Genomic DNA, 381,967 nt, shown 5'->3' with positions numbered 1-381,967 from the left:
CCAGCGCGACACTGACCTGCGCCAGTCCGGCACTGAGTCTGACGGCCAGCGGAGGCAGCACCTACCGCTGGGAAGACTCCTCGACCAACCCCATACGTGCCATCACCAGTGCGGGAACGTATTCGGTAACGGTGACGGCGGGCAACGGTTGTACGGCTGCGGCCAATGTGGTCATTAGCAGCAATGTAGTATCGCCTTCAGCACCTGACTTGACCAGTACCACCGTTTCCCAGGGAGCCTCTGACGTCATTCTGACCGCCGACAATTGCGTCGGTACGCTATCGTGGACCGGACCGGGCGGTTCTTCCGGAACCGGTTCCATTCAGGTGGCAACTACTTCCCCCGGGACCTTTAGCTACCTAGCCACCTGCACCGTAAACGGGTGTATCAGTGAAGCTACCAGCGTCACGGTGGTCGTGGTGGCTCCCCCAGTAACCGGCTCGTTCGATGGCTTCATTTATGGGGCCGATTGCGCCACTTTCCGGGGCTGGGCCTGGGACCGCAACAAACCTAATACCGCCATTTCCATCGACATTCTCGAGGGCTCTACCGTTATTGCGACGCTGATGGCCAGCGAATTTCGACAGGACCTGCTCGATCAGGGGAAGGGCAACGGTCGGCACGCGTTTTTCTGGTCCATTCCCGAAAATCTCAAAGACGGTTTGCCACACAGCCTTTCTGCGCGGGTGACGGGCAATCCTTTTGTCTTGAAAGATTCACCCAAAGTGCTGATTTGTCAGCCCAATCCGGGCCCCGGTGGCAACAAACCGCCCCAGCCACCGGTTCCAACGGTACTGATTGCTCCGCTGGTAGCCCAGGTAGGCGTTCCTTTCTCCGGTACTCTCGTCGCTTTCACGGACCCCGAAGGCGGTTCACTGACCTACGCAGTGACGGGATTACCTGGTGGATTGAGCGTCGAAATGCCCAATCGGATCATCAGCGGTACGCCCACGCAGCCAGGTACGTTTGTGCTGACCTACCAGGCCACCGACAATCAGGGTGCCACCAACAGCGTGAGCTTTCAGTTGACCGTCAACTCGGCTGAGACGACCACGGTAACGGGCAGTTTCGAAGGATATCTGGACAAACTGGATTGTGGTGGTATCCGGGGCTGGGTCTGGGATCGTAACAAGCCGAACACGCCTTTGACCGTGGAATTTTACACGGAAAGCAGTCCGGGGAATATCACGGTTTTGGGCAGCACGTTTGCCAATACCTTCCGGCAGGATCTGAAGGATGCGGGCAAGGGTAACGGGGCACATGCTTACAACTTCACACCGCCAGGCAGTGTAACGAACGGTACACTGGTGCTGGCACGGGTGTTGGGCTCAAGCTATCTGTTGAAAGGCTCTCCGAAGGCGTATCAGTGTGCCGGAGCGCGGTGGTCGGCCGAACCGAAATCAGACTTTGAGATCATTCTTCTGGGTAACCCGATTGCCCGGGATGTCGTAGAAATAGAAATTCGCGGGGCCGAAGGAGAGTTCTTACATATACAGGTAATGGATGCCACTGGCCAACTGGTCCGGGAACTCCGTGTGCCAGAGCCGGGTGCCATCGAGCGTCACCAGGTATCGGTTGCCCGGCAGGCATCGGGCATACTGGTGTTGCGCGTTAGTACATCGACGCAGACGAAAACCGTAAAAGTCCTGAAAACAAAATAACAGCTGACTGCTATCGTCTATTCAAAAACCGGCTGCTAAACCGGTTTTTGAATAGACGATTATTTTTTCTCAACCCCGGACAACTCATCGAGGGACGTTTCCCAGGGTTAGGATTGTCGGGCTCCGAATCGATTTGTCATTGGAGGCCAATAACTGGAATTCCTTCGTTTGTGCACGTCGATGGGCGACACAAAAACGGGAGTCGCGGAGGTTTGCCATAAAATGGAAATCAGCGAAGCCACGTTCTGCAACCGCTCCATCGACCCCGTCTTCATGCGTATTTTTTTATTCCGAACGAAGTGAAGTAACCGGATTTGTCAAAGCCGCTTTGATCGATTGGTACGAAACCGTGAGAAGCGTAATGCCCGCTACCAGCACGATCGCCAGCGCGAATACCCACCATTCCAGTTCAATCCGGTACGTATAATCCTGCAACCATTTGTTCATGAGCCAGCCCGCCAGCGGAGCCGCTACCGCAAATCCCGTCAAAATGAGCAGGCTAAACTCCCGGCCAAACAGCCACAGAATCTGCAACAAATTGGCTCCCAACACTTTCCGAACGCCAATTTCTTTCGTTTTTGATTCGGCCAGGAACGCCATCAAACCGTATAAACCGAGGCAGCCGATCAGAATGGCGATCAGGGAAAAGACCTGCGCAAACACCAGCAGAATGTTTTCGGCGGTGTAAAACCGCTCCAGAATCTGGTCCAGAAACTGGTAGGTGAAGACGTTTTCGGGAAACAGTTCGCTCCAGGTCGCTTCCACGGTTTTGATCGTTTCGGGCAAATTCCCCGGGCCCACTTTCAGCGCGACCATCCGGTTGGCCGAAGCCCGTTTGAAAATAACAAGCGGCCCGACGGGCATCCGCAGGGAATTGACGTGGAAATCTTTGACAACGCCCACCACCGTCCGGTCGGCATCCCAGACGTTCAGTCGTTTGCCCAGGATTTCGTTTGCCGATTTGAGTCCCAGCCGTTTCACCATCATCTCGTTGACAATGACTTCGTTACTCACGGTATCGTTGCGGAAGAAGTTACGCCCGGCCCGCAGTTTCAGGTCAAAAAGCGTCAGGTAATTTTGATCGCCAATTTTGGTCTGGGTTTCAAATTTCTCCGGTTCCGTGCGGGTATCGTACGTAAACGACGACTGGTTCATGTTGCTCGATGCCGGTGGTGCGTTCCCAAAAGCCACTTCCTCAATCGCCCCGATTTGCAACAAGCGGTTTCGCAACGTCTGCTGCTTGATCGGGTCGGCGGTCGGCACCGGAACCGTTAAAACTGCATCTTTGGTAAAGCCCAGATCGGCTTGCTGCACAAACCTTAACTGCGACATAATGACGATCACGCTAATGGTGAACAGGATCGTGATAAAAAACTGCACAACCACCAACCCGCGCCGAACCGAAATACCGCCCACCTGCGTCGTGCTGACGCGCCCGCGCAGAGCCGCAATGGGATTGAAACCGGACAGCACAATTGACGGATAAAAACCGGCCATCCCAATCACCAGTATTACCAGTCCAATCAGCAACGCCAGCGGTTTGGGCTGTAACAAATCCGTCAGGGCCAGATTGGCGTTAAAAACCGACATCGACAGGTTGATCAGCGGCATGGTCGTCTGCGCCAATGTCAGCGCCACAACCACCGCAATTGCCGTAATCAGGGCGGTTTCGGCCATAAACTGCCCGAACAACTGTCGGCGCGTGCTGCCCATCGCCTTGCGAACGCCCACTTCTTTCGACCGCCGAAGCGCCTGGGCCGTGGCCATATTGACAAAGTTGATACAGGCCGCAACGATCAGAAACAGGCCCACAAACGCCATGGCATACAGGAATTTCTTCTGCATCCGCCCCCCGAACTGGGTGTTAAAATGCACATCGCTCAACGGTTGTAACCGAAAATGGTAGACCCGGACATCTTCCTGATTATAATATTTCCGGACAATGGCTGGCAAAACCGCTTCTACCGGTTCCACGGCAGCGGTTTCGGGCAGGGTGACATACGTCATTTCTTCGCTGTCGAGATCCTGCCAGTTCCGAAGCGACTGCGCCATTTCATCGCTCAAACCGGACAGCGTGCCGTACGAAATATAGACCTCATCGCTCAGGTTGGTGTTGACCGGATGATCTTTCAAAATACCGGTAACGGTCAGGTTCCATTGATTATCCAGCCGCAGCACGCGCCCGATCGGGTCGGCATCGCCAAAGTATTTTCGGGCGTATTTTTCCGTCAGAACCGCCGAATTCGGCCTCGTCAGGCTGGACGCGGGCGAACCGGTTTTCCACTGAAAATCAAAGACATCAAACAAATCGGGATCGGCAAAACAAATCGTCCGGTCTTCCTGAAATTTCTGCTGAAAACCGCCATCGGTCCGGGGCAAACTGAGCAAGCCGCTCCGAACGCGCATGATCCGGGCCGCGGTTTCGATCAGCGGATAATCCCGGCGCAGGACCTCGGCCAGCGCCTTGGGCGTTCCCCGGTTGTAGGAAACGGTTTCGTGCCGGAGTTCCGTGACAATGCGGTACGTCCGGTCGGCTTTCCGGTGGTACTGATCAAAACTCAGTTGAAAATTCACCACCAGAAAAATCAGAATTCCGCACGCCAGCCCCACCGCCAAACCGGTGATGTTCAGCAGGCTGTAGGTGCGATACCGTCGCAGGGTGCGAAACGTGATAGTGAGGTAGTTGCGGATCATATTTTTATGTACCCACGGACTAAAGTCCGTGAGATTTTCAATATAAATTAGATTATGGAATGATTCGGATCTCACGGACTAAAGGCCGTGGGTACATAAAAACAAATGGAGTGCCAGTCAGGCAAAAAGGTGCTAAATACGCAACAGAAGCCTATTTTAAAAAACACAGGAGCGCTTCCTGTCCGGTTTTGGACAACAAATGGATCAAAACCGGACAGGCTGAAAATAGCTGCAATTCGTTAAAATGCCTACTTTTAAGAAACGCCGGACTGGCTCTTCTGAACGACTTGTTCCTACCCGAAACCGATGGAAGAAACGCACAATAATGCCGTATCGGAGACATACCGCAAATACCTCATCAAGGTTAAACTAAATGAGGCATTCTACTACATGATGTGGGGTACGGATATGGCGGACAGCGAGCAGCAGGATAAACTCCTGCTTGATCCGGAAAACCGGATTCTGCTGTTTTCCCGAATCGATCAAATTGCCGACTTCATTGCCGCGAATTCTATTTCCGTGTTTGATGAAAGCAATTTTCATCCATGGCTTGCCGTATTAACCGGACCGGATGCCTATACCGTCTACGATCTTGATTACCTTCAAACACTCTTGAGTAGTGCCTTAAAAGAGGAACAGATTCTACAAAATCCGGATGTGACCAGCGAATTGATTGGTTTTTTTAATCTATATGGGGATTATGCGTATCAGCTTGAAGAGGATTTTCTTTTTAAACCGTACAGCAAACCACAACTCCAGTTGTTCTTCGATTATTGTTACGACACGTTTTTCTGGACCACTCCCCCGGACGAATTGACGCGTCGACAGTCGATTATTCGATCAAAATTCCGGTTTACCAAATTCAAAACCGATATGCTCCGTCTGCTGACGATTTTCATCTCCCACTGCCGCTTTATTACTTAAACCCGCCTTACCGGTTTCGTTATTCAGGGCTAAGCTTTTGTCCCTTACTCCGAACGCAGGGACTTCACCGGATTCATCAACGCGGCTTTGATGCTTTGGAAACTGATGGTCAGCAGGGCGACGCCGATGGACAACGCCCCGGCCAGTACAAACACCCAACCGTCGAGGTCGATCTGGTAGGCAAACCCCTGAAGCCACTGGTTCATGGCGTACCAGGCAACCGGCGACGCGAGGACGATGGCGATCAGCACCAGTTTCAGGAAATCCTGCGAGAGCAGGGCCACAATGCCGACAACCGACGCGCCGAGCACTTTCCGAACACCGATTTCTTTGGTGCGCTGTTCGGCCATAAAAGCCGCCAGGCCAAACAGGCCGAGGCAGGCAATGAAAATGGCTAAAACCGCAAAAACCGTCGCCAGTTTTCCCACCACGGTTTCGCTTTTGTAGAGCTTCGCGTACTCGGTATCGACAAACGAATAAGCAAACGGAAAGGCCGGATTCAGTCGCCGGGTGAGGGTTTCGAGGCTCGCCAGCGCCTGTTCGGCCTGGCCCGGTTGAGGTCGGATCAGGATGTTGTCGTAATTCCAGTTCTCTTCCAGCCGGATGATGAGCGGACGAATCGAGCTGTGCAGCGAATTGAAATGAAAATCTTCGATCACGCCCACAATAACCCCCGGTTTCCGCCCGAACGAAAGCGGCTGTCCGACCGGATCTTTGTAGCCCATCCGCTTCGCAGCCGACTGATTGATGAGGTAATTGGTGGAATCCGTACCAAAACCGGGTGAAAAATCCCGCCCGCGGACGATCTTCATTTTCATCGTTTTGACAAAATCATAGCCCACCCAGGTATTGTTGAACTGAATCATGGAGGTCGGATCTTTGCCCGTCCAGTCGACGCCGTCGGTCGTGTTTCCATTTGCCAGTGGGTTGGTTTGCATGTGCGAAACCGATTGAATCCCCGGCATTCGCAGCAATTCCTGTTTGAACAGCTGGTATTTCTGAGCAATTTTACCTTCACCGTGCATCTGAATCAGGTTCTCGCGGTCGTAGCCCAGATTTTTAGACTGGAGGTACTGAAGTTGCCGGTAAATGATGACAGTTCCGGTAATCAGCAGCATCGAGAGCACAAACTGAAACACCACCAGCCCGCGCCGGAACAGTTGCGCTCCGGCCCCAAAACGGAGCGTTCCCTTCAGCACCCGCACCGGACTGAACGACGACAGCAGTAAAGCCGGATAGCTTCCGGCCAAACCGCCCGTCAGCACCAACAGCCCCACCAGAGCGATCCAGAACAGCGGCTGGTTCAACGGCAAGGCCAATTGCTTATCCGTGAGCTGGTTGAAAACCGGTAACATCACCAGCACCAGCCCAATGGCCAGCGCAAGTGCGAGCGTGGTCAGCAGCAGGGCTTCGCCCATAAACTGCCCGATCAGCGACGCGCGTTCGGCGCCTACTACTTTCCGGACGCCCACTTCCCGCGCCCGTTTCACCGATCGGGCCGTCGCTAGGTTCATGAAATTGATGCAGGCAATGAACAGGATAAAAACCGCTACCACAACGAATAACCGCACATATTCGATGCGCCCGCCGTCGCGCTGGCCGTTTTTGAAGGTGGAATACAGATACGCTTCCGACTCCGGTTGCAGAAATAATTCGATGTTAAAATGGGCGCTGATGTCTTTATTACGGCCTTTCAGAAACGGTTTCAGTTTGGCATTGAATCGCGCCGGATCGGCATCGGGCCGGAGTTGCAGCCGGGTGCCGGGACCCGCATTTTCCCAGACTTTCAGCCAGGGTTCGCGGTTCAGGTAGCGTTCCCAATTGAGCAGGAAATCGTACTGATCAGGTGCGTTGGCGGGTAAATTCCTGAAAACGGCGGTCACCTGATAGTCCGTATAATTATCAAACCGGATGGATTGGCCCAGCGCCGACGTTGGATCGCCAAAATAGATTTCAGCCAGTTTTTCCGAGATCACCAGATTGTTCGGCGAACGGAGGGCCGTAGTGGCAGAACCCGCCAGCAGTGGTATACCATACATTTTCAGCCAGTCGGCCCCGACAAAGTTTCCCTTTTGCCGGGCGACCTTCTCGCCCACCGAGAGCACGTGCTCCTCTGTATCCGAAAAACCGGCGGCATACACGACTTCCGGAAACCGCTTTTTGAGCTCGTCGGCCAGAATGCCGGGCGTGTCTTCGTCGGTCACAATCCGGCCATCGGCGATTTCATTTTCCATCACCCGAAACAACTGAGCCGCGTTCGGGTACTGCGTACCGATGCTCCGTTCGTCCTGAATCCACAAAAAAATCAACAGGCTCGCGGCCATGCCGAGCGCCAGCCCGGAAATGTTGATGATCGAAAACGCTTTGTTGCGAATCAGGTTCCGCCAGGCAATTTTGACATAATTCCGGATCATACGCTTTTCGTGGTTCAGGAAACAAAATAAAACCGTTTAACCCAAGACACGCACCCACGCCCTTACCCCTATGCCCAACGCCCTCTGCTATTTATTCCGAACGCAGCGACTTCACCGGATTCACCAGCGCGGCTTTGATGCTCTGAAAGCTGACCGTCAATAAGGTAATCGCCAGCGCTCCGGCGCCGGATGCGGCAAAAATCCACCAGGAGATTTCGGTGCGGTACTGGTAATTCTGGAGCCAGTCGCTGAGGGAATAATAGGCGATGGGCGTGGCAATGCCGAAACCGATGAGCACCAAAAGCACAAAGTCTTTCGACAGCAATCCCCAGAGATTCAGCACCGAAGCGCCCAGCACTTTCCGAACGCCAATCTCTTTGGTGCGCTGTTCGGCCATGAACGACGCCAGCCCGAATAGTCCCAGACAGGAAATAAAAATGGCCAGACCGGCGAAAACACCCGCCAGCTTGCCAATTCGTTCCTCGGCGGCAAACTTCAGGGCGTATTCCTGATCAGCAAATTGGTAATCGAAGGGTGCGCTGGGAATGATTTTCTTAAAAACCGCTTCAATTTTGGGCAGCGCTTCCGCCGGACTCATCGCCGGATTGATGCGAATGTTGATCCAGTTGTGGTAGTTTTCCAGAAAGAAAACCGTCGGCACGGTTTGCTCGTAGGGCGACATCGCCACCATGTCTTTTACGACACCCAAAACATTGAAATACTTTGTATTACGCCAGCCCGGATTCCAGGCAAGGGCTTCGCCGACGGGATTTTTCAGCCCGATCATTTTGGCAAATGATTCATTGACGACCAGCCCTGACGAATCGGTCGAAAATCCCCGGTCGAAATCCCGACCCGCCATAAATTCCCAGCCCACGGTTTTTCCGTACTCCGGCGTCACCGAGAGCGTGCCGCAGCCATTGGGGCAGAGAATCTCTTTTCCTTTCCGGGAAAAACCGCCGTTCCACATGGTGATGTTAGCGACCGAACTGCGGGATTCGGCCACTTCGACCACCGCGCCGGTATTTTTCAGCTCGGTTCGCAGCACGTCAAATTTCCCCGAAAACTCCGCTGTTTTTTTCTGGATCTGCAGCAGACCGTTGCGGTTGTAACCGATGGGGCGGTTTTTGGCGTGTTGGAGCTGCCGATAGACTATACTCGTACTGATGATCAGCGTCACCGAAACCGTAAACTGAATCACCACCAACACCTTGCGCGGCACCGAAGCAAACCGCCCCACGCGAACAACGCCCTTGAGCACTTTGACCGGCTGGAACGACGACAAATACAGGGCCGGGTAGCTTCCGGCCACAAAACCGGTCAGCAACGTAAACCCAAGACTTGCCAGCCAGAAATACGGGTTCGCCCAGGGAACACTCAACTGCTTGGCGGCAATGTCGTTAAACCACGGCAGCGACAGCGTTGTCAGCAGCAACGCGAGGCTAAACGCCAGCAGCACAACCAGAAACGATTCGCTAAAAAACTGGCTGACCAGTTGCGCCCGCTGCGATCCGACGGATTTGCGGATTCCGACCTCCTTGGCGCGTTTCTCGCTCCGGGCGGTGCTGAGGTTCATGAAGTTGATGCAGGCCAGCAGCAGGACAAAAACGCCAATCAGGCCAATCAGCCAGACCATTTGCACCGGCCCTCTGTCGTCGGCGTGGTAGCTGCCGTGCAAATGCCAGCGGCTCATCGGCAACAGACTGATTTGCGGTTTTCGATCGATCTGTTCCTGCTTCCCTTCCAGTTTTCGAAGGGCGTTTAGTTCAATGTCTTTGATCCGATCCGAAACCTGAGCGTAGTCCGTATTGGGCTGAATCTGAGCGTAAACAAACAGAAACCAGTTGTCCCACTGCTGTTGCTTCACCCAGGTATTGACCGACGTGTACAAGTCGAACGGGGCGAAAAACCGGATTTCGTGGAAAGCGGTATTGTGGGGCAGATCTTCGAAAACGCCCGTCACTTTCGCATCCATTTCCGTGTTGATTTTCACGAACTTATCGATCGGGTCGGTATTCCCGAACAGCGCCCGGGCCGCCGATACGGACAGCAACACCGAATGCGGATCGTTCAGCCCCGCCCAGGTTCCGCTCCGCATTTTCAGACTCAGCATTTCCGGTGCTCCGGCTTCGATAAACTGCCCTTTCTGCGTCAGTTTCGTATCGCCCGATGCCAGGATATAATCACTCGGTTGCTGGGCAATCAGAATGTGTTTGAAGTAGGTGGAGTAGCTCGTTTTCAGTTCCGTAGCCACCGGATACGGCAAAGACGTTTGCAAATAAGGCCGTTTCTCCTTCGTCACACCGAGTTCGGTGACCTGCGCAATGCGGTCGTAGTTTTGGTGGTAGGTGTTGAACGACAGTTCGTCGTAAATCCACAGGCCATTGAGAATGGCCACCGCCATGCCCACCGCCAGTCCGCCAATGTTGATGAACGAATAGGCCTTGTTTTTCGCCAGATTGCGCAACGCAATTTTTAGATAATTCCGGATCATATCGGGGCTCAGTAAAAAGGGTGAAGAATAGTCACTCGGTTTTCGTCGGGTCAATGGCCGCATGAGTTTGATGGCGCTCCAACCATACCGCCAGCGAGCCTTCCGCTCCCCCACGGTCTCGACCCAATACGCATACAGTTCGAGCAGGTCGCCCTGCACTTCTTCCAGCGTGTTGGGGTCGCCGAAGCAGGAAAGCAATGCAGAGAGCCAGCGGGGCGGTTTCATGTCTGAACTGGGATTACGCAGATTTAAGGATTAAGAGGATATTCCTGAACCGCTTGGGCGGCCCCGTGGGATTCCGCAGATTAAAACGGTCCGCCGTAGCGGGATTAAAAGGATGAGCTACCGCAACCTTCTATTATATCCTCTTAATCTTTTAATCCGCGTAATCCCAGTTCAAGACTACTCCGAGCGCAAACTCTTCACCGGATTCATCAGCGCGGCTTTGATGCTTTGGAAACTGACCGTCAGTAGGGCGATGGTGCCCATTAACAAACCGGTCAGGGCAAAAATCCACCATTCGATTTCGATCCTGAACTCGAAGTTCCGGAGCCACTCGCTCATGGCATACCAGGCAATGGGCGATGCCAGCACAACGGCGATCAGCACCAGTTTCAGGAAATCCCGGCTTAGCAACCCGATGATGCTGCCCACCGACGCGCCCAGCACTTTCCGGACGCCGATTTCTTTTGTCCGCTGTTCGGCGGTGAAAGTCGCCAGACCGAACAACCCGAGGCAGGCAATGAAAACCGCCAGAAAGGTCGATACTTCGATCAGTTTTGCCGTTCGGGTTTCCGACTGGTAGGCCTGCTTCAGCGTTTCATCCAGAAAACTGTAGTCAAACACCTGATTCGGGAACGTGGCCGTCCAGGCTTTTTCGATGTGCGTTAAAGCCGCCTGAATCGTTTCGGCGGTTGGTTTTTCGCTTTGTAACTTGATACCCGCCTGGTAAAAATTATTGGGAACGACCTGAATCACCGTCGGATCGATTTTCTGGTGCAGGGAATTGACGTTAAAGTTTTTCACAACCCCAACAATCGTTGCAAATTCCTTACCATCACCGTAGTACACTTTTTCCCCGATGGCATCGGCTGGGTTTTTAATGCCGATCCGGTTCAGGAATATTTCATTGGCCAGGAGTTTAAACGAGGTGGAAGAGGTATCGGAATCCCTGAGTTTCTCGCCGGCCAGCAATTGAATGCCGTAGGTATCCAAAAAATGCGAGTCGCCCATTTTCATCTGGGTCTTGACGTCGATGGCTTGGGCACCTTTGCGATACTGCATTCCCTGCATCCAGTTGCTTTCGGCCGATGCGCTGTTGAACGAAAAACTGACGTCTTTGATCTGTGGAAGTTCCGCCAGCTGATTCCGGAACGTTTGCAGTTTTTCGGGCTTATTGTTGGGCAACCCAACGGTAATGATGGCTTCCTTATTGAAACCCAGATCTGCTTTCTGGAAAAAAGTGAGCTGCTGGTTGATGAGCATCGCGCAGCTAATGAGAATCAACGAAACCGTAAACTGCACGACGACCAGCCCCTGGCGCAGCGAAAACCAGGGTTTTCCCTGCGCCAGCGTGTTGTTTTTCAGCGCCCAGATCGGCTCCATGCCCGACAGCCGGAACGCCGGGTAGACGCCCGCCAGCAAGGTGGTCAGGCACGCCAGGATGAAGGCAAACAGCCCGGTTTGCCACGAGAACAAATCCGTGGATGTGATCGGAACGGCCAGCGCTCCAGCCGCGATCGGCAGAACCAGCTGAGCCAGCAAAACCGCCGTCAGAACCGCCAAACAGGTCAGCAACCCGGCTTCGGTCAGAAACTGATACACCAGCGACCAGCGATTGCTGCCCACCGCCTTCCGAATGCCGACCTCTTTGGCGCGCTTGAAAGCCTGAGCGGTGCTGAGGTTAATGAAGTTGAAACAGGCAATCAGCAACACCAGCAAACCGATGAACGACAGCGTTTTGAGCAAGCTTACATTCGCCGTCCGGCCACTCATGTTACTGCCATAATGCAGGTTGGACACCGGATTCAGAAAAAACCGCTTGTCCGGCAACGCTTCCCTGCCCATGTACTTCACCACAATTCCCTGAAACCGCTTCGTCAGTGTTTCGGGATCAAGGCCTTTTTTGAGGAGTACATAGACCTGAAAATTGTCGTTCCAGCCGTTCCATCTATTTAGATCGTAATCGGGGTTGGTGTTTTTGATCGTGGAGAACGAAACCAGCATGTTGAACGGAAAACTGGTTGTAACGGGATAATCTTCCAGCAGACCGACAACCTGCAGATTTTGCTTGTCGTCCATCCGAATGGTTTTGCCGAGTACATCGGTGCTGCCAAAATACTTTTCGGCATACGTCCGGGTCAAAACGATGGTGTTTGGTTGCGCTAGGGCGGTTTTTGGATTTCCCGCCAGCCATTGATAATCCAGCAGATGGAACAACTCATTGCCGGCAAACACGAATTTTTCTTTAAACCGGTTTTCAGCCGAAGGATCGGCAAATGTTGTGCCTCCGACCTGGATCAACGGCACAACCCGTTCCGCTTCGGGCAGGTCGGAGCGCAGGGCGTTGGCCATGCCCGTATACGTACCCGGATAGGAATGTTTTTCCTTGATATTTTCCGTTTCTAACCGATACATCCGGTCGCCGTTGGTGTAGTGCCGGTCATAGCTTGTTTCGTGTTTAACCACCAGAAAAAGCACGACGGTACAAGCCATTCCGACGGCCAGGCCCGTGATGTTAATGAAGGAATACCCCTTGCTTTTGGTGAGGTTTCGAAAGGCGATTTTGACATAATTGCGGATCATGGCAGGGCTCAGTAATGTTGTTGGATAAGCTTCTTTTCGTCGGGCAAAAGGCCGCATTAATTTCAGGACACTCAGGCCGTACCGCCAGCGGGCTTCGCGCTCGCCCACGGTTTCGACCCAGTGTGTGTACAATTCGAGCAGGTCGCCCTGCACTTCTTCCAGCGTGTTGGGATCTCCTAACCGGGAAAGCAGAAAGGATAGCCCGCGGGGCGGGGTTTTCATAATGAACAATTAATAATCAACAATGAATAATTTACAATCCACTGACATTCAACATACTGAACAAATTCATATGCATTATTCATTGTTAATTGTTCATTATTCATATTCATTGTCTACTCCGAGCGCAGTGACTTCACCGGATTCATCAAAGCCGCTTTGATGCTTTGGAAACTGACTGTCAGCAGGGTGATGAGCAGGGCTCCGATGCCCGACGCGGCAAAGATCCACCAGGAGATTTCGGACCGGTAATCATACTGCTGCAGCCAGTCGTCCATGAAATACCAGGCGGCCGGAGTTGCGATGGAGAATGAAATCAGGATCAGGACGATGAAATCACTGGACAGCAAACGCCACAGATTCAGCGTGCTGGCGCCCAGTACTTTCCGAATGCCAATCTCTTTAGTGCGCTGTTCGGCTATGAACGATGCCAGACCGAACAGGCCCAGGCAACTGATGAAAATGGCCAGACCGGCAAAAAAAGTCGCTAACTTGCCGATGCGTTCTTCGTAGGCAAACTTCTTCCCGAATTCGACATCCGCAAATTTGTAATCGAACGGGGCCGACGGAATGTGTTTTTTGAAAACCGCTTCAATCGTAGTCAGGCATTCGCTGGCGCTCTTGTTTGGATTGAGTTTCAGGTTGATCCAATTGACATTTCCGTAATTCAGCAGGTAAATCGTCTGTTTGACCGGTTCGTAGGGCGACAGCATGAGCATGTCTTTGATGACGCCGACCACTTTAAATTCCTCCATATCCTTGCCCGTGCCCCAGCGGATGACGGTGCCGACCGGGTCCTTGATTCCCATGAATTTCACGGCCGCTTCGTTCAGCACAACGGAAGACGAATCCGACGAAAACTGCCGCGAAAAATCCCGCCCTTCTTTAAATTGCCAGCCCACGGTTTTTCCGAATTCGTGCGTCACCCAGATCGTTGCAAAATCAACGTCCAGGTTGGGATCTTTGCCCGCCCAGTGAAAACCGCCGTTGTTCGACCAGACGCTGGTCAGCGGACTCGACGATTCGGCCAGTTCCTCAATCACGTTGGCGTTCTTGAGTTCCGTCCGCAGCAGGTCAAACTTCCCGTAAAAATCCGGCGACTTCATCTGAATCATCATCAACCCGTCGCGGTTGTAACCAATGGGCCGGTCTTTGGAATACTGAATCTGGTTGTAGACAATGATGGTGCCGATGATCAGCGCCAGCGAAACCGTAAACTGAATGACAACCAGCACTTTGCGCGGTAAAGAGGCAAACCGCCCCGCCTTGAAAGTCCCTTTTAACACCTTGACGGGTTGGAACGACGACAGATACAGCGCGGGATAGCTACCGGCAACAAAACCGGTGAGCAGTGTAAACCCGACTGCAAAAAGCCAGAACAGCGGTTTCTCCCATAAAATCCGCAATTGTTTGTCGGCGACCTCATTAAACCAGGGCAACACCAGCAAGACCAGCAACAGGGACAGCGTAAAGGCGCAGATCACCACCAGCAGTGATTCGTTAAAAAATTGAATCACCAACTGGCCGCGAACCGACCCGATGGCTTTGCGAATGCCCACTTCTTTGGCGCGTTTTTCGGAACGGGCCGTGCTCAGATTCATGAAATTGATGCAGGCCAGCAACAGCACAAACAACCCGATGAATCCAAACAACCAGATGTATTCAATCAGCCCGCCGGTTTTAACGCCATTTTCCCAATTCGACCGCAGCCGCCAGTCGTGCATGGGCTGCAGCACCACCTCGGCTTTGTATTTCCGGTCTTCGGGGGGAACATTGTTGAACTTGGACAGCAGAATGTTTTTGTTCACCGTGTCAAAGTCCGTGTTGTCGGCAATCTGGACAAAAATCTGGAACGAATTATCGCCCCAATTGCTTTGGTCGCGGTCGCGCTGAATCCATTTTTCCGAGGAAACGTACAGTTCCCAGGGCGCAATGAACGTCACCTCATGGTACCGGGCGTTGTACGGAACGTCTTCGTAGACGCCGGTAACTTTCACGTCCAGCTTGTTATCAATTTTGATCAACTGATTCAACGGATCGCGGTTGCCAAAAAGGGCGTGAGCCGCGGATTCGGCCAGCAAAATGGAATGCGGTTCTCTCAGCCCGTCCTGCGACCCTTTCAGCATGCGCAGGGCGAGCATCCGGGGCGCATCCACATCCATGTAACTTCCCTTCTGGGTAATCTTTTGATCGCCCTGTGACAGAAAATGATCGCCCTCCCAGGAAGACATGACGACGTATTTGAAATTACTTCCGTACCGCGTCTGAAGCTCCCGGCCCAACGGAAACGGCGTGGCCGGACCGGTGTATTTTCGCCCGTTGACGGTCTGGTGCTGCATCACCTGCGCCACGAGATCGTAGGTTTTGTGGTACGTATTGAACGATAGTTCGTCGTAAATCCACAGCCCAATCAGAATGGCAACGGCCATCCCAGCCGCCAGCCCGGAAACATTGATGGCGGAATACCCCTTGTGTTTCACAAAGTTTCGTAGTGCGATTTTGAAATAATTCCGGATCATATCGGGACGCAGGAAAAAAGGAGTTGAAGATTCCGTGTCTTTTCGTTTGGCCAGGGGCCGTACTAACTTCAAGGCACTCAGCACATACCGCCAGCGGGCTTCGCGCTCGCCCACGGTCTCGACCCAGTGCGCATACAGCTCGAGCAAATCGCCCTGCACTTCCTCGGCGGTTTCGGGATCGCCCAGCCAGGAGAGCAGCGTTGAAGACCAGCGAGGTGGTTTTTTCATAATGAACAATGAATAATTAACAATGAACAGTTAATCCCACTCGGGAACTTGATTAGTAGAAACCACGAAGTCTTTTCATTATTAATTGTTAATTAGTTACTCCGAACGCAGTGACTTTACCGGATTCACCAGCGCGGCTTTGATGCTTTGGTAACTCACGGTGAGCAGCGCGATCAGAACCGCCAGCAAACCCGCCAGGGCAAACACCCACCACGCGAGATCGATCCTGTAGGCGAAATCCTGCAACCAGCGATTCATGGCGTACCAGGCAATTGGCGTCGCAATCAGGATGGCCACCACCACCAGTTTCAGGAAATCTTTCGACAATAGGGCCACGACACTGGCGACGGAAGCGCCCAGCACTTTCCGAACACCGATCTCCTTCGTCCGTTGCTGGGCCGTGAACATCGCCAGCCCGAACAAACCGAGGCACGAAATGATCACCGTCAGTCCGGCGAAAATGCCAAACAGCTGGCTAACAACGTGTTCGGAACGATACATCTTATTAAACCGGTCGTTCAGGAACGAATAGGCAAAGGGGTTATCGGTTTGCGCTTTCCACTTCTGCTCCACCGTTTTCAGCAATTCCGGCAGGTTCTCGGTGCGAATCCGGAGTGCCATCTGGAAGTTATCGGAACCGTAAAACATCACCAGTGGCGCAATGTGCTGGTGCATCGACTCGAAGTGAAAGTCTTTTACCACTCCAACGACGGTGAATTTCCGGTGACTGTCCGGGTTGCCATTTCCTATTCGCCAGAGTTGCTGGCCGATCGGTTTTTTCCAGCCAAACCGCTTGACAGCCGCTTCGTTGACCAGAATGCCCACGCTATCGGAAAGAAAGGTTTTCGAGAAGTTTCGGCCCTGCGCCAGTTTAATACCCATCGTGGGCAGGTAATCTTCGTCGATGTAGTAGCTTTTCTCACGATAAACCGTCGCTTGCGGGTCGCCATTGTCGGGTTGAAAACCGTCAGTCCCGTTGTTGGAAGCCCCGGCGGGCAGGTAACCCGCCAGCGTTACGTTCAGCACCGGCGCCAGTTTTTTCAGTTCGGTTTTGAAGGCATTGATTTGTTTACCGAGTGTATAGGTATCGTGCAGAATGAGTACCTGGTCTCTGTCGAATCCTACTTTTTTGTTCTGAATGAATTGCAGCTGCTGATACACGACCATCGTTCCGATGATCATGCCGATCGAAACCACAAATTGAATGGTTACCAGCGAGTTGCGCAGCCAGCCGCTTTTAAAACCGGCCCGGATGCTGCCTTTCAGGACGCTGACCGGCTTGAAAGCCGACAGGAAAAACGCAGGGTAACTCCCCGCCAGCAAACCGATGAGCAGACTGGTCAGCAGGATTCCCGGTAACATCCAGCCGCCGGTTATTTCTTTTAATCCAAATTCCTTGCCGGTCAGCTGATTAAAAACCGGCAGGGCGGCCCAGACCAGAAACAGCGCGCCGATCAGCGATAGCATCGTGACCAAAACCGACTCGCTCAGAAACTGGCCGATGAGCTGCTTCTGCAACGAGCCCAGTACTTTCCGGATTCCCACTTCCTTGGCCCGGCCCGCCGAACCCGCCGTGGACAGGTTCATGAAATTGATGCAGGCCACCAGCAGAATAAAAACCGCAATGAGCGAAAAAATATAGACGTACTTGATATCGCTGTTGGCTTCAATTTCGCCTTCGTAGTCGGAATGCAGGTGAATGTCGGTAATAGGCTGAAACCGAAACTCGAAACTATTGCCTTTCTGGGTAAAATCAGACAGACTCATGCCCAGAAGTTGCTGAACTTCGGGCCCGACATATTTCTTAATCATCTCCGGCATTTTCGCTTCCAGCTGGTGAATCGAATAGCCAGGCTGCAGCACGATGTACGTCAGAATGCCACTCGACAGCCAGGTTTCGCGCAACTGAATGGAGCGAAGCGACCCGAATAGATCGTAATGAAAATGGGTGTTAGAAGGAACATCCTGACACACGCCCGTTACCCGAAAAACGCCCCGGTTACCCAATTTCAGCGATTGCCCGATGGGGTCCTGCCCGCCAAAATATTTCCGGGCTGCTGTTTCCGTCAGCACGATCGTGTTCGGCTCCAGCAGAGCGGTTTTGCGGTTTCCTTTCAGCAGCGGGATTGAAAAAACCTCGAAAAAGTTAGAATCCGCAAAAACGACGCGCGCTTCCTTGAAACTGTTTGGTCCCTGTTTGACAATAAAGGTTCCATCCAGTGCCAAACGGGTTAGCGATTCGACGCCCGCGTAGTCGTGCACCAGCGCCGGGCCCGCCGGTACGCTGACCTGCGCAGCTTTGATCTCTTTCCCGCCAATCTGGCCGTAGATGGTCATTCGGTACGTCCGGTCCGATTTGGCATGATACCGGTCGTAACTCAGTTCGTGCGTAACAAACAGCACAATGAGCAGGCAGGTCGCCATGCCAACGGCCAGCCCGATGATGTTGATGAAAGTAAAGGCTTTGTGAAGAACCAGATTCCGCCAGGCGATTTTCAGATAATTCCGGATCATGTCGGGACGTAGGAAAAAAGGAGTTGAAGATTCCGTTTCTTTTCGTTTGGCCAGGGGCCGTACTAACTTCAAGGCACTCAGCACATACCGCCAGCGGGCTTCGCGCTCGCCCACGGTCTCGACCCAGTGCGCATACAGCTCGAGCAAATCGCCCTGCACTTCCTCGGCGGTTTCGGGATCGCCAAGCCACGAAAGCAAAGCCGAAGCCCAACGGGGTGGTTCATGATTCATACCCTTCACCCTCCCATCAATTGCAGCGTTTGCGGAGGAAGCGCATCCCACAATTGTTCGCGAATGTTTTTCACTTCCATCAGGGCTTTCCGACCGGCCGTTGTCACCGCAAAAAACCGCTTCCGGCGACCACCCCGCTCGGCCGTGGCTCCGCTCATTTTCGAAGACAGATAGCCCTTTTCTTCCAACCGCTGCAGCGTCGTATGAACGGTACTGAAGCCCACCGCCCGACCGGTTTTCTGCTCGATTTCCTGCGTTATGGTAACCCCATACGCGCTCTCGTCCAGAACGGCCACGGTCAGCAAAACCACTTCTTCGAATTCACCCAAAAAAGCCCTTTTCATGCTAAAGGTTATTTTATACGATAATGTCGATCAAATGCGGTGCCAACTAACAAAAAAAGCCCTAAAGGGCCTTTAAATGCAGTTTTACGAAAATACAGAAGGAGGAATTTGTCCAAAAGCGGACAACCGACGTACCAAAACGGACAAGGGTATTGGCCCTATGCCCCACCCTTATTCCTTTATTTTCTGTGCAGTTTTAGACCAAATTTGTAAAATCCGGTGCGCAATTATGCATATCTCCACCACACTTCATCTTCCCTTTGTTAGCGGGGAAATGGCCATCTATAGCCCCGAAGCTCACCAGCGGATCATTTCCAATTTCAACTCCGGTTTGTTAGCTTCATAGCTAATGGCAAACTCATTCCGCTCGATATCATCACGATTATTTGATGCTGTGAAAGGCCGGTACTGCCGGACTTTTAGTAAATTTCGCAGGGATTTCTGGACAATCTATTTATCAATCATTGATAGCTTGATATACCAGTGGTTTAAAGGCTTTATCGGTATTTACCACATACGGCCCCCACATCTGCCGGTAAATTAATACCAGCATATCCTCTTTAGGATCAACCCAATAAGAGGTTGAAAATACGCCCCCCCAGGAATAGGTACCAACCTGGCTGGGCGTAAACCGACTTCCATTTTCAGAAATCACCAGAAAACCAAACCCAAATTTATTATCAAGCGCGTGGTCGCCGACGTTCGGGTTCAGGTCGCCGATCTGATTCATGGTCATCAGCCGCACTGTATTCCGGGCCAGGAGCCGTATCCCATTATAGGTACCACCATTTAGCAACATTTGCAGAAAAACAGCGTAATCATAAACCGTGGACGACATGCCCCCACCTCCCGAAAAATAGGCATGCTGTTGGCATGGGTAATTCATATCGAGCGCTCCACCAAAAACCGATGCCTGCCTTTTGATCGTTCCCGCAGAATCCCCCTGGAAAAAGTTGACCAGTCGCGTAGCTTTTTCGGCTGGCACGTTGAAATAAGTATCTTTCATGCCCAGAGGCTGGCAAATACGCTTCGTGAAGAACTCTTCCAGGTTCATGCCTGACCACTTCTCAACCAGATAGCCTAATAAGTCCATATTCAATCCGTATTTCCATTGCTCGCCGGGTTGAAAAAAAAGCGGCAGTCGGCCCAAGCGGGTCATGGCGTCAGCCAGTGTCTGCCCTTTGACGCCAACCCCTCCGGTCAGCTTACTTTTGGCGTAAATGGCGCTTTCGGCCGGAGGACCGATGGAAGGATATCCCAACCCTGATGTATGGGTCAGCAGGTCACGAATGGTGACGGAACGCTTGGCCGGAACGGTCGTATAAGTTGTATCTTTAGCGTTGAAGGTCGCCAGCACATTTTGATTGGCGAAGGAGGGAATGAACTTAGAAACCGGATCATCCAGCGCAAATTTCCCTTCCTCCCACAGCATCATAACGGCCACCGTTGTGAGTGCTTTTGTTTGTGAGGCTACCCGAAAGATACCGTTTTTGTCAAGAGGTTCTTTCGTGGCTGGATCATTGTACCCGTGCGCTTTGTAAAAAACAATTTTGCCATGGCGGGCAATCAGGACAACGGAACCATTTATCCATTTCCGGTTGACCCAGTTTCTCATTCCAGAATCCAATCGAGCCAGTCGGGATGCTGAAAAGCCGCCAGCCTCTGGAATCGCTTCTGTCAGGATTTTGGCTTGAGCCCGAGCAATTCCGGAGTATACAATGACTGTAAATAGACTAATCAGGGCGATTCGGTATCGGTTCATGGCTGCTGGTAGCAAAAAATAGTTAGTGTATCAACCCCTATAAAGTTGGAGCATTTTTTCAAAACAGTTTAGTCAGTCGAGCGGCTTTAACCGCTTCCCAATCTGGTTCCTTCACCGGTTGTTCCGAACGTAATTTTATGCCTTCCTGCCCTTTTCGAGCGGGGTCGTGTTTTTAATTTCCCCATGGATCATTGTAAAACGTTACATAATCGTCAATAGCCAGCCGGGCATCATAATACCTGCTCCGCCGGTTGATCGCGCAAAAACCGCTTTACCAGGTGCGAGATGAATGGGGAGCCGTTTTCGTTGCGGATTTGTACCCGTTTTAAGCCATAGGCTCGTTGAATATACGGAAATGCTCAACAACATTAGCTTTCCGGATGCCCCTTTGGAAAAGGGAATATAGGATTTTTCGACTATATACATCCAAGATACTGAATCAAATCATTACGCTTCTCCCCCTCTGTCCGGCCAAAATACTGAATGGTATTGGGCTGATTCTGAAACCACAAGCTAACCCGTTGCCACTCTAGCGAGGTCCGCAGCCCCTTCACCCGGCGCGGTTTGTAGGTAAGCTCAGTGTTGGCAATCCAGCGGAGAGCCTGGGCATGTCGTAGCCACTCAGATTCTGAACGACATCCGTCGCCCGGTTACTGATGGTAAAGTCGACAAACCGGTGTATCGCGTGCGTTCCATCCTCCAGGTTCGTAATTGGTAAACTGAAAAGGTGAGAAATCCGCAGCGGTCGGCGTTCGTGTACGGAAAATGGTCGTTGAACCCGGTGGTGAAAAGCCCCGGCTGAGGTCCGCATACAGGCTGCGTCCGTGGGCGAGTGATTGTAGCTGGTCCCCAGCAGCAGACGACTCGCGAATCATAGTCTGCATAGGTCAGCGTTCCCCTCAGGCGGGTGCGTGGGCTCAGGTCGTAATCGACCCGACTGTTGAACGCGGTTTTATGGAAGTCGCTGCGTGTCTGCCAGCTACCGATCTGGTTCGGATAAATTTGTTACGCCAACGAGTACTCTACCGATGCGGAATCACATAAATTAATTGCGTACGATCCCGTTTTTAGTGGAACGTCAAAATTTGAGTATTTGCTGGTTATTATTATTTTTCAAACACTAATTTTCTTGTCACTGAACCCGTTTTCTGCCGCAATTGAAGTAGAAAAAGGCCGCTTGCATCGGGCAAAGTGATACGCTGCTGTTGGACACCAGAACCCTGCACCTGTTGGCGATACCATTCACGACCCATCATGTCGATAATGCGTATTTCACCCTGTTGTCCGGGGTCCAATTGATAACGAATCTCAAACTGGCCAGTGGAGGGATTTGGCCCTATTTCCAATGCATGGCTGGCTTCGGCACTCTTTTCTTCGCTGAGACGGCTCCCCACCGGACAGGTCAGCACTTTCGGAGCCCACAGCAATACATAATTGCTGTTTTGTACTTTGGCACTGATCTGATAGGAAATGCCGGTTTTAAGACTGGCAGGGGTGGTAAATGCGTAACCATGGATTCCGTTGCCTTTGCCAGCTGCGACCAGATCCGGTCGAAAGATATTGGCAGGAGTTGTACCCAGGGAAAGTCCATTGGCAAAAAACTCGACGGTCATTGGGGTATTGGGTTGGTTGCGATCCCAGACCCAGCCTTGAATGCTGCTGCACTCAACCACATCCAGAAAGCCTTCAAAGTTACCGGTTACTATAGAACTGGCCGATTTAATTGTCAATGTCAAAGTGGTCGCCACCGGAGCATGCTGGTCGTCTTTAGCCGAATACGTTAGCAGGAAGGTGCCGCTGACCGAGGGAGTCCCACTGATGCTGCGGGTTGCGGCATCAAAGCTCAGGCCCATGGGTAAACCCGCCAGCGTATACGTCAGCGGATCATTCTCAGCATCGGTAAAAGCCATCAGGCTGGCGGTAAATCCGGCATTGACCGTGGCCGACAGCGGATTGACAACCGGTGCAACCGGAGCGGCATTGGCAGGCGTCCCCGATCCTTCACAGGTCAGGTTTTTGGGGGCCCACATCAGCACATAATTCGAACCTTGCACCCGTCCCCAAAGGGTGTGAGTCTGGTTGTCCTTAAGACTTTCAGGTGTACTAAAAACATAGCCGTGCGTTCCGTTGCCTTTGCCGGCATCTTTCAAATCCGTGCGGTAGATGTTGGCCAACGTGGTGCCGACCGGGGTGGCGGAAGCCAGGGAACTGCCTTGCAAAAACTCGACGGTCATTGGGGTGTTGGGTTGGTTTCGATCCCAGACCCAACCTTGAATGCTGCTGCACTCAACCACATCCAGAAAGCCCTCAAAGTTACCGGTTACTATAGAACTGGCCGACTTAATTGTCAATGTCAAAGTGGTCGCCACCGGGGCATGCTGGTCGTCTTTAGCCGAATACGTTAGCAGGAAGGTGCCGCTGACCGAGGGAGTCCCACTGATGCTGCGGGTTGCGGCATCAAAGCTCAGGCCCATGGGTAAACCCGCCAGCGTATACGTCAGCGGATCATTCTCAGCATCGGTAAAAGCCATCAGGCTGGCGGTAAATCCGGCATTGACCGTGGCCGACAGCGGATTGACAACCGGTGCAACCGGAGCGGCATTGGCAGGCGTCCCCGATCCTTCACAGGTCAGGTTTTTGGGGGCCCACATCAGCACATAATTCGAACCTTGCACCCGTCCCCAAAGGGTGTGAGTCTGGTTGTCCTTAAGACTTTCAGGTGTACTAAAAACATAGCCGTGCGTTCCGTTGCCTTTGCCGGCATCTTTCAAATCGGTGCGGTAGATGTTGGCCAATGTGGTGCCGACCGGGGTAGCGGAAGCCAGGGAACTGCCTTGCAGAAACTCGACGGTCAATGGGGTATTGGGTTGGTTGCGATCCCAGACCCAGCCTCGGAGACTGTTGCACTCGACTTTATCGAGATACCCCTCGAAATTACCCGAAGGAACGCTCACGGGCAGTACGATTTCGGCGTTATAGGTTGAATTATATCCGTCTCGAAAATAAACATTCTGCGCATCATATAATGGCATCCACTTGTAGACAACCTCAGAATTATACGTTGCCTTTACCAGAAAATTGGGGTATCGGATGTGCCACGGATAGTTAAGGGACCCCGGCCCATAAGGGTTGGTGGCGAACGGGTAGATGCCGTTGGCCCCTGTTGCTGCCTTTAAGATAGGCGTTGGGGAAACCGCATAGGAGAACCATTCCATGGGAAAAACTTCCAAAATTACATTGCTTACCGGTTGCCCCTTATTGTCCACCGCCCGGATAGCTATCGCTTTTGGAAACGGCCTGAGTATCCAATCGTCGCCAACGATGGGGCCGGTGTCGGTAGTTGAATTCAGCAGGTGGGTGGTGTATTCATCCCAGACGATATTGCCGTAGGGGAAATTCATGATCGAGTTCACCGGCTCGAAGGTCTGACCGTTAACGGGGTTCTTCGAGCCTTCGACCCGCATCCCATAAATGTCAATTCCACCGCGCGCATGGCCAAACTCATGGGTCAGGCCGTCAGTTGCCCCTGGGCCAAAAGGGCCGCTGTTGAAAACTGTACTCCAGGTCCACTTGTGATAGATGACCTGACGATCTCCCCACCAGCCTCCACCCAGATTGTTGGGTGTAAAGGCGCCGTCAATCACCAGTCCGTACTGGTATTTGGGATGGGGTCGGGACACTTCAATGCCGGCATCTCCGTCAAAAACATACAGGGAATCGACCCGAAAGTCATACACCCCATTGAAGTGACCCGTCCCGTTATTAAAGTTCGCGTTGACGGTGGCCATCTGCTCCAGCACGATCTGCCGGATCGGTTTGGAAAGCATATTCTGATAAAACTCGGCCGTCTGCTTTTCTACAGCGACCACCACACTGAAACGCCAGATCGTTTGGGAGAGAGCGACGTTGCTGACCAGCAGTAAGGCAGCCAGCAAAGCCAGGGGCTGAATAAATACACGTTGATTCATCGCGGTAAGAAGTTCCGTTGAAAACAGAAGGCAACTGGCCTTTTAGCAACTTTCAGATAAATCAAAAGTAGCCAAACCGCTTTCCCACCCCCATGACGCGGCTCAAAATCAGCACTGATTTAGATCAATTTTTCTCCCATGGCTTTCGTAACGACGGCCTGTTATAGGGAAGGTCAGGGTTTTTACCCGTTTACCTGATGGAGCCTTAGCTGACTGTCAATTATAACGGGCGGTTTTTAAGGAGCCTGTCTCTAAAGCGTCCAAACACCCAGGCAATTGCGCTTAAAACCGGCACGATGGTCATGGATTCCCTGGTGCCAACACGTGCCAATAATGGCCCTGGGCAAGCGCCATTCAGGCTTACAATCCCCTCAGACCACATGCAGCATCATTTGAAAAGCAAAAACAGGCTCCTCTTCGTCATTTATTTTAGCGGTACACGTTTCCAGTATTTATACCCTTCAATCCAAACCACACCGGAAAGTGACCAATAAAAGCAGTGGAGCATTTCTTTTTCTGTCACTTCCGTAAATTGAACCACTCGGCGCACCGTCGGAACCACCAGGGTCAGCATCAGCATCAACAGGGTCAGGAAAAGCATCAGCCAAAACAAGGAATTGGGTCGGCGGATGGTCGATAACACGGATTCCCGTTTCGACCTATTTACCAGAGTCAACCAAACGTTGCTCAGGACCAGCGTTACAAAGGTCATTGTTCGCACCTTGTCAATGGCAGCACCAGCCAGCATGGCCTGATAATAGATACCTAAAACAACCAGCGCAATGAGTACCCCCTGCAACATGTTCAAACCCAGCTCGCCCGCGGTGAAAAAAGTATCCGTAAATCGGCGGGGTCGTTGACGCATCAAACCGGGTTCGGCGGGTTCATTTTCGAAGGCAATCGAGCTGGTTGGCCCCATCACTAACTCCAGAAAAATAATGTGAATCGGGCTAAAGAGATTCACGTACCGCCAGCCAAAAAGTAAAGGCACCGTCACGGTTAAAATAATGGGAATATGAATGGAGACAATGTAACCAACAGCCCGCTTCAGGTTCTGATAAATGCGTCGGCCCTGGGCGATGGCACCGACCATGGCGTTCAGATCATCATCCACCAAAACCAGAGCCGCAGCCTGTTTGGCGACTTCCGTTCCGCGACGACCCATGGCTACCCCAATGTGGGCGGCTTTGAGCGCAGGACCATCATTGACGCCGTCTCCCGTCATCGCAACCACTTCGCCATTGGCTTTTAGTGCCCGGATAACCCGGAGTTTGGCATCCGGAAACATCCGGGCAAATATAGTGACCCGCTTCACTTCCATTTGCAGTTCCGTTTCCGATAAAGCCATCACCTGCTGACCCGTCAGGTAATGGTCGGAATTCGGTATTGCGACCTGACTGGCAATAGCCTGAGCGGTTTCCGGCGAATCGCCGGTGAGCATTTTAACGGTAATCCCAGCCTGATGAAATTGGTCAAGAACGGCCCGGGCATTGGCTTTAGGTGGGTTTTCCAACGCGATCATCCCTTTGAATACCCACTGAAAATCATCCTGATTAACGGGAAAGTCAATGTCCGGCCACTCGCTCCCGGCAATTCCCAGCACCCGGTAACCTTGCTTAGCCAGACGTGTAGCCTGCCGAAGGATGTCAGCCTTTTCGACTTCTGACAAATGACAAATCCTGACAATCCGTTCCACCGCGCCTTTCCCCGCCACGCGGACCGGACCGGTGCCATAGACGTGGGTCATCATGGGGGGCGTTCCATCCAGCGGATATTCGTGTTGGATCGCTGCTATTTCCTGGCTACAATGCGTTTGATAAGCCGACTCGATAGCCCGTTCCATGGGGTCGAACGGAGTTGGTTCGCTGGCCCAACGCGCAAAAACCAGGACATCCTTTACGGAGTCGGATAAAGTTGCATTCAAGGGCACTAATTCGCGGGTTTTTCCATCATACAGGGAAACCACTGTCATTCCTTCCTGGGTGATGGTGCCGGTTTTGTCGGTGCAGATGACCGAAGCCGATCCCAGGCTTTCTACCGTCTGAGGTTGCCGGGTCAATACGCCCAGCCGGATCATGCGGGCAGCGCCCAGTGCCATAAAACTACTAAAGGCGACAGGAATTTCTTCAGGCAATACCGACATGGCAATGGTTAAGCCCAGCAACAGGGAGGTGGCCCAGTCACCGGAATGGCTATAATTAATCCCCCAGACCAGGGCGAATGCGCCAAATCCCACCCAGGCCATCCGCTGCACGAACCCGTTAATCTGTCGTTGCAAAGGGGTTTTCTCTACTTTAATGGACTGAAGCGTGTGCCCTAGCTTTCCAACTTCGGTTTGCGTTCCGACTGAGGTTACGCGCACATAGGCACTTCCGGAGGTGAGCATCGTACCGGCCAGGAAGCGGTCGATGGCTGGAGCGGTTTTGGCCACCGGAACCGACTCTCCCGTTAAAATGGCTTCATCGACCGAGCAGTCGTTGGCTTTTACAAGGATGCCGTCCGCCGGAACCGTTTGCCCTTCTGACACCCAGATCAAGTCGCCCACCACTATTTCCTCAATAGGAACCGGCAAAAGTTCCCCATTGCGAAGTACCGAAACCCGGTTTTGAGATAACGCTCGAAGCGCCTGGAGAGCCCGGTTGCTCCGCACGGTTTGGAAGAGGGAAATTCCCGCTACCAACAGCATCGCCAGGGCTAATAACAGGCCTTCCTCCCATTGCCTCAGCAGGACGTAGATCAGACTGGCCACCGCCAGCAGAATAAACATGGGTTCCGAAACCACTTCAACCACCAGCTTTAACAGGGAGGCAGAATCCGTTGATTCTGTTTCATTCCGGCCAAATCGTTGGCGGGCCGTTTCAACCTCGCTCGTTGTCAAGCCTAGTAAGGGGAAGGAAAAATCGGGTAGCCGGGTGTTAGCCATGAGGACTGGAGTTAAATATCCCCAAAATGCACTTTCCAGGTCCAAATTTAACTGACCTTAAAAAGGGTATAACCTGATATTAATCAAGTTTTTGAAAATGGGATTAATACGTTACCGGAGCAATAAGGGAGTAAGGTTGTGGAGGTCAATGCCAGGAGGCCGGTGTTGATCCGGAGCTACTCGAAGTAAAATGGCACCGTTCATTATAATGTATTTCCGTTATCCTTAACACATACCACGTAAAATCACCGGTTTTTAATTTCCAGGTAACTGATGCCTCCACCGGAATTCGAATACCGGCTAATTTTTGGTGGTTTTTCATAGCTATTGACCAGGTTTCCAGCCGGTAAGTTCCTTCAAATTCGCCGTAGCGCTGAGCGACGAAACGAATCACATCGCCCTCAGGGGTGAATGTAAAAACGCCGGATGCGGTGACTTTTCCGTAATTCATGGTGGCCCGGGCGGTGGTGGCACTGAGTTCTTCCCAGTGGATGTACGGGTTTAATGCCGCCGTTGGAAACCAGACCAGTTCGGCCAAAAACCGCAGCATCGTTCCCTGATCGATTTCTTTTCCGCTCGCATTCGCAATGGGCCAGAAGGACAGTGCCTTAATCAGCATATTGCCATGTCCTTGATCGTACTTATCCCGTCCCGCCAGATAAAAAAGCGGAGCTGCCTTAATGCGGGCGCTCCAGATAAAACCGGGCTTGTCGGTGGTAAAACACTGCTGCGCTTCAACGGGCATCCAGTTCCCGGTAGCCTTGGTGCGCATCTGACCCTGTTGTTTCAACTGAACGGTTTGAATGCGTTCTTTTCCGGGTACCTGGGCGCTGATGAGCCATTTTCGAACAACCGGCGGCAATGTTTCTACTTGCTGAATCGTAATGACTGACGGCTTTTCAGTATTGACCTGACTCATAAGTCCCTGAATTTCAGCCTGTATCCTGATCGTGAGTTTCCAGTCTGCGTAAGCTGGCAAACTAATAATCAAAGCAATCAGGTTCATAACAGTGCCGGTTTTAGCCGCTTGCCAATGAAGCAGGATCAACAGCTGTGAAAAAAGGATCGCGCCAAACGCAACCAGCCACCACCGGGCCATGCCGGTTAGAAAACCGCCTGCCGCCGTTAAAAAGAACAGCCCCGTGACCAGCCAGAAAACGCCAACGGCTTTCGTCTCCGGTTCCGATAAGGGGATGATGGTCGTTTCCGGGAGTAAACCGGCCTTTGTCAAATACCGACCCCTGACAAAACCGGTCAGGTGGATCAGACCATGAAAACCGAGAATACTGGCAAACAAGATGCGAATCGTACCCATAACAATATATCCAGGTTGGGTTAGAGACCAGGAAGAAAAGCCCTAATTTACTTAAGATCAGCCGCTTGCCGAAATGACAATAATTGCCTGGAAGTATGACAGGTATCAATTTCGTTCACCATGCACTTCGCTAGATTTGAACGTTCAGATGCACTGAACGCGGACGTAGCCCTTGCTCGATTTTATGAACAGCCAACCTTTTTCTTCGTTACCTCCGGAACAGGTAGTAGTCCAGCTTCAAACTACTTTAACCGGGCTTGACAGTGCGGTGGCCGCGAAACGCATTCAGGAGCAACGCCAGCTATTTCGCACGGAAAGCCGCTTCCAACGGGAGTTCAAGCTCCTTGTTCGCCAATTTACCAGTCCTCTGGTGTTGTTGCTGGTGGTCGCCGTTATCCTGTCGGCGATGCTGGGAGAAACCTCGGATATGCTGATCATTCTCGGTATCCTGCTAACCACGGGTTTGCTGGGCTTTTGGCAGGAGTTGAATGCAGGACGCGCCATTGAAAAACTGCGGTCCCTGATCGCCCTGAAACATACGGTTTTACGCGACGGGAAAGAGATATCGGTGGTAACGCAGGAGGTTGTGCCCGGCGACGTCCTGATTCTGAATGCGGGCGATATCATTCCGGCCGACTGCCGCATCCTGGAAAGCAATGAACTGCATGTGAACGAAAGTTCACTGACCGGCGAATCGTATCCCGTTGAAAAGATGGTGGGTGACATCCCGGATACCGCTCCGCTCCGTCAGAAGACGAACTGTCTGTGGCAGGGAACCAACGTCATCAGCGGTCGTGCGCACGCCCTGGTGGTTCAAACGGGTAGTCAAACGGTATTTGGTCAACTAGCCCACAGCCTTTCGCAAACCCCGGAAACCGCTTTTGAGAAAGGCATCAAACACTTCGGTTACTTTCTGCTGCGGATAACGGTTCTGCTGTCACTCGTTATTCTGATGGCCAACCTGTATTTTAAGAAGCCGGTTTTCGATTCGATCCTGTTTTCACTGGCGCTTGCCATCGGCATGGCGCCTGAGCTTTTACCCGCCATCATGACCTTTGCCATGTCGGCGGGTGCCCGGCGGATGCTCCAGAAAAAGGTCATCGTTAAAAAGCTATCCTCCATTTTCAATTTTGGGGAAGTGTCGGTGTTGTGTACCGACAAAACCGGCACCATTACCGAAGGCACGGCCACCGTAAAAGAGATCGTGAACTGGCAGGGGCTGGCCGACGAACGCATCGGCCTATACGCTTACCTGAATGCGACTTTTCAGCAGGGTTTTTCAAATCCCATTGATCAGGCCATCGGTGCCTTAAACCTACCCGCCGAAGGGTATGAAAAGCGGGATGAGATCCCGTATGATTTCATTCGCAAACGGCTGAGCATCGCGGTCCGGAAAGGGAACCAGCGGTTTTTTATCACCAAAGGCGCTCTGAGCAATATACTGGCAGTGTGTAGTTTGGTGGAGTCACAACCGGGTCATCCTGAGCCTCTTTCAGCCACAACCCGCAACGAAATTGAAAACCGGTTTGCGGCCTATTGTCAAACCGGTTACCGCGTGCTGGGTCTGGCGTATAAACCACTAACGGCGGATCAAATCACCCGGGACGATGAACAGCAAATGATTTTTCTGGGCTTCATCGTATTGGAAGATCCGCTGAAAGAAAGTGCCCAGGCTTCCATCGAACGGTTGCGGCACCTGCACATTCAGGTAAAGATTATTACCGGCGACAATCGGTACGTCGCTTTGCATACCGCCCGGCTGATCGATATCGATCAGCCCCTTATTCTGACGGGAGAAGAGATGGACCGGCTCAGTCCGGAAGCGCTCATCGTGCAGGTTCGGCAAACGAATGTATTTGCCGAAATCGAACCACATCAGAAAGAACGCATCATCAAAGCATTACAAAAATCGAATGCCACCGTGGCCTACATCGGCGATGGCATCAACGATGTCGCGGCTATTCACGCAGCGGATGTCGGCATATCCACCAGCAACGGCGTGGATGTGGCGCAGGAAGCCGCCGATTTTGTGTTGCTGGAAAAAGAGTTGTCGGTGCTGGCCGATGGCATTGAAGAAGGGCGGAAGTCTTTCGTGAATTCCATGAAGTATATTTTCATCACGACCGGCGCCACCTTTGGCAATATGTTCAGTGTGGCGGGCGCTTCTTTGCTGCTGCCTTTCCTGCCCATGCTCCCCAAGCAAATTCTGCTGACCAATCTGATTACCGACCTGCCTTTTCTGACCATTGCGTCGGACCAGGTGGATGGTGAGCAACTGACTTCACCCCGAAAATGGGACCTGAAAATGATCCGGAATTTTATGATCGTTTTTGGGCTCCACAGTTCGCTGTTTGATTTCATCACGTTTTATATGCTGTATTATTACTTTCATCTTTCGGGCTCCTCCTTTCAAACCGGCTGGTTTCTGGAATCGGCCATTACGGAAATTATCATTTTGTTTGTCATCCGTACCCGGAAATCGTTTCTTCAAAGCAGGCCGGGTAACTGGCTGATCGTTACGGGACTGTTATCGCTTTTAATGACGGTTTATTTACCGGTTTCGCCCCTGGCTCAGATGCTCGGATTTTCCGTAGCCCACGCGCGGCAACTGATCGCTTTATCGCTGATCCTGATCGTTTACACCGTTACGGCGGATCTCCTTAAAATCGTTTTTTTTAGATTCAATCTAACCGCCGAAAAGGTTGAAAACCGCCCGATGGACCGATGAAGAAGGCTCTTAATTTGTGGAAAATCAGCATCCTGGTGATTTTGAAACCGGCTAATTGATCCCGTCGGCAACGGGTAAAAAAACCTTCTTTCCGGATTGATTGATCCAGTTCAGCAGTCGTTCCACATCGTCTTTATGAAATAGTTCGGTGCCGGGATTCATGGTGGCGGCCGTGCCACAGGCTACACCGAACCGCAGCATCTCTTCGTAGGATTTGCCCTGCGACAATGCGTAAATCATTCCGCCGACCATGCTGTCACCGGCGCCCACCGTACTCTGCTTTTTAACCGTCGGGGCCGGAACCCGGAAACGTTCAATGCGCTGATCGGCATGGCCGGTTTTGGCTACCAGCAAAGCGCCCGCCGGCCCCAGTGAGAGGACCACCACTTCACACCAGCCCCGCTGGATGACCGAGCGGGCGGCTTCCTCCACTTCGTCCAGCTCCAGTTTATCCACCCCAACCAGCGAAGCTAGTTCCCCCAAATTAGGTTTGAGCAAAAATGCGCCTTCCTGAACGGCCATCCGCAAAGGTTCACCGGAGGTGTCGAGAATCAACCGGGCACCCCGTTGCCTGACTATTCGGGCGATGACTGCGCAATAATCCGCCGGAAGGCCGGGCGGAAAACTACCACTGATGACGACATAGTCAATGGGCTTGGGAAAGGTCAATACCGTGTTTAGAAAAAGCTCACGTTCGTCCATAGACCAGGCTGGCCCGGGCAATCCAAACCGGAATTGTTGCCGGGTCGAGGTTTCCGTCACCACAAAACTCTGCCGGGTCCAGCCCGCCATCGGGACGGTTTGGAAATCAATTTGCTGCTCGGCTACCAGTTGTTCCAGTAGTGAACCGGTTGCTCCGCCAACCGGAAAGACCGCCCGTGATTTTCCACCCAGGCGGTGAATGGCCCGGGAAACATTAATGCCCCCTCCGCCCGGATCATAGCGGGCTGCTGCGCACCGCAGTTTCTGTTCCGGCACCAGATGGTCAATCGTTGTACTGATGTCAACCGAGGGATTCAGGGTCAGGGTAATGATCATGGCAATTTTGATTTCCGGGTGGTAAAACGTACTAAAAAAGTGGGCAACTGTCTGGAGTTTTATCCCGATCAATTGCCCATTCAGTTACGGTAGTCAACGCTAAAATACCTTGTTCAGTCGCTTTATCAAGCTTTTGGCGTACGCTGCCCGATTACCGGGCCAGGTACCCCCCGTCGATGGGATAATACGAACCTGTCACAAACGAAGCTTTTTCCGACGAGAGCCAGATGACCAGTTCGGCCACTTCTTCGGCCCGGCCCAGCCGCCCAATGGGATGAAGTCCAATCAGCGATGCCTTTACGTCGGCCGGTAATACGCCTAACAGGGGCGTGTCGATATAGGCCGGTCCGACGGCATTGATGCGGATTCCTTTCGGCGCGTATTCAATGGCTGAGGTTTGGGTCAAACCCACCACGCCATGTTTGGCGGCCACGTACCCCGGCGACATCGCCGTACCGACCTGACCCAGAATGGAAGCCATATTAATGATCGACCCGGTACGATTTTGGGCCAGCATGGCTTCCAGTTCGTACTTCAGGCAGTAGAATACGCTATTGAGATTGATATTAATGATCTTCTGCCAGCCTTCCAGCGAATAATCCCCGGTCTGGTTCAATTCGCCACCGATACCGGCATTGTTGCAGGCCATATCGAGGCCACCAAATGCGGAAACGGTTTCCTCAATGAGTTGCTGACACTGCGTTGGATCGCCGACATCGGCTTTGAAAAACCGGGCGATACCGCCTTCGGCCACGACCTGATCGGCAACCTGTTGGCCCCTTGCTTCATTGACATCGGAGAGCATGACACGGGCTCCGTGTTGACCATACAGCAACGCGATGGCTTCTCCAATCCCCGAAGCGGCTCCGGTCACCAGTGCCACTTTTCCTTGTAAGTCCTTCATACGAATGTTAATCTTGGCTTTCAATACGGTTAAGCCCGCATAATTAAAACGGGTACTTCGGCATGGTTCAGGACATCTTCGGCTACACTTCCCTGAAGGAGATGCCGCAGCCCTTTATGGCCATGGGTGTAGAGAACGATCAGGTCGGCCTTTACCTCATCCGCATAGTTCAAAAGTCCTTTCGGGACGGTTTGGTCGCGCCAGATCGTAAACTTGTAATGAGCAATCCCTTTTATCAACGCAAACTCATCCATCCATTCACGGATGCCGTCGGGCTGACGAGGATCGGTGGGAGTCAGCACATAAACAAACTGCTGCAAACCCTGATCCGTCAACTGGAACGGGTACGGATGACGTTCCTTTAGCTTGTCGTCTACGTCGATCCCGCAAATAATGGACTGGGGTTGAAAGTGTTCAATCGGTTTTTTTACCACCAGCACGGGACAGTGGGCGTGCCGTACGATTAATTCGGCGGTAGAACCTTCCAGCCATTCCATCAAACCGGACGCCCCTTTGGAAGCCAGTACGATCAGATCGGCGGGCAGTTCGTTGATGGTTCGAACCAAACCGTCGAAGCTGCTGCCCAATTTTGTTTTAATGCTTACGCCCGCGTAGTTCGGATTAGCCGCCAGTTTCCGGAGACTTTCTTCAGCCTCTTTTACGGTTTCCTCATAAAATTCCGCCGATAGCGCCGACACTTCCGGCGTGTAATCAACGGCTGGTTGAGGCATCAGTTGATAGAGCACGGTATGTAAAAGAATCACTTCAGCCTGGTGCGTGCGTGCCAGACCGACGGCTACATCAAGGGCATACGTCGTTATGGAGCTTAGATCCGTGGGAACCACAATCGTTTTCATGGTGAACTGGTTTTTGCTTGATGTCTCAAAACAAGCTGGAAACCATGCCTTTCTAAATGACTGATCCCATGAAACCGGGTGATTATTGTCAGTCTGCCAGCTTCGAATCGGCAAAAACCGCCAGTGGGAAACCGGCACCGGGTTCTGGATGACAACTATATCCTTACTTGATGACTATCAGTACTTTAAATGATTGCCATCATGTATAAACGAACCGCCAGCCGCTAGCTTGCCGTCTGATCTTAAACCAGAAACAGACATGAAAACGTGGATACTTCCGTTCAGCCAGATTAACAATGGAATGATTGCCCGGGTTGGAGGCAAAAATGCTTCGCTGGGTGAAATGTTCAACGGCTTGCGGTTTTACGGCGTTCGCATTCCGGACGGTTTTGCCCTAACCACCGATGCGTATGGTGAATTCCTTCAGTACAATCAACTTCGCGCGCCTATTCAGAAATTGATTGATGAATTAGATACACGAACCTTTTCCAACCTGGCTTCCATCGGAAATCAGATTCGGGCCCTCATCCAACAGGCAGGCTTTCCACCGGAAATTACGGAAGCGCTCAAGAAGTCATTCACCGATTTAAAGCATCATTATCCGGATCCGATTCAGGTGGCGGTACGCAGCAGCGCCACCGCCGAAGATCTGGCCAGTGCCAGTTTTGCCGGTCAGCACGAATCGTTTCTCAATATTCAAACGGACGATCAGCTGGTACAGGCTTGCCGGGCCTGTTATGCTTCATTATTCACGGACCGGGCGATCAAATACCGCCACGATAATGGATTCGATCATTTGAAAGTCGCCCTTTCGGTGGGGGTTCAGAAAATGGTTCGCTCCGATCAGGCTTCTTCGGGCGTTTGTTTTACCGTGGACCCCGATACCGGCCACGAAAAGTTGATGCTGATCACCGGGAGCTGGGGACTGGGGGAAAACGTCGTTCTGGGCTCTGTTAATCCCGATGAATTTTACGTTTTTAAACCATCCATAAGCAAACGGCCCAACGCCGTTGTCAGCCGAAAAGTGGGCGATAAATCCGTTACGATGATCTACGGAGATTCGTTGGAAGAAGGGAAACTAACCCGAAATACGGTTACGTCTGCGGAACGGCAGCAACGGCTGGTCCTGACCGATACGGAAGTGAACCAGTTGGCCAGCTGGGCTTTATTGATCGAAGAACATTACCAAAAACCGATGGACATCGAATGGGCCAAGGACAGCATCGATCAACATCTCTACATCGTTCAGGCCCGGCCCATGACGAATCTGGGCGCGTCGAAGTTGCAATTGACGGAATACCAACTACCCGTATCCGGGAAAATTCTGACGCGGGGCCAGGGCATCGGCCAACGAATTGTCACGGGAACGGCACGGGTGGTGGCTTCGCCCAAAGACGTTCCCGCATCCATCGGCGCATCGGATATCCTGGTCACCGACATCACCACGCCCGACTGGGACCCGATTCTCAAGAAAGTTTCCGCCATTGTCACCAACCGGGGGGGGCGGACCAGCCACGCGGCCATTGTCGCCCGGGAGGTGGGGGCTTTGGCCGTGGTTGGCACCAATAACGGTACAAAAGTCATTAAAGATGGCACCACCATTACGGTTTCCTGCCTGGATGCGCAGGAAGGATTCATTTACGACGGGGCCGTTCCGTTTACCAAAGAAGAGATCAACCTGACGGATTTGCCCAAACCCCGGACCAAATGCCAGCTCATTCTGGGTGATCCTTCTCAGGCCTTGCGGTTGTCTCAATTGCCCAGCGACGGGGTAGGCCTGATGCGGCTGGAGTTTATTATCGCCAATGCCATTGGCATACACCCGATGGCACTGGCGAAGTTCGAAGCGGTAAAAGACGCAACGGTTCGGGAAGAAATAACGCGGCTCACGCACCTCTACGCGACCAAGCAGGAATTTTTTGTTGACAAATTGGCCCAATCGGTGGCGATGGTAGCGGCCAGTTTCTACCCGCGCCCGGTCATCGTTCGGATGAGTGATTTCAAAACCAACGAATATGCCAACCTGCTGGGCGGTCGTGATTTTGAGCCGGTGGAAGAAAATCCGATGCTGGGCTGGCGCGGAGCCAGTCGCTACTACGACCTTCGGTATATGGATGGTTTTCGGCTGGAATGCGATGCGATGCGCCGGGTACGCAATCAGATGGGTTTTACGAACGTCAAACTGATGATCCCGTTTTGCCGGACAATCGAAGAAGGAAAGCGGGTGCTGGCGGTTATGGAAAACTTTGGTCTGACCCGGCACGAGAACGAGCTGGAAGTATATGTCATGGCCGAAATACCCAGTAACATTATCCAGGCCGAAGCCTTTGCCGAACTCTTCGACGGTTTTTCCATCGGCTCCAACGATCTGACCCAGCTGGCGTTGGGCGTAGATCGGGATTCGTCGACGGTGCAGGGGCTTTTTGACGAAAACAACCCAACGGTCCGGGAATTGATTCAACTGTTGATCCGGCAAGCCCATCGCACTGGCCGACCGGTAGGTATCTGTGGGCAAGGTCCCAGCGATAATCCGGCTTTTGCCCGGTTCCTGACGGAAGAAGGCATCAGCAGCATTTCGCTGACGCCGGATGCATTTCTGCGCGGACTAAAAACCATCGACGAAGCCGAAACTGCATTGCTCCTCGACACGCTCTAAACAGACCGGAAAAAACAGAATCCCCGGCCAAGCGCCTGGCCGGAGATTCTGCTACTAAAATCAATCTTTTTTGCAGTAAATAACCCCCTTTTATTCCGATGAAAACCCGAGTCCGAAAAGCCCTTTCTGTTGCATTGGTACTGTTCATCTCCGGTTTGCCCTGGTCGTGTACGATCCAAGACCACCAGCCGACCCAACTGGTAACCTGCTCCTGTCAACTCTTCGACAATTCGGGGCCGACCGGATTTTATGACACCCGATCCATGGATTGCCCGGGGGGGAAGTACACCTGCAAATGTGGCGATATTTCCTTTCGAGGAGCGATTGTTGACTTTTCCTGCAATTAAGGGCAGGCCCAGACTTCAGTGATTTTATCAGGACCACCCCGGTAGCTGAATTTCAGGGAAGAGCTGGTCAATTCTTCAACCAGACCTCCGGTGGGTGGCCCGTAAATATTACCCGGCCGGTAGGGCAGTGAAAGGCTATTCGATGTTAATGACCATTCGGCCACAACGGTTGCCGTGTCCGGACTGCTACATTGCTGCCGGTTAAAGATCAGTTGGCCATTGCTTTGAAAAATCATCCGGTAACAAGCTGGTGCGGCATCTCCCACCCGGTCTCCCTGGGAATATACACCCACCGGCATCCAGCCCGACCGGCAATTGATAAGGAGTAGTTCGTTGGCCGTTGGTGGCCGATGGTCGTCCAGGCACGCCCACGGTAAGCTTACCAGCAATAATCCTGAAAGGCCCGCCACCGAACGATGAAAGTGCTTCCATTGCATGACGAATGACAAGTTTAGGTTTATATAAAGTGTAGAATTGCTTGTACTTACCAAGGGATACCAATTCAGAAAACCCGTTGCTTTGCCGATTTAGTACGGAAAATCCCACCTGTATTCTTTATTTTCCGGCGATTGTCCGACCGGTTCAGGGTCATACAGGGCCAGCAATGGAACACGCGGTTTATAGGCCAGTCGACGCGTCAGGCTTCGGTTGTAGACCGTATCCAGCAAGGTTTTTCGGTGCGGGACCGTTACGAGTAAATCCACGGAATGAGTGGTTAAATACGCATTGATTCCGTGTTCTACTTCTTCGTCTAATACCTGATACGCACCGGTTTCGACCGAATCAAACCGGTGAGCCATTTGCTGCCGGTACTGCTCAAAGTCTTCACCAATCAACAGGGGTGTCTGGTTATCCACAATCGATAGCCCGGTCAGTCGAATCGGTTTTAACTGACCTAGTTCTTCAAGCGGTTGCAGACAACTCATCTGTTTCAGCGAACGGTAATCCGTTGCCAGAACGACTTCCCGAATGGGCCGGATAATCGTATGTTGGGGCACCACCAGCACATTCGTTTTAACCTGCCGGATCAGTCCGGTTGCCACACTTCCCAACACCGGCATCAATCCGGCACCACTGGCCCCGACCACCACATACGCGTACGGTTTCTGCTCCAGAGCAGCCTCCACCGCGCGAATCGGATTACCGGCAGCTGTCAAACACTGGTAGGATTGATACTCCGGTACGGGCTGGATCGGTAGTTCCGCCAAAAATTGGTGCAGCCTTCGGGTGACATTCTGTTCGGCCTCTTCCATTTGCAAACCGTACATGACTCCCGGATCAACGGCATAGACGTGCAACAGGTCGAACGCTGCCGGAATTTCTTCAAACAGCGTTTGAGCGAACCGGATCGCTTTTTGGGAAGCCTCCGAAAAGTCGGTCAGCAACAGAATATTTTTCATGGACAATCGGATTCAGGGTATTAGATGTGAAGGGCGTAATTCGTCGAAATCGCTGCTCCCTTTCGGTTTTGCTCCTGCAATGTCCAGGATTTGGTGTATTCCGTATCATCCCAGGTGTACCCCAGTTTGCGCAGCACTTCGACCCGCATACCGAACGTATAGTGAAAGGCAATTTCAAACGCATTGACGGACATGCCCGGATCCACCCGCAACCAGCGTAGCGCACCAAGGTGCGAATTCAGTTCGTTCAGTGGCCGTTCGATTTCGTTTCCGGCCACCGGGCGATCCGAAAGCGAATAGACCAGCAGTTTTAAAAAAGGGAACTGGCGCTGCCAATGCTGATTGAGCTGTCGACAGCTCAACAGGGAGGTGATAACGAACGGTTTCATGACGGGGTTACATTTCAGGAAACGATGGCCAGTACCGGGACATCGGATTGCCGTGCCATTTGCTGGGTGTTGCTCTCCAACACTGAAAACAGGAATTGGTTATGGGCGTTGGGCAGCATCATAATCAGATCCGCCCGGTTTTCAGTGGCATACTGCAAAATTGTTTCGGTCAAATCGTCTCCTTTAACGATGGACAACGTGTGCGGGCAATGAGCGAGCAAATCCCGGATGGCTTCGGAAGCCTGTTGGACAACCGGATCGGCGGGATGATTACTGACACAGAGAACGTTCAAAAAGGCATCGAAGCGGTTGGAAAACCGGAGTACGCCATCCAGCGCCAGCGCATTCACCGGTTTTTCAAGGTCAATGGCCACGACTATGTGTTTAAAAGGCACAAAATGAGCCGCTGGGGGCACCAGCAGCAGGGGTACCGGCGTGCGTAGAATCATCTCCGTGGCCTGACTACCGAAATAATACGCTCCCGGCGAGTTGGCCCCGGCCGTTCCCATCACCAGCAACTCCGCCTTTTGCTCTTTAACGACCGCTTTGATGGTGTCCAGGGTAGCCCCTTCCCGGTTGAGGATGGAAATGGGTACATCCCCGCATCGTTTTTTCAGCTGGTCGCGCAGCCGGTAAAGCTTTCGCCGGGAGCTTACTTTGTTTTTCTCCTCCAGGGGGGTAAACACCGCCTGTAAAGGCGGGAGCCGCAGCGGGTGATGATACACGTGTAACAGCACCAGCCGGGCTTTTAGTTGTTCCGCGAGTTGAAGCGCAAAATCGGAGGCCGGTTTGGCACTTTTTGAAAAGTCAGTGGCTAAAACGATGGTTTTCATAGAACCGCAAAGGCTAACATGAGAAAAAGAGTTTTAATGAATCACGATATCCTTTTCGGCCCAGTACTGTCCCCTGCCATCCCACCAGTTTAAAATGACGTGCCAGATTCCGCTGCTTAGCGCCTGGGTGGAGACCACCTGTCGAGGACGATGGTTAGGCTGAACCACCAGGCGAACGTCTTCACTCTGGGCTAATCGTTTCTGAAAGATCACTTCGGCTTTCCGGAAAGATTCGGGGAGCACGAAAGCTAATTGATGACGGGTCGGTTCGAAAGTCATGGCTGTGGTTTTGGAGTTAGGAGTAAGCTGCTTACGAAGAAAGCAGAGCAAAAATAAATGAGGATTCGCTGACAAGGCACTGATATTCATCGGACTAAAAAATGATCTAAATCAGCGAACGGGCTTATAACCGTTAGGGAATGGTACTCTAATCCTCCGGTACTTTGGGGTTAGATCGTATCCTTTATTCGCAGCAATGAATCGTATTCTGAAAATGCTTTTGGCGACGCTATTGATCCAGATCGCCCGTGTTCCGGGTAGCGCTGGACAATCTTTATCGGAATGGAGCCAGTTTCTTTATCGATCCGGCCTGGATACGGCGGGTGTGAATCAGGACAGCGCCACCATTAGCCGGTTTGCCTTTGAGCTGGCCTACGGCAGCCGTCCCGAACGACTAAGTTTCTGGCAATTACCCGAACGGATCGATTCGGCGGGTGTCAACCGCGTAGTCGAACGGATTCGGGCAAAAGATCCGGACTGGGCCGCTCTTTTAGGATCACTGGAGCCGGTTTTTGAGCCGTACCGCCGACTGCGCGCCAGCCTGGATTCGCTGGTTTCGTTCAGTAAAGATTCGCTGCCGCACCTGGCCGACATTCGATCGGCGCTGAATCAGTATCGCTGGCTGAACCGCCTGGCTTCGGACCGGATGGTGGTGGTCAATATTCCATCCGCTACGCTGCGGGTGCTGGATCGCCAGGGAAATCAGGAACTACTGTCGCGGGTCATTGTCGGTACAAGTCACACGCCAACTCCTCTTTTTGGTGCCGTCATAACCCGGATCATTACCTATCCGTATTGGAATGTCCCCCATTCGATTGCCGTCAAGGAACTACTACCGAAAATCAGGCGAAACCCAGCGGGGGTACTGGATGCCCTGAAAATGCAGGTACTGGATACGAAAGGGCGTATCGTCCATCCGGAATCCATCAATTGGCAGGTGCTTTCAGCCCGCAATTTCCCCTACCGACTGCGCCAGTCGACCGGTTGTGATAACGCACTGGGCATCATGAAATTTGATGTTAACAGTCCATTCGATATTTATCTGCACGACACCAACCACCGGGAGTTATTTAACCACACCAGCCGGTTTTTGAGTCACGGATGCATTCGGGTAGCCAAACCGGTGGAACTGGCGAATCTGCTCCTGCACTCTTCTTTTTTTTCGCCGGACTTTTTGGAAAACCGCCAGGTCAGCCTTCCTTCCCGAACCCTTCCCCTGCCCAGACCCGTCCCCGTCGTCATTACCTACCAAACGATTGAACCGGGTTTGGCTAATTCATTGGATTTTTACCCCGATGTCTATGGCTGGAAAAGCGTCAAACTGTGATGGAAAATGCCATAAAAAAGCGGTGAATACTAACTCACCGCTTTTTGTGGCTCGCTGATTACTCAATCGTAATTAGTTTGGGCGCGGGTTTCGGCTGAAGTGCCTTTTTCTTCAGGCCAATTTTCAAAACACCATCGACATACGTAGCCTGGACGCTGTCTGCTTCGATGTTTTCAGGCAAATCAAACGTGCGCTGAAAAGACTGGTAGCTGTATTCTTTCCGACGATACGAAACGTTCTTTTCGTCCGATTCGGTCGTGTTCTCGGCCGAAATGGTCAGCATACGGTCATTCAGGGCGAGTTTAAAATCCTCCTTTTTTAAACCCGGTGCAATGACTTCCAGTTGAAACTGATCCGCTTCTTCGCGGACATTTACAGCCGGAAAGCCCGGATCGCGGAACACCGCATTGCTGAAGAATTCATCATCAAACAGATTGGAGAAGGTGGTCAAAAGCGAATTTCGAAGTGCCGGTTTCATGGCTACCTGTTGTTTAGTGGAACATAAGACGACAAGGCTGGCTAACAGTAGACCAGCTGCTACTTCAGCAAAATTGTGCAGTGGCCCGGGAGTAATCCGTGATCAACCTCAACTCTGAAGCTAATTGTTGTCAACCATTGTTCGTGGGCCAGGTTCGGTAACCAACCAAAATCACAGGTTGATCTGACCAAACACATGGATCGCGCTCCAATGCGAAGCTATTTTTGGAGAGCGGTTTATCCATCCGCTTTCCAAAATCATGTTAACCGAACTCACGACTGAAGTCATCGATTCCATGCTGGTTAATCAGTATTTTGGGCGCATTGGTTGTGCCGCCGATGACCGAATTTTGATTGAACCGGTCATGTATTATTATGACGGAAACGCCATTTTGGGTCTGACCCGCGAAGGCACCAAGATCCAGCTCCTTCGTAAAAATCCCCACGTCGCTTTTGAGATTGACGAAATGATACGTGACGGTGTCTGGCATAGTGTGCTGATTGAAGGAATCTTTCAGGAGTTAACCGGAGACGAGCGGGAATACGCCCTGTATTTACTGGAACACCGCAAAATCCCGGTTTTTACCGGGGAGAAAATGGGGTATCCCGGTGAAATTACCCCCACTGATCATCACGTCGTGTATCCGGTGGTTTACCGCATCCAGATTCACCGCAAATCGGGTCGCTGCTATACTCAATAAGCTGACTATAATCACGTTAGCCACCCACATTTGTCATACTTCTTCTCCCCATTCAGTCGCAGTTTTATACCCGTTTCGTGAGCATATCTTCACCTGACACCCAACGGAATGAGACGGATTTCTTTACTCTATTTTTCCGCGGCCTTGCTATTGGCATGCCAGACTATTGCACCCGCCCAGTCGGTGCGGGGGAGTTTCGGCTTTTTTCAACTGGGTTATCTCAATGCGCCCAAATCAGGGAATGTTGCCCGAACCTTTGCCCCCGACTGGTTTCCCTCACTCAACGACCACTTTATTTACAGCGGAGCGGAAGGTTGGCTGCGCCGAAACCGGTTGATGGCCGGGCTCAGCGCTTCGGCCCTCACGGCCCGCAGCATTTCCGTTCAGCAAACCCGGGTGGAACGGGCCGCGGGAATCGGACAGATCAAGCTGGGCTACGTGCTTTTCGATACCCGTCGATGGGTATGTTACTCGGCCATCGGACAGGGAATATCCTCCTCCTTAATCACCATTCATCAGGACGGCTTCCAACCGCATATTGCGGTGTTATCCAGCCATTCGACCGATCTCTCGCTGCATCTAAACCGCTTACTGGTGCCCGATCCATCCGTCGGCCCGGAGGAGACAAAGGGGTTTTGGCTGGGCTTGCGGATCGGTTACGTCGCCAGTTCAAAATCAGCACACTGGCAGCAGCTTCCCGATGGTCAGCCGAACCAGGTGAAACCCGAATATGCCCTCAATGGCTTTTATGTGACGCTGACGGTTGGCGGGGGCGGTTTTCATTACGCACAGTAACGAATGGATAACTCTTAGAACCCGGAAACCATGTTTTTTTCGCCAACCCTTTTCTGGACTACTTACACGGTCGTCAATCTGCTCTTTCTCTCCACGATCTGGAGCAGCAAACACTGGCCCCGCCTGACCCGCCTTTTTTATCTGCTCCTGTTTAGCTGGGCGGCCTGGTTCAATGCCACAACGGCTTTGGAAGCTCCCTGGGTGTATCAGGATTACGCCGACACGGCCATTCCCGTGTATAAATGGTTTATTTTAGGCCCGTTTGCCACCATTATTAAACCCATGATCCTGGTGATAGCCGCCAGTCAGGCCCTGATCGCGTTGACGATGACACTCAAAGGCGATTTGTTTCGCCTGGGTTGCTGGGATGGGTTGATCTTTGGTCTGGCAATCGCCCCGCTGGGCTGGTATGCCGCCTTTCCAGCTACCGTTTTGATGGCCATCGCGTTTTACCGTTTGCAGCAATTCCATGACGGTACGTATCTGTGGGAAACAGCCAAAATCCGAAGAAGTGGAAAAAAGAGAAAACCAGCGAGCCCTGCACCAATCGAGTCCTAACGCTATGCGAACTGTTCCGTCAGGTGTTTCGCCAGCGACCGCCAAGTCCGTAAGCCCCCTGCTCAATACCGTGCTGACCCAGGCGTTGGAAGGTCCGAAAAGCCGTCAGTCAGAACTGCGGTTTATTGGTCAAATCGGTTGGCAGTTTCTAAAAGGGTTTCGGGCATTGCATTTTGAGGGACCCTGCATAACGGTATTTGGCTCAGCCCGGTTTAAGGCATCTCATCGGTATTATCAGCTGGCCCAGCAGGTTGGCCGCGCCGTTTCTGACCTGGGTTTTACCGTGATGACCGGCGGAGGGCCGGGCCTGATGGAAGCGGCCAACCGGGGCGCATTCGAAGCCGGAGGGCGGTCAGTGGGTTGCAACATCCGGCTGCCGTTTGAACAAAAACCCAATGGCTATCTGCATAAACAGGTCACCATTGATTTCTTCTTTGTCCGCAAGGTGCTGCTGGTCAAGTACTCCTATGCCTTTGTTGTGATGCCGGGGGGCTGGGGGACGATGGATGAGCTGTTCGAAACATTGACACTGGTACAAACCGGTATTTTGCAGCGGTTTCCGGTGGTTTTGATGGACCGGGCCTACTACCAGCCCTTACTGGATTATCTCCACCAAATGATTCGGGCGGGAACCATCAGTGAGCAGGATCTAAAACTGGTTTTATTGACGGACGACCTCAATGAAGCCATGACCCACATCCGAACGTATGTGGAAAGCAATTTTCGCGTAATCCGGCGACGCCGACCGCTCTGGTGGTTACTGGAAAAAATATAACCGGCTTTAAATCAGATCAATACCTGAGCCTGGTCATTTCAGTCCAAGACAAAGCTGCGCAATTTAGATGCTCCTAAACACGCTTGCCATGAAAATCGCCTTTTTCAGTACTGCCAGTTATGATCGTCCGGGGTTTATTCGTTACCAGAACCATCATCAGATTACCTTCATTGAAGAACCGCTGAGCGAAAACACGGTGGGGAAGGCCATTGGTCACCAGGCGGTGTGCGCTTTTGCCCACGACGATTTGAGCGAACCGGTTTTGCGGTTGTTGAAAATGCGGGGAATAACCGTCATTGCCATGCGTTGCGTTGGTTTGGACAACGTAGATAGGCGCGTGGCCGAAGAACTTGATCTGGAGATAATCCGGATTCCGGGGTATTCGCCTTTTTCGGTAGCGGAGCATGCCGTTGCTTTATTAATGAGTCTGGTTCGCCATTTGCCCCAGGCGCATGAGCGGGTAACAACGGGGAACTTTACCCTGGATGGCTTGATCGGGAACGATTTGCACGGCAAGACGATCGGTGTCATTGGCACGGGACATATCGGTCACGCATTCCTGCAAATCATGAAAGGGTTTGGTTGCCAGATGCTGGCCAATGACCTTAAGCCTCATCCGGCGCTGATCAATGAGGGAATTAAATATGTCTGGCTACCCGAACTACTGGCCGAATCGGATGTGGTTTCGCTCCATTGCCCGTTAACGTCCCGAACGACTCGGCTCATCGATTCACAGGCCCTATCGATCATGAAGCCAACGGCCATTCTGGTCAACACCAGCCGGGGTAAGATCGTCGATACGAAAGCGGTTCTGGATGCCCTCGACCAACGGCAACTCGCCGGTTATGCAGCCGACGTCTATGACCGGGAAAGTGCCTGGTTTCACCGGGACTGGAGTACTCAACCGATCGAAGATGACGATTTAAATCGGCTTCGTTCCCATCCCAGGGCTCTTCTGACTGCCCACCAGGGCTTTCTCACCCAGGAAACACTGGAGCAGATTGCCAGTACGTTGTTACTTCAACTGGCCTTTTATGAAAACAGTCAGCTTCCCGCCAGGGTTGCTTAAAGGCTAAATAGTCGGATATAATTTACGTAGCCTGGTACGCGCATTCCTGATGGTGAACGGCCAATTTGTCTTCGCTTGCTTGGCATTCCGTTTCGTCTGCCAGGCACCCTGGCTGGAAAATAGTTTGCAAATCAAAAAAACAATCGTTCTGCCAAGGAATAAGAATAGTCCGGATTAACGGCACACACAGCGTTGCTTCATTCAAAATACGTTAAGTAAAAAGTATGTTACGAACTAGTAACATATTGAAAAAGTGTTCTTACTTCGTGGCATTTTAAACCCAGCGTAGTGAATGAAGCAACATTACGGTCAATTAGTACTGATAGGCTGGTTGGTGTGGGGATGGATCTTCTATCCCTTTTCTGGCCTGCTGGCTCAACCCAAAACGCTGCCCACGCCCGAGTTGATCACCGATCGGCAGGGACTGCCCCAGGCGTTTGTGCCTTCCATTGTGCAGGACCGGCAGGGGTTTATCTGGATGGCCACCCGCGACGGGCTGGCCCGCTACGACGGCAGCCAGTTCAAAGTATTTCAGCCGGACCCGAACGGACGCCCCTCGCTTTCAACCGCCGAAGTGGCGCAAATACAGGTGGATAGCCACGGAAAACTCTGGGTTTCCAATGAACTGAACGATCTGGACATTTTCGACCCTGTTACGGAGCAGTTTACCAATCTTTCGAAACAGCCTAACTTTAAACCCTTAAAATCGAAGGATATTTTAGTGTCCCGGTATTACGTCGATCGCCATGACCAGCTCTGGAAAACATCGATGGATAAGGGGTTGGTTTGTCTGGACCTGCGTACCCGACAAGTCAGGCGTTTTCAGCACGATCCCAGGCAGCCGCAATCACTCAGTGACAATTATGTGATTGGACTCCGGGAAGATCCTACCGGTAATCTGTGGGTCGTAACCGTAAAGGGACTCGACCGTATTGACTGGAAAACCCGTTCTGTCCGGTCGTATTTGCAACGACCGGTTTTAGAATCTACGGTAAACGGATTCTGGATCTGCAAATCCGGCGATGTGATGCTTACCTCCGATCACTGGTTATGGATTATCAATCCCAAATCCGGGCAGGTTCGCAAATACCCGCTTCCCCCTGTTTCCAGGCCGGGCGGGTACAGGCATTTTGCGGAGGATAGCCACGGAATGATCTATTTTACCCACCATGCCGCCATTTATAGCTTTAGCGATCAGCACGGAGTCCGTTTGCTCGATGCGGGCAGTGCCCAAAATCAATACACCTATCAATGTGCCTTCGTGGATCAATCGGACGTACTCTGGCTGGGAACATCGGGCAAGGGCGTTCGAAAATACGATCTGCGCAATCAGCCTTTTCAAACGGCGCTCTATCAAACCGATTTTGTAACGGATCTGCTCACCTGGCTCCAGGTTCCCCGTCAACCTGCCCCCGCCAGCAAGGTCGTGCTATCCAGTTACAATTTCCGCTACACGTTCGATCAGCGCGGACGAATGTGGTATAACATGGGGAGTTCCAATTTCTATCGGGTTGATTTTCAGAAAAACAAACTCGACCCCGTTCCTTTTCCGACCCCTTTCGAAAGCGATGTCATCGGCTATAAAACCTGCCCCCTGGCCACGGACCCGACCGGGCGTGTGTGGGCGGTTTTCGATACAACCGCTTTTTGGTATGATGAGCAGCAAACCCAGTGGAGGGCATTCCCTTACCCCATCCCTCACCCACCGCTAAACACACACCAGATGCTGGTTGTGGATGACCAGGCGCTTTGGCTGGCTACCTCTTCCGGCGGTTTACTGCGGATTGACCGGACCAACGGACGTATCAAACCCTACACCCATACCCGTAATAACCCGGCGTCGCTCAGCACCAATGCCCTGCTGGCGATGGCCCCTGACCCGCAGAATCCGGACCTGCTCTGGATCGGCACCTTCGGTAGCGGCATTTGTCTTTTCAACAAAAAAACCGGTTTGACCAAACGGTTGTCGGTCATTGATGGCCTTCCCAACAACGTAATCTATTCGGTGATTCCCGATCAGCAGGGAACTGTGTGGGCGGGCACCAACAAGGGGCTCTGCCGCATCGACCGGCAAACCCTGCACATCCAGACCTATACAACCGAAGACGGTATTTTGGCCGAGGAGTTCAACCGGTTTCACTTTTTGCACCTACCCGCACCGGTGCGCCGTGGTGCGGAATTCCGACGGACCGGGACCACCGAGGAACGCATCCTGATGGGCGGGTTAGAGGGGATTACGGCTTTCTACCCGAGTCAGATTCGCCCGGATTCGTTTCAGCCCACCACCGAGATCACGAAACTTTACGTCAATAATAAACCGGTCGCACCGGGTCCGGACTCGCCCCTGGGCGACTTACCGATTCAGGCCATCCACGAACTAAGCCTGCCTTATAATCAAAACTTTCTGACCATTGAATTTGCGGTTCTGCAGTTCAACAAACACGATAAAAACCGGTATCGCTACCAACTGGTGGGACTGGACCGCAACTGGGTTGAAAACCGTCGGCCCGAAGCGGTTTTTACGGATTTAAGGCCCGGTACGTACACCCTGCGCCTGAACGCGAGCAACTTGACCGGCCTCTGGAGTTCGAGGATAAGAACCCTGAAAATTGTCATTGATCCACCTTGGTGGGCCACCTGGTGGGCGTATGCGTTCTATACCCTCATTGTGGTCGGAATGGCTTACGGCCTGTTTCAGAATTACGTCAACCGGCTCAAGATGCAGCAATCGATGGCGCTGAGGGAACACGAAGCTGCGAAACTCCGGGAAGTGGATGCAATGAAAACCCGGTTTTTTGCCAATGTGACCCACGAGTTCCGGACGCCTTTAACGCTGATTTTGTCGCCCGCCGAACAATTGCTGCAACAGCCGCTGGAGCCCGGAATCGTGCGCCGGGTATCGATCATGGAAGCCCAGGCCCGCCATTTGCTGCGGCTGATTAACCAATTGATGGACTTCTCCAAACTGGAAGCCAACCTGATGACCGTCAACGAGTCGCTGGGCGATTTAGGCCAATGTCTGGACCAGTGGCTGGCCCCGTTTCGGGAACAGGCTTCGGGGCTGGGCATCGGCTTTTTTTTCGAAAACCGCCTGGTGTCACACTACTGGTTTGATTCCGACAAGCTCGAGCAGATCATCTATAATCTGGTGTCGAATGCCCTGAAGTTTACGCCGAAAGGGGGAAGTGTGTGGGTGCGGGTGCAGCCTCTGGAAGGACAGCAGGAAGGGATCGAACTCGAGGTGCATGATACGGGTATTGGCATTTCTCCCGTTAGTGTACCGCTGATCTTTAACCGGTATTATCAGGTTGAAACGGTAACGGAACATCTTCCGAACCGGCCGTCGGGAACGGGCATCGGGCTCTCGCTGGTCAAAGAACTGGTGGAGTGCCAACAGGGACAGATCATGGTGGAGAGCCGGGAAGGGCTGGGCACGCTTTTCCGGGTCTGGTTGCCGGTTCGGGTGGCCCAGGTTGCTGAAAAAGGACCGACGAGCATTGCGTTGTCGACAATTAGTCCCACCGAAGAGGTTGGCAACGAACGGGTTCGGATACTTTTGGTCGAGGATAATACCGATCTGGTGCAATTTATCATTGAAAGCTTTCCCAGGTACGAAGTTAAGCAGGCTCGTAACGGGCAGGAAGGCCTGGCGCTGGCGCTTGAACAGATGCCGGATATCATTATCAGTGATGTGATGATGCCGGTGATGGACGGCTATACTTTCTGCAACCGCTTGAAAAGTGACCTCCGGACCAGCCACATTCCGGTGATGCTGCTAACAGCAAAGGTGTCCTATCAGGATCGGATCGAGGGGTTGACGCGGGGGGCGGATGACTACCTGACCAAGCCTTTCCATGTGCTGGAGTTGCAGTTGCGAATCCGGAATCTCCTGGAGAATCAGCGTCGGACGCGGGAGCGGCTTCAGGCCGAGTTAATGCAGCCGGGAGCTTCCCGATCCGAACAGATTCCCGCCGACACCGATCCGTTTCTGCAAAGTATCACGCTGCTTATGGAAGTCAATCTCGACAATTCGGAGTTTCGGGTCGAAGACATGATGAAACATACGAACCTGAGCCGGATGAGTCTTTACCGAAAAATGAGAGCGGTAACGGGAATGACCCCCAGTGATTTTATTCGGGTGTACCGCCTGAAGCGATCCATCCAGTTGCTGGTGGCCGGGCGACCGATTTCGGAGACCGCCAACCTGGTGGGGTTTGAATCTCCGGCGCACTTCACCAAAATGTTTCGACAGCACTACCAACTGACCCCAAGGCAATATCTGGCCCAAACCAAATCCTTGTAACGAAAGAGCTGTCTTCCATACGCACCGTAAAACAAGACCCGCCTGGCTCAGGCGGGTCTGTCTGTATTTGGAGTATACTCACCCAATCTGGTACGGATTGGAAACCAGCCGTCTTCTCCAGCACAAACCCACCGGGCTGCGGGCAGGAACGCTATCACAATCCTACCAATCTCTATCGTTTTTGTCCCAACTCAACCTTTGCCGTAAAGTTTTAGGGCTTATTTTTCCAATTTTTACCGGGTGGGAAGATTGTTATAGTAATTGGGAAGATTGAGATAGTCCTTCCCTGAAAATCCACTTAGGTTTATCGCCTGGAAGCCAAACCCATCCATGGTGTAAACTTATGAATAGAAATCTACCCTTCCCTGTAACGGCCCCGGGTAAAAACGGCCTATGCCTGCTTTCAATTTTTGCGCTGTTCTTCGTAGTCTGGTCAGCTTCCGCTCAGGTTTCGTATGTTACCCCAACCGGGGGAACAACCACTCAGGATGGAACTTCCTGGGCAACGGCCTACGCCGGAACCTCGCTGCAAACCCTGCTGGCGACCTCCCCGACGGGCACGACGGTTCTGGTCGGGCAGGGTACCTACAAACCCACCGCCACCACGGACCGAACCCAATCCTTCACCATCGCTTCGGGAGTTCAGGTGTACGGGGGGTATGATCCCGGCACCGGAAACCGGACCACCAATCCGTCCAGCACGACACTCTCGGGCGATATCGACAACAACAACACCCTGGACAACGGCAACAGCTACCATGTGGTGCGGTTCTACAGTGCCAGCAGCCAGACGCGCCTGGACGGCGTTGTCATTACGGGGGGACGGGCAAATGGCACCGATTCGGATAACTGGGGTGGTGGAATTCTCAACCTGGAACTGGGTGGACAACCCACGGCTCCCACGATCGCCAGCTGTACGTTTATGCTGAATTCGGCCGGGGCGCATGGTGGGGCTATGTACAATCAGGGGGTCCAGCCCGGCAGCAATACCGTTATTACGGATTGTCACTTTGAAAGTAACACCAGTGACCAACGTGGAGGAGGTATTTTTAACAGCCGGGGCGCAGATCCCAATAATCCGATCTGTATTCGGCAGTGTACCTTCCTCAAAAACCAGGCTCTGGTTGGCGGGGCCATTTATAACCATTCCGAAGGAGGAACCAATAAACCCCGGATTGAACGCTGTACCTTCCGGTTGAACACCGCTTCCGTTGCCGGGGCCGGTATGTATAACAATGGCATTGGCGGGAACTGTAGTCCGGTTATTATCGCCTGTAGTTTCACTAAAAATCAGGTTACCGGCTATTTCAGCAACAGGACCGGTGCGGCTGCAATCCATAACAATGGAGCAAGTGGTAACGCAAGTCCGGTTATTACGAATTGTAGTTCTATCGGAAATACATCCGTCGGAGAAGGGGGAACTTTATTTGGTGATGCCCAGAACGGGGGGACCAGCATCCTCACCCTGACCAACTGCAGCTTTAGTAAAAACAGCGGTAGCTCCGGAAACGGTGTTGTCTATTTAGACTGCGGTGGCACTTCTAATCAGGTCGGTCAGGTGCACTTTACGAATTGCATTCTGTACGACAATGGGGAGAATCCCATTTCCTCCTTTTATGGAAGCTATTTTTCGAACCATAGCCTGATCGATGCCTCGACCAGCGCTGCGCTTACTGATCCGAGTAACCTGACCACCGCGACGTCCCCTTTCGTGGATGCCGATAATGAGAACCTGCAACTGGTGGCCTGCTCGCTGCCGGTAAATGCCGGAACCAATACCGCAACCGAGCTGACGGGCATCACCACCGATCTGGCCGGGAACCCGCGCTTTGTCAATACTGTCGATATAGGAGCCTATGAATTTCAGGGGGTTACCATTACCGGACAGCCGGTGTCGGCTTCGACGGTTTGCATCGGAAGCGCGGTCAGCGTACCGGTTTCGGCCTCGGGCATTGGTTCGCTAACGTTCCAGTGGTTCAGGGATGGGAATTCCCTGGGCGCTTCCCAGACCACCGCGGCCCTCAGTCTGACCCATGTGCAGGCCGGTGATGGGGGCAGTTATCAACTGGTGATCACGTCCGCCTGTAATTCACTGACTACCAACGCTTTTTCTCTTAGTGTCAATTCCGGCGCGGCCCCCTCGCTCAGCCTGAACCCATCGGTAAGCCTTCCGATCTGGCAGAATACGGCCAATGTCACGGTCAACATCACGGGATGTCCGGGTGGAGCCGCTACCTGGAAAGGTTCCGATGCTTCTTCCGGAACCGGTACGGTGATCAATGTGCCCACATCGGCGGTGGCGAGTATCATTTACTCGGCCACCTGCACGGGGGGGATTTGCCCCAGTGCGCCCGGCACCCTTACGGTCTCGATTAGTTCTTCGGCGGTAACCGGTTCATTCGACGGTTTTATCTACGGAGCCGATTGCAGTACCTTCCGGGGCTGGGCCTGGGACCGTAACAAACCCAACACCCCCGTCTCGGTCGATATCCTCGATGGAGCGACGGTGGTTGCCACCCTGCTGGCCGATGTGTTCCGCCAGGACCTGCTAACGGCTGGCAAAGGCAACGGCAAACACGCCTTCAGCTGGAGCATTCCCCAAAGCCTGAAAGACGGTTTAGCCCACAGCCTCTCGGCCCGCGTCAGTGGCAGCGGCTTTATCCTGAAAGATTCACCCAAATCCCTCGTCTGTCAGGGCAGTAGTTCGCCCGCCAACAAAGCACCCGTGCCGCCTTCTCCCTCCATTCTGATCGCTCCGCTGGCGGCTCAGGTAAATGTGCCCTTCTCCAGCACGCTGGTGGCTTTCACCGACCCGGAAGGCCAGCCATTGACCTACGCCCTGAGCGGTTTACCCGATGGGTTATCGATTAACACGACCAGCCGGGTGATTTCGGGCACACCCACCGTTGCCGGCACCTTTGTGTTGGCCTATTCGGCCAGCGATGGCGTGCTGACCAACTCGGTAAGCTTCCCGCTGACGGTCAACCCGGCTTCCACCACGACCGTGACGGGCAACTTTGAGGGTTTCCTGGACAAGGTAGAATGCGGCACAATCCGGGGTTGGGTCTGGGATCGCAACAAACCCAATACGCCCCTGACAGTAGAATTTTATCATACTCTCACCAAAGAAGTCTTCGGTAGCACGGTGGCGAATATCTACCGGGAGGATCTGAAGACTGCCGGCAAAGGCAATGGGGCGCATGCCTACAGCTTTACCGTACCGGACGGCCTGAAGGATGGCGTCCAGCGGCCCATCATGGCGCGGGTGTTGGGCAGTACGTACGATCTGAAAGGCGGTCCCAAAGTGCTGACCTGTTTTGCGCCTGCTCCCGCCCGCTTATCGGCCGAAACCGCCGAAGGACTTCAGGTGACGGTCTTGGGCAATCCGGTTTCCGATCAGCTCCAGGTGGAAATCCGGGGCGCGGAGGGCCAACCATTGCAGCTGAAATTGACCGATGCCAGCGGGCGGCTGGTGAGCCAGCGGCAGATCGACGGGGCGGTTGCCCTAGAGCAACAGACCATTTTCGTTGGACAACAACCCGCCGGGTTACTGCTGTTGCGGGTTAACAGCGGAATTAAAACAATGAGTCTGAAAATTTTGAAGCAATAACCCGTTCCACAAACTTGGTCTTGTACTTAGCCAAACCGAATCATAACAGGCTTTAAATCAGACTATTGAACCAATATTCGTAAACACTAAACTAACTTAAACAAAGAATGTATGAATAAAATTTTATGTATTCAATTCAATCGCTGGTGGTTACCGTTCTTATTCCTTTTGGCGACCACTGTCCTGCGGGCACAAGTCACCAAAGTTTTCGATAAAACCATCGGCGGCAATGCGTTTGATAATGCCAAATTTATTCTTGCGACGGGCGATGGCGGTTTTCTGCTGGGCGGAAATTCGTCCTCCAATAGCAGTGGTGACAAAACCGAAGACAGCAAAGGCGCGAACGATATCTGGCTCGTCAAGGTCAATGCCAGTGGTGGGAAGCTCTGGGATAAAACCATCGGCGGCAGCAACTACGAGTCCTTAATGACCATCGTGGCGACACCCGATGGCGGTTTTTTGCTGGGCGGTGCCTCCGACTCGGATGCTGGCGGGGATAAATCGGAGAACGGCCGGGGTTACGCCGACTGCTGGCTCGTAAAAATCGATTCGGATGGCACCAAACGCTGGGACAAGACCTTTGGGGGAGAACTGGAGGACCAGATTATGGATATCGCCGTGCTTCCAAACAATCAGGGATACCTGCTGGGGTGTCTGTCTTCCTCGCCCCCGGGGCCGGATAAGACGGCACCTCTGAAGAGTGCCGGCGATTACTGGGTGATCCGGGTTGATCTGGACGGGAATAAAGTCTGGGATAAAGCATATGGCGGATCCGAATTTCAGTATTTGACGAATATTATTCCCACTTCGGACGGAAAATTTGTGCTGTTCGGTTCATCGTGGTCCAATGCCGGGGGCGATAAAACCGAAAATGTACGCGGTACCAATGATTACTGGCTGGTCAAGATTGACGCCGACGGGAATAAGCTCTGGGATAAAACCATCGGGGGAGACCAGGACGATGACGCACTCTCCGGCACGGCCACTTCCGATGGCGGAGTGGTGGTAAGCGGAGCATCCTCGTCCAACAAAAGTTTTGATAAATCGACAAATTGTTTCGGGGTTTCCGATTATTGGGTGGTGAAGGTCGATGCCGACGGTCACAAAAGCTGGGATAAGACCCTGGGAGGAATCTACGGCGATTACCCCACCAAAATCATTTCTACTGCTGACGGCGGTTATTTGGTCGGCGGATTCTCCAATTCAACTCGCAATGCCCTCAAGTCGGAAGATAGCCGGGGAGACCGCGATTTCTGGGTGGTCAAACTGACTTCGCAAGGGGAATGGTCGTGGGACAAAACCCTGGGGGGCACGGATTATGATGAACTGGCCGGGATTAGCCAAAGCGCCACCGGCGACTTTTATCTTCTGGGGGGCTCGTATTCAAACGCCGGTGGGGATAAAACCGAGAACGTAAAAGGCGTATTGAACTACTGGCTGGTTGCCTTGCGGGAGTCGCCTTGCACCACGCCGACACTGACCTATCAGCTCAACAGCACCACCATTCCCATCCTCCAGAATACCCCGGAAGTCATGCTGACGGTCAATGGATGTGAATCCGGGCAGATCAGCTGGAGTGGTCCCAACGGTGTTCAGGGCGCCGGCCCCTTCATTCCCGTACCGACTTCAGCCATCGGTACAAAGATGTATTCGGTCACCTGCACCCGGGGCAGTTGTTCGGCGACCATTACGCCGACGGTAGAAGTGGTCGGCTCATCGGTTTCGGGCGCGTTCGACGGTTATGTGTACGGAGCGGATTGTAGCACCTTCCGGGGCTGGGCCTGGGATGGCAACAAACCCAACACCCCGGTTTCGGTCGAAATTCTGGACGGACCCAATGTGATCGGAACGCTGACGGCCGGTGAATTTCGGGCGGACCTCCAGAAGGCGGGCAAGGGCAACGGCAACCATGCCTTCTATTTTTCCATTCCGGAACGCCTGATCGATAATAACCTGCACCTTCTAACAGCCCGCATCCGTGGGAGTAACTTCATCCTGAAAGGCTCACCGAAGGCACTGGTCTGTCGCCAGGGGGATTTTCCGGAAAACAAACCTCCCGTTGCACCGACACCAACCGTTCTGATTGCGCCCGTGGTGGCCCAGTTAAACGTTCCCTTCTCGGCCACGCTGGTGGCCTTTTCGGACCCGGAAGGTGCCGAACTTTTTTACTGGCTGGATAATTTGCCCAACGGCCTGTATTTCGATCCGTTCGAACGGATCATTTACGGTACTCCCAAAACCGAAGGCACATTTGTAATTGCCTACCAGGCAGCGGATGACTATGGCAATACCAACAGTGTCAGTTTCAACCTGACGGTGCTTCCGGCATCGACGAGTTCGGTGACGGGCAGTTTTGACGGGTATCTGGACAAGGTCGAGTGTGGGAGCATCCGGGGCTGGGTCTGGGACCGCAACAAGCCGAACACCCCGCTGACGGTCGAATTTTACACCGAGAACAGCCCGGGGAATGTCACCGTCTGGGGAAGTACCCTGGCCAACATCTACCGACCGGATTTGAAAGATGCGGGCAAAGGCAACGGGGCGCATGCCTATGGTTTTGAAACACCGGCGGCCCTGAAAGACGGTACCCAGCGCGTGATCCGGGCACGGGTTCAGGGTTCGGTTTACGAGTTGAAATGGTCAGGCAAAGAACTGAAGTGTAACACCCCGGGTCGCTTATCCGCCGAAACCGGTTCCGGGTTGCAGGTGCGGGTGTTGGGCAACCCGGTTTCCGATCAGCTTCAGGTCGAGATTACGGGCGCGGAAGGTCAGCCACTACAGCTAAAATTGACCGATGCCAGCGGGCGGCTGGTGAGCCAGCGGCAGATCGAAACCGCTCAGGCGCTGGAACACCAGCATTTATCGATCCATCACCAGGCCCCCGGCCTGCTGTTGCTGCGGGTAACCAGTGGACGCCAAAGCGCGACGCTGAAGGTGCTCAAAGAGTAGTACGGCGGCAGTTGTCCCGGCTCCGGCCGAGACAACGACCCACTACCATCTCTATTGCAAACAGGCCCACTCCGGCATTTAATGCCGGAGTGGGGTTCCTGCTTCTCATTTATCTAACCATTTCGCTTCATGAAATTTTCTTTACATTATAGTCTGCTACTGCTTTTTTCCCTGCTGACAACCGCCAGTTGGAGCCAGTGTTTTTTGCCACCCCAATCCTACTCGAGTGTGTCGGGTGCTGTCTATTCCGGCGATTTTAATAAAGATGGGTACCCGGATTTGCTAGCAACCAACTCCGGTAGTCCAACCAGCCGGTTCTACATTGTTCTGAATAAAGGCGACAACTCAGGGCAGTTTCTGGCTCCTATTGAGTATACACATGCCGATTATATGGGTCGTTTCATCCCGACAGACCTCAACAAAGATGGCTATACAGACCTTGTTGTTCAGTTCAATCTGACGGTTTCGGTGTACCTGAATAAAGGTGATAATACGGGAGCGATGCACGAACCTGTGGCTTATCCGTTCGATCTCACCTTCAATATAGAAGTGGGTGATTTTAACGGAGACGGGCTGCCGGATTTGGCCGGAAGTCAGTATGAAGATACAGGTGGCTTTACCATCCTCAAAACCTTCTACCTGCGCCTGAATGATCCGGGAAATCCGGGAACATTTGGTGAACCCGGTAATTTCATTATACCCCCTGCGGCTAATACTTCCTACGGCCAAACGCTTTACGTGGCAGACCTGAATGCGGATGGAAAGGCAGACTTGCTCAACGCAACCGAAGACATGGTCTATTTCCGCACCAGTGACGGAACGGCTTTTGAGGCCCCGGTTACCCTTGCAATTCCCTACGAGCCTCAACTGGTTGATATCAATCACGATGGATTGATTGATATAGTTGATGATACGGGCGACGGGTTTGAAGTGGCCTTCAATCAAACGGCTACCCCCGGCACCTTTGCCAATGCTGTTCCAATAGCCAATGTCGAATCCCTGGAGCGATTTTATCTGAAGGACGTAAACAGCGATAACTTACCGGATTTTGTCATATTTGACGGGCATGCCAGCATCTTGTCTGTTGCGTTGAATGATCCAGCGAACCCGGGTACCTTTAAAGAGCCCGTCAACACGTCGATCGAATTTGAATATAATTTCGCCGAAGCAGCCATCGCTGACCTTAACAAAGATGGGTTGAGTGAGGTCGTGTATGGGAATTATAACAAGAATTATTTAAACATCTATTTCCAATGCCCGGCGACGGTCCAGCTTACTCCTTTAGTGGCCACCACGGTTTGCGCAGGTAGCCCCGTTAGCCTTTCAGCCACTGCCACCAATTTTACTCCTGGTTCTTACACCTGGAGTAGCCTGCCTGCCGGTTTTACGGGCTCGGGTAGCAGCACGACCCTGACTGCGCCTGCCGTCGATAGCCCCACTACCTACACCCTTACGGTAACCGCCATCGCGGGGGACGTCACCCGCAGCAGTTCCGTCACCCTGCTGGTCCAGCCTGCTCCGGCGGCTCCCAATCCGACCTTCAACGGCGTCACCTCGGCGACGGTGATCCAGAACACCCCCTTCGTCTCGCTTAGCATTACGACATGCGCGGGGGGAATCGTAAATTGGAAAGAAACCGGCGGCTCCAGCGGCACGGGAACCACGATCAGTGTGCCCACTTCGGCCACCGGAACGCTGGTGTATTCGGCTACCTGCACGGTCGGAACCTGCGTCAGTCCCCCCGGTTCGGCCACTATTACGGTGAGCCCTTCCCTGGTGAGCGGTTCGTTCGACGGGTTTGTCTACGGCGCCGATTGCAGCACCTTCCGGGGCTGGGCCTGGGATCGCAACAAACCCAACACCGCCGTTTCGGTCGATATCCTCGATGGCCCCACCGTCATTGCCACGGTTGTAGCCGATGTGTTTCGGCAGGACCTGCAAACCGCTGGCAAAGGCAACGGCAAACACGCCTTCAGCTGGAGCATCCCCAACTCGTTAAAAGACGGGTTGGCTCACAACCTCTCGGCCCGCGTCAGTGGCAGCAGCTTCCTGCTGAAAGATTCGCCCAAAGCCCTCATCTGCCAAGGCAGCAGTTCCCCCGACAACAAAGCGCCCGTGCCGCCCTCCCCCACCGTGTTAATCGCTCCCCTGGCGGCTCAGGTGGGCGTGCCTTTCTCGGGAACCCTGGTGGCTTTCACCGATCCCGAAAACCAGCCGCTGACCTACGCCCTGAGCGGATTGCCCGACGGCTTAGCCATCAACATGACCAGCCGCGTCATCTCGGGTACACCCACCGTTGCCGGTACCTTTGTGCTGGCCTACTCGGCCAGCGATGGCGTGCTGACCAACTCGGTGAGCTTCCCGCTGACGGTGAATCCCGCTTCGACGACGACGGTGACAGGCGACTTTGAAGGCTATCTGGACAAGCTGGATTGTGGCGGCATCCGGGGTTGGGTGTGGGACCGCAAGAAGCCCAACACGCCCTTGACGGTGGAATTCTACCTGGAAGGTTCGGGCACGGTTTTGGGCAGCACGGTGGCCAACATTTTCCGTCAGGATTTGAAAGATGCCGGCAAAGGCAACGGGTCGCATGCCTACAATTTTACCCCGCCGGGCAGTCTAACCAATGGAACACTGGTAAAAGCGCGGGTCTTGGGCAGTACCTATGAGTTGAAAGGGGGCGCCAAAGCCTACCAGTGTGCCCCGGCCCGGCTGTCGGCCGAAACCGCACCAGCGCTTGCGGTGACGGTGCTGGGCAACCCGGTTTCCGATCAGCTTCAGGTGGAAATCCGGGGGGCGGAGGGCCAGTCGTTGCAGTTGAAATTGACCGATGCCAGCGGGCGGCTGGTGAGCCAGCGGCAGATCGAAACCGCTCAGGCGCTGGAGCAACAGACGTTCCCGGTTGTTGCCCAACCGGCCGGTTTGCTGTTCCTCCGGGTCAGTAATGGCCGCAAGACGGTGAGCGTAAAAGTCTTAAAGCAATAACAAATGGAAACCATGCGGAAGATCCTGATCGTTGGTCAGGGTCTTCCGGCCTTCCTGAAACGTGAACTCTTCCACCAATCCAGTATTTATTATGAAAAAAATAGTACATACCTATTTCAATCGCCGGTGGCTGCCGGTTTTGCTCTTTTTGATGAGTACCTGTTTGCAGGCTCAGGTCACCAAAGTTTTCGATAAAACCATTGGGGGAAACAGCTTTGAGCAGGCCAGAATCATTCTGCCTCTCGCGGATGGTTTTTTGCTGGGCGGAATCTCCCCTTCCGGCATCAGTGGGGATAGAACAACCGCTAATCTGGGGTTTCAGGATTTCTGGATTGTGAAGGTCGATGCCAACGGGAACAAAATCTGGGATAAAACCTACGGAGGAAGTGGTTATGATGATTTATATACCATTGTTGCTTCACCCGATGGCGGTTTTTTGCTGGGAGGATCATCCGATTCGAACAAAGGCAATGATAAATCGGAGGATGGCCGGGGTAACGGCGATTTCTGGATCGTTAAGATCGATGAGAACGGAACAAAACAGTGGGACAAAACCTTCGGGGGCGAATTTCCGGACGATCTCATCGGAATCGCGGTTCTTCCGGAAAACAAAGGCTATCTGCTGGCCGGAACCTCCCAATCGCCCCCCACGCTGGATCGAACGGCTCCCTTGAAGGGGGCAGGAGACTATTGGGTGGTCCGGGTTGATCTGACGGGCAACAAAATCTGGGATAAGAGCTTCGGCGGAAATTCTTTTCAGCGATCAACGGGAATCGTTCCAACCTCAGATGGCAAGTTCGTGCTGACGGGCTCGTCTTCTTCCAACGCGGGGGGCGACAAAACCGAAAATGTGCGCGGGACAGTTTATGACTTTAGTGATTACTGGCTGGTCAAGATTGACGCCGACGGGACTAAAATCTGGGATAAAACCCTCGGAGGAGATAATGAAGATGAAGCGGCTTACGGGGTGCCAACTCCGGATGGCGGGGTGGTAATTGCCGGAACGTCCCGATCCAATCAGGGCTTCGAAAAATCAGCAAACTCACTGGGCGGAGCGGATTATTGGATTGTTCGGGTTGGTGCCAACGGCAACAAAGTTTGGGATAAAACCCTGGGAGGAACGCAGGAAGATTATGGCATCCGGCTGTTACCTACCGCCGATGGCGGTTTTCTGGCCGGTGGATTTTCGCGTTCGAACCGGAATGCAATCAAGTCGGAAAACTGCCGGGGCGATAGCGATTTTTGGCTTATTAAACTGGGCGCTGACGGCACCTGGCTCTGGGATAAAACCCTGGGAGGAAACAATGAAGACCGAATGGGTGATGTTGCCCAGAGCGCCAGTGGCGATTTTTATGTCCTCGGCGATTCCTTTTCCGACATCAGTGGGGATAAAACGGAGGAAGCGAAAGGAGAAACCGACTATTGGTTAGTCGCCTTACACGAGACGCCCTGCACGACACCCAGCCCGACGATTACGATCAACGCAACGGCATCGCCCATTTTGCAACATACGCCCGGTGTCATGATCACCGTAGACGGGTGTGAATCCGGGCAGATCAGCTGGACGGACCCGGATGGTGCGCAGGGCGTGGGTCCCTTCATTCCCGTATCGACGGCGGTAATTGGATCCAGAACCTATTCCATTACCTGTACCAAAGGCAGTTGTTCGGCGACCGTTACGCCGGTTTTGGAAATCGTTAAACCTCCGGTTGCGAGTACGTTCGACGGATACGTTTATGGGGCCGATTGCTCCACCTTCCGGGGCTGGGCCTGGGACGGGACCAAACCCAACACGCCGGTGACGGTCGAGATACTGGATGGCCCGAATGTGATCGGGACGTTAACGGCCGGCGAATTCCGCCCCGATCTATTAGCTGCCGGGAAAGGCAATGGCAACCACGCGTTCGTATATGCGATTCCGCAAAGCCTGGTCGACGGAGCTTTGCACAGTTTATCGGCCCGCGTTCGGAACAGTGGCTTCATTCTGAAGGGTTCGCCCAAAGCTCTGGTTTGTCGGCCAGGCCGGGATTCCGGGAATCAAAATAAGCCACCAGTGGCCCCCACGCCAACCATCCTGATTGCCCCCGTCACCGCGCAGGTCAATGTCCCCTTCTCGGCTACGCTGGTGGCTTTCACCGATCCGGAAGGCGAAGAGCTGATTTACGACCTGTATAATTTACCGGCCGGGCTGGAGTTCGACCCCTTCGACCGGATCATCTTCGGGACTCCGAAAGTGGCCGGAACGTTTGTACTGGCGTACGAGGCTTCCGATTTCATCGAGCGAAATAGTGTGAGTTTTACCCTGACGGTTCTGCCGGAATCAACGAGTGCGGTGACAGGAAGTTTCGACGGTTATCTGGACAAAGTCGAATGCGGCACCATCCGGGGTTGGGTCTGGGACCGCAACAAACCCAATGCGCCCGTTACGGTCGAATTTTATACCGGCACGACGGTTTGGGGTAGCACGGTGGCCAACATTTACCGGGATGATCTCAAAAACGCGGGCAAAGGCAATGGCGCGCATGCCTACCGTTTTGAGGTACCGGCGGTTTTGAAAGACGGCCAGACGCGGTCCATTCGGGCCCGGGTGCTGGGTTCTACCTATGATTTGAAGGATTCGGGCAAATCGCTGACGTGTAACTCCCCAGCCCGGTTTTCGGCGGAAAATGGCGCCGAACTTCAGGTAACGGTTTTAGGGAACCCGGTTTTGCAGCAGGTACAGGTCGAAGTGCGGGGCGCGGAGGGACGACCTCTACACCTGCAATTGACCGACGCCAGCGGCCGGCAGCTCAGCCACCTCCAGATTGAGCAGGCAAAAGCCATCGAACGCCCGGTTTTCAACGTACAGCAGCAGCCAGCGGGAATCTTACTTCTGCGGGCCACCAGCGGGCTGAAATCCGTGACATTGAAAATATTGAAGCCCTGAGTTTCCTCCACCAGTCGACCAAATAAAATTGTATCTATTATCATGAAAACGTTACCAGGGTGTTATGGGCGACCGTTGTGGTTGCTGGCCTTTTTGATTATGCATTGCTCCAGCCTGTTTGCGCAGGTCACCAAGGTATCGGAGCGAACCATTGGAGGGACCGGATTTGAGACCGGTCGAGTCGTCCTGACAACCAGCGACGGGGGGTATATCCTGGGTGGAATCTCTCAATCCAATACAGGGAACGACAAATCCGAGGATCGTCGGGGTTCAAATGATTACTGGGTGGTCAAATACAACGCCAATGGGGAAAAACAATGGGATAGAACCTTCGGTGGTAAGGATACGGATGAGCTAAAGACCCTCATTGCCACGCCGGACGGCGGGTACTTGCTGGGCGGATTTTCAATTTCACAAAAAGGGGATGACAAATCCGAAGACAATCATGGTGATTTCGATATGGATATCTGGGTTGTCAAAATTAATGCCAATGGGGAAAAGCAGTGGGATAAAACACTTGGAGGAGATCAAACCGAGTTTTTTAGTGGGATGGTTGCTTTATCGGATGGTTACTTCGTGGTAGGAACGTCGAGTTCAAATACCGGTGGCGATAAATCCGCTGACTCGAAAGGCGACGGGGATATCTGGCTCATCAAGCTCGGAATGGACGGTCAGAAAATCTGGGACAAAACCATCGGTGGCAACGGGTACGATGGTGCGGACGACATTCAGCCGACCTCGGATGGTAACTTTATGATTTTAGGAACCTCCAATTCCAGTATTAGTGGGGATAAAACGGCAAATTCCAAAGGCGACTATGATTACTGGCTGGTTAAGGTCAATGGATCGGGTGAGGTGCTCTGGGATAAAACCATCGGCGGATCGAATTATGATCAGGCGGCTTCTCTCACCAACACTGCCGATAATGGTTTTCTGATCGGCGGGACTTCGTCTTCCGGGATTGGCTACGATAAATCGGAAACCAGACTGAGTGGGGGCAATTACTGGGCCGTTAAGGTAGACGCATCGGGTAACAAACAATGGGACAGAACGTTGGGAGGAGCTCCCGGCGAAAACTGTTACCGAACGCTCGCCCTGGCCGACGGCGGTTTTCTGGTCGGTGGAGTTTCCTTTTCGTCTACCAGCCCCGTTAAATCCGAACCCAGCCGGGGCAATGGCGATTACTGGGTCGTTAAACTGAGCGCCGATGGACACTACGTCTGGGACAAAACCCTGGGCGGGAGTGACCGGGATTATCTGGGCGGAATGGCACAAACCGCTTCGGGGGATATTCTACTGCTGGGCGAATCTGATTCACCGATCAGCGGAGACAAAACGCAGGCCCCGATCGGCGACAACGACAATGGCGATTTCTGGCTGGTGGTGCTGCGGGAAACTCCCTGTACCACGCCATCCCTTTCGGCTCAAACCAATGTCGCCCAGCCCGTCCTGCAGAATTATCCGGGGGTTACGCTGGTCGTTGAGGGGTGCGAAACCGGTCGCATCACCTGGAATGGCCCCGGTGGGGGAAGTGGCGTCGGGCCTACCATTCCGGTCGTCACTTCGGCAGTCGGGACGCATGTCTATTCGGTTACCTGTACCCGGGGTAATTGCAGCGCTACTCTATCCCCCACCGTTGCCGTCGGAGCTCCATCGGTTAGTGGAGCTTTCGACGGCTATATCTACGGGGCGGATTGCAACGGTTTCCGGGGTTGGGCCTGGGACGGCAACAAACCGAATACGCCCGTGACAGTCGAGATTCTGGAAGGGGCCACAGTGGTGGGAACGATCGTGGCCAACGAATTCCGTCAGGATTTATTGAATGCCGGGAAAGGCAACGGCAACCATGCGTTCCGGTTTCCCATTCCCGAGTCATTGCGGGATTTTACCACCCACTACCTGACTGCCCGGGTCCGGGGCAGTAACTTCAATCTGAAAGGGACCCCGCAGGCATTGCAATGCTATCCATCCTGGGAGGCCCCGGTTAACAAAGCGCCGGTGGCTCCGACGCCCACGGTGCTGATTGCGCCACTGACGGCCCAGGTAGGCGTTCCTTTCTCGGCCACGCTGGTGCCTTTCACCGATCCGGATGGGGATGAAATTACGTATTGGGTAAATCCGCTGCCAAGTGGGCTGGTGTTTGACTACCTGACCCGGGTCATCAGCGGTACCCCGCTCGAAGCAGGCACCACGGTTGTGCTGTATCAGGCGGATGATCAATTCGGAAATACCAACAATGTGAGCTTCCCGATTACGGTGAATCCGGCTTCGACAACGAATGTAACGGGTAGCTTCGACGGTTACCTCGACAAGGTGGAATGTGGTACCATCCGGGGGTGGGTCTGGGATCGCAACAAGCCGAACACCCCGCTTACCGTCGAGTTTTATCATGCGACGACCAAAGAAGTTTTTGGCAGCACGTACGCCAACATCTACCGCTCCGATTTGCAGGATGCCGGCAAGGGCAACGGGGCGCATGCCTACCGTTTTGAAGTCCCGGTCAGCCTGAAGGACGGCACTACGCGGCCGATCATGGCCCGGGTGCAGGGCAGTACGTTTGAATTAAAAGGCGGTCCCAAGAATTTGAGCTGCAACGTGCCGGTTCGACTGTCTGCCGAAAGCAGCGAAGGACTTCAGGTAACGGTGTTGGGCAATCCGGCCGTGGAGCACGTGCAAGTGGAAATTCGGGGAGCGGAAGGCCAGCCGCTGCGGTTGCAGTTGACTGACGCCGGTGGTCGACTGGTCAGCCAGCGTCAGCTTGAAGCCGCTAAAGCCATCGAGCAACAAATTTTATCTGTGGGCCCGTACCCGGCGGGGTTGTTATTGCTGCGGGTCAGTAGTGGGCTAAATAGCGTTACGGTAAAGATAGTGAAGCAATAAAATACACCAAGTTAGTTCGAAAGACGCAGGTCGATGATCTGCGTCTTTTTTGTTGTATGGCTATTATGCTTTGGCAGGAGGAGAATAAAAAACACGGGGTAATCAAAAAATTATGTTCCCTTCGTAAACTATGGAAATCCGTGCGGTTTACTCCGAACGCAACGATTTCACCGGATTCACTAAAGACGCCTTGATGGATTCATACGAAACCGTCAAAAAGGTAATTCCTCCGGTCAGCAGGACAGTCAGGGCGAAAATCCACCAGCTGAGCGCAACCCGGTATTCGTAGCCCCGGAGCCAGTTGTTCATCAGCCACCCGCCCAGCGGTGCGGCCACCAGAAACCCGAGCAAAACCAGTTTGCCAAACTCCCGGCCAAACAGCCAGAGTAGCTGAGAACGGGTGGCCCCCAGCACCTTCCGCACACCAATTTCCTTCGTTTTCGATTCGGCCATGAACGTTACCAGACCGTATACACCGAGGCTGCCAATCAGAATGGCAATCAGGGAAAACACCTGAATCAGTCCCAGCAAAATCTTTTCGGTGGTGTAAAACTGATCGATCAGATCATCCACAAAAACCGCCTTGAAGACATGCTGCGAAAACTGTTCATTCCAGACTTTTTCAACCGCCCGAACCGTTGCGGACAGATTAGCCGGGGCCACTTTGAGAGCGGCAATGGTCATTTCTGTCGGAAGATTGATTATAGCCGTAGGCGGAATAGGGCCGTGGGCCTCGCCCAACTGGAAATCATTCACCACGCCAACGATGGTTCGGGTGGCCCCAAAAACCGTCAGTCGTTTGTCCAGAATATCGGCGGGCGAGCGCAACCCCAGTTGGTTGATCATGGCCTGATTGACCAGCAGTTCGTTCGCCGTTGAATCATTGGCGCGAAAATCCCGACCGGCAACCAATTTCAGTTTGAACAGCGAAACATAGGCTTTGTCGCCTACTTTCACAGCAATCGGAAACTTTTCCGGTTCAGTGTGGCTGTCGAACGTGAACGGAACCGGAGGTCGGCGGAACGAAGCCGGTGGATCACCCGCCAACGCCACCTGTACGACGCCGGGAATCTGCCCCAGCCGCTCGCGCAGGGTTTGTTGCTTCAACACGTTTGTAGTCGGCACGGGAACCGTCAAAACCGACTCTTTATTGAAACCTAAATCAATCTGCTGCATATGCCGCACCTGCATCGTCATGACAATGGCGCCGATCACAAAAAGCTGCGTAATGAAAAACTGCCCGACTACCAGTCCCCGCCGGACCGACAGGCCTCCGACCTGCTGCGTCGTGAGTTGTCCGCGCAAAGCCGCCACCGGATTAAACCGCGACAGCACCAGCGAAGGATAAAACCCGGCCAGCAGAACAACGCCCAGACTTAATCCGCCAAACCACAGCAACGAATCGGGCCGGAACACATCCAGCACGGAAAGATCCGCTTTCAGCATCGCCAGCGCGTTATTCAGCAACGGCAGATTGAAGTGAGTCAGCACCAGCGCCAGGCCGACAGCCGCCAACGTAATCAGGGTGGTTTCCGTCAGAAATTGCCCGATCAATTGCCCGCGCGTGCTGCCAACGGCTTTCCGGATACCGACTTCTTTGGAACGTTGGATGGCCCGCGCCGTGGCGACGTTAATGAAGTTGATACAGGCCGCAACAACCAGAAACACGCCCACAATGATGAGTGCGTACAAAATAGGTCTTGGTGCATGGCCACCATACTGCGGATTATGGTTCAAATCGCTGAGCGGCAGAGCCTTAAAATCAAGTCGTTTGGCTTCCTGAGCGGCCAAATAATTCCGGCGGATGATGGAAAACGTGCTGGTTAGCCGTTCGACGGGCGTCCCTTCCCGGAGGGCAACGAAACACAAAGTGCCGGGGCTGCCCCACTGCTGCATGAGTTGCGGATTACCGGTCAGGCCGGGAAGCGTCGCGTAGGAAATAAGTACTTCGACACCCAGCTTCGTATTGGAGGGTGGGTTTTTGATCACACCCGTAACCGTCAGATTGGTCTGATTATCAAACCGGATCGTTCGCCCGATCGGGTCGGCACCGTCAAAGTATTTTTGGGCATATCGCTCCGATAAAACGACGGTATTGGACGCACTCAGGGCGGTTTTTTGATTTCCTTTCGCCCATTCAACATCGAATACTTCAAAAAACTGCGGCTCGGTAAAACAAACATTCCGCGATTCTTCAAATTTCTTCGCCAAACCACCTTTGCCGTCCGGTGTACCGATGATTTTGCCGAAAGCCAGCTCCATGCGAACGGCACTTTCCACGAAGGGATAATTCCGGCGCAGAACCTCCCCCAACGGCCGCGGTGTGGCATCACTCGGAACGACATGATCGTGATGCACATCCGTTACAATCCAGTAGGTCCGATCGGCTTTATCATGATAGCGATCGAAACTGAACAGCCAGTTCACCAATAGAAAAATCAGCAGGCCACTGGCCAGGCCAACGGCTAATCCAAAGGTACTGATGGCGCTCGAAAGCCGGTTGCGCCAGATATTACGCAGCGAAATTTTGAGGTAATTGCGTAGCATAGTTGGGGTTTAAGGAATAAGAAAAAATCGTTTACCGGCCTGTTCATGAATGAAGTGGGTTCAAAAATCCCAGGATCAAGTACCTTTTTTGATAAAATCGAACTGGACCGATCTACTACAGAAATTACTAATATAAAGGTTAGCAATATATATAATTAATTAAAATGAAAAAAAAATTTTCATTAGCCAGGCAACCAGCGTATGCCTTTATGCCCCATTATTGGCAAAAACCGCTAAAAATCAATAATCCCCGCTTTTAGGTGGGTAGCTTTGAACGGGAAGTTTATAAGTGAGGTAAGGTCGAAGTGCTTATACAAATTTTCAAATCTCCCGATTCATTGTTCATTCCGAACGCAGCGATTTCACCGGATTCATCAAAGCGGCTTTGATGGCCTGATAACTTACCGTCAACAACGTAATGAGCAAGGCGCCCAAACCGGCGGCTATGAAAATCCACCCGGACAATTCGGTGCGGTATGGGTAGTTCTGCAGCCAGTCATCCAGGAAATAATACGCGATGGGACTGGAAATCAGGCACGAAACCAGGACCAGCACGACAAAATCCATCGATAATAAACCCCACAAATGGGTCACTGACGCGCCCAGCACTTTCCGGATACCGATTTCTTTGGTACGCTGCTCGGCGATGAACGACGCCAGCCCAAAAAGTCCCAGACAACTGATAAAAATGGCAAGCACCGTGATGATCGAAGCCAGTTTTCCAATGCGCTCTTCGGCCGCAAATTTGAGCGCGAATTCGGCATCGACAAAATCGTAATCGAAGGGGGAAGTGGGGCTGTATTTTTTGAAAACCGCTTCGATTGCGGCCAGCGCTTCCGGCGCGTTGGAACCGGGATTGATGCGAATCGTAACGAAATTACCGGCGCGTCGGGGTATGAAGTAAATGGTTTGTTTCACCGGTTCATACGGCGACGACATCAGCATGTCTTTCACCACCCCAATGACTTTGAAACGGCGGTCGTTCCACTGAATGGTTTGGCCGACGGGATGTTCCAAACCCATAAATTGGACGGCGGTTTCGTTCAAAACAAAGCCCGACGAATCGCTTGAGAAAGTCCGGGAAAAATCTCTTCCGTCGATAAATTTCCAGCCCACCGTGCTGCCGAAATCAAAGGACACGCCGATGGTTGCGAAATCGGCTTGCAAACCGGGGTTTTTACCCGTCCAGGTAAAACCGGTATTGTTCGACCAGACGTCCGTGGTGGGGCTTTGCGATTCGGTAATGCCGACCACCTTTCCCGACTTCAGCAAATCGTTGCGAACGGCATCCAGGTGATTGTGAATATCCGGCGTGCTGACGTGCATCGACACCAGTCCCTCCCGCGTGTAGCCAATAGGGCGGTTTTTAGCGTGCAGAATCTGGCGATAAACCACCACCGTTCCGATGATCAGCGTGACCGAAACCGTAAATTGCAACACCACCAGCACTTTGCGGGGCAGAGCCGCCCTCCGGCCCACCCGAAACCGGACGCCTTTGAGCGTTTTAATCGGTTGGAATGACGACAGATAAAAGGCGGGATAACTCCCGGCCAGCAAACCCGTCAGGAAGCTAAACCCGAGCCCGGCGGCCCAAAACCAGGAACTCGCCCAGGGAATAGCCATTTTCTTGTCGGCCATTTCGTTGAAAAACGGCAACGCGAGTTGCGCCAGTACCAACGAAAACACAAACGCAATGGCCACCACCAGCAACGATTCGCTGAAAAACTGGCCGATCAATTGCGTTCGGGCCGAACCAATGGCTTTACGAATGCCCACTTCTTTGGCGCGTTTCTCGGAGCGGGCCGTGCTCAGATTCATGAAATTGATACAGGCCAGCACTAACACAAAACCGCCGATAATCCCGAACAGCCAGACAAACTGAATCCGTCCGCCCGCACTCACGCCATTTTTCCATTCCGAATACAGATGCCACCGGTTCATCGGATGGAGAAAGATTTCGGGTTTGAACTTGAGTTCTTCCTTATCGCCCCGATCCGATTTAATCGTTTTAATTTTTGCCGAAACTGCTTCCATGTCGGCCTTGTCGGCGATCTGGGCAAAAATCTGAAAGGAATTGTTTCCCCATTCACTGTTGTCCTGCGCTGCTTTTACCCAGTCGGTCGAGGCTACGTACAACTCCCAGGGCGCAATAAACCGCAGGTCACGCAACTCGGTATTGTACGGTAAATCTTCATAAACACCGGTGACTTTCACATCGAGTTTATTGTCGATTTTTACCATTTTGCCCAGCGGATTGGTTTCCCCAAAAAGGGCTTTCGCCGTTGATTCGGAGAGCAGAATAGACGACGGTTCTTTCAATCCCTGCCACGTTCCTTTCCGCATGTTCAGTGATAAAACGGCTGGTGCTTCGGGCGACATGTAATTGCCCATTCGGGTAAATTTCGCATCCCCAAACGTCAGAATGTGTCGGGTCGTCCAGGAGGATAACACAAGGTGTTTGAAATCCGCATCAAAGCTGTTGCGCAACTCCCGCGCCAGCGGAATGGGAACCGCCGATGCGGTTTTGACCTCGCTGTTGAGCGTCTGCTGCTGCATCACCTGCGCAATGCGATCATGATTCCGGTGGTAGGTATCGAACGCAAACTCATCGTAAATCCATAAACCAATCAGCAAAGCCACGGCCATGCCGACGGCCAGCCCACCGATGTTGATGGCTGAATAAACCTTATTTTTCGTCAGATTGCGGAAAGCGATTTTCAGGTAATTCCGGATCATGTTCGGGTTGGTTGAATGATTAACGTTTCTTGAACTGAGGTTGTCTTGAACTCGGATTACGCGGATTAAAGGATTAAGAGGATTCAATATATTTCCAATCAATCCTAGTTAATCCTTTAATCTGCGTAATCCGAGTTCAGACTAATCCTCTTAATCCTTTAATCCGCGTAATCCGAGTTCAAGACTACTCGCTTTTCAAACTCTTCACGGGATTCATCAGCGCGGCTTTGATGCTCTGGAAACTGATGGTCAGCACGGCGACGAAAACCGCCAGAAAGGCCGTCAGCGCAAACATCCACCATTCCAGATCGATGGCGTACGCAAAGCCTTCCAGCCAGCGGCTCATCGCCCATCCGGCCAGCGGAGAAGCCAGCAGGGTGGCCATGAGCACCAGCCGCAGGAAATCTTTGGAAAGCAGCACGACAACCCCCGAAACCGTGGCACCCAGCACTTTCCGAATGCCGACCTCCTTGGTCCGCAGTTGAGCCGCGTAGGCCGACAGGCCGAATAACCCCAGGCAGGAGATGAAAATAGCAAAAACCGCAAAGACTTTCAACACATTGCCCACGCGTTGCTCCGAATCGTAGAGCCGGGCCAGTTTTTCGTCGAGAAAGGTGTAACTGAACAGGCTTTCGGGCGAAACCCGCGCCAGCGTGTTGCGGGCAAACTGCACCGTTTCGGGCAGGTTTTTCCCTTTGATTTTTAACAAAAAGTAATTGGCCTGACCGGGGTGCTGAACAATCACCAGCGGTTCGACGGCGCTATGAAGGGAAGCAAAATGGAAATCATTGACAACGCCCACAATCTCGCCCGTATCGCCCAGTGAAACCATTTTCTGCCCGATGGGCGACTGCAACTTAAGCGCTTTCACGGCGGCTTCGTTCAGAATATAAGCGAAGTGAGAACGTACGTTTCGCTGCACGAAATTGCGACCGGTTTTCAGGCCAATTTTCAGCACCGGCAGCATGTGTTCGTCGGCCCACATAAACCGCATCTGGCTCGCATCGTCGGCTTTTCCTACCGGGATAAGCATATCGGTACTAAACCGGTCGCCGGGCAAAACCGAAATCCGGGCGACATCCGTGATCGCCGAATTTTGCAGCAACTCACTCTGAATCGTATTCGCTTTTTCGTGCATGCTTTGTCCGTAAAGTTTAACGGCCACGACCTGTTCCTGATCGAAGCCCAACTTTTTATTCTGGAAAAACTGCATTTGGCGGTACACCACGATCGTGCTGAAAATCATGAAAACGGAAACCGCAAACTGAAAGACAATCAAGCCTTTGCGTACCAGCGTAACCGACGAAACCGTACTTTTTTTCCCTTTCAACGACGTAACCGGTTCAAAATTCGAGATGAACCACGCGGGATACAGACCCGCAATCAGGCTGATCAGTCCGGCCAGCCCAAACATAATGACGACATTCGATACGGTAAACAGCTGCCCAAAACGAAGCTCCTTTGCCGTCAGATCGTTGTAAAACGGAATCGCCTGCCAGAACAGCAGCAGCGCCAGCAACGCGCCCCCCAGCGTCAGCAGGAACGATTCGCCCAGAAACTGGTTGACCAGTTGTCCTTTGCGGGCGCCCAGCACTTTCCGGACGCCCACTTCTTTCATTCGGTTAAAGGCCTGCGCCGTCGCCATGTTGATGAAGTTGACCGACGCCACCAGCAGGATAAACAAAGCCGCCACCGAAAACACGTAGACGTACAGAATGTCGCTGTTCGGGCTCATTTCCTTTTCCAGTTTCGAGTGCAGGTGAATATCCGTAATCGGCTGAAGGAGCGTTTTCCGGGTGGTCAGAATATCCTTCCGGTTTTCGCCGTTCACTTCGTAAAATTTCACCATGAACACCGGAATTTTCGATTCCACCGCCGGACGCGACGCATTCGCGTTCAGCAATACATAATTGTAAAATCCCGACCAGGTCCGGCTTTCCAACGATCCTTTGTCGGCGTACTTATAATAGGTTGACATCGAAATGAGGTAGTCGAATTTCAGGTGCGTCGGAAACCCAAAATCCCGGATGACGCCCGTCACCGTCAGCGGTCGTTTGTCCAGATCGTCCTGAATGATTTTGCCAAGCGGCTCCGCGTCGCCAAAGTATTTTTTGGCCATCGTTTCCGTCAGCACAATGGCGTCCTGCTGCTTCAGAGCTGTCCGTGAATCTCCCTTGACAAACGGCAGGTCAAACACATCGACCACCGTCGAATCCGCGTAAAAACCGGTTTTTTCCTCAAATTGCTTCGATTCTCCGCCCGACGGCGCGTAGCTGAATACCCGGTCCGGGTACGGTCGATGAAACCGGATCACGGTTTGTATCGCCGGAATCTCCCGCTTCATTTCAATTCCGAGGATGGGCGATGTAGCAGCCCAGCGCCGGGTTTTCTCCCCAATATTCTCTGAATTGATCCGGTAAATCCGGTCGGCTTTCGCGAAGCCTTTATCGTAGCGCAACTCTTCCCTGACGTGAAGAATGATGAGTAAACCGCAGGCCAGACCCAGCGCCAATCCGGCAATGGTCAGCGTGCTGTTGAGTCGGTAGCGAAGTAAATTCCGCCAGGCGATTTTGAAGTAATTTCGGATCATAATCGGGTTCGTTATCGTTGTTGTCGAATTATTCTGGGACTTCCTTCTCAGCGCAAAGGAGAAGATAAAACCAACCACATCCCACCAATACCGCCAACGCGCCCGGTTTTCGCCGATGCGCCGACGCTGGTACGCAAACTCCTCGTGCAAATCACCCAGCACCTCCTCCAGGTGGTCGGGCGAGCAGAAGAATTTCAGCAGTTGGTCAGCGAAGCGGGGTGGTTTCATATCGTCTTGAACTGGGATTACGCGGATTAAAGGATTAAGAGGATATTCTTCGGAATTAAAAGCAAAACAGGAAATCCCAGTTAATCCTTTAATCCGCGTAATCCCAGTTCAAGACAGTTCAGATTATTCACTTCGAAGTGACTTCACCGGATTCATCAAAGCGGCTTTGATCGACTGAAAACTGACGGTCAGCAGGGTGATGAAAAGGGAGCCAAAACCGGCGGCTGCGAAAATCCACCAGCTAATTTCCGTGCGGTATTCGTATTTCTGGAGCCAGTCGTTCAGGAAATACCAGGCAATCGGCGACGAAATCACGCAGGAGATGATGACCAGCAGCACAAAATCTTTCGACAGCAAGCCCCAGAGGTTGGCGACCGACGCACCCAATACCTTCCGAACACCGATTTCTTTGGTGCGCTGCTCGGCGATGAACGACGCCAGCCCAAAAATGCCCAGGCAACTGATAAAAATGGCCAGCCCGGCGAAGAAACTCGCCAGTTTACCGATGCGTTCTTCAGCCGCAAATTTGGTCGCAAACTCCTGATCGGCAAACTTGTACTCGAACGGCGCATCGGGGTTGATCTTTTCGAAAACCGTCTCCAGTTTTTCCAGCGCCATCCCCGCGCTCATCGCCGGATTCAGCTTGATGTGGATAAAATTCAGCGTCCGTTCGCGGGTGTTCATCATAAAAACCGTTGGCACCACCGGATCGAAAGGCGATGTCATGACCATGTCTTTCACGACCCCAATCACTTTCCAGTTCTGATCGTGCCAGCGGATGGTTTCGCCGACCGGTTTTTTGAGTCCGGTTTGTTTCACAGCCGCTTCGTTCAGAACAAACGTCATCGAATCCGTTGAAAACTGCCGGGAGAAACCACGACCTTCCTTGATTTTCCACCCCACCACGTCGCCAAATTCCGGGGTCACGCAGATGGTTCCGAATGCCGAAGTCTGCTCCGGATTCTTACCCCGCCAATCCAGGTTATTGGCCGACGACCAGATATTCGTGGCCGGGCTCGAGGCTTCGGCCATGTTGGCAACGGCGCCGGTAGCCAGCAACTCGTTTCGGAGCCGATCATACCGACCCTGTAGTTCGGGCGTATTCATCGTGATGTTGATCAATCCGTCGTAGTTGTACCCAAGCGGGCGGTTTTTAGCGAACTGAATCTGCCGGAAAACAAGGATTGTTCCGATGATGAGCGTCACCGAAACCGTAAACTGCACCACCACCAGCACCTTGCGGGGAATCGTTGCCAGCCGACCCAGGTTAAAGGTTCCTTTCAGGACTTTAATCGGCTGAAAAGAAGACAGGTAAAGCGCGGGATAACTGCCCGCTACAAGGCCCGTGAAGAGAATAAAACCGATGCTCAGCAACCAGAACCGGGCGTCCGACCACAACATTGCCATCTGCTTGCCGGCCACTTCGTTAAAAACCGGCAGGGCAATTTGCACCAGGAGTAAGGATAATACAAAAGACAAGGCCACCACCAGAAACGATTCGCTGAAAAACTGACCGATGATCTGGCTTCGCTGCGACCCAATCGCCTTCCGAATCCCGACTTCTTTCGCCCGTTTCTGCGAGCGCGCGGTGCTCAGATTCATGAAATTGATGCAGGCCAGCAGCAGCACAAAACCGCCAATGATGCCAAACAACCAGACAAACTGGATGCGTCCGCCCGTACTCACGCCGTTTTTAAACTCCGAATACAAATGCCAGCGGCTCATGGGGTGTAAAAACAAGGCCGGTTTCGATTTACTTTCCGTATGGTGGCGAAAAACGTCCCTGATTTTCCGGGAAACATCGTCGAAACGGCTGTTCGGATTCAGTTGCGCAAAAATCTCGAAGGAACTGCTGCGCCAGTTATTAACAAACAACCGGTCTTTGTCTTCGGAGAAAATCAGTTCGATCGGTGCTACGAAACCCAGATTTTGGAACAACGTATTGTGGGGTAAATCTTCGTAGACGCCCGTTACCTGCACGTTGTATTTATTGCCAACTTTAATCGTTTTGTGGAGTGGATCAGCGTCACCGAAAAGCGCTTTCGCAACCGATTCAGAAAGTAAAATCGAAGCGGGATCTTTCAGGCCCGAACGCGAGCCGCTCCGCATTTTCAGGGAGAACATTTCCGGGAATTCCGGTTCGGCAAAACTTCCGCGCCGGGTAAATTTCTGATCCTGATACGCCAGAATCTGTTCCGCCCAGGAATTTGCCACGACGGTTTTGAAGTCGTCCGGGTAGTTGGTCCGCAGTTCGCGGCTCAGGGGAAACGGCAGGGCACCGTAGGTTTGGATGCCCTCTTCCAGGGTCTGGTTTTCCAGCACCTGCGCAATGCGGTTGTGGTTCTGGTGGTATTGGTTGAACGACAGTTCGTCGTAAATCCACAGCCCAATCAGCATCGCGACGGCCATGCCGACCGATAAGCCAATGATATTGATGGCCGAATACCCCTTGTTATTCAGGAGGTTCCGCCAGGCGGTTTTAAAATAATTACGTACCATAACAGGACTTAAGGAAGAGTATGAATAATAAGGTGTTGACTTGCGTTTGGTGGCAAACGGTTTTAAGAATCCCAGCACATCCCGCCAATAGCGCCAGCGCGCCCGCCATTCGCCCACCCGCCGAACCTGCCAGGCAAATTCCTCGTGCAAATCCCCCTGCACCTCCTCCAGACGGTGGGGAGCGCAGAAGAGTTTGAGGAGTTGGTCGGCTAAGCGGGGCGGTTTCATCTGAACTGGGATTACGCGGATTAAAGGATTAAGAGGATATTCTTGACAATGCATCTCGGAGTACACAGGACAGAAAGATTTACCAGGATTAATTGTTGGCAACTTTATCCTCTTAATCCTTTAATCCGCGTAATCCCAGTTCAGGACGGTTTTATTCACTCCGCAGCGATTTCACTGGATTCGTCAGCGCGGCCTTAATGGCTTGATATCCAACCGTTAATAACGTAATGAATAGGATCGACAGGCCGGTAACGACAAACACGCCCCAACCCAGATCGACATGGAAAGCGAAGTTGTGCAGCCACTGGTTTAGCGCCCAGCCGATGATGGGAAAAGCGATCAGCAGCGCGATGACCAACAGCTTCAGGAAATCCATCGACAGCATGACGGCAACGTTGCTCACGGTGGCGCCTACCACTTTCCGGATGCCGATTTCCTTCTGCCGCCGTTGGGCCGTGAAAGCCGCCAGACCGAATAACCCCAGGCAGCAAATCAGGATGGTAAGTCCGGCGAAATACCGGGACAATACCCCGATCCGGCGTTCGGCGGCATAAAGCGCCTTGTAGTTTTCGTCCAGAAACTGGTAGTCAAAAATCAGCCCCTGGTTGTAGACTTCAAACGTCTTCTGAATGCGGTCAATGGTCTGTTTTTCCGTTCCGCCCTGTATCTTCACCATGATGTTGGGCAGGACCGGATCGGCCTGAAAAAAGCACGGTTTGACGTCTTCGTAAAGTGATTCGAAATTGAAATTTTTCACCACGCCAACGATCTGCCGTTCATGCCCCCAAAACTTGATCGTTTTGCCGACCGGGTCTTTCAATCCCATGCTTTTGATGGCCGCTTCGTTGAAAATGATCTCGTTATCCGCACTCGGGTTGTTGGAAAAATAGCGACCTTCCTTCAGTTCCATCCCGACAGTTTGCATAAAATTGTAGCCCACTTCCAGATTCGCAAAATCGATGTCTTTGCCTGCCGGTCTGCCCGGCCATTCAAGACCGGAAATGGCCCCGTGATCACCCGTCAGCGTGTGGTAGTAGCTCGTCGCGTTGAGCACGCCCGGAATCGCTTTGATTTCACCCAGAAAGGCTTCGGCCGATTTCAGTTTGACCGAATCATTATCGAGCGGAATTTCGAAATGGATGATGTTATCCCGGTTATAGCCCAGGTTCTTGGTCTGGATGTAGTCGATTTGCCGGTGAACCACCAGCACCGAGACAATGAAGAGAATCGAAACCGCAAATTGAAAAACCACCAGCCCTTTACGGACCAGCAATTCGCCGACCGACGTTTTGAGCTTGCCTTTCAAAACCGCCGTCGGGTTAAAACCGGAAAGGTACAAGGCCGGATAACTGCCCGCGATTAAACCGGTCAGCAGCGTTATTCCCAACATGGACAGGATCAGCGGAGCCTCAAATTCCAGACTGAGGTGTTTTCCGGTAATCGTATTGAAGTGGGGAAGAAGCAGAATCAGCAGAAAAACCGCCCCGATCAGCGACAGAAAAGCCATCAAAATGGATTCGCCGAGGTATTGAACAACAAGCGAACTGCGAAACGCACCCACTACCTTTTTGATGCCCACTTCCTTGATCCGACCCGATGCTTTGGCCGTCGAGAGGTTCATGAAATTGATGCAGGCAATGATCAGGATAAAAACCGCAATGATCGAGAAAAGCCGGACGTACGCAATTCGTCCGCCGGTTTGCACACCGTTTTCAAATTGTCCGTGGAGGTATTTATCGGAATAGTTAATCGCAAATAGCTGCGTTTTCGTCTTGTCTTTCGTCTGTAAAAAATCCCGGATTTTGGCATTGAATTGGGCCAGATCCGTTCCTTTCCGCAAAATCAGGAAGGTACTGGGATCGCTGTTTCCCCAGTTTTCCATGCCGGGCCGCCGGACAAAAAAGACGTTGAAACTGAACAGGAGGTCAAACGGCTCGGTTGAATTGGCCGGACTATTCTGGAAAATACCGCCCACCCGGTACGTCCCGGTGAACTGGCCGAGATCCCATTTGATGGCCTTGCCGAGCACGTCTTTCGTGTTGCCAAACAGTTTTACCGCCATCTCTTCGGAAAGAGCAACCGTATTATTATCCGCGAAGATGCTGTTTTTATCGCCCTGCAAAAAAGGGCAGGTGAACACGTTGAAATAATCCTTCCCGACGAATTGCCCCCCCGCTTTCAGGTGGTTTTCGCCGAACGAAATGAGCCCTTTGCTCGAAAACCAGGACGCTGGAACGACCGTCACGGCGTGCTCAACTTCGGGCATTTCGGCCGCCAGCGCGTCTGCCAGCAAACCGGGTGTGTGGTTGATCGTTTTAATGTCGTCTTCGTGGAAATGATTGGCCATGACCTGAAAAAGCTGGTCGTCTTTTTCGTTGTATTTGTCGATGTGCAGCTCGTCGTTTACCCACAGGTAAATCAACAACGTACAGGCCAAACCGGTCGATAAACCGATCAGATTCAGCAGCGTAAACTGGCGGTCTTTCACCAGATTCCGCCAGGCGATTTTCAAGTGATTCCGGAGCATAAAGGGGTTCGTTAGCGTAGTTGTTGAATAATCAGGTGATTTCCTTTTAATGGCGAACGGTTTTAAGAACCCCAGCACATCGCGCCAGTACCGCAGCCGCGCCCGTCGTTCACCAATGCGCCGAACCTGCCAGGCAAACTCCTCGTGCAAATCTCCCTGCACTTCCTCCAGTCGGTCGGGAGAGCAGAAGAGTTTCAGCAGTTGGTCGGCCAGACGGGGCGGAACTGGTTTTGGGTTCATTTAATTTGTTTATCTTTGAAAACTCGCGAAAAAACTCACTGCGCTATGGAAACGCCTTATCATGATCTGATCGAAGAATATCAATCGGAAGACATTATGTCCGTTAACCATTCCCGCACCATCCACCGAATTAGTGTTGCCTTTAGTCGGTATGATGAACAGTTCGACATTTTACCGGAACTCGAACTGGAGCTTTCAACCGGAAAATGCAAACCGGATATCTGTATTTATCATAACCTGCCGGTTGACTGGTTAAATGATATCATTTACTACAATCACCCCCCCATTACTGCCATTGAAATTCTTTCTCCCAAGCAGGCTATCAATGACCTGACTGATAAAGCTTATAAGCAGTATTTTCCGGCGGGTGTCCAGAGTGTCTGGCTAATTATTCCGGTTCTTCAAACCATTCATCTTCTGCTGCCAGATGGTTCAAAAAAACCCTTTTCATCGGGCATTTTAACTGATCCAGCGACCGGTATAGAATTGGAATTAGCACGTTTGTTCAAATAATTCATTCACTACTTCTCAAACTCTTCACCGGATTCACCAACGCGGCTTTGATGCTTTGGAAACTCACCGTCAGCAGGGCGACGCCCACGGCCAGTAAACCGGCCAGCGCGAAGACCCACCATTCGAGGTCGATGCGGTAGGCAAAATCCGCCAGCCACTCGTTCATGGCATACCAGCCAATGGGCGTCGCAATCAGGATGGCAACGACGACCAGCCGCAGAAAATCCCTGGATAACAGCGCCACAATGCTGGCAACCGACGCGCCGAGCACCTTCCGAACACCGATTTCCTTCGTCCGCTGGAGCGTCGTGAAAGCCGCCAGTCCGAACAGGCCCAGGCAGGCAATGAAAACCGCTAAGCCCGCGAAAACGCCGAAGAGCTCCCCGACGCGCTGTTCGGCCTGGTACATTTTGTTAAACCGCTCATTCAGGAACGAGTACGAGAACGGCGTATCGGTTTCGGCTTTCCAGCGCTGCTCCAGCGTTTTGAGCAGCGCGGGGACGTTGTCCGTCCGGATGCGCAGGGCCAGTTGATACCAGTCTCCGCCGTAATACATGACCAGCGGGGCAATGTGCTGGTGCATCGACTCGAAGTGAAAATCCTTCATAACGCCCACCACCGTGTACGTGTGCCGGTCGCCCGGCGAGCCGTCGCCGATCGTGGCAATGCGCTGACCGATCGGGTTTTTCCAGCCAAACTGCCGAACAGCGGCTTCGTTGACCAAAACCGCAGCGGTATCGCCCGAAAAAGTGCGGGAGAAATTGCGACCCAGACCTACCTGGATGCCCAGCGTTGGCAGGTACTGGTCGTCGACCCGATAGGTTTTCACCCGGAAAGGCGTCGTTTTCGTCGGGGCGTTCACATCCCGAAAACCGTCGTAGCCGGAGTTGGATTTCCCGGCGGGCAGGTAGCCCGCCAGACTGGCGCTGACGATGGACGATTGTTTGGTCAGCTCATTTCGGAACGCGTTCAGTTTATTGCCCAATACGTAGGTGTCGTGGAGGATAAGCACCTGTTCCTTGTCGAAACCGACTTTCTTGTTCTGAATAAACCGCAGTTGCTGATAGACCACCAGCGTTCCGATAATCATGCCGATGGATACCACAAACTGAATGGTTACCAGCGTATTGCGCAGCCAGCCACTCCGCATTCCGGCCTGAATCCGGCCTTTCAACACGCTGACCGGCCGGAAGGATGACAGAAAAAAGGCCGGATAACTACCCGCCAGCAACCCCACCAGCAGACAGCCCACCAGCGTGTACGAAATCATCCGGGCATTCCATAAAGTCCCCAGATCGAACTCTTTATCCGCCAGTTGATTGAACGTCGGCAAAGCCATCGCCACCAGCCCACCGGCCACCAGCAACGCCAGAAACGTGATCAGCACCGATTCGGACAGGAACTGACGAATCAATTGCTGCTGTACCGAACCCAGCACTTTCCGAATCCCGACCTCCTTGGCCCGGTTTGCCGAACCCGCCGTCGACAGATTCATAAAATTGATGCACGCCAGCAGCAGGATAAAAACCGCAATGGCCGAGAAAATGTAGACGTATTTGGGATCGCTGTTCGCTTCGAGCTCGTTCTCCCGATTGGGGCCGAGGTGAATGGCGGTAACGGGCTGAAAATCAAACGCAATCCAGTCTCCTTTTTTCATGTACTCATCGTAGGTCATGCCGAGAAACTCCGGAATTTCCGGCCCCACGTATTTCCGAATGAAGTTGGAGCTTTGGGCCAGCAGTTTCTCTACCGGGTAGTTTTCCCGAAGCAAAACGTACGTGTGTGACCCGCTGGCCAGCCACTTTTCACTCTGTTTCAGCGAGGTATACGAAGCGAAAAAATCGTAGTGAAAGTGCGTATTGGACGGCACATCCTGGCACACGCCCGTCACCCGGTAAAGCTTGTCCCCCAACGTCAGGCTTTTGCCCACCGGGTCCTGATCGCCAAAATACTTCCGGGCCGTCGTTTGGGTGACAACGATGGTATTGGGTTCGTTCAAAACGGTTTTGACGTTTCCTTTCAGCAGCGGAACCGAGAACAGCTCAAAGAAATTGGAATCCGCAAACACCACCCGGTCTTCCTTGAACCGTTCTGTACCGTATTTGATCACAAAACTCCCCTCCGATTCCAGCCGGGTGGCGGCTTCAACGCCCGGATAATCGCGCACCAGCGAGGCCCCGGTCAGGGCGGGTGCGTAGGCCATGTCCATTTCCTTGCCGGCAATGCGTACGCTCAACGTCACGCGGAACAGCCGGTCGGCTTTCGTGTTGTAACGGTCGTAACTCAGCTCGTGTTGCACAAACAGCACAATGAGCAGGCAGGTCGCCAGCCCAACGGCCAGCCCGGCAATGTTAATGGCCGAAAACGCCTTTTTCCGCCAGAGGTTGCGCCACGCAATTTTTAAATAGTTCTGAATCATGATCGGGTTTACGTAAGTTGTCGAATGCGTATCGGTTTTTCGTTTCATCAAAAATCGGGGCTTCAGAAACCCCAGCACTTCCCACCAGTACTGCCAGCGCGCCCGTTGCGCGCCCACTTGCCGAACCCGCCAGGCAAACTCCTCGTGTAAATCCCCCTGCACCTCCTCCAGGCGGTGGGGAGAACAGAAGAATTTGAGCAGAGTGTCAGCGAAGTGGGGCGGTTTCATAAAATGGGGAGAAAGGAGGAAAGGAGGAGGGGATGAAGGGAGGAGGGGATGAAAGGGAGCGTTTTCTCTCCTCCCTTCTTCCTCTCTCCATTACTCCGCTTTTAAACTCTTCACCGGATTCATCAAAGCTGCTTTAATACTCTGGAAACTGACAGTGAGCAGGGCGATCAAAACCGCCAGCGCACCAGCCAGGGCGAAAATCCACCACTCGATGTCGGTTTTGTAGGCAAACCCCTGCAACCACTGGTTCATGGCCCACCACGCGACGGGCGACGAAAGGACAATCGCAATCGCCACCGGTTTCAGGAATTTCTGCGAAAGCAACCCAACAATGCTCACCACCGACGCGCCCAGCACTTTGCGGATGCCAATTTCTTTCGTGCGTTGTTCGGCGGTGAACGTCGCCAGTCCGAACAATCCCAGACACGAAATGAAAATAGCCAGGAAGGCAAAATAATTGGATAACCGACTGACGACCTGCTCACTCTGGTATTGACGGGCGTATTCCTGATCGGTGAACGAATAGGTAAACGGAAAATTCGGATTCAGTTTTTTGCAAACCGTTTCCAGTTGTGCGAGGGCTTCGGCGGTTTGGCCCGCCTTGATCCGAACCAGCACATTGCCGTCGGGTCGTGTTTCGCGCAGGTAGGCAATGAGCGGCCGGATGGTCGAGTGCAGGGATTGAAAATGGAAATCTTTCAGCACCCCAACGATCGTTCCCTTGCGGTTGCCCCAGGTAATTGTTTGCCCGATCGGATGTTTAAAACCCATCACTTTCAGGGCCGCTTCGTTGATCAGAAAACCGGTTGAATCGGTCGGAAAAGCGGTTGAAAAATCCCGGCCGTCGGCCAGTTTTAAATTCATGGTTTTTACGAAATCGTAGCCAACCCCGACCGGCGTAAACCGGACTTTGTCGTTGGGATCGCTCCCTGTCCAGCTGATGCCTTCGGTGCCGGAGCCGTTCGACGCCGGGGATGCAGTCATGTGCGAGACTTGCCGGACACCCGGAAGTTGCGATAGTTCGGTTTTCAGTACCTCATAATTCTTCTTCAAATCACCTTCGACCGGGAAATAAATCAGGTTTTCGCGGTCGTAGCCCAGATTCTTCGTCTGCACATACTCCACCTGCCGGTAAATGATGATCATGCCGACAATCAGAATAATCGACAGCGAAAACTGAAAAACCACCAGCCCCTGCCGAAACCAGGTCGATTGCGTATTCCCTTTCAACCCCGACGACGGACCGCTTCCTTTCAGGACCCGAATCGGGCTCAGCGACGAAAGGAAAAAAGCCGGATAACTGCCCGCCAGCAAACCCGTTAGCAATGTCAACCCGACCAGAACGCCCCAGAACGAAAAACCGCCGATGGGTAATTCGATCTGCTTCCCGGTCAGCGTATTAAAAGATGGCAGCAACAACCCGACGAATAAAACCGCCAGCAAAACGGAGCAGACCGTCAGCAGCATCGCTTCGCCGATAAACTGCCCGATCAACACCGTCCGCATCGCGCCGACCACCTTCCGAACCCCCACTTCTTTCGCTCGTTTCGCCGATCGCGCCGTGGCCAGATTCATGAAATTGATGCAGGCAATCAGCAGAATAAAAACCGCTACGAAACTGAACAGCCGCACGTATTCGATCCGCCCGCCGTCCATGTGGGCATCCTTGATGGTACTGTTGAGGTAGTATTCGTGAAAAGGTTGCATGGCCAGTTCGGTGTGAAACGGCTTTCCCTCATCCCGGTTAAACTTGTCGAGCAAATGCTGCATTTTGGCTTCGACTTTGGCGGGATCTGCCGGTACGCCGTTGCGGTCGGCGCGGAGCATGAAAAACGTGAGCGGGTCCGTACTGCCCCAGCCTTTCGCCCAGTCGTTGCCGTCTGCAACGAAGGCATCCCAGTTTCGCAGGCAATCGAATTTCAGGGTGCTGTTCGCCGGGACATTTTCAAAAACCGCCGTTATGCGCAAATCCGTGCGGTTATCGAACCGGATCGGTTTGCCAATGGCAGCTTCGGGGCTGCCGAAAAAAAGCTCGGCCATGCGCCGGGAAATCGCCAGCCCATTGCGGTCGTTCAGGGCCGCATCGGCGGTTCCCTGCAGGAGTTTGTAGCTGAACATCTTGAAGAAATCCGGCCCGACGCTGTTGGTGGCCTGTTTGTGGACTTTCGTGCCCACCGAAAACGTCTGGTCGCTGACCCACTCGTAGGGCGTTGCATACTGAATTTCCGGGATCGATTTCTTTAATTCCTCCGCCAGCGGACCGGGTGTCCAGATGACGCCCTGCATTTTCCCGCTGAAATATTCGCGCATGTAAATCCGGTACAATTGGTTCTTGTTCGCGTGAAAGGCATCCACGCTCCGCTCGTCCTGGACCCAGAGCAGGATCATCAGGCTACACGCCAGGCCCAACGCCAGCCCGAGCATATTGACTGCCGAGAACGTTTTGTTCTTGACGAGGTTTCGAAAAGCGATTTTGAAATAATTCCGGATCATCGTTGGGTTCGTTAGATACGTTGTTGAATACTCAGTTGACCTTCTTTTAAGCGCAAACGACAGCACAAATCCCAGCACATCCCGCCAATACCGCCATTTGGCCCGCCGTTCGCTCCCCCGCCGAAGCTGATATGCAAACTCCTCGTGCATGTCTCCCTGAATCTCCTCCAGTTGGTCGAGAGAGCAGAAGAATCGAAGGATGCGGTCAGCGAGGTGGGGTGGTTTCATAAAATAGGGATGAAAGGAGGAAGGGAAGAGAGGCTGAAAGGAGACGGTTTTCTATTTTCTTCCTCCTTTTCTCCCCTCCTCCTTTACTCCGATTTTAAACTCTTCACCGGATTCACCAACGCGGCTTTGATGGCTTGGTAACTCACCGTCAGCAGCGTCAGCACCAGCGCACCGGCGCCTGACACGGCGAATATCCACCAGGCAATGTCGTCGCGGTACGTGTATTTCTGTAACCACTGATCCATGAAATACCCGGCCAGTGGCCCGGCGATCAGGCAGGCAATCACCACCAGTACCACAAAGTCTTTCGATAACATCCGCCACAGATTGGTAACCGATGCGCCTAAAACCTTACGAATGCCAATCTCTTTCGTCCGCTGCTCGGCCACGAACGACGCCAGTCCGAACAGGCCCAGGCAACTGATGAAAATGGCCAGCACCGCAAAGAAGGTCGCCAGTTTGCCAACTCGTTCTTCAGCTGCGAATTTGAGCGCATATTCCTGATCGACAAACTGGTACTCGAAGGGAACCAGCGGAACGATTTTTTTGAAAACCGCTTCAACTTTGGGCAGCGCATCCCGGATGCTGACCGCCGGATTCAGCTTGATGTTGATGTTGCTGACACCACCGTTGTGTCCCTTCAAATAGAAAATGGCGGGTTGAATCGGGTCATAGGGCGACTGCATGACCATGTCCCTGACCACGCCTAAAATCCGGTATGTTAAGACTTTGTTCGTCCGCGACCACGTCCAGCGGACGGTTTCACCCACCGGATTTTTCAGCCCCATGTCGCGGGCGGCCGATTCGTTGATGACCATTCCGGCCGAATCCGAAGCCAGTTTACTCGAAAAATCACGTCCCTGCACAAACTGCCAGCCAACGGTTTTTCCGTGGTTGAGGCTCACCGCCAGCGTTCCGAAATTATCTTCACCCCGCCGGGGATCGCGGCCTTTCCAATCGAAACCGCCGTTGCCGGAAACCACCTCGGTCATTTTCCCCATCGACTGGGAGATTTCGGCCACTGCACCCGTGTTTTTCAATTCCGCCCGCAGCACTTCGTATTTCCCGTCAAAATCATTCGACTTCATCGCCATCGTGATCAACCCTTCCCGCGTGTAGCCCACCGGACGGTTTTTCGCGTACTGAACCTGTCGATATACTATAATTGTGCTGATAATCAGCGCGATGGAAACCGTAAATTGCACCACCACCAGTACTTTGCGGGGAACAGACGCAAACCGCCCCACCCGAAAGGTCCCTTTCAGGACTTTGACGGGCTGGAACGACGACAGGTACAAAGCCGGGTAACTGCCCGCCAGTAAACCGGTCAGAACGATAAAACCCAGGCTGGCGGCCCAGAACCACGGATTACGCCAGGGCATGGTCATTTGCTTGGCGGCCAGGTTGTTGAACCAGCCCAGTGACAGCGTCACCAGAACCAGTGCCACCAGCAGGGCCAGCGTCGTTACCAGAAAGGATTCACTGAAAAACTGGTTGATCAACTGGGTGCGGACTGAACCCACTGCCTTCCGAATGCCGACTTCTTTGGCGCGTTTCTCGGAACGGGCGGTCGAGAGATTCATGAAATTGATGCAGGCCAGCAGCAAGACAAAACCGCCGATAACGCCCACCATCCAGACCATTCGCAGGGGCTCCGGATCGGGCATGCCCCGTTTGAATTTATGCAGGTGCCACTGGCTCATCGGAAACAGAAAAGCCTGGGGAGTGCGGGCAGCCTGTTCCTTGAAATTGGCGAGGTTTTTCAGCTCAGCGTCTTTAATCCGGGCCGAAACGGCATCAAACGTGTCGCCCGGCTTTATTTCGGCGTAAATCCGCAGAAAGTGGTTGCTCCAGTCGTGGAGTGCCCGCTCCTTGATCCACGGATTCTGGTTGACCCATAATTCAAACGGTGATACAAATTTGATCTCGTTGAACTGCGTATTCAGGGGTAGATCCTCGTAAACACCGGTCACTTTCACATCGATTTTGTTATTGAGCCGCATCGCCCGGTTCGTGGGGTCGGTTTTTCCAAAAAGAGCCTCGGCGGTGGATGCCGAAAGCAGAATGGAATTGGGGTCGTGCAACCCGGCCCGTGAACCATAGATCATCTTCAGGCTCAGCATGTCCGGTGCTTCCTCGTCCAGAAATTGGCCTTTCCGGGCTATTTTGTTGTCGCCCGCCGACAGAATGTATTCACTGATCCAGGAGCCATTCACGATGCGCACGAACTCGTTTCGGTAAGTGGTTTTGAGTTCAGTCGACAGCGGATACGGCATCGAATTATTTGTCCACGTAGTACCTTCCTCCGTTTCCTTCGTCATGACCTGGGCTATGCGGTCATAATTCTGGTGGTAGGTATCGAACGAGAGTTCGTCCCAGATCCACAGCCCATTCAGCATAGCCACCGCCATGCCAACGGCCAAACCGCCAATGTTGATGGCCGAAAAACCTTTGTTTTTTGCCAGATTTCGGAAAGCGATTTTGAAGTAATTCCGGATCATAATCGGGTTCGTTAGATGCGTTGTTGAATACTCAGTTGATCTTCTTTTAAGCGCAAACGACAGCACAAATCCCAGCACATCCCACCAACACCGCCACCGCGCCCGCCGTTCGCCCACCCGCCGAAGCTGCCAGGCAAACTCCTCGTGCATGTCTCCCTGAATCTCCTCCAGCTGGTCGGGAGAGCAGAAGAATTGCAGGATGCGGTCGGCGAAGCGGGGCGGAGACATTGTCTGAACTGGGATTACGCGGATTAAAGGATTAAGAGGATTAGAGGCTATTCTTCGGATTACAAATAAAAAAAGCAGTAGCCATCCCAGTTAATCTTTTAATCCGTGTAATCCCACGGGGCCGCCCGGCGGTTCAAGACGGTTTTATTCACTCCGCAACGACTTCACCGGATTCATCAGCGCGGCTTTGATGCTTTGAATACCCACCGTCAACGCGGCCACGATCACCGTTGCCAGCAGGGCGATTCCAAAAATACCGGGGCCTAACTCAATCTTATAGGAAAAATCCTGCAGCCAGTGCGTCATTACCCACCACGCCACTGGCGTTGCGACCACGAATGCCACGGCAATCAGCCGGACGAACTCCTTGCCAAACAGCCAGAGAATGTTGCCGATGCTGGCTCCCAGCACCTTCCGAACCCCGATTTCTTTGGTTTTTTGAGCCGCCATGAACAACATCAGTCCGTACAGCCCCAGGCAGCCAATCAAAACCGCAATGCCGGCGAAGAAATTGACCAGTTTGGCCATCGTCTGTTCCTGCGTGTAGTTTTCCTGCAATTGCTCATCGACGAATTGCGCCGTGAAATAACTGTCGGGGTAAATCTGGTTGTAGTTTTTCTCCAACTGCCGGATGACGCGCTCAAAATTGCCATTGTGTAATTGCAGATTCGCGAAGAAATAATTGGTTGTCCGGGTGGTCATGAAAAGTGGCGCAATGCCGGTTCTCAGGTTGTTCTGGTTGAAGTCTTTCACGACGCCCACAATTTCCAGATCCCGGCCATTGTGCAGGAATTTACCCAATACCTCCGCCGGTTTTTGAATCCCCAGCTGCTTGACGAAGGCTTCGTTGACCAGCACTTCGCGGGAGGTGTCGGCGGGTTGGAGATTACGCCCGGCCACCAGCTTCAGGCCATAGAGATCGACGTAAGCGGCATCGATGTATTTTTGCTGGGGCGTAAACTTTTCCACGTCGGGCCGGGTGTCGTATTTGATCATGGTCTGGCTGACCCAGCCTGATTGGGGTGGCCCACTCATCGAATAGCTCAGTTTTTCCACCTCGGGAATCGCCATCGCCAGATGACGGAAAGCTTCCATTTTACCGGCATCCTGCTTCGGAACCTGGGGCAATCGAACGGTCAGAATGGCGTTTTGCCGGAAACCGAGGTCTTTCGTCTGAATGTAGTGCAGTTGATTGGCCACCACGATCATCCCCACAATCAGCATCTGTGAAATGGCAAACTGGGTGACGACCAGACTGCGCCGGATTGAAAAACCGCCTAGTTGCTGGCTGGTCATTCGTCCGGCCAGGACCAGCGCCGGTTTGAAGCCCGCCAGCACCAGTGCCGGATAAAAACCGGACAGAAAAATGACGCCGACCACGATCAGGGCCAGCCAGCCAATGACGGAAACGTCGTAATAGAATGTAAACCGGAAAGCACCGTGCAAATTCTCCTGAACCAATTGTTGTCCGAACTGAAAGAAGAGCAGGGCAATCGCCGTGGCCGTGAGGGTAAGCAGCGCGGTTTCACCAATAAATTGCCAGAACAACTGGCTCTGCGTGCTGCCCAGCACCTTGCGAACGCCCACTTCCCGGGATCGGTTGAGTGCCTGCGCCGTGGCCAGATTGACGAAGTTGATGCTCGCCGTGAGGAGCAAAAAAATCCCGATGGCAAACAACGACCAGATCAATCCCTGACTAACGCCGTCGGTGTCGGTCGAGAAATGAATATCCCGCAGCGGCTGCATCGGAAACCGGGTATCCTTGACGCCCTGCGGCTTGTTCTTCTTCACAAATGCCAGCATCTGCCGATCCCAGTCGGCCTGGGTAAACTGGTTATTCAGACTCACAAAGCACTGCGTATCTCCATTGATATTGTCAAAGTCGGTATTCAGCGGCCGACCATAAAACGCCGGCAGACTCGCCCAGGACGCCATGATCTGATAGGCGAAATCGGTGTTATCGCGATAGTCTTTAAAGACGCCGACAATCCGCGTGTTGAGGGTCGCATTGATCTTGATTATCTTGTTGATGACCTGTGTCGTACCAAAGTATTTGATGGCGTTTTCGGCGCTGATCACCACCGTATTGGGTTGAGTCAATTCCGCCGGGCCACCCGCCAGCCACGCATAATCGAAGATTTTGAAATACGCGGGTTGCACAAAAGCGCCCATCTGGTGGGCTTCCTTGAATTTTCGATCCGGTCCGTTGGCCACGGGAATTGTCACCAGCGGATCCCGGTAGAGATCGATCATCGCCAGATTTTCGATGTCCGGGTGGTCGTTTTTGAGGGCTTTCCCCAGCTCATACGGTACCCCGGCAATGTTGAAATTGCCTTCGGGCGTTACAAACCGGGTCGTGACCCGGTAAATGGAATCGTATTTCTGATGGTGTCTATCCACATTGTAATGGTAGCGAACGAGCGCAAAAATCAGTAGTGCCGCGCCAATTCCCAGGGCCAGCCCGGTAACGTTTATAAAGGCATAGGCCCGGTTTTTAACCAGATTCCGCCAGGCAATTTTGAAATAATTCAGGATCATATCAGAACTCATTACGGTTTTTGAAGAATAGTCACTTTTCTGTCGTTTCATCGCAAACGGTTTTATAAACCCCAGCACATCCCGCCAATACCGCCACCTTGCCCGCCGTTCGCTCCCCCGCCGAAGCTGATACGCAAACTCCTCGTGCAAATCCCCCAACACTTCCTCCAGCTGGTCGGGAGAGCAGAAGAATTGCAGGATGCGATCGGCGAAGCGGGGCGGTTTCATAAAATAGGGATGAAAGGAGGAAGGGAGGAGAGGATGAAAGGATGAAAGGATGAAAGGATACGGTTTTCTACTTTTTTCCTCCTTTTCTCTCCTCCTTCTTTACTCCGATTTTAAACTCTTCACCGGATTCACCAGCGCGGCTTTGATGCTTTGGAAACTGACCGTCAGCAACGCAATGGCGATGGCGAGGAAACCGGCGAGGGCAAACACCCACCACCCGATGTCGATTTTATAGGCAAACCCGTCGAGCCAGCGGGTCATGGCGTACCACGACAAGGGCGACGCAATCAGAATGGCGATCAAAACGAGCTTCAGGAAATCCTGCGACAGCAGCGTAACCACGCTGGCAACCGATGCGCCCAGGGCTTTCCGAACGCCGATTTCTTTGGTGCGCTGCTCGGCCGTAAAAGCCGCCAGTCCGAACAGCCCGAGGCACGAAATGAAAATGGCCAACACCGCAAAGGAGTTTGCTAACTGACTGACGACCTGCTCACTTTTATACAGCTTGGCGTATTCCTGATCGGAAAACTGGTAGGTGAACGGGAAATTGGGATTCAGTTCCTTGCTGATTTTCTCCAGCCCGGCCAGCGCTTCTCGGGTTTTTCCGGCTTCGGTTCGCACCAGAATGGTACCGTACGGTTTTTTCTCATCCAGCCGGATCACCAGCGGCTGAATCGCTTCGTGCATCGAATTGAAGTGAAAATCTTTCACAATCCCGATGATCGTTCCCTGGCGACCACCCCACCACAGCGGCTGGCCAATCGGATGTTGATACCCGATTTTCTTCAGGGCGGTTTCGTTCAGCAGAAAACCGGAATAGCTGACCGTGTCGGCACCAAATTCCCGGGAGAAATCCCGTCCTTCCTTCAGTTTCAGATTCATGGTTTTCACGAAATCAAACCCCACCAGCTCATCGGAAAACGACACCCACAGGTTAGGGTCTTTGCCCGACCAACCGATGTCGCTGACCCCGTGATCGTTGACCGTCGGCGAATTACGCATCCGCGAAACCGCCCGAATGCCCGGCATCCGGCTAGCTTCTTCTTTAAAGAGATTGTATTTCTGCACCAAATCGCCCTCAATTGGAATGTAAACGAGGTTTTCGCGGTCGTAACCCAGGTTTTTGGTCTGGACGAACTGCATCTGGCGATACATCACAATCATGCCCACGATGAGAATAATGGACAGCGAAAACTGGAAAACCACCAGACTTTTCCGGAAAAACGTGGCCCCGCCACTAAACTTCAGGCTTCCTTTCAATACCCGGATCGGACTCAGGGACGACATAAAAAGGGCCGGATAGCTGCCCGCAACAAAACCGGTCAGGGTGAGTAATCCCAGCAAACTGGCCCAGAAAACCGGTTGTCCGAACGGCAGAAACAGCTGTTTTCCGGTCAGCGAATTAAAAGCGGGCAACAACACCGCAACCAGCGCAACGGCAATGAGGATCGAGCAGAAAGTGAGCAGCAGGGCTTCGCCCAGAAATTGCCCCATCAGCGCCGTCCGAACCGCGCCGACCACTTTCCGAACACCCACTTCTTTCGCCCGTTTCGTCGACCGCGCCGTGGCCAGATTCATGAAATTGATGCAGGCAATCAGTAGAATAAAAACCGCCACGAAACTAAAAAGCCGCACGTATTCGATCCGTCCGCCGTCGATCTGACCATTTTTAAACGTCGAATGGAGGTATTTTTCCGGGTACGATTGCAGGGCCAGTTCAACCAGCGAACCTTGGTCCTTTTGTTTATACCGGTAAATGAAATCCTTGATTTTGGCTTCAACTCTGGCGGGATCAGCCGTCGGACGCAGTTGCACCAGCGTATGCGGGCTCGTATTCGACCAGTTAGTAACCCACTGATTTTCTTTTACATACGCGTTCCAACTGCGCAGAAAATCGAATTGCTGGGACGAATTGGCCGGAACGTTTTCAAAAACCGCCGTGACGATCAAATCCTCCCGGTTTTCGTACCGAATGGCTTTCCCGATGGCTTTTTCCGGATTACCGAAAAACTGTTCCGCTACCTTCCGGGAAATCGCCACGCCGATGGGGGTGTTCAAGGCCGTTTCGGGCGTTCCCTGCACCAGCGGATAACTGAACATCCGGAAAAAATCGGCTCCGGCATACGTTCCTTCCACTTTATTGATTTTTTCACCCACTTCAAACGTCGACCGATAGAGGTGATTCCCTTCGTAACCGCTGGCGTATTCGATTTCGGGAATGACCCGTTTCAGTTCGTCGGCCAGCAAACCCTGCGTCATGTAACCAGCCTCTACCTTGCCGTCGTACGACGAACGTTCGTAGACCTGATACAGCCGGTTGCCGTTGGCGTGAAAACCGTCGACGCTCCGTTCGTCCTGCACCCAGAGCATAATCAGCAGGCTACAGGCCATGCCCAGGGCCAGGCCAGCGATATTCAGGCCCGAAAAAGCTTTGTTGCGAATCAGGTTCCGCCGGGCGATTTTGAAATAGTTACTGATCATGGTTGCGTTCATTTGATTCGTTGTTGAATACCCGGACGGTTTTCGTTTGATGGCAAAAGGTTTCAAAAACCCCAGTACGCCCCACCAATACCACCACTGCGCCTTCTGCTTACCCACCCGCCGAAGCTGATGCGCAAACTCCTCGTGCAAATCCCCCTGCACCTCCTCCAGCCGGTGCGGAGCGCAAAAGAGTTGCAAAAGGCGGTCGGCGTGTGGGGGCGGTTTCATAGTTTAATGAATAATGAACAATGAACGGGCTGACGCACACTATTTGGACGAGTTATTCATTGTTCATTGTTAATTCCCTTAAAGGCTCGTCGCTGGCCGGAACGGATTCAGCAATTTAGCCCAGAAGCTTTCGCGCACTTCCTGAATTTCCTGCAACGTCCGCCGACCGTAGGCCGTGGTCGTAAACAACCGTTTCCGGCGACCACCACGCTCGGCGGTAGGCTCGCCCATCTCCGATTTCAGCATGCCTTTGTCTTCCAGCCGTTCGAGGGCGGCATGAACCTGGTTCAGCCGCACCGCGCGCCCGGTCTGCTCGCAGATTTCGTGCGTGATCGCTACACCGTACGCTCCGCCTTCCATGACGGCCACGGTCAGCAACACGATTTCTTCAAACTCGCCCAAATAGCCTCGTTTCATCGCTATCAATTAGTTCTATCTTTGCTGATCAAATGCCTTGCCAACTTGCAAAACTGGCCCTAAATGCGGTTTTGAGCGGGTTGACGATTCAAGGATTGTCCGATTTCGTACAACCACCTGTTCACTTGCGGACAGGCCAATTTAATAAGCCGGACGTGCAAAATCCCGCCCGCAATTCCTTACTTTCGGGACAAATTCCAATCCGGCTCCTAAACCGACATCCATGAAGTGGTTCCTCGTACTCCTGCTCCTGAGCACAACTGTTGGGCATGCCCAACACCAAAAGAAAACCGTCCCCCTCATCGACGCCAGCGTCATCAAAGTCGATTCGCTGTTGTGGGATTTGAAAGCCCTGAGCAAATCGCCCGCCGTCGAGTGGCTCAATCAAACCGGGCCTGTGCGTTCACTGCTGTACAAAGGTGTCGATTACGAAGGCAAACCCACCCAGGTTTTTGCGTACTATTCCAATCCTGACCTCATTCGGGGAAAACCGGTCGGCAAACGGACGTATCCGGGTGTCGTATTGATTCACGGCGGGGGTGGAAAAGCGTTCAAAGAGTGGGTGGAAAAATGGGCCGCCGACGGCTATGCCGCCATTGCGATGGATCTGGCCGGGAAAGGCTCCGACGGCCAACGACTCGCGCAGGCAGGTCCCGATCAGGGCGATGTCGATAAATTCTCCAAGCTGGAAAAAGCCGATCTCCGGGATATGTGGACGTTTCACGCGGTATCCAGCGCCATTCTCGCCCATTCGCTGCTGTTGAGTTTTCCGGAAGTCGATGCGACCAAAACCGCCGTGACGGGCATCAGTTGGGGCGGTTATTTGACCTGTCTCGTCGCCAGTCTCGACAATCGGTTTAAGGCGGCTGCACCGGTCTACGGCTGCGGTTTTTACAACGAATCGGACATTTTCAAAAAACCGATCGGGCAGCTTTCGGCGGGTAGCCAGCGGAAGTGGATGAAGTTTTTCGATCCTTCGACGTATTTGCCGTACGCCCAGCCGCAGTTTCTGTTCGTCAATGGCAACACCGACCGGTTTTACAACGTCGTTCCCTACCACAAAACCTACAGCCTGATTGCTCCGGCCAGGCGGACGATGTGCCTGATTCCGGACATGAAACACGGCCACGAAGCGGGCTGGGTTCCGCACGAAATCCGGTATTTCTTCGAAAGCGTCCTGAACGAGCGCGTTCCGCTGGTGCAGGTTTCGCCGGTTTCCGTGCAGGACTCTACGCTGCGTTTGTCGTACCAATCGCCGGTTTCGGTATTAAGTGCGGAGTTTTATTATTCCAACGACACCACCTCGCTAAACGAACAGCGGGTCTGGTCGAAACAAAAAGGAATCGTTGATCCGAAAAACCGGACGATTTCGAGCACACGGCCAAAAGAAGGATTCAAATACGGTTTTTTCTACCTGAAAGACCACCGGAATGTGGGGGTTTCGAGCACTTTTTTAATTAAATGAACAAGTAATAATGAAAAATGAACAAGTAATAAACCGTCGCATTCCGTCGGTTTTACTGCTTTTTTGGGCACTGTATCTCTCGCTGGTTCTGGTGAGTAACACCGCCGACGCGCTGAAGGCGCTGGGCATTTTATCGTCGGATGCGGTTTTCGTGTCGGGGAATTTCGACCTGATTCAGAAGGTGGTCAGCATTTATCATTCGCCGGGCTGGCTGGCCGGGTTGCTGTACGCGGGGGTTCTCGGCTGGCAAACCGCCGGTAGTATTCTGCTCTGGCAAGCGTTTGTCGCCGACATGCGGCAAAAGCCTGGTCATAAAACCGCTGCCGTTCGGGCCCTGACCGCTTTGATTGGCTTATGGGCGGCTTTCCTTCTCTCCGACGAGTTTTTCCTGGCCTACGAAATGCCCGGTTTATCAAACACGCACTTTAACCTGCTCATTGCCAGCATTGCAACCGCGATTGCGGTTCGGATGGATAATTAACAATGAACAATTAATAATAAATAGCTGACTCACACTTTACACTATTCATTATTAATTGTTCATTTTAAATTTTAACCCTTTCGCTTGCTCACCGCATCCATGAGTCCCCGCGTGTAGCCGAGGGCGTAGAGGGTGCCGATGGTGCTGTAACCGGGGTGTTCGTTGCTGTCGCCGTACATCGTCGGGACGTGGTCGGGTCGGATGGCGCCCTTGAAACCGATGTCGTAATAGGCTTTCATGGCCTGATACATGTCGATGATGCCCTCGTCGTGGAAGGTTTCTTCAAAGGCAAACTTGCCGCCCCGGACGTTTCGGAAGTGAACGAAGTGTATTTTCTTCCGTTTTCCGAAGTATTCGATCAGCGTCGGAATATCGTCGCCCATCAACGCAAAATTGCCCTGACACATCGTAATGCCGTTGCTCGGACTGGGGTAGAGTTCCAATAGCTTTTTGAAGGAATCGACGGTATTCATGATGCGCGAAATGCCCCGCACGCTGTCCACCTGCGGATCGTCCGGGTGCATCGCCAGTTTCATGCCGACTTTCTCCGCTTCCGGCACGACGGCTTTCAGAAAATACGCCAGATTTTTCCAGAGCGTTTCTTTCGACACTTCGCCGTATGGGGTTGGCGGCAGATTCATGATCGCTTCGTAATCGAAGGCCGTCACCAGCGCCCCACCCCGGCCCGGTCGGTCGTTCTGCGTTCGGTACCAGCCAATTACCGGCATCCAGTTGTAGCAAATCGTATCGATTCCGACCTGCGTCAGGTTTTTCATCAGTGTGATAAAATTCGCGATTTCCTCATCCCGACCCGGCAGTCCCAGCTTGGTTTTTTCGCCCAGCGAAGGAGGCCCTTCGATCACACGCAGTTTCAATCCCACCTTGTCCCAGGCTTCTTTCACGGCCAAAACCGCCTGGTGTTCCCAGGGCTTGACGTCCTTCAGGCCAACCATGGCCGGGCTGATTCCGCCCACGGCCCCGAGCACGTCCATTTGCTTCGTGAGGGCGATTTTCTGCGCATTCATCCCGCTGAAATACGCTTCGCATAGTTGCATCCCCGCATCCCGGACGAGAGTACGCGGGCGGTTTTTCTCCACCCATTGCGAAGACGCTGCGGCCTGTGCAGCCGGGATTCCGCCCACCGTCAGGGCAGCGAGGGAAGTAGTTTTTTTGAGGAAGGTTCTGCGGGAGTTTTTCATCTTGAACTGCCGGGCGGCCCCGTGGGATTACGCGGATTAAAGGATTAAGAGGATGTAAAAATACTCCAACTTATTCCTTTTTAATCCGCATACTCTAAGCTGTGTCAGCGGTTCGATCAAGACATTTAAAAGATATAAACGCAAAGAAGCGACCCCACAAACATCCTGTTAATCCTTTAATCCGCGTAATCCCGGTTCAGATTTATTCCGTCTTCAAACTCTTCACCGGATTCATCAGCGCGGCTTTGATGCTCTGGAAACTGATAGTAAACAGCGCAATGGCGAGCGACGCCAGTACGGCAACGGCCAGCATCCACCATTCGATGTCGATGCGGTTCGTCGCAAACTTTTCCAGCCAGCTATCCATCGCCCACCAGGCCACCGGCAGCGCCACCACCGACGACAGCAGAACCAGCACCAGGAAATCTTTGGAGAGCATCAGCACGATGTTGGTAATGCTGGCCCCCAGCACTTTTCGGATGCCAATTTCCTTGGTGCGCTGCTCGGCCGTGAAAGCCGCCAGCCCGAACAGGCCCAGACAGGAGATAAAGATGGCCAGAAACGCGAAGTAGTTCGCCAGTTTGCTGATGATGTTCTCGCTCTTGTAGTTGTTGCCAAACTCCTGATCCGTGAATTTGTATTCGAACGGATACCGGGGATTAAACTTCCGGAACGTGCTTTCCAGATTTTCCAGTGCCTCTTTCGTGCGGCCTTTTTCGGCCCGAATCAGCACCACGCCGTCGAATTCTTTCCGCTGCATGTGCAAAATGAGCGGTTCGATGGCGACGTGCAGCGAATTGATGTGGTAGTTTTTCACGACGCCCACGATGATGCCTTTGCGCCCCCAGAACGTCAGCTCCTGACCAATCGGATTCTTGTAGCCAATCTTCCGCGCCGACTCTTCGTTGATGATGTAATTGGTGGTATCGGTTCCGTAGTCGGGCGAAAACTCCCGGCCTTCCTTGAGCCGGATGTCCATTGCCTTGAGGTAATCGTAATGCACGGCGGTCTGGTTGAACAAAATCCGCTGCGTGGTATCTTTGCCACGCCAGTTGACGCCAATCGTCGAGCTACCGACTTCCAGCGGGTCCGACCACGATGCCGAAACCGATTTGATCCCCGGCTGTGTCAGCAGTTCGCTGCGGAACGTCGGGTAATTCTTTTTCAAATCCCCTTCCAACGGCATATACACCAGGTTTTCTTTGTCAAAGCCCAGGTTTTTGGTCTGAATGTAATGAATCTGCCGGTAAATGATGATCATGCCGACAATCAGCATAATGGACAGCGAAAATTGAAAAACCACCAGTCCTTTGCGGAAAAACGTCGCGCTTGGTTTGAATTTCAGAACACCTTTCAACACGACGACCGGTTTTAACGAGGAAAGGAATAAGGCGGGGTAACTGCCTGATACCAAACCGGTCAAAAGCGTCAGTGCCAGTAAAACCAGCCAGAAAAACGGATCGGCAAACCGGAACGTCAGGTGTTTCTCCGTCAACTCGTTAAAAACCGGGAGTACCATCGCCACGACCAGTATGGCGACGAATAGTGCCAGAAACGAAATCAGCAGCGACTCACCCACAAACTGGCCCATCAGCGACTGCCGCATGGCACCCACTACCTTCCGGACGCCCACTTCCTTCGCCCGTTTGACCGACCGCGCCGTGGCCAGGTTCATGAAATTGATGCAGGCAATGACCAGAATAAAAACCGCTACGATGATGAATAACCGCACGTACTCGATCCGTCCGCCATCGAGCTTTCCGTTCTTAAAATTGGAATGCAGGTACGCGTCGCTGTTTTTTTGCAGAAACAGCTCAATGTTGTTGGTCTGCTTATTGGTTTTCTGCTTGATGTAATCCTTGATTTTGGCCGAAACTTTCTCCGAATCCGCTTTTTTATTGAGCAACACGAACGCCCGTGGACCGTTGTTCCCCCACTCTTTCACCCAGGCATTGTATTTGACAAACCGCTCCCACGACATCAGGTAATCGAATTTCAGGGACGTATGTTCGGGCAATTCGCCGACTACGCCGGTCACCATCATGTCGTCGGTATTATCGACGCGAATCACTTTTCCAAGCGCATCCTGATGGGGAAAGTATTTCTGCGCCAGTTTTTCGGAAATCACAATGGCGTCGGGGCGCGCCAGGGCGGTTCGGGCGTCGCCCTGCTTGAGCGGGAACGAAAAAATGGTCAGGAAATCACCGCTGGCAAACCGGCCTTTTTCCTTACCAAACGTATTGCCCACCGTCAGCAGCATGTTCTGTTCCCAGGTCATCATGGCGGCTTTTTCGACCTCGGGGAAATCTTTTTTCAGGTTTTCGGCCAGAATACCGGGTGTCGAAGGAGTCGTGCTGACGTCCTGCCCGGCCCAGGCCTGATTTTCCATCACCCGAAAAATCCGCTCGTCGTTCGCGTGAAACTGGTCCATCGCGAGCTCATCCTGCACCCACAGCAGGATAATCAGGCTACAGGCCATGCCCAGTGCCAGACCGAGGATGTTGATTAAAGAAAACGTTTTGTTGCGCTGCAGATTACGCCAGGCAATTTTGAGGTAGTTGCGGAACATAGGCTGTTGGAAGTTAGCAAAAAACCGGGAAAGCACTGTAAGGATGAATTTCGTCCGGTATTCGTTGCATGCCAGCGCTTTCATTTTCAAAAACTTACGAATCTCTGCCGAATGGTCGTTGACTGCCGTCGCGGATTTACCTGCGTCGGTTTTCGGGGCGATTACAGCGATTGCCGCAGAATCAACCGGCCCGGATTCGCAATTTTTACCCGGCTCCGTTCGGTCAGCAACTGCCCGGCGGTTTGGCCCATTTGGGCAAAATCGGTTGAAATGACTGTAATTCCGCCCGCCAGAATTTCTTTCACCGGCGTTTCATCGTAGGAAATCAACCCGACATCCTGTCCGAGTTGCCAGTTCATCCGGTTAGCGTGTTTGATAAACTGAATCATGTCGCGGTCGGCATACAGCAAGTAGGCTTCGCCCGGCTGAATAAGTTCATCGTGGTAATTATCGACAACGACGCACGCCATACCGCTTTCTTCCCCAAACCGTCGAAAACCGGCCAGCGTACCCGGCGGAATGTATTGAAAATGCGCTTTGGACTGCACCAGCGTTACTTTCCGATACCGTCGCAGCTTTGGCAAACCGGCCTTCAGTGCTTCGTAAATATCTTTTTCAAAGTCCTGATAAACAGCAGCATAATCGCCCGTTAAATCCGGCATCGCCTGATCGATCAGCAGGAGTTTATCGCGGGGAATCTGACTCACAATGTCCGATACATCAGCTTCAAAATGCGGCATAATGACGTAGGCATTGTAACGCCCTAGCCCATTCCGGATCAGGCTTTCAAACACCTGCGGATTATAGTGATGAAAAAAGATGCTCAGTGCCGCATCGGCTGGCAGTGCCGCTTTCAGGGCTTCGTAGAGCATTTCCTTGAATGCGTTCAGTGTATCAAAAATGACGAGGACATTCAGCGATGTCCGCACGTCGGTGCTGGCCACGTAAAAACCCTTCCCGTGCTGCGACCGAATGACTCCGCGTTGCCGGAGTTCTTCGTACGCTTTGGCGACGGTAACCTTACCAACTCCTTGTTTATCAGCCAATTCGCTAATCGAAGGCAGTTGCTGGCCATGCCCCAATGTCCCTTTTTCGATTGCCGCCAAAACGGAATCAATCAGTTGCTGGTATTTAGGAATCCCATCTTTCGTAATGGTTGGCCAGGCCAGCGAAATGTCTTCCATTCGGAACTATCAATTTTACCTGCTCTACGTTGTCCCGTAACAATCCATACGGTTTTACACAAAAATAGATAGAGTAGAGCACAGTAGAGAGATAATTCACGGATTAAGTTTTTACTTTTCTGCCGATTCGGCAGAAAAGTAAAAACCGCACGAACGGCAATTCATTTTTAGCGACCCTGTAACAGGTCATTCGCTTTTCAGACTCTTCACCGGGTTCGACAAAGCAGCTTTCAACGACTGGAACGAAACCGTCGCCAAAGCGATCAGAATCGCCAACGCTCCTGCCAGCACAAATACCCACCATTCGATATCGATGCGGTAGGCGAAATCCTGCAACCACCGGCTGATGGCGTACCAGGCAATGGGCGAGGCAATGACAATGGCGATCAGGACGAGTTTCAGGAAATCGCGGGAAAGCAGCGCAATAATACCGGATACGGAAGCGCCCAGCACTTTGCGAATGCCGATTTCCTTGATGCGCCGTTCGGCCGAAAATGAGGCCAACCCGAACAAACCGAGACAGGAAATAATGATGGCCAGCGAAGCCAGAATACCCACAATTTCGCTCACCTGGCTGTCGGCCCGGTACATTTCCGCGAAATGTTCGTCCAGAAATGTATAGTCGAACGGTTGATCGGGCGCGAGTTTCGTCCAGACCGATTTCACGTACGCAATGGCGGCCGAAGCGTTTTTTCCACTGATCTTCACCGACATTTCACTGAATCCCCAATCTTTCTGATCAAAAATGCAAAGCGTTTCGATTTTGTGGTGCAATGAGTTGAAATTGAAGTCTTTCGCTACGCCGACAATTCGTCCCGTTGAATCCATTCCGCCGAAGCCAAAATTACGGCCAATCAGCGATTGCATCGTGGCTTTGGGCTGCTCTTTCAGGAGTTCTTTAGCCAGCGTTTCGTTGATGATATACGCCTTTCCGTTGTCGGTTTTGCTGTCTTTTAAAAAATTCCGACCGGCAATAATCTTAATTTTATACAGCGTCAGGTAGTCGGGATCGACAATCACTTGTGAGGTTGCCATTTCCCGAACCGGCCCGTCGCCGTGGAATTTAACGCCGGTCTGGTGCAGGTTATTTCCAAGCCGCTGTTGTGACGCCGTTACACCCGATACGAGTGAGTTGGTCAGTAATTCCTGTTTCAGCGCGTCGTATTTCGGATTGGTCAGCGAATTGAGCGGAATAACCATTACCTGATCACGAATGAAGCCGGGGTCCTGGTCCTGCATAAACCGCAATTGTTTCACCACAAAAGCCGTCGCAATGATCAGAAAAACCGCTCCGGTAAATTGCCCGATGACCAGCATATTCCGGAAAGAACCTTTGTTTCTGCCGATTTCTAAATTGCCTTTGAGCACTTTGGTGGGTTGGTAGGCCGACAGAAAAAAGGCCGGATAAATTCCGGAAATGAGTCCGATTAAAACCGCAAAGCCAGTCAATAAAAGCAGCAATCCCGGACTACTCAGCAACGATAACGTCAGTTCCCGCTGGCTTAATTGGATGACAAAAGGAAGAAATAATTGAACCAGTAAAACCGCAAAAGCCAGGGCAATAAATGACAGCAAAATCGATTCACCGATAAACTGAGCCGCCAGTTGCGGTCGTTCGGCACCCACCGATTTCCGAATGCCCACTTCTTTCGCCCGCCCGGACGATTTTGCCGTCGACAGATTCATGAAATTGATGCAGGCAATCAGCAAAACAATGATCGCAATGACCGAAAAAACGTACGTGTAATTCTTGTCGAATTTATGAAAATTGATGTAATCGTGGGTGATATCCACCGAGTTATTATGCACCTCGCTCAACGGCTGGAGAAACAGGACGTAAAATTTCCAGCCTTCGCCATTCATGTGGCTTTTGAGGAATACCGGAAATTTTTTCTCCAGGGCCTCAACGTCGGTATCCTTCGCCAATTCCAGGTACGTCACCAGCCAGTTTCCACCCCAGTTATTCATGGCATCGGCTTTGACAAACGAATTAAACGAGAATAATCCGTCGAACTGCAAATGCGAATTTTTGGGCGTATTTTCGAGAATACCGGTCACTTTAAAACTGATCGTATCGGAATCATACCGAACCAGCGTTTTTCCGATTGGATCGTCATTTCCAAAAAAACGAGCCGCACTTTCTTCCGTCAATACGACGCTGTTCGGGTCTTTCAGAATCGTTTTCGGATCGCCTTTCACCAGTTTAAAATCGAATAGATCCAGAAAGGTCGAATCGGCCCATAACATGTCGGGAATGACGATCTTTTTACTGTTATACGTCAGGGCCACTTTTTTCTGGGGTCGAACCCGGACGAAATTGCGAATCTGCGGGTATTCTTTCTTCAGCGTCGGCCCCATCGGGAACATGGACAACGCCACATTCTGCGGTGCTACCATGCCCGGAAATTTCTGCACTTCGTCGAGCCGGTAAATGTTCTTTTTGTGCATACCATCGAAACTTCGCTCGTAATTCACGAACAGCAGGATCATGATACAGGCCGCCATTCCAATGGCCAGACCAACGATGTTAATGGCTGAAAAAACCTTGTTTTTCCACAAATTCCGCCAGGCGATTTTTAGATAGTTCTGTAGCATAGTTGTAAACGTCTTGAACTGGGATTACGCGGATTAAAGGATTAAGAGGATGGCTGCCGCAATCTTATTTTTATATCCTCTTAATCCTTTAATCCGCGTAATCCCAGTTCAGATTTATTCATTTCGAAGTGAGGTAACCGGATTCGTCAACGCGGCTTTGATGGATTGCGCCGAAACCGTCAGCAGAGCGACCAGCCCGGCCAGCCCGCCCGCCAACGCAAACGTTCCCCAGCCAATGGTAATTTTGTATTCATAATCCTGTAAAAAGCGATTCATGACGTACCAGCCAATTGGTGCGGCAATGGCAAAAGCGACCAGCAGGAGCTTCAGAAAATCCTTCGACAACAAGGAGATGATGCTCGCAACCGTCGCTCCAAGCACCTTGCGGACACCAATCTCTTTCGTACGTTGCGTAACCACAAACGAGACCAGACCGAACAAACCCAGACAGCCGATCAGAATGCCAACGACGGCAAAGAGTGTCAGAAAGTTGGTCATTTTGCGTTCGTCGTCATAGAAATTCTTCAAATCCTGATCCAGAAAGCTGGCTTCAAAATAGTAGTTGGGGAAAACCGCTTTCCAGTGTTGTTCAATGTGTTGCAACGCCTTCGGCTGCTGCTTCGGGTCGATCCGGATGCTGGCCAGTTGAAAATTCCAGTCGGCATACAGGAAAATGTGCGGCACGATGGTCGATCGCAGGCTCTGCGAATGGTAATCTTTCACCACGCCCATCACCGTAAACGGCTGATTTCCGTCGAGATCAATTCGTTCGCCAATCGCTTTTTCCGGATTTTGATAACCCAAATCCCGAGCGGTTTTTTCATTGATGATGGCAACAGCGTTCGTATCAGCCCGCGTCCATGAGCGGCCCGCTACCAGCGGAATTTTGAAGAAATGGAAGTAATTCGTATCCACATATTGCATGCGGAAGGTCTGCTCGCCATTGGGCAGGTTGCGATGATGAATGGTTCGCCACCACCAGTTGTGGTCACTCGAGGGGGTGGTCAAGGCAAAAGCCACATCTTTCACTTCCGGGTGATCAAGCAATTGCCGCCGGAACCGTTCCCGTAAAACCACATTGCCCCGATCCGGCATGTTGACCGTAACAATCGCTTTTTTATCGAACCCCAGGTCGGTTTCGTAGAAATACCGGATCTGCTTCGTGCCAATCAAGGTGCAGATAACCAGCACCTGCGCGATAACAAACTGGGTGACAACCAGCGACGAACGCAGCGAAATACCGTTGGGCCGGGCCAGAAAAAACCGTCCCCGCAACACCTTCACCGGTTGAAAACCGGACAGCACCAAAGCCGGATATAAACCCGCCAAAAAAGTAACGATAAGGCTCAGGAGCAGTAGAAACGCAATAGTCCCGCCATCCCAAATCGGCGACTGCGCGACCTGCGTGTTCAGCAACTGGTTGGCATACGGAATGAGCTGGGTAGCCAGCAACGCTCCCAAACCGATGGCGGCAAAAACCAGAAAAGCCGTTTCTCCGAAAAACTGCTGCATTAACTGGTTCCGGCTGCTGCCCAACACTTTCCGAACCGCAATTTCGCGGCTACGCTGAACGGCCTGCACCGTGGCCAGATTGATAAAATTGATGCAGGCAATCACAATCAGGAATAAACCGATAGCGACCAGGGTATTGAGCATCCACTGTGGAATGACGTAATTGAACGGATCGGGATCGGATTCCGTGTTGCGATGCACTTCCGTGATCGGCAGCAATTCGTAGGCAATCGTCGCGGATTCATTCTGGTGTTGCAAGGCCAGTTTTTTCAAAACCGCTTCTACAGTCGAGGGTGAAACGCCCGGTTTCAGGACGACATAGCCGTGGTGCATCGAATCGCCCCCGCCCCAGTATTCCTCGTTGTTGTATTCGTGCTGGATGCGTTTCAGCGTTTCGCGGGACGCCAAAAGCTGGAATTGAAACTCCGAGTTGGCCGGTGCTTTTCGAATAATGCCCGACACGACCAGATCAAACTGGTTATTGTAGCGGATGGTTTTGCCAATAGGATCGCTATTTTTGAAAAACCGCCGGGCTGTTGGCTCGTCCAGCACGACCTGAAACGGCTGACTGAGCGATTGCCGCGCCGAGCCCTGGACCCACTCCAGGTCGATCATGTCCAGAAACTGCGGAGGTACGAAGAAAACGTGTTTAAGATTAAAAACCGTCTGCCCTACCCGTAGTCCATCCGAATCGAACCCGTAAGCATTGGCCGCATTCTCAACCCCCGGCACTCGCTCATTGAGCGCCTTGATGACGCCATGCGGAACGGACGTTCCCTTCTCACCAAACTTGTCCTTCGCAATGATCCGATACAGCCGGTCAGCCTTCGCGTGATACCGGTCAAAGCTGTATTCAAATCGCACAATCCAGAACAAAACGATGGCCACGCCCAGCCCCAGCGTCAGTCCGACGAGGTTGATCAGCGCGTAATTCCGGTTCCGAATCAGGCTGCGCCAGGTGGTTTTGAGGTAATTGCGAAGCATAAAAAAATACAGTAGATTTGGTAAATGACTTTGTTAATTGTACAGCCATGTATACTATAAAATACGATCTTTCAATGGTGCACAAAGATGAAATGGGTGTTAACGCACCAATGGATCATCAACGAATCATTAGCAAACTGAACGCCGGTCTTGGCAAACTCTTTTACTACGACAAGACCATCTCGCTTGAGCCACTACCCGAAACCATGATTGATCCGGATCGCACCAGTCCTACCCCCGACCTGCTCCTTTACGATAACCAGATCGATCGCGTTCTCATCGTCATTGAAATTTGCCATACCATTGGTTTAAAAAGAGACCTTCAAAAGATTTATTCAATGATCGAAAACGATCAGTACGACATTCTCGAAGGCTTCGTCTTCAATTACAAAACCGCCGAATGGTTTCGCTATCGCAAAGGCGACGGCGGTTTAGCGGAATCTTCTTCCTTTTCCGAAATCCTGCAACTCGATTTGAATTCCTTTTTATAATCTTTTAGAATCTGCTTTATGTATTTCCCATCCACCAATCCGCTATCAATGGTTCAGGAAGACCAGGGCGTTTGGGCTCCTGTCGATCACCAGCGGGTTATTGCCAAGTTAACGATGGGTTTGGGTGTCCTCTTCCACCGCGAAAAAACCATTCATCTGGAACCGCTTCCCGAAACCATGCTCGATGAAGGCAAAGTGAGCCTGGTTCCGGACATTCTGCTACGTGACAATGAAACCGCCCAGACACCCATCATCATCGAAATATGTCATACCAATGGATTAAAAGCTGATTTACACAAAGTTATCCAGTTAATTGATGACGGTTTCTATGGCATCCTCGAAGGATTCATTTACGATTACAGAACTTATCAATGGCTCCGCTACCGCAAAGGTGACGGCAGCCTGACCGAAAATTCGTCCTTCTCCGAAATCCTCCAACTCGATTTGAATTCCTTTTTGAATTGATTTATAGGAACGCAGCCCAGGTCGCATTCCTATCTCACTCCGTTCTTAAACTCTTCACCGGGTTCATCAACGCGGCTTTGATGCTTTGGAAACTCACCGTCACTAAGGCAATGGCACCCGCCATCACGCCCGCTATGGCAAACATCCACCACTGAATCTCAATCTTATACGCAAAATCCTGCAACCACTTGTCGGTAAAATACCAGGCAATGGGCGCGGCAATCACCAAAGCAAGGAAGACCAGTTTCAGAAACTGGAACGAGAACAACCCGAAAATGTGCGAGACAGAAGCCCCCAGGACTTTCCGGATGCCGATTTCCTTCGTCCGCGATTCGGCCATGAAGGCGACTACCCCATATAACCCCAGACAACCGATAAAAATGGCGATACCGGCCAGCAGGCGGAACAGCGCATACTGCCGTTCTTCGGCCGCGTAGAAATCGGCAATCGTTTTGTCCAGGTAATCGTATTTGAACAGGAATTCCGGAAAGGTTTCCGACCAGGCCGCCCCCACTTTCGCCATCGTCTCGCTCACCTGCGCCGAATTGCCGGACACCTGAATGCCCAGATTTCCATAAGCATCCCGGTGCGTTGTGATGATGCACGGTTCGGTATCCTGATGCAGCGAATTGGTGTTAAAGTTTTTGACCACACCCACCACCGGAATTCGCCGACCGTTTAGCTCAATCAGTTTACCCAGAATCTGGTCCGGTTTTTTCAGGCCCAGTTTCGTCATAAACTTCTCATTGACAACGGCTTCCCGCATGGTATCTGCCGGTAAATTGACCCTCCCGGCCATCAGTTTCAAGCCGAATGTCCGAACATAGGATGTATCCGCTGGCCGCATGACAACGCTGTAATCCTCGTATTTTTCGCGGTTTTCGTAGCGGAAACCGGTCCACCAGTTGCCCCGGGCCGAGGGCGATGAAATCCCGAAACTCATCGAACCAATGCCGGGCAGTCCCGTTAGTTTGGCCCGCAATGCTTCCAGTTGCCCCGGATTTTTCTCCGGGATTGGCACCATCACAATGGCATCCTTGCGGAAACCCAGATCGGCGTTCCGGAAATAATCCATCTGATTGTAGACGATCACCGTACCGATGATCAGGGTTTGCGAAATCGTAAACTGAAGCACGATCAGGCTCCGGCGCAGCGCCAGTTGCCCACTCCCCGACCCTCGCATTTTGCCTTTCAACGCCAAAACCGGCTGATAACCCGACAACACCAGTGCGGGATAGAAACCCGCCAGAATCGTTGTAAAAACCGCCAGCACAACGACGAAAATCAAAACCGTCGGATCGTTGAACAGCGTGGCTTGTAATTTCACATTCAGCAGTTCGGCAACGGGTGCCAACGAAAAATTGGCAATCAGCAGGGCCAGCAAAACCGCCACACCGGTCAGAAAACCGGTTTCGCCCAGAAATTGCCGCACCAGTTGCAAGCGCGAACTTCCGAGCACTTTCCGCACGCCCACTTCTTTCGACCGCCGGATGGCCTGTGCCGTGGCCAGATTGACGAAGTTAACGCAGGCTGTGATCAGCAGAAAAAGACCAATCAGGGCCATGGCCCAGATCATCTCCTTGCCGATCGTCCGTTCGCTGTAGTTACTCAATTCGGTGCTGTAGTGAATTTCCGTCAGCGGGTCCAGTTCATAAAGCTGGTTTTTGGCATCATCCCCTTTCACGTATTTGTGAAGAAAGGGAACCAGTTTGCGTTCCATAGCCTCCGCCGAGGTGTTTTCGGGCAACATCAGGTAAAGTTGCGCCCCGCTGTAGGAGGAGCCCCAATCGTCCCAATTGGTGTTGGCACCGTATTGCTTCAATGAGGCAAACGACACCAGCATCTGAAACGGAATGCTGCTGGTCACCGGCGGATTTTGCACCACGCCCGACACCAGTACATCCAGTTTATTATTGATCTTCAGCTTTTTACCCATTGGGTCGGCCTCGCCAAAATACTTGTGCGCCAGTTGCTCCGACAGCACCACCGTGCCGGGGCGATTCAATGCAGTGGCCGGATTACCGCTGATCCACTGGTAATCAAACAGACGGAAATATTCCGGTTCGGCAAAAGCAGCAACTCCGCTCGCTTCCTGAAACCGGCGCATCGTTCCCTTCGCCCGAACGTCTTCAGCGGCTACCAGCGGCCCATGGAGATCGTGGATAAACGTCACCTGGTGTTTTAATTCCGGGAAATCATTGCGCAGGGCCGCCAGCAGCGGAAGCGGGATTCCCACATTATACCCGTCCCGCGGTTTGGTGAAGTGCCGCACCAGCCGGTACGTCCGGTCCGCGTTGGCGTGGTGTCGATCAAAACTCAACTCGTACCGAATCACAATGAACAACAGCAGGCAGCACGCCAGGCTGAGCGTCAGTCCAATAACGTTGATAACGGAATAGTTCCAGTTGCGCTGAAATGCGCGGAAGGCGGTGAGAAGATAGTTTTTTAGCATTGTTGTTGTAAGAATGAACAATTAATAATGAACAATGAACAGGATAACCTGCTGACAGTCACGATTAATTGCCCGTTATTAATTATTACTTGTTCATTGTTCATTCCGACCGAAGTGAGGTCACTGGATTCGTTAAAGCGGCTTTGACCGACTGATAACTAACCGTTAAAAAGGCAATTACGCAGGCCAGTAGACCCGCCGTTACGAAGAGCCACCAGGATAATTGGACGCTGTACTGAAACGTCTCGAGCCATTTCGAAACCGCCCACCACGCCAGCGGAGACGCCAGCGCCATTGCCACCATCACCAGTTTCATGAAGTCTTTCGAGGTCAGCGCAACCAGACTACCCACCGACGCGCCCAGCACTTTCCGGACGCCAATTTCCTTTTTCCGCTGCTCCGCCGTAAAAGCCGCCAGCGCAAACAGACCCAGGCATGAGATCAGGATCGCCAGCGTTCCGAAGTAGTTGATCAGCGTATTGACCTGCTGCTCACTGCGGTACATGCGCTCGTAGGCATCGTCCAGAAAATGGTATTCAAATGGATAATCGGGGTTGAACTCTTTCGTCGCCCGTTCCAGTTCGGCGATGGCTTCGGCGGTTTTGCCTTTTTCGGGGCGCACCAGCAGGTAGCTCGTATTCACCGGAATCAGCGTCAGCACCAGGGGCGTAATCGGGCTGTGCAGCGATTGGAGGTGGAAGTCTTTCATGACGCCAATGATCGGTCCTTTGCCCATCCAGAACCCCACCTGTTGCCCCACCGGGTTTTTCATGCCCATCATTTTGGCAGCGGCTTCGTTGATGATGTACGAGGCCGAATCGGCTTTCCGGTTGCTCGAAAAATCCCGCCCGTCGGCCAGCCTGATGTTCATGGTTTTCAGGAAATCGTACCCCACCGACATGGTCGACACGTTGGAGTTCTGATCCGGCTTTTTACCGGGCCAGGTCAGATCCCCGGAAGTCGCTTCAATGTTCATGGGCAGGCTCATACTTGCCGATGCCGATGCAATGAAAGGCGACCGGATCAATTCCTGCCGAAAGGTTTCCATCCGCTTGTACGTTTCGTTTTCCAGCGGCACATACACCACGTTTTCGCGATCGAGCCCCAGGTTAATGGTGCGGATATAGTCCATCTGGTATTCCACGGCCAGCATGCCGATGATCAGAAAAATGGACAACGTAAATTGAAAAATAACCAGCGCCCGGCGGAAAAGAGCCGCCCCAACGCCAAATTTCAGGGTTCCTTTCAGAATGCGGATCGGCTGGAGCGACGAAAGAAACAGGGCTGGATAACTGCCCGATACGAAACCGGTGATCAGCACCAGCACCAGCATACCTGCCCACAGCATCGGGTTCCGTAGATCCAGGACGAGCTGTTTGGCAAAAACCGCATTGAATGTGGGCAGCACCAGCACCACAAATGCCACCGCCAGCAAAACCGCCAGCAGGCTCGTCAGCACCGACTCACTGATAAATTGCCCGATCAGCGACGAGCGCAGCGCCCCAACCACCTTCCGAACCCCTACTTCCTTCGCCCGCACGGCCGAACGGGCCGTTGCCAGGTTCATGAAATTCACGCAGGCAATCAGGAGAATGAACACGGCCACCAGCGCAAAAATCCGGACGTACTCGATGCGTCCGCCCACTGCTTTCCCATCTTCGTAGTCAGCGTAGAGATATACCTCCTTCATGGGCTGGAGAATCAGCGTCGGCGCTTCTTTCCAGTCGGTATTCCGCCGGAAAATCGTTTTCATGTTGGCTTCGGCCTTGGCCGGTGTCGCCTTATTATCCAGTCGCACGTAGGTCAGGAACGAAAAATTCCCCCAGGTTTTTTTCCAGTCCTGTTCCTGTACATCGTAATTGATCAGCCAGTCGAACCGCACCGTCGAATTGCTCGGAATGTCTTCGAGAACCGCTCCCACGGTGTAATACGTCGTGTTGTCGAAATGCAACCGCTTGCCCACAGCGTGGGTCGTTCCGAAGAATTTTTCGGCGATCTTGCGGGTAATGATGATCTGATCCGGCTTGGAATGCGCCATCAGCGGGCTGCCCGCAATCGCCGGAAAATCGAATACCAGAAAGAAGTCTTTGGTCGCGAAAAAACCCTTTTCCTTCGTCGATTTTTCGCCCACCTTGACGAGTTTTTCTTCGGGGAACTGCACTTTGGTCGCGTACTGAACTTCCGGAACATCGCGCTTCAGGGCGCCAACCACCGGACCCGGCGTCAGCGTGCCGGTGTACGTTTTGCCTTCGCTGACACTGTTCGTCCGCACAAAGTAGATGTCATCGAGATGCGGCAAAAACCGGTCATAGCTGAGCTCGTCGTTCACCCACAGGCCAATCAGCAGGCTGCACGACATGCCCAGCGCCAGCCCGAAAATGTTGATAAACGAGTAAAGACGGTTTTTGAGCAGGCTCCGCCAGGCAATCTTGATGTAATTTCGTAGCATGGGTTAAGAAGGATGGTCAATCGTTCCCATTCTCTCCCAAACGGTATACCAGAAAAAACAACCTATTAACTGTCAATATCTTACATTCCCGTTGATCAAATAAAATGTCCGCAAACGGACGGTTTTCCGGCCATTTGCGGACAGATAGTTTTTTGAACTGGGATTACGCGGATTAAAGGATTAAGAAGAGCGAATGAGCAAAAGATTTTCTGAGATTGAGTGACAAAACGGATGGTTTTACTTCTAAAGGGAAATCATTGCTTTTGGAATGAATCAATCCCACTATCCTGATAATCAATATAAAGACTTGACGGGTCGAGTGATTGGTTGTGCGATGGAAGTTCACCGGCAGCTTGGAAATGGATTTCAGGAAGTTATCTATCAACGAGCATTAGCCATTGAGTTGGAAACCTCCGGTGTTGAATTTGAACGGGAAGTTGAAATGTCTATTTTCTATAAAGGTCAAAAAATAGGCACGCGTCGGGTAGATTTCTTAATTCAAAACGTGGTATCCGTTGAATTAAAAGCAATTATTCTTCTCGAAAATGTACACATGGCTCAGGCAATCAATTACTTGGAGGCTTATCGACTGCGGGTGGGATTACTTATTAATTTTGGTTCGAAAAGCCTGGAATTCCGCCGACTGTTTAATAACAAATTTCTTTAATCGGTATCCTCTTAATCCTTCAATCCGTGTAATCCCACGGGGCCGCCCGGCGGTTCAAGACGGTTATTTTACGATAAACTCGACCCGGCGGTTTTTCGACCGGCCCGCTTCGGTCTCATTATCGGCAATCGGCCGTGAGCCGCCGTAGCCTTTGGCCTCAATCCGCTGGCCATCAATGCCGTTGCGGACCAGGTACGTCGAAATTACGCTGGCCCGGTTTTCGGATAACACCAAATTCAGTCGCGGATCACCCACGTTATCCGTATGCCCGCTGATTTCAATGCGCAACGCGGGATTTCGACTCAAAGCCTGAACCAGCTTGTCCAGTTCCCCATATGATTCCGGCAGGAGACGGTATTCACTTTGCACGAAAAAAACCTGGTTGAGCACCAGTTTATCACCAGTTTTCAGGTTCTCGAAATGATCCGTTTTTTTCGGGACTTTAACAGCCGCAATGGGCTCTACTTTTTTCCGAAAAACCGGCACTGGTTTTTCAATGCTTTTTGAGACCAGGGGTTTGAGCGGTTCCGTTCTGAACAAAAAGTCGCGGGTCAGGCTCGTCAGGCCGGTCTGGTTGGGCGGTATCCAGTACAGGCTGATACTTCCGCCGTGCTGGGCGTTGAAGAAATCGACCCGTAGGTCGTAATACCGCCCCGCAGCCAGCCGGATTTCACCCCGGAACGTCTTATTATCATTTAGCTCCCAGACGTCAATAACCTTTTTGCCGTTCACCCAAAGCCGGATGCCATCGTCGACGGTCGCCATAAATTTATAAATGCCGGTTTTCGGCGCGTATAATTTCCCGGTCCAGCGAATCGAGTAGTACGAGTGGCCGATTCCGGGCCCCGGCGTAGTTCCGTATTCCCAGTCAAAATTGACTTCTGGATCGATTCGGGAAAATACTTTGCGTTCGTAATTGGTCCCAACGAAATAGTCTCCTTTCAATCCCCTGACACTCGCTACCTTCGACTGCCCGGCTGCGTTTTGCCAGACGGCCAGCCCCAGTACCCACCAAATCAAACCCCGCGCATCCATAGCTTTTGCAGTTGAGTTCCGGATAAACGAAAGATACGAATTTAAAAGCAGAGGGCAGAGGGTTTAAAGCAAAGGAGAAGGACATGGAGAGAAAAGTAAGTGCCTGAACTGGAACGACCCGTTGCCCAAACCCCTCTGCCCCATGCCCTATGCTTTTCACTCCGAACGCAGGCTTTTCACCGGATTCATGAGGGCGGCTTTGATACTTTGGAAACTCACGGTTAGTAGGGCAATCAGAATGGCTAAACCGCCCGACAGGGCAAACACCCAGATTTTCAGGCCGATGCGGTAGTCAAACTGATTGAGCCAGTTGCTCAGGACATAAGCTGCAACGGGCGACGCCAGCAGACAGGCGATGAGCACCAGCCCCACAAATTCGCGGGAAAGTAATCCCCAAAGACTTACCACACTGGCACCCAGTACTTTGCGAATCCCAACTTCTTTGGTACGCTGTTCGGCGAGGGAAGCCGCCAGTCCAAACAGGCCGAGGCAGGCAATGAAAACCGCCAGAACCGCAAACACCCCCGCCAGTTTCCCAACCAGTTCTTCCTGCTTAAACTTGCGGTTATAGTCATCGTTGACAAACTGATAGTCAAATGGATACGCCGGATTGAATTGCTGAAAAACCGGTTCGATGCGCGCCAAGGCCTCCGCCGAATTCAGGTGGGGAGCCAATCGAAAAATCAGGTAGCTCTCAAAGGGTTGACTCGGGAGTAACATCAGCGGATTGACGGGCGTATACGGCGATTCGATGATTGAGTTTTCGACCACCCCAATCACGTGCAGCTTCCGGCCCGGATTCCAGACCATCGTCATTTCCTGATTCAGCGGTTCCTTCAGCCGCATGGCCCGAACGGCGGCTTCGTTCAGAATCACCGCCGTGGAATCGGCATTATTGGGATAAAAATTGCGGCCACTTTTCAGCTTGATGCCCATCGTTTCCAGGTAATCCGGTGATGCGCCGATCAGGTTGAGCCGCATGATTTCGTCGGGAGCCTTACCCGCCCAGTCCACCCGCGTATCGCCCGTAATGGTGGTCGCCGGGCTGGAGGCTTTGGTCACATTTTCGACCGCGCCCGACCGAAGCAGTTCATTGCGAACCGCGTCGTAGTTCCGGTTTAGATCGTTCGTCAGCGCTACCGTCAATAACCGATCGGGGTTGTAGCCCACAGGGCGGTTTTTGGCGTACTGAATTTGCTGATAAACCAGAATAGCACTGATGATGAAGGCAATACAGCCCGTAAATTGGACCACCACCAGCACCTTGCGCGGCCAGTTCGCATTCCGGCCAACCCGAACGCTGCCCTTCAACACCCGCACAGCGTTAAACGACGATAGGTAAAAAGCCGGATAACTTCCCGCCAACGCGCCGGTAATGACCGTAAAACCCAGCGTCAGCAACCAGAAACCGGAAAGTTGCCACGGAAACGTAAGTTGTTTTTGGGTAATTCCGTTGAAAACCGGCAGAAAAACCAGTACCAGCGCCAACGCCAGAACAAGCGCCAGACCGGCAATCAGCATCGACTCGCTCAGAAACTGGCCAATGAGCTGCGACCGAAACGAGCCCACCGCCTTCCGGACGCCCACTTCCTTCGCCCGTTTTTCGGATCGGGCCGTGGCCAGGTTCATGAAATTGATGCAGGCAATCAGCAAAACCGCTAAACCGACCATGGCAAAAAGCCGCACGTAGCGAATAAAACCACCGGTATTTTTGCCGTTTTTAAACTCGCCGTATAGATGCCAGCGCTCGACCGGATGCAGAAAAGCCTCAAAAATCGACTCCGGATTGTGCCGCTTGATGATTCCTTTCAGCTTGGAATCGACGGCAGCCCGGTTGGCATTCGGATGCAGTTCGACTAAATATTCAATGATGTTGTTGTTCCAGTTCGTCCGGCTGCTTTGCATCCAGGGCGTATTGGCTTCCAGATGGCTGAACGGCACGATAAAGTCAAAATCCCAGGCGGTGTTTCCGGGTAGTTTTTTCAGTACTGCGGTCACGTTCAGGTCAAAATTGTCGTTCAGCCGAACGGTTTTTCCCAGCGGATCGGTTTTTCCGAACAAAGACTCGGCAGTTTGCTCGGTCAGAATGATCGAATTCAACTCCTTCAGCGCCGTCGCCGGGCTTCCATACACCATTGGCAAGTCGAACATACTGAAAAATTCACTCCCCACATTTTGCCCTTTACGAACCAGTTTTTTGTCGCCGACTTTCAGACCGGCTTCGGCCCGCATGTTGGTGTTGAGGGATTCGGTTACGCGCCTGATTTCCGGTATTTCGTTGCGGAGCACATCACCCAGTGGCAGGGGACCGTTGGGCTGGGTTGTCGTTTCGCCATTGGCCGTCCGGTTGAGCATCACCCGGTACAGATTGGCTTCATTCTGATAAAACCGGTCGAAGGTCAGTTCATCCCAGACCCAAATGCCAATCAGCATGGCCACCGCCATTCCGACGGCCAGACCGAGGATGTTGATAAAGCTGAATCCCCGGTTTTTTCGCAGCCCGCGCCAGGCAATTTTGAGGTAATTCTGTAGCATGGTTGTCCGTCATTGATTGCGGCTCAAGGTACGGACAACCCGGAAGATGGGGACGTTAAAAAAAGTTAAGTTTGTTTCATTTGTTTCAAATGAACAATTAACAATGAATAATGAAAGTAACATCCTCTAAGACAAGCATCGTGCCCGGACAATTTCATTATTAATTGTTAATTGTTCATTATCAAGTACCTACCTACTCCGAGCGCAGCGAGGAAACTGGGTTCGTCAGGGCGGCTTTGATGCTTTGGAAGGAAATCGTCGCCAGGGCAATCAGCACGGCCAGGCCGCCCGCCAGGCCGAACAGCCACCACTCCAGCTCAATTTTGTATTCGAAATTCTGTAACCAATACCGGGCTGCGTACCAGGCAATGGGCGCAGCAATCACAAACGCCACCAAAACCAGCTTCATAAAATCTTTCGAAAGCAGTGACACGATGCTGCCCACCGACGCGCCCAGCACTTTCCGCACGCCGATTTCCTTGGTCCGCTGCTCGGTCAGGAAAGTCGCCAGACCGAACAGACCCAGGCAGGCAATGAAAATCGCCAGCAGCGAGGCCGTGATGAAAATCCGGCCGTATTGCTGCTCCGTCTGGTATTGCTTGTTGTAATTTTCATCCACGAAAAAGAATTCGAACGGATTGCCCGGATAACTCGCTTTGTAAAGCCGTTGCAGGTCCGCTATTTTGGTCTGAATGCGGTCGGTAGAAAGCTGGATCGTTAGCCAGTTGCCGTGGTTCTGGGGCATGAAAATGATCGGATCGATCGCTCTCTGAAGCGACTGATGGTGGTAATCCTTCACCACGCCGACAATTTCGAACGGTTTTCCCCAGTTAATGATCCTGCCCACCGCATCAGCCGCCGATTTGAAACCTAACCACCTGGCTCCCTTCTCATTGACCATCAATTTACCACTTTTCACGTAACCCGCTTCGCATTCCGTTGCCGTAAAATTCCGGCCAGCAGCCAGAGCGATTCCGTAAGTCGCTAAAAATTTCGGATCGATGAATCCCATCGAATACGTTTTCTTATCATCGCCCAAATCCGGATTCTGGCGGGTGATGCCGTTGGTCGAGAAATTGTAGTAATTCCCGGGTACGGTGCCCGAACTGGAAAAATTTTTGATGTATGGCAATTGGTCCAGTTCGTGTTCCAAAGCCGCCGTCCGGGCCGTAAACGTCGAATCTTTTCCCACTTCCGGCCCGTGAATCACCACGCGCTGATCCAGTTTGACGCCCAGATTCTGGTTCTGCATAAACCGCAACTGGCGGTACAGCACGAACGTGCAAATGATGAGCACCACGGATACGCTGAATTGGAAAACCACCAGCGTTTTCCGCAACGAACCGCCCTTTGCACTCGTCCCAAAAGCTCCTTTCAGCGTCTGAAGCGGTCGGAACGACGCCAGCGCAAAAGCTGTATAACCGCCCGATGCCATTGCACCGAAAAGCAGCAGCCCCAAACCGGTCAGCCAGAACGTATCGGAAGTCAGCAGATCCAGCGATAACTCTTTCTTAATCAATTCATTAAATACAGGCTGCAAGGTCATCACCACCATCAGTGCCAGCCCGAAACCGAGCAGATTCAGCAGAAACGATTCGCCCAGAAACTGCCCGATCAACTGCCGCTGCCCCGCTCCGATCACCTTCCGAACGCCCACTTCCTTCGCTCGTTTCAAGGCTCCGGCGGTCGAGAGGTTGATGTAATTGAACCAGGCAATGACCAGAATCAGAACCGCTATTCCGCCCAGTAAATAAACAAAACCCAGGTTGCCGGTGGTTGGAAACGGATCGCTCAGCGACGCGCCCAGGTGGATGTTTTTGGCCGGTTGCAGCACCATCCGGTTGGCGTCTTCGGGCCGGAGCTTCTTTTTCAGCTGATCGAATTTGTCCTCCAGTTTCCGATAATCCGCCCCTTCGGGCAACTGCAGATAGGTGATCAGATAGGCACCGTCGAAGCTGTCGAGCCGCGCCCAGTCGTTGCCGTTGAGGTTGGCCGGATTCGCAAATGTTTGCAGCGAAAACACCATGCCGAACTGCAAATCCGAATTCTGGGGCATGTCGGCATAGACCGCCGTCACGGTGTAAAGCGCTTCGCCAAACTGGTTATTGAAGGTCAACACCTGTCCCAGTGCCTTTGCATTGCCAAAATATTTCCGGGCATACGACTCCGAAACGGCCACCGTATTGGGGCGGGTCAGCGCCGTAGCGGCATCGCCCTGCAGAATCGGGAAACTAAAAAGGGAGAAAAAACTGGCGTCGGCATACGCAATTTCCGTTTCCCGAAATGCCCGGGGCGACTGGCGGTTTTGCCCGGTGGCGGAGGTTACGATGCCGGAAATGGAACTGTCGACTACCCGGCAAAAATCGGTCACTTCCGGAAATTTCTGCTTCATCAAGGTCGCCACCGCCGGCGGCATGTCCGGCCAGATGTCGCCGGTTTTGTTCTGCCACAACATCCGGTACAGCGTCGGCAGGTTCTTATGAAAACCGTTGACACTTTTCTCAAAACTGATGTATTCCAGGATCAGGACAAAAGCGGCAATCCCGAGCGCCAGCCCGGCAATGTTGACGCCCGAAAATACCTTGTTTTTCAACAAATTCCGGAGCGCAATTTTGAGGTAGTTTTTGTACATGGCTGTTTAGGTTACTACTGTGTTCACAACTATCCCAAATGGTGTACCAGAAAGACTAATCTATTGACTGTAAGGCGCTTATTTAACGGCCTTTTATTGATATGTCCGCAAATGGACGGTTGGGTTTGTCGGTTTCGGACAATTCGTGATTTTGATAGGAACGCGGCCGGGTCGCCGTCGCGATCAAACAATTCGTTTAAATCACTATTTTAGGTTTTTCTTCATCACAAATCCATGAAATCAGCGTTTTTTTGTTGCTTCCTTCTTTTTACATTCCCTTCTTTTCTGCACGCTCAGGAATCCGTCGCCGTAGAAAAACGCTACACGGATGAGATTAAATCACTCGCGAATCGTTCGGTGGTGAAAGCGGTTTTTCAACACTTTGCGGACTGGGAACCCCAGACAAAACAGGACCTGATTGCGCTCACGGAAACCCCCGCTCCGCCGTTCAAAGAAACCGCCAAAGCGAAGAAATATGCCGCGATGCTGAAAGAAGCCGGGGCGGATTCGGTCTGGATCGATGAAATCGGCAACGTGATCGCGAAACGCAAAGGGCGTTCCAGCCGGAAAACCGTGGTGGTCGAAGCGCATCTGGATACGGTTTTCCCGGAAGGAACCGACGTGAAAGTCAGGCAGAAAGGCGACACGCTTTACGCGCCCGGCGTGGGCGACGATACCCGCGGACTGGTCGCCATTCTGACGGTTTTGAAAGGACTGGAAAAAGCGAAGATCGAAACCGATGCCGACGTCTGGTTTGTTGGTGCCGTGGGCGAAGAAGGGCTGGGCGATTTGCGGGGCGTCAAGCATTTGTTCAAGACCCACGGTTCGAAAATCAATTCGTACATCGCGGTCGATGGCGACGGCATCAGCGAAATTGTCCACCGGGGTCTGGGTTCGTACCGTTACCGGATCACGTTCAAGGGGTCGGGCGGCCATTCCTACGGGGCATTTGGCATCGTCAACCCGCACAGCGCGCTCGGAAAGGCCATTTATTACTTTACGGGTGAAGCCGACAAATTCACGCGGCAGGGCGTCAAAACCACCTACAGCGTCAGCGTGATCGGCGGAGGAACGTCGGTGAACGCCATCCCGTACGAATCGTGGATGGAAATTGATATGCGTTCCGAGAGTCCGGAGCGACTCAAGGGCATCGATCAGTTGTTGCAAACCGCTGTTCAGCGGGCGTTGAAAGAAGAAAACAGCCTGAAACGCAGCGGTCCCGACTTGACGGTTGATGTTAAAAAAATCGGCGATCGCCCGTCCGGCAAAACCGAGCCAACCGTTCCGCTGGTGCAGCGGGCCATGGCGGTTTCGACCTTTCTGGGGGCAGTTCCGAAACTGGACGTTTCTTCGACCAACGCCAACACACCGATTTCACTCGGCGTTCCGGCGATCACGATTGGCAGCGGGGGTGTTGGCGGCAACGTTCACGCCCTGAACGAATGGTGGCTGAACGACAAAGGCGTTCTGGGCCTGCAAAACGCGCTGCTGGTGTTGCTGGCCGAAGCGGGAATTGCCAAATAGGCAGTTCAGACCGGCCACGATTCCCGGCGGTAGGCGCTGTCCCAGAAAATGTATTCCAGCCGCGACGAAGTCAGATAGGCTTCGGTCATGCGGTTTCTGACGGATTCGGAAGCCTGTTCGCCCAACCGATCGACAATGGCAAGGATTTTGGTAACAGCGACCGCAAATTCTTCTCCGGCGTAGGCATCGATCCAGTTCTGGTACGGATTGGGGGCGGTTTGATGGGCATAAACAAAATCGCCGACCTTTTTGTATATCCAGAAACAGGGCAAAAGTGCGGCCACGGCTACTTCGTAGGATTCGTAAGCGCTGGCAGCTAACAGGTAATTCGTGTACGCAAAACACCCCGGCGCTTTGCAGCTGCTGAAGTCAATCTTGTATTCCGAAAAGTAGCTTTCGTGCAGGGCGCGCTCCACGAGAATGGCATTTTGCGCAAATTGCAGGAATGCCAGCAGCTCCTCACTCGTTCCGGCGCGGGTTCCGGCAACGGCCAGCGCCCGCGCGAAATCCGCCAGATACAGCGAATCCTGGTAGATGTAAAATTTAAAGGTCTCGACCGGCAAGGTTCCGGTTTTCAACTCCTGATTGAACGGATGCGCCTGAATTTTTTCGTAAACCGGCAGCGCGGTTTTCCACAAATGTTCGGTGAAGGTCATGACCGGATTACCATTGTTTTTTGCGAATAAGAATGATTGAGAGGGCCGGAGCCGTGGCCGGTCGTGACGTCTTTTCCGGCCAGAATAGCCTCCGAAACGTATTTTTTGGCCAGCGAAATCGAATCATTTAACGCGTGTCCCAACGCCAGATGCGTAGCAATGGCCGACGAAAGCGTGCAGCCCGTTCCATGAACATTTTGGCTGTCGATGTAGTCCGACTCAAACACCTGTACCTGTTCTCCGCGCACCGCCAGCACATCGTACAGCCGGGCCGCGACGAGATGTCCACCTTTCAGCAAAACCGCCGGACAACCCTGCGCAATCAGTTCTTCGGCGGCTTCCCGCATCTGGTCAACCGATTCGATGGGTTTCCGGAGCAGAATTCGGGCTTCATCCAGATTGGGCGTAATGAGCGTGGCCCGCGGAAAAAGGCGGTTTTTCAGCACGTCGACCGTTTCGTCGTGAATCAGTTTCGCACCGCTCGTTGCTACCATTACCGGATCGAACACCACGAATGGGGGTTGAAACCGGTCCAGCGCGTTGGCAATGACCTCCACCACTTCAACGGTATTGATCATTCCGATTTTGACGGCGTCGATGGTGATGTCTTCGAAAACCGCTTCCAGTTGTTCGCGCAGAAAACCGGCCGGAACGGCGTGAATCGCCCGCACGCCCTGCGTGTTCTGGGCAGTCAGGGCCGTAATGGCCGAGGTTCCGTAGGCTCCCAGGGCCGCAATCGTTTTCAAATCAGCCTGAATGCCAGCTCCTCCGCCACTGTCCGACCCGGCGATGGTTAACACGGTTGGGTATCGTTTCATACGGTTTTAGCTTGTCCGGCCTGTATCCGGTTTTTTAGTTGCGCAGCCGCCGTCCGGGGCGATTCGGCGCTGCAAATCGCCGAAATAACCGCAATGCCATTGGCTCCGTTTTCGATGGCTTCAGTTGTATTTTGCTGGTTCAGCCCGCCGATGACCACCAGCGGGTGGCGACTGTTGGCCCGAACCCAATGCAAACCGGTCAAACCCCAGGGCTCGGCATGATCGGTTTTGGAAGGCGTCGCATACAAAGGACTTAAGGCCAGATAAGCCAAATCCCATTGTTCCGCTTCGACAACGTGTTCCGGTGTTTCGGCTGATAAACCGATGATTTTTCCGGGCGGTAACAGCGCGCGAACGGTTTCGTAGGGCATGTCGCTCTGGCCGATGTGAACACCGTCGGCATCGCTCGCCAGCACCACATCGACGCGGTCGTTGATAATGAGCGGAACCTGATACGGTTTCAGCAGTTCTTTCAGGCGCTTGGCGCGCTCCACAAAAGCCCGCGTGTCGAGGGATTTTTCCCGCAGCTGCACCATCGTCACCCCACCTTTTACGGCTTCTTCAACGACCCAGAACAAATCCCGGCCCAGACATGCGGCTTCGTCGGTTACTAGATAAAGCTCCATTTTTGTTAGAAGTTAGAGGTGAGACAAGAGAGTAGAGACGGGAATAGGAACTGAAAGTGACAGTCAGCAACTGGCCGGTCTTTGTTCTCTTGTCTCCTATCTCTTGTCTACTTTCTTTTACCTAATCCGCGCCAATTCAGTAAGCTTTTCAGAAGTCAATTCGGACAATGCATCCAGGAAAGCGATCTGGAAACTGCCGGGTGCGGTTGCTTTGCGGAAGGCGATTTCGCCACAAACCCCCATCGTGGTTGCCGCCGTAACAGCCGCCTGAAAAGCGTCCTGCTGAACCGCGCAAAACGCGCCGGCGATGGCCGAAGCCGAGCAACCCATGCCCGTCACTCGGGTCATGAGCGGATGTCCGTTCTCGATATACGCTACCCGGTTTTGCTGCACAATAACATCAACGGCCCCGCTCACGCTGACCACACTGCCAAACCGTTCGCTGAGGGATTGGGCGGCTTCCAGGCTGTTCATGGACGACGCGGTGCTATCGACGCCTTTGGTCTGTCCGCCCAAACCGGCCAGCGCCAGAATTTCCGACGCATTTCCGCGAATCAGCGAAGGCGGGGCGGTTTCTAATAATTCGGCCAAAACGACATTGCGATAATTCGTCGCACCCGCGCCGACGGGGTCCAGAACGATGGGTTTCTTCAGATCGGCGGCTTTTTTCAGGGCGAGTTTCATGGCCTGTACCCAGGGTGCCGAAAGCGTTCCGATGTTGATGACCAAAGCCCCGGCAATGCCCACCATGTCTTCCACTTCCTCAACGGCGTGCGCCATCACCGGCGATGCGCCAACGGCCAGCAGGGCGTTGGCCGAAAAATTCATCACCACGTAATTCGTGATGTTGTGCACGAGCGGAGCCGACGCCCGCAAGGCATTCAAATCAGTTTCAAGGCTATTCACAACGTACCGGTTTTTGACGTGAGAAAAAGTTGAATGGACGCGTGGGTGCGTTTCCGGTACGGAAATCAAACAGAAAGAAGCGGTGTTCTCTCCAGCTTTTCCCTACGACAGTCTCAACTGTGTCAGGTTCGAAGGGTCTAATCTCAGTCCGCAAGGGACACCCCCAAAGCCATTCAGACCGCTAAAGTAAGCGTTAAAGTTTACGCCCGGAAAAGATTTATTGTTTTTCTACCGAAGGACAGAATCGCTTGAGCGTTTTTTTGTTAAGCTCAAATAAAGGTATATTTGAAAAAACCTCAATGCGTATGGAAGCCGTTGCCGAACCACAACTGAGTAATCAGGAACCTGACGAGGAAAAAATGTCAAGCCGTAACCATTCCAAACTTCAAAGCCAATTGGCTTTTTTGCTTCTTACTGCCTACCGCAACCAATACAATGTGTTGACAGAATTAGATCTCGACTTTGCTTCTGGTAAAACCCGGCCTGATCTCTGTATTTTTCCCAAACAAACGTCGGATTGGCTAACTGATGAAATTGTTGTACAAGATGTCCCGCTGACGACACTGGAAATTTTATCTCCCGAACAAAGCCTGAACAGTCTGCTCGACCGGATTTATAAAAAGCACTTTCCCGCCGGTGTCAAGACCGTCTGGCTGATCGTTCCCGCACTGCAAATTGTTTCTATTTTTCTACCAAACCGGAAGCAAATCAATTTCACGGAAGGAATCGTGGCCGATCCAGAAACTGGCATTCAATTGAATCTTTCTGAAATTTTCGAACAATAAAAAAGGGCATCGGGTTGCAAACTGCCCGATGCCCTTTCAACTCTGCAACGCAATTATTTCCGCGCGTTCGACAACCCCAGCCCGCGCTCGGTTTCGGCGATAATCTGCTGGCGTTCGGATTCGCTTTTGCCCTGTAAGTTGAGGGTCCGCTCGAAGACGTGTTCTTCGCCGTCGAGCTTGTATTCATACTTCAGTTTAACGCGGTTATTTTCGGCATCTTCGATCACGGTTTTGGTATACGGTGTTCCGTCCGGGGCTACGATGACGTTTTTCGGCAGGTTACTGTCTTCATTTTTCGAGCGGTTGCCGGAATGCCCGGTTCCTTTGGCGGCAACGGTCACCTCACCCGACTCGTAGCGCGAGGTTCTGACCACGCCACGGGGCGCAACCGGCGGTTTGGGCGCGCGGGGCGGACTGACGACGACATGCACGCCCAGCGAATCCTGAATCGAGCTGATCAGCGATTCCTTTTCCTCCTTGCTCATGCCCGATGCATCAAATTCCTGGTCGTAATGAATCGTACGGCTGGGTTGTTCCACGTCGATTTTGATCCGTACCGTTTTGCCGTTGTCGTTAATGCTCCGGCTAATCGTCGAGCGGTCCTGTCCGATGGCCGCGACACTGATTCCTAAGAGTGCAAGAGTAATTGCTGTTTTCATGTGTGTTTACTGGTTTGTAGGGGATGTCTGAACTGGGATTACGCGGATTCAGGGAGAGGAATAAAAGAGGGGTAACCAATCCTCTTAATCCTTGAATCCGCGTAATCCCGGTTCAGGAATGTTTCAATGTATTCACCGGATTTACCAACGCGGCTTTGATGGACTGGAACGACACGGTCAGCAACGCAATCAGGATCACCAGACTGCCTGCCAGGGCGAAAATCCAACCTTCCAATCCAACACGATACGCGAAATCCTGCAACCAGTGATCCAGCGCAAACCAGGCAACCGGAGCAGCAATGACAAAGGCAATTATAACTAACTTGAGAAAGTCTTTGGAGAGCAATAACACCACGTTAACGACCGATGCACCTAAAATCTTGCGTATGCCGATCTCTTTTGTTCGTTGCCCGGTTGTAAAGGTAACGAAACCGAATAGTCCTAAACAAGAGACCAGAATGGTTAATGACGTGAAACCATTAAAAATTGTTGCCAACGTCCGATCTTTCTGGTATTGGCTTTCAAAGGATTGCTCCAGAAACGCGTAATCGAACGGATAGAGCGGGTAGTGCCGCTCCCAAACTGCTTTCACGGCTGGCAAATCATCGGCTTTTACCTTCAGCATAATGCTGCTGGCAGGAAAGGTGTTGTAAACCAGCACGAGCGGTTCCACCAGATTGTGCAGCGAGCGGTAATGAAAATTCCGAACCACGCCCACCACTTTGCCCTTGTGGTTAAACCCGTCGATCGTCTGCCCGATCCCGTCTTTCCAGCCCGCCATTTTGACAAATGCTTCATTGACGATAAAACCGCTGTTCAAGTCGGATTTGATATTGGCCGACAGGTTCCGACCGGTTTTGAGTTTAATGTTCAGCAACGGCAGAAACTGGTCGTCGATGAACTGGTAATTGCTCATGATTTCCCGCTTTTTCCCGTTGGTCCGGATGGTGGTGGAAGCCATCGGTAATAAACCGCTCGGCTGCAAACCGGAGCCCATCGTGACCTCGCCCACTTCGCTGCGGTTTTTCAGACTGGTTATAAACGCCGGGGCCGCCACCCGCGCCGTTGAATCCTCCGGCAAATAGACGCTCAGAATGCCTTCTTTTCGGAAACCCAGATCGTGATGTTGCATAAAGTTCATTTGCCGACGAATCACCAGAACGCCCGTTATCATGCCCACGGCCAGCATAAACTGAAAAACAATGACCGACTTCCGCAGCCACGCTCCTTTTCCGAAGCTACCCATGCGCCCTTTCAATACCTCGACCGGGCGGTAATTGGATAATACAAAAGCCGGATACAAGCCACCCGCCAGCGTGATCAGGACCCACGTAAAACCGGTCAATGGAACAGCTTCTGACAAGACGATCGACAACCGGATTTGTAACAGTTCATTGAAAAAAGGAATGGCGGAGCACACCAGCACCACAGCCAAACCAACCGATAAACCGCTCAGCAAAAACGATTCAAACAAAAACTGCCGGATCAACTGGCCGCGCTGGGCACCGTTGGCTTTCCGAATTCCGACCTCTTTCGCCCGTTCGGCGGCCTTGGCCGTCAGCAGATTGATGTAATTCAGCAGCGCAATGGCCAGCACAAAAACCGACAGAAACGCGAAGAGATAGCCGTATTGTTTATTCCCTTTCGGCGTGTCGGCTAGCTTGCCCGTGCTGTAATGCACGTCGCGCAGCCGCTCGACCGGAAAAACGAGTGAATAGCCTTCCGCGCCCATTTTCTTCAGTTCGGGATTGGCGTATTTTTCCGCGATCTGCGCCAGCTTTTTACTGAAAACCGCCAGATTGGGTTCGTCCCGGAAAAGTACATAGGTATAACACGGAAAATCGTCTTCCACCCACGACCGAGTGCCGGCAAACGTTTTGGACAACAGGGCCGTAACGGGCAAGTCGGTATTGCTGGGCGCGTCGGCGACAACGCCCGTGATCTGGTACAGCTGTTTGTTGAGTTCGACGGTTTTTCCCAGCACATCGGTTTGTCCGAAATACTTTCTGGCAAACCGCTCCCCAACAACCGCGCTGTTGGGGTTAGCCAGGGCCGAAGCCGGGTTGCCCGCCAGAAACGAATACGAAAAAACCGCAAAGACCTCTTTGTCCGCAAAATAGACATCCGGTTCTTTCAGCAACTTGCCCTGATGCCGCACCACCGCCGACGAAGGCAATAACCGCACCGCCGTTTCGACTTCCGGGTAATCCTGTTTCAAAACCGTCGCCAGGGGCAGCGGGCTGGACGCAATCGACAGGGGCGATTCCGGCGTTTTCATTTCGGTTGTCACGCGCACAATCCGGTCAGCGTTGGCGTGAAAACCGTCGTACGAAAACTCGTGATCGACATACAGGGCCATCAGCAGGCAGGCCGCCAGCCCGACGGCCAGTCCACCGACGTTCAAACCGGTATAAAACTTGTTGCGCCAGAGGTTGCGCAGGGCGATTTTCAGGTAGTTGCTCAGCATCGATCTAGTATGGTATGATTAAAAGGGTTCGTTTACTGCATTGATAGGAACGCGGATCGAACGGATTCAGCGGATTAGAACTGATTTTTTCCGTTAATCTGTTCCATCCGTGTTCCTATCTCATTCCGTCCGCAAACTCTTCACCGGATTCATCAACGCGGCTTTGATCGATTGGAACGAAACCGTCGCCAGTGCGACCACCACCGCCAAACCGCCCGCCAGCGCAAACATCCACCATTCGATGTCGATCTTGTAGGCAAAATCCTGCAACCACTGGTGCATGGCATAACCGGCAATCGGCGCGGCAATGAGCAGCGCGATCAGGACCAATTTCAGGAAGTCTTTCGAGAGCAGGGCAACAATGCTGGCGACCGACGCGCCCAGGACTTTCCGGACGCCGATTTCTTTTGTCCGCTGAACCACCACCAGCGACACCAGACCGTATAAACCGAGTCCGCAAATCAGGATGGCGATACCGGCAAAGGTGTTGACCAGCCGGAAAATGAGGTTTTCCGTTTCGTAAAACTGCGCCAGTTGTTCGTCCAGAAATTCGTATTCAAAAACCGCATCGGGATAAATTTTCTCCCAGACTTTCCGAATGCGCTGAACGGTTTGCTGCGGATTGCGACCCGAAATCCGGACTCCCAGCCGCTCATACATTTTAAAATAACTGGCAATAAAACAGGGGGCTATTTCATCGCGCAACGACCGTAAATGAAAGTCTTTCACCACCCCCACAATCGGCAGCGCAACCGGCGACAGGTAATACTGCATTTTGCGACCCAGCACTTGCTGTGGATCGCGGATATTCATTTTCCGCAAAAGCGCTTCGTTGATCAAATACTCCCGAATCGTATCACTGTCGGAAATATTACGACCCGCCACAAGTTGTAAGCCGTAGGTTTTCAGGTAATCGGCATCGGCCAACCGTTCCCGAATCGGAAAAGGCGTCCATTCGGCCTTATCGCCGTACTTAAACGAACCTCCGTTCATGATCAATGCGGACGGCGGACGGTGACTGGCGCTGATTGATTTGATTTCAGGATACTGAAGCAGTTCATTCTTAAATGTTTCCCGCGACGCCCGCAGTGGATTGGGCAGGCGGACGATCACAACATTGTCTTTCGTAAATCCTACATCGGTAGTCTGAATGTAACGAACCTGCGTCGCCACCACCAGCGACCCGATGATCAGGGCCTGACAAATCACAAACTGCATGACAATCAGCGATTGACGAACGGAATAACTGCCGCCGGATCTGGCCGACAACTTTCCTTTCAAAGCCGCCCAGGGACTAAAGCCGGATAAAACGGCCGCCGGATAACCACCCGCCAATAAAATAACGACGAAGATTAATAAGACGGTAAAACCGCTGGTCAGGCCATCTAGCCGCAACGACAGACTCACGTTGACCCACTGGTTGAAAACCGGTAAGCTCAATACGGCAATCAACAGCGCAAAACCGGTCGCGGCCAGAACGATCAGCGCGGTTTCGAGCAAAAACTGCCGGACCAGTTGGCCGCGCGTGCTACCGAGCGTTTTGCGAATCCCGACTTCCTTGCTGCGCCGTAAAGCCTGTGCCGTCGCCAGATTAACGAAATTGATGCAGGCCGTCAACACCAGAAACAGCCCGACTAATCCCAGCGACCAGAGCAACGACGGCCGAATGGCGGTGGCGCCCCCCATCACACGCTTGACATCAAAATGGCTTTCCCGAAGCGGCTGGGCGTGAAATTGAAGAACTTTCGCACTCTCGCCCAGATGCTTTTTAGCCAGAGCAGGCATGGCGGCATTCAGGCTACCGAGCAAGCCGGGATCTTTCAATGTAACAAAAAGCCGGTAATTGCTGTTGAGCCAGCCCCAATCGGTTTGATTAAAGTCCGGACTGAATTTTTTAAGCGTTGCGATGGAAATAAACAGGCGGATGTCGGTGTCGGTCGTTTTGGGCGGATCGGCCAGCACACCGGTTACTTTGACCTCGATGAGCGGTTTCAGGTTCAGCGTCTGCCCCATCGGGTCGGCATCGCCGAAGTATTTTTTGGCCCACGACTCGGTCAGAACGACGCTGTTGGGTTCGCGGAGGGCGGTTTTTGGATTGCCACGTAGCCAATGATAATCCAGAATATCAAACAGTTCCGGTTCAACAAAGGCCGTTCCTTTGTGTTCCATAAACCGAACCGGTTTTCCGTTTTTCTGGTAACTGACGGTCAGCTCGCGGTTCATCATCAAAAAAGCCGCCTGTTCGACCTGCGAAAAATCCGTCCGCAACACCCGGGCCATCGGCAAGGGCGCTTCGGGGTAATACTCCACGGAACCGTCGTCGAGGTGCATGTCCGTCACGACCCGAAAAATCCGGTCAAATTTGGCATGATGGCGGTCGGTACTGAGGTGATAGCGAACGAACAGAAAAATGAGCAGGCCACCCGCCATGCCGACGGACAGGCCGAGGATATTCAGCAGGGTGTAACTCCGGTGGGTGGTTAAATTCCGCCAGGCAATTTTGAAGTAGTTCTGTAACATAAGCCCCGTCGGCAAGCCGGTTTTTGGTCGCCCTAAAGGTACTGGCAAACGGGGTTTGGCGGTTTTTTGTGATTGTTAATAAAAGTTAAGTAACCGGCTGAATGAGTCGAAACCTATTTTAAGGGTTATTTACCCAATCGGAACCGCCCCTGATATCCTTGAAAATCGTTCAGTACCGAATTTCTTACATTCTACCGATTCTGCTTCTTAAACCCCACCGGATTCTGCCCGGTCACTTTCTTGAATATCCGGTTGAAGTACGACAAACTCTCAAAACCGCTCGCAAAACAGGCTTCCGTTACCGACTGATCGGCCAGCAACAGCCGCTTGGCTTCCCGAACGCGGTGCTGGTTGACAAATTCGGTGAAGGTGGTCCGCGTCATTTTTTTGAAATACCGGCAAAAAGCAGCCACCGTCAGGTGCGTCAGGTCGGCGAGTTCCGTCATTTCGATTTTTCGCTGGTAATTTTCCTCGATAAACCGGTAGACGCGCTGCAACCGCTGCTGCTCTTTCTGATTGTAGGGCAATGCCACGGGGCGGCTGTTGAGCAACGTAAACTCCGGCGAGGTTGCCAGAATCTGGAAAATTTCCAGCAACTCGATCAACTGCCGGAAATGCGACAGCTGGTGAAACCGCCCCAACCGCTTGCCAACCAGCCGTTTCGTGGTTCCGTGAAAGGCGATCCCGTGCCGCGACTGCTCGAATAACCGGGCAATGGCGGCCAGTTCCGGCATTGTCCGGAAATTATCCCGCAGAAAATCCTCCCGCATCTGAATGACCACTTTCCGGTAGTCGGTTCGAACACCATAATCGAAATTCAGGTGCGGGATGTAGGAGCCGATGAATACCAGATCGCTGCCTTCGTAGCGGGAAAGATGGTCGCCCACGTGACGCGGGCCGTCGGCGTTTTCAATAAAAACCAGCTCGAATTCCGGATGAAAATGCCACAGGAAAAAATCGTTCAGGTGGGGTGTCAGTAGTAGCCGGAACGAACTGTCGGTATCGGCTTGAATTTCTTCCAGGTACGCTTTCATAAAAACCGCATTTGTACAAAACTATACCAAAACTGGTAAAAAACTATTTCAAAAATATCAATAGTGTTCAACTACTGGTCATTCTGCGTGTAGCCCTGAACCGGCTACCGGTTTTACCTTTGTCCTATTCAATCTAAAACCGATCCTAATTTATATGGAGACAATGACGCCAGCAGGTCCGCCTGCCACCATGATTCCCGACAATGCGCACCAGGACATTCCGGGAAACCCGTCGACAGCCATCAGCAGCCACCTGAAACTCAACGACCGCTCGAACGGAAAACCGCTGCGCGTCCTCTCGGAAGCCGACTGGCAGTTCTGGATCGAGAACGGGTACATTGTCATCAAAAACGCCGTGCCGAAAGAACAGGCCGAACGCTTGGCGAAATTTCTCTGGGAATTCGAAGAGAAAGACCCTAACGATCCCGAAACCTGGTATGCCCCGCCCCGGGCCGAAATGAAGATGAAAGAACTGAGTAACAGCGGCATGGTGGAAATTTACAATCACCAATACCTTTGGGATAACCGGCAGTCGCCCCGGATTTACGACGCGTTCGTGGACATCTGGGGCACCGAAAAACTCTGGGTGACCATCGACCGGGCTAACCTGAACCTCCCCGCCCGACCCGGTTTTGAATTCAAAGGATTCATTCACTGGGATTATGACCCGGAAACGAAACCGCAAAACGTGCAGGGTGTGCTGGCCCTGGCCGACCAGACCGACGAAAACATGGGCGGTTTTCAGTGCATTCCCGAATTGTACCGAACCTACGACACCTGGAAACTGACGCAACCCGCGAACCGCGACCCTTTTAAACCCGACACGACCGGTTTTGAACTCGTGAAAGTGAAGCTGGAAGCCGGTGATTTGCTGATTTTCAACAGCACGCAGCCGCACGGAATTCGCCCGAATCTGACGAAAGATAAAGTCAGGATCGCGCAGTACATTTCCATGATGCCCGCGCAGGAAAACAACGAAGCCCTGCGGCAGTGGCGCATCACCTCCTGGCGTGACCGCAAAGCGCCCGAAGGCTACGCTTTCCCCGGCGACCCGCGCGGCTGGGAACAAACCAGGTACCAAACCGCCCAGTTGAATGAGTTAGGAAAAAAACTCCTCGGCTTGGAGAAGTGGTGATTGGGCTGGATCGGAGTGCGGCCGGGTATTGACACAATCCATCGAGCGATTGAGAGAAAAGACTGACCGGGACTTCGTTTCGTTGCTATTTTCGCAGTTGACGAAAAACAACAATACGAATGTCCTCTTTTCTACCCAGCCCCGCCCTCCGCTATTCACTCCGCAACGATTTCACCGGATTCATCAATGCGGCTTTGAGGGTATGAAAACTGACGGTTAGCAAAGCGATCAGGGTCGCAGTGACGCCAGCCAGGGCAAAAATCCACCACGAAATCCCGATGCGGTAACTAAAACCGTCCAGCCACTGATTCATGGCATACCAGGTGATCGGAATGGCAATTCCGAAAGCGACCAGCACCAGTTTGAGAAAATCTTTGGATAAAAATGCGACGATTTGTCCGACCGTCGATCCCAGCACTTTCCGGATCCCGATTTCCTTTCGGCGCTGCTCGACGGTGAACGAAGTCAGGCCAAACAAGCCAAGGCACGAAATCAGGATGGCCAGGGCCGCAAAGAGACCCGCCAGCGTTTTGGTACGCTGTTCGTTGTCAAATTTTTTGGCATATTCCTGATCGATGAATTGGTAATCGAACGGATAAGCGGCATTGTATTTCCTGAATAGTTCTTCGGCCTTCTCTAACTTATCGGATGTGGCAGCACCCGGTTTGAATTTGATGTGCATTGTGTTAAACGAAGCCCTGGGGCCTTCAATAACGATGGGCGGGATTTTGGCGTAGGGCGAGTCCACAATGTAATCTTTGACGACGCCTACCACGCGCCAGGTTTGCCCGGAATACGGTTGCGTGAGGAGTTGTCCAACCGGATTTTTGAAACCCATCAATGTAACGGCGGCTTCGTTCAGCAGGACGGAAGAACTATCCGATGGATACTTCTGGATGTCGATATCCCGGCCCGCAATCAGTTTCAGACCGACGGTTTTGACCAGGTCGGCATCGGCGCTGAACAGCGAAATGGAGGTATTCGTATCGGCGGGGTTTTCGCCCGTCCACCGAAGTCCCCACGTCCGGGAACCGACCTGCGTGATACTCGTCATGGTTTTCGTAACGGATTCGGCCACGCCCGAACGGATCAATTCCTGTTTGATCAATGGGTAATTCTTTTCAATATCGCCCACAAAATCCACCCGAATCAGATCGTTGTTGGCATAGCCTTTATCGCGTTCCTGGGCGAAAATGATCTGGTCGCGCACCACAATCGTGGCAATCACCAGAATGATGGCAAACGTAAACTGGAGAACGACCAGCAACTTCCTCGGCGATAGCCCCAACCGACTCTTTTTAAACTGCTGATTAAACATGGTGATTGGCTTGAAAGAAGACAGGTAAAAGGCGGGATAACTTCCGGCCAGCAGACCCGTCAACAGCATGAAACCGAGCGCAGAAAGCCAGAAACCATAACTCGAATACGGAATGGCAAGCTGGGTGTTCACGAGCGTATTGAAAACCGGTAATGCCAGTTGAACGAGCAGCAGGGCGAAAAAACCGCCCACCACGGTCGTCAGAAACGCTTCGACAATAAATTGCCCGATTAACAAACCGCGACCCGCCCCGGCCACTTTTCGCACTCCGATTTCCTTCGCCCGTTTCTCCGAGCGGGCCGTACTCAGATTCATGAAATTGATGCAGGCAATCAGGACAATAAAAGCGGCAATCAGACCGAAAATCCGCACGGTTTCGATGCGCCCACCGACCGGTTTTCCATTTTCAAAGCGCGCATACAAATGCCATTGGTCGAGCGGAAAAAGAAAGTGCGTCCAGACATCCGTGCGGCCCGCATACCGGCGGGTCAGGTCTTTGATCTTTTCACTGAAAGCCGCACCATTCGTATTGGGTTTGAGCAGTACATAGGTTGGAGTATTGTTGCTGAGCCAGCTTTCATTGCTCCAGCCGATTTTCTTCACATAATCCCACGGCAGAAGGTATTCAAACGTAAACCGGGTATTCGGCGGCAGGTCTTTTAAAACGCCGGTCACGGTGAAATTATCCTCCGAATCAAGCCGAATGGTTTTGTGCAGGGCGTCGTCCGTACCAAATAATTTCCGGGCCAGTTTTTCGGTAATCACAATCGAATGAATATCAGTCAGTTGCTCATTGGAAGAACCGGCTACCAGCGGAAAACTGAATAGCTGCAGAAAAGCCGGATCGACCATGTTCCCTTCAATTCCGGTAAATCGTTTGTTATCGACGGTCAGCAGAAATTTATCACTGGCGGCCACCCGCGCCGTCGCTTCCACTTCCGGGTAATCCTTTTTTAAGGCCGCTGCCAGTGGTTGTGACGTCACCGGAATCGCAAACGGAGCGCCATCCGTATTTCCGGTCAGGCCATATACCTGATAAAGCCGGTCCCGGTTTTCGTGGAATTTATCGAAACTGAGCTCGTTCTGAAGCCACAACAGAATCAGGACAGCGCCTGCCATCCCGATGGACAGCCCGGCAATGTTAATACCGGAAAAGCTTTTTCCACCGGTCAAATTCCGAAAAGCAATGATAAAATGGTTACGTAACATAGCAATAGAAGTTGGATTCGGAAATTCTTTAGGTTGTCGTTTTATAAAAGCGGGTCGCAAATACGCCAGCATGTCGCGCCAGTACCGTCGCCGGGCCCGGGTTTCGCCCACTTGCTCGACCTGCCGGAAAAACCGCTCGTGCCGATCGCCCAGCACCTCCTCGCGCAGGTGCGGAGCCACCAGCCAGGTCAGCAGTCGGTCGGGGAAGCGGGGCGGGGTCATCTTTGATAATGAATAATTAACAAGGAACAGTTACTACCAATACCAACAATACGAGTTAGAGCTATGAGCCAAGAAGCCTTTCATTGTTAATTGTTCATTATTCATTAGTTATTCCGAACGAAGCGACTTCACGGGATTCATCAGTGCGGCCTTGATGCTCTGAAAACTCACGGTTAACAGCGTGATCGCCAGGGCACCTGCGCCGGAAAGGGCGAAAATCCACCACGAAATGTCGGTGCGGTATTCGTATTTCTGCAGCCAGTTATACAGGAAATAGTACGCTGTAGGTGTGGCGATTCCGAAGGCAATGACGACCAGCACGACGAAGTCTTTCGACAGCAATCGCCAGAGGTTGAAGACCGATGCGCCCAGCACTTTCCGAATACCGATTTCTTTGGTGCGTTGCTCGGCGACAAACGACGCCATTCCGAAAAGCCCCAGGCAACTGATCAAAACCGCCAGCACCGCAAAGGCCGACGCGAGTTTGCCGATCTGTTCTTCGGCCCGGAATTTCAGGGCGTATTGCTCATCCGTAAACCGGTAATCGAACGGGCTGCCGGGGTTGAATTTGCGGAATACGGCTTCGATTTGCCGCAGCGATTCGCGGGTGCTGCGGGCCGGGTTCAGCTTGATGTTGATGACGTCCGCCCAGTCGTACCGCAGGATAAAAATCGTGGGTGTAATGGGTTTAAACGGCGATTCCATCACCATATCCCGGATTACCCCGACCACCCGGAACGACGTATCCCCCCATTTCACAATTTTACCAACCGGATTTTTCAGACCCATGTACCGAACGGCGGTTTCGTTCAAAACCATCCCCGACGAATCCGTCGTAAACTGCCGGGAAAAGTCGCGGCCTTCCTTGAATTGCCAGCCAACGGTTTTACCAAAATCATGCGTAACGGCGACGGTTCCGAAGGATTCTTTGAAATTGGGGTCTTTCCCTTCCCATTCGAACCCGGCGTTTTGCGATCTCAGATCCGTTGCCGGTCCCGACGAGGTCGACATATCCACCACGACGCCGGTTTGCAGCAAAGCCCCCCGCAGCGCGTTGTAGCCCTTGTGCAGTTCCGGCGTGTTCATGGCCACGGTAATCAGGCCCGCCCGGTCATAGCCGATGGAGCGGTTTTTCGCGTGCTGAATCTGGCGATAGACAATGATCGTTCCGATGATCAACGTGACCGATACCGTAAACTGCACGACCACCAGCACCTGCCGGGGAATCGACGCAAACCGCCCCAGCCGAAAGGTTCCTTTCAGTACTTTAACGGGCTGAAAGGAAGAGAGATAGAGCGCCGGATAACTGCCCGCAATCAAACCCGTCATCAGGCTAAAGCCCAGGCCGGAAAGCCAGAACAACGGACTGGTCCAGAGAATGCCGATCTTCTTGTCAGCCACTTCGTTGAAAAACGGTAACATCAGCAGCACGAAGCCAATCGACAGCGCAAACGCAAAACCGGCCACCAGCAGCGATTCGCTGAAGAACTGGCTGATCAGCTGACTCCGAACCGAACCGACGGCTTTGCGAATGCCGACTTCCTTGGCGCGTTTTTCGGAGCGGGCCGTCGAAAGGTTCATGAAGTTGATGCAGGCCAGCAGCAACACAAACAAACCGATGATGCCAAACAGCCAGACGTACTGAATCCGGCCGTCGAGATTCCCCGATTTGTCCCAGCCCGAATATAAATGCCAGCGGCTCATCGGATGCAGAAAAACCGCCGGTTTCAGAAAAGCCGTGGCCGGGTCGTGCTCCACCCGAATGTTTTTGATTTTGTCCGAAACCGTCTCAAAGTTTGAATTGGGTGCGATTTGAGCCAGAATCTGCCACGAGTGATTTCCCCATTCGGCGTTATCCTGCGCGCGTTTCACCCAGTCTTCCGACGAAACGTACAGATCCCAGGGCGCAATAAAGGTCATGTCCCGGAACTCGGTGTTGAACGGAAAATCTTCGTAAACGCCCGTCACCTTCACGTTCAGTTTGTTGTCGATCTTTACGGTTTTTCCCATCGGATCAGCGTCGCCAAACAACGCCCGGGCGACGGATTCGGCCAGCAGAATGGAAGCCGGATCTTTCAACCCCGCCCGCGTGCCCCGGAGCATTTTCAGAGTGAACATATCCGGCGCATCCGGACTCAGGTAATTTCCGGTTTTGGTAAACTTCTTCTCACCGTAAGCCAGAATGTGGTCACTTGTCCAGGACGACATGATGACGTGATCGAAATCCGCCCCGTATTTCGTCCGCAGTTCGTTCCCGTACGGCAGCGGATTGTACTCGCCGTTAAATACTTCGCCATTGTGCGTTCCGTGCTGCATGACCTTGGCAATGCGGCCGTAATGCTGGAAATACCGGTCGTACGACAGTTCGTCATAAATCCATAACCCGATGAGCATCGCGACGGCCATGCCCATCGCCAGTCCGCCAATATTGATAACTGAATACCCCTTGTGCTTCACCAGGTTTCGCAGCGCGATTTTGACATAATTCCGGATCATCGTTGGTGTTGTTTGGGTTGGGTTAGATGCTGGTTTTCGTCTGATAAAAGAAGGGCGCAGATAAGCCAAACTATCCCGCCAATACCGCCGGCGGGCCGTCGTTTCTCCCAGCCGCCCGGCCCGCCGGAAAAACCGCTCGTGCATGTCACCCAGCACCTCTTCCCGCAGGTGCGGAGCCACCAGCCAGGTCAGCAGTCGGTCGGGGAAGCGGGGCGGGTTCATTCTTGAACTGGGATTACGCGGATTAAAGGATTAAGAAGATTGTCTTGAACCGCCGGGCCGCCCGGCGGTTCAGATTATTCACTTCGCAGCGACTTCACCGGGTTCACCAGCGCCACCCTGATGCTTTGAAAGCTGACGGTCAGCAAGGTGATGACCAAGGCGCCCAGGCCCGAAGCGGCAAAAATCCACCAGGAGAGCTCGGTGCGGTATTCGTAGTTCTGGAGCCAGTCCGACAACACGTAATACGCCACCGGAGCGCCCAGGCAGAAGGCAATCACCAGCAACACCACAAACTCCTTCGAGAGCAGCCCCCAGATGGTAAAGACCGATGCGCCCAGCACTTTCCGGATGCCGATTTCCTTGGTGCGCTGCTCGGCCATAAACGACGCCAGCCCGAACAAGCCCAGGCAACTGATCAAAACCGCCAGGCTCGCAAAGACACCCGCCAGCTTGCCGATGCGTTCTTCGGTGCCAAACTTTTCGGCGTAGGTTTCGTCCACGAATTTGTAGTCGAACGGGGCCGCCGGACTGTAGGTCCGAAAAACCTGTTCGACTTTAGCAAGCGCTTCGTTGACAGGAAGTTGCGAAGCCAGTTTGATATTGATTACGTTGACACTTCGGTAGTCCAGTGCAAAAAAGGAGGGATTGACCGGTTTGAACGGATCTTCCTTGATCATATCCCGGATGACCCCGATTACCGTATAATCGCGCCCATTCCGCCGGATGGGTTGACCGATTGCAGTTCGGCGTCCCGAATTTTTAAAACCCATCAGTTTAACAGCTGCTTCGTTCAGGATAATGGCCGACGAATCGGTCGAAAATTCGCGGGAAAAATCGCGTCCCTCCTTCACTTGCCAGCCGACGGTTTTTCCGTAGTCGTGCGTCACGAAATTTGACATGATCAGCGGGGAGGTATTCGGCGTCTTTCCTTTCCAGGTAAAATCCGTTGTCCCGCCGTATTGAACCGTGACGGAGCCCGACGACTCGGACATTTCGTCGACCGCGCCGGTCGCCCGTAAATCGTCGCGCAGGGTTCCGTAGTGTCCGTACAGTTCGGGGGTATTCATGCTGATTTCAATCAGCCCGTTGCGGTTGTACCCCACCGACCGGTTTTTAGCGTGTTCGATCTGCCGAAAGACGATGATGGTGCCAATCATCAGCGTGACCGAAACCGTAAACTGAAACGATACCAACACTTTGCGCGGAATAGTTGCAAACCGGTTGGCCCGAAGGGTTCCTTTCAACACCTTAACCGGTTGAAAGGAAGACAAATACAGGGCGGGATAACTGCCCGCAATCAGTCCGGTGAACAGACTAAACCCGAGTCCGGCCAGCCAGAACCAGGGATTTGACCACAAAATGGTCATCTTTTTCTCGGATACCTGATTGAAAAACGGCAACGTTAGTTGCACGAACACAAACGCCAGCGCAAACGCCAGCAGAGCCATCAGCAGCGATTCACTGAAAAACTGGTAAATCAATTGGGCGCGAACCGACCCGATGGCTTTCCGAATGCCGACTTCCTTCGCCCGTTTTTCGCTGCGGGCCGTCGAAAGGTTCATGAAATTGATGCAGGCCAGCAACAACACGATGATGCCGATGGCACCGAACAGCCAGACAAACACAATGATTCCGCCGGTATTGACGCCATTTTTAAAATCCCGGTACAAATGCCACTTGCTCATCGGGTGCAGAAAGAACTCGGGTTTGTAGCGCGGAGGATTGTCGCGTTTCATCCGGATATCCTTGATTTTGGCCGAAACCGCATCGAAATCCGCGCCCGGTTTGAGCTGGACATACACCTGATACGAATTGGAATCCCACTCGTTCTGATCCCGTTTAGCCCCGTCATCGATAGCCGCAAACAACTTCCAGGGGGCCAGAAAAAAGACATCTTTAAATGCGCTATTGCTCGGAAAATCTTCGTAAACGCCGACCACTTTGGCCGACTGCTTGTTATCCACCTTGACCAGTTTATTAATCGGATCAGCCGACCCAAAAATGGCTTCGGAGACGGATTTGGCAAGCAGGACTGCATTGACATCGTCGGAACCGAACCGGCTGCCAGCCAGCATGTTCAGCGAGAATATTCCCGTATAATCCGGCTCGACGTAACTACCGGTTTTGGCAAACTTCTGGTCACCTGTCGTCAAAATGGCTTTCCGGAAAACCGACAAGCTGACCGATTCAAAATCGGGGTATTTGTTCCGCAGTTCGGCCGCCAACGGAATCGGCATGACATCGTAGGGAGATTTTTCGGGGCCGAATGAGACAAATTGCCAGAGCATGCCAATTCGGTCGTAGTTTTTGTTGTGTTTGTCATACGACAGTTCGTCGTATACCCACAATCCGATCAGCATGGCGACGGCCATGCCCGATGCCAGCCCGAAAATGTTGATGAAGGAATAGACCCGGTTTTTCACCAGATTTCTGAACGCGACTTTGAAATAGTTACGGATCATGTCAGTATTTGTTGGTTGAGGATACGCTGATGATTTTCGGTTGATAAATGCGGGTCGCACATACGCCAGGGCATCCCGCCAATACCGCCGTCGGGCCCGGGTCTCGCCCAGCCGTTCGGCCTGCCGGAAAAACCGCTCGTGCCGATCGCCCAGCACCTCCTCGCGCAGGTGCGGAGCAATTAGCCAGGTCAGCAGCTTATCGGGGATGCGGGGCGGTTTCATAATTAAGAGTTATGAGTTATTGACGATAGGTCAGGATTTCAGAGCTTGTCTTTTATTTAGCTGATATTTTTAACTCATAATTCATAACTGACTCATTCATTCACTTCTCAGGCTCTTCACCGGATTTACCAGCGCGGCCCTAATCGCCTGGTAACTAATGGTCAGCAGGGCAATGGCGATGGCTAAAGCACCCGCAGCGACAAAAATCCACCATTCGACGTTGATGTGGTAGGCAAATTCGCCCAGCCATTCACTCGTCGCCCACCAGGCTACCGGAAAGGCAATGCCATTGGCAATCAGAACGAGTTTCAGGAAGTCTTTGGAAAGTAACGTCGTGAGATTCAACACACTGGCACCCAGTACTTTTCGAACGCCAATTTCCTTGATTCGCTGCTCGGCAGCATACGTCGCCAATCCAAAAAGTCCCAAACAGGCGATGAAAATCGTGGACAACGCCACCCAGATCAGCAGGGTCTGACGACGTTGGTCTTCGAGGTAAAACCGGGCGAATTGCTCGTCGAGAAAGTGATACTCGAACGTGTGCGTCGGATCGATTTTTGCCATGGCCGCTTCCATTCGTTTCAACGTTGCCGGTATATTTCCGCCTTCAATCCGGGCGGTGTAATAATCGATCTGATGCACCGGATTATTCTGGTAGGCCAGTACCATGGGCGAAATCTTTTCCCGCAATGATTGGAAATGAAAGTCCTTCACAATGCCAATCACCCGTGCCCGAAACGGGTGATTCGATTCGTTCAGGGGCGTAAAATCGCCCCCAAACGACCGCGACGGAATCTCGACCAGTTGACCGGATGCCTGACTGATGTGCAGCGCTTTTGCTGCGGTTTCGTTTAGTAAAATCGACGAAGAATCCGCCGGGCTGGTAAAATTTCGTCCCTGCAGAATCCGCACCTCAAAGGTTTTGGCGAAATTCTCATCCGCTCCGATCAGGTACGAAATTTTGTGATCTTCGGCGCTTCCCTGGGGTTTCATTTTCACCAGTGGGATCTGTTTCCATTCGCCCGGAACCCGGGAGGTCACCGACACATTTTTGACATCGGCCAGTTTCGCCAATTCCATTTGCATCGCATCGGCTTCCGTCCGGGCTTTTGCGCTGTTGATGTCTACCACTACCAGCAGGTCTTTTTTGAACCCTAAATCCTTGTTGCTGGTGTAGCGGATTTGCAGAAACAGCACCATGGTCGCGATCATGATCACGACGGAAACCGTAAACTGAAAAACCACCAGCCCTTTCCGCAACGACAAGTTGCTTTTACTTTGAATTTTTAAGCTTTTCAATAACACCACCGGCTTGAAATTCGAGAGCAACAAGGCCGGGTAACTCCCTGAAACAAAACCGGTAACGAGTAGAATCAGAAGAGTAGACAACCAGATCCGGTAGTCGGTCTGGAGATTCAACGAGAGTTGTTTGCCCGTAAATTCATTGAAGGCGGGCAGCAGCAGATTGACCAGAATCACCGCCAGCAAGAAGGAAAACAGGGAAACCAGCAGGGATTCCACCAGAAACTGCTTGACCAACTGGCTCCGAAACGCCCCATTGGCTTTCCGCACGCCAATTTCTTTCGCGCGGTTGGACGCCCGGGCCGTCGCCAGGTTCATGTAATTGATGCAGGCAATCAGCAACACGAAAATCGCTACCACGGCGAAGACGTTGACGTAAAGCAGCGTTCCCTGCCCCATCGCTTCCACGTTGGAATTGCGGGCGGCATCGATGATGTTTTCAGAATACAGGTGCATGTCGGCCAGCGGTTGCAGGCTGAACGCCAGCGAGGTACCCACTTCAGGTTTGAAATTGGCATACAGCAACGCGGTGATCTTTTTGGCAACGGTTTCGGCACTGGCGTGCTCTTTCAACAAGGCAAAAACCATAAATTCATTCGAATCCCAATCAGCCCGATCCCGGCCCTGCTGGTTGCTCAGGGAAATCACCGAGTTGAAATCAAAACTTGAATTTCGGGGATGGTTTTTCAAAACCGCCGTCACTTTCAGGGGGGTATCGGTGAAACTAAAATGGAGGGTTCGACCGGCCACTTTGCTGGTTTTAAAAAGCCGCTGCGCCAGTTCTTCCACAATAATGATTGAATTGGGCTCTTTCAGGGCTGTTTTGCTATCTCCATCAATGACCTCAAAATCAAATATTTCCATCAGGCTCTGATCGGCAAAGGCAACTGTCTCCTGGAATTTGGCCTGGGTTTCGGGATTGATTAGATCCGCCCGGCCTGCCCGGTTCATACGGGCGGTATTTTCGATTTCGGCAATCTGTCGCCTGGCTTCTTCAGCCAATGTGTAGCTGGCGGCCGCCACGTCAAACTCTTCCGATTTGGTTTTTTTGTGTTCAACAAGCCGGTAAATCCGGTTCACTTTGCTGTGTTGCTGATCAAACGTGAACTCATCGAACAGGTAAAGCCCGATGAGTAAAAAGCAGGTAATACCGAATGTCAAACCGGCCACATTGAGGACGGTATACAGCTTGTTCCGAACCAGGGTTCGAACCGTGATTTTCAGATAATTGCGTAACATAGCAGTATGGGTTGGATTCGGATAGTCCGTTTCTTGTCTTTTCATAAAAACCGGCCGTACGTACGTCAGCATATCGCGCCAATACCGCTGCCGGGCCTTCGCTTCGCCAAGCCGTTGCACTTGACGAAAAAACCGCTCATGCCGATCGCCCAGCACCTCCTCGCGCAGGTGCGGAGCCACCAGCCAGGTCAACAGTTTATCGGGGATGCGGGGCGGTTTGGGGTTCATAATGAATAATTAACCATGAACAGGTAATCCAATTGTCGAATTCAAACGCCAGAAACCGCTAAGCTTTTTCATTGTTACTTGTTCATTGTTCATTCGGAGCGTAGCGACTTCACCGGATTTACCAGCGCGGCTTTGATGCTTTGGAAGCTGATTGTCAGCAGAGTAATCGCCAAAGCGCCCGCACCGGAAAGCGCGAAAATCCACCAGGCAACGGTCACTTTATAGGCAAACCCCTGCAACCACTGGTTCATCGCGTACCAGGCAATGGGCGACGCAATCAGAATGGCGATCAGAATCAGCCGGAGAAAATCGCGGGAAAACAGCGTCACAATCTGGCCGACCGAAGCCCCCAACACTTTCCGGATGCCGATTTCCTTGGTCCGCTGTTCGGTCGAAAACATGACCAGGCCCAGCAACCCGAGACAGGAAATCAGAATGGCCACAACCGCAAACACATTGGAGAGCTTCGCCATGACCTGCTCACTGCGGTAGAGTCGTTCGTATTCCTGATCAATAAATTGATAATCAAACGGATAATTGGGGTTAATTTCACCGTAAACCTTGCGCAGACTCGCCAGCGCTTCTTTGGTTTTTCCGGCTTCGGTCCGAACCAGCACCACACCGAAATATTCGTATTCTTTCACGTCCACAATCAGCGGTTTGATGGGCTCATGCAGCGAATGCGTGTGGTAATCTTTCAGAATACCAATGATATGCCCCTTCTTTTGCCAGGCCGATACCCATTTGCCGATCGGATTTTTCAGGCCCATCTGCCGCACGGCTTCTTCGTTGACCATAAAAGCATCCGATGAATCAGTGGCGTTGGTTCTGGAGAAATCACGCCCTTCGGCCAGCTTCAGGTTCATGAGTCTGACAAAATCAAACCCGACCGAGGTGGGCTTAAAGCCAACGGACGCATTCTTTTCCTTGCCTTCCCAATTGATGGCATCCGAACCGGTTGCAGTTTCCGCAGCGCCATCGTTGTCATCTACCACAAATCCCATCGTGTGCGGGGCTTCGCTGCTTCGGTCAACCATCGCGATCCCCGGCATTTTGGACGCCAGTTCTTTGAAAAGTGAATAGCCGCGCTGATTCGCCAGACTGCCTTCAACACGAATGTACAGGAGGTTTTCGCGGTCATAGCCCAGATGAGCCTGCTGAACGTAGTTGGTTTGCCGGGAAACGACGAGCGTTGCCACCAGCAGAATCATGGCCAGCCCGAACTGAAAAACCGTCAGCCCCTGTCGAAACCAGACAGAACCGCGCGTGAAACGGAGGACACCTTTCAGAATCCGGACCGGTTGCAGCGACGACAGAAAGAGCGCCGGATAGCTGCCCGCCAGCAGGCCCGTCAAAACCGTCAGGCCCAGCAGCGACAGCCAGAACGACCCTTGCGCAAAGGGCAGCGGAATCTGTTTACCCGTAAATTGATTGAACGTCGGCACCAGCAGCACGACCAGAATCAGGGTCAGCAGCATGGCCAGAAAAGCGAGCAAAACCGCTTCCCCGAAAAACTGGCCGATGAGATGGCTCCGCGTCGAACCCAGCACCTTCCGAACGCCCACTTCCTTCGCGCGTTTGACGGAGCGGGCCGTGGCCAGATTCATGAAATTGATGCAGGCAATGATCAGGATAAAAAGAGCCACCCCGCTGAAAATCCGCACGTATTCGATGCGGCCACCTTCCGGTTTTCCGTTCACAAACGTGCTGTGCAGGTATTGATCCCGGAACCGTTGCAGCCCGATTTGCGTGGTAACACCCTTATTTTTAGCCAGTCGCGGTTGAAGAAACCGGTTGATTTTGTTCTCTACCGTCGGTACGTTCGCGTTTTCGGCCAGTTCAACAAACAGGCGAAATTCGTTGGACGACCATTCCAGCTTGGTCTTTTGCGCTTCCCAGTTGAGCAGAAAATCAAATTTCAGGGAGCTTTCCACCGGCAGATTTTCAAAAACCGCCGACACCCGAAAATCCAGCCGGTTTTCGTACCGCAGACTTTTTCCCATCGCTTTTTGGGGTGTCCCGAAAAACCGCTCCGCCATTTTCCGGGAAATCGCCACTCCGTTGATGTCACTCAGGGCCGTTTCGGCGTTTCCCGCCAGCAGCGGATAGCTGAAGATTTTGAAGAAATCGCTGCTCGCCCGCGAGCCTTCCAGCTTGAATTTCGTATCGCCCCGCTGAAACGTCTCGGGATGCCCCCAGGGGAGTTCGTAGCCGGTGGCATAAAACGCCTGGTGTTTCACTTCCGGCACGGCGTTTTTTACGTCTTCCAGCATAAAACCGGTCCGCTGGCTGGGTGTCACCCGCAGCGGAGTACTGTAGTTTCCGTCCACCTTTCCGTTGGCCGAAATGGTTTGGTAAACGGTGTAGAGGTTGTCGCCCTTGGCGTGAAAATTATCGACGCTTTTTTCGTCCTGCACCCACAGAAAAATGAACAGGCAGCAGATCATGCCCAGGGCCAGCCCAACGATATTGATGACGGAAAAACCGGTATTCTTGACCAGGTTCCGAAAAGCGATTTTTACATAATTGTGTAGCATCTCAGGGTTCAGGAAAAAAGTAGTTGAATAGTCCGCTGGTTTTCGTTTCATCACCGACGGGCGCACGTACGTTCTTGCGTCGCGCCAGTATCGCTGCCGGGCCTTGGCTTCGCCCAGCCGCTGCACCTGCAGGTGATAGCGTTCATGCAAATCGCCCAGCACCTCCTCGCGCAGGTGCGGAGCCACCAGCCAAGCGAGGATGCGGTCGGGGATGTGGGGCGGTTTTTTCATAATGGATAATGCACACGGACATACAAATTCAAGTCTCCGAAGTCCTCTACCAACTGATTAGTAGCCGATTGCCTATTTTCATTGTTCATTGTCAATTGTTCATTGGAAACCTAGCTCCACTCCAGCATTGTCGGCGGGACGATCCGTTCCCAGAGTCGGTTTCGGACGGAACGAACGTCGGTCAGGACCCGGCCACCCAGGGCGGTGACGGTGAACAGCCGCTTTCGGCGCCCCCCCCGCTCGGCGGTGGCTTCGCCCAGTACGGAGGTGACGTAGCCTTTTTGCTCCAGCCGTTGCAGGGCCGCGTGAACCGCTCCCGTACTCACGGGCTGACCGGTTTCCCGCTCGAGCTCCTCCGCAATGATGACCGAATAGGCCTTCGGCACCATCACGGCCACCGTCAGTAGAACAACTTCTTCAAATTCACCTAAATCACTGCGTCGCATGAATGAAGATCCGTTTGGTTATTGGGGCTGAATCATTTCTTCTATTTCCGTATATCAAATCTGTTGCCAAATGAAAAAACCTGCCATTCTGAGCTATTGAAGGCGGTTTCTCAACAATCCGGGAGAACATCTGTCCAAAAACGGACATTTTTTGTACGCATCTGGACAGTGACGCCAACTTCCGAAACGGTGTATTTATTCCTACTTTTGGGATAGGAACGCGGATTGGAGGATGCAACGAATTACAACTGATTTTATCCGTGTGAATCCGTCCAATCCGTGTTCCCATCAAACCTCAATTACGTATGAATCGTCGTCATTTTATACAACAAACAGCGGCCGTCAGCGCCGGATTAGCAGTAGGTACACAAACGGTTTTTGCCACTCAAGCGGCTGATTTTCCGGTGGTGCGCGAGGTTGCGGGGAAACGGAATTTCAAAAGCGCTGCCGTCGAAAAAGCCATCGAACGGGTAAAAAAAACCGTGCGCGATCCCGAACTGGCCTGGCTTTTTGAAAACTGTTTTCCGAATACGCTCGACACCACCGTTCAGTTTAGCGAAGCAGGCGGCAAATCCGACACCTTTGTCATCACGGGTGACATCGACGCCATGTGGCTCCGCGACAGCACCGCCCAGGTCTGGCCATACGTGCCGTTCACGAAAGAAGATGAGCCACTGCGGAAGCTGGTCGCAGGTGTGATTCGTCGCCAGACGCGGTGCATCCGGCTCGATCCGTACGCAAACGCGTTTTATTCCGATCCCAAAAAAGAGGGCGAATGGAAGAAGGACATCACGGCGATGAAACCGGGTTTACACGAACGGAAATGGGAACTCGACTCGCTGTGTTACCCCATTCGGCTGGCGTATCACTACTGGCAAACCACCAAAGACACCAGCCCGTTCGATGCCGATTGGGCGGATGCCATGCGGCTGATCGTAAAAACCTGCCGCGAGCAACAGCGCAAAACCGGTCGCGGGCCGTACAAGTTTGGCCGCGAAACCTCCTGGTCGACCGACACCGTTCCGGGTAACGGCTACGGCAATCCAACCAAACCGGTTGGATTGATTCACAGCATTTTCCGCCCCTCGGACGACGCCACGGTTTTTCCATTTCTGGTGCCTTCCAACTGGTTTGCGGTTGCCTCACTCCGGCAACTCGCCACGATGACCGACAAAATCCGGCCCGATGCGGTTTTTGCGAAAGAATGCCGCGCCCTGGCCGACGAAGTAGAAACCGCCCTGAAGCAGTACGCCATTTATACGCATCCGAAATACGGCAAACTGTACGCGCTGGAAGTCGACGGTTTTGGCAACCACCTGTTGCAGGACGACGCCAACGTGCCCAACCTGCTTTCCTTGCCGTATCTGGGCGCAGTTTCGGCCACGGATCCGGTTTACCAGAACACCCGCCGGTTTTCGCTCAGCGCCGACAATCCGTATTATTTCAAGGGAAAAGCCGCCGAAGGCATCGGTAGCCCGCATACGCTGGTGGACAACATCTGGACGATGAGCCTGACCATGCGCGCGCTCACCTCGACCAACGAACAGGAGATTCTGACGCAGCTCCGGCAGTTGAAAAAAACACATGCCGGGACCGGTTTCATGCACGAATCATTCGATAAAGATGATCCGAAAAAATTTACCCGCAAGTGGTTCGCCTGGGCGAATACGCTGTTTGGCGAATTGATTCTGAAAGTGGTAAACGAACGACCTCAGTTGCTGAGCAAGGTGTTGTAATAAGCAGTTGGGAGTTTACGGTTTATAGCCCTTTATATCAACAAATTAACTCAAAGCTATAAACCGTAAACTATAAACAATTTTAACCAGGAAACGCGTTACCACTTCACGCCCACCGTCAGGAAGAACGCCCGACCATCGGAGGGCAGGATGCCGGGGCCGGGATAACCCGTGGCCCGGCGCGTGTAGTAAAACTCGTTCGTCAGGTTGTTGATGCTGCCTTCCAGTTTCAGCCAGCGGTAGGTCCACGACAGCGAAAAATCCATGATGTGGTACGAGGGAATCCGTCCGACAACCGCCGAAAAACCGCCATCAACGGCGTTCGTGGCGTCGGAATACTGGTCGGATAAATACGTAAACTGGAACGACGCTTTCAGGTTGCGATAGCCCCAGCGCATTCCCGACTTCAAATTAACTGCCGGAACAAATTCGACTTCGTTACCCTGCACGCCCGGAATCTGGCTTTTCACGTAGCTCGAACGAATCAGCGCGAGATTTCCGAAAACCGACCAGCCCCAGCGGTCCGGTTTGCCGGGCAGCAACCGCAACAATTCCACTTCACCGTAGGATTCCAGCCCGACAATCAACGCCCGCCCAATGTTGGTGCGCTTGCGCAGAACGCGGTCGTTTTCGTCGTAAAACTGCACTTCGCCAATGCGGTTTCCGTAGTTGAGCGCAAACAGGTTCAGGTCGTAGTTCAGCACGCCGTTTTTCTCACCCCGAACGCCCGCATCTGCCGAAAAACCGCGTTCGTCCTGCAAATTCGGATCGATTACCGCCGACGGATTCGCAATCCGCATGTCGCTGAACGTAATCGAGCGGTAGTTCTGGGAGATATTTCCGTAGGCTTCAAACTGCGCCGAGGGTTTGTAACTCACGCCAATTCCGGCAATCAGAAAACCGCGCGGGTTCACCCGTTTCTCCGGCGTCTGGGTAATGGTGATGATGTTTCCGGCCAGATCGCGGACGATGTTTCCGTAATAACCGTCGGCGGTGGTGCGGATGTGTTCGTAGCGTAAACCGGGCGTCACCGACCATTTTGAACTCAGAAAAAAGACGTTTTCGGCAAACAATGATACATTTCGGTTCGGAAACCGGTAATCCGATGACGTCAGCTGGTCGGGTTCGACGAACGTGAAATCCGGGCCTTTGCCGGTTGGACCCACGCCCTGCCGACTGTGGTTAAACCCGTGGTAATACCGCGTTCCGACCAGAAAAACCCCGTCTTTTTTTCCCAGTTTATAACGGTTCAGAAACCGCGCTTCAAAACCGTAGTTCCGGAAATCACCGGCAATCAGATCCCGCTCGAAGGTTTCGTTGTCGACCGTTGCCACCCGGTTGGGTCGGAAACCCAGCGAATACCGCGAAGCCACTACGCCGAACGCAATCAGGTTGAAGTCCGAGCGGTGGTTCACCTTCCAGTCGTAATGCGCATTGAACAGATTCCAGTCCACCTTGAACCAGTTCCGCTCGCGGTTCGACTGCCGCGGATTGGCCGCAAACAGCTCATCGCTCAAACCGCCCGGCTGCTGGGCCAGGTAATCCATGTGCGTCACTTCCAAGCCGATTTTGGCGTCGTCAGTCAGTTGGTAATGAATATCGGCATAGGCGGTTTTGCTGTCGAAATGCGAATTAGGCCGCCAGCCGTCGGCTTTTTTATACTGGAAAAAGGCGTAATAACTCAGCTTTTTAGCCGTGCCACTCACGCTGTTGAACGAATTGAAAAAACCGAACGAACCCACGGTTTGCCGCGACGTTACTTCAAACGTACGATCCGTAACGGGCTGGCGCATCTCGAAATTGAGCAACCCGCCAAACTGCGTTCCGTATTGCAGCGAAGCCGCTCCGCGCACAATTTTGATGCGTTTCAGGGCTTCGGTCGGCGGGGTGTAATAGCTTTCGGGATAGCCCAGGGCGTCGGCGCTGATGTCGTAGCCGTTTTGCCGGACGTTGAAATTCGACGTCCGGTTCGGATCAAGGCCGCGCCCGCCGATGCTGAGCTGCAAACCGCCCCCGTCGTTTTCCCAGATGTTCAGCCCGGCCACGCGGGAGTACACCTGCCGGGCGTTGTTGGTCGCCAGATTCGCCACCAGATTTTCGGGCAAAATCACCTCCGATTTTTTGGCCGCAAAAATGGCCGTGCCTTCCACTTCGCGCAGGCGGGTCATGCCGAAACTACCCTGCTGGGCCGTCACGGTTACTTCGTTGAGTGTTTTCTCGATGCTTTCCAGCGTAAAAGCCAGCGTGGTTGTTCCGGCGTCGACGGTTACTTCGGTTTTGAACGATCGGTGATTTAACGAGAAAAACTGGAGCTGATGCGTACCGGATTTCAGATTCGGGATGGAAAACCGCCCCGCGCTGTCGGTGGTGAAAATGTTCCGGGAACCTTTCAGGTAGACACTACATCCTTCAATCGGCGCATCGCTGTTTTTTTCACGAACTTCGCCCACCAGTGTATTTTGGGCCAGGCTGGCGAATCCGATCAATACGAAAAAAATAAAAAAACTATAGACCTTTAATTTCATCTCTAAAGGGTAAAATCCACTTTTTAGGCATAAACGAGTCGGTTTCCTGCGCCAGATTCACCGTCGGGTCGATGTATGGTTTGCCCAGACGACCATTCAGGCTGACGTAGGTATCGGCATAAACGGTCGGATTTCGGAAACCGCGTTGCGCGTAATAATCCCGCAAATAATGCGCAAACTGCACCAGCATATCCGGTTGCGTTGCCATCATTTTTTCCTGTAATTTGGTCAGATGATCTTCATTGTTCACCATGATCTGCTGACCCATTTCGTCCACCACCTTGAACTGCACGTTCCCCATTTTTTCCATCAACATCACCCGCCACGAAAACCGGTAGCCCTCTTCCGACCAGAATAACTCGCTAGGGTACAGCATGTAGCGAAACGGGACCAGGATTTGTATGATGAAGAAAATGATTAAAAATGAGGACAGAAAACGAGATTGTTGCTTCGAGTAAATCAGGATTTTGCTGCCAGAAAGCAGGTCCGGCAGGTTCAGCAAATGGCTCAAACCCGACAGAATTTTCTGGTGAAAACCGGCGGGGAAGAAGATCAAAGCTGCAACGATCATGATGTACGGAAACATGCCAATCGGGAACAAAACCGCCGTCAGCACGTGAAAAATCACCACCGCAGCGTAGGCAAACGGGCGCGTGAACCGATTGAGCAGCAGAAACGGAATGCTCAGGTCGTAGAGCGCGCCCAGCCAGCTAAAGGCAAAAGCGGTTTCCCGGTAATTGAACAGAAAACCGATCACGGGCAAATCGTTGCGACCGGGCAGCCAGATCCGGAGCGGGAGCGCTTCGAGCAGCCAGTCGGAATTCAGTTTGGCCAGGCCGGCGTAGAGGTACACAATGCCCATCAGCAAGCGCAGGCTGTCGATCGTCCAGCGGGGAATGGAATCGTAAAAACCGCTCCGGTTTCGGTAGGCATCCACCGAAAAATAGCTATTTGCGGGCAGCAGGATGAGCAGAAACGCCACCAGACTCACAAAATAATAGTGGTTCAGGTAGGTGCTTTTGTCCATCAGTTCGATGTACGTAAAACTCAGAAAGAGCAGAACGGACGCAACCCGGTAGAACCAGCCCAGCGCGACCAGCAAGGCACTCAAACCGCAAACGGCAAACAGCAGATAGGTGTAGTCACCGAGCGGTTTTATGAACTCAAAACCGTAGTACGGAAAGAAAAAAGTGGGTTTGATGTATAATTCATCAATCCAGCCTTTCGCCCAGAAACGAACCATACTGCCCAGAATCATCACGCCAAAGGCAAGCCTGAACACTGCCAGCGGAGCTGCCGAGGTGTATGTCCGCCAATACTGACCCATCAGTCGCCGTCATTATCCGCGTAGGTAATGGTGATGCTCATTGCCGACGTCATGTCCACTTTCAGCATCCGAACGGCTTTTTGCATTTCGGTATACACCGCCACCATGGCCGCGTTGTTGGTCTTCACTTCGTCGTAGAGGTTGGGTTTCAGCGTGCCCAGTTTCGCGTTCGACGCATCAAACTGCGCGTTGATGACTTCCACCAGCGACTTGCCGCTCTGGCTGTCTTTGGCACCCAGGGCAGTGAGGTACGTTTTAAAACCGGGGCCTTCTTTGCCGGTTTTCACGTCTTTTCCGTTGAAGAAATCGATGGAAGCCTGGTGGGCGGTTTTGGCGAGAATCAGCGAAAGATCTTTTTTGTAGAAAGCCTCTACTTTCTCGGCAGACGGCACGCCGTTCGCCATCGCGCCCGACGGAATTCCAAATTTACCCGAACGGATATACCGCTCGTAATTAAGCACATAGCCATTCACCAATTTTGATAATGAACCACTGACGTCGATGCCGGTGGCGTTGATGAACTTGTCGCGGTAGGTGGTGGTCCACTCGGTCAGCACGGCAGTAAGCATCGTATTCATCTGGGTCGTGATCTGCTTCACGTACGCCAGTCGTTTGGCCGCGTCGGTTGCCGTGGTGTACTTCTGGAGAATGGCGTCGTCGGTAGTCGCCAGGCCGTTGATCAGGTAATCCAGCGCCGGAAAACCCTGTTTCGGATACGAAGCGGGCAGTTCCAGCGACGCGTTGCCAGCAATGATGTTTTCTTCAATCCCGGTGACATTTGCCGGGTAAATGTTGAAAAAATACCGCAGCGTTTTCGATTCTGCCGGACCCACGTCGAACAGTTCCACTTTCTGCCATTCGGTGTACGCATCGACCCAGGCCTGCCGAAACGCCATCAGCGAAGCCTGGTCGGGTTTGGCCGCAAAGGCGTCCGATTTCGCCAGCATCAGGTCGAATTTGGTCTTGAAGTTGGTATAGCCTGGCAGAATGATGTTGTCGGCGATGTTCGTCAACAGCAGCTTGCGGTCGGTGCCCGTATTGGACGGATTGGGATCTGGATCGGGCGTCGGGTCGGGCGTATCCTTACTGGTCGAACAGGCCCAGATAACCCCTACAAATGCGACAAAAAACGCGACGGTTTTCCAGCTAAAGTGTACCATAGTTTAAAAAAAGCAACCGAGCGACGTGGGTTAGTCGCTCGGTATGACTTGTAAATGAAGTTACAGTGATCGGTTTACGGTTTTCCGTTCACCTAAAAACTAGTTGGCAATCTTGAATTTAGCGCGAATGGCCGCATCAGCCGCGTCGATTTTGGCGTTGGTCAGGCCCCAGAAACCGTTCGGTGCCAGATAGACCAGGTTGCCGAGTAGACCGTTCGAGAAAGCGGCATCACCACCGTTTACTTTGCCGTAGCGCAGGGAATAAATGAACCCTAAGCCTTCCCCCATGGCGTGGGCGCGGGCCGCATCGTTCGTTGCGTTCGTTTTCCATTTGCCCAGATACCCCAATGCCGCACCGGCAATCGCTTTTTCCAGTGCCGGGCGGATAATGGCCACCTGCGCTTTCAGCGTAGTTGGGTCGTTGTTCACGATGGCCGCACGACCTTTCAACAACGCCATGTGGATTTTCGGAAAATCTTCCTTATTGTATTCCCAAAGGTAAGAACCCAGAAAGCTTTCGCCGGAGGAAGTAGCCGTGGCTTTCGCGCCATAAACCGGGTTGGCCGTCAACAGACCGTAAATCTGATCCCAGTTGTGCTCGAGAGCCGTGTAGCTTTTACCCGAAACTACTTTCGAGTTGTCCAGCGCCAGGTTTTTATCGCTCAGCAGCACGTTGCTGATGTAATCGACCTGCAAACCGCCAATCATCGATTTCTGGATGATCTGCGCCCATTCGATACCCTTAGCGTCAACCAGGTAGTTGCTGGTTCCGGTCGTGAGTTTACCCGCTTTGCCTTCCGCTGCCGTTTGAGAAACCGCTTTGCTGGTAAGGGCCATGGCCGCGAAAGCTGATTCCAGGGTTTTGCGCTCGCTTTCGGCTTCCGTAGCCGGCAGCGACGAAGCAAAGATTGACCGCAAATTGACGCCTGATGAGTTCAAAGTCGCGTCGGTAAAGGCATTGCCGGTATTGGCAAACATGTTTTTCAAAACCGTCGAATCCAGCGTCGCACCCGTTCCAACGGCGGTTCCGTTGTAGGTGTTGATCGCTCTGAACATCAGCAACTGGGTGCTGGCAGGCGTCATATCAACGGTTTTAACTTTATTGATGTCCGCAAAGTAGCTGGCGTAAGTAGTCGTATCCGTCAGTTTGGAATAGTCGATCGCCGTGCGCAGATTGGCGGGCGGGGTAATGGTGTTGTCATCATCGTCCTTGTTACAGGCGATGAGGCTGGCAGCTAAAACGACAACAGGAAGAAATCTGGAAACAAAATGAGTTTTGAACATAACAGGTTGACAAAAAGGTTTTCCAGCCGTAAATGTAAATACTATTTAGACTGATTATAAAATTATTAGTAAGAATGTTTTTAAATAAAGACATAACATCCTATCTGTCAAATTGTTACAATTAAACTCAATTTAGCATTAATCCAGTTAAACATCTCAAATGAACAAAAAACGGCTTTGATCAGCGACCGGACTGAAACCCGAGCCGCAGGCTGACGCCACCGGAACCCAGCATCAGGTTCTCGCGGGTGAAGGGCCCGACCGGATATTTGACGTACGGTTCGGCCGACAAACGAAACTGCGTTCCCAGCCGACGTTCCACGCCAATGGACAGGTTAATGATCCGGCCCCAGTAAATTTTCTGAAAAGCCGGTGCCGACTGCGTGGTCGTCTGCTGCGTCGTCACCAGTTGCGTTACGTGTACTTCCTGCCCGTTGGTACCCATTACACTGATCGTCTCCTGCCGGGTTTGTTCGTAGGTATAGGCATAGTGTTCGTTCAGAAAGGCCAGCGACGACAAACCGGCTTCGGCGTAAAAGCCTTTGGACGCCAGCCTTCCCGGCCGAAACCGGATATTGAGCGGCAGATCGACGGAGGTCAGCCGAATACCGGTCGAAACCAGTTGGGGAACCGTCGAAAAAACCATCAAACCCGCTTCTTTGGTGCCGAGTTTTTGCTGCGCCATCGACAAACCGGTCGAAAGGCTGAATTTTCGACTGAGTGGTATCTCCGAGAACAATCCGCCACCCACCGCAACCGACGGCGAACTTCCGGCGGCATAGACCGACTGCGGGGCCAGGCTAACTCCCCAAACGGGCTTCGGACCGGTTTTGGCCGGTTCGATTTTTGCCACCGCTGGCTCATTTTTCCAGATAGATAACGGAAGACTCAGCGGCCGAAGCGGGTGTTGCAAAAACCGGATCGAACGTGGATTGATGAACGCAAAAGAAGCGGTTTGGGTGCTTGATTCGGCGGGTAGATCGGCAGAAATGCGGGTTTGCCGAGTCTCGTTAAATGGCGTTTCCGGTTGAATAAAGCGGTTTTTGGGTAGTCGATCAGCAATTTCCAGGCGGTTATTTACCCCTCCCCGATTCTGATTTTCGAATCGGTTTTGCTCGTATTCATCCTGACGGTTCGCAGCGTTTTTTTCTTTCGTTTCGGTGGAAGTTCCTTTTGCCGACCGAACCAGCGGTTTTTCAGTCCGATTAGCGCCAGCCGCAATCCGATCGGGTAAAACCGCGCCGACCCGTTGCCGGTTTTCAACGGAAGGATGAAGCGGTCTTTGACCCGACAAACCCGATTTTGGTGAACGAACCGCCAGTTGTGTTCCGTCCGACTTATTGGTGTAAAACCAAACCGGTACGCCCAGAATGCCCAGCAACAGACAGGCCGCCAGCGCATACCGGAACCAGATCACCGGCTGTTGCCGGCGTCGGCGCTGCAATCGCTGAAATTCTTCCCACGAGCCGGGTTCGTAAGGCAGTTCATACCGCCCCACGGTTTTTCGGATGTGGTCGGTCAGCCGTTTATGAATGGAATCTTTCATTGTGATTCGGAAAATAACTTTTCACCAAACGAGCCAGCTTTTCCTTCGCCCGAACCAGGTACACCCGCGATGAACTGACCGACAATTTGAGTTGTCCGGCAATTTCTTCGTGCGAATAGCCTTCGATTTCGTAGAGGTTAAAAACCATCCGGTACTGATCAGGCAGGTGTTGCAGCAACGTCAGAATATCCTCCGCCGTCAACTGGCTGATGACGGATTCATCAACCTCAATATCCTGACTTTCAGCCTGTTCATATTCGACAGTCTGGGTGTGTTTAATGTGTTTCCGGTACTGGTCGAGGGCGGTATTGACCACAATCCGGCGCAGCCAGCCTTTGAACGTTTCCTCGAATGAATACCGGTCGATTCGCGCAAAAACCTTCATAAAGCTGTCGTTCACCACACTGCCCGCATCCTGCCGGACGGGGTGGTAGCGCAACGCAATGGCCATTGTAAACCCGTAGAAATGCTTGTAAAACATTTCCTGGTATTGCGGGCTGCCTTTTCGGCATCCTTCAATGAGCTGTCGTTCAAACGGAGTACAGTCTGGGGCCATTCACCAGCGAGGGCAATAAAAAAGAACGGTGAACCGCGTGCGGTTCACCGTTCAACGCATGAATGTTAGCTTATCTATTGGAATTGGATACAGTCCCGTCCGGGTTCAGCGTCGTGTCCTGCACCTTCGACCCGTTGTAGACCACAAAGGTTGTATTGGAATGGTCACCTTCGCCCACCACTTTCGTAATGTCGATTTTGATGGTGTGCTCCAGGTCGGTCGGGCAACCAATCACGTCAGCAGTTTCGTGCGTCAGGGCGATGTGGATCGTCGGGGGATAAATCATGATCTCGACGCCGTTCCAAACCGCTTTGAACGATTCAGCCGAGCAACCGCCTTTCACTTTGACCGTCAGGATGTTGCCATCGCGGGTCACGTTCTCGATCGTAAATTGTGGGCCGGTCGCTTTGGTCCGCGCGTTCATGGCCCGGTCGAATTCTTCCGAGCTATTCACGATGTTGGTTAATCCTTTGTCCGACGGAGCCGGATCATTGCCCGAATCCTGGTTACAGGCTCCGAGTGCCAGCAGGGCGACAAAACTCAGAACGGCGGTGATTTTTCGATAATTCAGGAGGCTGGATACGATGATTTTCATGGAAGTATAGAGTTGTTTTTATACCCATGACGTAACTCATTCACCGAACGCTACAGCCCATTCCGTTTTTTCGAAAAATTTTCAGTTCACTGCACTGCCCACAACGCAGGTCTGGTTGTAGGCTTCGACGATCTCACCAAAGCGGTTCCAGTCCCGCCTTGTAGCGGCCGGAAACTGGCGGACAAAAGCCGGGCAATCGCCAAAAAGGGCTTCGTGTTCGTCGTCGATGGTGCTTTTCTTCACGATGCGGGCGCTTGTTTGGTCCTTCACCACCACGAAGCTGAGGTCGCGGGGATTGGTGCCAATCGTGAACTGCCCGAAGGTGTATTCCGAATGCTTTTTCCAGCCGTTGGCGTCGAAATACAGCGTGATTTTTCCGGGATGACTCAGCCGTTCGAGCAGGGCGGTTTTTCCGTCTTTGCGGGGATTCGGAACGCGTTCAAAAACGACGGTTTCACGCTCGCGGGGAATGGCGCCGGTGGCATAGGCGAACCTGGGAATGTCCTGGGAAACCAGCCTGAGCTTCTCCCCTTTCAAGGTCATTTTCTTGTCGTCCGCAGTCCGAACCACCACGCTGGCGGGCGCATCGTTCACCAGCGAACCGACCCGCACTTTTCCACGGATGGTATCGTTCTCAATGGTCACCACGTACCCTTCGGTCCAGGTCGTTATGGCACCCAGTGGCGCATATTGGGCAAACGAAATAGCAGGGCTCAAGAGAGCCGCGAATAAACTGATTTTCAAGGTGTTCATTTGTGTTTGTTGTTTTTAAAATGGATTCGGTTTTCGGCACTCCGTTGTCACTCGCGACACGCGAGCGATAACGGGGGTTGAAACGTACCCACGGGCGGTCCGTGGGTACGTTATTTCCGCAGCAGCGGAACCGTCACCCGAAATTCTTCGCCGTTGTCGTTGATTTCCAGCGCGGGCAAGCCGAGCCGACGGAAGCGGTCGGTCAGCGTTCCCAAACCGATTGGGATGGCCGTGACGCGCAATGGTTTTAATTGAATCGGGTTCATGACCAGCAACCGACCATCTTCAACGGTCTGGATCACTAACCGCAACGGTTTTTCGGGCAAGATGACGTTGTACCGGATGGCATTTTCGACCAGCGTTTGAAGCGTCAGCGGGGGCAGCATATCGTCCAGAAACCGGTCATCAACCTGAATATCGAATGAAATTGCCGAACTAAACCGCGTCTGAATCAGAAAAAAATACGACCGGATGAATGTCACTTCGCTCCGCAGGGATGTCAGTTCCCGCTCGCCCTCCTGCAGCAGATACCGGTAGACACTCGCCAGTTCGTCCAGAAACGCCCCGGCCTGCTTCTTGTCCTCGGTAATCAGTGACGACAGCGAATTCAGCGAATTGAACAGAAAATGCGGATTCACCTGGTTTTTCAGGCTGTCGTACTGGCTTTGCAAGGTCGCTTTTTTGAGTGCCTCCGCTTCCCGGATCGCTTCCCGGTTTTTCTGTAAGTAGTACATACTTTCGTAAATCCCTCCGACCAGAAACGCAAACAGCAACGCCATACTGGTGTGAATCAGGTAGACGCGCGGAAATTCCGCCGGGGCAATCATCCCGGTCAAGTCCAGGTGACTCACCACCCAGGTTTCGATCGGCTGTATAGGAATGGTGAACAGGGTGTAACCCAGAAATGTCGTCAGAATGCGCTGCCGAAGCTGCTCCCGATCGGCGTACCACGTCCGCACTTTCATTACCCACCACCGCAGGATTTGCCAGGTTATTCCTGTCGAAACCACTCCCCATAGAAAAGTCTGCGCAAACAGCCCCCAGCTATACCCGTATTCCGTCAGGTAAAAGAAAACGAACGGCAAAACCGCCAGCGGAACGCCGATGATCCGCAGCCATTTGTCATTGATGGATTCGTTGCCGTTTACCGATGAATTTGTACCTGCGTTGGTCATGTATGCGTGCTGGTTCGCTGCCGAAAAGGTCGGTTGATGAAGTAGAAAACCGCTCACTAAAAGTAGCCTACCTTTGATCGATTTCAAACGGGAGTCGGTTGAATCCGCATTTTTAGCGGCCAAACCGTAAGAAAACGGGGTGGATTTTCCCAATCCCGCATTATTTAATTATTTTCAGGTTTAAGTATAATATCCCTGCATTTACCAATCTACTTCTATGATAACCAAGACCTTAGCCAACAAAATTCAGCAAATTGCCGGACTGCTCATGTTGGTCGCCACGCTGTCTTTTATCCCCAAAGCCGACCACAAAACCCTGGAAATCGGGGCGCCGGCGCCGGATTTTTCGCTGCCCGGCGTCGATGGCAAGCAGTATAGTTTGAAGAATTTCGCCGGTTCGCCCGCGCTGGTCATTGTGTTCAGCTGCAACCATTGTCCCACTGCTCAGGCCTACGAAGACCGCATGATTCAGCTGGTGAAGGACTACAAACCCAAGAAGGTGAATTTCGTCGTCATTTCGCCCAACAGCCCGGCCACGGTGAGTCTGGCCGAACTGGGTTACACCGATATGAGCGACACCTTCGCCGAAATGAAACTACGCGCCAAAGCGAAGGGGTATAATTTTCCGTACCTCTACGACGGCGACACCCAGACGACGGCTTTGAAATACGGGCCCGTGGCGACGCCCCACGTTTTTATTTTCGACAAAGACCGCAAGCTGCAATACGCCGGACGGTTTGACGCTAAAGAAAAACCGGGTACGGCCAACGCCGAAGATGCGCGGGCGGCTCTGGATGCGGTTTTGGCGGGCGAAAAAGTGCCGATGCCGACCACCAAGACGTTCGGTTGTTCGGTGAAGTGGATCGAAAAGAGCGATTACATCAAAAAACAGCAGGCCGAATGGGCCAACCGACCGGTTTCCATCGAAGATGTGGACGTGGCCGGATTGAAAAGTCTGATCCGGAACGATTCCGATAAACTGCGGCTGATCAACGTCTGGGCGACCTGGTGCGGGCCGTGCGTGCAGGAGTTTCCCGAATTCATCACCATCGACCGGATGTACCGCGAGCGCGATTTTGAATTTGTGACGGTTTCGGCCGACAAGCCCGACAAAAAAGCCAAAGCGCTCGAATTCCTGAAAAAGAAAGAAGCGTCCAACAAAAATTACCTGTTCAGTTCGGAGGACAAATACGCGCTGATCGAAGCCATCGACCCCAACTGGCAGGGTGCGCTCCCTTACACCATTCTGGTAGAACCGGGCGGCAAGATCGTCTACAGCAAACAGGGGCCGATCGATCCGCGGGAAATGAAAAAGACAATTGTGGAAAACCGGATGATCGGGCGGTATTATTGATGCGGAGTTTTAGTTATAAATGTAAAAGTGACGCCTTAGGAAATACTTTTATATTTAACATTCATCATCGCTCCGGCGACCCGGTTTACATTTATAATTAAAACTACGCAAGTCTCTTCATTCAATTAAAAAGTATATTTGGTGGTCAGAGCAGAACCTCCGGTTAATTTCTGGTTCAGAAAATCGATTTCTCTTTGCGGGCTTTGACAACACCCACCGTGAAAACCGTACTCCTTCTAACGGGACTGTTTTTTTGTTGCAGCATCCTGGCTAATGCCCAGCAATTTGCGGCTTCGGTGAAACACTACGGCCCCGAAAATGGACTGTCGCACCGGGAGGTGAATGCGATTTTTCAGGATCGGCAGGGGATGATGTGGTTCGGCACCAAGTTCGGTCTCAACCGCTTCGATGGCAAAACCTTCACCACGTTTACAAAAGAACGCAACGGCCTTGATTTTGATGACATTCAGTCGATTGCGCAGGATGCCGACGGTTTGCTGTGGCTGATGGGGGCTCATGGACAGGCCCGGATGACCCTCTTCAACCCCCTGACGGGTACGGCGGTTTCGTTCGAAAAAAAGTTCAATACGTACCTATCGACCAGTTGCCTGGATGTCCCCCAACGCGTGTTGGGGAGCGCCAACGGTACGATCTTTTTTTCCAACTGCCAACCCGCCATTCTGGGTTCCTACAGCCCGGATTCGGGGCTTCGTCTCGTGCCTTTGCCCCAGTTTAAAAAGCTATCGGTCTTTCGGGTGACCGCCCACAATACGGTTTGGGCCGTAGCCGATGCGAACCAGTTGATTGAAGTGGCCACGGATGGTCGCATTCTGCACCGGATTCAACAGCCGGAAAGCGCCCTGGCTCCTTGTTTCGGACAACGCAATGCCGGCGTCGAATTTGTCTATTTTGTTCCCGCAGCGGCCATCGATCCGGGCGATAAGAATCAGGTAGACCACTATTATAGCGTCGACGAGTTGGGAAACCAGCATCTGTTGCCCCGTTCCGTTCAGCAACCCCAATCGAAGTTTCTGTTCCCGGTTTATTACCCGTTTGACCGTACCGGATTAATCTGGGACGGGTCCCGGTTGTGGCATCCAGCCAAAGGCGTTGTTCTGGATGTTACAAGCCAGCTGTCGGGCGAGGCCGTTACCAACCGAAGTTTCTTCTGCGACCAGAATGGCTGGCTGTGGTTGGGCACCAGTTTTGGTGTTTACCAAGTGAAGGTGACCCAAAATCACTTTCGCCGGTTATTCTACGACGAATCCAATTCGGGCGACAACGTAGCTGCCATCCGCGGTATTACGACAAGGGGGGATCAGGTTTACGCGAATCTCGAAAAATTTGGCCTCTTTTCGACTACGCTGACGGGGGGATCGACCAGGAGTTTGTACGGGCAACCCACTTTTGCCGGGATGACGGGCTTAGTTGATAATGGAGCGGGGAAACTGATTGCCGGCATCAAAGGGCAGTTGGTTTTTTATGACCTGCGGACTCATACCTACACCTTGTCAAAGTTACCGTTCAACACAATCCGGAAGCCGGTATCCGACCCAAACGCAGTACCTGAATTCCCGACCAATGCATCGGTCTGGACATTGGCTCCGTATCGGAACGGCCAATGGATTGCGGGCGGACGGACGGGCCTCTGGTTCGTTCAGGCAACAAGCGGGCAGCTCACCGCCTTCACCCAATACAACCAATTCCCCGAACTCGCTCAGGCTCATGTGCTCCACATCGCTGCCGACCGGCAGGGTACCATCTGGCTGGGTTCCAACGCGGGCTTGTACGTGGTTGACCCCGCCAAAGGCATCACGGCCCGCTACTGGAGTGGCGGCAAAGGCGGTTTTTACCTGCCCGCCGATAATTTCCAGCATTTCTACCAGGATGCGAAAGGCATTTACTGGCTGGCAACGGCCAATGCTGGCCTGATCCGCTGGGATCGGCGGAACAATCACTTTCGTCAGTTCCGACGTTCGGAAGGTTTATCGAACGATAATATCTATGCGGTTTACCCCGACCGGCGGGGCAATCTGTGGATGAGCAGCGACTACGGAATTATGCGGTTTGATACCGTTCGGCAAACTGCCCGGACGTATTTTGTGCAGGATGGTATTACCCACAATGAATTCAACCGGATTTCGCATTTCCAGGATAAAACCGGACGGATTTATTTCGGCGGCCTCAATGGCATTACCGCATTCGATCCCCGGGATTTTGAAGTCGAAAAACCGCCCATTCTGCTGCCATTACGGGTTGTTTCCTTTCGGCAGTTTGACCAGAACATCAACCAGATCGTTGACAAAACCGCTGATTTGAACCAAACTCACCAAATCACCCTCCGACCCGGTGACCAGACTGCCGTACTCGATTTTGCGATGCTGAATTTTGCCGATGCCGAAAAAAACGTCTATACCTATCAGTTTAAGGGTCTGGATAATGCCTGGACGCACCAGGCGGAGTCGTCGCTGCGGCTCGGAAACCTACCCTATGGCACGTATCAGTTGTTGATCAAAGGGCAGGCATCCAACGGACAGTGGTCGGCCAATACACTGACGATTCCGATCGAGGTTCTCCGTCCTTTTTACCTACAAATCTGGTTCATAATCCTGACGGTTTTACTGCTGATTACCGGAATCAGGGGCTGGCTTCGGTGGCGAATCTGGAATCACGAGCAGGAACAGAAACGGCTCCAGAACGAAATCCGGCTGGCGACCGCCCAGATTGAACAGGATAAGGGCGTGATTGAACAACAGGCCGGGATGCTGCAACGACTTAACGAAACCAAATCCCGGTTTTTTGCCAATATTTCGCACGAATTCCGGACTCCGCTGACGGTTATTCTAGGCATGACCTCGGAGCTGAAACGAAAGCAATCGGAAGAAACCGGTCGGCGGGAAATGGACCTGATTGAACGGAACGGCACCAATTTGCTGCGCCTGATCAATCAGATTCTGGACCTGTCCAAACTGGAAGCCGGTGAAATGAGGCTGCAACCCATCCGGGCCGATCTGGTCCGGTTCTGCCAGTATGTCGCTGAGCCGTTTCATTCCCTGGCCGCTCAGAAGAATAGTCAATTGCACGTTCAGTCGGATGTTGAGACGCTGGAAACGGATTTTGATCCGGATAAACTGCAGGATATTCTTTCCAATCTGTTATCGAATGCGCTAAAATTCACCTCGGCGGGTGGTCGGATTGAGTTCCGGCTGACGACACAGAAAAACCGGGAGTATGCTGACAACCTAACTTATTACGAAGCGGTTTCGCCGACACTTCATAAGAATGATTCCTGGATTTTCCTCAGCGTCCGCGATTCAGGGCCTGGCATAGAAACGGAGCAAATGCCCCGGATTTTCAACCGGTTTTTTCAGGTGGACAGCCCGATGCCGGTTTCCGAAACGGGCGGAACCGGTATCGGACTGTCGCTGGTGCAGGAATTGGTCGGGCTGATGAACGGCGGACTGGCGGTTCGCAGCAGGCCCGGGCAGGGAACCGAATTTATTGTCCAGTTCCGCCGGACTCACCAGGCTCCGCTGGCGGAACTACCGTCGGCCCAACCGGCGATCATCAACCGCGATCAATTGGAAATTACGTCCGAACCGGCGGGGGAAAAACCGGTGCTGCTGCTGGTGGAAGACAACGAGGATGTGGCCGCCTACATCCGATCCTGTCTGGGCGAAACCTACTACCTTCTGCGGGCCGAAAACGGTCAGGCGGGCATCAATCAGGCATTCGAGAAAATCCCGGACCTGATTCTGAGCGATGTCATGATGCCCGTCCAGGCCGGGCCGCAGAAAGACGGTTTTCAATTGGTTGATGAATTGAAGAACGATTCGCGCACCAGCCACATTCCGATCGTGTTACTGACGGCCCGGGCCGCCGTCAGCGACCGGCTCAGCGGTCTCCGGCGCGGGGCGGATGCCTACCTCACCAAACCGTTTCAGCGGGACGAACTGCTGATCGTGCTCCAGAATCTGCTCCAGTCCCGGCGCGTCCTGCAGGCTCATTACAGCCAGCTGGCGCTGAAAACCGGCCCGTCGGCACCGGAAGAAACCGCTTCCCTCGAAGCGGTCTTTCTGCAAAAATTACGGGCGGCCGTAGAGGAACAACTGGACCGAACCGACCTGTCCATTGACGAAATCTGCCAGCGCCTGCGCATGAGCCGCTCCACCCTGCACCTCAAGCTGGTGGCCCTCACCGGCCTGTCTACGACCCGGTATATTCGGGCACTCCGATTGAACAAAGCCAAGGAACTCCTGACCTCCTCCGACCTCAACATTGCCGAAGTCGGCTACGCCGTCGGTTTTGAAGATGCCAAGTATTTCAGCCGCGTGTTCTCCGAAGAATTCGGCGTTTCGCCCGGCCAATACCGCCATTCTGATCCGATTTAAACAATAGTCCACCTTTTCGAACAATAGTCCACCTCGTCTTCCGACGGCTCCCGTAATCTTGTGTCGCTGCACAGAGGCCCTAAAACCGGGTCGCCCCAGGACTATTACGTGCTACCGCCTTTCACCCCCAAACCCCCTAAAGGGGGCTTTAACATCCGGATTTAAAAGCCCTCTTTAGGGGGTTTGGGGGTGAAAGGCGGGGCGGTTACGGGTTCCTGACGCGCTTTTACAATTAAAAAAACGTGACAATGAAAGAAGTAGAAAAGACCGATTCGAATCGGATTCTCGATTTTGCAGCCGCCGGGATGTGGTGGCAGATTACCAAAGACACCAACGGGGCTTTTTTTGAAGCCATCAATGTGCTGGCACCCGGTGCGGTTTTCATTTTTCGTCCTTAATCGATCCTTCAGTTGTCATTTGGGATGAAAATCTGACAACCCCTATCAAACTCAGACCGGCTCAACGTATATGCCTGTACCTTGTCGTTTGCTCATGCTTTCCTGCATTGACGGTTTAATCGCAGCAGCAAAATACCTGTTACCTTTTTTTCCAGTCATTCAAGGAACTAAGACATAGGTCATTCCAGTACCGAAACCGCCAGGCGGCTGATGCAAACCGATCTCAATAAATCTGCTGGGACACTTGCAAATGCACCCAATCATAGGTACCCGTTGATTAGGAGCGAAAAGCTCAGGTTCGTTGAACCCCTAACCAAGCTGGCAATGAACTTGCCCCTTAACCGGGCCAATGTCCCTTGTCCATTTAACTTCGTATGAATCGTTCGCTACACCCCGCCCTACTCGCTTTGGTTTCCCTATTGTGGGGAAGTAATTGGATGGCCTGCGCCCAGTCACCCGAGATAGACAGTTTGAAACGACAATTGATCCAGCAACGCGCGGATACCAATCGGGTGCGTCGGCTGAACCGGCTGGGGCATCTTTATCTCGACATCAAACCCGACACCTCCTATCGACTCGCGCAACAGGCGTATCGGCTTGCGCAGCAATTGGACGATAAACCCGGTCAGGCCCGGGGACTTAATTTGATGGGCAGCAGTCTTTCCAACCTGGGAGATTATCCGAAAGCCATTCGCTTTTTTCAGCAATCGCTTCAGATTAGCCGATCCATTCACGATCTGCCGGCCATTTCCTCCGTACTCAACAACATGGCTTCTCCCTATCAGGCGCAGAAGGACTACAAGCGCGTGCTCAGTCTGTCTCAGGAAGCGCAACAAGTCTTTGACCAGGTGCACCGGAAAGATACACAAAGAGACGTCCGGACTTATGCTATTCTGTATTGCAATCTGGGAGAAACTTACCTGCTGCTCAATCAGTTGGATTCGGCCGACTATTACTTAAAAAAGGCCACACCGTTGACTGAACAGGAAAAAGGCCGAATCGTTCTGGATCATAACCTCTACCTATTGGGCGATTTACACCTAAAGCGTCACGACACCACCACGGCCCTTTCGTATTACCGCCGGGCTCTGGTGGCTGCCCAGCAAAGTAATTCGACGGTTACTTTGGCGGATATTTATTTGAGCATTGCCTCCTTATACCAGGCAACCGGCGCTATCGACTCCAGCATCGTCAATGCCCGCCGGGCACTCGCAGCCGGACAGCAAACGAATTACCTCGATGGCATTCTATCCGCCAGCAAACTGATGACGAAGCTCTACGAAGGGCGCAACAATACGCAGGCGCTGCGCTATTTCAAAGTAGCCGTAGCGGCTAAAGACAGCCTCTTCAGTCAGGAAAAAATCAAACAACTCCTCACGCTTGGCTTTGAGGAACAGCAGCGTCAACAGGAACAGGTTGCTCTGGAGGCATCCTATCAAAACCGCATCCGTCTGTATGGGCTAACGGGGCTGGTCGCCGTGGTGCTGCTGGTGGCCGGGTTACTTTGGCGAACCAACCAACGTCAACGACGTAGCAATCAATTGCTAACTCGTCAAAAAACCGAACTTGATCAACAGCGTAGCAAAGCAGAGCAGGCGCTGGGGGAACTCCAGACGACGCAGGCTCAACTGATCCAGAAGGAAAAGATGGCTTCCCTGGGAGAACTCACGGCCGGAATTGCTCACGAAATTCAGAACCCCCTGAACTTCGTCAATAACTTCTCGGAGATAAGCGGGGAGTTGGTGCAGGAACTAAAAGAAGAAGCTTCAGCGGGTCGACTGGAGGATGTGCTGGCGATCGCCGACGATTTAACCATGAACCTGCAAAAAATCAACCACCATGGCAAACGGGCGGATTCGATTGTCAAAGGCATGCTGGAGCACAGTCGAAGCAGCACCGGGGAACGGCAAGTTACGGACCTTAACGCGTTGACGAATGAATACCTGAAACTGGCCTATCACGGGCTTCGGGCGAAGGATAAAGACTTCAATGCCCAGCTGGTGACCAACTTTGATGCGAATCTATCCCCCATCGAACTGGTTCCCCAGGACATGGGCCGGGTGTTGCTAAACCTGTACAATAATGCTTTTTACGCCGTTGCGGAGCGGCAGAAAACGGCACCAGAAGGGTATCGGCCTAAAGTGACGGTGAGTACCCAGCGCAGCCAAGGGAAGGTCGAAATCCGGGTAAAAGATAATGGTACCGGCATTCCGGAATCGGTGAAAGCCAAAATCTTTCAACCTTTCTTTACGACGAAGCCGACCGGGCAGGGAACCGGTCTTGGCCTATCTATGAGTTATGACATTATCACCAATGGACACGGAGGAAGCCTGGAAGTGGAAACGCAGACGGGTGATGGCACCGAAATGGTGGTCAGGTTGCCGGCGTAACGAGCGGTTTTTGCCCGAAGGTATTCACAACAAATCCACACTTAATTTGGGAAACGCATCCTCGTATTTCAGCCGCGTATTCTCCGAAGAATTCGGCATTTCGCCCGGCCAATACCGCCATTCTGATCCGATTTAAACAATAGTCCACCTTTTCGAACAATAGTCCACCTTCGTTGTACGATGGCTCACGTATTCTTGTATCGCAGCGCAAGACCCTAAAACCGGGTCGCTCCAGGACTGTTACATGCTACTGCCTTTCCCCCCCAACCCCCTAAAGGGGGCTTGAACATCCGGATTTAAAAGCCCCCTTTAGGGGGTTGGGGGGTGAAAGGCGGGGCGGTTACGGGTTCCTGACGCGCTTTTACAATTAAAAAACGTGACAATGAAAGAAGTAGAAAAGACCGATTCGAATCGGATTCTCGATTTTGCAGCCGCCGGGATGTGGTGGCAGATTACCAAAGATACCAAAGACACCAACGGTGCCTTTTTTGAAGCTATCAATGTGCTGGCACCCGGTTTGGAGGGACCTCCGCAGCACATTCATCCCCATGCCGAGGAAAGCTACCAGGTGCTGGAAGGCACGCTGGACTTCTGGATCGACGGCCAGTGGCGGCTGGTCAAACCGGGCGAAACCGCAACCGTTCCGGCGGGCGTACCGCATACGCTCAAAAATTCACACGCCGAAGCGGTTCGGCTCATCAATATCCACAAGCCCGCGCTGGGTTTCGAGCGGTTTTTCCGGCGGATGCACACGCTGATTGCCAGCGGAAAAATGACGCTACCCCCGAAGAATTTTGGCTCGTTGATCCGGATTTCGATGCTGTTTGTGGCCCACGAAAAAGAAATCAAATCAGTCAACCCACCCCACGGGCTCATGCGGTTTCTGGCGTTTGTGGGCAGTATGCTCGGCTACAAGTTGCCGAATTAACACCCCGCAAAAACCGCCCGCCCATCCGCGCACTGATGCCCCGGCGGTTTTCATTTTTTGTTCATAATCGATTCATGTCCTATGAAAAAACGTTTTACTTCCCTCTTTCCGACTGCTGCGGTCGGGGCATTGCGTACCCGGTTTTTTTGGCTGGAATGTCTCCTCGTTTTATCCGGGGCAGCCTCCGCCCAGACCACCCGGTTTGTGTCGACAACCGGCACCAACGGCAATCCGGCGACGGCCACCAGTTGGGCCACCGCCACGTCTGATTTGCAGGGCGCCATCAACTCGCTCACGGCGGGCGGTGAGGTTTGGGTAGCCGGAGGAACCTACAAACCCACCACCGGAACCGACCGCGAAATTTACTTCCGAATGAAGAACAACGTGGCCATTTACGGCGGTTTTGTGGGAACCGAAGCCAACCGCAGCGAGCGGCCCCCAATCAACCTGACCACTCCTTCCAGCACCACCCTGAGTGGCGATATTGGGACGGTGGGCGACCCGGCCGACAACAGTTACCACGTCATATCCAACTCAAGCATCACCAGTACAGGTATTTTGGATGGATTTGTGATTACGGGAGGGAATGCCAATTATGATAATACGCTCGATTCCAGGAGTATCGGTGGGGGAATGGTTAATAATAGCTCCAATCCCATTCTGACCAACTGTAGCTTTACGTCAAATTCCGCGATTATTGGTGGGGGAATGTTTAATATTACTTCCAGTCCCATTCTGACCAACTGTAGCTTTACGTCAAATACTGCCGATGAGGGAGGGGGGGGAATGTTTAATCGTTCATCGAATCCCATTCTGACCAACTGTAGCTTTACGTCAAATACTGCCGATGAGGGAGGGGGAGTGCATAATTTATTAGGCAGTCCCAGTCTGACCCATTGTAGCTTCACGTCGAATTCTGCCGATCAGGGAGGGGGAATGTATTGTATTTATTCCAGTCCTGTCCTGGTCAATTGTCGTTTTACGTCAAATACAGCAAGGGATGGCGGGGGAATGTATACTACCGTGGATGGTAATCCACTGCTAACCAATTGTAGCTTTACGTTAAATACCGGTCTGGGAGGGGGTATTTATAAGAGAAGTTCCAGTAATTGCAGTCTTGTCAATTGCCTCTTCTGGAACAATGGAAGTTATACGCTATATCATGTCCAAGGTTCTGCAATAACGGCCAGCTATTGCCTGTTCGAACCTGAGGTAACCTATTATACGGGCTCAAACAACCTGACCACCACTACCTCGCCCTTTGTCAGTGCGGATAACCTCCAACTCACCAACTGTTCCGCGGCCATCAATGCCGGTGATCCCACCAGTGCTACGGCGGTCTCCGGGCCCTATAGCGTCACCGCCCTGCCCCAGACGGATCTGGCCGGTAATCTCCGTATCTACGGAAACCGGGTCGATATCGGTGCCTACGAGTTTCAGGCAGAACCGGCGGAGCGCATCACGGTGTCAACCCTGGCTTCTTCCGCCAGCGTCTGCCTCGGGCAATCGGTGAGTCTGTCGGCCACGGTAACGGGCGGCAGCAACCTGAGCTATAGCTGGGCCGCCCCGGCCGGAGCCACCCTGAGCAGTACCACGACCAATCCCACGAGTGCCACCCTGCTCACCAGTATCCCCAGGACCTTTACAGTGACGGTCACCAATCTCAGCTCGGGTTGCACCGCCACCAGCAGTGTCACCGTAACCGGCAATGCTGCTGCGCCCCCCAATCTGACCAGCACGACCGTTACACAGGGAGCACCAACGATCGTTCTTACCGCCAGCAATTGTGCCGGAACCCTCAGCTGGAACGGACCGGGCGGCTCGTCGGGAACCGGAGCCATTGCGGTGCTGACCACGGACCCCGGCACGTTCGTCTATCAGGCTACTTGCAACGTCAGTGGTTGTGTCAGTGATCCCGCCAGTGCCACGGTGGTAGTCACCGCGCCGACCGTCACCGGTTCCTTCGATGGGTTCATTTATGGAGGGGATTGCACCAGCTTCCGGGGTTGGGCCTGGGATCGCAACAAACCCAATACCGCCATTTTGGTCGAAATTCTGGTGGATTCCGAAAGCAAGGGTACGATTCTGGCCAACGAGTTTCGGCAGGATTTGAAAGACGGCGGCAAGGGTAACGGGATTCATGCGTTTCGGTGGAACATCCCGGACGAGCTGAAAGATGGCGAAGTACATACCCTCTCGGCCTATGTGGCTGGTAACGGGTTTACCCTCAAGGACGGTCCTAAAACCATTCGGTGTCAGAATGGCATTCCTCCGTCGTCACAGAATAAACCGCCGGTCGCTCCCACAATGACGCCGTTAACCATCCAGCAAGGGGTGAATTTTACCACGACCTTGCCAACTTTCACTGATCCTGAAAACGGCACCCTGAGCCATGCGCTGGCAGGCCTGCCCAGTGGGCTGACCTTCACCAGTGGTACCCGGCAGCTTAGCGGGAAAACCGAGATTGCGGGAACCTTCCTGCTAACCTACTCGGCGAGAGATGACAAAGGAGCGATAAACAGCGTGGGCTTCAACCTGACGGTGAATCCGGCCGAAACCGTCGTTACGGGCAGTTTTGAAGGGTATCTGGATAAACTCGATTGCGGAGGTATTCGCGGCTGGGTCTGGGATCGGAATAAACCCAACACCCCGCTCACGGTCGAATTTTACCTCGAACCCAGTCCGGGAAACATAACGGTTTTGGGCAGTACGGTGGCGAATATTTACCGGGTCGATCTGAAGGATGCCGGGAAAGGCAACGGCGCCCATGCCTACAATTTCACACCACCGAGCAGTGTCACCAACGGCACACTGGTATTGGCCCGCGTGTTGGGATCGACCTTTCAGTTGAAAGGTTCGCCCAAAGCGTATCAGTGCGCTCCAGCCCGGTTATCGGCCGAAACCGCTGAAAATCTGCAGGTGATGGTGCTGGGCAACCCCGTTTCGAATCAGGTTGAGGTAGAGATTCGGGGCGCTGAGGGAAAACCGCTGCATCTGCAATTGACGGACATCCACGGGCACCGTGTCGGTGAGCAACAGGTGCCGCAGGCCGGTGCGGTTGAACGGCATCGGCTACCGGTTTTCCAGCAGGCACCGGGTGTGCTGGTGTTGCGGGTTAGTACGCCAACCCAGCAAAAAACCGTCAAGATTCTGAAAGGAAAGTAAGGAAGGTACAAGGTAATCAACCGTCTAACTCAAATCTAATTATGAAACATGAACCTATTCTCACGATAGCAGCCACGGGACTTTTAACGGGTTGTGTATTAGGAATGATTGGAGCCTTCGTGCCATCGGATGTAGTCCGAAATGTGCTGTGGGCGATTGATAGCTCCGGGCTTATTTTGGCTGCCGCCTTACTAACGCTATACTTTTTTAGAAAAGGAAATGATATCGTTGCCGCAGGGTTTCTCGTATTTGCCATTGCGGAAAGTATTATCTTTTTCAGCTGCGCCGGGGCTTTAACTGAAAGTATTCCGGCGTTTGGAACGGGGACCTGCTTGTGGGCTTTATCCATCGCGGTGATCAGTTCTCAACGCGTATTTCCCTGGTTTGTACGAGGCACCGGTATACTCTCCGCCTTGCTATTTGTGATCGTTGCCTTCCTCATATTTACCGGACATTCTATGACCGCATTGACTCAACCCTTGCCCTTCTTTGCTTATCCGTTTTATGCCGCAACGCTGGCTGGCTGGGCATGGACACTGTGGTACCGAAAGCACACTTTTATCAACGTTACCTAAATGAAACGACTAAAAATGGGTCGACCCGCCAACGGCTTGCCATGGTCAGTCGATTAGGAAAGTAAAGAAATGGAAGGAAGCCAACCATAAGCCTTTTTTTGTATTGCTTCCAGCGGTATTTTTTTGATCGGGGCGGTTTTTACCTGTAGGTATGCTATTAAAACCGCTCCGATCCCAACCGCTGACAGGGTTATGCTAAAACCACTTCTTCCGTGGGGTCGATGCGGAGCCAGAGCAGGCAACTGCACAGCAGCAGAAATGCGATCAGGAATAGCGGGAGGTTGAAATCGCCGGTGAGGTTGACGATGTAGCCAAACAGCACACCCAGAAAAACCGCTCCCAATTGCCCCACGGTATTCATCGCGCCCGACACCATGCCCGACTGACTGCGCCCGACATCGTTGCAAACCGCAAACGAAACCGGGAGTGTTAAGTCTTTGAAACCCATCCCCATCGACAGGAAGATCGCAGCGTTTTGATTGTCTTTCGTCAAAGCCGACAGCAGAATCATCGCTGACGAAAGCCCTAACCCCACGATGCCCACCACCCGCCGACCGACTTTTAACCCGTAGCGTTTGGAGAGCCAGTCGCTCAAATAACCGCCCGTGAAACAACCGATGGCCCCCAGAAAAAAGGGCAGGGTCGAAAAAAGCTGCATGTGTTCTTTATCGAAATGTCGCCCTTCTTTGAGGTACGTGGGCAGCCAGCCCGTGAAGAAATACGCGCCATACATGTAAAAATGGAACATCAGCATAATGGCCCACATGTTCTGACTGCGCAAAACCGCCCGCCAGGGAATGTGGTGGCTGGAAACCCGAAACCGCCGGTTTTCTTCAATATGGGTGAGTTCGTCGGCGGTAATGTTCTTTTTTTCGTTCGGAAAATCGCGAAACCAGACATACCAGCAAACCGCCCAGACCACGCCCAGCAAGCCCATGGCGTAGAAAGATGCCCGCCAGCCGAAATGGGTGGCCACCGGCACCACCAGCCAGGGGGCCAGCATCCCGCCCACCCGACCAGCCGCCCAGATATAGGCCTGCGCCCGACCGGTTTCCTGGTGCGGAAACCAGCGGGAAACCACAATCGACGCATTGGGATAGGCCCCGGCCTCGCCTGCGCCAAACAAAAACCGCACCACCACCAGGTAAAGCCAACTCGTGGCCGTGCCGGTGAGCGCCGTAAAGGCCGACCACCAGCCGACCACCCGCGTCAGCACCCGCCGGGGGCCCAGCCGATCACCCAGGGCTCCGGTCGGGAGTTCGAAAAGGGCGTAGGAAAGCGCGAAAGCGCTCAGAATCCAGCCCCACTGATCATTCCCGATCTTTAAATCACTCTTGATGTCCGATGCCACCAGCGAAATGCAGGTTCGGTCGATGTAGGTAATGGTGGAAAGCGCAAATAAAAACGAGAGTACCCGGGAACGGTAATTCATGAGAAGGGCCGTGGTGAAATCCGGTCTCAAAATAGTGAATTACTAGACAGAATTGTAGTAATTTCGTGAATTACACAAAATCCTCCCGCATGGGTGTAAACACATCCACCAGTATTCCGGCTTCCAGCGCCACGGCACCGTGGGGTACATTCGGCGGCAAATGGTAGACGTCACCGGTTTTCAGCTCGCGGGTTTCGCCGGCAATCGTGATGGCAAACCGCCCGCTTTCCACATAACTCATCTGGGTGTGGTAATGGTGGTGGATTGCACCCACACCGCCCGCTTCAAACGCCACTTTCACCAGCATCAGATTGGCATCGTATGCCATAATTTTCCGCCGAACGCCGGGGCCAACTTCTTCCCAGGGTAAACTTTCGTCAGTGATAAAAAGAGCAGGAAGAGTTGCCATCGGGGAAGGGGTTTATCGTGAATTCATTACCGCAAAAATACCAGAATACGCCGTACGAAAACTACATGTCGAAAAAGACCAGAGAATAGTTTTAGTCGTTGGGACGAAAAAATCAACAATTGACCGCTTATCTTAGTTGATTAACCGGCGACACCGTCCAGCTGATTTGATTCATTTACAATGGCTAATCCACCCCCGGATTCAAAACCGGATTTATTACGAATTGAAATTTCCCGATTGCGGGCGCTGATGGACAGCTCTCAATCAGCTTTGTATTTGTTAAAACCAGTACTGGAAACGGGCGAAATTACCGATTTCATCATCACCATTGCCAACCAGACCCTGGCGGCATTCGTCAATCAGGAGCCCAAAGCGTTGATTGGTCAACTCCACAGCCGGTGGTTTCCCAAATACAAAACCAACGGAATCTTCGATCATTACTGCCGGGCTTTCGCCGGCAATGAGCCGCTTCAACTCGAACATCATTACAACAACGACGGCACGGATCGCTGGCTGACGGTGGTAGCCAGCCGGTTTGGCGACGAACTGCGGGTGACATTTCTGGACATTACCGACAACAAGCGGACCCAGCACCAACTGGAAGCCACGATCCACCAGATCAAGAATTCCAACGAAAACCTGGAGCAGTTTGCCTACATCGCGTCGCACGATTTACAGGAACCGTTGCGGAAATTGCAGGCGTTTGGCGACGTATTGCAAAGTCAGTTTGCAGATAGTCTGGTGGATGGCGAAATAGACCTTGTTCGCCGGATTCAGAACTCGGCCAAACGCATGCAGGTGTTGGTTCGCGATTTATTGACGTATTCGCGGTTATCCACCCAAACCGAACCATTTGAAAATATTTCCCTGTCGAAGCTGATTAAAGAAGTTCTGGGTGATCTGGAATTGTCTATTTCGGAGAAAAAAGCCACGGTTCGCGTATCGGCTCTCCCCAATCTGCTCGGCAATCCGCTGCGCTTGCGGCAATTGTTCCAGAATCTGGTCGCGAATGCCATCAAATTCCAGAAAGGGGATCAAAAACCGCTGATCCAGATCAACGCCAGCTACCCCGAATCCAGCGAACTTCCGGAAGAATTACGCAGCCAGGCCCACCGACTGTTTTTACTGATCGAGGTAATCGACAACGGCATTGGTTTTGACGAAAAATACAAGTCCCGGATTTTCCAGCCGTTTCAGCGGCTGGAAAGCCGATCGGCCTACAGCGGCACTGGCATTGGGCTGGCCATTTGCAAAAAAGTGTCCGAAATCCATGGAGGAGCCATCGACGTCACCAGCCAGGTCGGGCAGGGGGCAACGTTCAAAGTTTTCTTACCGGTGTATGGGCAAACCGGTTAAGCCAGGGCTTCATTCAGGGATTTTGTTTGTCTGAAAACAGCGTGATAAGCAAGAAAAGTCCGGCGGGCAGCTTCAATGATCGTGTCATGGTCAACCTCTTTTTGTGACGCCAGAATGGCTCCAAACCCTTTCCATTTTTCGAGCGCTTCCGCACCATATCCCCGATAAAACCGGGCATCCTGTAGCAAGGGCTGCAAGTCCGGGCTTTTCTGCAACTGATGGAAAACCACTTTCCCACCCAGCATCGAGCCTTCCCCGACATAAGCCGCTCCGAGCAACTCGATCGGGGTCCAGTTGGCAAACAAATCCGAATCTCTGTCTGGAAATGAAACATTCAGCCCGGCCAGATCGGCTGTCAGCCAGGGTGACTTCCGGCGATTGGTTTGGTTATACTCCGTAAAAAACGCCGGATTCCGGTCAATAGCCGCTTCCAGCTCGCGGTGAAAAACCGCATGCACCTGTAACAGGTGGCGGTATTGCTCAGGCGTCAACGTACCGGTTTTCAACGGTTCGGTATAGAGTAATTCTTCGGTTTGTTCGTGCAAGTCGCGGGTTTCATTCCGCAATCGTTCCGCTAACGTCATGGTTTATTGACTACATTGTTATCGATCAGCCAGAAATCACAAAGCCGATGCAACAACTGGTTAATCGACAGATAACTACCCGGTTTTACCACATATGCATTGGCACCCAACTCGAGCGAGTGGCTAATATCCTGCGGGTTATCGGAGGTGCTGAAAACCACGATCGGCAACAGCTTGGTCCGGGCCAGCGACCGGGCTTTTTCAATGATTTCAAAACCGCTGTATTCCGACAGATCCAGATCGAGCAGGAGAAATTTGGGCAACGGGGCGGTTTCGGATTGGTACTTACCCATCGCTGAGAGGTAATCGAGCGCTTCGGAACCGATATTGATCACTTTGTAGGAGATTCCTTTCTCCATCTTCCGCATCACCCGACTAAAAACGTCGGCATCATCCGGATTATCTTCAACGTACAATACATCTAACATTGTTGTACAAGTTTACGGGGTCTGATTTTCTTTCGGAAATGAAACAGAAAACGCGGTTTCACGATGGGGCTCGCTGTGAAACCAGATTTTCCCTTTGTGTCGGTTGATAATCCGTTTAACAATGGCCAGCCCAACGCCGGTTCCCTCAAAACTGGCGGCATTTTCCAATCGTTTAAAGAGATCGAACATCTTGGTAGCATGCTTCATGTCGAAGCCAATACCGTTGTCAGTGACGGTATAAATTACTTCATCGCCGGTTTCCCGGCCGTCCACCCGCACCACGGCTTCGCTGGCCAGCTTGGTGTATTTAGCTGCATTCGAAATCAGGTTCGTAAAAACCTGATTCACCATCGTAGGGTCACCAAAAACCGATGGCATAGCGCCGTACTCGATTCGCAGGTTCCGGTTTTTCTTGTTTTCCGTCACCATAATTTCGTCGCGAATGACATCCAGTATTTTCCGCATATCGAGCGGCTGAAAATTCAGCTCCGTACGACCCATCCGGGAATAATACAAAATATGCCGAATCAATGATCGCATGCGCTCCGTCGAATCCAGAATTTTCTGGAACATGACGCGCGTATCGTCGTCCATACTGGCTCCCTGTTCTTCCATAATAATTTCGGAATAACAGCGAATCGACGACAGGGGCGTCCGTAAATCGTGCGAAACCGTGTAGCTAAACGCATCCAGCTCTTCGTAGGCAACCCGCAGCCGCTCATTCAATTGCCGGACTTCGTTTGCCTTACGGGCGACAACCTGCAACACATCTTCCCGCAACTTGATAGCGACCGAAATCTCGGCATCTTTCCAGGGCTCCGAGGTGTTACGGACGGTTTGCGACCAGGCTTCAAAGCTCTTGCGCGGATGCAGAAAGGGCTGGCCATTTTCGGAAACCGTTACGGGTTTATCGGGATTTCCCGCCCAGGTAACCTCCCGAATCTGCTCTGGTTTGAACCAGATCAGGTATTCGTTCAATTCCTTCGACAACGCAATCGCCAGTATCCCGGAAGCTATATCCCGAAAGCTTTCCGCCGGGGGGTACAGTTCCGGCAGCCGGTCGGTTTCAAAAACCGTTTCGAACGACTCCGTTCCCAGCCAGTTGGCAAGTCCGGCAATGGCGGATTCATCCGGTATTCTCCCCATTGAATAGAAGGTATTATCGAACACCAAAACCGCACCGGTGGCTTTCGTGATGTTCAAAGCCGTAATCGGGTGTTGGGTCAACCCTGCCACCACATCCCAGTCTTTCAGAATCTGGCTATTGAGCGTCTGTTCGTTCTGCTGAATTTGAAACAGAAACGATTGATCTTCCTCGTTTTTCCGGAATTCGAGCGCCGACGACAACAACTGGCTCACAAGCTTAGCCGCCTGCCGCGCCGGAAAGTCAACGAATTTCGGCGTCGAATGGTGGCAGGAAATCAGCCCCCACAGTTCTCCCCGATAGAGCAGCGAAATACTCATGGAAGCCTGAACGCCCATGTTTTTCAGGTATTCGATGTGAATCGGCGAAACCGCCCGCAACACTGAATGGGTTAAATCCAGCGGTTGACCGTTCGATTGGCCATCGATCGAAAAAATAGGTGACGGCGTGCTGCCCACATCGGCGATGATCCGCACCAGATTGGTTTTGTACAATTCCCGGGCCTGCCGCGGAATGTCTGAGGCCGGATAATGCAACCCCAGGTATGGTTCCAGATGCGGTTCTTTTTCTTCAGCCACCACCTCGCCGTGCCAGTCGGAACTGAAGCGGTACACCATCACGCGGTCGTAGCCAATGATCTGCTTCACGCGCCGGGCCGTATTTTGAATCAGTTCCGACAACGTGCGGTTGGATTGTACCTCCGTCAGTGCTTCGGCCACTAATTGCTGATCGAGATTTCCCTGGGTTGAAATGGCCGGTTCCCATTCCAGAATGATCAAGGTATCGTGCTGGTGAACAACCAGATTCCATTCGTTGCCATTCAGCCGAAAACGGTGTGGATTCATTCGCGACCAGGCATTTTCGCGTTTTCCAACGTTCAGAATGGCGACCAAATCCGCGGCTGGCAGATCGGTTTCGGAGAACAATGCTTCAAGCGGTTTTCCCAGCCAGTCGGCGACCGACCGGTTTACCACCTCACCCGTATTTTCACTGACATACCGAATGACAAAATCGTCCGCTGTAATCGCCACTAAAAAACCGTGGGCCTGGATATAACCGGGAATGTGAATCGGCTCCGATTCACAATTGGTGAGATTGATTCCTGAATTTGATCTATTGGCAGTTGATACGATCATTTTATAGGGTCAACAGGCTCAAAAAGCCTTTAATCTTAAGTTTTGCAGAAGGCTTAGCTATAAACGAACTTATAAGGTAAAAATGGGCTCCTATTCAAGCAAGTAAAACCTGAAAAAGTTAGTTTGGGTTTTAAAAAAATGGGGACAAATCCGTAAAAAATTGGTGGACTATCGCCGTTCCGTCGGAATTTACATCCGAATAATCCGACAAAAATCAGCTTGATTCCGTAAAAAAAGCCCTTTTCAAAAACCGGGTAATTTATGAAGAAGACCTTTAGGTTTGAATGGAAAATGCATCCCGATCACCAGCCGAATATCCGTATTGTAGCTGCGCAGAATGTTGGCCCCTTCCAGGTTTCCGGAGAGAAAAACCACGGCATACGAAGCACCCGCAAAATACCGCCCGTTGTTGTAGCCCACCGTTATTCGCGAATCGCCCTGAAGCCCAACCCGAATGGGCAGTGAATGGGTCTCTGCGCCCGCGGATACGCTGGTTGCGTTGTGAAGTGAAACACCGGGTCTGACCAACAGCGTGGTAAAAAAATAGTTTCGAAACACGAAAGTCCGGATATACCCGGCGTTGAGACTGTAACTAAACGACCGGTAGTCGATCAGGTCGGCGTCGGTCGGAAACAGGGGCCGGACAACGCGCGGAAACAGGGACGAATCGCCTTTGATCTGCGTATAAATCAGCGTCGCTCCCACCAGAAAAGAGCCCGCGCTTTTCTTCTGGCGCTCGCGCTGCATGAGTGATGCCGGATTGGAAAACTGCCGGTGATTGAAACAGTAATAGAGCGAGCTATACCACGTTCGACTCACTAAATCAGGACGTTGCGGGTATTCAAAATGCGTCGTAAACCAATCTTTTTCGAGAATTTCGGGGTTGTTGAGGTATAATCCCCGGTAGGACTGATAACTGGTGTTGAACCAGACCCGGCGGCCGTTGTAACTCAAACTGGTGCCAAACTGCTTCGTTTTACCCCGCGATGCCTGTAAATTTTGGTTCGCATACGGCACTTTGGTGGTCAATTCCACGCTCAGCCACGAGTAACTCACTCCCACGCCAAACGACGACGCCCCGTTGGGCTTATAAGTCAGATGATCCTGTTTGCCAATGAGTTGCAGGAAATAATCGTGACCCTGCGCGAGTAAACGGAGGTGTAAATGAGAGTAATAGCTGGCAATATAATTGGTGTCCACTTTGGGCGGACGAACCTTCAGAAGCGTATCCAGCGAAATGCCTAAAACCTTAATTTCTTTTCGGGTGGTATCCGGTTCCGACTGAGCGAACGCTGATGCAGGAAGCCCGGCCAGTGCAACCATGAGTCCCATTGCAATTCCTTTAAACCGTCTCAATCCGTCAGACTTACCGCTCATTATCAATGCCATAAAAACCGTTGACGGTAGTATAACCGACGACAGCCCCGTTCGGTTAGATCACCGGTTTATAATCTTTCTGGTGCGGTGGTCACAAGCAAAAACCGTATTTTTCAAACCGGCCGCGAACGGCTACATTTACCGTTCTATTCCTAAAACCGCTCAGTGATGAACCTGCTTTTTTACCTGCTGCTTGGGTTATTTGCCAGTCAACCGATTCCGCCAAGTGCCGACTGGAAACTGGTCTGGTCCGACGAATTCAACACGCCCGGCCCGCCCGACCCGGCAAAGTGGAAGTTCGAAACCGGTTTTGTCCGCAATAACGAGCATCAGTGGTACCAGCCCGACAACGCCCGTTGCGAGAACGGTTTTCTGATTATTGAAAGTCGGCGGGAAAACCGCCCGAATCCCACTTACCAACCCGGCAGTACCAACTGGAAAACCAGCCGCGATTCCATCCACTATACCTCCTCCAGCCTGAACACCCGAGGGTTGCACCAGTGGCAATACGGACGGTTTGAGATGCGGGGGCGCATCGACATTCGGCCCGGCCTGTGGCCCGCTTTCTGGACGCTGGGCGTTGCGGGCCCGTGGCCTTCCAACGGCGAAATCGACATCATGGAATATTACCGGGGCATGTTGCTGGCCAATGCGGCCTGGGGCACGGACAAGAAAAACGTTGCAGCGTGGAGCACGACCAAAAAACCGGTCACCGAGTTTAATGATCCGAAGTGGGCGGAGAAATTTCACGTCTGGCGAATGGATTGGGATTCAACCTTCATCAAATTATATATTGATGATCAACTCCTTAGCACGGTCGATCTGTCGAAAACCGTGAATGGCGACGGCAGTGGCAAAAATCCGTTTCACCAGCCGCACTATATCCTCCTGAACCTCGCCATTGGCGGGCAAAACGGCGGTGATCCGGCCACCACGAAATTCCCGGCGCGGTTTGAAGTGGATTACGTGCGGATTTATCAGCAATAGAGGATTGTTTCGCGGAGTTGAGCGGAGAAGCGCAGAGTTAAGCGGAGAAATTTATAACAAACTCCGCTTAACTCTGCGCTTCTCCGCTCAACTCCGCGAAACAACCTCTTAAAGTTCTCATTTCCCCAATAACCGCTGTTCCAGCATTTGGCGGTAGGTGGTGGCCAGCGGGATGGCGATGGTGCCCACCGTCACCTGATGGCGCTCCAGTTTGCGAATGGCCTTTAGCGCCACGACGTACGATTTATGAACCCGGATAAACTGGTCGGCGGGCAGTATCCCCACCATCTCCGCCAGCGTCATGCGCGTGCTGACCTGCCGGTTTTGTTCGTGAATAAAAAGCAGATTGGTGTCCGAATGGATGTACAGTACCTCGCCCAGATTCACCCGCACCCAGTCGTAGCCGTCCTTTACGAAAATGCTCGACGACTCGCCCTGCTGCTGCAAATGCCGGGTATAGGCCCGGTTACAACTCTGTAAAAACCGGCTGAACGCAATCGGTTTGAGCAAATAATCGAGCGCATTCAGGGCAAACCCTTCCAGCGCATAATCGGCGTAGGCGGTCGTAAAAATCACCGGTTTCTGCAGCGGAGCGATGACCTGGGCAAAATCCGTCCCCGTTAGATCCGGCATCCGAATGTCCAGAAATAGCAGATCGACCCGTTGCGTGTGCAGGTAATTCAGGGCGTCGGTCGTGTTCATGAATGTCTGAACCAGATCCAGAAAGGGCACTTTGTCGGCATACCGGCTCAACACCTCCAGCGCTGCGGGTTCGTCGTCAATGGCAATGGCTCGAAGCATAAGATTCTATAAATCAATCCGTAACGTAACGCTGTAAATCTGATCAGTTTGCCCGATGCGCAGTTCATGCCGGTTCGGATACAGCAATGCCAGGCGTTTCCGGGCGTTTTTGATACCCGTTCCGGAGCCGGTTTTTGTATCGCTATTTGTTCCCAGCGTATTGGTAACGCGCATCCGGAGCTGGCGGTTTTCGACGATCACCTCCAATTCCAGCTCCGTGGGATGAATCACACTGACGCCGTACTGAAACATGTTTTCTACAAACGGAATCAGGAGCAGCGGGGCCAGGAGCGCGGGCTGACCATCCCAATCCAGTTGCGTCCGTAGCTGCAGTGAATCCAGTTGGGGCAGCCGGGCGCGTTGCAGGGCCAGGTACTGTTCCAGAAACTGAAACTCCTGTTCGATGGAAATGACCGGGCGCGTCGATTCCTGGAGCGTAAACCGCAAAATACTGGCCAGTTGTTCAATCCGATCCGCCACCGATTCATTGTCCGATTGCTGGGCTTCGTTGTAAATGGTATTCAGCGCATTGAACAGAAAATGAGGATTGATCTGAGCCTTCAGCGCCGTCAGTTCAGCTTCGGTTTTTTGCTGAATGAGCTGTTGTTGCTGCCGTCGGGTTTGCAGTGTATCGGCAATAAAACCGTATAGCGTGATAAAACCGATCAACAGGCTGGTAACCAGCATGTTTTCGTCCACGAAAGCCGGTTCCTGATCCGTGCGTACCTGCAAAATCTCGAACAGCAACCACGCAAAAAAACACAGCCAGCTCCAGTAATATGGTTTGCTTTTATCCGCATGCATCCACCGGCGGAAGGCCAGCCGGTAATTGAGCTGCGCCAGTAACCCAATGCAGAAAAGCAGAAACAACAGCCCCAGCAAATACCGCAGCAGGCTCCCCAGATCGGGCAATTCCTGATCCAGTTGCGGGCCAACCATTTCGTACAGACGCCACGCCCAATACGTCAGCAGGGCGGTCAATGCGCCCGCCAGCAAGAGTCCGGATCGGGATAAAAACACAGCTCGTTTCCTCATTCACTCGGGTGTTTTACTCGGGTTCCGGTTTGAATTGGCATTTTCGGGTTTCATCCGGCGAAGCTCCTTGCGGGCCTGTTGGGATTCAACGAGCGCCATGAGCATGACCGAACTCAAAAAATCGACTTCCACCACGGTTTTGACGTAATAAGTTTGACCGGCCTCTACCTTTAACCAAAGCGGACGACTATCGGTAAAATAATCACTGTAAAACTCAATTTTAATCCGGCCGGGCGTTACGGGCAGCTGCACATAGCGGTTGGGCGACAATTCAGCGGCTTTTTGGCCATTGATTTTAAAAGCGTAGGCCGTACCCAGTCCCGAAAGAAACTCCTTTTCGCGGTAGATAATCAGTTGCGCGGGTTCGGTTTGAGCGGGCTGACCATCCGCATGTTGCCAAAAAACCAGCACCAACAGACTGATCAGGAGCGTTTTCATGGTTTTTGGCGACCCGAAAAATTGCGGGAAATATACACGCCAATCTGGAGGTAAAACTGGCCCATCCGCTCCTTCGGGGCATCCGTCAGTTCAAAGGCGTCGGACCGCCAGGGCGTACGTTGAAAACTGCGCCGGTAACCGAAGCGACTCACCCATTGAAAGGTATTGGGACGCTTTTCCCGCTGAACAACCTCCACATTTACATCCCAAAAACCGGTGGTCTGAATCAGCGACGGCACACTCCCCGGCGGGCTATACTGGAGCAAATTCTGAAACGAAACTGATTGATTGGTGGCTCGAAAAATACTGTATTCATAGTGTAGGCTTCCCAAACCGGCATTGATAAAAACCCGTTTGTTGCGCGTATTTGCCACATCATAGCCCAGCAGAAAAGTGACTCCGCTCATATTCTGGCGCCGGGCGAACAACGAGTTACCTTTTTTATCAGGTGGCAGCAGACTTTTGTCAATGGCAAAAAACGCCTGCAACGCTACCTTAAACCGCTGCCGACGATACGCAAACGAAGCCAGCGCCACCCGGTCCGGGCTATTATCAACCTTAATCTGATTAGTTCGAAAGTAACCCCGCATCGTCGGGAGTGACGTGATGGCGTACGCAAAACCGGGTTCCATAATCCAGCTGGACCGGAAATTGCTTTTCGGAGGAATTGCCGGTGTGGCGGTTGAATCATCCGATTGTCCCCAAACCGGATAGGTGGCCAGAAGTGCCAGTAAAAAAATGAGTTTCATACAACGGATCGATTGCTAGTGGTGGTTCAAAAAAACCAGGGTAAAATTCCATTTCCAAACGCGTGTGGGAAACGCCCTCAGGTTTGTGGCCAAACCACTCTATTTTGTGTTGACGACTTCGTTCGCCTTCGCCGGAAGCCATAACTTAACATTACCTTTATCCCGGAATTTGGATCGAATCCATTGAATTGACTAAGTTTATCCGGTTTTTAGCTGCCCATCCTCTCTCCTTATGAAACGGCTCTGCGTACTCGCCTGCTTACTCGTTTTCGGAAATGCCTTTGTTGCTCACGCCCAGCAGGTTGGGCAGCCGCTGCCGGTGTGGCAGGAAGGGAATCTCGACATCCACCAGATCAACACCGGTCGCGGCAACTCGGCGTTTCTGATTCTGCCCGACGGCACCACGGTTTTGATCGACGCGGGGGAACTCGACCCGACCGATCCGCGAACGATGAGCCCGCGCAACACACCCGCCAAACCCAACGGCGACCGCCATGCCGGGGAGTGGATTGCGCGCTATGCCCGCAAAGCCCTCAGTTTCCGCACCGATCCGGCCATCGATTATGCCATCATGACGCACTTCCACGACGACCACATGGGCGCACCGTCGAAAACGTCTAAAAAAGCTCCGGCGGGTGATTACGTGCTGACCGGCGTTACCGAAGTGGCCGAACACATTCCCGTTCGCAAGATCATCGACCGCGCCTGGCCCGATTACAATTACCCCATTTCGGGCGATCCTTTTCCGCTGGTGACGAATTACCGCCAGTTTATCAATTGGCAAATCCAGAACAAGGGCCTGAAAGTGGAGCGGCTTCAGGCCGGGCGTAACGACCAGATTCAGTTGTTGAAGCAGCCGGCAAAGTACAAGGATAAATTCGAAATCCGGAATCTGGCGGTCAACGGTGAAATCTGGACGGGAGTTGGCTCCGTCACCCGCCAGCATTTTCCGGAACTGAAATCACTGCCCCAAAACCAGTATCCCAGTGAAAACATGTGCAGCATGGCCCTGCGGTTGAGCTACGGTAAATTCGATTATTTTTCGGGCGGAGATATTCCCGGCGTGTTGCAATTCGGCCAGCCGACGTGGCACGATGTGGAAACGCCGGTGGCGCAGGTCGTGGGGCCGGTGGAGGTTCAATTGCTCGATCACCACGGCAACCGCGATTCACAGAACGGGTTTCTGCTGGGCAGCCTGCGCCCCCGTGTGCTGGTGATTCCGGTCTGGTCGTCCGACCATCCGGGCCACGACGTACTGGCCCGCATCTACTCGCAACAGGTTTACCCCGGCGACCGCGATGTTTTTGCCACCAACATGCTGGAAGCGAACAAATTGGTGATCGGCGAGTTGCTCAACCGCCTGAAAAGCGATTCGGGGCATGTGCTGGTGCGGGTTGATCCGGGCGGAGACAGTTACCGAGTCATTATTCTGGACGACAATGACGAATCGTTTCGGGTCAAAGCCGTTCATGGACCGTACCAGGCGCGGTGAACAAAACCGCCCCATACCAGTTTTGCAGATGTCAGGAACAGTATGCGTATCCACATCGGCACATCAGGTTGGAGTTACGGCCATTGGGAGGGCGTTTTGTATCCGCATCATACGGCGGTGCATGATCGGCTGGCGTATTACGTCCAGCAATTCCAAACCGTCGAGCTCAACAGCAGTTTTTACCGCTGGCCCCAACTCAGCACTTTTGCGGGTTGGCGCAGTCGCTTACCCGGCGGTTTTCGGCTGACCGTCAAAGCTCCCCGGGGACTGACACACGCCAGGAAACTCTACGCCCCGGAAGCCTGGCTCGAACGGATCAAAACCTGCTGGCACACCTTACGCGAAAAACGGGCGGTTTTGCTGGTACAACTCTCTCCGCACCTGGTCTACGACTACGAACGGTTGGCGTATTTTCTGGAGCAGGTTCCCGACTGGTTACAGATTACTGTCGAATTTCGGCACCACAGCTGGCACAACGAAGCGACGTTTCGACTGCTGGAAAAACACCAGGCGGCTTATTGCATCATGAGTGGGGCCAACCTGCCCTGCATTCTGCGGGCCACCGCCCCGTTTGTGTACGTTCGGATGCACGGCCCCGATCGGCAGCATTTATACGGTGGTTCGTATTCCGACGCCGACCTCCACTGGTGGGCCGACCGCATTCGGGAATGGGTCGCAATGGACAAAGAAGTTTACGTGTATTTCAACAACGACGGCGGAGGAAACGCCGTGCGAAACGCGCTGACGCTAAAGGCAATTGTTGGATAGTACGGTTTTACATTATTCATGCAATTAACCGGCTTCGCTCATACATCACGTCCGGGTCAAAATCCAAAGGTGCCGGTTTACGACTACCATCGTAATCAATCATTGTTAACAGATCATCCCAATAGAGTGTTCGCCCATCGGTTTTCACTTGCTTAAACAACTGTTTATCAACCAGCTTTGCCACCGGACTCTGCGGTTTCGATTCATTAATAGCAGTTTGTAAATCGACTTCCCGCACCTCGCCCGTATTCCACAAACAAATTACTTTGTAAGGTTCAATCAACAGGATTTGTTTAATGCGCGGCAGCATCATTCCAGCGGTTTAATCTTTTTAAAACTACCCATTTCTTCCTGTAACAAATTGTAATTATCCATCAGTTCATCCCGATGAAGTTCAACCCAAGCTTGTACCAGACGAGCTTGCTTTCGGGGTATTTCACCTTTGATTGTATTCCCGGTTTCGATGGAAAATATAGCCTCTTCGCCATTGTATTCCGCATGAAAATGAGGGAGCAAATGATCTTTGGCGTACATGTAAATGATAATACCAAAAAACGGCTGATTTCAGGCATACTAGTGTGGCGGTTTTCTCAAAACTACAAAACAGAGACGGATTTTTGTGCGTTTCACTCAAAGTCCCACTTACTCACCCACTGATCTTTCGTCTGCTGCTGAAACCGCTTTAACTTCCCCTGCATCCGTTTCAAAACCGCTTGGTGGTTGGGTTCTCCGGCGAGGTTATGTATTTCGTCGGGGTCGTTTTGCAGATCGTATAATTCGAAGCGCGGACGATGCAGGTAGGCTTCTACTGTCCGTTTGCCGTACAGCTTCCGACCGGTTTTGCGAACATCCTGCCACGTAAACGACTGGTACAGATCGAGCGCCATCGGAAAAGGCAACAAATGCGCAATGTTGAAAATGAGCTTGTAACGCCGTTCGCGCAGCACCCGCATCGGATAATACATCGTTACTTCGTGCAGCGAATGCGACGCGTAGACTTCATCCCAGCCCGTCACGTTTTCCTGCTCCACGATGGTCTTGAAACTCCGCCCCTGCCGATAAATCGTGTCCGATAACGCACCGGCGAAATCCAGGAGTGTTGGCATCAGATCCACCCACGACACCATCGCATCCTGCACAAAACCCGGTTTTTGCCGTTTGGGTAGTTTAACGATCAGCGGCAATTTCATGCCCGGTTCGTACAAAGTCGTTTTTGAGCCGGGGAACGGCGCCCCGTTGTCCGACAAATAGACAATAATCGTATTGTCATACTGACCGGTTTCTTTCAGCAACGCCACCAGTCGTTCCACGCCCTGATCCAGCCGACTGATCGATTCGTAATACTGCGCCAATTCCTGCCGGGCCGCACGGGTGTCGGGCAAATAAGGTGGCACTTTAACCTGAAACGGCTGGTAAAAAACATCGTGAACCTGCGGATAGCCGCCGGGCCTGTTACCAAACCGATTGGCCTGATCGCTCGTAAAAACCGGTGATCCGTCGGGTGCGACGGCATTGCTGCGGTGCGGGTCATCGGTGGCGAAATAGAGAAAAAATGGCTTGTCGGACGTCTCCGAAAACAGCGGGTAGCACAAATCTGCCATCGCAACCGGGCTGCGGCCAATCGACGCCGGATGGTTGGTGCCACCGGCCTGAAGCACCTGCTGAAAATGATACGCCGACTCGGGGGCAACGTGGAATTTACCGATCCGGGCTGTTCGGTACCCGGCTTTGGCGAGTTGGACCGGCAGCGTTCGCACCGTATCGAACGAGCTAAAATGGTGTTCGCGATGCTCCAGCCCGTACATACCGTTGGCGTGGTTGTGCAAGCCCGTCAACAGTACCGACCGACTGGGGCTGCAACTGGCCGTGGTACAAAATGCGTTGGAAAACCGCGTTCCTTCGGCGGCTAACTGGTCGATGTGGGGCGTTTTGACAACCGGATTTCCGTAACAGCCGACGGCTTCGCGCCCGTGATCATCGGCCACAATCAGAACGATGTTAGGGCGCGCATCTTTCCGGCTTTTCACGTTCCGAACCGGCAGAAAAGCCATAATGGCTGTCAGTAGAAAAAGGGTAATTGGAAGCAGAAACCGTCCCATTCGTTACTTTTTCCGGTAAAAATAGGATACGGTTTGGAATGGTGTCGTAAAGCAGAGAATAATTCTCGTTGTTGCTCGCGATTGGAAAAGCGCTGATAACGAGTTTATCAAACCGTCAATCGTTTCTCGTAGCAATAAAACCGCAAACCGGGCCGGAATCCCAGTCCGATTTCGCCAGCGAATACGTAACCTACTTTCGGGAAAAGCCGTTGTGTGGCTTCGTTTTGGGTGTTGGTATCGATTCGAAGGACTTGAATGCCGCGTTGCCGGGCCACCTCGTCGGCCTGCGCCAGCAACCGGGCCGCCACACCCCGCCCGCGAACCGCCGGATCGACCGCCAGCCGATGAACGACAATGGCGGTTTCGCTCAAATCCCAACCGACCTGCGCATATTCCGGCTCCTGATCGGTTGTAATGGCCGCAACTCCAACCAGTTGCCCGTCCAGGTCGGCCACCCAAAGCTGGCCCTGCGCAATGTCTTTTTCAAAAACCGCAGCGTTCGGATACTGATCATCCCACTGAAAATTTCCGACGGCCTGCATCAGCGGCACCACGCGCCGGATCAATTGCAACAAAGCCGAAATGTCGGTTGACAAAGCTAAACGTACTGTCATTTTTTGAGTTACGAGTTATGAGTTAAGAATTGGCTGACGCGTTTAATTCTTAACTCATAATCTTAACTATTTTCCTTAGCCAATGATTTCAGCAACTAATTCCGGTTCCCGTTCCTGCGTTCTAATGACTTCCGGTTCTACCCGATTCGGCGGGAGCTTCATCCCGGTCAGGAAGAACAGGGAGGTAAAAAAGGAATAAAAAACCACCCCGCGTTGCGCCGAAAGTACATTTTCGGTAAAGAAAGTAATCACAAAAATCAGCAGCAGAATCGCGTAGAGATGATCCCGACGGCGGGCGGCATTAGCAAACTGAATCCCCAGAATAACAATGAGTAATCCGATGCCAAGCAGCCCAAAACAAAGCCATTGATTGATGTATTCGTTGTGGGTATCGTGCGGTTCCAGCGTTACGTGCAGCATTCGGGAATAATCCTTGTACCGGGCTTCCAGGGCCGGATCGATTCCGCCGGGGCCAACACCCGCCAGCCAGTTCTGTTTCAACACATCCAAATCGACCGCCCAGATCACCTGCCGCATCTGCACCGAATTTGCATTCGGATTGTCGTTCGGTTTGGCGGTTAACAACGCCGAAAACTCCCCGATTCGCTGGCTACTGAAAGGGATGGAAATGCAGGCTACGGATACCGAAAGCAGCAAGACAGCCAGAATGGGAACGACCCGCTGTTTGTACGCCCGGTTGATCCACCCATAGTACAACAGAATGGCAAAAAGCGCAATAACCGGTGCTTTGGGCATCAACGCCATCAAAAACAGAAACAACGGGAAAAGTACGGCACTCAGTTTCCAGCCCTTCAATTGTTGCCGGTGTTGCGGAGAAATCAGCAGAATCGCCGAAGCAAAACACAGGTAAATGCCCATGTACGTCGGATGGAAACTCGTGATTTCTGTAAAATAAAGCCGGTATTGAATGTGGGCTTCCGGCCCGTTGATCTGCCAGCCGTATTTGAGCAGATAAAACAGATTACCCGCCAGACAGGAGATAAAACAGGCGTATACGAAGTAAATCAATTCGCCCGAAATGGTTTTCCGCGTCTGGGGTTGCATGAAAAGGAGCGCAAAGGGTGCCACCATCAGACTGGCCTTCTGTTCCAAATCAAAAAGAACGTCGGAGCGGTGGGCCGGGTCAGTAAACGGGAGATGAGCTGCGTAGAGCAGGTAAATACTGCCCAAAAACAAAGCCCCACCGTAGGGCCGAAAATGGCGGTTTTTATTGAAGAAGTTATCCCGGATTACCCAAAACAGAAAAATCCCCATCAAAACAAAAATCTGCAGCCGGTTAGGCAAAAAAAACGCAATCATCACCACCCGGGCTAAATACTTGTCGTACGCAGTCAAACTATCCATTCAGGTTGTTTTTTATTCGGGATAGCTTCACGCAAGCGGCTTATTTTGCCACGCCGGTCGTTCTAACATCTTGTTTTTCACGCCGTTGAGAAGTGAATCGGATACTCAGAAAACCAGTTGCCTACCACTGCATGCGCTCCCCTCAGTTTGGTACTATGACCCTTAGGACGTTGAAGTAGTTGCAATTGTTTTATGAATCTTATCGTATAGCCCACAATTTATCCCGAAGCCCAAAGCGTAATTGCTTGTTCGTCAAGGTTTCCGGGTTGGCAAATTGGCCATACTTTTTTGCAGGGCAACAAAAGTGGCGGGGGGCGAACCGGCCTCCGCATACATTTTTTCGCTTTGGGCAATCAATTCCCGGAACCCCCTGTTCTGAGGTCCAACTACCGATGCATCGGCGCCGTGTTCCAGCAAAATTTGACATACATCCCACAATTCCTGACGGGCCGCAGCCAGCAGCGCCGGGTGACCGGCCAGCCAGCCGTAGTCGGCGGCTGGATAGATGGCGTTCGGATCAGCGCCGTATTCAAGCAACAATTTTACCTTTTCCAGACGGTCTTTCGGATAATCCATGACCACGAACAAAACCGGAATATCCTGATTTTGAAGGTGTTTTGCGTTGGGATTGGCGCCTTTTTTCAGAAACCATTCCAGCAGGGTGGCCGAACCCTGCCGGGCCACCAGGACGTGTGTCGGGGTATGCAGCGGGTCGGCGGTTTCGAACGTAGCCCCGTGGGCCATCAGCAGTTCCAGCGACTCCGTCCGGCTCACCGAATCCTCGGAGGCTGCCGCACGAAGGGCCGCAAAATCGAGCAAGGTCGTGTGATTTTCCCCGCTTTCGTTCAGCATCCGGGGCTGCGCCAGCAGCGTTTGTAACTTCGGAATGTCATTGGCCCCGATGGCTTCGGCCATGCGCAACTGGTTCGGATCGGTGAAATAATACGAACCATTCCAACGGTTTTCATCCGCTTTCCCAGCCTGTTGCCTGTTAGTATAGTGAACGATCGCTTCCCGGATTCCGAACAGGAGTGGAACGAGCAGGGCGACCAGAACCACAATTTTTGTCAACTGAAACGGCAGTATATTTAGACCCAAAACCGCCACCAGCAGCATACCGCCCACAAACAGATAGCCCGCGGCCACTCCCCGCCCGGCGGCATCGGTGCCAGATTGATTGAGTGTCAGCGCGGAGTACGCCATTAAAACCGCATAACAGCCGATGAGCGCCCAGTTGGTCAGTGTGATGATTTTCATAATCCGAAATTGCGCTCCGAAAACCGGAAAAGCTACCCGCAATGAACAACGGGTAGAATCCAATACATAGCTGGCGTACCCTGGTTGGTCGCTTTCCTGCTAATCTTTCAGTTCCTGCACATTGTTGTCGGTATTTTCGTCCAGCGCGTAGCCATCCGGATCGATCACGACGGTTTTCGGTTTTCGATCAACCGTTAGATTCAGGATCGTTCGGGATTTTGTAAAGTGGTGTTTTTGGGAATAAACCGGTTTGGTGGCCGCGTTCCAGTCGGCTGCGGGCCGGTCAAAAACCGCAATTTCCCAGTTGTCATCAGGCGGTAGCTTAATAAGTTTTCCGTCGGCTCGCTGCCCGGTTTTGGTATTCGTAACTTCCAACTGAAGCGCAAATCGGTTATTTTCAATGGGTTTACAACGGAGAGCTTTAATAGCCAGCTCATTGGTAACCACTTTCCGCAAGCTCTCATCGATCAACCGGTTTTGCGATTCCGTAGCTTCTTTTTGCAAAGCCTGAATCAACTCTTCCGGTTTTGCCCTGGTGCCCAACCGCACGTGCTCGACCAGCAGCCCACGCAACGCCCGGCTAAACCGCTCCTCGCCCATGGCTTCCTGAATGCGGTACAAAACCATCCCGCCTTTCTGGTAACTGGCAAAATTCTGATTCTCCGTCACCACCAGCGGCAACTCGGTTTTCGACTCGTTCCGGAACACGAAATAGAAGTTTTTATCACCCAGAAAATACGGTCGCATCTGCCTTTTCCCGTACCGTTTTTGCAAAATCATCGCTTCCGAATATTTCGCCAGTGATTCCGTCAATAATTGATAACCAGGCCCATCGACGGGCTTCAACTGAAGCGCCCACCACTGATGCGCCACTTCGTGCGCTGCCGTTGCATAGGCATAATTGACTCGTTTCGGGTCCCGGACATCGATCCGGAAATTGAGACGTTCCCTGCTGAAAATCACTCCCGGATAGGCCGTGGCCGAGCCCTTGTACTGCGGTATTTCGGCCAGCGTCAATTGCGGGAATGGGTAGCGACCAAACTGCCGGTTGCCATAATCCAGCGCATCTTTCAGGGCCTGCATCATCACCGGAACGTTGGCAGTTTGCCCCGAATGGTAATAAATCCGCAACGTAACACCTTTATACACTTCTTTCAATTCCGCATACCGCGCCGAGCTCAGGGCAAACTGAAACGCAACGGGCTGGCTCGTTTGATAGTGAAAATAGCGTCGATTACCGCGTATCCACGATTTTTGGAGCGTTCCCACCGTCACGACCTGCTGATCGGCCGCTGTCGAAACGGTGGTTTCCAGATCAATCCGGTGGAAATCGGTCGTGGGTTTCACAATCGTCGGTTTTCCCAAACCCGCTTTTCTGCGAACCGTTTCATCTTCCACTTCCAGCCGGGCGTTGTAGCCCGGAAAAGGCACATATTTGTCCAGTTCGATGTACGAACCGTTTTCGACCACCGAATTTTCGGAGTTGAACGGCATAGAACCGGTCCGTACAATCTCTTCCGAAAACCGCAACGTCAGCGTCGCGCCCGGCAACAGCGGTTTTTTCAAATCAAACCGATACTGGTTAAAAACCGGATCATGCATTTGGGTCTGAAAACCAGCCACTTCCAGTTGCACCGTCGACACGTCCGGATCAACCCCCAGCCAGATCTGGTTGATGGGAACCGCTGATTTATTCTGAAGCCGATACATGCCTTTCACGCGGTAGCGACGGTTTTCCGGCAAAATGTCCACCTGCAATTTCACCGCCGTAATAACCGGCTGATCGAACGACTCCAACCGTTTGTATTTCTTTTCATACTGAATTTGCCAGTCCTGCCAGGCGGTTTTGCTGCGATACGTGCCGATGACATTAGTCTGGTAAAAAATCATTCCGCCCACCAGAATCCAGAGCAGAGCAAAGCCCGCAAACACCCACCGGCCGGTTTTTCCCCATTGCCGACCCACCGCTTTGACGCGCTGCCACGGGCTGAGTTGCAAACGGGTTGGCCAGAAACCGGCAGCCAATAATCCCAGTAAAACCGCACAGCATGACCAGTAAATCATGTACCCATCGAAAGCGGACGCATAATGACCGAACCCATTCATCGACGAATAATTCAATTCCGGCACAACGGCATACCGCAGCAGGTAATGTTCCAGACCCAACCGCCGACTGAAGACCAACACACCCGCAACCACCATCGAAAGCAACATGCCCAGGTATTTATTGGAGCTTACCGTCTGGATCAACACCACCAGCACCGCGAATAGGAACAAGGGCAGCCCGCTGTAGTAATAGAGCGAAAGATAAACCAGCCATTCGGCAGGAAAATACCCCAACGTCCACTGAAAAACCAATCCAATACCGATATTCAAGCTGATAATCAGCACAACTAACAAAGCCAGCGCACCCAGTTTTGCCCCAACAAAAACCACCGGATGAACCGATGCACTGCCGATCAGGGTTTGTCGTTGCGCCGATCGTTCGCGCCAGACCAGTTCGGCACTCCAGAAAATGATCAGCAGCATCGCGGGCCGGATCGAGCGAAGATACTCGACAATTATACCCGTGTCCGGATAAGTCACCATCCCGAACCAGCCGTAGCGCACGTTGTCTTTCACCTCCATCCCCATCAGAAACACCCACAAAACGAGCATTATCCAAACCGGAAATTGTCCAAAAACCGCCTTCGATTCCTGTTTCCATTGGGATAGCAACGCCGTCCAGGTATGCCATAGGCTTCCGGTCGTTACCCGAAACCGGCGGTACGGGATCGGGTTTCCGGCAAGAGGCTCCGGTTTTACTTTTTTCGACCGGAATGGTTGCGGTTCGCCGAACGAAAACCGGCGGTATCCGATCAGCAGTACGAGCAGGGATATTCCGCTCCACAAAAACCGGTTTATTCCGAACAAAATGCCAACCGGAAAAAGCTGGTGGTTGCGCTGGCCCACCGACCAAAAACGGGTTTCCTGAAAAAGCGGAGCCAGACCGAACGGATCAATCAGGAACGGCAACCAACCCGGCTGGTCGCGGATGGTTGAACCGGCCATCAACGGTGAATCGCCCAGGACGGAACCGAGCAGATACAAGACATACAACAACACGCCCATCACGTAAACCGCCCGCGCGCTCCGGCTGAGGAGGGCCGTGGTAAAAATCAAACTCACGGCAAAAAACAGATTGGGCAACCCGAAAACCAGCAGCGGCCAAAGGTAGTGAGTCAGGTGAAACGGCCCCTGCCGAACCGGATCAGCCAGAAAACTGCCCGCCAGCAGGCCCGCAACCGCCAGCACCAGTAAGCTAAAAACCGCTCCAAACAAGCCGAAAAACCGGGAAATGAAGTACGAAAACCGCTGTACGGAACTGGTTCCGACGAGCGCATCCATCCGGTAGGTAGTGTCGCGCAGCACGACGTTGGCGCAAAGCAGGGTGCTGACCAGAATCGAGAACAGCGACAGCAGACCGACCAGCACGCTGATCACGTACGGCGCATTGGTGTAGACCGCATCGCCCCCGAAACCGCCCTGCACGCAAAGCATTCCAAAGAGAAAAAAAAGCAGTGATGCGGCTCGAAGGGAGAGTTGGCGGCTGTGGTAGCGGCTTTCGAAGCGAAGTAGCAAGGGTAACATAATGTCGCTTTTTATGCTCGTTTGGTTTCCATCAAGACCGAAAAATAAACCTCTTCCAGCCCCGGATAAAAGGGTTCAAAACCGGGTTCGGGACACGCATCGGCAAGTACCAGCACCTGTTTTTTACCCGAAAATAACCGGGTCGATAAAACCGTATAGGCCGACTGGTAGGCGGCCAACGTTTGTTTTTCAATCGTTTTACTCCAGACCCGACCCTGCAAAGCTGCCGTCAACTGCGTTGGACTGCCCTGGGCAATGATTTTTCCCGCAGCCATCACCGCCAGTTGCGGACACAATTCGTACACATCTTCGACAAGGTGCGTGGAAAGAATGATGACGACTTCTTCCCCGATTTCGCTCAGCAAATCGTGGAAATGATTTCGTTCTTCGGGATCGAGCCCAGCCGTCGGTTCGTCAACGATGATCAACTGGGGGTTTCCCAGCAAAGCCTGCGCAATGCCAAACCGTTGCTGCATCCCGCCCGAAAATGTGCTCACCGCGCGTTTTCGAACGGCATAGAGATGGGTTTGTTGCAGCAGCGCATCGACCTGTTCGCGCCGTTCGGCTTTGTTCAGCAGTCCTTTCAGAATGGCCAGGTGGTCAAGTAGTTCTCGTGCGGAAATGTTGGGGTACACGCCAAAATCCTGCGGCAGGTAGCCCAGCTGGCTCCTTACTTGCTGCGGATGCTGGTGAATGTCAAGGCCATCGAACAAAACCGTTCCGGCGTCGGGTTGTTGCAGCGTCGCCAGGGTTCGCATCAACGACGATTTCCCGGCGCCGTTCGGGCCTAACAAGCCAAATAACCCGTTCGGAATGTCCAGCGAAACCGCATCCAGCGCCTTGACACCGTTGGCGTACTGTTTGCTGACCTGTTTTAGTTGCAATCGACTCGTGTTCATGGCGTTGTCGGATGAAAATGAGTCGAAAAGTAGTGCCTGGTAAATGAATCGGCGGGTTTAAATGAGCAACGAACTGACGATCGTGACGAACGACGCGACCGGGCTGATTTCAGAAATTCGGCGACGTTGGTCACGGACTTCGATCCGTTCGTCATTTTGATTTGCGGATGTCGCGACCGCCCTCTTTCTTAACCCTTTCAATGACTTCGAACACCTTCATTTTCAAACCCGAACGGTTGCTGCGACATCCGGAACCCTGGCTTTTTTTCGGGCTGGCGAGCGGGATCAGTATTGGCAATTCGCTGACCAATCGTCCGACCACCTGGGTCACCTATCTCCAGTCACTCCTGACAGTCAGCCTTTTACTTCTGCCGGTTCTGGTCGTTGCCTGGTATAAACCGGTCTGGAAACAACAGCTTTCGACGCGCGCTTATGGGCAACGTTGGCTGGCCTGTTTTGCGGTTTACCTCCCTCTTGGCACCGTAATTTTCGCCTACACAACGCCCTTCGACTTACCCAATTCGTTATTTGTTATTGCCGGATTTTATGCGTTTCTGCTGGAACTGTTGCTGGAAAGCGCCGACTACGTTCAGAAACAGGTAAGGCGACGAAGATGGCTGCAAAAGTTTGGGCTGGAAAAAGCCATTATGGCCAGCATAACGCTGATTTCCGTCACGCTGGCGGCCATGGCGGTTTCGAGCATGGGCAATCCCACCTACGACACGAAGGAGCAGTTATTGATTGCTTTTGTGCTGGATTTCGGCCAAATCGCCCGGCATTTCGGCACATTTCTGTTTTTTACGCTGCAATTTCTGCTGATGTACCTAAGCGGTTATCTGTTTTTTTACGTGAACAGCCAGTTACTGGTTTCGCACGTATTGAAACAAAAGGGGCTGATTTTTTACGCCCTGAGCGTGCTGGCGACGATTGCGTTGTTGTATCCGCTGGTAGCTCAGGGGTTACTGGCGCTGCCCGTCAACGACCGGCTGGGCGGTTTTTTCTCCAGCAATCCGTTCCAGCTCGAAAATGCATTTGCGGCTCTGACGATTATGCTGGTGAGCCTGCCGGTGGTGCTGGCGCTGCAGTGGTTCAACCAAAACAGCCGGATTGTGGCGCTGGAGAAGGAAAAAGCCGAAACCGAGCTGGATTTGTTGAAGCAGCAGCTCAATCCGCATTTCTTTTTCAATACGCTCAATAACCTCTACGCCCTCAGCCTGCAGAAGTCGGATCAGGCACCGGAAAGCATTCTGAAACTGTCCGAATTGATGCGCTACGTCATTGACAAAGGGCAGGAACGACAGGTTACCATCCGGCAGGAAATCGATTACATCAAGGATTACCTCTATTTGCAGCAAATTCGTCTCCGGCAACGGGCCGACATCCGGTTTGACCAGGAAATCGCCGACGACCAACAGCCTGTTCCGCCCCTCCTGCTGATTGTTTTGGTGGAAAATGCGTTCAAACACGGCATTGAACCCGCGCACGATCCGGCTTTTTTGCACCTGATGATCAAATCGGATTCCCGGCAGCTTTATATTCGTTGTATAAATTCGTTGGAGCCGCCGGAAAGTTCCCGGACCGGCATTGGGCTTCAGAACCTGAAAAGACGGTTGCAACTGTTGTATCCGAACCGGCACGAGCTTCTCATCAATGCCGAAGAGCAACGGTTTCGGGTCGACCTAACGCTGACGTTCTCATGAAAATGCGTTGTCTGATTATTGACGATGAACCGCTGGCGCACGAAGTCATTCTGGCCTACGCCGAAGAAGTCCCCTTTCTGGAAATTTGCGGACACTGTTACCGGGCGACGGAAGCACTGGAATTTCTGAGTCGAAACCCGGTCGATTTGCTATTTCTGGACATCCGCATGCCCCGGCTAACCGGCTTGGAACTGCTAAAAACGCTGATTCAAAAACCGCCGGTCATCATTACATCGGCCTACGAAGAATACGCGCTGGAAGGGTACGATCTGGATGTAACCGATTACCTCCTGAAACCATTTCGCTTCGACCGGTTTTTGAAAGCCGTCAACCGGGCACTGGCGGAGCGTTCCCAGCAAAAACCGGCGTCGTTGTCAGCGGTTCCACCCGTTTCGCCCCAATTGTACATCAAGTCCGACAAAAAACAGGTTCTGGTTCATCTGGATGAGATTTATTACCTCGAAAGCCTGGGCAATTACGTGAAGGTCTGGCGCGAAACCGGCTTCTTACTGACGCCCCGAACCCTGACCAGTTTTGAAAGTCAACTGCCGGCCGACACTTTTGTCCGCATTCATAAATCTTTCCTGCTGAACAAGCGGTTCTTGCAGTTTATCGAAGGAAGTACGATCACGCTGAAGAACGGAAAAAAGCTGCCGATCGGAAAAAACCATAAACATCTGGTTCAAACGTTACTGGACAGCTCGTTTTAAATACAAAAAACAGCCCGGCACTAGCAGTACCGGGCTGTACGTATTATCCCTAAACCCTTAATCTCAAAGTCTTTATTGCTTATTTTTCCAACAGGACGTTGTCCTGGGCGTTGGATTTGAACGTGTTGGCGGTTGTGGCATCAGCGTTCAGTTTCGAACTGTAACTTACAAAAATTCCGTAACCGCCACTATTCGAGATCGTTGTATTTTTGATGGACAGGTTGCCGCCGTACAGGGCCAGATTGGCTTTTTTACCCGAAACGATCGCAATACTACCGCCGTTGCTAATTTCTGCATTTTCGATGACATTTCGTGAGTTAACCGAATAAATCATCAGGCCTTTCCAGGTAGCACCCGTCCGGTCAGCACCCGTGAAGGTTACTTTGTCGGTAGCCGTCCCTTTGGCAATCAGGTAGCCTTTGGAGTTGATCATCATCACGATGTCGCGGGCGCCTTCAATCGTCACACCGGGACTCAGCGTCAGGCCGGTTTCGACCGCAAAGTCACCCGTCAAACGGTACGGCGTTTTGTCTTTGAAACCGCCCCAGGTAACGTCGCCACCTTCCCGTAAATAATACCCTTTTACTTCCACCACATTCCGGCCATTTTCTCCCGTAAAGGCCGAAGCAGCATCCAGTTTGATGACGTTGGCCGGATCAACCTGAATTCCGGCTTCGGTATTTTTGGTGAAGGTATTGGCTTCAAATTCGCGCAGAATGGCCCCTTCCTGTACCAGCAGGCCGTAGCCATCGTTTTGCGAGAATAGGCTGTTTTTCAGCGCAATCTGGGCTTTTCCACCACCGAACAGGGCCATCCCGGCTTTAGTCGAACTGATGATGGTCCGGCTACCGGCGTGCATTACTTCAATGTTTTCCAGTACGTTGGCGTTGCTGCCCGAATAGATCATGATACCGACCCAGAAACCTTTGGTTTTTTCGACCCCAATGAAGCGGATTTTCTTATCCGCCGTTCCTTTGGCGATGATCAGCCCACCGCCATCGTTGATATCCAGCCGCGTATCCCGTTCGAAGGCAATCACCACGCCGGGGTTGATGGTCAATTCGTTGGTTACAACCAGGCTTTTTGGAACGATATAATCCGGATAATCCGGGTTGGAAATCCGGTCGGTCAATACGGTTTTAACCGTGATATTTTTGTCGAGCACAATCGGCTGCGCGACCGATGCGGCAATTTTTACTTTGTCCTTGCTGCTTCCGTTGGCGTTCGAAACCGTCAGTTCCAGCTCATAATCACCGACTTCATCAGGAACGAAGGTTGGTTTGACCGTCGTAGCAGCGGTGATAGCCGCCGTGCTTTTGGCCGGTTTGGTAGCAATTGTCCATTGATACGTCAGCGGAGCGCCTTTGGTGTCGACGGAGGCACTGCCATCCAGTTTAACGGTTTCGCCCACCTGAACTTCCTGATCGGCACCGGCATTGGCCGTCAGCGTATTGACCGGAGGATTCGGTGCGGGATCTACATCGTCTTTTTTACAACCTGCGACCAGAAAAGTAGCCGAAAGAAGAATGGCAAAGGCGCGCTTGGTCAATATGGTCGTTACCCAGGCAGGATTTTTCGCGAACTGAATCGCGACAGGAATTCGATTTTTCATGATTTGCTGTTGTTTACTGTGTGTATAGATAGCGTTCAACTATGGGTACAAAATTGGAGCATTCCGGCGGTTCGGTCTGTCGCATTTTCCGACAAAAAAGAGGCTTTATACGTCAACACATGACCACTTACTCAATCCATATAAAGAATCGCCCAACTATTCCTTGTTCTTATACCATATTCTGATTTATCATACCTTTTGTTATGACCTTTAGCGGTTTTGGCGGCTACCTTTGCAGCGGCTGTTCAAAGAGCGGCTTACCAACCACGAAGACCAAACCATGATCACGACAGATATAGGCATTATTGGCGCAGGCCCCGTTGGGCTGTTTGCCGTTTTTGAAGCCGGTTTATTAAAGATGCGTTGTCATCTGATCGACGCGCTGCCGCAGGTGGGCGGCCAGTTATCCGAGATTTACCCGCAGAAGCCGATTTATGACATTCCCGGTTTTCCGGCCGTCAATGCGCAGGAACTGGTGGATAATCTGATGGAACAGATTGCGCCGTTTCATCCGACGTTCACGCTGGGCGAGCGCGTGGAAAACCTTGAGCGCCAGGCCGATGGCTCGTTTTACATCACGACCAACGAGCAAACCGTCGTGCATTGCCAGGTGGTGGTGATTGCGGGCGGACTCGGTTGTTTCGAACCCCGAAAGCCGGAAATTGAAGGACTGGAAGCCTTTGAAGGCAAAGGCGTTGCATACATGATCAAAAATCCGGAACTGCTGCGCGACCGCCGGGTGGTGCTGGCGGGCGGGGGCGATTCGGCCCTCGACTGGACGGTTTTTCTGGCCAACATTGCCAAAGAAGTGACGCTGATTCACCGCAGTGACAGTTTCCGGGGCGCGCCCGATTCCGCCGAAAAAGTGTTCGAACTGGCCAACGAAGGCCGGATCAACCTGATTCTGCAATCGAACATCAGCCGGGTTTCCGGCAACGGGCATTTGCAGGAAATTGCGATTACGGCCAAAGACAAAACCGTGACGAACCTGGCCACCGACCACCTGATTCCGCTGTTCGGCCTGACGCCCAAACTCGGACCCATCGCCGACTGGGGACTCCAGATCGACAAGTCGGCGATTGAGGTCGATACGACCGACTATTCCACGAACGTAGAACGCCTATACGCCATCGGCGATATCAACACGTATCCCGGCAAGCTGAAACTGATTCTGTGCGGTTTTCACGAAGCCGCCCTGATGTGCCAGAGCGCGTTCAAATACGTCTATCCAAGCCAGAAATTAAGTTTCAAATACACGACCGTCAACGGAATTCCAGTTTTTTAACAGACAAGAGATGCGAGACAAGAGAATAAAGACATACAGCCAATGCGGTTTTTAGTCACTTGTCTCCCATCTAACCTCTCACTTCTCCCCCATGATCCACCTCACAATTGAAGACCAAACCGGCGACCGGCAGCCGATTGAAATTCCGGAAGGCATCAGCCTGAGCCTGATGGAAGTGTTGAAAGCCTCCGAATATCCCATCCTGGCAACCTGCGGAGGCATGGCGTTGTGCGCCACCTGCCACGTTGCGGTGCTGGAAGGTGCCGACGCATTGCCCCCGATCAACGATGCCGAAGGTGATTTGCTGGACACGCTGCCCGATGCCGATGCCGACAGTCGGCTGGCGTGTCAGTTGCGAATCGATGAAACGATCAACGGAGCGGTTTTTCGGCTGCGGTCGAATTGATCACGGCAATCTGGCGGAATTCGCTTTCGTTCGAAAACCGCTTTCGTTCCATTTGCGGTTTTTCGAACGGTTCAAATGCTCGTCACGCTTTTACCCGCGTATATACTAAATGTAACCAAAGCCTTCCCGGATGATTAGTTTTCGTAGTACATTTGCTTCGCTTGGAAAATCGGAAAAAACAACGAGCGGTTTCGGCTACGTATTTCCTCTCTATTGGCTCAATGATTACCGAACGACGCCCGGCGTTGCTGTTGATACTTTGGCTGTTGTGTACCCAATCGTGGGCGCAGGCACCCACGCTGTCGTTTCAGCGATTGACGTTGCGAATGGGTCTGGCCACCAATTTTACCTCTTCTATTACCCAGGATGATCTGGGTTTTATCTGGATTGCAACGGTCAACGGCGTCACCCGCTTCGACGGCCTGCGCTGCATCAATTATGCGCCCCAAACCGGTAATCCACAATCGCTCACGCACCGCATCACCCGCAGCATTTTCAAATCCAGCGATGGGATCATCTGGGTCGGTACGCAACGAGGGCTGAACCGTATTGACCCTAAAACCCAGGCAATCAAGCGGTTTTATTTTACCAATCTGGGCGAAGGGTGTAATTTCGTCCGCACAATCGCGCAAACCCCCGACGGGCTGTTGTGGTTCGGCACCAACAACGGCGTGGTAACGTTCAATCCGGTTACCGAAAAATCGAGTTTGTTAGCCATTCCCTCCGACTCCGCCGACCGTCAGACGGCCAGTTCGGTTCGGCATTTGCTGATTGATGACACCAACCTCTGGATCGGTACCCAGGCCGGGCTTTACGCGTACAACCGGCAGACAAAACAGTTCCGGATTTTTCGCCACGACGAATCCGTACCGACATCATTACCCGACAATTACGTATTATCCATCGCGCGGCATCCCCGTTTGGGCGAGATCTACGTGGGGACTCGTCAGGGGCGATTGGCGGTTTTGAATCCGACCACCGGCCTGTTCCGACGGTTACCCATCGATGCGGGCCGGGGTATTACATCGATCCTGATTACCAAAAATGAAAATGTGTGGATCACTACCGCCGGCGAAGGCTTGTTTCGGTACGATGCGAAGAAAAACCGGTTTCTAGGGTATAAAAACGACGAAAACAATCCCCGCAGCCTGGTTTCAAATTCATTGAAAACCCTGTTTGAAGATCAGTCCGGCATTATCTGGATTGGCTCCGACGACGCGGGGCTAAGCTGGTTCAATCCGAAGATCGACAAGTTCCGTTCTCTCTTCGACGACGTTGGGTACCATCCGGTTTCAACACTGGGGAAAGATGCGGCCTCGCTTTCGTTCGACGAACAGGACCGGCTCTGGATTGCCACCCGCGACGGATTGACGATGATCGATCCCACCCGGCAAACGTACCGGCTGTACCGGCACGATCCGGCGAATCCAAAGAGCATTGGCAACAATCTGGCCTACACGGTACTGGCCGAAAAAACCGGTAAGATCTGGGTCGGGCACTTAACCGGGGTGAGTCGGCTCGACACCACCACGCACTTATTCGAGCAAATCCCCTGTTTGCCCGCTCCGGATGATCTGGACAACTATCCGCCCTTCAACCCCAAACGACGCGATTTTGTGGCCGGAAGTCAGGTTTTCAGTGTCATTCAGAACCGCGACGGCCGGGTTTTTATCGGCTCCAACGAAAAGCTGACCATCTACGACCCGAAGACCAACCTCTTTCTGAATCAATTCAACGACGAACGCATTCGGAAACTGCCCGGCAAAAATTACAATACCATGTACCTCGACCGCTTTAACAACCTGTGGGTGGGCGGTTTAGGGCCGGTTTACAAAATCAGTCCTGATCTGAAACTGCTGGATACCTACATTCATAACGAAGACGATCTACACAGTTTGCCCGATGAAGGCATCACGGATTTTGCCGAAGATGAAACCGGCAAATTGTGGGTCAGCAGCGATAATGGCCTGGGTCGGCTCGACGAAGCCACCAAAAAATTCGATGTTTTCACCACCCGACATGGGTTACCCAACAGTGACATTGCCGGTCTGCGAATGACCGGTGACACGCTCTGGGTCAGCACTTCCAACGGCGTAGCCGTGACCGACATCAAGCAACTCCGGTTTGTTCCGTTCGACGAAGCCGACGGGTTACCTACCTCCGAATTTGAATCCGGATCGAGCGAACGCGATGGCAAACGGCGGCTCTATTTCGGTGCCATGCGCGATCTGGTGTACATTCAGCCCGGAAAAATCCGGATCAATCGCTTTGTGCCACCGGTTTATCTGACTTCGTTCAAAGTCAATGGCCGCGAACTGTTGCGCAACCTTTCGGCCACTCCACCGGACATCGTGCTCGACCACGACCAGAACCAGTTCAGCTTCGAAATGGCCGCGCTCAATTTCGACAATCCCGGCGCCAACCGGTACGCTTATCGGCTCGAAGGCTCCGAAGAGAAGTGGAACCAGACCGGCACCCGGCCCTTCGCCAGTTATACCAACGTGCCGTCCGGCGACTACGTGTTGCACGTCATTGCGGCCAACAACGACGGCATCTGGAACCGGGAAGGCTATCGACTGCGGATTACAATTCGAACGCCGTTCTGGGAAACGTGGTGGTTCCGCACGGCCGCCCTGGCCGCGCTGATTGCGTTGGTATTTTTCATCGCCCAGTGGCGAAACCGGCGGGTGGCGAAGGAACAACAGGAAAAAAGCGACCTGCGCGAACGCATTGCGATGTCGGAAATGAAGGCATTGCGCTCGCAGATGAACCCGCATTTTCTGTATAATTCGTTGAATGCGGTGCGGCTTTTTGTGTTGCAGAATGACAGTGATAATGCCGATAAATACCTCGTCAAATTTGCGCGATTGATGCGGCTTATTCTTGGCAATTCGCGGCAGGAATGGGTGCCGCTGGCGAGCGAAACCGAGCAGCTTCAGTTGTATCTGGAACTGGAGCAACTGCGGTTTAATCATAAATTCGACTTCGCGATTGAAACCGATCCGTCGCTCGATCAGGAGCGGGTTGCCATTCCGCCGATGATCATTCAGCCATACATCGAAAACGCGATTCTGCACGGAATTGCCCACAAAAAAAGCCGGGGCTTCATTCAGGTCTGCATCAAACCCGTGGGCGAACAGCTCGAATGCATGGTCGACGACGACGGCGTGGGGCGGCAAAAATCCGCAGCGCTTAAACGGAGTTCGGCCACCTCGCACCAGAGTGTGGGGCTGAAAGTGACCGAAGAACGGCTGCAACTGATTCAGCAACGGAGCGGAAAAGAAGCGGGCGTGGCCATGATCGACAAAGTGGACGACGATCAGGAACCGGCCGGAACGCGGGTCGTCATCCGGCTTCCGCTGACGCTTCAGGAACCAGTTTAAGCCGTTTAGTATGAATCCGGGAGTGCCAGCCCGTTTTTTACCTATCTTTGATTTTCGCCAACCACCGTCCTTTTCCTGCATGAACCGACTCGTTGCCTTCCTGTTGTGCCTTTCGATTTCCTTTTCCCTGATTGCCCAATCCGATAACGCCTATAACCTACTCCCCTTCCCTGCCCAGTTTGCGGGCAAAGACGGCCATTTTACCGTTTCAACGGCAACACGGATCGTTGTGAATGCGAAAGATGCGGGGCAGCGGGCAGCCGCCCAAACGCTGGCCAATCAATTAAAAACCGTCAGCGGTTTTCCAATAGCCGTAGCTCCGGCATCACCCGCGTTAGCAAAAGGCAAACACATTGTCTTTCAGGCCCATAAAACCGGAAAATGCGGCCCGGAAGGCTATATCCTGAACGTTTCGCCGGATCGGGTGGTGGTGGAAGCCGAAACGCCGAAGGGGTATTTTTATGCGGTTCAGACGTTGCTTCAGCTGCTGCCAACGGCGGTTTTCAGTCCGGCAAAAGTCGATAACGTCGCCTGGAACATCCCGGCCTGCCAGATTCTCGATCGGCCACGCTACGGGTATCGCGGTTTGATGCTCGATGTGAGCCGAAATTTCATGCCGGTTTCATTCGTCAAGCGGTTTATCGACCTGATGGCGATGCATAAATTCAACACCTTTCACTGGCACCTGACCGACGATCAGGGCTGGCGGATCGAGATCAAGAAATACCCCAAACTGACGCAGATTGGCTCCCGGCGCAAAGAAACCGTCGTCGGTCACAACGCTGAAAATTATCCGTTCAAATACGACGGCAAAGAATACGGCGGTTTTTATACGCAGGCCCAAATTGCGGAGGTGGTTCGGTATGCGGCTGCCCGTCACATCACGATCATTCCGGAAATTGAAATGCCCGGCCACGCGCTGGCGGCACTGGCGTCGTATCCCGAACTCTCCTGCGATCCGGCAAAAAAATACGAAGTGGCCACGCGCTGGGGAATTTTCAAGGATGTGTATTGCCCCAACGAGTCAACCTTCGCGTTTTTGCAGAACGTATTGACGGAAGTAATGGCGCTGTTTCCCGGCAAATACATCCACATCGGCGGAGACGAATGCCCGAAAGACGCCTGGAATGCCAGCGCGTTTTGTCAGGATCTGATCAAGAAACTGAAACTCAAGGACGAACACGAATTGCAGAGCTACTTCATTCAGCGCATCGAAAAGTTTGTCAACTCGAAAGGCCGCGCCATCATCGGCTGGGACGAAATTCTGGAAGGCGGTTTGGCACCGAACGCGACCGTCATGAGCTGGCGCGGCACCGAAGGCGGTATCGAAGCGGCCAAGCAAAAGCACAACGTGGTGATGACACCCGGCGACTTCTGCTATCTGGATCAGTATCAGGGCAATCCGGTGCAGGAGCCACTGGCCGGGGGCGGTTTTCTGCCGATCGAGAAAGTCTACAGCTACGAACCCACGCCCGCCGAACTGACGCCCGAACAGCAGAAATACATTCTGGGTGTGCAGGGAAATGTCTGGACGGAATACATTCCGACGACGCAACACGTCGAATACATGGTTTTTCCGCGGGCGTCGGCGCTGGCCGAAATCGGCTGGATTCCGCAGGGGCCGCGCAATTTTGAGGATTTTGCGGTTCGGCTGAAAGAACACCTGAAGCGGTTGTCGTACCTGAACGTCAATTATTCCAAACGGTTGCTCGACATCCGGGCCGTCACGCAGTTCACCGACGCCGACCAATTGCAGGTTCGGCTGGAAAAACTCGATTCCGACAGCAAGATGTATTACACGACCAACGGCAAGCAACCCTCGACATCTTCGACGGAATACTTCACGCCCATTGCCCTGAAAAAAACGACGACGATCAAAGCCATCAGTTCGGCCGGTGCCCAATTTGAAGAAACGTTTTACATCCACCGGGCGAAAGGCAAATCATACACCTACGCCAATGCGGCCGCCGAAAAGTCTGATCCGAACAAGAAAAAGCTAACCGACGGGCAGGTGGCGCAAAGTCCCCGAAACAAATCGGAATGGGTGAGCGTATCGGGCGGAGACCTGGAAGTAACCATTGATCTGGGCGACGTCCGGCCCGTTACGAAGATTTCCGCCAACTTTCTGAAGCGTATTTCGTACAACGATTTCCCGCCCACTTCCGTCGAAATTGGTCTGTCGCAGGACGGAACAACCTACAAAGACGCGATCAGTCAACCGGTCAAGTATACGCTGGAAGGATCGTGGGGTATATTGCCGGTAGTCGCCGATTTCAAAACCGCCCGGGCGCGCTACGTCCGTATCAAGGCCAAAAATGCCGGACCAGCCTCCGCCGGTTTTCCCCGCGAAGGCCTGCCGACGGCGGTATCCGTGGATGAGGTGGTAGTCGAATGATCACCTCATCTGGGATATAAAACGGTAAAGAATTCGGGAGGAGTGATCGGGTTAACCTTCGGAAATTCGATCTTTTTCAGCACATCGAAGTGTTTGTCAAATGTGATGATGTAATCGGCCTGGCAAGCTACCGCACAATCAACAAACTTATCGTCATCGTGATCAGCTTCAATCAAATGTCAGAAAAAACTGGGCGAAACCAGAATGGCGTTTCGGCTGTTCAGCAAACCTTCCGTGACGTTTTGGGCCAGATTTAAACTGTAATAAGTTGCAAGGTGTTCCTCGTATTCGGCCAGAATATCGGTTGAAATACCAAATTCAAACTCCTTGTTTCGCAGTGCATCGAAAAGCCAGCGATAGGGTGAGCTTTTTCCAATAGAAGCCGACAAACAGTTTGAGTCAATAACGACAATCATTTCTCCGGTTATCGATAAGAATTCAGCGATGGCCACGCGCCATTTTTTCAAAATCGTCGGAAGTATATTTCTTCTGCGTTTCGATTTCGTCTGTTTCCTGATCCACCAATCGGAAGAAGTAATCGGCGATGAGTTGTTTGATTTCTTTTTCCTGCTCTTCCGTCAACTCCCGATCAAATGCCCGAAGCATATGAAGCTGTAAAGAACTCAGTTTCCCGGAAGTTAATGTATTTTGTTCCACAGCCATTTTTTAAGAGCGATACGAATTACCTACTAAAGATAACGCAACTACCGTTTTTTAACAAGATACACCGTAAGTGAGTTTCATGACCAGACCTCGACTCGTTCAGCCAATTAATGGTTACTATTTATAACTTGCCTGGTGACTAATTGTGATATAACATGACCACTCCATCCAACAGACTTAAAACCCTCGATGCCGTTCTGAACGGGTTGATGACCCGTTACAGCGAGCGCGTTCCCGATGTCTTGGGCATCATCGACGCGCTGATCGACGAAAAGGTCATTCAAAAACCGGATGACATCGAAAACGATCACATTGCGTTCCGGACGATGGGGCTGCCGAGTCTCGGCATTCAGTCGTTCGAAAAGATCTTTCTGCATTACGGCTACGAAAAACGCGAACCGTACGATTTCAAGGAAAAGAAACTGAACGCGTATTGGTACAGTCCGCCAAAACCGCATTACCCGCGTATTTTCGTCAGCGAACTGCGGGTGCGGGATTTATCGGACGAAGCCCAACACATCATTTACAAGTATACCGATACCGTCGTTTTCGATCCGGTCGATACGCTGGACCTGGACGATGCCCAGGCCGTCGACCGGTTTTTGCACCAGCCGCTCTGGCAAATCCCCACGCTCGACGATTACCTGACGTTGCTGAAAGAAAGCGAATATGCCGCCTGGGTAATCTATAACCGCTATTACCTGAACCATTTCACGATCAGCGTGCACAACCTGAAACCGGGTTACAACACCATTCAGGAGTTTGTCGCTTTTCTGGAACGGCGCGGCTTTAAACTCAACAGCGCGGGCGGTACGATCAAAATCAGCCCCGACGAAGGCTTGCTGCAAGCGTCGACGGTGGCGCAACTGATCGATGCGGAATTTGCCGACGGACAAACCCATCGCATTGCCGGTTCATACGTCGAGTTTGCCGAACGGCGCGTGTTGCCCGAATTCCGGCATCTCCCCGCCGACCAGATCCGGCGCGAACACCGGCGCGACGGTTTTGAAGCCGGAAATGCCGACAAGATTTTCGAGAGTACGTTTACGTCGCAGACCAATCAATAAGGTAACCGCCTTCCGCTATTAACAAACCGTGAAGTTGGCTCGGAAACGGGTCAACTTTTTTACATTTGCGGGAACAACGACCCTGACTTTCCATGAAAAACCTTTTTACCCTCGGCCTGATTGGCGGGATTGCATTGGCGGGATGCCGTACGCCGAAAACCGAAACGGCAGCTTCGACGGGTCAAAAACCGCTCACCACGATTGCATTTGGTTCGTGCAGCGACCAGAAACGCCCCCAACCCCTGTGGGACGATATCGTGGCCCAAAAACCGGACGTCTGGATCTGGCTCGGCGACAATATTTACGGCGATTCGGAAGTGATGGACACGCTGAAAGCCAAGTACGACAAGCAGAAAGCCAACCCGGTTTATGCCCAGTTACGGCAGTCGACCAGGATCATTGGCGTTTGGGATGATCACGACTATGGCGTCAATGACGGCGGTAAAGAGTACCCGCGCCGGAAAGAAAGCCAGCAGTTGATGCTCGATTTTCTGGATGTGCCCGCCCGCAGTCCGCTGCGGCAGCAGGAAGGGGCTTATTCCTCAAACACCTATGGTCCCAAAGGTCAGCGCGTCAAAGTGATTCTGCTCGATGGGCGGTATTTCCGGGACCCCTTGAAGAAAGTCAATAAAACCAATGCCCCCGACCCAACCGGCGATATACTGGGCGAAACGCAGTGGCAGTGGCTCGAAAAACAACTGACTCACTCGGACGCCGATGTTCATATCATTGGCTGCGGCATTCAGTTTCTGGCCAACGATCACACGTCCGAGAAATGGGGTAATTTCCCGACGGCCCGCCAGCGGTTTTTCGATTTGTTGAGTAAAACCAAACCAAAGGGTGCGATGCTGCTTAGTGGCGACCGGCACATTGCCGAAATTTCGAAAATAAGCATTCCGGGGCTAGGTTATGACTTGTACGACATCACCAGCAGCGGCCTGACGCACACCTCCAAACCATACGAACAACCGAATGCGTACCGCGTCGGCAAAATGGTTTTCGACCTGAATTACAGCCTCATTACGATCAACTGGAACAAAAAACCGCTAACGGCGACGGTTCGGATCAATGGCGACAATCAGGCGACGTATCTGACGCAGGAAGTGGCGTTTTGATAACCCGGCCCTTTCCATTCGATGAAAACATTAGTCACGCTCGGCCTGATTGGCTGCACCATTTTGGCAGGGTGCCGTACCCCGAAAACGAAAAAAACGGCTTTGGCTGGTCAAAACCCAGTCACCACGATTGCATTCGGTTCGTGCAGCGACCAGAAACGGCCCCAACCCCTGTGGGACGATATCGTGGCCCAGAAACCGGACGTCTGGATCTGGCTCGGCGACAATATTTACGGCGATTCGGAAGTGATGGACACGCTGAAAGCCAAGTACGACAAGCAGAAAGCCAATCCGGTTTATGCCCAATTGCGGCAGTCGACCAGGATTATTGGCGTTTGGGACGACCACGATTATGGTGTCAACGATGGCGGAAAAGAATACCCGCGCCGGAAAGAAAGCCAGCAGTTGATGCTCGATTTTCTGGATGTGCCCGCCCGCAGTCCGCTGCGGCAGCAGGAAGGGGCTTATTCCTCAAACACCTATGGTCCCAAAGGCCAGCGTGTCAAAGTGATTCTGCTCGATGGGCGGTATTTCCGGGACCCCTTGAAGAAAGTCAATAAAACCAATACCCCTGACCCTTCCGGTGATATTCTGGGTGAAACGCAGTGGCAGTGGCTGGAAAAACAACTGACTCACTCGGACGCCGATGTTCATATCATTGGCTGCGGTATTCAGTTTCTGGCCAACGAGCATGTGTACGAAAAATGGGGAAATTTCCCGACGGCCCGCCAGCGGTTTTTTGATTTGCTGGGAAAAACCAAACCAAAGGGTACGATGCTGATCAGTGGCGACCGGCACATTGCCGAAATTTCGAAAATAAGCATTCCGGGGCTAGGTTATGACTTGTACGACATCACCAGCAGCGGCCTGACGCACACTTCCAAACCCCGCGAAGAACCGAATGCACTGCGCGTTGGCCAGGTGGTTTTCGACCTGAATTACGGTTTATTTACGATCAACTGGAACAAAAAACCGCTAACGGCGACGGTTCGGATCAATGGCGACAATCAGGCGACGTACCTGACGCAGGAGATTGTTTTTTAACAAATCAGCCCCCCGTCAGCCAGCCCAGAATAGCGGGTCCCCAGTAATACAACGTGAAATAATACGTACCGATCAGCAAAAAACCGGTCGCGAACAGCAGCGTAAAAGACGCGCCAATCCGGAGAATGGGCGACGCGGTATACGAACGCGCCCGGCTAAAAAGCTCGGCGACCAGCAGATTGGGGATATAGAAGAAAAAAGCCATCACCTGGTCAAAAGGCCCGCTGAACGATCGCGTATGGCCCGCGCCATCGGCCAGCAAAAGCCAGAAACCGTAGTCCATGCGGTACAGCCACGAACCGATCGCCAACGCGTATAGCCGCAGCGCCCAGATCCGGTGCCGATCCGTGTCTCTCCGAACGGCATACCGATACGTCTGGACCGCCGAGAGGAACATGAGGACGCCGTAGAGCCCAAAACCGATGTTCATCACCAAGCCGCCGATCGTGCCTTTGAGGGCAATGAAAACCAGTCCACCGACGGCCGCCAGCAGACACGACAGTACGTACAACCGCCCAATCCAGCGGTGCAACACCGGAAAACGAGTTCGAACCGCATCGATCAGTTGAATACTTCCCAGCACCAGAATGATACCGCCCATTGCAAAATGGAGACCGATGCCGGTTGTGGCCGCCGTTGTACTTCGTTCGTAAAGTCGGGGCAACACGTTGTTCCAGCGCTCCATGTTGCCTTCGTACAGGGCAGCCGCGTAGAAGGCCAGGATGTATAAACCGAATAAGGCGGCACTGGCCCAAACCGTCGCCACGAGCAGCACCGATGTCCACCGCAAGGCCGTTTTACTGAAATGAGCAAGCGGTTTTTGAGAAGTCGGCGGGGAGATTAGATCAGAAAAACCGTCAGTCATGGATTCGGATCGGCTTCCAGGTGGTCATCGGGCTTGGTTCGCCGGAAAAACAGGATTGCAGCGGTCAGGTAGGCCACACTGGCGAGCGCGTAGGCATACGGCAGACCGGTTTTCCCATCGTGAAAATACAAGCCGCTGACGATGCCCAACACCACGGCTTCGGCCAGAAAAACCAGCGCGTCAAAGCTTTTGATATACTGCGCCAGCCGGTGATGGTAGATGGTCAACAGGATGATCGTTACCCCGATGATTCCCAACAGACTACCCAGAATCATGTGCCCGTGTTCGGCCTTATCGAAAGCCTTCAGAAGAATAATAACGCCCGCGAGGGCATGGGCCAGTTGTTTGCGTTTTTCCCGGGAAAGAGCCATCGAAGTGATTTTTAACAAATTTATCATTTTCCCGGATTGGGCAAAGAGCCTTGTCGGCGAATGAAAATTTATATAGAAATAATCTTACTTTCGTTAACTAATACAGCGGGGCAGGTAACCGGTAGCTGCCCGTGATTAAATCCATCTGATTATGAAATGGTCCTTTGTGATTCAGCAAAAAATAAAGGCTGCGGTTCTGCTGACGGGCATTATGGCGCTCATTATTCTGAGCACTTTTCTGTCGAGAAATACGATTAAAGATATTGACAAGTCATTTTCCTCGATTTATCAGGATCGGCTTATTCCCGCGGTCGATATGGTTTATCTAAGCGAAAACCTGTATACGAAACGGCTTTTGGTCGAAAAGCATCTTTTTTCGAACCAGACTTCAACACCGGCCGAAATTGCGTTCCAGCTTCGGGCACAAAACCGGTCAATCGATTCGCTGATTCGGAACTACGAAAAAACGTTTCTGATCACTGAAGAAGCGAAAAGTCTTCAGGCATTTAAGAAGCAGATTAAAAGCTACGCCTTGTTTGAAAACCAAATTTTGCAGCTCAGTCAGGCCGACAATAAAGTTGCAGGAAGTAAATTATTCAATGAAACGGGCTCGCTTATTTTTCAACAGTTAATTCAGGGCCTTAACGATCTGACAAAAATACAATACACTGAAGGACAGAGCCTTGTTAAGGATTCAAAGAGTGATTCGTCCCAATTTAATCTGATTTCTTCACTGCAGATTATCATTGCCATTGTGATCGGTTTGTTGATTTTAGGGCTTATTCACAATTCAAAAATGATCAATCAGGAAAAGCAGCCTTTTCATTTAAATTAACCAAAATTTATTTCGACATACAATTAATTTAGATTTAAATTTCAGTTAAAAAACCGGTAACACTGGCAAATTACACGACGAAAATGTAATTTCCTCATTGTGATTCTCGCCAAACAAATTGGATCGGAAACGGTTCTGATTTGTAGAGTTGAGACGCGTAATCAATCGCAATGACCAGGTTATTTTTGACTGTTATTTTGGCCACACTATTGGTGGCTTGCGGGGGAAATGATGCCTCATCGAATCGTCAATCGTTGACAAATAAAGACTCCATTCCGGTAGAAATATCGCGGGTAGAAACGAGTGCTGTTGCCAATCAAATTCCCGTAAAACGCTTTGAAACGTACCTGAGCGGTTTTCATTTTTACAGTGGCCGACGGGCCGAACAAAGGGAGGTTCACCGCTACTGCACGGCCGTTCACGAAGATCTTCGGCAATGTGTACTTTTTGACGGAAATGGGAAAGAAGCTCGTTTGGCGGGAGTCGAATACATCGTTTCCGAACGCTTATTTAAAACCTTGCCCGACGACGAAAAGAAGCTCTGGCACAGTTATCGGTACGAAGTCAAAAGTGGTCAGTTGGTAGCGCCCGATCTGTCTCCGAAAGCCGAGCACGACCTGATGGCGGAACTGGTATCGTCGTACGGAAAAACCTGGCAAACGTGGCAAACCGAATCGGATTCGACCTTGCCTTTCGGTGGCCCGGCGCTGATGATGGGTTTCACGCGCGATGGTCAGCTTGATCCGAACCTGCTCCAAAACCGGGATAATCGCTTAAAAATAGTGACTTCGGAAAAACAGCAAATGCGCAGCGACATTCTCGGCCGTTCGCCCGTCACCGGCGCGGATTCCTGGGAAAACGGCCCGGCCATCCAACTTCCGGCCCTGACCAAACGAAATGAGCCGCAACTGCAGAAAGATACCCTCCAATAATTTTTTTCTTCTTTACTTTGCCGGGTGATTCGTCACAAACCAGTTAATTTCTCGAACAAATCAGGTTGCCCCCGGCATGGCGGATCATCCGTCCAACAGAATGAATCTTGGCATTGAAATAGGCGGTACAAAACTGCAGGTCGTCGCGGGCGAAGGAACGGCGATCAGGCACCATTTTCGGTTTACGGTCGACAAATCCCGGGGCGCATCCGGTATTCTGGAACACATCGACGAAGCAATTCAGCAAATTCCCGCACCCATTCAAACCGTCGGTGTCGGCTTCGGCGGGCCGGTGGACACCCAGACCGGGCGAATTGCCACTTCCCATCAGATCGAAGGCTGGGCGGGATTCGGCCTGGCCGACTGGCTGCGCGAGCGGACATCCGCCGAACGGATTCGGGTGGAAAACGACGCCAATGTGGCCGCGTTGGGCGAAGCGACGCACGGCGCCGGACGCCATTTTCGCCAGGTATTTTACGTCACACTGGGTAGTGGTGTGGGGGGCGGGATGATCGTCGACGGGCAAATTTACCACGGCATGCCGCCGGGCGAAACCGAAATCGGCCACATCCGGCTGGACAAAACCGGTACGACGCTCGAGTCGGTTTGCTCCGGCTGGGCCGTCGATCAGGAAATCCGGCACGCCATTGCTGATCTGTCAACCGATTCTCTTCTGAAGCAATTGGTCGGAACGCAAAAAACCGGTGAAGCCCGGTTTTTGCGGGAAGCATTCGATCAGGGCGACCCAACGGCCCGGCGGATTTTTGAGCGAATTGCCGACGATCTCGCTTTTGCACTCTCGCACGTAGTCCATTTGCTGCATCCCGACGTACTAATTCTGGGCGGAGGACTGTCGCTGACCGGCGAACCACTGCGGGCTGCCGTTGAAAAAATACTGCCAACGTACATCATGGGCGCTTTTCAACCCGGCCCGGCCATCCGACTGGCCGAACTGGGCGAAAATACCGTACCGATTGGTGCTTTAAGTTTATAAAACGAAGGCTGCATTCCGTTTGGCCTTTCCAAAACCCTTCAACTACTCTTTCTTGTATGCAAACGTATTTTGAACAATACCTCGGTCACCACAAGGCTGCCATTGACTCGATTCCGGTTGATCGCGTCGAACAAATCGTCAAGTTGCTGAAAACCTGCTGGGAAGAAGATCGGCAGTTTTTTGTCTTCGGCAATGGCGGCAGCGCGGCCAATGCGTCCCATTTTATTACGGATTTGGGCAAAGGCGCTTCCGACCGGCTCGGCAAGCGGTTTCGGTGTCTGTCTTTGAACGACAACACGGCCTGGATTACCGCGCTCGGCAACGATTATTCCTACGATGACGTGTTTGTGGGGCAATTGCAAAATTACGCCAAACCGGGTGATCTGGTGCTGACGATGAGCGTCAGCGGGAGTTCGCCCAACCTGGTCAAAGCCGTTCAATGGGCCAATGACCACGACCTGACGACCGTGGCGCTGGTAGGCGGCAAACGCGGCAAACTCGCCGACCTGGCCCACGAAGTCATCACCATCGACTCCCAGCATTACGGCCGCGTGGAAGACGCCCACATGACGATCTGCCACATGCTGTGTTACGCGTTCATGGAGAATAGTATCTAATGAGCTAAAGGCTGTTTCGCGGAGGTGAGCGGAGAGTGCAGAGTTAAGCGGAGAAATTAATTAAAAAACTCTGCGTAACTCCTTTTTTCTCCGCTTAACTCCGCGAAACAATTGCAACTCTTCAACTATACCGATCATTCCGCCAGGGGTAAGCGGTGTTGGAGTAGCCGCGTTCTTCCCAGAATCCCAGGCGGTTTCCGGCCATAAATTCGATGCGTTTGATCCATTTGGAGCCTTTCCAGGCGTAGAGCTGGGGCGTAATCATCCGGACGGGGCCACCGTGTTCGAGCGGCAGCGGCTGGCCTTCGGCGGTATGAACAAGCAACACATCCAGTTTGAGCGCTTCGGCCAGGGAAAGGTTGGTTGAATAACCGTCGAAACCGTAGCACATCACGTGCGTGGCAGTTTCCTTGGGCATCACCAGCGCGGCCAGATCGGCAAACCGCACCCCCACCCAGGGAACATCCAGCTTCGACCAGGTCGTAACACAGTGAAAATCGCTCACGTCCTTTGTTTGGGGTAACGCCATAAAATCGGCCCACTTCAAACGGGTTGGATTTTCCACTTCACCGTCGAGGGCCAATTGCCATTTTTCCAGCGGAATGCGCGGATGATGGCCGAGGTCCAGAACGGGCCATTTTTTCGTAACCGTTTGACTTTTTGGTATCTTCGGCATCCCGTGGCGGTTCGGCGGACCCGAGCCCAGCGGTTTTTCGTCGATCATCGACGGCGTGTTCTGGATCGCTTCCTCGAACCGCCGTTTGAGTTTCATCCGGGCGTCGATAATTCGATCGAGTTTGTCCGATTCCGGTGCGGTTTCGTCTGGTTCCATGTCTTTTCGTTTGATGAATAACAGCAAGAAAACCGTTCTGGTTTTAGATACAAAAAAAGGCCACCAAAAATACGCATGGAACCGCTGAGCCGTCGCCAACACGGAGTTTTGCTGCTGATTCTGGTCCCGGTTTTGGCGACAATTGCTTCGCATGTGGTATTTTACCGGCGGTTTCCGTGGCAAACCGATTACCGGTTTCCGATCGCTTATTTTCTGACGGTGACTACGGTAATCCTGTCGTACTGGTCGGTTAACCTCCTGATTTTCAGCTTGCTCGACCGACGCTTACCATTTTCCTACCACCCAACCCGGCGCATTGGGCGGCAAATTCTGCTGGGCGGTTTGGCTACGTTACTGACGTTTTCAGTCGTTTTTCCCGGCGCCATCCGGTTGTATTCCGGTTTCTGGCCTAATTCGGTGCAACTGACATCCGGGATTTTTGTCTGCATCACCATCGCGACGCTGATCAACGGTGGTTATGTCGGGCTGTATCTACTACAGGCTTTTCGACTCGAAAAACAACAGGCCGCCGAAGAACTCAACGGCAAACTGGCAAATTTGCAACAATCGGCCCGACCGGTTTTGGACGCAGCGGTTTTGATCGATACCGGTGCCCGCCAACTCCGTTTTCGGCCGGAAGAAATCGCGTATTTTTTCTCGACGCAGGGCGTTGTTTTGCTGGTAAAAACCGATGGGCAGCAACTGACCACCAATTACAATTCCTTTTCAAAACTCGAAAGTCGGCTTCCCGCCCATCATTTCTTTCAACTGAACCGACAGTTTATCGTGTCCGTCCAGGCCGTCCGAAGCGTGCAGGATGACAGCAACCGCAAACTGATCGTTACACTGACCCCGTCTCTGCACAAAAACCAGCTCGCCGAAACCGTTATGGTCAGTCGATACCGGAACCTGGAATTCCGAAAATGGCTCCAACAGCTTGCCGTCGGCTGACCATTCATTATCGAATCCGGTACCATTCGTTGAATCAATCCCCAAAACGCACGAATGTTACCGTTTTGCGGTCTTGTTTTACCGCATCAAACCAAAACCGGTAAACAAAATGCACCCCAATCTTTCACACCTCTACACAAATCCGCCCCTTTGGCTGAGCCTTTGTTTCAGCGGAATTATGATCATCACGCTGGCGGTTTTTTACTCCGCGCTTCGCAAAGCGATCCCATCCAAAGCCGGTTTTATTTTTTTTGCTATAATCACCTGGCTGGCGGTTTTGCTGGTGCTGGCTCAAAGCGGTTTTTTCCTGAAAACGGATGCGGTGCCACCCCGGTTTTTTCTGGTGATTGTGCCGCCATTTACACTCATTCTGGTTCTGTTTCTGACTAAAACCACCCGCCAGTTTCTGGATCAGCTTCCGCTCCAAACCCTGACCTGGCTGAACATCGTTCGGATACCAGTTGAACTGGTTCTCTACGGTTTATTTACCCATCACTTCATTCCTGAATTGATGACGTTCGAGGGCAGGAATTTCGATATTCTGTCCGGAATTACGGCGCCTTTGGCTGCTTACTGGGCGTCGCAGAAAACGCCGGCCGCCCGTACGAAATTATTACTGTGGAACATTTTGGCGCTCCTGTTGCTAACCAATATTGTAGCACACGCGGTGCTGGCCGCGCCCTTGCCCATTCAGCAACTGGCGTTCGATCAGCCGAATGTGGGTGTGTTAAAATTCCCTTTTGTTGGATTGCCTGGTGTGATCGTGCCACTGGTTTTACTCGGCCATCTGGTTTCGATCCGGCAGTTGACCCGCGTGCCGAAAACCGTTGCGAGTTGACCAACAACAAAAAAGCCTGAGCGATTTCGGGAATCACTCAGGCTCAATTCAGTATCCGATGAATCAAAAACGATCTACGCGCTTTTCTTACGCTTCCGTTCGAAAAAAACCGCCGTTCCGATGAAGGCAATAATCAACAGGGAACACACCAGATCGACTACTTTGCCGACGCGAATTGAAACCGGGTCGAATTTGAAAACGATCGTGTGTTTTCCGGCCGGAACACGCAGTGCCCGCAATACGTAATTGGCGCGCAGGTGGGGCATTTCCTGGCCGTCGACGGTCACTTTCCATTCATCACGGACGTTGTAGTAGATTTCGGAAAAAACCGCCAGCTGCTCGCTTTTGGCATTGCTTTCGTAGGTCAGTTCATTGGGTTTGTAGCTGGTCAGGCGGATCACATTGGCGGAATCGGGCTGGATTTTCAACCCACTCAGTTGTTCGGCAAACCGCTGATCGACGACGGCGGACTGGCGGGTGTTCAGGCTATCGAGGGCCTGCATTTCGGCGTTGGCATTCGGCACCAGCCGGTAATCGGCCACAAACCAGGCATTTCCCAACGCGCCGGGATTCGGTTGCGCCACCGGCGGCCCCGGTGCCTGTTGCTGATTGGTAGGCTGACTTTGCGTAATCAAATACTTCGTATTCAGCATGTTGATCACGTTGAAATAATTTGGAGCGTCCGGCGTCTGCCGCAAATTCCGATACAGTTGAAACTCCGCCAATTCCTGATAGCGACGCATTTTCACCGCATTGTAACCACCCAGCGATTTGTGGAAATAAGACGCTTTCGCATCACTCATAAAACTGCTGGTAGCATCCAGCACCCGGAAATCCAGGGCTTTGTCGGCCAGAATCTGCTCGTCGGCGGCCGTTGGCGTAACGGTTTCCTGAATGGATTGCTTGCTTACAAAATCGTCGTTATTGAAATACCGCTTATCGACATTGAAAAGATCAAAAATCATCAGCGCCATCAAAACCGGGTAGAAAATAACCGACTTGATGCGATCCCGCACGAACAACCAGATCAGCGCTCCCACGACCAGAATCAGGAAGGCCGACCGGAATGCATCAGCACGGAACATGCCGACGCGGTCGTCGACCATGGCCGAAACGACCTGTTCGGCCAGGTTTTTATTCTGTAATCCCTGCTCCAGATTCCCCAGCATCATCTCGTCATTGGGTCCTCGAAAACTTTGAAAAATCGTGGGGGCCAGTGCCATCAACAGCGATAACCCAGCGGTTACGCCCAGGCTAATCAGCAAAGGCCGGTTGAGTTGGGCCGCCGTCAGCTTTTTATCCACGATCTGTTTCAGCGCCAGAATACCCAGCAGCACCAGCGGCAATTGCGCCAGGGTGAGTGTCATCGTCACCGCCCGAAACTTATTGAAACCGGGGAAATAATCGAAAAGCAGGTAATTGAAAGCCGGAAAGTTTTTGCCCCAGGCCCAGGCGATGTACAAAATCGCAATGCCCAGCGACCACCATTTCAGGCGTCCGGGAACAATGATCAATCCCAGAACAAACAGAAAAATAACGATGGCACCCGCGTAAGCCGGACCACTCTGGCTATAGAGATTGCCATGATACAGAAAAAGTTGCTGCACATACTGCTGTGCCATGCCCGGATCGACACCGATTCCGGTCATTTTTTTGTACGTTTCCGAATCCGTCGTCAGCGATCCCACCGTCGGCCCACCGGCGTAGTTGGGAATGAGCAAGGTAAACGTCTCGCCGATGCCGTAGCTGTATTGAAACGCGTATTCCTTGTCCAGACCGCCGGACGGAGCAGGCGCGGTGGCCGCCGGAGCGCCGGTTTCAGATTTTGGCGAAATGGTCAGCTCCGATTTCCCGCGGGTCGTAACCGTCACGTAATCAGCGGCATTCCAGAGCCGCGTGGAGTGGGTTCCAACGGCCAGAATGGCGGCTGCGGCCAGTGCCGACAACGACAACACCAGCGAACGAACACGCCCTTCGCGAATGGCGACAATGCTTTCAATCAGCACATAAATAATAATTCCGAAGGCCAGATAGTAGGTAATCTGAATGTGATTGGCGTATAATTCAAGCCCCAGAAACAAGGCCGTCAGGGCCGCTCCGGCGAGATACCGCCCCCGCAACGCCAGGATCACGCCCGCCAGAATCTCCGGTGCATAGGCCAGCGCCAGTATTTTCGACACGTGACCGGCTTCCAGGCTGAGCAAGGTATACGACGCAAACGCGTAGGCCACCGCCCCCAGCGCCGACAGCCAGCTATTGACCCCCAGCGCCAGCAACAGGATATAACCGCCCAACATCAACAGCCAGAGGTAGTTAGCCGGATCGGGCAGCAGCAGATTGATGTATTGACCGAGTTTATGCGTCAGGCTGGTAGGGTAATCACCGGCAATCATGTAGGTGGGCATTCCGCCGAACATACTGTTGGTCCACCAGGCCCATTCGCCGGTTTGCTTGTGGAATTCGACTACTTCGCGACTGGCCGCAACCGACTGAATGATATCATGTTGGTTCAATCGTTTGCCCTTCAAGACGGGCGAGCAATAAACAACGGCCAAAACCGCAAATCCAATGACGGCTATTAAATGAGGAAGAAAGCGTTTGAAATTCATACAATCGATCGAAATGCGAAGCTCAGAGCAGCTAGTCAAATAACGGGTAAAGAAACGCTTTTTTCTAACAAGGCGAAAACTCCGCGCGTCACTTTTTCAGTTCTTTGAGGTCGGCCAGTGTGCCTTTGATCCGATTAACGATCTGACTGTCGTCCAGGGCACTGTTGCCCTCTTTGGTGATCAGCTTACTCCGGAAAACCACCAGGAAGTTGGTGGTTTTCTTTTTAAACAAGGCTTTCCAGGCCACATTGTCGAATGTACCGGGTTTGAGTGTCACCGGAAAAACCGCCGGGGTAACAGCCTGCGCTTTGATCAATAGCGGTTCCGGCTGGCTTCCTTCCGCCACCACGTCGCCGTCGATGCTGACGACATACTTCGCATCTTTGAAACTGAAGGGTATTTTATTGCGGTTTTCGATATCCGCTTTAACGGCCAGATCGGTTTCCTTAAACCCGATTTTACCAAAGCTGATATCGGTTATTTTGACGGTTGGGATGTAGAACGTTGGCAGCTTCTTTTCCGCTTTTACCGAAAATGTCCGCTGGCCCACCACCGGTACGTCCAGATCAAAGGTCGAGCGAATCGTGTAAACCGTGCTATCCACATGCTGTTGATCCAGCTGTTTCAGGACGTATTCCAGTCGTTTGTAGAGCAATTTCGCCGGTAAGGTAATCATCGTGCTGTCACCCGCTTCCAGTTCGACGGTTTTGCGGTAGCTGTCTTTCATCACCATTGCCGTGTCGATATACAGTTCGTAATCCACTTTCGAGGCTTTGAATCCGACCGGCAACGGATTGTCGATCAGTAACTTCATCGTCATGGAAATGTGATCGTCTTCAATATCGGTAATCAGAAAAGACGCCAGTTCCAGCCGGGGCGTCAATACAGTTCCGTGCGGTTCATCGGCGGCCTTTTTCTGCTGACGCTGGTACCAAATGTAAGCGCCAGCGAAGCCAATCAGCAGCAGGCCGAGCGCAATAATCCATCCTTTCTTCATGGTGTCGCGTTACTTGTCGGAGACTAAACCGTCAAAGGGTGTGACTGTTTAACCACAATCTGCTATTTTTAGGAAAGCAAGAGGTTACGGATTTTCTATGGTTACGGATACAGGGAAAAAATTGTACACCTTCGAAGAGTACGAAGCGCTGGAACGGGAGGAAGGAGTCCGCTATGAGTACATCGATGGGGAAGTATTCGCCATGGCTGGAACGACCAAACGGCATAATACCATTGTGCAAAATCTAACCTTTGCGTTAAGAGCAGTCGCAAAAAAAAGCGGATGCAGCGTTTACTCCCAAAGCATCAAGCAGAAACTAAAAACCGGTGAGAAATACGTTTATCCGGATGTGATTTACACCTGCGAACCCGCCGATCAAGCCGACGATTCAGAAACCGTCGTTCGTTCGCCCAGTCTGTTGATCGAAGTGTTTTCCGAATCTTCACAACGGACGGATATTTACCACAAACGGTTTGAATACTTCAAAATACCGTCACTGCAGTATTATTTGCTGGTTTCCCAAAAACACTACGGCATCGAAGTCTACGAACGTTCGGCGGACTTTTGGAAATACACGATTTATGATGGTCTGGAAGCTACAATTAAGCTGAAGAAATTGGGGATTACGTTGACGCTGGCGGAGATCTATGAGTCTTGAACTGGGATTCCGCAGATTAAAGGATTAAGAGGATAGCTACCGCAGTCCATTTTATATCCTCTTAATCCCTGAATCCGCGTAATCTAAGTTCAGGACAGTTTCACCACCGTCACCCCCGCCCCGCCCCGGTCGGCGTGTTCGTCTTTCATGGAAATCACTTGCGGAAAGGTTCGGAGGTGGTTTCGGACTAAGGTTCGCAGAATGCCATCGCCTTTGCCGTGCACAATCCGGAGCTCGGAATAGCCGAGCATCAGGCCATTGTTGATAAAATTATCGAGTTCCACCATCGCTTCTTCGCCCCGCTGACCCCGAATGTCGAGGTTGAAGCTGAAGTTCATCATCTTCTCATTCAGGTCGATGCCCTGCATTTTCGGGCGGGCGGTTTCGCCGACGGCTTCGCGGTAAACTTTCCGGCTGACTTTTTCCAGGCGGTTTAGCTTGACAGTGGATTTCAGATCACCAATCCGGATTTCGGCATCCTTCCCACGCAAGGCCAGCACTTCACCAATTGTCGATTGCCCCTTGATCTGCACAAAGCTACCCACACCGATAGCGCCGGAATCGGGCAAAAATTCTTCAACTTCGACGTTCGTCTTTGCCGGTTTTACCTCATCAACCAGGGCTTCCTGCTTCAGTTCTTTTTTATCAAACTGTTCCAGTTCCTGCCGTACCAGCCGCGTCATGTCGCGCTCGGCCTTGTTCTCCTTGATTTCACGAATGGTGTTTTCAATCCGCTGATTCGCTTCGGCGACGAGCGCTTTGGCCTTCTGCTTGGCCTCGTTGATCAGTTTTTTCTGGTCGTTGTCGAGCCGGGTTTTCAGGGCGGTGGTTTCGGCCAGTTGTTGCGCCAGTTTGCGCTGATTGATACCGACTTCCATGTTTTTCTCGGCGAAAACCCGCTTCTCGATGTCCAGCTCTTTCAGCAGTTTTTCGAGATTGACCTGCTGTGAACCCAGCTTTTCCTTCGCCCGGTCGATGACGTTTTTGGGTAATCCGATTTTTGATGCAATCTCGAACGCAAACGAACTGCCCGGCCGACCAATCTCGAGTTCGTAGAGCGGTTCCAGGTGCTCGCCGTCAAACCGCATCGCGCCGTTGACCAGCCCCGTTGTTTTATCGGCGAAGAGTTTCAGGTTGGTGTAGTGCGTATTAACGACGCCATAAGCCCCCGATTTGGTCAGTTCTTCCAGAATGGCTTCGGCAATGGCTCCACCCAAACCGGGTTCGGTTCCGGTACCAAATTCGTCGATGAGAAACAGCGTTTTGCGGTTGGCCATCGTCACAAACGCCTTCATACTGGTCAGGTGCGAGCTGTAGGTACTGAGGTCATTTTCCAGCGATTGTTCGTCCCCAATGTCGATGAACAGGTTTTGAAAAATTCCGGCCGTGGAGCCTTCGATCACCGGAATCAGCAAACCGCTCTGCACCATGTATTGCAGCAACCCGATCGTTTTAAGCGCCACCGATTTACCCCCGGCGTTCGGCCCCGAAATAATCAGAATCCGCTGCCCCGGATCGAGCAGCAGATTGAGCGGAACCACTTTTTTGCCCTGTTTCTGAAACGAAAGATGCAGCAACGGATGCCGGGCCTGAAGCCAGTCGACCAACGGCTGGTTGACCAGCTTCGGCATGCCAGCGTCGATCTGGAGCGCAAACCGAGCCTTCGCCCGAATGAAGTCGATCAGGCCCAGAAAGGTCGTAGCGCGCTGCAATTCAGGCAAGTACGGACGAATCAGGGCGGTCAGCTCGCGCAGGATGCGGGCCACTTCGCGCCGTTCTTCGTACTCCATTTCGCGGATTTCGTTGTTGGTATCGAACACTTCCGCCGGTTCAATAAAAACCGTCTGCCCGGTAGCCGATTCATCGTGGATGAAGCCTTTCAGTCGCCGTTTATGTTCCGCCGAAATCGGAATCACGACGCGGCCATTCCGGATCGTGAGCGAAATATCGTCGGGCATCCAGCCCTGCTGACGGGCATTCCGCATGATTCCGTCCAGTTTTTTGCGCAAACCCGCCTGTTCGGTAATGATGCGACGGCGAATGCTGGCGAGTTCCGGCGAGGCCGAATCGCGGACGTGGCCCCGGTCGTCGATCACACGCTCGATGGCGTCGGTCAGTTTTTTATCAACTGTGATGGAATCCGCGAGTTCGGTCAGGTACGGGTAAACGTCCTTTTCTTTTCCGGCCAAAAACCGCAGGCACAACTGAATGGTCCGCAACGTCAGTTTCAGATCGAAGAATTCCTCTTCCGTGAGCATCATGCCCTCGATCCGGACTTTGCCAAGCTGCGGGCGAATATCTAAATAATTGGACGACGGAAACTCCGGCTCATACTGCACGATGGTTTTGAACTCGGCCACCTGCCGCAGCATTTTATCGATTAGTTGGAAATTGTCGGAAAACCGGATTTTATCCACATACGACTGCCCCAGCGGACTCATACAAGCCTGCCTGAGCAAGTCGCGGATTTTATCGAAACCTAATTTTTGTTCAAATGAATCGGGATAAAGCATTTGTTGTTCTTCTTGTTGTTATGTACCCACGGACTGGTAGTCCGTGTTTTAATTCTAAATAGCTGGAATGAAAACGAACACGGACTGACAGTCCGTGGATACAAGGGTACCAGAAATAACACCGGCAACGGAAAACCAGTTCGATTGCTTTTTTTGTAAAAACCGCAAAATTACACCGCAAAAGTCAATTAACGGCCTGAAATCAACCAGCTTTCGTTTAAATCCGCCATTTTAAACCATGAATTCGTTTAAACTAATCGAATGCCCCCGCGATGCGATGCAGGGCTTGACCGATTTTATTCCAACTCCGGATAAAATCCGGTACCTGAATGCGTTGTTGCGGGTTGGCTTCGACACGCTCGATTTCGGCAGTTTCGTGTCACCCAAAGCCATTCCGCAGCTGCGCGACACGGCGGAAGTGCTGGCGGGTCTGGATTTAACCGACACCCAAACAAAATTACTGGCCATCGTCGCCAATGTGCGCGGAGCCGAACAGGCGGTTTCGTATCCAGAGATTCAGTACCTCGGTTTTCCGCTGTCGGTTTCCGAAACCTTTCAACTGCGCAATACCAACAAAACCATCACCCAGGCTTTTGCCGACGTGGAATCCATGCAGCAATTGTGCGTAAGTCATCAGAAACAGTTGGTGGTTTACCTTTCCATGGGATTTGGTAACCCGTACGGCGATCCATACAGTCCCGAAATCGTTGGCCAGTTTACGGAACGTTTGTCCCAAACCGGTATTGAAATCATTGCGCCCTCCGATACCATTGGTTCTTCGACACCCGCAGAAATCGAGACGTTATTCAACTATTTACTGGACACGTTTCCGACAATCGAGTTCGGTGCGCACCTGCATTCCCGGCCGGAACAGGTCACCGAAAAAGTACGGGCGGCTTTGCGGGCGGGCGTTCGTCGCATCGACGGTGCGTTGCACGGTCTGGGTGGCTGCCCGATGGCGTCCGATGATTTGACCGGTAATTTACCAACGGAACAACTTGTCTATTTACTCGAAAAAGAAGGCATTCCGCTGGCTATCAATAAAAACCGCCTGGCTGAAGCACTGGTCTTATCCTCCGAAATTTTAGGTACCCACGGACCGGCGGGCGGCCCCGTTTAGTCCGTGTTTTTAAGTCAGGATACTCGAATATGGGATAAAACACGGACTAAACGGGGCCGCCCGCCGGTCCGTGGGTACGTTAGAGAAAAACCGTTTGCACTTCGTCTTTCACGGCTTTGAGACCGGCAGCCGTCGGCTGACTATTTTTCTGAATGATTTTCTCGAAAATCTTTTTGGACAAATCCAGGGCTGGTGACTCCGGCGCGATTTCACCGGCGGCTTCATTAATCAGTAAAACGACCTCATTCATCGCATTTTGCACGTTTTCCCAAACCGCCTGGCTCATGTAAATCTGCTGGGAAACGTTGTGATTGTATTCTTCCCGGATTTCGCGCAGCAGCAACTGCTGGAATTCCAGCGCCACCGGCACTTCTCCGCTTAATCGCAGCAATAGATTGGCGGGTGTGATGCGTTCCAGAAACAAGGCCATGCGTTCGTAAGCCTGCAACCGCAACGGGGTCAATTCACTGGCATAGCGTTTTTTCAGATCAACGCGTTGTTTTTCGGTTTCGCGCTCGAGCATCAGTTTCACCGTTACATACATGCCGTATAAAACAAGCCCGGCCGGAACCAGCAATTTTAATAAATCAGGAATAAAGTCCATACGTAATTTTCAATGGTCGATTCCGGCTTTCGTTGATCCATTACCGGTTAATGATTCTATGACCGCATTGATCAGCTCGTTCGGTAACAAAACCGTATACGGAAAACTGGAAACGGGTGGCGATATTGTGGGGCAAAGTTTGTAAATTTCAGAAAGCAAACAGAATTTTTACTTCGTATGTTTCGTGAAGGTATCGAAAATCCGGTTCAATTGACGGCCGAAGCCCGTGTTCAAATTTTAGACACGTTTCGGGCGAACAAAATTCCGGACACCTACGGTTTACGGGTCGGCATTCGGGGCGGTGGGTGCGGTTCGTCGTGGTTACTGGGTTTCGACCAGCCCGGACAAACAGATGAGGTCTACGAAATTGATTCCATTCGGGTCATTATTGACCGGAAACACCTGCTTTACGTACTCGGGGTAGAGGTTGGTTACGAAAATTCAGAAGAAGAACGCGGTTTTACCGTTCAGAAACCGGAACAAACGGCCGCCATTCATCCTTAAAAGCGGCCCGAAAAGTGCCATTATTTTTGGCATGATTTTGGGGTTATTATAACTATCGGAAGCCTCTATCATTTTTTTTTGTTGTGAGTATACTCAACAAGCATATATTCCTCATTCTTTCCATTCTGGCACTCGGACTGTCGGTTTTCTTCTATTCTGTGCTGGAAAGAGGGGCAATCAGTGCGGCTGACGAACAATATCTCCTGACGACTCAACAACGGATTAAAACCGAACTCAACACCAGTTTAGAAGAGCTTCAGCGCATCAGTCAGCTCATGGAGGACACGATTCCGAACAAGCTGGCAGACTTGAGTCTTGAAACCAAATACCCCTATTATATTTTTCGGAATAAGCAGCTGCTCTACTGGTCCGATTTCCGATTTATCCCTGATTATCAGCGGCTCAAGAGTATTATTTACCCCAAACTTATCTCTTTTCCGCAGGGGAAATACCTCGTAAACCGGCAGTTTATCCGGAAAGGAGCCGATTCGCTGGAAGTCTTCTCGCTGGTGAACGTCTACCGCCAATACCAGATTGAAAACAGTTACCTGCGGTCGGGGTTTAATCCGGATCTGTTCTCGTTACCTCCCCAGAAAATCACGCTCGAAAAGGGGAGCATCTACCGGAGTATGTACGACCAGACACCGGTTTTTCTGTTTACAGTTGTACCTCCGCAACTGGAAGGCTACCAGAACCAGACCTCGCCGGTCAATACGGTGGTGCTGGCCCTGCTGTCGGTATTTTTTATGGGGATTTACCTCATCCGCCGTACGCTGAATTTGCGACGAAGCCGTCATTATGGAGCCGGTTTTGTCATTCTGGCGCTCTACCTGGTGGTGCTGCGGGTGGTTATGCTGTACTTCGGCGTGCCTTTTTTGTTCTTCGAAACCCACCTCTTCAATCCACGCTATTTCGGATCGTCGGTGGTGGCCCCCTCCCTGGGTGATCAATTGCTAAACTGCATCGTCGTTGTCATTCTGGCCCTCTATTTGGCCAGCACGTTTTACCGCACCCGCTCCTACTACTGGCTGCTCCGGCAGTCGGACGGGCTGAAAGCCGCCGTATCGGTGGCGACCGTGGTGATCAGCTACAGCGTTTTTTACGGCTGTTTTCACGAGTTGAATACGGTTTATGAGAAGTCCGGATTCACGCTCGACATAACGCTCAGTTTGTCATTTTCGAGCATGAAGCTGGCTTGTCTGCTGGTGTTTATCGGCATCTCGACGGTTTTCTTCCTGCTGCAGCACGTCTTTTCCAGCCTGTTCATTCGCCTGAATTTAACGCTATGGCGGGGGATTGTCTGGTTTACGATTGGCTCCGCGCTGGCCGTTCTGATTTTCTGGCAGAGTTCCACGCCCATGCCCTGGATTCTGGGCATTCAGGCGGTTTATTTTATGGTGCTCTACATCAGCCGTTTCCCGCGGGCACTGTATTCTTTTCGGTATAAAACCACGCTGTACCTGTTCTTTACGGCTTTTATTTGTGCCTCGGTTGCCACCTATGTCGTTTATAATCAGGGATTGAAGAAAGACCTGATTAACAAACGGGAATTTGGCAAACAGTTGCAGGTGAAGAACGACGCGTTCGGCGAATTCCTGCTGAATAAATCGCGGACGACCATTATGCAGGACCCCGATATTCTGCGCGCCCTGACCAGCGATACCATTTTGGTGCGCGAACGAATCCAGCAACGCGTAAAAAATATTCTACAGGACAACTATTTCAGTCGGTACGCAATCGACGTACTGGTTTTCAACAAATCGACTCAATCGCTGGATTCTCAGCAAACGGAAGCCGCTTACCAGCACTTTGCCAACCGCTTTTATCAGGATCGGTACCGTACCCAGTATACCGGTCTTTACTTCATCAACGACGGAGGCAACAACTTCAAAAAACAATACATCCAGTTTCTCGACATTAACGAGGGCGAAAATGTGGTCGGACACATCGTACTCGACCTGAAATTGAACCAAAATCTACCCAGTACGTCCTATCCTGAGTTACTGATTGACCGGAAATTTATTCAGGCGCCCGAAACAGATGTTTATAATTTTGGCTTTTTCAGCCCCGATAAACGTTTTCTATACAGCAACCGGGAATATAATTACGAACTCGGTTTTCCGAAGGAAGAGCTCGACAATGCGGCCTTATACGACGAAGGCATATCCTACAACTCCTATAAGCACGTCGGATTGCGGGACGAAAGCGGTCAGATCGTGATTGTTTCTTCGAAAAATTACCCGCTCCGTAATATTTTCTCGAATTTTTCTTTCCTCTATCTCGTCCTGATTCTCTATATTTTACTGTTGATTCTGGCCTATACCATCCGGTTTGGGCTCTCCCGGTTTTACATTAACTACTCCACCAAAACCCAGCTTTACCTCAACGCAGCCTTCTTTCTGCCGCTGGTGCTGGTCGTGGCCATTACGTTCGGAGTTATTAGTTCTAACTACGACGCGTACCAGGAAAACACGTATCTAACCAACGCGAAGAACATCAGTTCGAATTTTCTGCCGATCTGGACCAAATATTTACAGTCGGGCACCAGCGAAGCGTATATTGAAGAAGAACTGGAGAAAATTACGCAGGACGACGATATCGACATCAGCGTGTTCGATGTTCAGGGCAATTTGTGCTGTTCGACGCAACCGCTGGTTTACGAAAGCGGGCATCTTTCCAAGCGTATCAACGCCGAAGCGTACATTCACCTGGTAGAACGAAAAGAAAATCAGGTTTTGTTAACGGAATCGCTGGGGACAAAAACGTACCGGACGGCCTATGCCAGCATTAAATCCTACGATGGAAAGCTGCGGGGCATGCTGGGAATTTCCCATTTCAGTTCCGAGCCCGAACTGGAGCACCAGATGATCGATGTGGTTTCAACCGCGCTGAGCGTCTTTACCGGTTTATTCATGATTTTTCTGCTGGTTTCCTACTGGGCTTCCAATGTGTTGACGAAACCGCTGAAAATCATTACGCAGAAAATCCGGAAAACAAACCTCGACCGGTTTAACGAGCCGCTGGACTGGAAATCGGATGACGAAATCGGCCTCCTGATTGGCGAATACAACCGGATGCTGATCAAGCTGGAAGAAAAGAAGCAGGCCTTATCGCAGAGCGAGAAACAGTCGGCCTGGCGCGAGATGGCCAAGCAGGTTGCGCACGAAATCAAAAACCCGCTGACGCCGATGAAACTGACACTGCAGCACCTGCAACGCACGCTGCAAACCGACAACCCGACGGCCCGTCGGGTGTTGCAACGCACCCTGGAAACCCTCCTCGATCAGATCGACAACCTCAGCGACATCGCAACATCGTTCTCCGATTTTGCCAAAATGCCTTTGCCCAAAAATGAGTTATTCGAGATTACGTCGGTCATCAACAAAGCCGCCGATCTGTACGCCGACGACGGTAAAATATCGCTCGTACGCGACATCTCTCCCTACCCGGTGATGGTCATGGGCGACCGGCAGCTCATTGGCCGTATCCTTACAAACTTGATTATCAACAGTGTGCAATCGGTTTCGTCGGATCGAAAGCCGGTCATTCAATTACGGTTGCGGGTAACTGACGAGCACATCAATATTGAAATCTGCGACAATGGTGCGGGTGTTCCGGAAGCCATTCGCAGCAAAATATTCCTGCCTAATTTCACGACGAAAGAAGGCGGTTCGGGATTGGGACTGGCCATTGCCAAACGCGGCATTGAACACGCCGGTGGAAGCATCTGGTTTGAAACCGAAACCGGCGAAGGAACGACATTTTTTATTACGCTGCCGCACATCCCACCCATCGGTACGGCAAGTGGTCTGAAAGGCGAAAGTATCGGGTTAAACTAGTTCAGGGGTTAGCTAAAGGCGGCAGCCCGACAGTCCTTATTTCTCGTTTTTCTCATTCGGAAGGTCGTCGTCAATCGTAACATGCTTCCAGTTCTCGCCGGAGCGGATTCGGTTCAGCTGGGTATGCGTGATACCAAACTGCTTCGCGATCATTTTCAGGCGGTTTTTCTCGTTCTTCAGCAATTTCTTGATCATCTTCACCTTCGACTCGGTCAGCTTGTAATTCCGGGTTCGGCGCGGAATTTCCCGATTCAGAATGTTCGGGCTCGTGCGGTTATGCTCAATCATCTCGGCCTTTGTAACCCACTTCAGGTTCTGAAAATGATTGTTCTTCTTATCGTGGTCGAGATGAATAACGTAGGTCTGTTCCGGATTATCACGGCTCAGAAACAATTCGGCGATCAGCTTGTGAAAATACCGGTTTATCGTTTTGCCTCCGGTGCGGATATTGAGCGAGCGGTATCCCTGAATAATGGAGCCATTGATCAGCGTGCCATCTTTGGTGTCATTTTGAAAACTTTTCAATCGACCAAAATTCGAGACTTCATAACGGGGCGGGTTCTCGATGCCATCAAAATGGATAGGCACCCATTTTTCATTCCAGTAGTTACTGGTACGCTTATCAGTCATAACAAGTGAAACGGTTTTGTAAACTTTGGTGGGTTTGTTCAATGAACAATTAACAAAATATTATTTCAACTGTTTAACAAACCCAATTAAAAGATACTTAAAAAACATTATAGGCATTTTTTTTCAAATCTCAGGCAATTTCTGGTGAATAACGCACTACTTTTTTGTTTAAGTATGCGATACTTAACACTAAACAAAGCAATACATTGATCGGGCAAATTAAAAGAGGAGTAATGAGAAATGGAGAAATGGAGCCAATAGAAACTTATATACGAAAATAAGTCTATAATGGATTTCCGAATGTAGAAACTAAACTGCCAGCCCAATAGTTTTTATAATAAGTGCAGATTGACAGAAAAAATAATGAAAAGTAAAACATTAGTGGTTGGTGCTTCGGAAAACCCGGAGCGCTACGCCAACAAGGCCGCCAACCGCCTGGTTCAACAAGGGCATGAAATTGAATTGCTCGGTTTACGGTCGGGAACGATTCGGAATCATCCGATTCAAACCGGTCGGCCCGAGCTGAACGATATTGATACCGTTACGCTCTATGTTTCACCCAAAAATCAGACGGGACTTTACGACTACATCAAAGAGCTGAAACCCCGGCGGGTGATCTTCAACCCCGGAACAGAAAATCCGGCTTTTGAGAAAGACCTGGAACAGAACGGAATCGAACCCATTGAAGCCTGCACCCTGGTGATGCTGGCGATTGGTCAGTACTGAATGACCATCGACAACTGACAATGGTCAATGGTCATTCGTCAATGGTCATTCGTCAATTTCCCCCACTTCAGTAAGGCCGAGGCCCAGGTAAAACCGCTGCCAAACGCGGCCAGGCAGATCAGATCGCCGGGCTGGATACGGCCCTGCTCCCAGGCTTCGGTGAGGGCAATGGGAATGGAAGCAGCCGTGGTATTGCCATACTGCTGAATGTTGTTCATCACTTTCTCCGGCGGCAATTTCAGCTGCTGCCGAACGTAATCCGAAATACGAATATTGGCCTGGTGGGGCACCAGCAGGGCGATGTCGTCGGCAGTGTAGCCATTGGCTTTCAGGGCTTCATTGATGACCTCCCCAAAGCGTACCGTGGCGTGTTTAAAAACCGCATTTCCGTTCATAACGACATCAAAACCGCCCTCGTCGACCATCTCTTTGGTGGCCGAACGCGCTGGACGGCTGCTGCCCGGATCGCGAACGTAAAGGTCTTCGGCGTAGCGCCCATCGGCGTGCAAGTGCGTGGACAGAATGCGGTGGTCGGGATCGTCGGTAGCCTGCACCACGGCCGCGCCCGCGCCATCGCCGAAAATAACCGCCACGCCCCGGCCCGCGTTACTTTTGTTGATCCAGGTCGATTGAATTTCCGAACCCACCACCAGTACGGTTTTGTACATTCCGGTTTTAATGAACTGATCGGCAATGGACAGCGCGTAGACAAATCCAGAACACTGGTTGCGGATGTCAATAACGCCGATTCCTTCCAGCCCCAGTTCGCGCTGCATCAGAAAACCGGAACCGGGAAAAAAGTAATCCGGCGTGATGGTCGCAAACACAATCAGCTCAATGTCAGTCGTTTGCAAACCGGCGCGATCGATTGCCATGCGGGAAGCCGCCGTTGCCATGCTGGCGTTGGTGTCTTTCCCGTAGGTGAAATACCGCCGTTGCTGAATACCGGTGCGCTCCCGAATCCATTCGTCCGACGTATCCATGTACTGCGTCAGGTCCTGATTCGTAACGACATTTTCGGGAACGTAAAACCCCAGGCCGGTGATGGTTGAATAGGCCATGCCTTAGGCAGAGATTTCGGCAATCGAAAACGAATATTCTTCCATAATCAGGTTAGCCAGCAGTTGGCGGCAGGCCGAGTCGACGGTCGCTTTCGCCGTTTCTTCCGACTCCGCTTCCACTTCCAGTCGAATGTGCTTCCCGATCCGAACGTCGCCCACCGAATCGATGTGAAGGTTGTGCAACCCTAATTTGACGGCTTTTCCCTGCGGATCAAGAATTTCCTTCTGGGGCATTATGTCGATTTCAGCGATGTATTTCATGATTGAAGGAGTAAGATGGTGAAGAATGTAGAAAGAAAAGGCTCGAAATCAACCTTTTACGTCCGGGTTCGTCACACTCTTTTTTTAGCAAAAAATGAGATCAAAATGTATAATACGATAATCAGCGGTACGGCTGCGAATTGCAAAAATAATAACAGAAACGCCGATAGTATCAGAAAACTGAATTTTATCCGGTTTTCGCGCCAGCCGAACGATTTAAATTTAAAGGCCAGCAACGGTAATTCGGCCACGAGCATGAACGAAAAACCGATCAGAATAAACAGCGTGATGGGAGTATGCCACAAAAAAGCAAACTGGGGCTGGTAGTGGCTCATGAGCGGAAAAGCCGCAACAAAGATCGTATTGGCTGGAACCGGCAGCCCAATGAACTGGTCGGACTGGCGGGTGTCGATGTTGAAATTAGCCAGTCGCAGGGCCGATAAAACGGCAATTAAATACGCCAGATAGGCCCAATTTCCCAATCCCTGATTCTCAAGTTCCTGAAAAATCAGGGTTGCGGGCAAAACCCCGAACGTAACAACGTCGGCCAGTGAATCGAGTTCTTTGCCAAACGGTCCGGAAACGTGCACCAGCCGGGCCACAAAACCGTCGCCGAAATCAAGAATGCCGGCCAGCACAATCAGCCAGGCGGCAGTTTCGGGTTGCCCGCGCAGGGTCATAACCAACCCAATACACCCGCACAGCAGGTTGCCGCAGGTCATGGCATTGGGCAGATGACGAAGTAGCTTATTGATTGATTTTGAAAACTAAGTGAAACTTGATTCCCCGAAAACCGTAAACGACGGTGTAAAGCTACACGAGAGTAGGATCAACTCAAATTTTGGCAAAAAGAAAAAGACCTGATTCGTGCGGTTTTTAACTGGTATTTACCATTCCGTCAAAAAGCATTAAATTGATTCTATGTTTCAACCGCAACACATCGTTCCGTGAACCAGCCCGCGAGCCGCAAAATCATCCACATCGATATGGATGCGTTTTATGCCTCCGTTGAACAACGGGATAATCCCGCGTTGCGTAACAAGCCCATTGCCGTGGGCGGATCGAGCCAGCGGGGCGTGGTGGCAGCGGCCAGTTACGAAGCCCGTAAATTCGGCGTTCGGTCGGCCATGGCGTCTTCGGTTGCCATCCGCAAATGCCCCGAGCTGATTTTTGTCAAACCCCGTTTCGACGTCTATAAATACGTTTCCGACGAAATTCGGACTATTTTCGCCGAATACACGCCCCTGATCGAGCCGTTGTCGCTGGATGAAGCGTATCTGGATGTGACCGATAATTTGAAAAACATCACTTCAGCGACGCAAATTGCCGAAGAAATCCGCACCAAAATTCAGCAGCAAACCCAGTTGACGGCTTCCGCCGGCGTCTCGTACAACAAGTTTTTAGCCAAGCTGGCTTCGGATTACCGCAAACCGAACGGACTCTACGTGATCAAACCGGCGCAGGGACTGGCTTTTGTGGAAACGCTGACCGTCGGGCAATTTCACGGCATTGGCCGGGTAACGGCCGCCAAGCTCAATCAACTCGGCATTTTTACCGGCTGGGATCTCCGGCAACAATCAGAAACGTTTCTGAAAAAGCACTTTGGGAAAGTAGGAAGTTACTATTACACCATCGCCCGGGCCATCGATGAGCGGCCGGTGACGCCCGACCGGCTGCGGAAATCGATTGGTTCAGAAAATACCTTCGACCAGGACCTGACCTCCGATGCGGAATTGCTGGCCGGTTTACAACCCGAACTCGACTCCGTCTGGCGGATTTGCGAACGCATGCAGGTGGTGGGCCGCACGGTTACGTTAAAAGTGAAATATGCCGATTTTGAACAGATTACCCGCAGCCGGACCACGCTGGGTCCCATTTCCCAGAAATCATTTCTGGATCGGATCGGTGCGGACTTGCTCACGTCGCTCCTGCCTGTGGCCAAAGGCGTCCGGTTATTGGGCGTTTCGTTATCCAATCTGGAAGCTTCCGACGATCTCTCCGGCCAGCAATTGCTGCTTCCTTTCTAACCAATAAGTAAGTTTTCCGTTCGGTAGCAAAACCGGAGCCGAAACCGAATGTCCGACAAACGAAACAAGGTTACCATATCACAAATACCGGTTACTAAAATTATGTAACAAAATGGTCACAAGGCTCAGTGTGGGCCCTTTTCCTCGTTATCTTGGAATGAGTTTCCGATCTGCCGTACGCACCATGATCATTCGACCGAAGTCAAATCGTTATTACCTCATCCATACCGAACCGGTACTCAGCACCGAGTTGATGCTGCGGGATCTTCAAACGACCCACCGCCCGTTGCCGATCAAACTCACCAAACAGTGGCTGACGGCTTTTGGCTTCCGGCCCGACGCTTCGGCGCACGGCTGGGTTTTTGAAGACTGCCGGTTGATTCCGGGGGTTAATTGCTGGCTGAGCGTCCATCCCCGTCGGTACCTGCAATATGTTCACGAACTTCAGGATTTGTTCGAAGATCATTATGAGTATTCGGAGCTGCGTCTGAAAACCGGTTTAGCCAGCCTGCATGTCCCGACGATTCGACCCTCGACCCTCCGGCTGGCCTGAGTTGTTTGTTGAAAATTAGAAGTTTATCCTTTAAAGTTTAAAAAGAATCGATACGAAGAAATCCGATTCAACCAATTGCATCAAAAACAAAAACCGCTAACCCTTTTTTAACTAATCCCACTCCCGTTTTAAATCATTCCTTATCGATAAAATACCACCGCGGCAGTCTGTTTTTACCTTCCCGATTTTGCGCATTTCCCAGGGAAAAACCGGTCGCTAAACCACCAGTAAAAGCCCTTCCGTCGCTCGTTTTGCCGTTTAATAAATAGATTCTGCTCCATACGAAAGTTTCGCATAAATTATCTTTCTGATAAAAACCGCTCCGGTTAGTACGCATTACCCGCCCAACTCAACCCATCTTATCTATCCCAATCATGGTTTCAGCATTAACCTGCGTTTCGGAGGAATAACCAGCCCGATCATTCGAACAAAACCGTCCAGCTCCATCTCTAAACCTTTTCAAAAATGACTGTTTTCGATCTTCACTGCCATCCGTCGTTCAAGTCGTCTTTATTAAACGATGATTTAAACCAATGTCCGACACCGATCGACTTTGTGGACATCCAGATCAAAGCTCCCCTGGGCCTGGGGCCGTGTCTGGAAAAAGTAGCGGGGGATTCGCTGGATTCGCAGTCGAGTTTTGGGCAAATTCCCGGTGGCAGTCTGGTAGTAGCCAGCTTTCTGGCCTTTGAGCGCGTTTACGCCTTTGTCGAAGACCTGAAACGGGTGAAAAACCTGGGTAAAAACGTTTTTCAAAACATGAAAGACGAAAAGGATAGTTATTTTGACATTTTAACCAACCGGGATGTCGCTCATTTCCTGACGTTTCTGTCTAAAAAATCAGGTTTACGGCAATACCAGTTGGTACAAAGCATTGCCGATTACCCCGCTAATCCGGACGTCAACACGGTTTATGTGGTGGTCTCCATCGAAGGGGGACATAATTTTTACGTTCAGAAAAAACTGCTTGATCAGGAGCAGGGCGATCATCCGCAGGAAATCATTGAGCAGTTGAAATTCTGGAAACGCCATTCTGCCGACCCGCTCACCGCCGGACAGTTTCCCCGCCTGCTGTACATTACGATGACGCACCACGGCCAGAACTTACTGGCCAATCACGCCTGGGCCATTCCGATCCGGTTTGCCGGCAACACGGTCGATGTAGGTTCGTTCGATCCAACCGGAAACGGGCTCAGCGAGGTCGGCGAGCAGTTTTTGCGAACCGCTTTGAGCGAAGAAGCGGGCCAGAAACGAATTCTGATCGACGTCAAACACCTGGGCTTGGCTTCGCGCAAACGGGTGTACGAGATCATGGAGAAGGACTTTCCGACCGTGCCCATTCTGGCAACCCACATGGGCGTCACGGGAACCTCCTGGGATCAGCCGCCGTTCGAGCGGATTGACTCACCGGCCGACCACCCCCAGAACATGGTGGTGAGCTACCAGCCATCAGGCGGTTTTTTGCGCGAAATTCCCCCGACCGATTCCGATCATTCCGGTCTTACTTCCATTAAATTCAACACCTGGTCCATCAACCTCTACGACGAAGATATCATCCGGATCATGCGCTCGGGTGGGCTGATCGGGGTTTCGATGGACCGCCGGATTCTGGGCGCCGTCGGCGTCGAACCCGAGCGATTTAGCAGGCACGATTTCCCGAAGAACTGGCTGACGATGGAAAAACCGACCTTACCGCCCAAAGGCAAGGGAATGTTGTATCCGACCAAAGCCCTGCCCAATCAGTTTGATGGCAACCAGAGTAAAGTTCAGCAGGATTTGTGGGCGTTTTGCCAGAATGTCATCCACCTGGTACTCATCACTGAACTGGCCAAAGGAAATGCCGACCCGGAGAGCGCCGTCTCCGCATCCATTGATCCGTGGGACCACATCTGCCTAGGATCCGATTTTGATGGGCTGGTATCGGCCATTAAAACCTGCCCCACTTCGGAGCAACTCCCGCATTTTTTCGGGCAGCGCATGAAAGCGACGCTGGAAGCCATGGCGGCCCACCTGAATACCAGTCCGTTCATCGTCAACCCCATTGAAATACCTGCCGACGTGATCGATCGGTTGAGCTTTAAAAACGGCCTGAATTTTCTCAAAAAGCATTTTAACTAATCCGTCTGCTGAAGCGGTTTTACGACCTGTTACGAGTACCCATTCCTAAATCGATCCAACGATGTATCGTTCTGAAAAAACGGTACCAATGAAAACAGTCCATGACAACCCCGATCTCTGAATCAGCCACCGGGCCGCAACCGCAAGAAACGACGGCTCCCGTAAAACCCAGGCTTTATGCCCTCATTGTCGGTATCGACGATTACCGGGGTGATTTGATTTTGCAGGGACAGGTCCGGTTTCCAGCCCTGGGCGGTTGTGTGGCGGATGCTCAGAAAATCAGACGATACCTAAAAAACGATCCGGCTTTCGATTCCCAGATCCGTTTTTTACAAGACAGCGAAGCCGACAAATCCAGCGTTGTCAAAGCCTTTCAGGAACATCTCGGACAGGCCCAGGAAGGCGATATTGCCCTGTTCTATTTTTCCGGTCACGGCACCCAGGAATGGGCTGACACCACCGTCTGGAAACACGAAACCGATGGAAAGCTGGAGTGTATCGTCTGTCATTACACGGAACAGACCCTCGATGATTTCCTGCTATCTGACAAGGAGTTACGGTATTTGATTCACGAACTCTCCACCAAAAAACCGCACATCGTCACCATCTTCGACTGCTGCCATTCGGGCGACAACACCCGCAATGGCGCACTGGTGCAAGCTGTATTCAAAAAAGATTTGCCGAAAGAAAAACGGATTCCGTTTGTATTTAAAAAACGGACCTGGGAGCACTTCATTTTCGGACAGCAAATCTCCGCCGATACGATCCGTGACCAGGGTGATGCCATGGCGTTACCCGAAGGAACGCACATTCAATTATCGGCCTGCGAATCCGACGAGTCGGCGATGGAAGTCAGTGGCGAAGGGGTATTTACCAAAACGCTGCTGAACGTGCTACGGGCCTCCGCCGGAGACCTCAGTTATTACACGTTGCGAAGTCGTGTGCGGCAGTACCTGCGCAACGTTTTTGAACAAAAACCCCGGATTTATGTCGCCAACGGCGACGACGCCCTGCTCTACGCGACCTTCCTCAACCGGCCCGGTCAGCCCGGGCAATCGGCGATTGGCGAGGTTACGTATAACCCGAAAAACGGCTGGCAGCTGAGCCTGGGAGCCATTCACGGCATTACGAAGGAAACGAAATCGATTGTCGCGTTTGACCCGGATGATCCGGAAAAAAAGTATCCGGCGAGTCTGGGTACTATCCGGATCGATTCGACGGAATTGCGGTTTGACCGATCATTTAACCTGAACCGAACGGTGGTTTATCAGGCAGTTATCGACGGTTTGATGACAACGCCACTGCCCGTTACGGTTGTAAGCAAAGGCGGTTTGCCGGAGGATCAACAAGCTTTATTGAACAAACTTGCCAGCGAAAGCGGGGGGCTGATTGTAACGGAAGAAGAACAAACCCGGGCAAAGTATGTGGTTCATGATCAGGACGGTTCCTACTACATTACGTACCCCAGCGATCCTTTTCGCCCGCTGACAAAAGTAATCGAATCTGGTTCAACGACCGCCATCAGTGAACTGGTCGATCAGTTGAAACACCTGTCGCGCTGGGAGTTTATGACCGGTTTGACCAATACGGATACCAACCGACTGCCGGGAAAACCGCTGCTGGTAGAATTTGCCCGGATTGGAGCCGACGGTCTGGCAACGCCGATTTTGTCGGAAAACGATGCGGTTCCGATTGACTACGAAAAACAGGCGGATGGAAGCTGGAAAAGCAATATTCAGGTAAAAATCACCAATCCGGCCAGCAACGCCAATACGCTGTATTGTGCCGCTTTATACCTGTCGTCGACTTTCGAATCGTTTACCGGTTTTTTAAATCCGAAGGCGTATCCGCTCGAACCGGGCAATTCGGTATCGTTGGGCATCAATAAAAAAGATTATTTGCCCGCCAGCCTGCCCGGTGCCATTCGAGCTTACAACTGGCCCTCCCGACTGGAACATATCAAACTGATTATCAGCTCCGACGAGTTCGATCCTCAGGCGTTGACGCTGGCCACCTTACCCGATCCACCGATGCCCGGCGACGCAAACCGGGACGTCAAACGGGGTGGTTTTGCGACCGAGGAAGTGTCGGCCGCCCCGGTTCAACTGACGGGCTGGACCACGCAGTTTTACACCCTGCAACTGATCAACCCGGAACCCAATGTGATTCGGGCCACCGAACTCAACGCAATGCTTCACGATCCGGTGACCACGCCGTTTGCGCTGGGCCTCTATTTCGATGCCAAACCAGGAACGAACTGGGAGACGGATTACCAACTAAAACCGGAGATAAAAGTCCGCGATTCGGCCCACCTCGACGAGCGCGGTCCGATTCAGGATTGGGGACTCGATCTGGCCAATGCCGTGGCCCGCAAGTTGCGAAACCGTCATTACGAGCAGGTTATCAAGCGTTTTCCGGATCGCGTCCGGCTGGTTTCGGAGGGGGATTCGTGGTTTCAACACCCGCTGGTGACCGACACCATCGATCATCTTTCGCGGGCTTTTGCGGTTTACTGCGTAGCCGCAGCGGGCGATACACTTCGGAATTACCAGAAATCCGGCGAATACCTGGACGCGATTGACGACCAAAAACCGGCGATGTTCCTCATCAGCGGGGGCGGCAACGACATTCTTGGCGAGCAGTTTCGCACCTTTTTGCAGGATAAACCGGATCTGAGCCAACCGCCCGGCCAGAATCCGCGCCGGTTCCTGAACGACAGGGTGTTTGCCGAACTGGATGCGCTGCGCGACATCTACAAAGCGATGTTCGGCCATTTGAAAGTCCACAAACCCAAACTGCAGATTCTGGTCCACGGCTACGATTACGTGATTCCGCTCAGCGTGACGGACAAAGGCTGGCTGGGTCGGTACATGATCGAAAAAGGCATCAAAAACCAGCAGGACCGGTTTGCCATTATTCAATTTATTCTCGACGAGTTCAACGCCCGCATCCAAGCCGTGGCGGCCGGGTTCACGGAAACCGTTTCGTATATTGACCTGCGGAAAACCGTGCGGCCCGACCAGTGGTACGACGAAATCCACCCGAACGACGACGGTTTTCAGCAGGTGGCGATGAAGTTCATGAACCGCATTAACGAACTGGTCGCCAAACATCCGGACATGGTGCAGCCGCTCAGCAAAGAGCGGGGAGGTAAAAGCCCTCAATTAATAACTCCAGAGCTTAGGCAGCGCTTTCAACCGCCCGTAGTTCCATTACCCAAACAGAGCCAGAGGTCTTCAGACAGATCTGCACTTTTCGATGGTGATGCCGTGGTAAGTTCTCGAAACGTAAATATCATTGATAAATTACAACTTCTAACTTCTTCCATCCGCGAAGGGCAACTCGAATACGACATTCCCGGTTCCATGAAAGTGAACGAACAAACGACCTGCACCGTCCGGATTGCGGGAAAAGAAGTGGAAACCGCGCTGTTAAAAATCAGCGAAACCAGTATCCATCAGGACATTATTATCGGCAACGAAATGAGTGTCCGGCTGGTCGACAGTTCGGGCGGGGAGTATTTCAAAATCACAACCACCAGCACCGAGCGGCAGGACATCTGGACCGGCGACGACACGCAATGGAAGTTTTTTGTCCGCCCGCTGAAAGCCGGTCGGCATCCGCTCCTGCTGCAGGTCACGGTTCACCTCGGAAACCGCTCCAAAGACCTGGATGTGCTGGAAAAGGAAGTGCTGATCAGCAGCGACGGAACGAGCGACGACGAAATAACGGGCGCCAAAAAATGGAAACGGGTTCTGTTTCTCTCGGCCAATCCCACGACGATGGAACCGCTCCGGCTGGGGGCCGAAGTCCGCGAAATTCAGGAAGAACTCCGGGGCAGCGAAGGCGTTCTGTTTTCAACCAGTCTGGCCGTTACACCCCGGACGTTGACGCGCTCCATTTTGCAGGAAAAACCAACCATCGTGCATTTTTCCGGTCACGGCACCGATGAAGGGCTTTGCCTCGAAACCGAAAGCGGCCAGCTAAAAACGGTCAGCACCGACGCGCTGGGGCGGCTTTTTGCGGTTTTTGACGACTCGGTCCAGTGCGTTCTGCTCAATGCCTGCTATTCCGAGCCACAGGCCCGGGCCATCAGCGCGCACATTCCGTACGTGATTGGCATGCAGCGCTCGGTGAGCGACGAGGCCGCCATTGCCTTTTCGGCCACGTTTTATCAGGCGCTGGGTTCGGGGCTTTCGATTATCGACGCCTACGAACTGGCCGTCGCGGGCATGGGACTGGAAGATGATCGGCAGGCAGATATTCCGGTTTTACTGCAAAACCCGGTCAGCGGTTGATCGTGTTTTGCAGCAATGCAATTTTTCCGTCCATCGTCGTCACCAGCACCCGGCGGTTTTTCAACGGCCAGACGCGGTTGAGCATGGCGTTCGAGAGTTTGTGTGCCCAGAGCAGTTGGCGGTTTTCGCGGTCGATGGTGTAAAGCGCGCCCTCGTCGGTCGGGACATAGACCAGGCCGTCACGTTCCGTCAGCGGGCCCGGACTGATTTCGTACCCAAACTGGCAGTTGACAAACCACGCGCCCCGACCGTCGGCCGAGTTGGTTGGAATGGCCCAGACCGAATCCTGCATGCACTTGACGTAAATCAGCGATTGATCGGCCGACACGCCCATCGACTCGAAACCCTTGTGCTGGGCGGTTTTCCAGATTTCCCGCCCGGTTTCGGTGTCGATGGTCGTTACGGTGCGGTCGGGCGTCTGGATGAACAGGCGGTTTTTGACCAGAACCGGTACACAGGCCGCGGGCGAAAAGTTGCGGATTTTGCCGTTGGTCCACCGCCAGACCGAATCACCGGTTTTCTTGTTCAGCGCGTACAGCGACGAGCCCCACGACCCGAAATAGACCTTCTTTTGATCGAAAACCGCCACCGACTCCACGAAGCCTTTCACGCCCGCGAACGTCCAGCGCACCGAACCATCGGCCAGCGACAACGCCCGGAATTTCCCTTCGGAACTGCCAATAAAAACCGTATTCCGATCGATCACCGGCGATGCGACAATGGGCTTGCCGGTTTCCTGTTTCCAGAATAAGTTACCGTTTCGCTTATCGAGGCAATAAATTGTTCCGTCGGTAGAAGCCACCACCACCCGGTTTTTGCGAACCGCCGGGGTCGAATAGACTTTTCCGCCCGTCGCAAACCGCCAGCGCACACTTCCATCGACCGTGTTAAGCGCGACAATCTGTCCGCTGGTGTTGGGATAAATGCAAAAACCGGCGCTTTCGACGATGCCCGCGCCGATGTCGCTGCTGTCCTGTTTGGCCCAGACCGGTTGTATGGTCGCGTACTGCGTGTTCATCTGGTACGACGGTCGGGGGAATTTCGCGGCCTCTGTCGGATCGAAATGGTGGTTTTTCAGCACAATCGTTCGCCAGACGGCTTGGGTCGAAAAACCGGGTGTCCGTTCGGCAAAGGTCATGGTGTCGTTTTGCATCGTCACGATGTTGTAACCGCCCACCTCGTCTTTCGCCCGCAGATTGGACCGCCCCATCGTGCCCGGAATGCCTTCAAAATTCAGTTCGCGGTTGGCGTGGCCGTGCCCGCAAAAAGCCGCCTGAACGTTGGTTTTCTTAAGTTCGTCGATCAGCAGATACCCGTTTTCCAGCGACTCATCGAGCGGATAATGGTTCATGAAAATCACCGGCTGATTGCTGCCTTTTAACTTTTCTACTTCGGACCGGAGCCACAACACATCTTCGCGGGCCACCAGCCCCGGCGACATCCGCATGTTGGGACCGCTGCCGCAGCCGATAAACCGGTAGTTGCCAAACGTGAAGGCAAACCGCTCCGCTCCGAAAAACCGCCGGAAACTGTTGCAGCCGTTTTCCGACCATTTGGTGTCGTGGTTTCCCGGAAAAATGTACCACTTCTTGTTCAGACCGTCCAGAATGCGTTTGGCAATCGCGAATTCCTCGTCGGAACCGAAGTCGGTGACGTCGCCCGTAAAAACCGCAAAATCGAGGTCGGTTTGGGCGTTGATGTCGTTCACGGTGCGCTGGAGGTCTTCGGCCGCCGTGGCGGGTGCGCCGACGTGCGTATCAGTGACAAACGCAAACCGTATGGGCTGGGCCGATGCCGTACCGAATCCGAAGAGGGCGGCTAACAGGAGATAGAAAGGCTTCATACCGCAAATTACAACCGCCCGGCGCAGTGTCAACCACAACCGTTGACGAAAATCGATAAAAGAAGCTCCCGGGTGTGATAACCTTTCCATAGGAATGGCAATAGATTGGGTGAAGGACTCCCTGCGTGTTGTTGCTGAAGATCAGAGGTAAACGTGGTGGAGGCATTACCGGCAAAAAAAACCGTCACTACCCTGAATGATTCGTTTTGAAATGGTTATTTTTAGGATCGAGATTCTTTATCCTACCCACCGTATGAAGTACTTTCTATTCCTTCTTTTGTGGAGCTTTTCTTCTTTGCAGGCTCAACCCCAACGCGCTTTTAAGCCCATTAGCAACGTTAACCAACCGCCAACCGGCCGCCTGGCCCTGGTGATCGGCAACTCCACTTACGCTGGTCAGGCACTCCCTAATGCCGCCAACGATGCCCAGGACATGGCCGCCCAACTCCGGCAGTTGGGCTTTGAGGTCATCCTCAAACTAAATCTCAACCAGACCGAACTGGAAACCGTCGTCTCCGATTTTACCCAACGGCTCAAAAAGTACGAGGTGGGCCTGTTTTATTTTGCCGGACACGGGTTTGAAGCCAGCGACAACCTCAATTACCTCATGTCGGTCGAGGTGCGAAGTGGCCTGAATGAAACCCTGGCCAAGCGAAAATCCCTCAGCCTCAACGACGTGATGAGCAGCATGAAAGAAGCCAACAGCCAGACCAATATCCTGCTCGTCGACGCCTGCCGCAACAACCCTTTCCGGGGCTGGGATCGTAACGCGGGGTCCGGTTTGGGAGCCGTCAATACGCCTAGAGGCACAATTGCCTTTTTTGCGGCCTCTCCTGGACAAACCGCCAGCGAAAACGCGGGGCAGCGGAACGGTCTTTTTACCCAGGAATTGCTTACTCAACTGCGGCAACCCAATCTGGAGCTGATCAGTATTTTTAAAAACACCGCCCGGGCGGTAACGGGAAAAAACACCCGCCAGACGCCCTACCAGGCCGGTTTCATCACGGATGATTTCTATTTCAAACGGACCGATGCCCCCACACCGCCCGCCCGGCAGCAAGCGACGTCCAAACCGGTCGTGGACTTAGAGCCGGTAGCGATGGTGAATGTAGCCGAAGGAAGTTTTTTGATGGGAAGCAATAAAAATGAGTATGAGAAGCCCATCCATCGCGTGACGCTCAGCAGTTTCCGGATGGCCAAGTTTGAAACGACCGTGGCCGAGTTTGAGCGGTTTGTGGAAGCGACCGAATACAAGACCGATGCCGAGAAGGGTGAGGGAAGCTATACTATTAATGCTGGTCTTATTATACCACCCTCCGGAATTCAATATGGTCTTGCTAAAATACAATCCGGCGTAAATTGGCGATGCGACGCGTATGGCAAAATTCGCCCTCGTTCGGAGTATAACCATCCGGTTATTCACGTGAGCTGGAATGATGCGGTGGCGTATTGCGAATGGCTGACGCTGAAGACGGGCCGAACGTATCGGTTACCGACCGAGGCCGAATGGGAATATGCGGCCCGTGGGGGTCAGCAAAGTCGCGGAACCATCTACGCTGGCAGCAATGACTTTAAGGAGGTGGGTTGGCTTGCCGATAAAACCCAGCGAACCGGTACGCGTGCCGTGGGTCAAACGAAGCCCAATGAATTGGGTTTATATGATATGAGTTGGAATGTATCCGAATGGTGCAGTGATTTTTTTGAGAAAGGCTACTATGCCATCAGTCCAGGCAGTAATCCCACAGGCCCCCCGGTTACGGATTATCGGTGGCGTATCGTGCGTGGCGGTTGCTTTGGCGGCAATACCAATGATCCGCAATCAGCCAGAGTAGCGTCTCGCGGTTCTGGCATACCCAATTATGGTTCTTATGCCCACGGCTTCCGGGTTGTGTCGGTTCCGTAAGCAGGGAGGCTTTCCATCATGCCATTTGCATTTTTAAGCTTAAAAAAGAATGGAGCGGAAGAAAGCGTATGTCCGGTGAAAATCACGACTTCAACTGACAAAAACCGGTCTGGACGATAAGTTAGTGATGGAAACCAGCTGCCAATTGCCTATCTTATGAGTTCAAACCCGCTTTATCCATGGATTGCCTGGCTTTATTGAAAACCAATCCGAATTTTCAGCATGTGCCGGAAGCGCAGCTGAGCTGGCTGGTCGATCAGTCCGATTGCCTCGAGTATCCGGCGGACACCCTTCTTTATTCGCCCGGCGATCCGACCGATCATTTTTACATTCTGCTCAAAGGTCGAATCCGGTTTTACTTCATCCAGCAGGGGCAGCAGCAGGAGTTACGGACGGCGGAAGAAGGCGCTTTGGAAGGCGTTTTGCCTTTTTCCCGAATGGTGGAATCCATCGCCTACTGGCAAACGCTGGAACCCACCGCGCTGCTGTCGATGCACCGCGACCATTTCCGCGAAATGATTCAGAATCAATACGAATTGACGGAAACGCTGGTGCAGGTGATGACGTCGCGGGTGCGGGAATCGACGCGGCTGATGCAGCAAAATGACAAAATGATGGCGTTGGGGCGCATGTCGGCAGGTCTGGCGCACGAACTGAACAACCCGGTTTCGGCGGTGGTGCGGAGTTCGGATACGCTGAAATCGCACTTACAAAACACACCCCAGCGGTTTAAGGACGTGATGGCGCTGCGGGTCACCGATGAGATGGTGGACCGGGTGAGCGAGCTGCTGTTCCGGAAAATGAACGAGCAAACCGGCAAAAACCGCCTGTCGCTGCTGGAACGCAGCAACCTGGAAGATGCGCTGCTCGACTGGTTCGACGACAACGGGGTTTCGGACGACGACGACCTGACCGAGTCATTGATCGATTTCGGGTTCACGATCGACGATCTGGATACGCTGCTGGAGGATGTTGCCCCGGAAGGCCGGGCGACGGTGTTGAACTGGATGGTCAACAACCTGATGACAGAGCGGCTGGTCAACGATATTACGGAGGCTTCCAAACGGATTGCGGTTCTGGTCAACGCGATCAAATCCTATACGCACATGGACCGCGGAACGGGGCGCGAATGCATTCACATTCGGGAAGGCATCGACAGCACACTGGTGTTGCTCAAGCACAAACTGAAAGAAAAAAACATTCAGGTCGATGTTCAGATCCCGGACGATTTACCGCAACTGGAGGCTTTTCCCAGCGAACTGAACCAGGTCTGGACCAACCTGATCGACAACGCCGTGGACGCCATGAGCGAGGGCGGCCACTTGCAGATTACCGGCGAAGTCGATCATGAATTTGAACTGATCCGCGTCATCGACAACGGTTCGGGCATTCCGGGCGATCAGATCGACCACATTTTCGAACCGTTTTTTACGACCAAAGCGGTTGGCAAAGGAACCGGACTTGGCCTGGACATTGCGCAGGGCATCATTCGCCACCACAACGGCCGGATTTACGTCACTTCCGAACCGGGCCGAACCGAGTTTAAAGTGTGTATACCCATTGATGGAGGAAGGGAGGAAGGAATAAACGGAAAAGGGAAATAAGGAAAAAACCGGCACCTTTCCCCTCTTTCATTCCTCCTTTATTCCCTTCTCCATGTATCCCTTTACTTAGTTACAAAAATGAAACTTCCCATCATTATTGCCGTTGACGACGATCAGGCGGTTTTGCAGGCCATTCAGCGGGATTTACGGCAGCAATACCGGAAAAATTACAAGATTCTGGCGACTACTTCGGCCAACGAAGTACTAGAAACGCTGGTCGAATTGCAGAAAAAAAACGAGGAAGTAGCGCTGTTTCTGTCGGATCAGCGGATGCCGGATATGCTGGGCGTCGATCTGCTGATCAAAGCCCGCAAGATTTATCCGCGGGCCAAAACCGTGTTGCTGACGGCCTATTCCGACATTGAAGCAGCCATTCGGGCCATCAACGACATTCAACTGGATTATTACCTGAATAAACCCTGGGACCCGCCGACGGAAAAATTATACCCGGTTCTGGACGAATTGCTCAACGACTGGCAGTCGAATTACCGACCCGGTTTTGAAGGGCTCAAGCTCATCGGCTACCAGTTTTCGCCCCAGACCCACGAGCTGAAAGATTTCCTGGCGGGCAACCTTTTTCCGTACCAATGGCTTGATTTTGAAGCCAATCCGGAAGCCAAAAAGCTGGTTGACGTGCACCAGATCGAGCCAAAAGATCTGCCGGTGGTGGTGCTGGAAAACGGTACGGTTTTGAAACAACCGTCGATGCCCGCCGTAGGCGAAAAGCTGGGGCTGAGTGCCAAAGCGGCCCAATCGCTGTACGATCTGGCGATTATTGGTGCGGGTCCGGCGGGTTTGGCGGCTGCCGTTTACGCCGGTTCGGAAGGCTTACGCACCATTCTGATCGACAAACGCGCGCCGGGTGGACAGGCCGGAACCAGCTCACGGATCGAGAATTACCTCGGTTTTCCGTCGGGGCTGAGCGGTTCGGAACTGGCGCGCCGGGCCATTACGCAGGCCACCCGGTTTGGCGTGGAATTTCTGGCTCCGCACGAAGTGGTTGCGATCAAGCCGAAAGGGCAGTATAAACACATTGAATTGAGCGACGGCAATGAGGTCGTTGCCCGGAGTATCGTGCTCAGTACGGGGGTTGCCTACCACAAACTGGACTGTCCCGGTTTGGAAAAATTAACGGGCGCCGGGGTGTATTACGGAGCGGCCACCACCGAAGCGTATGCGTTCAAGGGAAAACCGGTGTATGTGGTCGGTGGCGGCAATTCGGCCGGTCAGGGTGCGATGTACCTCTCCCGAACGGCTTCCGAAGTACACATCATCATCCGGCGTCCCGATCTGACGGCCACCATGTCGCAGTACCTGATCGACCAGATTGAAAAAACGCCGAATATCCACGTTCATCCCTGCACGGCAGTGGCCGAAGGACTCGGCGAATCGCACCTGGAATGCCTGCTGCTGGAAGACATTCCGACCGGCGAGCGCACGAAGGTTCCGGCCAGCGCTTTGTTCATTTTTATCGGTACCAAACCGTTCACCGACTGGATCGAAATGAACATCATTAAAGACCCCAAAGGCTTTATCGAAACCGGTCGCGATCTTGCGAAATACCCGGATTATAAGGAGTTTTGGAAGTTAGACCGCGACCCCTTTCTACTTGAAACGTGCAGCGCCGGTATTTTTGCCGCCGGTGACGTGCGGGCCGGGGCCATGAACCGCGTGGCTTCCGCCGTGGGCGAAGGGGCGATGGCGGTCAGTTTTGTCCATAAATACCTGGCAGAAACCTAAAATTGCTATGCTGAAACGAAAAGGCTGTTCACACCTGAATGCGATTGAAACCGTCACGTTGCCGGATGTACCGGCGGTTTGCGAAGAATGCGTAAAAACCGGTGATCACTGGGTGCATCTGCGGACCTGCCAGTCCTGCGGCCAGACGCACTGCTGCGATTCGTCCCGCAACCAGCACGCAACCAAGCACTTCCACCAAACCGGCCATCCGGTTATTGCCTCCGCCGAACCCGGCGAAAGCTGGCTCTGGTGCTACGTCGACGAACAAATTACGCCGTATAGTTCCTGACAACGTACCCACGGACTTTAGTCCGTGCAGGTCGGGCCACGTTGGCTTTAAAACCGTGCCGGAATACCCCTATTCATTTTACCACCTCACTCACCAGGATGACGGGGCTGATGTTGGTGTAATTTGGAAAATCGGCCCGAATGGCGTCCCGGTTTGGCGCGATAGCCGCCTGGTAATCGCTCAGGCTTTTTACGTAAAAAGTGCCGATCGCCATATAAGACAGCGGTTGGTTCGGAATACCGCTGGCAAGCCCTTTTTCAATGGTGTATTTAACCAGATTTGATCCTAAAAACCCGGCGACCATCGGCATGTGCTTGGTTTGATAATACTCCATGTTAAAGGTTTTCCCTTCGGCATACGGGTACATGACGGATACTTTAATCAAGCCTTTTTCAGCCACAGCCGTGTTCGGCTTTTCCTGGCTAAACGCAGCGAAACAAGTGGTTAAAAGAAAAAACGATGCAATCAGTACAGATTTCATAATTCATTTATTGAAGGGTTAAAAATGCGCCGTTTGAAAGCTTAGCCCGCAAATATCTAAACAGTGTCTATATTTACAAAACGCTATTTTTCGATGAAAACAATCGAAAAAACCGATTTAGAAATATGGAATTACGACAGCTCAACTATTTTTTAAAAGCCAAAGAGCTATTAAATTTTACGGAAGCAGCGAAGGCTTTGAACATCAGCCAAAGCACGCTATCTCAACAAATTAAGCAACTGGAAGATGAACTAAACGTTCCTTTGTTTAACCGTATTGGAAAACGAATAAAACTAACTGAAGCAGGTCAACTGTTTGGTGAATATGCTTTGCAAAGCATCAACAGAGCGAATGAAGGCTTATTGCTTTTACAGGATTTAAAAAACCTGAATACGGGAAAAATCACCATCGGGGTGATTTACTCCATGCGCATTCTTTTTGCCAGAACCTTGATCCAGTTTGCAACGCAATACCCCAATATCAAAATCCAGGTTGTCTTTGGTACCACAAAGGATCTTCTCGAAAAACTTAATTTGCATCAATTTGACTTTGTGTTGACATTCCATGAAAAGGCCAACGAACCGCATCTGACCTATCAGACGCTTTTAAGCGCCAATATGGTGTTGGTAACGGCTAAAAAATCATCGGTGGCCCAAAAAAGCAGTATATCACTGAATGAAGTCGCCGGGTTGCCATTGGCGTTACCGTTCAGCGGCTCTAATACGATCCAGTTTTTTGAGGAGTCATTCAGTCAGAAAAATCTGGCCCCGAATATTTGCATGGAAATAAATGATATACCGACTTTATTTGAAATTGTAAAAACCGGGCGTTGGCATACCATATTGAGTGAAACCAGTTTAAACGATCCCGATGTGGTGGGGATTCCCATTAAAGGAAAAAACATGCGACGAACGATTATGATTATTTCGCTCAAAGAAGCCTATGAAAAGAAAGCCGTGAAAAAACTCTGTGAGCTGCTGACTAAAATTTAACGTTTTTTGACGCTTCTCGAATAGTAACGGAACCGTTTTAACGATTTTTCCGGATAAGAAACCGTTTTAACAGTTGGCTGCTACAGTCGGTTTCTTTTCGCTTTAATCAAAGCTAAAGCGGTGGGCTGATAGAAGATTGTTCCGACTGTTTTTAATAATTGGTACGTTATTTCGGAACGGGCATGATCATATCCAGCGCCACCGGTTGCCTAACTTGCGGCACGTCATTGGGCTCTCCACGTAAATTTCTGCGCCCGCCGAGCGCAATGCCCTCAGTTCATTCTCCCGAGGCAAATCGAAAAGTTAAAGCCGCCGTAGGAGTGGCCGTTATTGATGTTGCCGAAAGCCGCCAGCCTGAAACTGAATCCCTGAAAAGGAAAAATGAATTGGGCTTCCAGTGGCAGGCCGAAGCCCTTATACGTAACTTTTTCGTAATAATCTCCATTTAAAAGACTACCGGGATCGGAACTCCGAACGAATTGTCCCCGATCGACGCCGTGATTTTTACTGACACCCGCGGAAATCAGGAAATTGTTAAGCCGGATGCCGTACAGCGCGCCCAGTTCTTCGTACCGGATGCCGGGAAAATTGTGATACATCCACTCGCCGTTCAGGACGTAGCGGAGCGAAACTACGCTTTTCGTATTCCGGGGCTGGAAATGCGCCGTTCCCACCAGACCAAAAAATTGGGCGGTTTTTCCGGTTTCGGGTACGTAATTGACGGGCATGATTGCGGGAAGCCCCCCTGGATGATATTGGCTGATAACCCGGCCGAGTCCAAAGCTGACCCAATACCGATCATGGTTTTTTCGGGAATTAGATGAATCCGTCTGGGCCAACGCGACAGGACTACAAGCGATAAACACGCCAATGCAGACCAAAACCGCACACCAATTTCTTCGAATCATGGCAAAAGCTATAAAAATCCTCTCAGGAATATAACGTTGATCCACAGCGAAATCGAATGGTTGGAAGACAGCCGGTGACGTTACTTCGGAACCGGCATGGTGACGTCCAGTGCGACCGGCTGACCGAACGTTGGCATGCCGTCGGCTCCCCACGTAAATTTCTGCGCGCGGGGGGAACGGTGTCCTCCGCAGCCCTGCCCCGGTTCGGGATTGGCGTGGTACAGAATCCAGTCTTCCTGGCCGTTGGGCGACTTGAAAAAGGAGTTATGACCGGCCGCGCTCGTGCCGGTCACGTTGACCGCTTTAAAAACCGGTTTGTCCTGCTTTTTCCAATTGCCGGGCGTCATAATGTCCTGGTCACCATTGAAGGAAAGCATACCCAGCGCGTAGCTGTCGGTCCAGCAACCGCTGGCCGAGAAAACAACAAACAGGCGGTCTCCTCTCTGAAGCGGTTGCGGCCCTTCGTTGACCAGCACAATGGGCTTATCATCCGGTCCCGGTTTGGGTATTTTCCCATCGATTTCCCACGCATACGTTGGCGACGAAATCCGGATGCGTTTACCCGTTGCTGTCCACGGATTTTCCATCTGGCAAAGGTAGATATCCTGCTCCCCATTCTCGTCGCCTTCCCAGCCCGACCACACCAGGTAGAGTTTTCCCCTGAACTCAAAAATCGAACCGTCGATGGCCCATTTATCGTCGGGTGTTTTGATCTGGCCTTTCATCGTCCAGGTGCCTCCCAGCGGATCGGCGGCTTCGTTTTCCAGCACCCACAGGCGGTGGTTGCGGTTTTTGCCGTCGTCCGCGGCAAAAATCAGGTACCATTTCCTCTTGATGAAATGCAGTTCGGGCGCCCAGATTTCTTTGGAATACATGCCGGTTGCGGGGGGCGTCCAGACCACTTTCTTTTCGGCGGTTTTCAGATCAGCCAGCGAGCGGGTTTTCCACAGCGTCAGATTCCGGCCGGTGGTGTTCGTGTAATAATAAAAACCGTCTTTATGAATGCTCCACGGATCGGCGCCGGATGGCAGCAAGGGGTTGGATAAGGTCTGCCCAAAGCCAACGAAAGTGCAGAATAAGAGCCCGGCAAGCAGTAATTTCTTCATGAAAGCAGGATGGTTGAGAAAATTGCCTTTCACCGCTGTCAGTGGTCGACGGCCCTGATAGCGGCAACCCCTATTTTAATAGCCTTTCGACAGATCGACCTGGTTTTCAAGCGGTTTTCCAGATAAAAACTGGTGCAGGTTCTGAATAAACAAATCCGCTTTACCCAAGTCTTCCGTCGCCTGTCCCCCACCCGTATGTTGGGTCAGAATCACATTCGGCATTTCCCATAATGGATTATCGGTGGGTAGCGGTTCTACTTCGGTAACATCCAAAACCGCTCCGGCCAACTGTCCACTTTTCAGGGCTTCGATCAGGGCGGTTTCGTCGGTGGTGCTGCCCCGGCCAATGTTGGCGTAGACGCTACCGGTTTTCATGGCGGCAATGAGTTCGGCGGAGAAAAAACCTTTCGCCGTTCCGGGTAAGCAATTGACAACCAGATCCGTTTCGGGCAACGCAGCTTTCAATTCGTCGGCGGTGTGAAGTTCAGCTTCCGGGTTGGTCCGGGCCAGAAACCGGACGTTACACTGAAAACCGGTCAGCATTTGCCGCACGGCCTGACCGATGGTCCCCGATCCCAGAATAATCACTTTTTTATTCCTGAGTAAGCCCAGTTTAAACCGCAGCGGCACCCCGATCCACTTCTTCTGGGTTTGCAAAACCGCCAGTCCGTGAATGTCGCGGTAAAAGGCGATGATGCCGGCCACGATGGTTTCGGCGCAGGGCCAGGCGAAATAATCGCCCATGTTCGTCACCGGATTGGTCAGTTTCAGATTTTTATACCCATCGAAACCCGCCGAATCCAACTGCCACCATTTCAGATTATTACCTTCCGAAAACCAGGCTACCGGGGGATTTCCCAAGACGATATCGGCCCGTTGAAAAGCCGCTTCCTGTTCGTTTTCGGGAAGGTCTTTTTTGAAAATAACTTCGTGACCGGACGGAAATTTTTCGAGAAAATAAGCTTTATCAGACGCGTTGAAAGGGGTATTTACAAAGACAATCATGCCAGCGGAGTTAGGTGTATGATCGTAAAAGTAATCAATCACCCGTTTTTACTTCGACAAAATGACCTTCTGGTGTCGAACGGGCTGTCCGTCGCGGAATAACCGGACCAGGTAAACCCCAATCGGCAACGGTCCCAGGTCGATGGTGGTTTCCGTGTGCGCCAGCACTGTCTGCCGGGCCGTTACGGGTTGTCCCAGCAAATTCAGCACCTGAACCACGCCGTTGTTGGGTGATTTGATTCGCAAAAACCGGTCGGTCGGGCTCGGATACACCCACGGCTGTTTCGTTTCCTCGTCTTCCGTGCCCGTAATGACCACTTTCTCCGAGGTATTGCGCAGGTAACGAACGCCCCCGGTCATGGTTCCGGCGAGCACATCCGCCAAACCGTCGTTGTCCAGATCGGCGGCCGTCAGCACCAGATTTCCGCCGGGAATGGCATTGTCGGCCGTTTGCGTCAATTCGTTGATCACCAGCGTCGAATCCAGCAACTGCATTTTATCGGCGGGTTGGGCGGGTAATTTGTAAAGCCGCATCATGCCGTCGCGGGTGCCGGTGAGCAACTCCGGAACCTGGTCACCGTTGAAGTCGACGACCACAATCGACGGACTGGTGGCACCCGGCAACACATTCACCTGTCCGTAATTCTGCTGTTGCAATTCGTATTTGGGTGCCGTTGCCGTGCCGGTATTGCGGTGGTATTCAATTCCGCCGTTCTGTTTTCCGATCAGCAGATCGGTTTTGCCGTCGCGATCCACGTCGTACCAGGTTGGCAGATCGATGATGCCCAGCCGGTCGGGCGTCGGGATTTGCTGCACTTTGGTCGCATCGAGTTGAAAAGCTGCTCCGCGCGCGCCCTGATTCAGAATATACCGGATTTCCGGCGCGCGATTGATCGAGTTACCGGTAAAAATCAGGTCAAAACTGTTGTTGCCGTCGATGTCGGCAATGGCCACTTTTAGGTCCGTTAACAGAAATTTCTGGGAAAGTCCCAGGTAGTCCGTCGTCTTCAGTTCATAGGCCGGTTTACTTTTGGTACCGGTATTTTCGAAATGCGCAATGCTGGCCCGGTAGCCGGTGGCATCGCGGACGCCCGCGTTCCCGATCAGTAAATCCAGGTCACCGTCGCCATCGAGATCAGCCAAAACCGGGGTCGCATTTTCGCCGAAATCGATCATGTCTTCCTGCAAAAAGCTTTTGGAGGCATACTGAAAATTGGGTCGGGTATTCGTGCCGGTATTTTTATAAAACCAGTTGGAAACCCGAAAATCGATCAGATTGCCGTCATTCCCGTACGTATTCGGCGAAGCAACAAGATCGGTAATCCCGTCAAAATCAAGGTCTTCGGCGTATAAAGCCGGGAAAAGGTTGAACGAAATCGGATTCGTCGACGGAAAGGTATTGGTATACTTTGCAAAAACCGTCGAAGCTCCGTTGCCCCCCGAATTGGTCAGCATCGAAACGTGCGGACAGGTAACGTGAGCCGTCAGCAAATCTTTGTTGCCATCGCCATCGACGTCGATGATCAGCATCGAATTCCCGTTGTGTTTCACCCGCGCCCCCGCATTGTCGCCCCCGGTTTCGTTGCCGACGTAAACGCAATCCAGCCCAAACGTAAATTCATCGCAGTCGTCGTCGCTTTTAAAATTCCCCCAGCAAAAACCGATTCGCTTGAAATCCAGGCCGTTCGGGTCTTTTTTTCGTTCGACGCTCATGTTCTGGTACAGATTTGCCGTGCCGCCGTTGATGTCGTACGTCAGAATATCGGTATCGCCGTCGCCATCCACATCCAGAATCGCCGGAATATCGACCGAGTTGATGTACAGGTTCAGAATACCGGAAAGGCCTTCGTGGTAAACCGGGTCGGCCACGGTTTTAAATGACAATTTGCCGTTTGCCGACGTATTTTGCAGAATCCGCAAACCGCCGTTGGTGTGCGTAAAGAGATCCTTTTTACCATCGTGGTCGTAATCGACCAGCAGCATCCAGGTGCCGAAGGTAATGGCCGGAAACTGCTCTTCATACTGCGGGGCATACCGCCAGAGATAGCTCCCATCGGCCTGTTTTTCGGCCAGAAAAGTGGTGATCCGGCTGGTCTGGCGGTCATAAAAGACTAAATCCTCGACGGTATCGGTATTGAGGTGAATTCGGGAATATTGCGCTCCGTTGATCCCCCCTGCCCACGGATTGGTCAGGTTACGGCCCACAATTTTAACGGTGGCTCCGGCATCGTAGCGAAACGAAAACGAACCGCCGGTTTGGGCCCGGGCGAATGGAAGAATCAGAAAACAAAGTACGGTAAACAGCTTTTTCATGTAACTTTGGCTCATTAACCACACTATTGACAAAGTCGGCCGTGCGGTTAATGGATAACGAACAGACTCACAACGTTGGTTTACTTGTTTCCGGAAAATGGTTATTTCCATTCCTGAATTATACGATCGCTTCCGCGAATGCGCGGGCGTATCGACCGATACCCGTAAAATTACAGAAGGTTGTCTGTATGTCGCGCTGAAAGGCGATCAATTTGACGGAAATTTATTCGCCAATGATGCGCTGGAGAAAGGGGCCCGCTACGCCCTGATCGACAATCCGGCGCTGGCCGCCGACAGCCGGTATTTGCTGGTCGACGACGGCCTGACGGCTTTGCAGGAACTGGCCCGGCATCACCGGAATACGCTGACGATTCCCGTCATTGGCCTGACGGGATCGAACGGAAAAACGACCACCAAAGAACTGATTGCGAGCGTATTGTCGCGCAAACACCGCACGTACGCTACGGTGGGAAACCTCAACAACCACATCGGCGTCCCGCTGACGTTGCTGGCGATTGACCACAGTTACGAGATTGCGGTGGTCGAAATGGGTGCCAACCACCAGGGCGAAATCCGGTTGCTGTGTTCCATCGCCCGGCCGACCCACGGATTGATCACGAACGTCGGCAAAGCGCACCTGGAAGGCTTTGGTGGAGTCGAGGGCGTCCGGAAAGGCAAAGGCGAGTTGTTCGATTTTCTGGCCGAAACCGGCGGTACGGTTTTCGTCAACGCCCAGAGCGAGACGTTGAGGGCGATGTTTGGCGAACGGCTTTTCCGCGAAGCGGTTTTTTACCAGCTCACCGATCAATACGAAATCATCACTGAAAATCCGGCGGTGGTTTACAAAGACGAAACCGGTCAGGTGGTTACGACGCATTTGGCCGGGCATTACAACTTCGACAACATGGCGGCTGCGCTCTGCATCGGGAAGTTTTTCGGCGTTCCGGCGGAGGAAGCGAATGAAGCGATTGCCGGTTACAATCCGACGAATAACCGCTCGCAGGTCATTCAGAAGGGCAGCAACCTGCTTTTGATGGATGCCTATAATGCCAATCCGAGTTCAATGGCTGCGGCTATTCAGAACTTCATGAAGCAGGATGCAGCCCATAAAGTGGTGATTCTGGGCGACATGTACGAACTCGGCGACGAAAGCCCCGCCGAGCACGCAGCTCTGGGCGAGTTGATTGCGCAGGGCCGGTTCGACACGGTAATTCTGGCCGGAAAAGACATGAAATACGCGCTGGCGGCTTTGCCCAAAGCGTATTATTTCCCCGACAAGTTTTCGTTGCACAACTGGATCATGGACAATCCGTTTCAGAACACGGCAATCCTGATCAAAGGCTCGCGGGGCATGGGGCTGGAATCGGTTGTACAGTTTTTGTGATGAAATGTCGATGCAGAAATTAACAGCCCAAGGTTTTAACCTTGGGATACAGCGAAATATCAATTAATCCAAAAAACCGTTTCAACTGTTTTGGCGATCGCGGGTTGGGAGTAAACCGTTAAAACGGTTTGCGCAAAAGAGAATAAAACGAAACCTGTCCCACGGTTAAAACCGTGGGCTGAGACAAAACGGCAAATCTGTTTTTTTGATTTATTCCTAATAATCCTTTATGAAAAAATACGCACTCCTATTCCTGATTACCCTTGTCATTCAATGCGTTGCGGTTGCGCAGCAGCCGGTTCCATTTGAAAATGAAATCAAAGCGTTCGAGCAGCAGGACCAGACGACCCCGCCACCCAAAAATCCGATTCTGTTTACGGGCAGTTCGTCGATCCGGCTGTGGGAAAGTCTCAAAACCGATTTTCCGGATAAAGTGGTGCTCAATCGCGGTTTTGGCGGCTCTACCCTACCGGATGTCATTCGCTTTGCCGACCGTGCCATTATTCCGTACAAACCCAAACAGGTGGTTATTTACGTGGGTGAAAACGACGTAGCCAGCGGAAAAGTGACGGCGCAGGAAGTTTTCGACCGGTTTGTGACGCTGTTCACCGCCATCCGAAAACCGCTGCCTCAAACCGATATTGTGTTTATTTCGATGAAACCCAGCCCCTCGCGCCGGAAATACCTGTCGATCACGCAGGAGGCTAATGCATTGATTAAGAACTATATTGCGAAACAACGCCGGGCGCAGTACCTGGACATTTATTCCGCCATGCTCGACGCCAACGGCCAAATTAAAGGAATGTATTTCCGGCCCGACAGTCTGCACATGTTACCCGCCGGTTACGCACTCTGGACCGAAAAACTGAAGCCGTTATTAAAGTAGCATACGGTTTTCGGTATACGGTTTTCAGTTTACGCCTGGGTTGACATATTATTTAAGTCTATTTTCATGCGCCAGCCACCGTAAATCGTATACCACGAACCGTAAACTGTAAACCATATACCTATTTTGGTCAATACCACATCCATTGAAGAAATTTTTGAAGCGTTCAATTCGCTCCGCGTCCTGATTGTCGGCGACGTGATGCTCGACTCCTACGTCTGGGGACGCGTGGATCGGATTTCGCCGGAAGCACCCGTGCCGGTGGTGACCGTTCAACGGCGCGAACTGCGGCTGGGCGGGGCCGGAAACGTCATTCTGAACGTTCAGGCGCTGGGGGCCGAACCCATCATTTGCTCCGTCATCGGCACCGACGAACCGGGCGACCGGCTGATTAATCAACTGGAGGAACACGGGCTCAATTGCGACGGCCTGATTCGCAGCGACTCACGGATTACCACCATCAAGGAACGCATCATGGCGGGTTCGCAGCAGGTGGTTCGGGTGGATACGGAAACCGATACATACATTACCGAGGCAGAGCGTAACTTACTCATTGACAAAGCAAAAGAGCTAATTCCGCGTTGCCAGGTGGTTATTTTTCAGGATTACGACAAAGGTGTTCTGAGTGCGGAAGCGATTGCCGAGATTACGGCTTTTGCGAATGCGCAGGGTGTTCCGACGGTGGTCGATCCGAAAAAGCGGAATTTCCTGGCCTACAACCACACAACGCTGTTCAAACCCAATCTGAAAGAGCTGAAAGAAGGGTTAAAAATTGATTTCGATGTGACAAAGGTGGAAGAATTTCAGGCCGCCGTCGACCAGTTGAAAGCCCGCATGAACCTCAAAGGTGCCTTGATTACACTCTCGGAACGGGGCGTTTTTATCGATTTCCAGAACGAAATCCACCGGTTTCCGGCGCACATCCGCCAGATTTCGGATGTTTCGGGCGCGGGCGATACGGTCATCAGCGTGGCGGCTTGCTGCGTCGCCCTCGGTTTGCCGCCCGGTTTTATCGCCGGTTTATCCAATCTGGCTGGTGGGCTGGTTTGCGAATCACTGGGCGTTGTTCCCATCGACAAAAACCGCCTGAAACAGGAAGCCATTCAGGAAAAATTACTGTAATACATGGAAGTCAATCAGGATCATTACACCATTTCGACCGATCCATCACGGCTGCAATTCGACGTTATTCACGATTTTCTGGCGAACCACTCCTATTGGGCCACCGGCATCAGCCGCGAAACGCTGCAAAAGCAAATGGACAACTCGACGCTCCATTTTGGCCTTTACGACGGCGACAATCAAATCGGTTACGCGCAGGTACTCACCAACTTTACATCGTTTGCGTACCTCGGCAACGTTTTCGTCCTGGAAAAATACCGGGGTCAGGGCCTGTCGAAGTGGCTCATGGCGACCGTCATGGCTCACCCCGACCTGCAAGTCATCCGGCGCTGGCTGCTGGCCACCCGCGACGCCCACGGTCTCTACAAACAGTTCGGTTTTACGGAACTCGCCAAACCGGAAACCATCATGGAAAAGTTTAACGATCAGGCCATTCGGCAATGAAAACCGGTCGGATTATTCGGCCTGTCGCCGGATTTCGTTGATGTAGTCGTCCGTATAATCCCTGCCCCGGTTGTTGTGGTACCGCCAGACTACTTTGTAGTTGACAATCACCGCAATCGGCTGGATGTCTTTGTTTTTAACGCCTTGTTCGAGAAAGTGAATAGCTTCCTCCTGCGTATCGAACGACTGCGTTTCTGCTTCGGTATGCCGCGTAAAAACGGCTTGTGCTTTCTTCTTGTCGCTCATGCGGAGTATTCTTTCACAGTCTCGATGAAGTATTTCACTTTTTCAGGATCGGTATCGGGATAAACCCCGTGGCCGAGGTTAGCAATGTACCGCTGTGTCCCGAACGTCTCCAGCATTTTCCGCACTTCCGCTTTGATTTGGCCATATTCAGCGTACAACACGCACGGATCGAGATTGCCCTGCAGGGTTTTGTCCGGAATCAGTTTCCGCGATTCAGCCGCGTCCATGTTCCAATCGAGCCCGACCACCGAGCAACTCAGCTGGCCGATTTCCTGCCGGGCAAAAAACGCCCCTTTGGCAAAAACCGTCACCGGAACGCTGGTTTCAGTCGCCAGCGCGTCGCAAATCTGTTTGATATACGGCAACGAAAACGTGCGGTACTGGTCCGGCGATAAAATACCGGCCCACGAATCGAATAACTGAATCAGATCAGCCCCCGCCCGAACCTGGGCTTTCAGGTATCCGATGGTGCTGTCGGTGATTTGTTGCAGCAGTGCGTGGGAAAAAACCGGGTCCGTATACAGAAGTTTTTTCGCCACCGAGAAGGTTTTCGAGCCCCGGCCTTCGGTCATGTAGCAGAAAATCGTGAACGGTGCCCCGGCAAATCCAATCAGCGGAACCCGGCCATTCAGTTCTTTCTTCACAATCTTGATGGCATCCAGCACGTACGCCAGATCGCTCTCGGCATCGGCCACTTTCAACCGGGCCAGGTCCTGTGACGTCCGAACGGTTTCCGGAAAAACCGGTCCGCGTTGCTCGGCCATTTCGTACGGCAGTCCCATCGCTTCCGGGATTACCAGAATGTCGGAGAAAATAATCGCAGCATCAACACCCAGAATATCAACGGGTTGAATAGTCACCTCGGCAGCTAATTCCGGCGTTGTCGCCAGTTTGATAAAGCTCCCGGCGGTTTCCCGAACGGCGCGGTATTCCGGCAAGATCCGGCCAGCCTGACGCATCAGCCAAATGGGCACGCGTTCTACGTTTTCGCCACGGGCCGCCCGCAGCAACAGGTCATTTTGTAACATCATGCCGCAAAGATAATACGTCTTGAACTGGGATTACGCGGATTAAAGGATTAACTAAGATGGTTACCTCAATCTTATAATTAAATCTTTTGTATCCTTTCAATCCTTTAATCCGCGTAATCCCAGTTCAAGACGGTTTGGATATTTTTTATCAAACAAACGTTTGGTAAAAACAAATCAGTCCATTACATTTGCCGCATGCCGGTTCAAAAAGTTACACGGGACGAGATTTTGCAAAAGGCCATGCGCGTATTCAAACGGCAGGGCTTTCATCGGACTACAATGGACGATCTGGCGCGGGCGTGCGGTTTGCTGAAAGGGAGCTTTTACCACTACTTTAGCAGCAAGGAAGCGTTGATGAAAGAGGTGCTCTGGCATTCCAATGCATACAATGAAAAGCACATTTTTTCCATCGCTTACCAGGAATCCGGTACGCCCAAACAACGGCTCGCGGAGTTGCTCGATGCGTTGTTTGATGGCGTTTTGCGCACGGAAGGCGGTTGCCTAATGGGTAATACCGTTCTGGAAACCGCTTTAGTAACCGAAGAATTTAAAGAACCGCTGCGCGTTCATTTTAACAATGCAATCGCTGCGCTGGCGCACCTTTACCGGACCAGTCATTCCGAGGAAAAAGCAGTGGAACTAGCCCAACAAGTGACCGTTGAAATTCAGGGATCGTTGCTCCTGGTCAAGTTATTCGGCAACGAGCAATTACTTACCGATTGCCGAGATCGCGCAGCCGAACGTCTGTAAATCAGTTGAATACGGCTTTTACGGGCGGTTTTATAAGAACCAATTAAGACGTTAAAAGACAGGTTTAAAGCCTGCATGATCCAATGAAGAGAGTTGTTGTAACGGGATTGGGCGCCTTGACGCCCATCGGAAATACCGTAGAAGAATACTGGAATGGTTTGGTACAGGGTCGTAGCGGAGCCGCCCTGATTACCAAATTTGACACCACACTGTTTAAAACGAAGTTTGCCTGTGAGGTGAAAGGCTTCGATGTGCTTCAGTTTTTGGAGAAAAAAGAAGCCCGCAAAATGGACGAATACAGCCAGTACGCGCTCGTTGTCGCCGACGAAGCGGTTCGGGATGCGGGGCTGGTCGACGATAAAGTGGACCCCAACCGCGTCGGCGTGATCTGGGCGTCGGGGATTGGCGGGATGTATAGCTTTCAGGAAGAGGTCATTGCCTACGGAGCCGGTGGCCGCAATCCACGATTCAACCCGTTCTTCATCACGAAAATGATTGCCAACATGGCGTCGGGCCTGATTTCGATCCGGTACGGTTTTCGGGGGGTCAATTTCGCCCCGGTTTCGGCCTGTGCTTCCGCGACTCACGCCCTGATCGATGCTTTCAACTACATCCGTCTGGGCAAAGCCGAGGTGATCATCGCCGGTGGTTCGGAAGCCGTCGTGACGGAAGTGGCCGTCGGTGGTTTTAACGCGATGAAAGCGCTGTCGGAACGCAACGACGATCCGGCCACGGCTTCCCGCCCGTTCGATGCCAACCGCGACGGTTTTGTGTTGGGCGAAGGGGGGGCAGCCATCGTGCTGGAAGAATACGAACACGCCAAAGCCCGGGGTGCCAAAATCTACGCGGAGTTGGTCGGAACCGGTGCAACCGCCGACGCCTACCACATGACAGCGACGCACCCGGAAGGATTAGGCGCCACGCTGGCGATGAACGAAGCCCTGCGTGAAGCCAACCTGAAACCGGAAGATGTTGATTATCTGAACGTTCATGCAACATCCACGCCCGTCGGTGATCTGAGCGAATCGCAGGCCATCCAGAAAGTGTTCGGTCATAAACCCGAACGACTCCACCTCAGTGCCACCAAGTCGATGACGGGCCACTTGCTGGGAGCCGCCGGAGCCATCGAGGCCATTGCCGGTATTCTGGCGATCCAAAATAATACGATCCCTCCCACCATCAATCTCCAGACCGTTGACGAGCGGATTAGCTCCGACCTGAATCTGACCCCCAATGTGGCTGTTCAAAAACCGGTCAATGTGGTCATGAGCAATACGTTTGGCTTCGGTGGGCACAATGCCATTGTGGCGTTTCAGCGGGTTTGAAAATGCTATTGATCTCCTAATATTTCCTAATTTTGGTAAAATCAGGAAATATTAGGAGATGCCAGCCATCGATAAAGACCTCAAAAAAGAAATTCTGAAACTACCGCCGGGCGAGAAAGACAAGCTGCTGCTTCGCCTGATTGCCAAAGACAAGGATCTGGTGGAACGGCTGCATTTTGTGCTGATCGAAGGCGAAACAACGACCGAAGAACGACGGCACGAACTGAAGGAAAAAATTGCCCAAACCGCCCACGGTCACTACACGCACCCCGATGGCTGGATGCTGAAAGCGCTTCGTTCGCTCACCTCGGCCATTACGCACCACGTCAAGATTACGAAGGATAAATACGGCGAAGTTGAACTGAATCTCTACATCCTGACGGCTTTTTTCAACGTCCAGCCCAGCCAGTTTGCCCATCTGAACCACCACAACCAGAATTCATGCGCGTTTGTCGCGAAAAAAGCGGAGACGATTCTGAAAAAACTGCAAAAGATCGACCCGGATTATTACATCGAATTTGAAACGGACGTCAATCAGGCCCTGGATTTTATTCACTCCTACGGCCCGGTTTTTTATGCCCGCCAGATCGGGTTACCGAAAGAATGGAATCCGTAAAACGCGCTCATTACAATCTGACAATTAACGCTGGCTTATGCTTTTTTTGAGCGATAATCAGGATTAGTATGCCCGCTAAAATAGCCGGAATACTCAGTATCTGCCCCATATTCAATGCCATCCTGTTTTCAAAATCTTCCTGATTGGTTTTCAGAAATTCGACTAAAAACCGGAAACTAAACAGCAGAATTAGAAACATTCCTGTGATAAAACCGCTCGGTACTATCTGGCGTTTGTATTTCCACAGAGAGAACGTTAACGCAAGCAAGACCAGACAGAAAATGGCTTCGTACAACTGCGTCGGGTGTCGCGGAACGACGGGCAATAACGCAGGATCGGTTTCCCGAACAAACGCAAAACCCCAGGGCAAGGTAGTCGGTTTCCCGTAAATTTCGGAGTTCATTAAATTCCCCAATCGAATCAGCGCTCCTCCCAAACTGACGACAATAACGACCCGATCGGCTACCCACAAAAACGGCTGATCGCTCCGCTTTCGGCTGTACAAAAACAGCGCCAGTAAAATGGCAATGGTTGCGCCGTGACTGGCCAGCCCTTCAAACGGCAAATGGACCATTGACGTAAACCACTTCCAGGGATCAGCCATCAGTAACTCCCACTCGTAGAACAGGTAATGACCCAATCGGGCGCCCACGACGGTGGCAATCACAACGTACAACGTCAGCAATTCGACATCCGAAGCGGGTTTGTGATCCTGGGCGTACAGGTACGAAATCAGCCGTTGGCCGACTAAAAAACTAGCAGCAAACAGCAAACTGTACCAGGCAATCGGAAATTCGGAACCGAAGATTTCGAGCGTGTAAATGCGTGGGGAAATATCCCAGATTATGTAGGTTAGCATACGATAAAATCGAAAAGAAAATTAACAACCGGAGGTTATTCCCAGTAGCAGAACACTGACGCCAACGTTTAGAATAGCGTGTCGATACGATTGATACCACGGATAAGCGACAGCGGCTGGTTTAATGAGCTGCAAAAGTTCTTTTTCGCTCCATTTCATCGAGCTCCCCACCTCGTTTTTATAAGCTTCCCAGAGCGGTTTCAAGTCGTCGGTATTCATAATAATTCTTTTTTAAATAGTTTGCTCAGCCGGTTTTTGATCCGGCTCATTCGCGTACTGACGTTGGTGCGACTCATGCTCATCATCGTGGCAATTTCATCGTTACTGTGTTCGTCCAGATGCAACAGGATGATGGCTTTATCTTCGTCTGATAACTGACTGATCGCCCGGTATAATTCCTGCGTGGCTGAGCTCTCCACGTTGTCAGAATCTGCTGACGGAATTTGGTCGATTTGTTCGGAAAGCGGCTCATTTCTGGGCCGGGATTTCTCTTTCCGGATGCGGGCGAAAACCGTATTGAGCGCCACCCGATAGAGCCAGGTGGTTACTTTCGATTGGTAATTAAAAGTCGGATAGGATTTCCAAAGCTGGAGCACAATTTCCTGAAAAAGGTCTTTCCGATCTTCGGGCAACGGATAGTACAGGCTGCAAACGCTGTGGATCAGCTTCTGATGCTGCGCGATGAGCTGGACAAATTCCTGATGTAACGATGCTTTGGCCACGGAAAGACAACGAATGGATTCAACGGTATTGGTTGCAGCAAGCTCGCAATTGTCACACGTACGGCGAATTATTTTTTTATCTGCTTACCGATACCCTTCCAAATCCGCCAAAAAACGGGTTAGCCCCGCTTCATCAATGTTGATTTCCAATCGTTTATGCGGATTGGTAAAACCGGCTACGATCTCAACGGAGGATTTGGAAACCGCAAACTGACGCGCCAGGAAATCCACCAGATAGGCATTGGCTTTGCCGTCCTGCGCCGGGGCCTTGATTTTGGCGTTCAACTGACCAGCCGCATCGAAAAACAGCTTATCGATTTTGCTGCCCGGTTTGACTTTCAGATGCAACGTCATTTTAGTTTTCAGTTTACGGTATACAGTTTTCGGTAAGTCATCGACTTCGGTAAAGATGGAAACCGGCAGCGATCCGGCGAAAACTGAAAACCGAAATCTTACACATTGATCGGGTAATTGATCGACACTTCATCACCGGTTTTGCCCCGAAAGCCCCAGTTGTGGGCCGGGCTTTCCAGAATGCATATTTCGATATCAGCCAACGACAACCCGATTTGCTGGCTGATTCGCTCAAAAAGCAGGTTGATCAGCTTTTTCTTCGTCTCAATCGTCCGGCCTTCGATCATGATCAACTCAATAATGATGTAGTTTTCCGTGCGGCCTTCGGGCATGAAAAAATCCTCCGGTTCGAGGTACAAAAACCGGTGCGCGCGTTTGTTCAGCGGAAATTGCAGGGCTTCGACCACGCACGCATGAATCACGTCCGACAACCGATCCCGAATGGCCCGCAGCGGTTTGCTGACACCGTAAATTTTGACCTGGCTCATTGCAGAGACATGAGAGAAGAGATTTGAGACAAGAGACGGTTTTTGTAATTCTTTAATACACAAACGTTCCGGCTTCGCTCTGAATGGTTACGCGTTTGCCTTCGAACGCTTCGACATGGCCGATGATCCGGCCTTCAATGCCGAACTGCCCGGCAATCTCGATCACCCGCTGGGCGTTTGCTTCCGGCAGGTAGATTTCCAGCCGGTGGCCCATGTTGAACACCTTGTACATTTCCTGCCAGCTCGTGCCGCTTTCCTGCTGAATCAGCTCGAACAAAGGCGGTATCGGGAAGAGATTGTTTTTGACAACGTGCAGATCATCAATAAAATGCAGCACTTTCGTCTGCGCGCCCCCGCTGCAATGCACCATGCCGTGAATCTGCGCCCGCAGCTCATCCAGCAATACTTTCACAACGGGCGCATAGGTCCGCGTGGGCGACAGGATCAGTTGCCCGACGTTTAAACCGGTATCTGAAACCGGGTCTGTTAACCGTTTCGAGCCACTGTAAACCAGGCTCCGGTCCACCGCCGGGTCGAAACTTTCGGCGTATTGATCGGCCAGGTAATGCGCCAGCACATCGTGCCGGGCGGAGGTCAGGCCGTTGCTGCCCATACCGCCGTTGTAGGACTTTTCGTAGGTTGCCTGACCGAACGAAGCCAGCCCCACCACCACATCACCGGCCTGAATCCGGTCGTTGCTGATGACGTCGGACCGGCGCATCCGGGCGATAACCGTACTGTCGACGATGATTGTCCGGACCAGATCACCCACGTCGGCGGTTTCGCCCCCGGTGCTGGAAATGTCGACGCCGTGCTGCCGCAGCATGTCGAGAACCTCTTCGGTTCCGTCGATGATTTCGGCAATAACCTCGCCCGGAATCAGATTTTTGTTCCGGCCAATGGTCGACGACAACAACATCGGGCCAACCGAACCCACGCAAATCAGATCGTCGGTATTCATCACGACGGCGTCCTGCGCAATGCCCCGCCAAACCGACAAATCGCCGGTTTCTTTCCAATAGAGATACGCCAGCGACGACTTGGTTCCGGCACCATCGGCGTGCATGATGGTGCAATAGTCCGGATCACCCGCCAGCGCATCGGGCACAATTTTACAGAAAGCCTTGGGAAACAGCCCCTTATCCAGTTTGGCAATAGCTTTGTGAACGTCTTCTTTGGAAGCCGAAACACCACGCTGCGCGTATCGATCAGTTGGTTGATTCATTGGTTATTTTAAAACTTCGACGGTATTCAATTCGGGTCCACCGCCGTGGTTGGCTGATCCGGCCAGGATGTAAATGCTGTTTTTATACACTACGGCCTGCGTACCGTGACGCCCTTCGTGAAGCTTCGGCCCCGACGTCCAGCGGTTGGTTTTCGGGTCGAGCACTTCGGCTTCGTTGTGCGACAGCAGTTGTTCGCTCTCACCCCCGATCACCCACACCTTATTGTCCTTGGTCACCGCCGTGCTTCCGGCCCGCAGGGTCGGGAAATTGCTTTCAGCCGGCAACGTTTCCCATTTGTTGGTTTTGAAATCGTATACGTCTACTTCCGGCATCGTCGTATCGATCACGTGACCGGTTTTGGCCGACGAGCGACGACCGCCCGCCAGGTATAGTTTGGTGCCGACCACGGCCGCACTGATGTGATCGCGCGAGCGCGGGGCGTCGGCGAGTTGTTTCCAGGTGTTGGTTTTCGGATCGTATTCGTCGAGCCGCGAAACGTGGCCGTCGAAATGACCGTCGATGATCCCGCAAACCATGTAAATCTTATCGTTGTAGACCACCACACCCGCCGAACCGCGTTGAATCGCTTTCGGAATTTCGGGCCCTTTCCGCCAGTTACCAGTTTTGGGGCTGTAAATATAGATGTTCGGAATGGGCGTTTCGTGCGGGTATTTGCCTTCAAAAGCGCCCATCACGTAGATCTCACCTTTGTAATTAATTGCCTGAAAATGATTCATTTCTACCGGCGCAACCGGTAGTCTTTTCCACATCAGGGTTTTGAGATTCAAGGCTTCCAGCGGTTTCATCCCGCGACCACCGATCGCATACAGGCTGTCACCCACGAGGGCAGCAGCGTTTTCGTGGCGCTTTTCACACTCATTCTTCGGCTTCACCTGTTCCCATGATTGAGCCATTACCAACGTATGGCCCGAAAGCAGCAAGGCTGAAAAAGCAAGGAGTCTTTTGTTCATAACAATCAAGTGTTTTAAAACAGGTTTTCAGTATACTGAAAACTACTTATCCTCTTCATACAAAATCCCGGCTTCGGCCCGAACGGCGTCGAGCAGACCGATCAGGTTCAGGCTGTCGTCGAGCGACCACAACGGGCTTTCGGTTTTCCGCTGGCGCAAACAGTCCGAAACGTGTTCGGCTTCGTAGTCGTAACCCCAGGTTGTCCGTGCAAAGGTAAACGTTTCCGGCTCACCTTCGTGGGGTTGATGAATAACAGAGTCACCTTCGTGGAAACGACCGGGCAAATAGAGGCTGCCGTTGTCGCCGTACAAAACCGCATCGGTATCGGTTTTCGACACCACCGTGCTGTTCAAAACGGCCAACTGGTTTTTGCCATACGTCAACACCATACCGCATTGCTCGTCGATGCCCGTTTCGCCAAAAACTGCCGTTGCTTTAACAGTGGCCGGTTTTCCCAAAAACAGATAAGACAAAAAGAGCGGATAAATACCGATGTCCAGCAGTGAACCACCGCCCAGCGCCTTGTTATACATCCGTTTTTCGGGAACCACCGGCGCCACGAAACCGAAGTCGGCACGCAGGCCTTTCAGTTGCCCGATAGCCTGATTTTCGGCCAGTTCGAGGGCTTTCTGCACCGACGGCATAAACCGGGTCCAAAGGGCTTCCATCAGAAAAACCCGTTTCGAACGCGCGGTTTCGACCATTTGCCGAACCTGTTCGGCGTTCATGGCGAACGGTTTTTCACACAAAACCGCAAGGCCCGCATTCAGGCACAGCAGCGTATTTTCGAAATGGTGATTGTGGGTCGTGGCAATGTAGACCACATCCAGCCCTTCGCAGGTCACCAGTTCCTCGTACGAGCCAAACGCGTATTTCGCGCCGTATTGGGCCGCAAATTCATCGGCCCGCTGCTGGCTGGTCGACGCCACCGCGAGGAGTTCGACCTCCGGAACGGTCAGCAGATCCTGAACAAATTTATGGGCAATCCGGCCTAAGCCCAGAACGCCCCAACGAATCACGGCCATAAGCAGGGCGATTGAATCATTTTGGAACAAATGCAGACCAAATGTACGGCAGGATGGGTTATAGACAAGAAGCCATCGTATTTTTGCCCATGATCAATTGGAAAATCATTCTTCTTTTTTGCCTGTTTTTGCCGTTAACCGGTTTTGCCCAGATTGTTCCGGTTCCAACGGACACGCTCCGAATCGTTGCACCAACCGACACCGCCAATGCTGTCGTAGCCGACACCACGGCTGCGGGCGATGATCCGGACGAGGCCCAGGGCGACACGATTGCGGCCAGCGATCTGTCGGGTTTTCATTACAAAATTACCGCCGACGGCACGGTAACCGCCGGGAACGTCAACCGGGCGCTGATTCAGGTTGGCAGCACGTTCGACTGGGCCGTGAGCCGCCTGTTCCGGTTTGCCAGCAGCCCGTCATTTGCCTACGGCCGGCAGAATCAGCAATTGAATGAACGCGAAATTCTGGCCGATTTCCGGACAACCTTTTTGCAGGAAAAGCGGTTTTATTACCTGGGTTTTGGGGCCATCGAAATCAGCAATCTGCGTAAAATCCGGCAGCGGCTGACCGGCGGGGCAGGAGTTGGTTATAAGCTGATCAGCAAAAAAAACGCCTACCTGTCGGTGACGAATGTGCTGCTGTATGAATACACCGATTTCATCACCAACACGGCGGAAGTACAGGATATCAACGTGTTGCGAAACTCGACCCGGATTGTGGGCGAATACCAGTGGCACGACGGGCGATATTCCATCACGCATACGGCTTTTTTTCAACCGGCCCTCAACCAGCCAAATTTGCGGTGGAACGGCAATGTGGCGTTTCAAATCCGGCTCAGCACACTCATCAGCGTGCGAACGATGGTGCAGAATTCGTACGAAAGTGTCGTTGCCATTGGACGGAAAAACAACGATTTCCGATGGACAACGGGGCTGGTGCTGGAAGTTAAATAGCGGTTTTCTGTTGATAATGATCCGTAATCTGGCTATCTTTTCCAATGCCGCGAACGGCCATCCAACGCGTAATCACCTGAAAAAGTAGAATTTATGCAATCGAATCAATCTTACGCAAACTATCTACAGCGCAACACGGTTTCGACCCGGCTGTTTCCGGCGGCTTGTCTGGAAATCTTTTTACTCGATCAGGCACAGGACCGTCACCACCGGCGCGAAGTCGAAAAGCTGCGTGAACTTGCGGAGGCTTTTGACTGGAAGCTGGTTCGGGATTATGAAAAGGCACTTTCCGAGGGTTACACGCTGGTAGTTTCCAACCTGGCCAAATCCATTTTGTGGACCAGCCACCGGTTTTTGGCCATGACGGGTTATAATCCCGGGGAAGTTGTGGGGCAAACACCCCGGTTTTTGCAGGGGCCCGAAACCGATCCCGTACGTCTTCGACAGTTATCCGACGAGCTGGCGCAAGCTCACCGTGGGGCCGTAAAAACCCCGATTCGCCAGCAGTTGATCAATTACCGCAAAGGCGGAGCGCCTTACCTCTGCGACATCGAAATTGATCCGATCTGGACCAAACAGGGCGAACTGACGCATTTTATAGCGGTAGAAAAAGAGGTCTGACGGTTTTTCGGTATTCAGTATACGGTTTTCGGCGCGCGTCAGCCAGCAAAAACCGTATGCTGAATACGGAAAACCGCTCCTATATTTTCTCCAGCAGATTCAGAAACTCCTGCTTCTTGTTCCGCGAAACCGGGATGTTTTTGTTGTTTTCCATGATCACCTCGCCCCCGTCGCCCCGGATGTAGCGCTGCACGTAGCGCAGGTTGATCAGGTAGCCGTGGTGAACACGGCAGAATCCTTTGGTTTCCAGCACGTCTTCCACTTCTTTTAACGTCTTGGAAATCAGCACAACCTTTCCGTTCGTCAGGAAAAACCGGGTGTAGCCGCCGTCCGATTCGCAGTAATAAATCTCCTCGCTGTTGATGATCTGCAAGCCTTCCAGCGTTGGCAGCGCAATGCGATCACCGGTTTTCTGGCGGTGGAGGTAATCCACGAAACTTTCCACTTTGGCGGGCACGCGGGTCAGCCGCTCCTGTTCAGCTTTCTGAACGGCCTGCACCAGCTCGTCTTTATCGATCGGTTTCAGGATGTAATCCAGCGCATTGTGCCGAATGGCCTTGATCGCGTATTCGTTGTAGGCCGTCGTGAAAATAACGTCGAATTTGGTAAACCGGCAGGCTTCGAGCATGTCGAAACCGCTCATGCCGGGCATTTCGATGTCCAGAAAAACCAGGTCTGGATGGTGCATTTCAATGGCCTGGTAACCTTCTGTTCCATCGACGCAGGACGCCAGAAGCTGCACCTGGGGGCAAAACCGCTGGAGCAGAAGGGCGAGCACGTCGCGGCAATGTTTTTCGTCGTCGACAATAATGGCTGTCATGGTTGTTTGAGTTTCATGGTAAACGTAACGCAGGTTCCGGCCGCAACGCCCGCCGAATCGACCAGATCGGCCACGTCGATCCGCGCATCGACGCCGTAAATTTCATTCACAATCTGCAATCGCTCTTCTGCAATCCGGCTGCCATGGGCCTTGTGTGCCATCAGGCTGTTGGCCTGCGACCGCAGCGATGCTTCGCGCCCAATGCCGTTGTCGGCAATGCAGATCACCAGAAAACCGGCGACCTGCTGGCAGTCGATCTGTAAAACCGGTTTTTCGGCTTTTTGGGCCAGTAAGCCGTGTCGGATCGCATTTTCAACGTATGGCTGTAGCAGCAAAGGCGGCACATGCACCGTATCCTGACTGATTGCCGGACTAACCACCAGTGAGAATTCAAAGGTATTATCGCTCCGCAACTGTTCCAACTCCACGTAGTTCTGCAACGCTTTCAGTTCGCTGCGCAGGGATACCCACTCGGTTTGCGTGTTGTCGATCATCTGCCGCATCAGCCGCGAAAACTTGGTCAGATACAGCGATGCTTCGTCCACGTCGTTTTGCAGAATAAATTTATTGATGGCATTCAGGCTGTTAAAAACAAAGTGCGGGTTCATCTGCATCCGCAGCGCCAGCAGCTTCGTTTCCGCAATCCGCTTGTTGTTTTCGAGCAGTTGCCGTTCGGTTTGCTGATACGCCTGCTCGATCTCGACACGCCGGATTTTCTGGGCGCAGAGCCGGGCGATGCTCATCAGAATATGCAGATGCCGGGGTTCAAAAAAGTTCTTTTCGGGGTGTTCGGCGTCAATGATGCCGATCACTTTTCCATCCAGCACAATCGGAACCGTAATTTCGGAAAACCGCATTTCGTCATCCCGGATGTAGCGGGGGTCCAGCGAGGTGTCGCTGATGATCTCGGCTTTTCCGCTCAGCACCACCGACCCCACGATGCCCTGCCCGATCGGAATTTCGATCGGCTGGAAAATCTCGTAAGACCGGGGATTTTTGGGGCCGTGGGCGGCTTTCTGCACGAGTACATTCCGTTTCTCATCCCGCAAATAGACCACGCAATCGACGAAGTTCAGCCGGGCGATGCAATTCTTGGCAACGTCCCACAAAACCTCCTCGACGGTTGTTTGATCAATGAGTGAAATCGCAAAAAAATTGATGGCCCGTTCGGTTTCGAGCTCTTCTTCTAACGCCTTTCTTTCGTGATCCGCCTGGTTATGTTTTTCATTTTCTGACACTCTAGTCTGTTTGAAGTATTTGGAAACCGCTATTGGATTAGTTGATCTAAAGTACAGGTTCTTCCCCTCTTTTGAAATCCAAAATGAATAACTGGTCGTTTCCGGGCAATAACTTGCGGAAAATGCCGCTTAAATTGTGTACAGCTTTGACTAAACGGCAAAAAAACGCCCGACTTGGGCCGGGCGTTTTTAAGCATTACCTAATACACACTACTTATAACCAAATAGATAGATTTCTTTCAGCGTTTGAACGGCACAAAACTAGCCGTGCTGCCAACGACTACCCAGCCACAACCAACAACTGGTGCCTTCGGGTTGATACTTCCCGGGCCTGAATCCGTAAGTGGCCTGCCCGGCTTCTATACCATCAACTTACGGGACCATGTTATACAGATTTTGCCCCAGCGTAAAACCGCTAACATTGGCGTACGGAAACGGAACGCTGACCGATGCGCCGTTACCGGTACTGACGATAAAAAACCGGGAAGCACCGTCGACGGTCATCAGGCCGTACCCACTTTCAATATATCCGCCAATGTCGAATCCGTTCATTTTATCCATTTTTCCCGCAAAAACACCCAGTTTGGTCAGTGCCGATGTAAGCTGGCTTTTCTTATAAAGCGTGCCCGTTTCGCTATCGATGCCGAACAGTTCCGTGTTGTCCGCGTTCGCCATGTTCTGGTAGTTGCTGGAAAACGCGATCGCGTCCAGCCCCTGCGGATTGCCGTTCAGGGTGAAAGCCGGAACGAGCGCCGTTGAGCCCTGCAGACTGAGGTTAATGGCGTAGTAGTTTTTCCGGTCGCTGCTGACCACGTAGAGCTTGTTGGAATACGGCTCAAAATCAAGGCCGAAAGCCGGATTGCCGGTCAAATCCAGACTGTAGTTCTTCATTTTGTACAGCTCGGTGGCGGTTCCAGTGACGGTGTTGATCTCATACGTGGTGCTGTTGCTCCCCAAGGCAACGAGTTTCGGAGCCACTTCCACCGAGAAGTCCAGCCCCAGCAGGCTGACGCCCTGCGGCAGCCCCGTAATGGGTTTTTCATGAATGTATCCTTTTGTGAACGTAAACGTCACCGGATTGAATGCCAGCAGCTTATGATCGCTGGTGAGTCCATAGGCAACGGGCGTCGGGAAGGCAATGCCCAGGATTTTTTTGCCCGTCGGCAGGTCGCCCAGTTTGTGCAGTTTTCCGGTGGCCAGGTCCACATAATCCAGTTCCCAGGCGTTTCCGCGCCGGATGGAAGCAATCCCGTATTCCCGGCCCTGACTCCGGTAGCTTTTGGGCGAAATATCAAAACCGCCCACTTCGTCAATATCGGCCCCCAGGTCGCCAACAGCTTGAACGGCGCTCGCATCGGCGTTTTCGTACCGAACCAGCTTGTCGTCTTTCGTGTCGATGCCATACAGCGTCGTGTTCGTCGCACCGGAATAGTTGTTACTGTACGCAATGCCGCCGACATAAGGCGTTGCCCCCCCCGATGCTTTCCCGGTTTTTGGATCGACCAGCCCGGTGCGTGGGTCCAGCAGCAGGTTTTCACCCGAATTGGAGACGACGCGCATCTGATCGGTCACGGGGTTAAAATCAAAACCGTATATCGGAACAACGGCTGGTGCCTTTACAGCCGACTGTGGATTAAGCGGAACCGAAGGCCGGGAGGGACGATTCAGATCGATGTAAACCGTGTAAAAGACGTTCCGGTCACTCAACGCAAAAAGCTGGCCGGTGGCCGGTCGGAAGTCGATGGCAATCAGTTTTTCATCGGGCTCCAGCGTGGTGATTCCGACCGGGTTGCCCATTTTAGTGGGTTCCCGCATGTCCATTTCATACACCGTATTGTTGTCCGCAAGGGCGTAAAAAACGCTGGTCGGGAGTCCGGGAAGGTTACTGGGATCTGTCGGAATCCGGTGATCGTCGCAGGACTGGATAACGAAGGAAACAAGGAGACAAAACCGCAGGGTGTGAAACGAAAGTGTGTGGACGATTTTCATGTCAATTGTCATTATAAGTAGTTGAGAATGTTTACTTTGTGACCGGTTTTCAATCAGGGATTTTTGTTGATGATGTTATACCCAAGTGTAAAACCGCTTATGTTTTTGTAGGCAAGGCTGGAGCCGCCCATTTCGCCGGTGGTCAGGTCTATTTTGTATAATTTATAGGCTCCGTTGTAGGTCATCACGGCGTATCCCATTTCCTGATAGCCCCCGATATCGAAGCCGTTGACGTTGTCAAACGTGTCCATAAAATCCACGACTTTCGTCAATGCATTGGTGGTGAGGTCTTTTCTATACAGGCTCTTGCCATCCATTCCGTACAAAACCGCATCCTCCGGCCTGGTCAATTCGACCTGGCTGTTCGTGAACGCCAGCCCCGTCAACCCCTTAGCCTGGCCGTTGAACGTCAGGGGATTCAGGTCGGTAACCTGGCCGGTTCCGACATGGATGCTGAACTGAAAATTGTTCGTCGTGACCACCCGGAGCAGGTTTGTATACGGATCAAAGTCGACTCCAAAACCGGGGTCGCCGGTCAGGTTCAGGGTGAGATTGAGTCTACAGGATTCGGTGGCCTTGCCGGTTCCCGGATTGATTTCGTAGATTCGGCTGTTGGTCGCCAGCGCGTACAGTTTCGGAAACGGCTCCGCCGAGAAATCCAGACCCAGCAAACTAACGCCCTGCGGCAAACCGGTCATCGTTTTCTCCCGGATGTCGCCCTCTTCATCCACCGAACCGGCCGGATTCAGCGACAACAGTTTGTTCTCTTTCGTTACCGCATAGGCAACCGGGGTGGGAATCGCGATGTCGATGATTTTCGTATTTTCCGGCCCGTTTCCCAATTTTTGCAGTTTTCCGGTGGTCAGGTCCACATAATCGAACTCCCAGCTATTTCCGAAGCGAACGGCAGCCACTCCGAATTCCCGTTCAAAACGGGTTTTGGGCGAAATATCAAAACCGCCCACTTCTGCAATATCCAGTCCGAGAGCCCCAACGGTTTGGACGGTGCCGGCATCGGCGTTTTCGTACCGAACCAGTTTGTCGTCCACCGGATCGATGCCGTAGAGTGTCGACTGGGTTGCGCCGGAATAATTATTGGCATAAGCCACCGCGGCCACGTTGGGCGTGGCAAGCCCTTTCGGATTTCCGTTGTCCTTGTCGAGCCAACCCGTTTCGGGGTCCAACTGCACATTCTCGCCTTTGCTCGTGATCAGCCGGAACCGATCGGTTACGGGATTAAAGTCAAATGCAACCGTACGGGCTTTCATATCAGCCTCTACTTCGGTTTTTCGATTGACCGGATACGACCGGGCAAATCGGGTGACACCTACATTGACCGAATACATCGATTGATCATTACTCAGGGCGTAGAGTTGGCCGGTGGCCGGACGGAAGTCGATGGCAACGATTTTTTCCCCGGGCACCCGGGTTTCGATTTGCAGCGTGTTCAGGATATTCTTCGGATTTTTAATATTTAATTCATGAATGAGGTTGTTCTCCGTCAGAATGTAAAAAAAAGACCCGGGCAGATCCGGAAAAGAGGTTGGATTGACGGGCGCGCGGTGGTCTTCACAAGCCTGCAATGCAATCAAAAGCAACGAAACGCATAGAGTGCGAAACGGAATGGTGTGGATCATTTTCATGGTAATGCGTGTTTGTTAACATTCCCGAACCGGGCCTGAATGGAGGCACAAATGTAGACTTCCGAACCACGGCCAGGCTAAGACAGATGTTGCAAAAGGGGATACAAACGTTGCAGGAAAATGGCAAAACAGCCCAAAAAGGCGGTTTTTAGTAAACGGTAGAGCGTCCAACGGCGGAATTTTCCGCTAATATTTTTTCAAAAATAGTGGCATTGGAAAACCGTCCTGGAAGGCCCCAAAAAAACCTGCGTCAACTTAGTCATGACGCAGGCTGAACCGAATGGTAAGTCATCGGGAATTGGCGTATTCGCCGGGCGAAACGCCGAATTTTTTACGAAACCGCTTGGCAAAATACGACTGTTCACTGAAGCCGACCGAATAGCTAATTTGCGTTAAAGAATCGGATTTTGAGCGAATCAATTCGGCCGCACGCTGCAACCGGATGTCGTTGATCAGTTCGTTCGGGGAGATTTCGAGCAGCGCTTTCACTTTGCGGAACAGTTGCGTCCGGCTCAAACACATTTCTTCGGCCAGTTGCTCCACGCTAAACGACGAATCGCTCAGGTGCGTTTCGACAACCGCCCGCAGGCTGATCACAAATTTTTCGTCATACGATAGCGTCCGCGTCGGCGAGGTTGGCGTCCAGATTTCGTTCCGGTATTTGGCCGCCAGTTTTTTCCGTTGCTCCACCAGATTCGCGACCCGAACGCGCAACTCCTCGGTCGAGAACGGTTTGGTCAGGTAATCGTCGGCTCCGGTCCGAAAACCGTCCATGCGGGATTCGGCGTCTGACTTGGCCGTCAGCAGCAAAACCGGAATGTGGCTCGTCAGGTCGTTGGTTCGGATGTGTTCCGTCAGATCAATGCCGTCCATTTTAGGCATCATGACGTCCGAAATAATCAAATCGGGCAGCAGATCGACCGCCAGTTGAAGCCCCTCTTCGCCATCCTGCGCCGTCACCACTTTGAACTGATTCTGAAAGATCGTCACGATAAAATTCCGGAGATCCTGATTATCTTCCACCACCAGCAGGCAGTCGGATGTGCCAGAACCGACCTCCTCTCCTACTTCTGAAAACTCGTCAGCGGTTTGCTTTTTTGGGTTAAAATCCTGTTTTTCAACAAAAACCGTTTCCGCAAAATCAAGTTTTTCCCGACTAACCGGCAAGGTAATCGAGAGGGTGGTGCCGGTATGAAGCTGGCTCGCAAAATCAATTTCGCCGTTGTGCAGCTTCACCAGTTCATTCACCAGCGCAAGGCCCAGCCCCGTTCCCGGTTGCCCGTCGTCGGCCAGTTGCCGCGACTGGTAAAAGGGCGAAAAAATATGCGGAAGGTCTTCTTCGGGAATGCCTTTTCCGGTATCCGTCAGCGTAATAAACAAATCAGCCGCGTCGTCGCTGGTCTGGATCGACAACGCCACCGAACCGCCGGGGCCCGTAAATTTGAAGGCATTCGACAGGATATTCGTGATGATCTTTTCCAGTTTATCCGAATCAAACCAGGCAGTTTCCGACGAAACCGCAATCCGTTTGATAAACTGAATGCCCCGGGCTTCGGCCATCGAATCGAAGGACGTAACCAGCAAGTGAAGCCAGGTCTGCAAATCGCCGGTCTGGAGTTGCAGGTTCATTTTTCCGGCTTCGAGTTTCGACAAGTCCAGCAACTGGTTCACCAGATCGAGCAGCCGGTTGGCGTTTCGTTTCACCCGTTTCAGGTCGTTCGGATCGACCGGCGACGAGCGGGGAGCCGCCAGCATTTCTTCCAGCGGAGCCAGAATGAGCGCCAGTGGCGTCCGGAATTCGTGCGAAATAGTGGCGAAAAACCGGGATTTCAGCAGATCGGTTTCCCGCAGTTTTTCAATCAGCGTCTGCTGCACCTCCAGCAATTGCCCGGCCTTGCGGTTTCGCGACCGTTGCAGGTAATAGATGATAATAACCGCAATGAACAGCAGGACGGAGCCGCCAATCCAGAAGTTTTTAGAGGCAATGTGAAACCGCTTTTCCTGCTCCAGCAGCTTGATTTGCTGTTCTTTCTTCTCCGATTTATACTGAGCCTCCAGCCGAACAATCTGCCGGGTTCGTTTCTCATTCTGCAGACTGTCCCGCAGGTCGTAATAGCTCTTCAGGTATTCCTGCGCTTTCGGGAATTTCCCCTGTTTCATATTCAACTCCACCAGATGCAGATAAATCCGGGTCGTAACACTGCGCGTGCCCGTTTCCTGCGACAGCTTCAGGGCCTGCGACAGGTATCGTTCCGCTTTCGGGAAATTATTCCGGGTCATATATAGCATCCCCAGATTGGACAGGGCAGTTCCTTCAGCAAACCGGTTTTTGCTTTTCAGCGCATAGAGCAATGCTTCTTCGAAAAACTTTCGTTCCAGTGTCGGGTTATGGAACGTCGGTCGACTGTAAATTTCCCCGATGTTCGAAAGGGCGATGGGCATAAAAAAGATCGCGTTTTCTTCCCTCAAAATGCCCAGACTCTGCTGGTAAAGTTTCAGCGCAGCCAGATCGTTTTGCTTCCGAAACTGAACAGTCCCGGCGCCGTTGAGAATGCGGGCCAGAAGACGCCGGTTTTTCGTTTTCCGGGCCATTTTTTCGGCCAGAATATGATAGTTTTCCGCCGTCTTCAGGTCTTCCTGATTCATATACGCCGATCCGAGAATCCGGTAACTTTCGGCCTGCGCTTCGAATAACTGATTCTTTTCGGCAATCGACTCCGCACTTAAGGCATATTGAATGGCCAGTTCATCTTCGCCAATCATGTGGTAACAAAGTGCCAGCCGGTTTTTGGCGTTGGCAATACCGGCCTGGTATGACAACTTTTCCGCCAATTTCAGGGCTTCTTCAGCGAAGCTCCGCATCTGCTGGTAATCAATACTGATGTATTTAAAACTCAACAGATTCAGCAGCACGACCCGGTTTGTGTCCGGTTTTGGATGTAACCGTAGTTCGTGTTTTAAACTATCGATGGGCATCAATTGCGAAAAAACCGGTCGGAATGCGAGACAGCCCGCAACCATCAGCAACACAGCAAACGGAGTTCTTCTTAAAAGAGAAGGGAATACCAAACCATTCATACCAACAAAATCAGATTTCAGAATAAAACTGCCGTCGGCCCTTTCAATAAGGGCGCTCAACGGATCTTATGGGCGTGTTTGGGTAGCAAAAGCAGGGACTACGTGCAACGCAAAAATTGCAGAAAATCAATCAGTTGCAAAATAATACAAGTTCTCCCAACATATCAAAGTTTGGCCCTGAAATGCAACAAATCTATCCTTCTATGCAACATACGTATCGGTAAAAGAAACCGCAAAACCGGAATTTTGCAGGCTTTCAAAACCAACTCCAAATCCTCATGAAGATTCTGCTACCCTATTCCATTTTACGCTTATGCCGCTTCGTAAGAAAGACTACCAGAATTTTAAGGCCAGCTGCAATCAGTTATTACCGGCCGTCGAACTGCCGCTTCAGGTGAGCGAAGACGACCAGAACCGGTTTTTAAATTCGGTCAAAGCACTGGTCAACAGCGAGCGGTTTTCGTTCGTGGTCGATCTCGTCACACTCGAAATTACCAACGCCATCGGCGTAGATCGCTGGCTGGGTTTTGCCCAAAAACCGCTCAGCATGTTCGACTACCTGAAGATTATTCACCCGAATCACGTCGATCAGCTGATGCAAATGGCACTCACCACACTCGAAATCGCCAGTCAGCATCCCGGTCTTTTCAAATTCATGGACCAGCGCATGATTGCCTGTCTGCCCATCCGCGATCTGGCGGGCCGCTACTGGTGGGTCAAGCGCGAGTCGGCCGCGTTTCAGTTCGACGCCCGGGGGCGGCTGACGGCCTACACCAATCTGTTTACGGTCGTGAAGGAATACAACGGCGAGTCGATGGTACCCCGGTATACCGACCGCGACGGAAACGCCAATGCGGAGTTGTACGAAGCCTTTGTAAACCGCTACCGGGAAAGAATCCGGGATCACCTGCCGTTTACGAAAAGGCAGTTTGAAATTTTGAAACTCTACGCCGAGGATGCAGGCTCGACCAGCCAGCAGGTGGGCCAGCAGCTGGCGATCAGCAAACAAACCATCGACAAACACAATCAGAGCATTTTGATTGCCGCCCGGAATCACTTTGCGAAGGCTTTTCACTCGGCCACCGAAGTCGCCCGGTTTCTCCGCGAAGAGAAAATCATCTGATTCCGTTACCTACTATAGGCAGATAATTTCGCAGCAATCGCTCCTAAACTTGCAGCAGTTAAAGGAAGATCCACCCCTGTTTATGAGAGCTGTTTATCTGATCCTATCCATTTTTATGACATCGGTTTCGGCCAAATCAGATGGACTGAAACCCGCCGAAAGCGACGATATCAACATGAGCCTGAGCCAGCAGTTGATTTCGATCATTACGTACCCGCAGGTGCTGTCCAGTCGAAATCTGAGCGGAATTGTAGTTGTCGAATTTTACCTGACCGACGGTATGTCCATCAGTGGCGTGAAGGTTCTCAGCGAAAATCAGGCGCTTAATTCGGACTTGATCCGGCAGTTAACCGGCAAAAAAATACACTCGAACCAACCTAACCTATTTGATAAATATACGGTAAAGCTGGTTTTCAATACCGATAAATAGGCGACTATAAAACCGGTATTAAAACCAGAACCGTAGCTCATTATTCTACTTTAAATCCAGGCAAAATCATGAAAACGCTGATCTGTTGCTTACTGGCGCGTTTGGTATTCAAACACCGCAACTTCGATTTTCTGACTTACAGCGGACTGGTTTGTGACGATGAAAACGGAACTGAATTGCCTTGAATTATCCTTAAAACCCAGATTACACTTCATCATCTAAATTAACGCGAACTATGGGATTATTGGCCGCGTAGCGGACTGATATTTGTAGCCAAAAGGCGACCCGATTCCCCCGCGTGCCTTTAGGTACGAAATCTCCTGCACCTGTTGCGTACCTAAAGGCACGCGGGGGAATCGGGTCGCCTTTTGGCTACAAACCTGTCGTACTTCTGGCACTTCACTTCGGAAAATTTCATAGTTCGCGTTAAATTACCTTCCCCCGCCGTACCGGTTTTCTATTTGTTACCGAATTGCTTTTCGATTAAACCTTCAACCGGTTTTTTTTGTCCAACCCCGAAATCCGGGTTATGAAAGAGCAAGGTAACAAGCAACATCTGTTCTGGCGGGCGGGTTTTGGCGCAAGCCCGCACCAGCTTCGCGAAGCCGAACACCAGTCGACTCGCAAAGTGGTGCGGGCGTTGTTTAACGACAGCCGGGACTTTGCCCCCCTGACGGTTGCCGACGACGATCAGCCCGCCAAAAAAGAACTCAGGGGATTATTCAAAGAAGGAAAGCTGGATCGCGCTACGCTGAAAGACCGCATCCGTGAAAACCGGGAATCCATCCGCGACCTCAATGTGCGTTGGATGCAGCAAATGGCGTCGGGCCGGGGGGCGCTGCGCGAAAAGATGGCGCTTTTCTGGCACAGCCATTTTGCCTGCCGCAATCAGAACAATGTCCGGATGGTTCAGCAGTACCTCAACGTCATCCGGGAACACGCGCTGGGCCATTTCGGCGATCTCCTGATGGCGATTTCTAAATCACCGGCCATGCTGCAATTTCTGAACAACCAGCAAAACCGCAAGAACGCGCCCAACGAGAATTTCGCCCGCGAGGTAATGGAGCTGTTTACGCTCGGCCGCGCCAATTACACCGAACACGACATCAAAGAAGCCGCCCGCGCCTTCACCGGCTGGGGATTCAATCCGCAGGGCGAGTTTGTTTTTCGCCGGAATCTCCACGACGAGGGCGAAAAAACCGTGTTTGGCAAAACCGGGGCCTTTCAGGGCGAAGACATCATCCGGCTCTTGCTGGAGCGGAAAGAAACCGCCACGTTCGTCACGAGCAAACTATACCGCTTTCTGGTTACGGACGAAATTGCGGAAAATTCACCTGATCATCAACGGATTGCTCACCTCGCCGATCAGTTTTACCGGAGCAATTACGACATGGCCGGTTTGCTGGAAACGATCTTTACCAGCGACTGGTTTTACGACCCAAAGTACGCAGGAGCGCGCATCAAATCGCCGGTGGAATTGCTGGCCGGCATGCAACATAGCCTGGGCATTCAGTTCGAACAGAAACAGCCGGTTTTGTACGTTCAGCGCACGCTGGGGCAGGTTTTGCTGTATCCGCCGAACGTAGCCGGCTGGCCGGGCGGCCGCAACTGGATCGACAGTTCGAGTTTGCTGTTTCGGATGAAATTGCCGGAGCTGATTCTGAAAGCCGGGGAAGTGACGGTCCGGCCCAAAGACGACGGCGACGTCAATACCGAACTGCTGGCCCGGAAAGTCAACCGATTATTTGCTTCTCAGGTCGATTGGACAGCTTTTGAAAAACCGTTCCAAAATGGCACGGACGATCACTTGGTTGACGAACTGGCGCGGTATTTTCTGCCTTATCCACTGACAGATCCGCAACGGAATTTAGTGGTATCAAAAGTCAAAAAAGATACTGCCCGCAGCGAACAAATCCGAAACTTGACGACCGCGATTTTATCCTTACCGGAATATCAACTTTGTTGACTATGATGGGTATGATTATAAAATGATGTTTATGATGATTAAGGCGGTTAAGCCCAGTGTAATGAATCAATGACCGTCAGTTCGTAATCCCATTTCATAGTCCATCATAGTTATAACAATCGAATCATAGCCATCACAGTCTAATCATAATTATCCTAATCTATGAAACGGCGCGATTTTGTCAGAAACTCGACTTTTGCCACGGTGGGAACCATGCTGATTCCTCACTTTCTGAAAGCGTATGAAACCAATTCGTTAACGGGCGGACCGTCGGCGGGCAAAACGCTGGTGGTCGTTCAGTTGTCGGGCGGCAACGACGGATTGAATACTGTGGTGCCGTTCCGCAACGATATTTATTACCGCGAACGGCCCACGATCGGTATTGCCCCGGACAAAGTGTTGAAACTGAACGATGAAATCGGTTTCAATCCGGCGCTCGAAGCGTTGAAAGGACTGTACGACGACGGTTTGGTAACGGTGGTCAACAACGTTGGATATCCTAATCCCGACCGTTCGCATTTTCGGTCGATGGACATCTGGCAAACCGCCAGCGATTCGGATAAGTACCTGACAACGGGCTGGTTGGGACGGTATCTGGATGCCAATTGCCACGGATCGGACTGCGTCGCTCACCGGGCAATTGAAGTAGACGACACCCTGAGTCTGGCGCTGAAAGGACAGGAACTGAACGGTTTGGCGTTACTCGATCCAAAAAAACTGTACAACCAGACCCGCAGCGGTTTGGTCAAGGAGTTAGCCGACTTGAAACCGGATGCCGGTCTGGCGTCAACCCATCCCAACGTGTCGTATTTGTATAAAACGCTGGCCGAAACCGCTTCGTCGGCGGAATTTATTTACGACAAATCGAAGGCGGTTCGTTCCAAAACCGTATATCCGGCCAGCGAACTGGGAAACCGTCTGAAAACGGTCTCGGAATTGATTGCGTCGGGCGTCAATACGAACGTGTATTACATTTCCATTTCGGGCTTCGATACGCACATCAACCAGCCGGGGCAGCAGGAACGGTTGTTGCGCCAATACGCCGAAGCGGTAGCGGCTTTTACCAAAGATTTGAAGTTGAACGGAAAATTGAACGATGTGTTGCTGATGACGTTCTCGGAATTTGGTCGGCGGGTGAAGCAGAACGCCAGCAACGGCACCGACCACGGCACGGCCAACAACCTTTTTCTAATCGGTGGCGGATTGACGCCGGGTCGGGTTTTCAACGAAGCGCCGAATTTAACGAACCTCGCCGAAGGTGATTTGCAATTCTCCGTCGATTTTCGGAGTATCTACGCGACGCTCCTCCGCGATTGGCTGAAAGTGGATGATGGGGCGGTTTTGGGAAGAAAGTTTGAAACGTTGAGTTTTGTGTGAGTTGAGGTTGTATCGCGAAGCTAAGCGGAGAAAAAAGGAGTTACGCAGAGTTTTTATCTCTAATTAACTCCTTTTTTCTCCGCTTAGCTTCGCGAAATAACTCTTTTTATTTCTGCCATGCTCCATCCACCAGTCGGAAGATCGACAACGGGTTATCGGCTTTCAGCGCATCGGGCAACAACGCATCGGGGAAATTCTGATAGCAAACCGGGCGCGCAAACCGCCGGATGGCATTCGTGCCCACCGAGGTAGAACGAACATCGGTCGTGGCCGGATACGGTCCGCCGTGGTTCATCGCATGGCTCACTTCCACACCCGTCGGAAAACCGTTGATCAGCACCCGGCCGACTTTCTGTTCGAGCACTTCCAGCAGATCGGCGTATTCCCCGAGTTCGTCGGGATTTCCGTAAACCGTAGCGGTCAGGTGGCCTTCCAGCCCATTGGCGACGGACAGCATTTCCTCTTTGGTATCGGCCGTCACCAGCAAACTGCTTGGTCCAAATACTTCTTCCGCCAGTTCCGGGTTTTCCACCAACACGTCGGCGGTGGTTGACAACAGCGTGGGTTGGGCGCTGGCAAAGCCTTCGACAACGGTTTCGGATTTACTGGCTATCAACACCCGCGAATGCGAATTCAGCTTTTCAATACCGGTTGTATACGCCTGGTAAATGCCTTTCGTCAACATCGGCGTTGGCTTCGTCTGCGCCATTGCCAAGCGGGCCTGACTAATAAACGCATCGCCCCCATCCGACTGCTTGACAATCGCCAGACCGGGGTTCGTACAAAACTGGCCAACGCCCAGCGTCACGGAGTCGACGTAGGCTTTTGCCAGATCCAATCCTTTCTCTTTCAGGATGCCCGGCAGGAAGAAAACCGGGTTGGTGCTGCCCATCTCGGCGTAAACCGGAATCGGTTCCGGCCGACGAACGGCGGCATCGAAAATGGCTTTTCCTCCCCGGAAGGAGCCCGTAAAACCGATGGCTTTGATCAGCGGACTTTCCACAATCGCCATCCCAACTTCTACCGTAGTTCCGTGCACCAGCTGAAAAACGCCTTCGGGCAAACCGCTGGCTTCCACGGCTTTGCGAATGGCTTTTCCAACCAGATCCGAGGTGCCGGGATGGGCCGGGTGGGCTTTCACCACCACCGGACAGCCAGCCGCGAGAGCCGAGGCCGTATCCCCACCCGCGACGGAAAACGCCAGCGGGAAATTGCTCGCGCCGAAAATGCCGACGGGTCCCAGCGGAATCAGCATTTGGCGCAAATCCGGGCGGGGCAGCGGTTGCCGGTCGGGCAGCGCCGAGTCGATGCGGGCATCCACCCACGAACCTTCGCGGAGATATTGCGCAAACAACCGCAACTGGCCCGTTGTGCGTCCGCGTTCACCGGTCAGCCGCGCGATGGGCAGGGCGGTTTCCAGGTTGGCACGTTCGAGCAGTTCGGGGCCCAGCGCCATGATTTCGTCGGCAATCCGCTCCAGAAGCTGGGCTTTGGCTTCGCCGGAAAGTTTGCGGTAGGTGTGGAACGCTGCAGCTGCCTGCCAGCAGGCGTGGGCCACTTCTTCGGGGGTTGATTCTTCAAACGTACCGGCCAATGCTTCGCCGGTCGCGGGGTTGATACCTGTAAAACTCATGCTGTTACGCTTGGACGCTGTTGATCAATGTACCAATTCCTTCAATTGAAATGCGCACCTCATCGCCCGCTGCCAGGGTAAAACTGTCGGGCGGAACAATACCGGTGCCTGTCATCAGATAACAACCGTGCGGAAAAGTAGTTTCCCGATACAGGAAAGAAACCAGTTCCGGGTGCTGGCGTTTCATGCGATTGATGGCAATTTTTTCGTCAAAAACCGTCTGAGCGTCGCGCCGGATTTCGAGCCGGATTTCGGTATCCGACGAAATGGGTTCGCCCGGAACGTACAGACAGGGACCGATCGCAGCCGCGCCGTCGTAGGTTTTCGCCTGGGGTAAATACAGCGGATTTTCTCCCTCGATGCTCCGCGAACTCATGTCGTTGCCGATCGTGTAGCCAACAATTTTTCCGCTCGAGGTCGAGAACAGCGTCAATTCCGGTTCCGGAACGCTCCAGGTCGAGTCTTTCCGAATCCGGACGGCATCACCCGATCCTACGGCGCGGGCGGCTGTTGATTTAAAGAACAATTCGGGACGCTCGGCGTCGTAAACCCGTTCGTAAAAGTCTCCGCCCCCGGCGTCTTTCGATTCTTCCATGCGCGCGTTGCGGCTTTTCAGGTATGTTACGCCCGACGCCCAGATTTCCTGCTGGCTGATGGGTGGTAACAATTGGGTTTCGGTCCAGGTTTTGTATTCATCGGAAGCGGTCGTCGACGGAATTTCCTGCTGCAGAAAGGCGTATAAATCGTCCTGATTGACCAGATAATCCCAGTCGTCGCTCGGAGCGCGATGGAAGCGGTTTTCGTGTTCAACAACGATGCCCAGACGGGTGCGGTACAGTTTCATGAAGGATTGAGGGAATTGAGTTTGACTATAAAGCCCGCAAAAATGGTCAATTTTAGGCAGGATTTCAGCAAATTAGGGTTTGAAAATTGAGCAAAAGGGCTTAAATTAGAAAGCTGTTGATTTTTTCAAAAAACGAAACCGCTTTGTTTTAATACTCGTTCTGACCACTTTCATACTAGCCGATTCTGTTTTTTACTGAAAAAATGCTCCACAAAACCCGAGGAATTGTTCTGAGTTATTTTCGCTACCGCGAAACGTCCGTCATTGTCCGCATCTACACGGAAGAATTTGGGTTACAAAGTTACCTCGTCAACGGGGTGCGCTCGGCCAAGAGCAAAACCAACCGGATCGCCTTCTTTCAGCCCCTGACGCTGCTCGATATGGTGGTGTATTACAAACCGGGTAAGGACCTGAACCGGCTTTCGGAAGTAAAAATCAATCATCCGCTGCAACACCTTCCGTTCGACATTGCCAAGTCCAGCATGGCGTTATTCGTCAGTGAAATGCTGACCAAAACGCTGAAGGAAGAAGCCAGCAACCCATCTTTGTATTATTTTCTGGTGGATAGTATTCTGTATCTGGAAGAAGCGGAAAGTGATTACGAGAATTTCCACATCGCGTTTTTCCTGAAACTGGCGTTTTTCCTGGGCTTCGGTCCGTCCAACGCCCGCGAATTTGAAGAACAGTTGCAGGAGCAGAAATACCCGTTTCTCCCCGACGAAGCGGCCGAACGTGCCCTGAATCACTTTCTGCGCCAGCCGCTGGCGTCTCACATTAAAATCTCCCGCCAAACCCGCGCCGAATTACTGGATGCGCTAGTAGCGTTTTACCACATTCACATGGATAGTTTGGGAGAAATTAAATCGTTGGCGGTTTTGCGGGAGGTATTGAGTTGAGATTTTAAGAGTTATTTCGCGGAGGTAAGCGGAGTAAAAGGGAGGTACGCGAAGAAAAATAATACCTCTGCTAAACTCTTTTTACTCCGCTTACCTCCGCGATATAACCCTTATTAAATCTTCCGTTTCAATTCGAAGTTTTGTCCCAAATACACCCGCCGAACCTGCTCGTCGTTCGCCAGATCTTCGGCGGTTCCCTGTTTCAGGATTTTGCCTTCAAACAAGAGATACGCGCGGTCGGTGATCGACAGGGTTTCGTTGACGTTGTGGTCGGTGATCAGAATACCGATGTTGCGGTGTTTCAACTGAGCGACAATGCTTTGAATATCTTCAACGGCAATCGGGTCAACCCCGGCAAACGGTTCGTCGAGGAGAATAAATTTAGGATCAACGGCCAGGCTCCGGGCAATTTCGGTGCGTCGGCGTTCCCCCCCCGACAGCACTTTTCCTTTGTTTTTCCGAACGTGGGTCAGGCTGAACTCTTCCAGCAGTTGCTCCACTTTCTCTCGCTGCGCCTGCCGCGACATATCGGTCATTTCCAGCACCGCCAGCACATTTTCTTCCACCGTCAAATCCCGGAAGATCGACGCTTCCTGCGCCAGATAACCGACACCCAGCCGGGCGCGTTTGTACATCGGCAAACTCGTAATATCCTGATCGTCAAGATAAACCTTACCACTGTTGGGTTTCACCAAACCAACGGCCATGTAAAACGAAGTGGTTTTACCCGCGCCATTGGGGCCTAACAACCCAACGATCTCGCCTTGGGCGACCTGATAGGTCACTTGGTCGTTGACCAGCCGGGAGCCGTATTTTTTGACTAAATTTTCGGTTCGAAGAATCATGTTTCTAGTTCCAGGCCAGCGTCGGTTTTATCCCAAACGGTTTTAGCCGTTTACTGCTCAGCGCCTGCGGTGGCCTTTATATCTTTCAAATATAACTGCAACGATTTGTTCCCGTTATAATTATTCTCTTCGACCTGATAACAGATGGCAAAAGGCTGGTCGCGCCGGAGGAAAAGGGCGTGGTGGGCCATGTTGAAGCCGATGGCCGTAAACCGCTGGTAAGAACCCGCTTGCTGAACGGTCATTTTCAAATGTTTTTCCTTCATGATGTACGGCTCCCCTACCATGTAGACCTCGCTGGTCGAAAAAACCGGTGCCATATTTTGGGGGCCAAAGGGCGACATCTGTTTCAGAACGTTGTAGAATTTCTGGTCAATGGCGTCAAAATCAAGTTGCAAATCAATTTCGATCATCGGAATCAACTGCTCGTCCTGAATGCGACGGGTGACGACTTCTTCAAATTTTTGCTGGAACGCTTTGATATTTTCCAGCTTCAGCGTCAATCCGGCCGCAAATGTATGCCCGCCGAACTGTTCGAGCAGGTCGGAACATTCCTCAATCGCTTCGTAGACGTCGAACCCCGGCACCGACCGCGCCGAACCAGCCGCCCGATTGTGCGATTCGGTGAGGATAATGGTCGGCCGGTGGTATTTTTCAATGCAGCGCGACGCCACAATTCCGATCACCCCTTTGTGCCAGGTATTGTTGAAAAGTACCGTGCTTTTAGCGTTCAGCAACCATTCGTCGCCCTGGATCATGGCCAGCGCCTGTTCGGTAATACTGGTATCGTACTGGCGTCGGCTGTTGTTGTGTTCGTTGATTTCAAACGCAAAGTCGGTGGCCGCTTCTTCGCTTTCGGCCAGCAGCAACTGCACGGCGGCTTTGGCGTGTTTGATCCGCCCGGCGGCATTGATCCGCGGTCCCAGGCCGAACACGACATTGGTAATATCCAGACTGGAACTAAAACCAGCAATTTTAATCAGCGCCTGTACGCCAAAACCGGGCGACGAATTCAGTTTTTTCAGGCCGTAATACGCCAGCACCCGGTTTTCGCCCACAATCGGCACAATATCTGAGGCAATGCTGATCGCCAGCAAGTCCAGGTAATCAAATAACCGCTCGACCGGAATACCTTTGAAGAGGCAAAAAGCCTGCAACAATTTAAACCCAACTCCGCAGCCCGTCAACTCTTTATACGGATACGCGCAATCCGACCGTTTGGGATCGAGAACGGCAGCCGCCCGTGGGAGTTCGGCGCCGGGGCGGTGGTGATCGCAAATGATAAATTCGATGCCTTTCTCCCAGGCTTCATCCACCCGATCGACGGACTTAATGCCGCAATCTAAACTGACAATCAACGTAAAACCATTCTCAGCGGCCCACTCGATGCCCTGCGTCGAAATACCGTAGCCTTCTTTATACCGATCGGGAATGTAGTAATCCAGATTGGAATAGATGGTCCGCAAAAAACCGTAGAACAACGCCACTGACGTGGTGCCATCCACGTCGTAATCACCGTACACCAGAATCTTTTCATTTCGGACTATCGCCATTTGCAAGCGCTGAACGGCCTTTTCCATGTCCTGCATCAGAAAAGGATCGTGCAGATGCGGAAGTTCGGGACGAAAATAGGTGCGGGCCTGATCAAACGTATGAACCCCCCGTTGAACCAGCAGCGTAGCCATGAACGGATTTACTTTCAATTCACGGATCAAATTCTCGACAGCCTGTAACTCCTCGGCTGACTCCGGAACTGGTCGGTATATCCAACGTTTCTCACTCATACCGCAAATTATAAAAAGGGAATACGGAAAGCAAAAACCGATCGGCCCGGCGCACGCCCAATTGGCCGGTTTTACGGATTTCCACACTCCTTTTTAAAAGCGCTCTTATTGAACAATAACCCGAACGGTTCGACGCTGATTATTTTGCCCGATACTGATAAAATACAAGCCCGGTTTTAAGGAACGAACAGGCTGGATCAGCCACTCAGTTTCGGATAGCTGCGTCAATCTAAAAGGCAATGACTGGCCGGTAATGGTATATAATTGAACACTGGCCGGATCGGCATTGGAAACGCTCAATCGAATTTCCTGACCGGAAGACGGATTATTGTAAACCATCAATCGTTCCTCCGAACGGCCGACAGCGATGATGCGGGAGGGCTGTTCCGACCCATCCGTATCCACCTGCCGAAGCCGGTAATAGCTGGTTCCGGGGAGCGGCTCGCCATCGATAAACGTGTACAATTGCGCCTTGTCCACTCCCCCAATCGCAGCCACTTGCCCAATCACCGTGAATTCTTCCGCGTCGACACTGCGTTCAATGGCGAAATGACTGGTTCCGCGCTCCCAGGCGGTTTCCCACGTGAGTTGATTCCCGTTGGACTTTGCTGTTCCCTGAAAATACGTTAGTTTGACCGGGAGCGCACTGTTTGCGCTAACGGTAAAATCATCGATGCGAAAAGCCGTAGCACAGGCCGCACCAGCCGGTGGTGTAAACCGGAAGCGAAAACTAAGATTGGCCTGATTTTCAGCAGCAACCGGTAAGTTGAAAATGGAAAGCCCCCAGGTGGTCGTGGCTACGCTGGATACATCGGAGGAGATGTTCGTCCAACTGGTGCCGCCATCGGTACTGAATTCAAAAATAACGACCTGCGGGCCAAAAGCAGCGGTTTTCCGGCGACCGAAGCCGACCATCAGGTTGGTTTGACCGACGGTACTGATAGACGGAGACACGATGGTATGTTCCGAATTTCCACCACATTCGCCAAAGGAGACGTTGTTGCCGCCCGAAGCGGCAATGGGGGTTGTATAGCCCGAGCTGGCGGAGGTGGTGGTAACACTGATCGCGGTTGAATTACTGGCAGTCCAGCCGCTCAAACCACCGGTAAAATTCTGTGAATAAAGGGTTTGCCCGATGACTGGCTGAAAGAACAGGAAAAAGAGAATGGTGAAGCCGGTTAAACGTAAAAGATGGTTCATGGATGTGGCGTATTGAATGAAACGTATTAATAAATGCTTGTGCATACGACTTTAATTCACCAAAAACCGGGTGGCTTTCAGGCCGGTTGCGTGCAGGAAATACAGACCGGTTTTTAAGGGTGATACGGGTTTCAGGGTCACTTGCCCGGAAGTCTGTTCAACCATACTGAACTCGATTTTCCGCTGGTTCAAATCCGTCAATTGCAGGGATTTTGCATCCAGTTCATTGAATTGTAGCCCAATTGATTGACCGTCGGAAGGATTGGGATAAACGGTTAATGCGGGCAAAGAACCGTCATGTTGCACCGAAATGGTTTTTGAATACCGCTTCGAGCCGTCTTTGTCGACCTGTTGTAAGCGGTAGTAATTGATCATCCGATGCGATTGATCGTCGACAAAGGAGTAGGTTTGACGGCGGGCTGTATTCCCGGTGGCTTTCACGCGGCCAATGGGTTTCAGATTCTCCAGATCCAGGCCGTGTTCAACCAAAAAATAGTCGGCATTCTGCTCTGAAACGGTTTCCCACGAAAGCTGCACAACGCTGCCAATGGGCTTGGCCCGGAAGTAAGCAATATCGACCGGTAAGACAATGCCTGTCCATTCCATATTGCCGATAGTGAAACCTTGCCCATTTGGGAAGGGGCCTGCTAAAGGGCCGTTTCCATATATAATCTGAACTGTTTTAACTTTGGTGGGGAAGAAAACTTTATTCACGTTCGATGCTGTGCCCGACGTTGCTACTATTTCATTTCCATTCACACTATATCCTGTTCCAGCCGGAATAACGGGCACAACTGAGTTCCCAAATTCGTCCGTAGCAATAATGGTTATTTTGTCCTGGTAGTTGTGATCTGTGATGGTAAAGGTTTTATATTGAAGTGCATTCAATGCGAATTCCAGGCCGGTAACCGGATCGCCAAATGTAAAAGTGTAATTCCTGCTTTCACTCGAATTATTAAATTTCCAGTTGGGCGTCGACAAACCCGTACTAGCTCGTTCAGGTGATGGAATAGAGGCCGTTCCCGGACCATTGATATTGAGTGTAACATTTACGGCTGGCGTGCCAATACCGGTGTAAGAGTGAGTAGCCGCTCCCGCTGGATATAGTGGAGTCGTAGTATCAAATTTTAGATCCTGAGCAAGCGAGGACGTTACACGCATCAGGGCCATCAGCCCGGCTGAAAGTAGAAAACCGTATTTCATAGCAAAGTGCGTTTAGCTGATCGAAATGCGAATGCTCAATGCACTTTGACGTACGGTTTAACAGAAAGTCATTCCTATTTTAAAATCAAATTCCAAGAATTGCTAAATGCCACTTCGTAACTATTCGAAACCCCAATTACGCATACTTTAAGTAAACGCTTTCGCTTCCTGCCAATACACTTCCATTTCATCCAGCGTCATATCTTTCAATTGCTGGCCGTTCTGACGAGCCTGCTCTTCCAGGTATTGAAACCGCTTGATGAATTTCTTGTTGGTGCGTTCCAGGGCGGTTTCGGGATTGATGTCGATAAACCGGGCGTAATTGACCAACGAAAACAGCACATCGCCAAACTCTTTTTCGGCGCGTTCGGCGTCGATGACTTCGTCGGTTTCGGCATTGAATTCGGCCTTGAATTCCTGCATTTCCTCCTCCACTTTCTCCCAAACCTGTTGTTTTTCTTCCCAGTCAAAACCGGCTCCCCGCGCTTTTTCCTGAATCCGCATGGCTTTTACCAGCGCCGGTAGCGAGCCCGGCACTCCGCCCAGAACGGATTTATTCCCCTCTTTGAGCTTCAATTGCTCCCAATTCTGCTTCACCTTTTCTTCCGTATCGGCCACCACGTCGCCATAAATGTGCGGATGGCGCGAAACCAGTTTGTCACAAACGCTGTTCAGCACATCGCCAATATCGAACGTCGCACCTGACTGCGGTTCGGAAGCAATGCGGGCGTAGAAAACCAGGTGCAGCATCACATCGCCCAGTTCCTTCCGGATTTCGGGCAGGTCTTTTTCCAGAATGGCATCGGAAAGTTCATAGGTTTCCTCAATCGTCAGGTGGCGAAGCGTGTCCATCGTTTGCTTGCGGTCCCAGGGGCACTGCTCGCGCAGTTCGTCCATAATGGTCAGCAGGCGGTCGAATGCCAGTAGTTGTTCCTGCCGCCGGGCGGGCATCGTTTCCAGTCGTTGATTCAGGTTGGTTTGCATCGGGACTTTTTTTGACAAAGTTACACCTTTCAATCTCGACAAAAAACGCCTGGTACAAACCCGCTGGTTTCGGCAGCAAATCAAAAAAATCCTGCATTCCTAAATATTTTCGCCTATTTCCTTGATTGGCGTCGCTTCAATTTGCTACTTTGTAAACCAAAGTTCTTTATGCCATGTTGAACAAATTATTGGCCGTTTACCGCTCCGGCGAAGGCTTGCGAATGCTGATCCTATTGTCGGTCATGAGCATGGCGATGGTGGCGGTTCGCCACAATTACTGGTTCCTTAAAATGTTGAGCTGGAACCTCTTTCTGGCCTGGATTCCGCTCATCGTAGTCCTGTTCCTGCGCGAAGGTCTGGAAAGTCGGCAGTTGCCAACCTGGATTTTCTGGCCCGGTTTGGCCTTCTGGCTGCTTTTTCTGCCCAATTCTCCCTACATCATTACGGATTTGTTCCACGTCCGGCACGTTTCGGAAGAAACCGTCTGGTTCGACACCATGATGATTTTCATGTGCGCCCTCACCGGTTTGCTGACCGGCTTGTATTCGCAACTGCAGGTTCACCGGATGCTCCACCAGCGCATGGGCCACGTTCGAACCTGGGCCGTGATGGTCGGTTGTCTGGTTCTGACCAGTTTTGGCATTTACCTGGGCCGGTTCATTCGCCTGAATAGCTGGGATTTATTCACAGATCCGCTGGATCTGGCCCAAATCATCGGCCGCAGCCTGGTCAGCCCGTTTGCATTGAAGCTTACACTTTCGTATACTTTCGCATTGGTGACGCTTTATACCGGCTTCACGCAGTTTGTTCAACGCCGTACGCATGAGCAGTTGGATTGACGTTCGGAAAAATTTACGGAGTTTTCGATTTGCCATTGAGGGCATTGGCGCTCTGTTTCGGTTTGAAAACAACGCTAAAATTCACTTATTGGCGGCCGTTGCCGTCGTCCTTGCCGGAATCGGGTTCCGGTTGAATCGCATCGAATGGGCATTGATTCTGACGCAGGTGGGGTTGGTGCTGGCCGCCGAAGCCTTCAATACCGCCATCGAAAAACTGGCCGATGTGGTTTCGCCGGAACGCCACCCGCAGATCAAAGCCGTCAAGGATTTGTCGGCGGCCGGGGTCTTACTGGTGGTAATTATTGCAATACTAGTAGGTATCTTAATATTTGGGACTAAATTGTTCGAAATGGATTTTTTTAATGGCTAAAAATGGTTTTAATGGTTATAAATGGCTCTGAGGGTTAAGTATGGTTAAAAGAACCCCGGTAATTCAACCATCAGAACCATTTCAATCATTTTCAACCAGCAGAGCCATTTCAACTATATACTACCATCACTACCATTAAAAACCCTAACAACCACACTTTCCGATGTCCGAATCGAACGAACATTTACAAACCCTGACGGAGATACGGAGTCTGATGGAACGCTCATCGAAATTTCTGTCGTTGAGCGGTTTATCAGGAATTTCGGCGGGTGTAGTAGCCCTTATTGGTGCGGGTGCCGCCTACGCCCGGCTGCATACGAACAACCTGACCCTGATGAGCTATGAACGCATCAGCCGGTTAAACGGCGCCGATCGTCAGGATATGGTTGATTTTCTGATCCTCGACGGAGCCCTCGTTCTGGCAGCGGCTTTGTTGCTGGGGATCTTTTTTACCGTCCGCAAGGCCCGGCGGCAGGGACACGGCGTCTGGAACACGATTTCGAAACGGCTGCTCTGGGCGCTGGCGGTTCCGCTGGTAACGGGCGGTATATTCTGTCTGGCCCTGATCCGGTTTAACCTGATCTGGCTGACGTTTCCAACCACATTGATTTTTTACGGGATGGCCCTGTACAGCGGCAGTAAATACACCGTCCGCGACGTTGAATACCTCGGTTTATCGGAAATTCTGCTGGGTTTACTGGCGTTGTTCTGGACCGGTTATTCGCTGCTGACGTGGGCCGTTGGATTTGGTGTGCTGCACATTGTGTACGGCACCGTCATGTATCTCAAGTATGAACGAGATGAACTGAAGCGCTGATGCGAGAGTTCCTGATTGGATTTAATAAAGCCTTTGAGAGTAAAGCCCGGTTGGGGATCATGTCGGTTTTGATTGTGAATGAAACCCTGAGTTTCAATTCCCTCAAAGAACTGCTGGACATGACCGACGGGAATCTGGCGACGCACCTGCGGGCGCTGGAAGAGCAGGGCTATGTCCTGGTCAAAAAGCAATTTGTCGGGCGCAAACCCAACACGACCTACACGGCTACGCCCGTTGGCCGCCAGGCTTTCAGCGACCACCTGAATGCGCTGGAAGACTTCATTCGGGGTTCGGTATAAAACAAAAAACCGGTACGGTTTTTCAACCCTACCGGTTTCGGCCCCTGCGAACATTGGCCTCTCTGCGTATTCATATCCTGCGTTAAAACAGATTCTTGATTTCGACCCGGCTCTGAAAATGCTGGCCGTCTTTAAACGGTAGATTGATCAGTACCTGACCTTGTTCCTGAACGGCTTCAATGTGTTCGGCATCCACAAAATCCGGAATATCGATTACCCGCAAAAACATCGGCACGGCCAGACTCTGGCCTTCCGTCGGATTTTTTTGTTGGAGCAATGTATATAAAACCAGCTTTTTGCCATCAATCAAAACATTGAACGCATCCGGGCCAACGCCGGGAGCCGACAATTTAATCAGCAACCGGTCTTCTTCCTGCTCGGTTTCCATACGGGTCATGCTCGATCCGCCATACAATGTGTTCAGCAAATCGAATTGCCCCCCCATTCCCTTCAGCGTATTCTCTATCGGTTTCATAATCGTACTTGTTGGTTGTGTACAGTGTGTTAAACAAATTGCGTACCCAACTTAAACAGGCCAATTTTAGCGTCATTATGGCGGCAAAAAAACGTGATGCCAAAAATAAGCTATCAATTGGGCAGTAATTTGTTTTATAACGCAAATAATCCTGATTTTTGATCCGTAATAACCTGAAAATATTTTATGATGTGGCTCCTGGCCAGTCTGGTGGCGATTGGTTTAGTGTGGTATTTTTTCCGCACTTCAAATGCCTTACCCGTGTTAATGTTCCACAAAGTCGACACCGAACGGCAGGACGCACTGACGGTTTCAGTTTCGCAATTTGAACAGCAATTGCAGTGGCTCCGCGCCCATCGTTACCATACCATTACCATCGAACACCTCATCAAAGCCGTGGAAGAGCAAAAACCGCTGCCCGCCCGGTCGGTTCTGATTACCTTCGACGACGCCTACGTGAACAACCTGACCCACGCGCTACCGGTTTTGCAGGCATTGGGCATGAACGCCGTCCTTTTTGTCCCGACAGCATTCATCGGCCAATGCAATCAGTGGGATGGCTGCACCGAGCCGCTGATGACCGTCGAACAACTCCGCCAGGTGCTGCCGACCTTCGAGCTTGCCCTGCATTCGCACCAGCACCTGAATTACAAACATCTGAATACGATTGAAATTCAAACGGATCTAGCCCGGAACACGGCGGCTTTCGACGCGCTGGAGCTACCGTACGTTCGGGCTTTTGCCTACCCGTATGGTGGACGCCCAAAAGATGCGACAATTAACCAGGGCATGAAAACCGCCCTGAACAAATCCGGCATCCGACTCGCGTTCCGGATCGGAAACCGCCTGAACCGGTTTCCGGTTAACGACCGGTTTGAACTGCAGCGGCTGGACATCCGCGGCACCGATTCAATAGCCCGGTTTGCCCGGAAAGTACGGTTTGGGAAACTATTCTAACGAAATGAAAATCTTTATCGATACCGAACGCCTTCGGGATTTGAATAGTGGTTTGGGACAATTCTGTCTGCAACTAGGCCAGGAACTGGTGCGGCAACGGCCCGATTCGGCCCAACTCACGTTCCTGGTTCCGGAAGGAAAACAGGGCATTTTTGGTCCGGACGTCACCTACCAAACCGCCGTCTGGTGGCGCAAATGGGTACATACCAAATCGTACGATGTCTGGCACTGTACGCACCAGGATTCCGGTTTTCTGCCCGGATCGATAAAAAACCGGTTGGTGCTGACGATTCACGACCTTAATTTTCTGGAACGACCGGATTACAGCGACGCCAAAAAAGCCAGCAAACGGTTGGCCCTGCAACGTAAAATCGACCGAGCTTCAGCCATCACCACCATCTCGGAATACACCGCTTCCGTTGTCCGCCAGAATCTAACAATTCCCGGTATTCCACTCACTGTTATTCACAACGGCAATTCACTCAATCCAAAAACCGCTCAATCACCGCCCGGCGGCCCGGTCAATCGCTCAATCACCATTTCAGGCCCCTACTTTCTCTTCGTCGGCGTTATTCATCCCAAAAAAAACCTGCACACGCTGCTGCCGTTGCTCGAAGCGTTCCCTGAATGGCAACTGGTACTGGCCGGTCCCGACGGTCATCCGTATGCCGCTCACCTGCGCAATCAGGCGCAACAATTGGGCATCAGCGATCGTCTGATCATAACCGGCGCGGTTGACGAAGCGACCAAAACCGGTCTGTATCAGCAGTGTGATGCCTTTCTGTTTCCATCGATTTCCGAAGGCTTTGGGCTGCCCGTGGTTGAAGCGATGAGTTGCGGCAAACCGGTTTTTCTGTCGAAGCTGACCAGCCTCCCCGAAATCGGTGGTCGGGATGCCTATTATTTCGAATCGTTCGAACCGGACGTGATGGCCGAAACGATTTTTGATGGCCTGAACGATTTTGCCGCCAATCCCTTCCGCGCCGACCGACTGCGCCAGCAAGCCGCCCGGTTTAGCTGGGAACACGCGGCCCGGCACTATTGGCAGTTGTACACCGAGTTAGGGTGAACGGTTTTCGGTTTAACTTGCTTATCTTCATGTGTCCATAGAAACCGAACGCCTGAACCCATGTCGTTGAGTTCTACCCTGTATCTGTTTTTTTTACTGCTGGTCTTTTTCGTTTATTATCTACTTCCGCACCGGTTTCGGTGGGTTTGGCTGCTGCTGGCCGGTTATTTTTTTTATTTCACCTGGCAACCCTTTTACCTGATTCTCCTGGCGTCGTCGACCACCGTGGCCTACGGTTTTGGCCGACTGGTGAAACAATTCAAATCCCGGTTTACGCTCTGGCTGGGTATCGGTTTGCTGCTCCTGCCATTGTTATTTTTTAAATACTATGCGTTTCTGAACCAGAATCTGACCCATCTGCTCGGTTTTGGGGGAGGAGTTAATCCGCTGCCCGCCTGGTCGCCGGTGGTGCCGATCGGCATTTCGTTTTATACGTTTCAGGCCATCAGTTACCTGGTCGATATTCGCCGGGGCTACCTCAAGCCCGAACGCCACTTCGGCTATTTTGCCACTTACCTGGCCTTTTTTCCGACGCTTTCGGCCGGCCCCATCGAACGGGCAAAAAGGGTGCTGACGCAACTGCGAACACCCCAGCCTTTCCGCTACGAAAACGCCGTAGCCGGTCTACAACTCGTGGCCTGGGGCTTGTTCAAGAAAGTCGTACTGGCCAACCATATCTCGGGCCTGATCGATCCGGTTTTTGTTCAGCCGGGCGCGTATTCCGGCCCGGTTTTATACCTCTCTTTGTTTTTGATACCTCTCCAGATTTTCTGCGATTTTTCGGGGTATTCCGACATTGCCCTGGGTTCGGCCCGCATGCTGGGCATCCGGCTCATGCGGAATTTCGACGACCGGGTGTATGCTTCCCCCTCCCGCATTGAGTTCTGGAAAGGCTGGCACATCAGCCTGACTTCCTGGTTTCGGGATTACATTTACTTCCCGTTGAGCAAACAGCTGCGATCCCGCAATGGGCTGTACCTCAACCTGATGATCGTCTATTTTCTGACCGGTCTCTGGCACGGTGCCACCTGGGGTTATATTCTCTGGGGGCTGCTCAATGGGCTCTGGCTCGTGGCCGAACACGCGACCAAAGAACAGCGACAGGTTTTTTTCCGCCGGATCTGGCCGGATCTGAACGCGCCCCTGCACCGGTTTTTATCCATCTTGCTGGCTTTCCACGTCGGAATGTTTACCGGCGTGTTCCTGCGGGCACCATCGATTGGAGCAACCTGGTCATTACTGGGCGGATTGTTTTCCAAAAACCGCTGGCACGTCACGGATCTCGCCACCTTGAAACCGTTCCTTCCGGTTCTGATGGCCTTAGGATTGATGGATCTGATCAACCGGCAACTGAAAAACCGGGAGCTTCCCGAACTGATCGCGTCGTATGGCGGGTTTAGCCGGTGGAGTTTTTATTTGATCGTTTGTATCCTGATTCTCACCTTCGGACGGATTAGCGACAGTCCCTTTTTTTATTACCAGTTCTGATCCAATGGTAAAAATTGTTTTGAAACTGCTGGCGTTGACAACGGTAATCCTGGGGATCAAAATCGCTCTTTGGGCTTATTTGCACACCTACGAAGTGAAGTATTCCGACGAAATTGGGTACAAAATCAATTCGTTGCTGAAACCCATCCGGGAAGAGGTCAACACGGTTTTTGTGGGTTCCAGCCGGACGGCGCACGGTTTCAACCCGGCGGTTTTCGACTCCGTTACGCACCACCAAACCCGCTCTTTCAACCTCGGCATCAATGCTCTGTTTGCGCCAAACACGTTTATCGAATGCGGCAAACTCCTCCAGATGAACGGTTTACACCTGAAAACGATCTTTCTGGAATTGTCTTTTCCGCCCACCGAAACCTACGGTGATCCCTTTGGCCGGGCGGACCCGTTTGCCGAAATTGGGTTTAAAAACACGCATTTTCTACAGCAACAGCGCTTCGGTCCGGCAAGTGTTCAACGGGGAACCGCCCTGTACGATTCGTATCTGACCCAATTTTTCAGGATGCGAAATGCAGTGCACCTGCTTGGGTTGACGCTGGTTCGGGCTGGAGAGCTCAATTACGCCATGACCCCTACCGGTTACCGGTATTTCGAGCCCGGCACGTTTCGCAACCGATCCCGCAATCCTGTGCGTGTAGCTACCCTGCCCGACACGACGCCCCTCCCCCGTTCATTCACGAAACAGGCCCAACTTTACCGAGACCAGCTCATGCAACTCGTCCGTCAGTGTGAAGCGAAGAAGGTTGCGATCTATTTTTATTTGCCCCCCCGACTGATGGCTGAAGAGAAAGACATCCTGCCGAATGTGTATGCCGCCCTGCCCGATCGATACCGCATTGCCGTACCGTACCGGCGCGAATACACCGCTCCGTTCCCCGCCGACTGTTCGGATGATGAGCAGCATCTCAATGAAAAATCCGCTGCGCTGTATTCCCGGTCCTTCGCCCGGGCTTTCCGGCAAAAGGTTCCGGTGATTGACCGCCGATAAATGTAGCTTTCCGCCGGATCGTTTTATAAATCGGCTTGATAGGCGGATATACTTTGGCTACATTTGCGGCTTATTGAACCTTTTGAAGAGTATGCTTCGGACTCATACCTGCGGAGAAATCCGCATCGAACACGTTAATAAACAAGTCATTCTCTGCGGCTGGGTGCAGCGCATCCGCGACAAAGGTGGTCTGATCTGGATCGACCTGCGCGATCGCTACGGCCTGACTCAATTGTTGCTGGAAGAAGGAAAAACCGATCCGGCAACCATCGCGCTGACCCGAACGCTGGGGCGTGAATTTGTCCTGAAAGCCACTGGCGAAGTGATCGAGCGCAAATCGAAAAACCCTAACTTACCAACGGGTGACATCGAAATCCGACTTGAAAAGCTGGAAATACTGAATCCGGCCAAACTGCCGCCGTTTCTGATCGAAGACGAAACCGACGGTGGCGACGATCTGCGGATGAAATACCGCTACCTCGATTTGCGCCGGAATCCGGTTCGGAAAAACCTCGAACTGCGTCACAAAATGGCGCAGCAAACCCGGATTTACATGGACGGGCAGGATTTTATTGAGGTCGAAACCCCGGTTTTGATCAAATCGACGCCGGAAGGCGCCCGCGATTTTGTGGTACCAAGCCGCATGAATCCCGGCGAATTCTACGCCCTGCCCCAATCGCCCCAGACGTTCAAGCAACTGCTGATGGTATCGGGTTTCGACCGGTATTACCAGATTGTCAAGTGTTTCCGGGATGAAGACCTCCGCGCCGACCGCCAACCGGAATTTACCCAAATCGACTGCGAAATGTCATTCATTACGCAGGAGGATATTCTCCACATGTTCGAAGGGCTGGTTCGGCACCTGTTCAAAAATGTGATCGGTGTTGCGCTCGACGAAGTACCCCGGATGACGTATGCCGAAGCCATGCGTCTGTACGGTTCCGACAAACCGGATACGCGTTTCGGGATGCCGTTTGTCGAGCTGAAGGGTTCTTTCGACACCGTGGATCTGACGTCGGGTAAGAACTTCGCCGTTTTCGATTCGGCGGAGATGGTGATCGGGATCAACGCCAAAGGCTGCGCCCATTACACGCGCAAGCAGATGGACGAATTGACCGACTTTATCAAACGCCCCCAGATCGGTAGCAAAGGGCTGATTTATGTCCGGTATAACGAAGATGGAACGGTTAAATCATCCGTCGATAAGTTCTATTCGGAAGACGATCTGAAACACTGGGTGGTTCAGTTCCAGGCCGAACCGGGTGATTTACTGCTGGTAATGTCCGGCGAAACCAATAAAGTCCGGAAGCAGCTGAGCGAATTGCGGCTGGAAATGGGCAACCGCCTGGGTCTGCGCAATCCGGGCCAGTTCAGTGCGTTGTGGGTTCTGGATTTCCCGTTGCTGGAATTCGGCGAAGAAGAAAACCGCTGGTTTGCCATGCACCACCCCTTTACGTCGCCCAAACCGGAAGATATCGCGTTGCTGGAAACCGACCCCGGTTCCGTACGGGCCAATGCCTACGATATGGTGATCAACGGCACGGAAGTGGGTGGCGGTTCGATCCGGATCTTTCAGCGGGAGTTGCAGTCGCGCATGTTTGATCTACTGGGTTTCTCGCCCGAAGAAGCCAAGGCGCAGTTCGGTTTTCTGCTGGATGCATTCGAGTTTGGCGCCCCGCCCCACGGCGGTATTGCCTTCGGTTTTGACCGGCTTTGCTCCATTTTTGGGGGTGCCGATTCCATCCGCGATTTCATTGCTTTCCCGAAAAACAATTCGGGACGCGACGTCATGATCGACTCACCTTCTGCGATTGCCCCGGCGCAACTGGATGAGTTGCAGATTGCAGTAGCGAAGAAGTGATGAGTTAAGAGTTAAGACGGGGCCGCCCGTAAGGTTATAAGTTGGCTGACGCGTTAACTCATAACCGCACGGGCGGCCCCGTCTTAATTCTTAGACTCTAAAACAGTTTTTCATTCGGCGGTTTGATGCCTTTCATCCGGATGTAAATCGTTGCCTGGCCCCGGTGGTGCGTCTGGTGTTCGAAGCCCTTGGCAAGGATCGTTTCGCGGGACAGATCGCGTTGCCCCATCTTGACGACTTCCGCCAACTGCGCATCGCTCAGGCCTTTAATGCCATTCAGCACAAAATCGTAACTATCCATGACGGCTTTTGTCAGGGCGGTTTTTGTTTTTAATTCGTCCATTGCTTCCAGTTTTTTCCCCTGCATCGGATTGGCTTTCCCGGTAGCTGCTGCGGCAAAATTGTAATTCGCAGCGGTCAAATGCAGCATTTGTTCGGCAAAGCTCCGGATTTCGGGCGTTGGTTTGTACCCCATTCCGTCTTCCGGCATCGCGTCCAGATACTCCTTGGTGAACTCTTTCGCGCGTGTCCACTCGGCCGTTAGCTGAGAGACGGTTTTAGGCTTACTTAAAAAACCGCTGAAACTCAGCCAGAGCATCAGGGCAAGGGCAGTAACTCCAATTTTTTGTTTCATGACGAAGGTTAAATGTTTGAGTACCAAAGTTAAACCAGCTAAGCAGGTTTGCAAGTCCGAAAGCAGGATTTCTACTTACGCTTTGTCGTAAAATAAATTTAGAAGCGGGAATGTAAATTGGATTGCTTTTTCGTTTAAAATGTAGCGCCGAAACTCAACAACAAATTGCTATGCTCCTACCTGCCGAATACGCCCGTTACGAAAAACACCTGAACCTCCCCGAAATGGGTGTGGAAGGCCAATTAAAATTAAAACAGGCGCGTATCCTGGTCGTGGGTGCAGGTGGATTGGGTTGCCCGGTTTTACTCTATTTAACCGCTGCAGGAGTAGGGACCATCGGCGTTATCGATCCAGATACTGTCGCCATCAGTAACCTCCAGCGGCAGGTGCTTTATACGACCGAGCAGGTCGGAAAACCCAAAGCGACCATTGCCGTAAATTCACTCAAAAAAATCAATCCGGAAATCCGGTTTAATGCCTACGCTTACGCCCTCGACCGCTCGAACGCCCGCACGCTGATCGACGAATACGATCTGGTGGTCGACTGTACCGACAACTTCACCGTCCGGTATCTGGTCAATGATGTCTGCGTGATGCAGGAAAAACCGTTCATTTACGGTGCCATTCACCGGTTTGAAGGTCAGGTTGCGGTTTTGAATGCGCGGCTGGCGGCTTCGGACGTTCAGCCGGAAGAAGTCCGTCGCGGACCTACTTACCGCTGTCTGTTCCCCGAATTTCCGAACCAGATGGAGATTCCGAATTGTGCCGAAACGGGCGTGATGGGCGTTTTGCCGGGCGTGATCGGAACGTATCAGGCCAATGAAGTCATCAAACTCATCACCGGCATCGGTCACCTGCTCAACGAAGAGCTGCTGATGGTGGATTTGCTGGCCATGTCCTTCCAGAAAATCCGGGTTCGCCGTCGGCTCGATGCCGAAGCAGCCGCCCAGAACGGCTGGGAAGAAGGGCAGCGGGTGGCTGCCAAAACCGAAATTCGCCAAACCATCACCGCCCTCGAACTGGCCGAACGGCTGGCGCAGTCGGAAGACATTTTCCTGCTCGACGTTCGTGAGCGGCCCGAATACAACATCTGCCACCTCGACAATGCAATTTTGATTCCGGTTAATATCATTGCCAATAACGTCAAACGCATTCCCGTCGACCGACCGGTGGTGGTCTACTGCCACCACGGCATCCGCAGCCAGTACGTCATCGATTATCTCCAGAAAGAATTCGGTTTCACCAACCTCATGAACCTGCAGGGCGGCATCAACAGCTGGGCGCGCGACGTGCAGCCGGAAATGGAGGTGTATTGATTATCCGATAATTCTGCTGACTGGGTGGTTGAATGGTTTCCTGAACGGACCACCATCAGAACCATTTTTAACAACTTAGTAAAACTACTTTCGTTTGTTGCGAAACCGGTAATTAGGGTCTTTTCTACAATGTGCCCAGCCGCTGGTTATTCTACTTCCTGTGAAAAATTCAGCGTAAACGCTCAAATGAGACCTCGCTGGACGTTCAATTCTTACTATTTTTAACTTATTGATGATTCACTTACCATTGAGCCCTTTTAAGTAACCGCCCTAAAGGCACCTACCATTGCCGTTCTATTTCGACAATTCACCTCTCTTTTTCATCAATTCACCTTGTAATGATTTGATTGATCGGGTAGCATGATTTGATTTGCTTCCGGTGTACATCACCCAATAACCGATTTATTAGGAGAATCAAAATCGGGCCGCAGCGATATTTTTAGCCCGTGCTCATATTGTCGGGAAACGATCAATCATTTTCGAATGGACTCCTTCGTTCTGTTTACCTATTGGAGTTCTGATAACACCGTTTAAAACAGTCAAAATGGGTACAAGATTCTCATATAACTTCCCGCCAAAACCAAAATTAGCCCTCAGCATTGTCGGCAAAAACAATGTAACTTATCTGGTTTTTCTGCATCCTGTCACCATTGTGAACTTACCATAATGCATCGCATGCAGAAACCACCCGATACCCAACTGTCCCTTTCTTTGATCAGATCTCAATCCGAGGAGAATAGTAACCAGGTCTACCACCAAGAACCATAGAAAGTCATACTTTTTTTTCAGGACTTTCAACGTTTCAGGCATTTTAGGTATCCTTATTAAAAACTCAAATGAATAGGTCACCATAGTATAGAACCAGAAACCTAACTTTTGCCGGTTTCTTTCTTTGTCCACTTCAATAACAATTACTCAAATTACCATGAAACTATTTATCCAATCCCACCTGCTGATTGTAAGTTTTGTTTTTTTGTTTGGTTCCTGTGCCATAGAAGACCACTTGAGACCTGCAAACCCAAATTGTCATCTCGATAAAGTTGTTGAAAAATTTCAGGTAACGGATGGATCCAACCCCGAAGAGATGATTGAAATAGAAGGGCAAAAAATTCCAATAAGCACTACACCTAATTCTTCAATTGCTTACAAATACGATCCACAGGGGCGAGTTATTGAAAAGCACCAGAATCGATACATATACTATTACGAGTATCTTCCAAATAATGATATCAAATGGGTTGCTGTCCCAGATCCTAGTTTACCTTATTCAACTTCAACGACGGGCACGTTTATTTTGGACTCGCAAGGTTTATTTTCAAATGCCGCAAATCGTTTTGACTCAGAAGGTTTTCGAGTATTTTACAATGAAGGAACCTGGAAACTGGAAAGCACAATTACGAACGGTAATGTATCAAAGACTGTGAGAAACGAGACCAGATCGGAGGCAACAACGGAGTATGAATACGACTTGACTCAACCTAATAAAATACCTAACCCTGAGCCCCATTTTGGAAAAGTTAGCCGAAATATGCTTGTCCGACAAAAATACAAAATCATAGATTCCAACGGCTCAGGTTATTATATTCTAACCGAGTTTAAATACGTGTATGATTTAAATGGACAGGTTAAATCCCTTATTGGTGTGAATAACAAATATGGTTTTGATAAGGATTATAATATTGATTACACGACTAAATCTGATACGTACTACACCATTATTGATTATACAATTACTTGCCAATAGTGATTCTTTTACACGTAGAATGCGAGGGTGCAGTCCACGTTCCTCTTCCCCTCCCGTGGCCGGTGTCCTCACCGGCCATTCTTTGTGCAATCCAGGTGCGGGTGATTATGCTGATAACCACGTTGGGAGACTATTTGCTTCCTGGAATAATGGTTCAGCGGTCAGAACTCTCAATTTTGGATTAATCTGAAACGGAAGTTTACCGCTCAATTCAAGGCAACCGTCGGCCTTGAATTGAGCGGTAAAGAACGCGTATCGTTGAGCGAATTGGCCACTCGCTTCATCCGTGGTCGGCAACTTCACCGCCTAAAAACCGCCGACGGTATCTCTACCACCTAGTATGCATTCCATCCGGCCAATTTGCGCGCCGATACTAAAAAACCGGTTTGAATTTTGTAACTTCGCGTGATGCAAAAGACCGAAACGCTCGAAGACTTCTACCAGATCAAATTCAACTGGCTGCCCGAAAACCTGCAACAGGACCGGGGGCATTTCAACGTGTTTCGACTGGAAGATTGCATTGGTCAGGGCAAAGAACCCATCAACTACAGTCGCCGGGATTTTTACAAAGTTACGCTGATTCGGGGGCGCAATGTCTACCATTACGCCGATAAAAGCCTGGCCGTCAACGGCCCAACCCTGATGTTCTTCAATCCGCAGGTGCCCTACAACTGGGAAGCGTTATCCGACGATACCAGCGGTTTTTTCTGCATTTTCAAGGAAGCTTTCTTTACCGAAAAAATCCGGGGTAGCCTGAGCGAGTTGCCCATGTTCGCCATCGGTGGCAAACCGGCTTACGTTCTGAATACAACGCAGGATGAGCAGGTTAGCCAGCTGTTCCGGAAAATGCTGGACGAAATCGGTTCGGATTATCCCTATAAATACGATCTGCTGCGGAATTACGTGATGGAGCTGATTCATTACGCCCTTAAAATGCAACCGACGGAAACGCTGTACCAGCATACCGACGCCAAATCGCGGCTCACGGCGGTTTTCAGCGAATTGCTCGAACGACAGTTTCCCATCGAGTCGCCCTCGCAGCGGTTTAAATTACGCTCGGCGAAGGATTTTGCGGAGCAACTTTCCGTGCACGTCAACCACCTAAATCGTTCCATTCGGGAGACGACCGGGAAAACCACCACCGACCACATTGCCGAACGACTCGCCAGCGAAGCCAAGGCCCTGCTGAAACACACGGACTGGAACATTTCTGAAATCAGCTACACGCTCGGTTTCGAAGAACCGGCCCATTTCAACAACTTTTTCAAGAAACAGACCCACCTGACGCCTTCCGCTTTTCGGACTGTTTGAATTTTGCAAGTATCGGTTTGAAAACCGCAAGGCTTCACCAAGCCGACGCCCCTACTTTTGTCCCATCATAAAACACACAAAATGATGAGCACACAGCAAGTATGGTTTGTCACCGGAGCCTCGAAAGGGCTGGGACTTTCATTGGTAAAACAGTTGTTGAACGGCGGTTTTAACGTTGCCGCTACTTCCCGGAATCTCGAAGACCTGCGCCGGGTGGTGGACCCATCCGATGATCGCTTTCTGCCGCTGGCGGTCGATCTGAAAACCGAGTCGAGCGTGGCCGAAGCCATTGCAAAAACCGTCGCGCATTTCGGAAAGATCGACGTGGTGGTCAATAACGCCGGTTACGGGTTACTGGGCAGCGTCGAAGAACTGACCGACGCAGAAGCCCGCGAAAATTTTGACGTCAACGTTTTTGGTTCGCTGAATGTCATCCGGCAAGCGTTACCGCATTTGAGGGCGCAGCAATCCGGGCACATTTTCAATATTTCGTCCATTGGCGGTTTTACCGGTGCCTTCCCCGGTTTCGGGATTTACTGCGCCACGAAGTTTGCCGTCGAAGGATTTTCGGAGTCGCTGGCTACAGAAGTTAAACCGCTGGGAATCAACGTGACGGTGGTCGAGCCCGGTTATTTCCGGACTGACTTTCTGACGTCTAACTCGCTGGCCGTTCCTAAAAATCAGATCGATGCGTACCGGGAAGTGCGCGAGTCGCAACAGGTGCACCAGCAGCAGATCAACGGCAATCAGCCGGGCGATCCCGAAAAAGCCGTGGCTGCACTGATTCAAATCGCTTCGGAAGCCAATCCGCCCCTGCACTTATTTCTGGGTCAGGATGCTTACGATCTGGCCTACGCGAAGATGGATGCCGTAAAAAGTGATCTGGAAACCTGGAAGGACCTGACGGTTTCAACCGGTTTTGAAGCTGGAGTACCCAGCCTCTGATTGAATTTACATCTGAAAGCGAGTGATGTATAAAAGCCGGTTTCGTTAGGTTCGGGAAGATACAACCACTTTTTTGGATTCAAAAACCGGTTTTTTCTTTCGATTTCGTTCGATCCCAAACCCGTGGTCTGTGTCTTCACCTAAAGTATACACACATCTTTTAAGTGAAATTTCCAGTCGCGTAGCGACTCAATGTTTGTAGCGTAATTTCCCAAGCACATTCCCTTTGGTCGCGTAGCGATCTGACAAAACGTACGTCGTTTGATCGCTACGCGACCAAAGGCAGTGAAACTGGGTTCATTTTCTACAAACATTCGGTCGCTACGCGACTAGAAAAGAGGTGCATCTACTTTAGGTGAAGACATTGGCACGGTGGACGGAAAAACAGACGGTTTCTAAACCGGTTTCTCAGGTTCGGGAAGATACAACAACTTCTTCGGGCTTGGGAACCGGTTTTTTCCTGCGGTTTCGTTCCACCCAGTAATACAAAGGCGGTAATAGAAAAGGGGTAAACAGGAGCGTTGAGGTCAATCCGCCGATGATCACCGTCGCCAGTGGACGCTGTACATCCGAGCCAATGCCCGACGAGGTAGCCGCCGGAATCAAACCGATGATGGCGACGATCAGCATCATCATGATGGCCCGAAGTTGTTCACCCGACGCGTGCGCCACCACCATTTTGAGCGGCATTCCGCCGGTTTCGCGCTCCCGGTTGATGGCGGCAATCAACAGCACCCCGGCCATCACCGACAACCCAAAGAGGGACACAAAACCAACGCCTGCCGATACATTGAAGTTATAACCGCGTACCAACAAAGCCGCAATGCCGCCCGCCAGCCCGAACAACACGCAAACGACCGTCATCAGAGCGTAACGAACCGACTGGAAAAGCAGGAACAAAACCGCCAGCACAATCACGACCGTCAGCGGAATGGCCACCATGAGTTGCTTGCCCGCCCGCTCCAGATTCTCGAACTGGCCGCCGTAGGCCACCGCATAACCGTGCGGCAAGGTCACCAATTGCCGGACTTTCCGCCTGGCTTCGGCCACAAAACTACCCTGATCGCGTCCGCGAATATTGGTCCGAACCGTGACGAGCCGTTTTCCATCCAATCGATAAATATTCGTTTGTCCATCAATCAGTTGCACATCGGCTAATTGGCTCATGGGAATCAGTGAACCACCGGGCGACGGAACCTGCAGGCTACGAATCACGTCAATGTTGTTGCGGTTTTCGGGTAGATACCGCACCACGATGTCGTAGCGCCGGGGGCCGTCGTAAAGCGTACTGATCACTTTTCCGCCGATGGCAGCTTCGATCATGGTTTGGATCGCGGCCACGTTGATGCCATAGCGCGCGACCTGCTGGCGATTGATGTTGATGCTCATCTGCGCCTGGGGTCCCTCCTGCTCAATCCCGGATTCGGAACTGCCCTCGATGCCGCGCACGATTTTAAGCACCTGGTCGGCTTTGGAACGCAGGAGCGTCAGGTCATAACCGGTCAGGTTGATCGCCAGATCGGAAGCCGAACCCGTCACAATTTCCGTCACCTGGTCGATGATCGGCTGGCCGAACGACAGGTTGGCACCGGGCAGTTGTTCTTCCAGTTGGCTTTTGATCGTCGTCAGTAATTGCTGCTTCGTCGTGTCGTGTACCCAGCCGTCGTACGGTTTCAAAATCATCAGAATTTCGGTGCGGTTGGCCGGAAACGGGTCGGTACCGTCGTCGTTTCGTCCCGATTGCGTCACGATGCTTTCGATCTGGGAATGCCGGGCGGCCACCTGCCGGATCACCGGCGCAATTTTCTGATTTTCCGTAATGTTCGTACCGGCGGGCAGGAACGAGCGCATGAAGATCGAACCTTCATCCAGCGTCGGCAAAAACTCCGTGCCGATGCGAACGCCCAACCCAATAACAACGAGAACCAGGACCAATCCACTGAAAAAAACCGCCCGGGGCTTCTGCAGGGTTCGCAGGATAATCCGCACGTAACTTCCCTGAATCCGGTCAAAGATCGTTTTCCGTTTCTGTTTCGCAGGTTGAACGGTTTCAACCTGTTTCCGGTAAACGAACGTCATCAAAACCGGAATCAGCGTCAAGGCAAATAACATCGAGCCAATGACGGCAAAAGCCAGCGTCAGCGCCATCGGCGAAAAGAGTTTTCCTTCCACCCGCTGCATGGTCAGAATGGGCAAATACGCCAGAATGATGATGGTTACGGCAAAAAAGATCTCCCGCCCCACTTCGCCCGCCGATTCGATCGTCAGAGTAACAATATTTTTCCGGGGTTCTCCCGGTTCCGTCGCCCGATTGGCCGCGTATCGATACGAGTGAATCAGGTGAGCCGCCATCACGCAGGCTCCGTCGACAATAATCCCGAAATCAATGGCACCCAACGACAGCAGATTGGCCGGAATGCCGGTCAGTTTCATCAGGATAAAGGCAAAAAGCAGCGAGAACGGAATCGTGATGGCGACCACCAGCGCCGAGCGAATGTCGCCCAGAAACAGAACCAGAATAATAACGACGATAGAAATACCTTCCAGCAACGTGTGCGATACAGTTTCGAGCGTGTAATCGACCAGCGTCGAGCGGTCGTAAATGATCTGCAGTTTAACGCCTTTGGGTAATTCGTTGTCCTGTAAATCAACAATCCGCTCCTTGAGGGCTTTCAGCACTTCCGTCGGATTTTCGCCCCGGCGCAACGACACGATCCCTTCCACCCCGGAATTGACATCGACACCTTTGACCGGAATCGTGTAGCCCAAGATACCCTGCGGCTGGGGTGGTGCCACTTCGACACTGGCGACATCCCGGATGTAAACCGGAACGCCGTTGATGGTCGTCAGCACAATGTTATCGATGTCGTTGGCACGCTGAATGGCCCCCAACCCGCGAACCGCAAACCCCTGACCACCACGCTCTACGATGCTGCCGCCGGTATTCAGGTTATTGGCCTGCACGGCTTCGATGATCGTTTCCATCGTCAGGTTGTATTTCCGCAACCGATCCGGCGAGGTCAGCACGTGAAACTGTTTGACGGGGCCACCGAAGGTAACGACATCGGCAATACCCGAAACCTGCGTCAATGCCGGGCGAATGACCCAGTCCTGCAAATCACGTAATTGCATCGGCGAAAAGGTCGGCGGAGCCTCAACGACGTAGCGGTAAATCTCGCCAACTGCCGTGGTCAACGGCCCTAATTCCGGCGTCACACCGTCTGGTAATTCCGCAGCCGCCAGCCGTTCGATGACTTGTTGGCGGGCAAAATAATCATTTGTTCCGTCTTCAAAATTGAGTTGCACCACCGCCAGCCCGAAGATGGTGCGCGACCGGCGCGCAATGACGCGGGGCGTGTTGTTCAAGGCCCGTTCGAGCGGAATCGTCACCTGCTGCTCCACTTCCTCAGCCGCCCGACCTGCGTACTGCGCAATCACAATGACGTTCGTATCGGCAATGTCCGGGTAGGCTTCGATTTTCAGAAACCGGAAACAAACCAGCCCGGCCGCCATCAACAGCAGAGCCGCAATGACGAAAGCGGTGCGGTTTGCGAGGGCGACCTTTAGTGCGTTCTGTATCATACGTTAATACCCAAAACTCAGCCCTTTGAGCTGCATGGTTCCTTTGATCACTACGGCTTCGGTTTCTTTTAGTCCGTGAAAAACAACAATCCGGTCGCCAATCTGCTGGCCCAGCGTCACCTCCCGGCGCTCGAACCGGCGGGGCGCCGACTTGATGAACACGTAATCTTTTCCCTGAACGGTCACCAGGGCGGTTTGCGGCAGCGACATAAACTGGCCTTCGGAAATCCCGAACGATACCGTGGCAAACATGCCCGCCCGGAATTTGCCAGCCGGATTATCCAGTCGGATGCGGAGTTTGATGGTCCGGGTCACATTGTCGACCACGTCGCCAAACGACTCGATGCGGCCGCTGACGGTTTCGTCGGGATAAGCCGTAAACCGGATTGTGGCGTTGTTGCCCACTTGCAACTTATTCACCTGACTTTCAGGCACGTCGCAAATCAGCCAGGCTTGCCCGGGTCGGGCGTGTTGAAGGCCAATCGGGTCAAATCCGGCCAGTTTGAGGGTGGTTTCGTGTTGCGCCAACAGCGCACGTTCATTCGCCAGATTGGTTCGTTCCATCGCCAGTGCCGACTGCGCTTCCAGCACTTCGCGACCCGTGGCGGCTCCGTGTTCGGCGAGGTCTTTGGCCCGCCCCAGTTCAATTAATTTCTGCTTGATGTTGACGTCCTGAAGCTGGCGGATGTTCGTCAGGTGTTGCTGCAACTGCGAATAATTGTCGGTCAGCGCCGGATTGTCGAACAACACCATCGGCTTTCCGTCACTTTCCCCCGAACCGATCACCGTGGCCACGACGTGGGCCGGTGCCTGATAATCAGCCGTTAAACTGCGGTTTTGTACCGTTTCGGTTTGAAAAAACCGGATGGTCGACGAGTCGGGGCCCACTTCGATCAACCGGCCGCTGTCCTGCACAACGGGCCGGGAGTTCGGTTTCTGAATGGTGACAGCCACCGGTTTTTCTTTCTGACAGGCCGTACCGCAGATCATCAACAGCAGCCCTAAAGTTATCTTTCTCATTTTCATCGGCTTAGGATTGGCATCTGACCCGTTACAAACCACAGTTGCAGCAGACTGCGCCGGTAGGCTTCCTGCGCATCGAGGTACGTTTGCTGCACATCGAGCCAGGAACGCTGGGCTTCCAGGTAATCGACAATGGTCGTTCCCCCTTTCAGATACGCGTAGCGAACACTGGTCAGAATCTGTTCCGATTGCTGCAAAATGCCGGCATACCGGTCAATATTTCCGCGTTGGGTCAGGTAACTGCGGTAGGCGGTTTGTACTTCGGTCTGCACCTGCAACCGGGTGTAATCGGCCACCTGCCGGGTCTGTTCCTGCTGGACTTTCGCCTTCTGGATTCCGCCCTGATTTTTGTTGAAAAACGGCAGCGGCAAGGTTCCGTAAAATCCGACGTAGGGAACGCTGTTCTGCGGGTTATAAATGGCGCCGACTTCGGGCTGGGGAGCGCGTAAGGCTTCCTGCAAACGGGTATTCTGGACGGCTACTTCCATGGCCTGTTCCGCCAGCCGGACATCCGCGCGTCTGAGGTGCGCCCGTGTAATCAGCGTGTCGGCGGGGCCGGTTGTCCAGGCCAGCGTCGTATCATTGACGGCCACATCGAGACTATCGGAGGTGCCGAGCAGGCGTTTCAACAGCAGCAGTTGATTCTGGTATTCCTGACGCGTCGTCTGACTCCGGAGCCGATATTGGTCGGCCAGAATCTGGGTGCGCAGCAGATCGGTTTTTGTAATGACCTGATTCCGAAGGCGTACCTGATTGATCGTAACGAGCGTATCGATGTTTTGCCTGGCTTCCAGAATCAGATCGAGCCGAAGCCGGGCGCTCCAGGCATCGAGCCACTGGTTGCCCACTTCGAGCAGCAGATTCCGTTCCGTTTCGGCCACATTCCGGCGGGTGAGTTCAACGCCCTGTTCGGCAAGTGCAACGGCTTTCTGCCGCTTGCGGGCCACGTTGACGGGCGTCGTCAACTGCCACCAGACCTGCCGGTTGCGGTTGTTCAGCGCACCGGTATTTTCCGGGAACGCCGATGGTTTAACCAGTTGCAACGTCTGGTTGTTCAGCACTGGATTCGGGCGCAGACCGGCAGTTACGACATCGGCCAGGGATGATTGAATGGAAAGCTGTTCGGCCCGCAAAACCGGGTTGTGCTGCCGGGCTTCGGCAATGGCTTCGGGCAGCGTCAGGGTGCGGGGAGATTGCGCGAAAAGGCTGCCACTGAGCAGGATACTTAGGATGAAACCGGCCTCTTTTTTGCGCAGTTTCGCCATCCGGTTTTTCATAATTCCTCCTTGATTCGGTCGGGTGAGCGGCAAGCCATCAACCGCAAAAGTAAGGTTTGCACAACCGGGAGGTTGTTAGAGAGTTATTAGAATGCTATTAAAAGGCTGTTAAAGCGGGGATTTCAAATGCGGCAACTCGACTTCGAAAATCGTACGCTGGCCGGGTTCGGTTTTCACCGAAATACAGCCCTGGTGCAGACTGATGATCCGGAGCGTCAGCGAGAGGCCAATGCCGTTGCCATCGGCGTAGGTGCGGTTTTGCCCCCGGTAAAACGCCGTAAAGACGTGCGGGAGGTCTTCATCCGAAATGCCGATTCCCTCGTCGATAAAGCTCAGCCGACACAGGTCCGACAGGGATTTGACGGTCACCGTGCAGTGCTGATCGGGCGAAAATTTGCAGCCGTTTTCCATCAGGTTACTAAACGCGACCCGCAGCAGATACGCATTTCCGTTCGCGGAAATCAGGTGATCGTCTTCGATTTCCTGTTCAAAAACAATCGTTATGCGGTATTCGGGATGCTGGTGGAGCAGTTGGCCGCGGGCTTCCATCAGCAGTTCATCCAGCCGAAGTTCGCGAAACGAGATTTCACTGGCGTCGTAACTGGCTTTCGCCAGATCAAGCAGGCCGTTGGAAAGGTGCGTCAGCCGCCGGGCATCCCGCAACGTTCGCATGATAACCTGCTGGTATTCAGAAGTAGTACGAGGTTTGTTGGACGCCAGTTCGAGTTCACCGGCAATGGCCGCCAGGGGTGTCCGAAGTTCGTGTGAGACGTTGGAAACGAACTGTTTCTGGGCATCGAACGAGTGTTCCAGCCGGTCGAGCATCTGGTTGAACGTAATCGCCAGTTCGGCCAGTTCGTCGCGCCCGTTGCCCTCTTCCACCCGACGGTCGAGGTTGGTCGCCGTGATTTCACTGGCCTGCCGCACCACCGTCGAAATGGGTTTGAGCAGTTGCCGGGCCACCAGCCGACTCAGCAGGGCGACAATCACCAGACCCAGCAAAAAGGCAATGATCAGCGTAATCCGCAGATTTTCGAGTTTCGACAAGCCCACTTCGTCGTAGGCGGCTGCGGTCACCAGGTACGTCTTTCCCTGAAATTGGTATGGAAAACCGACTACCTGGCGGCCCCGTTGTTCAAACTGAACTTCCTGGTGGTGTTGAATCGAATGCAGAAAACCGGGGGTTTCTTTCACAAAGTCGCCCTGCCGGTCGTCGTGATAAACCAGTTGAAACCGGGAATCGTAAACGGCAACTTCTTCCTGAAACAACGCATTGGGCGAATTCTGGTAAATGACGTTTAAAACCGCTGGCTCCACTTTGGCTTCCAGCAACAACCGGAGCTTGGTCAGCGCCTGCTGTTTCAGCCGTTTGTAGTACGCATCCTCCCGGTAATCAGCATACGAAAGGTAAATAGACACGGCAAATAACAGCAGAATGGCCGCCGTAATGGCGGTAAAAAGCATGGCCAGTTTCGTCCGAATCCGCATCGTTTAGCCCTCCCCGAAGATAAAACCCATTCCCGTTTTGGTGTGAATCAGCTTTCGCTCAAACTCCTTGTCCAGTTTCTTGCGCAGGTAATTGATGTAAACATCGATAAAATTGGTGCCTGTATCAAAATGCGTTTCCCACACTTTTTCGGCAATCTCCGTTCGGGTCAGTAACCGGTCGGGATTGAGCATCATGAACTCCAGCAATTTAAACTCCTTGGGCGTCAGGCTGATCGGCTGGCCGCTGCGCATCACCGACTTGTTGCGCAGATTCATCTCCAGGTCCGCCATTTTCAGAATCGAGGTGGTGGCAACGGGCTGGTTGGCCTGCCGTTTCAGCAACGCCCGGATGCGAACGTGCAACTCCCGGAAATCGAACGGTTTTACCAGGTAATCGTCTGCACCGGCGTCGAAACCTTCCACTTTATCGTCGGTGGTTCCGAGCGCCGTCAGCATGATAATCGGCACGTTCGGTTTCGCCTGTCGAACCTGCTGGCAGACATCCAACCCATTGATTTTGGGAAGAATAATATCCGTAATAATCAGATCATACTCCACCGTTAGCGCCAGCCGACAACCCAGTTGCCCATCGAACGCAACATCCACCTGCCAGTCTTCCTCCTCCAGTCCCCGTTTGATGAGATCGGCAACCCGTTGATCATCTTCAATTACCAGTGTTTTCATAGTTAAAGGAGGAAGGGAGGAAAGGGAAGAAGGGAGAAAGGGAGGAAAGGGAGGAAGGCGGAAGGAAGACATTGACACCGGCAAACCGTTACCCCTTTTCTCCTTTCCTCCCTTCTTCCCTTTATTCCTTTATTCCTTCTCGTTATAAACGCCCAATTCCGCAATGGCTGGTGGGCTTGTAAATTCATCGATCAGAATCCGGACTTTGCTGCCTTTGACGGTATTGAACCGGTTGATTTTCGCCCGTCCGCTGTCGGTTCCCGAAAGAATCGGTTTCCAGCTTCCACTCGTGAAATATTCCAGCCGGTACTTCGTAATACCGGGTTGTTTTTCCAGAATCGTAATCAGATTAAACGGTTTTTCCTGATCGAAAACCACTTCGTACCACGGTTTTGTCACCGTCGGATTCGATTGCCAGGCGGTTTTGAAATTGTCGTCGTTCCCAAAATCCATGAGCCACATATCATTGCTCCAGCTCGCGTTGCTGGGCTGGTGTTTCGCCAGATTCGTCGAAATGATGGGGGCGTCGAAAACCGGCAGAATGGCCCGTACTTCGTTGCCCGACCAGATTTGACCGATTTTTGCCAAAGCCGTCAGCGCGTTGTCGTCGATCAGTCCGTCGCGGTTGGGGGCCACGTTCAGAATGAAATTGCAGTACGCTTTATTGAACGGAATCAGGTTGTCGTTTACCAGAACCACCGGGTCTTTGACGGGTTCGGTCGGCGAGCTGGTTTTCCAGAACCAGGTTTTGTTGATCGGCAGACACGAGAGCGCGGGCAGGCGGTTGGTTTCCTTCGAAATGTGCTGCCCCGCGCCTTGTTCATACGATTTGATGTCGGTGTAAAACAACGCTTCCGCCGGGTATTTGGCCGCGTTCAGGTCCATCACCAGGCAGTTGGGCTGAATGGATTTGATGTGCCGGTAGATTTCCTCGAACGGAATATCGTCGTACGAAATCCGCGACCAGGGCGCGTCCCAGCCGTCGATGATCAGCGCCGAAACTTCGCCGTAGTTCGTCAGCAGTTCGGTCAACTGGTTTTTCACCATCGCGATGTGCTGCTTCGTAATAAAACCGGGGCGCAGTTTGTGGTGCGTATCCAGAATCGAATAATACAACATCACTTTCAAGCCGTTTGCCCGGAACGCATCGGCGTATTCCTTCACCACGTCCCGTTTCAGCGGGCTGTTCATGACGTTGTAGTCGGTGGTTTTGGTGTTCCAGATGCAAAAACCGCTGTGGTGTTTGGTCGTCAGCGCGCCATACGACATGTTCGCCGATCTGGCGGCTTTGGCCCACTGGTCGCAGTTGAGGTTGGTGGGATTGAACAGCGAAGGTGACGCATCGGGGTCGGCCCAGTCTTCCTCCATGAACGTCGGGATGTTGAAGTGAATGAACATGCCGAAACGCAGATCGACAAAATCCTGCTGATTTTGCGTCAATGAAGCGGTTTTTGCCGGTTTCGGCTGGGCAGCGGCAATCAGCGTTGCCAGGGAAAGCAGGCACGCCGTCAACAGCGACTGGTGGTGAAGTTGGGGTAGAAAACGCATTGCGGTTTTAACATAGGTCCGGGCAAAGATAAACCGGGAGCGGGTGTTCCCCAAGCCGAACCACGGAAGCGGGAGAGTTATCCGGTTTGCGTCCGGATTAAACGATCTGTAAAATAAAAGACCAGCTCACGGTGGCTGGTCTTTTATGATTTACTCAACGTTATGATCACTTAAAGCTTTTGTGCAAAACCTTACACAAAGGTCTTATAAATCAGATTTTCAAACTTAAAACGATCTTAAATCTAACTAATTGCCCATTAAAACGAGATTAAAAATCCATTTGTTTACCAAGGCATTCCGGTTTGGATTCGCACCGAAACGATTTACCCGACAGCGGCTTCGTTGCCTGCATTGTATTGCTTCTGCGGGAAAAAGTATATAGATTTCGTGGAAATACACCGCATGAGCGGTTTTCGATCTACCCCAACCCTCCAGAATTATGCGCAGCTTCCTTACCCTTTTATTCCTGGTGCTGGCCCAAGCGGTTTTTGCTCAGGAACTGGTCAGCAACCGGCAGCGGGAAATCGTGCTGAAGTCGGTCAATGTGATCCCGATGGATCAGGAACGTGTCCTTGAAAATCAAACGGTTGTGGTGAAAGATGGCCGAATTACCGGACTGGGTGCGGCTGGCAAAGTGAAGTACGGAAAAGATGCGCTGGTGGTCGATGCCAGGGGAAAATACCTGACGCCGGGCTGGGCCGAAATGCACGCCCACGTTCCGCCCGTCGACGAGATCGAGCCGATGAAAGACGTGCTGGTTCTGTATCTGGCCAACGGCATTACAACGATTCGCGGGATGCTCGGCCACGCCAAACACCTCGAACTGCGCAGTAAAATCAACAGCGGGGAGATTCTGGGGCCGCATTTTTACCCCGCCGGGCCGTCGTTCAGCGGGCAAACCGTCAAGTCGGCGGAACAGGGTGCGCAGATGGTGCGCGATCAGAAAGCCGCCGGCTATGACTTCCTGAAACTACACCCCGGTTTGACCAAAGAAACGTTCCCGGCCATTGCCAGAACCGCCAAGGAAGTCGGCATTCCCTTTATCGGACACGTTTCGTTCAACGTCGGCGCCTGGATGGCAATCGATGCCGGTTATTCGTCCATCGACCACCTCGACAGTTTTATCGAAGCCATTACACCGGGTTCCGACACGCTGGTGGAGCAGGAAACCGGGCTGTTTGGGTCCTGGATCGGTTACCGCGCCGACCCCGCGCTGATTCCGAAACTGGTGAAAGGGTTGCACGACAAAAACATCCGCTTGGTGCCGACCGAAGCCCTGGCCGAACGCTGGCTGTCGCCCCAACCGGCTTCCGCCTTTGCGAACGACCCCGAAATGAAATACATGAAGGCGTCGGAGGTTCAGAACTGGATGAACACGAAAAACAACTACAACAACAATCCGAAATTTTCGAAGGAACACGCGGAAAAGTACATCGACATGCGCCGGAAAATCCTGCTGGCCTGTCAGCAAAACGGCGTCGATATTCTGCTGGGTTCCGATGCGCCCCAGGTGTTGAACGTACCCGGTTTTTCGATTCACCACGAAATGAAGTTTCTGGTGGGCGCCGGTCTGACGCCGTACGAAACCCTGCGAACCGGAACCGTCAATGTGGCTTCGTACCTCAAAAAACCGGATGCGGGCACGATCAAAACCGGTAATGTGTCGGATCTGGTTCTGCTGAACGGCAATCCGCTGAACGACATCAGCCAGACCAAAAACATCGAAGGTGTCATGATCGGGACCAACTGGCTGTCGAAAGCGTATATCCAGAAGGAATTGAAGCGGCTGGAGAAGCAATAAGTATCCCATTTTGGGTCGCTAAGCGACCGGCTATTTGTAGAAAAACCCAGTAATACATTTTAATCTGGTCGCATAGCGATCGAATAGTAGCAGATCTAAAATCCCAAACCCCAGCTCCTATGTCAGCCTATCCCAGTCCATCCGCGGAAGCCTTGCAGGAAGAACTGCAACACTACCAAGACAACGAAGAAGTGGGTCACACCCTGTTGTTCGAAAATGACAAAGTCAAAGTGTGGCACATCAGCCTGCAACCGGGCGAACGCATTCACTACCACCGCCACAGTCACGATTATTTCTGGACGGTTTTGCAGGATGGCGAGGGGGTTTCCAATCAGGCCGACGGCAGCCAGGTGCCGTTGCGTTTTCAAAAAAACCAGACTTCTTTTTACAACATTCTCCAGAAAGGCCCCGCCATCCACGATCTGCAAAATACCGGCGATCAGGTACTGGAGTTTGTTACTACCGAATTAAAATATTGATTATCAGCAGACTTAAAACACCTTTTTAGTAAAACCGGTTGTTGAAGCAGCCTGCATGGAGCCTTTTATTAAAGTTTGCGGTATTCAGACGGTTGCCGAAGCCCTGGGAGCCATCGACGCCGGAGCGAATACGCTGGGATTTTTAATTGGGCTTACGCACCGGGCAGAAGACGGGATTTCGGCGGCAACGGGAAAAACGATTGTGGAAGCCGTCCCGGATCACATCCGGACGGTGCTGGTAACGCACCTGCTCGATGCCGCCGAAATCGCCGAGATCGCGCGTTCGGTTGGCGTCCGCGCCATTCAGATTCACGACGATCTGCCCGTGGTCGGCGTCCTCGAGTTGCGTCGGCTTTTGCCGGATGTCGAACTGATCAAGGCCATTCACGTGACCGGCGAAGATGCTCTGCAAAAAGCACAAGAATACGAAGAATACGTCGATCGGCTGCTACTGGATTCGCGAACGAAAGACCGTCTGGGTGGTACGGGTCAAACGCACGACTGGAATCTGAGTCGAAAAATCGTGCAGACGGTTTCCATTCCGGTTATTCTGGCCGGGGGGCTGAAACCGGAAAACGTCGCTACGGCCATCGGTCAGGTTCGACCTGCGGGCATTGACGCAAACTCCGGCCTGGAACAGCCGGACGGAACCAAAGATTTTGATAAAATCAGGGCGTTTGCCCGGTTTGGGCGGCAATGCCGCTTTCCAACTACCTGATTTATAGAATACTGTGTCAAAAAACGGAACGGTATTGAGTGTAAACATTGCCAGTTTCCATGATCAAAACCGATTAAAAGGAAAACACTACACTGCTCTGACGGGTTATCTAAAGGATAATCAATCCTTTTTCCACCTGAAAAGAGCAAAGTCATGGCAGAGAAGAGCAAAGAGGAAATAGAAGCGAAAAAAGCCATCGGACCGGCGGGTTTGGGCAATCAATCGGCTGGTGGTACCAACGGACCGGGCAGCCAGTTCCCCGATGAAGATATTCAGGACATTACGCCGACCGATATCGAGGATAAATACCTGGACGGCGATGAAGATGCAACGTCGGCCAACGTCCGCGAAACCCATCCGAACCGCAACCGCGATGGAAAACCGCAGATCAATAAACCGGCTTACGGCGGAGGTCATTGAGTCAAGCCGGGGCGCTTGCAACGCCCCGGCTTTAAATTAATAATTTATTCGTAATGGTAATAAACCGTGCTGGCCGGATACGTTCGGGTCGTGGTTACCTGCCGGGTTCGTTGGGTCGGATAACCCTCTGCATTGTATTGATACGTCAGCATTTCAGTGGACAAAACGGCCTGTGTAACCGCATTTCTGGTCGTAATTTTACCCGGATTATTGACCTGTATTGATTCCTGAGGGACAAATGGATAACTAGCGACGGGATTGTTTGGATTCTTTTTGTCGTCGTAGTCTTCGTAATAACTAGTCTGTGTGGCTTTGAAAGCCGAATCGCCGGGTCGACGGCTAAACCCTTCAATTGATTGTACATTTCCACGATTGTCATACGTATACCGATATTTGATAAATGATGAATTTTCAAACGTATCGTTGTCGGTATTGTGAATCTGATCGAGCAGTTCGACCAGCCGGCCATCGGCATTGAAAAGGTAAAAATGCGTAACGACAAGGCGGTTTTTATGATCGTACTCTTCGGTTTTATCAAACAGCTTTCCTTCGTAATAAAACTTCACCCGGAAGTTTCCATTGGTCGTAATTTGTTTCAGACGCTGCTGGGTATCGTATTCCAGATCAGACTTTGTATTTGACGTCGTCACCAAACTATCGGTATAAACCCAATCCGTTTGTAAAGTAATTAGCTTTCCCTCAGCGTTATACGTATACTGCTGTACATTCTGCTCACCCGCTGTTATTTTTTGCAACCGCAGCGATTTGGGTTGCGAATCGGGTCCCGGTTCCACCGAAACCGTCGATTTTGGCGTACAGGAGAATTGAAGAAATACCAAACCAACAAAAACCGGCAGGTAGAGCCACGGTCGGCGTTTTCGAAATTCAGGTTGTTTCATGGCCGTTGATTACCTTGTTCAGCGGGCAGCCAGCCAAAGCGGAAATCGCCTGGATCGGGTACCCGACAAAACAAAGCTAGCGGCCGAGACGCGGATGTCCGTGCAACCAGGTAATCAACCCGCAATTGATCGGGCTGAAGTCTCGAAAAAGAGGTCTGAATTGTGAGTGCTCGTTACCGGTTTTCAACCCATAAAATCGCCGTTTTACACGAAAACCGGTTTATTTCACCCGAACATACACCAGTTTGAAGTTTCCCTTGCCGGTTTCCCGTTCATCGATTTCAAACTGCTCGATGTTTTTCAGGAGCGGAACCAGCTTCTTGAAACCGTAATTCCGGGGGTCGAAATCGGCCTGTTTTTTAGGCAACAAATTGCCAAGCTCGCCCAGAAAGGCCCAGCCCGATTCGTCGGCCAGGTCATTGATGCTGTCGGCGATCATCTTGATGACTTCTTTGTTTACCTTACCAATCGCTTCGGTTTCCACAACGGCAATCGGTTCCGGTTCTTTTACCGGTTTGACCAGTATTTCGACCGGTTTTGCCGCTGCTTTTTTCCGCGACCGGTTTTTCATCATCACCGGTTCGAGCACCGGGACGGCCTCGTTTTTCTTCAGAATTTCCAGGTAAATAAACTTATTACAGGCTGATATAAAAGGAGTTGGCGTTTTCTTCTCACCAATTCCAAACACCTTCATCCCGGCTTCGCGCAGGCGCGTGGCTAGCCGCGTAAAATCACTGTCGCTCGAAACGATACAAAAACCGTCGACCCGGCCCGTGTACAGAATGTCCATCGCGTCGATGATCATGGCCGAATCCGTCGCGTTCTTGCCCGTCGTGTAACTGTACTGCTGAATGGGCGTGATGGCATTTTCGAGCAACACGGTTTTCCAGCCCGCAACCGTCGGTTTGGTCCAGTCGGCATAAATCCGCTTAAAGGTCGGCGTTCCGTATTTGGCAATTTCTTCCAGCATGCCCCGCACGTTGGCATACGGCACATTATCGGCATCGATCAATACCGCAAGTCTCAGGTCAACAACGGTTTCCATGGGGTTTTTCGGATTAAAGCGCAATACGGCGTAAGTAGCATCCGGCAACTTTACCGAAAATTACGCAGAACTCAACCTTCGCCCGAAATCTTCTCCGCGACTGACCGGGCTTTTAAGCCTAAATCTTTGTTGAAATCGCCCACGAGCAGTCCTGGCGATCCGGATTTATACTACCTTTAGTGCTTCGACCTTTCTTCACTCAATCCGATAATTGGCCCGCATTGCCATGAATTCAATCGAAAACCCTACCTCGCGAAGAACCTTTTTTAAACACAGCGCCGGCGTTCTGGCCGGAATCACGGGCGCAACGGCCCTGGCTCAGGCCGGAACGATCGACAAATCCAGCGCCGGATTAACGCTGCCGCTGGGCGTTTGTGCCGCGTACGAAAAGGCAGAAATGTTAAAAAAACTGGGTTTTTCATTCATTGAGGAAAGCGTCGGCCGGTTTCTGATTCCCGAAGCGGGCGACGAACAATACGAAAAAAACCGCCTGGCGTTGAAAAAAGAAGGCCTGCCGGTTCGTTCCTACATCTACTTTTTTCCCGGCACGCTGAAATCAGTAGGCCCGACGATCCACCACGAAGCCATTTTGCAGCGGGCCGACCTCGCGCTCAAACGGGCGAAGGAGTGCGGTTCTAAAAATATCGTCTTTGGCAGCGGTGGTTCACGCGCCATTCCCGACGGCTTCGACCGGGCCACGGCCAAAGCGCAGCATATTGCGTTGTGTCAGAAGATGGCTCCGCTGGCCGAAAAACACGGCGTTACGCTGGCCGTGGAACCGCTCAACCGGAGCGAAACCAATTTTATCAATAGCCTGGCCGAAGGGGTGGAAATCATTCAGGCAGTCAACAATCCGTGGTTTAAGCTGCAATGCGACATTTACCACATGCTGAAAGACGACGAAAAACCGGAGGAAATCATCAAATACAAGGAATTCATTACGCACTGCCACATTGCGGAAAAACAAACCCGCAGTGCGCCGGGTATAAAAGGCGATGATTTCCGGCCGTATTTCCGTGCGTTGAAACAGATTAATTACCAGGGCGGTTTATCGCTGGAGTGCGTCTGGAATGATTTTGACAGCGAAGTTGCGCGGGGAATCACGGCGGTGAAACAACAATTGGCGGAAGTTTAAAAACCGTTACAGCAGCAGCCGGAAGCCGATTCCGTGCAGATTTTCGATTTTGATCGACGCATCCTGACTCAGTCGTTTACGGAGCCGGGAAATGAAAACGTCAAGACTGCGGCCCATGAAATAATCGTTGGAACCCCAGATGGTTTTTAAGATTTCGTCGCGCCGGATCAGGAGGTTCGGCCGCGCGATCAGGTAGTTCAGCACTTCGGCTTCGCGGTGGGTGAGCGTCTGAAAATGACCTTCTTTTTGCAAAGTAAGATTCTGAAAATTAAATTGATACGAACCGATCCACTGGATGGCTGATTCCGAAATGGGCGTTGTGGTTTTACTCCGTCGCAGAAAAACCGCCATTTTCAACAGCAATTCTTCGATGCTGAACGGTTTCGTCAGATAGTCGTCGGCCCCAAGCCGCAGCCCGTTCAGGCGGTTTTCTTTGTCGGCTAAGGCGCTCAGAAACAGAATCGGAATGTCGGGATCGACCTGCCGGATTTGCCGGGCCAGCGTGAAACCGTCGGTTTGGGGCAGCATGACATCCAGAATGCACAAATCGAACGGGTGGTCCCCAAATAGAGTCCAGGCATCGGCGCCGTTGGTGCAATGAATAACCTGAAAGTGAGCAAGTTCCAGATTATCCTTCGTCACAAAACTCAGGTTGACATCATCCTCGACGTATAAAATACAGCCTTTCATAGCGGTTTCAGGGCGTCAGCCGAATCAGGTTCGGAGCTTCACAGTAAAAATACTGCCAACGCCCGGTTCGCTGTGCAGTTGAATGCGCCAGCGGTGGGCTTTGATCACTTTCCGAACGTAGTACAATCCCAGACCGAATCCTTTGACGTTGTGGACGTTGCCGGTCGGCACGCGGTAGAACTGGCTGAAAACCACGTCGAGGTGTTCTTTCGCAATCCCAATACCGTTGTCCTGCACCGACCAGATCAGCGTATTGCCTTCGTTGCGGGTCTGAATCAGAATGTGGGGCGTCGTCCGGGTGTATTTGATTGCGTTGTCAATCAGGTTGTTGATGCTGTTTTCGAGGTGGTAGCGATCGGCCCGGATGAGCGGTTTTTCGGCCCGGAGTTCCAGCGAAACGTGCGGCTGAAAATTGGCCGCGGCTTCGGTCAGCAACTGGTGCAAATCGACATCCGTGTAATTCAGGCAAAACCGCATCTGCTCCGAACGCGACAGTTGCAGCACACTGCTGATCTGCTTTTGCAGCCGCTGGCTTTCCTCGTCCACCACCTTGACGTATTGCCGATGGCGTTCGGGCTGGTCGCGAATGGCGTCGGAATTCAGCACGCCGGCGGCAATACGAAGCGTAGCCACCGGCGTTTGCAGTTCGTGGGTGATGTTGTTGATAAAATCCCGCTGCACCTCCGTCAGCCGCCGTTGTCGCAGCACCACAATCAGCGTATAGCCGAAAAACAGGACCACCAGCAAAACCGCTGCCGACGACAAAATCCAGCCGTCGAGGTGTCCGGCAATGAACCCCGCCTGACTCGGAAACCGGATGCCGAAATAGTACGGATTGCCCGCGAGCTTCGGCAGATTCGGACTGGTGCGGACCGGTTTTCGGACGGAGTTGGTACCGACAAAGGCGCCGTGCAGCATCCGGTCGCTTTCGCAGTTGTAAATACCGTATTCAAAATCGGTGATCAGGTTGTGCTCACGCAGGGACGTCTGGATGTACTGTTCGAGCACCACTGGCTCGATGGGCGAATCGGTGTTGACGATGAAATAATCGGGCGATAGTTGCGAAACCGCATCACAGCTTTGCGGAATCCGGTTCAGTTGCCCCACGCGATCGGCCACGTCCTGCAGGGCAATAAACGCCGTTTGCCGGAATTGCCGCTCCCGTAGGGCGTACGCTTTTCGAACCCACACGATCTGGACGGTGACGATTCCGATGATCGAAATAACCGACAGGATGACCAAATTACGAATGACGCGCCGGGACACAGGTGTTCAATTTTGACAGGATAAAACCGTACGTCAAAAATCGGCTCTTTCCGCTTAAAAACCAATCCATTAACAACTCATTAACAAGCATTGACGACCCGTTAACAGCCTGGTGTTTTGGCGGAATCTACCTTTGTGAAGTTCTTTTATCAATCCCGTTAACACACAAAACACCATGAAACGAATCCTGACGATTACCTCCTTTCTGTGGCTGCTTGCGGCTGGCGCCCTGATTGCTCATTCGCTGCTCGCGGTTTTTAGCTGGGAAGAAACCGACCATGATTTCGGCAAAATCCAGCAGGGAAAACCCGTTGTAGCCGAATTTTCTTTTTCCAACAAAGGTGGCGTTCCGCTGGTGATCAGCAACGCGAAGGGTTCGTGCGGCTGCACGGGCGTCGATTACCCGAAGGAAGCCATCATGCCCGGCAAAACCGGTAAGATCAAAGCCACCTTCAATGCCGCTGCGATCGGTTCGTTTAACAAAACCGTTACCGTCGAATCCAATGCGGAAGGCGGCACAAAAGTATTGACGATCAAAGGGGAAGTCGTGCGCTGATTTGAGTACTGGAACAACAAATACGAACGGTGAAAACCGGGTTAGTAAAACGAATCGGTCGTTTTACTAACCCGGTTTTTTGTTTACCAAATCGACCTTACTCAATCACCCGAAACAGCCGATTCCAGCGGATTTTGGCCCAAACCGTCGCCGGGTCGGGGTCGATCGACATCCAGACAAAAACCGCCTTGCCAACAATGTGGTTTTCCGGCACAAAACCCCAGTAGCGGGAATCGTCGGAGTTGTGGCGGTTGTCGCCCATCATGAAGTAATAATCCTGCTTGAAGGTATATGACGTAATCGGCTGTCCGTCGATTTTGACGCTCGTCGGCGTAACTTCAACCTTTTTATTGGCCTCGTGGCGGCTGATCAGTGTGCCATAAACCGCAATGGTCTGCGGGTTGATCGGTACGGTCTGGCCTTTTTTCGGCACCATCAGCGGACCAAAATTGTCGCGGTTCCAGGCGTAGGCCGAGCCGCCGTAAATGCCCTGCGCGAGTTGTCCGGCCGGTTCGGTCATCCGTTCGATGCCTTTGACCCACTCCAGTTCCTTGAATTTAGCGATGACATCCGGCGTGGTTGTCACGCTGTAACCCACCAGTTCCGAAGCTTTTTTCGCTTCGTTGTATTCTTCGATGGGCTGCCAGTTGATGAACGGCCCTTCGGCGGATTTGTAGTCGTTGATGATGTTGTATTTCCGGAAAAACCGCTCGTTCAGCATTTCGGTCGTTTTGACGAAATAATTGGTTTCGGCCCGCACCGGCGTCGGAAATACCCTGCCGTTGATATAAACCTGCTCCTGCCGGATCTCAATTTTATCACCCGGAATACCGATGCAGCGTTTGATGAGGTTGGTTCGCAAATCCATCGGGTAATCGGGTTCGCCGGGTTTCGGGGGCGGAAAATTGAAGACGACGACGTCGCCGTTTTTCACCGTCGTAAAACCGGGCAGTCGAAACGACGGCAATTGAATGAGGTCGCTGTAGGACGGAATTTCGGTTCCCCAAATCTTCTGGTGCGTCAGTGGAACCTGCAGGGGTGTCTGGGGTGTTCGCGAACCGTAGTGCAATTTACTGACAAACAGGAAATCGCCCACGAGCAGGCTGTTTTCCATCGACGGCGTCGGAATGGCGTAGGCTTCAAAGGTCAGAAACCGGATCAGGGTTGCGGCAATCACCGCAAACAGAATGGAATCGAACCATTCCCGCAGGAAGGATTTTTTGGGTTTGGCCGGTTTTTGAACCGAGCCAAAGGAGATTTTGGGCATACGAAGCAGAATTTACGAATTAAGCTACGCAAAATACCGTTTCGTTGAGCCAAAGGGAATCAATTTTACAGGAGTGGTCTTGAACTGGGATTGCGCGGATTAAAGGATTAACTAGGATTGGCTGCCGCAATCTTTTAATCTTTTATATCCTAGTTAATCCTTTAATCCGCGCAATCCCAGTTCAAGACTACTCCGTTTTCAAACTTTTCACCGGATTCATCAACGCGGCTTTGATGCTCTGGAACGAAACCGTTGCGAAGGCAATGGCCAGCGCGGTAACCGCCGTCAGGACGAATACCCAGGGGCTGATGCTGGTGCGGTACACGAAGCCTTCCAGCCATTGATTCATGGCCCACCAGGCTACCGGCGACGCCAGCACGAGAGCGATCAGGACCAGCTTCAGTAGATCTTTGGAAAGCAACGTCACCAGACCGGGCGTCGATGCGCCCAGCACCTTGCGGATGCCGATTTCCTTGGTGCGCTGTTCGGCCATGAACATCGACAGTCCGAACAACCCGAGGCAGGAAATCAGAATGGCAATACCGGCAAAAATACCAAACAGTTTCTGTTGCGTTTGCTCGGTGGTGTAAAGCCGCCCAAACCGCTGATCCAGAAACTCATACGAGAAAGGCCGGTTTGAAAACCGCCGTTTCCATACGGATTCGATGTGGGCCAGCGCGGTCTGCAAACCGGCCCCGCCCGCCACCTGCACCGAAATCCAGCTATTCCGTTCGGGCTGCATAAACATCGCAATGGGTGGAATGGACTGCTTCAGGGATTCAAAATGAAAATCTTTGGTGACGCCCACAATCTGCCCGCGCCGTTGCCCGTAGCCAAACGCTTTCCCGATGGCCTGCTCCGGATTTTTCCAGCCCAGCATGCGGACCGCGGTTTCGTTCAGAATAAAGGCAGCCGTATCGTCCGTGGCATAGGCGCGGGAGAAGTTGCGCCCGGCGGCCATTTTCATCGAATAGGCCGGAATAAAGTCGTGGTCGATCGATAAGGATTTCAGGATCACTTTGGTCGGTGCCATGCTGTCGCCTTTGGCCACGTACGCATCCCAGGAATCCAGCAACCGCCCTGACGGAATCCGCGATGATTCGCCCACTTCCAGCACGGCGCTGTTGCTCTTTAGTTCCTGTTTCAGCGCTTCGGAATTGACCGTCGAATCGTCCACCGTCCGCAGCAAAATGATCTGATCTTTCTGGTAACCGAGTTTGTAATTTCGGATGAAATCCATCTGGTTGTAGACCACAATCGTACTGATAATGAGCGCTACTGCAATGGCAAACTGGGTGATTACCAGCGCCTGCCGCAATCGCCCCGTCCGCATGGCCGACGCGATTTTCCCCTTCAGCACACTGATGGGTTGAAACGAGGTCAAGAAAAAAGCCGGATAGCTCCCCGATACCAGGCCGGTCAATAGCGTAATACCGGCCACGATTCCCAGGAAAACCGGGTGTTTCAATTGATCCAGCGTCAGTTGTTTCTGGGTGAAATCATTCAGGAAAGGCAAACACAAAACCACCAGCACCAACGCCAGACTCAATGCAAAAACCACCAGCAGGATGGATTCGCTCAGGAACTGACTCACCAATTGCCCCCGGTGCGCCCCCACGACCTTCCGCATGCCAACCTCTTTCGCCCGACCCGCCGAACGGGCCGTCGCGAGGTTCATGTAATTGATGCAGGCAATCAGCAGAATAAATAAGCCAATCGCCGAGAACATGTAGACGTAACGAATATCACCATCGGCTTCGAGGGCATCGTCCGTGTCGGAGCGCAGGTGAACATCGGTCAGTTTTTGCAGATTCAGCACGGAATAGGTCGATGCCTTGGGCTCGATCCGGCGGTTTTGAAACGCCGGAAACGCCTTGACCAATTTGTCGGGATCGGTGCCGGGTGCCAGCAACACATACGTTAGAAACGAGTTGTTGCTCCAATTTGTCCGCAGTCCTTCGGCCCCGTAAACCCGGTTGTCGTTCAGGGTCGTGAACGATACCAGGAAATCCGGATGAATGTGCGACTGGGCGGGCAGCGGTTCAAAAACGCCCGTTACCATCAACTCGAACTGGTTATTGCTCCGCAGGCTTTTTCCCATCGGCGACTCCTTCCCGAAGTATTTTTCCGCCATCGGCCGCGACAGCATGATGGAAAACGGTTGGGCTAGTGCCTTGGCCGGGTCGCCATTGATCACCTTGAAATCCAGGACTTTAAAAATAGCTTCTTCGGCAAACAGCACCCGGTTTTCGTTGTATGTGTGTTCGCCGTATCGCAGAAGGGAGTTGGTCCCGAGGGTTCGGACCACCTCTTCGGCCTGCGGAAAATCCTGTTTGATCAAGGGTCCGAACGGGGGCGCCACCGTGCCTAATTTCAGCTCGACGGTGCCGTCGTTGGAATTGAGAAAGGTGCGCAAAACGCGGTAGGTTCGGTCGGCTTTGGCATTGTACCGATCGAAACTGATTTCGTCGCGTACGTACAGCGCGATCAGCAGGAAGCAGGCTAACCCGATGGCTACCCCAACAATGTTGATGAAGCCGAATGTTTTGTGTTTCAGTAAATTGCGGAAGGCAATTTTCAGGTAGTTTCTCAGCATAAAGTTCGTCGTTCACTGTCCGTACAAGGCACGGTTTTCAATGCTCAAACTATATACCATAAATAACAAACCACTATCTGTCAGACAATTACACGTAGCTGACCCGTTCATTTGTCCGTTAGCGGACGGTTTGTCGTTCGCTGGCGGACAGAAGTTATTACACAGGGTTAATCAGAGGAAATCAGGGTTGATCAGAGAAAAATAAAACCCTGATTAACCCTGATTTCCTCTGATTAACCCTGTGTAACAACTTACCCCCCTCACTCCCTCCTCAAACTCTCTACCGGATTCAGCAGGGCGGTTTTGGCGGATTGGAGCGAAACCGTCAGCAGGGTGATTCCAATGGCCAGCAAACCGGCTCCGGCAAACATCCACCACTGAATTTCAACGCGATAGACAAAGTTTTGCAGCCAGCGACCCATCACCCAGGCGGCAACGGGCGAAGCCAGGGCGATGGCCGCCAATACCGGTTTCAGAAAATCTTTCGACAAGAGAGCTACAATGTCTAAAACCGTCGCACCCAGCACTTTCCGAACGCCAATTTCCCGGGTGCGTTGTCCGGTTGCCAGTTTCGCCAGTCCAACTACGCCCAGGCCACAAATCAACAGCGCCAGAACCGTGGCGTAGCTCACAATCTGCTGCCATTTTTGTTCCTGCTGGTAGCCTTTGGCATTCACTTCGTCCAGAAAAGCGTAATCCATTTCAATCGACGGATAAGCTTTTTGGAATGCGTTCGCCAAAGCAGCGATGGCTTCTTTTCGCCGGTTTTTATCAACTTTCACCAGCATTCCACTGGCCTGGTCTTCGCGCATGAACAGCGCCATCGGCTGAATCCGCTCCCGCAACGAACCGGAATGAAAATCCCTGATCACACCAACGATGGTCAGCGGTTTCTGGCTATAATTCTCGTGCAGGCGAATCGTTTTCCCAATCGGTTTCTCCAGACCGGCAGCCTTTACAAACGTCTCATTGACAATAACCGCATCCGATTTATCAGACCGGAAAGCCGCCGACAGATTGCGCCCGGCTTTCAGGCGGATGCCCAATACCGGCAGGTAATTCTCGTCAATATACTGGTAGTAGCTCTCGATTTTTCGATCGGATACGTGGGTCTCGTGCGTTCCGCCCAGATCACTGGTAAATGAAATCTGCCGGATCGACGGTTCGTTGGCCAGCTCGCTCCTTAGAAATGCCTGATCGGTTTTCAGGTCTTTGCTGGACGGAACGTAGGCACGGATCACCTGATACGGATTATACCCCAAATCTTTCGTCCGTACGTAATTCATCTGGTAGTAAAAAACCGTGGTCGCAATCACCAGAAAAACCGATAGTGCGAACTGAATCATCACCAGCGTTTGCCCAAATCCGTTGCGTCCCGAAAGCCGCGGCTTGTTGTATAAAACTTCTGTTGGTTTGAAATTAGAGAGAACGAGAGCGGGATACAACCCGGCCACCAGCACATTGACTACCAACAAAATAACAACATAAAGCAGCAATTGCCCGTCCAGAATTTCGCGGAATACCATTGCTTTGGTGGCCAATCGGTTAAAAACCGGCAGGGCCAGGTGCGCCAGCAAAATCGCCAGACCGAAAGCCATCAAACAGAGAATAGCGGACTCGCCCAGAAATTGCATCAAAATCAGTGAGCGACTACTCCCGGTTATTTTCCGGACGCCAATTTCTTTCGTCCGTTTCAACGAGCTGGCCAGGCTGATGTTGATAAAATTAATGGATGCCATCAGCAGAATAAACGCCGAAATGCCCAGAAACAGGTACGAAAAAACCGGGTTACTGCCGTTGGTAATACCACCTTCCCGATTGCCTTCGTGGTGGTAGAGAGGCTGTAAATGAAGGTCGGTCATCGGCTGTAAACCGTAGTTAATCGCGGGGTCAAAGCCGTAATTTTTCCGGTTTTCGGCCACCTGCTGCCGGGCGTGAACGGCATATACCTTGCTAAATTTCCGAACAACGGTAGTTGGATCAGATTTGGGGTGTAGCACGACAAACGTGCTCAGGTACGAATTCAGCCAGTTCGTATCATCGAACGAAACCTGCATAAACCGGAACGGAAACAGGAGATCGAACTGAAGGGATGAGTTTTTGGGCGGGTCCTGCACCACGGCGGTGATGATGGAAGCGCCCACCCGACGGCCCGACGGTCCGTCTTCCAGCAACGTTTTCCCGATCACATCCAAGCTGTTGAACAGTTTTCGCGCCGTTCGTTCGGTGATGACAACGGTACCTGCGCCCCGCAAAGCGGTTTTGGGATTGCCGCTTAACAGCCTGAAAGAAAACACGTTAAAAAATGTAGAATCGACAAAATACGGTTGCAGAATGAATGCTTTGTTGTTCACCACAAACATGCCCCGAATGTCACCCCCCATTACCCGCACGTAATCCTGCACTTCCGGCACCTGCGCCTTAAACGTTGGCCCCTGCACCTGCCCCGTGCCGCCGTTGGTCTCCGCCTGACCACCCTTCGTTTCGGTTAGAGTGGTCGTAATCCGGTAGAGGTGCGGGTTTCGTTCGTGAAACCGGTCGAAGCTCTGTTCGTCTTTGATGTAAAGAATCGCCAGCAGCACGCAGGTGATCCCGACGGATAGCCCGACAACGTTGATGACCGAATACAGGCGGTTTTGCCACAAATGGCGGAAGGCGATTTTGAGGCAATTCTGAAGCATCTACGTACCTACGGACTTTAGTCCGTGTTTAGTCCTTGAATGTAGAACCTGTAAAAAAACACGGACTAAAGTCCATGGGTACGGATTTCCAGCCGATACCCCACGCCGTGGACGGCGACAATTTTTACCGTCGGGTCGTCCTGAAGCAGTTTGCGAAGTCGGGACACGAACACATCCACGCTGCGTCCCACGATGATTCCTTCATCTTCCCAGACCGATTTGAGGATAAAATCGCGCTCCAGCAACTGATTGGGACTTCCGGCGAAAAGGCGGAGCAGTTTGGCCTCCCGATACGTCAGGTCGTGTTCCTGATGATTGGCAACCAATTTCAGATTGGCCATATCGAGACTGGAGTTCCCAAAGTGGAGTTTATGATCTTCTTCCGGGGTAGAAACCGGTGAAGTGATTGCTTCCTTCGGTGGTGACGACCGGCGGAAAACGGTAAAAACCAGCGCCGTCAATACACTCCCAATGGCCAGCATCCACCAGTTCATGGCGATGGGGGGAGCGGCTTCGGGCGTTGCAAACCGGACTTGCAGGTTGTAGCAACCTTTGGTTTGCACCCGGCCGGAACAAGCGACAACCTGCTTTTCTCTAACGTCCAGAACCGAGTAACCCAACTGGATTTTTCCGTCGGAACAGTTCAGGACGGCAACGTCGTATTTCTCGTTAATCGCGTGAACCTGAAGGGATTTCTGCAACAGTCCGGGCAATTTGCCGTAATCGAACGATTGATCCAACCGGATCAAAAACGTACTGGCATCGGTTTGCTGAACGGGCGGAATCTGCGACGTCGAGTCGCCCGCGGCTGCCAGCATCTGATGGGCCGTCCGGCGAAGGGCGAGGTTGACTTTCTCCGCAAACCGGTTTTTTTCGGACTGCGCCGGAGTGGGCGTCGAACGAACAAACTGCACAAAGAGCAAGGCCGTTAACAAAACGGCACTGAGGGCGATGATTCGGGCTGCTTTTCCCATATTGAGTTCCGTTTTATTCCCGGCGAACAATGTCCGCCAGCAATTTCTCCAATTCATCTTTCACGTACGGATCGATGTCCGGTTTTTTAACTTCCGTTTCCAGCCGTTTAATGGCTTCCGGTTTTCGGTTAACCAGCACCCATGTTTTGGCCAACGACATCAGATAACCGTGGTAATCGAAATTTTTAACAAAGTAATCAAAATAAAGAACCGCTTCCTCTTTTCGGTTTTCGCCAATCAGTTTTTCACCGGTTTTCAGGATCGCATCGTGGTTTAGATACGTAAGTTCATATTGATAAAACGACGATTCCGTTTTCCGAAACCGATCAAAAACCGGTAAGGCTTTTTGCACGGTTTCCCGATGCAGCAACGAATCGAGGTACTCCGAAACCGGTTTTCGATTGACGTTAAGCGGTTGGGTACCGGCCAGTACTTTTTTCAGGTAATCCGTTGAACTGATAACATTTACGCGCTTACCGGTTTTTCCATCCGTCCGGCCATTCGAATAAATGCCGATCAGTTTTCCGTTGGCGTCGATGATTGGCGAACCACTTGCTCCGCCCAGAAAAACCGTATCCATTCCCACGCCCTGAAACTCCACATAAAACACCGGCCCTTCGGTTTTCACAACCTGACCTTTTGCCGTCAGCGTTTGTTTAAAACGGTACGGATTGCCCGTCAGATAGACGCTTTCGCCCGCCGAAACCGGTTTTTCCCGCAGTTTTAACGGCTGAATGTTTGGCGAAATCGATTTGGTTGAAAAAACAATCCAGTCGCGTTGAAGCACCCCATTATCGGGACCATCCCACAGTTTTTCCGTTGGATCTTCGTTCAGCAACCGGTCGATCACCACCGAATCGGCCGGGTTGTGTTTCGGGTACATTTTCCAGCTTTTCAGCTGCTCGTTGATCACCACCTGCTTCGATGCTTTGTTGCGGGCCACCCACAAAATATGTTTGGCCGAAACCGCCAGCGTGTCCTTTCCGGTGTCGAGCAAAAAACCGCTGGCTCCGTACGTAATCGTCGGGTCTTCGTATTTGTCGCCGTTTTTATATAACACGTCATTCACCAGTGCAATCTGAGGCCAGGCCTGAACCGGTTTCTGCATCCACGTTTCAGCGGTCTGCGCAAAACAAAGCCCAGGCAGCGCCAGCAGCCCTAAAAATAGCCTTTTCATGAAGTAAATAATGCCTGATTAACAGCCGTCTCCCTTTTGGAAAGGCAGTTTGAGAAACCAGAAAAGTTTCAGCCGGATGATACGTTTGGCCACGGCGTCTTCTTTTCGGGTCGGCTCAATCACCAGTTCATCACCAACCTGGGCGGACGCCAACACCTCGGACAATTCCACTTCATCCCTCTCACAAACGGTAGTTGCCTGGCCTTTGTTGAGCGGTTTTCCGTCTCGTCTCAGATACGCCCGAAACGGTATTTTGACGGCATCCGCCGAATTGGGATCGCCAGCCACAACCGCCAGCTTGCCCCGGCTGGTGAGCGAGAAAAACGAATAATCCAGCTCAATTCCATCCAGTACCAGCGGATTATGGGCGAACACTTTTGTCTTTTTCTCTTCGGTCAATTTCCGGCTTTCGTGCGAATCCGTGATCCGGTTTTCCGTCGATCGCATTGAATGGCTGTAAAGGGACGGCAGCAAAACCGTACAGAAACACAAGGCGGGTAAAATCCATTTTCGTGACATGTTGGCTTTCGTTAAATCGTGATAGCCAAATGTATCGCGTGTTCAAAACACAGGCAATGAAAGCCCGTAAAACATTGTAAACGAAATGTAAAAGTGTTGTTTTGTGCTGTTTCGCGGAGTTGAGCGGAGAAAAGGGGAGTTAAGCGGAGTTTTTTTATCCTTCTCCGCTTAACTCCCCTTTTCTCCGCTCAACTCCGCGAAACAACTTTAAGACTCGACCAGCAACCTCCTTTGTTTGATCAAATCTTCCCGTTTGACAAACGTGATCGGGACAAACTGGTCGGTGGGGGAGCCGATGTAGTAGAGCGTCCAGTCCTGATCGTAGCCCGCGAGCATTTGCCGGATGCAGTCCACGCGGTCGATGGTTGGAATGTTGCAGTCTTCCCAGTAAAACAGCTCCACCCGATAGTGCAAAGCCTGTTTCTGGCCGTTAATCGTGACTTCGATTTCGATGTCCTGCTTGCCGGGCATCGTCGGAATTGGGATAGCGATATGTGCTGCCATGGTTATAGGAGATTGGGTATTCAGTTATTCACTTCGAAGACTTTTTACCGGGTTTGTCAAAGCGGCTTTGATGCTCTGGAAACTGACGGTTACGAAGGCAATTGCGATGGCCATAACGGCTCCGGCGGCAAAAACCCACCATTCAATATCGACTTTATACGCAAATTCCTGTAGCCACTTGTTGGTGAAATAATACGCGATCGGCGAGGCAATCAGAATCGCGACCAGCACGAGCTTCAGGAAATCCCGCGTCAGCAAGCCTACAATACTAACGACCGTGGCCCCCAGCACCTTGCGAACGCCCACTTCTTTAATCCGCTGAAATGCAATCAACGTCGACAGGCCAAACAGCCCGAGGCAACTGATGACAACCGCCACCGCCGTCGCCAGGTTGATAATCCGCGACATGTTCCGTTCCCGGGTGTAAATCTCTTCCAGTGTACTGTCGTAGAATTTGTACTCAAATGGCTCGGTGGGGTAAAATTGTTTCCAGCTTTGTTCCATCTGTTGGATAGCCGCCTGCCACTGGGCCGGATTCGACGTACTCAGTTTTACGTTGAACGTCGTCAGGCGGTTTTTCCGGGTCATCAGCAAAACCGGTTCTATTTTCTGGTAAAACGATCCGATGTGAAAATCCTTCACGACACCGACAATCGGAATCGGATGGCCGTCCAGTTGCTGAATGTATTTTCCGATGGCTTCCTGGGGCGACGACATCCCGAATTCATGCAGGGCGGTTTCGTTGATGACGTATTCGCGGACGGTATCGGAAGCGGCCAAATTCCGGCCCGCCAGCAAGGGTATTCTATACAGGGAAAGCAGCGTCGTATCGATGTACTTCATAAACATAGACTTTTCGATAATACCGCCTTTTTTCGTCTTGTATTGATAACTGTTGCTGTTGAACGAGCTGTTCATCGGTGCATTTCCCAGGGCGACGGCCGAAATTCCGGGCTGCTTCGTCAGTTCCTGCTGCATCGTGAACTGGCGGTCTTTGTACGCCGGTTTGTCCTGCAATTTCCAGGGCACATCGAACGTCAAAACCGCTTCTCGATTAAATCCGAGGTCTTTATTGAGTAAATAATGCAGTTGCCGCCCCACCAGCATCGTACCGACAATGAACAATTGTGCCACCACAAACTGAAAGACAATCAGGCTCTTGCGCAGGGTCAAACCACCTTTCCCAACCTCCGTCGTTACCTGACCGCGCATCATGCTCACGGCCTGTACACGGGTAACCAGCCAGCCGGGATACAGGCCCGAAAAACCGGTAACGCCCATTATAAGTACCAGCAGGAAAACCGCAATCTTCCCATACTCCGTATACTGATCCATCCCTTCCGGAATCAGTTCCTGAAAGGTCGCCATCGCCCAGCGTGACAGCAAATACGAGAGGGTAACCGCCAAAACCGTGATCACCAGCGTTTCGCCCAGAAACTGCCGGATCAGGTGCCAGCGGGAACTGCCCAGCGTTTTCCGAATACCAACTTCTTTGGCCCGTTGCGGCATCTGCGCCGTCGTCAGGTTGATGTAATTGATACAGGCCAGCAACAGCAGAAAAACCGCAATACCGATCAATCCGTACAGCACGTTTTGGTTGGCCTTGCGCATGTTTTCGCCGTATTCCGTCGAAAAATGAACTTGTGGTAACGGAATAAATTGATGCCAGCGCCGGAAGTGGTACTTCTTCATGTTTTCCGCACCGGCTTTGGCCGAAATCGCATTGATTTGCTTCAAGACATTCGCAGGAGCGGCATTCGGTACGAGTTGGATATACAGTTTCGTATTGGAACTGACTCCGCCCCAGTTCGGATTCGAATTTTTGGTAAACCTGACCGGAAAAAACTCCTGAGCATCGAAGCTGCTCGGGAAATCGAGGTCGGCCACCACCCCGGAAACCCGGACGGCGACGGTATCGTCGTAGAGAATCGTCTTTCCCAGCACTTGTGCGGCCGGCACTCCCGGAAAATAATTTTCTGCCCGGCTTTGCGTCAGCACCACTTTGTTAGGGCCATCCAGTGCCGTAGCCATCCTACCGGCCAGCCACCGGTACGGCACCATTTCGAAATACTGTTCGCTGGTCGCGATGAGTTTCTTCGGTTCCACAAACCGGTTCGAGCCGGTTTTTCCGCCCGGAATCAGAACGCTTTCTTTCCAATGATCCCAAACCGGCACCACTTTCTCCAGACCCGGAACCTCCTCCCGGATGGCGTCGGCCATTGGCGTCGGTACCCCGGCATTCTTTCCTTCGTTGCCGTCCGATTTAAAGTGGCTGACCACGCGGTAAATCCGTTCGCGGTTCGGCTGTTGTTTATCAAAGCTAAACTCGTAGCTGACAATGCGGTAAATGGCCCAGCATGCGCTGATACCAATGGCCAGTCCCAGGATATTGAGGGCGGTGAACAACCGATTCCGCCAAAGGTGGCGAAGACTGATTTTGAGGTGGTTAGGAATCATAACTTTTTAATTAAGAGTTGTGAGTTAAGAGTTATGAATTAAAAAGAATGCGTCAGCAAAACTTAACTCATACCCCTTAACTCTTAAGTGATCACTCCGAACGCAGTGATTTGACCGGATTCATTAACGCGGCTTTGATGGATTGGAAACTGATGGTGACCAGGGCAATCAGCATGGCCAAAACGCCCGCCAACACGAAAACGCCAACGCCCATCGACGTTCGGTACGCAAAACCACCTAACCAGTCATTCATCAGATACCCCGCCAGCGGAGCGGCCAGCACGATCGCGATCAGAACGAGTTTCATAAAGTCTCTGGTCAGCAACACCACGATGGTGGACGTGTCGGCGCCCAGCACTTTCCGGATGCCGATTTCACGCGTCCGGCGGGCCACCGTAAACGAAATCAGGCCCAACAGACCGAGCGACGCAATGAAAATAGCCAGTCCGGCAAACAGGCCGAAAACCGTTCCGAATTGCTGATCCGACTGGTACTGCTGGTTGAAGAAATCGTCCAGAAAGAAATATTCGAACGGATTTCCGGGAAATGACTGCGCAAACTGCTGCTCCACGGCGGCAATCGTGGTAGGGAGGTCGCTCGTCCGGACTTTCAGGGAATAATAATTCAGATTGCGTAAGCGATCCGCCCGCCGGTAGACCGATAGAAAAACCATCGGATCTTTGGCCAGTTTCAACCCTTGCTGGTGAAAATCTTTCACGATGCCAACAATGTGCAGGGGGTTATCGCCCGACATAATTTCCTTATTCAGCGCATCTTCCGGCGATTTGAAGCCGAACGTGCTCACCGCCGTTTCGTTCAGCAAAACGGCCATCGAATCAGTCCCGAAACTGCGGTTGAAATTCCGGCCAGCCACCAGCCCAATTTTGTAACTGTACAGAAAATCATTGTCGATCGATGTCATGAACATGGTATTGAAATTCTCGCGGTTCTGATCTTTGCGCCGGAAACTGTTGGTCCACAAAATTTCGATACCCGGCACATACGCCGAAGCCGTTGCGCTTTCGGCCAGATTCCGGCGGATCAACTGTTGTTTGAATGTCTCCGAACGCGTCGGAAAACTCGCATCGGTCACGCCGGGTGCCTGCACCACCAGCGTCTGTTCTTTGGCAAATCCCAACTCCTGCTGCTGCATGTACCGGAGTTGCTTATAAACCGTCAGTGTTCCGATGATCAGCATGACCGAAGCCGCAAACTGGATCACAATCAGCGTTTGCCGCAACCCCATGCCACGAGCGGTTTGCGCAAACCGCCCTTTCAAGACCGCAACCGGCTGATAGTCGGACAGGACTAAAGCCGGGTATAAACTGGACAACATCGTACCCATAAAAAAGACTACCAAACCTGTAATCCAGAGCTGGCTGTCAAACAGTTGCGCAAAAGCGAGCGGTTTTCCGGTTAACGCATTGAACGACGGCAACAACGCCAGCACTAACCCCACCGCTACGCCAAACGCCAGTAGATTCAACAGCAGTGATTCAAAAATAAACTGCCGGATCAGCCCCGCCCGCATCGCCCCAACCACCTTGCGAATGCCGACTTCCTTTGCCCGGTCGAGCGCCCGCGAAGTCGAGAGATTGATGTAATTGATCCAGGCAATCACCAGAATGGCAAACGCCACCCACACCAGAAACTGCACGGTTCGGCCGTCGCCGTTCACTTCGGCTTCCTGATTTAGGTGTGATTCCAGGTGAATGTCGCGCAGTGGCTGCAACAACAGAACGTTCTTTTTCCCCGACCGCCGGTACCAGTCGCCGTTGTACTTCATCAGCATGGCGGGCAGTTTGGCCTCCAGTTGCTGCGGATCGGTCGATGGGCGCAATTTGACGTAGGAGAAGAAATCGTACCACCCCCAACTGGTTTGCGCTTCCGGGTCCGGGAGATACGAAAACAGCAGATCAATTTCGAGGTGGGAGTTTTTGGGGTAATCCTTGAAGACGCCCGTCACCAGGTACGAAGTCGTGTCGAGCTTGACGATTTTATTCAGCGGGTCGGTGGCTCCGAAATATTTCCGGGCCGTCGATTCCGATAAAACCGCCTTTTTTGTTCCGACCAAGGCGGTTTTGGGATCACCTTTCAGCAAGCCAATTTTGAAAAACGACAGGGCATTGGAGTCGGCGTAAAAGAAATTGGTTTCCCGAAAATGGCGGTCACCGAAGCTTACGACACCGTTGTTGGCGTCGTAAAGCCGGGTGAAATCCTCCACTTCGGGATAGTCTTTTTTCATCGTCGGCACAATGGCCGGATACGATGTGGCCGACCGCCAGGCCAGTTTTCCGCCATCCTGATACGCATCGAGTTCAATGCGGTAAATCCGGTCGGCATCGGTATGGAAGTTATCGTAGCTTTTCTCGAACGTCACATACAGTCCGATGACCATGCAGGCCGCCATTCCAACGGACAGCCCCAACAGGTTGATGAGCGAGAAAAACCGCTGATTGCGGAAGTTTCGCCAGGCGATTTTGAGGTAGTTTTTAAGCATAATCGAGGGATGAGAGGAGAAATGGAGGAGGGGAGAAATGGATAAGGAAATCGAAAATACCTACTTTCTTCCTTTCCTCCCCTCCTCCTTCACTCTGTCTTTAAACTTTTTACAGGATTCATCAACGCGGCTTTGATGCTTTGGAAACTGACCGTGATCAGCGTGACCAAAACCGCCAGAATGCCCGCGAGGGCAAACATCCACCACGCAATGTCAATTTTATACGCAAATTCCGCCAGCCATTTCGTCATGGCCCACCACGCGATGGGCGAGGCAATGACCAGCGAAATCACGACCAGAATCACGAAATCGCGCGACACCAGGCCGACAATGCTGCTGACCGTAGCGCCCAACACTTTCCGAATCCCGATTTCCTTGGTTTTCTGCTGCGTCACGAGCGACACCAACCCGTATAAACCCAGGCACGAAATCAAAACCGCCAGCCCGGCGAAGTAACCGATGAGTTTGCTTAGCCGCTGCTCGTTTTCGTATAATTGGGCGAGACTATCGTCCAGAAACTGCGACGCAAAACCTTTTTCCGGGAAATACTGATCCCATTCCTTCTGAATGAATTTCAGCGTTTCGGCCCGGTTTTGCGACTGAATTTTGATCGAGAAAAGCCGCAGCAACGGTTGGTCGATGGTCATCAACATGCCTTCAATGGGTTGCTGAAGCGACTGATTGTGAAAGTCTTTCAGCACGCCAACAATTTTGCCCTGCTTCCCTTCCAGATTCACCGATTTGCCAACAGCCGCAGCCGCCGATTTCCAGCCTAATTGCTTCACCCCGGTTTCGTTGATCAGAAAAGCCGCCGATTTATCGGTCGGAAACGCTTCGGAAAAATCCCGGCCAGCCACGAATTTCAGTCCGTAGGTTTGGGCAAAGTTGTGGTCGACGCCCATCGTACCCATGAAGATGTTTTCGTCCGGAGTATGGCCTTCCGCAATGACGTTCCGCCGAACCGAACCGGCGCCCATTTGCTGCGTCGAGAGCGTTACCTGCCTGATCTGCGGGTTTTTAAGCAAAATATCCCGGAACGTCCGCAGCCGGAAATACGTACTGTCGGAGCGGTTGGCAAAGACGTTGGTAATCTTTTCGTTTCGCGTATTGGCCGTAATGATGAAGTCTTTTTCAAAACCCAGCGGCTGATTTTTCAGGAAATTCAACTGCTGAAAAGCGACTAAAGCGCCGATAATCAACGCAATCGATGCCACAAACTGGGCGCCGAGCAACACCTGCCGCAGCCGGCCCCCCTTCGCTTTACCGCTGACAAAACTGCCTTTTAGCGTGGCAATCGGCTGAAAACCGGACACGAAGAAAGCCGGATAACTGCCGGATAACAAACCCGTCAACAGGGCGATTCCGACGAAGAGAAACACTAAACCGCCATCCGACAGGAAATACCCGATGGTCAGTTCTTTGCCGGTCAGGTTGTTTAAGGCGGGAATCAAAACCGCAATAAAGACGAAGGAAAGCACCAGCGCAATGACACTCAGCAACATCGATTCGCCCAGAAACTGCGCGATCAACTGCTTTTTCTGGCTTCCCAGCACCTTCCGAATGCCCACTTCTTTCGCCCGTTTCAGGGAGCGAGCGGTCGAAAGATTTACGAAATTGATGCAGGCAATCAACAAGGTAATAACCGCAATGCCCAGAAAAACGTAAATGTAGGTCATGCTGCCGGGCGCTTCCGGGATGGCCTGGGCGTTCGAACGCAGGTGAAAATCCTTCATCGGTTCGAGCTTGTACTCAATATCTTTGGCAAACTGCTTGTTGGCGTGCGTCAGCAGAAACTTCGGAAACCGGGCGTTGACCGATTCCGGCGAGGTTCCGGGTCGCAGCAAAACGTACGTGTACCCGTGAGAAATGACCCAGTTCTGCGGCAGATTTTGCCGAACCAGATCGCTTTCCGTCGCATACATGGTTTCGTAATTTGACAGCAAGTCGATGTGAATGTGCGAGTTATCCGGAAATTTCTCGACTACGCCTGATACCATCAGCGGATGTTTGCCTTCGTACAGCAGCGTTTTGCCGAGCGGGCTGGTTTTGCCGAAATACTTGGCCGCAATCTCGTCGGTAATGACCACCGTAAACTTGTCCTTCAAGGCCGTCCGCGGGTCGCCTTGCAGGAAATGAAACGAGAAAATGTCGAATAAGGTCGGGTCGCCGAAGAAAAACCGCTCTTCGTCGTACTTGACGGGCTGGCCTTGCCGGTTGTTCACCAATTCGACGGTGGCACTGCTGCGGAACACCCGCGCCGACTTCTCGATTTCCGAAAAACTGGACGTCAATAAGGGCGAAACCGGGGGCGGAGTCAGCGCGAGGGGCTGCTCCAGCCCGGCAAATTTGGGCAGGTAACTGATGCGGTAAATCCGGTCGAATTTCTGCTGAAACGTGTCGTAGCTCAGTTCGTGCCGGACAAACAGCAGAATCAGGAAACAGCACGTCAGGCCGACGGTCAACCCGACGATGTTGATGAGCGAAAATGTCTTCTGGCGAAGCAGATTTCGCCAGGCAATTTTCAGGTAATTCTTAATCATAATCATCTCATAGGATAGGTTTTGAAAGAAAAGGGGAATAAAGGAGAAAGGGAGGAGAGGAAGAGGGAGAAGGTAGGTTTGTTTCATCCCTCCTCCTTTATTCCCCTTCTTCTCTCCTTTATTCCATTTTTAAACTCCTCACCGGATTCATCAGCGACGCTTTGATGGACTGGAAGGAAACCGTCAGCAAGGCGATTCCGACGGCCAGAAAAGCCGCCAGCACGTAAATCCACCAGGCAATTTCGATGCGGTACGCAAAGTCCTCCAGCCACAGATTCATCGTCCAGCCCGCGATTGGGAAAGCGATCAGAACGGAGATAAGAACCAGTTTCAGAAAGTCTTTGGAAAGCAGCACCACAATGCTGGACGAGGTGGCTCCCATCACTTTCCGGACGCCAATTTCCTTGGTGCGCTGCTCGGCGGTGAAGGTGACCAACCCGAACAAACCGAGGCAGGCGATGACGATGGAAATACCGGCAAAAACCGTAAAGAGCTGACCGGTTTTCTGTTCTGCTTCGTAGAGAGTCGCAAACCGGTCGTCCAGAAATGTATACGTAAACGGTGCCGATGGATTAAAAGCCTCCCATTTCTGCTTGAAAGCGGCCACCGCGCCCGACACATCGCCGGTTTTTACCTTCACCTGAATGGCTCCGGAATTATGACCCAGCAGCATCATGAGCGGGGCGATTTTCTGGCGGGCGGATGCATAATGAAAATCCTTGACGACGCCGATCACCGTGAATTCGCGACGGCCGGAACGAACGATGGTTTTGCCGATCGGATTGCTTTTTCCCCAGCCCAGGTCCCGGACAACGGCATCGTTGATGATCACGGCTGCGGAATCCGTCGAAAACGCTTTCGAGAAGTTCCGGCCCTGCCGCAACTGAATGCCCAGCGTGGGCAGGTACTGATCGTCAACGCGGAAAATAGCGGTTTGAATCGAGGCTGTACTGCCTTTTTTACCGGGATCTTTCCCGAAAATCTCCGTGCCTTCCATGCCTTCATTTCCGAGCGGAATACTTTTTGAAAGTGTCGCCTGAACGACTCGGCTATCCTGCCGCAACTGATCTTTAAAGACCGTTTCGTTCGATCCTAAGGTGTACGTATCGTGAATCACCAAAACCTGCTCTTTATCGAATCCCTGCGTTTTATTCTGCATGAATTTCAACTGCTGGTACGAGACAATGGTCGCAATGATCAACGCACCGGAAATGGCAAATTGAAAAACTACTAATCCGCTGCGCAAACCGCCCCGGCCGGAGGCCTGAAGTACCGAACCACCTTTTAAAACCGTCGTAATTTTCGAAAAGGCGAGGAAGAAAGCCGGATAGATTCCTGCCAGAATACCGACGAGAATTCCGAACGCAAAAAAACCACCGATGGTTTTTAAATTAAAAATCGATTGGACAGCAATTTGCTTGCCCGCCAGGTCATTAAAATACGGCAGCAGAATTGTGACAAAACCGACCGAAAGTACAAGCGAAAGGAAGGTAATAACGATTGATTCGACCAGAAACTGGCTCATTAACTGACCTTTGATCGATCCCATTACTTTCCGGATTCCGATCTCTTTGGAGCGCTTGGCCGCGCCCGCCGTTGAGAGGTTTGTGAAGTTTACAATGGCTAATAACAGAATAAAAAAAGCCAGCACGCTGAAAATATAAACGTAGTTGATATTGCCGTTGGCTTCCAGTTCGTATTTCGTGGCCGAATGCAAATGAATATCCGTCAGCGGCTGCAAATAGAATTTAAACGTATCAACGGATTTCTGTGCTTCGGCCAGACTGATGCCCATGTCGCGCTGGATTTCCGGGACCACGTGTTCGGCCACCAGTTGCGGAAATTTCGCTTCCAGCTTCTGCGGATCGGTACCTTTTTTCAGGACCAGATACGTAAACGTGCCGACGTTGCTCCAGTTCTGAACCTGGATAAATTTAAAATCGGTTGTGCTGAAAAACAGGTTGAAATGAAAATGGGTATTCGCGGGAATTCCGGCAATAACTCCGGTAACCTTGCGCGTCGTTTCGCCATTTCCAAACAGCAATGTTCGACCCAGCGCCGGTTTATCGCCAAAAAACCGCGTGGCCAGTTCTTTCGTTAGCACGACGGAACCCGGTTCTTTTAATGCGGTTTTGGCATCGCCTTCCAGAAATGGGATGGAGAAAATTTCCATAAAATTAGCATCGACCACCGCAACCGCTTTTTCCTTGAGCTGTTTTTCGCCGTACCGAATAAACTCCTGCTGCCATCTGAGCAGCCGCGTGGAAGCTTCCACTTCCGGAAACGCATCTTTGATCCCCTGCCCAACGGCCACATCGACATTCGGAAAGTTGGTTCCGGCCCCGTTGCCGATCAGGCCCAAGCCGACCCGGTAAATCTGGGCAGATTTGGTCGGATACCGGTCATAACTCAGTTCATCCAACACGAAGGCGGCAATGAGGATGCAGCAGGTCAATCCGACCGATAACCCGATCATGTTGATGGCGGAGAACACCTTGTTCTTCATCAAATTCCGCCAGGCGATTTTGAAATAGTTCTTTATCATTTTTTAATGAATACTGAACAATCAATAATGAAATCCGCCGATAACATTATTAATTATTCATTGTTAATTGTTCATTATTTTATTCCGAACGAAGTGACTTTACAGGATTAGTTAATGCGGCTTTTATGGCTTGAAAACTGACGGTTATCATCGTAATTATAGCAGCTCCCAGACCGGAGATAATGAATATCCACCAGGATATATCGGTTCGGTATTCGTATTGTTTTAGCCAGTCGCTCAGGAAATACCAGGCAATCGGGGCGGCAATAACGAAGGAAATAATGACCAGCCGCACGAAGTCTTTGGAAAGTAATCCCCACAAACTAAATACGGATGCGCCCAGTACTTTGCGGACTCCGATTTCCTTGATCCGTTGCTCGGCAATGAACGATGCTAAGCCGAATAATCCGAGGCAACTGATGAAAATAGCGAGGGTGGCGAAAATCCGGGCCAGTTTACCAACGCGTTCTTCGGTGCGGAATTTCGCGTCATATTCCACATCGGTAAATTGAAAAGCAAACGGCGTATCGGGGTCGAATTTCTTAAAAACCGCTTCCACTTTTTTCACGGCATCTTCGACCGGCTTATTCGGCATCAACTTGATGTTAAAGACACTTGCCCAGCCGTAATTAATCATAAAAATGGTAGGTTTGATGGGCGTATACGGCGACTCCATCACCATGTCTTTGACCACACCGACCACCTGGCATTGCCGATCGTTATAGCGAATCATTTTGCCCACAATGTTCTTCAAACCCGTCAGTTTAACGGCGGCTTCGTTCAGAATAAATGCGGTGGAATCCGTCGTATAGTCCCGGGAGAAATCGCGCCCTTCCTTAATCTGCCAGCCGATGGTTTTTCCAAAATCGTGGCTGGTAGCCACCACACCAAACAGCGGAATCGACTGAGGGTCTTTCCCTTCCCAATCAAAACCGATCTGATTGGAACCGATGTAGGTGGTTGGGCTCGACGATTCGCTCATTTCAAAAACCGCCCCTGTTTTTAGTAATTCTTCGCGCAAAGGATTGTATTTGCCATACATCGTGCTGCTGATGTAAACCTGGAGTAAGCCCTCCCGATTATACCCAACGGGGCGGTTTTTGGCGTGCTGAATTTGGCGGAAAACGATGATCGTTCCAATGATCAGCGTAATGGAAACTGTAAACTGAACAACGACCAGCACTTTCCGCGGAATCGTAGCCCAACGTCCTACTTTAAAGGTGCCCTTCAATACCTTGAGCGGATTGAATGACGACAGGTAAAAAGCCGGATAACTTCCTGATAAAAAACCGGTTACGAGCGAAAAAGAAACGATCATCCCCCAGAATGCCGGGTATTGGTACGGAAAATGAACTTCCTTGCCAGCTAATTCATTGAAGGCCGGTAACGAGAGCAGCACCAGGGTAACCGCCAGAAAAAGCGCAAAGAAAACGACCAGCAGCGACTCACTCAGGAATTGGAAAATCAACTGCCGCCGTTGCGAACCCACGGCTTTCCGAACGCCCACTTCCTTGGCCCGTTTTTCGGAGCGGGCCGTGCTCAGGTTCATGAAATTGATGCAGGCCAACAGCAATACAAACACGCCGATGATGCTGAATAACCAGACAAACTGAATAGCCCCGCCGGTATTTTTACCGTCTTTAAAGTCGGAATACAAATGCCAGTTGCGCATCGGGTGCAGAAAATATTCGGGGTTTTCGCTGGCTGAGGTATGTTTTTTCTCAACATTCTGGATTTTGGCCGACACGCCTTCCATCGTGGCGTGGTCGACAATCTGGGCAAAGGCCTGAAACGAGTGGTTGCTCCATTGCTGCTGGGATTCTTTCACCCAGGATTGGTCGGCGAGGTAGTCGTTCCAAGACAGGTAAAATTTTGAAGAATAAAAATCGGAATTGAACGGCAAGTCTTCGAAAACGCCAGTCACCTTGACGTTCGTTTTGCTATCGATTTTAATGACCTTATTCAGCGGATCGGCCGTTCCAAACAAGGCTTTGGCCAGCGATTCACACAAAACAATGGAACGCGGTTCTTTCAGGGCTGTAGTTGAATTGCCCCGGAGCATGTGCAGCGAGAGCATATCCGGAAAAACCGGCTCCACATACATCCCTTCCTTGTTGATTTTCTTTTCTCCGACCACCAGCAAATGGCCGTAATTCCACGATGCCAGCGACGCATACTTGAAATTGGCTGCGTATTTGGTTTTGATTTCGGTAGCCGATGGAATGGAAACCGCCCGGCCGGTGCCGGTGGTGCCGTTGAACGTCTGGTTGATGTATAACTGGGCCAGTTTGTCGTAGTGCTTGTGGAATTTATTGAACGAGAGCTCGTCGTAAATCCACAGCCCGATCATCATGGCCACGGCCATTCCGACTGCCAAACCCAGGATGTTGATAAACGAAAAAACCTTATTCTTGGCCAGGTTTCGGAAGGCGATTTTAAAGTAGTTACGCAGCATGGTCGGCCAGATCAAAAAGGATGAAGACAGGTATTGAACTAGCTCGACCAAATGGCATACCAAATTAATAACTCATTAATAATCAATTTTATATGCGGTTGAAATAAAATAAAATGTCCGTAAACGGACGCGTTGCGTACATTTACGGACATTCGGAATTTTCAGTGTTTTTTAGATTGAACGCATCCTCAATTCGGAATCATTCCGTGCGGATCGATCACGAACTTCTTGGCCGCTCCTTTATCAAAATCCTGGTAACCTTTCGGTGCTTTATCCAGACTGATCACCTCAACATTCACGGCTTTGGCAATCTGGATTTTATCGTACAGAATGGCATTCATCAACTGCCGGTGGTATTTCATCACCGGACATTGGCCGGTGTAGAACGAGTGTGATTTGGCCCAGCCCAAACCGATCCGAATGCTCAGGCTTCCTTCTTTGGCAGCCGCATCAGAGGCTCCCGGATCACCCGTTACGTATAGACCCGGAATACCGAGTGCCCCCCCTGCCCGGGTAACGCTCATGATGGCGTTCAAAACCGTGGCCGGGCGTTCAACTCCGGCATCTGAACCGTGTCCGCGTGCTTCAAAACCGACGCAATCGACGGCACAATCTACTTCCGGTACGCCCACGATGGCGGCAATCTGGTCGGCCAATGGCGTGTCCTTCCGCAAGTCAACAATCTCGCAACCAAAGCTTTTGGCCTGTTCGAGTCGTTCAGGAATCATGTCGCCCACAATAACAACAGCCGCGCCCAGCAAGTGGCAGGAAGCTGCGCATGCCAGCCCTACCGGTCCTGCACCAGCCACATAAACAATGGAACCGGGACCAACCCCCGCCGTGACGGCTCCGTGGTAGCCCGTCGGGAAAATATCTGACAGCAGCGTCAGATCGCGAATTTTGGCCATTGCCTGATCTTTATCCGGAAATTTCAGCAGGTTGAAATCCGCATACGGCACCAGCACGTATTCGGCCTGGCCACCGACCCAGCCGCCCATATCGACGTAACCATAGGCTGCACCGGGTCGGGAAGGGTTGACATTCAGGCAAATACCGGTTTGCCCGGCTTTGCAGTTCCGGCACCGACCGCAGGCAATGTTAAAAGGTACTGATACCAGATCGCCCACTTTGATGAATTCCACATCACGCCCGGCTTCGATGACCAGACCGGTTATTTCGTGTCCCAGCACCAGACCAGCCGGGGCGGTAGTCCGGCCCCGCACCATGTGCTGATCGCTGCCGCAGATGTTGGTTGAAACAATTTGGAGAATGACGCCGTGTTCGCATTTGCGGTCGCCGAGGGCCAGTTTGGGGTATTCAATGGATTGTACTTCCACCACACCGGGTTTGATGTACGCAACGCCGTGGTTTTGACACATACGGTTTTCAGGTTTAGGATTATTAAAACAATGAAGGCCCTATTTACACGATAATACCAATAAATACTACAATTGTGCAAATTTATTATGGAATCGCCCGTACGTAGAGACGCGATTAATCGCGTCTCTACCCCTCCACCTCCTGAATCCCTAGTAATTACAAGCATTTAATTCATCACATCGAGACATAATTTATGGCATGGAGACGCGATTAATCGCGTCTCCATGCTACGTTTGCGCAATATGAATGACTTGTACAAACATAAATATCGAATTCCGTCAGCCCGGTTGCAGTCGTGGGATTATGGCACCAACGGCGCTTATTTTGTGACAATCTGTACGCATGAAAAGCATCATGCTTTTGGCGAAATCCGGGAAGGTGAAATGCACCGGAATGCGGCCGGAAAAATAGCAGCCGAAATCTGGCAGTTGTTACCAACCCAATTTCCCTTCGTGATACTGGATGCCTTCGTGATTATGCCCAATCACATGCACGGATTGTTATATATCGATAAACCTGGACCTGGTAGTAGAGACGCGATTAATCGCGTCTCTACGCCGGCAGACACGAATCAGGATCCCGGCGGAATTGCAGGCAACAAAAATCCCATGCTGCACGACAATCTGTCCCGAATTATCCGCTGGTACAAAGGGCGAACGACATTCGAAATCCGGAAATTCGGTAAGGATGCGGATCATCAGGGTAGAGACGCGATAAATCGCGTCTCTACGGTGGAAATGGCTCATTTCGCGTGGCAGGCCCGTTTTCATGATCACATTGTCCGAACGAGTGATACCTTTTTGCGGATACAGGCGTATGTTTTGAATAATCCGCTACTGTGGGAAGCAGATAAATTCTATTTCTAACAAGTAGAGACGCGATAAATCGCGTCTCTACTCACTGCGTAAACTCTTCACCGGATTCATCAACGCGGCTTTCACCGACTGAAACGAGACTGTGGCAAAGGCGATAACGACGGCCAGAATGGCGGCCAGAACAAACATCCACCACTCCAGATCAATTTTGTAGGCAAAATCCTGCAACCACTGGTTCATACCGTACCAAACCAGCGGTGAAGTAACCACAATGGCAATCAGCACGAGCTTCAGGAAATCCCGGGAAAGCATGCCGACAATGCTGGACACCGACGCGCCCAGCACTTTGCGGACACCAATTTCTTTCGTGCGCTGATTGGCGGCAAACGTAATCAAACCAAACAAGCCCAGGCAGGAAATGAAAATGGAAATGGCCGCAAAAATCCGGAACGCATCAAACACCAGCTGTTCGATCAGGTAGTTTCTCGCCAAGGACTCATTCAGAAACGTAAAATGATAGACGTCATCCGGGAAAACCTGCTTCCAGGTTTGTTCAACCGCGCTGAGCGTTTGCCGAAAATTGGGTTCGCTGCCCGAACGGGTTGCAAACTGCACGTGAATCTGATCGTAAAAACCGGTGTTCCAGCACATCAGCACGCAGGGTTCAATTGCGTTTTGCAACGACCGGTTGTGAAAATCCCTGACCACGCCCAGAATCGGGGCTTCTCCTTCGTTGATGACAACGGTTTGACCAATGGCGGTTTCGGGTTTCAGTCCCAGCATTTTAACCATTGTTTCGTTCACGATCAACCCGTTGAACGGCTGCCCGTTGGGAACCAGATTCGCGGTCGTAAACCAACGCCCGCTGACGAGTTGAAGGCCGAAAAGCGACGGGTAGTTTAGGTCCACGATTTTCACTTCGCCCTGCCGCTTCATCGGCTCCGGCTCCGATTTCAGCCGAAAGTCCGTTCCGTAATGATTTTCGGTCAGGGGCGCTCCCGACGAAAAACTGACTTCTTTCACCGCCGGATTGGCCAGCAGGCGTTGGCGAAAAACCGCCATTTTGCTTTCCTGCTGGTTCCGCGGACTGTTGACGGTAATTACCGCATCTTTTGCAAAGCCCAATTCTTTCTGCTGGAAAAACGCCATCTGCCGCGACACCACCAGCGTGCCGACCAGCAACCCGTACGTAATGCAGAACTGGAGAACGATCAGACTTTGCCGCAGGGTGAACGTCTTTTTCCCGCTCGTAAAACCGCCTTTCAATGCCTTGATCGGCTGAAAATTCGCCAGCACAAAAGCCGGGTACGAACCAGCGAGCAAGGCAACGAAAACCACCAGCCCTGCACTGAACAGCCAGACGGTTTCGTCGGGTTGCAGATTCAGTTCGATGAGCGAAAACGATTGATTAATGACACCGAGCAAAGCGGTAAAAACCGCCAGCGAAAGCCCGGCAGCTACCAACGTCACCAGCAAGCTTTCGCCCATAAACTGCAGGAACAATTGCCGTTGCGAGCTGCCGATCACTTTGCGAACGCCCACTTCTTTACGCCGTTGAATAGCCTGAGCAATGCTAAGGTTGATAAAATTGAAGGCTCCGATCAGAATCAGGAAAACCGCCAGACTGGCCAGACCGCCCAACACCGTCCGGCTGATGACGTAACTGCCGATGTTATCGCCGTAGCGGGTTTCGGTATGCACCTCGGCCAGCGGCTGCAGTACGTAGGTCTTGCGCCGGATGTCTTCGGCATTCATGTATTTCTTCTGCAACCTCACCAGCTTGCGCTCAAACTCCCGGGGGTCGGCGCCAACCGGCAGGGTGACGTGCGTTGTGCCCTGGTAGTTCCCCGACCAGTTCGTTGCCTGATAGGGATTATTGGTTTTGAAGAATTGGAAATTTATCAGGATATCGAACAATAGGTTGGTATTTTGGGGCGGATTCTGAATAATCCCCGACACCACCAGCGGATCGGAGTTATTGATTATCAGCACTTTACCAATCAGTTTCTCGTAGTCATTCGTCAATCCGGCAAAATACCGCTCGGCCATTTTCTGCGTCAGTACCACGCCGTTGGGTTGCCGGAACGCTGTCGCGGCATTTCCCGCCAACCAGATTCCGTTCGGCGAAATACCGCTGAAATCGAAGGTTTTCAGGTAATAGTCATCGGCAAACAACACCCGGTTTTCTTCAAACCGATGCACCGTTCCCCGCCCATCGACCGAATGAATGATCCGTTTGTCCGGCCCGGCGGTTTGGGTTACACCTGTGCCCGGAATCTCCCGGCGAATGGCCTCGGCCAGCGGATAGGCCGTCGAGGACCAATACTGAATGCCATCGGCCTTCCGGTTGTGTTCCACGATCCGGTAAATCCGGTCGGATTGCGTGTGGAAGCTGTCGAAGCTCAGTTCATACCGAATGAAGACGTAAATCACTAAACAGCAGGTGATTCCCAGTGATAATCCCAGGACATTGATCAGGCTGTAAGTGCGGTTTTTCCACAAATTTCGCAGGGCGATTTTGATGTAGTTGCGTAGCATATGTCTTGATCGGATCGCCGACGCGGCTGGGATTACGTGGATTAAAGGATTATTCCGAACGAAGTGAGGTAACCGGATTCATTAAAGCCGCGCGGATGCTCTGGAAACTGATGGTCAGGGCCGCAATGACTACGGACGAACCGCCCGCCAGCGCGAACATCCACCACTGGATTTCGACTTTGTATTCAAAATCCTGCAACCATTTATCCATCGCGTACCAGGCAATGGGCGAAGCAATCAGCATCGATAGCAGCACCAGTTTCAGAAAATCTTTGGAAAGGAGCGAAACAATTCCGGTAACGGAAGCGCCCAGCACTTTCCGGATCCCGATTTCTTTCGTGCGCGCTTCCACCGAGAACGTAATCAGGCCGAGCAAACCCAGCGAAGCCACCAGCAACGTCAAGCCCGTAAACCCGTTGAATAACCGCATCAGTTGCTGCTCCTTGGCGTAGAGTTTGTCGTACGCATCGTCGAGGAAATAATAATCGAACGGTGCCACCGGTTTGCTGCCGTCGTAAATCGCTTTCAGTTTTTCCAGCGATTGCGGGACGTTGCTCTGCGGATTCAGCCGAACCAGTAGAAAACCGCCGTTGGCTACCAGTGATTTAGCCGTATCGCTCACGATGCTTAGTAGCATGGGCGACACCGGGCCGTGTAAACTTCGAACGTGAAAATCGGCGACCACTCCGGCGGTGGTCATGCCCTTAAACGGCGGAGCCTGCTGTTGCGGATTACCTTTGATCCCGGCTTCCTTCATCACGGTCTGGTTGAAAACCGTCAGCTCGTTTGTGACCGGTTTTTGCTCCCAGCCCACCGGCGCGTAGATCCAGCGAACTCCCATCATGTTGAAAAAGGTCTTGTCCACCGTGAGGGCATTCACCATCAACTGCTTCTTGTTTTTTTCGGTGTTTAAAAACCAGGTCATGACGTTATTGGTAAACAACGCCGTATTGGAAACCGCCACGTTTTCGGCACCAGCCCACTGCCGCACGGCGTCGCGCAGGGCCGGAAACTGGGATGTCATATCCCGGTCAATTTTCATCGCTACCACCTGGGCCCGATTAATGCCCAAATTTTTGGTGCGTAAAAACCGCATTTGGGTGTAGAGCACGATGCTGCAAATCAGCAAACCAATCGAGGTGGCAAACTGCACGGTCGTAAAAACCCGGCGAACGCCGGCTCCGCTGCGGCCTGAGCCCATCGTTCCTTTCAGCACCTCCTGCGGCCGAAACCGGGACAACAGCAAAGCCGGATAACTGCCCGCCAGCAGCGAGCAACCCAGCCACAACGCCAGCAGCAGGCCCCAATACGGCCCCTGATTCAATACCCGCTCGTCCATGTGCAGGTCCAGCGCCTGATTCGCCCACGGAAAAAGCCCCTGCAAAAGGCCCAGCGACAGCACAAAAGCCAGCGTGGTGGTCAGGAACGACTCCGCAAAAAATTGCCCGATCAGCTCACTGCGTTGTCCACCAACGGCTTTCCGAACCCCCACTTCGCGGGCGCGTTTCGTGGCGCGGGCGGTGGTCAGGCTCACGTAATTGATGACGGCCAGGGCCAGAATGACCAGCGCGACGGTCAGCAGAATATACAGCGATTGCCGAGCAGTTTTCGGAGCCATCCGGCTATCGAGGTGCAGCGAAGGCAGGCTTTCCAGGACGTAATATGCCGTTATATCCACAAACTGAAGCCCGGATTTGACGGTTTGCAGTTTCTTTTCAACCAAAGCCACCTTCGCACCCGGACGAAGTACCAAATAGGTGGACAGAAAACCGGAGCCTTTGAACGCATTCTGGGCATTGGGCCCCAGCGTTGGCATGGAACTCAGCGACACTAACGCGTTGAAGTGAATAATTGAATGGGTCGGCAAGTCGTCCAGAACACCCGAAACCGTCAGTGGGTACTGTTTGTCATACTGAAGCGTCTTGCCCACGGGGTTCTGTTTTCCGAAATATTTTTCAGCCAGTGCCCGGGTCAGGACAATGCGGCCCGGTTCGCTGAGGGCGGTTTTGGCGTCACCATTCAGCAACCGAAAGCCCATGACCGACAGGGTCGATGCATCGGAAAATCCGATCTTGCTTTCCTTAAACCGGTGAGCGGCATCCGACTGCAGCACCACCTCCCCGGAGCCTTCCGACAACCGCACGACTTCTTCCACCTCTGGAATCTGGCGTTTCGTTTCCGTACCGAACGATTCATGCAATTGACCCATTATAAAGTCGTTGCCGCCGTATTTCGCCATTGACAGGATCTGGTAGGTCCGGTCGGCAAACGGGTGAAACCGGTCGTAATGGAACTCGTGCCAGACATACAGCGCAATAAACGTGCTGACGGCCAGTCCAACGGTTAAGCCAAGGATGTTCAGGAAGCTGAACAACTGGTTGTAGCGCAGTTGCCGCAGGGCGATTTTGAGGTAGTTTCGGAACATGATGCATCGTTTTCCTGAACCGGGATTCCGCAGATTTAAGGAGTAAGAGGGTTAGCTACCGCAATCTTCTTTATTCCTCTTAGTCCTTAAATCCGCGGAATCCCAGTTCAGGATGGTTTATGGTTAATTCGTCGGCAAACCGATTTTACTCTCGATATTTTCCAATAACGCGCTGGCGTTCCTTGAACGTCAGAAAAGCAATTAAAAGGCTTTTCATAGCGGTTTTGGCTACTCGGTTTTCAGGGATTTTACGGGATTCATCAGGGCGGCTTTGAGACTTTGTAGACTCACCGTCACGAACGCAATGCCCACAGCCAGCAGGGCCGCCACGGCGAAAATCCACCACGCCACGTCGATGCGGTAGGCAAAATCCTGCAACCAGCGATCCATGGCCCACCACGCCAGGGGCGAAGCGATGAGAATGGCGACGAACACCAGTTTCAAAAAGTCTTTGGAAAGCAGCAGAACGATGTTCGGCACCGATGCGCCCAGCACTTTACGAATACCGATTTCTTTCGTGCGTTGGGCGGTGGTATACGCCGATAAGCCGAACAGCCCCAGACAGGCCAGCAGAATCGACAGAAAAGCAAAAACGCTAAAAATCTGCCCCGTACGGGTTTCGGCGGAGTAAAGTCGGTTGAATTCTTCATCCAGAAATTCGTACTCAAACGGACGGCCCGGCACGATCGATTTCCATTTTGATTCCAGAAACAGGAGCGTATTCGATAAATCACTTCCCGACAGTTTCACCAGCAGTGTGTGGCCACCGTCTTCCGGAAAAATCACCAGCGGACCGATTTTCTGCTTCATGGACGCAAAGTGAAAATCCTCGACCACCGCGCCCACCACGCCCGGCCGCCCGCTGCCCATGTCCATTTTCTGGCCGACGGCTTCCTGGGGTGATTTCCAGCCCATTGCCTTCACCGCCGATTCGTTAAGGATAAAATGGAAATGCCGCAGGCTGTCGCTGCCGGGAACGGTCGCGCGTTCGAGATCGACGGGGGTCAGATCCCGCCCGGCCACAATCCGCAGGTTCATGGTTTTGACAAAATCCTCGTCGACCGGCAAAGCCGTTACGGATTTGTACTGATCATCCGGCGTGCCCGTCCGGTGCATGCTGTAGCCACCATTGATAAAAACCGGTGATTCATACGCCCGCGCCACCTGCCGGACGTCGGCATTCCGCTTAAATTCGGACTTCAGCGCCCGAATTTTTTCGTTCACCTGACGATCCGCTGCCAACGTGATGACGTGATCTTTGGAATAACCCAGCTTTTTATCCTGAATGTACGACAACTGATTGCGTACCAGCAATGTACAGACTATCAGAAAGGCGGTAATGGCAAATTGAAACACGATCAGCGCCCGGCGGAACTGACCGGCTCCGACGGTTTTCAAATGACCTTTCAACACCCGAACCGGCTCAAACCGGGCCAGAATTAAAGCCGGATAACCGCCCGCAATCAGACTCACCAACAAGCCGATACCGGCCAGAGCCAGCAGATTCTGGGGTTCCATCAGGGAATCAAAAGCGAACGTTCGGTCCGACAGTTTGTTGAAAAACGGCAAAGCCAGATAAACCAGCAGCAGCCCCAGTCCGAGGGCCGTAAACGTGACTATCACTGACTCGCCGATGAACTGCCCGAACAGCTGGCCCCGCAGCGCTCCCATCACCTTCCGAACGCCCACTTCCTGCGCCCGCTCCACGGCCCGCGAGGTCGCCAGATTGATGTAATTGACGCAGGCGATGATCAGGATTAACAGGGCAACCGAGCCAAAAATGTAAATGTATGTCAGGTCGCCATTGGGTTCAAAATTACCCTCGACTTCCGAGTGCAGATGCACACTACGCAATGGCTGAAGTTCGTAGGTCAGGTAATTCCCACCGGCCATTTCTTCTTTGCTGAACTGCGTTTTCATGAAAGCGGGAATTTTGGCCTGCAATGCGGCAATCGATTCCGGTTTACGCAGCAATAAATACGTGGCATAATTGGCCGAAAACCACTGCTCTTCTTTGGAGGCCGAAAGCGTCGTGAAAGACGCCAGCAGGTCGTATTTGATCTGCGAATTGGCCGGGCAATCCTGCACCACACCGGTGATGGCATACTCTTTATCGCCCCCGCCCGCGTTGATCCGCACGGTTTTTCCAACCGGATTCTCGTTGCCAAAATATTTTTTCGCCGACGATTCCGACAAAACAACCAGGTTAGGCCCCGCCAGGGCGGTTTTCGGATTCCCTTGTTTTAACGAAAACGAAAAAACCGTAAACAGGGCCGAATCGGCATACACAACCCGTTTTTCACTAAACTGCCGGTCGGCGTAGCTAACGACAGCCTGCCGGTTTTCCAGCCGAACACCGGTTTCTACCTCCGGGAACTGCCGCCCGAATTCGGGGGCTACTTTTGTGCCGGTCACAGGTGCTTTGGTCACTTGCCCTTCCATGCTGTATTCCATCACCACACGCACCGTCCGGTCGGCCTTCTGCTGGAAGTCATCATAACTCAGCTCATGCGAAATGTACAGAAACAACAACAGACAGGACGCCAGCCCAACGGCCAGTCCAAACACATTAATGCCGGAAAAAACCTTGTTTCTCCACAGATTTCGAAAGGCAATTTTGACGTAGTTGCGTAGCATAATTGTAAGTATTCTGAACTGGGATTACGCAGGTTCAAGATTTATTCTGATCGTAAACTCTTCACGGGATTCATCAAAGCCGCCCTGATACTTTGAAAACTGACGGTTAAAAACGCAATTCCAACCGCACCGAAACCAGCCAGGGCAAATACCCACCAGTCCACCGAAATTCGGTAAGCGAAGTCCGCCAGCCAGTCGTTCATGGCGTACCACGCAATCGGTGAAGCGAGCAGAATGGCGATGATCACCAGTTGCAGGAAATCTTTCGAAAGCAATCTAACAATGTTGGCAACCGACGCGCCCAACACCTTCCGGACGCCGATTTCTTTCGTCCTTCGTTCGGCCGTATAAGTCGTCAGGGCAAACAAGCCCAGGCAGGCAATCAATATGGCCAAACCGGCAAATAAGCCGAACAAAGTCGACAGTTGCTGTTCGGTTTTGTATTGCCGGTTAAAGTCCTCATCCAGAAAGTAGTAGTCAAAATCATAGCCCGGAAATCGCTTCTGCCAAAACCGCTCCACCTCCGCGACGGAAGTCCGCAGGTCGCCTGTACCCAGCCGCAGCGACAAATACCGGTACGTATATGCCGGGGTGATGAAGGTCAGAATTGGTTTGATTTTCTGCTGCAATCCATGCTGATGAAAGTCGGCAATGACACCCACGACCCGTCCATCTTCCAGCCCCGACGACTGAACCCGTTTCCCAATGGCCTCTTCCGGTTTCCAGCCAATGGCTCTACAAGCGGCTTCGTTCAGCAGTACCCCCTGTTTGGCGTCCATTGCAAACCGTTTCGAATAATCACGTCCGGCCCGTAAGGTCAGGCCCAGCGTTTTGACGTAATCGTGATCGACCGGAATCACTTCCATCGACAAAGTTTGATCGTGGGGCCGACCTTCGGGATAAACAATCTGGCCGTTCCAGCCATCGCGGCCCGGCAGAGCCGATACGCCCGTCACCGACTTGACGTTTGGCAATGAAGCAACCTGTTGTTTGAGACTTTCATAGTTGTTAATAAAATCCATGCGGGGCAGTTTCCGCAGCTCAATCGACAGAACGCGTTCCTTGTTGAATCCCAGATTCTGGCTTTGCATAAACCGCAACTGCCGGACAACTACGATGGTACTGATAATGAGAATCAGCGAAATGCTGAATTGAAAAACCACCAATCCGCGACGCATCCACGCGCCTTTTGCGGTTACGATCTGTCCTTTCAGCGTGTCGACCGGTCGGAAACGCGCCAGCAGCAAAGCCGGATACCAGCCCGCCAGTAAACCGGTCAGAGCGAGAAAACCGACGCCAATCAAAACCGTAACGGGCTGGCTCAGGATGACCGGAGAGATAGTTTTTCCGGTCAATTCATTCAGAAATGGCAAGGTCAGGTGCATCACCAAAACCGCCAGCAAACCGGCCAGAAACGCCAGTAGCAGCGATTCGCCGAGGAATTGACCCAACAGGGCCGTATAAGCGGCTCCGATGGCCTTGCGGACACCCACTTCTTTGGCCCGCTCCCCTTGGTGGGCTGTCGTCAGGTTCACGAAGTTAATCCCCGCCAGGAGTAACAGAAACAAACCGATCACACCCAGCAACTGGAGTTGTTGTGCACTGCCCGTCGTTCGGTTGGCCCCGCCAGGATCGGGAATACCGGTGGAATGGAGATAAATCGACGGCATTGCTTCCAGCGAGTGCGTCACGTAAATTCCGTTATTGCGGTATTCTTCCCCGTTGTATTTCATGGGCAGAGCCGAAATTTTCTTCTCAGCCACCGCCGGATTCGCATTTTCGGGTAGCAGGACGTAACAGAACTCATCCCAAGTGAACCACTCGCCTTCAGTCGAATTGCCTACAGCGTAATACGTTGCCATCGACAGCAGCACCTGAAAACTGAGGTGGGAAGGTGGCGGATCAGCCAAAACGCCCGTTATTTTAAAGGGAAGAGTGTCACTCAGCATCAGGGTTTTACCGAGCACCGGGCCGTCGCCAAAATATTTCCGGGCCATGTTTTCCGTCAATACCAGCGAATACGGGTCGCGCAGGGCGGTTTTCGGATCTCCTTCGAGCAGTGGAAACGTAAACGTGGTCAGGAAATCCGCACCTACGTACAACTCCCGGTCGTAGAAATATCGGTTTTTGTTTTTGATCGGGAAATTCGCCCAATGCACCTGCACGATCGATTCGATCTCGGGAACTTCCTGCCGGATGGCCTGCGCGAGCGGTCGCCCAACCGTGTTGGCCGCCCGTTCCGTTTCCCCTTTGGTGACGGTATTGGTCACAACCCGGTAAATCCGGTGGCCTTTTTCGTGAAACCGGTCAACGCCCCACTCGTCGAAAATATAGAGCGCAATCAACCCGCAAGCCGCCAGACCAATGGTCAGCCCCAATACCGTGGTCAGGGTATAAACCTTGTTCTTGAGCAGCGTCCGAACAGTTATTTTCCAGTAGTTTCTTAGCATAGCTGTACGTTTTCTGAACTGGGATTACGCGGATTAAATCGGACCGCCGTAGCGGCTAGGATTGCTACCGCTGTTTTTTAATCCGCAGGATATCTTCTTAATCCCGCAACGGCGGACCGTTTTAATCCGCGTAATCCCACGGGGTCGCCCGAGCGGTTCAAGACTATTCACTCCGAAGCGAGTTCACCGGATTCATCAACGCGGCTTTAATACTCTGGAAGCTGACGGTCAGGAACGCGATCAGCAAGGCTAAACCGCCTGAAACCGCGAAAATCCACCACGGAATGGTAATCTTATAGGCGAAATTCTGCAACCATTTGTTCATGACCCACCACCCAATTGGCGAGGCAATCAGAATGGCGATGATGACCAGCTTCAGAAAATCGTTGGAAAGCAACAGCACAATGCTGGTTACCGAGGCTCCCAGCACCTTCCGAACGCCTATTTCCTTCGTCCGTTGCTGGGCCGCAAAAGCCGCCAGCCCGAACAAACCCAGGCACGAAATCAGAATGGAAATGGCCGTAAACCAGGTAACAATGCGGGACGTTCGGGCTTCGGCCTGGTAGTTTTTCTGAAAATCTTCGTTCAGAAACGTGTATTCAAACGGTTCGTCGGGGCGCAGGGCTTTCCACTTCTGTTCCAGAAAACCCAGCACATTTTCCATATTTTCCGAATTGACGTGCGCAATGATGTAGTTAAAATTCGGGCGCGTCATCAGCATAAAGGCGTACGGCTCAATGGGCTGGTGCAGGTTTTCGTAATGAAAATCCTTCAAAACACCAATTACTTCGTAGTTGTACGTTTGCCCATGCCAGTTGAAATTCAGCCTTTGTCCAATCGCTTTGTTGAGTGGAATCTGGAGTTTTCGCAGCGTTGATTCGTTGACAATGAGCCGGTTATTGGTATCACCCGGAAACTGCCGAGAGAACAACCGTCCGGCCACCAGCTTGAAGCCCATCGTTTTCAGGTATTCAAAATCGACCTCGCTGTTTTTGATATTCTGCATTTCATTCACGGTTTGGTCCGGGCGATACAAACCGAAATCCGTGGGGTTGATTATCCCCGGATAATACTGCGTTCCGGCCGCCGAAATCACCTGATTATTTTGCAGAATTTCGTTGCGAAACGCCGTATAAACCGCCCTGGATTCGCTACTCCGAAGCGGAATCGCAATCTGCTGATCCTGCGTGAAACCCAATGATTGATTCCGCAAAAACCGCATCTGTTCCTGAATGACGATCGTGGCCAGCACCAGACCAATCGAGATCACAAACTGAAAAACCACCAGGCCGCGACGCAAGGCCACCGCCGACAGGCTGTTGACAAACTTGCCGTTCGTGGCCCCGCCTTTCAACACCTGAGCTGGGTTGAACATCGACAGGAAAAAAGCCGGGTAACTTCCCGCGACCAAACCGGTCAGCAATGATAATCCGATGAAGGTCAGGGCAATCGGCGGCTCCATCAACTCCGAACCCAGCAAGGCTTTCCCCGCCAGTTGGTTAAAAACCGGTAGCAATAAGGAAACCAGTGCAAACGCAATGACCAGCCCAATCAGCGACAAAACCATCGACTCGCCCAGAAACTGACCAATCAGTGAACCACGCTCGGCACCCATTACCTTTCGAATACCGACCTCAGCCGCCCGTTTGGCGGAGCGTGCTGTCGACAGATTCATGAAATTGATGCAGGCAATCAGTAGGGTAAAAACCGCAATCGACGCCAGAATGTAGAGGTACGTCGTGCTATTTGTCGGCGTGACAATACTCTGAATCTTGCTGTACAAATGCAAATCCGGAACCGGGATCAGGAACAGCCGTTTATCGTAACCATACCGCTTCAATTCACTCCGCATGTACTTTTCGACGAAGGCCGGTATTTTTTTTTCCAGTTGTTTCGGGTCTGTGTCTGGTCTGAGCCGCAGATACGTTTGAAACAGGTTGTTATTGGTATAATCCATTTGCCGCTGACGCAGGTAATTCCCGATCATCCCGGCATACATCGGCACAAAAAACCGGGCGTCGATGTGGGAACGGGCGCTTTCATCGCGAAAAACGCCCGAAACACGGAAGTTTTCGCCATTGCCCGTCGAACCGCTGATCCTGACGGTTTTATTCAAAGCCGGGGTGTTTCCAAAAAGCTTGTGCGCTACCTCTTCCGACAAAACAATCGAATTGGGCTGAAACAGGGCTTTTTTGGGGCTTCCTTCCGTAAATTGGTAGGAAAACAGGTCAAAAAACGTCGAGTCGACCTGATAACCCTGCGTTTCGTAAAATGACTTCATCGGCTTGCCCGGTTCCTGCACCTGCAACAACGCCTTTTCATCCATGATGTTGATGTAGAGCCGCGCCACCTTTTCGACCTCGGGAAATTCCGCCTGAATCGCGGCCGCCAACGGCCCCGAAAGCCGGGGATATTCTTCATTTAGTCCTGGTGACTTCACCTCGCTCGACATCAAATACAATTCATTCGCGTGCTGGTGGTGTTGATCGAACGACAGTTCGCTGCGGATATACAGCAACAATAACAGGCAACACGTCAGCCCAACCGACAGACCGAGAATGTTGATAGCCGAGAACGTCTTGTTTCTCAATAGATTCCGGATGGCGATTTTCAGGTAGTTCGTTAGCATAGGAAAAAGAATTAGGGAAGAAAGGAGGATGAGAGGATGGGAGTCAGCGCTTTTCTCCGTTCTCCTTTCCTTCTCTATTCCGTTTTTAGGCTCTTCACCGGATTCATCAAAGCCGCGCGTATCGACTGGAACGAAACCGTCGTGAACGCGATCAAAACCGCCAGCAAACCGGCCAGTACAAACACCCACCATTCCAGGTCAATCTTGTAGGCGAAATTCTGCAGCCATTGATTCATCGCCCACCACGCCACGGGCGAAGCAATCAGAATTCCAATCAGCACCAGCTTCAGAAAATCTTTGGAAAGCAGCGCCACAATGCCCGTCACCGATGCACCCAGCACTTTGCGAATGCCGATTTCCTTCATCCGCTGCTGAGCCGTGAACGTTGCCAGCCCGAATAAGCCCAAACACGAAACCAGGATGGCGACGCCCGAGAAAAAGTTGAATAAGGCTCCCGTCCGCTGTTCCGATTTGTACATATCGTTGTACTGAACATCCATAAACTGGTACTCAAATGGATAATCGGGGCTGTATTTTTTCCAGAGTTTTTCGGCCGCAGCGACCGCTTTTGGGGCGTCGCGACCGGTGGTTTTGATGTAAATTCGGCCGAAATTGGTATTGTCGCGGTAGAAAAAAACCGCCGGTTCCACTTTTTGCCGGAGCGACGCAAAATGAAAATCTTTCACGACGCCAATAATTGTTCCCTTCGTCTGGCCCAGCGTAAACCATTTGCCGATCGGATTTTTGATACCCGCATTTTTGACCGCCGTTTCGTTTAAAATGACGTGCATCGAATCGGTTTTCGAACCGGTAAAGGCTTCTCCAGCCGCCATTTTCAGGCCGAATGACGAAATGAAATCCTTTTCCACCCGCATCCGTGTGACAATAAACATGCTGTTTTTAGGCTTTCCTTCCCAGTCCGTATCGCCGGTGGAGTTTCCAATACCGATCAGATTCCCGTTGGAAGCGGTCACATGGTTTACGCTCGGTTCGCGGGACAATTCGGCTTTCAGAGCCTCATAATGCTTCGACATTTCCTCCGTTAACCAGAAGGAAAAAACGTTTTCCCGGTCATAGCCCAGGTTGCGCTCACGCATAAACCGCAGTTGATTGCCAATGATGAGCGTTCCTACAATCAGGGCTGTTGAAAAGGCAAACTGCGTGATAACCAGTGTCTGGCGGAACGTAACTCTTCTGCCTCCAATCGCCATTTTCCCGCGCAACACCTTTAGCGGCTCAAACGACGACAGCACCAGAGCCGGGTAGATTCCCGCAACGGCCAGGGTGAACACCAACACGCCAATCAGCACCAGCCAGACCTGCGGATCAGACAGCGAAAACGGCTGCGTTTTGCCGGTCAGTTCATGATAGGTTGATTCCAGCCCGCTGATCAGCCCGATAGCCAGCACCAGCGCGACGACAAAAATCAGGAGTGATTCGGCCAGAAACTGACCAATCAGGTGTCTGCGTCCGGCGCCTACCACTTTCCGAACACTAACCTCCTTGGCCCGCTGCGTGGCCTGCGCCGTCGCCAGATTCACGTAATTGATGCAGCCAATCGCCAGCAGAATCAGGGCGACAATTCCCATCATTTTGACTTCCTGTATCGCGCCCTGCGTGCCATCCGGCCGGTATAGATGAATGTCATGCAGGGGCTGAAGGCGATATACCGTTGCCTGATCATATTTGTTGCTGGCGTGGTGAACGTCCGTCAGAGCTTTTGCCAGTTTATCCAGATTGGCCCGGGGATCAAGACGGAAAAAGGTCTGCGCGTACCAGTTGCCCCAGTCCGAGTCCATCGATTTCCAGTAGTCGTTGGCCTGATAACCCTTGGCGACGATTTCCAGCGGGAACAGCATATTGCACCGGATGCTGGAGTTATCGGGGAAATCCCGGACAATACCGCTAACGACGTAATTTTTATTGTTCCGGACGGAATAGAGCATTTTTCCCACCGGTTCGGCTGCGCCAAAATATTTCAAAGCCGCCGATTCCGTCAGCACCACGGTTTGCAGATCCGGGAAAGGTCGGCTCCGGTTTCCCTTCACCCACTCGAAATTGAAAAACGTAAAAAAAGCCGGATCGACGTAGACGGCTTTCTCTTCCACCAGGGTCTTATCACCTACTTTGAAAGGCGACATGTCGTAATTCCCCACAATCCGCACGGCCTCTTCCACGCCCGGCATTTGCTGCCGGGCGTAGGCGGCCACCGGGGCGACAATCTGCCCGGAAAACTGTTGCGATGCGCCCGATCCAAAACCGCCGTTGACGCGATAAATCCGGTCGCTCTGCGCATGAAACCGGTCGAAACTCAACTCGTCTTTTACCCACCACAACAGCAAAACGCTGATTCCCAGCGCCACCGCCAATCCACCGATGTTGATGGCGGAATAACCTTTGTTGTTGATCAGTCCGCGCCAGGCGGTTTTGAAGTAATTGCGGATCATAAGACCGTTATTGGTTCGTTTTCGTTATTTTTGAAAAAATCCCGTTGCGCTATGGAAACGCCTTTTCATGATCTGATCGAAGAATATCACTCCGAAGATATTATGTCGTTGAACCATTCCCGGTTAATTCATCGAATCAGCGTTGCCCTTGATCGTTACGATGCAGAATATGATATATTCCCCGAACTTGAACTCGAACTAGCGACTGGCAAATGCAAACCCGATATTTGCGTCTATCCTAAAATGCCTTACGACTGGCTTAATGACGTTATTTATTTTAAAAATCCACCGGTTATGGCCGTCGAAGTACTTTCGCCCAAACAGGGTTTGTCGGACATTACTGACAAAGTGACCAAAATTTACTTCCCGGCAGGTGTCAAAACCGTCTGGATAGTTGTTCCAGGATTACAACTGATCCAGGTCCTGACTTCCGATGGAAAGCGCTTCACTTCAACGGAAGGTATTTTAACGGATCCTGCTACCCAAATCCAACTCGATACTTCGTATATCTTTCGATAACCGTATCCTCTGCGCAATCTATTCCGAACGCAACGACGTCACCGGGTTCATCAGCGCGGCTTTGACCGACTGGAACGAAACCGTCAGCAAAGCAATCAGCAGCACCAGCGCGAACGGCAACACAAACAGCCACCATTGCACCTCGGCCCGGAACGCGTACGTATTCAGCCACTGACTCACGGCGTACCACGCCAGGGGTGTTGCCACCACGCAGGCAATCAGAATCAAAGCCGCAAACTCTTTGTATAACATCTGCACGATTTCGGGAACCGTTGCGCCAAGTACTTTCCGAATGCCGATTTCTTTCGTCCGCTGGGCGGTGGTGAATGACGCCAGACCGAACAGCCCCAAACAGGCTACCAGAATTGCTAAACCGGTGAACAAACCGAATACCTGTCCAAACCGCTGATCGGCCTTGTACTGGGCGTCGAAATGTTCGTCCAGGAAGAAATACTCGAACGGGTTGCCGGGGAAAAACCGGTCCCACTCGCTCCGAACGGTTGCAATCGTTGAATTAGCCTCTTTGGAAGCCATTTTGATCGAAAAATAACCGCCCGCATCCGGAATCAGCCGGAGAATGAGCGGTTCGTAGGCATCGCGCAACGACTGCTGGTGGAAGTTATCGGTCACGCCCACAATCGTAAAATAGTCCCCCCAGAAATCAATTTCCTTGCCGATTGCCTCTGCGGGGTTGTTAAAACCGAGTTGTTTAATCGCCATTTTATTGAAAATGACGGCTTTCTTTTCCAGACCGTATTCCTTGGAGAAATCGCGACCGGCGACGAGTTTCAGGTTAAAGGTTTTCAGAAAGTCATAGTCCACGGCAATCACGCGGTACTGCGTTCCTTTGCTCGGATCGGCGCCTTTCATCCGGATCGTGCCCGCATTCCAGTCCGAGGCCTGTCCGGGTACCACGGAAGACGCACTGATGCTCCGAATCGAGGGCTGCCGCAGCAATTCGTCCTTGAAGGCCAGCATTTGCCGCATGAAGGTCGAATCCGTCCGGATGATCGGCGGATTGACCACCAGCGTCTGGTCGATGTCCAGGCCAAGGCTTTGGCCCCGCATGAACTGAATCTGCCGGAAAACCGCCAGCGTGCCGACCAGCAGAAAGAGCGAGGCAGCGAACTGAAAAACAACCAGCGATTTCCGCAACACCACGCCCTGGCGCGAAGTCACCATCTTCCCTTTCAAAACCGTAATGGGGCGGAAACCCGACAGCACAAAAGCCGGATACAGACCCGAAAAGAACGTTCCGATCACAAACAAAACGCCCAACGCCAGCCAGAACGAACCGCTACCGAGCAGCGATAGAGTCAGTTGCTGACCCGACAAGCTGTTGAAAAGCGGCATCACGGCGGCCACAAAAACCAGCGCCAGCAAAACCGCCAGTCCGTTGAGCAGCACGGATTCGATCAGGAACTGCCGGATCAACTGCCCCCGTTGCGAACCAACGGTTTTGCGAATGCCGACTTCTTTCGCCCGGTTGATGGCCCGCGCTGTCGCCAGGTTGATATAGTTCACCCACGCAATAATCACGATGAAGAACGCAATGCCCAGCAGCAGGTAAACCGTGTTGCCGTCGCCGTTCGGTTCGGCCTCTTCCATAAAGTGCGAATAGAGGTGAATATCCCGTAACGGTTGCAGTTTATAAACCGCACCCGCGTCGTACTTACGGAGTTCGGCCCCGATCGTTTTTTCGATGTAGGGCACGAATTTAGCTTCCAGCGCTGTCGGATTCGCATCCGGACGCAGCAGCAAATACGACATCGCGCCGTCCCACATCCAGGCGTTGTCCGGATTGTTGTCCGGCCCCATGTCTTTGATGAACGTGAGGTGTGGAATCAGCAGGTCGGCGTGTAGGTGCGTATTGGCGGGCATGTCTTTGTAAATACCCACTACTTTGACATCTTTCCGCTGATTTAACTTAATGCTTTTGCCCACAGCCTGCTCGTTACCGAACAGCTTCTTCGCCACCGATTCAGACAAAACAACGGTGTTGGGTTCGGCCAGTACGGTTTTCGGATCACCGGCCAGAAGCGGATATGAGAAGATCTTGAAGAACGATTCGCTGGCCGTGAACACCTTCTCGACTTTCAGGCTTTTTTCGCCATAATCGGCAATCATCGCCCGGTTTTTCAGCACTTTGACGTAATCCTCGACTTCGGGGAAATTAGCCTTGAACGAATTACCAGCCGCCTGCGCCCCACCCGCCCATTGCGTGCTCAGTTTTCCTTTGTCGTAACGATCCTGTTTGACGCGGTAAATCCGGTCGGCTTTGGTATGAAACCGGTCGTAACTCAGCTCAAAGTCAACATACTGCAAAATCAGCAGACAGGCGGCAATGCCGATCGCCAGCCCGACAATGTTGATCCCTGAAAAAACCTTGTGCCGAATCAGGTTCCGGAAAGCGATTTTGAAATAGTTCGTTAGCATATTGGTTTAGATTAAAGGAGAAAGGGAGGAAATGAAGGAAAGGAAGAGGCAAAAAGGGAGTATATATCGCTTATCGCTTCCTCCTTTCGTCCTCTTCTCCCATCCTCCTTTTTATTCCGAACGAAGTGAAGAAACCGGATTCATCAAGGCGGTTTTGATGCTTTGGAAACTGACCGTTGCGAAGGCGATTAAAACCGCCAGTAAACCGGCCAGCGCGAAAATCCACCATTCGATGCTGATCTTGAAGGCATATTCTTCCAGCCATTGCGCCATCAGCCACCAGGCCACCGGCGTTGCAATGACAATGGCGACCAGTACCAGTTTCAGGAAATCTTTCGACAACAAGGCCACAATACTCGCAACGCTGGCACCCAGCACTTTCCGAACGCCAATTTCTTTCGTCCGCTGGGCCATCACCATGACGGCAATCGCAAACAGGCCCATGCAGGAGAGCAGAATGGCGATACCGGCCGCGCTGATGAACATCTTCGACATCCGTTCTTCCGACTGGTATTGCCGGTTGGTGTTTTCGTCCAGAAAACTTCCCTGAAATTCGGATTTGGGGGCGATCTCTTCCCAGGTTTTTTTCAGTACTTCCATTGTCGCCGGGATGTTATCAGGGGCCACTTTGACCAGCACATACCCGATCGGCCAATCATGGCTGATCAACAGGGTGTTGGGCTGAATCGTCTTTTTCAGCGATTCGTGGTGGTAATCCTTGACAACTCCGATAACCTGCATCGGCGGTTCGCCATCATTCACGTTCAATAATGTCCCGACCGGATTTTTCTCGCCCAGTTGTTTTGCCATCGTTTCGTTGATGACGACGCTGGTGATCGTGTCCGTCGCGTACTGGCGGGAGAAATCGCGACCCGCGATGAGTTTAATATCGAGCGTTTTCAGGTAATCATAATCGACGGGTTGCCAATGGCTCCGAACCGTTCGGTTTTTATGGTCAAAACCAACAATGGACGTCACGCTGGAACCGTCGCGGCCCCGGCCAAAGTTCTTGTAGGCCCCCGTAATACTCAGCACCTTGGGCTGCTGCACCAGTTTATCGCGGAGAAGATTGAGCACCTGCCGACCGTTGTAATGACCACCCACCGGAATACTGATCACCTGGCTTTCGTTGTAGCCCAGGGGCATGTTCCGCAGGAACGTAACCTGCTGCCAGGCAATCATCGTGCAGCCGATCAGAAAGGTTGCGATGGCGAATTGAACGATGAGCAATGTATTCCGAACGGTCCCGGTTTTGCCCAGCGAAACCTTGCCTTTCAGGATTTGCGTCGTGTTGAGTCGGGAAACAAACAGGGCCGGATAACCGCCCGCTACGAAGGTTATGAGCAGAAAAACCGCTCCCATCGCCAGCATCAGACCAGGCGCAAACAAACTGCTGAGGGTTGTCCGGTTGCGGAAAATGCCGTTGAACTGATCGAGCAGCATCATGGCGAGCAAACTGCCGAGCACCAGCGCAATCAGGCACAGAATGAGCGCTTCGCCCCAGAACTGGAAAACCAGTTGTTGCTTTAGCGCACCGAGGACTTTTCGCATTCCAACTTCGCGGGAACGCGTCATGGAGCGGGCCGTGGACAGGTTGATGAAGTTGATACAGGCAATCAGGACAATAAAACCGGCAACGACCAGCAACAGAATGGGATACGAGCGTTTCACCGGCGAGTCATTTGCGCCACCGATTTCCGTATCGAAATGCAAATCCCGGAGAGGCAACAACCGCAAACTGATCAGGTCGCCGTTTTCGTCCCGTTGTCCGCCGTCGCGTTTCCGGCTCTGGATTGCCTTCGCATAATGCTTGGTTACAAACGGCCGCAGTCGCTGCTCGAAAGCCGTTTCGGTTATTTTTTTATCCAACTGCACATAAACCGAATGGAACTGGTTATCCCAGCTATTTTTGTTCGCCTGGTAGTCCGGATAGGCTTCAAACCGGGCCAGAATGTCGAATTTAATGCTGGAATTCTCCGGAAAATCGGCCAGCACGCCCGACACGACAAACGGCTTCCAGGCTTCGTTCTGCTGTAGCAACAGGGTTTTTCCAATGGGGTCGGCACTGCCGAAGATCGACCGGGCGGCATTTTTGCTGATGACCACATTGCTCAGGCTGTTCAGGGCTGTTGCCGGATTGCCTTTCAGCATCGGAAACGAGAACATCTCGAAAAAGTCGGGATCGACGAACTGAACCCGTTTTTCGAACTCCTGATTCCGGTACTGAATCAGCCCACCCCCTTCAACAATCCGGGTGACGTGGGCAAGTTCCGGCATCAGGTCGTTCCGGAGTGCCGGAGCCAGGGGTGTCGGCATGGTTCCCGATTTTTCGGTGGGGCCGGATTGGTCGTAGACCATATACAACTGGTCGCGGTTGACGTGAAAATCGTCGAACGACAGTTGGGTCCAGGCGGTCAGAAACAGCAAAAGGCAGCTCGCAAAAGCTACTGACATGCCAACGACATTGACCAGCGCATACGTTTTGTGTTTCCACAGATTGCGCAGCGCAATTTTGATGTAATTGAATAGCATAAGAAGCCGGATCGCCGATGAGATGAACGGAATGAAATACCGATATACATTGTCCGGTTCTGTCGCCCAGGCAATGTACGCGCGCTTTCGCAGGTAGTTACAGTCTTGCTAACTGGCCAGGGCCCGGACGTATTTCATCAGCGTCGGTTCCGGCAGTTTACAGGCTGAGCGCTGACCATCCTTTGTTTTCGGCACATATTGTTTCACCTTCCGGTGGGCCGAAAAAAGGTTCTGAGGATGACCCATCGCAGACGCAGACAGGCCGGTGCAAACCAGTAACAACAAAAGGATCAGCGTTTTCATAATAAGGTCTTGAACCGGGATTACGCGGATTCAAGGATTAAGAGGATTAGCTACCGAAATCTTTTATATCTTCAAAATCCTTGAATCTGCGTAATCCCGGTTCAGAAATTAGACGTGGAAATTCTCCGTCACAATCTTGCCGTCGAACAGGTTGACAATCCGGTGGGCAAAACCGGCATCGTAGGGTGAGTGCGTCACCATGATGATGGTCGTTCCTTCGGTATTCAACTGGTTCAGCAATTTCATTACCTCCTCGCCATTGGTCGAGTCAAGGTTACCCGTCGGCTCATCGGCCAGGATCATCTTGGGTTTGGCAACCACGGCGCGGGCGATGGCCGTCCGTTGTTGCTGACCACCCGATAGTTGCTGCGGAAAGTGGTTGCGCCGGTGCATGATGTTCATCCGTTCCAACACTTCTTCCACTGCTTTTTTGCGATCGTCGGCAGGGGTTTTCAGGTATAGCAAAGGCAGTTCGACGTTTTCGTAAACCGTCAGTTCGTCGATGAGGTTAAAACTCTGGAACACGAAGCCGATGGAGCCTTTGCGGAGTTGCGCCCGCTGGCGTTCCGACATCTTCGATACCTCAGTACCGTAGAAGTGGTATTCGCCTTCCGACGGGTTGTCCAGCAGACCGAGGATGTTCAGCAAGGTGGATTTTCCACAACCTGACGGGCCCATCATGGCCACAAACTCGCCGTCTTTGACATCCATGGAAATGCCATGCAGCGCAGTGGTTTCGACTTCTTCAGTCGCGAAAACTTTTTGTAGGTTAACGGTACGTATCATATTTCTGAACTGGTTTCTGGTATAAAATTGGCTGAACCGGGATTACGCGGATTAAAACGGTCCGCGTAATCCCGGTTCAGATTAGAATTCGAGGACTTCGTTATCACCAAAGTTTTCGTACGACGACGTAATCACCTGATCGCCTGGTTCCAGACCGGTCAGGACTTCGAAATATTCGGGGTTTTTACGGCCCAGTGTAATGTTCCGTTTCACGGCCCGGTTTCCCACTTTATCGACCACATACACCCAATTACCACCCGTGTCGGAGAAGAAACCGCCTACCGGCAGCAGGGTTGCTTTCGAGGCTTTGCCCAGTTCCAGCTGAATTGGGGTCGACTGCCCACGTTTGATACCCGCCGGAGCGCCTTTCGGGAAAATCATGTCCACTTCAAACCGTCCGTTGCGAATTTCCGGGTACAAGCGGGTAATCTGTAAGGTGTTGTTGGCGCCGTTGTATTCAAAGGTTCCGTTCAGTCCGGTGAAAATGCGGTTGTTGTAGTGTTCGTCAATGCCGACGCGCATTTTAAAACCGTTCAAATCATCGATCTGGCCAATATTCTGCCCTTGATTAATGTTGGAACCAACTTCCACATCAATCGATGACAACTGACCCGAAACCGGTGCTTTCACCACGAGGTTGTTCAGCGTTTGTTGCCAGAGCGCCACGTTTTTCTGGGTCCGTGCCAGCGTTTCTTCCAGTTGCTTGATCTGAATCAGGGAGTTTTCCTGCTGGTATTTCTGCGATTCGACTTCAATTTTCCGTTGCTCAACCAGCCGGTCGTAATCCCGTTTGGCCGTCAGGTACTCCTGCTCGGGAACCGCTTTATCTTTGAATAATTTAGCCTGACGATCAAACGCATCTTTGGCTTTATCGAGTTGAAAATCAAGGTCTGACAACGATTTTTGCAGCGTATAGCGTTCAACCCGCAAGCGTTGACGGGTATTTTGCAGGTCGTTAACCAATCGGTTGGCTTCCGTTTCTGACTGGAGGAAGTTGAGCCGCAGATTCTGGTTTTCCAGTTTAAGCAACACTTCGCCCTGCTTCACCATCGCACCGCCTTCAACCAGTTTCTCCGTTACATATCCACCGGCGATGGCATCGAGCCGGATCGTTTTCAAGGGCTGAACCACACCGGTTACCACAATAAAATCATCAAAAGTCCCGGTTGAAACCGTTGAAATGGTAATTTTATCCTTCTCGACGTTCAATTTCGAACGGTGATCGGCCCATAGAAAGTTGTAAGCCAGCAATCCAAGTACTGCTACAGCACCGATTCCAATTGCAATCCGCTGGCTTGTCCAAAATCGTTTAGGTAATACGCGATCCATTACTTCTAAAAATTGATTAGTTAAATAGTTGATTGGTAGAATAACACTTTACTGGCAATTCTCATCTGTTCTCATTAATGCCAATTGACGTGCCAGTAATTTAATACCACTGACTATCAAACACTTGCCAATGATTTGAACTGATTTTTCTGTCCACATGCGGACAAGTTTTGTCCGAAAGCGGACACGCGCAAAACTAGTGTATCTCCGGGTTTTATACCACCTGTAAAAGCCGCTTTGCAGCGAACCACCAGAGTCCCTATATTTAGGCGGTAAACGAGTATTCTGACTAATGAATCTGTGCTGTTGATAGCATTGTCTCAAAATCTTTTATGTCGAAACTTCTGATAATTGACGACGACGTCGATGTGTTGAGTGCCGCCAAATTGTTGCTCAAACGCCATTATCCCCAGGTTGATATTGAGAAAAATCCCGAACGGATTCCGTTTCTGATCACCAATGGAAATTACGACCTCGTGCTGCTTGATATGAATTTTCAGCGCGACAACAGCAGCGGTCGCGAAGGTTTCCTGTGGCTCGACCGCATTCTGGATATCAAACCCACCACGGCCGTGGTCTTGATTACGGCCTACGGCGACGTCGAAATGGCGGTTCGGGCTATCAAATCCGGCGCCCGCGATTTTGTCCTGAAACCCTGGGAAAACGACAAACTACTGGCGACGCTGCAAAGTGCGCTGGAAGGCAGCATTGGGCAAGGGGCCAAAGGCATCGGGAACGGGTCTTTCGGCAAAGAGTCGGACGGAGGGGCGCAACGCGCCAAAGCCAATGCCCAGAGTCCAAATTTCATTGCGGTTAGTCCCGCCATGCGCCAGGTGTTTGCTACGGTGGAGCGCGTGGCCGAAACCGACGCCAACGTCCTGATTTTAGGGGAAAACGGAACCGGAAAAGATGTGGTAGCCAGAGCCTTACACCAACGCTCGCTCCGGCGCGACAAACCGTTCGTGAGCGTCGATCTGGGTGCATTGAGCGATAGCCTGTTCGAAAGTGAATTGTTCGGTCACGTCAAAGGTGCGTTTACCGATGCCCGCGAAGACCGCACCGGACGGTTTGAAGAAGCACAGGGTGGCACGATTTTCCTGGATGAAATCGGCAATATTTCGCTGCCGCAACAAGCCAAACTGCTGACGGTTTTGCAACAGCGGGTAGTGACACGTCTCGGTACGAACAAACCAAAAAACATCGATGTCCGGCTGATCTGCGCGACCAATTCACCGATTTACCAGCACGTCAGCGAGCGGTCGTTCCGGCAGGATTTGCTGTACCGGATCAATACCATCGAAATTCACATTCCTCCGCTGCGCGAACGCCCCGAAGATATCATTCCGCTGGCCGAACATTTTCTGAAGCAATACCGCAAGCAATACAACCGGAAAGTCGCTTCCATCAGCCCGGCCTTAACGCGGCAATTGCAGCAATACCGCTGGCCCGGCAACATCCGGGAGTTGCAGCACGCCATCGAGCGGGCGGTTATTCTGGCGCAGGGTAACGTGCTGGAACCCGAAGATTTTTACTTCGGCACCAACGCCCCCGCAGCCATTCCCACGGATGCGAATTTGCCGTTCCAGGAGAATCTCCAGATCGAAGATATGGAGAAAAAGATGATTCAGCAGGCCATGCAGAAATACCACGGCAACATCACCGACATTTCCCGGGAGCTGGGACTGTCGCGGCAGGCGTTGTACCGGCGGCTGGAGAAATACGGTTTATAATTCCTCTTCGCCCAAATCAATGGAAGATGGATTGCGGCTGGAATGGTAGATCGTTAGAAACTTAACCTGAAGATCGGTGACTTTGTAGATGATGAGGTGGTTTTCTTGTAGATGGCCCGTCGATAGGAGTGCTCAGGCGTTGGCTTTCCATCATACTCGACCAACATATACGGATGAAGTGGAATGACGTCCGTTATGAAGTTGAACAAATCAGTGCTCAATTTCCGGCCCTGTTTTGGATTTATTTCGTTAAAGTATTCTTGAATGGCAGCTAATTGGGTAATGAAAAGGCTGGTGAGAACAATCTCGCGTCCTTCGACAATCATAGTCCAAGCATAGCTTTAGCTTCTTCCACCGAATAGGAACGGCTCAGTTCGCTTTCGTCAATAAGTCGGTTTAGTTCGCCAGTGGTCATTGGTTTACCAGGGCGAATGACATCTTTATGGAGATTGATCTCAATAATTCGTTTTTGGGCTAATGCATTTAAGATATTCATAACAAATTCTTCATCATCATCGGCCAGAATATTTACTTCTATTGTTCTCATTGTAGCGCAATTTTAGGTCAATTTATCACTTGACTTGTAGAATAACAACCTAAAAAATGAAACGATTCGCCACCGGGCTTTTTATACGGATTGCCATTATTCTGATTACCTGCCTCCTGATCGCTTACGTCTGGTGGAAGGTTCCGGCCAGTCGGTCGTTGCTGGTGGGCGTCGGTCTTATTTTACTGACGGTTCAAACCGCTAATCTGCACCGGTACATCACGAGCCTGAACCGTAAACTGACCCGATTTATGGAGTCGGTGCGGTATTCGGATTTCGCCGTTGCCTTCAAAGCTGATAACGAACTGGGGCCGAGTTTTAAGGAATTGAACCAACAATTCAACGAAGTGCTGGAAGCGTTCCGGCAGGCCCGGGCCGAGAAAGAAGCCAATCTGCACTACCTGAATACCATCGTTCAACAAATTAGCGTGGGGCTGATTTCGTTCGATATGGCCGGAAATGTTGAAATGAGTAATCAGGCGGCTTTGCGGTTGCTGGGCATTTACCGGCTTCGAAATCTCAGTGATTTACAGGCCGTTCACGCTGGCTTATATGATCTTTTAACAACGACGCCCAGCAGTACTCCCGCCGTTTACCAGGCCAATTCGGAACAGGAACTCTCGGTGCGATGTGCTACGGTGAGTCTGCGCGGGCGACCGGTGACGGTCGCATCGATTCAGAACATCCGGACGGAATTGCAGCAAAAAGAGCTGGAAGCCTGGCAGAACCTGACGAAAGTGCTGCGCCACGAAATCATGAATTCCGTGACGCCGATTGTCTCGCTGGTGGGTACGATGCAACAGATTGTCAACACCGAACTGGCGGGCGCGGAGGAAGAATCGGTCAACGATTTGCGGGAAGCCCTGACGACCATCGAGCACCGGGGGCGCGGCATTATGCGGTTTGTCGACGCGTACCGCAATTTCACGGCCATTCCGCAACCACGGCTGGCCGAAATCTCCGTCGAAAACCTGATCCGGAACGTATTGGCGCTGGTGCAAACCGAGTTGCAGCAACGACACATTATTTTGCAGGCTCCACCCGTTCCCTCCTATCTAATGATTTTTGCCGACGCCGGGCAAATTGAAATGGTGCTGATCAACCTGATCAAAAACGCGATGGAGATTCTGGAAGGAGAACGCAAACCCAAGCTCAAAATCGAAGTCAAATCGCAGGATAACCGCTTGATTATCTATGTCATCGACAATGGCCCGGGCATTGAACCCGAAGCCATCGAGAAGATTTTTATTCCGTTTTATACCACCAAAAAAACCGGTTCCGGTATCGGATTGAGTCTTTCGCGGCAAATCATGCAACTCCACAACGGTCAGTTGAAAGTAACGTCAACGCCAGGACAAGGCAGTACATTTTCGATGATTTTCTGAGTAATCCATCACGTTCTTGCCCAGAAAATATAATCCGTTTTCGGCGCTTCGGTTAGTTGCGGACGAATCAACTGAACGATCTGGCCCCGGTGGTAAGCCGCGTGGTGGCTCAGATGCAGCAAAATATCCGTCAGCGGGCTTTCAAAAGGTTCGCCTGTTGAGGTTTTGTAAGCAATCGTCTGGGTCAGCTTGTCCTCGGATTCGCCTTCCAGAAAGCTTTTTAACCGCTGAAAATTCCGGTCAGAAGTTTCGCCCATCCACGCAATCGGAATATCTTCCCAGATGGCCACATAACTGATTTCACCCGTCAGGCGAGACATCCAGACCTGTTGTGCCGACAGGACATGCCCCATCAGTTCAACGGCCCGGTGGGGCGGGCTGGCAACGCTGCCCAAAGCATCAATGATCGCCCGGTTGGCCCATTGCTCGTAGTCGACCAGGCGCAGCAGGTAATTTTTCATCAATCCAGCATTTAAAGATTCGATTGTCAGTTTACCAAAACCGCCCGGTTTTTACGGGGTAGCCAGAATGGTGGCCACATTCGAGGTCGGCCCCCGCAAAATACCTTCGTACAACGCGTCGGCGACATTGGTCCGGATGTTCAGCGTAATCAGCTTCGTATGGCTGCGGCTCGGGTAAACCCGGTTCGACATAAACACGTACGAGATGTTATACTGCGGATCGACCCAGATAAACGTTCCTGTAAAACCGGAGTGCCCGAAACTCTGCGGACTGGCATTTCTGGGTGCATTACCCGAATATTTGAAGGTTGGTTTATCAAAACCGATGCCGCGCCGGCTGCCTTTTTCGGGGAATTGATACCGCGTAAATTCCGTTATCGTCTGCGGACTAATAAACTGTTTTCCACCATAATAGCCTTTTTGCAAATACATTTGCGCCAGTTTCAGCAGGTCATTGGAAGTTCCGAACAAACCGGCATGACCCGAAAGACCACCGAGCATGGCAGCCCCTTCGTCGTGTACCCGGCCCCACACCAGCGTCTTCCGAAAAACCGAGTCGTACTCCGTCGGCACAATGCGCGGCAGGGGGTAAAACCGCATGGGATTGAACGTCAGCGTTGTGGCACCCAGCGGTTCGTAGATATTCTTCTTTAGGTAATCTTCGAAATTCTGGTCGGTCATTTTTTCCACGATTTGCGGGTACAGAATGAACGACAAATCGCTGTACACGTAATCCTTCTTGGTGCTCACCGGCGAATCCCGGATCGTTTCAAAAATGGTTTTCCTGTATTTTTTATGCATGAAAAGATGGTCCGTAATCTCCACTTTGTACGGGCCGTGTTTCTCTTCGCTGAACGTATGGTCTTTCCAGGTGCCATCCGGATTTTTGGTATCCAGCCAGAACGCAATCGACGCCTTCAAACCGGCCTGGTGGGTCAGCACATCGCGCCAGACCAGATCGGCCTTGTTGGAATTTTTGAACGAAGGCAGGTAATCGCCCATGGTTTTGTTCAAATCAAATTTGCCTTCGTCGACCAGCCGCATCAGCGCCGGGGTTGAGGTACTGACTTTCGTAACGGACGCCAGATCAAATAAATCGTCTTCCTTGGTCGGCGTCAGTCCTTCGTAGGTATGCGTTCCGTAGGCTTTCCGAAAAATCACCTTGCCGTCTTTCGCCATCTCGACCACGCCCCCCGGCGTTGCTTTCTGCTCCAGCGCCACCTGCATGAGCGAATCGACTTTGGCCGTCAGGAAGTACGAATCGACACCCACCTCTTCCGGAATCGTGTATTTCAGACGGCTGATCGAAGACGTGGCAATTCCGTCGTTCAGTTTAAATTGCTCGTTCACCGTCACCGGCAGTTTCCCCTTCGCCGGAATAGCGCCAAAAATAAGCTGGGCGGCCAGTTCTTCCGTAAACGAGGTCAACTGATACGCCATGATCAGGCCCCGCGCTTTATCCAGCCCTTCGAGTTTGTTCAGGGCGTACGGATTACCAAAAACCGACACCACGGCTTTCCCGGTTTCGCACAGTT

The 381,967-nt window shown here is 52.2% G+C and carries 270 protein-coding genes and 1 riboswitch (1 of these 271 running past the window's edge); of the genes, 105 read left to right on the top strand and 165 right to left on the bottom strand.

Features of this window, described 5'->3' with window-relative positions; translation table 11 throughout:
• Positions 1-1,661: putative Ig domain-containing protein (locus EHT25_RS25705; protein WP_185731490.1), on the top strand; the 1,661-nt coding region annotated here is incomplete at its 5' end.
• Positions 1,662-1,946: 285 nt separating this feature from the next.
• On the opposite strand, the gene EHT25_RS25700 is transcribed toward EHT25_RS25705, so the two are convergent.
• Positions 1,947-4,355, bottom strand: coding sequence for an ABC transporter permease (locus EHT25_RS25700; protein ID WP_124878050.1), 2,409 nt, complete (start codon positions 4,353-4,355; stop codon positions 1,947-1,949).
• A gap of 306 nt (positions 4,356-4,661) precedes the next feature.
• Between EHT25_RS25700 and EHT25_RS25695 the strand changes: the two genes are divergently transcribed.
• Positions 4,662-5,279, top strand: a complete 618-nt coding sequence (locus tag EHT25_RS25695) for a hypothetical protein (protein WP_124878049.1) — start codon at positions 4,662-4,664, stop codon at positions 5,277-5,279.
• A gap of 44 nt (positions 5,280-5,323) precedes the next feature.
• Here the strand turns inward: EHT25_RS25695 and EHT25_RS25690 are convergent, their stop codons facing one another.
• The 11 genes from EHT25_RS25690 to EHT25_RS25640 form a co-directional block, all read right to left on the bottom strand.
• Entirely contained in the window at positions 5,324-7,693 is a 2,370-nt protein-coding gene (locus EHT25_RS25690; RefSeq protein ID WP_124878048.1) for an ABC transporter permease, read from the bottom strand.
• A 91-nt stretch (positions 7,694-7,784) separates the two neighbouring features.
• Positions 7,785-10,412, bottom strand: coding sequence for an FtsX-like permease family protein (locus EHT25_RS25685; RefSeq protein WP_124878047.1), 2,628 nt, complete (start codon positions 10,410-10,412; stop codon positions 7,785-7,787).
• 177 nt (positions 10,413-10,589) lie between these two features.
• Positions 10,590-13,214, bottom strand: a complete 2,625-nt coding sequence (locus EHT25_RS25680; RefSeq protein ID WP_124878046.1) for an ABC transporter permease — start codon at positions 13,212-13,214, stop codon at positions 10,590-10,592.
• Positions 13,215-13,327: 113 nt separating this feature from the next.
• Positions 13,328-15,958 carry an ABC transporter permease gene (locus EHT25_RS25675; protein ID WP_185731489.1) on the bottom strand — a complete coding sequence of 877 codons (2,631 nt, stop codon included), beginning with the start codon at positions 15,956-15,958 and terminating at the stop codon, positions 13,328-13,330.
• A gap of 96 nt (positions 15,959-16,054) precedes the next feature.
• Positions 16,055-18,703, bottom strand: a complete 2,649-nt coding sequence (locus EHT25_RS25670; RefSeq protein WP_124878045.1) for an ABC transporter permease — start codon at positions 18,701-18,703, stop codon at positions 16,055-16,057.
• A 5-nt stretch (positions 18,704-18,708) separates the two neighbouring features.
• Positions 18,709-19,047, bottom strand: a complete 339-nt coding sequence (locus EHT25_RS25665; protein ID WP_124878044.1) for a PadR family transcriptional regulator — start codon at positions 19,045-19,047, stop codon at positions 18,709-18,711.
• Positions 19,048-19,504: 457 nt separating this feature from the next.
• Positions 19,505-20,662 carry a serine hydrolase domain-containing protein gene (locus tag EHT25_RS25660; protein ID WP_229311792.1) on the bottom strand — a complete coding sequence of 386 codons (1,158 nt, stop codon included), beginning with the start codon at positions 20,660-20,662 and terminating at the stop codon, positions 19,505-19,507.
• A 697-nt stretch (positions 20,663-21,359) separates the two neighbouring features.
• Entirely contained in the window at positions 21,360-21,620 is a 261-nt protein-coding gene (locus EHT25_RS25655; RefSeq protein WP_124878042.1) for a hypothetical protein, read from the bottom strand.
• A gap of 295 nt (positions 21,621-21,915) precedes the next feature.
• Complete coding sequence (locus EHT25_RS25650; RefSeq protein WP_124878041.1) at positions 21,916-24,777, bottom strand: putative Ig domain-containing protein; 2,862 nt, start codon at positions 24,775-24,777, stop codon at positions 21,916-21,918.
• A 424-nt stretch (positions 24,778-25,201) separates the two neighbouring features.
• Positions 25,202-27,700, bottom strand: a complete 2,499-nt coding sequence (locus EHT25_RS25645) for a cation-translocating P-type ATPase (protein WP_124878040.1) — start codon at positions 27,698-27,700, stop codon at positions 25,202-25,204.
• A 145-nt stretch (positions 27,701-27,845) separates the two neighbouring features.
• Positions 27,846-29,015 (bottom strand): DUF6544 family protein, encoded by a 1,170-nt coding sequence (locus tag EHT25_RS25640; RefSeq protein WP_124878039.1) that lies wholly within the window; start codon positions 29,013-29,015, stop codon positions 27,846-27,848.
• Between the two features lie 184 nt (positions 29,016-29,199).
• Between EHT25_RS25640 and mgtA the strand changes: the two genes are divergently transcribed.
• A complete protein-coding gene (mgtA, locus tag EHT25_RS25635; protein ID WP_124878038.1) occupies positions 29,200-31,743 on the top strand; it encodes a magnesium-translocating P-type ATPase in 2,544 nt (847 codons plus the stop codon).
• Positions 31,744-31,794: 51 nt separating this feature from the next.
• Here the strand turns inward: mgtA and EHT25_RS25630 are convergent, their stop codons facing one another.
• The 3 genes from EHT25_RS25630 to EHT25_RS25620 form a co-directional block, all read right to left on the bottom strand.
• Positions 31,795-32,781 carry a 1-phosphofructokinase family hexose kinase gene (locus EHT25_RS25630; protein WP_124878037.1) on the bottom strand — a complete coding sequence of 329 codons (987 nt, stop codon included), beginning with the start codon at positions 32,779-32,781 and terminating at the stop codon, positions 31,795-31,797.
• Between the two features lie 151 nt (positions 32,782-32,932).
• Positions 32,933-33,685, bottom strand: coding sequence for an SDR family NAD(P)-dependent oxidoreductase (locus EHT25_RS25625; RefSeq protein WP_124878036.1), 753 nt, complete (start codon positions 33,683-33,685; stop codon positions 32,933-32,935).
• A 29-nt stretch (positions 33,686-33,714) separates the two neighbouring features.
• A complete protein-coding gene (locus EHT25_RS25620; RefSeq protein WP_124878035.1) occupies positions 33,715-34,542 on the bottom strand; it encodes a universal stress protein in 828 nt (275 codons plus the stop codon).
• A gap of 259 nt (positions 34,543-34,801) precedes the next feature.
• On the opposite strand from EHT25_RS25620, the gene ppsA reads away from it, so the two are divergent.
• Positions 34,802-37,198: a phosphoenolpyruvate synthase gene (gene ppsA / locus EHT25_RS25615; RefSeq protein ID WP_124878034.1), complete on the top strand. Its 2,397-nt coding sequence runs from the start codon at positions 34,802-34,804 to the stop codon at positions 37,196-37,198.
• A 98-nt stretch (positions 37,199-37,296) separates the two neighbouring features.
• Positions 37,297-37,545 (top strand): hypothetical protein, encoded by a 249-nt coding sequence (locus EHT25_RS25610; RefSeq protein WP_124878033.1) that lies wholly within the window; start codon positions 37,297-37,299, stop codon positions 37,543-37,545.
• On the opposite strand, the gene EHT25_RS25605 is transcribed toward EHT25_RS25610, so the two are convergent.
• The 5 genes from EHT25_RS25605 to EHT25_RS25585 form a co-directional block, all read right to left on the bottom strand.
• On the bottom strand, positions 37,542-37,982 hold the full coding sequence (locus EHT25_RS25605; RefSeq protein ID WP_124878032.1) for a hypothetical protein: 441 nt from the start codon (positions 37,980-37,982) through the stop codon (positions 37,542-37,544). The genes EHT25_RS25610 and EHT25_RS25605 overlap by 4 nt on opposite strands.
• A 90-nt stretch (positions 37,983-38,072) precedes the next feature.
• On the bottom strand, positions 38,073-38,945 hold the full coding sequence (locus EHT25_RS25600) for a universal stress protein (RefSeq protein ID WP_124878031.1): 873 nt from the start codon (positions 38,943-38,945) through the stop codon (positions 38,073-38,075).
• 20 nt (positions 38,946-38,965) lie between these two features.
• A complete protein-coding gene (locus tag EHT25_RS25595; protein WP_124878030.1) occupies positions 38,966-39,334 on the bottom strand; it encodes a hypothetical protein in 369 nt (122 codons plus the stop codon).
• 14 nt (positions 39,335-39,348) lie between these two features.
• Positions 39,349-40,167 carry a universal stress protein gene (locus EHT25_RS25590; protein WP_124878029.1) on the bottom strand — a complete coding sequence of 273 codons (819 nt, stop codon included), beginning with the start codon at positions 40,165-40,167 and terminating at the stop codon, positions 39,349-39,351.
• Positions 40,168-40,200: 33 nt separating this feature from the next.
• Entirely contained in the window at positions 40,201-40,446 is a 246-nt protein-coding gene (locus tag EHT25_RS25585; protein ID WP_124878028.1) for a hypothetical protein, read from the bottom strand.
• 196 nt (positions 40,447-40,642) lie between these two features.
• On the opposite strand from EHT25_RS25585, the gene EHT25_RS25580 reads away from it, so the two are divergent.
• Positions 40,643-41,773 carry a L,D-transpeptidase family protein gene (locus tag EHT25_RS25580; RefSeq protein WP_124878027.1) on the top strand — a complete coding sequence of 377 codons (1,131 nt, stop codon included), beginning with the start codon at positions 40,643-40,645 and terminating at the stop codon, positions 41,771-41,773.
• A 58-nt stretch (positions 41,774-41,831) separates the two neighbouring features.
• Here the strand turns inward: EHT25_RS25580 and EHT25_RS25575 are convergent, their stop codons facing one another.
• Positions 41,832-42,251 (bottom strand): Hsp20/alpha crystallin family protein, encoded by a 420-nt coding sequence (locus tag EHT25_RS25575; RefSeq protein ID WP_124878026.1) that lies wholly within the window; start codon positions 42,249-42,251, stop codon positions 41,832-41,834.
• A 259-nt stretch (positions 42,252-42,510) separates the two neighbouring features.
• Here EHT25_RS25575 and EHT25_RS25570 point away from each other — a divergent pair, with 259 nt between their 5' ends.
• From EHT25_RS25570 to EHT25_RS25520, 11 genes are all read left to right on the top strand, one after another.
• On the top strand, positions 42,511-42,951 hold the full coding sequence (locus EHT25_RS25570; RefSeq protein ID WP_124878025.1) for a pyridoxamine 5'-phosphate oxidase family protein: 441 nt from the start codon (positions 42,511-42,513) through the stop codon (positions 42,949-42,951).
• A gap of 108 nt (positions 42,952-43,059) precedes the next feature.
• The gene (locus tag EHT25_RS25565; protein ID WP_124878024.1) at positions 43,060-43,746 is read left to right on the top strand and encodes a hypothetical protein; all 687 of its coding nucleotides are present in this window, start codon (positions 43,060-43,062) and stop codon (positions 43,744-43,746) included.
• Positions 43,747-43,776: 30 nt separating this feature from the next.
• Positions 43,777-44,304 (top strand): hypothetical protein, encoded by a 528-nt coding sequence (locus EHT25_RS25560; RefSeq protein ID WP_124878023.1) that lies wholly within the window; start codon positions 43,777-43,779, stop codon positions 44,302-44,304.
• A gap of 4 nt (positions 44,305-44,308) precedes the next feature.
• Positions 44,309-45,079 carry an LOG family protein gene (locus EHT25_RS25555; protein WP_124878022.1) on the top strand — a complete coding sequence of 257 codons (771 nt, stop codon included), beginning with the start codon at positions 44,309-44,311 and terminating at the stop codon, positions 45,077-45,079.
• A gap of 88 nt (positions 45,080-45,167) precedes the next feature.
• Positions 45,168-46,148 (top strand): 2-hydroxyacid dehydrogenase, encoded by a 981-nt coding sequence (locus EHT25_RS25550; RefSeq protein ID WP_124878021.1) that lies wholly within the window; start codon positions 45,168-45,170, stop codon positions 46,146-46,148.
• 292 nt (positions 46,149-46,440) lie between these two features.
• Positions 46,441-50,451: a hybrid sensor histidine kinase/response regulator transcription factor gene (locus EHT25_RS25545; protein ID WP_124878020.1), complete on the top strand. Its 4,011-nt coding sequence runs from the start codon at positions 46,441-46,443 to the stop codon at positions 50,449-50,451.
• Between the two features lie 343 nt (positions 50,452-50,794).
• On the top strand, positions 50,795-54,061 hold the full coding sequence (locus EHT25_RS25540; protein WP_124878019.1) for a putative Ig domain-containing protein: 3,267 nt from the start codon (positions 50,795-50,797) through the stop codon (positions 54,059-54,061).
• 111 nt (positions 54,062-54,172) lie between these two features.
• The gene (locus tag EHT25_RS25535; protein ID WP_124878018.1) at positions 54,173-57,010 is read left to right on the top strand and encodes a putative Ig domain-containing protein; all 2,838 of its coding nucleotides are present in this window, start codon (positions 54,173-54,175) and stop codon (positions 57,008-57,010) included.
• A 129-nt stretch (positions 57,011-57,139) separates the two neighbouring features.
• Entirely contained in the window at positions 57,140-59,995 is a 2,856-nt protein-coding gene (locus tag EHT25_RS25530; protein ID WP_124878017.1) for an FG-GAP-like repeat-containing protein, read from the top strand.
• Positions 59,996-60,086: 91 nt separating this feature from the next.
• Entirely contained in the window at positions 60,087-62,921 is a 2,835-nt protein-coding gene (locus EHT25_RS25525; RefSeq protein ID WP_124878016.1) for a putative Ig domain-containing protein, read from the top strand.
• Positions 62,922-62,963: 42 nt separating this feature from the next.
• The gene (locus tag EHT25_RS25520) at positions 62,964-65,801 is read left to right on the top strand and encodes a putative Ig domain-containing protein (protein WP_124878015.1); all 2,838 of its coding nucleotides are present in this window, start codon (positions 62,964-62,966) and stop codon (positions 65,799-65,801) included.
• A 147-nt stretch (positions 65,802-65,948) separates the two neighbouring features.
• Here the strand turns inward: EHT25_RS25520 and EHT25_RS25515 are convergent, their stop codons facing one another.
• The 5 genes from EHT25_RS25515 to EHT25_RS25495 all read right to left on the bottom strand — a co-directional run bounded on the left by EHT25_RS25515 (position 65,949) and on the right by EHT25_RS25495 (position 79,396).
• Entirely contained in the window at positions 65,949-68,348 is a 2,400-nt protein-coding gene (locus EHT25_RS25515; protein WP_124878014.1) for an ABC transporter permease, read from the bottom strand.
• Positions 68,349-68,690: 342 nt separating this feature from the next.
• Positions 68,691-71,084 (bottom strand): ABC transporter permease, encoded by a 2,394-nt coding sequence (locus EHT25_RS25510; protein ID WP_124878013.1) that lies wholly within the window; start codon positions 71,082-71,084, stop codon positions 68,691-68,693.
• A gap of 184 nt (positions 71,085-71,268) precedes the next feature.
• Entirely contained in the window at positions 71,269-73,902 is a 2,634-nt protein-coding gene (locus EHT25_RS25505; RefSeq protein ID WP_221622333.1) for an FtsX-like permease family protein, read from the bottom strand.
• Between the two features lie 123 nt (positions 73,903-74,025).
• Positions 74,026-76,629: an ABC transporter permease gene (locus EHT25_RS25500; RefSeq protein WP_124878012.1), complete on the bottom strand. Its 2,604-nt coding sequence runs from the start codon at positions 76,627-76,629 to the stop codon at positions 74,026-74,028.
• A 151-nt stretch (positions 76,630-76,780) separates the two neighbouring features.
• Positions 76,781-79,396, bottom strand: a complete 2,616-nt coding sequence (locus tag EHT25_RS25495; protein WP_221622332.1) for a permease prefix domain 2-containing transporter — start codon at positions 79,394-79,396, stop codon at positions 76,781-76,783.
• Between the two features lie 45 nt (positions 79,397-79,441).
• Here EHT25_RS25495 and EHT25_RS25490 point away from each other — a divergent pair, with 45 nt between their 5' ends.
• Positions 79,442-79,909, top strand: a complete 468-nt coding sequence (locus EHT25_RS25490) for a Uma2 family endonuclease (protein ID WP_124878011.1) — start codon at positions 79,442-79,444, stop codon at positions 79,907-79,909.
• A 1-nt stretch (position 79,910) separates the two neighbouring features.
• Here EHT25_RS25490 and EHT25_RS25485 read toward each other — a convergent pair whose 3' ends face one another.
• From EHT25_RS25485 to EHT25_RS25460, 6 genes are all read right to left on the bottom strand, one after another.
• Complete coding sequence (locus tag EHT25_RS25485) at positions 79,911-82,556, bottom strand: ABC transporter permease (RefSeq protein WP_124878010.1); 2,646 nt, start codon at positions 82,554-82,556, stop codon at positions 79,911-79,913.
• Between the two features lie 90 nt (positions 82,557-82,646).
• Complete coding sequence (locus tag EHT25_RS25480; RefSeq protein ID WP_221622331.1) at positions 82,647-85,277, bottom strand: ABC transporter permease; 2,631 nt, start codon at positions 85,275-85,277, stop codon at positions 82,647-82,649.
• Positions 85,278-85,360: 83 nt separating this feature from the next.
• A complete protein-coding gene (locus tag EHT25_RS25475; RefSeq protein ID WP_124878009.1) occupies positions 85,361-88,006 on the bottom strand; it encodes an FtsX-like permease family protein in 2,646 nt (881 codons plus the stop codon).
• Positions 88,007-88,150: 144 nt separating this feature from the next.
• Positions 88,151-90,772, bottom strand: a complete 2,622-nt coding sequence (locus tag EHT25_RS25470; protein WP_221622330.1) for an FtsX-like permease family protein — start codon at positions 90,770-90,772, stop codon at positions 88,151-88,153.
• A gap of 99 nt (positions 90,773-90,871) precedes the next feature.
• Positions 90,872-93,481: an ABC transporter permease gene (locus EHT25_RS25465; RefSeq protein WP_221622329.1), complete on the bottom strand. Its 2,610-nt coding sequence runs from the start codon at positions 93,479-93,481 to the stop codon at positions 90,872-90,874.
• Between the two features lie 78 nt (positions 93,482-93,559).
• Entirely contained in the window at positions 93,560-93,898 is a 339-nt protein-coding gene (locus tag EHT25_RS25460) for a PadR family transcriptional regulator (protein WP_124878008.1), read from the bottom strand.
• A gap of 223 nt (positions 93,899-94,121) precedes the next feature.
• Between EHT25_RS25460 and EHT25_RS25455 the strand changes: the two genes are divergently transcribed.
• Complete coding sequence (locus EHT25_RS25455; RefSeq protein ID WP_124878007.1) at positions 94,122-95,363, top strand: alpha/beta hydrolase family protein; 1,242 nt, start codon at positions 94,122-94,124, stop codon at positions 95,361-95,363.
• A 10-nt stretch (positions 95,364-95,373) separates the two neighbouring features.
• On the top strand, positions 95,374-95,844 hold the full coding sequence (locus EHT25_RS25450; protein ID WP_124878006.1) for a hypothetical protein: 471 nt from the start codon (positions 95,374-95,376) through the stop codon (positions 95,842-95,844).
• A 71-nt stretch (positions 95,845-95,915) separates the two neighbouring features.
• Here the strand turns inward: EHT25_RS25450 and EHT25_RS25445 are convergent, their stop codons facing one another.
• The 5 genes from EHT25_RS25445 to EHT25_RS25425 form a co-directional block, all read right to left on the bottom strand.
• Positions 95,916-97,043 carry a mannonate dehydratase gene (locus EHT25_RS25445; RefSeq protein WP_124878005.1) on the bottom strand — a complete coding sequence of 376 codons (1,128 nt, stop codon included), beginning with the start codon at positions 97,041-97,043 and terminating at the stop codon, positions 95,916-95,918.
• A gap of 202 nt (positions 97,044-97,245) precedes the next feature.
• Positions 97,246-99,612 (bottom strand): ABC transporter permease, encoded by a 2,367-nt coding sequence (locus tag EHT25_RS25440; RefSeq protein ID WP_124878004.1) that lies wholly within the window; start codon positions 99,610-99,612, stop codon positions 97,246-97,248.
• 161 nt (positions 99,613-99,773) lie between these two features.
• Positions 99,774-100,796, bottom strand: coding sequence for a GntR family transcriptional regulator (locus EHT25_RS25435; RefSeq protein ID WP_124878003.1), 1,023 nt, complete (start codon positions 100,794-100,796; stop codon positions 99,774-99,776).
• A 186-nt stretch (positions 100,797-100,982) separates the two neighbouring features.
• Positions 100,983-103,391, bottom strand: a complete 2,409-nt coding sequence (locus EHT25_RS25430; RefSeq protein ID WP_124878002.1) for an ABC transporter permease — start codon at positions 103,389-103,391, stop codon at positions 100,983-100,985.
• A 114-nt stretch (positions 103,392-103,505) separates the two neighbouring features.
• Complete coding sequence (locus EHT25_RS25425; RefSeq protein ID WP_124878001.1) at positions 103,506-105,887, bottom strand: ABC transporter permease; 2,382 nt, start codon at positions 105,885-105,887, stop codon at positions 103,506-103,508.
• A gap of 47 nt (positions 105,888-105,934) precedes the next feature.
• Between EHT25_RS25425 and EHT25_RS25420 the strand changes: the two genes are divergently transcribed.
• Positions 105,935-106,378, top strand: a complete 444-nt coding sequence (locus tag EHT25_RS25420; RefSeq protein ID WP_124878000.1) for a hypothetical protein — start codon at positions 105,935-105,937, stop codon at positions 106,376-106,378.
• Positions 106,379-106,396: 18 nt separating this feature from the next.
• The gene (locus EHT25_RS25415; protein ID WP_124877999.1) at positions 106,397-106,843 is read left to right on the top strand and encodes a hypothetical protein; all 447 of its coding nucleotides are present in this window, start codon (positions 106,397-106,399) and stop codon (positions 106,841-106,843) included.
• A gap of 34 nt (positions 106,844-106,877) precedes the next feature.
• On the opposite strand, the gene EHT25_RS25410 is transcribed toward EHT25_RS25415, so the two are convergent.
• Both EHT25_RS25410 and EHT25_RS25405 read right to left on the bottom strand, forming a co-directional pair.
• Entirely contained in the window at positions 106,878-109,295 is a 2,418-nt protein-coding gene (locus tag EHT25_RS25410) for an ABC transporter permease (RefSeq protein ID WP_124877998.1), read from the bottom strand.
• A 100-nt stretch (positions 109,296-109,395) separates the two neighbouring features.
• Positions 109,396-111,744, bottom strand: coding sequence for an ABC transporter permease (locus EHT25_RS25405; protein WP_124877997.1), 2,349 nt, complete (start codon positions 111,742-111,744; stop codon positions 109,396-109,398).
• A gap of 268 nt (positions 111,745-112,012) precedes the next feature.
• Here EHT25_RS25405 and EHT25_RS25400 point away from each other — a divergent pair, with 268 nt between their 5' ends.
• Positions 112,013-112,411, top strand: a complete 399-nt coding sequence (locus tag EHT25_RS25400) for a GxxExxY protein (protein WP_124877996.1) — start codon at positions 112,013-112,015, stop codon at positions 112,409-112,411.
• 63 nt (positions 112,412-112,474) lie between these two features.
• Here EHT25_RS25400 and EHT25_RS25395 read toward each other — a convergent pair whose 3' ends face one another.
• The 3 genes from EHT25_RS25395 to EHT25_RS25385 form a co-directional block, all read right to left on the bottom strand.
• Positions 112,475-113,446: a PA14 domain-containing protein gene (locus tag EHT25_RS25395; protein WP_124877995.1), complete on the bottom strand. Its 972-nt coding sequence runs from the start codon at positions 113,444-113,446 to the stop codon at positions 112,475-112,477.
• Between the two features lie 156 nt (positions 113,447-113,602).
• On the bottom strand, positions 113,603-115,981 hold the full coding sequence (locus EHT25_RS25390) for an ABC transporter permease (RefSeq protein ID WP_124877994.1): 2,379 nt from the start codon (positions 115,979-115,981) through the stop codon (positions 113,603-113,605).
• Between the two features lie 193 nt (positions 115,982-116,174).
• Positions 116,175-118,613, bottom strand: a complete 2,439-nt coding sequence (locus EHT25_RS25385) for an ABC transporter permease (protein WP_124877993.1) — start codon at positions 118,611-118,613, stop codon at positions 116,175-116,177.
• Positions 118,614-118,847: 234 nt separating this feature from the next.
• Here EHT25_RS25385 and EHT25_RS25380 point away from each other — a divergent pair, with 234 nt between their 5' ends.
• Positions 118,848-120,137, top strand: coding sequence for a M20/M25/M40 family metallo-hydrolase (locus EHT25_RS25380; protein ID WP_124877992.1), 1,290 nt, complete (start codon positions 118,848-118,850; stop codon positions 120,135-120,137).
• Positions 120,138-120,142: 5 nt separating this feature from the next.
• On the opposite strand, the gene tenA is transcribed toward EHT25_RS25380, so the two are convergent.
• From tenA to thiM, 4 genes are all read right to left on the bottom strand, one after another.
• The gene (tenA, locus tag EHT25_RS25375) at positions 120,143-120,793 is read right to left on the bottom strand and encodes a thiaminase II (protein ID WP_124877991.1); all 651 of its coding nucleotides are present in this window, start codon (positions 120,791-120,793) and stop codon (positions 120,143-120,145) included.
• Complete coding sequence (thiD, locus tag EHT25_RS25370) at positions 120,790-121,611, bottom strand: bifunctional hydroxymethylpyrimidine kinase/phosphomethylpyrimidine kinase (RefSeq protein WP_124877990.1); 822 nt, start codon at positions 121,609-121,611, stop codon at positions 120,790-120,792. The genes tenA and thiD overlap by 4 nt, the downstream gene beginning before the upstream one ends.
• Entirely contained in the window at positions 121,608-122,237 is a 630-nt protein-coding gene (gene thiE, locus EHT25_RS25365; protein WP_124877989.1) for a thiamine phosphate synthase, read from the bottom strand. The genes thiD and thiE overlap by 4 nt, the downstream gene beginning before the upstream one ends.
• A gap of 117 nt (positions 122,238-122,354) precedes the next feature.
• Positions 122,355-123,143, bottom strand: a complete 789-nt coding sequence (thiM, locus tag EHT25_RS25360; RefSeq protein WP_221622328.1) for a hydroxyethylthiazole kinase — start codon at positions 123,141-123,143, stop codon at positions 122,355-122,357.
• An 82-nt stretch (positions 123,144-123,225) separates the two neighbouring features.
• Positions 123,226-123,318: riboswitch (TPP riboswitch) on the bottom strand.
• A 130-nt stretch (positions 123,319-123,448) separates the two neighbouring features.
• On the opposite strand from thiM, the gene EHT25_RS25355 reads away from it, so the two are divergent.
• The gene (locus EHT25_RS25355) at positions 123,449-123,928 is read left to right on the top strand and encodes a Uma2 family endonuclease (protein WP_185731488.1); all 480 of its coding nucleotides are present in this window, start codon (positions 123,449-123,451) and stop codon (positions 123,926-123,928) included.
• A 53-nt stretch (positions 123,929-123,981) separates the two neighbouring features.
• Here the strand turns inward: EHT25_RS25355 and EHT25_RS25350 are convergent, their stop codons facing one another.
• From EHT25_RS25350 to EHT25_RS25335, 4 genes are all read right to left on the bottom strand, one after another.
• Positions 123,982-124,587 carry a ricin-type beta-trefoil lectin domain protein gene (locus EHT25_RS25350; protein WP_124877987.1) on the bottom strand — a complete coding sequence of 202 codons (606 nt, stop codon included), beginning with the start codon at positions 124,585-124,587 and terminating at the stop codon, positions 123,982-123,984.
• Positions 124,588-124,699: 112 nt separating this feature from the next.
• A complete protein-coding gene (locus tag EHT25_RS25345; RefSeq protein ID WP_124877986.1) occupies positions 124,700-127,054 on the bottom strand; it encodes an ABC transporter permease in 2,355 nt (784 codons plus the stop codon).
• Positions 127,055-127,174: 120 nt separating this feature from the next.
• A complete protein-coding gene (locus tag EHT25_RS25340) occupies positions 127,175-129,574 on the bottom strand; it encodes an ABC transporter permease (RefSeq protein ID WP_124877985.1) in 2,400 nt (799 codons plus the stop codon).
• A gap of 191 nt (positions 129,575-129,765) precedes the next feature.
• A complete protein-coding gene (locus EHT25_RS25335; RefSeq protein ID WP_124877984.1) occupies positions 129,766-130,608 on the bottom strand; it encodes an AraC family transcriptional regulator in 843 nt (280 codons plus the stop codon).
• A gap of 154 nt (positions 130,609-130,762) precedes the next feature.
• On the opposite strand from EHT25_RS25335, the gene EHT25_RS25330 reads away from it, so the two are divergent.
• On the top strand, positions 130,763-131,743 hold the full coding sequence (locus EHT25_RS25330; RefSeq protein ID WP_124877983.1) for a phytanoyl-CoA dioxygenase family protein: 981 nt from the start codon (positions 130,763-130,765) through the stop codon (positions 131,741-131,743).
• Positions 131,744-131,894: 151 nt separating this feature from the next.
• Here the strand turns inward: EHT25_RS25330 and EHT25_RS25325 are convergent, their stop codons facing one another.
• From EHT25_RS25325 to EHT25_RS25300, 6 genes are all read right to left on the bottom strand, one after another.
• The gene (locus EHT25_RS25325; protein ID WP_221622327.1) at positions 131,895-134,492 is read right to left on the bottom strand and encodes an ABC transporter permease; all 2,598 of its coding nucleotides are present in this window, start codon (positions 134,490-134,492) and stop codon (positions 131,895-131,897) included.
• Positions 134,493-134,600: 108 nt separating this feature from the next.
• The gene (locus tag EHT25_RS25320; protein ID WP_124877982.1) at positions 134,601-137,210 is read right to left on the bottom strand and encodes an ABC transporter permease; all 2,610 of its coding nucleotides are present in this window, start codon (positions 137,208-137,210) and stop codon (positions 134,601-134,603) included.
• Positions 137,211-137,284: 74 nt separating this feature from the next.
• On the bottom strand, positions 137,285-139,894 hold the full coding sequence (locus EHT25_RS25315; protein ID WP_124877981.1) for an ABC transporter permease: 2,610 nt from the start codon (positions 139,892-139,894) through the stop codon (positions 137,285-137,287).
• Between the two features lie 96 nt (positions 139,895-139,990).
• Positions 139,991-142,663 carry an ABC transporter permease gene (locus EHT25_RS25310; RefSeq protein ID WP_124877980.1) on the bottom strand — a complete coding sequence of 891 codons (2,673 nt, stop codon included), beginning with the start codon at positions 142,661-142,663 and terminating at the stop codon, positions 139,991-139,993.
• 89 nt (positions 142,664-142,752) lie between these two features.
• Entirely contained in the window at positions 142,753-145,431 is a 2,679-nt protein-coding gene (locus EHT25_RS25305) for an ABC transporter permease (protein ID WP_221622326.1), read from the bottom strand.
• 110 nt (positions 145,432-145,541) lie between these two features.
• On the bottom strand, positions 145,542-145,877 hold the full coding sequence (locus EHT25_RS25300) for a PadR family transcriptional regulator (RefSeq protein WP_124877979.1): 336 nt from the start codon (positions 145,875-145,877) through the stop codon (positions 145,542-145,544).
• 305 nt (positions 145,878-146,182) lie between these two features.
• On the opposite strand from EHT25_RS25300, the gene EHT25_RS25295 reads away from it, so the two are divergent.
• Complete coding sequence (locus EHT25_RS25295) at positions 146,183-147,613, top strand: glycoside hydrolase family 125 protein (protein WP_124877978.1); 1,431 nt, start codon at positions 146,183-146,185, stop codon at positions 147,611-147,613.
• 98 nt (positions 147,614-147,711) lie between these two features.
• Here EHT25_RS25295 and EHT25_RS25290 read toward each other — a convergent pair whose 3' ends face one another.
• From EHT25_RS25290 to EHT25_RS25250, 9 genes are all read right to left on the bottom strand, one after another.
• Entirely contained in the window at positions 147,712-150,138 is a 2,427-nt protein-coding gene (locus EHT25_RS25290; protein WP_124877977.1) for a TonB-dependent receptor, read from the bottom strand.
• Positions 150,119-151,465: an HTTM domain-containing protein gene (locus EHT25_RS25285; RefSeq protein ID WP_124877976.1), complete on the bottom strand. Its 1,347-nt coding sequence runs from the start codon at positions 151,463-151,465 to the stop codon at positions 150,119-150,121. Before EHT25_RS25285 ends, EHT25_RS25290 begins: the two co-directional genes overlap by 20 nt.
• Positions 151,465-152,625 carry an imelysin family protein gene (locus EHT25_RS25280; RefSeq protein ID WP_124877975.1) on the bottom strand — a complete coding sequence of 387 codons (1,161 nt, stop codon included), beginning with the start codon at positions 152,623-152,625 and terminating at the stop codon, positions 151,465-151,467. The genes EHT25_RS25285 and EHT25_RS25280 overlap by 1 nt, the downstream gene beginning before the upstream one ends.
• A 99-nt stretch (positions 152,626-152,724) precedes the next feature.
• Entirely contained in the window at positions 152,725-153,909 is a 1,185-nt protein-coding gene (locus tag EHT25_RS25275) for a DUF4856 domain-containing protein (RefSeq protein ID WP_124877974.1), read from the bottom strand.
• 181 nt (positions 153,910-154,090) lie between these two features.
• Positions 154,091-155,455 carry an outer membrane beta-barrel protein gene (locus EHT25_RS25270; protein WP_124877973.1) on the bottom strand — a complete coding sequence of 455 codons (1,365 nt, stop codon included), beginning with the start codon at positions 155,453-155,455 and terminating at the stop codon, positions 154,091-154,093.
• Positions 155,436-156,011 (bottom strand): RNA polymerase sigma factor, encoded by a 576-nt coding sequence (locus tag EHT25_RS25265; protein ID WP_124877972.1) that lies wholly within the window; start codon positions 156,009-156,011, stop codon positions 155,436-155,438. The genes EHT25_RS25270 and EHT25_RS25265 overlap by 20 nt, the downstream gene beginning before the upstream one ends.
• Positions 156,012-156,081: 70 nt before the next feature.
• Positions 156,082-156,606, bottom strand: coding sequence for a hypothetical protein (locus EHT25_RS25260; RefSeq protein ID WP_124877971.1), 525 nt, complete (start codon positions 156,604-156,606; stop codon positions 156,082-156,084).
• An 81-nt stretch (positions 156,607-156,687) separates the two neighbouring features.
• Positions 156,688-157,359, bottom strand: coding sequence for a hypothetical protein (locus EHT25_RS25255; RefSeq protein ID WP_124877970.1), 672 nt, complete (start codon positions 157,357-157,359; stop codon positions 156,688-156,690).
• A gap of 110 nt (positions 157,360-157,469) precedes the next feature.
• Positions 157,470-158,534 carry a sensor histidine kinase gene (locus EHT25_RS25250; protein ID WP_124877969.1) on the bottom strand — a complete coding sequence of 355 codons (1,065 nt, stop codon included), beginning with the start codon at positions 158,532-158,534 and terminating at the stop codon, positions 157,470-157,472.
• Between the two features lie 217 nt (positions 158,535-158,751).
• Between EHT25_RS25250 and EHT25_RS25245 the strand changes: the two genes are divergently transcribed.
• From EHT25_RS25245 to EHT25_RS25215, 8 genes are all read left to right on the top strand, one after another.
• Complete coding sequence (locus tag EHT25_RS25245; protein WP_124877968.1) at positions 158,752-159,888, top strand: redoxin family protein; 1,137 nt, start codon at positions 158,752-158,754, stop codon at positions 159,886-159,888.
• A 218-nt stretch (positions 159,889-160,106) separates the two neighbouring features.
• On the top strand, positions 160,107-164,279 hold the full coding sequence (locus EHT25_RS25240) for a hybrid sensor histidine kinase/response regulator transcription factor (protein ID WP_185731487.1): 4,173 nt from the start codon (positions 160,107-160,109) through the stop codon (positions 164,277-164,279).
• Between the two features lie 248 nt (positions 164,280-164,527).
• Positions 164,528-164,677 carry a hypothetical protein gene (locus EHT25_RS32795; protein WP_185731486.1) on the top strand — a complete coding sequence of 50 codons (150 nt, stop codon included), beginning with the start codon at positions 164,528-164,530 and terminating at the stop codon, positions 164,675-164,677.
• A 374-nt stretch (positions 164,678-165,051) separates the two neighbouring features.
• Positions 165,052-167,067: a tetratricopeptide repeat-containing sensor histidine kinase gene (locus EHT25_RS25235; RefSeq protein ID WP_124877966.1), complete on the top strand. Its 2,016-nt coding sequence runs from the start codon at positions 165,052-165,054 to the stop codon at positions 167,065-167,067.
• Positions 166,976-167,203, top strand: coding sequence for a helix-turn-helix transcriptional regulator (locus EHT25_RS33510; RefSeq protein ID WP_124877965.1), 228 nt, complete (start codon positions 166,976-166,978; stop codon positions 167,201-167,203). The genes EHT25_RS25235 and EHT25_RS33510 overlap by 92 nt, the downstream gene beginning before the upstream one ends.
• A 246-nt stretch (positions 167,204-167,449) precedes the next feature.
• Positions 167,450-167,995 carry a cupin domain-containing protein gene (locus EHT25_RS25225; RefSeq protein ID WP_124877964.1) on the top strand — a complete coding sequence of 182 codons (546 nt, stop codon included), beginning with the start codon at positions 167,450-167,452 and terminating at the stop codon, positions 167,993-167,995.
• A gap of 81 nt (positions 167,996-168,076) precedes the next feature.
• Positions 168,077-171,160 (top strand): right-handed parallel beta-helix repeat-containing protein, encoded by a 3,084-nt coding sequence (locus tag EHT25_RS25220; protein ID WP_124877963.1) that lies wholly within the window; start codon positions 168,077-168,079, stop codon positions 171,158-171,160.
• Between the two features lie 41 nt (positions 171,161-171,201).
• Complete coding sequence (locus EHT25_RS25215; RefSeq protein WP_124877962.1) at positions 171,202-171,735, top strand: hypothetical protein; 534 nt, start codon at positions 171,202-171,204, stop codon at positions 171,733-171,735.
• A 190-nt stretch (positions 171,736-171,925) separates the two neighbouring features.
• On the opposite strand, the gene EHT25_RS25210 is transcribed toward EHT25_RS25215, so the two are convergent.
• Both EHT25_RS25210 and EHT25_RS25205 read right to left on the bottom strand, forming a co-directional pair.
• Positions 171,926-173,167, bottom strand: coding sequence for an MFS transporter (locus tag EHT25_RS25210; protein WP_124877961.1), 1,242 nt, complete (start codon positions 173,165-173,167; stop codon positions 171,926-171,928).
• Positions 173,168-173,237: 70 nt separating this feature from the next.
• On the bottom strand, positions 173,238-173,576 hold the full coding sequence (locus EHT25_RS25205; RefSeq protein ID WP_124877960.1) for a cupin domain-containing protein: 339 nt from the start codon (positions 173,574-173,576) through the stop codon (positions 173,238-173,240).
• A gap of 180 nt (positions 173,577-173,756) precedes the next feature.
• Between EHT25_RS25205 and EHT25_RS25200 the strand changes: the two genes are divergently transcribed.
• Positions 173,757-174,932 (top strand): sensor histidine kinase, encoded by a 1,176-nt coding sequence (locus EHT25_RS25200; protein ID WP_124877959.1) that lies wholly within the window; start codon positions 173,757-173,759, stop codon positions 174,930-174,932.
• Here EHT25_RS25200 and EHT25_RS25195 read toward each other — a convergent pair.
• The 4 genes from EHT25_RS25195 to EHT25_RS25180 form a co-directional block, all read right to left on the bottom strand.
• Positions 174,929-175,516, bottom strand: coding sequence for a biliverdin-producing heme oxygenase (locus EHT25_RS25195; protein WP_124877958.1), 588 nt, complete (start codon positions 175,514-175,516; stop codon positions 174,929-174,931). The two genes, EHT25_RS25200 and EHT25_RS25195, sit on opposite strands and share 4 nt — an antisense overlap.
• The gene (locus EHT25_RS25190) at positions 175,513-175,944 is read right to left on the bottom strand and encodes a response regulator (RefSeq protein ID WP_124877957.1); all 432 of its coding nucleotides are present in this window, start codon (positions 175,942-175,944) and stop codon (positions 175,513-175,515) included. Before EHT25_RS25190 ends, EHT25_RS25195 begins: the two co-directional genes overlap by 4 nt.
• Positions 175,945-175,956: 12 nt before the next feature.
• Positions 175,957-178,224, bottom strand: a complete 2,268-nt coding sequence (locus EHT25_RS25185) for an ATP-binding protein (protein WP_124877956.1) — start codon at positions 178,222-178,224, stop codon at positions 175,957-175,959.
• 243 nt (positions 178,225-178,467) lie between these two features.
• Positions 178,468-179,556: a DUF4421 family protein gene (locus EHT25_RS25180; protein ID WP_185731484.1), complete on the bottom strand. Its 1,089-nt coding sequence runs from the start codon at positions 179,554-179,556 to the stop codon at positions 178,468-178,470.
• A 213-nt stretch (positions 179,557-179,769) separates the two neighbouring features.
• Here EHT25_RS25180 and EHT25_RS25175 point away from each other — a divergent pair, with 213 nt between their 5' ends.
• Entirely contained in the window at positions 179,770-180,588 is an 819-nt protein-coding gene (locus tag EHT25_RS25175) for a glycoside hydrolase family 16 protein (protein WP_124877954.1), read from the top strand.
• Between the two features lie 117 nt (positions 180,589-180,705).
• On the opposite strand, the gene EHT25_RS25170 is transcribed toward EHT25_RS25175, so the two are convergent.
• From EHT25_RS25170 to EHT25_RS25155, 4 genes are read right to left on the bottom strand one after another with little or no spacing between them, the layout of a single operon-like run.
• Positions 180,706-181,389, bottom strand: a complete 684-nt coding sequence (locus EHT25_RS25170; RefSeq protein ID WP_124877953.1) for a LytR/AlgR family response regulator transcription factor — start codon at positions 181,387-181,389, stop codon at positions 180,706-180,708.
• Positions 181,390-181,395: 6 nt separating this feature from the next.
• Positions 181,396-182,424: a sensor histidine kinase gene (locus tag EHT25_RS25165; protein ID WP_124877952.1), complete on the bottom strand. Its 1,029-nt coding sequence runs from the start codon at positions 182,422-182,424 to the stop codon at positions 181,396-181,398.
• Positions 182,425-182,862 carry a DUF2846 domain-containing protein gene (locus EHT25_RS25160; protein ID WP_124877951.1) on the bottom strand — a complete coding sequence of 146 codons (438 nt, stop codon included), beginning with the start codon at positions 182,860-182,862 and terminating at the stop codon, positions 182,425-182,427. It lies immediately after the preceding gene.
• Positions 182,859-183,611 carry a hypothetical protein gene (locus EHT25_RS25155; RefSeq protein ID WP_124877950.1) on the bottom strand — a complete coding sequence of 251 codons (753 nt, stop codon included), beginning with the start codon at positions 183,609-183,611 and terminating at the stop codon, positions 182,859-182,861. Before EHT25_RS25155 ends, EHT25_RS25160 begins: the two co-directional genes overlap by 4 nt.
• A 232-nt stretch (positions 183,612-183,843) precedes the next feature.
• Between EHT25_RS25155 and EHT25_RS25150 the strand changes: the two genes are divergently transcribed.
• Positions 183,844-185,103 carry a ComEC/Rec2 family competence protein gene (locus tag EHT25_RS25150; protein WP_124877949.1) on the top strand — a complete coding sequence of 420 codons (1,260 nt, stop codon included), beginning with the start codon at positions 183,844-183,846 and terminating at the stop codon, positions 185,101-185,103.
• Positions 185,104-185,145: 42 nt separating this feature from the next.
• Positions 185,146-185,871: a DUF72 domain-containing protein gene (locus EHT25_RS25145; protein ID WP_124877948.1), complete on the top strand. Its 726-nt coding sequence runs from the start codon at positions 185,146-185,148 to the stop codon at positions 185,869-185,871.
• Between the two features lie 16 nt (positions 185,872-185,887).
• Here EHT25_RS25145 and EHT25_RS25140 read toward each other — a convergent pair whose 3' ends face one another.
• From EHT25_RS25140 to EHT25_RS25105, 8 genes are all read right to left on the bottom strand, one after another.
• Complete coding sequence (locus EHT25_RS25140; protein WP_229311791.1) at positions 185,888-186,184, bottom strand: DUF2442 domain-containing protein; 297 nt, start codon at positions 186,182-186,184, stop codon at positions 185,888-185,890.
• Complete coding sequence (locus tag EHT25_RS25135; RefSeq protein WP_124877947.1) at positions 186,181-186,405, bottom strand: DUF4160 domain-containing protein; 225 nt, start codon at positions 186,403-186,405, stop codon at positions 186,181-186,183. The genes EHT25_RS25140 and EHT25_RS25135 overlap by 4 nt, the downstream gene beginning before the upstream one ends.
• Before the next feature lie 92 nt (positions 186,406-186,497).
• Positions 186,498-187,970 carry a sulfatase family protein gene (locus tag EHT25_RS25130; RefSeq protein WP_124877946.1) on the bottom strand — a complete coding sequence of 491 codons (1,473 nt, stop codon included), beginning with the start codon at positions 187,968-187,970 and terminating at the stop codon, positions 186,498-186,500.
• A gap of 107 nt (positions 187,971-188,077) precedes the next feature.
• Positions 188,078-188,584 carry a GNAT family N-acetyltransferase gene (locus EHT25_RS25125; protein WP_124877945.1) on the bottom strand — a complete coding sequence of 169 codons (507 nt, stop codon included), beginning with the start codon at positions 188,582-188,584 and terminating at the stop codon, positions 188,078-188,080.
• A 75-nt stretch (positions 188,585-188,659) separates the two neighbouring features.
• Positions 188,660-189,949, bottom strand: a complete 1,290-nt coding sequence (locus EHT25_RS25120; protein ID WP_124877944.1) for an O-antigen ligase family protein — start codon at positions 189,947-189,949, stop codon at positions 188,660-188,662.
• Between the two features lie 252 nt (positions 189,950-190,201).
• Positions 190,202-191,206 carry an ankyrin repeat domain-containing protein gene (locus EHT25_RS25115; RefSeq protein WP_124877943.1) on the bottom strand — a complete coding sequence of 335 codons (1,005 nt, stop codon included), beginning with the start codon at positions 191,204-191,206 and terminating at the stop codon, positions 190,202-190,204.
• A gap of 99 nt (positions 191,207-191,305) precedes the next feature.
• Entirely contained in the window at positions 191,306-194,836 is a 3,531-nt protein-coding gene (locus EHT25_RS25110; RefSeq protein ID WP_124877942.1) for an ABC transporter permease/M1 family aminopeptidase, read from the bottom strand.
• A gap of 11 nt (positions 194,837-194,847) precedes the next feature.
• Positions 194,848-195,735 (bottom strand): ABC transporter ATP-binding protein, encoded by an 888-nt coding sequence (locus EHT25_RS25105; protein WP_124877941.1) that lies wholly within the window; start codon positions 195,733-195,735, stop codon positions 194,848-194,850.
• Positions 195,736-195,935: 200 nt separating this feature from the next.
• Between EHT25_RS25105 and EHT25_RS25100 the strand changes: the two genes are divergently transcribed.
• Both EHT25_RS25100 and EHT25_RS25095 read left to right on the top strand, forming a co-directional pair.
• The gene (locus tag EHT25_RS25100; RefSeq protein WP_185731483.1) at positions 195,936-197,435 is read left to right on the top strand and encodes a sensor histidine kinase; all 1,500 of its coding nucleotides are present in this window, start codon (positions 195,936-195,938) and stop codon (positions 197,433-197,435) included.
• Positions 197,432-198,145 (top strand): LytR/AlgR family response regulator transcription factor, encoded by a 714-nt coding sequence (locus EHT25_RS25095; RefSeq protein WP_124877939.1) that lies wholly within the window; start codon positions 197,432-197,434, stop codon positions 198,143-198,145. The genes EHT25_RS25100 and EHT25_RS25095 overlap by 4 nt, the downstream gene beginning before the upstream one ends.
• Positions 198,146-198,224: 79 nt before the next feature.
• Here EHT25_RS25095 and EHT25_RS25090 read toward each other — a convergent pair whose 3' ends face one another.
• Entirely contained in the window at positions 198,225-199,757 is a 1,533-nt protein-coding gene (locus EHT25_RS25090; RefSeq protein WP_124877938.1) for a right-handed parallel beta-helix repeat-containing protein, read from the bottom strand.
• A gap of 280 nt (positions 199,758-200,037) precedes the next feature.
• On the opposite strand from EHT25_RS25090, the gene EHT25_RS25085 reads away from it, so the two are divergent.
• From EHT25_RS25085 to EHT25_RS25070, 4 genes are all read left to right on the top strand, one after another.
• Positions 200,038-201,042 carry an NAD(P)/FAD-dependent oxidoreductase gene (locus EHT25_RS25085; protein ID WP_124877937.1) on the top strand — a complete coding sequence of 335 codons (1,005 nt, stop codon included), beginning with the start codon at positions 200,038-200,040 and terminating at the stop codon, positions 201,040-201,042.
• 91 nt (positions 201,043-201,133) lie between these two features.
• Positions 201,134-201,448, top strand: a complete 315-nt coding sequence (locus EHT25_RS25080) for a 2Fe-2S iron-sulfur cluster-binding protein (RefSeq protein WP_124877936.1) — start codon at positions 201,134-201,136, stop codon at positions 201,446-201,448.
• Between the two features lie 221 nt (positions 201,449-201,669).
• On the top strand, positions 201,670-204,831 hold the full coding sequence (locus tag EHT25_RS25075) for a sensor histidine kinase (protein ID WP_229311790.1): 3,162 nt from the start codon (positions 201,670-201,672) through the stop codon (positions 204,829-204,831).
• A gap of 79 nt (positions 204,832-204,910) precedes the next feature.
• The gene (locus tag EHT25_RS25070) at positions 204,911-207,226 is read left to right on the top strand and encodes a glycoside hydrolase family 20 protein (protein ID WP_124877935.1); all 2,316 of its coding nucleotides are present in this window, start codon (positions 204,911-204,913) and stop codon (positions 207,224-207,226) included.
• Between the two features lie 5 nt (positions 207,227-207,231).
• Here EHT25_RS25070 and EHT25_RS33505 read toward each other — a convergent pair whose 3' ends face one another.
• The 3 genes from EHT25_RS33505 to EHT25_RS32785 are packed head-to-tail and all read right to left on the bottom strand — an operon-like array spanning position 207,232 to position 207,889.
• The gene (locus EHT25_RS33505) at positions 207,232-207,402 is read right to left on the bottom strand and encodes a hypothetical protein (RefSeq protein ID WP_374756172.1); all 171 of its coding nucleotides are present in this window, start codon (positions 207,400-207,402) and stop codon (positions 207,232-207,234) included.
• A 3-nt stretch (positions 207,403-207,405) separates the two neighbouring features.
• A complete protein-coding gene (locus EHT25_RS25065) occupies positions 207,406-207,642 on the bottom strand; it encodes a hypothetical protein (protein WP_124877934.1) in 237 nt (78 codons plus the stop codon).
• A gap of 22 nt (positions 207,643-207,664) precedes the next feature.
• On the bottom strand, positions 207,665-207,889 hold the full coding sequence (locus EHT25_RS32785) for a DUF8507 family protein (RefSeq protein ID WP_510186269.1): 225 nt from the start codon (positions 207,887-207,889) through the stop codon (positions 207,665-207,667).
• A 155-nt stretch (positions 207,890-208,044) separates the two neighbouring features.
• On the opposite strand from EHT25_RS32785, the gene EHT25_RS25060 reads away from it, so the two are divergent.
• From EHT25_RS25060 to EHT25_RS25050, 3 genes are all read left to right on the top strand, one after another.
• On the top strand, positions 208,045-208,956 hold the full coding sequence (locus EHT25_RS25060; protein WP_124877933.1) for a DUF1338 domain-containing protein: 912 nt from the start codon (positions 208,045-208,047) through the stop codon (positions 208,954-208,956).
• Positions 208,957-209,048: 92 nt separating this feature from the next.
• Positions 209,049-210,071, top strand: a complete 1,023-nt coding sequence (locus EHT25_RS25055; protein WP_124877932.1) for an alkaline phosphatase D family protein — start codon at positions 209,049-209,051, stop codon at positions 210,069-210,071.
• A gap of 21 nt (positions 210,072-210,092) precedes the next feature.
• Entirely contained in the window at positions 210,093-211,115 is a 1,023-nt protein-coding gene (locus EHT25_RS25050; protein ID WP_124877931.1) for an alkaline phosphatase D family protein, read from the top strand.
• A gap of 4 nt (positions 211,116-211,119) precedes the next feature.
• Here EHT25_RS25050 and EHT25_RS25045 read toward each other — a convergent pair whose 3' ends face one another.
• Positions 211,120-211,980 carry a DUF2306 domain-containing protein gene (locus EHT25_RS25045; protein WP_124877930.1) on the bottom strand — a complete coding sequence of 287 codons (861 nt, stop codon included), beginning with the start codon at positions 211,978-211,980 and terminating at the stop codon, positions 211,120-211,122.
• On the bottom strand, positions 211,977-212,378 hold the full coding sequence (locus EHT25_RS25040) for a hypothetical protein (RefSeq protein WP_124877929.1): 402 nt from the start codon (positions 212,376-212,378) through the stop codon (positions 211,977-211,979). Before EHT25_RS25040 ends, EHT25_RS25045 begins: the two co-directional genes overlap by 4 nt.
• A 124-nt stretch (positions 212,379-212,502) precedes the next feature.
• Here EHT25_RS25040 and EHT25_RS25035 point away from each other — a divergent pair, with 124 nt between their 5' ends.
• From EHT25_RS25035 to EHT25_RS25020, 4 genes are all read left to right on the top strand, one after another.
• Positions 212,503-213,186, top strand: coding sequence for an MCP four helix bundle domain-containing protein (locus EHT25_RS25035; protein ID WP_124877928.1), 684 nt, complete (start codon positions 212,503-212,505; stop codon positions 213,184-213,186).
• 254 nt (positions 213,187-213,440) lie between these two features.
• Entirely contained in the window at positions 213,441-214,118 is a 678-nt protein-coding gene (locus EHT25_RS25030; protein ID WP_229311789.1) for an OBAP family protein, read from the top strand.
• Between the two features lie 100 nt (positions 214,119-214,218).
• The gene (locus EHT25_RS25025; protein ID WP_124877926.1) at positions 214,219-215,112 is read left to right on the top strand and encodes an ROK family protein; all 894 of its coding nucleotides are present in this window, start codon (positions 214,219-214,221) and stop codon (positions 215,110-215,112) included.
• Between the two features lie 56 nt (positions 215,113-215,168).
• A complete protein-coding gene (locus EHT25_RS25020) occupies positions 215,169-215,729 on the top strand; it encodes a D-sedoheptulose-7-phosphate isomerase (protein WP_124877925.1) in 561 nt (186 codons plus the stop codon).
• A 121-nt stretch (positions 215,730-215,850) separates the two neighbouring features.
• Here the strand turns inward: EHT25_RS25020 and EHT25_RS25015 are convergent, their stop codons facing one another.
• Positions 215,851-216,561 (bottom strand): molybdopterin-dependent oxidoreductase, encoded by a 711-nt coding sequence (locus EHT25_RS25015; RefSeq protein ID WP_124877924.1) that lies wholly within the window; start codon positions 216,559-216,561, stop codon positions 215,851-215,853.
• Positions 216,562-216,636: 75 nt separating this feature from the next.
• Between EHT25_RS25015 and EHT25_RS25010 the strand changes: the two genes are divergently transcribed.
• Positions 216,637-217,512 carry a LytR/AlgR family response regulator transcription factor gene (locus tag EHT25_RS25010; protein WP_124877923.1) on the top strand — a complete coding sequence of 292 codons (876 nt, stop codon included), beginning with the start codon at positions 216,637-216,639 and terminating at the stop codon, positions 217,510-217,512.
• A gap of 109 nt (positions 217,513-217,621) precedes the next feature.
• Positions 217,622-218,350 (top strand): DUF8737 domain-containing protein, encoded by a 729-nt coding sequence (locus EHT25_RS25005; RefSeq protein WP_124877922.1) that lies wholly within the window; start codon positions 217,622-217,624, stop codon positions 218,348-218,350.
• A gap of 74 nt (positions 218,351-218,424) precedes the next feature.
• On the opposite strand, the gene EHT25_RS25000 is transcribed toward EHT25_RS25005, so the two are convergent.
• Complete coding sequence (locus tag EHT25_RS25000) at positions 218,425-220,959, bottom strand: YfhO family protein (protein WP_124877921.1); 2,535 nt, start codon at positions 220,957-220,959, stop codon at positions 218,425-218,427.
• A gap of 88 nt (positions 220,960-221,047) precedes the next feature.
• A complete protein-coding gene (locus EHT25_RS24995; protein WP_124877920.1) occupies positions 221,048-221,956 on the bottom strand; it encodes an LEA/WHy family protein in 909 nt (302 codons plus the stop codon).
• A 97-nt stretch (positions 221,957-222,053) separates the two neighbouring features.
• Between EHT25_RS24995 and EHT25_RS24990 the strand changes: the two genes are divergently transcribed.
• Complete coding sequence (locus EHT25_RS24990; RefSeq protein WP_124877919.1) at positions 222,054-222,614, top strand: Uma2 family endonuclease; 561 nt, start codon at positions 222,054-222,056, stop codon at positions 222,612-222,614.
• 89 nt (positions 222,615-222,703) lie between these two features.
• On the opposite strand, the gene EHT25_RS24985 is transcribed toward EHT25_RS24990, so the two are convergent.
• A complete protein-coding gene (locus tag EHT25_RS24985) occupies positions 222,704-225,127 on the bottom strand; it encodes an endonuclease MutS2 (RefSeq protein WP_124877918.1) in 2,424 nt (807 codons plus the stop codon).
• Between the two features lie 238 nt (positions 225,128-225,365).
• On the opposite strand from EHT25_RS24985, the gene EHT25_RS24980 reads away from it, so the two are divergent.
• Positions 225,366-226,247 carry a hydroxymethylglutaryl-CoA lyase gene (locus tag EHT25_RS24980; protein ID WP_229311788.1) on the top strand — a complete coding sequence of 294 codons (882 nt, stop codon included), beginning with the start codon at positions 225,366-225,368 and terminating at the stop codon, positions 226,245-226,247.
• 79 nt (positions 226,248-226,326) lie between these two features.
• Here EHT25_RS24980 and EHT25_RS24975 read toward each other — a convergent pair whose 3' ends face one another.
• The gene (locus EHT25_RS24975) at positions 226,327-226,851 is read right to left on the bottom strand and encodes a DUF7935 family protein (RefSeq protein WP_124877917.1); all 525 of its coding nucleotides are present in this window, start codon (positions 226,849-226,851) and stop codon (positions 226,327-226,329) included.
• A 177-nt stretch (positions 226,852-227,028) separates the two neighbouring features.
• Here EHT25_RS24975 and EHT25_RS24970 point away from each other — a divergent pair, with 177 nt between their 5' ends.
• Positions 227,029-227,355, top strand: coding sequence for a HesB/IscA family protein (locus EHT25_RS24970; protein WP_124877916.1), 327 nt, complete (start codon positions 227,029-227,031; stop codon positions 227,353-227,355).
• A gap of 83 nt (positions 227,356-227,438) precedes the next feature.
• The gene (locus tag EHT25_RS24965) at positions 227,439-231,194 is read left to right on the top strand and encodes a sensor histidine kinase (RefSeq protein ID WP_124877915.1); all 3,756 of its coding nucleotides are present in this window, start codon (positions 227,439-227,441) and stop codon (positions 231,192-231,194) included.
• 36 nt (positions 231,195-231,230) lie between these two features.
• Here the strand turns inward: EHT25_RS24965 and EHT25_RS24960 are convergent, their stop codons facing one another.
• Entirely contained in the window at positions 231,231-231,824 is a 594-nt protein-coding gene (locus EHT25_RS24960) for an NUMOD4 domain-containing protein (protein WP_124877914.1), read from the bottom strand.
• A gap of 363 nt (positions 231,825-232,187) precedes the next feature.
• Between EHT25_RS24960 and EHT25_RS24955 the strand changes: the two genes are divergently transcribed.
• Complete coding sequence (locus EHT25_RS24955; protein ID WP_124877913.1) at positions 232,188-232,550, top strand: CoA-binding protein; 363 nt, start codon at positions 232,188-232,190, stop codon at positions 232,548-232,550.
• Positions 232,551-232,588: 38 nt separating this feature from the next.
• Here EHT25_RS24955 and EHT25_RS24950 read toward each other — a convergent pair whose 3' ends face one another.
• From EHT25_RS24950 to pssA, 3 genes are all read right to left on the bottom strand, one after another.
• Complete coding sequence (locus EHT25_RS24950) at positions 232,589-233,611, bottom strand: 3-oxoacyl-ACP synthase III family protein (RefSeq protein WP_124877912.1); 1,023 nt, start codon at positions 233,609-233,611, stop codon at positions 232,589-232,591.
• Between the two features lie 3 nt (positions 233,612-233,614).
• The gene (purS, locus tag EHT25_RS24945; protein ID WP_124877911.1) at positions 233,615-233,872 is read right to left on the bottom strand and encodes a phosphoribosylformylglycinamidine synthase subunit PurS; all 258 of its coding nucleotides are present in this window, start codon (positions 233,870-233,872) and stop codon (positions 233,615-233,617) included.
• A gap of 71 nt (positions 233,873-233,943) precedes the next feature.
• The gene (gene pssA, locus EHT25_RS24940) at positions 233,944-234,627 is read right to left on the bottom strand and encodes a CDP-diacylglycerol--serine O-phosphatidyltransferase (protein ID WP_310588781.1); all 684 of its coding nucleotides are present in this window, start codon (positions 234,625-234,627) and stop codon (positions 233,944-233,946) included.
• 192 nt (positions 234,628-234,819) lie between these two features.
• Here pssA and dinB point away from each other — a divergent pair, with 192 nt between their 5' ends.
• The 4 genes from dinB (at position 234,820) to EHT25_RS24920 (ending at position 242,868) form a co-directional block, all read left to right on the top strand.
• Complete coding sequence (dinB, locus tag EHT25_RS24935) at positions 234,820-235,899, top strand: DNA polymerase IV (protein ID WP_124877909.1); 1,080 nt, start codon at positions 234,820-234,822, stop codon at positions 235,897-235,899.
• A gap of 184 nt (positions 235,900-236,083) precedes the next feature.
• Positions 236,084-236,452 carry a hypothetical protein gene (locus EHT25_RS24930; RefSeq protein WP_124877908.1) on the top strand — a complete coding sequence of 123 codons (369 nt, stop codon included), beginning with the start codon at positions 236,084-236,086 and terminating at the stop codon, positions 236,450-236,452.
• 465 nt (positions 236,453-236,917) lie between these two features.
• Entirely contained in the window at positions 236,918-238,570 is a 1,653-nt protein-coding gene (locus EHT25_RS24925) for an amidohydrolase family protein (protein ID WP_124877907.1), read from the top strand.
• Between the two features lie 101 nt (positions 238,571-238,671).
• The gene (locus tag EHT25_RS24920; RefSeq protein WP_124877906.1) at positions 238,672-242,868 is read left to right on the top strand and encodes a caspase family protein; all 4,197 of its coding nucleotides are present in this window, start codon (positions 238,672-238,674) and stop codon (positions 242,866-242,868) included.
• On the opposite strand, the gene EHT25_RS24915 is transcribed toward EHT25_RS24920, so the two are convergent.
• Positions 242,858-244,711 (bottom strand): outer membrane protein assembly factor BamB family protein, encoded by a 1,854-nt coding sequence (locus tag EHT25_RS24915; protein ID WP_124878227.1) that lies wholly within the window; start codon positions 244,709-244,711, stop codon positions 242,858-242,860. The two genes, EHT25_RS24920 and EHT25_RS24915, sit on opposite strands and share 11 nt — an antisense overlap.
• Before the next feature lie 253 nt (positions 244,712-244,964).
• Here EHT25_RS24915 and EHT25_RS24910 point away from each other — a divergent pair, with 253 nt between their 5' ends.
• The 4 genes from EHT25_RS24910 to EHT25_RS24895 all read left to right on the top strand — a co-directional run bounded on the left by EHT25_RS24910 (position 244,965) and on the right by EHT25_RS24895 (position 250,247).
• Positions 244,965-246,614 (top strand): SUMF1/EgtB/PvdO family nonheme iron enzyme, encoded by a 1,650-nt coding sequence (locus tag EHT25_RS24910; RefSeq protein WP_185731480.1) that lies wholly within the window; start codon positions 244,965-244,967, stop codon positions 246,612-246,614.
• A 179-nt stretch (positions 246,615-246,793) separates the two neighbouring features.
• Positions 246,794-248,218 carry a sensor histidine kinase gene (locus EHT25_RS24905; RefSeq protein WP_124877904.1) on the top strand — a complete coding sequence of 475 codons (1,425 nt, stop codon included), beginning with the start codon at positions 246,794-246,796 and terminating at the stop codon, positions 248,216-248,218.
• Positions 248,219-248,296: 78 nt separating this feature from the next.
• On the top strand, positions 248,297-249,958 hold the full coding sequence (locus tag EHT25_RS24900; RefSeq protein WP_124877903.1) for an NAD(P)/FAD-dependent oxidoreductase: 1,662 nt from the start codon (positions 248,297-248,299) through the stop codon (positions 249,956-249,958).
• A gap of 7 nt (positions 249,959-249,965) precedes the next feature.
• On the top strand, positions 249,966-250,247 hold the full coding sequence (locus EHT25_RS24895) for a UBP-type zinc finger domain-containing protein (protein WP_124877902.1): 282 nt from the start codon (positions 249,966-249,968) through the stop codon (positions 250,245-250,247).
• 73 nt (positions 250,248-250,320) lie between these two features.
• Here the strand turns inward: EHT25_RS24895 and EHT25_RS24890 are convergent, their stop codons facing one another.
• Positions 250,321-250,728 (bottom strand): EthD family reductase, encoded by a 408-nt coding sequence (locus tag EHT25_RS24890; RefSeq protein WP_124877901.1) that lies wholly within the window; start codon positions 250,726-250,728, stop codon positions 250,321-250,323.
• Between the two features lie 125 nt (positions 250,729-250,853).
• Here EHT25_RS24890 and EHT25_RS24885 point away from each other — a divergent pair, with 125 nt between their 5' ends.
• Positions 250,854-251,720 carry a LysR family transcriptional regulator gene (locus tag EHT25_RS24885; RefSeq protein WP_124877900.1) on the top strand — a complete coding sequence of 289 codons (867 nt, stop codon included), beginning with the start codon at positions 250,854-250,856 and terminating at the stop codon, positions 251,718-251,720.
• 272 nt (positions 251,721-251,992) lie between these two features.
• On the opposite strand, the gene EHT25_RS24880 is transcribed toward EHT25_RS24885, so the two are convergent.
• The 4 genes from EHT25_RS24880 to EHT25_RS24865 form a co-directional block, all read right to left on the bottom strand.
• Positions 251,993-252,448, bottom strand: coding sequence for a hypothetical protein (locus EHT25_RS24880; protein WP_124877899.1), 456 nt, complete (start codon positions 252,446-252,448; stop codon positions 251,993-251,995).
• A 260-nt stretch (positions 252,449-252,708) separates the two neighbouring features.
• A complete protein-coding gene (locus tag EHT25_RS24875) occupies positions 252,709-253,734 on the bottom strand; it encodes a glycoside hydrolase family 43 protein (RefSeq protein ID WP_124877898.1) in 1,026 nt (341 codons plus the stop codon).
• A 75-nt stretch (positions 253,735-253,809) separates the two neighbouring features.
• On the bottom strand, positions 253,810-254,739 hold the full coding sequence (locus EHT25_RS24870) for a D-2-hydroxyacid dehydrogenase (RefSeq protein ID WP_124877897.1): 930 nt from the start codon (positions 254,737-254,739) through the stop codon (positions 253,810-253,812).
• Between the two features lie 48 nt (positions 254,740-254,787).
• Complete coding sequence (locus EHT25_RS24865) at positions 254,788-257,052, bottom strand: FG-GAP-like repeat-containing protein (RefSeq protein ID WP_124877896.1); 2,265 nt, start codon at positions 257,050-257,052, stop codon at positions 254,788-254,790.
• 97 nt (positions 257,053-257,149) lie between these two features.
• On the opposite strand from EHT25_RS24865, the gene EHT25_RS24860 reads away from it, so the two are divergent.
• The 4 genes from EHT25_RS24860 (at position 257,150) to EHT25_RS24845 (ending at position 260,888) form a co-directional block, all read left to right on the top strand.
• On the top strand, positions 257,150-258,436 hold the full coding sequence (locus EHT25_RS24860) for a UDP-N-acetylmuramoyl-tripeptide--D-alanyl-D-alanine ligase (RefSeq protein WP_124877895.1): 1,287 nt from the start codon (positions 257,150-257,152) through the stop codon (positions 258,434-258,436).
• Between the two features lie 229 nt (positions 258,437-258,665).
• Positions 258,666-259,322 (top strand): GDSL-type esterase/lipase family protein, encoded by a 657-nt coding sequence (locus tag EHT25_RS24855; protein WP_124877894.1) that lies wholly within the window; start codon positions 258,666-258,668, stop codon positions 259,320-259,322.
• Between the two features lie 126 nt (positions 259,323-259,448).
• On the top strand, positions 259,449-260,444 hold the full coding sequence (locus EHT25_RS24850) for a bifunctional heptose 7-phosphate kinase/heptose 1-phosphate adenyltransferase (RefSeq protein ID WP_124877893.1): 996 nt from the start codon (positions 259,449-259,451) through the stop codon (positions 260,442-260,444).
• Positions 260,445-260,447: 3 nt separating this feature from the next.
• Positions 260,448-260,888: a GNAT family N-acetyltransferase gene (locus tag EHT25_RS24845; RefSeq protein ID WP_124877892.1), complete on the top strand. Its 441-nt coding sequence runs from the start codon at positions 260,448-260,450 to the stop codon at positions 260,886-260,888.
• Positions 260,889-260,900: 12 nt separating this feature from the next.
• Here EHT25_RS24845 and EHT25_RS24840 read toward each other — a convergent pair whose 3' ends face one another.
• Together EHT25_RS24840 and hemE are read right to left on the bottom strand one after the other, a co-directional pair.
• Positions 260,901-261,134 carry a hypothetical protein gene (locus tag EHT25_RS24840; protein ID WP_124877891.1) on the bottom strand — a complete coding sequence of 78 codons (234 nt, stop codon included), beginning with the start codon at positions 261,132-261,134 and terminating at the stop codon, positions 260,901-260,903.
• A complete protein-coding gene (gene hemE / locus EHT25_RS24835; RefSeq protein ID WP_124877890.1) occupies positions 261,131-262,165 on the bottom strand; it encodes a uroporphyrinogen decarboxylase in 1,035 nt (344 codons plus the stop codon). The genes EHT25_RS24840 and hemE overlap by 4 nt, the downstream gene beginning before the upstream one ends.
• Positions 262,166-262,360: 195 nt before the next feature.
• Here hemE and EHT25_RS24830 point away from each other — a divergent pair, with 195 nt between their 5' ends.
• The 3 genes from EHT25_RS24830 (at position 262,361) to EHT25_RS24820 (ending at position 264,856) form a co-directional block, all read left to right on the top strand.
• The gene (locus tag EHT25_RS24830) at positions 262,361-262,915 is read left to right on the top strand and encodes a TetR/AcrR family transcriptional regulator (RefSeq protein WP_124877889.1); all 555 of its coding nucleotides are present in this window, start codon (positions 262,361-262,363) and stop codon (positions 262,913-262,915) included.
• Between the two features lie 83 nt (positions 262,916-262,998).
• Entirely contained in the window at positions 262,999-264,240 is a 1,242-nt protein-coding gene (fabF, locus tag EHT25_RS24825; RefSeq protein ID WP_124877888.1) for a beta-ketoacyl-ACP synthase II, read from the top strand.
• A gap of 58 nt (positions 264,241-264,298) precedes the next feature.
• On the top strand, positions 264,299-264,856 hold the full coding sequence (locus tag EHT25_RS24820) for a hypothetical protein (RefSeq protein WP_124877887.1): 558 nt from the start codon (positions 264,299-264,301) through the stop codon (positions 264,854-264,856).
• A 10-nt stretch (positions 264,857-264,866) separates the two neighbouring features.
• Here EHT25_RS24820 and lgt read toward each other — a convergent pair whose 3' ends face one another.
• The 8 genes from lgt to EHT25_RS24780 all read right to left on the bottom strand — a co-directional run bounded on the left by lgt (position 264,867) and on the right by EHT25_RS24780 (position 270,502).
• On the bottom strand, positions 264,867-265,715 hold the full coding sequence (lgt, locus tag EHT25_RS24815; RefSeq protein ID WP_124877886.1) for a prolipoprotein diacylglyceryl transferase: 849 nt from the start codon (positions 265,713-265,715) through the stop codon (positions 264,867-264,869).
• 21 nt (positions 265,716-265,736) lie between these two features.
• Positions 265,737-265,934: a hypothetical protein gene (locus EHT25_RS24810; RefSeq protein WP_124877885.1), complete on the bottom strand. Its 198-nt coding sequence runs from the start codon at positions 265,932-265,934 to the stop codon at positions 265,737-265,739.
• Positions 265,931-266,437 (bottom strand): RNA polymerase sigma factor, encoded by a 507-nt coding sequence (locus tag EHT25_RS24805; RefSeq protein WP_185731478.1) that lies wholly within the window; start codon positions 266,435-266,437, stop codon positions 265,931-265,933. The genes EHT25_RS24810 and EHT25_RS24805 overlap by 4 nt, the downstream gene beginning before the upstream one ends.
• 84 nt (positions 266,438-266,521) lie before the next feature.
• Positions 266,522-266,791 (bottom strand): DUF167 domain-containing protein, encoded by a 270-nt coding sequence (locus EHT25_RS24800; protein WP_124877883.1) that lies wholly within the window; start codon positions 266,789-266,791, stop codon positions 266,522-266,524.
• A gap of 98 nt (positions 266,792-266,889) precedes the next feature.
• Positions 266,890-267,279 carry a tautomerase family protein gene (locus EHT25_RS24795; protein WP_124877882.1) on the bottom strand — a complete coding sequence of 130 codons (390 nt, stop codon included), beginning with the start codon at positions 267,277-267,279 and terminating at the stop codon, positions 266,890-266,892.
• A 52-nt stretch (positions 267,280-267,331) separates the two neighbouring features.
• Positions 267,332-268,504, bottom strand: a complete 1,173-nt coding sequence (locus tag EHT25_RS24790; RefSeq protein ID WP_124877881.1) for an AIR synthase related protein — start codon at positions 268,502-268,504, stop codon at positions 267,332-267,334.
• A gap of 3 nt (positions 268,505-268,507) precedes the next feature.
• On the bottom strand, positions 268,508-269,476 hold the full coding sequence (locus EHT25_RS24785) for a Kelch repeat-containing protein (protein WP_124877880.1): 969 nt from the start codon (positions 269,474-269,476) through the stop codon (positions 268,508-268,510).
• Positions 269,477-269,518: 42 nt separating this feature from the next.
• Complete coding sequence (locus EHT25_RS24780; RefSeq protein WP_310588777.1) at positions 269,519-270,502, bottom strand: Gfo/Idh/MocA family protein; 984 nt, start codon at positions 270,500-270,502, stop codon at positions 269,519-269,521.
• 53 nt (positions 270,503-270,555) lie between these two features.
• Between EHT25_RS24780 and EHT25_RS24775 the strand changes: the two genes are divergently transcribed.
• Together EHT25_RS24775 and EHT25_RS24770 are read left to right on the top strand one after the other, a co-directional pair.
• Positions 270,556-271,455: a DUF481 domain-containing protein gene (locus EHT25_RS24775; RefSeq protein WP_185731477.1), complete on the top strand. Its 900-nt coding sequence runs from the start codon at positions 270,556-270,558 to the stop codon at positions 271,453-271,455.
• A gap of 93 nt (positions 271,456-271,548) precedes the next feature.
• Positions 271,549-272,076, top strand: coding sequence for a PAS domain-containing protein (locus tag EHT25_RS24770; RefSeq protein ID WP_124877878.1), 528 nt, complete (start codon positions 271,549-271,551; stop codon positions 272,074-272,076).
• Positions 272,077-272,155: 79 nt separating this feature from the next.
• On the opposite strand, the gene EHT25_RS24765 is transcribed toward EHT25_RS24770, so the two are convergent.
• The 5 genes from EHT25_RS24765 to EHT25_RS24745 all read right to left on the bottom strand — a co-directional run bounded on the left by EHT25_RS24765 (position 272,156) and on the right by EHT25_RS24745 (position 280,787).
• Complete coding sequence (locus EHT25_RS24765; protein ID WP_124877877.1) at positions 272,156-272,896, bottom strand: LytR/AlgR family response regulator transcription factor; 741 nt, start codon at positions 272,894-272,896, stop codon at positions 272,156-272,158.
• Complete coding sequence (locus EHT25_RS24760; RefSeq protein WP_124877876.1) at positions 272,893-274,134, bottom strand: histidine kinase; 1,242 nt, start codon at positions 274,132-274,134, stop codon at positions 272,893-272,895. The genes EHT25_RS24765 and EHT25_RS24760 overlap by 4 nt, the downstream gene beginning before the upstream one ends.
• 372 nt (positions 274,135-274,506) lie before the next feature.
• On the bottom strand, positions 274,507-276,123 hold the full coding sequence (locus EHT25_RS24755; protein WP_185731476.1) for a DUF4394 domain-containing protein: 1,617 nt from the start codon (positions 276,121-276,123) through the stop codon (positions 274,507-274,509).
• Positions 276,124-276,176: 53 nt separating this feature from the next.
• Positions 276,177-277,766 (bottom strand): DUF4394 domain-containing protein, encoded by a 1,590-nt coding sequence (locus tag EHT25_RS24750; RefSeq protein ID WP_124877874.1) that lies wholly within the window; start codon positions 277,764-277,766, stop codon positions 276,177-276,179.
• 288 nt (positions 277,767-278,054) lie between these two features.
• Positions 278,055-280,787 carry an ATP-binding protein gene (locus EHT25_RS24745; RefSeq protein ID WP_229311798.1) on the bottom strand — a complete coding sequence of 911 codons (2,733 nt, stop codon included), beginning with the start codon at positions 280,785-280,787 and terminating at the stop codon, positions 278,055-278,057.
• Between the two features lie 370 nt (positions 280,788-281,157).
• Here EHT25_RS24745 and EHT25_RS24740 point away from each other — a divergent pair, with 370 nt between their 5' ends.
• From EHT25_RS24740 to EHT25_RS24725, 4 genes are all read left to right on the top strand, one after another.
• A complete protein-coding gene (locus EHT25_RS24740; protein ID WP_124877872.1) occupies positions 281,158-281,967 on the top strand; it encodes a LuxR C-terminal-related transcriptional regulator in 810 nt (269 codons plus the stop codon).
• Positions 281,968-282,049: 82 nt separating this feature from the next.
• Complete coding sequence (locus EHT25_RS24735; protein ID WP_124877871.1) at positions 282,050-282,397, top strand: hypothetical protein; 348 nt, start codon at positions 282,050-282,052, stop codon at positions 282,395-282,397.
• 529 nt (positions 282,398-282,926) lie between these two features.
• Positions 282,927-284,363, top strand: a complete 1,437-nt coding sequence (locus tag EHT25_RS24730; RefSeq protein ID WP_124877870.1) for a DUF1800 domain-containing protein — start codon at positions 282,927-282,929, stop codon at positions 284,361-284,363.
• Positions 284,364-284,525: 162 nt separating this feature from the next.
• On the top strand, positions 284,526-285,740 hold the full coding sequence (locus tag EHT25_RS24725) for a DUF1501 domain-containing protein (RefSeq protein WP_124877869.1): 1,215 nt from the start codon (positions 284,526-284,528) through the stop codon (positions 285,738-285,740).
• 106 nt (positions 285,741-285,846) lie between these two features.
• Here EHT25_RS24725 and EHT25_RS24720 read toward each other — a convergent pair whose 3' ends face one another.
• Positions 285,847-287,373, bottom strand: a complete 1,527-nt coding sequence (locus EHT25_RS24720) for an aldehyde dehydrogenase (NADP(+)) (RefSeq protein WP_124877868.1) — start codon at positions 287,371-287,373, stop codon at positions 285,847-285,849.
• Positions 287,374-287,377: 4 nt separating this feature from the next.
• Positions 287,378-288,217, bottom strand: a complete 840-nt coding sequence (locus tag EHT25_RS24715; RefSeq protein ID WP_124877867.1) for a fumarylacetoacetate hydrolase family protein — start codon at positions 288,215-288,217, stop codon at positions 287,378-287,380.
• A 203-nt stretch (positions 288,218-288,420) separates the two neighbouring features.
• Here EHT25_RS24715 and recO point away from each other — a divergent pair, with 203 nt between their 5' ends.
• Complete coding sequence (recO, locus tag EHT25_RS24710; protein ID WP_124877866.1) at positions 288,421-289,113, top strand: DNA repair protein RecO; 693 nt, start codon at positions 288,421-288,423, stop codon at positions 289,111-289,113.
• A 113-nt stretch (positions 289,114-289,226) separates the two neighbouring features.
• On the opposite strand, the gene lptB is transcribed toward recO, so the two are convergent.
• From lptB to mazG, 5 genes are all read right to left on the bottom strand, one after another.
• Positions 289,227-289,958 carry an LPS export ABC transporter ATP-binding protein gene (lptB, locus tag EHT25_RS24705; protein WP_124877865.1) on the bottom strand — a complete coding sequence of 244 codons (732 nt, stop codon included), beginning with the start codon at positions 289,956-289,958 and terminating at the stop codon, positions 289,227-289,229.
• A 50-nt stretch (positions 289,959-290,008) separates the two neighbouring features.
• On the bottom strand, positions 290,009-291,742 hold the full coding sequence (gene recJ, locus EHT25_RS24700; protein ID WP_124877864.1) for a single-stranded-DNA-specific exonuclease RecJ: 1,734 nt from the start codon (positions 291,740-291,742) through the stop codon (positions 290,009-290,011).
• Positions 291,743-291,847: 105 nt separating this feature from the next.
• The gene (locus EHT25_RS24695; protein WP_185731474.1) at positions 291,848-292,942 is read right to left on the bottom strand and encodes a T9SS type A sorting domain-containing protein; all 1,095 of its coding nucleotides are present in this window, start codon (positions 292,940-292,942) and stop codon (positions 291,848-291,850) included.
• Positions 292,943-292,993: 51 nt separating this feature from the next.
• Positions 292,994-294,145, bottom strand: coding sequence for a T9SS type A sorting domain-containing protein (locus tag EHT25_RS33040; RefSeq protein ID WP_124877862.1), 1,152 nt, complete (start codon positions 294,143-294,145; stop codon positions 292,994-292,996).
• A 147-nt stretch (positions 294,146-294,292) separates the two neighbouring features.
• Positions 294,293-295,129, bottom strand: a complete 837-nt coding sequence (gene mazG, locus EHT25_RS24685; protein ID WP_124877861.1) for a nucleoside triphosphate pyrophosphohydrolase — start codon at positions 295,127-295,129, stop codon at positions 294,293-294,295.
• Positions 295,130-295,302: 173 nt separating this feature from the next.
• On the opposite strand from mazG, the gene EHT25_RS24680 reads away from it, so the two are divergent.
• The 4 genes from EHT25_RS24680 to EHT25_RS24665 all read left to right on the top strand — a co-directional run bounded on the left by EHT25_RS24680 (position 295,303) and on the right by EHT25_RS24665 (position 297,454).
• Positions 295,303-295,968, top strand: coding sequence for a DUF1361 domain-containing protein (locus tag EHT25_RS24680; protein ID WP_124877860.1), 666 nt, complete (start codon positions 295,303-295,305; stop codon positions 295,966-295,968).
• Positions 295,952-296,338 (top strand): diacylglycerol kinase family protein, encoded by a 387-nt coding sequence (locus EHT25_RS24675; RefSeq protein ID WP_124877859.1) that lies wholly within the window; start codon positions 295,952-295,954, stop codon positions 296,336-296,338. The genes EHT25_RS24680 and EHT25_RS24675 overlap by 17 nt, the downstream gene beginning before the upstream one ends.
• Before the next feature lie 163 nt (positions 296,339-296,501).
• Complete coding sequence (locus EHT25_RS24670; protein ID WP_124877858.1) at positions 296,502-297,155, top strand: hypothetical protein; 654 nt, start codon at positions 296,502-296,504, stop codon at positions 297,153-297,155.
• Complete coding sequence (locus EHT25_RS24665) at positions 297,155-297,454, top strand: winged helix-turn-helix domain-containing protein (protein WP_124877857.1); 300 nt, start codon at positions 297,155-297,157, stop codon at positions 297,452-297,454. The genes EHT25_RS24670 and EHT25_RS24665 overlap by 1 nt, the downstream gene beginning before the upstream one ends.
• An 82-nt stretch (positions 297,455-297,536) precedes the next feature.
• Here the strand turns inward: EHT25_RS24665 and EHT25_RS24660 are convergent, their stop codons facing one another.
• On the bottom strand, positions 297,537-297,929 hold the full coding sequence (locus EHT25_RS24660; RefSeq protein ID WP_124877856.1) for an Hsp20/alpha crystallin family protein: 393 nt from the start codon (positions 297,927-297,929) through the stop codon (positions 297,537-297,539).
• A 186-nt stretch (positions 297,930-298,115) separates the two neighbouring features.
• Between EHT25_RS24660 and EHT25_RS24655 the strand changes: the two genes are divergently transcribed.
• From EHT25_RS24655 to aspS, 5 genes are all read left to right on the top strand, one after another.
• Positions 298,116-298,886: a polysaccharide deacetylase family protein gene (locus tag EHT25_RS24655; RefSeq protein ID WP_124877855.1), complete on the top strand. Its 771-nt coding sequence runs from the start codon at positions 298,116-298,118 to the stop codon at positions 298,884-298,886.
• A gap of 4 nt (positions 298,887-298,890) precedes the next feature.
• Entirely contained in the window at positions 298,891-299,955 is a 1,065-nt protein-coding gene (locus EHT25_RS24650) for a glycosyltransferase family 4 protein (RefSeq protein WP_124877854.1), read from the top strand.
• A 60-nt stretch (positions 299,956-300,015) separates the two neighbouring features.
• The gene (locus tag EHT25_RS24645; RefSeq protein WP_124877853.1) at positions 300,016-301,443 is read left to right on the top strand and encodes an MBOAT family O-acyltransferase; all 1,428 of its coding nucleotides are present in this window, start codon (positions 300,016-300,018) and stop codon (positions 301,441-301,443) included.
• Positions 301,444-301,447: 4 nt separating this feature from the next.
• Complete coding sequence (locus EHT25_RS24640; protein ID WP_124877852.1) at positions 301,448-302,446, top strand: hypothetical protein; 999 nt, start codon at positions 301,448-301,450, stop codon at positions 302,444-302,446.
• A 91-nt stretch (positions 302,447-302,537) separates the two neighbouring features.
• Complete coding sequence (gene aspS, locus EHT25_RS24635) at positions 302,538-304,307, top strand: aspartate--tRNA ligase (RefSeq protein ID WP_124877851.1); 1,770 nt, start codon at positions 302,538-302,540, stop codon at positions 304,305-304,307.
• 97 nt (positions 304,308-304,404) lie between these two features.
• On the opposite strand, the gene EHT25_RS24630 is transcribed toward aspS, so the two are convergent.
• A complete protein-coding gene (locus EHT25_RS24630) occupies positions 304,405-304,941 on the bottom strand; it encodes a DinB family protein (RefSeq protein ID WP_124877850.1) in 537 nt (178 codons plus the stop codon).
• A gap of 170 nt (positions 304,942-305,111) precedes the next feature.
• Here EHT25_RS24630 and moeB point away from each other — a divergent pair, with 170 nt between their 5' ends.
• The 4 genes from moeB (at position 305,112) to EHT25_RS24610 (ending at position 310,257) form a co-directional block, all read left to right on the top strand.
• The gene (gene moeB, locus EHT25_RS24625) at positions 305,112-306,257 is read left to right on the top strand and encodes a molybdopterin-synthase adenylyltransferase MoeB (protein WP_124877849.1); all 1,146 of its coding nucleotides are present in this window, start codon (positions 305,112-305,114) and stop codon (positions 306,255-306,257) included.
• Between the two features lie 925 nt (positions 306,258-307,182).
• On the top strand, positions 307,183-308,001 hold the full coding sequence (locus EHT25_RS24620; protein WP_124877848.1) for a hypothetical protein: 819 nt from the start codon (positions 307,183-307,185) through the stop codon (positions 307,999-308,001).
• Between the two features lie 408 nt (positions 308,002-308,409).
• Complete coding sequence (locus tag EHT25_RS24615; protein WP_124877847.1) at positions 308,410-309,312, top strand: helix-turn-helix domain-containing protein; 903 nt, start codon at positions 308,410-308,412, stop codon at positions 309,310-309,312.
• Between the two features lie 84 nt (positions 309,313-309,396).
• On the top strand, positions 309,397-310,257 hold the full coding sequence (locus EHT25_RS24610; protein WP_124878223.1) for an oxidoreductase: 861 nt from the start codon (positions 309,397-309,399) through the stop codon (positions 310,255-310,257).
• Positions 310,258-310,665: 408 nt separating this feature from the next.
• Here EHT25_RS24610 and EHT25_RS24605 read toward each other — a convergent pair whose 3' ends face one another.
• From EHT25_RS24605 to EHT25_RS24580, 6 genes are all read right to left on the bottom strand, one after another.
• Positions 310,666-313,839: an efflux RND transporter permease subunit gene (locus EHT25_RS24605; protein ID WP_124877846.1), complete on the bottom strand. Its 3,174-nt coding sequence runs from the start codon at positions 313,837-313,839 to the stop codon at positions 310,666-310,668.
• A gap of 3 nt (positions 313,840-313,842) precedes the next feature.
• Positions 313,843-314,859, bottom strand: coding sequence for an efflux RND transporter periplasmic adaptor subunit (locus EHT25_RS24600; RefSeq protein ID WP_229311787.1), 1,017 nt, complete (start codon positions 314,857-314,859; stop codon positions 313,843-313,845).
• A 2-nt stretch (positions 314,860-314,861) separates the two neighbouring features.
• The gene (locus tag EHT25_RS24595) at positions 314,862-316,127 is read right to left on the bottom strand and encodes a TolC family protein (RefSeq protein WP_221622325.1); all 1,266 of its coding nucleotides are present in this window, start codon (positions 316,125-316,127) and stop codon (positions 314,862-314,864) included.
• A 120-nt stretch (positions 316,128-316,247) separates the two neighbouring features.
• On the bottom strand, positions 316,248-317,627 hold the full coding sequence (locus tag EHT25_RS24590) for a HAMP domain-containing sensor histidine kinase (protein WP_124877843.1): 1,380 nt from the start codon (positions 317,625-317,627) through the stop codon (positions 316,248-316,250).
• Positions 317,628-317,630: 3 nt separating this feature from the next.
• Positions 317,631-318,311, bottom strand: coding sequence for a response regulator transcription factor (locus EHT25_RS24585; RefSeq protein ID WP_124877842.1), 681 nt, complete (start codon positions 318,309-318,311; stop codon positions 317,631-317,633).
• A gap of 129 nt (positions 318,312-318,440) precedes the next feature.
• On the bottom strand, positions 318,441-319,859 hold the full coding sequence (locus EHT25_RS24580) for an alpha-L-fucosidase (RefSeq protein ID WP_124877841.1): 1,419 nt from the start codon (positions 319,857-319,859) through the stop codon (positions 318,441-318,443).
• Positions 319,860-320,298: 439 nt separating this feature from the next.
• Between EHT25_RS24580 and EHT25_RS24575 the strand changes: the two genes are divergently transcribed.
• The 4 genes from EHT25_RS24575 to EHT25_RS24560 all read left to right on the top strand — a co-directional run bounded on the left by EHT25_RS24575 (position 320,299) and on the right by EHT25_RS24560 (position 323,277).
• Positions 320,299-321,660 carry an amidohydrolase family protein gene (locus tag EHT25_RS24575; RefSeq protein WP_124877840.1) on the top strand — a complete coding sequence of 454 codons (1,362 nt, stop codon included), beginning with the start codon at positions 320,299-320,301 and terminating at the stop codon, positions 321,658-321,660.
• A 119-nt stretch (positions 321,661-321,779) separates the two neighbouring features.
• Positions 321,780-322,139: a cupin domain-containing protein gene (locus EHT25_RS24570; RefSeq protein WP_124877839.1), complete on the top strand. Its 360-nt coding sequence runs from the start codon at positions 321,780-321,782 to the stop codon at positions 322,137-322,139.
• Between the two features lie 55 nt (positions 322,140-322,194).
• Positions 322,195-322,857, top strand: coding sequence for a phosphoribosylanthranilate isomerase (locus EHT25_RS24565; RefSeq protein WP_124877838.1), 663 nt, complete (start codon positions 322,195-322,197; stop codon positions 322,855-322,857).
• 153 nt (positions 322,858-323,010) lie between these two features.
• Positions 323,011-323,277 (top strand): hypothetical protein, encoded by a 267-nt coding sequence (locus EHT25_RS24560; protein ID WP_124877837.1) that lies wholly within the window; start codon positions 323,011-323,013, stop codon positions 323,275-323,277.
• A gap of 44 nt (positions 323,278-323,321) precedes the next feature.
• Here the strand turns inward: EHT25_RS24560 and EHT25_RS24555 are convergent, their stop codons facing one another.
• Together EHT25_RS24555 and EHT25_RS24550 are read right to left on the bottom strand one after the other, a co-directional pair.
• Positions 323,322-324,176, bottom strand: a complete 855-nt coding sequence (locus EHT25_RS24555) for a hypothetical protein (RefSeq protein ID WP_124877836.1) — start codon at positions 324,174-324,176, stop codon at positions 323,322-323,324.
• A gap of 220 nt (positions 324,177-324,396) precedes the next feature.
• Positions 324,397-325,221 carry an NYN domain-containing protein gene (locus EHT25_RS24550; protein ID WP_124877835.1) on the bottom strand — a complete coding sequence of 275 codons (825 nt, stop codon included), beginning with the start codon at positions 325,219-325,221 and terminating at the stop codon, positions 324,397-324,399.
• A 226-nt stretch (positions 325,222-325,447) separates the two neighbouring features.
• Here EHT25_RS24550 and EHT25_RS24545 point away from each other — a divergent pair, with 226 nt between their 5' ends.
• Positions 325,448-326,356: a sugar phosphate isomerase/epimerase family protein gene (locus tag EHT25_RS24545; protein ID WP_124877834.1), complete on the top strand. Its 909-nt coding sequence runs from the start codon at positions 325,448-325,450 to the stop codon at positions 326,354-326,356.
• 6 nt (positions 326,357-326,362) lie between these two features.
• Here EHT25_RS24545 and EHT25_RS24540 read toward each other — a convergent pair whose 3' ends face one another.
• A complete protein-coding gene (locus EHT25_RS24540; RefSeq protein WP_124877833.1) occupies positions 326,363-327,046 on the bottom strand; it encodes a response regulator transcription factor in 684 nt (227 codons plus the stop codon).
• 24 nt (positions 327,047-327,070) lie between these two features.
• Positions 327,071-328,312, bottom strand: coding sequence for a sensor histidine kinase (locus EHT25_RS24535; protein WP_124877832.1), 1,242 nt, complete (start codon positions 328,310-328,312; stop codon positions 327,071-327,073).
• A 175-nt stretch (positions 328,313-328,487) separates the two neighbouring features.
• Here EHT25_RS24535 and EHT25_RS24530 point away from each other — a divergent pair, with 175 nt between their 5' ends.
• A complete protein-coding gene (locus EHT25_RS24530; protein ID WP_124877831.1) occupies positions 328,488-328,868 on the top strand; it encodes a DUF1573 domain-containing protein in 381 nt (126 codons plus the stop codon).
• 97 nt (positions 328,869-328,965) lie between these two features.
• Here the strand turns inward: EHT25_RS24530 and lepB are convergent, their stop codons facing one another.
• The 13 genes from lepB to fdhA all read right to left on the bottom strand — a co-directional run bounded on the left by lepB (position 328,966) and on the right by fdhA (position 352,462).
• Positions 328,966-330,135, bottom strand: a complete 1,170-nt coding sequence (gene lepB / locus EHT25_RS24525; protein ID WP_124877830.1) for a signal peptidase I — start codon at positions 330,133-330,135, stop codon at positions 328,966-328,968.
• Positions 330,136-330,322: 187 nt separating this feature from the next.
• Positions 330,323-332,731 carry an ABC transporter permease gene (locus tag EHT25_RS24520; RefSeq protein WP_124877829.1) on the bottom strand — a complete coding sequence of 803 codons (2,409 nt, stop codon included), beginning with the start codon at positions 332,729-332,731 and terminating at the stop codon, positions 330,323-330,325.
• Positions 332,732-332,991: 260 nt separating this feature from the next.
• Complete coding sequence (locus EHT25_RS24515) at positions 332,992-335,412, bottom strand: ABC transporter permease (RefSeq protein WP_124877828.1); 2,421 nt, start codon at positions 335,410-335,412, stop codon at positions 332,992-332,994.
• Between the two features lie 65 nt (positions 335,413-335,477).
• Positions 335,478-336,386 carry a winged helix-turn-helix domain-containing protein gene (locus EHT25_RS24510; protein WP_124877827.1) on the bottom strand — a complete coding sequence of 303 codons (909 nt, stop codon included), beginning with the start codon at positions 336,384-336,386 and terminating at the stop codon, positions 335,478-335,480.
• Positions 336,387-336,399: 13 nt separating this feature from the next.
• Complete coding sequence (locus tag EHT25_RS24505; RefSeq protein WP_124877826.1) at positions 336,400-337,563, bottom strand: S1 family peptidase; 1,164 nt, start codon at positions 337,561-337,563, stop codon at positions 336,400-336,402.
• 18 nt (positions 337,564-337,581) lie between these two features.
• Positions 337,582-338,082 carry a hypothetical protein gene (locus EHT25_RS24500; RefSeq protein ID WP_124877825.1) on the bottom strand — a complete coding sequence of 167 codons (501 nt, stop codon included), beginning with the start codon at positions 338,080-338,082 and terminating at the stop codon, positions 337,582-337,584.
• Between the two features lie 207 nt (positions 338,083-338,289).
• Positions 338,290-338,586, bottom strand: coding sequence for a hypothetical protein (locus EHT25_RS24495; RefSeq protein ID WP_124877824.1), 297 nt, complete (start codon positions 338,584-338,586; stop codon positions 338,290-338,292).
• Positions 338,587-338,610: 24 nt separating this feature from the next.
• Positions 338,611-341,043, bottom strand: coding sequence for an ABC transporter permease (locus EHT25_RS24490; RefSeq protein WP_124877823.1), 2,433 nt, complete (start codon positions 341,041-341,043; stop codon positions 338,611-338,613).
• A 91-nt stretch (positions 341,044-341,134) separates the two neighbouring features.
• Positions 341,135-343,543 carry an ABC transporter permease gene (locus EHT25_RS24485; RefSeq protein WP_124877822.1) on the bottom strand — a complete coding sequence of 803 codons (2,409 nt, stop codon included), beginning with the start codon at positions 343,541-343,543 and terminating at the stop codon, positions 341,135-341,137.
• A gap of 89 nt (positions 343,544-343,632) precedes the next feature.
• Positions 343,633-346,083, bottom strand: coding sequence for an ABC transporter permease (locus EHT25_RS24480; protein WP_185731472.1), 2,451 nt, complete (start codon positions 346,081-346,083; stop codon positions 343,633-343,635).
• A 118-nt stretch (positions 346,084-346,201) separates the two neighbouring features.
• Entirely contained in the window at positions 346,202-348,628 is a 2,427-nt protein-coding gene (locus EHT25_RS24475) for an ABC transporter permease (RefSeq protein WP_124877820.1), read from the bottom strand.
• A gap of 79 nt (positions 348,629-348,707) precedes the next feature.
• Entirely contained in the window at positions 348,708-351,083 is a 2,376-nt protein-coding gene (locus EHT25_RS24470) for an ABC transporter permease (protein ID WP_124877819.1), read from the bottom strand.
• 188 nt (positions 351,084-351,271) lie between these two features.
• Positions 351,272-352,462 carry a formaldehyde dehydrogenase, glutathione-independent gene (gene fdhA / locus EHT25_RS24465; RefSeq protein WP_124877818.1) on the bottom strand — a complete coding sequence of 397 codons (1,191 nt, stop codon included), beginning with the start codon at positions 352,460-352,462 and terminating at the stop codon, positions 351,272-351,274.
• A gap of 225 nt (positions 352,463-352,687) precedes the next feature.
• Here fdhA and EHT25_RS24460 point away from each other — a divergent pair, with 225 nt between their 5' ends.
• Entirely contained in the window at positions 352,688-353,329 is a 642-nt protein-coding gene (locus EHT25_RS24460) for a transposase (protein WP_124877817.1), read from the top strand.
• A 27-nt stretch (positions 353,330-353,356) separates the two neighbouring features.
• Here the strand turns inward: EHT25_RS24460 and EHT25_RS24455 are convergent, their stop codons facing one another.
• From EHT25_RS24455 to EHT25_RS24430, 6 genes are all read right to left on the bottom strand, one after another.
• Positions 353,357-355,816, bottom strand: a complete 2,460-nt coding sequence (locus EHT25_RS24455) for an ABC transporter permease (protein ID WP_124877816.1) — start codon at positions 355,814-355,816, stop codon at positions 353,357-353,359.
• Between the two features lie 49 nt (positions 355,817-355,865).
• Positions 355,866-358,241 carry an ABC transporter permease gene (locus EHT25_RS24450; RefSeq protein ID WP_124877815.1) on the bottom strand — a complete coding sequence of 792 codons (2,376 nt, stop codon included), beginning with the start codon at positions 358,239-358,241 and terminating at the stop codon, positions 355,866-355,868.
• A 228-nt stretch (positions 358,242-358,469) separates the two neighbouring features.
• Positions 358,470-360,878: an ABC transporter permease gene (locus tag EHT25_RS24445; RefSeq protein ID WP_124877814.1), complete on the bottom strand. Its 2,409-nt coding sequence runs from the start codon at positions 360,876-360,878 to the stop codon at positions 358,470-358,472.
• 41 nt (positions 360,879-360,919) lie between these two features.
• Positions 360,920-363,328, bottom strand: coding sequence for an ABC transporter permease (locus EHT25_RS24440; RefSeq protein WP_124877813.1), 2,409 nt, complete (start codon positions 363,326-363,328; stop codon positions 360,920-360,922).
• 163 nt (positions 363,329-363,491) lie between these two features.
• Positions 363,492-365,957, bottom strand: coding sequence for an ABC transporter permease (locus EHT25_RS24435; RefSeq protein ID WP_124877812.1), 2,466 nt, complete (start codon positions 365,955-365,957; stop codon positions 363,492-363,494).
• A gap of 74 nt (positions 365,958-366,031) precedes the next feature.
• Positions 366,032-368,404 carry an ABC transporter permease gene (locus EHT25_RS24430; RefSeq protein WP_124877811.1) on the bottom strand — a complete coding sequence of 791 codons (2,373 nt, stop codon included), beginning with the start codon at positions 368,402-368,404 and terminating at the stop codon, positions 366,032-366,034.
• Between the two features lie 51 nt (positions 368,405-368,455).
• On the opposite strand from EHT25_RS24430, the gene EHT25_RS24425 reads away from it, so the two are divergent.
• Complete coding sequence (locus EHT25_RS24425; protein ID WP_124877810.1) at positions 368,456-368,923, top strand: Uma2 family endonuclease; 468 nt, start codon at positions 368,456-368,458, stop codon at positions 368,921-368,923.
• Positions 368,924-368,941: 18 nt separating this feature from the next.
• On the opposite strand, the gene EHT25_RS24420 is transcribed toward EHT25_RS24425, so the two are convergent.
• The 5 genes from EHT25_RS24420 to EHT25_RS24400 all read right to left on the bottom strand — a co-directional run bounded on the left by EHT25_RS24420 (position 368,942) and on the right by EHT25_RS24400 (position 376,309).
• Entirely contained in the window at positions 368,942-371,359 is a 2,418-nt protein-coding gene (locus EHT25_RS24420; RefSeq protein WP_124877809.1) for an ABC transporter permease, read from the bottom strand.
• Between the two features lie 111 nt (positions 371,360-371,470).
• Positions 371,471-373,891 carry an ABC transporter permease gene (locus EHT25_RS24415; RefSeq protein WP_124877808.1) on the bottom strand — a complete coding sequence of 807 codons (2,421 nt, stop codon included), beginning with the start codon at positions 373,889-373,891 and terminating at the stop codon, positions 371,471-371,473.
• Positions 373,892-373,999: 108 nt separating this feature from the next.
• Complete coding sequence (locus tag EHT25_RS24410) at positions 374,000-374,194, bottom strand: hypothetical protein (protein WP_124877807.1); 195 nt, start codon at positions 374,192-374,194, stop codon at positions 374,000-374,002.
• 108 nt (positions 374,195-374,302) lie between these two features.
• On the bottom strand, positions 374,303-374,980 hold the full coding sequence (locus EHT25_RS24405) for an ABC transporter ATP-binding protein (RefSeq protein ID WP_124877806.1): 678 nt from the start codon (positions 374,978-374,980) through the stop codon (positions 374,303-374,305).
• Between the two features lie 81 nt (positions 374,981-375,061).
• Positions 375,062-376,309, bottom strand: a complete 1,248-nt coding sequence (locus tag EHT25_RS24400; RefSeq protein WP_124877805.1) for an efflux RND transporter periplasmic adaptor subunit — start codon at positions 376,307-376,309, stop codon at positions 375,062-375,064.
• A gap of 332 nt (positions 376,310-376,641) precedes the next feature.
• On the opposite strand from EHT25_RS24400, the gene EHT25_RS24395 reads away from it, so the two are divergent.
• Entirely contained in the window at positions 376,642-378,039 is a 1,398-nt protein-coding gene (locus EHT25_RS24395) for a sigma-54-dependent transcriptional regulator (protein ID WP_124877804.1), read from the top strand.
• Between the two features lie 322 nt (positions 378,040-378,361).
• On the opposite strand, the gene EHT25_RS24390 is transcribed toward EHT25_RS24395, so the two are convergent.
• Positions 378,362-378,586 (bottom strand): hypothetical protein, encoded by a 225-nt coding sequence (locus EHT25_RS24390; RefSeq protein ID WP_124877803.1) that lies wholly within the window; start codon positions 378,584-378,586, stop codon positions 378,362-378,364.
• A 56-nt stretch (positions 378,587-378,642) separates the two neighbouring features.
• Between EHT25_RS24390 and EHT25_RS24385 the strand changes: the two genes are divergently transcribed.
• Positions 378,643-379,971 (top strand): sensor histidine kinase, encoded by a 1,329-nt coding sequence (locus tag EHT25_RS24385; protein ID WP_124877802.1) that lies wholly within the window; start codon positions 378,643-378,645, stop codon positions 379,969-379,971.
• A gap of 8 nt (positions 379,972-379,979) precedes the next feature.
• Here the strand turns inward: EHT25_RS24385 and EHT25_RS24380 are convergent, their stop codons facing one another.
• Together EHT25_RS24380 and EHT25_RS24375 are read right to left on the bottom strand one after the other, a co-directional pair.
• Positions 379,980-380,432 (bottom strand): DinB family protein, encoded by a 453-nt coding sequence (locus tag EHT25_RS24380; protein WP_124877801.1) that lies wholly within the window; start codon positions 380,430-380,432, stop codon positions 379,980-379,982.
• A 51-nt stretch (positions 380,433-380,483) separates the two neighbouring features.
• Positions 380,484-381,967 carry the 3' portion of a serine hydrolase domain-containing protein gene (locus EHT25_RS24375; protein WP_124877800.1) on the bottom strand. It continues 1,513 nt past the right edge of the window, so only the last 1,484 of its 2,997 coding nucleotides appear in the window; its start codon lies off the right edge, out of view; it ends in the stop codon at positions 380,484-380,486.

It is taken from the genome of Larkinella rosea, from assembly GCF_003858635.1.
Classification (GTDB): Bacteria; Bacteroidota; Bacteroidia; order Cytophagales; family Spirosomataceae; genus Larkinella; species Larkinella rosea.
Note: the sequence above shows the minus strand (reverse complement) of the source record. Positions and strands in the feature narration are given on the sequence as shown.

Coding starts and splice junctions, on each gene's coding strand:
- EHT25_RS25700 (WP_124878050.1), bottom strand. CDS start 4,355: ATGATCCGCAACTACCTCACTATCACGTTTCGCACCCTGCGACGGTAT.
- EHT25_RS25695 (WP_124878049.1), top strand. CDS start 4,662: ATGGAAGAAACGCACAATAATGCCGTATCGGAGACATACCGCAAATAC.
- EHT25_RS25690 (WP_124878048.1), bottom strand. CDS start 7,693: ATGATCCGGAATTATGTCAAAATTGCCTGGCGGAACCTGATTCGCAAC.
- EHT25_RS25685 (WP_124878047.1), bottom strand. CDS start 10,412: ATGAAACCGCCCCGCTGGCTCTCTGCATTGCTTTCCTGCTTCGGCGAC.
- EHT25_RS25680 (WP_124878046.1), bottom strand. CDS start 13,214: ATGAAAACCCCGCCCCGCGGGCTATCCTTTCTGCTTTCCCGGTTAGGA.
- EHT25_RS25675 (WP_185731489.1), bottom strand. CDS start 15,958: ATGAAAAAACCACCTCGCTGGTCTTCAACGCTGCTCTCCTGGCTGGGC.
- EHT25_RS25670 (WP_124878045.1), bottom strand. CDS start 18,703: ATGAATCATGAACCACCCCGTTGGGCTTCGGCTTTGCTTTCGTGGCTT.
- EHT25_RS25665 (WP_124878044.1), bottom strand. CDS start 19,047: ATGAAAAGGGCTTTTTTGGGTGAATTCGAAGAAGTGGTTTTGCTGACC.
- EHT25_RS25660 (WP_229311792.1), bottom strand. CDS start 20,662: ATGAGAAACTGGGTCAACCGGAAATGGATAAATGGTTCCGTTGTCCTG.
- EHT25_RS25655 (WP_124878042.1), bottom strand. CDS start 21,620: ATGCGGACCTCAGCCGGGGCTTTTCACCACCGGGTTCAACGACCATTT.
- EHT25_RS25650 (WP_124878041.1), bottom strand. CDS start 24,777: ATGAATCAACGTGTATTTATTCAGCCCCTGGCTTTGCTGGCTGCCTTA.
- EHT25_RS25645 (WP_124878040.1), bottom strand. CDS start 27,700: ATGGCTAACACCCGGCTACCCGATTTTTCCTTCCCCTTACTAGGCTTG.
- EHT25_RS25640 (WP_124878039.1), bottom strand. CDS start 29,015: ATGGGTACGATTCGCATCTTGTTTGCCAGTATTCTCGGTTTTCATGGT.
- mgtA (WP_124878038.1), top strand. CDS start 29,200: ATGAACAGCCAACCTTTTTCTTCGTTACCTCCGGAACAGGTAGTAGTC.
- EHT25_RS25630 (WP_124878037.1), bottom strand. CDS start 32,781: ATGATCATTACCCTGACCCTGAATCCCTCGGTTGACATCAGTACAACG.
- EHT25_RS25625 (WP_124878036.1), bottom strand. CDS start 33,685: ATGAAGGACTTACAAGGAAAAGTGGCACTGGTGACCGGAGCCGCTTCG.
- EHT25_RS25620 (WP_124878035.1), bottom strand. CDS start 34,542: ATGAAAACGATTGTGGTTCCCACGGATCTAAGCTCCATAACGACGTAT.
- ppsA (WP_124878034.1), top strand. CDS start 34,802: ATGAAAACGTGGATACTTCCGTTCAGCCAGATTAACAATGGAATGATT.
- EHT25_RS25610 (WP_124878033.1), top strand. CDS start 37,297: ATGAAAACCCGAGTCCGAAAAGCCCTTTCTGTTGCATTGGTACTGTTC.
- EHT25_RS25605 (WP_124878032.1), bottom strand. CDS start 37,982: ATGCAATGGAAGCACTTTCATCGTTCGGTGGCGGGCCTTTCAGGATTA.
- EHT25_RS25600 (WP_124878031.1), bottom strand. CDS start 38,945: ATGAAAAATATTCTGTTGCTGACCGACTTTTCGGAGGCTTCCCAAAAA.
- EHT25_RS25595 (WP_124878030.1), bottom strand. CDS start 39,334: ATGAAACCGTTCGTTATCACCTCCCTGTTGAGCTGTCGACAGCTCAAT.
- EHT25_RS25590 (WP_124878029.1), bottom strand. CDS start 40,167: ATGAAAACCATCGTTTTAGCCACTGACTTTTCAAAAAGTGCCAAACCG.
- EHT25_RS25585 (WP_124878028.1), bottom strand. CDS start 40,446: ATGACTTTCGAACCGACCCGTCATCAATTAGCTTTCGTGCTCCCCGAA.
- EHT25_RS25580 (WP_124878027.1), top strand. CDS start 40,643: ATGAATCGTATTCTGAAAATGCTTTTGGCGACGCTATTGATCCAGATC.
- EHT25_RS25575 (WP_124878026.1), bottom strand. CDS start 42,251: ATGAAACCGGCACTTCGAAATTCGCTTTTGACCACCTTCTCCAATCTG.
- EHT25_RS25570 (WP_124878025.1), top strand. CDS start 42,511: ATGTTAACCGAACTCACGACTGAAGTCATCGATTCCATGCTGGTTAAT.
- EHT25_RS25565 (WP_124878024.1), top strand. CDS start 43,060: ATGAGACGGATTTCTTTACTCTATTTTTCCGCGGCCTTGCTATTGGCA.
- EHT25_RS25560 (WP_124878023.1), top strand. CDS start 43,777: ATGTTTTTTTCGCCAACCCTTTTCTGGACTACTTACACGGTCGTCAAT.
- EHT25_RS25555 (WP_124878022.1), top strand. CDS start 44,309: ATGCGAACTGTTCCGTCAGGTGTTTCGCCAGCGACCGCCAAGTCCGTA.
- EHT25_RS25550 (WP_124878021.1), top strand. CDS start 45,168: ATGAAAATCGCCTTTTTCAGTACTGCCAGTTATGATCGTCCGGGGTTT.
- EHT25_RS25545 (WP_124878020.1), top strand. CDS start 46,441: ATGAAGCAACATTACGGTCAATTAGTACTGATAGGCTGGTTGGTGTGG.
- EHT25_RS25540 (WP_124878019.1), top strand. CDS start 50,795: ATGAATAGAAATCTACCCTTCCCTGTAACGGCCCCGGGTAAAAACGGC.
- EHT25_RS25535 (WP_124878018.1), top strand. CDS start 54,173: ATGAATAAAATTTTATGTATTCAATTCAATCGCTGGTGGTTACCGTTC.
- EHT25_RS25530 (WP_124878017.1), top strand. CDS start 57,140: ATGAAATTTTCTTTACATTATAGTCTGCTACTGCTTTTTTCCCTGCTG.
- EHT25_RS25525 (WP_124878016.1), top strand. CDS start 60,087: ATGAAAAAAATAGTACATACCTATTTCAATCGCCGGTGGCTGCCGGTT.
- EHT25_RS25520 (WP_124878015.1), top strand. CDS start 62,964: ATGAAAACGTTACCAGGGTGTTATGGGCGACCGTTGTGGTTGCTGGCC.
- EHT25_RS25515 (WP_124878014.1), bottom strand. CDS start 68,348: ATGCTACGCAATTACCTCAAAATTTCGCTGCGTAATATCTGGCGCAAC.
- EHT25_RS25510 (WP_124878013.1), bottom strand. CDS start 71,084: ATGATCCGGAATTACCTGAAAATCGCTTTCCGCAATCTGACGAAAAAT.
- EHT25_RS25505 (WP_221622333.1), bottom strand. CDS start 73,902: ATGAAACCACCCCGCTTCGCTGACCAACTGCTGAAATTCTTCTGCTCG.
- EHT25_RS25500 (WP_124878012.1), bottom strand. CDS start 76,629: ATGAAACCGCCCCGCTTAGCCGACCAACTCCTCAAACTCTTCTGCGCT.
- EHT25_RS25495 (WP_221622332.1), bottom strand. CDS start 79,396: ATGAACCCAAAACCAGTTCCGCCCCGTCTGGCCGACCAACTGCTGAAA.
- EHT25_RS25490 (WP_124878011.1), top strand. CDS start 79,442: ATGGAAACGCCTTATCATGATCTGATCGAAGAATATCAATCGGAAGAC.
- EHT25_RS25485 (WP_124878010.1), bottom strand. CDS start 82,556: ATGAAACCGCCCCACTTCGCTGACACTCTGCTCAAATTCTTCTGTTCT.
- EHT25_RS25480 (WP_221622331.1), bottom strand. CDS start 85,277: ATGAAACCACCCCACCTCGCTGACCGCATCCTTCGATTCTTCTGCTCT.
- EHT25_RS25475 (WP_124878009.1), bottom strand. CDS start 88,006: ATGTCTCCGCCCCGCTTCGCCGACCGCATCCTGCAATTCTTCTGCTCT.
- EHT25_RS25470 (WP_221622330.1), bottom strand. CDS start 90,772: ATGAAACCGCCCCGCTTCGCCGATCGCATCCTGCAATTCTTCTGCTCT.
- EHT25_RS25465 (WP_221622329.1), bottom strand. CDS start 93,481: ATGAAACCGCCCCCACACGCCGACCGCCTTTTGCAACTCTTTTGCGCT.
- EHT25_RS25460 (WP_124878008.1), bottom strand. CDS start 93,898: ATGAAACGAGGCTATTTGGGCGAGTTTGAAGAAATCGTGTTGCTGACC.
- EHT25_RS25455 (WP_124878007.1), top strand. CDS start 94,122: ATGAAGTGGTTCCTCGTACTCCTGCTCCTGAGCACAACTGTTGGGCAT.
- EHT25_RS25450 (WP_124878006.1), top strand. CDS start 95,374: ATGAAAAATGAACAAGTAATAAACCGTCGCATTCCGTCGGTTTTACTG.
- EHT25_RS25445 (WP_124878005.1), bottom strand. CDS start 97,043: ATGAAAAACTCCCGCAGAACCTTCCTCAAAAAAACTACTTCCCTCGCT.
- EHT25_RS25440 (WP_124878004.1), bottom strand. CDS start 99,612: ATGTTCCGCAACTACCTCAAAATTGCCTGGCGTAATCTGCAGCGCAAC.
- EHT25_RS25435 (WP_124878003.1), bottom strand. CDS start 100,796: ATGGAAGACATTTCGCTGGCCTGGCCAACCATTACGAAAGATGGGATT.
- EHT25_RS25430 (WP_124878002.1), bottom strand. CDS start 103,391: ATGCTACAGAACTATCTAAAAATCGCCTGGCGGAATTTGTGGAAAAAC.
- EHT25_RS25425 (WP_124878001.1), bottom strand. CDS start 105,887: ATGCTTCGCAATTACCTCAAAACCACCTGGCGCAGCCTGATTCGGAAC.
- EHT25_RS25420 (WP_124878000.1), top strand. CDS start 105,935: ATGTATACTATAAAATACGATCTTTCAATGGTGCACAAAGATGAAATG.
- EHT25_RS25415 (WP_124877999.1), top strand. CDS start 106,397: ATGTATTTCCCATCCACCAATCCGCTATCAATGGTTCAGGAAGACCAG.
- EHT25_RS25410 (WP_124877998.1), bottom strand. CDS start 109,295: ATGCTAAAAAACTATCTTCTCACCGCCTTCCGCGCATTTCAGCGCAAC.
- EHT25_RS25405 (WP_124877997.1), bottom strand. CDS start 111,744: ATGCTACGAAATTACATCAAGATTGCCTGGCGGAGCCTGCTCAAAAAC.
- EHT25_RS25400 (WP_124877996.1), top strand. CDS start 112,013: ATGAATCAATCCCACTATCCTGATAATCAATATAAAGACTTGACGGGT.
- EHT25_RS25395 (WP_124877995.1), bottom strand. CDS start 113,446: ATGGATGCGCGGGGTTTGATTTGGTGGGTACTGGGGCTGGCCGTCTGG.
- EHT25_RS25390 (WP_124877994.1), bottom strand. CDS start 115,981: ATGCTACAGAATTACCTCAAAATTGCCTGGCGCGGGCTGCGAAAAAAC.
- EHT25_RS25385 (WP_124877993.1), bottom strand. CDS start 118,613: ATGTACAAAAACTACCTCAAAATTGCGCTCCGGAATTTGTTGAAAAAC.
- EHT25_RS25380 (WP_124877992.1), top strand. CDS start 118,848: ATGAAATCAGCGTTTTTTTGTTGCTTCCTTCTTTTTACATTCCCTTCT.
- tenA (WP_124877991.1), bottom strand. CDS start 120,793: ATGACCTTCACCGAACATTTGTGGAAAACCGCGCTGCCGGTTTACGAA.
- thiD (WP_124877990.1), bottom strand. CDS start 121,611: ATGAAACGATACCCAACCGTGTTAACCATCGCCGGGTCGGACAGTGGC.
- thiE (WP_124877989.1), bottom strand. CDS start 122,237: ATGGAGCTTTATCTAGTAACCGACGAAGCCGCATGTCTGGGCCGGGAT.
- EHT25_RS25355 (WP_185731488.1), top strand. CDS start 123,449: ATGGAAGCCGTTGCCGAACCACAACTGAGTAATCAGGAACCTGACGAG.
- EHT25_RS25350 (WP_124877987.1), bottom strand. CDS start 124,587: ATGAAAACAGCAATTACTCTTGCACTCTTAGGAATCAGTGTCGCGGCC.
- EHT25_RS25345 (WP_124877986.1), bottom strand. CDS start 127,054: ATGCTGAGCAACTACCTGAAAATCGCCCTGCGCAACCTCTGGCGCAAC.
- EHT25_RS25340 (WP_124877985.1), bottom strand. CDS start 129,574: ATGTTACAGAACTACTTCAAAATTGCCTGGCGGAATTTAACCACCCAC.
- EHT25_RS25335 (WP_124877984.1), bottom strand. CDS start 130,608: ATGAAAGCGTACCTGGAAGAAATTCAAGCCGATACCGACAGTTCGTTC.
- EHT25_RS25330 (WP_124877983.1), top strand. CDS start 130,763: ATGGAGACAATGACGCCAGCAGGTCCGCCTGCCACCATGATTCCCGAC.
- EHT25_RS25325 (WP_221622327.1), bottom strand. CDS start 134,492: ATGACCCCGCCCCGCTTCCCCGACCGACTGCTGACCTGGCTGGTGGCT.
- EHT25_RS25320 (WP_124877982.1), bottom strand. CDS start 137,210: ATGAACCCGCCCCGCTTCCCCGACCGACTGCTGACCTGGCTGGTGGCT.
- EHT25_RS25315 (WP_124877981.1), bottom strand. CDS start 139,894: ATGAAACCGCCCCGCATCCCCGATAAGCTGCTGACCTGGCTAATTGCT.
- EHT25_RS25310 (WP_124877980.1), bottom strand. CDS start 142,663: ATGAACCCCAAACCGCCCCGCATCCCCGATAAACTGTTGACCTGGCTG.
- EHT25_RS25305 (WP_221622326.1), bottom strand. CDS start 145,431: ATGAAAAAACCGCCCCACATCCCCGACCGCATCCTCGCTTGGCTGGTG.
- EHT25_RS25300 (WP_124877979.1), bottom strand. CDS start 145,877: ATGCGACGCAGTGATTTAGGTGAATTTGAAGAAGTTGTTCTACTGACG.
- EHT25_RS25295 (WP_124877978.1), top strand. CDS start 146,183: ATGAATCGTCGTCATTTTATACAACAAACAGCGGCCGTCAGCGCCGGA.
- EHT25_RS25290 (WP_124877977.1), bottom strand. CDS start 150,138: ATGAAATTAAAGGTCTATAGTTTTTTTATTTTTTTCGTATTGATCGGA.
- EHT25_RS25285 (WP_124877976.1), bottom strand. CDS start 151,465: ATGGGTCAGTATTGGCGGACATACACCTCGGCAGCTCCGCTGGCAGTG.
- EHT25_RS25280 (WP_124877975.1), bottom strand. CDS start 152,625: ATGGTACACTTTAGCTGGAAAACCGTCGCGTTTTTTGTCGCATTTGTA.
- EHT25_RS25275 (WP_124877974.1), bottom strand. CDS start 153,909: ATGTTCAAAACTCATTTTGTTTCCAGATTTCTTCCTGTTGTCGTTTTA.
- EHT25_RS25270 (WP_124877973.1), bottom strand. CDS start 155,455: ATGAAAGATTCCATTCATAAACGGCTGACCGACCACATCCGAAAAACC.
- EHT25_RS25265 (WP_124877972.1), bottom strand. CDS start 156,011: ATGGCCCCAGACTGTACTCCGTTTGAACGACAGCTCATTGAAGGATGC.
- EHT25_RS25260 (WP_124877971.1), bottom strand. CDS start 156,606: ATGAAAATCATCGTATCCAGCCTCCTGAATTATCGAAAAATCACCGCC.
- EHT25_RS25255 (WP_124877970.1), bottom strand. CDS start 157,359: ATGAACACCTTGAAAATCAGTTTATTCGCGGCTCTCTTGAGCCCTGCT.
- EHT25_RS25250 (WP_124877969.1), bottom strand. CDS start 158,534: ATGACCAACGCAGGTACAAATTCATCGGTAAACGGCAACGAATCCATC.
- EHT25_RS25245 (WP_124877968.1), top strand. CDS start 158,752: ATGATAACCAAGACCTTAGCCAACAAAATTCAGCAAATTGCCGGACTG.
- EHT25_RS32795 (WP_185731486.1), top strand. CDS start 164,528: ATGAAAGAAGTAGAAAAGACCGATTCGAATCGGATTCTCGATTTTGCA.
- EHT25_RS25235 (WP_124877966.1), top strand. CDS start 165,052: ATGAATCGTTCGCTACACCCCGCCCTACTCGCTTTGGTTTCCCTATTG.
- EHT25_RS33510 (WP_124877965.1), top strand. CDS start 166,976: ATGACATTATCACCAATGGACACGGAGGAAGCCTGGAAGTGGAAACGC.
- EHT25_RS25225 (WP_124877964.1), top strand. CDS start 167,450: ATGAAAGAAGTAGAAAAGACCGATTCGAATCGGATTCTCGATTTTGCA.
- EHT25_RS25220 (WP_124877963.1), top strand. CDS start 168,077: ATGAAAAAACGTTTTACTTCCCTCTTTCCGACTGCTGCGGTCGGGGCA.
- EHT25_RS25215 (WP_124877962.1), top strand. CDS start 171,202: ATGAAACATGAACCTATTCTCACGATAGCAGCCACGGGACTTTTAACG.
- EHT25_RS25210 (WP_124877961.1), bottom strand. CDS start 173,167: ATGAATTACCGTTCCCGGGTACTCTCGTTTTTATTTGCGCTTTCCACC.
- EHT25_RS25205 (WP_124877960.1), bottom strand. CDS start 173,576: ATGGCAACTCTTCCTGCTCTTTTTATCACTGACGAAAGTTTACCCTGG.
- EHT25_RS25200 (WP_124877959.1), top strand. CDS start 173,757: ATGGCTAATCCACCCCCGGATTCAAAACCGGATTTATTACGAATTGAA.
- EHT25_RS25195 (WP_124877958.1), bottom strand. CDS start 175,516: ATGACGTTAGCGGAACGATTGCGGAATGAAACCCGCGACTTGCACGAA.
- EHT25_RS25190 (WP_124877957.1), bottom strand. CDS start 175,944: ATGTTAGATGTATTGTACGTTGAAGATAATCCGGATGATGCCGACGTT.
- EHT25_RS25185 (WP_124877956.1), bottom strand. CDS start 178,224: ATGATCGTATCAACTGCCAATAGATCAAATTCAGGAATCAATCTCACC.
- EHT25_RS25180 (WP_185731484.1), bottom strand. CDS start 179,556: ATGGGACTCATGGTTGCACTGGCCGGGCTTCCTGCATCAGCGTTCGCT.
- EHT25_RS25175 (WP_124877954.1), top strand. CDS start 179,770: ATGAACCTGCTTTTTTACCTGCTGCTTGGGTTATTTGCCAGTCAACCG.
- EHT25_RS25170 (WP_124877953.1), bottom strand. CDS start 181,389: ATGCTTCGAGCCATTGCCATTGACGACGAACCCGCAGCGCTGGAGGTG.
- EHT25_RS25165 (WP_124877952.1), bottom strand. CDS start 182,424: ATGAGGAAACGAGCTGTGTTTTTATCCCGATCCGGACTCTTGCTGGCG.
- EHT25_RS25160 (WP_124877951.1), bottom strand. CDS start 182,862: ATGAAAACGCTCCTGATCAGTCTGTTGGTGCTGGTTTTTTGGCAACAT.
- EHT25_RS25155 (WP_124877950.1), bottom strand. CDS start 183,611: ATGAAACTCATTTTTTTACTGGCACTTCTGGCCACCTATCCGGTTTGG.
- EHT25_RS25150 (WP_124877949.1), top strand. CDS start 183,844: ATGAAACGGCTCTGCGTACTCGCCTGCTTACTCGTTTTCGGAAATGCC.
- EHT25_RS25145 (WP_124877948.1), top strand. CDS start 185,146: ATGCGTATCCACATCGGCACATCAGGTTGGAGTTACGGCCATTGGGAG.
- EHT25_RS25140 (WP_229311791.1), bottom strand. CDS start 186,184: ATGATGCTGCCGCGCATTAAACAAATCCTGTTGATTGAACCTTACAAA.
- EHT25_RS25135 (WP_124877947.1), bottom strand. CDS start 186,405: ATGTACGCCAAAGATCATTTGCTCCCTCATTTTCATGCGGAATACAAT.
- EHT25_RS25130 (WP_124877946.1), bottom strand. CDS start 187,970: ATGGGACGGTTTCTGCTTCCAATTACCCTTTTTCTACTGACAGCCATT.
- EHT25_RS25125 (WP_124877945.1), bottom strand. CDS start 188,584: ATGACAGTACGTTTAGCTTTGTCAACCGACATTTCGGCTTTGTTGCAA.
- EHT25_RS25120 (WP_124877944.1), bottom strand. CDS start 189,949: ATGGATAGTTTGACTGCGTACGACAAGTATTTAGCCCGGGTGGTGATG.
- EHT25_RS25115 (WP_124877943.1), bottom strand. CDS start 191,206: ATGAAAATCATCACACTGACCAACTGGGCGCTCATCGGCTGTTATGCG.
- EHT25_RS25110 (WP_124877942.1), bottom strand. CDS start 194,836: ATGTTACCCTTGCTACTTCGCTTCGAAAGCCGCTACCACAGCCGCCAA.
- EHT25_RS25105 (WP_124877941.1), bottom strand. CDS start 195,735: ATGAACACGAGTCGATTGCAACTAAAACAGGTCAGCAAACAGTACGCC.
- EHT25_RS25100 (WP_185731483.1), top strand. CDS start 195,936: ATGACTTCGAACACCTTCATTTTCAAACCCGAACGGTTGCTGCGACAT.
- EHT25_RS25095 (WP_124877939.1), top strand. CDS start 197,432: ATGAAAATGCGTTGTCTGATTATTGACGATGAACCGCTGGCGCACGAA.
- EHT25_RS25090 (WP_124877938.1), bottom strand. CDS start 199,757: ATGAAAAATCGAATTCCTGTCGCGATTCAGTTCGCGAAAAATCCTGCC.
- EHT25_RS25085 (WP_124877937.1), top strand. CDS start 200,038: ATGATCACGACAGATATAGGCATTATTGGCGCAGGCCCCGTTGGGCTG.
- EHT25_RS25080 (WP_124877936.1), top strand. CDS start 201,134: ATGATCCACCTCACAATTGAAGACCAAACCGGCGACCGGCAGCCGATT.
- EHT25_RS25075 (WP_229311790.1), top strand. CDS start 201,670: ATGATTACCGAACGACGCCCGGCGTTGCTGTTGATACTTTGGCTGTTG.
- EHT25_RS25070 (WP_124877935.1), top strand. CDS start 204,911: ATGAACCGACTCGTTGCCTTCCTGTTGTGCCTTTCGATTTCCTTTTCC.
- EHT25_RS25065 (WP_124877934.1), bottom strand. CDS start 207,642: ATGATTGTCGTTATTGACTCAAACTGTTTGTCGGCTTCTATTGGAAAA.
- EHT25_RS32785 (WP_510186269.1), bottom strand. CDS start 207,889: ATGGCTGTGGAACAAAATACATTAACTTCCGGGAAACTGAGTTCTTTA.
- EHT25_RS25060 (WP_124877933.1), top strand. CDS start 208,045: ATGACCACTCCATCCAACAGACTTAAAACCCTCGATGCCGTTCTGAAC.
- EHT25_RS25055 (WP_124877932.1), top strand. CDS start 209,049: ATGAAAAACCTTTTTACCCTCGGCCTGATTGGCGGGATTGCATTGGCG.
- EHT25_RS25050 (WP_124877931.1), top strand. CDS start 210,093: ATGAAAACATTAGTCACGCTCGGCCTGATTGGCTGCACCATTTTGGCA.
- EHT25_RS25045 (WP_124877930.1), bottom strand. CDS start 211,980: ATGACTGACGGTTTTTCTGATCTAATCTCCCCGCCGACTTCTCAAAAA.
- EHT25_RS25040 (WP_124877929.1), bottom strand. CDS start 212,378: ATGATAAATTTGTTAAAAATCACTTCGATGGCTCTTTCCCGGGAAAAA.
- EHT25_RS25035 (WP_124877928.1), top strand. CDS start 212,503: ATGAAATGGTCCTTTGTGATTCAGCAAAAAATAAAGGCTGCGGTTCTG.
- EHT25_RS25025 (WP_124877926.1), top strand. CDS start 214,219: ATGAATCTTGGCATTGAAATAGGCGGTACAAAACTGCAGGTCGTCGCG.
- EHT25_RS25020 (WP_124877925.1), top strand. CDS start 215,169: ATGCAAACGTATTTTGAACAATACCTCGGTCACCACAAGGCTGCCATT.
- EHT25_RS25015 (WP_124877924.1), bottom strand. CDS start 216,561: ATGGAACCAGACGAAACCGCACCGGAATCGGACAAACTCGATCGAATT.
- EHT25_RS25010 (WP_124877923.1), top strand. CDS start 216,637: ATGGAACCGCTGAGCCGTCGCCAACACGGAGTTTTGCTGCTGATTCTG.
- EHT25_RS25005 (WP_124877922.1), top strand. CDS start 217,622: ATGCACCCCAATCTTTCACACCTCTACACAAATCCGCCCCTTTGGCTG.
- EHT25_RS25000 (WP_124877921.1), bottom strand. CDS start 220,959: ATGAATTTCAAACGCTTTCTTCCTCATTTAATAGCCGTCATTGGATTT.
- EHT25_RS24995 (WP_124877920.1), bottom strand. CDS start 221,956: ATGAAGAAAGGATGGATTATTGCGCTCGGCCTGCTGCTGATTGGCTTC.
- EHT25_RS24990 (WP_124877919.1), top strand. CDS start 222,054: ATGGTTACGGATACAGGGAAAAAATTGTACACCTTCGAAGAGTACGAA.
- EHT25_RS24985 (WP_124877918.1), bottom strand. CDS start 225,127: ATGCTTTATCCCGATTCATTTGAACAAAAATTAGGTTTCGATAAAATC.
- EHT25_RS24980 (WP_229311788.1), top strand. CDS start 225,366: ATGAATTCGTTTAAACTAATCGAATGCCCCCGCGATGCGATGCAGGGC.
- EHT25_RS24975 (WP_124877917.1), bottom strand. CDS start 226,851: ATGGACTTTATTCCTGATTTATTAAAATTGCTGGTTCCGGCCGGGCTT.
- EHT25_RS24970 (WP_124877916.1), top strand. CDS start 227,029: ATGTTTCGTGAAGGTATCGAAAATCCGGTTCAATTGACGGCCGAAGCC.
- EHT25_RS24960 (WP_124877914.1), bottom strand. CDS start 231,824: ATGACTGATAAGCGTACCAGTAACTACTGGAATGAAAAATGGGTGCCT.
- EHT25_RS24955 (WP_124877913.1), top strand. CDS start 232,188: ATGAAAAGTAAAACATTAGTGGTTGGTGCTTCGGAAAACCCGGAGCGC.
- EHT25_RS24950 (WP_124877912.1), bottom strand. CDS start 233,611: ATGGCCTATTCAACCATCACCGGCCTGGGGTTTTACGTTCCCGAAAAT.
- purS (WP_124877911.1), bottom strand. CDS start 233,872: ATGAAATACATCGCTGAAATCGACATAATGCCCCAGAAGGAAATTCTT.
- EHT25_RS24930 (WP_124877908.1), top strand. CDS start 236,084: ATGATCATTCGACCGAAGTCAAATCGTTATTACCTCATCCATACCGAA.
- EHT25_RS24925 (WP_124877907.1), top strand. CDS start 236,918: ATGACTGTTTTCGATCTTCACTGCCATCCGTCGTTCAAGTCGTCTTTA.
- EHT25_RS24920 (WP_124877906.1), top strand. CDS start 238,672: ATGACAACCCCGATCTCTGAATCAGCCACCGGGCCGCAACCGCAAGAA.
- EHT25_RS24915 (WP_124878227.1), bottom strand. CDS start 244,711: ATGAAGCCTTTCTATCTCCTGTTAGCCGCCCTCTTCGGATTCGGTACG.
- EHT25_RS24910 (WP_185731480.1), top strand. CDS start 244,965: ATGAAGTACTTTCTATTCCTTCTTTTGTGGAGCTTTTCTTCTTTGCAG.
- EHT25_RS24905 (WP_124877904.1), top strand. CDS start 246,794: ATGGATTGCCTGGCTTTATTGAAAACCAATCCGAATTTTCAGCATGTG.
- EHT25_RS24900 (WP_124877903.1), top strand. CDS start 248,297: ATGAAACTTCCCATCATTATTGCCGTTGACGACGATCAGGCGGTTTTG.
- EHT25_RS24895 (WP_124877902.1), top strand. CDS start 249,966: ATGCTGAAACGAAAAGGCTGTTCACACCTGAATGCGATTGAAACCGTC.
- EHT25_RS24890 (WP_124877901.1), bottom strand. CDS start 250,728: ATGAAATCTGTACTGATTGCATCGTTTTTTCTTTTAACCACTTGTTTC.
- EHT25_RS24885 (WP_124877900.1), top strand. CDS start 250,854: ATGGAATTACGACAGCTCAACTATTTTTTAAAAGCCAAAGAGCTATTA.
- EHT25_RS24880 (WP_124877899.1), bottom strand. CDS start 252,448: ATGCCCGTCAATTACGTACCCGAAACCGGAAAAACCGCCCAATTTTTT.
- EHT25_RS24875 (WP_124877898.1), bottom strand. CDS start 253,734: ATGAAGAAATTACTGCTTGCCGGGCTCTTATTCTGCACTTTCGTTGGC.
- EHT25_RS24870 (WP_124877897.1), bottom strand. CDS start 254,739: ATGATTGTCTTTGTAAATACCCCTTTCAACGCGTCTGATAAAGCTTAT.
- EHT25_RS24865 (WP_124877896.1), bottom strand. CDS start 257,052: ATGAAAAAGCTGTTTACCGTACTTTGTTTTCTGATTCTTCCATTCGCC.
- EHT25_RS24860 (WP_124877895.1), top strand. CDS start 257,150: ATGGTTATTTCCATTCCTGAATTATACGATCGCTTCCGCGAATGCGCG.
- EHT25_RS24855 (WP_124877894.1), top strand. CDS start 258,666: ATGAAAAAATACGCACTCCTATTCCTGATTACCCTTGTCATTCAATGC.
- EHT25_RS24845 (WP_124877892.1), top strand. CDS start 260,448: ATGGAAGTCAATCAGGATCATTACACCATTTCGACCGATCCATCACGG.
- EHT25_RS24840 (WP_124877891.1), bottom strand. CDS start 261,134: ATGAGCGACAAGAAGAAAGCACAAGCCGTTTTTACGCGGCATACCGAA.
- hemE (WP_124877890.1), bottom strand. CDS start 262,165: ATGATGTTACAAAATGACCTGTTGCTGCGGGCGGCCCGTGGCGAAAAC.
- EHT25_RS24830 (WP_124877889.1), top strand. CDS start 262,361: ATGCCGGTTCAAAAAGTTACACGGGACGAGATTTTGCAAAAGGCCATG.
- fabF (WP_124877888.1), top strand. CDS start 262,999: ATGAAGAGAGTTGTTGTAACGGGATTGGGCGCCTTGACGCCCATCGGA.
- EHT25_RS24820 (WP_124877887.1), top strand. CDS start 264,299: ATGCCAGCCATCGATAAAGACCTCAAAAAAGAAATTCTGAAACTACCG.
- lgt (WP_124877886.1), bottom strand. CDS start 265,715: ATGCTAACCTACATAATCTGGGATATTTCCCCACGCATTTACACGCTC.
- EHT25_RS24810 (WP_124877885.1), bottom strand. CDS start 265,934: ATGAATACCGACGACTTGAAACCGCTCTGGGAAGCTTATAAAAACGAG.
- EHT25_RS24800 (WP_124877883.1), bottom strand. CDS start 266,791: ATGACGTTGCATCTGAAAGTCAAACCGGGCAGCAAAATCGATAAGCTG.
- EHT25_RS24795 (WP_124877882.1), bottom strand. CDS start 267,279: ATGAGCCAGGTCAAAATTTACGGTGTCAGCAAACCGCTGCGGGCCATT.
- EHT25_RS24790 (WP_124877881.1), bottom strand. CDS start 268,504: ATGAATCAACCAACTGATCGATACGCGCAGCGTGGTGTTTCGGCTTCC.
- EHT25_RS24785 (WP_124877880.1), bottom strand. CDS start 269,476: ATGAACAAAAGACTCCTTGCTTTTTCAGCCTTGCTGCTTTCGGGCCAT.
- EHT25_RS24780 (WP_310588777.1), bottom strand. CDS start 270,502: ATGGCCGTGATTCGTTGGGGCGTTCTGGGCTTAGGCCGGATTGCCCAT.
- EHT25_RS24775 (WP_185731477.1), top strand. CDS start 270,556: ATGGGTTATAGACAAGAAGCCATCGTATTTTTGCCCATGATCAATTGG.
- EHT25_RS24770 (WP_124877878.1), top strand. CDS start 271,549: ATGCAATCGAATCAATCTTACGCAAACTATCTACAGCGCAACACGGTT.
- EHT25_RS24765 (WP_124877877.1), bottom strand. CDS start 272,896: ATGACAGCCATTATTGTCGACGACGAAAAACATTGCCGCGACGTGCTC.
- EHT25_RS24755 (WP_185731476.1), bottom strand. CDS start 276,123: ATGAAAATCGTCCACACACTTTCGTTTCACACCCTGCGGTTTTGTCTC.
- EHT25_RS24750 (WP_124877874.1), bottom strand. CDS start 277,766: ATGAAAATGATCCACACCATTCCGTTTCGCACTCTATGCGTTTCGTTG.
- EHT25_RS24745 (WP_229311798.1), bottom strand. CDS start 280,787: ATGGTTGCGGGCTGTCTCGCATTCCGACCGGTTTTTTCGCAATTGATG.
- EHT25_RS24740 (WP_124877872.1), top strand. CDS start 281,158: ATGCCGCTTCGTAAGAAAGACTACCAGAATTTTAAGGCCAGCTGCAAT.
- EHT25_RS24735 (WP_124877871.1), top strand. CDS start 282,050: ATGAGAGCTGTTTATCTGATCCTATCCATTTTTATGACATCGGTTTCG.
- EHT25_RS24730 (WP_124877870.1), top strand. CDS start 282,927: ATGAAAGAGCAAGGTAACAAGCAACATCTGTTCTGGCGGGCGGGTTTT.
- EHT25_RS24725 (WP_124877869.1), top strand. CDS start 284,526: ATGAAACGGCGCGATTTTGTCAGAAACTCGACTTTTGCCACGGTGGGA.
- EHT25_RS24720 (WP_124877868.1), bottom strand. CDS start 287,373: ATGAGTTTTACAGGTATCAACCCCGCGACCGGCGAAGCATTGGCCGGT.
- EHT25_RS24715 (WP_124877867.1), bottom strand. CDS start 288,217: ATGAAACTGTACCGCACCCGTCTGGGCATCGTTGTTGAACACGAAAAC.
- recO (WP_124877866.1), top strand. CDS start 288,421: ATGCTCCACAAAACCCGAGGAATTGTTCTGAGTTATTTTCGCTACCGC.
- lptB (WP_124877865.1), bottom strand. CDS start 289,958: ATGATTCTTCGAACCGAAAATTTAGTCAAAAAATACGGCTCCCGGCTG.
- recJ (WP_124877864.1), bottom strand. CDS start 291,742: ATGAGTGAGAAACGTTGGATATACCGACCAGTTCCGGAGTCAGCCGAG.
- EHT25_RS24695 (WP_185731474.1), bottom strand. CDS start 292,942: ATGAACCATCTTTTACGTTTAACCGGCTTCACCATTCTCTTTTTCCTG.
- EHT25_RS33040 (WP_124877862.1), bottom strand. CDS start 294,145: ATGAAATACGGTTTTCTACTTTCAGCCGGGCTGATGGCCCTGATGCGT.
- mazG (WP_124877861.1), bottom strand. CDS start 295,129: ATGCAAACCAACCTGAATCAACGACTGGAAACGATGCCCGCCCGGCGG.
- EHT25_RS24680 (WP_124877860.1), top strand. CDS start 295,303: ATGTTGAACAAATTATTGGCCGTTTACCGCTCCGGCGAAGGCTTGCGA.
- EHT25_RS24675 (WP_124877859.1), top strand. CDS start 295,952: ATGAGCAGTTGGATTGACGTTCGGAAAAATTTACGGAGTTTTCGATTT.
- EHT25_RS24670 (WP_124877858.1), top strand. CDS start 296,502: ATGTCCGAATCGAACGAACATTTACAAACCCTGACGGAGATACGGAGT.
- EHT25_RS24665 (WP_124877857.1), top strand. CDS start 297,155: ATGCGAGAGTTCCTGATTGGATTTAATAAAGCCTTTGAGAGTAAAGCC.
- EHT25_RS24660 (WP_124877856.1), bottom strand. CDS start 297,929: ATGAAACCGATAGAGAATACGCTGAAGGGAATGGGGGGGCAATTCGAT.
- EHT25_RS24655 (WP_124877855.1), top strand. CDS start 298,116: ATGATGTGGCTCCTGGCCAGTCTGGTGGCGATTGGTTTAGTGTGGTAT.
- EHT25_RS24650 (WP_124877854.1), top strand. CDS start 298,891: ATGAAAATCTTTATCGATACCGAACGCCTTCGGGATTTGAATAGTGGT.
- EHT25_RS24645 (WP_124877853.1), top strand. CDS start 300,016: ATGTCGTTGAGTTCTACCCTGTATCTGTTTTTTTTACTGCTGGTCTTT.
- EHT25_RS24640 (WP_124877852.1), top strand. CDS start 301,448: ATGGTAAAAATTGTTTTGAAACTGCTGGCGTTGACAACGGTAATCCTG.
- aspS (WP_124877851.1), top strand. CDS start 302,538: ATGCTTCGGACTCATACCTGCGGAGAAATCCGCATCGAACACGTTAAT.
- EHT25_RS24630 (WP_124877850.1), bottom strand. CDS start 304,941: ATGAAACAAAAAATTGGAGTTACTGCCCTTGCCCTGATGCTCTGGCTG.
- moeB (WP_124877849.1), top strand. CDS start 305,112: ATGCTCCTACCTGCCGAATACGCCCGTTACGAAAAACACCTGAACCTC.
- EHT25_RS24620 (WP_124877848.1), top strand. CDS start 307,183: ATGAAACTATTTATCCAATCCCACCTGCTGATTGTAAGTTTTGTTTTT.
- EHT25_RS24615 (WP_124877847.1), top strand. CDS start 308,410: ATGCAAAAGACCGAAACGCTCGAAGACTTCTACCAGATCAAATTCAAC.
- EHT25_RS24610 (WP_124878223.1), top strand. CDS start 309,397: ATGAGCACACAGCAAGTATGGTTTGTCACCGGAGCCTCGAAAGGGCTG.
- EHT25_RS24605 (WP_124877846.1), bottom strand. CDS start 313,839: ATGATACAGAACGCACTAAAGGTCGCCCTCGCAAACCGCACCGCTTTC.
- EHT25_RS24600 (WP_229311787.1), bottom strand. CDS start 314,859: ATGAGAAAGATAACTTTAGGGCTGCTGTTGATGATCTGCGGTACGGCC.
- EHT25_RS24595 (WP_221622325.1), bottom strand. CDS start 316,127: ATGGCGAAACTGCGCAAAAAAGAGGCCGGTTTCATCCTAAGTATCCTG.
- EHT25_RS24590 (WP_124877843.1), bottom strand. CDS start 317,627: ATGCGGATTCGGACGAAACTGGCCATGCTTTTTACCGCCATTACGGCG.
- EHT25_RS24585 (WP_124877842.1), bottom strand. CDS start 318,311: ATGAAAACACTGGTAATTGAAGATGATCAACGGGTTGCCGATCTCATC.
- EHT25_RS24580 (WP_124877841.1), bottom strand. CDS start 319,859: ATGCGTTTTCTACCCCAACTTCACCACCAGTCGCTGTTGACGGCGTGC.
- EHT25_RS24575 (WP_124877840.1), top strand. CDS start 320,299: ATGCGCAGCTTCCTTACCCTTTTATTCCTGGTGCTGGCCCAAGCGGTT.
- EHT25_RS24570 (WP_124877839.1), top strand. CDS start 321,780: ATGTCAGCCTATCCCAGTCCATCCGCGGAAGCCTTGCAGGAAGAACTG.
- EHT25_RS24565 (WP_124877838.1), top strand. CDS start 322,195: ATGGAGCCTTTTATTAAAGTTTGCGGTATTCAGACGGTTGCCGAAGCC.
- EHT25_RS24560 (WP_124877837.1), top strand. CDS start 323,011: ATGGCAGAGAAGAGCAAAGAGGAAATAGAAGCGAAAAAAGCCATCGGA.
- EHT25_RS24555 (WP_124877836.1), bottom strand. CDS start 324,176: ATGAAACAACCTGAATTTCGAAAACGCCGACCGTGGCTCTACCTGCCG.
- EHT25_RS24550 (WP_124877835.1), bottom strand. CDS start 325,221: ATGGAAACCGTTGTTGACCTGAGACTTGCGGTATTGATCGATGCCGAT.
- EHT25_RS24545 (WP_124877834.1), top strand. CDS start 325,448: ATGAATTCAATCGAAAACCCTACCTCGCGAAGAACCTTTTTTAAACAC.
- EHT25_RS24540 (WP_124877833.1), bottom strand. CDS start 327,046: ATGAAAGGCTGTATTTTATACGTCGAGGATGATGTCAACCTGAGTTTT.
- EHT25_RS24530 (WP_124877831.1), top strand. CDS start 328,488: ATGAAACGAATCCTGACGATTACCTCCTTTCTGTGGCTGCTTGCGGCT.
- lepB (WP_124877830.1), bottom strand. CDS start 330,135: ATGCCCAAAATCTCCTTTGGCTCGGTTCAAAAACCGGCCAAACCCAAA.
- EHT25_RS24520 (WP_124877829.1), bottom strand. CDS start 332,731: ATGCTGAGAAACTACCTGAAAATTGCCTTCCGCAATTTACTGAAACAC.
- EHT25_RS24515 (WP_124877828.1), bottom strand. CDS start 335,412: ATGCTTCAGAATTGCCTCAAAATCGCCTTCCGCCATTTGTGGCAAAAC.
- EHT25_RS24510 (WP_124877827.1), bottom strand. CDS start 336,386: ATGGGAAAAGCAGCCCGAATCATCGCCCTCAGTGCCGTTTTGTTAACG.
- EHT25_RS24505 (WP_124877826.1), bottom strand. CDS start 337,563: ATGAAAAGGCTATTTTTAGGGCTGCTGGCGCTGCCTGGGCTTTGTTTT.
- EHT25_RS24500 (WP_124877825.1), bottom strand. CDS start 338,082: ATGTCACGAAAATGGATTTTACCCGCCTTGTGTTTCTGTACGGTTTTG.
- EHT25_RS24495 (WP_124877824.1), bottom strand. CDS start 338,586: ATGGCAGCACATATCGCTATCCCAATTCCGACGATGCCCGGCAAGCAG.
- EHT25_RS24490 (WP_124877823.1), bottom strand. CDS start 341,043: ATGATTCCTAACCACCTCAAAATCAGTCTTCGCCACCTTTGGCGGAAT.
- EHT25_RS24485 (WP_124877822.1), bottom strand. CDS start 343,543: ATGCTTAAAAACTACCTCAAAATCGCCTGGCGAAACTTCCGCAATCAG.
- EHT25_RS24480 (WP_185731472.1), bottom strand. CDS start 346,083: ATGATTAAGAATTACCTGAAAATTGCCTGGCGAAATCTGCTTCGCCAG.
- EHT25_RS24475 (WP_124877820.1), bottom strand. CDS start 348,628: ATGATAAAGAACTATTTCAAAATCGCCTGGCGGAATTTGATGAAGAAC.
- EHT25_RS24470 (WP_124877819.1), bottom strand. CDS start 351,083: ATGCTGCGTAACTACTTTAAAATCGCCTTCCGAAACCTGGCCAAGAAT.
- fdhA (WP_124877818.1), bottom strand. CDS start 352,462: ATGTGTCAAAACCACGGCGTTGCGTACATCAAACCCGGTGTGGTGGAA.
- EHT25_RS24460 (WP_124877817.1), top strand. CDS start 352,688: ATGCTACGTTTGCGCAATATGAATGACTTGTACAAACATAAATATCGA.
- EHT25_RS24455 (WP_124877816.1), bottom strand. CDS start 355,816: ATGCTACGCAACTACATCAAAATCGCCCTGCGAAATTTGTGGAAAAAC.
- EHT25_RS24450 (WP_124877815.1), bottom strand. CDS start 358,241: ATGTTCCGAAACTACCTCAAAATCGCCCTGCGGCAACTGCGCTACAAC.
- EHT25_RS24445 (WP_124877814.1), bottom strand. CDS start 360,878: ATGCTACGCAACTACGTCAAAATTGCCTTTCGAAATCTGTGGAGAAAC.
- EHT25_RS24440 (WP_124877813.1), bottom strand. CDS start 363,328: ATGCTAAGAAACTACTGGAAAATAACTGTTCGGACGCTGCTCAAGAAC.
- EHT25_RS24435 (WP_124877812.1), bottom strand. CDS start 365,957: ATGCTAACGAACTACCTGAAAATCGCCATCCGGAATCTATTGAGAAAC.
- EHT25_RS24430 (WP_124877811.1), bottom strand. CDS start 368,404: ATGATCCGCAATTACTTCAAAACCGCCTGGCGCGGACTGATCAACAAC.
- EHT25_RS24425 (WP_124877810.1), top strand. CDS start 368,456: ATGGAAACGCCTTTTCATGATCTGATCGAAGAATATCACTCCGAAGAT.
- EHT25_RS24420 (WP_124877809.1), bottom strand. CDS start 371,359: ATGCTAACGAACTATTTCAAAATCGCTTTCCGGAACCTGATTCGGCAC.
- EHT25_RS24415 (WP_124877808.1), bottom strand. CDS start 373,891: ATGCTATTCAATTACATCAAAATTGCGCTGCGCAATCTGTGGAAACAC.
- EHT25_RS24410 (WP_124877807.1), bottom strand. CDS start 374,194: ATGAAAACGCTGATCCTTTTGTTGTTACTGGTTTGCACCGGCCTGTCT.
- EHT25_RS24405 (WP_124877806.1), bottom strand. CDS start 374,980: ATGATACGTACCGTTAACCTACAAAAAGTTTTCGCGACTGAAGAAGTC.
- EHT25_RS24400 (WP_124877805.1), bottom strand. CDS start 376,309: ATGGATCGCGTATTACCTAAACGATTTTGGACAAGCCAGCGGATTGCA.
- EHT25_RS24395 (WP_124877804.1), top strand. CDS start 376,642: ATGTCGAAACTTCTGATAATTGACGACGACGTCGATGTGTTGAGTGCC.
- EHT25_RS24390 (WP_124877803.1), bottom strand. CDS start 378,586: ATGAGAACAATAGAAGTAAATATTCTGGCCGATGATGATGAAGAATTT.
- EHT25_RS24385 (WP_124877802.1), top strand. CDS start 378,643: ATGAAACGATTCGCCACCGGGCTTTTTATACGGATTGCCATTATTCTG.
- EHT25_RS24380 (WP_124877801.1), bottom strand. CDS start 380,432: ATGAAAAATTACCTGCTGCGCCTGGTCGACTACGAGCAATGGGCCAAC.